This is a genomic window from Halobacillus shinanisalinarum (assembly GCF_022919835.1).
GTDB lineage: Bacteria > Bacillota > Bacilli > Bacillales > Halobacillaceae > Halobacillus_A > Halobacillus_A shinanisalinarum.
Genome location: NZ_CP095074.1, coordinates 4,255,705 through 4,717,077, shown reverse-complemented (window position 1 = coordinate 4,717,077; position 461,373 = coordinate 4,255,705). Strand labels below are relative to the sequence as shown.

The window sequence follows — 461,373 nt, the reverse complement described above, 5'->3', positions numbered from 1 at the left end:
ATTGGAATAAGAAAAATTCTTGATAATGTAATCTTATTTGGTAAATTCAATTGTACTTCCACTCCTATCGTAAAAACAGAAAGCTGTCCTTCATGGGATAAAAGGAATACCCCATCCATTTAAAGGACAGCATCATGTTCATCTGTTTATTTAAAATTGATTACTAGTTTTTGTGTTACAACATCTGCTGGAAATTCAATCACTTCATCATTAATTTTCACAGTCAGCCCAGGAGCTGACCCTGTACGGATATAAACTTGATCATACTCGGATACGTCCACATTCACAGCCTCATCGCTCGCAGAATATTCCTTAGCGGTGATAAGATCCTCACCGCCTTGTGGGGCTGTAACTGCTAAATAAGACTTGCCTGAAAATTCAATAGTAAGCTCTCTTTCCTCAGCACCAGTGATTTCATACGTATGCTCAGGGAATGAACCAGTACCTGTTTCTACAAGATTCGCTTCAAGAGCTGGCTCTTCCTCAGCCGGTTCTTTCTTCTCCTCTTCCGGCTGGTCACTGGATCCTTCTTGTTGCTGACTATCTTCAGAATCAGGCACTTGAGCTTCCGTGCTCGTTTTCACATCTACCTGGTCTTCACTTTCCGTTTGTGTCGTACCTTCATTAGAATTCGTTGCTTCTGTATAAAAATAGTAAAAGGCAAATAAAGCTCCAATAATTAATACGATCGATATAATTCGCGGAAAAGCTTTGGCAAAACCACCAGCTTTATTTGAGGATGACTCACTTTTCGACCTTTGCACACGACTGTATGTGACAGCAGGCTCTTCTTCTGTAGAAGGGAGCTCACTGCTATGCTCTTCCATCACCTGTTCAGGGTTGAGGCCAACCGCAGAAGCATATTCTCTAATGAAAGCCCGTGTATAAAATTTTCCAGGGAGTGTCCCGAATTCGTTGTTTTCAATTGCTTGAAGATATCTTTTTTGAATCTTTGTCGTACTTTGTATTTCTTCAAGCGTTAACTGCTTTCCCTCTCGAGCTTCTCTAAGTCGAGATCCTATCTCCATGTGTAACACCATCCATTTTTAAAAATCAAACATAGAAAAGCCGTCTTCCTTCATCCCCTGCTTCTCCACTGGCTCATAAGTTATTTCTTCATCTTCATTACTTCTCAGCTCGATAATATAATCAAAGTCATCCATTTTATACTCGGTTTCTTGAACGAAAATGTCCGGATGCTCGATCACCTTAGTTGCGGGAAGACGCATAATTTCTCTTACAAGCTGCCAATGTCTCTCATTGGCTCGTTTTGCAGAAACGATGCCATCTATGATATATAAATTATCTTCATTGTATTCCTCTTCTATTAGCTGATTCCTTACTGTCTGTTTCAGCAATGTACTCGAGACAAACAACCAGCGTTTATTTGCAGATACACTAGCTGCAACGATCGATTCTGTTTTTCCGACCCGCGGCATGCCCCGAATTCCAATCAGTTTATGGCCTTTTTTCATAAACAGTTCTGCCATAAAGTCAACCAACAATCCAAGATCCTCACGGTTGAAACGGAAGGTTTTCCTATCATCGATATCACTATGTATATACCGACCGTGTCTTACCGCTAAACGATCCCTCAATTTCGGCTTGCGTAATTTCGTTATTTTAATGGTGTCCATTGTATTTAATATCGACCGAAGCCGGGTAATTTGGTCTTCCTCTTTACAAAGCAGCAGCATGCCGCGATGAGAATTTTCAACTCCGTTTATTGTAACAATATTAATCGCCATCATCCCAAGAAGTGACGAAATATCCCCAAGCAGCCCTGGACGATTATACTGGATTTCATACTCTAAATACCATTCTTTTTTCTCCATGACACATCTCCTCTGGAAAAAATGTCGCATTTTGCCAAAATAAAATTCATTATCCCTCTATCTATCATAAATGATTTTGCCCTAATAAGAAAGACTGGAACCAAACATATCTTGTAAATTTCACAAACGTTAGACGAAGATCAGCTGCCAAAAGCAAATTTTAAAAACCGCCCAGAAGGATCTGTGGCGGTTTTTGTCTAATTACTGTTGTTGTCCGTTATTTTGAACAAGTTTAACCATCATGTTAGCAATAGCGTGCTGCTCTTTATCGTCAGCAACACTCCATAACTCATGAAGCACAGTTTCTTGGTCATTTTTAGCATCCACATTGTTGGATAAATAATCACCAATTTCATAAGCGATTTCATTTACAGAGTTCTTGTTCATCCCTTGTCCCTCTGCTTGATTTAGACGATCACCAAGGAAAGATTTAAAAGAATCGAAGTTGTCAAGTACAGACATTCTTGTTACCTCCTACTGTAGATTTTTTTCATTCTTAGTATGAGGTGGAGGGAATGTTTCTATACACAATTTTTAATACCAGCCGCCGTTTACTCGGAGGGTGTGTCCTGTAATATAACTTGACTGTTTATTCAATAAAAATAAAATCGCCTGGGCTACCTCTTCACATGTCCCGAGGCGGCCCAGTGGAATTTCACTTTTCACCATATTCATATCCTCAGAAGACAGGTGGTCATTCATTTTTGTTGCAATTAATCCCGGCGTTACGGCATTCACGCGAATGTTGCTTGGCGCTGTTTCTTTTGCTAATCCTTTAACAAAGCTGATTTGCGCCCCTTTAACAGAGCTATATACCACCTCTGTGCTTGCTCCTTCTTCACCCCAAACGGAAGACACTACAACAATGGCCCCCGATTTGCTTGAAATCATAGAAGGCAACAATTTGTTTGTGATCAGCCATAATGATTTGACATGCACATAATACATCTGATCCATCTCTGTAGAGCTAAGGTCTTGCAACAGCTTCTTGGAGTGGTTTCCTTGAGCAAAAACGACTGCATCGAAGCTTGAAGGGAGCTTGTTAATCAAGTCATCCAACCCGCCCGCTGTGGACAAGTCTCCCTGATATGCCCCTAGCCACTTCTCACTTGGTACCCGCTGCTTTAATTCATCTATTGCACGGATATTTGAATGGAAATGTGCAGCTACTTCATATCCTTCCGCCGCCAATAATTCTGTTGTTTCACAACCGATCTCACCACTTGCCCCGATAATTAAACAACGCTTAAGCATTAGATTGTGGTTTCACCTGGAATACAGAAATACACTCGTCTTTAATCCAGTTTTCAACGTAATGATCTACGTCTTCTGTTGTTAATGATTCAATCACTGGAAGGACATTGAATAAATCTACCCCTAACGTATGATAATGAGTGAATTGATTGGCAATAAACTCTAAAGAATTCAGTGCTCTCATGAATTGACCGATCTTTTTACGTTTCATTCGTTTAAAATCTTCTTCAGAAATGCGTTCTTCTCTCAGTTGATGCAACATTTCTTTCACACGCTTCACCAACTCATCTGGCTTCCTTGAATCCCCGCCGAGAATCGTAAAGCCGAATTGACGGTCCAATTCTGTTTCATATTGGAAACTGGCATCAATTAAATCTTCTTTATAAAGCTGTTCATAGAATGCGCCGCTTTTAGAGAAGTAAAAGTCAAGAATCATTCCTGATAACAATTCTGCACGCAGCAGCTCTTCGCCTGTAAGGGAGGAAACATCTTCTTTTACACCTATCATTGCTTTGGCTGTCGTGACAGGCATTGTAATCGAACCCTCTGTCTTTGCCACAGCAACAGGCTCGTCAGGATAGGAGCGTTCGATAGTAGGAATCTGCTTAAACTCCTTGCTATTTTGGTTGGTGCGAATTTGATCCATCATTTTTTCCGGGTCGATGTTACCTGCAACAAATAGGACCATGTTGGACGGATGATAGAACGTTTCATAACACGTGTAAAGGTCATCCTTCGTAATATCTTGAATCGAGTCAACCGTCCCCGCAATATCAACTTTAACCGGATGCTTATGATATAAGCTTTGAATCGTCCCGAAAAAGGATCGCCAATCTGGTTGATCATCATACATACGAATCTCTTGGCTGATTATCCCTTTCTCTTTTTCAACAGATTCTTCAGAAAAATAGGGATCTTGTACGAAATCTAACAGAGTCTCCACATTTTTTTCAATTTGACTTGTAGCTGAAAACAAGTAAGCCGTTTTCGTAAAAGAAGTAAAGGCGTTTGCTGACGCTCCCTGTTTAGTGAAATCCTGGAATACATCACGGTCTTCTTTTTCAAATAGCTTATGTTCTAAAAAGTGAGCAATCCCCTCGGGAACCGTAACCTTTTCATCTTTCCCGATTGGTGTAAAGGTTTGGTCAATAGACCCGTAATTTGTTGTGAAAATACCGAATGTCTTGGCCATCTCGGGCTTAGAAAGCAAAAATACTTTTAACCCATTATCCATCGTTTCCTGATACACCGTTTCATTCAGTTGTTTATATGTTAACGCATCCATTATGCTTCCCCTCCCTCTTGACTCGTTAAGAAGTAAATCGTATCAAGTTCAATTTTTTCGGCGACTTTGACTACATCTTCTTTTGTTACCTTTCGAATGTTTTCCATAAGTTCATGGGCTGGAATTTCAGTACCTGAGAGCATTTGGTGATATAACACTTCAATCAAACCGTTCGCATTGTCCATTGTTTCTTGAAGTTGGTTCACGACCTGCTCTTTCCCATCCTCTACTTGTTCTGGTGTGAAATCCCCTTGTTTCATAGCTTCCATCTGTTCTAAGATGATCGACTTGGCTTGATCATAATCTTTCGGGTCAACTCCACTGAAAACGAGTAACAGTCCTTTATGACTTTCAAAGCGTGACGCAGCATAATAGGCGAGGCTGTGTTTTTCCCGCACATTCATAAATAACTTGGAGCTAGGAAAACCTCCGAACAAACCATTAAAAATTTGCAAAGCGAAATAGTCATCATCCCCAAAATTAGTATGCGTACGATAACCAATGTGAAGCTTACCTTGTTTTACTTCTTCACGTTCAACAATTTCTTTTGCTTCAGTTGGAGTAATCGATTTTGAATCCTGATGACCACTGCGATTATCACTATCTCCACGTGCAAACGTTTGGTCTGCAAGGGCATCCATTTCTGTATCATTTACTTCCCCAATGACATATACATCCAGTTCATCATTTTTTATCATCGACTGGTAATATTCATATAAGGACTTTGCTGTTATCTTCTGTAAATCATCAAGATATCCGTGCACATGAAGAGAGTAAGGCTCACCTTCACACATATGGTCGATTAGGCGTAAGTTGGCATAACTCATTTTATCATCTTTAATAGATGTAATCTTTTGTTCAAGTGTCTGCTTTTCTCTATTAACAATCGTTTCATCAAAACCGCCATCCACCACTTTTGGATCAAATAAAACGTCATGAAAAATATTTAATGCTTTTTCTAAGATTGGTTCACTCTCATTCAAGTAAGATTCATTAACCACTTCCATCCGAAACGAGATGACATGGTTTTCACCTTTTTTTGATCCATCACTTGAAAAGCCTGTGCCATACAGATCCTCTAAAGCAGATTGCAGTTTCCTTACATTGGGAAGCTTATTTGTTGCTTTGTGAAGAACATGAGGTAATAGAGCTCTCTCTGTTATCCCCTCTCTTTTAAGCGGTGCTTTAAATTTCGCTACAATCGAAACCGTCTTATATTTTGTTGTCGGTAAAATATGTAATCTGTACCCTTGTTTATTGTGTACTGTTTCTTTCGTTATCTTCATTTTTCCATCCTCCTCATCATTACTCTTATATTATGAACGTACTTCCATTTATTCATCCATATGAGGTTAATTCTTATGCTAAGATAAATAAACGCAAAAGTAAAAAATAAAACCCGGCACCATCGTACCGGGCAAATGAATTAACGATTTCCTTTAATATAGGAATCTCCAAGTGCTTTAGGCGCTTCTGCTCGCCCAATAAATCCTGCTAAAGCTAGGATGGTCAGCACATATGGAGCAATCAATAAGAAAATTTGTGGTACATCACTTAATAATGGAATACCTGAACCAACAATACTTAAGCTTTGCGCGAAGCCAAAGAACAAAGCAGCCCCAAGCGCCCCCAAAGGATGCCATTTTCCAAAGATAACAGCTGCAAGAGACATAAACCCTTGCCCAACTATCGTAGCATGAGAAAAGTTTAAAGCAATCGTTAAAGCGAAAACTGATCCACCTAGCCCGCCTAAAGCACCAGAGATCATAACGGCAACATACCGCATGCCATATACGTTAATCCCGTTTGTATCTGCCGCCATCGGATGTTCACCAACAGATCGTAAGCGCAAGCCAAATGGTGTTTTAAATAAGATGAACCAGGCAACGAATGCCAATATAATAGCTAAATAGGAAGTTAAATACATGCCTGAAAAGAATAAATCACCAATAATCGGGATTTTACTTAATACAGGAATATCTGTTGTATAAAATGGACGTTCAACCATATCCGTCTGCCCTTTATCATACCATTGTTTCGTTAAAAATAATCCGATCCCTAAAGCCAGGAAGTTCATCGCTACGCCACTGACTACTTGATCTGCCCGAAACGTAATCGATGCAACCGCATGGGCAAGAGCGAAAATAGCTGATACAACCATGGCTACTAAGATGGAAACCCATGGTGTCCAGTTCCCAAATACATCGACAAACGCCAGGTTAAAGACAATTCCGACAAAAGCCCCCATAACCATTAATCCTTCAAGACCGATATTTATAATCCCCGAGCGTTCACTGAACACACCGCCTAAAGCAGTAAAGATAAGAGGGGCCGCAAAGAATACGGCTTGCGGAATAATGGATTGTAGTATCTCAAAGAAGCTCATTTATTTTCCCTCCTTCTTAAAGCGCAGGATGATCCAACGAATTATATAGCTTGAAGCTACGAAAAATATAATTAAGGCAATAACAATCTCAACAAGCTCTGTTGGTACCCCGGAGGCTGTCGGCATGTTTAAGGCACCAATTTTTAATGTACCGAATAAGAAGGCAGCTAACACTACCCCAAGCGCCGTGTTGGCACCGAGCAACGCTACAGCAATTCCATCAAATCCAATATTGGTAAACCCGGATTTCACAGAAAGATACCCAAATGTGCCAAGCCCTTCCATTGCGCCGGCAAGACCCGCAAATGCGCCTGAGATGACCATAGCTAAAATAATGTTTCTACTTACATTCATCCCTGCATACTGTGACGCATTTTGGTTAAAACCAACCGAACGTAATTCAAATCCTGTTGTCGTTTTATTCAAAAGGAACCACATAATAAAAGCTACGAACAGGGCGATAAGCAGCCCATAATGAAGGCGGGAATAAAATGTCATTTCAGCTAGCCAGGGAGAAGCAAGCGAAGCTGTCTCCGCAATTCTTTCTGTTTTATCTTCCCCGTCTGTTATCACATTTCGAACGATTTCATTGGTAACATATAACGCAATGTAGTTCATCATGATCGTTACAATAACCTCATGTACGCCTAGCTTTGCTTTTAAAATCCCTGGAATGAAGCCCCAAAAAGCACCCGCCAAGGCAGCAGCAAAAATAGCTAGCGGCAAATGGATAATGCCTGGAAGCTCAAAGGCTACCCCGACCCAAACCGACGCAAGCCAACCTACAAATACTTGCCCTTCTACACCGATGTTTAATAAACCGGTTCGCAGGGCAAAAGCAACCGCAAGTCCTGAGAGAATATATGGTGTCACCTGTCTAAGCGTTTCACCAAAGAAATACAAATCTCCAAAGGCGCCATTCCAAAGGGCTGCATAGCCAGCAATCGGGTTATAGCCAAAGGCAAGCATGATAATCGCACCGGAAAGCAAGCCTAACAGCACCGAAATAATCGGTATTAAAATGTTTACTGTTCGATTTGAAAACATCTACTCAGCACCTGCTTTCTCAACCGTGTTCCCTGCCATAAGAAGACCTAGTTTTTGTTCATCCGTTTCTTCAGGCTTGACATCAGCAACGATTTGACCATCGAACATAACAGCGATACGATCACTTAAATTCATAATTTCATCTAATTCAAAGGAAAGAAGCAATACTGCTCTGCCTTTATCTCGTTCTTCAATTAATTTTTTATGGATAAATTCAATCGCTCCAACGTCAAGTCCACGCGTCGGCTGGGCAGCGATAATTAAGTCTGGTGAACGATCGACCTCACGACCGATGATCGCCTTCTGCTGGTTACCGCCTGAAAGAGCACGTGCCTTCGTGTATTCGTCAGGTGTGCGCACATCATATTCTTTTATGAGTGATTGAGCCTTTTGATAAATGTTTTTGTAATTCATAACTCCTTTTTTCGAGAAAGGTTCCTGATAGTACGTCTGAAGGACCATATTTTCACCAATCGGAAAATCTAATACCAGACCAAACTTATGACGATCCTGAGGGATATGGGAAATACCTGACTGGGTAACTTTACGTGGTGATAAGTTGCTGATCACTTTATCATGTAAAGCAATTTGACCTGAAGTACTTTTACGCAGGCCGGTAATCGCTTCAATTAACTCAGACTGACCATTGCCGTCTACTCCGGCTATGCCTACAATTTCCCCTGCCCTGACCTCAAGATTCAAGTCTTTAACCATCTCCACCCCACGTACATCTTTGACACGCAAATCTTTAATAGATAAATAGATTTCTTTAGGATCTGACTTTGTTTTCTCAGTTGAAAAAGTAACTTCACGACCGACCATAAGAGAAGCTAATTCATTTGGATCTGTATCCTTCACATCAACTGTTCCTATACCCTCACCTTTTCTAATAACCGTACACCGATCACAAACTTCCATTATCTCTTTAAGTTTATGGGTGATCAATATAATCGATTTCCCCTCATGTATTAGGCTTTGCATAATTCCAATCAGTTCTTTAATTTCTTGAGGGGTTAAAACAGCCGTCGGTTCATCAAGGATTAAAATATCTGCACCTCGATAAAGCGTTTTCAAAATCTCCACACGCTGCTGCATACCTACAGAAATATTACGGATTTTAGCTTTTGGATCCACATTTAAACCATAACGCTCTGACAGTTCTTTCACTTGCTTTTCAGCTTTTTTAATATCAACTAACGCGCCTTTACGCGGTTCGCTCCCAAGCACAATATTTTCAGTTACTGTGAACGTATCTACGAGCATAAAATGTTGGTGTACCATTCCAATCCCCAGCTTGTTCGCGATATTTGGGTCTGTAATGGCAGCTTTTTTACCTTTCACGCGAATCTCGCCTCTTTCCGGCTGGTAGAGACCAAACAATACGTTCATCAATGTAGATTTCCCAGCACCATTTTCCCCCAGCAACGCATGAATTTCACCTTTTTTCACTTGAAGTGTGACATTATTATTTGCTACAACACCGGGAAACTCTTTACGAATATTGAGCATCTCTATAACGTAATCCATTTCTTCTCCCCCACTCTCTATTAACCAAAATCCATTACTCATTTGTCTTGAAAAAATCATCAAATGAAGAGGGCCGGAACATGCTCTTCATTTGATGATTTCATATTTCGGCTTTTGAGACTGATGTTCCACCAGCCCCAAAAGCCAAGCTTTCTTAATGAAAGAAGTATCTAGTTTTACAACGTAATGATCTATCCCGCCTCTGTTTTATAGTTCAGCTGGAAGGGAAAACTTTGTTACCTAGACAGTCCAGGTCTAAACCTCCCCCCCACTTTATTACAATGAATCTACATATGTTTTTAGTTCATCACGCGTGCTCGGTACGTCTACATCACCGTTAACAATCTTCGTTTTCCATTCTTCGACTGCTGAAAGAATGTCCTCTGTTAGCGCTTCCTCATTTGTACGTGCGATGCTGATGGCATCATCTGCTAAACCGTACTCAATGACTTCTCCACCAGGGAATTCGCCATTCATAGCTTGTGTAGCTACGTCTTGAACAGCGATATCAACACGTTTAACCATTGAAGTAAGTGTTACATTGCTTTCGCCGATTTGGCCTTCTTCATGCTGGTTACGGTCTACACCAATCACCCATACGCCCTGCTCTGGATTGTTTTTCTTAATGTCTTTTGCCTGGGCAAATACACCGTTCCCTGTAGCACCTGAAGCATGGTAAATCACATCGATACCTTTAGAATACATATTTGAAGCAATCAGTTTTCCTTTGTCCGCAGCTGCAAAGCTTTCCGCATACTGTACATCCACTTCAATATCAGGATTTACGGATTTAGCACCTGCAACGTAGCCCGATTCAAACTTATTAATTAGATCTCCATCTACCCCGCCGACAAAACCAATTTGATTCGATTCCGTTTTGTGTGCTGCAGCTACCCCAGCTAAAAACGAACCCTGGTGCTCTTTGAAAGTGATACTAGCAATATTATCTCCCTCAGCTACAGCATCAACAATTGAAAAGTTTGTGTCTGGGTATTGGCCGGCAACCTCTTTAATCGCAGGCTGCAAAAGGTAGCCAATACCGAAAATAAGGTTGTAATCTTTACGAACAAGACGATTTAAGTTTGTAGTATAGTCAGCATCACTTTCTGACTGTGCATAGTCAAAACCTTCATCCTCGGTAAGACCATTTTCTTCACCAAAAGCTTGTAGACCTTCCCATGCAGATTGGTTAAATGACTTATCATCCACCCCGCCCACATCTGTAACCATGGCCACAGAGAAATCTGTGCTTCCACCTTCACTAGATTCTCCTTCACCTTCACTTGAAGCTTCTTCATTAGAAGCTCCTCCACAAGCTGCAAGAACCAAACCTAAAGACAGTAATAGTGCAAAAACGAATAGAAAGCGACGATTCTTCAACATGAATACCCCCTAATTTGTTAAGTATTAAGAAAATTCAAACGGACAAAAATTTTTAGCCCCCTGGCAGCGGCCTGCCTCACCTCCCTCAAAATGTTACATACTATTGAAAACCCTTACACTCTTTTTCTTAACACATGGAAGCTAAACTTATCTGCTCTGAAGTAGTTGGAGGATAGCAGGATAGGCTCATCTTCTTTCGTATAATGCATCTGTTTCAATAATAATAAGGCTTGATCAGGTTCACTGTTCAATATCGGCGAAATTTTTTCATGATAGCCGATGGGTTCAATATGAGTAACAGCATAGCTGATCGTTTTTCCTGTGTACCTTTCTAAGACGCCGAATAGAGAGTCTGCTTCTCTAACCTGTTCTAGTGGAATAAGTCCTTCAGGGATTCTGTCTGTACAATAAACAACAGGTTGTTGATCAGCTGTACGTACTCGTTCCACCCTTGCTAGTTTATGTAAGTCAACAGGTGTAAACCGTTTACGGTCATCCTCAGTCGGCTCTACAAGTTCCGCTGAAAGGTACTGGGACCCTGGCGTCATGCCGGATTTTTTAATCATCCCGGTCACACTGTCCAGTTCTTCGATTCCAGATGTGAAAACAGGCTTAGGGTTTACAAAAGTACCTACACCATGTCTTCTCGTTACAACACCTTCCTCCTCAAGAATTCTCAAGGCTTCTCGTAAAGTAGCTCTTGAAACACCTAAGGTTTTGGAAAGCTCAAACTCTGATGGAAGCTTTTCTTTTTCAAGAAAGATACCATTCTCAATATCGCGCTTAACTTGCTCGATCACCTGTAAATACAGATGACGAGTATCTTGCCTGATCGACATAACCTTCACTCCAAGTCTAATTGCCTATAGGTAAGAGATCTGACATCTGACGTTCGACACATCATATTCGTGAATAATATAACACTATTATCAAAATAAATAAATAGAATTAGGACATTTTTATCGAATAAAGTACATGTTTGTTTAATTCGAATTTTTAGACTCTTTATTTTAGTGTGAAAAATGAAGCGCTCATTTTAAATTGTAAAAGACAGCAACTACCCACCTAAAAAAAACTGCCGTACATCAGTACGACAGTTTAGCTCGATTGCTCTTCTTTTATTTCAGATACAAGGACGTTTCTAGGTTTACTTCCTTCGTACGGACCTACAATGCCATTGTCTTCCATGGCATCTATTAATCGTGCCGCCCGAGTATAGCCTACTCTGAACCGGCGTTGAATCATGGAAACACTTGCACTTTGCATTTCAATAACCATTTGCACGGCATCTGGATAGAGATCATCATCCACTTCCTGTTTTACTTCACTTTCTTCTTCAGGAATCATCTCTTCTTGGTATTGGGCTTTCTGTTGTTCGACACAGAAATCGACGACCCGTTCGACTTCTTCATCTGACAAAAAGGCGCCCTGGACCCGCGTTGGTTTTCCAGAACCTACGGGGGTAAACAGCATATCACCTCGACCAAGCAGTTTCTCAGCTCCACCCGAATCCAAAATCGTTCTCGAATCTGTTTGTGAAGAAACACTAAACGCAATACGGGAAGGAATATTCGCTTTAATGACTCCTGTGATAACATCAACAGATGGACGTTGAGTCGCAATAATCAAATGTATTCCTGCTGCACGCGCCATTTGCGCCAAGCGAGTAATCGCATCTTCGACATCATTAGAAGCAACCATCATTAAGTCAGCCAATTCATCAACGAGCACAATGATGTATGGTAAAAACGGCTGATCGTCCTCATTCTCTTTATTATGCTTACGAATATATTCATTGTATCCTTCTATATTTCTTGTCCCAGAATCAGAGAACAAATCATATCGCCTTTCCATCTCTGAAACAACCTTCATTAATGCCCTTGAAGCTTTCTTAGGATCGGTTACAACAGGTGCTAATAAATGTGGAATCCCATTGTACACATTCAGTTCCACCTTCTTAGGATCGATCATCATCATCTTCACTTCATGAGGCTTTGCTCGCATCAGTACACTGGTAATAATCCCATTTATACAGACACTTTTTCCGCTGCCTGTCGCGCCAGCCACAAGCAGGTGTGGCATTTTATTCAGTTCGGCCATCACGGCCTCACCAGAAATATCTCGCCCTAAAGCAAAGTTGAGTTTGGCATCCGGCTTCGCTCTGCCCGTCTCAAGTACTTCACGTAAAGAGACCATCGAGACTTCCGTGTTTGGCACTTCAATTCCTACAGCTGATTTTCCAGGAATTGGTGCTTCAATCCGAATATCTTTTGCTGCAAGCGCTAGGGCGAGGTCGTCATTAAGGTTGACGATTTTGCTGACCTTTACACCGACATCTGGATAAACTTCATATTTCGTAACGGCCGGGCCAACATGAACCTTCGTAACTTTTGCTTTTACACCGAAGCTTTGGAACGTTTTTTCAAGCTTTCTGACTGTTGCTTGAATATGTGAACGGCCCTGACTCTGGGGGCTCGATGTCGGTTCATCAAGGAGGTCCATACCGGGCAATTTATAGTCCGGATTTTCAAGCTCAGCTGTCGACACTGACTTTTCTAGGGCCTGTTCCTCTTGCGCATCACTTGCCTTAGGTTCATTTTCCTGTGGTTTTTGATAGGCCTGCTCAGTGAAATCCTGAATGATCGGCTCAGGATACTCTTCTTCTATATCAGTTTGATTGTTTTCGATCACATCGACCGTGCTGGCAGCTTCATCTTTAGGCTGTTTCCTTACCGTTTTTTTAGACTCCTTATCCGTTTTATATTGCTCTCGAGCATGGATGTACATTTCCTTTAACTTAGCACCTATTTTTGCAAGCAAGTCACCAATTGAACGTTCGGTAACAAACATAGTGCCGACAAGAAACAAAAATATAGAAACGATAATGGCTCCTATCGATGAAAATAAATAATAAGTGATGAGCAAAAGAAAAGCTCCGACTAGACCGCCGCCAATACTCGTAATAGGTGCCTCATCTGCCATCACTCCGATTAAGCGATCCCATGTCAGTCCAACTACTGATCCAGTTCCATTTTGTAAATCATCTGCCAATGTTTCAACGTGTGTAAACAGCAGCAGAGACGTAAAAATAAAAAATAACCCAATCATCCGTTTATGTAGAAAATATGGCCATTTCCGTTTAACCATTAAATAAATCCCTGTAATCAGGAAAAATAGAGAAGCAACAAAATACCATACCCCAAATATAAATTGCCAAAAGTGTTCTAAGCCTTCCGGGATTGCACCATCACTAATAACAGAGGCACCGCTCCCAAATACGGCAATAAACAAAAACAATAACCCAATCAGTTCAAGTTTAACTTGCTCCTTCCATGCTGACCGTTTTTTCCTTGATTTATTCTTTGTTTTTTTCTTCTTAGCCATTGATCTATACACCTCCTATGCCACTGAAAAGAACAAGATGTCGCTTGCTACTGCAACGTAGTAAAAGCGACATCTCGAATTCCATTCTATCTTACCTTATTATAGCATAGGCAGGCATTTGTTACGAATCCAGCCATTGTCCTGGCTGTAAAGTAGGATCCATATAATCACTCGGATTTGTAGATAACACTTGAATAATTTGTTTCTTGCCATCCCCTTGATCCAAGCACTTTACTTTGCAATTTTTATGGTTCTCATAAACGACTTCTCCATCTTTATTCTCCTGTGGAAAGATGTCATGTTCACTTAAAGGGGTGTACAAAATCATTGGATCACCTGCTCTTGATTTCCTTTTTGATTATTAATAAATTCATTAAGTTTAGCCATTGCCTGCTGGACTCCACCTACATCGTCAATTAAACCAACGTCAACAGCCTGTTGGCCGACAACGTTTGTTCCAATATCACGTGTTAAGTTTCCTTTATCAAACATGAGTTCCTTAAAAGCTTCTTCCTCAATATTCGAATGACGAGTAACAAAATTTATGACACGATCCTGCATTTTTTCCATGTATTCAAAGGTTTGCGGCACCCCTATGACTAATCCATTCATTCTAATCGGGTGAATGGTCATCGTTGCCGTTTCTGCAATGAACGAATAATCGGATGCCACAGCAATAGGGACACCAATCGAATGACCGCCTCCAAGCACGATCGAAACGGAAGGTTTGGATAACGATGCGATCATTTCTGATATCGCAAGCCCTGCTTCAACGTCTCCACCTACCGTATTTAACAAAACAACTAACCCTTCAATTTTTGGGTTTTGTTCAATAGCGATTAGCTGTGGAATAAGATGCTCGTACTTGGTCGTTTTGTTTTGCGACGGAAGCTGCACATGGCCTTCCACCTGTCCAATAATTGGAAGTACATGAATATTTGAATCTCCAGGCTGTGGAACATTGGACTGGCCAAGCTGTTGTATCTTATCTACAAGCGATGATTTAGACTGATCATTCTCTTCTTGTTGTTCTTTCTCTTTCATGATTCATTTGCCCCTTTCACACTTTTTCTTAGTATGAGACAGAACAAGCAAGGACATACCAAGAAAAGCGGAAAGGTCCGTTACTCCCGTCTGAAGGACCGAACAAAGCACATCGTGTGGGCTTAGCAAGCGCATGTTTATGTAATAATTCGTTTTCCTTTTATCGCTTTTAAGCGACAAGACTCCCACCTCAAGGAATGTGGAGGGGATAGCTCAATGGAGATGAATCGCTTATCCACATAAACGAACACTTGTTTCCGTTGTGTGATATTCCTGTACAGATGCTCTTTGAAAACTGAGGATATGAAGTTGTGACAGGAAACCCGTCTGTTACGTAAAATTTTCAAAAATTAAGTGGGGAGTAGTTCAGTAGTTGATATTCTCTAAAATTAGAACTACTTCTTAATTTATACATGAGATAGGAGGCCATTTAGGCTTCTCGTATATTAAGTGCCTTCCCCTGAATTGTTCCAACTCCGAACCTTATCATCCTTGTCAGACTCAATGATCACCTCTGTTACGCCTTTCTCATTCAATATCTTTTTCTCAATGTCATCCAGAACATCGGCAGCCTTTGCTATTGACATGTCTGGATCAAATTCTACCTTTAGTTCCACATGTAACTCCTCGCCTTCTTTAATCACCATTAGCTCTTGTATATCTTTCACATGAGTTTCTGCAAAAACAAGCTCACCAATTTTCTTCTCCATTTTTTCATCAGAAACACCTAAAACACCAGCAGCATTATCAAGGAAAACTCGTCCTACGACATAAAACAACATAAGACCAATGAGAACTGAGGCATATCCTTCTGCTTCATGAAAAGGTGTGTATGTTCCAATAACGATGGATAAAATGGCGATCACCGCGCCACCTGTAGCCACCATATCTTCCAGAAATACAAGCTTTGTTGCTGGTTTCGCATCACCCATATTTTTGAAACTTTCCGTCACAACTTTAAATCCTTTTATATCACCACCAGCCATGTCCCTGGTTATTTCTCTCATCGCTTTTAACAAAACAACAGACTCTAATATTGCTGCGACCCCTAGGACGGATATGTTTAACCAAAACCATGAACCAGATTCAGGGGGGTTAATAATATGGTGAATACCTTTCTTTACCGTTTCATATGCCAAAATGCCAACTATCAATACTGCTCCAAGTTTTGATTGATTCTCAAAGTCATTTCTCCAAAATTCACTAAAATGGAAGTCAAACTGGCTAGGATGCTGCCACTCTCTCAGTTGCTTCTTATTCAAAAAGCTTATTTCAATTGGAAAAGGTTGATTCGATTTCTTCAAGAGTAACTTTTTCAACTTCAAGACATCCTCATTTGCCAACGGAACTCTAGTTACTCCTAAAAGGTCGATATCACTGTTTGCAGGGTTAAAACCTCCCATAGCCAGCGAGCCATGTAAATATAACCCAATTAAGTTATCAACTAAGATATATTTTATTTCATCCATCAGAGAATGGACAAAGTCATATGTAGTCGGTTGACATGTTTCCCAATGATCACTCATTAACTAAACTCCTCAATTTATTTGCTCTAATTAGATTAGCTCGAGTATTTCGGTATTAGCCATCTTGTCTTAGACCTTATAGACCCTTTATCATAAAATGTTAAAAAACTAAAGGTTTTCTGAATGATGCCTTAGTGTATGTCGTCCGTGTTTTGTTGGTGGGGTTTCTATGTGTCTGAAATTGTAAAAACCTATTTATTTTCTTTCTCCTTTTTTCTACGAGGTCTTATAAAAGCTAAATATATTCCAATATTTGTTCCTAGAAAGATCCCTATCATCATAGGCCAATATAATTCCTGACTTATAAAAGCATATAGTAATGCCGACCCAATACCCACTACAGGGGGGTAAATAATATCTTTTTGTGTATTACTTGATCCTATCAATACTGGAAGCCTCCTTTTTATGCTTGAAAACACTAAGCCCTAATGAATAAGTCCACTAGCATCGTAGCTTCCTGCATTTGAACCCAATATACCATATCCTAAAGCAAGTGCTATTTCACTAAAGCTTGCATATACAGAAATTTCACGACTTGAAGATCACGGACTTTGTACTCCTACTGCAATATTCTCTAATTCAACGTTCGAATATTCTACTTCTTCAACTGAATTGCCTTCTACATAATTCAAACGCTAGTACATGTCGTATTGCCGGATATCAGAAAGTCGGAATAAAAACTAAAACAAAAAGTCAGCAGCCGATATCACAAGCTGCTGACCCTTATTAAATCGAATCCACCAATTGTTGAATCACTTTTCTTTCATCTGGAGTAAGCGGAACTAAAGGAAGCCTGACTCCGCCCGTATCAAGCCCTTTCATTTGAAGAGCCGTTTTGATTGGGGTTGGAGAAGGAGCGCTGAACATCCCTTTCAAAACCGGAATAAGTTTCCGGTGAAGCGCTGCAGCCTCCCTCGTTTTTCCTTCATCAAATAACTTAAGCATATCACGCATTTCACGTCCAACAACATGTGCTGAAACAGATACGATACCATTCCCGCCAATTGCATAAATCGGCAATGTCATATTGTCATCTCCACTATAGAGTGAAAACGAGTCATCTGTGCTTTCAATGATCTGAGCAACTGCATCTAAGTCTCCTGTCGCTTCTTTGACCGAAACAATATTGTCTATTTTAGAAAGTTCAACAATGGTTTCAGCATCCATTCGAACAGCTGTGCGCCCGGGGACGTTATATAACATGACAGGTTTATTGACGGATTCGGCTATCGTTTTAAAATGTTCATAGAGTCCACGTTGACTCGGCTTATTGTAATATGGGGCAACGAGCATGATGGCATCTACAGAAGCTTTCTCAGCTTTCTTTGAGAGCTCGATGGAAGCTTGCGTATTATTACTGCCGCTGCCTGCAATGACTGGAATTCTGCCGTTGACAACTTTGACCACATGCTCCCAAAGAGCCACTTTTTCTTCTGAAGTAAGTGTTGGTGATTCTCCTGTTGTTCCAGCCACAACTAACCCTTCTGTCCCATGATCGATTAAATAATCCACTAATGTCGATGTTTTATTTAGATCAATGTTTCCGTGGGTATCAAAGGGTGTCACCATAGCTGTTAGTACTTTACCAAAATCCACGTCCTAAATCCCCTTTCATTGTTCCATATTCAATTGAAAGATATCATGCAGGGCATTGACGGCTTCAATTAAATCTTCTTCTTTTATCAGTACCCAAATCGTCGTATGTGAATCCGCGGATTGCAGAATTTGCACACCACGTTCAATTAAGGTCTGAACGATTTCAGCAGTCACACCAGGAACCCCTGTGATGCCCGCTCCAACGGTCGATACTTTCGCACAGCCTTCTTTTACTTCTGGTTCATAACCAAGATTGTTTAGAATGTCGACCGCTCTCTCAGTAAATATTCCATCAATCGTGTAGATCACTCCGCTCGGTGAAATGTTAATAAAATCTACCGAAATGTTTGCTTCAGCCATGGACTTAAATACTTCCGATTGCAGTCTTGATGGATCTTCTTTTGACTGAACCTTAATTTGAGTGATCCCGGACATATGGGCAATTCCTGTCACGAGGCGATCGGGAAGGTCGTTACCTGCCTCGCCTTCTTTTGATGCGGCCACAAGTGTTCCAGGTAAATCTGAATAGGTGGATCGTACACGAATCGGTACTTTTGCGTGCATCGCAATTTCAACGGCACGCGGGTGAATAACCTTCGCTCCTTGATAAGCAAGGTTACAAATTTCATTATATGTTACCACGTGAAGAGCACGTGCCGATTCCACTAATCTTGGGTCTGCCGTCATAATTCCTTCGACATCTGTAAAAATATCAATGTAATCCGCATTGAGCGCAGCACCGAGTGCAGCAGCACTCGTATCACTACCTCCGCGGCCGATTGTAGTTGTATCCCCTACCTCTGTTTTTCCTTGAAAGCCAGCTACAATGACGACATCACTTTTTTCAAGTTCTGCTAAAATCCTTGTGGGATCCATGCGCAAAATCTTCGCCCGTGTAAAATCGTCCGTCGTTAAAAAACCGGCTTGGGCACCAGTTAATGCAGCAGATGTGATCCCTTCTGAAGTAAGTTCATTTGAAAAAACTACGGATGATATCGTTTCCCCGCATGACAATAGCATATCCTGTTCGCGTTCGGATACGTTCGTATGAGGGAATTCGATCAAATCAAGTAATGTATCTGTTGCATAAGGGTCACCTTTGCGTCCCATCGCAGAGACCGTAACGACAACTTTGTATCCTTCTTCTCGAGCCTTTTTAATATGGGAAATGGCCCGTGATCTGCTTTCTTTATCACGGACCGACGTCCCTCCAAATTTTTGTACGAGTAATTTCAATGTAGACACCTCAACCTATTAGATTTACAGCCATTGATTGGCAACGACTCGTTCAGCGATCTGAACTGAATTCCAGGCAGCTCCTTTTAATAGATTATCAGAAACTACCCAAAGATGAAATCCATTCTCATGGTCGAGATCTTTACGGATACGGCCTACAAATACATCACGTTTTCCAGCCGAGCTTAACGGTGTAGGATAGACTTGTGTCGCTGGATCGTCTTCAAGCACCACACCTGGAGCTTTCCCAATAAGATCTTTCAGTTGTTGGACCGTAACATCATTCTTCTCTACCTCGACATACACACTTTCTGCATGGGAAGTAAACAATGGCAAGCGAACACACGTAGCTGAAATATGAAGAGCAGGTGTGTGCATGATCTTCTTCGTTTCATTAATCATTTTCATTTCTTCAAACGTGTACCCGTTCTCCTGAAATTTATCAATTTGCGGCAATGCATTAAATGCGATCGGATAGTGTTTCTCATCACCTTTAACTGGTAGGATGCTAGCTTCCAAGTCTCCCCCGTTTAAAAACGATTGTGATTGCTCACGGAGCTCTTCAGCTGCTTCATTACCAGCACCGGAAACCGCTTGATAGGTCGAAACAATGATACGATTCATGCCAAAATGTTGTTTAATTGGCTCAAGGGCAGCCACCATTTGAATCGTTGAACAGTTTGGATTGGCAATGATGCCCTTATGGTTCTTAATGTCGTCCTCATTAACTTCCGGTACGACTAGAGGCACATTCTCATCCATTCGGTAAGCACTTGTGTTATCGATTACAAGAGCACCTCGTTTTACAGCTTCAGGAGCAAGTTTTTGTGATACAGACCCTCCGGCAGAGAACAAGGCAATATCGACCTTTTCAAAGCTCTCAGGTGTCGCTTCTTCCACTGTATATTCCGTTCCTTTAAACATCACTTTTTTACCAGCGGAACGACTTGAAGATAATAGTTTCAATTCATTTATAGGAAAATTCCTGTCTTCCAGTGTTTCCAGCATTTTTTGTCCTACAGCACCTGTTGCACCTACTACTGCAATATTGTATGTCGTTGCATGACTCATGATCATATCCCTTTCTCTATTTAAACTTTGTGTATTTGTATCGTCTTCGAGTCACTATTGTGTTATTTTATCATATTTATTGTCACATCTGTTATCAAAAAGTGAATTACTCCGAGTATCTTTCAATCAACAAGGGCTGGAGCTGCTTTCCAGAAATGGCTGCCTCAATTGTTTTTGGAATGAATGTCATATCTGCTACAAGTGAATTCGGCTTTTTATATGGGTGATCTTGCCCTAAAGGAACAAAGTAAATGTTTTTTGCCGCCATTAACTTCATAATGTTGATTCCATTCATCCCTAAAGCATCATTGGTAGAAATGGCAAGCACGACCGGGCTTTCATTCCTTAATGTTGCTTTTGCCGCCATTAACACGGGGGAATCAGTCAGGGCGTTGGCAAATTTACTTGTTGAGTTCCCTGTCATCGGTGCAATCACCATACAATCAAGCGGATTCTTTGGACCAAGAGGTTCGGCATCAGGGATGGTCATAATCGCTTCTTTTCCAGTAATCTTCTCAATTGTTTTCAAGTGCTCTGCCGCTTCGCCAAATCGTGTGTCTGTTTTTTGGACGGTGTGGGATAAAATTGGAATTACGTCTGCACCTTGGTCCACAAGTTCTTGCAGCACAGGAAACACTTCATGATAGGTACAATGTGAACCTGTTAAGCCAAAACCTATTTTTTTACCCTTTAAATTTACCATTAGTCATCCACCTTTCGATTGCTTTTTAACAACTGCTGTGAAATCACATTTGCAATAATCCTCCCGGCTGTTTTCGGTGCCACAATCCCGGGCAGACCAGGAACTAATATTGATTTAATTCCTCTTTTTTCTGCATAACGAAAATCTGTTCCGCCTGGCTTTGAAGCAATATCAAGGATTAACGCATGGGTCGGCAGCTTTTTAATAATTGAAGCATCGACCACAGAAGCAGGAACTGTATTGAGTACCAAATCAAACGTGAGGTCTTGTAATGGCAACGTCTCTATATCAAGCGGGGTCATTCCCATTTCATAAGCCCTGGCAGCATCCTTTGACGAATGAACGGCTACCGTAACGTCTGCTCCTAATTGGTCAAAAGAACGCGCTAAACTCATTCCGACTCTTCCTAAACCTAAAAGTAGTACGCGTGATCCGTGAATGGTGAAGTCTGTATGCTGGATCGCCATCATAATTGTACCTTCGACTGTTGGTATCGAATTATATATTGCCACGTCATCACGATCCATTAGCGGGACGAGTTCCCTTTTTGAATGATGAGCAATTTGTGTAAGCCCTTCGTTAGTAATTCCAGTGAATACTAAACAATGCTCAGGGGTACGACTTAACCATTCTTCCTTTAATGGGATGGAGCGATTCGTAAAAATGCCATCTACACAGCCATTTTCATCTATGCCTGAAACAGGAAGAATGACAGCATCAAGCCTTTCTACCTGATCACTGTCAAATTCAAGTTCAGTCGCTTCTGTAAAGCTCCCATTTAATTGGTCAAATCCGGCTAAATAGACTTGCACACCCCACTCATGTAATCTTCGTATGATTTCGATTTGCCGGGCATCGCCCCCTATGACCGCTACATGATATCCTGTAAGCATGCCGGATGTCTCCTTTATTTAGTGGTGTAATCTCCTTTTATCGTATGCAGATAACCACCTTTAGTGATTTGCAAATTTTGCACAAAAAAAGAGCTGCAACGTTGAGCTGCAGCCTTTAACGGTGTTTCTTTAATAAAATTGTGTCTTCACCTATAATCGATATTTGCTTCCAATCGATCTCTATGCTATCACGACTTTTGAATAACCCCTCGTTTAAAATGATCAATGATTGTATCAATCCGTCTGGATCAACAATTAAATCAGCTTTACCAAGAACTCCAAGTTTCTTCCCTTCCTCAACATCAATGACTTCTTTCTGGGAAAGTTCTCTTAGTCGCAACGTTTATCATCCTCCTCTTTCTTCGCTCATCAATTCATTCAAGGTGCCGATTTTATAGTTTTCTTTAATAGCTGTAACCAATTCACCGAGACCCGTTGCTGTAACTTCTGTAGGGTGCAATAAAATGGTTGCCCCATTATGCAGTTTGCTGGTGATACGATGGAGAAACACTTCTTCTGTTGGGTTTTTCCAATCTATGGAGTCGACTGTCCAAAGGATTGTATGCATATTCTGATCACGCGCTGCCTCAACAGCAGCCATCGTAAAACTTCCTGAAGGTGGAGCAAACCATTCCACATCCTGGTCAATTAAACTAGACAAAATGCCGTTCGCTTTTTCTAGATTCGCTAAGGATGCGGCTTTTGACATCTTGGCAAAATCTTTATGGTTATAGCCGTGACTGCCAATCAAATGTCCCTCTTCTTCAATCATTTGAACAAGCTCCTTATGTTTAGCAGCAAACGCGCCATCGATAAAAAAGTTAGCTTTAACATGATGATTCGATAACGTTTCAATCATTTCAGGGATGTATTCGGCACCCCAGGAAACATTAATCAGCAGAGAAACCATCTCCTTATTAGGATGGCCGCGGTAAATCGGAGAGGCTTCCAGGTCATCTAAAGAAACTTTCGGTGATATCTGATCAAAGACTAGTTTATCTTCATTAAACTTGCCGTCTTTTTTCATTTTTTTATAAGATTCCACTACATTTACTTTCCTGCCATTCATCCCAGGTGTTTTCTTCCATACTGGATCAATTTGTGCATCCTCAGGTTTTACGTAGTAGTCCTCCTGTTTGCTTTTAATAAGTTCGTATAAATCGTTCGATGAAGAGACAGGAACGCTTGAATCTGAAATTTGGAAAATGGCATAGCATGTACAGAAAAGTAGTACGGCAGCTAAAAGCTTTATGTATCCGTTCATAATAAATTCACCCCTATTAAGAATGATATGCTTAATAAAGGAAGCCTAGACTTTTAGGCAAAAAAAAAGAGACTGGCAAGCCAGTTTCTTTTTTACTCATTTGCTTCTTGTGCCTTCTTCTCGTCAACCAGGATTGCTTTACGAGAAAGATTAATTCTTCCCTGCTTATCAATCTCCTTGACTTTTACCTTAATTGTGTCTCCCAACGAAACAACATCTTCCACTTTTCCAATTCGCTCTTCAGCTAATTCGGAAATGTGCACAAGACCTTCTTTCCCTTTGAACAATTCAACAAAAGCGCCAAACTTCTCGATTCGTTTTACTGTTCCATCGTAAATTTCGCCTGCTTCCACTTCTCTAACGATATCTTCAATGATTTTCATGGCTACTTTGTTCATTTCAGCATCTGTGGAAGAGACAAACACGGTGCCATCCTGCTCGATATCGATTTTTACGCCTGTGTCATCAATGATTTTATTAATTTGTTTTCCGCTTGGTCCAATGACATCGCGGATTTTATCAGGATTAATCTTCATCGTCATGATCTTAGGCGCATACTGGGAAAGTTCACTTCTCGTTTCTGAAATTGTGGCAAGCATAGATTTCAGGATTTCTTTACGTCCTTTTTTCGCTTGTGCCAGTGCCTCTTCTAAGATTTCACGAGATAACCCGTCGATTTTAATATCCATTTGAAGTGCGGTTACCCCTTTTTCGGTACCTGCTACTTTAAAGTCCATGTCCCCAAGGTGATCTTCCATCCCTTGAATATCTGTAAGAATACTATAGTCTTCTCCTGCTTTGACAAGACCCATCGCAATGCCGGCTACAGGAGCTTTAATAGGTACACCTGCATCCATCATCGCTAACGTACTTGCGCAAATACTTGCTTGGGAAGTCGAGCCATTTGATTCAAGTACTTCTGATACGAGACGCATCGTATAAGGAAATTCTTTTTCAGAAGGAATGACTACTTCAAGCGCGCGCTCACCTAAAGCACCGTGACCAATTTCACGACGACCTGGACCACGTATCGGCCCCGTTTCTCCTACAGAAAATTTAGGGAAGTTATAATGGTGCATAAACCGTTTTGATTCTTCAAGATCTAACCCGTCTAGAATTTGGACGTCCCCTAAAGCACCCAGTGTACAAATGCTTAGAGCTTGAGTTTGTCCTCTTGTAAATAAACCAGAACCGTGTGTGCGAGGTAAAACCCCTACTCTGGAAGATAATGGACGAATTTCATCAACACCGCGTCCATCTGGGCGAATTTTATCTTTCGTAATTAGACGGCGAACTTCCGCTTTAACGATGTCTTCCAAGATCGCTTTCACTTGTTTAATCGTATCTTCATCTGCTTCCAATTCTTCATAGGCTGTAACGATAGCCTCTTTTGCTCCGTCAATTGCCTCTTCACGTGCTTTCTTCTCTTCTGTTTTAATCGCAGCAACGATTGATTCGGTTGCTTCAGCTTCGACTTTCTCTTTTAGTTCCTGATCATGGTCAAACAATTGCACGTCCATTTTTTCCCTTCCAACGGCGGCAACGATTTCTTCCTGGAAGGCCACTAAACGTTTAATCTCTTCATGACCAAACATGATAGCTTCAAGCATGTCCTCTTCAGATACTTCATTGGCTCCAGCTTCAACCATGTTAATCGCATCTTTTGTTCCAGCGACAGTCAAGTTGATATCACTGTTTTCCTGTTGCTTGACCGTTGGGTTGATGATTAGCTCGCCATCAACTCTTCCAATAATCACACCGGCAATCGGACCGCCAAATGGTATATCGGATATTCCTAAAGCAATAGAGGATCCTAGCATCGCAGCCATCTCAGATGAACAATCCTGATCTACACTCATAACTGTACCTATTACTTGTACGTCATTTCGGTAACCATCAGGAAACATGGGACGTATTGGGCGGTCAATCAGACGGGAAGCCAATACAGCCTTATCACTTGGGCGCCCCTCACGCTTAATAAAACCTCCCGGGATTTTACCAACTGCATATAAACGCTCTTCATAGTTAACAGTGAGCGGGAAAAATGGTAAATCCTTTGGCTCTTTAGAACCTGTCGCGGTGGAAAGAACCGCCGTATCACCATAGCTGATCATAGCAGCTCCATTAGCCTGTTTAGCCAATTCTCCTACTTCAACGGAGAATGTCCGGCCTGCTACGTCAATCGAAAACACTTGCTTTTCTTCTGCCATAAAGCACTTTACTCCTCTCAAAAAAACAAAAATTATAAAAATAGGGCCTACCTAAAGTTTACACCCTTCTGTATGTAAACATACAGAAAAAGCGGGAATAACTCCCGCTTTTTCTTCCTACATTAGCGACGCAAGCCAAGACTCTTAATTAACTCACGGTAACGTGTAATATCTTTATTACGTAGGTAGTTAAGCAAATTACGGCGTTTACCTACCATTTTAAGCAATCCACGACGAGAATGGTGATCCTGCTTGTGTGTACGCAGGTGTTCGTTCAGGCTCGTAATTTGTTCAGTAAGTACAGCGATTTGTACTTCTGCAGAACCTGTGTCGTTATCATGAGTTTTGTACTCATTGATTAATTCATTTTTACGTTCTTGTGTGATAGCCATTATAGCTACACCTCCTAAAAAATTTTCAGATTCCCTTTCCCCGAGCGGACGTCGGAGTTACGTACCGCCAAGCGAAGGTTCCATATTAAAGCGTACCGTTTTTGCATCTAAAATGCAAGGATAAACTGCCTTTATTGCTTAAAAAAGCGACGGATTTCCGCTTCATCATTCTCAAGCTGGGCAACGATTTGCTCAATCCCATTGAATTTCTGCTCAGCTCGGATATACTTATGAAAATACACAGTAAGCTCGGCACCATACAAGTCTTGATCGAAGTCAAAAAGATGTATTTCTAACATTGGTACTGTGCTGTCTTCCTGAAAGGTTGGTTTTACACCGAGGTTGGCCATTCCATAAAATTGTTCCCCCTGATGAGCAGCTTTAACCGCATAAACACCGGATTTCGGTAAGTAATATTGATTCGTGTCCGCCATATTAGCTGTCGGATAACCAATTGTCCGCCCCCGCTCATCGCCTGAAACGACGGTTCCTCTAACATGAAAAGGTCTTCCAAGCAGTTCACTAACCTCTACTATCTCTCCATCATCCAAGAGCTTACGAATTCTTGTCGAGCTCACTTTTGAGTTTTCCTGTTCCACTTTTTCAACAATGGTATAGGTCAAACGCCCCTGGGCATGTTCAGGAAGTGTCTCCATCGAACCTTTTCCTTTATGACCATAACTGAAATCAAATCCAGCAACAACATGCTTAATATTTAAACCAACGAAAAAGTCATCGACAAACTGTTGGGGGGATAAAGCAGCTAGTGACTGATCAAATCGCACGACAAATAAGTAATCAACTCCCATAGCTTCTAAAATATCCTGCTTCTCAGCCAGTGGGGTAATGTACCTCGCGTGCTGCACAGCCCTATTTAAAACGACAGAAGGGTGGGGATCAAATGTCATAACTGCATTGGATAATCCAAGTTGATCTGCTTTATTTTGAGCGGTTATAATTACTTCCTGGTGACCTTTATGGACACCATCAAAGAATCCAACGGCAACAGCGCTCGGATTAAGATCATGAGTAAGATCTGGATTTGAGGCAGATAATTCAATTGTCTTCATATCACTCACCTGCTTTACTAAAAAAATTTCAAAAGACGCGGATGGGCTTTATTTTATCTGGTTTAGTTGGGTGAACCTGGTACATAGCTATCACTTCATGATTACAAATGATACTAAATTCAGATGCTGTTACTTCCTTTGGCTTTGGCAGTACCTGTCCATGGAGAATGGCCTGCTTTTCCTGTTCAGAAATTTGTAAGGAAGGCATATGTTCGAGACCTTTTGACAGGGGTAAAAGCAAATCCTCTTGCCGCTTTAGGTCAACATAGTACTGGACTTGATCAAAGGTAAAACAATCGTTTTGCCTAATTGCACCTGTTTGAAGGCGGACGAGTGTGGACATATGGGCCGGAAAACCAAGTTCCCTGCCAATATCTACACACAATGTTCGAATATATGTACCCTTGGAACAAACGACCCGAATGGGAATTGACAGCCGTTCGCTTTTTACAGGGAATTGTTTCTCGAGAAGCTCTATCGTTTTTATGGTCACTTTTCGATCAGGCCTATCCACTTCTATACCTTCCCGTGCATATTGGTATAAACGCTTCCCCTTAACCTTTACGGCTGAATACATGGGCGGGACTTGTGTAATCTCTCCCGTGAAAGATTTTAGAACGGACTGAATTTTACTGACAGGAATCTCATCAAGAACGGGTTTCTGTTCTACAACTTCCCCTGTGGCATCTTCCGTTTCCGTTGACGACCCCAACGTGATCACAGCTTCATAAACTTTTTCTGTATCTGTTAAAAAAGGCACGATTTTTGTTGCCTTGCCGACACAAAGCGGCAAGACCCCTTCCACATCTGGATCAAGGGTTCCTGTATGACCGATTTTGCGAGTCTTTAACATGCCTCGTGCTTTACTCACACAGTCATGTGATGTGTACCCTTTTTCTTTCCATAATGGGAGAATACCATCCATGAATTCCACCCCACACATTATTATTGTACATAATAGAGAATCCGTGCATTATAGCACGGATTCCTTTTTTGTTCATCTCTAGCTCAAAAGCAGAACCTATTTCTTGAAAGGCACTTTTTGCTTTTGTGCTTAACTGTCAGTATCATTCAGATCCTTAAGAATCGTTTCAATGCGATTTCCACGTTCGATCGCTTCATCAAATTCAAACATGATCTCTGGCGTCTTACGTAAACGGATCCTTTGACCAATCTCCGAGCGAATAAATCCTTTCGCCTTTGCTAGACCGACAAGTGTATCATGTTTTTGCTTGTCGTCACCAAGCACTGAAATGTACACCTTAGCTTGTTGAAGATCACCGGTTACCTTCACTTCAGTAACGGTAACAAAGCCCACTCTAGGGTCCTTTATCTTCTTGCTGATGATATCGCTCATTTCTTTCTTCATCTGCTCACCGACACGGTTTGCACGTAAATCATTCATTCTACCTTCACCTCTTCAAAACTAAAACATCTACAACCATTCTTGGACTGTTTCTGTTCGTTCTAATTCAGGAAAAGAGTCAACGAAAGCTAAAGCCTGCTGGATCGTTTGTTCCGCAATCACTTTACTGCTTGAAATCGTAACAATTCCGATACATGTACGCTGCCACAAATTTTGATGATCAAGCTCACTGACAGCTACATTAAATTCATTCTTCAGCCTCGTTTGTACTCTTTTAATAACGGAACGCTTTTCTTTTAAGGACTGGGCTTCATAGATCATCGCTTCCACCTCAGCACTTAAAATCATTTACGTTCAATTTCCTGCATAACATAAGGCTCAATGATGTCGCCGACTTTTACATCGTTAAAGTTCTTAATGGTTACTCCGCACTCATATCCTTGAGCCACTTCTTTGGCATCATCTTTGTAACGTTTAAGGGCGTCTACTTCCCCTTCATAAATCACTACACCGTCACGGATAACACGGATCCCTGAATTACGGGTAATCTTACCATCTGTAACGTAAGAGCCGGCGATGGTACCAATTTTAGAAACTTTAAAGATCTCGCGGACCTCCACTTGACCAATGATTTTTTCTTCATATTCTGGATCAAGCATCCCTTTCATAGCCGCTTCAATTTCTTCCATGACTTTATAAATGATATTGTGCAGACGAATTTCAACATCTTCAGATTCTGCTGCTTTTCTAGCATTTCCATCTGGGCGAACGTTAAACCCGATGACAATTGCATTTGAAGCCGAAGCAAGCGAAATATCAGATTCTGTAATCGCTCCTACACCAGTATGAATGATTTTCACCTTCACACCTTCGACTTCAATCTTCTGAAGTGAACCTGCCAGCGCCTCAAGAGATCCTTGCACATCTGCTTTCAAAATTAAATTGATGTCTTTAATGTTTCCGTGTTTGATTTGTTCAAACAGATCATCAAGACTTACCTTAGCGGTAGAACTGCGGTCCGCTTCAATTTGTTTCTGCTGACGCGCCTCACCAATCGAACGTGCTTTCTTCTCATCTTCAAAAGCAAGGAAGCGGTCACCAGCTTGTGGAACATGATTTAATCCGGTAATTTCAACTGGAGTAGAAGGGCCAGCTGTTTTTACTCTTCTACCAATTTCGTTCACCATTGCCCGAACACGACCGAATGTGTTCCCGACAACCACGGCATCACTGACATTCAGTGTACCATTTTGTACAAGAAGGGTGGCTACAGGGCCGCGTCCTTTATCAAGCTCTGCTTCAACAACTGTACCGGATGCTAAGCGATCAGGATTTGCTTTAAATTCTTCCATCTCAGAAACGAGAATAATCATTTCAAGCAATTCATCTATCCCTTTCCCTTCAACCGCGGACATTTTAACGAAAATTGTATCTCCGCCAAAGTCTTCCGAAATTAATTCATATTCCATTAATTCCTGCATGACACGATCCGGGTTTGCCCCTTCTTTATCCATTTTATTAACAGCTACGATAATTGGTACCTCGGCCGCTTTTGCGTGGTTAATCGCTTCCCGCGTTTGCGGCATTACACCATCATCTGCAGCTACGACTAAGATCGCAATATCGGTAATTTGTGCCCCGCGAGACCGCATGCTCGTGAAAGCAGCGTGACCTGGTGTATCTAAAAATGTGATTTTCTTTCCGTTTTCTTCAACTTGATAGGCCCCAATATGCTGAGTGATTCCGCCAGCTTCACCCTCTGTTACTTTCGTATCACGAATCGAATCAAGCAAGGTCGTTTTTCCGTGGTCAACGTGTCCCATGATGGTGACAACGGCTGGGCGTTCCTGTAAATCTTCCTCTGCATCTTCAGAAATCCAGTTCTCGATGTCCGTTTCATCCACAACGACTTCTTCTTCCACTTCCACACCAAATTCCGCACAGATTAATTCGATAGAATCACTGTCAAGATCCTGGTTTTTCGTAGCCATTACACCTAGGCCCATCAATTTTTTGATAATTTCTGCAGAATCTTTGCCTAACTTTTCAGCAAGTTCTCCAACAGTTAGTGAACCTAAATAAGTAATTTTCTCAGGTGTTTGCTTCTTCTTAGGCTGCGGTTTTTGATTTTGTGGCTTTTGCTGCTTATTATGTTGCGGACGGTGATTCTTTTTCTGTTTTTGATTCTTTTTTTGTGCCTGATTTTGCTGAGGCTTTTGATTATTTTTCCCTTTGGCAGCAGGTTTATTTTCTTTCTTTGCGCCCTTTCCAAAGGCCTGGTCAAGTTTTCCTTTTACGTCGTCCTCAACCATAGACATGTGATTAGAAACCTCTACTTTCATGTCTTTCATTTTATCAATCACTTGTTTACTGGATAGTTCATTTTCTTTTGCATATTCATATACGCGCATTTTACTCATTCTTTCACCCCCGAATAGATTCATCGAGTAGCGATTGCAACTTTTTCGCAAATCCTTGGTCAAGAACTGCGATCGCGACTCTCCCTGACTTACCCATGGCTTGTGAAAGAGTTTCACGATCATCCACCACATAGCAGGGTATATGATAAGAGCTACATTTATCTGTTAGCTTCTTCATCGTTTGTTTTCCTGTATCACTTGCGACAAGGACCAGCTTCGCACGCTGTTGTTGAATATCTTTAACAATATGCTCTTCACCAAGCGTTAACTTACCCGCTCGAAGTGCTAGTCCAATTATATTTAAATAAGAGCCTGACATTAATCGCTAGCTCCTACAATTGTTTTTAATTCCTCATAAATCGCTGCATCCACCTTGGTGTTTAAGTGACGATTCAGCACCTGCTGTTTCTCTGCTAGCGCAATAACCTCAAGGCTTTTTGAAATGTAGGCACCTCTCCCATTCTTTTTGCCCGTTACATCAACGAATACCTCTCCATCTTTGTTACGCACGACTCGAATAAGCTGTTTCTTTGGCTTCATTTCCTGCGTAACGACACACTTCCTTAATGGAATCTTTCTGGATTGGGCCATAGCTTTCGCCCCCTTATTCTTCACTTAATTCATCAGCCTCTTCATCTTCTGAAGCTGATTCTTCTGTAATCACACCTTGCTCAAGTGCTTCACTTTCGCTTTTAATATCAATCTTCCAGCCTGTCAGCTTGGCAGCAAGCCTAGCGTTCTGTCCTCGTTTTCCAATCGCAAGCGACAGTTGATAATCGGGAACAATAACGGTTGTAGCCTTTTCCTCTTCATCAACAAGAACTTCAACCACTTTCGAAGGACTAAGAGCATTGGACACATACTCAATAGGATCCTCAGACCATTGAACAATATCAATTTTTTCGCCTTTTAATTCATTCACAATTGCTTGCACACGCTGTCCACGCTGTCCCACACAAGACCCAACCGGATCGATTTCTGGATCAGCAGCATAAACTGAGATTTTTGAACGATCTCCCGCTTCGCGAGCAACGGACCTGACTTCAACCGTGCCATCATAAATTTCTGGCACTTCCATTTCAAATAGACGCTTGAGCAGACCTGGATGTGTTCTTGACACATAAATATGCGGGCCTTTATTACTATTCTCTACTTTTGTAACAAAAACTTTCAAGCGGTCATGTACCTCATAAGTTTCTGTAGGCATCTGCTCGCCTTCGGGTAGTCTTGCTTCAATTTTTCCTAGATTCACATAAACAAATCTTGGATCTTTACGCTGAATAATTCCTGTCATCACATCTTCTTCACGATCAACATACTCACCGTAAATAATACCGCGTTCTGCTTCACGAACACGCTGTGTAACGACCTGTTTTGCAGCTTGGGCAGCGATTCTGCCAAAGTCCATTGGTGTCACTTCTACCTCGATAACATCTTCAATATCGTAATTAGGATCGATTTCCTTGGCTTCTTCTAAAGAAATCTCCTGCTGGGGATCCATAGACTCCTCAACAATCGTCTTTCTCGCGAAAACCTTCATACTGCCCTCGTCTTCATTAATATCTACACGAACATTTGTAGCTGAATTAAAATTCTTCTTATAAGCTGAAATTAACGCTGCTTCAAGCGCTTCCAACAACAAATTTTTGTCAATGCCCTTTTCCTTCTCTAAATAATTCATGGCATCAAAAAGTTCACTACTCAACAGCTTTCTCCCCCTTAGTTAAAAGTGACAGCCAAATTAGCCTTGGCAATTTTGTTAAAAGGCACCTCTAGTTGCTTTGTGCGTGTCTTAATACGGATGTCTATGGTTGCCGTTTCGTCTTCAAATTGTACGAGCGTACCTTCGAACTCTTTCTCATTCTCAATAGGTTCATATAATTTCATATAAATATGTTCACCTACATACTTCTTAAAGTCCTCCTTTGTTTTCAGAGGACGTTCAGCACCAGGAGAGGAAACCTCTAAAAAGTATGGAATATCAATTGGATCGATTTCATCTAATTGCTCGCTCAGCTTTTCTGAAACTTGACCACATTCTTCAATATCAATACCTTCAGGTTTATCAAGGAATACTCGAAGGAACCAGTTCTTGCCCTCTTTCTTAAATTCGATATCTACAAGTTCAAGATTCATCTCTTTTACAATAGGCCTTACTAGCTCTTCTGTAATCTCGGTTACGTTTTTACTCATATGGAATCCCTCCTTTTACTCCTGTTTATTGCCGATTTGCTGCAGTCATATACTTATTTTGCTAAGGAAAGGAATTAGTTAACCCTTGTTCCCGTTTCGAAAGGAAACCGCTATGATGAAATCATAGCGGTCTTCTCGTGCAAGAACAGATCACTCCTACGGGCAATTTCTAAGTAAAAGTGAGCCGTAAATATAAACGAAAGAGTGGGTTTCCCCACTCTTTCGCTCGTCTCTATCGCTCTTCTCACCATAAAAAATATACCATAGATACTACATTTATGCAATAGGGACAGAAAAGCGGAAGTGCCCGGGTAGACACGACAAGTATAAGCAGAGCGGTGCAGTAGGGTGAACTTCCCCCACGGAAGCGAACTGCTTATGTCGCGAAGGACTGCCCCTTGCAGCTTCCACTCTTTAAAATAACGAAAGTTGGTTCTCATCAGGCATACCGGTCAGGCAGCCCTGGTTATCCAAGTACTCAAGCACCGTTTTCGAAATACGGCTTCGTTCTCTTAAATCCTGCTTGGAGAGAAACTCCCCTTCTCCACGGGCGTTAACAATATTAATCGCTGCGTTTGTACCTAAACCATCGACAGCATTGAATGGCGGAATCAGTTGATTACCATCAACGATGAAATCTGTTGCGCTGGATTCATAGAGATCAACACTCTTAAAACCATACCCTCGTTCACACATTTCCAGAGACAGCTCAAGTACAGTCATTAAATTTTTCTCTTTTGGCGTAGCGTCCAGGCCTTTCATTTGAATCTCTTCAATTCGTTTTCGAATCGCGTCAGAACCTTTAATCATCGTCTCTAATTCAAAATCACCTGCTCGAACTGTGAAATATGCAGCATAAAAGTAAATCGGATAATGAACCTTAAAGTAAGCAATCCGAACGGCCATTAAAACATAGGCAGCCGCGTGGGCTTTCGGGAACATGTACTTGATTTTTTTACAAGAATCAATGTACCAATCTGGAACCCCGTTTTTCTTCATTTCCTCAATCCATTCGTCCTGTAGACCGCGTCCTTTTCGGACAAACTCCATGATTTTAAAGGCTAACGATGGTTCCAGACCTTTATGCATGAGATAGACCATAATATCGTCACGGCAGCCGATAACTTCAGGCAGTGTACAAATGCCGTCATTTATGAGCTGTTCGGCATTTCCTAGCCACACGTCCGTTCCGTGGGATAGACCGGATATAATGACGAGTTCAGCAAAGGTCTTCGGTTTCGTATCTTCAAGCATCTGCCGAACAAAGCGTGTACCGAATTCAGGGACACCGAGCGTGCCTGTTTTACACATGATCTGCTCCGCTGTCACACCTAATGCCTCAGGCCCGCTGAAAATTTTCATCACTTCAGGATCGTCAACAGGGATTTCCTTTTGATCAATGCCACTTAAATCTTGAAGCATGCGAATCACTGTTGGATCATCGTGCCCGAGAATATCCAACTTCAGTAAATTATCATGAATCGAGTGGAAGTCAAAGTGGGTCGTTTTCCATTCTGATTTCGTATCATCTGCCGGGAATTGAATCGGTGAAAAATCAAAAATATCCATGTCATCAGGTACGACAATGATTCCCCCTGGGTGCTGCCCTGTGGTTCTTTTAACACCCGTACAGCCTTGAACGAGGCGATCAACCTCTGCCCCTTTATATTGCAGCTGATGATCCCCTGCATATCCCTTCACGTAACCGTAGGCTGTCTTCTCGGCAATCGTTCCAATTGTTCCTGCCCTATATACATTGTCTTCACCAAATAAAACCTTTGTATAGTTATGAGCTTGCGGTTGATACTCACCTGAAAAGTTCAAATCAATATCGGGTACCTTATCTCCTTTAAAGCCAAGAAACGTTTCAAAGGGAATATCCTGACCGTCTTTTTTATAGGCGGTCCCACATTCTGGACAATCTTTCTCAGACAGGTCAAACCCGCTTCCGATGGATCCGTCTGTGAAAAATTCATGGTGTTGACAACTTGGACAAACGTAATGTGGAGGCAAAGGATTCACTTCGGAAATATCCGTCATTGTTGCAACTAGAGAAGATCCTACCGAACCACGTGAACCGACTAAATAGCCATCCTCAAGGGATTTCGTTACGAGTTTTTGAGAGATTAAGTAAATAACAGCGAAGCCATTGCCAATGATACTCTCAAGCTCTTTATCTAATCTTTTCTCAACAAGCTCTGGAATCTGTTCCCCATAAAGTCTTTTGGCTTTATTGTAGGACATTTCCCGAATTTCTTGATCGGCTCCTTCAATGTTTGGTGTGTACAAATCTTCCTTGACTGGATTGATCACATCAATGCTATTATTCAATCTATTTGTGTTAGTGACTACAACTTCTTTTGCCTTCTCTTCTCCTAAAAAGGAAAACTCTTCAAGCATTTCATCTGTCGTTCTAAAATGGACATCTGGCAATGTTTGACGATTAAGCGGATTGCCATTTTGTGAAGAGATAAGGATTTGTCGATACATCTTATCATGGGGATCGAGGTAGTGCGTATTCCCGGTAGCAACAACCGTTTTCCCTAAACGCTCGCCCATATCGACAATTTTTTTCAAAATGTCATAGATTTGTGCCTCATTTTGGACTAAATCCCTTTCGATCAAGTGGGCATAATTACCTGGAGGCTGTATTTCAAGATAGTCGTAGAATTCAGCAACCTTCTCAGCTTCTTCTGCAGATTTTTGCATCATCGTCTCGAAGACTTCCCCTTTATCACAGCCCGATCCAATCAAGATCCCTTCTCGAAGCTTGGCAAGCCGTGACCGTGGAACACGCGGAACACGATAATAATAGTTTAAGTGAGCCTCGGAAACAATTTTGTACATATTTTTAAGGCCTACACTATTGACAGCAAGTAATGTGACGTGAGAAGGCCGTGACCGTTGATAGGCTTTGCCTTCACCCATGTAATCATTTAAATTCTTGTGGTTGGTAATTCCTCGTTGAATGGCTTTCTTTACAAATTTCCACATTAAATAACCGGTTGCCTCAGCATCATAGATCGCTCTATGGTGTTGAGTCAGTTCAATATCAAACTGCTTACAAAGGGTATTTAATCTGTGATTTTTAAGTTCTGGAACTAGGAATCTAGCAAGTTCAAGTGTATCAATGACAGGGTTAGCTGCCTTCGGATAATCGACCCTTTGAAAACCAGCATTAAGAAAGCCCATGTCAAAGCTAGCGTTGTGGGCTACTAAAATGTCATTGGCCATCCAATTATGGAAGTCTTTCAGCACAGCCTCAATTTCAGGCGCATCTTTAACCATATCGTCGGTAATTCCTGTTAGGTCAATGGTCGTCTGGGATAATGGATGGTGTGGGTTGGCGAAAGACTCAAATCGATCAATGATTTCCCCGCCTTTAACTTTAACAGCCGCGAGTTCAATAATTTTGTCATACACAGCGGACAACCCTGTTGTTTCCACGTCAAAAACGACATAGGTGTCAGTCTCAAGGTCACGATCTTGCTCTTCATAGGCAATCGGTACACCGTCATCAACTAAGTTCGCTTCCATTCCGTAAATCACCTTAACGCCATGCTTTTGACCAGCAGCATGGGCCTCCGGATAGGCTTGTACAACAGCATGATCGGTTATAGCGATGGCCTCATGACCCCAGTTGGCAGCTTGGGCAATCAATCTAGGGGCGGAAACGGGTGCATCCATTTGACTCATCGTCGTATGAGCATGCAGCTCTACTCGCTTCTCTCCTTCTTCTGCTTGGTCTGTACGAAGTTTTGGTGCCACCTCATTAATATCATTGGCCATCATCGTTAATTCACTTGTAAAGTTGTCTGTTTGGATACTCCCTCGTGCTTTAATCCACATTCCTTTTGTAACATGCTTAAACATCTCAGCATGATCATCACCGCGCGAGAACATTTTGATTGAAAATGAATCCGTATAATCGGTCGCTTTTATAAGTAAAAGGTGACGTCCGGAACGTAATTCTTTGATGTCAGCATCAAAAACATATCCTTCAATAATTTTTCGTCGCTCTTCTTCTTCGATGTTCTCCATTGGCTCGGCATCTTCTTGAATCTTATAGCCAATTTCAATAGGCCCTTTCGGTTTCGTATCCTCTTCTTTCTCTTTCGCACGCTCTTCCTGTTCTTTCACAGCTTTTTGGACGAGCTGCTTATCTTCCTTCTTCCGCTCTTCCTGAAACTTTTTTAATTCTTCCTGCTCTTCTTTAACACGTGTAGAAAGCATCAGTGATGGCAGCCCAGATTGAACACAGAAACTTTGCAGAGGATTATCTAATTTTTTCTTTACTGCATGGCTTTCTGCCAGGTTCCTGCAAGTTAACATAATTTTATTACCGTTAATTTCTGGTTGCTGTTCCATAAGTAAATCCTTGTAACCAGGATTTACTTTGGGCACGGACTGGATAAATCCTCTCCAGTATTCACTAATTGCGTCTGGATCTACGGCTTTATCTGTTGCTTCAAACGTCCAGTCCACTTCTGCAATAGAACGGAACGCTGCCTGCAGTTTATTAATAAACAATTGATAAACAGACGGTGGCAGTACACTTGGAATGTGAAAATGAAAATGCCACTTTTTTTCTGTTTTATATACGATCAGTTTCTCAAGCGAGCTATCTTTAAAATGAGGCTCAATCAGATCTTGTGGAAACTGGATTTGCTCCAATAAATAATGCATTTTCTCCTGATTGGTCACACCCAATGTGATTCCTCCCTGTTAGGGTAAATAACACGAAGCATCTTTGCCCCTAGCTACTTTCGCTCGGGATAGACATACTTAAGGACATTATACTTCATGATTCTTAATAAAAGATACCCTTGCTTGATAACAAGGGTATCTCAAGCTTTATTACTTAAACCAATTTGATACGGCAGATAAAATTTCAGATTGATTCAGCTCTGATTGATTATCTGTTACGCGTTCTTTCACTTCAATAATCCCTTCTCCAGCTCGTTTCCCTACAGTCAAGCGCAGCGGAATTCCAAACAGGTCGCTATCGGCAAATTTGACACCGGCTCTCTCTTTACGATCGTCATATAATACTTCAATCCCAGCATCGATAAGCTGGTCATATAGTTGATCTGCCAATTGCTGTTGCTCTTCCTTTTTAGGATTTAGTGTGAGCAGGTGAACTTGGAATGGCGCGATATTGGCAGGCCATGTTATGCCTCGTTCATCATGGTACTGTTCAACGATTGCAGCCACTGTACGGGACACACCGATGCCATACGAGCCCATTACCATTGTCTGAGATTTCCCTTGATCATCTAAGTACGTGGCATTCATTTCCTTCGCATAGAACGTGCCTAATTTAAACACATGGCCTACTTCAATGCCGCGCGCAAATGTAATCAAGCCTTGTCCATCTGGTGACGGATCTCCTTCTTTAATAAAACGAATGTCGGCATACTGGGTCACCTCGAAATCTTTCTCAGGGGTTACATTAACATAATGGTACCCTTCTTCATTGGCACCGCAAGATACGTTGACAAGCACTTCTACGGCCGAATCAGCAATAACCTCGACCTGTTCGGATACGCCAACAGGGCCAAGGGAACCGAAGCCTGTCCCAAGCAGCTCTTTTGTCTTTTCTTCACTAGCCAGCTCAACGATATCAGCTGAATAAAGATTTTTAAGTTTAATGTCATTCACTTCATGATCCCCACGTGTTACGACCATAACAAACCGATCATCCACTTTAAACATAATCGACTTTAATCCTTCTTCTAATCCGTGACCTAGAAAATCAGCCACACCTTGCATGGTTTTCTGATCAGGTGTAGCTACTTTTTCCATGTTTTTAGGGGCTGCTAGTGATTTCTCATAGGTTGTCACTACAGGAGCCATTTCAATATTAGCCGCATACTCTGAAGTATCAGAGTAGGCAATCACATCTTCTCCTACTTCAGAAAGGACCATAAATTCATGGGTATCTTTTCCGCCCATTTGCCCGGAATCTGCGATGACAGCACGGAAGTTAAGCCCCAAACGGCGGAAGATGTTCGTATAAGCGTTAAACATTTTATTATAGCTCTCATCTAAACTTTCAAAAGACTCATTAAATGTATAGGCATCCTTCATTAGAAATTCACGGCCGCGAAGCAGTCCAAAACGTGGACGTTTCTCATCACGAAATTTATTCTGAATTTGAAAAACAGTCAATGGCAGACGCTTGTAGCTTTTCACTTCATCACGGATAAGACTAGTGATCACTTCTTCATGCGTGGCACCTAAAGCAAATTCACGATCATGGCGATCATTAATACGCATCAACTCAGATCCATAGGTGTTCCAGCGGCCGCTTTCTTTCCACAATTCCGCTGGCTGCAAACTGGACATCATCATTTCATGTGCCCCGATCTTTTCCATTTCTTCGCGCACGATTTCTTCTACTTTTCGGAGGACACGGCGGCCAATGGGAAGGAAACTATATATACCAGATGCGATCTGACGTATGTATCCTGCTCGAACGAGAAGCTGGTGGCTTTTAATTTCAGCATCTGCAGGGATTTCTTTTAAAGTTGGGATTAACATTTGACTTTGTTTCATTTATTCCACCTCAGTTTTTCAATTTAATTGAGCAACCTCTTTAAAAATGAAGCTGGAAGCGTATAAGAGAACCCCGCTTCCAGCTCGGTCATTTACAAGAATAAGCGTTGAATGTCATTCCATGTCACAACTAACATTAATAACATTAATAGAGCAAATCCAATAAAGTGGACAATGCCTTCTTTTTGTGGGTCAATCGGCTTTCCGCGTACCCCTTCAAGCCCTACAAATAGTAAGCGGCCTCCGTCAAGAGCGGGGAGTGGCAATAAGTTTACGATCCCAAGGTTGACACTAAGAATAGATGTCCACATAACAAAGTTGGTTAAACCTGTTTGAACAACACGGTCTGTTGCGTCATAAATCCCTACTGGGCCAGACAGCATATCTAATGAAAACTGACCTGTTACAAGTTTTCCTAAATTGGTTAGAATTAACGTCCCCCACTCATAGGTTTGGGTGAAACCATAGGTGAGTTTTTTAACAAACGAATCTTCAAAGGCTCGTGCCACACCTACTTGACCAATGGTTAGTTCCCCTTGTTCAATTTGTGCCGGTGTAACATCAACCTGTATCGTTTCCTCGTTACGCTCCACAGATAAAGTCACTTGCTCCTCTGGATGATTTCTTACGATTTGGGTAAACTCATCCCACGTATTCACTGGTTCTCCATCAATCCCAACAATTTCGTCTCCATCCTGTAATCCTGCTTCTTCTGCAGGGGAATCAGGCTGCACTCCACCGATCAGTGCATTATTTACGGGTACGCCCTGTATAAAGCCTAGGATCATAAATAAAATGATGGCTAGTATAAAGTTCATCATCGGACCGGCAAACAATTGCATTGCACGCTTGGGCACAGATTTTGAAGCAAACTGGCGGTCATACGGAGCAATCTGGGTTTCCTTTTCATCCATAACAAACATCGCTTTAGGGTCTACATCAAAGTAGAGTTTTTCCTCTTCGTCAATTTCGTAGCCTTCAATAATTAAACGGTGATCGAGGTCAGCCCTTTCGACTTCAATGACACGAGCATAAGGATGCTTGGATTTATTGTTGACAATGATACGACTGACCTTGCCTGACTCATTGAATTCTAATCCAATATGATGGCCGGCCTTCAGTTCGACAATCTCTGGATCCTCTCCTGCTACTCTTACATATCCACCAATAGGCAATAAACGAATGGTATAAACAGTTTCGTTTTTTGTGAAAGCGAATATTTTCGGACCGAACCCGATGGCAAATTCTCGAGCAAGCATCCCTGCTCGCTTTGCAAAAATGAGATGCCCCACTCATGTACAAACACTAGCAGTCCGAACATGAGTATAAATGCAATTACTGTAGTCAAATGAAGCACCTTCCTTTTAGAGGTTGTTCGAATAGTCACCGGCAAATCTTGCGTTAGTTCTTCTAGAAATAGCTATGCACCCGCATCGACAAGCCTATTCACCAAGAGCGATGCAGGGCAGCTCAGCAGGAGTATTTCGAACCCTCACGTATAACTAAGCATACGTACAGAATTCAAAATTACGCCAGCCATTTGGTAACTTTTTCGAACATGAACTTTTAATTTAAACGGACACGTTTTCTCGTTTCCTCATCGATAGATAGTATGGTAGACAAGTCTGGGTTATGAATCGTTTTATGTTGTAAAAGTTCCTGTTGTATCAGTTGTTCGATTTCAAGGAAGGAGATTTGACCTTCTAAAAATAACTGGACGGCTACCTCATTGGCAGCGTTTAGAACTGTCGTCATTGATCCACCCTCACGCCCAGCTTCATAAGCCATTCTAAGACAAGGAAACCGCTCCATATCCATTTTCTCAAAATGTAATGTTGCCATGTCTTCTAGATTGAGCTGTTCTGTATTTTCTAAAGGATATCGGTTGGGGTACGTTAAGGCGTATTGAATCGGTACTTTCATATCTGGAGTGCCTAACTGAGCCATGACACTTCGGTCTACATACTCAACCATAGAATGAATGACACTTTCTCTATGAAGAATAACATGAATTTGTTCATAAGGCACATCAAAAAGCCAATGAGCTTCTATCACTTCTAATCCTTTATTCATCATAGAGGCAGAATCCACTGTGATTTTCGCCCCCATACTCCAGTTTGGATGATTTAGGGCATCTTCAACCGTTACTCCGGCAAGTTCTTCCCTTTTTTTATCACGAAAGCTTCCCCAGAGGCTGTGATGATTAATTTGTGAATATCTTTTTTACTTTCGCCATTTAGTGATTGGTAGATCGCTGAATGCTCACTATCTACAGGTAGTAGCGCCACATTATGATTCCTGGCAGCCTCCATGACTAAATGTCCTGCAGTGACAAGTGTTTCTTTATTAGCAATGGCGATTGTTTTTTTGGCTTCAATTGCTTTAAGAGTAGCAGGAAGTCCAATACTTCCCATGACAGCATTTACAACAACATCTACCTGATCAGCAACACTCGCTTCAATAAGGCCTCCGCTGCCAAATAAAATAGTGCTTCCCTGCCATTCTTTTTCAAGCTTGTCCTTCGTTGCTTCATCTTGAACCACAACTAGAGCAGGTTGAAATTCCTTAATGAGCGGGAGAGCTTTGTCTATATTTTTGCCAAATGCCATAGCATATAGAGAAAATTCATCTTTATGCAGCCGAAGCACTTCAAGCGTTTGTATACCAATTGAGCCTGTAGAACCAAGTAAGGCAATTTGTTTCATCCCGGGAACTCCCCTTTTACTATCAGTAATCGTTAATAAATATAAAACACAAATGAAAGAACCCAGTCAATCGCTAGAGCCTTATCTTCCTCAGGAATGAATCCGACTAAATGCAGGATCGGCAGCATAAAAATCAAACTGTCAAAGCGATCCAATACACCACCGTGGCCTGGAAGAATTTTACCGGAATCCTTTACAGCATAGTGACGTTTTAATGCTGATTCCACTAAGTCACCGATCTGGCCAGTTATAGAAATAAGAATGGTTACAGCCAGTACGATTAGTAGCGAATGGTGCAATGGTTCAATCATATGAAAAATATAGGCGACGACGACAGCAAGTACGACACCGCCGATCGAACCTTCAATGGTCTTCTTTGGACTAATTTGCGGCCATAATTTATGCTTGCCAAATAATCGTCCGAAAATATAGGCCCCTGTATCTGTGGCCCACACGACAAACAAGGCATAAAATACATACTCTAAACCAGCTTGCTCAGTCACAATTAGATAATAAAAGCCCATTCCGATATAAATAGCGGCTAATAAAAGAAAGCCAACATCATCGAATGTAAAGCGGTTTTTCACAAGGACCGTATAGCTTAGCAAGATTAAAACAGCTAATAGAGTTAGTTCGGATTTGGTTACAGGTAAATCATAACCAAAAAACATCCCCTGCTTATACATCAGTGTCCACATAAGCAATAAAGTAATACCTGAAGCGATGGAGTAGCGAGCAATTTTTTTCATACGCATGAGTTCATATATAGCAATGCTGGCAATTAAATAGACAAAAGCCTGAAAGATTCCACCGCCAAGCATAACAATGGGCAGAAAGATTAATGCAGCAACTACTGCTGTAATGGTTCGTTGTTTCATAGTACGTTCACACCTTATATTCCGCCATAACGACGTTTGCGGTTTTGATAATCGTAGAGTGCTTGTTCAAATAGATGTTCATCAAAATCTGGCCAAAACACTTCTGTAAACCAGAATTCGGCATAGGCAAGCTGCCATAATAGAAAATTACTTAGACGCTGTTCACCACTTGTTCGAATCAACAAGTCTGGTTCTAATAGTTCTGATGTGTACAGATGGGAGGAGAACAGCTGTTCATCAATGTCGTCCGTTGAAAGTTCACCCTTTTCAACTTGTGTTGCTATTTGCTTCACTGCATTGACCATTTCAAAACGACTTCCATAGTTAAGTGCGAAATTTAAAATCAGACCGCTGTTTTCAGAAGTGCGAATAATGGCTTCTTCCACAGCTTTACGTGTATGCTCTGGGAGTAAACCAGTATCTCCAATGGTTTGGACTTGTACATTTCTTTCAATGAGTTCAGGCAAATATGTAGTTAAAAAATCTACTGGTAGTTTCATTAAAAAATCAACTTCATTTTTTGGACGTTTCCAATTTTCTGTTGAAAATGCATAGAGGGTGAGGACATGAACCCCCAGATCTGATGCACGGCGAACAATTTTCTTTACGACACTCATGCCTTCTTTATGGCCTGCAATTCTTGGCAAGCCTCTCTTTTTGGCCCATCGACCATTTCCATCCATTATAATCGCCACATGATTAGGAATATGATCATGGTCGAGACTCAGAGATTGCTGTGTCGTTTGTTTTTTATTCTTAGTAAATGGAATCTTGATTGGCATGACATTATCCCCCAGTCCGTTGGTTCCACTTTTTCTATTATATACTATTATCCTACACCATGCCGCCATTCACATAAAGAGTATTTGATAGAGGTTGTTCAAAAAGTCACTAAATGATAAGGGGCAACTTTTTGAACACCACTGATAGTAAAATAAAAACCGCACTGCCAAACAGCGACAGTGCGGCTTTATACACCTAATTTTGGCCTATCAGATCAAACTTCCATAATTTCGTCTTCTTTATTCTTAGCTAGTTTATCAATAGATGCAATGTTATCATCTGTCACTTTTTGAACATCATCTTGATATTCACGAAGATCGTCTTCTGTCAGCTCACCGTCTTTTTCAAGTTTCTTCAGACGGTCGTTTGCGTCGCGACGAATATTACGGACTTGTACTTTAGCTTCTTCTGAGTATTTACCGACTACTTTAGCTAGATCTTTACGGCGCTCTTCTGTAAGTGCTGGGATGTTAATACGCACAACGTTTCCATCGCTTGAAGGTGATAGACCGAGATCAGCTTTTTGAATAGCTTTCTCAATCTCGGAAACAGCAGACTTATCATATGGTGTGATGACAAGCAGACGTGGTTCAGGTGCTCCCACTTGGGCTAACTGGTTTAAAGGTGTAGCGGCACCATAGTAGTCTACATAGACATTATCCAAAATAGAAGGATTCGCTCGACCAGCTCTAACCGTAGCTAATTGACGTGAGTAGGCTTGAACAGCTTGTTCCATTTGTTGTTTCGTTTCTTTAATCACGGCGTCTGACATGATTATTTCCCCCTAACAATAGTTCCAATATTTTCGCCCATTACGGCCTTTTTAATGTTACCTTCTTCTGTAATAGAGAATACCAATAAATCGATATCGTTGTCCATACATAAAGAAGAAGCTGTAGAATCCATAACACCTAAACCTTCATTAAGCACATCCAAATAGGAAATTTGGTCATATTTCTTAGCCTCGACGTTCACTTTAGGATCATCCGAGTATACACCATCGACATTATTTTTGGCCATTAATATCACATCTGCTTCAACTTCTGCTGCACGTAATGCTGCGGTTGTATCCGTAGAAAAATAAGGATTACCAGTACCGGCTGCGAAAATAACAACCCGTTTTTTCTCCAGGTGGCGGATCGCTTTTCTGCGTATATAAGGCTCTGCAACTTGTCTCATTTCAATTGATGTTTGGACACGTGTTTGAATACCCATGTTTTCCAAACTGTCTTGAAGGGCCAAAGAGTTCATTACTGTTGCGAGCATTCCCATGTAATCTGCGTTTGCACGGTCCATGCCCATTTCACTTCCTACTTTACCACGCCAAATGTTTCCACCGCCAACAACAACGGCGACTTCTACACCTAACTCGGCTACCTCTTTAACTTGACGGGAAATGGATTGTATAATCGTTGGTTCAAGACCGAAACCTTCTTTACCACTTAAGGCTTCTCCACTCAGTTTTAGTACGATGCGACGATAGCGAGCTGTAGTCATAGCAACCTCCATTTTTTCCTGATCTATTTTTGTGTCGATCATGATGTTATTTTAATCATTGTATGTAACGTGTTTTAAAAGAGGGAACACAATGTGTCCCCTGTTTTAAAATTCGCTTATTTTTTAACTTGGCTCATTACTTCGTCAGCAAAGTTTTCTTCACGTTTCTGCATGCCTTCTCCAACTTCAAAACGGACGAACCCTTTAATTTCACCTTTAGAAGAAGCCACATACTGCTTCACCTTTTGATCTGGATCTTTAACAAAGCTTTGCTCAAGCAGGCAAATCTCTTCGAAGAACTTATTCAAACGGCCTTCAACCATTTTTTCAACAATTTTTTCTGGCTTTCCTTCATTGAGTGCTTGTGTTTTCAAAACTTCGCGCTCGCTATCTACTTCTGACTCAGGGATTTCGTCACGAGAAACATAACGAGGGTTAACAGCTGCCACATGCATGGCTACATCTTTTGCCACGGCTTCGTCTGTTGATCCTTCAAGCACAGTTAGAACACCGATGTTTCCGCCCATATGCATATAGGCACCAAATGCATCGTTATCCGTCTTTTCTTTAACAACAAAACGACGAAGAGAGATTTTCTCACCAATTTTAGCTACCATATCCGTGATATAGTCATTAATTGTATTTCCTTCACCATGAAGTTTTTGCTCAAGTGCTTCTTCAACTGTTTCAGGCTTTTGGTTCACAAGGTGTTGACCAAGCTCTTGAAGCAATGCTTTGAATTGGTCATTTTTTGTAACGAAGTCCGTTTCGCAGTTTACTTCGAAAAGAGCTGCTGTATTGCCTTCGACTACGATATGCGCAGACCCTTCAGCAGCAATGCGATCTGCTTTCTTTTGTGCTTTAGAAATACCTTTTTCACGGAGCCATTCCATTGCCTTCTCCATGTCACCATCATTTTCAGTAAGTGCTTTTTTACAATCCATCATGCCCGCACCTGTTTTTTCACGAAGTTCTTTTACCATTTTAGCATTAATAGCCATTGTGTAGCCTCCTTATTTATCTAGACCTTTATGATTAAGAAAAGCTCGAAGCGCACTGGTAGACAGAAAAGCGCAAGAGTTTATACTTCTTTACTCTTAAAAAAGGTGATAAAAGGTCTGCCCCCTTATCACCTATTGAACCGTCACTTACTCTTGAACAGCTTCCGCTTCCGCTTCTTCTGTTTCTTCAGTTTCTTCGCCTTGCTTCGCTTCAAGAACAGCATCCGCCATTTTTGAAGTCAGCAATTTAACAGCGCGAATTGCGTCATCGTTCGCTGGGATGACATAATCGATTTCATCCGGATCACAGTTTGTATCAACAATACCAATTACCGGGATATTTAGTTTATGAGCTTCCGCGATAGCAATGCGCTCTTTACGAGGGTCAATGACAAACATTGCATCTGGAATTGAAGTCATTTCTTTAATACCGCCTAGGAATTTAACTAGACGATCTTTTTCTTTAAGCATGTCAACAACTTCTTTTTTAGGAAGCACGTCAAATGTACCATCTTCTTCCATACGCTCGATATCTTTTAGACGAGTGATACGCTTACGGATTGTTTGGAAGTTCGTTAGCGTACCACCTAACCAGCGTTGGTTAATGTAGTACATGCCACAGCGATTCGCTTCATCGCGAACTGTGTCTTGTGCTTGTTTTTTCGTACCTACGAAAAGAACATTTCCGCCATCTTCAGCGATTTGTTTCACGTAGTTATAAGCTTCATCCACCTTTTTAACTGTCTTTTGCAGGTCGATGATATAAATTCCGTTACGCTCTGTGAAGATATACTTCTTCATCTTCGGGTTCCAGCGACGGGTTTGGTGTCCGAAATGAACACCAGCTTCTAGCAACTGTTTCATAGAAATAACAGACATGTTTCGTTCCTCCTGATTGGTTTTATTTAGTATCCTCCGCCCTTATCATCTCTCATTACTAACCCTTACAAAATAAGAGCAACCATCAATGAAATCAAAAGGCGTGTGTATTGACACCGACAGTAAATATATCATAACGAGCCTATTCATTCAAGCATATTTGATTATTTTATGTGTTGAAACTTTACAAGCAGCTCAACTTCTGTTTTACCCATATTTAATTCACGAGCAATTTCCTCCATACTAGTCCCATTTTGGTACATCCCTATCACACTAGACTGAATGGATGGCTGATAATCTTCTTCGCCTTCTAGGGGCAGCGGGGGAGTATAGTCCGTTTTCTCCTCTGCATCGGTACGATTTTGATCTAGCCGTTGTTTCGACTGCTCGGATGAATACTTGAACCAGTCATCCATTTTTGCATTCTCTTCTTTTATTTCCAAAAGATAAGCATGAAATACCTCTTCGATTTCCCTAGACACCTGTTTTTGACGCGACTCTAGTTCCTCTGTCTGTTTCACTTTATTAAATAAAATTATAATGATTAAAATCAAAACTCCGTGCAGAATAAAGCTAACTGCTAATAGAAAGTAAACCATATTCCTTCACTCACCTGTTAGATTCTATTGTCATACCTGACGTTTCGGCTCAATTGAAAACCATCCTCTTTATTCTTTATAAACCTTTGACTGTGTTGCTGTAAAACTTGCCACTAAATATGAGACTCTCCCATTGTGTCTCCATCTTGTTCAGATCTCCTTATGTTAACCTACAACATTCATTAGTGAGTTTCGCAGCTTAACGATAGCTCTAGCATGAATTTGCGAAATTCTCGATGTCGTTAAATCCATGATTTCGCCAATTTCTGTTAAGGTTAATTCTTCTGTGTAAAACAAACTCACGACCAGCTGTTCTTTTTCATTCAATCTTTTTATATGCTGGGCTAATTCCCTGTAATTCTCTTCCCTTACAAGACTTTCGGTTGGTGTTGGTGTATCTTTATCAGGTATGGAATAACCAATACCTTCTTTATGTTCATCAGGGCTGTCTTTTACTTTTTCTTCAATTGAAAGCACATGAGAAAAGAGAGCATCCTTCATGATCTCTTCAACTTCGACCTTTGACATGTTAAGCTCTGCAGCAATTTCTATTGAGGTTGCGGGTCTGTGATACTGCTGTTCAATATGTTCAGCTGTATGTTCGATCTTTTTTGCTTTATCACGGACGGATCGTGGAAGCCAGTCCTCTTTACGTAGCCCATCCATGATTGTCCCCCGTATTCGAAAGGAGGCATAGGTATCAAACTTTAAGTCACGGGTGAGATCAAATTTTTTTAAAGCATCGTATAAACCAAGCAATCCAAGACTCTTCACATCATCTTTACTGACGCTTCTCGGTAGATGAGCAGCTATTCGCTGGACGTGAAAGCGAACTAAATAATAGTATTGCTGCACTAATTCATTTGCTGCTTCCGTGTTTTGCTCGTTTATCCAAAGGTCCCACAGCTCTTGTTCTTGAGGAGATATAGAGCCTGCCATGATTATCCCTCCTCACTTCTGTCTAATAATAAAAATAGATTGGATAAGATTATCTTCTTCATTAAATTCAAACCGCTTATTGTTGCCACCAATATCAGATCGTTGCTTCCCCTCCGTAAACCGTACGAATATGTAACAGGCTTGTTGTCGGATTAAACTCTATCGTTCGTCCCCTGTTTCCACCTGTATCCTCAGATTCAACAGGAATAGTTAATTGAGAAAGTTTTTTCTTAACCGCTGCTACATTTCTCGAACCTATCCCCCCCATATCACTTGCTGTTGAGAACTGAAACATCTGTGCCCCTCCCGCAAGTTTAGCTGTAAGGCGAAACTTCTTTGCCCCTTGTCCTATCAACTTATCAACCAAATCATCAATAGCTGTATCCGCATATTTTGCTCGATTAAATGAAGATTCTTTGCTCAATGTTGAATCTGGCAGCATGATATGCGCCATTCCGGCTATCTCCTGTGATCGGTCATAAAGAACAAGTCCCACACAAGAACCTAGTCCTGAAGTGCGAATCAAAGTATCATGTTTAACTACGTCAAGTTCAGCGATACCCACTTTAACTGTCTCTACTATTCTACTCATGTCCCGCAACCTCTAAGGAAGCGAATAAAATGTTGTAAGAGGGCGGGGTAGGAATCAGAAAAAAATGTCCCTCCACCGTCTTACTGCCAGCTCCCTTTTCACTGAACGATGTTTCGATAACAATCGCTACATCACTAACTTGAGAAAGCTCTGTTAAGCCAAAGCTTAAAACAGCCCCCGCCATATCAACTGTTAAAGCCGGTACTGATGGCTGCAAATCAAGATTTGTCAGGTCCGAGAGCGCAGACAGATACGATCCCGCTAAAATATTTCCAAGCTCTTGTAAGGCAGAAAAAGCTAACTCAGGGGATCAGGTTCATCTAGATGAAAGCTGGTTAAGCCAGTCATCTGTTTTACGAAACGTGTGGATTGTGCCGGGGATAAAATGAAAAACATATTCCCTGGAGCATCCCCATTTAAACGAAGCATGAGGCTAACAACTCTAGTCTCTGAGCCGCCAGCCAGTTCCATTACTTCTTGAAAATCTACTAATCTGACAGCAGGTACATGCATATCAACTTTCTTATCAAGCAGTTTGGATAATGAAGTAGCCGCATTCCCCGCTCCTATGTTGCCAATTTCCTTAAGAACATCTAAATGAAAACTTGTAAACTTATCACGAAACTCCATCTGTCTGCCCGTTGAACTCATGCAGTTCTCTTACCTCATCCCGTGATAACACCTTATCTAAGTTGAGCAGGATGAGCAGCCGTTGACCGAAATTAATTATCCCATCAATATATTCCGTCTCTATCGTTCCAACTATTTCTGGTGGCGCCTGAATCGCACCCTCCTTGATGTCCAGTACATCATTCGCTCCATCCACAATGAGCCCGACATCCATCTCATCAATGGCTGCAATAATTATTCTCGTACTTCCATCCTGCTCATATCCTTGTAAGCCAAATCGCTTTCGTAAATCAATAATCGGCGTGACGACTCCTCGCAGATTGATCACACCTTCTACAAATGGTGCAGTCTTTGGCACACGTGTAATGTGCATAATCCGTTCAATTGATCCCACTTGATGAACAGGTATGGCATATTCTTCATCTTCTATTTGAAAAACGATCACTTTCACGTGTTGTACAATTTCATCTGACTTAAACATAACTAAGCCTCCCTGGTATTATTTGACCAATGCGTTTGAGTCTAAGATTAAAGCGACTTGGCCATTTCCTAAAATTGTTGCACCTGATATAGCGAAAACTCCAGATAAATAATCACCTAATGACTTAAGTACAACCTCCTGCTGACCAATAAACGAATCGACGACAAACCCGGCCATCTTGTCCCCTTTACGAGCAATCACAAGTAAATAATCTCCATCCTCTTCAAGTGTTTGCGGCGTCTCTAAAATATCTTTTAAAAATACCAGCGGGACTATATTTCCTCTGAAATCAATGACTTTCTTGTTATGTGCATGCATGACATCCTTCTTATTGATGATCGCTGTTTCTATAATAGATGAAAGCGGGATCGCATATTTCTCTCGTTGCACCTCAACAAGCATAACGGAAATGATCGAGAGAGTGAGGGGAAGTTGGATCGAGAATATGCTCCCGCGGTCCAGCTCAGAATCAATCTCTATCCTCCCACCTAATGACTCTATCGTATTTTTAACCACATCAAGGCCTACACCTCTGCCTGACACATCGGATATCGTCTCAGCTGTTGAAAACCCGCTTTCCATAATCAGTTCATATACTTGTTTATCAGATAAATGAACAGCTTGTTCCTCTGTGATGACATGGTTTGAAATCGCCTTTTGAATCACGCGCTCACGATGGATCCCTGCACCGTCATCAGTGATTTCAATAAACACGTGATTCCCACTATGGTAGGCCTTCAGCTCTAGTTTTCCTGTCACTTGTTTGCCTTTTTGTTTCCGCTCTTCAGGACTCTCAATTCCATGATCTAATGCATTGCGAATCAGATGAACAAGCGGATCCCCGATTTCATCAATGACGGTTCGATCAAGCTCTGTCTCCGCCCCGATTATTTGCAAGTCAATCTCTTTGTTTAAATCACGTGACAACTGTCTCACCATTCTTGGAAAACGATTGAACACCTGCTCAATAGAAACCATGCGCATATTCAAGATAATAGTTTGCAGATCACCTGAGACACGGGACATTCTTTCCACTGTGTCCTTTAAATCATTGTGATCCAACTCATTGGAAATTTGCTCCAAACGCCCACGGTCAATGACAAGTTCTTCAAACAGATTCATCAATACATCGAGTCGATCGATATTGACACGGATCGTTTTATTAGCTGCCTGGTTCTCTTTTTGCTTGGGGGTTGTGGATTGCTTCTCAAGCGTGCTCTTCTCTTGTTTTGCTACTACCTTTTCCTCTGTTTCTAATGAAGGTTGCAAATCACGATCTGATAGAGCTGATGTGTAGGCATCCACGTCAAATACTGAAGTGTGGACATCTTCAATTTCAGAGATTTTCATGATCTTATTTTTGAGGTCTTCAGCCTGATCATTCGTAACGAATACTACTTGAAAACTCGTTTCAAATTTCTCATTTTCAAGTTCCTCAACAGATGGTGTAGACTGAACCACTTCACCGGCTTGCTCAAAAACATCAAACACCATATAAACACGGGCCGCCTTTAATAAGCAATCCTCTCTTAAAGAAACGTGGACGATTAAATTATTTAATCCTTGCTCCTTCGATTGTTCAAGAACTGTTAGCGCAAATTCATCCAACTCTACAGGGTTATCTAAATTCGTTTTATGAATTGCCCGATTAACACCGACTTTAACTTCGCCTGTTTCTTCGCTTTCGATCGTTTGTAACAGGGCAACGATCCGCTCCACATCCCTCTCCCCTGTGCCGCCACCTGCAATGTCCATTACCATGGCTTCAAGATCATCAACTGAATCGAAAACGACATCGAGCATAGCAGAATCAACGCAAATTCTTTCGCTTCGGACCCCATCCAAAACGTTTTCCATCTGATGTGTAAGATTAGACAAGTCCTGATAGCCCATTGTTGCGGACATCCCTTTTAAAGTATGGGCGGACCTGAAAATTTCCCCTACGATGGCTAAATCTTGAGGGTTTTTCTCTAAATCTAATAAACGATCATTTATCGATTGTAAGTGCTCTTTACTTTCATCAATGAAAATTTCTAAATATTGATTGGTCTCCACATTTAATTCCCCCTGCCTAAAATGACCTGTACTATTCTATGGTTTATATCGTCAAGTGGAGCAACTTCATTAGCTAACTTTGCCTTAATGACCGCTTTTGGCATCCCGTACACAACACAAGTTTCTTCTGATTCAGCTAGACAGTAGGTTTCTGGACACTGTCTTTTCAATTCAATTAACCCCTCCCTGCCATCTGCCCCCATCCCGGTCATAATGACAGAAACCGTTTTGTATTGTTTCACCTTAGCTAGTGATTGATATAAATAATCCACTGAGGGTCGATGTCCATTCATCTGTTCCCCTCGGTTGAGAGAAATTTTAAGGTGGTCGTACGTCGCTTCAACACCCATATGGAGATCCCCTGGGGCAATGTAGGCCACGCCATTTTGCAACGGTTCCCCATGTTCCGCTTCTTTTACATGGATGGAAGTTAATTGATCAATACGTTTAGCCAGAGATTTCGTAAACCCTTTAGGCATATGCTGGACGACAAGGATCGGCGCCGGGAAACCTTTAGGAATCCCTGTAAGAACTTCCTGCAAAGCCCTGGGCCCCCCAGTAGATGTCCCAATCGCAACAACGGAACGTCCGTCTCCCCCGATCCCTCTGATGGTCGTTTCTGTATCACCTTTACAGGAGAAAGTTTTGCGACTTTTACTTTACTAGCGGTCATTACTTTGTGAATGATTTCCGCTTCTACTTTATTTATATCTAGTGAAATCGACCCTGAAGGTTTGAGTACAAAATCAACGGCGCCAAGGCTGATGGCTTGAAGCGTGCTTTCCGCCCCTTCCCCCGATAAACTGGACAGTATAACAACAGGCTTCGGAGCCTCCTCCATTAAATGTCTTAATGCCGTGAGCCCATCCATCACAGGCATTTCGATATCCATGGTAATGACATCAGGAGATAGTTCTCTCACTTTCCGCAATGCATCTTTCCCATTTCGAGCCGTTCCAACAACCTCCAATCGATAATCCTTGTTTACGATGTCAGACAGGACTTTTCTCATGAATGCTGAATCATCTACAATTAATACTTTTACTTTGTTCAATCTAAATCTACCTTTCTACTAGAAAAACGGAGAATCTGTGGGCCTAGTTAGGCGTTACATGAACGCTGTTACCTATTCTGATCTAAGAACAAAACGCTTTAATTTTGAAATAAAAGATTCTCCTTCATGATTACTTAATCCCTTTAATATGAGGTATTGTGCCACAATTTGTCCGACAGCCTTGCTCGCCCGGCTCTTTGGAGTGGCAAGAACGAAAGGGAGCTGATTTGTTACAGCTTCTAAGACCGAATGATCGTCTGGAACCACACCTAAATTAGAGATTTGTTTATTAAGGAATTTCTTCACTGCAGCTTCAAGCCTTACAAATGTGCTCAGCCCAGCTTGAGCACTCAACGCTCGATTAATCAGCACATGAATAGGTAAAGCAGGGTTCTGTCTTATTAAATGCTTAATCATTGCGTAGGCATCTGTGATCGATGTTGGTTCGGGTGTTGTCACAATCATCACTTCATCGGCAGACGTGATAAAATGTAAGCTATCCTCTGTGGCGCCTGCTCCCATATCAAACAAGATAAAATCGTATTCAATAGTAAGCTGTTCAAAAGCCTGATGAAAATAAATAAACCGATCTTCATCTAATTGGAAAAGTGTAGATAATCCCGAACCGCCAGCGATATAATCCAGATTGTTCGGGCCTGCCTCGATCATATCGCGAATGTCTTGCTGCTCTTGAAAAAGATGGACGATCGAGTATTTTGGTGTAACACCAAGCAAAATATCTACATTCCCCATACCAATGTCAAGGTCAAAAATTAATACCCTTTTTCCTTGCTGTATCAGCTTCAAAGCAAAGTTTATTGTGAAATTTGTCTTGCCGACACCGCCTTTTCCACTGGCGACAGCAATCGTTTTTGCCTTGGGCTTATCCATTCTCATCAGACGGCTGCGAAGTTGTTCCGCTTGATCAGCCATTGACTGCAGCCTCCAAGACTGAGCGAACGAGTGAATCTATGCTCGCAGGCTTGATATCATCAGGAACATTTTGACCATACGTAACATAGGCGACACCGATATTATGATTTACTGCCATGCTGATGGCACCGCCCATTCCTGAAGTCTCATCCTCTTTCGTAAAGATAAGCTTCTCAATCGAAATGTCTGCAAACTGTCGATAGATATCACTCATGTCAAGATACTTAGATGTAAGTGATAACACTAAGTACGTCTCTGTATCCTCTGTAAAATCCACCACTTTCCTAAGTTCATTTACATAATGGGCATCTCTAAAGTTACGGCCAGCGGTATCGATGAGTACGAGATCATAGTCTCCAAATTTTTCCCTCGCTTGAATATAATCTTCTAAGCTGTAGGCGACTTCGAGCGGGATATCTAGGATTTTCGCATAGGTTTTCAACTGGTCAATGGCAGCAATCCGATACGTATCGGTTGTGATGAATGCGACCTTAAGACGTTTATTCAGTAGAGCATCAGCTGCGATTTTGGCTACGGTTGTCGTTTTCCCTACCCCTGTCGGCCCCACGAGATGTACATACTGTTTCTTAAATGAATGATGACCGAACGGAAGATGTGTCAGCCTCTTTTGCAATTCATCCCCAGCAAGATTCATCCACTGTTCATCAGAGATATCCCCATGTGCTGGCAGCTTTTGCAGTTCATCTGCAATCTCCTTAGCAAGCTTGGGCTCAACTTCCTGTGAAACCAGATGCCTATGTATGGATTCAATAGCGGCTGGATAAGAAGTACGATTATGCTGTATTTGGATCATAGCTTTTAACGACTTTACTTCCTTCAGTAGTTCATTGTTCGGAGTGTTTTGTCGTGAAAAATCTGCTTTCATTCCCGTTTTTGTTTCCTTGTTTGGAACAGATTCTGCAGTGGGATCGATGGCTGCAATGACTTCGACGTGACTCTTTTTAAATAAGCCTAATACTCCACCGACCTTAATCGGTTTGGAATTCAATATGATTGCGTCTGTTCCAAGTTCTTTTTTAACTTTCTTCATCACTTCCGGCATGGTTCCGGCTTGAAATTTTTTCACCTTCATGCGACATTCACCACTCCCACGCTTTGTACTTCTACATTCGGATCGAGCTCGTTATAAGATAATACGACGACTTGTGGAAGGAAACGGTCGAGCAGCTGCTTCACATACATTCTCACTGCAGGTGAACATAGTAAAATAGCCGTTTCTTCCTTTAATGATACTTGTTCCACTTGGGCAGCTATCGACTGTACAATCTTTGCTTGCGAGTCTGGATCAATCGATAAATAACTGCCATGTTCCGTCTGCTGAATATGATCAGCAATCAGTTTTTCTACTTTTCCCGAAACCGTAATGACACTTAGACTGTTATCTTCTTTTCGGTATTGGGTGGTAATTTGCGATGATAACGCTTGTCTTGCATATTCCGCTAACAGCTCGCTGTCATTTGTCATTTTTCCAAAGTCAGCTAGCGTTTCAAAAATAACCGGTAAATTTTTAACCGAAACATTTTCCCGTAGAAGTTTGGCTAACACCTTCTGTACATCACCAATGGCTAGTGGCTCCGGTGTAACTTCATCTACTAAAATAGGATACGACTCTTTCAAATGGGAGATGAGCTGTTGTGTTTCCTGACGACCGAGTAACTGATGGGCATTCTGCTTAATCACTTCAGTAATATGCGTAGAAACAACGGACGGGGGATCCACTACGGTGTAGCCCGAAAGTTCCGCTTCGTCTTTAAGTTCCTCCGTAATCCATTTCGCCGGCAAACCGAATGCCGGTTCTTGTGTATCAATGCCTTCCATCGTGTCATCATCAACACCTGGACTCATCGCTAAGAAATGATCGAGCAGCAATTCCCCTTGCGCTACTTGATTTCCTTTAATTTTCAAACGGTATTCATTCGGCCCTAGTTGGATATTATCCCGTATTCTCACAACAGGGATGACGATCCCAAGCTCGATTGCAAGCTGCCTTCTTATCATTACAATACGGTCCAGCAGATCTCCACCTTGATTCGTGTCAGCAATCGGAATAAGCGCATAGCCAAATTCAAACTCGATTGGATCCATACTTATTAAACTTACGACATTTTCCGGTGACTTCATTTGATCACTTTCCGCTTCATCCAACTGTTCCTCCTCAACAAACTCAGGTTCCTCACTTACACGTGACAACCAATAACCGCCAAAAATTAAAACCGATCCAATCAATCCAGTTAGAAAAAATGGAATAGGAGTCAAACCTAAAAGCAGGATCGTTCCGCCGGCAATATAGAGTAATTTCGGATACCTTAACAGTTGAGCGGTTACATCTGTTCCAAGATTACCTTGCGAGGCAACCCGAGTGACCACAATTCCGGTTGCAGTGGAAATAAGCAAGGCCGGGATTTGACTGACAAGACCATCCCCAACCGTTAAGCGCATATAGACATCCACGGCTTCACCAAAAGACATGCCCATTTGGACAATCCCAATAATTAAACCGAAGATAATATTAATCAACACAATAACGATCCCGGCAATAGCATCTCCCTTGACGAATTTACTCGCCCCATCCATCGCTCCATAAAAATCGGATTCATGTTCAATTTTCTCTCTACGCTCTTTCGCTTGATGTTCGTTAATCAAACCTGCATTCAAGTCGGCATCGATACTCATTTGTTTCCCTGGCATAGCATCAAGTGTAAATCGCGCCGCAACTTCAGACACACGTTCAGCGCCCTTCGTTATAACCAGGAATTGAATGAGCACCAATATGATAAACACAACAAACCCTACTAGCGGGTTTCCGCCAATTACGAAAGTTCCAAACGTAGCAACAACTTCCCCGGCATCGGCTTCCGATAAAATCGAACGGGTTGTCGATACATTCAAAGCTAAACGAAATAACGTTAACAATAAAAGCAAGGTTGGAAAGACAGCAAACTTCAATGCTTCATCCATATTCATGGAAACTAAAATAACGAGTAAAGCCAGGGCAATATTAACGAGTATTAAAAAACTAAGAAGCCACCCGGGTAATGGTATGACAAGCATGATGATGATTAAAATGACACCTAATAAAACGGATAAGTCCCGTGCTGACATATCGGGTCACTCCTTTATTTGTAAGTGTTCAAAAAGTTTCCAAATTAGAACGTCGACAAAGATCGTCACATCCTGTGACAAAGTCGACACGAGCACGTTCCTTGTGCGTCGCAAGTAGTTCAAGGCTCGAAAGTTTTGAGGACCGCAAGCCGTATACTTTCATACGTGAGGACCGGAAAAAATTCGCCGTTTATCATTTGGTGACTTTTTGAACAACCTCTTATTTACACTTTTTTCTCTAACCGATACACGTAAGCCAGAACTTCCGCTACAGCCTTGTAAAATTGCTCATCTATCGGTTGATCCATCTCTGAATGTTGATACAATGCTCTTGCTAAAGGTCGATTTTCTACCATTATAATGTCATTCGCATTGGCTACTTCTTTTATTTTCTGTGCTACAAAATCGACACCTTTAGCAACAACAAAGGGAGCGTCTGATTTAGCCTCGTCGTATTTAATAGCAATGGCATAATGCGTCGGGTTGGTTATTACGACATCTGCACCAGGTACTTCACTCATCATTCGCGATGCTGACATTTGTCTTTGCTTTTCTTTAATCTTTGATTTAATCAGCGGATCCCCTTCCATATTTTTATGCTCATCTTTCAAGTCTTTTTTAGACATCCGAATGTTTTTCTCATGGTCATAGCGCTGGTATAAATAATCAAGCACGGATAACAAAAGAAGGGCCAGGCCTGACGCCAATCCCATCAAAATGGTGATGCGTGCAAAGAATGCTAATGCAGCCTCGATTGACTTTTGAGAAGTCATCATCATTTGATCTTTGTTTACCCAGATAATGGCATAGGTGATAACACCAATCATGGTAATCTTCAGCAATGACTTCACTAACTCTACTAAAGCCCGCGCTGAAAATATTTTCTTAGCGCCTTTAATTGGATCCATTTTTTTCAGATCAAACTTTAATGGTTCGCCCGTAAACATAATACCGACTTGTAAAAGGTTCGAGGCAATTCCCGCAACCATCGCTATCCCCATAATCGGTGCTAAAGCCTTAGCCATTTCAATCGTTAACTCAAGAAAAAGTGTAAAAACATGCTCTTCTGAAACATTCCAATAAATATATTCAGTAAAGGATTTCTCATACATTCCCATCATAGCCTCTTGGATTTGACCGCCAAACAGATACAAACCGCCAAATACCATAAGTAATAGGAACCCTGTATTTACATCCTGACTTTTTGGAACTTGCCCTTTTTTACGTGTATCCTCCCGCTTTTTCGGGGTTGCCTTTTCTGTTTTTTCATCAGCGGCGAAGTACTGTAAATGAAGCTTAAGGTATGGCATCGATTAAGCACCTCCAAAAATCTGCATCAAGCCGCGCATCGTCGTCAACATCGTTTCAAATAAAGTCCGGATCAACATAATATAGAACGTCATAGCAATGACCAATACGGCTAAAGCAATGAAAATCTTTAAAGGAAGCCCGACGACAAATACATTTAACTGTGGTACCGTACGTGCCACAATCCCGAGCGCTACATCTACTAGAAATAAACAGCCAACAATTGGGACAGCCATTAAAAAAGCAATCACAAACATTTGGTTAAAAGCATCGATGATGTACATGATCCAAGTCTCATCCTCAAGGGAGATGAATTGATCAATTGGAATTAAGTTATAGCTGTAAAACACACCATCAAGCATTAGATGATGGCCATCCACTGCTAAAATAAATAAGAGCGTAATCATATATAAGTACTGACCAATCAGCGGGCTTTGCGCCCCCGTTCTTGGATCAATGACGTTAGCAATCGCAAAACCCATTTGAAAGTCTATGAAACCACCTGCAATTTGAATAGCCGCTAAAATAATATAAGCTAATAGTCCAATAGCGATTCCAACACCGGCTTCTTTAAATAACAGTAAAAAATAGTTTTCATCGACTTGGATCGGAGGTATCTCTATCGTGAAATACATAAGCAAGGCTAGAAAAAAGCTAAACCCTATTTTATGTTGTGTCGGAACGTTTCGATAGGAAAAAATCGGCAAAGTAACAAAAAAAGACGTTACCCTTACAAAGATTAATAGAAAAGCAGGTAAATTAATTAAACTTAACGATTCAAGCATATTAACCGACCAGCATGTTCAAGTTTTTAAAAATATTCGCCGTAAACTGCACCATGTTTGTCAGCATCCAAGGACCAAAAAAGATCAACCCGATCAGAACAGCTACAATTTTAGGAATGAACGCCAGGGTTTGTTCTTGAATCTGTGTGGTTGCTTGAAAGATACTCACGAGCAATCCAACAGCCAGGGCTAATAGTAGCAGCGGACCTGAGACGATCAACACAGTATAAATTCCTTCTTTAGCAAAAGATATGACCATTTCACTATTCATGCCTACCAATCCCTTCAATTTTTAAACAACCTCTTAGAATCCTTCTAATAACGATTTCGAAATCAAATACCAGCCATCCACCAGGACAAACAGCAGAATTTTAAATGGCAGCGAAATCATCACGGGTGGCAGCATCATCATCCCCATTGACATAAGTACACTGGCTACCGCCATATCAATAACTAAGAATGGAATAAAAATCATAAATCCCATTTGAAAAGCTGTCTTTAATTCACTTATGGCAAAGGCGGGGACAAGGGTTGTCAATGGAATGTCTTGGACTGTTTCAGGTCGTTCCATACCTGAATAATTCATGAATAAAGCTAAATCCTTTTGCCTTGTGTGCTTGGCCATAAATTGTTTCATCGGGGCACTTGCTTCTTCATATGCTTCATTTAATGTAATTTCTTCATTAAAAAGCGGTGTCAGTGCTTCCTCGTTTACCTCTTGAAAGGTAGGTGCCATAATAAAAAAAGTTAAAAATAGGGCAATCCCTACAAGCACCTGGTTCGGAGGCATCGATTGGGTGGCGAGTGATGTTCGAACAAAGGACAGAACGATTAAAATTCTCGTAAAACTCGTCATTAAAATTAAGATCCCCGGTGCAAGAGATAAAACGGTCAGAAGTAAAAGGAGTTTTACCGATGTAGCGATATTTTCCGGATCAGATCCTGAGAAGATATCTACGAATTCATTCATTAGGATCCTCTCCTTTCTTCCTGCCCTTCACGTGCATGCGCTTTTCCTTCATTTCACCTAATTGTTGTTCAAATAAATCCTTAAAGGAAGATTGGGTTGTCTTTGACAATTCATGATCATCATGTTTCTTCCTATTTAATAACTGACTGAAGCCTTGATTTACAAAATCATCGTTTTTTTCCTGATGTAAAAGATTCTGTTTCGTTTTGTCTTCGGTAATTTCGGTAATGACCTCAATACTGTCTCCTACACCTATCACAAATACTTGATCACCGATCCGAACAGCCTGAATCGATTTATTAGGAGCTAATGTGAGTCCTCCCAAGTTCTCCATCGTACGATTCTTATTGAATACCTTACTTCTTTTGTTAAAAAACTTAAGCAGACCATAAATTAATGCTAGAACAAACAGCAGGACAAAAATAAGTTTGACAACATTCCATACAATTGATGGAGCCGCCCCATCGTTTGAAACGACCGGACTTTCGCTATTTTGTTCATTCTGCTCTTTAGGGGTAGACGTATCACACCCCTCAAGCTCTGGATCTTTTGCACATTCACTGACAGAAGGGCCTAAGGCTGATACTGAAGATCCTAATGAAAGCAAAAGAAAAGTAACTAGTAGTATTGCTGATATCCATCTCATCACTAAAACCATCGAAATCCCTACTCTTTAATTAAGTGCTTTTTGTATCGCTTCAATTACACGCTCTGCCTGAAAGGGTTTGACGATAAAGTCTTTCGCCCCCGCTTGAATGGCATCCACCACCATGGCTTGCTGGCCCATGGCTGAACACATGATTACTTTTGCATTCGGATCGTAGTGTTTAATTTCTTTCAAGGCTGTGATTCCATCCATCTCAGGCATCGTGATGTCCATCGTCACGAGGTCCGGCTCATGTTCTTTATAAAGTTCAACCGCCCTTTGTCCATCTTCTGCCTCTGCGGCAATTTCAAATCCGTTTTTCGTTAAAATATCTTTCACCATCATTCTCATAAATGCTGCATCATCTACAATTAAAATTCGCTCAGCCATTTCCCATTCTCCCCTGTTCTTAATTAAGTTTTTTCAATCGATCTTTCGGGCTTAAGATGTCCGTTACTCTGACACCAAAATTCTCATCAATGACTACGACTTCCCCTTTGGCCATCAACTTATCATTCACATGAATATCAACAGGTTCCCCGGCTAGTCGGTCAAGCTCGACAACTGACCCTGAAGAGAGTTCGAGAATTTCTTTAATGGTTCGCTTAGTCCTCCCTAACTCAACCGTTACTTTTAACGGGATATCCATCAACATGTCTAAATTGCGTTGTTCTTTATGACTTAATTGCACCTGTTCTATATCGGAAAACTGAGCAGATTGGATGGTGGAATTGTTCATATTCTGTCCGCTTGCTCCTCCGACTAGTTGTGGTTCAGTCCCCATCTCATCCACCTGATCAGTCGTATGAGCATCATGCTTTGGCTGAGTCGGTGGTGCCATGGCAGGCTGTTCAGATCTAGCCTTTTCCAATGATTTATCTATCTCCTCTTCAGGTGGGTTCAAAAGCTCGTCTACAAGTTCACGTGCAAAAGTAACCGGCAGTAACTGCATAATATTTGAGTCGATTAATTCCCCAACCTTAAGATTGAACGACACCTTCATAAGTATTTCATCTTCAGGGATTTGATCTGTTCCTTGATCTTCTTCCAAATTCAATACATTAATCGTTGGCGGTGAGATATCCACTTTTTTATTAAAGACTGTCGACATACTTGTCGCAGCCGATCCCATCATTTGATTCATGGCTTCCTGAACAGCACTTAAATGGATCTCATTTAGTTCATCAGCCGGTGAGGTTCCATCACCCCCAAGCATCAGGTCTGCAATTACCGCTGCGTCAGGCACTTTTATGACTAAAAGGTTTTCACCTGAAAAGCCATCGGTATATGTAACGTTAATCGCGACATGTGGTTTTGGAAATTCATCAGATATGGATGACCTTTTTACGACAGAGATCGAAGGAGTAGTAATATCGACCTTTTGATTGAGTAAAGATGATAACGCGGTCGCAGAGCTTCCAAATGATATATTGCCTATCTCACCTAAGGCGTCACCTTCTAAGCTAGATAGATAATCTTCCACCTTATCCGAATCGCCTTCCTGTTTACCTGTACTTTGTTCATCATCACTTCCATTCAGAAGTGCATCTATTTCATCCTGTGATAACATATCATCACTCATTATAGTCAGCGCCCCCCTTGGTACTCCTCTAACACTTGTACGGCTAGCTTATTTTTTCGCTTACCTGGTTGAATATAAAATTTTTCTTCCTCATCAATTGTAAGTTTGATAGGCTCATCAACGAGCTGATCTAAGCGAATGACATCATCTGCATTCAACTTAAGAAACTCTTCAATCGACATATTTGACTCACCCAAAATCGCACGTACATCCACCTGTGCTGTTCGCACCGTTTCTGACAATGCTGCATATTCCTCGGGTTTGCTCTCTTTTGTCTGCTGATTTTGCATCCAATAATGAACGGACAGTTTCGGAATAATCGGTTCAAGGACAACGTGCGGTATACAAATATTAATCATTCCGCTCGCCTCTCCAATCGAAGTATTTAAAGTAACAACCACAACCGTTTCATTTGGTGAAACCATTTGCAGAAATTGCGGATTGACCTCAAGTTCCTCAAGTAATGGTTCAATTTCAACAATCGAGCCCCAGGCTTCTTGATAGTTTTCCAAAGAGTTCTCAAAAAGCTGTGACATGATCGTCGTCTCGATTTCCGTTAAGTTGTCTACTTTATTCACGCTTGATCCTCTTCCACCTAACACGCGATCGAGCATGGCATAAGCAATATTAGGATTAGTTTCAAGCAATATCCGGCCGTCAAGCGGCGGTACACTGAAGATATTTAAGATCGTCATCGCAGGGATTGAGCGGATAAACTCTTCATACGGCAATTGATCTACAGATGCCACACTGATATTCACATAAGTTCTTAACTGTGCAGAAAAATAGGTTGTTAATAACCTAGCGAAATTTTCATGAATACGAGAAAGACTTCGAATTTGATCTTTAGAAAAACGGAGTGCCCGCTTAAAGTCATAAACACGTATTTTTCCCTTACTCTCTTCGACCTTTAAATCCTCAGCATCCATTTCACCTGTGGATAATGCTGATAACAAGGAGTCTATCTCACTTTGCGAAAGAACCTCATCTGTCAAAAACGTCACCTCCATCCAAAACTTGTTCCTTAGTTATTGCAAGACTTTATCAACGGTGTACACTTCCGTTATTTGACCTTCGTTCATTAACTCATTCAGTTTAAGTTTAATGACTTTTTCTAGTTCGCTTAGCCCGCCCTGAAAGGCTTCCCCTTCCATAGCCGCTAGTTCTTTTATTAGAATGTTCTTCATTTGAAAGTCACGCTTCTCTAATTCTTCAAGAGCCGATTTACTGTCTGTCACAATTCTAAAGCTGATACGGACAAAATGACCGTCCTTCAAGTCTGTGGTTATTTCCTCTGTTAAAAGTGAGGCTTCGCGAATCTCATCAATCGAACGTTCTCCATCAGCCTCACTGCTATCTAAGTTTAAGACAAAAATAAGCGCAGCTACTCCTAAGATAGTTATTGTCCCCATGATGATCATTACGGTCTTAAACAGACTACTTTTCACTTCCATCACCCGCCTTATCGATGACTCGAAGCAATCCAATCTCACGGTAGAACTGTTTCATCCTTTTAATGACGACTTCTTCCTCTTCCTTCACTACGAAATTCCGACCCTGGGTTGTTGTAATCGTAGTATCAGGATTAGCCTTGAGCCTTTCTATGTAAATGGGATTAAACCAAAATGTCTCTCCATTGAGTCTTGTTAAAGAAATCATATGAATGAGTGAGGGCTCTTTAATAAAGAGCCCTCCTCCCCCTTTACTAACGTTTTAGATTAACTAGCTCTTGTAAGATTTCATCGGATGTTGTGATGATTCTTGTATTCGCCTGAAATCCACGCTGAGCCGTAATCATTTCAGTAAAAGCTTCTGCCAAATCAACGTTAGACATCTCAAGGGCACCTGAAACCATTTGGCCAGTTCCATCCTGGCCAGCCTCTAAAAGAGCGATTTGACCATTATCATCGGTGAACAAACCTGCATTATCGGTATTTTGGAAGGTATTCCCACCTATTTTCTGAAGTCCACTTGGGTTTGAGAATTGTGCGAGTCTGATTTGTCCAGCTTCCTGTGGTTCTCCTTGGTTGTCTACATAGTTTACAGTCCCATCCGTTTGAATACTGAAGCTTTGGGCATCCTCAGGGATTGTAATAATTTCCGCCTCCCCGTCTGTCTCCCCAATTACATATTTCCCTTCAGGACTGACAATCGCTCCATCATCATCCAAATAAAAGTTCCCTGCTCTCGTGAAGCTTAGATTCACATCATCTAATGCGATGGTTTTCGTATTTGTATTAATATCTGCCGTCTCTGTTCCTTCTGCCAGTACGAACATTCCATCACCTTCAAGCGCTAAATCAAGCGGCCGACTCGTTGTCTGACGATTTCCTTGGGTGTGAATGGTATCAATCGAACCAATTTGTGAGCCTAATCCTACTTGAGAAGGGTTGATCCCTCCACGCAAATTATTATTTGCATCATCGCCAATCGGACCTTGAGCACCAGACACCGTCTGGCTCATCATATCTTGAAACGTTACGCGTCCCTTCTTATATCCGTACGTATTCACATTGGCAATGTTATTCCCAATTGTATCGAGCTTTGCCTGAAAACCTTTCATACCAGAAATCCCTGCGTACATTGAACGTAGCATATTGCTATCATTCCTTCCCTTTAAATGTGTTTGCTTACCTCAGTCAATTAGTAAGCATATAAAGGCTTCCCATATTCGGGTCCAGCCTATTGGTCAATAATGATTGTACCGTTAATATTTGTAAAAATATGTGAGCTCGTATCTTCTCGCGCCATCGCTGTTACAACTGTATTATTTTTTGTACTTACAACAAGGGCTGCATCACTCATGACAACTAACGAATCGGTAACACCCTTTGATTTGGCCTCGGCCATTTTATCGGAGATGACTTGCCACTTGCTTTCATCTATAGAAATATTACGTTCTTCGAGACGTTGTTTGGCGTGTTTACTTACATGAACGTCTCTCGTTTCCTTTAAAACATCTCGAAACGACTGGGATGATTGCTGAACCTTTTTTGTTTTAGGAAAAGGTAATGGCTGATGCATCTGATGTATTCGAGGTTCCATAACTACCCTGCTTTCTATTCCTCTGTTGTTGTTTCACTCACTTTAGTAATGTCATAGACATAAACAGACTCTCCGTTTTGAAGTTCAAGTTTTGTCTCCCCTTCTTTTTGACTGACAGCTTTGACGACTCCTGTTGCTAATTCAGTGGCCGCTCCTGTTCCATCATGCACGGGGTACGTGACTTCCTTTCCAATCATGCCGCTGTATTTAACCACGGGGGGCAGACTTTGGGATGTCATGAAGCCTTGCATTGCTTGAGACATGTTTGTCATTTGTTCTAAACTTGAAAACTGTGTCATCTGTGCAATGAATTCTTTGTCTTTCATAGGATCTAATGGACTTTGGTTTTGGATTTGGGCCATAAGAATTTTCAGAAAGGCATCTTTCCCAAGCGTATTACTTTCCGTTCCACCCATTTGCTGTTGATTTTGCAAATAAAAGGACGAATCTATTCTTGTCATTTCAACCACCTACACCTTTTCATTCATTAATAGCTCATGAAAGGATACTTCCTCTTCACTATGATCATCCTGTTGCTCCTGCGACTGATCGGATGGACTGTCCCGTTCATTAAACTCACCGGATTGCTTGTCATCTTCTGTAAAATATTGTCCAGCCGCTGTTGGCTCATACTTTTCTATAACAACTTGCTGCGGTGAAAACATATGCCTCAACTGCTGCATATTCCCCTCGAGCATTTCCTTCGCTGCTTGTGTGCTGACCAGAATTTTTACAGCCATTTCCCCATTCATTTGGACCAGCTTCACTGTCATATCACCTAAATGCTGGGGTCTCAAACGAATATTCATTTCCATGTTTCCTGCTTTGTTTGTGAATAGGCGATTTGATTTAATAAGCTGTTCCAATTGATCGATAAGCTGCTGCTGCATCCCCGCGTTTGATTGATTTTGATTCACATGGATCACATACTGTTCAACTTTAGATATCATTTGCGTAAAACCTTGCCCTATTGAGGGTTCAACAGTACGTTGCTTGTTTAAAAACTGACCTACCCACTTAGCTATATCCTTACTCGTTACTGTCGAATGTTGCTGGTATGCGACTGGCAAAGATTGTTTCAATTTATAGTTGTTTAATAGATTTGCCATAAGCTGTTGGGGTGGTTCTTGAACGCTCAGCTGGGCTAACTTATTTAATTGGCTTGAACCTGTCTCAAGTTTCGACATTTGCTGGATGATTTGCTTTACCTTCAGCATAAGCATTTGGTCGAGCTGCTCAGGCTTGATCGGCTGATTAGTAGGAAGCTGCCCTGTTACCTTTTTAGCTAATTTCTCAAATCGGACCCAAAGCTCATCCACTTGCTTCGCTTGACCTGTGTCGGTTAAAGGGTTTCCTTTCATACCAGCTGGATGGACTGCCTCCATTACGGGTATAGCTACAGCGTTTGATAGGCTGTCCGTTTGATTTTCAAAAGAGGAGCTTTCTTCAAGAACATCCTTCAATACACCGATTAGTTTCACTTGGCCTTCACCTGAAATTTCAGCAACTTCCTGTGGCATGGCTTGGATTAACTTGCTTAATTCTTGCGGCAAATCTCGCTCAGTCGAGGCCATGTGTAACAGTTCGAGCTCTTGAACGACCTTGTTTACGTCAATAGGCATAGCCCCATCCATCTTTGATTGACTTGACAGACCCAAACCCAATTGATGCAATAGCTTCTTCAACGTAGCAACCAGCCGGTTCAGCTCATTCGTCATGTTCTCAGTTGGCTGATTAGTCATACCTGTAAGCAGTACATTAAATGCCTGCATGGGAGCCGTGTTAGTAGTTGTTAAATTGGCAAGACCTCTCATTTGCTGAGCTAGTGGTTTAGGTAAGGTAGAAAAAGGTGTCATACTATTCACGTTTTTTCACCTCCTTTCAAGTTGAGAAAAATAATCAATCAGCCGAGGAATTGGCGATTGAACTTGCTATTTCAGCAGCCGATTCAGGTGTCATGGCTCCTAGTATAGCTCCTCGTTCACTACTCGCTACCTCGATAAGCACTTGCACAGCTAAATCCTGATTCATGTTTTCAATGATCGGTGCCGCTTTTTCTTCGTCCATTTCTTCAAAAGATACCGCCATTTCCTTCACCATATTGATCTCAGAAGACATCTCCTCTTTTGGTTCTGCAGCAGGCGAAGCATTTACTTCTGCATCTAGGTCTGCCTCAAGTTGTTCAATTTGTTGGTTCAATTCTTCAATGGTTCCTTGTTTATCATTTACTTCCTGTTCAAGCTGGCTGATTTCTGCGTTATGATTAGCAAGCGTAGCTTCAAGTTGCTCTGTTTGCCGTGTGCTCTGTTTTTCTTCTGATGTTGACACAAGGCTTGACAGGCCTGGGATTTGGTTAGCATAGCTTTCTGCTTTTTCTATTACATTGACACCCATAATTGTTAAGACAACAAGGGTTAACGTAAGGGCAAATAAAGTAGGCACAACGATCACCAGGAAAAACCATTGCCGTTTACTGCCCTTCTCCTGTTCACGGTTCACTTTCTTTGCCATGTTATCACCTGTTCTTATAAGTTAAATACTGTCTGGTCGATAACTCGTCCATCTGTTTACTCTCTTCTTCCTTAAGCCACTGCCTATGTCTTTCAAGCTTGTTGTCGATAAGTTTCTCAAATTTCTTCACTTCCACATGAGCAGAAGATAACCTTGCTTGGGCAGCCTCCATCTGTGCCCTTGCCTGCTGGACTTCTGGCTGCAACTTCATAATTTCATTCTCAAGCTGTTCTACGTACCTGCGGTGATGTATAAAAGATTGTGCTTTTACCTTTGAATGAGTGAGACCTTCATGAAAGCTCTGTTCAGCAGCTTCTTTCTTTTTCAACATTTCATAGAGGTTTGTTGCCAAAGATTCAAAAACATCCACCTGCTCCTGATAATGTTTTTGTTTTTCCTTCTTTTCTCGTTCATGTAAGTCTTTTATTTTATGAAACGCTTGAAGGCTTGTCATTGATCCTCACTCTCCTATGTAAAAAGCTTTTCAAGTGAATCGATGGACTGCTCAAAACTTGATTCCTCGTGTACCCCTTGCTTTAAAAAACGAATAATAGATGAATGATGAACAATCGCTTCATCGACCTCCCGGCTGCTGCCTTTTTTATAAGCGCCGATTTGAATTAACTCACTGTTATCCTCATAAATAGCTAATAGGGAACGCATCTGTTCAGCGGCTTGTTTGTGTGCTGGTGTTGTCACCTGGTTCATCACTCGACTAATAGACTTTAGAATATTGATGGCAGGAAACTGTCCTTGTTCCGCCAATTTTCGGTCCAACACGAAGTGCCCATCCAAGATCCCGCGAACGGTATCAGATATCGGCTCATTTAAATCATCACCATCTACTAGTACTGTATAAAAAGCAGTAATTGTACCTGAACTACTTGTCCCTGTTCGTTCTAACAGCTTTGGCAGCATAGCAAAAACTGATGGTGTGTATCCTTTGGTTGTCGGCGGTTCCCCAGTAGCCAGACCAATCTCCCTCTGTGCCATAGCAAAACGGGTAACGGAATCCATCATTAGATTGACGTTATAACCAAGATCTCGAAAATATTCACTAATCGCTGTAGCTGTATAAGCGCCTTTCACACGCATCAGAGCAGGTTGGTCTGATGTGGCTACAATGACAACCGATCTTTTCACCCCTTCCCCGAGGTCATTTTCAATAAATTCGCGTACTTCCCGTCCCCGCTCACCTATTAACGCAATCACATTGACATCTGCTGCACTATTTCTTGCGATCATGCCAAGAAGCGTACTTTTTCCTACACCACTGCCCGCAAAGATGCCCACCCTTTGTCCCTTCCCTACTGTTAAAAGTGAATCAATAGCTCTGACCCCAACTTGGATGGGGTCTTTAATCGTAGGTCTTGACAGGGGATTAGGTGGATGCTGCTCGGTTGGATACGTCTTTAATCCTTTTGGCAGCGCTGTCTCATCCAATGCCTGCCCCATCGCATCAACAACTTTCCCTATCAGCCCTAAACCTGCCCTAATTTGTAACGGCTCACCCGTGGCTTCAACTAAACTCCCTGGTCCAATTTCACGTAGTTCACGAAAAGGCATAAGCAGCACATTCTCATTGTTAAAACCGACGACCTCTGCAGCTATCTTTTTTTGTGTGGGGGAAGAAGTATGAATATAACAAAGGTCACCGATCGATGCTTCAGGACCTTTCGATTCAATCATTAAACCAATGACGCGATGCACCTTGCCATAACGCTTGTATGTGTCCATACGATTAATCGCATCCAAATAAACTTGTTTATTCATCACTCTTCTCCTCTTGCACAAGCTGATAGAGTTTTTCACGCAGCTGGGTAAGCTGGTGGTCAACCCCTGCTTCCACACGTCCAAATGGGGATTCAATGACACATCCATAACGGGCAAGTGAATCGTTTATGTAAATTGTCAGTGTTGCTTTAACCCCAGTAATCGATGTTAATTCACTCTTTTGTGTATGTATGAGTTCATAGTCGTACGGGTGCACGTATACAGTAATCTCCGGGTGATCCTGTACTTCCTCAATGGCTTTTTTTACTACAGGCAAAAAAGTTTCAGGCTGAAACGCTAATTGTTGATTGATGATCTTTTCAGCACTGCTGATAGCTAGTTCAAGAATCATCTCTTCACTAGCTGAAACAGTGTGGATGTAATCCTTGTTGGCAAGGGAAAGGATATGGTTTATATGTTGAAGCTGTTCTGAAAACTCTTGATAACCTTTCTCCTTGCCTTCCTGGACACCTGAGGCAAAACCTTCATTATAGGCTTGTGCGATCAGGCTCTCCCGCTCTTCTTCCCAGGATTTACGCATATGTGCCACACCCTGTTCAGCCTCTTCCAGTTTTCTGGCTGCCTCTTCATTTGCTTGCTGACGTTCTTGTTTGGCGGCCTCAAACAGCTCCTGAGCTTTTTCTTCATGCTGTTCTTCTAAAATTTGATTTTCTGTTTCAGGCTTTCTCATATGCACAGGTTTTAGACCAATGACTCGCTTATCCGTCGAATTTTTAGACAATAATGTCATCTCCCCCGCCGCGAGCGACGACGATTTCACCTACTTCTTCTAACCGCCTGATTGTTGCAACGACACGCGTTTGTGCTTCCTCTACATCACGCAGGCGGACAGGCCCCATAATTTCCATTTCTTCCTTAAAGGTCTCAGCCATCCGTTCAGACATATTATTAAAGACAAGCTCTTTCACTTCATCACTCGATACCTTCAGGGATAGACGGAGATCATCATTATCAACCTCGCGAATCACCCGTTGGATGGCACGATTATCAAGTGAAACGATATCCTCAAAGACAAACATCCGTTTCTTTATTTCCTCAGCAAGTTCAGGATCCTGAATTTCTAAAGCATCAAGGATCGTGCGTTCGGTACTTCTATCGACACCGTTGAGTACCTCGACGACTGCTTGGATCCCGCCAGTTTCCGTATAATCTTGTGTCACCGTGGCAGATAACTTCTTTTCTAAAATGTTTTCAATCTGGCTGATGATTTCCGGGGAGGTCGAATCCATGGTAGCGATTCTCCTTGCAACATCAGCCTGTAACTCCTGAGGCAATTCAGAAAGAATTTGCCCTGATTGAGCTGCATCTAAGTAAGATAAAACGAGTGCGATCGTTTGCGGGTGTTCGTTTTGGATGAAATTCAATACTTGATTCGGGTCGGCCCGTCTTGCGAAATCGAATGGTTTCACTTGCAAGGAAGAGGTTAATCGATTAATAATATTCGATGCTTCCTGTTCCCCTAATGCTTTCTCAAGGACTGTTTTCGCGTAGCCAATCCCACCTTGTGAAATATAATCCTGTGCAATGGCGATTTGGTGGAATTGTTCCAGGACCTCTTCTTTTTGCTTTGAACCGACTTTTTGGACAGAAGAAATTTCTAATGTCAACCTTTCCATTTCTTCTTCCGTTAAATGTTTATACACTTGAGCAGCCACATCCGGCCCAAGAGAGATTAACAGAACAGCAGCTTTTTGCTTTCCTGTCAATCCTGATTTCTGATAGGCCATTTAAGGACCTCCTTAATCTTCCGCAATCCATGAACGTAATAATTTAGCAAAGTCTTCCGGCTTCTCTTTAGCCATACGCTCCAATTGCTTGCGTCTAACAGATGAGTCTGTTTCTTTTTCTTCTATATCTGCCACAGTAGTGATCGGCTGTTGCACGGGAATTTCTTCAAACACTTCTTCCTCTTCCTCATCCTGATTTCTCCGTCTAAACAACAACCATAGCAGTACAGCAATAACAACAAGCAGCACACCTCCTGCTACATACATCCACATCGGTATTCCGGTTGGTTCTTCTGGGAAGTTTGGTTCTCCGCTGAATTCCTGGAACACAATCGAAATTTTTTCCTCAGGATCCACCTCTCCATACCCTTCGTTTATCGAGGTTGTGATCATCGAGTTCAGGATCGACTGGACACTATCTTCTACGGTTTGCTGCTCCTGTTGAGTGAGCTGCTGCACTTCTCCCTCAGGATTGGTTCCTTTCGTATTATCAATGGCTACTTGAATCCCTAAGTCCCGTACTTTGTAAGGACTTTCCTCGATATTACGGCGAATTCGATTGAATTCATTGTTGATAGTTTCCTTTGTCATTTCATAGTCGCCGTTGTCGCCTTCACCTGCTGCTTCTCCCTGATAGGCAGGGATGTCACCCTCACCAGCAGGCACACCACCTTCAGGGGCTCCCCCTGTATACGTTTCCTCTATACGCTCGACACTGACAGGCAGCCCTTCCATGTTTTCAGGGTCAACGGATTCTACTAACTCTTCCACACGATTTTCTTTCGTAAAATCAATATCTGCTGTTACTGTTGCTACAACCTTGTCCTGGCCAATCATCAGCCCAAGCATTTTTTGGACTCGCTGCTGAATATCCCGCTCGATATCTTGCTTAATATTTTGTTGATATGTATAAGCATCAGCACCATTAGCAACATTTGACTGATTTGTATCAAAATAGTTGAAATTTTGGTCCATGATGACGATATTATCCTTAGAAAGATTTGGTACTGACTTTGAGGCTAAATTATAGAGTGCTTCCACTTGATTCGCCTGAATGTCATAACCAGGCTGGATACTTAATACGACTGAAGCGGAAGCCTCCTGGTTTGTTTCGGACATAAACACTTGTTCTTCTGGGATATTAATCATCACTTTTGCATCTTCAATTCCAGTTATACCTGTCATTAGGTTAGCTAATTCTGTTTGCATGGCATCAAGTTTGATTACATCAAATTCATTATCTGTCATCCCCCATGACACGTTACCGCTAAAAAAGCTATAGTCAATACTGCCGCTATTGGGTAAGCCTGCTGCTGCTAAATCGACTAGCAATGATTCAGCTTGTGCTTCAGGGACGGAAATCGTTGTTCCCCCTTGGTCAAGCTCGTAAGGAACAGCACGTGTATCAAGTTCTGCTTTTACTTGACCCACTTCTTGTAAAGATAAGTCTCTATACAGCGGCACCATATTTGTACGGGTTGCAAAAATACTAGCGATACCTACTAACAAGATGAGCCCTGCAATCGATCCAATGAGCAGCCTTTTTTGTTTGGAACTTCGCTCACTCCAAAATACTGTCACTCGATTCTTAAATAATATTAATTTTTCTTTCATAATTGCCCCCATAAAACGTACAAGTTAAGAGAATATGTATGATGACGAAATAAATAGGGATGATCTTTAAACTTGCATACGCATGATTTCTTTGTAAGCATCGACTACTTTGTTCCGTATTTCTATGGTTGTTTGCATCGTGATGCTGGCCTTTTGAGATGTGATCATGACATCATGGAGATCATCTACTTCTCCTCGTGCAAGTGCCTTCGTCTTTACGTCTGAGGCAACCGCAGCATCGTTTACTTGATTAATAGCTTCCCTCAGACGATTCGCAAAGAGAGAATGTGCATCACTCGGTGTAATAGCTGATTTTGTTTGAGTCTGTACTGGTTTAATTAAAGATTCATTTGTTACTTGCGACCAATTAACCATATGAATTCCTCCCTTTACTTACCGATTTCTAAAGCTTTCATTAACATTCCCTTTGTCGCGTTAATAGATGTCACATTAGCCTCGTAGGAACGTGTTGCACTCATAATGTCAACCATCTCCTGAAGAGGATCAACATTTGGAAGCTGTACATAACCCTCATCATTAGCATCCGGATGTGACGGGTTATACATTTGTTTAAACGGCTCCTCATCCCCAACAATCGCTGAGACCTGCACTCCTTGTCCAGGTGTACTTGAGCGGTTTGCAGCCGACTGTAAAAAGGATTGAAATGATTTTTCCTGTGGTTCAAACACAACCATTTTTCTTCGATATGGCTCCCATTCGCCATTTTCATTTATTGTTGCCCTTGTGGTACTTGCGTTTGCTATATTTGAAGAAGCAACGTCCATTCTAAGCCGCTGGGCCGTTAACGCGCTCGCACTCGCATTTATACCATGAAATATACTCACGAGTTAATTCCCTCCTTTTATAACACTTTCAAGGCTTCTAAATTTTCCACCGATACGATCAACTAATGCTTGATATTGAATTTGATTTTTCGCAAGCTCATTCATTTCCTTATCGATATCAACATTATTTCCATTATGATTATAGGTTGTACCCTGTTTCGTGATGGTTTTAAAAGGGACTGTTGCGTTGTCGGAAAACGAAAAGTGACGTGTATTTGTTCTTTTCGCCTCGAGTCCTGCCACCCCTTCGTTTAATACATCTTTAAAGACGACATCCTTTGCTTTATAACCAGGGGTGTCGACATTTGCAATGTTATTAGAAATCGCTCTATTTTTAGCCGTTGTATAGTTTAAAGAATTCTCTAGGGTGGAAAACGTTTCACTGAATAGCTTCAAGTCTTGTATCCTCCGTTCGACAAATGTAACGAAAATCATTTTAACTATTGTAGGACAAACCATCCAGATTGGATGAATCTTCTTTATGTACACTTAATTAATAGTACATTTTACTTATTATATTTGAATGAATTTAGTGGTAATCCCCACCACTTGTCGAAAAATCTACTATAATGAACATTATTACACATTTATGTCATAAAAAAAATAACAATTACATTTCCTTGAAAAAAGCGTACTAAAGAAGGATAAACTAAGACTTTTATGTATACTTTTTGTTATATTTTACAAATAACATAGTTCTGTTGATCTAAACTAAACCCCACTGTCTTTTATCGACAGTGGGGTTTAGTTCATTTCCTTTTAATTTGAACGAAGTTTTTGAAGTTCTACTAAGAAATTGTTATTAAGTACTTTAATGTACGTACCTTTCATTCCTAATGAACGGGATTCAATTACTCCTGCACTTTCTAATTTACGTAGAGCATTTACAATAACAGAACGGGTAATCCCAACACGGTCTGCGATTTTACTGGCTACAAGCAACCCTTCATTTCCTTCTAACTCTTCAAAGATATGCTCAATCGCTTCTAGCTCACTGTAAGATAAAGAACTGATCGCCATCTGAACCACAGCTTTACTGCGTGCTTCCTGCTCAATCTCTTCCGTTTTCTCATGAAGGATTTCCATTCCAACCACTGTTGCACCATATTCAGCTAACAGAAGATCATCTTCTTTAAAGCTACCATTGAGACGACTTAGAATAAGTGTACCTAATCGCTGTCCACCACCAATAATAGGAACGATGGTTGTTAGTCCATCCTCAAACAGTTCTCTGTTTTCTACAGGAAAAGCTGTGTACTCACTATTGATATCAAGATCTGCCGTTGTTTCCTGAATGTTAAATAGATTTTGTGTGTACTCTTGAGGGAATTGACGTTCAGACAGCATAGCCTGCATGCGTTCATTTTCAATTTCCTGTTTGATAGCAAATCCCAGCAGCTTTCCTCGACGGCTTAAAACAAAGGTATTTGCACCAATAACATCCCTAAGTGTTGCAGACATGTCATTAAAGTCCACCGATTTTCCTGTTGTTTTTTGCAGCATTGCATTAATTCTTCTTGCACGATTTAATAGTTCCATTATTGTTCCTCCTTGCGTATATTCACTACAGTATAAACCTGCTTAAATCTTTATTTTTAACAATCGTAGATAATTTGCTGTCTACGTATTGAGGGGTAATATCTATTGTCTCTAAGGTTACATCCGGAGCTTCGAACGACAAGTCTTCTAATAGTTTTTCAAGAATGGTGTGAAGACGTCTTGCTCCGATGTTATCTGTTTCTTGATTTACTTCATAGGCAATTTCAGCAATTCTAGTAATAGCATCGTCAGAAAATTCCACCTTTATACCTTCTGTTTCTAAAAGAGCTTTATATTGTTTAAGTAAGGCATTAGATGGTTCAACTAAAATACTTCTAAAATCCTTGATGGTTAATTTATTTAATTCTACCCGAATCGGAAAACGACCTTGCAGCTCGGGGATCAAATCAGAAGGCTTAGCCATATGAAAGGCACCGGCAGCCACGAATAAAATGTGGTCTGTAGAAACAGGGCCGTACTTTGTAACGATCGTTGAGCCTTCTACAATCGGTAGAATATCGCGTTGCACACCTTCACGTGATACATTAGCCTGGTTATCCCCTTTAGCGGCAACTTTATCAATCTCATCGATAAAAATAATGCCTGATTGTTCCACCTTCTCAACGGCTTGCTGCCCCACTTCATCCATATCGACAAGTTTTTGTGCCTCTTCTTGAGTCAACACTTTTCTCGCTTCACTTACTGGCAGTTTTCTCTTCTTTTTCTTCTTGGGCATAAATTGACTAAAGGCATCCTGCATATTCATGCCCATTTGTTCCATTCCAGATCCCTGCATCATATCAAACATAGAGGATTGAGATTCTTCAACGTCAATCGTTACCATATGGTCCTCAAGCTCTCCCAAATCAAGTTGATGCTTAATCCGCTTCCGTTTGTTCTTGATTTCTGTTTCATCTTTATCTTCGGATGATTCTGATTGCTGTTGATTCCCTTGCTGGAACAACATTTCCAAAGGATTTTTAAAATTATTGTTCGACTGCTTCTCTTTGGATGGTACGAGCAGCTTGACTAACCGTTTGTTTGCCTGCTCCTCTGCCATTCCTTTTACAGCCTCAATCTTTTCTTCTTTCACCATGCGCACAGCCATTTCTACTAGGTCGCGAACCATTGATTCAACGTCACGACCAACATAACCCACTTCCGTAAACTTGGTCGCTTCCACTTTTACAAATGGCGCTCCAACCAGTTTAGCCAGGCGACGCGCTACTTCCGTTTTACCAACACCCGTTGGCCCCATCATCAGTATGTTTTTCGGTACGACCTCATGCTTAAGGTCATCGGTTAACTTCATTCTTCTGTAGCGGTTTCTTAGGGCAACAGCTACAGACTTCTTAGCGTTGGTCTGACCGATGATATAGTGGTCGAGCTGCTCAACAATTTCCTTAGGCGTTAAATTTAATGACATTCCAGGCGACCTCCTTATTCAAGAACCTCAAGTGTTATTTGGTCATTCGTGAAGACACATATTTCCCCAGCTATTTCTAAAGCAGCTTGAGCAATCTGGTCAGCAGACTTTTCAGGTGAATACCTCTTTAACGCTCGCCCTGCACTCAACGCATAATTGCCACCTGATCCGATCGCCAGTATTCCATCATCCGGTTCTATTACTTCCCCAGTTCCGGAAACGAGAAACATTTTGTCTTTATTTAAAACAATTAACATGGCTTCAAGCTTTCGTAAAACTTGGTCGCTCCGCCATTCTTTCGCAAGTTCAACCGAAGCCCTTGCCAGGTTCCCATCATACGCTTCTAGCTTTGCTTCAAACTTTTCAAACAAAGTAAATGCATCTGCAACAGATCCAGCGAATCCCGCTAATACCTGTTCATTAAAAAGCTTTCGTACTTTTACAGCTTTATGCTTCATTACGACTTGGTTGCCTAAGGTTACTTGACCATCACCACTCATTGCACTTTTTCCATTGTGTTGAACAGCAAAGATCGTTGTTGCATGAAATTGTTGCTCCACTAGATTCACCTCGTTACTTTTTGGCTCTAGGATGGCTACCCATATAAACCTGCCTGAGCCTATCTTTTGATACGTGGGTATAGACCTGCGTTGAGGATAAATGCTCGTGGCCGAGTAACTCCTGGACTGAGCGCAAATCTGCCCCTGAATTCAATAAATGTGTGGCAAACGAATGTCTTAACTTATGTGGATGAATATCAACCGTTAATGCAGCTTCCTTCACCATTTTGTCCAGAATCATCCGAACCCCTCTTGCCGTCAAAGGTCCTCCTTTAGCGTTTACAAAAAGCTGATCAGTAGGCTGTGTCTGATTCTTAAGCAGCTTGGGCCTGGCTTCTTTTATATAATACGATAATGCTTCCTCAGCAAATTGGCCGAATGGCACATACCTTTCTTTACTGCCTTTTCCGTAAACAAGGATGGTAGCAAGCGAAAAATCGATATGCTTCTCTTCAAGATGGACACATTCACTTACACGTATACCTGTTCCATAAAGCACTTCGAGTATGGCCTGATTTCTTTGACCTAATGGTGTAGAAGAGTCACTTACGGAAAACAACTGAGCAAGCTCCTCTTCATAAAAGAAATCTGGGATAGGATATTCACTCTTAGGTAGTCTTACGTTTATAAACGGATTTTGTTTCACTATTTCTTCCCGCTCTAAAAAGCGATAAAAACTCCGTAGACAGGAAACTTTTCTGGCGATACTTCTTCGGGAAAGCTTTGCTTCATGAAGCTTAGATAAATACACACGAATAAACGAATGATCAACATCTTGCAGTTTTGTAAGGGCTTCTGATTCCATAAAAAGAAGAAACACATCTACATCTTCTGCATAATGGCTTACTGTTAATGGAGACGCATTTTTCTCTATTTGCAGATATTCTAAGAATAGTTGTTTATAACGAGTCTGGCTTGTCATTTTTCACCCCACGAAGGCGTTTAAATTTTATCACAATTACCCAATGAATAACAACGGATTTAATAAAACTGTAACAAAATTCTGAATTGTTCCCACCTTACTAAGTATAACATGCATCATGGCCTGTTTGTTAGTATAGACACGTTCAGGTCCCCTCAATAATACTACGCAGGAATCTTTATAATTTTGTCCGTTCGTTTCCAACAACTGTGAATGGCTTCATTTATGGCATAGAATATCGTTGTTAATAAGTAAATAACCAAAATTGCTGTCAAGCAAACATACTTACCAAACCGTAATTATAGCCTTCATCATGTCTCGTGTCAATTCATTCATGAAAAGAAAGAACCTGCAACCAATTTCTGGCTGCAGGTTCTCGTATAAAGGTGCATTCATTATGATTGCTGCTGTTCTTTATAATCACATTCTGTGCACTGAATTTGAGTTCCTTTTTTAGCTCGCTTCTCAACCAATAAGGACTGGCATCTCGGACAAGGTCTAGTAATCGGTTTATCCCATGAAATAAAGTCACATTCAGGGTACCGATCACAACCAAAGAACTTACGATTCTTCTTGCTTTTTCGTTCGACGACTTCTCCTTCTTTACATTTAGGACAAGTGACGCCGACTTTTTTAAGAATAGGCTTAGTATTTCTGCATTCAGGGAAGTTCGAGCAGGCCAGGAATTTACCGTAGCGGCCCATTTTATATACCATCTCATGTCCGCAATTTTCACAGTCAATTCCAGCCGGTTCATCTTTGATTTCAATTTCTTCCATTTCTTTTTCCGCTTTCTCAAGCCTAGGTTCAAAGCCTTTATAAAAGTCAGCGATTATGGATACCCAATTTTGTTCTCCTTCTTCAATCGAATCAAGATCATCTTCCATTTCCTTCGTGAAATCTGCATCAATAATTTCAGGAAAATATTCTTTGAGTTGATCTAAAACGATCTCTCCAAGTTCTGTCGGTACAAAGCGCTTATTATCAAGCGCTACATAGCCACGGCGCTGGATGACATCCAATGTTGGAGCATAGGTGGATGGTCTGCCAATTCCAAGTTCTTCAAGTGTTCTTACTAAACGTGCCTCTGTGTAGCGTGGAGGAGGTTGGGTGAAGTGTTGGTTGGGCTTGATTGCCTCCGCCTTCACCGTCATTCCTTCCTCTAAGTTTGGCAGCATTTTATCTTTCTCTTTTTTATTATCGTCGTTGCCTTCAATATACACTTTCATAAACCCTTTGAATTTAACTTTTGAGCCTGTAGCTCTAAATTCAACACCCTGGTTTGTTAAGTGAACCGTCATCGTATCTAAGACAGCGGACGCCATTTGACTGGCTAAAAACCGATCCCAAATTAGTTTATAAAGACGGTGCTGATCCCTCGATAACGTCTTTTTCATTGATTTCGGATCACGCGCAGCACTCGTTGGCCTGATTGCCTCGTGGGCATCCTGAGCTCCCTCTTGCTTTTTCGTTGCTTTACTTTTACCCAAGTATTCTTTGCCATAGGTCGATTCAATATAATTCTTTGCTTCTTCCTTAGCTGTGTTTGAAAGTCTAGTGGAATCCGTACGCATATAGGTAATCAAACCTGCAGTCCCTTGTTTCCCGCCAAGATCTATCCCTTCATAAAGCTGCTGGGCAATCATCATCGTTTTCTTTGCACGAAAGTTCAGCTTTCTCGCTGCCTCTTGTTGAAGAGATGATGTGGTAAATGGTAAAGAAGGATTTCTGCGGCGCTCGCGTTTATTAACTTTATCAACCGAATACGAGTCGCCTTTCAGCTTGCTTTTAACCTCTTCCACATCTTCTTTAGTTTTAAGTTCCTTCTTCTTTCCGTCCACTCCGTAAAAAGAGCCTTCAAATGTTTCTTTTTCTTTTAAGAAATCGGCTTCGATTGTCCAATATTCTTCGGGCTTGAATTTTTTAATTTCATTCTCTCGATCGATAATAATTTTTACGGCTACGGATTGGACACGACCTGCACTGAGCCCCTTCTTAACTTTTTTCCAAAGAATCGGGCTGATATTGTAACCGACAAGTCGATCTAGAATTCGCCGCGCTTGTTGAGCATCAACAAGATCGGAATCAATCGTTCTTGGTTGTTTAAATGAATCCTTAATCGCTTCTTTAGTGATTTCGTTAAACACGACTCGACACTTTGATTGCTCATCAATATCTAAGCTATGGGCCAAATGCCAGGCGATAGCCTCCCCTTCGCGATCGGGGTCGGCTGCTAGATAAACGCGTTTTGCCTTTTTGGCTGCTGCTTTTAAATCTTTTAGAACAGGGCCTTTGCCGCGAATGGTAATATATTTCGGTTCAAACTCTTCTTCAACATTGACACCCATCTGACTTCTAGGCAAGTCACGAACGTGCCCAAGGGATGCTTTTACTTTGTATTTTTTTCCAAGATATCGTTCAATCGTTTTTGCTTTTGCTGGTGATTCAACTATTACGAGATAGTCTGCCATATAGGTTCCTCCCATAGAGGTGTATTTCTGTTTTCTCTTTGTTTTCATAAATCTTCCCTATTATTAAATACAATGAAACCGTTTGTCAAACTCAACCGTTTCATTTCTTTTCTTCACAGGGTGTTTAAACCATAGAGGCAGCGCCATTTATAGGAAAAGTTATTTTAATTTTTCAGCGTAGGCATGAATAATATCTTGATAACCTTGAATGAGTGTTGCCCCTTCTCGAATCATATAGTGGCACCCTTCACTCGTTTTACTGCCAATTGGACCAGGCATCGCAAAAACCTCTCTCCCTTGTTCAAGAGCTTGATCCACAGTAATAAGTGAACCACTCCTAAGTCGTGCTTCAATGACAAGTGTCGCTTCTGATAAACCTGATATAATCCGATTTCTCTCAGGGAAGTGATATTTTCTAGGGGGACGATCAGGTGGGTGTTCACTAATGATCAGTTGGCTATCACACATGTGTTTATATAATGCGAGGTTATTCCGTGGATAAATATGGTCAAAACCTGATCCGATCACAGCTATCGTTGTTCCGCCGTATTGAATGGCTAATCGATGCACATACTGATCTATCCCCATAGCCATGCCGCTTATCATACAGAAGTTTGATTTAATGAGAGGTGTCAGAATTTGTCGCATAGCCGGAAGAGCATAATTTGATGGGGTTCGTGTTCCAACAACACTTAGTGGTAAAGGATGTTGCAGTAACTTTGCATTGCCCTTTGTGTAAAGGACTAGCGGGGGATCGGGAATTATTTTTAGTAATTCTGGATAGTCTTTGTCAAAAATGGTCACACAACCGTACAACTGTTCTTCTGTGTCGAGTTTCTTCATTATACTAGTGTCGTGTATATGTTTGTAGATGATTTGGGAATTCGTGCTTGGGACACGAAAGATTGTCGAAATCTCTTCAGGGGTCATTTTTAGGAGGGTTGTGAGGTCAGGGTCTTGCTTTAACCATTTGTTTAAAAGGGAGCGGGTGACTTGAGGGCAAGCATGTAAGTGAATCAGGCGTTGTCTAAAGGTTTTCATTTACCAGCCTCTTTTCTGATATAGTGTTTTCTTAAGTATAACGAAAACCGCGCCACAAAGGCACGGTTTCCTCTATAAATGATTAATGCGTTTTGCATTTGTCATAAAGGTTTTCTTTTTTCAATACGCTAATTAGCGTTTCACCCATTACAGAAGGTGTTTCAGCTACTTCGATTCCACTTTCATTCATAACGCGGATTTTCTCATCAGCTGTTCCTTTACCACCTGAAATAATCGCACCAGCATGACCCATGCGTTTTCCTGGGGGTGCTGTACGTCCACCAATGAAGCCAACAACAGGCTTATCCATGTTTTCTTTTACCCACTCAGCCGCTTCTTCTTCAGCTGTTCCACCGATCTCACCAATCATAATTACAGCCTTTGTATCTGCATCCTCATTAAAGGCTTTAAGTACATCGATAAAATCTGTTCCATTGACAGGGTCTCCGCCAATACCTACAGCAGTAGATTGTCCTAATCCTGCTTCAGATAGCTGATGCACCGCTTCATACGTAAGCGTACCTGAACGAGATACAACACCTACGTGACCCTTTTTATGAATATATCCTGGCATAATGCCAATTTTACATTCTTCAGGTGTAATGACTCCTGGGCAGTTCGGTCCGACTAGACGAGTCCTCTTGCCTTCCATATAACGTTTTACTTTCACCATATCCATGACTGGAATGTGCTCAGTAATACAAATAGCTAGATCCATATCTGCATCTGTCGCTTCCATAATCGCATCAGCAGCGAATGGAGCGGGCACATAAATGACGGAAGCGTTGGCTCCGGTTTGTGCGACGGCTTCTTCTACTGTATTGAAAACAGGAACACCCTCGACTTCAGTGCCGCCTTTACCTGGCGTTACACCGCCAACAATTTGTGTTCCATATTCGATCATTTGCTTTGTATGGAATAGGGCTGTAGAGCCGGTAATTCCTTGAACAATAACCTTTGTATCTTTGTTAATATATACACTCATCAGATTCCCCGCCTTTCCTACTTAACTAGTTCTACGATTTTTTGAGCGCCGTTTGCCATTGAATCAGCAGATGTAATATTTAGTCCTGATTCTTCAAGAATCTTCTTACCAGCTTCTACATTTGTACCTTCAAGACGTACGACAAGCGGCAAGGTTAAGCCGACTTCTTTCGTTGCCGCCACAACCCCTTCAGCAATTACGTCACACTTCATGATGCCTCCGAAGATGTTAACGAAAATTCCTTTAACATTTTCATCTGAAAGAATCAATTTGAAAGCTTCTGTTACCTTCTCTGTAGTAGCTCCGCCTCCGACATCAAGGAAGTTGGCAGGATCACCACTATAGTGATTAATCGTATCCATCGTAGCCATAGCCAGTCCAGCACCATTAACCATACAGCCGATGTTTCCATCCAAAGCAATGTAGCTTAAGTCGTATTTAGATGCTTCCACTTCTTTTGGATCCTCTTCTTCAAGGTCACGCAATTCCGCAACATCTTTCTGACGGAATAGAGCGTTATCATCAAAGTTTAATTTGGAATCAAGGGCTAATACACCACCATCACCTGTTGTAACAAGTGGGTTAATTTCCGCAATCGAGCAGTCTTTTTTAACAAAAACATCATAAAGACCAAGCATGAACTTAACAGCTTTGCCTAAAGACTCTTTTGGAATATTAATATTGAAAGCTAGTCGACGAGCTTGGAAAGGTGTCAGGCCAGTTACAGGATCGACGACCTCTTTGAAAATTTTCTCCGGGGTCTTCTCTGCCACTTCTTCGATCTCTGTTCCACCTTCTTCAGAAGCCATCATCGTTACTTTACTCGTTGCACGATCTAAAACAAGTCCAACATAGTATTCACTCTTAATATCGCAGCCTTCTTCAATTAGCAGGCGCTTCACTTCTTTACCTTCTGGTCCGGTCTGATGGGTTACAAGCGTTTTACCTAAAATCTCTTCAGCGTATGTACGCACTTCATCAAGATCTTTAGCAATCTTGACACCACCTGCTTTTCCGCGTCCGCCTGCGTGGATCTGTGCTTTTACTACAGTGACTTTGCTCCCCAGTTTTTTAGCTGCATCTACAGCTTCATCTACGGTATAAGCCACATGCCCATTTGGCACTGAAACGCCAAAATCGCGCATAATTTGTTTTCCTTGATACTCGTGAATGTTCATGTTTCATCCTCCCATCAAATTTCACTGCATTTCCATTGTATAAAAAAACGCTGTCAATTGTCCACAGTAACCTCTTTTTTTGTCGAAACTCCTCAGTCAGTTTTCGTCCATTCTATTATGTAAACTTGTGGTTCTTTTCTCCTTCCTGATCTGCACGGTATATAAAAGCAAAAATTTCTGCGACAACATGGTACAAATCTTCAGGTATCTGCTCATTAATATTCAGTTCCGACAATAGTTCTACGAGCGTAGCATCCTCTTGGACTGGAATATTGCTTTCTTTTGCTTTATCAAGGATGTTGTCAGCTATAATACCTTTCCCTTTAGCAAGGACTTTTGGCGCCTGATCCTTTTCCGTCTGATAACCAAGCGCAATGGCTTCCTTTCGTTTGTTCTTCATATGCGGATGTCTACTCCTTTATGTTCTTTATTTATCTGCGAAGTTTGGATCGGCTTGTTCTGATGACTTGATTGTAGAACTTTGACAGAGGTTAATTCATAACCTAACTCTAAAAGTCCGGACGTAAGGGCAGATTTATGCTCTGAGATAAGATTTTCTGCTGCTTCCATTTGGTTATATATAGTAACAGCCACGCGCCGCTCAACAATCGATAAGTCAATCACTGTTTCCTGCAAATGCTCTAGATCCAAAAAGAACATAATATGGCAATAATCCGGGTCGATTTCACCTTTTTTATTCTTCTTACCCTCCATGTTCAAATGAATATCTTTATTAACGTTTAACAAATCACCAGGGAAGGTAAGTGCTAGCTGAAGCATCTGACCCATTTCTTGGTGGGAAGTAAGCTGTACACCATTGAGCAATTGAACGAGCTGTCTCATCGCATCCTGCCTTAACGAAGGGTGCTCCTGCATGTTTTGAAGCAACAGTGCTTTAATTGTTCCTTCATTTAAAGTTTGCTCACCCTTAGCAAGCTGTTTTTTAACGTTCGATTCATGATTGATGCCGGACAATAAATGCATCATTTTCATTTTAGCAAGAATGGTTTCCTTACTGCCCCTATTTGATTGCAGTGTATTAGTGCGGACAGCCCACTCTATGAGGGCTGCTTTGCTTGTATCAGGAACTTGTTTTGCAAGCAAGGTTTCAAGACTGGATAATGCTTTTAGTGTCGGTTCAGTGCTTCCTGGGAGATGGTTTGAACCTTGCGAAAGAATCGAAGTTGTATGACTGCCTAAAAAGGGGACTAATTTATCAAATACGCCGGATTGAATTATGGATTGATGATTGGCCTGAATTTTATTGATCAGGGTGTCGGATAGTGTTTGTGATCCCGTGATGCCCCCCTTTAGCTGCTTGCTCCATTCCACGAGTACATTGTTCTCCCTTGATGATAGTGGCAGCTGCTGTTCAAATAACCTTCGTAATGCCGTTTCAGCTTGATGACTTGAAGGCAAGAAGGGGATAGACTTCCTCGTACTAATATAATTTCTTACAATTAACTCTATATCCAGACCGGATCCACCCCTTGTAGAAAAAGCACGCAGGAATGACCGCCTGTATTGTTCATAATTGACATCATTCGCAATGACCCCTGCCTGTTTAAAAAGCGAAAAAGTGGTGTCTGTTCCTTGACTGGATTCGGACAATAGTTTCGTTGCGGCCGCTTCTTGAAATGAACGAGAGCGTTGTTTTCCAGATACTAATCCAAGTAAATCGACAAGCTGTTTTTGGACAGGGGCTTTCGATCGGCTCAAATGGTCATACATTTTGGCAAACTGATCTGTTAATGATAGAGTTTGTCTTGCCATAAGTGCCTCGAACACCCCTGTCTTTATTGGCATTTGCTTCTGAAACATTTGCAGCAGTGTCTCGTTCGCATCGATTGTTCCCTTATGCCGCTGTAATATTTCGAAGGCATTTGTCAAATCTGATATTGTAAACATACTCCCTTGTTTGATCAGCTGCAGGAAAAAGTCAACGTTATCCTTGGTTGCTTTTATTCCTAGTTGCCTTAACAAATGAAAACTATCGCGTCGACCTGATGGGGTTGCTTGCGTGGAAATCATCTTCAGCTTTAATGTATCGTCTGTTGATGTTACTTGAAACATATACCTTTCACCGTCTTTTAACGGGACCTCAAGTTGAGCTTGAAACTGACGGTTCCCCACTTGAATCATTGCTCGTTGGCCAGGCAGCAGGTTCACAATCCTGCCTGGTATCATTTGTCCGACTTTAAGCGGCTGCTCCGGTTTTAGGATGGCAGTTTTATGTAGTACTTTAAAAAGTGGATGAGAACCCAGACTCATCAAGCATCCCCCTTATGAAAAAATGATATCTTTAACCGGCGCAAAACTTTTGCGATGATAAGGTGTTGGCCCATATGTATTTAGTGCCTGCAAATGCATAGGTGTACCATAGCCTTGATTTGATGCAAAGCCATAGGTTGGATAGTGTTGACTGATTTCTTTCATCATTCGATCTCGGGTTACCTTTGCCATAATACTTGCTGCGGCAATGGAAACACTGCGTTGATCTCCTTTGACAATCGACTCTTGTGTAAAGGGAACATTCTCAAGCCTCATCGCGTCAATTAATAAATGATCTGGAGCTTCCGATAACTGATTAACAGCCCGCCTCATCGCAAGCTTCGTCGCTTGATAGATATTCCACTTATCAATCTCGTCATTAGTTACAATGCCGACCCCATAATCAGCTTGCTGTTTAATCGCTTCAAAAAATTGTTCCCGTTTTTGAAGGGAGAGTTGTTTCGAATCATAAAGTCCTTCCAAGTAAAAAGTCGGAGGCAAGATAACCGCAGCAGCAACTACCGGACCAGCTAGCGGCCCTCTCCCCGCCTCATCAATCCCCGCGATCAATATCTTTCCAGACGACTTCGCTTTTTTCTCAAAGGAAAGCATACGTTCATATTGTTTCTTTAACTCTTTCTTCCTTTGCTGCATTACATCATATTGCTTGAGAAGCTTATGTACACCTTTGCGCTTATCTTCTCTTAACAATTCTAGTTCGGCATTCGAAAATTGATCTGTATCCAATTTGTATTTTATATCCTTAATCGTTGACTCTTTCATTATGTCATTCCCTCTTTACTTGGATTATCGGCTACTTCTATTAAATATGAAATTCAAAAAGAGCAAGAAGGATTAACAAACAACCTTAGCCCCGGTATGAATTTTTTAATCTAGGCTGTTTTCTAAAAGTTTGTTGCTATTCGGGGTGATTTTTTGACCTATAATAATGGAAGGATTCATAGGTAGCACAGGGAAATATGCGATACTCCTTCCCCATCATTGATAGGAACCGCAACTAGTAGGGAGAGTACATGTTATCAGCCATCACTACTATAAGTCGTGCGTATGACAGCTAAGGACGTGTAGTAGCTAAACGTTAAGGGGGTAGACGTAAGAATGTACACCATTGATTTCGGAAATGGAAGACCTATAACAAGTGATTTCTTATCACAGGAGTCACCTATCACAAATCTCATAATGGCGGTTCCGTTCACACCACAGCGTATGCCTTTCATACGTGAGGACCGGAAAAAACGAGGAACGAAGGAATTCACCATTTATCCCTCATGAACAGTCAGTAAATCCCAAAGATATCGTCGTGAAAATAAGAAGCTATGCAGAGGGTTTACTGTCCGTAAATGTCCGATTTTAAGGAACACAGACATCGTGTAGGCCTGAACGAACCATCAGTGAAAACCCCACTGATGGAAGTTTCACTTTATCATTTGGTGACTTTTTGAACATCCTCTATAAGAAAAAACGCAATCTAGAGTCATTGATCCCTGTTGCGTTTCTGGGTGTTTAATCCGGTTGATCAAAGCTAATTAACCCTAGTTTGCCGCTTCTTAAATCTTGAAGAATGACATCTGATGTTTTATCAAAGTTTACGACACCACCACTCTCCAGGCAGCCCCTTTTTTGACCAATTTGTTCAAAGGCATTCATAATATCATCGTATGTTGAAAAGCCGTAGCGTTCCTTCAATAAATCAGGGTAGCTATTTTTTAAAAAATCCAATACATAGGCAGCAACGTCTTCTTTTGGTAAAATTTGGTCCTTGATTGTTCCTATAGCTGCAAGTCTGTATCCAGTCTCCTCTTGCTCAAACTTAGGCCAGAGAATGCCTGGCGTATCAAGCAGCTCAAAATCTTTCTTAACTTTAATCCACTGTTGCTTTTTAGTAACACCAGGGCGATCCCCTGTAATGGCAGCTTTTTTATTAGCGAGCCGATTAATAAGTGTCGACTTTCCAACGTTCGGAATACCTAGAATCATAGCTCTGGCTGCACGCGGACGTACCCCCTTGGCGCGGAGTTTGTCCATCTTGGTACGGGCAAGATCTTTACCTATCTGAACAACGCGTTGAACATCCTTTTTATCATTTGCTTCGATCGCTAATGCTTTTATGCCCTTCTCCTCATAGAAATCGAGCCAAGCTGTTGTTATGGCTGGATCAGCTAAATCTTTCTTCATGAGCACAACCATTTTCGGTTTATTTTGCAGTAAACCGTGGAGGATTGGGTTTTCTGAAGATATCGGTGCTCTTGCATCGACAAGTTCGATCACAAAGTCAACTAGTTTAAGCTTCTCTTCAGCTTCTCTTTTTGCTTTCGCCATGTGACCTGGATACCATTGTATAGTCATCTTCATCCTCCTTAGTTAACAAAACCAATTCGATCAAAAGGCCAATAAATAAATACAGCCTCACCTACAAGTTGCTCCTTAGGAACCATGCCGATGGTTCTGCTGTCTGTAGAATTGTTACGGTTATCCCCTAAGACAAGAAAGTGTCCCTCAGGCACCTCTTCATAACCTCCTGGAAGCTGATCGATCATAAAATCCTGAGTTAATCTCTCTCCATTTTGAAGCTCGTTTATCTCTTCATTCAAGAATGGCTCATCAATAGGCTTCTCATTGACGTATAGCTGATCATCACGTACAGCCACTTCATCTCCAGGCAGGCCGATCACCCGTTTGATATAATCTTTTCTTTGAGTTGCATGAAAAACAACAATATCGAAACGCTCAGGGGAACCGAAAGTGTAGTTAATTTTACTGACTATAAGATGATCCCCATTATGTAAGGTTGGTGACATGGAGGGCCCTTCAACGACAACAGGTGCGAAAAGAAATACTCTTACAACGATGGCTAAGACAGCTGCGATGGCAAATGCTTTTATCCATTCTAACCATTGCTTTTTCATGGTAGTGTCCCCTTCACAGTTAGAAAAAAAGGAGCTTGGCAGATGCAAGCTCCTCTCTTACTTGATTAAATAATTTCTTTAATACGTGCTGCTTTACCACGTAGATTACGTAGATAGTAAAGCTTCGCGCGACGAACTTTACCGCGGCGAGCTCGTTCTATTTTAGCAAGACGTGGAGAATGTAGTGGGAATGTACGTTCAACGCCTACACCGTAAGAAATCTTACGTACTGTAAATGTCTCGCTGATTCCACCATTCTGACGCTTAATGACAACACCTTCGAAAACCTGAATACGTTCACGGCTGCCCTCAACTACTTTCACGTGAACCTTAACCGTGTCACCTGGACGGAAGTTAGGGTGATCTGTACGAAGCTGTTCTTTTGTAATGTCATGAATAAGCTGTTGCATTTTCCTTCACTCCTTCTTAACTAATGCTCTTGTCTTCTATGAGACAGCGGAACATCGTTTTCCACTTAAACCGTACGTTTAAGCACAACTGATAATATACCATAGTCTACTTGATTTCGCAAGATGTATCAGCTATTTTACCATTCATCAATCCATGCTTTTTCCTGCTTGGTCAACTCACGTTGTTCAAGCAGGTCCGGGCGTCTTTGAAACGTTCTTTTTAAGGATTCATAATGTCTCCACTCTTCAATTTTAGCATGGTTGCCTGACATGAGAACCTCAGGGACCTGATGACCTCTGAATTCTGCCGGCCTCGTATAATGCGGATGTTCTAACAAGCCGCTTGAGAAAGAATCTTCGGGGCAGATTGTTTGTTCCCCAACACCCCAGGAAGCAAACGGACAATCGAATCGGTTACAACCATCGCTCCAAGCTCACCACCTGTTAACACATAATCGCCGATGGAAATTTCGTCCGTAACAAGTTCCTGCCGAATTCGTTCATCATAGCCCTCGTAGTGGCCACAAATAAAAATCAGTTGTTTTTCTTTAGCCAGCTCCTCAGCTTTTTGTTGGGTAAAAGTCTCTCCTTGGGGACACATAAGGATAACACGCGGCCTACTGTTTTGAAGAGTACGAATGTCTTCGATAGCATCGAAAATCGGTTGTGGTGTGAGCACAAGACCAGCTCCGCCTCCATATGGATAATCATCAACTTTCTGATGCTTATTTGTTGTGTAATCCCTGAAATTAACCGTTTGATAACTAAAAGCACCTTTATCAGCGGCCCTTTTTATAATCGACTGATTGAACACGCCCTGAAACATTTCTGGAAACAGCGTTAATATATCAATATGCATTAATCAAGCAGCCCTTCTATTGGATCAATGATCACCTGTTGCTTTTCAACATCTACTTCTTTCACGACGTCTTCAATATAAGGAATCAATACATCTTTACTGCTTTGACGCTTTACAACCCAGACGTCATTCGCCCCTGGTGTAAGGATTTCTTTGATGACACCAATTTCCTCTCCTGAATCCAAAAATACCTTGGACCCAATAATTTCGTGGAAATAAAATTCATGCTCGTCCAATAGCTGATGTTCACTCTCGGGCACCTTAAGAAAGCCTTCCCGATACTCTTCCACATCATTGATCGAGGGGTGGCCTTCAAATGTCAATAAATCAAATCCTTTATGGAGTCGATGGCTTTTCACGATTAATTGTTTCGGCTCTTTTTGATCATGTACCCAATACAAAAGCTGTCCCGGCTGAAATCGTTCATCAAAGTCAGTAATCCGGTGTACTTTGACTTCGCCCTTAATTCCATGCGTATTAATAATTTGTCCGACATTGTATAATTGTTCTTCCATGAATAACATTACCTCGCTCGTATGACGATACCGTCTTTAATGATTATTTGGGGGTCAAACACTTGCTCATCAAATCGATCTCCCACTTCAATAGTGACAAGAGACTCGACTTCATCAATCACAAGCTCACTGTCATTTGGCAATACATTCAATTGTTCCAGTAACTGTTCAGAATGTTTCATTTTGTCTTTACGCTTTTTGATCTCTGCTGAAAAACGTTTCTCTACATCGAATTTAGAAAACTCCCGTTTCTTTTCAAGCTTCTTTTGTTCAAATAGAAGTTGCTCACATTCTTGCTTGAGACGCCCGTATTCTCTTTGAAATTGATCCTTCAATTTCTGTCTGCTTGTTTCCGTTAACATTTGCTTTACAGGTACTCGTTGAATGATCTGCATGACACTTACCTGCCTTATTGTTAAAATAGGCTGCTTTCTAAAAAGAACAACAGAATTTATGAAAGGAGCCTTAAAATAAGATGGAAAAAAAGGGAAAGGTTTTTCCCCTCTCCCTCTTTACATGATATCCAAATAGATTCGTTTGTTTGAATCAGACCCTGCCGCATATACTACCGTACGAATTGCTTTAGCAATTCGACCGTTCTTCCCAATAACCTTACCAACATCCTCTGTATGGACGGTCAAGTGATAGACAATCTTTCTGTCTTCTTCCTTCACCGCAACAACGATCTCTTCAGGATGATCTACGAGCGGCGTTACGATTGTTTCGATCAAGGCTTTCATGATATCACACTACTTTACTTTTGGTTTTTCTTGTCGTGAAATTGCTTCATGATGCCTTCGTTTGAGAATAGGTTACGAACTGTATCACTTGGCTTAGCACCGTTGGACATCCAGTCGATCGCTTTGTCAGCATCGATGTCAACCGCTACTGGGTTAACTACTGGGTTATATGTCCCGATTTGTTCAATAAAACGTCCATCACGAGGTGAACGTGAATCTGCTACTACTACACGATAAAATGGGTTACGTTTAGATCCCATTCGTTTTAGGCGAATTTTTACTGCCATGTTTAAGCACCTCCATCATTCTTAAATAAATGTTTTACACAAGTTTAGATTTTAGCAGATGATTGATTGTGTGTAAAGGTTTTTTGCATTACATAAAGGGAAAATTCATTCCTTTCCCTTTTTTACCCTTTGTATTACTCATTTGCTTCATCATTTTTTTCATGTCTTCGAATTGTTTTAACAGTCTGTTAACTTCTGAAACGGACCTTCCTGAACCTTTTGCAATCCGCTTCTTACGGCTGGCGTTCATTAGGGAAGGGTCTTGACGCTCATTTTTTGTCATCGATTGAATAATGGCTTCAACGTGAGAAATTTGTTTGTCGTCAAAGGAAGCATTCTTCAAGCCTTTCATCTTATTGGCCCCAGGAATCATATTAATGAGTTCATCCAGCGGCCCCATGTTTTTCACCTGTTCCATTTGCTCAAGGAAATCCTCAAAGGTAAAGGAAGCATTGCGCATTTTAGATTCAAGCTCTTTAGCTTGCTTCTCATCCACTTGCGTTTGTGCCTTCTCAATCAATGTGAGCATATCGCCCATTCCTAAAATACGAGAGGCCATACGCTCAGGGTGAAAGGGTTCAAGCTCGTCCAGTTTCTCACCCATACCGGCAAATTTAATCGGTTTGCCTGTGACTGCTTTAATAGATAAAGCAGCACCTCCACGGGTATCGCCATCAAGCTTCGTTAACAACACACCTGTTACGTCAAGTTGTTCATCAAAACTTTCGGCCACATTGACTGCATCCTGACCAGTCATGGCATCGACAACTAAGAAAACTTCATCTGGAGTGACCGCTTCTTTAATTCGCTCCAGTTCCTCCATCAAATCACCGTCGACATGAAGACGCCCAGCTGTATCAATGATGACATAATCATTGTGTTCTTCCTTCGCTTGTTCTACTGCCTGCTTTGCTATATCAACAGGATCAGCTTCTGTCCCTTGTGAATGAACAGGCATATCAAGCTGACGGCCTAACGTTTCAAGCTGCTGGACGGCTGCTGGACGGTAAACGTCTGCCGCTGCTAACAACGGTTTTCGGTTATAACTTTTGCGAAGCAGGTTCGCGAGCTTTCCAGTGGTCGTCGTTTTACCGGCACCTTGAAGACCCACCATCATGATGACAGTTGGCGGCCGGTTGGCAACGGCAATTTTACTCTCATTCCCACCCATTAAGTCGGTCAGTTCTTCTTTTACAATCTTTATGACTTGCTGCCCTGGTGTTAAGCTCTCCATTACTTCTGAACCGACAGCTCGTTCGCGAATGCGCTTAACGAAATCTTTTACAACTTTGAAATTAACATCGGCCTCAAGGAGGGCAAGCCGTACCTCACGACTCATTTCCTTTACATCTTGCTCGGAAACCTTCCCTTTTCCTTTTATTTTCTGGATGGTTTGCTGTAAACGGTCGGATAAACCTTCAAACGCCATCGAAGGAACCCTCCTATTCTAATTCTTGTAGTTGTTTGAGACGGTCACGGATCTGATTCTTATCACCAGACTCTGGGACTGCCTCCAACATGTTCTGGATTAATTGCTGACGCTTATCAAACTTTCCGTACAAATGTAACTTATCCTCGTATTCCTCAAGCATCGCTTCTGTTCGGCGAATATTATCATAGACTGCTTGCCTTGATACATTGAAGTTCTCTGATATTTCACCAAGCGAATAATCTTCTAAATAATAGAGTTCCATATAGTTTCGCTGCTTTGGAGTTAGCAAGGATTGGTAAAAATCAAACAAATAGTTGATACGTGTTGTCTTTTCAAGCACGTCTGAAGCACTCCTTGTTAAGTGAAATACCTTTACATATGAATACTAACGGACACATTCCTTTACTGTCAAGGCTTAGTTACGTCTCATCATCTTCCTCTTCTATCATATCAGCAAACAGGCCATAAACGAAGGCGTGTGGATCAAATGTCTCTAAGTCACTCACTTTCTCCCCTAAACCTACCAGCTTAACGGGAATATCCAATTCGTTACGGATCGCAAGAACAATGCCACCTTTAGCCGTACCGTCAAGTTTTGTTAGCACAATGCCAGATACATCTGTGGACTCTGCAAACGTCTTTGCCTGGCTCATCGCGTTTTGACCCGTGGTCGCATCTAACACGAGCAGTACTTCATGCGGCGCTCCTGGGACTTCGCGTTCAATAACACGTTTAACTTTAGCTAATTCATTCATTAGATTGACCTTATTTTGCAAACGGCCCGCTGTATCACAAATTAATACGTCGGCTTTTTTTGACTTTGCCGATTGAATGCCGTCATAAATAACAGCTGCCGGATCACTGCCTTCACTATGCTTAACTACATTTACGCCAGCACGCTGCCCCCACACATCTAATTGATCAATGGCCCCGGCTCTAAATGTGTCCCCTGCAGCTAATGTGACCTTTTTTCCATCTGCTTTTAACTGGTGAGCAAGCTTGCCAATCGTCGTTGTCTTTCCTACACCATTCACACCGACGAAAAGATAAATCGTTAAGCCATCCGGATTCATTTTAAGCTCTTCTACTTCACCTTGATCCTCATCGCCATAGTAAAGCTCGACAAGTTTCTCAGATATAACTTCCTTCACTTGCCTTGTATCTTTAATATTTCTGCGCTTCACTTCCATCTGCAGTTCGTCAATCATTTCCATAACAGCATTGACACCAACGTCCGCTGAAATAAGCACTTCCTCTAGTTCTTCGAAAAAGTCCTCGTCTACCGTACGATACCGCGCCACTAAATCATTTATTTTACTCGTAAAAGAGTTTCTAGTTTTCGCCAATCCCGTTTTAAACTTGGAAGCGATCGATGCTTCCTTGTCTTCGACTTCTTCTGGATCATGAGGTTGACCTTCCTGGTTCTCATCATCTTCAGTTTCGTCAAACTCCTCAAGATGTTCATCAATGCCTTCAGTTTCTTCCACGGATTCGAGTTCTTCCTCATTCTCTGTTTCCGTTTCTCCTTCAAGGTTTTCGGTAAATCCTTCATCTCGATCAGCATCATCAGACTCTATGGTTTTGCTTTCCTCCTTTTGTATAGATTCTTCTACGGCCTTGTCCATTGGTTCTTCCACAAATTTTTCTTTTAACTTTTTAAAAAAGCCCATCCTATCTTCCTTTCTATATATGAGTGTTCAAAAGGTTGCCAAATGAGAAGCAAGAAGGTCGAGGCGGCGTAGCTTTGAGCAACGGAACGTATGCTTATTGATACGTGAGTAGCGGAAAAAGCAAGCCAACGAAGAGATTCGACGCTTATCATTTGGTGATTTTTTGAACTACCTCTAAATATCAACTAAATCTGCTGTTTCCTCTAATCGCACAGAAACGAGCTTAGATACTCCGGATTCCTGCATCGTAACCCCGTATAGCACGTCTGACTCTTCCATCGTTCCTTTTCTATGAGTAATGACGATAAACTGTGTACGTTCACTAAATTCTTTAAGGAATTTAGCAAAACGATCCACATTCGCTTCATCCAAAGCTGCTTCTACTTCATCCAGGACACAAAAAGGAACCGGACGCACTCTCAGAATCGAGAACAAAAGGGCAATAGCAGTCAAGGCCCGCTCCCCGCCCGATAACAGACTCAAATTCTGAAGTTTCTTCCCTGGCGGCTGGGCAACAATATCGACACCTGTTTCAAGCATATCATCAGGCTTTGTCAATTGCAGATCTGCTTTCCCCCCACCAAAAAGTTCTTTAAACACTTCACCAAATTCAGCACGAATCTTGGTGAAGGTTTCTTCAAAACGACGTTCCATCTCACTATCCATTTCGTAAATAATTGAATAAAGGGTTTCTTTGGCTTCTAGCAAATCGGTTTGCTGACCTGTTAAAAAGTCATAGCGCTCAACGATCCGATCGTATTCCTCTATAGCACCGAGATTTACCGTCCCAAGTTCCTCGATCGCTCGCTTAATTAACTTCACCTTGGTTGATGTTTGGTTCACATCCTCTACGCGGCTATAATCATGACGTGCTTTTTCAAATGTAATTACGTATTCCTCTTGTAAATAGTTCAGCATGTTTTCAAGCTCAACATCGAGGCGGTTAGCTTTTACTTCTTTTTGCTGAATATCTTGAATATAATTTTGATGCCTGCGCTTAATCTCTTTAAGTGTTTGTTCTTCCTGTTGAACGGAGAGGGCAAATTGATTTCGCTCTTCCCGTCTTTCTTGAATAAGCGCGGAGGTTGCTTCTTTTCTAATTTTCGTTTTTTCTATTTCTTCCATCAATTCCTCTTCGGTCTGATTCGAATCCACCACTTCAACTAATTGCTGGTAGGAGTGACGATTCTTAGTCAACTGCTCCTGAACAATACGTAAATCTTCCTTTGCCCGATCTGCTTTTTCCTTTTGATTAGCAACGGCTGAATCCTGCTCAGCAAGCTTAATTTGCAAGCTTTGATAGTGTTCTTTTTGATTCGCTTCATTCTCTTGTTGTTGTTCCTTGGCCGTACTTAACTCGTCAATTCGCTCTTGCAAATCTTGCAGCTGTTTGCTTAGTGAAGTCAATTCTTTTTCAAGTGATTTCAACCGCTCTCTTGTTTGCTTTTCATCATCTTTAAACTGGGATTGATCTTGGTCATACAACTGTAGCTGGTCATTTAAATGATCCACCTTTACCTGTAACTCTCTTGTAGCCGATTGTTCTTCATACTCAGCATTACGATAAGAAGACACTTCGTCTTTTAATTGCTCTCTTTTTTCCGTATCGGAAGCGAGCTTTTCTTTAAGCTGCTTGACCTTTTGTTCTACATCTTTTGCTTTTGCATCGAAAGAAGTAATCTTTTCGGATAACTCCTGCAGTTCTTTTTCACGTGTAAACAGGGATTGATTGGATTTCTTTTGCGCTCCCCCTGACATCGAACCACCTGGATTGACGACATCCCCTTCTAACGTAACAATCCGGTATTTTCTATTGACCACATTTGCAAGCCTATTCGCCTGTTCTAGGTTGTCTGCAATCACGATGTGTCCTAACAAATGTTGAATAGCTTTTTCATAGCGTGCGTCATATCGAATGAGCTTGGCCGCTACCCCAACAAAACCTTCTTGCTCAGCCAGCTGACTTGCCGCCTTTCCATATACAGAACGCGGTTGAATCGATGTTAAAGGTAGAAAAGTGGCCCTTCCTTTGTTATTTTGCTTAAGCCAATGAATCGCTTGGCGGCCCGCCTTCTCATCTTGGACGATGACATGCTGTGCTTGAGCACCCAAGGCTGTTTCGATAGCCGTCATAAATTTGGCAGGGATATCAATAACTTCAAGAATAGCACCTTCAACACCATGAACAAGCTGATTCTCCCTTGCTTTAAGTACTTCACGTACACCTTGAAAATAGCCTGAGAAATCTTCCTTCATTTCTTCAAGCATTTCTTTTTTCGAACGGAGCTTTTCTAAGTATTGATAACCCTGGTAAAGCTTTTGCTGCCATTCCTGATAGGATTGATCATCCTGTTTTATTTGATTTGTAAGCCTTTCAAGTTGCTGATCTCTATCTTCACGCTTTTGTGTAAGTTCTTGAAGTTTGCTCGTCCGTTCCTGCAATGAAGCAGCCATAGAGCTTCTATCATCCAACAGTTCTTTAAACTTCCCTTGCTGTACTCCTTTTTTGTTATCCAGCTGAACAAGCTGTTGATCCAAGGTTTGCTTCTGATTTCGTTTGGCTGCCTGGTCGTTTAACAAATCAATATAATCACTTTTACAGTCCTCGATCTCAGCCTCCATATCATGAACGCCATCGTTGAGTACATCTTTCGTTCGTTTAAGTGAATCTTTCGTTTGCTTACGTTGTTGCACATCAGCTTTTAGTTTATCCGCTTCTTCTTTTGCTGTTTGTTTTAAAGTATCAAGCTTAGAAGTCAAATCCTTATGCTCTGTTTCTAATTTGGTTTTATTCTCAGAATAATGCTTGTGGCGTTCCTTCATTAACTCTTTTTTACCTTCTAAATTCTCTAAATCCTGGGTCAGGACTAACAACGTTTCCTGTAAGTCTTCAATCGATTCCTCAAGTGCTTCCATATCCTTACGTTTTTTCGCAATTGATGACTCGTTCTCTCGGATGGTTCCCTTTAATTCCTCTTCCTGCTGTTTCACTTCATCTAATTGTGTTAGAAGACCTTTCCAGTCTGCATGAAGATTCTCAATTTGAGTCACAAGTAACGAAATCTCCACTTGTTTAAGCTCTGCCTTTTTCTCTAAATAATCTTTAGCAACAGACGCCTGCTCCCTTAGTGGTTCAAGCTGTCCATCAATTTCATGAATAATATCCTCAACACGGTTTAAATTTTCTTGTGTTTCGAATAGCTTATGTTCGGCTTTTTTCTTACGTTGTTTATATTTAAGTACACCTGCAGCCTCTTCAAAAATCGATCGTCGCTCTTCCGCCTTTGAGCTTAGAATCTCTTCAACCTTCCCTTGACTTATAATCGAGAAAGCTTCCCGGCCTAAACCTGAATCCATGAACAAATCAATAATATCTTTTAAACGGCAAGTTTGATTATTTATATAAAATTCACTATCCCCTGAGCGATACACCCTTCTCGTTACACTTACTTCCTGGTAGTCAAGAGGTAACGTATGAGCCTCATTATTTAACGTTAACGTAACCTCAGCCATATTTAACGCTTTTCTCGTATCACTTCCTGCAAAAATAATATCCTCCATTTTTGCTCCACGCAGTGACCGGGCAGACTGTTCCCCGAGGACCCAGCGGATCGCATCGGTAATGTTACTTTTCCCACTGCCATTCGGACCCACTACGGACGTCACTCCGGAAACAAAGTCGACCGTTACTCGTTCTGCAAATGATTTAAATCCTACCGTATCTAGACGTTTGAGGAACATATACATCCTCCTGTTTTATTAACAAAAATACTTGATTTCAACTTACTTATTTTATCATAAACTATGACTGAGCGGTAGGATACTTGAGGTGTGCAGTGTTTTTGTTCTGGCATAGGAAATTATAAAAATATTTGCGTGTGTGAAAACTTACAAGAAGAGTTTCATTCAGTACGCAGCACAAGACACGCAAGATTAGTGAATCGCATCGTATTCCGTTATAAAAAAAGAGAAAGGTGGCGAGGAAAACGACTCGTTTTCCGTGGGCGAACGCCGAGCCTCCTCGCTACGCTGCGGGGTCTCGTCAAGTCCGGTGTTCCCACAGGAGTCTCGCCTTTTCCCCGCCCCCTTATGAAGATGAACGGCCGCCCAAGGGGACTCAGTGTCCAAAAGAAAAACGGTTAAGCTTCATCATAATAAAAAACTATACATGCTGCCAAATACAACCGGGGCATCTCGCACTTTTGTTCTGAAGAAATGAGAAAGAGGGTTTTAAAAAGGAAGAATTTAATTTATGATAATATATAATAGATTATAGAGATGCTTAAGGAGGCTTTGATCGTGAGTTTACAAGAACCCACTCAAGAGAATTTAAATACCATTATTAATGACATGGCTGAGCGCCTGCAAGTTGTCAACCGCTCGCTCATGGATCCAGAGGACTATGACCTAAACAAGTACGAGGAAATTAAATCACTGCACGATATTATCGAAATGAAAGGTCAGTTGAGTGTTTCTGAAACCCAAGCCTTTGTGACAGAACTAGGTAACTACCGTAAGTAGAGTGGAGAGGGCGTTTCAGTTCTTTCCCATAGATAGGTATCTAGATTAAGAAAGACACATCCACTTTTTTGAATGGGTGTCTTTTTTTATGGTTAAACGGCGCCTACAATCGCTATAATCGGCACCTTTAATAGATGAAAGTTGTACCTTTTAGAAATTTAAATAGATAAGCCTATCATTCTTTGTATACGCACCCACAAACAGTCTTGCGTTCGGGCAAAACGTACTTGAGTGGTACGACTCAGTTGTCGAGATGAGAGGCAGGGTTAAGTATTTAATTGCTAGTAAAAGGTGCTAGGATGGATTCAAGTAATGTTTCCACTTTTTTAGGATTAATGAATCATAAATCAAATTCATCTACATCCCCGCTCTCTGATTCTATTCATCAATTCTTACCAGAACCTCATCAGTGCTTTCATCTTGATCTTTTGTTGTAATAAAAGAATTTTGCAGAATACGCCAATATCCACCAATTGTTTTGTATGCCTTCTCAAATTTTCACCTTCTACCATTTCACTTACAAACTCAATATATTCTACCAAAATCTTGGATGCTTTCTCTTCATCCTGAGGAGTTAAAGAGTGTCTCATGCTTATTTCAATACTTGGAGCTTAACTAAATCCTCTATCCATTAAGACGATTTCACGGTAGAAAGCAAAAAAGACGGTACAGATGAATGTTCATCTGGCCGCCTTTTTTCACATCGCCCCCTGATTCATAAGAGCCTGCCTGGCTGCTTTCTGTTCCGCTTCTTTCTTCGTACGTCCGATACCAATGCCCGCATTTTCGCCCTGCACACGTACGTGAGCAATGAATTCTCGGCTATGGGCTGGACCTCTTTCTTCAACGATTTCATATTCAATCCTGCTGCTGCGATCTCGCTGAATAAATTCCTGAAGCTGACTCTTATAATCCATCGCATGAGAAAAAGCACCATTTTTGATCTTTGGATAAACGTATTTTTCAAGGAAAAGGACGACTTGATCAAAGCCTTTATCTAGATACAAAGCCCCGATAAACGCTTCAAAGACGTCTGCTAATAATGCTGGACGGTTACGCCCGCCTGTCATTTCTTCTCCTTTACCGAGCAAAATTAAATCTTGAAAATTTAAGTCGTTCGCAAAATTAACTAAAGAAATTTCACAAACGATGGATGCCCTCAGTTTAGTTAATTCACCTTCAGCCATTTCTGGAAACTCCCGGTATAAATATTGAGAAACACCCAGTTCTAATACAGCATCCCCTAAAAATTCAAGACGTTCATTATCTTCTCGGTCCGTTTTACGATGCTCATTCACATAGGATGAATGGGTAAAAGCTTGTTCCAGCAACGACACATTTTGAAATTGCACATGAATTTTGTCTTGGAAACTGGAAAAATCCTCCATAAATCACCTTGTCCTTTGTTGTAGAATGATAAATATAGGAAAGGCTGCCTGAAGAACAGGCAGCTATTCAATGATTACGATACACTGTTTATGTAGTTAACAGCGTCGCCAACAGAATTGATTTTTTCAGCTTCTTCATCAGAAATTTCCATATCAAACTCATCTTCAAGCTCCATTACTAATTCTACAACATCAAGTGAGTCTGCTTCTAGATCTTCTTTGAAGGAAGCTTCCATTGTTACTTTAGATTCGTCTGCATCGAGACGATCGACAATGATTTGTTTTACACGATCAAATGTATCTGCCATAGGAACTTCACCTCCCTTCAGTTATTATAGTAGATTTCACTTACAGAAACCAGATTAATTTACATCACCATGCCGCCGTCAACATGAAGTGTTTGGCCTGTAATATAGGCAGCATCCCCTGAAGCCAGGAAGCGAACGGCTCGAGCAATATCTTCCCCTTCGCCTAGACGGTTCAATGGGATCAATGCAAGCATCTGTTCACGTTGGTCATCTGTCAGCTGATCGGTCATATCTGTCGTGATATACCCCGGGGCAACAGCATTCACCGTAATATTTCGTGAAGCAAGCTCTTTTGCATTAGACTTCGTTAAGCCGATGACCCCTGCTTTAGCTGCTACATAGTTGGCTTGTCCAGGGTTGCCTGAGACACCCACGATAGAAGAGATATTTATGATGCGGCCAAACTTTTGCTTCATCATTTGTCTCGTTACCCCTTTTGTACACATAAAAACACCTTTTAAATTCGTATCAATTACATCGTCAAATTCTTGCTCCTTCATGCGCATCAGCAGGTTATCTCTGGTTATTCCAGCATTGTTGACTAAAATATCTAAGCGGCCGAATTCTTCTACAACTGTCTTCACCATTCGGCTGACATCATCTGCCTGTGAAACGTTCGCTTGAATTTTAATCGCTTCACCACCGTTGTCTTTAATTTCCTGAACAACAGCTTCTGCTCTTTCTTCACTGCCCGAATAATTCACGGCAACTTTTGCACCATTTTTAGCAAGTTCGAGCGCAATCGCCTGGCCTATTCCACGCGAAGCACCCGTTACAAGTGCCACTTGTTCATTCAGCATTATTGATCCTCCTTGTTCCATTCAACGAATGAAGCAACCGATTCAGAATCCTCAATCGCAAACGTCTTCATTCTCCGTTTTACTTTTCTAACCAGTCCACTAAGTACTTTGCCTTGTCCCACTTCTACAATAGCATCAATGTCTTCTTCGACAAACGCTTCTAATATTTCTTGAAAGCGAACAGGGGAGTATAGCTGCTCTATTAACAAACTTCTTATTTGATCAGCATCGGTTACAGCCTCTGCTGACACGTTTGCATAGACAGGAAGCGAAGCATTACGCACATTCGTTTTCTCTAAAGACTGGGAGAAGCTTTCACTAGCTGGCTTCATTAATCTTGAGTGAAAAGGGCCGCTGACGTTAAGTGGAAGAACACGCTTTGCACCGGCCTCTTTTAGTTGTTTAGAGGCTGTTTCTACACCTTCAGCTGTTCCAGATATAACGATTTGCCCCGGACAGTTAATGTTAGCTAAATCAACAGGTTGTTCCGGATCCAGCCCAGATAACACTTGCTCAATCTCTTCTTTACCTAATCCGAGGACTGCGGCCATAGCACCTAAACCTGTCGGATACGCCTCCTCCATCAGCTTGCCGCGTGTGTGAACAAGTTTGACAGCATCGATCGCATCAAGGGCCCCCGCGCTTACTAAGGCACTATATTCACCCAGACTGTGACCAGCTGTCATCACTGGAGAGATGCCTTCTTTTTCTAATACTTGAGCAATCGCCACACTATTTAGTAACAGGGCTGGCTGTGCATTTTCTGTTTTCGTTAATTCATCGGAAGGTCCTTCAAACATTAACGAAGTTAACGAATAGCCTAAAGCTTCATCTGCTGCATCGAATAACTCTTTCACTTCTGGATAGCTTTGATACATTTCGTGACCCATTCCGACTTCCTGGGATCCTTGTCCTGGAAAAATAAATGCTGTACGTTTCATTCATTCTCCTCCTTTACTTGCAGTTCCTTCATTGAATTCGCGATTGTAGAGGATACATTTTGTTCAATCATATGACAAGCCTGGCGAATCGCATTATAAACCGCACGCTCGTTCGACGATCCATGTGCTTTAATCACAGGTGCAGCGAGACCGAATAAACCGGCCCCTCCATATTCGGAATAATCAAGCTTCGTTTTTAATTGCTGCAAATCATTTTTAGCAAGACCTGCAGCAAGTTTGGTTTTAAAGCTCGACATAAAGGTTTGTTTAATCATAGAGAACATCGTTAAAGCGGTGCCTTCAATCGTTTTTAATGTTACATTTCCCGTAAAGCCATCTGTGACGACAACATCCGCTGCCCCACTTAATAAATCCCTTGCTTCAACATTCCCAATAAAATGAATGGGCGCGTCTGAAAGCAGTTTATAAACTTGCTTCGTTAAATCACTGCCTTTGCCTTCCTCAGTACCGACATTTAATAAACCCACCCTTGGTTTATTTAGCCCGCGAACTTTTTCACTATAAATCGAGCCCATAATCGCGTATTGCAGCAAATGATTCGGTTTAGCATCAACATTCGCTCCAACATCAAGCATTAAGAAACCCGTTCCATCTTCTGTTGGAAGGGTGGGGCTCAACGCTGGACGATCTACCCCTTCCATTCGACCGACAACAAACAGCCCTGCACTCATAAGCGCTCCCGTATTTCCAGCAGAAATACAGCCGTCTGCTCTCCCTTCTTTCACTTCTTTAGCCATTAAAACCATGGAAGCATTCTTTTTTCTTCGCACAGCTCGAACTGGTTCATCCTCTGAGGTAATCATTTCCTCTGTATGTATTACTGATATATTAGGAGCACCGCCTAGTAATGGGTTCATTTGATTCTCATCACCAATTAACGTAATCGATAACCCATCGATCGCAGATGCTGCTTCCACAGCTCCCTTCACAATAGCATCAGGGGCATGGTCCCCGCCCATTGCATCTATGGCTAATTTCATTGCTTATTCACTCCTTTTGACATCTTGCTGACGGAACATCTCAAACGTCCCCGCGAACACTTCTTCACTATCTACAAAACTATGGACATCGACAATGGTACGTCCCTTGTTGTCGTCTCCTCTTACAAAGGCTTTGGCTACGACACGCTCCCCTCGCTTAACTTGACGCATAAAGCGAATGCTTGACTCAGCAGTAAGGGCTAGTTCTTCGTCGATCACAGCTACTGCAAGAGAGTTTGCTTGGGCAAAGAGGTGATGACCGCGAGCTATATCATTTCTTGAAAAAACATGCTCCGATTTTATATCCAAAATTGAAATTGCGCGCTGGTCCAGTTCCAAGTCAATCACTTCACCTATCACTTCCTCTATAGGCAGTGCTTTAACCGTCTCATTCCACTCCTGTGTCGCTACAGACCTAATCCGCTCTCTTAACTCTGGAATGGCTAACTCCATCCGGTCAAGGCGGATTGTCTGGATACTCACACTGAACCGGTTAGCTAATGCTTCATCTGTTACAAAAGGAGTTGCTTCGATCGTCTCCTTCAATTCACTTTGCCTGACTTGCTTCGTGCGTTTCATTTGCGCTCTCCACCGTTCGTTTGTCACAAATCTTATGACTAGGTACTAACAGTAATATATAATACCTGAAACGATTACGCAACACTTTCCCTATGATAGGCGGACGAACGAGAAAAACACACCTAATGAGCAAGGCATCCTCACAAACCTTCAAAGTGCCTTACTCATCATTTAATCAAGAATTTCTCCCTTTACATGTTCGTCTTGTTCGAGGATGTCTTTTAACGGTTTAAAACGTTCATCTTTTACTAATGAATGATTCGCGATAATCTCAGCTGCATCCTGTCTTGCCGTTTCAAGAGCGCGATAATCATGAACCATATCACCGACTTTAAATTCAGGCAAGCCGCTTTGTTTTCTGCCAAAAAAATCTCCAGGACCTCTTAACTTCAAATCTTGCTCTGACAGTTCAAAACCATCATTTGTTTCTGTCATAATCCTCATCCGCTCTTTGCCTACATCGCCTTTAGGATCAGCTAATAAAATACAATAGCTTTGCTCACTGCCTCGCCCGACCCGACCACGCAGCTGGTGTAGCTGAGACAGTCCAAATCGTTCAGCATCATGGATCACCATCACTGTGGCATTCGGAACGTTCACTCCGACTTCCACGACCGTTGTCGAAACAAGGACTTGCAGCTCATTCTCCGCAAAGCGCTTCATCACTTCTTCTTTTTCATCATTATGAAGTCTTCCGTGCATAAGACCGACAGAGATCTTCGGTTCATATACACTAGCTATTTGGTGATATAAATCGACAGCATTTTGGATATCTAATTGGTCAGATTCTTCTATTAAAGGACAGATGACGTAAGCTTGATGTCCTCCCTCAACTGCCTTCTGAATAAAGGCTAACACACGATCAGTCATTTCTCCTTTAATCCAATAGGTGTCAATTGGTTTCCGGCCTGCTGGCATTTCATCGATCACAGATACGTCCATGTCGCCAAAAGCAGTAATCGCAAGGGTACGGGGGATGGGAGTAGCTGTCATAAACAAGACATCTGGGTGAAGCCCTTTATCCCTTAAAGTCCGGCGTTGTTTTACTCCAAAACGATGCTGTTCATCGACGATAACGAACCCTAAATCACTAAAATCCACTTCATCTTGTATGAGAGCATGCGTACCTACGATAATATCAACTTCATGATCAAGGATCGAACGAAGGATTTCTTTTCGTTTTTTTCCCTTCACCGATCCTGTCAACAGAACAACATTAGCTCGGTCCGCAAACATCTCTTTCAGTGAATGATAATGCTGGTCAGCAAGAATTTCCGTAGGCACCATTAATGCCCCTGCTTCCCTGTTGTGATTGAAGCATATAGACCAATGGCCGCCACAGCAGTTTTCCCTGAGCCTACATCCCCTTGAAGCAGACGATTCATACGATAAGGACTTTTCATATCTTTTAAAATCTCAGCAAGAGAGCGTTTTTGTGCACCCGTCAGTTCAAAAGGGAGCGCTTGAACAAAGTCAGTTAACTGATCATTATCATAATTTTGAGCATTCCCCTTAGTAGACTCTCGATGAAGCTTTCGGAGCAACTGCATTTTTAACTGAAAAAGGAGAAATTCTTCATAGATAAATCTTCTCTTGGCATGTTTAAGCATAAGCGGACTTTCCGGATAATGCATTTGGTGCAAGGCTTGCTTGCGATCAGGCAGTTTATAAGTAAGCATGGTATCTTCAGGTAAAATTTCTTCTACATTGTCCGCATATTCCTCTAATGCCGCCTTAATCACCTTTCTTAACGTGAGCAGCGTTACACTTTCTTTAAGTGTATAAACTGGTTGAATAGGATCCTGGCTTTTCGCTTCGCCCTTTTTAAATTGACTGACCGTAATTTGCAAACGATGCTGGTCCCATTTACCGGTAACCGTTACCGTGTCCCCTTTATTCAATTGCTTTTTCGCAAAAGAACGATTGAACATCACCGCTTTAACTGCAAATTGCTCGACTTGCAATGTCATAGTTAATCGTGACTTCTTTTTACTATAAAAGTTAAGAGAGGGCTCTGCAGTAAGCACCCCTTCGATCGTCGCTTTCTCATTGTGGGCAAGCTCGGTTAACGGTTTGATTTCATATGTATCATAACGATAAGGGAAATAGAAGAGTAAATCTTCAATTGTAAAAAGCCCAAGCTCATGTAAATGAGCTTGAAGCTTTTCCCCAATCCCTTTTACTTCACTTATGGATTGATTTAACATGTCACTCACTCTTTCTCAAGTGAAATTCCGTACACTTTCGCCTCAAGTTGTTTTCCTGTTGGCGTAGCTGCCAGACCACCTTGCGCGGTTTCACGAAAAGCTGTTGGCATCCGCTGACCTACTTTGTGCATCGCGTCAATCACTTCGTCACAAGGAATCCGGCTAGTAACACCAGCTAAAGCCATGTCAGCGGAAACGATCGCATTTGTAGCCCCCATGGCGTTTCTTTTCACACACGGAACTTCTACAAGACCGGCTACGGGGTCACAAATAAGGCCGAGCATATTTTTAAGTGTAATTGCCATCGCCTCAGCTGATTGAGCTGGTGTTCCACCGGCCATCTCTACAATGGCCGCAGATGCCATACCCGCAGCTGAACCAACTTCTGCCTGACAGCCTCCAGCAGCACCCGAGATCGAAGCATTATTGGCTACAACAAAACCAAAAGCTCCTGATGTGAACAAATAACGCACCATTTGGTCACGCGTTGGATTTAATTTATTTTTCACAGCAAATAAGGTTCCTGGCACACAACCCGCACTCCCAGCTGTTGGCGTGGCACAAATCGTTCCCATTGCCGCATTGACCTCATTCGTCGCCATCGCTTTACTTACCGCATCCATCAAGAGATTACCCGAGAGAGGTTCCTGATCCCTCATATAATCCTGAATCAGGACGGCATCGCCTCCTGTTAATCCACTATGAGATTTGACTCCCTTTAATCCATCCTCAACCGATTTCTCCATGACATCGAGGTTACGTTCCATTTGAGCATAGACTTGCTCTCGTGAAACTTGCTTAACCTCCATTTCTTGCTGGATCATAATCTCAGAAATTTGTTCGCCTTTACTTTCCGCCAGTTGTATTAGTTCCGCAACATTTTTAAACAAATGACTACCCCTTTCTCTAAGTTAGTCCGATATTCTAGCTACTTGGGTAATATGGTCGGCACGTTCTAATTCGCTTAAAAGAGAATCATCCACATTTTGATCCACTTCGATGACCATTAGTGCTTGTTCCCCTTCACCTTTTCTTGACACTTCCATTCGTCCGATATTTATTTCATGACTTGCTAAGATCGTCGTAGCCGATGCAATCGCCCCATACCGATCATTATGAATTAACAGAATAGCGGGATGACTTCCGGAAAGCCGAAGTTCAAAGCCGTTGAGCTCCGTAATCTCTGCTTTACCCCCGCCAATTGATATACCAACTAATTCGAGCTCATCATTCTCATCGCCAATCTTTATACGTGCGGTATTAGGATGATCAGTCACAGCATCCTCTTCAAAAAACTGCACATTCATGCCATGATTTCGAGCGGTTTCTAACGCTGTACCAATTCTTGTATCATCCGTATCGTAATCTAGTAATCCACCAATGATCGCAACATCTGTGCCATGACCTTTATAAGTCTGGGCAAATGACCCATATAAGTGGATGTTCGCATAGTTAGGTTCCCGGCCAAATAAATGTCTGGCTGCCCGCCCAATTCGAGCGGCCCCAGCTGTGTGGGAGCTTGAAGGCCCAATCATTACTGGACCGATTATATCAAAAACTGATCTATACTTCACGACTATCACCATCCCATCTATGACTCTCTTCTATAATAACGAGAAAACGCTTACTTTAACAAGTTATGCCCCGTTTATTTTACCACATCATTGTGAATTTGTATTAAATATTACCTTCATTCTTGATTCTTATTTGCAATGGGAGTAGAATGATTGTTTGTGGGTTACACGGTAACCGGGTGGGAGAGGGATAATTTCATAGAGGCGATTACCTATGCTTAGCAAGCATAATCATAAGCCCGGCTTGCGACAGGATGTGATGGCAGGACTCATAGGCTATTTTACAACCGTCTACATCGTAGCGGTAAATAGCCAGATTCTACAAGCTGCCGGCCTCCCTTTGGAAAAAGGGATGGTTGCTACCATTCTTGCAAGTGCTGTGGGCTGTTTGATCATGGCCTTATACGCAAATGCGCCTATGGTGCTCATTCCCGGCATGGGAGTGAACGCTTTGTTCGCTTATTCGATTATCGAAGGAAGCGGCTTGGCATTTCGAGAAGGATTAGCTGTCGTTATCATAGCAGGCTTAATTTTTCTCGTTACGGCTTTCACGCGATTAGGTAGCTGGCTGAAAACAGCGATTCCTGAGTCTCTGAAACATGCGATTACAGTTGGACTTGGAATGTTTTTAACGTTAATTGGATTAGAAAAGGGCGGCCTTGTCGTTCGAGGTGAACATTCATTGATCACACTCGGCAATCCCTCCTCTGCTTTAGTTATTACGAGCTTATTAACGTTATTCATAGCCATTTTCCTTTTTGCCAAAAACGTTCCTGGCAACTTTCTAATTACCATGATCGTCGGAACACTCATCGCGCACTTCATAGGTTTACTTGAAGATCCTGGTGAATCGCTGGCATTAGCCGATCAAGAATGGATGATGATCCCTTCCTTTAGCGGAATTACCGAATTCGGCTTTTGGATGGCTGTCTTTCCGTTAACGATTGTTCTCATCTTTGAGAATATGGGGTTGCTTCACGGCCAGTTATCCATGTTAAAGCAAGAAGATAAGTTTAAAAAATCTTATCAGGCAGCAGCATTTTCGGCTATTACTAGTGGATTCTTCGGGACATCACCTACCGTTTCATCAGCAGAAAGTGCCGCGGTCATTGCATCGGGAGGAAAATCGGGACGCGCAAGCCTAACGATGGCGGGATTGTTTCTGGCAACATTATTGCTTATCCCATGGATTTCAATGGTTCCAGCAACTGCCATTAGTCCGATATTAATTATCGTTGGAGCACTGATGGTACAGAACATTAAGGAAATTCCACTGGACAATTTGTCTGAAGCGATGCCAGCTTTCTTAATCATCGTGATGATCCCGTTCACCTACTCGATCGCTGACGGAATGGCGTTTGGCTTCATAGCCTATCCCATCGTTAAATTTGCAATCGGCAAGCAACGCGAGCTAACGGCACCCGTCGTATGTATCGCCATGATCTTTCTCCTTGAATTTATCATGAGAACACTCGGACATTAGCAGAAAAGCGGAGAGGGGCGCTTAGACCTGAAACGCATAAGTAAGACGACCCAGTGAAGCGGTCTTTCTTCACGGAGTTGGATTACTTATGTCGCGAAGGTCTGCCCCTCGCAGCTAGACATTAAGAAAAGCGGAAAAGCCCGTTTAGCCCCGTACGCATAAGACCAGACACGTCGTGACGTGGTTTTCGTCACAGAGTGGATTGACTTATGTCGATAGGGGCTGGGCTTAGCAGTTAGACATTAATAGGAAAGCGGAGGTGCCCGGGTAGACACGACTAGCATAAGCAGAGCGGCGACCTTTCCCCGCGGAGGCGAACTGCTTATGTCTCGAGTGTCTGGGCACTGCAGCTAGACAACAGGAAAGCGGATTGTGTTTGGGCAGAATCTAACCTTCTTTGGTTAAAATAACTTCGGTTTTCGGGAGAATACCTATAATTTGGGGCGTAATAATTCTGCGGTGGTTAGAATCGTCATAATTTTAGGCAGAATCCCCGCCTTTTTTGGGGAAAATGCTTGTTCCTGAAAACCCAACACCCTTCCTTAAACAAACAAAAGAATGTTAAAAAGCGGAGCTGCATTGGCTCCGCTTTTTTACTATAAGTACGTTTTCAAAAAGTTGACGAATGAGAACGTCGACAAAAAACACCATATCCTGCGGAAAAGTCGAAACTAGCACGTTCCTTGTGCGTCGCAAGAAGTACGAGGCGCGAAATCTTTGAGGGCCCCAGCGTATGCCTAGCATCGGAGTTTCTCCTAATGGCCCTTCTAACAAGACTGACACAACCTATTCACTAGACTTACGCTGTTAGCTTGCAGAGGAATGAATGATGAAAGAACTTTCTCAATACCTTTTAACTGGGCCATGTGAAACCAATTTGAATAAGAATTGGTCTAATACTAAAAATTGATTCAAATGAAAGCTCCCCGTTCATTCAACGAGCTCCTCTCAACCTCTTCTAGACGATGACACGATATTTTATAGGCTACGTTTTCTTGTATAAGCACAAGACTTACTTTATCCATAGATATTACGAGCTTTTTCACCGTTTATCTTCCCTTTTACAATATCATTCATTAAGTTAAGAGCAATCATATTAGCTGCTTCCAACACCCATCGGGAAAACTTCTTCCTCCCCCTTTCAAATGATTTTAGAAAATGTATTTTTTTACTATGTAACCTATCCAATCTATTCCCTCTTATTATCACATTATAAAAGTATAGAAAGGGGGGATTTTATGTGTTATTACGATCCTTGTAAAAAGGATTATTATGATCCTTGTGACTATTATGATCCTTGTAAGAAGAAAGATAATTGTGATCCCTATGATTATTATGGTCGTCGCGACTATTATGATCCTTGTAAAAAGAAAGATAAGAAGAAATGCTGTTGTTGCTGGTATTATTAAAGAAAGGCTCTATAGTCTAAAAGGGATAAGGCAACGATCCGCAAAAGATATGACCATTTAAACCTCTTCCGCCGATGACAAATGTTATCGGCGGAATTTTTAGATAGTTCACTTACAAAGAGACTTGCTATAATACGACTTGTTAGTCCTATCACATTATGGAATAAAACTAAAAATTTACTTCTAGTTATTGCCTAAATTATCGTACATAATTTAAAGATAAAATGCACTAAAACTCTCCCCATCAATAATAAAGGACCATCAAATTAATATTTAATCTGATGATCCTTCGGGGCAGAACCAGTTAGCCGCATTGGCTCCGTTTCCTATGGTTATTCAACTGAAAATATAAATGAATAGATAGGTTGGCCGCCGTTGTGAATTTCCACTTCAATATCCTCAAAGTGTTCCTCCAAGTAAGCCTCTAATGCTTCAATTTCTTGCTCGTCCACTTTTTCACCAGTAATCACTGTTACAATCTCATCTTCCTCTTCATCAATCATTTCCTTTAGAAGAGCTTTAGAGGTTTCCAGCTTATCTTTTTGTGCGGACGAAATCTTTCCTTCAAAAATCCCCATGAAATGACCTTTTTCAATCGACAAGCCATCAATTTGGGTATCACGAACGGCATAGGTGATTTGCCCCGACTTTACATGTTTCATTAAAGAGGACATTTCTTCCTTGTTCGTGGAAATATCCGCTTCAGGGTTAAATCCAAGCAACGCGCTCATGCCTTGAGGAATTGTTTTTGATGGGATGACGGCTGCCTTTACGTCAGCCAATTCTGCTGCTTGTTCTGCAGCCATAGTTATGTTTTTATTGTTGGGCAAAATTAATACGTGGTTCGCATGTGCTTCAACAATTGCGTCAGAAATATCCTGCGTACTTGGATTCATGGTTTGTCCACCTTGGATCACCACACTTGCACCGAGGCTTTCGAATAATTTCTTAATCCCTTCTCCCATCGCCACCGTTACAATCCCATACTCCGCCTTCTCTCTCGGCTTCGTATTCTTTTTCTCCCCAACGATGGACGTATGCTGTTCACGCATATTCTCAATCTTCATATTAATCAAGCTTCCATATTGTTGCCCCAAGTTCATTGCATTTCCTGGATACTCTGCATGAATATGAACTTTTATCAAATCTTCATCCGACACAACCAGCAGAGAATCACCGTGTTCACTCAGGGTTTGGCGAAAAGCTTCTTCATCATAGGGAGTTTCAGCCAGCTTATCTTCTTCAAACTTGACCATAAATTCCGTACAATATCCGAATTCAATATCCTCCGTATTCATAAAGTCTTGTGCCAGCTTATGATGTTCCGCGTTGACCATGTCTCCCATCGAGATGGTCGAACTTTGTTCAGGAAGTTCTTCCCCTTTTAAGTTAGCTAGTAAGCCTTCATAAATGGTTAGCAGCCCTTGCCCACCGCTATCGACCACACCCACTTCTTTCAAAACCGGGAGCAGCTCAGGTGTTCCTTTTAACGATGTACGCGCTGCATCAACAACTCCTTCTATAAATGGAAGAAAGTCTTCTTCTTTCTCTGCCAGCTCTGCAGAAGCCTCTCCCGCTTCCCTTGCCACTGTTAAGATCGTTCCTTCGACAGGCTTCATAACGGCTTTATAGGCTGTCGTAACTCCACCTTGAAGTGCTGTCGCAAAATCCTTTGTTGTTATGGATTCTTTGTCCTCAAGTGCTTTAGAAAAACCCCGGAATAACTGAGACAGGATAACACCGGAGTTCCCCCGAGCTCCCATTAACAAACCTTTCGCAAGAGCCTGTGAAACTTTGCCGGCGTGATCCTCTTCTACCTTTTTTACTTCTTCAGCACCCGAAGACATGGATAAGTTCATGTTCGTTCCTGTATCCCCATCCGGGACAGGGAATACGTTAAGAGCATCAATCATTTGTGAGTTGCTCTTTAAATGATGAGCACCTTGCAGAAACATTTCTGCCAACGTTTTACCATCTAACTTTCTTAACGTCACGCTTACTTCCTCCTTTGACTAACAACTGCCATTATTCGCTGATCACGCGCACACCTTGTATGAAAATATTTACCGAACTTACAGATAAACCTACTGTTTTATTCAATGTGTATTTTACTTGTGATTGTACGTTATGTGCTACTTCTGATATTTTGGTTCCATAGCTTACAATAATATACATATCAATATGAAGTTTCTCTTCTTCCTGTCTTACGACGACTCCTCTTAAGAAATTCTCTCGACGAAGCATTTCAGCTATACCGTCACGAAGCTGATTTTTAGATGCCATGCCTACAATTCCGTAACACTCTACTGCAGCACCACCGGCAACTGTAGAAATGACTTCATTGCTAATTGTAATATGACCAAATTTAGTACTAAGATCAACGGACACAGTAAATCCCCCTTTATACTCACCATCTTCGTGAACCCATTATAACATAGAACAGACAGATAAAATGTATGCGAAAAGTACAATAAACACCTATCATACTCTGAAACATTTCCTTCTTTCTGTCAAGATAAAATTCTTGATATTATCTCCTGGCTATATTGCATTTAGCTGCTCAATATGGTACATTAGTTAAGTATTTCAAGATTTTTGTATCGTAACAGGAGGGAATTATATGTCACGCAAATGTGTCGTTTCAGGACGTCGCACACGTTCAGGAAATCATCGTTCACACGCAATGAACGCTAATAAACGTCAATTTAAAGCTAACGTACAAAAGGTACGTATTCTCGTGGATGGCAAACCTAAAAAGGTCTATGTATCTGCACGTGATTTAAAGTCAGGTAAAGTAGAGCGAGTATAATTACCTAAGAACAAAAGCGCGGGGCGCCCGGTAGACACGAAAGACTAGTCTTTCGTGTCTTGGGCGCTGGAGCTGGATGTGGCTAACTTCATGTAAGCTTATCCACAGTTAAATGTTTTTATAATTTTCTTGACGACAAAAAAGCACCCATGACTTGGGTGCTTTTTTGTTACTCTTTTTTGAATGTCCCAATCATAGCCCGTACAATTCCCCGAGAAAGCGCGGGAGTTTAATTGTATAAAATTTCATGAGCCCCCTCCTCAAATGTAAAGCTGCTCGCGAAAGATCCCTTCTATTAGATGACATCATTGCTTCTTACTACTAAGAGTATGCCTTCAGTAAATGAAAAAGTACCTTGTTCTTCAATCAATTGATTAGAAATGCAACGCGTCGATCCATAGGAAAGTTGAGCACCTTGTAATGGATAATAGAACCCTGTTAAGCACAGCTCCTTCACTTCTAACGTTATCGGTAAAAAGGATACATATAAATACTTGTCGATCTTCTTCAGTTTATGCATCCCCTCCCCTACTAATTCCAATTGATTTTGCCGATCAATAATTGTGCCTTTAATTCCCTTGTTTAATAAGGGATACAGCACTTGAATATTAATTAAAGAATGGTCGAGCCGTCCGCCCGTTACTCCAAAAAGCAAGATTTGTTCAGGCTCATGCATGATTGCTTCTTGAATCGCGATTTCCAGATCAGTTTCATTTTTCTCATTAGGATATGTATCTGTTCTTGCCGCAGCTTCTTTAATGGCAGCCAGGGAACTGACGCTGACGGAATCGAAGTCCCCAACAGCGATATCTAACCTTCCGCCTTGTTCGATGATCACTTCCGCTCCTTGGTCTGCTCCAATCCATATCATATCCTTACCATCATATTCAGAAAGCTCAGGTATAAATTCTTTTGGACCTCCTGCAACAATCCCAACTTGCTTTTTGATGATTACACTTCCCTTCTTCCATTAAAAAAAGCCAAAATATCGGTAAGAAACCATATATTTTGGCTAGAAGCATATATTCAAAAAATTGATGAATGAAAAGTTTGCGAAGCGATTGGCAGCTCATCCATTCATTGACTTTTTGAACAGCCTCTTACACATTTTAGATAGATTGACGAATGTCAGTGATGGCCTGCCCACGATCTTCATGTTTAAACACAGCACTGCCAGCTACAAGGACATTGGCTCCAGCTTCTGTACAAAGCTTCGCTGTATCCTTATTGACACCCCCGTCAATTTCAATTTCAAATTCAGCGCCTAATTCGTTACGCCACGCTGCAATTTGACTGATCTTCGGTACGACACTATTAATAAAAGATTGTCCGCCAAACCCAGGATTCACGGTCATTAATAGGACGAGATCAACATCCTGTAAGATCGGTTTTATCGTTTCGGCTGGTGTTGCTGGGTTGATCACCACACCCGCTTTTACTCCATGGCTTTTAATTAGTTGTATCGTACGGTGAAGGTGCGGGCAGGTTTCCTGATGTACAGTGATAATATCTGAACCCGCCTTAGCAAATTCAGGTATAAAAGCATCAGGATTTTCAATCATAAGGTGGACATCCAAAGGTAAGGATGTAACCGGGCGAATCGCTTCAACGATCAATGGCCCAATTGTGATATTAGGCACAAAGTGACCATCCATAACGTCAACGTGAATATAGTCAGCGCCCCCATGTTCTACGTCTTTAATTTCAGCTTCTAAATTTGAAAAATCAGCTGCCAGTATTGATGGAGCAATTTTAATCATGTTAATACCTCGGCTTTCTATTGGAAATTTCATCAACGAATTGTAAGTAATGTTTGTATCTTTGTTCCGCTATTTTTCCACTGGCAACATTTGATTTAACCGCGCATTTCGGCTCTTTATTATGAATACAGCCTCTAAATTTGCATTCATCCTGAACAGCTACAAATTCAGGAAAGCATTCGCTCAGTTGATCCAGTTCCAATTCGCCAAACTCCAACGAGCTGAAGCCCGGTGTATCAGCAACGAATCCACCTGCGATTTCATAGAGTTCAACATGTCTCGTCGTATGTTTTCCACGTCCCAAGCTCTCTGATATTTCATCTGTATCAATGGCAAGGCGAGGGTCAATGGAGTTTAGTATCGAGGATTTTCCTACTCCTGACTGACCTGCTATTACCGTCGTACGATTTGCTAAGTGGGATTGTATATGATCAATGGTTTGTGAATCGTTTACTGACGAAAGGATGACAGGGTAGCCGATCTCCTCATATATTTTCTTATGCGTCTCCATTTCCTGCAACATTTGATCAGATACTTGATCCACTTTTGAAATAACGACTAATGGTTCAATACGCTTTGCTTCAACAAGTACCAGAAAGCGATCTAATAGTAAGGAGTTAAAGTCGGGATGTACAGCGGATGTAACAATCAGCGCCTGATCTACATTAGAAATGGGAGGCCTTACGAATTCATTGTTTCTTTCATCAATAGAAAGAATATAGCCTTCATCGACCGTCTCTGCCTTAAATTCCACGACATCGCCTACGAGTGGAGTAACCTTTCTCTTTCTAAAAATTCCTCTGCCTCGGCATTGATAAACAGTTCCTTCATGGAGCACATAATAAAATCCGCTTAACGCCTTTATTATTTTACCTGTTGCCATTTATTCACCTTCTTCATAAGGAACCGTTTCTTCTTCAATGACTTCTTCGCCTAGCTGCACCTTATAGGAGGCTTCACCGTCTGGAGGGATCGTGACTGTAAACTCGACCGTTGTATCCTCTGTGATGGTTTCTTCACGTAATACTTCTGAGATTTGATTGTTCGAGTCATTGACATAAATCAGTACCTGTTGTTCTTTTTGTTCTGCTTCTTCATCATAAGGAACTTCAACCTGCACCGTTTTTTCTTGCGGTGGCTGATCCTCTGGGCCTAACGAAACGACAAGGTTGACCGTAGACCCTACATCTACTTCACTTAATGCCTGTGGTTCCTGTCTAATGATACTGCCCTTGGGAATCTCTTCAGAATATTCCTCTGTGACAGATGATTCCAAATTGTTCTCATTTAAATAGTTCTCTGCCGACTCCCGTGACTGACCTTCTAGTGACCTTATCGTAACCGTTGGTGGTCCCAGGCTGACTTTAAAGATGACACTCATTTCCTCAGGCACAACTTCTTCATCAGGCTTCGGCTGAACATGTTCAATGATTTCCCCTTCAGGCCGATCAGAATTTTCCTCGATAGCTAACACACTGCCATATCCTTGATCTTCTAGTTCCTGCTTCGTTCTTTCGTAATCTTCGCCGACATAATCATCGAAAGCGACCCGTTTCTTTCCCCTACTTGTGTAAACGGTCACCTCAGTCTTTTCCTTCACGGTCATCCCTGACTCCGGTTCCGTTCTAACCACAAGTCCTTCTGTAACTGTGTCAGAAGTAATCGGTTCACGTTTCACTTCAAAACCTAATTTAGTTAAATCACTGAAAGCTTCCTCATATTCCATTCCTTCCACATCAATCATTTCAATATCATCCGGCTGCAATAAAGTTGGCACAATAAACAATGCTGCTACTCCCGAAGCACAAAGGATGAGGAAGATAATAAACAACCATAATAATGGTCTTTTCTTCTTTTTCTTCTTTTTTTTCTTTTTGGACTTTTTATTAAGCTTTTTAGCCTTCTTTTTTTCTTTTTTTGAAAGATTCTTTTCGCTATTTACCTTTGTTGTATCAAGAACAATCGTATTCTCTTCTGTTTCATACCCATAATTTTCTTCTGTAATGACAGGAATGGCTTTTGTTTTTTCTTCATCCTCTTCATTCGGTATAGCAAAAATTGGCTCGTCCAATCGATTGGGCTCAAGGGCTGTTTCTAAATCATATTCCATATCCATAACGGAATCATAACGATGAAAAGGGTCTTTAGCTGTTGCTTTTAAAACAATATTCTCTACACTCTGAGGTAAATCAGCAATCCACCGCTTTAATGAAGGTGTATCATGCTGCAAATGTTTGAGGGCGATGGCTACAGGGGATTCTCCTGAGAAAGGAAGCCGGCCGGTTAATAATTCAAACAGCACAATCCCTAAAGAATAGATGTCCGATTTCTTTGTTGCCATTCCTCCCCTTGCTTGCTCAGGGGATAAATAATGGACGGAGCCGAGTACAGAATTTGTCTGAGTTAGGGCAGTGGCACTTAGAGCCATCGCGATGCCGAAATCTGTCACTTTTACTTGACCATAGTGATCAATTAAAATATTTTGAGGCTTTATATCACGGTGAACAATCCCATTATCATGGGCATGTGCCATGGCTGATGTGACTTGACGAATGATATCAATCGCATCTGCTACATCAATCGGGCTGTTCTTTTGAATGTATTGCTTAAGGGTCATCCCATCTACATATTCCATCGCCATAAAATATAAATCCTCTTCCTCCCCTACATCGTAGATATTTACAATGTTAGGGTGGGACAAGCTTGAGGCAGATTGGGCTTCGCGATGAAAACGCGCAATAAATTCTTCATCGTCTCCGTGTTCAAGACGCAGTACTTTAATAGCAACATCACGATCTAAAATCGTGTCATAAGCCAAGTAGACGTTGGCCATGCCTCCTCCGCCTATCATCTCCATTATTTTATAGCGTTCGTTAAGGAGACGATTATTCAACATTAGTCAGCACCTTCTTTCAGCTCTGAGTGACTATTGTGAATCACGGCAAGTGTGATGTTATCTTCGCCGCCTCTTTCGTTGGCAATGTCAACTAAAGATTGGCAGAACTCCTGCCATTCCCCGTTGAATTCAGCCATTTTTTCAATTTCTTCATCGTGGACTTTATTGCTTAACCCGTCAGAGCATAACAGTAATCGATCATCCTGGTCAAAAGTAATCGTCAGGATATCAGGGATGATCTCCTCATCGGTTCCTAGTGCCTTCGTGAGGACATTTTTTCGTGGATGATGTTCTGCTTGCTCTGAGGTAATTTGCCCGGATCGGACTAATTCGTTAACCAATGAATGGTCCTCGGTGATCTGTTTGAAACCAAAACTGTTCGCCAAATAGCATCGGCTGTCACCGATATGGGCAATCGTTGCAAATCCATCTGTACATATAGCAGCAACAAGCGTTGTGCCCATCCCATGACATTCTTCATTCTGTTTTGCATGCTCTTGAATTTGACCATTCACTTCAATAACAGAATGCTTTAGCCATTCCTCCGCGTCATCTGGCTTGTTAAAATCGGCGGCTTCTTTCCACTTATTATGTAAAACAGACACTGCCAATTGACTAGCTACATCTCCTGCACGGTGGCCACCCATCCCATCTGCAACGATAGCAAGACTTTGTCCAAACTCACTGGTGAAAATACCGCCAGCATCTTCATTATGATTTCTGACTTTTCCTTGATCTGTCATAAAGCATTCAAACATGATCTTCACCTCATTTCTTCGCTACGTCCGCTTGACGCGAAAATGGCCACATGCACATCAATGTCGTGACCTTGTGCTCGACAAGTGGTTCCATTGATTCTTCGTCTTTAACTTCTGTTCAAAAAATTTGATTTTCGAAGTACTGCCAACGTCTCCCTAGATCATAGTTTACAGGAATGAAGTTGACATGACACTTTATTTTCTTGGTCGCTTGTGACGAAGCGCAAGATATATTTGTCCATTATACACACAGAGTAACCATAATCGCGCTTCATTAGTACCGTTTCAAATGAATTTCCATCATTCCATTTGAATAGCTGCCCATTAAGCTTCTGTCCATCATTCACTTCTTTTTTTCTTTACTAGTCTTGTTAAAAAGAATCCATCCGTATCCCATTGATGTGGGAACAATTGAATTCCGTATGGTGTATGCCCTACAGAGCCTTGCATCTTCTCTGGAAGATCTTCTGCAAACGTGGGATCTACTTCAAATTCATGATGGTTATTTAAAAATTGTTTTACTGCTTCTTCATTTTCATGGCGATCAACGGTGCAAGTGCTGTATATGAGCTTCCCCTCTACTTTTAATAACGGGGCAACACTGTGCAGCAATTCATCTTGTATTTTTCTAAGTGCGAAAATATCAGATTCACTCTTATGATATTTAATATCCGGTTTCCCTCGTAACACCCCAAGTCCTGAACATGGGGCGTCAAGTAGAATTCGATCAAATGTTTTCTTATCATGAAGATCGTGCAGTTGTCTAGAATCTGCTTGCCGTGCTTCAATCGATTGTAATTGAAGAAGAGTTGCTTTGTCGTTCACAAGTTTTGCTTTCTTTTCATGTAAATCGTAAGCAATCACAGAGCCCTGGTCCTCAAGCTTCTCCGCAATGTGTGTCGTTTTACCGCCTGGAGCACTACAGGCGTCAAGTACCTTAAGACCGGGCTTAAGATCCATCATTTCCCCGACAAGCATAGAACTTTGGTCTTGGATTGTAAGAAAACCATCCGTAAACAGGCGGTCATCAATGATTCGTCCTTCTTCAATCAAGAGCCCTTGTTCAGATACGCTGCTTTTTATTGCTGTGATATGACGCTCCTTCAAGTCCGTGATTACCTCATCACGGGACATTCTTAAGGGCTGCACTCGAACAGAGATAGGAAGTCTTTTTAAGTTCTGGTGACACATCGCCTCCGTTACCTCCCAGCCGTATTGCTCGATCCAGCGGCTTACAAGCCATTCAGGATGACTGGTTTCAACGGAAATGCGTTCAGCCTTATCTTCAATTGTCGACGGGTCCTGGACACCTTTACGCTGGACATTACGAAGCACACCATTCATGAAAGAGGAAATCCCTTTATGCCCTCTCTTTTTCGAAATTTCAACCGCTTCATGGATCACCGCATGATCAGGAACTCTTTCTAAATACACCATTTGATAGACGGACATATACAGAAGCCATTTGACCCAAGGCTTTATTTTTTTCTGTTTTGCAACATAAGGCTCGATTTGAAACTCAATTTTCCGCTTGTTTTGCAACGTTCCGTAAACGATTTCGGTTAATAATGCCCCGTCCTTAGCCGGCAATCGGCGCTTATTCATTTCCTGGTCTAACAATACATGGCTGTAACCGCCTTGCTCACCAATTCTTTCAAGTAAGTTTAAAGCGGACTCTCTGAGTACAAATTTAGTCATTTTGTTCCCCCAACACCTCTCCAGCCTGAAGCGATTGTCCGGCACCATTCAAGAAAGCTTGTCCGTCCATTCGCTTTTTGCCTGCAGGCTGTACATCAGTAATTTTTACAGCCTTTTGTTCCCCTGTCTGGACGATAAAACCATCTTCTTCTAATGATAAAACTGTCCCGGGGATTGATTGTATCGACCAGTTACCTTATTCGCCCACCATACTTTCATAGGCTTGCCTTTCCAATATGTAAAAGCTACAGGCCACGGATGTAAACCACGAATATGGTCATATATAGATTGCTGATCTTGACTCCAGTCAATTAATTCTTGTTCTCTCTTAACATTTGCAGCAAAGGTGGCTTGTTCATCCACCTGCTTTTGAGGTGTAATCTCTCCACCTAAAAGGGGAGGCAGCGTTTCAAGCAACAGCCTCGCACCAGCGTCTGAAAGTTTATCATGCAACGTGCCAACGTGGTCTTCATCATCGATCGCCACACGCACTTGGGTAAGAATATCGCCCGCATCAAGCTGCTTTACCATGTACATGATGGTTACACCTGTTTCTTTTTTGCCCTGGATGATCGAGTAATGGATCGGTGCCCCGCCTCTAAGTTCTGGGAGGAGGGAAGCGTGTACATTGATACACCCATGCTCAGGCGCCGTCAGTAATGCCTCTGGCAAGATTTGACCAAAAGCTGCTGTGACGATAAGGTCCGGCTCGTACGTTAATACTTCCTCATACTCGTTTTTAATTTTTTCAGGTTGAAAAACGGGAATGCCCCATTTGTTCGCTGCTTCTTTTACAGGAGGAGGGGTGAGTGTACGTTTGCGGCCTTTCGGGCGGTCTGGTTGTGTAACAGCTAGAACGACTTCATAATTGTGTTCCACTAGCTGATCTAGCACAGGGACAGCAAAGTCTGGCGTCCCCATAAAGACAATTCTTGTCATCTTGTGTATGGCTCCTTTCCTACATGAGCTGATACGGTTGGAAATCTACCGTTATCTGCAACCCATTCTCTTGTTTCATTTCATCTTCATAATAATGAAGGATGCGTTGGACTAATTTCCGTTGCTCTGGTTCCTTCTTGTATTTTACCATGCATTGGTAACGATATCTATCATTGATACGGGTCAGCGCAGAAGGGGTTGGTCCTAAAACATCAGCTTCATCGGTTAACTTTTGCCTCATAAATTGAACGATTTTTTGTGTTACTTCCTGCACCTTTAATTGATTGGGATGAGAAATCGTAAATAACGTTAGGAAATAGTAAGGCGGATAACGAAAAGCTTTTCTCAACTTCATCTCCTCTGCAAAGAAAGCCTCATAATTATACTCGCTCGATAGTTGAATACTATAATGCTCTGGTGTATAGGTTTGGACAATCACTTCTCCCGGCAGATCGTGGCGCCCTGCCCGCCCGCTTACTTGGGTTAATAATTGAAATGTTTTTTCTGATGCACGAAAATCAGGCAAATTGAGCAATGAATCAGCTGCTAACACACCGACAAGGGTCACATTGCCAAAATCCAATCCCTTGGCGATCATCTGTGTGCCTAGTAAAACATCTGCCTGTTTCTCACCGAATTGATTTAGAAGCCGTTCGTGAGCGCCTTTCCGCCTCGTTGTATCGACATCCATTCGAATCACGCGTGCTTCAGGAATCAATTGCTGCAGTGCTTCCTCGACTTTCTGGGTCCCTGTACCGAAATAACGGATCGTCTTGCTTTCACACTCGGGACATTGATGTGGCATGGACTCCTCATGTGAGCAGTAATGACATTTCAGTCGTTCTTGCCTTCTATGATAAGTTAGAGCAATATCACAATGTGGGCATTCCTTAACATGACCACAATCACGGCACATCACAAAAGTGGCATAACCACGACGATTCAAGAACAGCACGACTTGTTCGCCTTTTGCAATCCTATCTTCTATTTTTTCTTTTAACAACCGTGAAAACATCGACCGATTGCCATCATGAAGTTCATCCCTCATATCAATCAACTCAGCCTTTGGCATCGCCGCCTCATTCATCCGTTTAGAAAGTGTGAGCAGATGGTAATTCCCTTTGACTGCACGAGCATACGTCTCAAGAGCCGGTGTTGCACTCCCAAGCATAATCGGACAGGAATGAATTTTCCCCCGTTCCACGGCCACATCTCTTGCATGGTACCTCGTTCGATCTTCCTGCTTGTAGCTTGATTCATGTTCTTCATCAATGATAATGATTCCGATATTTGTAAAAGGAGCGAAGATTGCAGATCGCGCACCAACTACAACCTGAACTTCCTTACGCTGAATTTTACGCCACTCATCATATTTTTCACCAGCTGATAAGGCACTGTGTAAGACAGCGACATTAGAACCAAAACGTCCCTTAAATCGTTCGACCATTTGGGGTGTCAAAGCTATTTCCGGCACGAGCATAATTGCCTCTCGTCCGTCATCAATCACCCGTTGAATCGATTGTAAATAAACTTCCGTCTTTCCACTCCCTGTCACACCATGCAGCAGGAACACATCATGTTCTTTTCGTTCTATCGTATCCAAGACGGGTTCTATAGCTGTTTGCTGTTCAGCAGTGAGTGGAAACGGTTGAGTTCGTTCAAAACTGCGATGACCATAAGGATCTCTGAGAACCTCCTGCTTATATTCTCGTAAAATCCCCTTCTCAATCAATGGTTTCAGTGCAGCCGCAGTTGTGTTCAACGTTGTGAGCAGCTGTTTTTTCGGAATAGACTGTTCGTACTCAAGGAAATGTTCGACAATCACCCGCTGTTTATTCGCTTGCTTGGGCAAATCCACCAGGGCCTCCTCAAGCTCGATAATATCTTTGTTGGATTCAATCATACTAGTGGTTCGTCGTGTTTCCCTGCTTTTCACTTCATAATGAACATCAATCCAGCCCTCATCAATAAACTTCCGTAATTTCTGATAGGTGACCTCAGACCGTTCAAACTCTTCGTAATCAATCACATCTCTACCTGCAAAAACAAGCGCCAGTTCCTCGGGCAGCGCTTCCTCTGTCGTCTTCCACAGCTCTTTTCGATATTTGGCTTTTAATACTTGTGGAAGCATGACTTGCAAGCACGAAATGTAAAAACTTAACGTTTGGTTTGATAACCATTTTCCGATTTGAAGCAGTTCAGTCGTCAAAATCGGTGTAATATCAAGTACATCAACGATATTCTTAATTTTGTCAAAATCACTTTTATCTGTTAGGGAGACAACATAGCCCATAATTTTCCTCGGTCCAAATGGAATGATCACCCTCACTCCAGGCTGTACAATCCCTGAAAATTGTGGTGGGATCCCATAATCAAACGGACGATTGGTATTTTGAGAGGGAACATCCACTATTACTCTTGCGATTGTCAAGAATCTTCACCGACAAGTTCCGTACTCGTCAGTTGTAAAATGTTTGCTGCCAAATCGTCCTTAGACATTAAAGGCCAATGAATGCGTTTGCCATGTTTTGTTAAATAAATCGAGGCATTTGTATCATAATTAAAGCCGGCTCCTTGTTCAGCAATGTTGTTCATTACAATGGCATCCAAGTTTTTCTTAGTCAGCTTCTGCTCACCATAATGCTCTAAATCATTTGTTTCAGCGGCAAAGCCAATTAAGTATTGATGCTCTTTTCTATCGCCAAGCTCTTGTAAAATATCACGCGTCCGCTCCATCTCAACCGTATAATCACCAGGTGACTTTTTCATTTTTTTATCAAACACCTGTTTTGGCCGGTAGTCTGCTACAGCAGCAGATTTAATGACAATATCACTATCCTTATAACGAGCAAGCACCTGTTCATACATTTCTTCTGCTGTCGTTACATCCACCCTATCCACGCCCTGTGGTGTAGGTAATGAAACGGGACCAGCGATTAAAGTAACTTCAGCTCCAAGAACTTTAGCCTGGCGAGCTAGAGCAAAGCCCATTTTGCCTGAAGAGGGGTTTGTAAAGTATCTGACGGGATCAATCTTCTCTCGGGTAGGACCTGCAGTGATCAGTACTTTCTTTCCTTTCAATAAAGTTTTTTGAGCATACTGCTGCTCAAGGAGAGAAACGATAGTCTCAGGTTCCTCAAGTCTGCCCTTTCCAACATACCCACAAGCTAAATAACCCTCACCTGGCTCAATGAAACGAAATCCCCATTGATCGAGTTGCTTTAAATTGTTCATGACCGCAGGATGACTGTACATATGTACATTCATAGCTGGCGCAATATAAACCGGTGCTTCTGTAGCTAGTAAGGTAGTCGACAACATATCATCAGCTATTCCATTTGCCAGCTTGCCAATTGTGTTGGCCGTTGCCGGTGCTAACAAAAATAGATCCGCCCAATCTGCTACATCAATATGTTGAATTTGAGTTGAATCATGTTCTTTGAATGTATCTCTGTACACAGGTTGACGTGATAGGGCTTGAAATGTGGTGGAACCAACGAAATTCAAAGCACTCTCCGTCATAATCACTTTAACCTCAGCTCCAGCCTGTACAAGCTTGCTTGTTAAGCCTACTGCCTTATAAGCAGCAATCCCACCAGAAACACCCAGTACAATCTTTTTCCCTTGCAGCATGTTCACCATTCCCTTTCATCAAAAATAAGGAAAAAGCCGCGCTCATTTCACCTGGTCAGCGCGGCTTCGTTAGAATTTATAGTGTTTCGGTTCTGGATTGAATCACGTCAGAATGTGTATAACTGAGCTTTCCTAATTGAATTTCTTCGAGAGCTACGCCTACCTTTTGACTTGAAGTCGGTTTATCAACCATTGGTGCACTTCCTTGCTTCAACTCACGTGCACGTCGTGCGGAGAGTGTGACAAGTGTATATTTTGATTTAATCTTCTCTTGCAATGAATCAATCGATGGTTCAAGCATCATGTTTGATCAGCCTCCAGTGCTTTTTTATATTGGTGGGAAACACGTTCCCGCTTGCAATGCTCACTAGCTACGATGGATTGAATTTTATCGACAGCGTGATCGACCTGGTCATTAACGACAACATAGTCGTAAGCGTCCATCATGTCGATTTCTTCTTTGGCAGCTAGAAGTCTGTTCCTTACCTTGTCCTCCGTCTCTGTCCCCCGACTGACGATCCGGTCCTTAAGTTCTTCTAGTGAAGGCGGAATCAAAAAGATAAACACACCTTGAGGGAAATTCTCCCGTACCTTAAGGGCCCCTTGTACCTCAATTTCCAAAAAAACATCGTTTCCTTCATTCAACGTTTGTTCAACGTATTGCTTAGGTGTGCCGTAATAATTCCCGACATACTCTGCGTGCTCAATTAATTGTCTGTCATTGATCAGTTTTTCAAATTCTGCTCTCGATTTGAAAAAATAATCAATGCCGTCCACTTCGCCTTCTCTCGGATCTCTCGTTGTCATTGATATCGAGTAACGTAACTCAGTGGATTGCTCAAATAACGCTTTTCTTACCGTTCCTTTCCCAACACCAGAAGGCCCAGAAAGAATGAATAATATCCCTTTTTCATCTATCACGAATGGAACCTCCTAATTATCCTCTGACATCTCATCATTACTAAGCACACGCTGTCCGACTGTTTCCGGCTGCACAGCTGAAAGTACCACATGATCACTATCCGTAATAATCACGGCCCGCGTTCTTCTGCCGTATGTAGCATCTACTAATTTATTATTATCTCTTGCCACCGTAATAATACGTTTAATCGGTGCAGATTCAGGTGAAACGATTGATATGATACGGTTGGCGGATACAACATTACCAAATCCGATATTAATTAACTTTAAGCTCAACAACGGTTCCTCCTTCTAAGAAACAGATCTATATCTATTATATGAAAAAATGATAGCAAATCTCAATCTTTATTCAATATTTTGTAACTGTTCTTTCATCTTCTCTACTTCACTCTTCAAAGCAACGACCCCGTTTGATAGCTGACTGTCATTTGATTTTGACCCAATGGTATTAATCTCCCGGTGCATTTCCTGCACGATGAAATCCAGTGTACGACCGATTGAGCCTGATTTTTGCAGTGTTTTGTCAAACTGATCTATGTGGGAATACAATCGTGTAACCTCTTCGGTTATATCGCCTTTTTCAGCAAGCATAGCGACTTCTTGAAGGACTCTTGTCTCTTCTGGGTCAATCTCCTCCCGCACAAAGGTCTCTATTCTAGTGAAGATCTTATCTTTATATTCATTCATCACAACAGGTCTGCGCTCCTCGATATCAGCCACAATACCTTTAACGACAGCAAGTCTGTTTATTAGATCCTCACCAAGTCGTAACCCTTCCTGGCTTCTCATCTCAACCAAGTCATCTATAGAGTGATTCAAGGCCTCAAGAATAGCTTCCTTCATATCATCACTCGTATGATCCCGTTCCTCTACGGTAAAAATACCGTCTAACCTTGTTACCATATCAATTGAAATTTCTCCAGTCAACCTATATTGCTCTTTGATGCTATTCAACTTGTTTATGTATTGGTCTAAAAGTAAATCATCCGCTTCAAGACGTTTATCAACCAGGTTCTCACCTTCGACTGTAAGATATACGTCAATCCGTCCGCGGTGAAGCTTATCTTTTATTTGACGCTTGATCGCTTCTTCAAGAAATAAGAAACTGCGTGGGATCTTAGGAGAAATATCTAAGAACCGATGATTGACACCCCTTAGTTCAATTGTCAGTCTTGCATGATCTGCTTCTACGGTCCGTTGTCCATAACCTGTCATACTTTTTACCACTCATTATCACATCCACGTTGCATTTTTTACTAGCCCTTTTAGTTTATCAAAACTTCCTATCCTGAAGCGAATTTTACAGCTCTAACAGATGAGTTCTTACAGAAGGTGACGATCTTTATCGACGTTCTCATTCGTCAACTTTTTGAACACACACTTAGAGATTATATATCGAAACATGCTATACTTGGACAAATAGAGAGGTGATGTGCGATGTCATTTGACGGCATTGTAACCCGGGCGATCACTCACGAAATAAATGAAGAAGTGAAAACCGGCAGAATCGTAAAAATTTATCAACCAACAGACACAGAACTGGTATTTACAATTAGAAAGAACCGAACCAATCATACGCTTTTGTTATCCGCTCATCCGAGCTACGCGCGTTTTCATTTAACAAACGATCAATACCACAACCCTAAAGAACCACCGATGTTGTGTATGCTGCTCAGAAAGCATCTTGTCGGCGGATTTCTTGAGGAAGTTGAGCAAGTAAGCATGGAGCGAATCGTCAAGTTCCATGTCAGGTCCAGAAACGAAATTGGCGATGAAACCATGAAGACATTAATTATTGAAGTGATGGGAAAGCACTCAAACATCTTACTTGTCGATACAGATGAAGGGCATATTTTAGACAGTATTAAACACCTGCCCCCTTCTCAAAACCGTTATCGTACAGTCATGCCAGGACAGCCTTATAAGCTGCCGCCGGAGCAAGGGAAAACCAACCCTGTTGAACTTGACGCTGATCAATTGGTTAAAAAACTTGATTTCAATTCAGGGAAAATGGATAAACAAATCCTTAACACGGTCATGGGATTTTCACCTGTTATTACAAAAGAAATTGTTCACCGTGCCCATTTAGGAGGAACGGAAACCTATAAGGAGGCCTACTCTGGCATACGAGAGCAAATCGTTGCAAACAACTATCAGCCAGTCATTTATCAAGGTGATCGCGAACAGTTCTATGTTCTGCCGCTTACTTATCTACAGGAAGAAGGGAAAGCATTCCAAACGGTAAGTGACATGCTCGATCGTTATTATTCCGGAAAAGCCGAACGTGACCGTGTTAAACAACGAGCGGGCGACCTTTATAAATTTTTAAAAAGTGAACGGGAAAAAAATAAACGCAAAATTAAAAAGCACGAATCGACACTTAAGAAATCAGAATCAGCTGGCGATTATCAACGAACGGGTGAGCTGCTCACCGCCCATATGCACATGGTGAAGCAGGGAGATGAAACCGTCACAGTCGTTGATTATTATGATCCAGATCAAGGTGAGCGAACCATTGAGCTCAATCCGAACAAAACACCCAGCGAGAATGCCCAAAGCTATTTTCAAACCTATCAGAAGTTGAAGAAATCGAAACAAGTTGTGCAAAAGGAAATTGTAAAAGCTGAAGACGAAATTGACTACTTTGACCGTCTTATTCAGCAAGTGGAATCAGCAAGAGAAGAAGACATTGAAGAGATTAGAGAAGAATTAAGAGAACAAGGCTATATGAAGAAAAGAAAATCTGCTAAGAAGCAGAAAAATAAACCAGAAAAACCCAAACCAGAACACTATACAGCAAGCAACGGAACATCCATTTACGTTGGCAGAAACAATAAGCAAAATGAGTATTTAACCAATCGTATAGCCAATAAAAAAGATACATGGCTGCACGCCAAAGACATACCTGGCTCCCATGTCGTTATTCAGGATGAAGCACCGACAGAAGATGTATTGTTTGAAGCGGCTCAGCTTGCAGCCTATTTTAGCAAGTTCAGTCAATCCTCATCTGTCCCGGTTGATTATACGCTCATCAGACATGTAAAAAAACCTTCGGGTGCAAAGCCCGGGTATGTCACCTACGACAATCAGCAAACATTATATGTAACTCCCGATGTTGACATCGTCCGGAAAATGAAAAAGTAATATCAAAAAGCCGCTTCTGAGTCAAAGAAGCGGCTTTCTATTTTTCGCTACAAGATGTGCATGATGACACCCCACCTGACACGGTACATGACACGGTATGGATCCTCGAAAAACCCCGGCCTGAAGCGGTTCAACAAATGGAAATGCAGGCGGAAGCAAAGGAGAAAAAACGTTTATAAAAAGAATTGAAAAAATACAGACACAGAAATCCAACATCGGCACCAAATAAAGGTCGCTTTTTTAGACCAGAAACGACACCAACCTGCTCCCTTATTTCGATTATAAAAGTAGACCAACCGAAATGAGGATGAATGAAAGATGAATATAGAAGCTGTTCGAAACCTTCAATCGTTTCCAAATACGAAAGAACTGAACCTACGCGTGCGCGGATTCTTATTCCACCACAAACCAAAACTTTCAGAAGGTACCCTTGCCGTCTTACGTTACATTTGGCGACATTCTGTAAAATATCCAGGAGTTTCCTTCGCAAAAGTAGAAACCATTCAGAACAAAACGAATAAAAGCCGGAGCACCGTAATCCGGGCGATCAATTGCTTAGTAAACAAACAGCTGCTCACACGCGTGCCCACCGTCCGTCCAAACGGGAAACGTGGAGTCAACATCCTTGTATTTCGGGCAGATGCGGAAGAGCGTTTACCAGAGAATGAAATCAAAGGTGAAGCCGCCGCAGCCCCTCAGGCCCCTGCTCATAAAGATGTTTCAAGTTCCCCTGCGGATAATCCTTTGAGGAAAGCAGAGGAGAAGCAAAGCGAAACTCATTCAGAGAAAAATGCACCCGTAATGAACACTGAATATTTACCTTCTTACATACCTGAAACCTTTATTGAAGTCGCTCGTCCATTTTCATCACCGAAGGAAGTTTTATCTGCCTGGCAAAGCGTACAGCGAGCTTATTCTAAAGTGAATTTAAAACAACCAGTTGATATGTACATAGAACGGATTAATAAAACCTTCAAACAAGCTGTATTCGCAAAGCACCATCGCCTTATCAGGAAAACCTTCCTTGGCTATTTTTATGGAAGCCTAAAGGAAACCTTCACCCAAATAGTTCGAGAAGAGGTCATGGCCGACCCTTCAAACCTTTATTATGATTGGTTAAATGAAGATGCTTAATTTTTTAGCTCCATTTATTGAAAATTATTGAGCTAAATTCTGTACATAACACACTTTAACGCTCTTAGGTGACAAGACTCCCACCTCGGTGATGTGAAGAGTATAGCCCAATAAGCAGGTGGGGGATGAATCGCTGTTTTTACTTGTTTGAGTGGTATGATATTCCTGTACAGATGCTCTTTGAAAACTGAGGATGTGAGGTTGTGACAGAAACTCGTATGTCACGTAAAATCTTTAGCGTTCTATCGCCACACACATTCCGAAGTTGCGAAAACCAAGCTAAAGTAGGGTATGCGGCGAGTCTAATGTACTAAGTTGTTGCTTTTAACTTAGGGGACAAGGGTAGTGCTTGCTAAATAACTCTATTTCATCGCTAAATCGAGTTTGCAAATATGCCGTCGTAAAACTATATCAAATTAAGTTAAAATCCATGATAACCCAAATCTCTCCAAATATTTTGTGCCGCTTCCTTTGTTTTTTCTAAAATAATTATTTCCCGTTCTTTTGAGTAATCATTAATAGGAATACTTACTCCTAAAGCAGCGACTGTTTTGCCAGTATAATCATAAATTGGGTAAGAAAATCCTATAGTGTCTTTAAAATGTTCAGCCCGGCTAAAAGAGTAACCTCTATTTCTTATATTTTGGATTTCCTCTTTTAAATCATCGATGTTATCAATTGTATTATTAGTAATTTTCTTGATTTCCAGGTTGCTCAAATACTCTTCTAAAGAAGGGTCATCCATACTTGCCAGTAATAACTTTGGTGCAGAACCAGCATAAAGCGGAGATCTTCTGCCTACTTTTACAACTAGACGAACAGGTTTCGTACTATCTATTTTTTCTACATAAACAGCTTCGTCACCTTCCAATACAACCATGTGTACTAATTCATTTAATTCCTCATTTAATTTTTTTATATGCGGAAATGCTACCTTTCTATACTCTAATTGTTCCTGAACGCGATTCCCTATTTCTAATAACTTCAGTCCCAAACGATATTTAACATCATGACTAGTATTCCTTACTTTAACTAAAAGTCCACCTTCTTCTAACGAAGATACAAGGCGGAAAACTGTAGTTTTGGGCATTTTTGATAAATCACTTAATTCTATTAAAGTTAATTCAGATTTAGTGGTAAAACAATCTAATAACTTTATTGCTTTCAATACACTTTGACTCATAGTAACAACCCCTCATCAACGAACTCGAATAAGCTTCCTATGCTTTTCTCTATAATAATATACTACATTCTTTCCTTTATAATAATCAAAATTCTTTATCGACTTTTCCATAGGTACCTCTTTCTGGTTTTTGCTGTGACAGAAATCCTTTGTTCAAATTCTTTCATGTATAAGTGTGTTTTCAGAAAGTTGACGAATGAGAACGTCGACACGAGCACGTCCTGTGCGTCGCAAGAAGTTCGAGGCGCGACCCCGAGGAAGAAACGACCAAGTCTCGGCTCTCGCCCACGGTAAGCGAGTCGTTTCCTAGCCACCTTTCTCTTTTTTATAACGAACACCCACCAAGAGAGCACAGAAATCATACGGCCATTTCACACATAACAAAAATCCCAAATAAATTCCTTATAGACATGAACAAGCACTTTTTCAGCTGCCTCCTGTTATGACGGGAATCTTTAGTTCTTTAATCCCAGCCATTCAGGTCCTGGATACTTCCAAGATACACTTTCTTTAAAAGCATGAGTGACCTTTTTGAGTTCTACGTTCATTTAAACGCTCCTCCCTTTCTTTAGCATTGATCTGATCTCCGTTCACTATCGTTTCCAACTCCTCACCATTAATGGCCTTCACTAGGTTTTCTACTATAGTTACAGATGTCGCTTTGGCCGCTTCCAAACTGATACCACCTATGTGCGGAGTTAGGATTATTTCTTCTAAGTCAAAAAATGGATGACCAACTGGTGGAGGTTCATTACTAAAAACATCAATTCCGGCGCGAAGAATTTTCCTGTTTCTCAATGCCTCAACTAAATCATTCTCATTAATAATCCCTCCACGTGCCGTATTAATTAACACAGCAGAGTATTTCATAACATCAAAATAAGTTCGATCAATTAATTCTTTCGTATGGTCATTTAATGGGATATGTAAACTGATCACATCACTTTCGCGGAAAACTTCTTTCATTGATGTCGTCAGTTTGACATCAATTGAATCGGCAAGCTTTTTCCTCTCTTCATATATATTCCGGACATAGACTATGACCTCCATATCAAACCCGTACCTCATGATTTTAGCTACCTTCTGAGCAATCGATCCAAAACCGATTAGACCCATTTTTTTGTTATAAAGCTCCCTTGTATATTTTCCATCACGGTAACCAAAGTTTCCTTGTTTTGTCTCTTTATGAAACATAGGAATGTTCTTCATGGTCGCAAGAATCAAACTGGCTGCGTGTTCTGCTGTCGCCTGACTATTGATTTTCGGTGCATGAAGAACACGTATCCCTTTTTTTGTAGCATAAGCAACATCGATATTATCGAGACCAACTCCTGCTCCAGAAATAACAATAGAATCCTGACATGCATCTAGAATTGCTGAGGTGATTTTTGCCGGTGCACGCAGAATGATGCCATCTACAGCATTGTTCTTTAAAAACTCAATAATTTCCTGTTCATTGAACTCATTAAATTTCGTAACATGTGCTAGATCATTCAATAATTCCTCTCCATCTGTATGATACATAGGGAGAATTTGTAATATATGTAGACCTCTCAATTGAGACCCCTCCTGTTAAAATGATTTAGAAAAAGCCGGTAATTTGTAATTTACCGGCAATCGTCTTTATTGGAGGTATTCTATGATGGTAGAAATACCTTGTCCCCCACCAATGCATAGAGTCACAAGTCCATATTTCTCTCCTCTTCGTTCCATTTCATGCAGCAGTTTCGTCATGAGCACAGCACCTGTAGCACCGATAGGATGACCTAGTGCGATCGCTCCTCCGTTCACATTCACTCGATTTATATCCATGTTTGCTTCTCTAATAACTGATAACGCTTGAGCAGCAAAAGCTTCATTCAACTCGATCAAACCAATATCATCAATTGATAATCCACATTGTTTTAACGCTTTAAATGTAGAGCCAACTGGACCGATGCCCATAATATCAGGCGACACACCACTCACAGCTTGTGCTATGATTTTCGCTTTCGGCTTTAATCCGTACTGATTCGCTTTCTCTTCATTCATCATGAGTACGGCAGCGGCTCCATCATTCCTGCCACTTGCATTTCCCGGAGTAACCGTACCTTCTTTTTTGAAGACGGCCGGTAACTTGCTCAACTGTTCGATTGTAGAAAGACGCGGATGTTCATCAGTATTAAATGGAATGATCTTTTTCCGCTCTTTTACATCGAACGTAACAATTTCATCTTTAAATCGACCTTCTTTTATAGCCTGATCTGCGAGCTCCTGACTTCGACGAGCAAATTCATCCTGTTCCTCACGTGATATATTATATTTTTCCGCTAAATTTTCAGCTGTGTACCCCATTGTTAAGTTTCCATATGTTTCAACCGGCTGTGAGCAAGGTTGACTTTCTGTATTCGGGTCAAGCAAAAGTCCGTTGCCAGCTTGGAGTCCATAACGTGCATTTCGAATATAATACGGCGCAGTGCTCATACTCTCCGCTCCACCAGCAACAACAACGTCAGACAATCCTAATTTAATTTGCATATCTGCATTGTTGATCGTTTGTAAACCTGAACCACATTGCCTATGAACGGTATATCCCGTAACGTCTACAGGCAGATCTGCCCGTAATGCAGCGAGTCTTGCCAAGTTGGAGGTATCTGCACTTTGCTTCGCCTGTCCCAAAATAACCTCATCTACTTTAGTGTCTGTATTCGACCGTTCCAATACCTCTCGTATTACTTTCTCTGCCAGATGATCCACAGGGACATCTTTCAAAGCGCCCCCCATTTTTCCGATAGCCGTTCTAACTGATCCAACGATATATGACTCTTCCATATTCCTCACCCCTTTTTCGCTAGTTCGCGAGTTAATTCTCCTGCAATAATATTTCGTTGTATTTCTGATGTTCCTTCATAAATTTTTGTGATTCTTGCATCACGAAAATAGCGTTCGATAGGATAATCTTTCATATATCCAATTCCACCATGGATTTGAACCGCAAGATCAGCTACTTTATTGTAAACTTCAGACCCGAATAATTTTGCGATCGCGGCTTCCTTAACAACTCTCTTATTCTGATCAGACATCCAAGCTACCCGGAACGTTAACGAACGTAATGCCTCGATTTGCATGCTAACATCTGCTAACATATGCTGGATCGCTTGTATTTCAATAATCGGATTTCCGAATTGTTCGCGTTCACTGGCGTAGGATAAGGAGTGTTCTAGTAACTTTTCACAAGACCCAAGGTTACGTGCTGCAAGACCGGCACGCCCGTTTGCTAGTATCTTCAGTGCATTTATATATCCTCTTCCCTCTTCACCCAAAACATTTTCGGCCGGGACTTCCATATCCTCAAAAAACAACTCTGCAGAATGTGAACCTCTTAAGCCCATCTTCGGTTCAACATTACCAAGCTTGAACCCAGGAAAATCCTTTTCAACAATGAATGAGGTGATTCCTTTCGCGCCTTTAGAACTGTCTGTCACGGCCATTACAGTAAAAATATTCCCATCAACTGCATTCGTAATGTAGTGTTTTGATCCATTTAGTATATATTTGTCACCTTTTTTAACAGCAGTGGTCTTTAAGTTCGCCGCATTAGACCCTGCACTCGGCTCAGTCAACGCGAAAGCTCCAATCCATTCACCAGTCGCCATTTTCGGTAAGTACTTCTGCTTTTGTTCTTCATTTCCGAGCTCAACAATTCCAACTGTCCCAATTCCTGTATGTGCTCCAATCAATGTTGTGTAGCCATTGTGTGTCTTACCAAGTTCTTCATAAATCGCACATTTCCCAACCATATCAAGGTCTAAGCCGCCATATTTTTCGGGGATACTCAAACTGAACAACCCCATTTCCTTGGATTGTTCGAGAATTTTTTCAGGAATTTGGTCATTCTCCTCGATTTCCATTGCAACTGGTTCCACTTCGTCCCTCACAAACTTTCGTACATTTGAACGTAGAAATTCAATATCCTCGGAAAAATTAAAATCCATTTCGTCATCTCCTTTTATTTGCTTTGAAATTCGGCCTTCCTTTTTTCAATGAAAGCGCTCGTGCCTTCCTCTTTATCTTCGGTGCCAAAGACTACGGCTTGTGATAGTTTTTCAATCCACATTGCGGTACCTTCATCGATATCATATCCTTTATGTACTGCAAATTTAGCCAATTGAATAGCAACAGGTCCTTTTTTCAAAATATCACTTGCCACCGATTCAGCTTTCTGTATAAGCTCATCTTCTGAAACGAAATAGGTGACCAGTCCAATACGTTCCGCTTCCTCCCCAGCAATAATTTTTCCAGTTAAAATCATGTCAAGTGCTCGACCTTTTCCGATAATACGAGAAAGCCGTTGCGTTCCACCGGCACCCGGAATGATGCCTAGGTTCAATTCCGGTAACCCGAACTTGGCATTTTTTGTTGCAATACGAATATCACATGCTAATGCAAGTTCACAACCACCGCCGAGTGCGTATCCACTGACAGCTGCGATCGTAACCTTCTTAGAGTTCTCAATTTTGGTATAAAGGCTTTGCATTCCCGGAATTAAAGCTTCAAGAGGCTTCCTGGATTTTAATTGTTTAATGTCTGCACCCGCAGCGAATGATTTGCTACCAGCCCCTTGAACAATGACAACCTTTACATCATCATTCTCTTCGGCTTCAGCAAAGGCTGTATCTATTTCCTGAAGCATTGTTGAATCAAGAGCATTCCGGGCTTCTGGACGATTTAAGGTTATCCAGAAGATTCCGTCTTTAATCTCCACACTTAGAGCTTCATACTGTTTCATTGATGGCCTCCTGATTATATTCATAGAAACCACTGCCACTTTTCTTACCGAGGCGTCCTGCTTTTACATATTTAACTAACAAAGGACAAGGTCGGTATTTTTCGCCTAAGGTTTTATACAAATATTCCATATTTCGAAGCCGTGTATCCAACCCTACGAGATCAGCAAGTTCAAGGGGTCCCATTGGATGGTTTAAACCGAGTTTCATTGCCTGATCTATATCCTCTGCGCTCGATACCCCTTCCATAAGCATGTTCATAGCTTCATTGCCAATCAAACAGTTCATCCGGGATGTAACAAAACCAGGAAATTCATTTACTTCAACTGCTTGTTTTTTCATCTGAGTTGCAACTTCCTTTACAATTCCAACTGTTTCATCAGAAGTTTCCAATCCACGAATGACTTCGATTAGCTTCATTTTGTGGACGGGATTGAAAAAATGCATGGCAACGACTTTATCAGGACGAGAGGTTTGTGCAGCAATTTCAGTTGGACTCATGGTTGATGTATTTGTCGCTAATATCGTATCTTCTCCGCATATTTGATCTAGCTTCTTAAAGATTCCGATTTTAAGACCCATCTTCTCAAGTACCGCTTCAATGACCAGCTGCGAATCCCTTGCTGCTATTTCAAGATCCGTTTCAAAGTGTAAGTTTTCTTTGGCAATAAAGTACATTTCTTCTTTCAAAAACCCTTTTTCAAAACTTCCGTCAATTAATTGGTTAATATCATCTTTTGCTTTATTGAGGATTTCTTCATTCAAATCATTCAGAATAACTTTGTAACCTGATATAGCACAGGCGTAGGCAATCCCCTTCCCCATGACTCCCGAACCAACTATTGCCACTTGTCTCATCAATACATCTCCTTAATTTCTTCCATTTCATTTGTAAGTAAATTTTTTCTGAGTTTCCTTTGAAAAAGGAAAACCAAGACTAAAATAACGATCCCGGCTATATCGGTATAAAAGCCAGGTACGATCATTAAAATTGAACCACCAAACAGGATCACTCGCTCATACCAGAACGCATGACGTAGCAACCAACCTTCTGCTGCACAAGCGATTCCAATAATTCCAATGATAGCTGAAATGACAGAGGTAATAATTTGTAATGCGCCCCCTATCAGTAAAAGAGTCTCTCCATATACAAATAAGTAAGGAACAATGTAAGCAGCAAGACCCAAGCGAACAGCTGTTAGACCTGTTTTCATCGGTTCGGACCCCGCTATTCCAGCTGCAGCAAAGGCTGCAAGTGCTACTGGAGGGGTGATCGCTGATAATGCTGCAAAGTAAAAAACAAACATGTGAGCAGCAATAGGGGCAACACCTAGTTCTATTAAAGCAGGTATGGTTAAAGGTACTTGTACAATATAAGCAGCAACAGTAGGAAGGCCCATTCCAAGTACGATACTAGTGATCATGGTGAAAATGAGCGTAATAAGCAGGATTCCACCAGATAGATCAATAATGATACTGCTGAACTTCAATCCGATTCCTGTCAGTCCAATAATTCCGATAATCATGCCTGCAGCAGCGCAAGCAATGGCCGTTTCTAGTGAAGCCTTCGCCCCAAGGTCCAGCGCTTTTATGATGGTGCCAAAAGAAAGACGCGTCACTTTCGTTAATGCTGCGATAATAATTGTGGCAACGATGGCATAAAGCCCTGCTTTCATCGGAGAACTACCGCCCACAAGCATGACTACGATTACAATGAGTGGAACAAAAAACAAAAATCCTTTTTTCAAGACCTCCCAAAAATTCGGTACGTCTTTTTTATCTAAACCGACAAGCCCAATTCGTTTGGCCCTCAAGTCTACCTGGATGAACAAACATAAGTAGTAAAGTACTGCAGGTATAATCGCCGCAATAGCAACTTCCATATAAGGAATACCTAGATACGTAGAAATAATAAATGCGGATGCCCCATAATCGGCGGCATAATTTGTCCACCCGTTGAGGCTACGGATTCAACAGCACCTGCAAAATGTTTTTTATAACCTGTTTTCTTCATTAGTGGAATCGTGAATGCGCCAGTGGTTACTGTATTGGCTACAGCGCTGCCAGAAATCGTTCCAAGAATGGAACTAGCAACAATTGCAGTTTTGGCTGGACCGCCACGATATTTCCCCATTCCAGCTACAGATAAGTCAATAAAGAATTGACCAGCACCAGAAACCTCCAAAAATTTCCCGAACAGGATAAAAAGGAAGATAAAAGTTGCTGACACCCCTAGTGGAGTACTGAATACTCCCGTAGCTGTATAGAACAAATGATCAATAATCCACATCGTTGAAAATTCCCGATGGGCTAACACACCTGTGAATAAATGTCCCCATATCCCATAAATAAGGAATGCCACAATGATAATGACAAGCGTGTTGCCAATCACTCTTCGAGTAGCCTCAATTAACACAATTCCTGCCACTATGCCGATTGCTATTTCAAACCCTGTCAATTGTTCAATGTAGCTCATTCTTGAGGAAATTTCCCGGGCATTGAAAACGAAATAAGAGTAAGAACCCACAGAAAGCAGAATCAATAACCAATCATACCAAGGAATCTTTTTAGATTTAGAAGCCTTTTTACTAGGCTGGTGAATAGCAAAAACAAGAACTAACGCAAAGCCTAAATGGGCCGATCTTTGCAAAATTGATTCGAAAACACCAAACAGTGCTGTATATAAATGGAAAAGTGACATTAAAATTGCCATAATTGAAATAAATGTGGCAACTGCACCCATTATGGGGCGCAGTTTATTATTTGGTACACCATCATCGTCAAATCCTTCCGCATGTTGTTCGATTTCATCTGGATCAACATGTTCTTTCTTTTTCATAATTTCACTCTCCTCGTATAGACCGGAAGAAGTCCAACTTACTCCATTGCTCCAACTTCTTTGTAGTACCTTTTTGCACCTGGATGCATTTTGCCTACGTTATTCTCAACGGAATATTCCGCATCAAAATCTTCCATAACATTGGAAATATTTGTCCACTCATCTTTATTTTCCACCATCATTTTTGTTAACTTGTAAACGTCATCTTCAGTCATCAAATCATTATTCGCTAGTAAAACTGTATATCCAGCTACTGTACTCACATCTTCTTTAATATTGGGGTAGGTACCACCCTCTATGGTGTATGGTAAGTAACCTTCATTCTTTTCGTGAAGTTTTTCAACAATTTCCCCTTCAAGTGGAATTAAGCGAATTCCTAGCGTTGTATCAAGCTCCTGGAAAGTTGAAACAGGCGCGGCAAGCATTCCCGTTATGGCGTCGATATGACCATCACGCAATAAGCTAGCCCCATCAGCGGTCCCGATATATTCGATGCCCCCAAGGTCGTCATAAGACATACCTGATAGTTTCAAAATATCCTTAAATGCAAGTTCCCCGCTGTACCCTTTAATTCCAGGGCTTACTGTTTTCCCTTTCAAATCTTCTACAGAATAAATATCAGAATCTGCACGTACTGCAATGTGGAACACATTTGGATAAAGCGTTGCAATTGTACTGACATTATTAATTTCCTCTTCGAATGCACCAGTACCATTCATTGCCTCTGGAACAGTCTGGCCGTTACTGAATCCTATATGGAATGTACCCTGACCAAGCCCTAATAAGTTGGAAACAGAACCCCCTCAACGATAGTCGTTGAGGAGTTAGGAAATACATCCGCCATTTTATCGGACATCGCCCCAGATAATGTATACCAAAAACCACCTACTGTGGCCGATCCAAATGTGATCTCGGCAGGTGTTTCTGTAGCACTCCCAGCCTTTTCTTCACTACCGGCATCAGAGGAACAACCAACTGCGAGAATCATCAATGCAACAACCATTAAGAATAATGCAAAAATCTTTTTCATTTACTTTTTCCTCCCTTTTTTATGAACTTATTTTTTGGTCACTATAACTAAATTCAGCACCTGTGATTTCTCTCAATGCGTCTACATGAATGTCAGATAATATCTCTATTAGCTCCGTACCACTTTCCTTAAATTTGAAGACAGCATGTTCAGTGACCAACATATCTGCTTTTCTGGCTCCACTACTAGGAAATGTGAGTTCCTTTACTAGTTTCGGAGATCCATCTTTTGCTAGATGCGTAGATGCTAGAACAATTCTTTTTGCCCCAGCGACCAGATCCATTGCTCCCCCGACACCTAAAATAGTCTTACCTGGGACTGCCCAGTTTGCAATCTCCCCGAATTGGTCCACCTGAAGTGCACCTAACACAGCCATATCCACATGACCCCCACGGATCATGACGAAAGAATCTGAACTATCAAACAAGGAAGCCCCAGCCTCCATCGTAATGGGTTGCTTGCTGGCACTGATCAAGTCCATATTCATCGCTTCCTTATCTGGTGTCGGTCCCATTCCAAGCAATCCGTTCTCTGATTGCAAATATACTTTTTTATCACCGAGATGGTCAGGAATCAAAGTCGGAATCCCGACACCAAGGTTAACAACTTCCCCAACTGACATTTCTTGGGCTACTCTCTTTGCAATTTTAACGCGCTCGGACTGACTCAACGTAGGCACCTTCCTTCTTTTCGTATTTATTTAACACGATAAAATCAACGTACAAATGCGGTGTTACAATTTCTAAAGGTGTTAATTCACCCGCTTCAACAATCTCATCAACTTCCGCAATGACCACTTTGCTAGCTGTTGCCATCGCCGCGTTGAAATTCCGGGCCGTATGGTCGTAGAATAGATTTCCTAGTGTATCCGCTTTCAAAGCTTTGATTATAGAAACATCACCTTTGATCGCCTTTTCGAGAATGTACCTGTCCCCATCTAATACTCTTTCTTCCTTACCATCAGCAAGATTTGTACCAACAGCCGTTTTGGTGTAAAAACCACCAATCCCTGCTCCGCCGCATCGGATAGCTTCAGCAAGGGTGCCTTGTGGAATGAGCTCAATTTCTAGTTCCCCTTCACTCCATGCCTGAACTGCATCACGATTCGTTGTGAAATACGACCCTTTTGCTTTCTTCAAACATCCAGCCATCAATAGCTTGCCAAGTCCTTTCCCTACTTCGCCTAAATTGTTACTGACGACCGTCAAGTCTCTTTTGTCAGATGCAGCTAGTTCATCAAGTAAAGTAAGTGGAGTTCCTGACAAACCAAATCCCCCAACAAGCAATGTATCGCCATTGTTGATATGGTTTAGGAATTCAGTTCCTTCAATTAATTTTTTCATTATTCTCCCTCCCCGAAAAATTAAATTAAACTACCTTGTGGAATCACTAAGAGAAATGTTCAAATTAAAAACAGTTTTCTTAAAACGTCCATTTGGTAAAGCGTTTTCATTTCATTCCGTATAGTGGAATAATCATTCTGTTTTTGTCTCGAGTTTTATTATAATTAAAAAATTATTTAATTGCAATGCCAAAATAGGAAATTTTCTGAATATAATTAAACACTAACTTTGAATGAAAAGCACTTAAGAAAATTAAAGCTACTCTTGATTGAGCTTTAATTCGAAAAATCGACACTTATAAAAAAATGCTCGGAAAGGGCCCCTGTCAAATCTTTGCTGAGAACGAATAGATCGATTCCAAATTATAACGTAAGCGTGATGTGTATAATCGATGTGGAGAAAAACGGTTCTACATTGAACGGAGAGTTAAAGTCTCTACAGATCGCCCATCCACGAAAGATTTATCTGCGGAGGAAAAGCTGAAGAAAGCTGAGTTTCAAGTATCTAGAAGCTGAATTGCCCTTCGTAAAAAAGCTAGAGGAACTCGAAGGTCACTAAAAAAGGTGACCCCGGCTCAATCCCGAGGTCACCTTTTAGCTGCTTAAGTGCATTTAATTTAATCCGCCATAACTGATGTTTTGGATCTACGAAACGACTAAGGGTATGGTAGCTCTATGGCTGTATGATTGGCATTCAATGCTTCCCTCCTTAGTCTTTTTTCAAATGTACTCCCACGGTTAATCTCCCGTTGTATAACCTACATATTGTTCCCGAGTCGTATAAAGCCCTTCTCGTCAGGCGCTTCAAACACCCGAAACTTGCGGAGTTGTTTTCCGTAAACATGAATTGTGACAGTCGTTTCGTCCCCATGCGGCTCTAGAATATGGCAATCGGCTGGGGGTAGAAGTTCCCCTGTGCTTTGTTCGTTCACTGTCATGGCACCGGCATAGCAAAGCTTAGCAGTATGATCAGAAAAAGATTCGAGTTGAACATAGTTTTTCACTCTCATACGACCGGAAACCACTCCTTCCACTCCCCAAGTCCCGTCGTGATCATGCAAAGGAGTGCACTGTCCAGGTTCCCATATTAATGCGAGTACTTCGAATTGATTCTTAGGATCACGATAAAGGGAATGGCGGGCGTATTGACTATTTTCCGTTTGTAATTTCTCCTGTGAAAGCCATGATTTTGTACGTATCAATTTGCAGAGAAGTCGTTCGGCTTCCCTCACGCGTTCGGCACTCTCAGTTGTCTCCTCCACTACTTTAGTCATCTCACTTATAAAGTCAGAAAGTTCATATTGTTGCTGTATCTTTCCCATTTTGAAAATTTCCTCCTTCTGCTGGCAGCCTTAGAATTATACTTCGGTTTTTAAATGATAAAGTGTCTCTATTAAACATTAACACATAATGGTTTTCCCGTTCCTTCTTGAATATGACCTCTTAAAACACTTAATAGGTTTTGTACGACGAATTACTTGATGATCAAGATATTTTACCGACTAGCACCTTACTACGTAAAAAGGTGACCTCGGCTCCAAACCGAAGTCACCTTAGCTGTTCAAACTCGTTCAACTTAGCAGTTAATAGTATAACGCGATTACCTTATTACATTTCAAACACTTATTATACTTGTTATTCCCTTTAAAATGATGATCACAATTTTGTTGGATCTCTTTTAAACTATTTTTCAAAGAAGCAAGGTGGTTTTCCGTTTGATTAATCTCCTCTTCAATTTTCTGGACCTTCACCCGTAATCCCTCCTTGGAATATTACTGATAAATCTTGCCGCCGGACTTCTTAAACTGTTCAGCTTTCTCCTTCATCCCCTTCTCAATATCCTCATTTGTAAAAAGTTCATTGTTTTTCGCATAATTGCGGATATCCTGGGAGATTCTCATACTGCAGAACTTTGGTCCACACATGGAACAGAAATGTGCTGTTTTTGCACCTTCAGCAGGCAACGTTTCGTCATGGTACTCGATGGCACGTTCAGGATCTAAAGATAAGTTAAATTGATCTCTCCAACGGAACTCAAAGCGTGCTTTTGATAAGGCATCATCGCGTTTCTGTGCACCTGGATGTCCTTTTGCCAAATCAGCTGCATGGGCTGCAATTTTATAAGTAATCACTCCCTCACGAACATCATCCCTATTCGGTAAGCCTAAGTGTTCTTTTGGCGTTACATAACAAAGCATGGCTGTCCCGTACCAGCCAATCATGGCTGCTCCAATCGCAGAAGTAATGTGATCATAACCAGGAGCTACATCCGTTGTAAGCGGTCCAAGAGTATAAAAGGGCGCTTCCTTACACACTTCCAATTGTTTGTCCATGTTTTCTTTAATGAGATGCATGGGTACATGACCCGGCCCTTCCACCATCACCTGCACATCATGCTCCCACGCAATTTGTGTTAACTCTCCAAGCGTTTCTAATTCTGCAAACTGTGCTTCATCATTTGCATCGGCAATGGATCCAGGACGTAAGCCATCCCCTAAGGAGAAGGAAATATCATAGGTTTTCATAATTTCACAGATTTCTTCAAAATGAGTATACAAAAAGCTTTCTTCATGGTGATATAAGCACCACTGGGCCATGATCGACCCGCCCCGGGATACAATTCCAGTTAAACGCTCTGCTGTCAGCGGGACATATCTTAATAGAACGCCTGCATGGATCGTGAAGTAATCCACCCCCTGCTCGGCTTGTTCAATCAACGTATCACGGTAAACCTCCCACGTCAGATCCTCGGCAACGCCATTTACTTTCTCTAGTGCCTGATAAATAGGAACGGTCCCCACCGGTACTGAAGAGTTTCGAATAATCCACTCTCGAGTTGTGTGAATGTCTTTCCCCGTTGATAAGTCCATAATATTATCTGCACCCCAACGTGTAGCCCAGGTCATCTTTTCCACTTCTTGTTCGATAGAGGAGGAAACAGCAGAATTGCCAATGTTCGCATTAATTTTGACGTGGAAATGACGACCGATAATCATAGGTTCTATCTCTGGGTGATTAATATTAGCAGGAATAATTGCACGACCCTTTGCCACTTCATCTCTGACAAACTCCGGATCCATATTTTCCCTAATTGCGATAAACTCCATTTCGGGAGTAATCATTCCCTGTTTAGCATAATGAAGCTGCGAGACATTTTTCCCTTTTGTAGCGCGTAATGGTTTACGGTTTAATCCAGGAAACACCTTATCGTTTGCACGAGGGTCATTCTCATCCTTGTACCCATTATCTTCAGGCTTTATTTCGCGGCTTTCATATTCTTCAACATCGCCCCGTTCTTGAATCCATACACGGCGAGTGGCTGGAACACCCTTGGTAATATCAACGGAGTAATTTGGATCTGTATAAGGACCGCTTGTGTCATACACACGTACTGGAGGATTTTCCTCTTCTCCAAACGTCCCTGATGTTGGACTTAATCCAATTTCACGCATGGGAACCTTAATACCAGGTCTTGATCCTGTTACATATACTTTTTTACTTCCTGAAAAATTAGACATGATGGAAATGTTTCTTTCGTTTAATGAACTCGTTGACATCATAAATCTCTCCTTTTTTAAAATGTAAAGGACGAGATAAGGAACAATAGAGAGGAGAAAGCATACAGAAGTACATAAAAAAGCCAGGCCATAAAAATATGGACCCGGCTAATATGTATGCAGAAGTAGGATTGCATTGATGATTGGTTAACTTCCCCACGCTGGTATGATCCAGATCAGGTCCCAAGAGTCAAGAAGCTTCAACGCGCTTCTCTCTCAGTCCAAACTATTGGACTCCCCTAGTTATTTCTATTCAATTTGATTACAGTATATATGATTCTTGAGGAAAAACAAACCTTAAATTGAAAATATATCTTACCTGACTCATCCATTCTCTAAAATAAAAGAAATCTTTTCAGCATCAACATTCCATCCAAAATCAATCCACATACTGAGAATATGAGGTTTTAGATGATGCCTATGTTTTGAATGACGTTCCAAAAAATAATTGGAAGACACTTTCAGCTATTGTTAATTTTCCAAATACTTGATATATTTAAGAAGACAATTGTATAGGTGTAGAAATAGGTGCAGGTAAATGTATTCATTTATCTGCTTAAAAGGGAAGTTCGGTTAGAACCCGACGCTGTCCCGCAACTGTATTTAGGAGCAATTCGAATAAACCACTGTTTTCATGGAACATGGAAATGGGAAGGTTCGAGGAGCGATGATCATAAGCCAGGAGACCTGCCTGTTTTTAGCGAACACTAAAACCTACGCGGATAGGAGGTGTTAAGGGCGAGAATAGCAGGAATGCTACATGGTTTGTTTTCATTACCATGTATTATTTGATGGATACGCAGCTTAACAACTTCTTTTGGAAGTTGTTTTTTTATGGTTAAAAATTCTAGTGATAAACATGCTTGAGGAGGTACCCTTTGTTTGGTTCAGTCGAGTATTATTGCCAATTATTTAAAGCTGGTATTATGAACAATTTCATTGCAGATCACAGCTGTTCATTGCGTACTAAATATTCACAATTAAGAGCTGACGTTATGAAACGAGAATATAAATATGAGAAAAAAGAAGTACACTTACAAAATCTCGAAAAGGCCTATGAAAAAATATATGCAGAGATTTTTGGAGCCCTGCAAAAATAAGAACGACTCATAGAAAGGGAAAAGTTCCCTGTATTTTGTAAGCGGTTTCCTTAATGTTGACATTATTAGGAGGGTCATTGATGGCAGAACAAACTGTGTATAAACCTGGTTTAGACGGAGTTATTGCTGCAGAAACAGGTATTTCTTATTTGGATGTAGAAGCAGAAGAAATTGTGATCAGAGGGTATGAATTAATCGAGCTGGCGGAGAAAAAGCAATACTTGGATTTGGTCCATCTTTTGTTACAAGGTTCATTACCTAAAGATAGCGACCGAGCATCGCTTCAGAAAGAATTAAAGCAAGAATATAGTCTCCCTCCCAAATTCTTTAGGCTGTTTGAGCAACTTCCGAAAAAAACGCACCCCATGGATGCATTACGTACGGGAATTTCAGCGCTTTCAGGATATGATGAGAGGTTAAACGAGCGTAATGAAGAAGAAAATTTAAAGAAAGCGATGCTTCTTTTAGCAAAAATCCCAAATATCGTTGCAAACAGTTACCATATTCTCCATGGTCAAAAGCCAGTGAAGCCTAAGCAAGACTTACCTTATAGTGATAACTTTTTATATATGATTACTGGAAAAAAACCGACTGCACGTGAAGCAGCTATTTTTGATCAGTCATTGATGGTCTACAGTGAACATGAAATGCCGAACTCCACCTTTGCTGCACGAGTCATCGCCTCCACAAATGCTGATATTTACGGGGCTCTAACTGGAGCCGTGGCATCGCTGAAAGGAAACTTACATGGGGGTGCCAATGAGGCTGTCATGTATATGCTACTGGAAGGAGAAACGATCGAAGGTTTCCGTTACCTGCTCTATAAGAAGCTGAAAAACAAAGAAAAAGTCATGGGTTTCGGGCACCGAGTTTACATGAAGAAAATGGATCCAAGGGCTGCATTAATGAAAGAGGCTTTACGTGAGCTTGCCGAGGAAAAAGGTCGCATGGATTTATTCGAGATGTGTGAAGCAGGAGAAACCCTCATACGTGAAGAAAAAGGATTATATCCAAATCTTGATTATTACGCAGCCCCTGTTTATTATTTGCTTGGTATTCCAATCGAACTGTATACGCCCATTTTCTACGCATCGCGTACGTTAGGTTTATGTGCTCACATCTTTGAACAACATTCCAATAATAAATTGTTCAGGCCTCGCGTACATTACACAGGACCACGTGGGCTTCATCCTTAAAAAAAGCGATAGTGAGCTTACATGAGTTTTTCTTTCTCTCCGGTCGGCTAAGACCGACCGAGGAGTCTTTACATATTCTTAAAAAAGAGGTGGAACATGTTATGACAGAAGTGAAAATGAACACAGTTCAATCAACAGATCAAGTAGTAGAACAAATTGCCGATTATGCGGTCAATGGAACGATTTCGAGTAAGGAAGCGCTGGAAACAGCACGTTATGTATTAATGGATACCTTGGGGTGTGGCTTACTGGCGCTTCGTTACCCAGAATGCACCAAACACCTTGGCCCTATTGTACCCGGAACGATCGTTCCAAACGGCGTTCAAGTTCCTGGGACACAGTATAAACTAGATCCCGTCCATGCGGCGTTCAATATTGGATGTATGATTCGCTGGCTGGATTACAATGATACGTGGCTTGCAGCCGAATGGGGTCACCCTTCTGATAACCTCGGAGGTATTTTAGCTGTGGCCGACTACCTAAGCCGTGAGCGTATCGCCGAAGCCAAGGTGCCTCTTACGATGGACACTGTTTTGGAGTACATCGTAAAAGCGCACGAAATACAAGGCATTCTTGCTTTGGAAAACAGTTTGAACCGCCAGGGCTTAGATCATGTTCTGTATGTAAAAGTAGCGACAACCGCTGTTGTTACGGCGATGTTAGGGGGAAGCAAAGAAGACGTTGTCAACGCGGTTTCCCAAGCGTGGATTGATAATTCCAGCCTTCGAACGTATCGCCACGCACCAAACACAGGTTCAAGAAAATCTTGGGCTGCTGGAGATGCGACAAGCCGCGGAGTTCGCCTAGCCCTCATGACGATGAAGGGGGAAATGGGATACAAAACCCCGTTATCTGCACCAGGCTGGGGCTTCCAGGATGTACTGTTTGATGGGAAGGAATTGACGATTGCCCGCCCATTTGACTCTTACGTTATGGAAAACATCTTATTTAAGATTTCTTATCCAGCCGAGTTCCATGCACAAACGGCAGCCGAGGCAGCGATTCAATTGCGTGATCAGGTGGCTGATCGATTGGATGAGATTGAAAAAATAGAAATAACGACCCATGAATCGGCCATACGAATCATTGATAAAAAAGGCCCTCTTCATAATCCGGCAGACCGCGACCATTGCTTGCAGTATATTACAGCGATAGGCTTAATTTATGGTTCGTTGACAGCGGACCATTATGAAGATGAAATCGCCCGCAACCCTCAAATTGATCGATTAAGAGATATGATGGAAACAGTAGAAAACGAACAATACAGCAAGGACTATCTTGATGCTGGCAGACGGTCAATCGCTAATGCCGTACAAGTTTTCTTCAATGATGGAACAAAAACGGAGCAAGTGGCGATTGAATACCCAATCGGACACCGTCGCCGTCGTGAAGAAGGAATTCCGCTTCTATTGAACAAGTTCCACGACAACTTGAAGACGCATTTCCCTGCCCGTCAAGTCAACGATATTTATACGCTGTGTGAGAATCAAAAGGAACTTTCACTCAAACCTGTTCATGAATTTATGAATCTGTTTAGAATTTAATTATGTATATTTAGCCAAGGAGGCATTGTAATGACTTGGATCGTGGAACCAAAATCAACACAGAACGAGCGCGCTGAACAATTCAAACGCCTTATTAAGAAAAATGAAATACTAAGAATCCCCGGTGCCCATGACGGAATGTCCGCTAAAATTGCAAAAGACGTCGGTTTTCAGACATTATATCTTTCAGGTGCTGCTTACACAGCCAGTCGAGCTCTGCCCGACTTAGGGATGATTTACTCCAATGAGGTAGCAGACAAAGCAACCGAACTGGTGCGTGCTACTGACCTTCCTCTTTTAGTCGATATTGATACGGGTTACGGTGGTGTATTAAATGTGGCACGAACCGCGAGAGAGATGGTAGAAGCAGGAGTAGCTGCCGTTCAGATTGAGGATCAGCATCTCCCTAAAAAATGCGGGCATTTAAACGGTAAAAAACTCATCGACCCTGATGAGATGGTACAAAAAATCAAGACGATTAAAGAAGTGTCCCCTACCCTAGTTATCGTCGCAAGAACAGATGCGAAGTCAGTGGAAGGCATCGACAAGGCCATTGAACGTGCTAATTTATATGTCAAGGCAGGAGCCGACGCCATTTTCCCAGAAGCGCTGACGAGTGAGGAAGACTTTCACAGGGCTTCGCAAGCGATTGATGCACCTTTATTAGCCAACATGACCGAATTCGGAAAAACACCCTATTTTACTGCCGAAGAATTCGAGTCATTTGGTTTCGGTATGGTGATCTACCCGGTCACTTCCTTACGTGTAGCAGCTAAAGCCTATGAACGTGTTTTCACTGAGATTTTTGAAAAAGGTACTCAGGAAGATATGCTTGATGATATGCAAACACGCGGAGAGTTGTACGAAAAGATTCGCTACTATGATTATGAACAACTGGATCAAAAGATTGCTGAAACCGAGCTGCCTGAAATCGGTAAGGAGAGAAAGTAAACCGAACTGCAAAAGCCCCATTCTCTGCATCATGCAAAGAATGGGGCTTTTGTACATTTATGAACCTCAATCTATTACGAAAATGTTGAAATCTTTCCGCCTGGACTAAAAAACTTCTGAACCTCTTCATCCGAAAAGTCTTGTAAGTGCGGATACTTGTATTGAGGATTTCGGTCTTTATCAATGAGAACAGAACGTACACCCTCAAAGAAATCTTCATGACGCATAAAGTTTTTAGCAAGAATGAGATCTGTATGAAAGCATTCGTCTATTGTTTTATTTTCCCCATCCATGAGCTGTTTTAAGGTAACTTTCAAAGAGGATGGAGACTTGGACAAGAGCATTTCTTTCGCTTCCTTGGCAAAATCGCTCGATGCGTTGTCTAGCGAATGGACGATTCCTTCCACAGTCCTGTAGGAAAAATGCTGATCGACATCTTCTTGTATGAGATGAAGCTGTCCTTCTTTTTCAGGAGAACGAGTGTACTTATCGGTCAGCTCATTAAGAGCAGCATCCACATCTTTATTATGCCAATTGATCCCTTCTAGTTCAGATAAGAATACGTCCATCTTCTCACTTTTCATATAGGCATCCGCTCCACCGATATACAAAACATCAGGAGCTTTTATGACCGATGCGGTTAAGGCTAAGTAACGAGCCATATGACCAGGAGCTTGATTTAAGAAATAAGCCGCTCCTACATCTGGAAAAAAGCCAATATTCATTTCGGGCATGGCCCATTTAGTGCGCTCAGTCACAATTCTATGAGATGCTCCGTACGTGAGCCCGACGCCTCCACCCATGACGACTCCATCCAAGCAAGCAATGATCGGTTTGGAGTACTGATAAATGAGCTGGTCAACTACATATTCTTTTTCAAAAAAACGCTCGGCCTTCTCTAAAGCTTCGGAGCTATTTTGTGCCCCATAAAGGGTCTTAATATCCCCGCCCGCACAAAAGCCTTTGGAACCTTCCCCTTTAAGGACAACGAGACGAACCTGATCATCATGTTCCCACTCTTTCAATTTTTCCCCGATAACCTCCAGCATATCTGTAGACAGTGAATTAATAGCTTCAGGTCTGTTTAGTATGAGGGACGCTACGCCATTTTCATTAACAGAAGTCAATACTACGTTTGTCATTTTTCCCCTCCTAGGAATGTGTGAAATTTGGCTTTCGTTTTTCAATAAAGGCTTGAACGCCTTCCTTAGCATCTTTCGTTAAAAATAACTCAGCAAACTTTTTCCGTTCTCTTTCCAATCCATCTGCCATCTTTTCGGTATGCCCCTGCATGATACATTCAACTGCACGCGTTACACTGGTCATGCTTTTGCCCTCTACCAGGGACTGAGCCAGGGCGACTGTGGTTGGTAGTAGTTCTTCCTGTTGAACGACAAATTGAACAATCCCGAGATCAGCCACCTCCTCCGAATTTAGCTGCTTACTGGACAAAATGAGGTTCAAAGCTGTTGCTGGGCCTGTGATTTTGCTAAGACGCTGGGTGCCCCCGAAAGATGGAATAAGGCCTAGCTTTAATTCTGGTAATCCGAGTGTGGCCGCGTCTGAAGCAATCCTAAAGTGACAGCTCATCGCTAGCTCGAGTCCTCCCCCAAGTGCCGGCCCGTTGATACTGGCAATCACCGGTTTTCTCATCGCTTCAATCTCATTACAAAGCTCCTGACCCGCTTCAGACATGGCCAAGGCTTTCTCCTCTTCTTCCATGACAGAGACAAATTCCTTGATATCCGCACCGGCTACAAAAAATCGACCGGCACCTGTAAGAATAATAACACGTGTTTCATCGTCGTTTGCCAGTGTTTGAAATAGATTGCGTAATTCTCCAATAACAGCCGATGATAAGGCATTAGCTGGAGCGTTATTCACTTCGACCGTTGTCACATGATTTTCTTTAATCACGTTCGCATATTGGTAGTCCACTTTTTACAACCTCCTTTTTGTATGTCCCGTGCCAAAAATGAGCTAGATTGAATGGGAACTCTAAAACGATCAAAACCATCGTTCGGTCACTACTTTTTTCCGCGTATAAAATTGCACCCCATCTTTTCCGTTCGTTCCAAGATCTCCATAAAAGGAAGCTTTGTTTCCTGCAAACGAGAAGAACGCCATCGGAGCCGGGACATTTACATTAACACCGACCATGCCTGCGTCAATATTTTCACGGAAGATTTGAGCGTTTTTACCACTTGATGTATAGATAACAGCCCCATTCGCGAACCTGGAGTGATTGGTAAGATCAATACCCTCTTCCAGGTTGCTTACTCTTACCACACTTAAAACAGGAGCAAATATTTCATCCTGCCAGATCTTCATCTCGGGGTGACACGATCGAAAACCGTCGCGCCTACGTAATATCCATTTTCATCGACTTCTACATTTCGACCATCGACCATCAAGGCAGCCCCTTCTTCGACTCCTTGATTAATATATCCTAGTACTCTCTCTTTGTGGGCATCACGGATCAAAGGTCCGACGAAGTTTTCCTCCGAAGTTCCCGCTCCCACTTTTAGTTTCCGAGTTTCTGAGACCAAGGTCTCGATGAATTCATCAGCGATATCATCCACGACGGCTACCACGGAACATGCCATACAGCGTTCACCACTACTTCCAAAGGCAGCCCCAATAACCCCCTGAACAGTTTTCTCCATTTGACAATCCGACATGACAAGTGCGTGGTTTTTAGCTCCTGCAAGAGCTTGAACTCGTTTTCCATTCGCTGTTCCTGTTTGGTAGACATGCTTGGCCACTGGTTCTGAGCCGACAAAAGAAACCGCCTCAATGTCAGGATGGTCAAGGACACTATTGACCACTTCTTTTCCACCATGTACTAGATTCAACACACCTTTTGGAAAACCTGCTTGATAAAAAAGATCCACTAACTTCCCGGCTAAAATAGGCGTGCGCTCCGACGCTTTGAAGACAAATGTATTCCCGCAAGCAATCGCAAGGGGGAACATCCATAGCGGAACCATCATTGGGAAGTTAAACGGTGTAATACCCGCAACCACTCCAAGTGGATAGCGCCAAATGGAACCATCAATGCCCTCGGCAATACTAGGAAGTGCATCTCCCATCATTAAATTTGGAGTAGATGTGGCAAGCTCGACCACTTCAATTCCGCGTTGAACCTCCCCGCGAGCGTCCTGTAACGTTTTTCCACTCTCCATGGTAATAATTTGAGCAAGTTCTTCTTTATGTTCGTTTAATAACTGAAGGTATTCAAATAAGTAACGGGATCTTTGCGGAACAGGTACTTTTGACCAAGAAGGGAATGCCCTATGAGCCGCTTCTACGGCGAGTTTGACATCTTGTTCTGTTGATAACGGAACATACGCAACCACCTTACCGGTTGCTGGATTCGGAATTTCTTCCATTTCTTCTCCTGTAGACGCCACCCACTGTCCATCAATATGATTCTTCATTTTTTCTACGTTCGTCGTAATCATATGTGCTTCTCCCCTTTTTCCTATAATTTAGATGTAGACTGCTCGCTAAGCTTTTGGAAAACCACGGACATGTCTTTCTCCCCAAGGCCACTTTCCTCCGCCTCTTCGTACATATCAAACAAGTTCTTACTAATCGGTAAATCTAAGTGATGTTTTTCAGCCAAGTCTAAAGCAAACCCTAAATCTTTCCTCAATAGTTTTAAAGAGAAACCAGGTTCATAGTCATCATTGGCGATAAAGCTTTTATAGTTGCGTTCAAATATCCGGCTTTTCGCATAACTGACATTCAAGATTTCATATAAATTTTCCAAATCTATATTGCTCTGCTTTGCTAAATTAAGCGCTTCGCTTACACCAGCGGTATAGAACCCGATGAGTAAATTGTTGATCAGCTTCGTAGCTGTGCCACTATCGATCTTTTCATTGACATGAAAAATCTTCTCACCTAATACGTTCATGATTGGCAAAGCTTTCTGATACGTTTCTTCAGAACCTCCGACCATGAAGGTAAGCGTGCGGTTTACAGCTCCAATCACTCCTCCACTGACAGGAGCAGCTAGATATTCAATCCCTTTGTTTCTCACTGCTTTTTCAACTTTCAGATTCATCTCAGGAGCCACCGTACTTGTATCCATCAAGATCATTCCAGGCTGACTATGTTTAATCAGTCCCTCTTCTCCTAAAAAAATCTCTTCGACCGCATCCGAGGATGGTAAGCTCGTGATGATCACGTCGCAAACGCCCGTCATTTCAGAAATAGATACCCCTGTCAATCCACCGAATTCTTGAAGAGCTTCTTCAGCTTTTTTATTTAAATCGAGACCGTAAACGATAAAATTAGCAGCTAGTAAATTTTTCGACATCGGAAGACCCATATTTCCTAATCCGATAAAACCTATCTTTTTCATGTGAATACCTCCATTTAAATCATATAGCGCGTGCGACTTGTGATATGTTTTGCAATCGCACGTTTTTTCACAAAGAGATTTTCATAAAGAGGAACTTCGAGATGGCGAATCTCATGGATCCATCTCTCCCGGTCATGGTCATCTGAAACGCCCCCTGAAATGATGGACAGAGCGGCGTTTTCCACACGACGATACCCCTCTTCACATAACACATCTGTCACGTTTACCTTCATCTGCTCCTGGTCCCGCCCATTTTTTTCAATAGCCTTCTCCGTACGTAAAAACGAAGATTCCATTACATAGAGGTCACTTACCATATCCGCTAATAAACGCATATATTCTTGTTCATCTTCCATTTTTAAGCACGTTTCCGTAAGCGCTTTCAAAGATCGAGTTAACAAGTGCTTAGACAGTTGAATGTACTGTCGATTCTTGTCCTTATGGATCTCATTTGCTGTGTCCATCGTAGTCACTTGTGATGAATTAAATTTTTTAATTAAGATTTTTGAAATCGTTAGACGATTAATCTCATTTGTTCCTTCAAATATCCGGCTGATCCTGGCATCACGATAAAGCCGCTCGACTTGATATTCTTCCATATATCCATAACCACCGTGAATTTGTACAGCTTCGTCAACAATGTTGTCTAACACTTCTGAGCTATATACTTTGTTCATGGCACATTCCATGGCATACCCTGAATTTTTCCCGTTACTATCATTATTCTCGTCGCGGTCTTCCATGGCGTCATCTAAAAAACCAGCTGTTCGATAGGCAGCACTCTCAGCTCCGTAAATAGAAACGGCCATGTTGGCAATCTTCTCTTGAATCATCGTAAAGTCAAGTAACGATCGATTAAACTGTTTCCGTTCTTTTGAGTATTGAGTAGTCAACTCAAGCGATTGTTTTGCGGATCCAATATTTGAAAAGGCAAGCTTTAGGCGGGCCATGTTTAAAATGTTTAAGGCAATCCGATGCCCTTTCCCTACGTCCCCCAATACATTTTCTTTAGGCACGGATACATCCTCAAGAATCAAAGTTGCTGTGGAAGACCCTTTGATTCCCATCTTCTTTTCTTCCAACCCAATGGATACGCCATCAAACGATCGTTCGACGATAAAGGCGGTCATTCCTTCCTTGGTTTTAGCGAAGACAACATAGACATTCGCCACATGAGCATTTGTAATCCATTGCTTTTCTCCATTCAACACCCAGGCTGATTCTTCATCCTTCCATATCGCACTGGTACGTGCATTTAAAGCATCCGAACCAGCACCCGGCTCCGTCAGGGCATAGGCGCCAATCCATTCCCCAGCAGCTAATTTGGGTAAGTACTTCTGTTTTTGTTCTTCTGTACCAAAATAAATGTAGGGCAAAGTGCCTACTCCAACATGAATGTTAAACGAAACGCTGAATGAGCCCCCATACCCCATCTTTTCCGCCACAAGTCCAGAGAGTTTTTTATTTAAAGAAAGACCGCCATAGGACTCCGGCACTTCAATACCAAGCAGACCTAGTTCTCCAGCTTTTTCAAACAGCTGGCAGGCAACTTTATAATCATGCTTTTCAATAGACTCCAATTGAGGGGCAATTTCTTGTTTCACAAACATTTCTGTTGTTTTCGATATCAAATCTTCCTCGTCCATGAAATCTTCGGGTGTAAACACACCCTTTCCCATTTCATAGGGCATAAAATTCCTCGAATGAACTTTTAGATCTTCCATTCTTACACTCCCATCTGAATATCATGCGGCTGAAAAAACGGCAATAAAAAAACAACTTCCCGATAGAAGTTGTTAAGTCACGAAAGATTACTAAAATAGACATGCTTATCCACATTGAAAAAGCATGCTTCCTTTTGTCGCCCTTAACACCCCCTATCCTCGTAGGTATTGATGTTTGCTAAAAACAGGCAGGTCTCCTGGCTTAAGGTCATCGCTCCTCGAACCTTCCCATTTCCATGTTCCATGAAAACAGTGGTTTTTTCGAATCGCTCCCAAATACAGTTGCGGGACAGCGTCGGAATCTAACCGAACTTCCCTTTTAAGCAGATAAATAAGTTCTTTATCCGCACCTGTTTTTACATCGTATTTAGTTTCATGTAGAGTATATCACCACTTTCAAAAATTGGCAATTGTTTGAAAGTAACCTACTAGTAGTAAACTGTTTCTGGGTAATGAGATACCCACCCTATCTTCAGAATTCAGAAGTGCGGTCTTTTTTGTATAAAGCTTCATAGTAAATTATTCTTCACGATTTGTCTCTATTGTACTCGTTATTTCAATTTCTTTTAGGGCTTGTGATGCTAGTCTGTCCGCTTCCCGATTCCCTTTTCGTGAAATAAGTTCATAATCTGGATGAATGCCTAGCTGCTTCAATTTACTTTCAACTCTGTCAGCCCATTTTGACAATTCTTCTTCCAAACACGGCCATTCTCCATTTAATTGGTTGATAACAACCTGGGAATCACCGACAAATGTAACAGGCAAGTGATGGACCTTTAAAAGCTCTAATTCTTGTAATCCGAGATGAAGGGCAGCATACTCCGCCTCGTTATTTGTATCAAGTTCTTCAACTAAGGCGTTTTTGCGCAGCCGAAATGATTTTCCATTTTGTTCATAATAAATGGCACAACCTAAACCTGAATTTGTTGTGTCTAGATCAAAACCACCATCAAAATAAACGGTTACATTGTGTGGTTCGGTTTGAATTCCCTTCATATATTTCTTTAATTCCTTCAACGTCCACGTACTCTCAAGGCTGTCGATGAATGTTACATTTTTAGTGCGCCCTATGCTCTCTAGATCTTCAGCGATTAAGATGGCTTTTCCTGCATGCATATCATCAGAACTGAATGTTGTATTTGTACCTTTTGGTGTTTTATATGTTAATTCGATTCTGACCTTCATAATAAGACCACCCTTAGTAAGCCGAAATAAATAGAAACTCATTTCAGCTTTTTTAAAAAATATAATTAGTTCTTTTCTATCTTAGACTGTTTCTTCCTATTGGCATACTTCAATTATGATCATTGTACCCTTCTTGAAACAGAATTATTTCATGTCAGGTACTGTAGTATTATCAGCAATGAATCTGTTCGGCTCACCAATTTGACAAAAAAAGGGGCATCTTCTCATTTTATGAGGGAACTTAATAGGAGCAGTCAGAAACTTGTTATCTTTTAAAAACAATATTATGCTACGGTAAAGAGGTTTGTGTCGGAAGGAGATTCAGTTTATGTTTGATTTTTTTCTAAATTTACCCCCAGTTATACAAGCACTCCTAGCTTCTCTTTTTACATGGGGGATGACGGCTCTTGGAGCTACATTGGTTTTTACAACGAAAACATTCAATCAGAAATTAATGGACAGTATGTTAGGATTCGCTGGTGGTGTTATGATTGCAGCGAGTTTCTGGTCACTCCTTTCCCCAGCGCTTGATATGGCAGAAGGGGGAGGGGTCCCAGCTTGGATTCCAGTAGCCATTGGCTTTATGTTGGGCGGGCTTTTTTTATGGGGAAGTGATAAGATCCTACCACACCTTCATCCTACATCATCTATGGAACAAGCAGAGGGAATACAACCAAAGAAAAAAAAGCGCAGTACGCTATTAGTTCTAGCCATTACGTTACACGACATTCCAGAAGGCCTGGCGGTAGGAGTTGCTTTTGGAGCCGTGGCCGCCGGATTCCCATCGGCATCAATAGCTGGGGCTGTCGCATTAACCATTGGCATTGGTATTCAAAACTTCCCGGAAGGTGTTGCCGTATCCATGCCCCTTCGAAGGGATGGGATGTCACGTAAAAAAAGTTTTCTCTATGGGCAATTTTCAGGAATGGTTGAACCTGTCTCTGCCATTATTGGAGCAGCAGCAGTGACCTTGATCCAGCCCCTCCTCCCCTATGCTTTAAGTTTTGCTGCAGGGGCCATGATATTTGTTGTGGCAGAAGAAGTTATCCCAGGTTCTCAAGAAGAGGGAAATAAAGATTTAGCATCCATGAGTTTAATGATTGGGTTTACGATAATGATGATTTTAGATGTTTCTCTTGGGTAAGTTCTTAGTGACAGTTTCTAAAAAACCTGCCCTACAAAGCAACACTCATGCTATAGTGCACAATGGAGGAAGCACCGAGACCCTCCCTCATTTCACCAAATAGAATTTGAGCCAAAATTATAATAATAATTTCCTGGTTGTTTACTACTTCCAAATCGATTAGTATAGGAATAGCGTATTTTTTAATGAGGAGCGTATCTATGAAACAATCCATATACGGTTTAACGTTTGTTCAACTGACAGACTGGCTTACGGAACACGGGGAAAAAAAGTTCCGCTCCAAACAAGTGTGGAACTGGCTCTACCAAAAACGTGTCACTGATTTTTCGCAAATGAAAAATGTAAACCAATCCAGCATTGACCTTCTGGATGAACATTTTACAATCGAAACGTTAACGGAAGAAATTAAACAAGAATCGAAGGACGGGACGGTTAAATTCCTGTTTAAATTACAAGATGGAAACGTCATTGAAACCGTGCTTATGCGTTTTAACTATGGGCTTTCAGTCTGTGTAACGACACAGGTCGGCTGTAATATCGGCTGTTCGTTCTGTGCGAGCGGAGTGTTGCGTAAACACCGCGATTTATCAAGCGGTGAGATTGTCGAACAAATAATGCAAGTCCAGCAGCACCTCGACCAACAGAACAAAGACGAACGCGTCAGTCACATTGTCGTTATGGGAATTGGCGAACCGTTCGATAACTACGACAACTTGATCGACTTCCTCCGTGTAGTCAATGATCAAAAAGGTTTATCGATTGGGGCCCGTCACATTACTGTTTCCACAAGCGGAATCGCACCGAAGATGTATGAGTTTGCGGATGAGGGGATCCAGATTAATTTAGCGCTATCGATCCACGCGCCGAATAACGAGCTGCGGACGAAAATCATGAAAATCAACCGGGCGTATCCACTGGAAAAACTAATGCCCGCGATCGATTACTATTTAGAAAAAACGAACCGACGGATTACCTTCGAATATATTTTGCTGAAAGACGTGAATGATCATAAGAAAGAAGCCGAGCAGCTCGCGGATCTACTCCACAATAAACGTCACTTGTCATATGTCAACTTAATTCCGTACAACCCAGTCGCAGACAACCCGTATGAACGAAGTGAGAAAGAAGCGATTCTCACCTTCTATCAAACCTTGATGGATCGCGGGATTAAATGCGGGGTTCGTACTGAACACGGAACGGACATCGACGCCGCGTGCGGTCAGCTCAGAAGTAAACAAATTGAAAAAGAAAAAGCCCGTAAAAATAAAAAATTACAGGCAAACTAAACGCATGAGGCTCAAGCCTCATGCTTTTTTATATCCCCCTAACAAACTGCAAGATGGGATATACAATAATTTAGATTAACAATGTCGATTACCCAATGTATCCTTTTTGTTGCAAATGGTCGATGACTACTTGGACTGATTCCTCCAGCGTTTGTTTATCCGTTTCTATCGTGACCTCTGGTTCGACAGGCTCTTCATACGGGGCATCAATCCCTGTAAAACCTTTAATTTCACCGGCACGCGCTTTTTTATATAAACCTTTAGGGTCACGTTCTTCACAGGCTTCTACGCTGCATTTCACATAGACTTCAATGAATTCCTTTTCTCCAAGTAACTTTCTGGCGCGATCTCGATCCTCTCGATAGGGAGAAATAAACGCCGTTAAAGTTACTAGTCCTGCGTCCACCATAAGATTGGCTACTTCTCCAATGCGACGAATATTCTCCGTACGATCTTCGGGGCTAAACCCTAAATTTTTATTCAACCCGTGACGAACGTTATCTCCATCTAACCGATATGTATGGACACCGATTTCATGAAGTTCTTTTTCTAATGCCACAGATACCGTGGATTTCCCTGATCCAGATAGGCCTGTGAACCATAAAACTGCGCTCTTATGATTATTTTGCTCTTGTCTTTCTTGCTTAGTCACTTCTGAATCATGCCATACGATATTAGTTGATTCACTCATTTTTTTCCTCCTAAAACCATCCGTAGTAGACAATCGTAACCGTTATAGCCATCACGATTAAACTTAAGGGAGTTCCTACTTTAATATAATCAGTAAACTTATATCCGCCTGGTCCATAGACAATAAGGTTTGTCTGATAGCCAATCGGCGTGATAAAACTAGCAGATGCTGCAATAGCGATCGTAACAGCGAAACCCATAGGATCAAGTTGCAAACTGCTGGCCATTTTTAACCCAATTGGAATCATTAATATCGCAGCAGCACTGTTTGTAATTAACTCGGTGAAAATGTTCGTTAGCAAATAAATGAATAGAATGATCACAAACAATCCTAGCGGCTCTCCTATAGCCAATAACCCATCCGCAATCCATTGAGCCAGCCCCGTTTTCGTCATAGCTATCCCGACCCCGAAGGAACTGGCAATCAGGAGCAATACTTGAAACTGGATATACTTCTTGGCTTCCTCCGCTGTAATCACCCTTGTTACTAATAACAGAATCACTGCTATAGCCATGGCTTTGAACATACTGAATACACCAAGTGTCACCAGCGTGATCATCGTTAGTAGTATGATGACAGCCAGCCACCCTTTAACAGGGTTGCGATTAAAGGGGTGCTGGGTATTCAAGGGAGACAGCACATAAAAGTCACTCGATTGTTGGTACTTTTCAATAAAATCAGCACCCGCTAGCAGTAGTAATATGTCCCCTGGTTTAAGCACAATATCACCAATTTTACTTTCAATCCGTTCATTATTTCGATGGACAGCAATTACGCCAGCATCATACCTTGATCGAAACTGTGCTTGTTTAATAGACGCCGTTAATAAAGAAGATTGATGCGAAACAACGGCTTCGACAAGCTGTGTATTACCGTTGTTTAAATCATCAAGCTCTAAGTGGGTCCCTGTCTTTAAGGTTAACCCTTTCGTATGTTGTAAATCCGCCATCGTAGAAATTAACCCTGTAAAAATCAATCGATCTCCTGTTTGGATGACAGTGGTAGAACGTACAGGAGATATTCGTTCCTTTCCACGGATAATCTCGATTAAATAGAGTCCTTCCAAACCTCTCAGTCCAGCTTGCTTAACACTTTGATTAATAGAAGGAAAAGTAGACTCAACGATTAACTCCGAAATATACTCTCTAGAATCCTCTTTAACTTGCTGCCGAAGTCCTTTGTGTTCAGGTAATAATTTATAACCAACTGTAAAAATATAGACAAGTCCCACGATGGCTATGGGGATCCCAATAACAGCTAACTGGAAGATAGAGAAACCCTGATAACCATAATCGACTAACATGCCATGAACGACTAGATTTGTAGAGGTTCCCATCAAGGTAATTGTCCCACCGAGAATCGTTGCGTAGGAGAGAGGGATCAAAAACTTCGAAGGTGCAATATCATGTTCCTCACACCATGTTTTAATCATGGGTGTAAAAGTAACGACAATGGGTGTGTTATTTAGAAACCCTGAAAGAATAGACGTAGGGACAAAAAAACGTACCATGGAACCTAGCAAACTTTTACTTTTGTTAAGCCAGGATTTCATCACGCCTTCAATGATTCCGCTCTTCTGTACAGCCCCTGCCACAACAAACAAGAGGGCGATCGTGAGCATCCCTTGATTGGAAAACCCCCTCAGTGCCTCCTCTGGAGTGAGTATCCCCGTTATCAAAAAAATGGTAAGCACTGTGAAGATAACGATGTCAGGCCTCGCTACTTCAAAAAGCAGCCCGCCTAACATAGCTATAATCATGACTAAAACAAAGATCATCTCGAATGACATGGGATAACATCCATTTGATTAATTTTCTTTCATGCCTTTAATGAGCACAGCAGCAACTTCTGGACGAGAAAACTCTTTCGGCAGTTCCTCCCCATTACGAAGTTTCTCACGGACTTTTGTACCGCTAAGGTGAACGTGATCTTCTTTCCCGTGCGGACAGGTTTTTGCCGTGCCCATGTTCTCACACTTGGTACAAAAGAACGCGTGTTCAAATTTGAAGATTTGAATACCTAGTTCTTCTTCAAACTGGGAAATGAATTCTTGCGCTTCGTATGTGCCATAATAGTCACCAACACCGGCATGATCACGTCCGACAATAAAATGCGTACAGCCATAATTTTTGCGGACAATTGCATGCAAAATCGCCTCTTTTGGCCCCGCATACCGCATTGCTGCAGGATAGATCACAAGCCGAGTCCGATCTTCTGGATAGTAATTCTTCAAAATTACTTGATAGCTCTCCATACGGATTTCGGCAGATATATCATCCGACTTTGTTTCACCCACCAATGGGTTTAACAACAAGCCATCTACGGATTCCAGCGCACATTTTTGAATATATTCATGTGCACGGTGGACCGGATTACGGGTCTGAAAACCAACGACTGTTTTCCAGCCTAAATCAGCAAACATTTTCCGTGTTTCAGATGGATCAAGATAGAAGTCCTCAAACCCACCATGACTTGGACGATTTAGCAAATGAATCGGACCCGCAAGATGGATTTCGCCTTTATCATAGACATTTTTCACACCGGGATGGGCCGCATCCGTTGTGCCGTAAACGTGACTTGCTTCTTTTTCCTTGTTATAGGTGTACTTTTCTTCCAATTCAAGCACACCATAAACGACATCGTCTTCTCCAACAAGCGCAATCTCTGACCCAATCTCATATTTATCCGCTTGCTCTTGAGTCACGTGTAAGGTTATAGGGACACTCCAGACTGTTCCATTCTCTAGGCGCATTTCCTCAACAACTCGTGTGTAATCAGACTCTGCCATAAAGCCAGTTAACGGGCTGAAACCGCCAATAGCGATCAGTTCTAGATCTGATAAACTCCAGGCATTTAAGGTTAATGCTTTTAATGAACTCGCTTTGTTTAAATAGGCTTCTCTTTGTGAACCAACCAATTCGCGGTTTACGAGCTCTCCCCCGTGTGGATGAATCGTTGTGCGTTTTGTTTGCGTAACTGTCATGAATGAAACCTCCCTGTAGTCATAATCATTTGAAAACAATTTTTTTAAACTCCGGGATAGACATTCATCCTGGAATTTGTTTGAAAAGCTTCTTTCCTTTTATTTATGAAAGTTAAGGCCTGAGCTAACTTCTTCCACATAACCAGCACGGACAACATAATCACCAAAGTGCTCATTTTCCTGGCGTTGTTTAGCATATTGAAACAGAATCGGCCTCAGTGTCTCTAGGATCTCTTCCTCTCCGATATTCTCTCGGTACAATTTGTTCAATCGATCCCCAGTGAATCCAGCCCCCAAATACATGTTGTATTTTCCAGGAGCTTTGCCAATAAAGGCGATTTCTCCTAGTCCCGGGCGGGAACAGCCATTAGGGCAGCCTGACATACGGATGACAATTTCTTCTTCCCTAATCCCAGCCTCATCAAGAACCCCTTCGATTTTATCGATTAGTAAAGGAAGATAGCGTTCCGATTCGGCCATCGCAAGCCCGCAAGTTGGAAAGGCAACACATGCCATCGAATTCCTGCGCAATGCGGAATTATGTTTTCCATCTGTCAGCCCGTATGTGTTGACCAGTTCAATGATCTCCGGCTTCATCTCTTCAGTGACGTTAGCGATAATGAGATTCTGATTTGGAGTAAGCCGGAATTCTCCGGTGTGGACTCTAGCGATTTCCCTTAGCCCTGTCATAAGTTGATAGTCTTCTAAATCCTTGATGCGCCCATTCTGAATAAATAGAGTCAAATGCCATTTACTATCACCCTTTATCCAGCCATAGCTGTCGCCGTTATGCTCGAAATGATAAGGACGTGCTTCTCCAAGATTCCATCCTAGTCTTTCCTCGAGTTCATTGATCAGCCAGTCGATCCCTCTTTTATCAATCGTGTACTTAAAGCGAGCATTCTTTCTTTCGGAGCGGTTTCCATAATCGCGTTGAATCGTGATCACCTTCTCCGCTACCTCTACGATTCTATCGGCTGGACAGAAGCCGATCACTCGAGACAATTGAGGATAAGTATTTGTGTCGCCATGGGTCATCCCCATGCCCCCACCGACAGCAACGTTGAATCCTAGTAATTTCCCTTCTTCCATGACAGCAATAAAGCCGAGATCTTGAGAAAAAACATCTACGTCATTCGAAGGGGGAACGGCAATACCGATTTTGAATTTCCGTGGCAAATATAACGGACCATACATCGGCTCCATTTCCTCATCCTCGGTTTCGCGGCTATCTATCACTTTTTCTTCATCAAGCCAAATCTCATGATAGGCCTTGGTTCTTGGTAAGAGCTCATCACTTAATTTTTGTGACCACTCGTATACTTCAGAATGAACGTCTGATTGATTGGGATTAACATTACACATTACATTCCTATTAACATCACCACAAGCAGCCACCGTGTCCAACAAGGAATGATTGATTTCCTGCATGCTTTTTTTCATGTTCCACTTTAGAATGCCATGCAGCTGAAACGTTTGCCGGGTAGTCAGCTTTAGCGTCCCATTCCCATAGGTGTTTGCGAGGTCATCCATCGTAAGCCATTGCTCAGGCGTGGCTACCCCTCCAGGTAAACGCACACGTACCATGTATTGGTAAGCTGGTTCCAGCTTCTGCTGTTTTCGTTCATTTCGTACATCTCTATCATCCTGCTGATAGCTCCCATGGAATTTTAATAGCTTTGTATCATCATCGGGAATTCCTGAAGTCATACGTTCTTCAAAGCTTTCTGCAATGGAACCGCGCAAGTAGTTGCTGTCGTCTTTAATCCTTTCCATGTCGCTTGGCGGTCCATCCTGGTGCGTAAGTTCTTTGTTTGTCATGATTTAACTCCTTTCCTATGAACCTATCATCCAAATTTATTAATATACGTCGCGTTGGTAGCGTTTCTGCTTACGCATCTCAACAAGATACGCTTCCGCTTCTTCTTGACTCATATTTCCTTCTTGCTCAAGAATTGTTAATAGGGTCGTTTCTACGTCTTTTGCCATATACTTTTCATCCCCACATACATAAACAGCCGCTCCTTCTTGTAGCCACTGATAAAGATCACGACTTTTCTCAAGCATACGATGCTGCACGTAGACCTTTTCAGAGGTATCGCGGGAAAAGGCGACATCTGCCCTGGAGAGCACACCTTCCTTAAGCCACTTTTGCCATTCGACCTGATAAAGAAAGTCTGTGACAAAATGCTGTTCGCCGAAGAATAGCCATGTGTCTCCTTCTGCGTTGATCTCCTCCCGTTCTTCCAGGAAAGCTCGATAAGGAGCGACACCAGTCCCAGCCCCAATCATAATGACGGGTGTATCCAGGTTTTCAGGAAGTTTGAAGTTCGAATTACGTTGAATAAAAACTGATAATACATCACCAGGCTGTGATCGTTCGGTACACTGTCCAGAACAAACGCCTGTTCGTTCACGTCCGTGTGCGTCATATCTTAACGCACCGATCGTAAGATGTACCTCATCAGGGTTCGCTTGTAAACTACTCGCAATCGAATAAAGGCGTGGCGGAATCTTTCGAAGAATCTTGATAAATTCTTCTGCCGGAACATCCCTGAGTCCAAAATCCTGTACCAAATCAATCAGATCTCGACCATATAGATAGGCTTTTAGTTCCTCCTGATCTACTATTAGTTTATTCAGCTCCTCATTGGCAGAAAGCTGTGCCACCTTCTCAAGCAGCGGTTTCGTCAGGCCAGTGATCTCGAAGGTAGAGGTTAAGGCCTCCCGCAATGGGCGCAATTCCCCTTGCTTATTCACCGGAACCAGGTCTTCTGGATCCCATTTCATTACTTCGATGAGCTGATTCACCAGGACAGAATCATTCTCTGGAAAAATGCCGAGGCTGTCGCCTGGTTCAAACTCTAAATCAGAACCCTCGAGGTCTAACTCAAGATGACGTGTTTCTTTGTTTGAACCACGGCCATTGAGATTCAAATTTTCTAGAATTTCCGCCTTAAATGGATTTGTCCTTGAATAGGCTGGCTGATTTGTTGACGCATCTGGCCGCTCTGATTGGGAGGCTCGCTCATCTTCGCGGTTAACCTCCTTGGAATTATTTAATGTAGCTAGCACGCCCTCGACCCATTCTTCTGCAGGCTCCTCAAAATCGAGATCACAATCGACACGGGGATAAATCCTTTTTCCCCCTAATTCCTCCAGTCGTTTATCAAATTCTTTGCCGGTTTGACAATAGAATTCGTAGGAGCTGTCACCCAAGGCAAGCACTGAATATCTGAGGTCTTCAAGCTCTGGAGCTCTTTTGCTATGTAGGAAATCATAGAAAGCCATCGCATTGTCCGGCGGATCTCCATCACCATGAGTGCTCGTGAGAATGAGTAAATCCTCAACTTTTTTTAATGCCTTAGGCTTAAAATCATCCATCATTGAAAGCGTTACCTTGTAATCTTGCTGCTCTAGCTTTTGTGACATCTCCCCAGCCAACGCCTCGCAATTTCCAGTATGCGAACCAAAGAGAATGGTCACTTCGCGTGTTGTATTCTGAACGGCATTTTGAGAGAAAGCCTCCGGTTCCAAGGCATTCTGTACAGCAGGATCGGCTGTTGCAGTAGATGCTGTGGACTGAGAGCTAGCTAAATACCCGCTCAGCCAAATTTTTTGATTTTCTGTCATAGTTGGAAGCACCTGATTTAGTAGCTCCGCTTGTTCTTGTTTAAAAGGACTGTTCATCACCTGGAACTGCAAATGTACCCACCTCACAAAAAAATTCTGTTTTGATTTTATATCATAAATCGTTATTGTCGTTCACGACCTACTGTGAACGAGCTTTTCTTAGAGTTTATTCAATTATTTACCTGCTGGTAGTAACGATCAAGCGCCACAACCATCGGTCCCATTTTAGGGTTATCTGGCTGAAGGACATTCAAGATCCCATTACGTTTTAGTTCATTTGCTGTAACTTTTCCAACAGCCACTGCTAGCACTTGCTCATTGAAAGCCTGAACAATCTTTTGGGTGTCAGGATGATTCGCCAATAAATTTTTGACCTGTGTTTTACTTGTGAAAACAACGGCATCAAGCGATTGTTCAATTACAGCCTTTTTCAAATCATTTAATACTTGCGGAATAGGTGCCTGATAAGAATAGGGCCGTGACAAGTAAACAGAACAGCCAAGCTTCTCAAGTTGATCCTTTAGCTTTGCATCATCCTGATTGTAAGCTTGTAAAAAAACACGCTGCCGTATGCCGTCCATTTGTTTATCAGAAAATGTTTTCAAGAGATTTTCCATTGTCCCATCCTCAGATACCATACTGACTTGGACAGCATTGTTCTTGCACCAGTTCAATGTCTTTTTCCCACGGATAGCCAGGTTTGTATCGTTTAACTTTTCAATAAATGAAGAGTAAAATCCCAATTCAACTGACGAGTCAGCCAAGGTTTTAGCTCCTATTCCTGTCGTGAAAATTGCCCATTCAAATGTTTCGGCGAGAAAATCTTTGATATTCTGATGGCTGGTTTGTTCGTTTAAACTTTGCTTCCCCTGGATGGAATAAACTACTGGGGACCCGCCTTTCTTCTGAATCAAGTTGCTAAGTGGATCAGCACTTCGATCAGCTGCGACTCCGATTTGTTTTCCATCTAACCCATTCATGTCTCCTCCACCTTTCATTAAAATCCACCTCTAATTGATGAAACATCCAATTCAGTATCGAAAGCGATGTATTATTCCTGTTTGGTCAAGATGCTTTTGATTTTTGTAAGGCTTCATGAACTCGGTCAGTCAAAGCGTCGATCATTATGGGATGGTTCCCAAGATATTGACACAGCACCACCACTTGCTGATTTTCCTCCTGCACCTCATTTATTTTGTCCTGCATCGACCGCATGAGCAGCCCAGTAAACCAAAGGTAGGGAATCACGAAAGTTTGTGACCACCCTTCGTTCAGCGAAGTTTGCAATCCTTCATCAAAAGAAGGGGAACAGGCCGCTAAATAGCTGACATTTACATGAGCGACGTCCATTTTCGATCGTAATTTATGTGCAATTTGTTCCATCGATTCTTTAGTCTCTGGATGACGGCTGCCTCTTCCCACCAGCAAGATGTTCGCATCCGAATGGCGGAGTACCTTTGTTTCCTGCACACGTTGGACCAAAATATCAATCACCCGATCCTGAATTCCGATCGTTCTTCCATAAACAAAATGGATGTTCGGATGACGGAGCTTCGCACGATTAATCTCTTCCGGTATATCCGTGTAGTAGTGACCTGCACTCAACAATAGCACGGGTATAATGGCGATCCTAGTGGCTCCACGCCGGACGAGAATCTCTATCCCCTGAGCCATATTTGGTTCTGCCAGTTCTAAAAAGCACGTTTCCTGCAGCGGAAGGTTAATTCGTTCTCGAACGGATTGAATCAGGGAAACGGCTTCCTTACGCGCCTTCTCAACTCGGCTCCCGTGACTCACATATAAAACAGCTTGCATGTAACCACCTCCTTCCTTTTACCCAACAATGGAGGGAACAGGTATCTCCTCCTCTTTTTTCACCTGTTCAAACCATTGTAGCTGCTCCCTCAGTTTCACGACTTCTCCTACAATAATCATCGAAGGATTCTCGAGGTCCTTGGCCCTTCCGACAATGTCCTCTAAGGTTCCTGTTACGGTACGTTGATGTTCCATCGTCCCCCACTCAACCAGAGCGATCGGTGTACTGGAAGCACGGCCATGGCGGATCAGTCTCGCGCAAATTTCCGGAAGTTTTTTGACCCCCATATAAATGCACAAAGTATCCATACTTTTCACTGCATGCTCCCAATACTCTTCCTCGTCATATCCCAATTTGCTTACCCCTGAAAGGAAGGCTACAGACGAACTATAGTTACGATGTGTGACTGGAATACCAGCATAAGCGGGAGCGGCTACCCCGGAGGAGATTCCGGGAACGATTTCAAATGGAATACTTCTCTTCGCTAACTCTTCAGCTTCCTCTCCACCTCTACCAAAAACGAAGGGATCTCCGCCTTTTAGACGGGTCACGGTTTTCCCTTGCAAGGCAAAATCACAAAGCAGCCCATTAATGGTTTGTTGGTCTAACGAGTGATGATTCGGACGCTTGCCGCAATAAATCAATTCCGCTTCGTCCCTCGCTTCATCAAGTAAATCTTTGTTAATCAATCGATCATATAGAATGACATCCGCCTGCTGAATGGCCTTCAAGCCTTTCACTGTAATTAAATCAGGGTCACCAGGTCCTGCACCGACGATATAAACTTTTTTCATAAGCCGCCTCCTTTCCTTGTTGCAATGAATTTTCAAGTTAGCTTAAAGAAATAATCTACTTATGCCTGGTTTCCAGAAGTGTGGAGACCGCATTCTGTTTTATTAAACCCTTGCCACCTCCCAGAGCGAACGTCCCCCTGTTCAGTTACTGGCTCTGTACAAGGCATGCAGCCGATACTTGGGTATCCTTGATCATGTAATTCATTGTAATCCAAGCTATTTACTCGGATATAATGCCAAACGTCTTCCCATGTCCAGTAGATTAGGGGGCATACCTTAATCGACTGAAACCGTTCATCCTTATTTACAAAATCAGTGTGACTTCGACTCGGAGACTGTTCTCGCCTCAGCCCTGAAATCCAGGCGGTTGCCCCACGAAGCGCATCTTCAAGCGGCTTGATTTTTCGGATATAACAACATTGGCCCGGTTGCTTTTTCCATAATGCTGGACCATACTCGTTCGCTTGCTCATCTAAAGTCAAATCCGGTTTCTTAATATGAATGTGAAGTTCTGGGTATCTCCGCTTCACTTTTTCGATCAGTTCATAGGTTTCCGGAAAGTGAACATCTGTATCAAGAAAAACAATTTCTGCATCTTTCTGCACTTTAGAAATCAAATCAATCAACACAATGCCTTCTGCTCCAAAACTACAAGCATAGACGATTGATTCACCATAAGACTGATAAGCCCACTCTAATACCTCGGCTGCTCCTTTTGTGTCATCCTTAGGGTGCCAGCTTTCAAATGGATCGCCAGAGAAATTCTCATACGAAACGATGGTATTGCTCATATTTTCCTCCTTCTACTAAAGCAAAGTCTTGTAAACAAGTAAATTTAACATTTAAAAAACCTCTCTTCTTTAATAAAAATAAGAAGAGAGGTTTTGGCTTCAAACATATAGCTACCCATCTTCTTATCTTTCAAGTGCTCAAAGCACCCGCTGGAATTGGCACAGTCTCTGATGAATCATCACCAGACCCGTTGCCGAGGCTTCAAAGGGCCAGTCCCTCCACCTCTCGCGATAAGAATTAAATTGTGAATTTGTGGTATTTGATATTGGTAAATATATTATTCCCTTTTAGAAAAAATGTCAATGGTTTATTGAAAAATTATTAATTTTTCATACTTTCTGACTTTCTGAAAAAGGACCGGTTCATAAAATTTTAACGTTAAGTAAATTATTTACATCTAGTGTTAATCCCAGATATCAGCTCTAGGAATACCTGCCAACAGCCGGCATTGCGATGTTCAGTTCTTCTGCCACCTCTTTGGTAGAGAAAGCTCGTTCATTAGGTTTAATATCGTGTCGCATGTCGAACCTCCTTCTCTTTTTAATATGAAGGTTAGTCGCCATTTTGGCAAGAGTATATCGCCTGACGAGAGCTAAGTAAAAATTAAACAAAAAGGTGTTTTACCGGGAAATTCCCCTGGTAAAACACCTTTGTTCAGTAGTTAGCTGATTCAGTAAGGTTAGGTTAGATGTTTAAGAGCAACTTTATCAAAAGGTAATAGCTCCGTTTCCCTGCCTTCCCGAACTTTCCTCACCCACTCCGGATCCATTAATAAAGAGCGCCCGATAGCTACTAAATCAAACTCCCCATGATCAAGTTTCTTCATGAGACCGTCCAGGCTGGTGGTGTTAGCACCAGAGAAACTTGTGAATTCTCCATCGAGCCCGACTGATCCTACAGATATCACTGGTTTACCAGACAGTTTCTTCGTCCATCCTGCCAAATTCAAGTCGGATCCCTCAAACTCCGGCTCCCAGAAACGACGAGTAGAACAGTGGAAAATATCGACTCCCGCTTCTACAAGAGGCGTGAGGAACCGTTCTAATTCATCTGGTGTTTCAGCAAGTTTGGCCTTATAGTCACTCATTTTCCATTGAGAAAACCGGAAGATGATTGGAAAATTAAGCCCGACTTCACGCCGGCAGGCTTCTATCACCTCAACAGCAAACTGCGTTCTCCCAACGATGTCTCCTCCATATCGATCGGTGCGCTGATTTGTCTTGTCCCAGAAAAATTGATCGATTAAATAACCATGCGCCCCGTGGATTTCAATACCATCAAAACCCAAGCGTTTAGCATCAGCAGCCGCTTGAGCATAAGCTTCTACCATGTTTTCAACTTCTGCTTCGGTCATGGGCTCAGTGACCTTTTCGCCATCAAGACTAAGGCCTGATGGTCCAACAGGTTGAGCTTCCTCGTTCGGAAGGTCTCCCTTTTTACGAGTCATCCCCACATGCCAGAGCTGCGGCACAATTTTCCCTCCAACTTTATGAACTTCCTCTACGACATTCGCCCATCCATTTAATGATTTTTCCCCATAAAAAAGTGGAATGCTGGCACCTGAAACAGAGGCCGGATGATTAATGCCAGTCCCTTCGGTTACAATTAAGCCGACATCATTTTCAGCCCGACGTCGGTAATAAGCCGCTACATCTTCCCCTGGCACTCCACCTGGTGAAAAACCCCGAGTCATCGGTGCCATCACCGCTCGATTAGACAAATTTATTTTTTCGTTTATAAATGATTGAAATAGTGGTTCAGTCGTACTACCGTTAGAACTCAATTGATATCCTCCTCTTTCCCTGATGAACATAATTATTTCAAACTCCATCAAGGAAGAAAAGAAATCTGACTTCACCCCCCTGAACTTGACCAAAAAACCATTCCCGATTTTCCTAAAGTATCCATGACAAGATCATCGTACCTGTTTGATCATAAAGATTTCACCGGCTCATGTTTATCATCTTTCATTGTGGGGAAAATATTTAAGTAAGCAGATTTCAAGAGAAAGGATGAGTACTTATGGCAAGAAAGGCACAGTATCAGCCTGTAGCAGGCAACGAGCCATCAGACGCTCAAGAAGTAAATTATGCGAAAGAATTTAAACAAGCAGATATCGCGGGTGGATACCGTAGAGACAAGGTGAAAGAAGTTAAAAATGAAAACCCGAACTCAAGATCTTAATATCACTTTAAAGCAGCTTTTTTAAGGCTGCTTTTTTTGTTAGCATTATCAAATTCAAGAGTGGCCTGACCCCCGATCGGTTAAAGTATTAGCGCACAAGGCTCCGGTGTACAGGCCTAAAATCATTTGCTGTTAATTAGCGAACAACATATTCCACCAAGCAGCCATAAAGGCATACTCATAGTAACGGTTCTTGTGTTAAGCCCCATTTTTTTGTACATATGAGTAGCTTGATGATCTGCAAAAAACACTTAAACGTACTTCAGCGTATCCATCTTGCCTTGATCATTCCTATTAAACAAGACGACCCGATTCAAATAGACTATTTTTAAATGAAACGATAACGGTTTATTACTATGTAGGTGCCCTAACAGGATTTTCAGCCAATCTAAATCGAATAGATCGGCTACCGTATTTTCCCTATTCTCTTCATTAATTGTATCTTTAGCTAAAGTAATGGGCAACCATAATGTATTATGTTATTTTCGCTAATCCTACGATCTTCCTTCACAGCCTCGTATCCCGTTCGCACATTAAAATTCTTAATTAAAAATCGTTCTGAGGGTAGGCTAAATTAGGATAGCCATACTAAATGGAAAGGAGTCATACTTTAAGATGAGATTTATTTGGCTTATAATCACATCCTTTTTTCTTTTAACTGGATTCGCTCACCAAGACCATTTGAAAATCATTGACGTCCAAACTACAATTAATGAATCACAAAAAACAATCCGTTATGATTTTAAAATAAAGAACACTGGTGATAAAACTATTGGGAATGAATTTGATTATCCCGGATATTATTTTAGGGGTATGGAAATTGTAGTGGTTCCCGATAAAGATTTACAAAAATTCATGAAAATGATGCCTAATACCAAATATAAAAAAATGAAACCCTCTGGATCTGGTAGCCAACGTAGAATTCTACCAAATCACGTAGCCGAATTTCACGCGGAATATTTTTTTAAAGATATAAAGAATTTGTCAAAGGTAAAAGAGCTTGCCTTGAGTGGAAAGTTAATTATTTTAGATGGACCAAATGTAATAGCCGAGCTACCACTAAAATAACCAAGAAGCAGAAAAAGGACGCGACCTTAAACATGTATCGCGTCCTTTCGTAGGTTTGTAAGTATTGGATCAGCTGATGTTTATGTTAAGTCTCTGCACGAAATGTTTTTCCTAATACTTCACCAAGTCCAAAATAATGACGAAAATTATAAATTAATGGACTCCACTTGCTTGGATCAACATGATCCATAACAATATTTTTATGAGCATGGACATGAACAGCTTGTACTTCTACAATACCAAACACAGGATTATACTCTGGAATCCTAATGTTCTTTACTAGTGCTTCTATTATGTAAGAGGCACTCATCAATTCTATAAAGCCTTACCGTTTTTAATTTCTTTTGTTGTTAACCCTGAGACACTGTATTTATCTTTTTCATAGCGGAATCCTGAATCCTGTTTATAGTCGGGAACAGGGTTTCAACCCCTGAAAGAGCAGGATCCCTTTGCATAGTGGTTTATTTAATTTATTGGGCGATAGCCGTGGAGTTACTATCTCGAAGTGAACAACCGCCTAAATCTTATCCCATTTGTAAGGGTGAAATATTGCTTGACAGTCTTGAACTCCCCTTCCCACTTCCTATTAAAAAGTATTGCCCCAACTCAATGTTCGTTTGATTTCATCCACTCACTTAGATACATTCTTCCTGTTACTTTATTTTTGTTTTCCATTGTACTAATAAATTCTAGACTGATACCATCTGGATCATTAAAGTGGATCTTGGCATGTGCATACGTATCATAAGACATGACAAATGGTTCAATCGGTTCAAAGCCAAATGCTTCCCTTGGCTTATGCCCCCTCGCTTTTAACCATGTTATCGAATTCTGCAAATCCTTCAATGAAACCTCAAATGCTATATGCCTTACCGATGGATGATAGTCTACTTGTACGTTCTCTGTTTCCCAGAGTCCCAGCCAACTTTTATTTCTATCAATCCATAAAAAAGCTAACTTTTTGTCAACTGTATGGTCAACTTCCAAACCAAGTCCTTCATAAAAGTCGATTGATCGTTCTAAGTTGCGTACTGGTAAATGTGCTTCATATAAACCTTTAATCATGTGATCGCCTCCTTATGTTTAGAATACGATTTTCACGGAATGATTACTTCAGAGAATGGTCTAGAGTAATCTACAACTTTTGGCGTAGAGTCAAGGGATGTTAAAATAAACTGCTCCCATCATTCATCTATAAAAGAACCTTCTCATCACTCAACGTCAGCGCCAGTGAACCTGAGAGCACTATGACAAAAGACGATACCCCCAAGCAGTACCGTCAATAATCCTGACACAAAAATCGTATTTGCAGCACCAATATATTCACCTAATAATCCCCCCATAAAAGTTCCCAAGGGAAATCCTATGCCTGCAATTAATCCAATTACCCCTATCACTCTACCTCTTAAGTTATTAGGTACTAACTGCTGCTCGAGAGTGGGCTCGACAATGTTGTAAGGTGCATAGGCGATTCCACCTAAAAACATGATTAAGTAAACAATATATTCGTTTGTAAATAAGCTGAAAGAAAGCGGCGCAAGCCCCCACAAAGTGATAACTGTTCCTAGTGAATAAGAGTAATAAAACCTAATTTTTAATCGTGCCCAAATAAAGGAACCTATCAATGCCCCAACCGCAAAAATAGTCCAGATCATCCCCAAAGTTTCAGGTCCAGAATCTAGATCGTCACTTACAAAAACAGGAAGAACAGGCTCTAAAGGAGCATATGTAATATTGAATGCAAGTGTGACACCAGCAATCATGATCAGCACTTTATGGTGAAATAAAAACTCAAAGCCAACCTTTGTATCTTCTACAAACTTTCCTATTCTTTGCTTAAAAGCTAATACAACATGTTCCTGATTTACCCCTTGATGAAAGATATCGTAAGGGATTAAAAAATATAGAAACGAAGCAGAAAAGAAAATGAAAACATCGATAAATAGTGTTAAAGGGGCACCGAAAAATGCGGTGGAGAATCCCCCAATTGCAGGTCCAACAAGATACCCTAATTGGCCAGCCGTAGCCATAATGGCATTGGCACTTTGTAAATTTTGCTCGTCTACAAAAGACGGCAAAATGGTGGCGCTTCCTATTTCTGTAAAAGAGGACAACAGACCATTAATAAATACTACGGTAATAATAATCGGTAAGCTTAATATGCCAAACCAATATAAAATTGGAATAACAGAAATAAATGCTCCCCTTAATAGATTTTCTGCAATCATAATCGTTCGTCTATTATATTGATCCAAAATTCCCCCAACCAAAATACTCGAAATCAAAGGGGCAATCGTTGCGGATGCAATAACAAAGCCAATAGCTGAGGCTGAATTGGTCATTTGATATACAAACCATCCTAAAGCCACCCAGGAAATCTTTTTTCCTAACCCAAGAATCAACCGAGCCATCACAAAATAACGGAAGGAACGGTTTGTTAATAGATGAAACATGAATACTTTCCTTTCTTAGTGGTCAGAATGATAAACATTTATCATGTTGCTTCAACTAACTAAAGCCCATCTCTTGTAAAAACCAATATGTATGATTGTGTTGTGGATCCCTATCCCTGCCCTATGTATAACTGGATGACCGATCGCGACACATATCTGTACCTCTCCTTGCGGTAACAAAAAAGGATCATTAACCCTGCATCATTTCGTATGCAAGCTTGGGCTTATCCGCCATAGTTCTTCGACAATAAGCTGTTCTCCAGTAAGTTCAACAACATCTTGTTCAGAAGCTGCAGTTTCTTTCAAACCCGAGAAATGTTCAGCCATATAGTTTTGATGTGCTTGGTGATTTGTCCATCCCGTAAGTACAAGAAAAGGCAGACCGTCCTTTTGTGAACGCGCAAATTCTCCCCCAAGCATACCTTCCGCTTTCTTCATTCCAGGATTCCAAACTTTCCTTTGCATTTCAACAAAATGAGCGATTCTATCTTTCTTTACATGTGATAAGGCAGTACGAATGTAGGTAGCTTCCTGCAAAACTGACACAGTGTCAGGTCTTGACCCAGGTATTCTAAATTCTTCTAGAAATAAGTCCACATCGATTGAGGTATAGGTGTGTTCCTGACCAGACTTTAAGAAAATTTGGTCGTGAACCTCGTCCATAAAATACTCATAATTACTTTTATTTTCCCAAAATGAGAAGACACAGGCTGTTAATGGTTCTCTGACACCCCAACCAACCACCAAGCTGTCCTAAAAATCCCTCAACCTTGCGAATAGGCTGCCATTCTTGTTGGTGCTGAGAAAAAGCTGCCTGCTGGCCTTCTTTGACCTTGCATAAAATCCTCTTAATAATCAATGCTTCACCCCTTTAAGGTGCCCTGTTAATTTCTCCTATCTCTATCCGATTCCCATCTGGATCATTCAATACGGCAACCATTCCCCAAGGAAATTCCAGTTGTTTATTTGTAAAATGAACCCCGCGTTTCTCAAGTTTACTCACCTCAGTGGATAGGGAATTTACATCAAAACGAAGAACAGTAGGGTTTCGTTTCCTAGTTTTCTCATGATCAGTTCCTACGCCGCCTTTCTCGACCATTAAATATCCGTGAGCAAGTTCAAAAGAGACCAAGGTTTCCTTGACTGATCTTACTTTGAAATTCAAAACTTCTTTATAAAAATCAATACAATCCTTATAATGTTCAACAAATAAGATCAATCCAAATTCACGAAAATTCACTATTTATCCCCCATTAATAAATATTGATCACTTATTAACTATATAGAGTTGATTCAATATTTTCTTCGTTTCTTTGAATGATTATGTTCTACGACTTTTGGATGAAAACACCTAAAGGATTTACTGCTGTACGAAGGATTTCTTTTCATTTAGAGTCTAATAGCCGTAATCGGAGATCAAGCGCATTTAACATATCCAGCTAAAATTAAAGTTTTTCTTTTGCCAGAAACCTCCCCAAGTACACCCCACTTGCCGCTGCTTGCGAAAGCGAATGCGTTTCCCCGGAACAATCCCCGATTAGGAAAAGTCCAGGTACTTCAGTTTCAAAACACTCATTTGTGTATAGCTTCGGTTCATAGAATTTCGCATCCATTCCATATAATAGCGTTTTCGGGTCAATCGGCTCTTCAATTAAACCTTCTAATGCTGAGAAGAACTCGAGTAAGGCCTTCGTGTAAAGGGAGGGCACTTCTTCCAGAAGATCGCCTCCCTCTCCTTTTAAAGAAGGCGAGATCGGATTTTGCTCAACATCTTTAGTCGTCTGACCTAGTTTTAAATCTTCTAAACGTTGGACAACGATGCGTTCCTGTCTGCGGTTGATGTTTCCAATGATTCTTTTTCCTTCGTTGATCGCTTTTTCATATGTATTAAAATACCGAGGCACAAAAAGGGTGAAGTTTAAGTTGGCACTTGGAACGTCCTTTTCGTTCTGATTCTGTCCATCTGGCATAACTAAACCGTGCTGGTGTTTGCGAATGATCCTGCCTCGTGGATTCATACAATAGGTCGTGGCAGAATATCCTTCTCCTTCATATTTCAGCTTCGTTTCAAACGTCTGTTGTAAAATTGCGTCCAGCTGGTCACCTCTCATCTCTACACGCATCCCAAGATCAAGCCGAGTCTGTCCAGGGTACAATCCTAAATTAGCCGTTTGTTCGCTTAGCCACTCACTGCCACTCATTCCTGTCGCCAGAACCAGACGATTACTTACAAACGTGCCGCGGTCCGTTTCTATTGTATAACCTTCTTCATTACTGCTCAGCTTTCTAACATCAGCTTCGAACGTAAATGTTATGTGATTTTTTAAAGTGTTGTACATTTGTTGAAAAATAAGGCCAGAAAGGCTTGTGCCAAGATGTCTTACTTCTGTTGAAAGAACCTTTAACGAGTGTCTCATTGCCCTCGCTGAAAGCTCTCGATTTTTGGTGCTGTATGTTCTCACTTGACCGGCGCCAAATGAACATAATATATTGTCCACCTCTTTCATGAGTTCCAGAGCTTTTTGCTCACCAATTTTCTTAGCAAGGTCTCCACCGAAGTCATTCGTATAATTGAACTTTCCTTCTGACTTTCCAAGCCCAGCAAACCCGATATACTTACTGCATCCTCCTTCACACGTGCATTCTTTGCCATCGTCCAATCCACACGTTCGCTCACTTAGCTTTTTTCCTCTATCAATCACGTGAACCGATAGCTGATCATTTTCTTTCATCAATGTATAAGCCAGAAAAATGCTGCTTACTCCGGCACCGATGATCGTAATGTCATTCATGGAAATCTCCCTTCTAAAAAGAACAATCATCCGCTGCTTCTCCTATAGTACTTTTATGAGTTAACTTCAACTAAAAACGTACATGCACCCTTTTACGTCATATTATAAGGATCCTCATCTTCTTTCCACACCAAAATTCTTCCCGTTCTTCGATCATGTATGAAGTCCATTACCTTTTTTGCAATATCATCAGTGCTTAGTATTGTTTCAGGGATTTCGGACGTGTTCATGCCCTCTCTTGTTTGTCTAGAAGCAGGTGTATCGACCCAGCCCAGGCATATCGTGTTCATCTTCACATTTCGCTGAAGAAGTGTATTTGATAAAGCACTGGTTAACCTCATAACAGCAGCCTTGCTAGCAGCATATTCTGGAGCATCATGCGGTTCATGACCAACCCCTTTTTGTATTACCCTGATTGAGGATCGATTCTGTTTTAGTGCGATAGCATTTAAATGCTCAATGTTCGTTTCCCCAAACAAATAATTTACCAGTGCCTTAGAAGCTCTAGTTGTATATCCTCTATTTCTATAGTCTTTAGAAATGGTATAGTTAATTTCCCTATTAGGAACGGGAAGTTCATATTTGATACCTGTACAGCACCAACCAATAATACGAACAAACGTTCTGTAATAGTGGTAAGAATAAATAGAGCAGGTGGAGCACTCACCATCAGCGAAATGATATTACACAGAATGAATTGTTAATAACGGGAATATATTACCAATTGGAGAAACATATGATACGCTAAGGATATCAAAATTCAGCGTATAAAAGTATCATGGGGTGGTCCGCAACTATCGAGGCAGTTTTAGTTGAAGAATTAATACTATATTGAACTATACTTAGATGATGGGTATGGAAAGGGAGTAGATTTATAATGGAAAAGGTAATACCATTCTTAATGTTTCAAGATGGCAAGGCAGAAGAAGCGATGAATTATTACACATCGCTTATTGAAGATTCTCAAATAACAGGTATTGTTCGATACGGAGCTAATGAAGCTGGAGAAGAAGGGACTGTAATGCAGGCCACTTTTACCTTAAAAGGGCAAGAATTTATGTGCATTGACAGTAATGTAAAACATCAATTTTCCTTCACACCTTCGTTTTCCATTTTTGTTAATTGTGATACAGAAGAAGAACTTGACAATCTTTATCAGAAACTCAACGAAGGTGGACAAGAACTTATGCCTTTAAATGATTATGGTTTCAGTAAAAAGTTCGGTTGGTTAAATGACCTCTTCGGAGTTTCCTGGCAACTAAATCTACCTAAATAATTGATACTAATCGTGAAAAACATAATTTTTTCAACTAACCAGCAAAATAGAAGTTCGATTAAAGTGGACCCCATTGTAAAGACATGGAAATTAAAAAATGAAGGTGGGGTCTAAACGAACCAAAGGCTGATGTGAAATAAAAGTAAGAGGTACTTCGGGCGGGCTAGAGTACTCCTTAATGTAAATTGTCCTCATACTTTAAAGAACGCCAGAAACGCTTAATAATGATCTTATCAAGAGCTCGCCCTTTTCCATCCATACTGATTTACCTCGTGCTCGAGTAAAAGGCATGTAAACCGTCCGACTTTAACAACTAAAAAAATGACCAACGTCAAAATAAATCATTCTTTTTCTTCAGATAACCTTCCGACAATAAATAAAACAATTAGATAAATAGGAGATCCTATAACTAAAATATTAATCGTATCAAAATGGTTATGTAAGGTTGGACCAAGAATAATTATAATAACTAAAAGAATAACAGAAGCCCTTTGTTGATTTTTCTCCTTTTTAGTTAATTTTTTCATTACTCACAAGCCTCCCTTTCAATAAAGGCAACGCTACAATAGAAGACTATATAGATCTCATAACTTTCTTTTTTATATTGCACCTTTCACATTGATAAATTGCTAAGGATTTCATTTCTCATCCCAAGCTATATGCTCATATTTATGGAGACCTACCCGACAAAGTAGGCTTTCTTCATTATTTACAATAAGAGAGGTAACTGCTATCAATATTATTCCCAGAATAGTTGAAATGTAATGTAGATTATATAGTGGAAAGGATTCTTCAGCTCCAGAAAGGAGAAGAAGCACACCTATTAAAGTAAATAAAAAGCCCACATACCTAAGTTTCCCCATCTATAACACCACCAATCTCCACTGGGGACCTTCTTATATACACCATACTTGTTAAATAAAATGGATTACCAACTAGTATATTCCCAATTTAGTAAGGTTTGCTCACTACTGCTTATATTCAATCTCTATCTCTCAAGTTTTCTTTAAGGTAAATATCCAAACCCAATAAATAATCACGGCAATTATAGGTATTAGTATCGGTATAAGTCGGAGCTCACTTGGCAAAAGAACTAGTAATACTATGGCTAAAATCACCGCTGGCATCACCAATATAACCCAACCCCTTACTAGCTTATTATTAAAGCTAAGTTCAAATTTCTCCATTATTATCCCCTCAAAAATGCTACTAAATATTAACCTAACCGAGGAAGCCAAGAGGTCTAATATCTAAAGTTTATGATCATTATTTTCCAGCTAGAAACCTTAACATAGTAACAATTATTTCAAAATTCCGCCATTTACACAATACGTTACTCTTTTATTTTGTCCAATCAAAAAAAGACGCCCTTATTAACAAGCACGTCCCGATAATTGAGGAATGTATAGGATGCACAACTCACAAAGACCTGCCAGGTGAGCCCCTCGTTAATCAGAAGGGCTTTTTTCAGTGGCTAGCCAAACACTTAATCCTATCATAGAAAAACCGGCAATTCGGTTCATTAGTTTATCTCTATCAAATCTCGTCCCTTTTTTGTATAACAAGCCTCCTGTAAACGCATATCCGCAAGAACAAATGAATTCAATTATTATATATAACAATCCAACAATAAATAAAAGACCAATTGTATTAGTAGCGTTTGGATCTATAAATTGGGGTAAAAAAACTGCGAAAAGAATGTAAGCTTTAGGATTAGTAGCTGCCACAGTAAATTCTTGTTTAACTGATTCATAAACCGAGAATGGCTGAGATTTGCCAAGGGCCTCATCATGTGTAGGAGGGATTGACACCTTATCCTGACGTTCGCTTTTGGGAGAACGTCTGAGCATCTGAATACCTAAATACATCAAATAAATGACGCCAATCCATTTAACTATCTGAAAGAAAACGGACGACGAAGCCATCAAAGATCCAAGGCCTAAAGCGACGGATCCAATCATTAAAATAAATGCAAAAAAACGTCCAGAAACAGCTTTGATTGCTACAGAAGGGCTTTTAACATAACCATTTCTTAACGAAAGAATTTGATTTGCCCCTGGGGTTGCAGCCATAACAATGGCAGCAGGCACAAAAGTATACCAACTGATATTTGAACCTAACAAATCTGTTTGAAAATACATCCATAGAATTAAAAAAACCATTATGAATGAGCTAACACAAGAGATTTTCCATATCTTTCTCATAAAATGCACCTCCAATTCGTGCAAAAGGCATGATGCCTAATTCCATAATTGCTCACCGTTTACGGAGATGCTCTACAAAAGGGCAACTTAATATCTTCTACTAAGAAGTAAAACTAGTCTAATACTATGTCTGATATTACTGCAATAGTATAGGGGATAAAGAAAAAGCGTGATTAAAATCTGATCGTGCTCTATTACGGAAGATCGTTCAACTTTAAAATTGATAGCTATAGGTTTGAATTTATAATCCTCTTCAGTTGTGGTTCTGTAAGTTCGCCATTGTGTTTTTGAATTATTATTCCCTCACTATTTACAAAAAAAGAGGTAGGAATACCATGTACCCCCAATTTATTTTGAGTTACCATTTTAGGATCAATTAATACTGGAATCAATAATGAATGGTCCTCAATGTAGTTTTCAACTACAATTCTACCTTCTCCCATACTTATCGCTACGACATTAAAGCCTTTACTCAAATATTCATTATAGTACTTTTCAATTAAAGGCATCTCCTTTTGACAGGGCGGGCACCAGGTGGCCCACAAGTTGACTAGTGTTATTTTATTACTTTTAAAATCAATGTCTTTCTTTACTTTTTCAAGTGTATCTAATGAAAGGACAGGAAACTTATCTCCTTCTCTGAGTTGACTATTTTCAGAGACCTTCTCAGGGTAGTTTTGTTCTGTTGATTTACTGTCATCGTATATTGCAAAGATAATAAGAGTTATTAAAGATAAACCAACCAACACCTGGACGACAACTTTTTTTTTCAAAATATTACACTCCTGAAAATTCATTCAGTTCCTATACTAACTAAAACCTGTATCTTAGTTCACAATATGCTGCTTAAATAAAAAAATGAGCGCTGATCCTTATTAGAGGAATACTCACCTTTCTTTAATAAATACTACCTTGCTTTATAAAGACTTCTGAGCTTTAATCGTATCTTGTATCCTACTTATTTTAAACTTAGCGATTTCCTTTATCTTCTTTTCCGAAATATACCCTAAAATATACTTTTCAATCTCCCATGCAAGCATCATTGCAGTATGATCTATATACAAATAATTAAAATCTTTCCTATACCTTTCCTTATCAATAAACAACCCTTTTTCAAGTAATAACTCTCTATATAACTCTTTGAAGAAATGTATAAGATCTGAATCATATACATCTTGCAGCAAAATAGTTAGATCTCTTAAAGGTGAGCCTAGTGCTGCCCATTCCCAATCAATTAGAAAAATAGATCCATTATGTTCGAATGTATTCTCTAAATGAGGATCTCCATGTGTTAAAACTAACGGGCCTTTCACTTCATAATCATATACTTCAAGTAATTCGTAAGCCTTCTCTACTGTTTCGATCCAACCAGCTTCCGTCCAACCTAAACGTAACGCACATAACCTGTCTAATTGGCTGCAGCACCAATCAAGCCATTCAGTTGATAAGGTATGTTTTGGTAAGTTAAGAGCAGTTAAATCTAGATTACTAATTGTATGTAAATCTGATAATTTATCAAGAACCTTTGTTACTAAATCTCTTTTGTTTTCGCTTGATCGTTCATCAAAATCCTCTTTTAATGGAGCTCCAAGATCATCCATTAGAATTGCCGCTGGATTTGAGTTCCAAACCTTTATAATTTGAAAAAACGATTCGAAATGGGGCAAGAGTTTAGTGTATATATCCACTTCATTACTTCGATCAGCAGCAAATCTTTTATAAATTAACTTCCTTTTGTTATTATTCTCATCTATTATTGTTAATCTAATGATATTTCCCGCATGAACACCATTGATCACTTCCTTGTTTAATAGGTTCCAGTGATTTTCACTAATTCTTCGTTCCAAATGTTTCAATCCACCCCCCCTTCTGTACCCTACCACCAATCTGTTCAACTTGAATCCCTTTCTTTTTCTGCTGAAATGATTACAAACATAGGTCTTCGATTCTCATCTTTCATCATTGAATCCTGCTTCAACATTTCATCTGATGGTACTGGTTCCTTAACAGCTTTTAATGCAAATCCAGCCTCGATTAAGTCATTTATATATGTTGAAATTGTACGATGATATTTAATGACTTCCTCTCCTAGGAAGGCTGTTTCACGCAATCCCTCTGACTGGTAATGGTCAACTGGCCAATGCAGACGATTTCCTTGATCATCAACGTACCAATTTTGTTCATTACGAGAAGTAAATATTGGATGTTCAACTGAAAAAATGAAGCTACCACCGGGTCGTAAAAACCGGTGTACTTTTTTACAAATTACTTCAAATGATTCAATGTAGTGGAAAACCAACGAACTGATTACAATATCAAATTGTGACTTTGAAAATTCGATGTCTTCAATTGGCATTTGCACATACGAAATTGCCGGATCATCTGTTTCGTTACGAGCCTTTTGAAGCATTTTTTCGGATATATCAACCCCTACCACTGAACTTGCTTTTTGTTCACGTGCAAATCGACAATGCCAACCGAACCCGCACCCTAAATCAAGCACGCTTTTGTTCCGTAATTCTGGCAGTAAAGGTCTTAATATATGCCATTCTCCGGCAGCTTCGAGTCCTTTGAGTGATCGAGGCATTTGTTTATATGCAGAAAAGAACTTTGGCTCATCATATTTGTTTTGCTTCATTTATCATACAGCTCCTATAATTAAACTAGCTTGTTGTGACTTACTTTAGAAGGGGACTTTCTATCGTCTTCCCATAACTACCTCACCATTCATATTTCGTCACTGATATGCTGGATTAGACATACCAATTTTCTATAATGCAAAGAAATTTACTATTCTCAAAGCTTATACTTCTTTTTTTCCTTGCCAAAAAAGTGATAAAAACTAATCTCAGCAACCAAAAAGGCTACTACGATACCAGCGATGTATGGAGAGGGAGAATCAATAGCTAAAAACACGATTAACCCTAAAACAAAGGTAATTGCTCCAATAATTATGGAATATCCTAAATATTTGCCATCCAAAAGCAGTTACACCTCCAAGTACATATTGTAAACTGTCATCATGAATCTCCCCCAGATGGAGGGGGCCATTCCCCTAGCTGGCGACGAATAAAAACTACTTGAGCCGAATGATAACTGTTATGCATAATTAAATCCATCAACATATGAAACCTGGTATTGCCCACGTTTCCTTGAAGATGTTCACTTAAATCATTCCTGCATTCGTCCTCAGCTCTCTTCATACCTTCCTTAAACCTTAATACCATCTCAAGCCACTCTTGTTTACCAGGAGGTTTCTTTTGGCTTGGCCAAGTTTCTTCGCTATGTTCCGGAGATTTTGGATTGCCCCCTTCGAGAATATTAATAATGAAATCTTGCCAATAATTCATGTGGTAAATAATTTCCCAAATAGTGTGTGGTGAGTTACTTACTAGTAGGCCCACACTTTTCAACTCTAGTCCCTCAGATATGAGGATAGGATCTATGTGTGCTGACTCTCCTCTAAGTGCCTTAATTCTAGAATCTGCAATCATAGTGACACCCCTTATTTGGTACACGTTTTTACTCAGTTATTTATTAGTACTTGATTATCCATTACTTCCATTTATTCCAAAATTTTAAGTTTAACACAATCCCAGAAACAAACAAGACGTCTTCTTCAACAAGCGCACTACCTTTCTAGAATTATTTCTATGTTAAAATAAGACAGTAAAAAAGGTAGCTTTTTCAAAAAAATGGCGATTCCCTTGTTCCGGAAAAGCGCTCCTTTTCATGAGCACTTGATTTATTAATAACGATCCTCCGCTTTGCCCCTTTTTACGCAAGACTCAAAGTCGAGATATCTTCCAGACGCTCTTTCACTCTATCTACCGAAACTTGAATTACAATTTCAATTCATTCTTTCTAAAGTTTCATAGTCCTTTGTTTTAAATATCGTTATATCGTTTTCCTCTCCAAACTCAATCAAATGGTTATACGCTTTTGGGGATTCGAGTACAACTAACGGAATGTTGATTCCTTTATTTACTTTTATTATGGCAGCTTTTTTGGACCAACCGACTCGTGTAAGTTTTAGTTGATTGATTTGGACAGGATAAAGTTCCTTTTTTATGATAGATTTTTTGAGGAATAATAGTTGATATACTAAATAGTCATTCTGTATTTCAAATTCAAACCGAATAGAAGCTATACCAACACCTAATAGTAAAACCAATAAGAATAGTAATAAAGAACCTCCATAATACTCTGCTAATACATTCCATAACATGACGATAAAGATAATATTAAAAAGTGACAGCCTTTGCGGTCTTACCTTATATTTGATTTACCTCACCTACTTAATTTACTACCCAGTTCATATCGCTCCTGTGGAACATTACACGGATCGATAACAAAGTGGAACTCGTCCTTATGTTCTCTATAAAGCTGCTCAACACTATCAACAAGAAACATACCACCTGTAGTAAATCCAATTTTGAGTGTATTTTTTCTGGTTCCCAGAGTTTGATTTCTTGAATATTTTTAAACCATAAATTTCCAATTGATTGTATGACGACTTCTTTTTTCATTTTTTTTAGGTTCGGAGACAATTCAAATATGTATCCTCTAATATACTTTTATCTTCTAAAAAACAGTCACTCAGCGTCCTGTCTTGAATAACTGCTACTCATTTTCTTTTAATACTCTATAAGCTTCTATAAAACAAGCGTGTAAAATCTTCTAGGTGGTGAATTTATTCTGTCAGACCTTTTATTGTAGTTTTTCAATCTTTATCAGCACTTCTTGAGTTATAGCTGTTTTTAACTAAATTAATAATCTACTTTTTTAAGAGACTTCCACAGTCATTTTGTTGAATAATTTTCCATCAACAAAAACACTCAGTTCCCAAGTTCCTTTTGATGGAAAAGTCATATTTGAGGGGATCGAGAAATCTGCCCCGTTTACAGGACCTGTTACAAGAGAAGTAACTAAAGTTTCTTCATCACCGGTATCAATGTTAACTCCTGTAACTTTGAATTCTTTATCATGAAAGTCTTGGTCTCCCCATAAATGCCACATGTATTTATTTGTTCTATTAGCGACTAAATCTGCATTTTTTGATATTATAAACCCTGCTTTATTTTCTTTGCCTAGCATTGTAAAATCTCCAGATTCAAAATAAGAAGCTTTATCAACTAAGTTATCTTCCTTAGATGACTCGTTAGAACAACTAGCTAATAAAAGTATTGAAAATAGTATTATGAGACAAAAGAACTTTTTAACCATTTAAAAAATCCTTCCTAAAAATGCATATTTACAATTAGTCTATCTTAGGATACTACTTTTCTTGAAGAATGATTAGTTCTGAAATAAATCTTCGTCCTCATAAGCCGAAGACCAATGATAAGGTTGTACTTCGGATAGTGTTTTAAAAATTATATCTACTCCTGGCACACTAACTGCAACCTTTACATTTGGGCCCCAATAAAAAAGCCTTTCTTGGCATATCCCACAAGGAGATAGAACCTTATATTCGGATTTCTCATCATCGCGAACTACACATATGGAATGTGTAACCCATTTATTTAATTTATGAGCCTCTAAAATAGAACCTGTTTCCATACAAAGATTAGTTGAGTCATTAATCACTTCCGGTGCTACACTTGTTAAGATGGTTCCATCTTCCAATCCAATAGCCGCAGCACCACCCCAACCAATTGGATACCTTTGTTCTATAAGTTCAATTACTGCTTCATATAATTTTTGTTCAATAATCATAATTCACCCCGTTTAATCACGTAATGATATAAGCGCTCCGTTTGCTTAAGTGAATATTACCATCGAATGAACCACCATCTATGATACAAGGACTAACAGAGTAGAGTCGACGAGTTAAGGCTGATAACCGAGCATAGAGAAAAATAAAAGGTAGATAAAGAAAATAATTCCTACAGGTATAGCGCTGAGTAGAAGCAAAACTTTATGCTTACGCTCCTCAAGGTGGACGAACCACTTGTAATACGAGTAAACAATAAAAACTAGAAGAGGTAAAATCACAAGTCCTAGATAGTTATCGATGAATGCCGTCTTCTCATCCCAAAACTGCTTCAAGGCACGGATATCTTCTTGTTTGTCAGGGTTGTAACCATTATTCTCGACATAGGCATTTCGCTTGCTCATTAGTTGATTGTAACCACGGCTGAACATAAAGAATACACAGCAATAGTAGGCTGCAACTATTAATCTAATCCAAATTTTCACATAGAAACTAAGGAGAAGAACGGGGATGAGCAAGAATAGGAAAATTACTGCAATATCCGGCATAAGCGACCTCCCCCCCTGCCAATTACACATAATTCCAAATACTTATTACTAGTAATAAGAAGCAGATTTAACTTCATTCAATTCACCTTTCCAAGTTTATTACTTCACTTCAATTAAGAAATCTCGAAAATAGGCCCATTCATACTGATTAAGACATATGGAAATGGCCGATGAATCAATTAAATAAATCTTTCAAGGGCTTTATCTACCTTATTAGGATTAAGTCTTTGGTGTATCTATTGAACAAAATGATGCATGATGGTCTGAAAATCAGGTGGTATATCGCCTAGCTTTCAGGAAATTTGCAAATTACTAATCCCTTCCTTCTTGAACAAAAGATTAAAAACCCTTATACAACGATATGGCTTGATAAAATGTATGTTCCAAGGGTGATAAAAGATGTTCCAATTAATAGTACGAAGCCTTTAATTACACCATATGGCACTCTGCTTAATAATCTAAATAAAAATTCCATTTCAATATAGCCACTTGCCCCAATAACACCTTTGTCTTTGAATTCTTCCTTTTTCATTCTAAGCGAGGAGGAATAGAGTATGAATACTCCCCACAAAATTAGCAATGCTCCTATGAATACTGTCACTGCATCACCTATCCTTATATTAACTTTTAGATGAACCCTTAACCATTGTAAAATCCGTTGTTCCTAAACTTGTCGGATGCCTATCAGTTCCTTCAACCCTACTTTTTTGCTTTAAGTAAACGGTTCGCTCATCATGCTTCATAACATTCTTAACCCCACGAATTATACCCATCAAGGCAATAATAAATAACACCAGAAAAATTAATGGTACTCCTACTAACCATTGAACATTTGTTTGCAATGTATCATAGTACATGCCTACCATGGATGCCCATTCATAGGTAATTGGCGTTGGTGGGCCGGCCCCCAGTCCGTAGCCTACATTTGTTCCACCGAAAAACAGTTTAAATACACCTAGGTGACTCATAACAAGAATAGCTTGGATGGTTTGTCTCATAAATATTGTAACTAGGTTCCCTTTGATATGGGGGATAAGATGACGATGGTACAGGTGGAATGGTCTTGCCCCTAGAACTTTACTTGTTGTGACATATTCCCTCTTTAAAATGACACTCGTCTCATTCGCTATGAGTATAGCTGCAGGCGGTACTAATAAGATACTGATAACCAGCATTTCTACTCCCAATCGAAAACTGAGGCTTGTTGGAAATCCAGACATTGGTTCCCATAACAATGGTCTGAGAAAATTGTAGGCAATCAAGGAAGCAGGAACGAAATATAAAACGGAAATGGTGTTTTCTACAATTTTAGACCTCTCTTTATACCTGAACCCAAGAGGGATCCCGATTAGGAAAGCAAGAGAAAAACTAATGAGCCCTATAGAAAAGGCTCCTAAGATCGTAAACTTTGCCCCCTGTAGAATGTAATAAATCAAGTGATTACCATTCATATCTGTGCCTAATATGGAATGGTCAAAAGGGGCAAATGGAGCACCCATTAATTTATTATCATCATCATACAGAAATGGAGTTTGAGGAACATGGGAGTCAAAGAAAATCGCATGGACAAAGCTACCAGCTAACATGAATAACAAAAAGCCGATACCTAGAAGAAACAAAGGCTGTTTACCTAATTTTTTTATCATAGAGAGACCTCCTGCCTTGTGAAGAAGTACAAAGACAGTTCAATAACTTTTAAAAACAAATAAACAGGACCAAAGAACAATAAAGCTGTAACAAAAAACACAGGTGGTTGAGAATAAGTAAGCAAAAAGGAAGTCATTCCAAAGTTCTCAAAAAGGTATTCGACGATGAGTAGATTACTTATCATAATACTAATTAGAAACTTTGCTTGATAGGTAAGCCGGACAAACATATTCCGCAAAATATGTTTAAGCAAAATAAATGATTTGTTTAGTCCTTTGCTCGTAGCAAGGTCATAGTAGGGCTCTTTTTTCTCCTCTTCAACAAGTTCCAACATGGATTGGAGAAAATACATCGTTGGAAGGATAGCTAAAACTAATGCAGGTGCTAAAATAGCTTCTTCTTCACCGGCCCCTGCAAGCTTTATAAAGGTCGTCCCTGTCTCCAAATATAACCATACGAGAAACATCTGTGAAGCAACGACGAAAACTACATCTGGAATACTCTGCAGGAAAGAAGAAGATGATAAAAATATTTTATAAACCCTCTTTGGAGCACGCCATAAAATAATGGTTCCAAGAAGAGCAATAAAGAAAGAAACAGTAAGAGCTATACCCAATACTCTCAAGGAACTTGCAAAGGCCTTAAATATAATAGGAAATAGACTTCTTTCTACCCCAGAGGTTGGGTTTATATAGACTAGCGACTCCGGACGCATCATTTGTCCAAAGACGCTACCGATTGTTTCAAATTCAGGCCAAACAAAACCTTCAACCGTCATAAATAAAGGAGAAATACTTATTAAAAAAATACCCACGATCAAAAAGAAAGGTTTCAAAATTTCACTCAGTAAATATGTTTTCCATTCCAAAATGATCCCCCCTTTACCCTTCATTTTAATATTATAGGAAATGCGCCCAATGAACTACCCTATTTTTGGAAAAACACCCATATTTATTAGCTGAAAATTGCCAACCTTATTTATGAATGCGTCCAAGTTTTGAAATAGGCATAAAATAGTATAAAAACCTTCAATAGTATGTTCCCACTAACTCAGTGTACATTTCCTCCCATAGTCACAATTGAAAAAGCCCAAACGAAAACACTTGAACTCAAAAATGGATTCAAGTGTAGTGATTGGATTGGTACAGTTCAGTCATACCATTAGGAGAGCCCTTTACTCACGGAATAATGAGATCAGCCACTCTTAATTTCCTTTAGGCTTATTCACACCGAAACACGATCATTCAATCACTTCCTAAACGACTAAAGGTTAGTATACTTTCACGTTTCAACCAAGAATACGTTTCAGAATTCATATAGATTTAAATTTACGTCAATATCTCGAAATCAAATATTCCAGAATATGTCCCTTAAATGTAAAAAGAGCACGTTATTCGATAAACGCGTCCGTTTCCTGAATAAGCAAAAACCTTCTATAAACCGGGGCGAGCAAGGGCGCGCTCTTTTAGTGGAGTGTTTCCAGAAATTCTTAAATAACATGAGGATTCTTAAATAACGACTGACGATTCTTAAATAACTGGCTAGGATTCTCAAATATCAGGTCTTAGCTTTGAGAAGAACCATATTTTCGTCATTTCTCACAATGTATTACTCAATAATATTGCCCTATTGAAGAAAACGCTTGTTAGTCTCGAGACAGAAACCAGCAGTTAGTCAAAAGACAAAAGGAGAGCACATAGTAGTCGTATATGCTACTACGTGCTCTCCTTTTTCTATAGTGCTTTATAATTTAGATCTCCACCACTCAGTAAACAAACCGACATTCTCATTGTTTACAAACCAAGCCGCTTGATCTTACCCGCTAAGGAAATAAACAAAGATCAATATGGTTCCAAAATATGAAAAAACAGCCTGGGCCCAGTAGCGATTGCTTTCTTTTCTTAACATCCATTTATTCCAAAGAAAGAAAATCGCTAGACAAAGGAACAAGCTTAAGAGTGATTCAAAAGACCACATTGAACCCATAAAAGAAAAGGCAAGCCAAGTATATAGATAAACCATACAAGTTATAAGACCGTGCGAAGCATTCACCAAAAGAAAGATAGAATGTTTAGTCGAATTCATCGTTATCACCAAAGCTTTCCGATGTTCCTATCGTACTAGCCCCGCGAAGGATTCGCAACTATGCCATTTTAAGATTTTGTAAAGATGGAAGGGTTTTCCCGCCACTGCATTAGTTTATTATAATGTTCTTTTCTTAATAATCCTTCACTCTCCATCGTGTCAATCAACTGATTGTAACCTGTTAGTGAGTGGACGGGGAGTTTGCGGCTTTGAAAAGCTTCATCAGCCGCCGTTAGATTATAATGAAAGATGGACAGGACAGCAACTACTTCAACCCCTTCCTTTTCTAAGGTTTCTGCCGCTTCAATTGACGATTTCCCTGTAGAGATTAAATCCTCAATCACAATGGCTTTCTTCCCTTTTTCGTATGCTCCTTCAATCTGATTGCCTTTGCCATGTTTTTTGGCGGAAGATCGAACATACACCATTGGGAGCTGCAGGCGATCGGCTACCCAGGCTGCATGGGGGATGCCTGCAGTTGCACATCCTGCAACCATGTCAATTTCCTCGTCTATATTCGTAATATATGCAGCAAACTGAGCGGAAATTTCATTACGAATGGCTGGATAGGACATTGTCAAACGATTGTCACAGTAAATAGGGGAACGGAGTCCAGATGTCCATGTGAATAAATCATCCGGGCTTAGCTGGACGGCTCCGATATCAAGTAGATGTTGCACGAGTGATTTGTCTGGCATACTCAAATTCCTCCTTTATTTTTTGATAGGCGGCGGAAGGTTGTTCTGCTGCTGTAATGCTTCTTCCGACAACAATGGCATCACTGCTTTTTTTCCCTGCTAGGTTTGGTGTAGCGATTCTCTTTTGGTCGTGTACCTCACCTGACGTAAGACGAATACCTGGTGTTAGTGTAAGAAAAGAATGACCACAGCTTTGTTTGATTGTTTCTACTTCCTGGACGGAACAGACGACGCCGTCTGCCCCTGACTGTTTAGCCAGTTTCGCGTAGTGTCCGACAACCTGAGGCATCTCATCCTGTACAAGCAGTTCATCCTCAAGCATCGCTTGATCTGTTGACGTAAGCTGTGTGACCGCAAGCAAAAGCGGTCTCGCTCCACTGCTTGCTTCTTCTAATCCTTCACGAGCCGCTTCGATCATTTTTCTTCCGCCCTGGGCATGAACATTCACAACATCGACATCAAGCTTTGCCAAATTGCTCATCGCCCGTTTCACCGTTGCTGGGATATCGTGAAGCTTTAAATCCAGGAATATTTGATGGCCTCGTTCTCTCAATTCGTAAATAACCTGGGGGCCTTCCCGGTAAAATAGTTCCATTCCAACCTTAACTGGGATGCCTTTCAGTTGATTTTGTTCAATGAAATCTACAACATGATGTTTATTCTCTAAATCTAATGCTAGATAAAGTGGATCAAGTTGACGTTGTTTGATAGTGGGCACCTCCAATGACTTCCTTAACCGAGCTAAACTGGTGAGCCGATAACGCATCCGGCAATTGATCGATTAATTCCTTGCATATATAAGGATTTTTAAAATTAGCACTTCCAACTGCGACAGCACTTGCTCCCGCCAGCAAATATTCGATGATATCATCTGTCGTTTCAATGCCGCCCATGCCAATGATGGGCAGATCAACAGCTTGATAGACTTGATGAATCATACGGATCGCAACAGGCTTTATCGCGGGGCCAGACAGCCCACCCGTTTGATTGGCGATGATCGGTTTCCTTGTTGATGGGTCGATTCTCATGCCAGTCAACGTGTTGATCATCGATAATCCATCGGCACCTGCCTCCTCGGCTGCTTTCGCCATCGTTACGATATCAGCCACGTTAGGAGAAAGCTTCACATAAACGGGTTTAGCACTTGCTTCTTTGACCAATTTTGTCACCGTATAAGCAAGTTCGGGGTCCACACCAAACTGTACGCCTCCCTCTTTTACATTCGGGCAGGAGATGTTTAGTTCAAGTGCTGACACGGTGCTGTTCCCAAGCTTTGCCGCTACCTCTTGATAGTCTTCCATCGTGCTTCCTGCGACATTGGCCACAATCGGTGTCTGATACGGCTCGAGAAATGCCAGTTCCTCACCAATGATCGCGTCCACGCCAGGGTTTTGCAGACCAATCGCATTCAGCATGCCACTGGCTGTTTCAGCGACTCTTGGCGTAGCATTTCCAAAGCGTTTCGTTGCCGTTGCCGCTTTGATCATGATCGCTCCTAAGTGGGAGAGATCGTAAAACTGGGCAAATTCACGACCGAATCCGAAGCAGCCTGAAGCAGGCATGACCGGGTTTTTCAACTGTAGACCAGGCAAGTCAACTTTCGTGTCTATCATAAAACGACCTCCTCTGGGCGGAATACAGGGCCGTCAGAGCAGATCTTGCGGTAGCCCTTCGCATCCTCTTCGTCTGCACATTCCACGACACAAGCAAAACAGGCTCCAACCCCACACCCCATCCGTTCTTCAATCGATATATAGCCAGGTACACCTTTTAGCTGTTCCTTGACACCTTTTAGCATCACGGTCGGACCGCAGGAAAAATACGTATCATACCCATCGACTTGCGGGATCACGTCGGTTACAAATCCACGCGTTCCCATGCTCCCATCGTTTGTGGCGACATGCACATCGCCTAGGGCTTGAAATTTTTCCGTAAAAAATACGTCTTCGCTTGAACGGAAACCTAAAATACTCGTCACTTCCATTCCTTTTGACTTCAAGTTTTTTGCCAAGTAATACAGTGGCGGAACACCAATGCCGCCACCGATGAGCAGGGCTTTGTTCGTCGTAAGCTTATCAATGGGAAAACCTGTCCCGCTTGGACCTAGCACATCTAACTTGTCACCAATCTTTTTCCTTGTCAGCGCATCGGTTCCTTTGCCCATAACCTTATAGAGCAAGGTAACGGTTCCTTTATCGCTATCTACATCAGCAATCGACACTGGACGTCTGAGAAAGAAATCATCACTCACTTGAATGTGGACAAATTGCCCGGGAGTCTCAACGAATTGAGGGAGACTCCCTTGTAATTCCAACAGATACGTTTGGCTGGCAATCGACTGATGGGCAACGATCGTCATCCATTCTCGTTGCATTAGGCAAACACCGCTTCTTTTTTCGCAATCGTCCGAGCTGTAAATGTCATCGCATCGATGACCTCTACAATCGTTTTAGCCGTATCAAGACTTGTCAACGAGGCAATCCCATGTTCAACCGCTTCACGTCGAATTTGGAACCCGTCCGAACGGGCGCGTCTCCCCTTATTCAAGGTGTTTACAACAAATTGGACATCACCACTGCGAATCAAATCGACCACATCCCGCTGGCTTGAACCGAGCTTGCCAACCGCTTCAACTGGTAAGCTTGCTTCCTCAATCGCTCGTGCTGTCCCTTCCGTAGCGTATAAGTGGAAACCAAGCTGATGAAACGTTCTTGCAATCTCAATCATTTCCTGTTTATCTTTATCGGCTACCGTTAATAACACAGATCCTTCTGTCGGTATTTTCAACCCTGCCGCTGTCATCCCTTTGTACAAGGCTTTCTCAAGGCTTTGATCGTAACCGATTACTTCCCCTGTCGACTTCATTTCGGGCCCAAGCGTCGTATCTACACTGCGGAGCTTTTCAAAGGAAAAGACAGGAACTTTTACATAAACCCCTTCAGGTTTCTCAGCAATTCCAGACGTATAACCTAATGAAGCAAGTGTCTGCCCCATAATCGCTTTCGTAGCCAACTGGGCCATGGTAATTCCAGTAATTTTACTTAGGAAGGGAACAGTTCGGCTCGCCCGTGGGTTCACTTCCAGTACATAAGCTGTTTCATCAAAAATCACGAACTGAATGTTGATTAATCCCTTCATGTTCAGTTCACGTGCGATTTTGACGGTAGCATCAATGCACTGTTGTTCGAGTCGTTGGGATAGACGCTGAGGCGGGTACACTGCCATCGAGTCACCTGAGTGAACGCCTGCCCGCTCGATATGTTCCATGATCCCGGGTATGACAACATCCTTGCCGTCTGTAATCGCGTCAACCTCAATTTCCATGCCTGTTAAATATTTATCGATAAGAATCGGATGGCCATTGTGAACGCGGACATTTTCCTCCATGTACATCAATAACTCTTCTTCGGAGTAGACGATCTCCATCGCCCGGCCGCCAAGGACATAAGAAGGACGTACGACAACGGGATAGCCGATGTGGCTAGCGGCTTGCACGGCTTCTTCCATACTTGTCACACTTTCTCCGCCCGGTTTAGCAATATCAAGATTCGTTAACAATTGTTCAAATAAGTCACGATCTTCGGTTTGGTTGATGGCATCCATCGTTGTGCCAAGAATCTCAACACCTTGGCGGCTAAGGCCTTCCACTAAATTAATCGCTGTTTGTCCGCCGAATTGAACGATGACCCCTTCAGGTTGTTCGAGATCAATGACATGCATGACATCCTCAAGCGTCAACGGCTCAAAGTAGAGCTTGTCAGAAACGCTGAAGTCTGTCGATACGGTCTCAGGGTTGTTATTCATGATAATGGCCTCATAGCCCATTTCTTTAAGAGCTAACACAGAGTGGACCGTTGCGTAATCAAATTCGACCCCTTGGCCGATACGAATCGGACCTGAACCAATCACGAGCACTTTTTTAGCCTCTGTGACCACCGATTCATTCTCGTCCTCATAGCTGCTGTAAAAATAAGGCGTTTCAGAGACAAACTCACCTGCACACGTATCGACCATTTTGTACACGGGAGAGATGTGATGCTGTTTTCTAAAGCTCATCACTTCATCAATCGTCGTATCGAGCAGCCTTGCAATTTGTCGGTCAGAAAACCCGGTTTCTTTTACCTCACGGATGACATCAGCCTCCCATGGTTGTTCTTTGACGACATGCTCAAGCTGAATGATGTGCAGCATTTTGTGTAAGAAAAAGTAATCAATCCCTGTAGCCTCATGAAGTTCTTCTAGCGTCACCTTTCTTCTTAAGGCTTCTGCCAAGATGAAAATTCGTTCATCATCAGCCCGACGCAGTCGATTGAACATCTCTTCGCGTGACAGTTCAGCAACCGATGCCACAAATAAATCGTCGGTTTCGCCTTCTAAGGAGCGGATTCCTTTTAACAACGATTCCTCAATGGTACGTCCAATCGCCATCACTTCACCTGTTGCCTTCATTTGTGTACCGAGCTTACGATTTCCTTTGGCAAACTTATCAAAAGGCCAACGTGGAATTTTCGTTACAACATAGTCGAGTGCTGGCTCAAAGCAAGCGTACGTCGTTTTTGTAATCGGATTTTCGATTTCATCAAGCGTCATGCCGATCGCGATCTTAGCCGCAAGCTTGGCAATCGGATAGCCCGTCGCTTTTGAAGCAAGTGCCGAGGAACGGCTGACACGAGGGTTGACTTCAATCACATAGTACTGAAAGCTGTCAGGGTCTAATGCTAACTGGACATTACAGCCTCCTTCAATTTCAAGCGCCCTGATGATTTCTAATGATGCATTTCGCAGCATTTGATACTCACGATCGCTTAACGTTTGTGAAGGGGCAACAACGATCGAATCACCTGTATGAATCCCAACAGGGTCAAAGTTTTCCATGTTACAGACAACAATAGCCTGGTCATTCGCATCACGCATCACTTCATATTCGACTTCTTTAAAACCAGCGATATTCCGTTCAATTAAACATTGATGTACAGGAGATTGGGCCAGACCATTCCGTGCGATGTCTCGAAGCTGTTCTTCGTTATCACACATCCCGCCGCCGGCTCCGCCCATTGTATAAGCCGGACGAACGATGACCGGGTATCCGATCTTATTGGCAAAATTTACGGCTCCATCCACAGAACTAACGATGTCACTTTCAGGAACAGGCTGTTCTAATTTGTGCATAAGATCACGGAACTTCTCCCGGTCTTCTGCACGTTGAATCGCGTCTAGGGGGTGCCCAGCAGCTCTACTTTATTTTGTTCCAAGATACCAGATTCGCTTAATTCTACCGCTAAATTCAAGCCTGTTTGTCCGCCAAGTGTTGGTAAAATAGCATCTGGAGATTCTTTACGTACAATTTTTGTTAAAAACTCAAGTGTGAGAGGTTCCATGTACACCTTATCCGCAAATGTGTGGTCGGTCATAATCGTTGCCGGGTTTGAGTTTGCTAAGATCACTTCATAGCCTTCTTCTTTTAAGGCCTGGCATGCCTGTGTCCCAGAATAGTCAAACTCTGCTGCCTGCCCAATGATGATCGGACCTGAACCGATCACTAGAATACGTTTAATATCTGTTCGCTTAGACATGAAGAGCCTCCTTTGTTTCTTTTTGTGATTGAGCAATTCGTGTTAAAAATTCGTCAAACAATGCGGCCGTATCGTCTGGTCCTGGTGAACTCTCTGGATGGTACTGTGCAGAGAAAACATTCTGTGTCTTGTGCTCAAGCCCTTCTACCGTGCCATCATTTAAAGAGATTTGAGTTAGTGATAGACTTGTAGATTGCAGTGATTCTTCGTCAACGGCATAGCCATGGTTTTGTGAAGTAATCGCGGTCTTGTTCGTCCGGATATCCTTAACTGGTTGATTTCCACCTCTATGGCCGAACTTCATTTTCACGGTATCCGCCCCAGATGCCAAAGCAATCAACTGGTGTCCTAAACAAATCCCGAAGACCGGAACACGTCCCATTAACTGGCGTACGGTTTGAATCGCCTCAGGTACATCTTTTGGATCCCCCGGGCCGTTTGACAGCATGATGCCATCAGGGCGGAGCCTCTCAATTTCTTCTGCAGTTGTATGGTAAGGAACGACCGTCACGTGACAGCTTCTCTTCGTAAATTCTCGTAAAATCCCATGCTTCATTCCGAAGTCGATCAGCACGATCCGGTAGCCGCGTCCTGGCACAACATATGGTTTCACCGTCGATACTTGTTTAACCTGATCCGTTGCAAGCGGAGTTTCTTTCATAATGCTGACGAGTTGTTCTACTGGGCGATCAACGGAGGTAATCATTGCTTTCATCGTGCCATGTTTGCGAATAATTTTCGTTAATTTTCGCGTATCTACCCCGCTGATTCCAGGAATTCTTTTTGCCTGCAAAAATTCATCTAACGTCTCTTCACTTCTAAAATTAGAAGGGTGTTCACAATGCTCTTTAACGACGACCCCTAGGATCGCTGGGTTGACGGTTTCAAAATCATCCCTATTGATGCCATAATTGCCAACCATCGGATACGTGAATGTTACAATTTGTCCGCAGTAAGAAGGATCCGAGATAACCTCCTGGTACCCTGTCATCCCTGTATTGAAGACAATTTCACCAAAGCTTTCGCTATCACTGCCAAATCCTTTTCCTACGAATACTGTGCCATCCTCAAGAACGAGCTGCTTCATATACATCCTCCTCAAAAACTAGTTTTCCATTTGCGATTGTAACGACTGGCCACCCTTTTAAGTTTTCTCCATGAAAAGGACTGTTCTTTCCTTTTGATGCAAGATTGTGGCGGTCGACTTCTTTCGTATGTTCAAGATCAATCAGTGTCAGATCCGCCATGCTGCCAACTTCAAGTTTCCCATAAGGCAGCTGGAAGATTTCGCTCGGGCGAATCGTCAGCCAGCTGATGAGCTGCTCTAAGCTGAATACTTCTTTTTTTACTAAATGGGTGTACAGGAGCGGAAAGGCGGTCTCAAGCCCGGTAATCCCAAAAGGCGAGTGCACAAATCCTGCCTGCTTTTCTTCCTCTGTGTGCGGAGCGTGGTCAGTCGCGATGCAATCGATCGTCCCATCAAGCAGACCATCCAGTAACGCTTGCTGATCTTCTTTAGACCGAAGCGGTGGATTCATTTTAAATAGTGCATCATCTTCCTTGATAGCTGCTTCATTTAACAAAAGGTGATGGGGAGTGACTTCGGCTGTAACGCGAATACCAGCCTTCTTTGCGTCGCGGATTACCCGTACAGATTCCTTCGTTGACACATGGCAGACGTGATAGTGACAATCAGCGGCTTCCGCTAACAGCACATCCCTCGAGATGTGAACAGACTCCGCGATATTCGGAATTCCTGGAAGGTCTAGACGTTTGCTGACCTCCCCATCATGTGCAACACCGTTATAAACTAGTGAGTTATCCTCACAGTGTGCAACGACGGCTTTGTTGACACGTGCAGCTTCTTTCATGGCCTCATACATTTTTCCTGCCTGCTGCACGCCGACACCGTCATCTGTAAAAGCAAATGCCCCGGTCTCACTTAGCGCCTCCATATCCACTAACTCACCGCCAAGCTGTCGTGTCGTAATCGATGCGTACGGTAGAACACGGACACGAGCGTCTTGAGCGATTTTTTCAAGCAGATTAGTCATCGTTTCCTTTGAATCTGGGACAGGCCTAGTATTCGGCATCGCACAAATCGTTGTAAATCCGCCTCTAGCCGCGGCTTCTGTACCTGTTGCGATCGTCTCCTTCGCTTCCCCGCCTGGCTCTCTTAAATGGACGTGGACATCAACGAACCCAGCTGATAACAAACGGCCTTTGGCATCGATTACTTTGTCTTCTTCCCCGTCAACTTTGACAGCTAATTCACTTACTTGTCCCTTTTCTACCAAAACTTCACAATCCTCAAGTTGTCCATTAACTAATCGTTTGCTGTTGATAATTTTTATACTCATACGCCAGTTCCCCCTTTAATAATGTTTGGATGATCGCCATTCGCATCACTACCCCATTGGCCATCTGATCAAAAATTCTCGACTTTCTGCACTCGACAAGTGAAGATTCAATTTCTACTCCGCGGTTTACAGGTGCGGGGTGGAGAATGATTGCATCGTCTTTCATGCGTTGCTCGCGTTGTTTTGTTAAGCCAAATTCTTGTAAATAATCTCCTTGCTGGCCGCCTATGACATGACGCTCATGTTGAATGCGCAGCAACATAACGACATCGGATTGCACGCAGGCCTCATCCATCGTTATATAGTCAGTTGAGATCGACTCATCACGCCATGGTACTGGTGCAACGAAGGATACCTTCGCCCCCAGCTTCTCTAAGGCATATGCATTCGAGCGGGCCACCCGGCTATGCTTAATATCGCCAGCTATCGTGACGCGGAGATTTTCAAAGCTTGGAAATTCTTTTGAAATGGTGTAAAGATCTAATAGTGATTGGGTAGGATGTTCCCCCGTTCCGTCACCTGCATTAATGATAGATAAGGATGAGAGTCCTTGTGCTGCTTGTTGCAGGATCCCTGTTTCAGGCTGACGAACAACAGCCAGCTGCACTCCAAGTGCCTCAAGGGTTTTCAATGTATCTTCAAGTGTTTCTCCCTTGGTCACACTCGAATCCACCCCGTTGAGATCGAGGATATCCATCCCCAGACGCCTTTCCGCAATATAAAAGCTGTTTTTCGTTCTCGTACTAGGCTCTAGAAAAATATTGCTCGCAAATGTCTGTTCCATCGGTAGTGTACCTCGATCACATTCAATCGTCCGGGCTGTTTTAATAAAATTTTCAATTTCTTGCTTCGTAAGGTGATTCATAGATAATAAATGCTGCATAGGACCACTCCTTCATTATTAAAAAAAGCACCTCCGGGTATACCGGGGGTGCTTTCTTCGCCGCCATGGACGAACAAGCTAAGCCCTAGGTACACCCTTCAAAGTCTCACAGGACCTTGTTAAAACGTGTATAGGTTTAGATTATGCTGCTCCATCATTTTGCTGTTCATCCATCTCCGTTGCTTCAAACATACGACCATTCCCTTGACTCTTTTCTTTTCCTGGAAGGATGAGGTTTAAAAGCACCCCTACAATCGCTGCCAGAGCCATGCCTGCAATTTGTACATCATCGGTTACTTGGATAAACGCCCCGCCTACTCCAAGAACAAGGATGACGGAGGCAATAATTAAATTTCGTTTTTCTCCAAAATCTACTTGATTATCAATTAACATGCGCAGACCGCTTGAAGCGATTGTTCCGAATAATAGAATGGAAACCCCGCCCATGACAGCCGATGGTATCGAGCCAATGATCGCCGTGCTCATCCCCATAAATCCAAAGAAGATCGCTACCACGGCTGCACCGCCGATCACAAACACGCTGTACACTTTCGTAATGGCTAGCACACCGATATTTTCACCATACGTCGTATTTGGAGGACCTCCTAAGAAAGAGGCAATCATTGTCGCTACTCCATCCCCCATAATCGACCGATTAAGGCCGGGGTCTTTTAAGAAGTTGTTGCCAACCACCTTGGATAATACCATTTGATCACCAATATGCTCGGTTATCGTCACGAGGGCAAAAGGTACCATGATAAAGACGATATGCCAGCTAAATACTTCTGTTGGTGAAAAATCTTTAAATGGGATAAGAAATTCTGGCATGTGGAACAGGGCCTGCATGAAACCGCCGATTGATCCGGCAGAAATTATGTTTTGCCATTCTGCTTGAATTTCAGTTGTATCGACAATGCCCTGAGTAAGGGCAAATACATAGCCGCCAATGATTCCGAAAAGGATAGGAAGTAAGCTTAAAAATCCTCTCAAGAAAACCGTTGCAAGGATGGTAATTCCTAACGTTACGAGCGCTACTGTGAAATGTGTCGCACTATACACTTGTTCCTCACCCGGCAAGTACATTGCCATATCGATAGCCGTTGAAGCCAGCCCTAAACCAATAACGATGATCACCGGTCCTACCACAACCGGGGGTAACAGCTTCAGCAGCCAATTCAGACCAAACATTGTGATCAGTAAGGCAATCACCCCGTAAACAAGCCCCGCTAAAAAGCTCCCGATCATTGCTCCAGCTACACCACTCGTTTTCGATACTTCAACAATCGGATAGATAAAAGCAAAGCTTGATCCTAAATAAGCCGGAATGCGCCCGCGTGTAATGAGGAGATAAGCCAATGTTCCAAAACCGCTTGAAACTAAGGCGACAGCTGGTGATAACCCAGTTAAAAAGGGCACAAGAATGGTCGCGCCAAACATGGCGAATAAATGTTGTATGCTTAAGGTAAGCCATTTGTGTGCTTTAGGTATTTCTCTTATTCCGATTGCTGCTTCTGTTGATTTCATGCAATCTCCTCCTCTTTTTGCTCTTCGGTGTCTTCCATTCTGCACGATGATTGGGTGATAGCTAAACGGGCTTTTCCGCTGTTTCTCTGCCTAGCTGCTACGGGCATACCCGCTCTGTTTTTCTCATAAAAAAAACTCTTTGCTTAAAGGTACGCAAAGAGGTAGACGCATCTTGGTGGACGCGTACTGCACTTACGACCTTTTAAGCCTCACGGGACTTGATTTAAAGGTGTAACGGTATTTACTTTTCAGAAATAAACACTTCATCAGCCTCATCAGTCTCTGACAAAGCTACTGTCACAACCTCATTTAACGAGGTTGGAACGTTTTTCCCTACATAATCAGCACGTATTGGCAGCTCGCGGTGGCCGCGATCAACGAGTACAGCTAACTGTATTTGTGACGGTCTTCCATGGTCCATAAGGGCGTCCATTGCGGCCCGCACCGTGCGACCTGTATAAAGCACGTCATCAACTAAGATGACTTTCTTATTCGATATATCTGCTTCGATCTTTGTCTCTCTAACATCTGGGTCAACTTGACTGCCCTTTTTTGATAAATCATCACGATAGAGAGTTATATCAAGTTCACCGCCAGGGATCTTCTCCCCTTCAATGCTCTCGATCTTTGATTTTAAACGATCAGCTATAGGAGCTCCACGTGTTTTAATGCCGACCAGCACGATATCTTCAACGCCTTTATTTTTCTCAATGATTTCATGTGAGATTCTAGTAAGCGCACGACGAATCGCTGCATCATCCAGTACAGTTGCTTTTCTTTCCATGCTTTCACCCCTATACATAGCAAAAGCCCTTTTCCACATGAAGGCAGAAAAGGACTTAGGCACACAAAAATGTCTTGTGTTTCCGAACACCTTTCTAGCCTCACGGGACTATCTTTAAAGGACTTTTTTATTCTACTAATGATTATTGCAAAGATGATGAGTTTTGTCAACTTCTATTCTTAAGATATTGAATCGTTTCTGTAAAATCTTCAGGCGGTTCAACTTCGAATTTCAGCCACTTTCCTGTAGTAGGATGTTCAAACCCTAATGATTTAGCATGAAGCGCCTGTCCATCTAAATCAAGGGTTTTCCGAGGGCCGTACTTAGGATCACCAGCCAGAGGATGATTAATGTAACGCATATGAACACGGATTTGATGCGTTCTTCCTGTCTCAAGCGTGCATTCCACAAGGGTAAACTCAGGAAAATGATCAAGAACCCTAAAATGTGTAACGGCATCACGTCCTTCATCAACTACAGCCATACGTTGACGGTCTTTCGTATCACGTCCAATTGGTGCATCAATCGTTCCATATTCGTGGGCAATAGAGCCATGGACAATCGCTATATATTTGCGTTCCACTGATTTCTCCATAAGTTGTGCGACAAGCGATTCATGGGCTCGATCATTCTTCGCCACCATAAGCAGGCCGCTTGTATCCTTATCTATACGATGAACAATTCCTGGCCGCTCCACTCCATTTATACCCGATAAATCGTTACAATGATACAAAAGAGCATTAACGAGCGTCCCGTCCTCATGCCCTGCAGCTGGGTGAACAACCATGCCAGAAGGTTTATTTACAACAATAACGTCACGATCCTCGTAAACGACATCAAGATCGATATTCTCTGCCTTTAGCTCGAGCGGCTTAGGTTCGGGATCGTCCATGTGACAGTATCACCCACTTGAACCTTGTAGTTGCTTTTTACAACTTCATCATTTACTAGAACGAGGTTTTCTTTTAGCCAGCCTTGTACTTGGGAACGGGAAGCATCCTCAATGATGTCAGCTAGCAATTTATCAACACGTTTGAATTGATCGGTATCTTTTGCTTGATATTGTTCATTCATGCTTTACTCTCCTTTTTCTTGCGGCGTTCATCAACAAATGTAGCAATCAACACAAAAATAACCCCTATAACAAGGGATGAATCCGCCACATTAAAGATCGGGTAGTTATAACTTCCAATGTAAACATCAAGAAAATCAACGACCTCTTTACGAAATAAGCGGTCAATAAAGTTCCCGATCGCACCGGCAAGTATGAATGCAAGGGCTACACCAACGAAGCGGCTCTGTCTGGCATACTGCCTCATATAATAAATAAGGATACCAACAACAATGACAGTCACAATATAGAAGAACCACATTTGCCCCTCAAGAATGCCCCAAGCCGCTCCGCGATTCCGATGTGAGGTAATGTAAAATACATTCTCAATCACGGGAATCGATTCACGTATCTCCATTGTTTGGACAACAATCCATTTAGTAATTTGATCTACAATGATGATCGCAGCAGCAATCAAATAATATATGTACATAAACTTCCCCCAAGTATCAATTTCCTATGCTATTGTACCACAAATTTAAGAAAAGCGGAGCGGGGCTTAGACCTTACGCGCATAAGTGCTCCTTAAATCAAAAAGACCCACCTTGGTCAGCATTGTTAAGAGGCGTGGTAGGTTCTGTTAACATGATGATTATACTCGGATTGTGACTATAATTTTAATTGATCTAGGCTATTTAAGTAACCTTTAGGTAAGATGTTAGAAAAAGACATTATCATTGATAATGTCTCGAGTCTATATATATTCTAGACTTAATCCTATATAAATGATAACAGAGACAGCGATGAATCCTGAGAAAAATAATACCTTATGAAACTTAGATCAATTCTTCATCCACCCCCAGCGTTTTCGATCCACATCAATCCAGAAGAAATCAACAACAACTGCTAGCAAGATAATTAATAAAGCTGCTAAAGAACTTATAAGGTTGTGCCCCCATTAGATCTTCTTATTAACTTCACTCAAAAAATTCCTTAGAGTGCGTGTTCAAAAAGTTGCCAAATTAGAAACAAGAAGCTCGAGGCGCGAAAGTTTTGAGGACCACAGCTTATGATTTTCCTACGTGAGGACCGGAAAAACCGAGCAACGAAGACATTCGCCGTTTATCATTTAAGTGCATTTCGCTTAACTCTTTTTAGAACTAATTATCCATAATAGCCGACAGCGTTTAAGATTATAACGCCAACGACGGTAAAACTTAACCCCCTGCTATTATACAAATAAGTGTTCTAAATTTCCTCGTATCAAACCACACAATTAACCCCATTAGAATAGTGAAAATAACTCCAAAAAATACTGAAGCATAAGGGTTAGTCGGTTGAATCCAATCATACCAATTCAAAAAATCCATAATGCGCCCCCTATTCTCAATCGACCTTCCTCTTGTATTAAAAGCAGGCTAGACTAATATTGAAAGCAGTAGGGGGCTTAAGCTTCTTCCACTTGATTCTTCGCTGTTAATTTAAAAAAGGTTATAGAACCAATGAAAGAGGTAATGAATAATGTTGCCCCCATCGGTACAGCTGTCGTCTCGTCAATCCCAACAAGAGGAGAGACCATGGAGCCGAATAGTAACGGAAGCATACCTAACACAGCACTTGCACTTCCTGCTCGATGTCCTTGTTTTTCCATCGCCAGCGTGAAGGTACTTGTCAGAATCATTCCCATAGAGGTCATGTAAATAAATATAGGGATCACAAGAGTGGCTAATGGCCCTTCAATAATCGTCATGATTAGAAGTATTGAAGTTGCACTTACAGCAATAATTACAGCAGTTCGAAGCAAGCTTCTTTCATGTATGATTCCACCCAAGCGTCCGATGATAAAACTCCCGGTAATTATAGCTAAGCCATTAATGCCAAATAGAATACTAAAGACTTGTGGCGACACATCATAGATCCCCTGGTACACAAAAGGAGTTCCTGATACATAAGCAAAGCTCCCTCCGTGAATGAACCCGATTGTCAGGGCGTAGCCAATAAAAGAACGATCCTTTAACAAGCTGCCAATAGTACGAAACGAATTTCCAATCGAACTCGGGATGCGCCTCTCCATCGGCAATGTTTCGGTTAATTTTAACGCAATAACTAAAACAATGATAAGTCCTAGGAAACCTAAAAAGTAAAAAATTGTATGCCAGGTTGCAAATGGCAAGAGTAAGATAGCTCCACCAGCCATTGGTGCAATCATTGGGGCAGTTGCATTGATGACCATTAAAAGCGCGAAGAATTTCGTAAGTTCTCTACCGCTAAACACATCACGCACCACTGCACGAGAAAGAACTACTCCTGCTGAAGCCGTGAAACCTTGGAGAAAGCGGGCTGCTACTAATGTAATAATATTCGGTGCTAGGGCACAGAAAAGGGATGATAACGCAAATAACGAAATGAATATCAATAAGGGTTTCTTTCTGCCCTGTGCATCACTGATCGGTCCAACAACGATTTGACCGACCGCAAGGCCAATTAAACAGGCCGTTAAACTGAGCTGTACTAGTGAAGCGCTAGCCCCTAAGTCCTCGGCAATCCCAGGGAAACTTGGTAAATACATATCAATATTAAGCGGGCCTAATACACCAAGCATGCCGAGTAGAAAGGCCAATCCTAAACGTTCTTTTCCTGTTGGATTATGTAACATCAATCTCAAACACCTTTCCTAACTAACTCTTTTTTTACAGTCGTTTGATACAACCTCCCTCCTTCGAAGTTTTACTTAATTCGGTTGCAATAGACAAGCAAGTTGTTTAAGAAACATACCAGTACTCCGCAAGCTAAACATTTATTGATTCACCTTTTTAAAGATCAAGATTAGATAGCTGTACACCTGTCGTTCGCTTCTTTCAATTAAAACAAAAAGGATAATAGGAAACAACCGATTCCATTAGCCCTTTCGTTATATTAGGTGTATATGTCATCGCATAGCCTTTGTTTATGGATTAAAAAACAGCGAAAATAAAAAGTACAATTCCAATCGCTATTTTTGAAGTTGATATCGCAGAAATAATTATCATTCCCTTTAATATTGATATCTTATCATAGTCGATTCATAAGAAGTTACGTAAAGTGTATAAAAAAGCGAAACTCAGATAAAAGAGTTTCGCTTTTTTATCATATGCTATTACCATTTTCCACAACATTTCCAACCGAACCATGCGGCTTCCAGCTTATTCACCATTCTTCTATTAGGTGGTATATATTCAACTTCCTAGCTTGCTCAACCAAATAGTCCAGATCCAAATCATTTTTATGTATGAGGAACATTCTATAGGCCCATTCATAGTCTTCATCTTCTTTAGGATACTTTAGAGTGAAAGCAATCCCCTCTATACGATGAATAATGATATCCTCTATCCCGATAATATAGAGAGTTTTACCATTAGGGAGAACTAATTCAAATACATGATCAAGACTACCTTCAAGGTTGTTGGAAGGGACCTCTATAGCCATTTCCGATTCAACATGATACCACTCTCGTTCTGTACGGGTAAACCCTAGTTTGGTTAGAAGATCGTTATATAGATTCCAGCCATCACTTACAAGGTCAATATCGTGAGTATGGTAGTCATTCCGTGTATATATTTCAACGGATAGACCACCTACAACAATAGGTTTGATTCCTTTACATTTAAAATACTCTGTTAAAAGTGCAGTGAATTCGAGTTGACGCTCAAACTTTGGTCTATCTTTAAGATAAGTGAGCGCTTCCTGAAGGTCCTCAACTGTAGTCATAATACATAGACCTCTTGCCTAATTTCTTTACCTTGCCTGCTCTTACAGCTTTCTGCCACCTGGCAATAGATATTTCATTTAAGGCTTTTACTTCTCCGGGTGTACGGGTGCGAGATTTTTTTTTACGGCAGAGAGTTCGAGAGGACGTGCGAATAATTGCATTAGCACGTGTGCGGTTTTCATTAATGTTGTTGTCAATTTTCTCAAGGGTTATTGTTCTCATTCACCTCATACCACCTTCCTTTAGAAATTTATATTTATATAATACAATACATTTTAATAATTGAGAAGTCAGATTGATTTTTCTTTTTTACTATAAAGAGTTTGTCCTTACAATCATAAGATTTGTCCTATGTCATGTTTACACGAACATTAAATAAGCAAAGTAAAACGAAAACGCCGCTTAACTAAGCGACGCCTCCCTTTTTAAATTTCATAATGTTCTTTTACAACCGTTGCACAACGCACACATAACTCTGGATGATCGTCATCTTTTCCAATATTATCTGAAGACACCCAGCAACGTTCACATTTTTCACCAGAATGCTTCGCAACCTCAACATCGACATGATCATAAGGCTTCGCATCGTTCGCTTCTGATGCGACTGTTGCATCTGAAACGATCAACAGCTGATGGATATGATCAATGCTCGTTAATACGTCGCGAGTTTTATCATCTTTAGGAACTAGTGTGACTCTGGCCTCAAGTGACTTCCCGATTACTTTTTCATTACGGGCCACTTCAAGTGCCTTTAATACATCATCGCGAACATCCATAAAGTGATCCCATTTTCCTACAAGTGCCGCATCAACTTTATTGTCGGCTTCCGGCATATCTGTCAGTTGGACACTTACCGTTTCGACACCTGGAATATAGCTCCATACCTCCTCAGTGGTATGAGGAATAATTGGTGACATCAACTTGACAAGTGACGTTAAAATCTTATAATAAACCGTTTGGATGCTGCGACGGTACGGATGATCCTTCGCTTCAATATAAAGAATATCTTTTGCAAAATCAAGATAGAAAGAGCTCAAATCAATCGTACAGAAGTTGTGGACTTTGTTATAAACGATAGAGAATTCATAGTCATCATAGGATTTGCGGACATCAGCAACAAGCGTATTCAGCTGATGCAGCATATACTGATCGACTTCTTGTAAGTCTTTATCTTCGACCATGTCGGTATTTGGATCAAAGTCGTGCAAATTCCCAAGCAGGAAGCGGAATGTATTACGAATTTTACGATAGACTTCTGCTACCTGTTTCAAAATATCGTCGGAAATACGCACATCAGCTTGATAGTCTGCTGAGGAAACCCATAGGCGGATAATATCCGCACCAAGCTGCTTCATCACTTTATCAGGAATAATGACGTTTCCGAGTGACTTACTCATCTTACGCCCTTTACCGTCAAGAGCAAATCCGTGGCTTAGAATACCTTTAAATGGAGCCTTGCCTGTAACGGCAACAGACGTAGATAAGGATGAGTTAAACCAGCCTCTGTACTGGTCAGATCCTTCAAGGTAAAGGTCAGCTGGGCGATTTAAGCCCTCTCTCTGATGAAGTACCCCCTGGTGTGATGACCCTGAATCAAACCATACATCCATAATATCGGTTTCTTTTGTAAACTCGCCATTTGGACTGTGTTCAGAAGTAAACCCATCCGGCAGCAAGTCTTTAGCTTCACGCTCAAACCAAACATTTGAACCATGTTCGCGGAACAGCTCCGAAACATGTGAAATGGTTTCATCGGTTATGATCGGAGTCCCGTTCTCAGCATAAAAGACAGGAATCGGTACGCCCCACGTTCGCTGACGTGAAATACACCAGTCTTGGCGGTCACGAACCATATTATACAAGCGGGTTTCTCCCCATTTTGGCGTCCATTCCACTTGATTGATTTCATCAAGAAGTTCTTCCCGGAAATCTTTAATCGAAGCAAACCACTGATCCGTAGCCCGGAAGATCGTCGGCTTTTTCGTCCGCCAGTCGTGCGGATACGAGTGAGTAATGAATTCAAGGCTGAGTAGAGCGCCCGCTTCCTTCAACTCATCGGAAATCGGTTTATTCGCTTTATCATAAAACAGCCCCTCATATCCAGGTGCTTCCTCTGTAAACACTCCCTTATGATCAACAGGGCAAAGAACATCAAGACCGTACTGCTGGCCGATCCAGAAGTCATCTTCCCCGTGGCCCGGTGCTGTATGAACACACCCTGTACCGCCATCTACGGTCACATGATCACCCAGAACAACAAGTGATTTGCGATCATATAGTGGATGCTTAGCTGTCAATCGATCGGCTTCTTTTCCTTTGAATACTTTCGTTACTTTATAATCTGACCATTCAAGCTTTTCAGCAACGGTATCTAGTAAATCATGGGCGATAATAAACTTCTCATTTGCCACTTGCACTACGACATAGTCATAGCCTGGATTTAAGGCAATTCCCAAGTTAGATGGAATCGTCCAAGGGGTTGTCGTCCAAATGATAAATTTCTCGTCGCCTTCAAGCAAATCTTTCCCATCTTCTACTTCAAATGCTACATAAATGGACGGGGAACGTTTATCTTGGTATTCAATTTCTGCTTCCGCTAATGCTGATTCAGAAGAGGGGGACCAAAAGACAGGCTTAAGCCCTTTGTAAATGTATCCCTTCTTAGCCATATCGCCAAATACTTTAATTTGCTCTGCTTCATAATCCTTATTAAGCGTAATATACGGGTTATCCCAATCACCACGAACACCCATCCGCTTAAATTCATTACGTTGATTATCGATTTGTCCTAGAGCATACTCTGCGCAGCGCTGGCGAAACTCAGCAACTGACATTTTTTTACGATCTACTTTTTTCTTAGCTAATGCAGATTCTATCGGCAGCCCGTGTGTATCCCAGCCAGGTACATAGGGAGCATGGTAACCCGCCATTGATTTATAACGAACGATAAAGTCTTTTAACGATTTATTTAAAGCATGCCCCATGTGTAAACTTCCATTGGCATACGGCGGCCCATCATGCAAGACAAACAACGGACGTCCTTCCGTCCGTTTCTGTACTGCTTGATAAATATCTAAGTCTTCCCAAGTCTTTTGCATTTCCGGTTCACGATTCGGTAAATTGCCCCGCATCGGAAATCCGGTTTTAGGCATTAATAGTGTTTCCTTGTAGTTCATCGGTGTTCCTCCTTTTCGAATAAAAAAAGCCTTCCCTCCCCCAAAAAGGGACGAGAAGACTCGCGTTACCACCCTAATAAATTAGCAATCCATGCTAAATCACTTATCTTATTCGTATCGTGAATGACTCGACTACATCTACTACATAAGGTTCGACGTAGCAACTCAAGGGGGATCTTCCAGAAGAGGTAAGCTTCGGTCTTCCACCATCACCGAATCGCTATCCTGGCTATTCTCTCTGTACTTTCCCTGTCAACGTTTTATCATTATTTATTTATGCTTATGCATTATATGTAATCATAGCGATTCAGTCAAGTGTTATGATTTGCGAGTTCCTCTTTCAAGTCGATTTCTTCATCGAACTCTGTTTCAAAGAGATGATCCCAATCATCGTTATCGATCATATCAACTTGAGCCTCAACGAGCATGCGCAGTCTCATTTTGAACACTTTGGCCTGCTTTTTCATTTCTTCCACTTCGATTGAAATACGACGGGATTTCTCAAGTGCCTCATTAATGATGCGATCCGCATTCTTCTCAGCTTCTTTCACGATAAGCTTAGACTCTTTCGTCGCACTATTCTTTACTTCTTCAGCTGTTTCCTGGGCAACCAGAATCGATTTATTCAAAGTGGTTTCAATTGTATTAAAATGTCCTAAGCGTTCATTCATTTGCTCGACTTCACGTTCGAGATCTTTTTTCTTACGGATGACAATCTCGTAATCTTTAATCACTTGATCGAGAAATTCATTGACATCATCTTCATCATACCCTCTAAATCCTCGTGCAAACTCTTTATTATGAATATCAAGTGGTGTTAAAGGCACACCGGCCACCTCCTTAAAAGTGTCAATACATTTAGCAGTTATTTACTTCTTTCGACATAACCTTGTGTAATTCCTCTAAATTAAACCAATTAATTTAACTTAGAAGTCGTCACACGATACTTTTCTTTCTTCGTCATTCCGTTTATTCGATCAAGTCTGCTTCTGCCTTTTCCTCTAACGGAGAGTATGTCACCAGTTTCTAATAGAAAAGAAGGGTTTTCTACCGTTTTAAAGTTAACTTTCACCTGTCCTGCATCAACATACATGGCGGCATTTTTTCTTGAGACACCGTAAATTTCTTTCACGAGTACGTCAAGTCGTAATGAACTTAAAGTAGAATCCTTTGTTTGCCACACTTCCTTACTTTTCATTAACGATGGAAGCGGCTTTTCCTGAAAACTTACATTTACTTTCTTAATTCCGGTAAAATTCATCCGTATGTAATCACTGATTTCTGAGGCCACAACGATATGAATCATCCCATCTTGGACAATTAAATCGCCAAGCTTTTCCCTGCGAATCCCTAGTGACATAAAAGCTCCGAGCACATCTCTATGCTCTAGCGCAACAAATTTATCAGGGTACGTTGCTTCCAGCAGAACAACACTAAAATCCTGCTCTGTTATCTCCTCATATTCTGGTGCAATGATCGCTCTTTTTCTTTCAGGGTCATTTGGGCCGCCATACAACTCCCACTTCAGATCAGGATCGGTCCCCATGACAGCACGAACGATCTGCTGCTCTCTTGGGTTTAGAAAATCACTTTCCTTACGCTCAAAACGCATGTCAACATCGCTTTGCCAGGACAGCACTTGTTCAATAAACGGGCGTTCCTCTTCTCTAAAATGCTGATAAATATCCATGGATTCAACCCCCAAGTCTCGACAAAAAAAGAACAGATGAGAGGCTGGCTGCTTACGGCTAGCATCTAACCTGTTCCCATTCGGTTATAACATCATTTGAAACAGAACCCGAAGACCTTCTCCTGCAAAACGAAGAACAAAAATGGCAACGAGCGGAGACAAGTCAATCATTCCGAGTGGCGGAATAATTTTTCGAAACGGCTCTAAAAATGGTTCACACATTTTACTAAGGATCTCACCGAAGCTTGATTCTCTTGCGCCGGGGAACCATGATAAAAGAATGTAAATAATTAAGAGCCAGCTATAAATATTGATCGCAAAAAGCAAGACATTAAGCAACTCAACCATCGTTTACCACCTTCTACTCATATCTTCATCATCTTCAGTCATTAACATCTCCGAAATTGAACCAGAAATTTCCACATTGTCCGGTGTACAAAGAAATGTTTGGGAGCCAAGCTTTTGAATGTCTCCCCCTATAGCATAAACGGTACCACTTAGAAAATCCACAATTCGCTTTGCTTGAGCATGATCCACACGCTGCAGATTAATCACAACCGCTTTCCGATTGACGAGCTGATCCGCTATTTCCTGGGCTTCATTGTAATTCTTCGGTTCACTTAGGACCATTTTAGATGAAGACTTCGCACTCTTTAAGCTTACGACATTTCCTTCATGACGCTGCTTATTTTTTTGCATAGGGGCAACATCTTCCTCTTGCTCTTCTTCGCTATCCATTCTATCTTCTTCAATGTATTCATATTCATCTTCGAGTGTAAAAAATGATTTTAGTTTATTTTTCATACCCATTCTAACCACCTCTAGATTAATTTATTATCCTACAAGACTTGAACCGACTCGAATATGTGTAGCACCCTCTTCAATAGCTATTCCATAATCGTTGCTCATTCCCATTGACAGGTATTCACATGGAGCATGTGGCAGCTGCTTGTCCCGAATACGATCACGCAAGGCGCGGAGTTTTCTGAACACGGCTCTTAATTCTTCTTCCTGGTCAACGTGAGGCGCCATTGTCATTAAACCGACAACTTTCACATGCTCAAAAGCTTTCAGAGTATCTACAAAAGCTTCAACCTCTTCCGGTGAAAGTCCATGCTTGCTTTCTTCGCCGCTTGCATTTACTTGGATAAAACAAGGGACGGGGCGTTCAGCACGTTTGTTAATCTCTTTAGCTAACGATTTTCTATCCAAGGAATGGATCATATCGACTTTATCAATAACATCTTTCACTTTTCGGGATTGCAGGGAACCGATAAAATGCCAATTCGCCCCGTTTCCAATGCGCTCGTATTTTTCTAAAAACCCCTCTTTACGGTTTTCTCCGAGATCCTTAATCCCGGCTTCAAGAGCTTCTTTGGTCCTTTCCACAGTCACATACTTAGTTACAGCTACAATGGTAATCTCATCTTTGTCACGGCCACAGCTGCGACATGCGTCTTCGATTGTTTCCATCATTTGTGTTAGATTGTCTGCTACTGTCATATATGTATCGTTTCTCCTTTCTCGAACTACTCTAGACCGATATAAGTGAGCATTCTGCCTGTTCGCCCCTGGTCACGTCGATGGGAGTAAAATAGTTTGTCCTCTTCAAATGTACATAAGTTAGTTTTATGAATGTGGGATTCATTTAATCCAGCATCTAGAGCTAATCGCTTGTTCAATTCTTTCAAATCCAGTAAATATTTATTCCCCATTTTAGAGGTACTCACTTCCTCTTTATACACTTCGGGAATATGATCCATTACATGCTGGTCTACCTCATAATTTCGTTCACTAATCGATGGGCCGATAACCATGATCATGTCGTCAACAGACGCGCCTTGTTCCATGAGTTTATTGATCATTTTTTCCGCCATTCCGTGAACCGTGCCTTTCCATCCAGCATGGGCAAGACCAATCCATTGAGCCTTAGGATCAAAAAAGAGAAGGGGGACACAGTCTGCATAAAAGGCTGTCAAAAGCATATTTTTTTGATTCGTTATTAGGCCATCTGCATCTGCTATTGCCTTATTTTTATCGAAGGCTCCTCTTCCCCCATCATCTTTCTTTACAACATGTATATCTGTACCGTGAACTTGTTCAGCCATCACCCATTGGTTTAAAGGGATTTGCAATTCATCTGCGAGTGCTTCACGATTACGAATCACATGACCTTTACAATCTTCTACATGTAATCCCATATTCAATGAATCATATGGCACTTCACTATACCCGTTCTGTCTTGTTGTTATTCCTGCTATAACACTGTATTCACCTAAACACATCATTCGTCTTGGCGACTTGTGTTTGAAGGGCTCGGTCATTCTACCACCTCAATTTCCCTCCATTTTACCACACCATTCACGCTTTTTCCTAACTTATTCGTGAGATTTTGACTTCTCTTCCAATAAGACTCCACTATAACCCGACTTTTTCACTAAAATAACGTCGGCCCCTATATTTACAATTTGGTTCCAAGGAATGACGATCTCTTCGTCTTTGCCAAATAGGCCCATTGCCTTTCCTTTTAACGTAATGACCAATCCTTTCAATTGACCCCTTTGTGTGTCGATATCTAAATCAGATATATACCCAAGGCGTTCCCCTGTTTCCATTGCAATGACATCCTTCATTTGCAGTTCAGATATTTTCATCGTTAACCACTCCTTTGTAGAGTATATGCAGAAGAAGCGGAACACTTTCTTTTAACAACAAGAAAACGCCGCTTGCATAAAATTGCAAGCGGCGTTTTGCCTTGAACTTATTGAAACATGGATGAATTCATTTCTTTAATAGCTGCTTTCTCAAGCCTTGAAACTTGAGCTTGTGATATCCCTATTTCATCTGCAACTTCCATTTGTGTTTTTCCTTGAAAGAATCGTTTCGTTAGGATCATTTTTTCTCGATCATTAAGTTTTTTCATACCTTCTCTTAATGACAGCTCGTCCAACCAATTCGAATCTTTCTCGCGATCATCCTTCAACTGATCGACAACAAAAATAGGATCACCGCCATCATTGTAAATCGGCTCAAATAATGAAACGGGATCTTGAATAGCATCCATAGCAAATACCACATCTTCATGAGGAACACCCATCTTCTCAGCAATCTCGCTAGGAGCGGGATCCTTTGATGTTTCACTTATTATTTTTTCGCGCATTTGTAGAGCTTTGTACGCCGTATCCCGTAGCGAGCGAGAGACACGAATTGGATTATTGTCCCGTAAGTAACGGCGGATTTCACCGATGATCATTGGAACAGCATAGGTAGAAAATTTCACATTATGACCAAGGTCAAAATTATCAATCGATTTCATCAATCCTATGCAGCCAACCTGGAACAAGTCATCCCCATATTCGCCGCGATTATTAAACCGTTGAATGACTGATAAGACGAGTCTCAAATTTCCGTTAACAAGATCTTCACGAGCAAACTCATCTCCACTTTGCATTCGTTCAAACAGGGCCCGCATTTCTTTATTTTTAAGTACAGGAAGCTTTGATGTATCTACACCACATATTACTACTTTATGACGTGTCAATGTAAGACCCTCCCAAGAAGCTGATATCAGTTTTCAGTATCTCCTTGGAAGGAAAAATTATGCATGACCACATGGAAGAAAATTTACACCATTTTATCAAATTCCCTTTGTAAACGACGGATGATTTTCTTCTCAAGCCTTGATATATAGGACTGAGAGATCCCCATCATATCGGCGACATCTTTTTGAGTTTTTTCTTTTTTTCCGATTAAACCAAACCGAAGCTCCATAATTTCTTTCTCACGATCATTGAGATGCTGAAGTGCGGACTTAAGTAGCGTTTTGTCTACTTTCTTTTCCATCCCTTTGGTGATTAAATCTTCCTCTGTACCAAGAATATCTGAAAGCAGAAGCTCATTCCCATCCCAGTCGACATTTAATGGCTCATCAAAAGATACTTCCGTTTTCAACTTGTTGCTTTTGCGAAGATGCATAAGAATTTCATTTTCGATACATCTTGAAGCATAAGTCGCAAGCTTGATCTTTTTCTCCGGATCAAAGGTGTTGACGGCCTTGATTAGACCGATCGTACCTATACTGATTAAATCCTCTATATTCAGCCCGGTGTTTTCAAATTTGCGAGCAATGTAGACGACAAGACGTAAGTTTCGTTCGATCAGCATCGCACGTGCAGCCTTATCCCCTTTTGGCAAAAGCTCGAGTAATTCTTTTTCCTCTTCCCGTGATAGCGGCGGTGGCAATGCCTCACTTCCGCCAATGTAATAAATTTCTTTTTGCTTAATGCCTAGCTTGATTAATAATTTATAAATCCATAGTTTTAGTCTAAACTTCCACTTCATTTGATTTCTTCCCCCTTCACTATGCCGTAATTCCTTTTAACGAAGCATGTGGATGAATTAAAATTTGATACATTTGATCATGTGTCAAATCATGATGTTGAATACCTAGGAGCGGCCGATCTACCTTTAGCTGTCCATCTTTTGTATGAATAGTAATGGATTCGACGGTAAACGTAACCATAAGCTGCCCCAGTGAACCTGCCCCTTGAAAGGGAACGATCCTTAGTGCTGATTGGATGGCAGGAGATAAATCCTCCAAGTGATCATAAACTTGATCTGACTTGAGAAATTCCAGTTCCTGATCCGGAAGAAGCTGCCGCCAAACGTGAAGGTCAGCTAAAAAAACCATCTTCTTACTAATAGGATCGATCAGCTGATTTCCACTATCCACTAAACCAGTGCAGTCCACCTTTTTCCCGTTAAAACGTATCGTGACATTGTATAAATCCTCAACCTTCATCTGGTGAGCCTGAACTTGCTCCATACGCCACTTTGTAAATACCCATGACACAGGAAAGCCTACACACACAAACACCCAGCTAACAGGGTCCCCATAACCTGAAGAAAAGGTAATCATACTGCTTCCATCGAATTCGATATGACTGTTTAGAAAAAAGTGAATTCCCAGCAGTCCCCCGCCAATAGCAAAGGTTACAAAATAAAACGTCAACCATTGGATTAAAAAAGATTGAATAGACTTAACAGAGAATGCAATATAAATGATAATAAGCGAAAAGAATAACTTCCCAATAGCTGAAGTTAACCACACGTTCGGCATTAACACCGTTATCGGCACAATACATGAAGCAAAAAGTGCTGCCGCAAACAGCCTTTTATTCGTAGTCTTCGCCCTTGTTAGCCCTTGAGTTAAGTATAAAATCATTCCATCCATGAATACATTTAATGTCCATACAGCATCAAGGTAAATCCTCCCCTCTCCTCTCTTATTTATTTACTAGTCAGTATAATGCCTGTCTATGTAAAAAGTCTGTCAGATTATGAACGGATTCCAAGCTAGTTTTGTTAGATTCTGTCTAGTGTTTTTCGAGAAAGTTTAAGTGTGATTATAAGAGAGGATATGGAACAATCATAGCGATTAAGTGCGCAGTAATTATATTATGTAAACAATATTGTGGCCAACTTTATTTACGACAAATTAATTGCGCAAAATTATAGTTAATTGCACAAAAAATCAATTAATTGCATGTATCAGCGATTAATTGCACATTTCCAGTAAATGCCCATAACAAAATGACTGCTGTGTAGTTATTTTAGCTTCCTTAACTAGAACAAAAGCGCGGGGCGCCCCGGTAGACACGACAGTGGAAGTTCGGCTAAAACCGAAACGTCCTGTTTCAACGCCGAACTACCCCACGTCCTGTGGGGCCACGGTGGCGATTGACTAGTCTTTCGTGTCTTGCGCGCTGGAGCTGGATGTGGCTAACTTCATGTGAGCTTATCCATATGCAATTATTTTATAATTTCCTGGACGACAAAAAACCGCTGCCCCTTTCAGGACAGCGGTTCTCAAACTTACTTTATCTACGACGATTACGATTACGTAAAAACGTTGGAATATCTAGTGTGTCTTCTTCTTGTGGAGTTTGCTTAGGTGGTGCTTGATGTGAAGTCTCCCGACGTGACTGCTGAGGTTGTTCTTCACGTACACGCTCTTGCGGAGCTGGCTTCGTTTGATTCATCATACTGCCACGAGGTTTTTTCTGAGCCTCGGCAAGTTGTGCCTCATCGAACCCAGTTGCAATAACTGTTACAACAATTTCATCTTTAAGATTCTCATTAATGACGGAACCAAAGATCACGTTTACCTCTTCATCTGCAGCAGAGGTTACAATATCTGCAGCCTCTTGAACCTCATAAAGACTCAAGTTTGCTCCACCACTGATATTCATAAGTACACCGTGGGCACCATCGATAGATGTCTCAAGCAACGGAGAAGAGATAGCTTTCTTAGCTGCTTCTGCTGCACGGCTCTCACCTGTGGCAATGCCTATTCCCATCAGTGCAGAACCTTTATCAACCATGATTGTTTTTACATCGGCAAAGTCAACGTTAATAAGACCAGGAACCGCAATTAATTCTGAGATCCCTTGTACACCTTGACGCAGCACATTATCTGCTTCACGGAAGGCCTCAAGCATCGGTGTGTTTTTGTCAACGATTTCCAACAAACGGTCGTTTGGAATGACGATTAACGTATCCACACTGCCTTTTAGTCCTTCAATTCCACCTGTAGCCTGCGTAGCACGCTTGCGCCCCTCAAATGTAAACGGACGAGTAACAATGCCTACAGTTAATGCCCCTATTTCTTTCGCTACTTGAGCTATGACAGGTGCGGCACCTGTACCGGTACCTCCGCCCATTCCAGCTGTTACAAAGACCATATCGGCCCCTTGCAGTGCTTCTTCTAGCTGTTCTTTACTTTCTTCTGCTGCTTTACGCCCTACTTCCGGGTTAGCCCCAGCGCCAAGTCCACGGGTTAGTTTCCCGCCAATCTGCATTTTCACTTCAGCTTTTGATAGATTCAAAGCCTGTGCGTCTGTGTTGACTGCTATAAACTCTACTCCTTGAACACCATGCTCGATCATTCGGTTAACGGCATTGCTTCCGCCGCCGCCAACACCAATTACTTTGATTGTTGCTAGTGAATCCATACTCGTATCAAAATCTAACATCTTCCGTTCCTCCTAATACACAAGATTACAAGATTTACTATGTTGAACGTTCCCATCGATCATTTCTTGTTCCATTAATCAAAAAAGTACTTTAATAGGTTTTGGAAACCTGACTCTTTTTTCTTTTTTTCCGGTTTTTCCGTTTCTTCTTTTGGCTGCTTCACTGACCGCTTCTGTTTTTTAGGAGCAGGTTGTTCATAACTCATAGAAACAGAGGGAAATAACTCTTTCCCTTGTATTTTCGCATTACGGTAAGCGAATTGCAATATTCCGACACCACTTGTATATTGCGGTTCACGCACTCCAATATAATCTGGAATCGCTAAACGGACATTTGAATGAAAAACATCCTGTGCCAACTCCAAGACACCAGGCATATTCATCGCTCCGCCAGTAAGCACAAAGCCTCCTGGTAACTCTCTTACACCCATACGCTGCAGCTCTTGTGCAGCAAAAACAAGGACTTCTTCCAACCTTGCTTCAATCATATCAGAGATTTGCAGTTGATTGAATGATTGTTCGCGATTACTTCCAATAATCGTGACAGAAAAAGTCTCTTCCTCATTTGCATCATCAAAAAAAGCATGACCATGATCGATTTTTACTTTCTCAGCTTCTTCGGTAGAAGTTCTTAACCCAATGGACAAGTCCTTCGTAAGGTTATCTCCGCCATACGGCAGCATGCTTGTCCCTTTTAAGTGTCCTTCTTCAAAAATAGACACTGTTGTAGAACCGCCGCCTACATCAACTAACGCGACACCCAAATTCGTTTCATCCATAGACAGGGAAATGGTTCCTGTAGCGAGCGGCTGCAGGCATACATCCAGTACCTCTAGACCGGCTCGTTCAACACATTTTAATGTATTATGTAAAACGGTTTTAGCACATGTAATAATCATGCCTTCCATTTCTAGACGAACACCGATCATTCCCCTTGGATCTGTGATTTCATCTTGTCCGTCAACGATAAACTGCTGCGGGATTACATCGATAATTTCACGTTCAGGAGGTACAGAGACCACCTGAGCAGCATCAATTACTCTCGTTATATCCTCATCACCAATCTCCCGCGACTCACTTGAAACAGCTACAACACCATGACACGGCTGAAGTTGGACATGATTACCATTGACACCAACAACGACACGGTCAACCTTCATATCTACCATTCGTTCTGCTTGTTCTACTGCAGATTTAATTGAATGAACCGTTTGATCAATATCAACAATGGCACCTTTTTTCATACCATTTGATTTGGATGATCCCACACCAATTATATTTAGAGAATCATTCATCACTTCTCCAATAATGACTTTAATTCGACTCGTTCCTATATCTAAGCTTACTAATATTTCATTTTGATTCACCAGTGACGCACCTCCTGTAACAAGCCATATAAGTACTCAAATCATATCGAATTTACTATCAAAAAACAATCCTTGCAACATAAACGTAAATGAAATGATAACTTGCGTAATTAAATGAGCTTATTTTTAGAAAAAAGTAGTATACTTATTGCATTCCACAGATTTTATTGAATCCCTTTTTATTTCTCAAATTTTCGAGTGATCAGCCGTTGGTCAATCACGTGTCTTCTGATGGTGGCTATATTCTGAAACAACCGCACACCAAATGCAAAGACAGCCGCAAGGTATAAATCCACTCCTAATTGTACTCCTAGAAAGGCTAGAAGCGCAGCCAAAGTGACATTTGCGAAAAAACCCGTCACAAATACTGTTTCATCAAATATTTTCTCTAAGTTTGCACGAACCCCTCCTAATAGTGTATCAAATGCAGCCAAAACAGCAATAGACAGGTATTTGGTATATTCTTCCGGAACGCGCAAATCTGTCAACAAACCAACAGTGATCCCAATAACTAAAAACAACACTGGAAGCCACATCTTATTCATCTGTCTTTTCCATTTCTGCTTCTTGTAAAACTTCCAAATGTAAAGGATCCTCAAATTTAGGCAAAGTAATGTCTTGCCTTATTTCTATTCGAAGGTCTAAATTTTCAATAGCAAAGTAATCATTAGACTGACTCACTTCAATATAATCAGAAAGTTTTTTTGGATTATCGGCAAGAGCAGTGATCTTCACAGGAAGCGGAGGCAAAGGCCTGTTATTTACATAAGTATAGCCGTTCACACCTCTTACTGGGGACAAATTCGTCACCCGTTCACTTCCGATAGCGATCTCATCTGCTCCAAACTCATTCAAATCGTTTATTAATCGGCTCAATAGCTGCGGTGAAATCGATGGGTAGGTTTGTACCTCATCACTTTCTACGAAAATTGGCACAACCTCTATCATGATTCCGGCTCCCGTTTGTTCCGTTAACCCAGCCTTTCGTTCTAATGAACTAATTGAAGCTTTAAGTGTTTCTATTTTCTGTTGTTTACTCTGCTGTTGGTAATTTTCAATCGTTTGATCAGCTTTGGAAACTTTTGTTAAAAACTCCTGTTGTTGACCTTGCTGACTTTCTATGGCCTCTCTTATTTCCCATTCATCTCTCGTTTCTCTATCCTTTGCAGGTCCTGCATTGGTCGTTTGAAATTGGATGGCAATCATAAATCCAATGACTAAAAAAATGAATGATATTATCCATGTTGTCCGTTTACTCATGTGGCTCACCTTTCAGATGTCAATCTTGCTTCCATCTTAACTTCCCCGTCTTTCATCAGCTGAACGTCCACATGTTTATTTTCCAATTGATCGATGACTCCGCGCGTTAAATCAAGGCTTGAGTATAAAACGTGAGAATCACCAATCGCAGAGATGACAAATGGGGCAGAATGTTTGATGCCATCTACCGTAACGACTGGGCCTGTACAGGATATATAGCTGTCTCTGAAGTAACGCTGACCGTTTATCGAGACAGCTTTTGCTCCGGCACTCAGCAGTTCATTGATTACAAGGTGGATATGGCTTTCATGGACAATATAATTATTGATATTGTCTTTTTCAGGTACATATTGGGCATCGCTAAGGGTCACCTTCACTCCTGGGCCTTTCACCGGTAATTCTCCCGCTAACAGCTGTAGTTCTTTCTTCTTCTCAACATAATCGACGACCATTTGTTCTGATTCAGCTAAATTGCTTTCGAACTGTTGAATCTGACCGCGCTTTTCTCGCAGTTCATCCCTCAGCTGCTTATTCCTTTGTTCTATTTCTAACAACTTTTGCTGATAAAAATATTCTTTTTCCCATTGCGTGTCATTTAGCTGAACCATTTGTGGTTCGTTTTTTGTTTGTTGATAGCTATAGGCAACTAAAAAGCCTGTAAGGAGTAAAACGAGAGAAAGCAGCAGCGATTTACCCCTGATTCTCATTGCCATTCTCCTCAGCTGATTCTTCCTTGTTCTCCTCGGTCGGATAGGCTTCAAAATAAGTCCCTACATCTATATGTATGATTCCTTCCTGATCCTCGCTTAGTTGTGACACAATAGAAGGATAGGCAGGCATCTTACTAGAGAAGGTTCGAAGGGAGGCTTGTACTTCATACCCATCATTCATATATAGAGTAATCAAATAAGGATTGTCCTCTTCTGGAGTCCAATGAATTTCGGAGATCAAACGAGCCACACTGTTCGGTAATTCTTTTAATTCTTTAGACATTTCTTTTAAATACGTTAACTTTGTAAAGCCTTTCAAAATCGGTGCATCTCCACCTGGTAAATTCATTTCTACGTCCAATCGGGTCCCATTTTCTAAAATAGGTTGATACTGTCCATTGATTTGAACATATCCAATTCGTTCGGCTTCTTCTACTTCAATATGGATGGTACTTGGTAATTCCCGACTGACTTCTACCCCTGTAATCTGATTGTGTGAACCGATCTTTCTTTCCACCTTTTCAGGGTCAATTTTCCAGAAATTTGTATTTTCCATAATGCCGGAAAGTTCTTTGATTTCATCGGCCTCAACATGACGATCCCCTTCTATATCAACCGTTCGAATGTGACTAAGAGGAGATTGTAAATAAACGACAATAGCAATTAACAAAAATAATATAGTCAAGTATTGAACTAATCGTCTATTGGCTTTCTTTTTTCTAATTTGTTTTAATTTGGGAATTCGGTCTTCTATGGAAACAACTTTCTTTTTTTCTTCCATAATGGGCATGTCTCCTTGCTACCATGTGCGAAAGCTTCACTGCAGGAAACTACAGTTGATAAAGTAAACCTATTCTATACTTTCTGCAACTCCCATTATATCACATAACCCTATGCGAATTAAAAACTAGTTTGCAATTATTTCAGCTTTATTCAGGACTATTAATACTAGTTTAACATCGGACGGATTCCACTGTGAATAACCTTTTGAAAAAGATTAAAAACCGTACAGGGTATAGACCTGTACGGTTACGTTTGTATCATTTTGATGAATATCGACTGACACTTAGAAGCAGCCCAAGTGAGGCCAGGGTTAAGGTTAAAGAGGAGCCTCCATAACTTATCAGTGGAAGAGTGATCCCGGTAACTGGTATAAACCCTGTTACAACACTTACGTTGATCATCACCTGAATCGAAATCATTCCGACAATACCAAGCGCCAGCAAGCTTCCAAATAAATCCGGGCATATAAACTGGCACGTACCCCTCGCCACAGCAAAATGAAGAATAGAATGAGAACCACGCTGCCCCCGATGAATCCTAACTCTTCTGCTAAGACGGCAAAAATAAAATCTGTTTGTGGTTCAGGTAAATAAAAGAACTTTTGCATACTGTTTCCTAACCCAAGTCCAAGTAAGCCACCTGGACCAATCGCATATAGCGACTGAATAATTTGGAACCCGCTTCCGAGCGGGTCCTCCCAAGGATGCAAAAAGGATGTGATTCGCTTAATTCGGTAGGGGGCTGACGCAATTAATCCAACCATACCAGCGGCTCCAGCCGCAGCAATCCACATAAAGTGGCCGATCCGCGCCCCTGCCGTGAACATCATCACAAGACATGTTGTTACCATCACGACGCCTGTCCCTAAATCAGGCTGCAACATAATGAGGGCAAAAGGTACAAGAATAAGGGCTAGCCCTGGAAGAAAGCCTTCTTGGAAGGAAACTATTTTCTTTTGTCTTACCGATAAGAACCTTGCTAAAAATATTATCAGTCCTAGCTTCATAAATTCAGAGGGCTGAATACTGAACATGCCGATCCCAATCCAGCTTCTTGCCCCCCACGAACCATACCTATCCCCGGGATTAAGACAGCGATTAAAAACACCAAACAAATAATGGCAATCCACTTCGCATGCTTAAACCAGAAATAATAAGGAATACGTGATAAGAAAGTCATTGCCGCTAGACCAAGTACAGCGAATAATATTTGTCTCTTAGCATAAAACCATGAGTCATCAAATTTATACTCTGACCATATGCTTGAGGAACTGTACACCATAATAATGCCAATAATTAATATACTAAGAATGGTACATGTCAGCCATACGTCTGGCTTTTTTTCAACTTTATCCATAAAAAAGCCCTACCTCCCATATCATTTGGAAAACAGGGCTACAGCTTGTCACATAAGCCCTTACTTCAGCTTATGCACAGCTTGTTTAAACATATGACCTCTTTCTTCAAAAGTCCCATATTGATCCCAGCTCGCACAAGCTGGGGACAACAGAACGACTTCCCCTTCGTGTGTCAGGCGATGAGCGGTCTGCACTGCTTCATCCATTGTTTCCACAGCACAAATATGTTCAATATTTGCTTGTTTAGCTGCATCAGCAAGCTTGTCTTGGGTTTCACCGAAGACAACCATAGCTTTTACGTTTGTTAAGTAGGGAATTAATCCATCAAAATCATTACCTCGATCTAAACCGCCTGCTAATAATACAGTTGGCTGAGTAAAAGATCTGAGTGCATAGGATGTCGCTAAAATATTTGTCGCTTTTGAATCATTATAAAATAGAATCCCTTGCTTTCGGGTAACAAATTCGAGGCGATGCGGAACCCCTGCGAAGCTTGTTAAAACTTTGTGGATGGCATCATTTGAGATGCCTCTTATCTTCACAGCCGCCACGGCTGCCAAGATGTTTGCCAGGTTATGCTCACCTACCAGCACAATATCGCTTCGCTTCATCACTTTTTCACCTTTAAAATACACCCATTCCTCATCAGCAAAGGCTCCATCGACTTTTTCTGTAATAGAAAATGGAACTCTAGTTGCTGCTGCAGTCGAAAGAAAAGATACGATCGAATCATCATCTGCGTTGTATACGAGATAATCATCTTCCGTTTGCATTTTAGTGATATTCGCTTTTGCCTGATAATAATTTTCTAATGAATGGTGATAATCCAGGTGAGCTTCGAATAAATTTAACCAAACCGCAATGTTTGGTTTGAAGGTTTCGACACCCATCAACTGAAAGGACGATAGTTCAACAACCATTGTTTCCTCTTCTGATGTTGTACGAGCTACCTCACAAGCCACTTCTCCGATATTTCCCGCAATCGAAACAGGCTTATGATCAGCTTCAAGAAAAGCATGAATTAATGTTGTCGTTGTCGTTTTGCCATTTGACCCCGTAACCCCGATTAAATCTCCTTTGTGAAGTTGACCGGCGAGTTCAATCTCAGTCACAACAGATATCCCGCGCTTTTGCCCCTCCACAACGATTGGATTTTCATATCGAATGCCCGGATTCTTAACGATTAAATCAATGTCATCAAGGGTGTGTAATGGATGTCCTCCCGTAATCACCTCGGCTCCTTTTGCGTTAAGCCTTCTCACCTGCTCACTGTTTTCATCTGCTTTATAGTCATTGACACGAACATGAACACCACTGTCTAAAAGTAATTCAGCAGCTGCTGTACCACTTTTCGCAAGTCCTAGCACTAATACGTTATTGTAATCAAATGATTGAAAGGTTCTCATCCGAACATCACCTCAATGTAGATCCCAAGTACCGCAAAAACTAAGCCAACTGCCCAAAACGTTGTAACCACACGCCATTCGGACCAACCATTTAGTTCATAGTGATGGTGTAGCGGACTCATTTTAAATATGCGTTTACCAGTTGTTTTAAATGATATGACCTGAATAATTACAGATAAGGTCTCAATGACAAATACTCCACCAATTAATACAAGCAAGAGTTCAAGCTTCGTTAAAATAGCAATAATGGCAATCGCTCCACCTAAAGCGAGCGAACCTGTGTCACCCATGAAGACTTTGGCAGGGTGGGCATTAAAAACAAGAAAACCTAAAAGAGCTCCTACAACGGCAAGGGAGAAGATCGCCACCTCTATATTTAGCTCCCCGTTCCAGGCTAATATGCCAAACGCTCCAAAAGCAATGGCAGCTGTACCAGCAAGCAGTCCATCTAATCCATCGGTAAGATTCACAGCATTGGATCCGCCAACAAGCATAAATAAGATTAAAAGCCCATAGCCCCATCCCAGTTCAAGCTGAAATGAGGTTCCAGGGATAGCAATGTACGTTTCGAAATCATTTTGCTGTAGAATGATATAGACTACAATGGCAATAATAATTTGTCCAAGCATTTTTTGTTTAGATGTAAGTCCAAGATTTCGTTTAAGAGCCACCTTAATATAGTCATCAAGAAATCCTAAAAGGCCATAGCCTAACAGTACAAATAGAACTAAGAAAATTTGTACACTTTCTGCTTCTGGCAATAGCCAAAAAGAGATGATTAATGTCGTAACCGTAATGGCGACAAGAATCATGACTCCTCCCATTGTAGGTGTCCCTGATTTTTTTTGATGAGACTCTGGACCTTCATCCCGGATACTTTGGCCAAATTTAAGCCGTTTTAAATACGGAATAATGATCGGCGATATTACGACGGTAACTGCGAATGATAGGGCCATGGTGATAAATAGTATGTAGTCGTTCATTTTCTTCCTCCTTTAGCGTGATCGCCGTCGCCTCTCATCAGTTCGTTAAATCTTTCATTATTTCTTCAAGTTTCATTCCACGCGAAGCTTTAAGTAATACAACGGTCTCTGATGTTAGTTTATCCTGAAGCTGATCACTCAATGATTGTTTTGTTTGAAAATGCTTAGATTCTATTCCGGGATAATTATCTTTAAGTGCACTCGTAATCATGCCAGCATGTTCACCAATGGTATAAACCGTATTGATTTGTTCCGTTATGGCGGAAGCCACACTGGCATGCAAGTCGGCGGCATGATCCCCTAACTCAAAGATATCCCCAAGTACGAGCACTTTATTTTTCTTGTCTTTCAAATGACAAACGACTTCAATGACAGCTTTCATTGAAGTTGGTGAAGCATTATAGGCATCATTGATAATCAACGCCCCCTGCTTACCCTCATGCTTTTCAAACCGCATCCCTGACATTTCTAACTGATTAAATCCCTGATTAATCTCTTCTGAAGTAAGACCTAAAAAAGTCGCAATAGCTATAACATATGATGCATTTTTAATGTTATGCCTTCCTGACATCGGGATATGATAGGGAACGCTATCTAATTTGAAAAAGCTGTCATCATCCGTCATTTCTATGTGCTGAATGGGTTTAGATGCTGCTTCAGAAAAACCACAAGCGACACCTGAAGATCGTGACATATAGGGAGTAAGCAACGGCTCATCCCCATCAAATACAAACAATCCTCGCTCGGTCCAGCCATCTAATATTTCTAATTTAGCTCTAGCTATATTTTCACGTGAGCCCAAGTATTCAATGTGGGATTCACCAATATTTGTAATAATCACATGGTCGGGCTGGGCAAGTTTTGATAACAAGGAGATTTCTCCAAGCCTATTCATCCCCATCTCAAGGACAACCACCTCTGTATCGAGCGGCATTGCAAGGATCGTCAGAGGTAAGCCGATATGATTATTATAGTTTCCTGCAGTTTTATGTGTTTTATACTTGACTTGAAGGATGGATGCTGTTAAGTCCTTCGTCGTTGTTTTCCCATTTGAACCGGTCACACCGATCACTGTCGGTGCAACTTTATTTAAATAAAATCTTGCTGTCTGCTGGAGGGCAGCTGTCGTATCATCAACGAAAAGTATGGGAAACTCAGTAGGTATTGCCTCTGGCAGAGAACGATCATTTTGCCAAAGCGCTGCTACAGCTCCTTGTTTAATCGCCTCCATTAAAAACTGATGAGCATCAAAGGACTCCCCTACAATCGGAACAAATAAACTTTGTTTCACTTCTTGTCGGGTATCAGTCATCGTACCACGGATAAGAATGGAGTCATTGGCTGCTCCTCTATACTCAGGAAAGACTTTAGTTAATTCCTTTACTGTAAACATTACGAACGTCTCCCTTTAACCTTCAATAAAATATCTCTTGCTACTTCGCGATCATCAAAGTCGTAACGTACACCGTTAACTTCTTGATACGTCTCATGACCTTTCCCGGCTATAAGTACCATGTCCCCTTCATTTGAACGTGAGATCGCACTTTCTATTGCTTTTTCTCGGTCTTGCTCAACATCAAAACCTCCATTAAGGTGCGAGGTCATATCATGTAGGATCCTCGCTGGATCCTCGGACCGCGGATTATCTGATGTGAAAATAATATGGTCGCCATATCTCATGGCTACGTCCGCCATTAATGAGCGCTTAGAACGATCACGGTCTCCCCCGCATCCCACCACAACTCGGATAGATCCGCGACAAAAGTCCTTCATCGTTCTCAACACATTTTCTAAAGAGTCAGGTGTATGAGCATAATCCACAACCACACCGAAGTCCTGTCCAGCAAGCACGGGTTCAAACCGGCCTCGAACACCTTCTGTTTGTGCAAAGGACTGCTTAATCGTTTGCAGGCTCACTCCTGAAGCGAGAGACGCTCCTGCCGCTGCCAGCATATTATAAATGCTGAACATTCCCATTAACGGACTCGTTATTTCAATCCTGCCTTTAGGCGTTAACATCGTAAACGACGTTCCTTTTTCATGAAGAGAAATGTTTGTTGCCATCACATCTGCTGTTTTTTCGACCCCATAAGTCAAGGTCGGTTTCGCCGTTGAACGGATCAGTTTTGCAGCAACGGGCGAATCGATATTAATGATTGCAAATTTTGCCCGCTCCACATTATACCCGTTTCCAAGCTGGGCGAACAATAGGGACTTAGCACGAAGATAATCATCCATATCTTCATGATAATCTAAATGATCCTGACTTAAGTTCGTAAAAATAGCAATATCAAAATCGCATCCATACACTCTACCTTGATCAAGTGCATGGGAAGAAACCTCCATAATGGCTGTTTCCACACCACGATCAGCCATTTTGCGGAAGCTTCTCTGTAAAGAAAGGGAATCAGGGTTGTATTTTTCACTGGATACAGATCCCCTGCGATTTTCATTTGAATCGTGCCAATTGTAGCAGTCGTCTGCTTTTCAAGATTGTAGATTTCATCGAGCAGGTACGTAATGGTTGTCTTGCCATTGGTGCCAGTCACACCGATCGTATATACCTTTTCGGTTGGATAATCATAAAAGGTTGAAGCCACCATGGCTAGAATCTTCGTTGTGTCGTTTACGGTAATAACCGGAAAATCAATATCCAGGTCTTCTTCAGCAATGATAACGGCTGCTCCCTGGTCAATGGCTGAAGTCACATAGGCATGGCCGTCTGTTTCACTGCCACGGATACAGATAAACACATCCCCATGGGAAACCGTTCTAGAATCCATGGTGATACCAGAGATGGTTATCGATTCTATCGATTGATTTGTTCTATAAAATGGAACTAATTCTAGTAATTTAGTTACTTTCACTCTAATCATCCTAACTTTCCCACATTCCTATTCATTATAGCAAAGATATAAACGGCTGTACCGTGCGATGTTAAATTTCGACAACTTATTCTTCACCCAAATAGACACGGATAGTTGAGCCACTTGGAACTTTAACCCCTGCCTCCGGGGCTTGAGTAACGACGGTGGAGCCCTTCCCGTTTGTTTCAATTTTTAATGTTGTTAAAAATTGGGTTAATTCATCCTTTTCCATTCCCGTTACATCGGGAACTTCAACAAGCGGTTCTTCTGGCCATGCGTATTCTTTTTCCAAGCCATCCTTTCTAGGTTTAACTCCCAACGAACGTAAGCTGTCGGCCATAATATCCCCGACGATTGGAGCAGCAACGACGCCACCAAATTGAACCGTGTTCTTCGGGTTATCAATGGCCAGGTAGACGACAAGTTCTGGATCATCTGCCGGGGCAAAGCCAATAAAAGAAACGATATGATTGTTGGTCATGTACTGTCCATCAGGTCCTACCTTCTGTGCCGTTCCAGTTTTTCCACCTACTCTATATCCTTCAACAAATGCCGGACGGCCCGTTCCTTTCGCTACAACACTCTCCAGAGCATTCCTTACTTGTTTTGATGTTTCTTCAGAGATGACCCGCCGCTCCATTTCCGGTTCATTCTTCTGTAATACTTCACCGTCAATAGGATCGAGCCATGCTTCCTGAACATATGGTTCGTAATAATAGCCTCCGTTTACGGCGGCCGCTACAGCCATAACTTGTTGGATCGGTGTAACAGATACACCTTGGCCAAAGGCAGTCGTAGCAAGTTCTACTGACCCCATTCGTTCAGGTTTGAATAAAATTCCCTTTCCTTCCCCTTGTAAATCGATCCCTGTTTTCTGCCCAAAGCCAAAACGGTTAATGTATTCTAGTATATTCTCTTTGCCTAACCGTTCTCCTAATTTGACGAATCCGGGGTTACATGAGTTTTGCACGACCTCTAAAAAAGTCTGTTCTCCATGCCCGCCGCTCTTCCAACAATGTAGTGTCGAACCTCCGACTTTAATATGTCCAGGGTCATTAAAATGGTCATCCTGTAAATCCACGACATTTTCCTCAAGTGCCGCCGCCAGGGTAATAATCTTAAAAGTGGAACCGGGTTCATAGGTACTCCAGACAGGTAAGTTTCGATTGTACACGGAAGCTTCAACGTTTTGATAATTAGCTGGGTGAAAATTAGGTCGGGATGACATCGCCATAACTTTCCCATTATCCGGGTCAACCGCGATAGCTAATGCACCATCTGGATTATATTTTGCCACAGCTAAATCTAACTCTCGCTCAATGATGGATTGAACTTTATAATCGATGGTAAGCCGTAAATCTTTCCCATCTACAGGTGGTGTGTACGTATCAGCAATATCCGGCATCCGCTTCCCTTTCGCATCCGAGTAGAAAGAAAGTGCCCCTTTCTCCCCACTCAATTCTTCATCATAGTATGCTTCTAGCCCAAGCAGCCCTTGATTGTCAATCCCGCTGAATCCGAGTACATGTGAAAGGAACGAACCATGAGGGTAATAGCGCACTGAGTCTTCAGCTATGTAAACACCCGGAATATTAAGTGATTGAATAGCTACTGCTTGCTCCTCCGATATTTTACGTCCTTCAGGATTGATTTTCTCTATTGACACTTGATTCGTTAAATGATCATAGGCCTTCTCTACAGTCATGTCTAGAATTTCAGACAGCTTTTGGGCCGTTTGTTCAGGATTTTTAATTTGTCTAGGGACAACCATTACCGTCGGTGCAGACTGGTTACCGACCAAAACCTTTCCATTTGTATCCAGGATCTTACCTCTTTCAGGCTCAAACGTAATATCTCTTCCCCACGACTCTTCTGCTTGCGCAATTAAAAAATCACTTAATACAAATTGAACGTAACCTAAACGACCTGCAATCGTCGCAAAGATAATTAATCCCACTAAAAAAACAGTGACTAAACGCTTTCTGACAATTACTTGTGATACTCTTCTCATATCCATAACTCCTTTAAAATCGATAGAGTAAGCTTGTATCACTATATGCAATCACAGAGCGATTAGAACACTGTTTGTTTAGTGTTACTGTGGCGGCGAAAGCTCTACCACAAGGTAACCGTCATCTTTTAATTTTGAACCTTTCGCTATACTTTGCTTAACGACATATCCACTTCCCATTGTTTCCACCTTTAAATTAAAATGGTCAGCAAGGCGTTGAACATCACGCATCGACCATCCAGTAATATCTGGCATCTTCGGCTGATCCGTAATCACAATGACTCGTTGGCCACTCAAAGTGGTGGTGCCTGCATTCGGGAGGGTAGCTGTCACTTTTCCACCGTTTCCAACTACTGAAACATGGGCATAGTTTTTTTTCAAGGTATCAACGGCTTCTTTTGTTTTCATGCCTGTCATGTCGTTTAGTTGATTTGTTTCAACCTGCTCGTCCTTATTTTTATCTGGGTTGATATCAAGATAATGCAAGCTATTTTCCATGACTGTCTTAAAGATATAAGATGCTGGTTCTGAGCCAGTCTCATCAGGTTCAAGCTCTGGTTGCTGAACAGCCACATACATCAGAAGTTCTGGGTCCTCTTTAGGTGCCATACCTAAGAATGAGAAGGTGTAATTATCCCGTCCGGTCAAGTATTGGCCACCAGGCCCCGGAATCTGCGCTGTCCCGGTTTTACCTGCCACAGAATAGTCTCCTAGCTTAAATGGAGCCCCTGTGCCGTCTTCTCCCGTGACGACATTGCCCAGTAAATCTCTCATTTTCTTGGCTGTGTCCTCTGAGATAGGCTTCCCTAGCACCTCAGGCTCACTGACTTTTATCGTTTTATCAGAATCACTCCCGGCGACTTTTGACAACACATACGGTCTCATAATCTCGCCACCATTCGCTATAGACGTTGCCGCTGTCATTAACTGAATAGGAGTTGTCGTTGTTCCCTGTCCAAAAGAAGTGGTGACTTTTTCAATTGGATAATCATATAAAACCTTACCGGATGCTTCTCCAGGAAGATCAATCCCCGTTTTCTGATCCAAACGGAAATCTGATAAATACTCCCTAAACTTACCAGGACCTAATTTCTCCATTGCCAAGATGGAGGCAGCAACGTTGGATGAACGCCTGAACCCTTCATTAAAAGTAATTTTGCCCCATCCTTCAGGTTTATGGTCATAGATCGCTGGGTAATCTTCACCTACTTTATAGGAGCCTGATTTAAATTTATCCTTTCCATTATAGACACCCTCTTCAATCGCAGCCGCCCACGTGAACATTTTCATCGTTGAGCCGGGTTCAAATGGATTCGATATCACATCATTGTACCAATTCTCAACATCACCGATATCATTAGGATTATAACTTGGACGATTACTCATAGCTAATATTTCACCAGTATCCGGATCCATTACCCCGGCCATGATTTTCTTCGGCTCGTATTGTTCTTGAACAGATGACATGGCATCTTCTAGAAAGGTTTGAATCTTCTGATCGATTGTTAAATGAACATTTTCTCCATCATCTGGAGGCTGCAAAACTTCTTCAGGATCCAAAAGCTTCATTCCATATTTATCACGTTCATAGGAAATTCTACCTTTTTCACCCTCTAAATAGTCTTCCATTTGCTTTTCAACGCCTGTTACACCATTAATGTGACCGTCTTCTGTACGGGCAAATCCGATGATATTCGAGGCGAATTTCCCGTTAGGATAATACCGCTTAGATTCTTGATCAAATCCTATCCCGCTTAGTTCCAGTTTCTTTATTTCTTTCATTTCAGCTTGTGATAATTCACGGCCTTTGTTCCCAAATTCTACTTGGAATTTCCCTTCTTCTTGAGCTTCTTTCATAGTTTCGGCCATCTCAGCTTCTTTCATATCTAATAATGGCGCAAGCTCAGATGCCGTTTTTTCTATATCATCCACGTGTTTTGGATCCTTTTCGTTGGTCGTGAAGGCAGGGTCAACAATCGCATATAACCGGTAAGTAGGCCGATCATAGGCCAAAACCATACCGTTTTTATCATAGATTTTGCCGCGATTTGCGTCTAATTGATAGGAGGTTGTACGACTGTTCTCAGCCCATTCATCCAAATTAACCCCCTCAACCTCAGCAGTTGTTTCAATGTAAAGGAAACGTCCAGCAATGATCAGGAACATAATCGAAAATAGAATGATCAACAAAGCGGCACCTTTATGCGTATTTGAACTTTTCATAAAGACACCACCTATAGTAATGTGTTTAGTTTTCTAAGACACCAGCTTGCTTTACTTTTGCGTTTTGAATATCTAAGCCATGTTTTTTGGCGACCTCTATTATGCGGTCAGGGTTACTTAATTCTTTCACCTGATAAGCAAGCGTTTCATTATGGGATTCTTGTTGCTGCACCTGTTGCTCAAGCTCCTGAATGTTCCTATTTAGGGTGTCTGTCGATGCAGTAAAATTCACCATAAAGATAGAAGCTGCCATAACGGCCCCTGTAAAGGCGGTGTATAAAAATTTCTCTCCTGTACTAATCCATTGTTTTTTGTGTACTTTTACTTTGGATTGTTGTTTCTTTTGTGGTTCCTGAACAGGTTGTTGTAGGTCTCTCACTCTCTCTGTGCTCATGTTTGCTTCCACCCTTCTTCAAATTTAAACTCTTCAGACCATGGCTTTACCTTCTCGACAATACGCAGTTTAGCTGACCTTGAACGACGGTTGTCTTCCAGCTCATTATCCTCAGCAATAACGGGCTTTCTTGTTATTAATTTAAATGGAGGCAACTTGTCCTCAGGTATGACTGGAATGTTCTTAGGTAAAGGAGGATTGGAACTCCATTTTTTAAACGTTTGTTTACAAAGACGGTCCTCTAAGGAGTGAAATGTAATAACGGCGATTCTCCCTTTCACACTAACCATTCTGGCTGCTTGATGAAGCGTATCTTGAAAAGCTCCGAGTTCGTCATTGACAGCGATGCGTATGGCCTGAAATACCCGTTTAGCAGGATGCCCACCTTTTCTTCTGGCTGGTGCAGGAATGCCCTCTTTAATCAGCTCCACAAGCTCATTTGTTGTCTGAATGTCCCTTCCTTCTCTAGCCGCTTCAATCTTTCTTGCAATCTGCTTGGAAAACTTTTCTTCTCCATATTTAAAGAAAATTCGAACAAGCTTCTCGTATGGCCATTCATTGATTACATGCCATGCTGACAACTCATCCGATTGGTTCATTCTCATGTCTAGAGGTGCATCATTATGATAACTGAACCCTCGCTCTGCAACATCAAGTTGAGGACTTGAAACACCAAGGTCATACAATATCCCATCTACTTGGTCTAAACCAAGTTCTGCAAGTTTTTCTTCAAGTTGACGAAAATTCGCATGAACAAAGGTGATTCGATCTTTGTATGAATCAAGTCTTGTCCGCGCGGCCTCGAGTGCATGCTCGTCTTGATCAAAAGCGATTAGCTGCCCATCTTCATTAAGCCGTGAGGCAATTTCCTCCGCATGACCTCCCCCACCTAAAGTGCAGTCAACATACACACCGTTCGGTCGAATATGTAGCCCTTTTATTGTTTCCTCTTTTAACACACTATAATGTTCAAACATGTACTCACTCGTTTCTCTACCTATCAAATATCGATATCAAAATCTAACATATTTTCTGCAATCTCTGAGAAAGATTCTTCTGATGCTTCGAAGTATGTTTCCCACTGATCTTTACTCCAAAATTCAATCCGATTGGATACACCAATAACCACGCATTCCTTATCTAGCAAGGCATGTTTCCTAAGCGGCGGCGGAATATTAATTCTTCCTTGTTTGTCCACTTCACATTCCACAGCACCAGATAAGAAAAATCGTGTGAAGGCTCGGGCATCTTTCTTCGTTAGCGGAAGCCTCTTAAGCTTTTCTTCAAGTAACCTCCACTCATTCATAGGGTAGGCAAATAAACATTGGTCCAAACCTCTTGTCAGCACGAAGCCGTCCTGAAGTTCTTCACGGAATTTAGAAGGTACGATAATCCGTCCTTTTGTATCAATGTTATGTTGAAATTCCCCCATGAACATAGACTCTTCCCCACCTTCTAAATTCATCCTACCACATTGCCCCACTTTTCACCACTCACTTTTTATCATTCTTTAAATAATAAAAAAATCCTGCCTCTCTGGGCAAGATTTTCAATGTTTTCTATCCTTTTTATCCCTTGTGGGGGATTGTGGGGGGAAATTACAAATACACGACATAATGTGGGTGATTAAATGATAGCCGGTGTTTATTTAATTGCTGAAAAACATCCATGCCATACGCGTTCACCCAGGGCACAATATTCCATACTCTCTCCTGTAATCCTCCTCCAGGATGTAGCAATACATCAAGCTCGGTAAACGCCTCCATTTCCCGTTCGTATTTTTCTTCAACGGATTGAAGCATACGTTGTTCCAAAAACTCAATCATCTGATTGAGATAACCGATATTTTTCTCAGCTAATGCCCCAATGTCAGGCCCAAGTTCAGCTGCCTTTTCCCTGAGTGGTTTGTGAATTTCATTCATTTCTTGTTGAATTTGGTCGCTTAGCCGCTCTATCGGCGGGTTACTCGTCGCAGCAAGCCATTTCATTCTTTCACTTGCCGTCCCATGTTCAAGAACTTGTTTAAGTTCAAGCTGAAGACTAGAAAGGGCAGCCTCCGCCTTGCGATCCACAAGAGTAAAGGAAAGCCGCGGGTAAATAGGAGGCATCTCTAGTCCGACCGCTTGAAAAGCTGGCTTCAGTACTGACCAGTAGCTAATCTCGCCAGGGCCACCGATAAATGCAAGCACCGGGAAGATAAACTCTTGCATGAGTGGCCTAGTCACCACATTATTACTAAGCTGCCATGGTCTCTCTTTTGCTATTTGAAGCAACTCTGCTTCAGTTAATTGCACTTCATTCCTTTTCCCTTTATAGCTTCCCTCTTCATCTCTTGTTAGCAAGATACGTTCTTCATGATGATGATAAAATAAATGGGCATCATCTAACTCACTGTCTAACGGAACAGGATAGCCTTGCAGCTGATTCTTTTGCAGTGCAGCATACACTCCTTCTGAGATGGAAGTATTCTCCTCAATCATCCTTTGAAAATGATTAGATTCAAGTGAACGAATGTCTTTATGATGGGCATCAACAATAATTAGTCCTTCCTCATTAAATAGTTGATAAATCACGCGCGCAAAGAAATCACTGTAACTCTCAGAAAGATCCATTATTTTTACAACAGTTTGATAAAAATCACGTGTTATCTCTGTTTCTTTTACTTCAGCAAAAACCTTTTTCAGCCAACTAGCTACCACTTCCCGATCAAAAGGTAAATCTGATACAGACAATTTCTGCTCAACGTTCGATGGAAGCTGAATCTTCTTCATCTTTTTTTGACTCTTCATCATGACATGATTGATTTCAGCAAAGTCATGATCCTCCCCCGCAATCCAAAATACGGGAACGACTGCCGTCCCTAATTGTTTCTCCTGCTGCTTAGCTAACTGAATAACAGAGATAATTTTATGAACCGTATATAAAGGGCCCGTAAGTAATCCCGCTTGCTGCCCAGCTACGACAGCAGATGTAGTCTCGTCTTTGAGCTTGTCGATCATAGTGAACGTTTGTTCAGGGGCCCCCCAATGGTCGTTCATTTCAGTAAGGGTCGCTACAAGCTCATCTCGATTGTAGCTTTGCTTGTTTAGGTAGGCCGCACGCTGTCTGATTGTTGCTTCATCATAAGGGTTGTATTCAAATTTATTTTCCACTTTTGTAAAGTCATTTAAATAATCATCTACTAAAACATTCTTTTGTTTTAAGTTGACGGGATCGATTCGCATTTATGAACTTCTCCTTTTATGCTTAGGTTGATATGTACCCTTATGTATTGTACAAAAAAGCGCCGAAGAGTTCACCTAATCTGTTTCTCATAGGAACACACTATCCACTAATCCGTAGACTATCAGCCCCACATACACCATCAGCAACAGCAAGAAGCTAAGCCTCAGAAACCCTTTGAAAGCCCGCCTAAGCTGGATTTCTTCATAAATTTTATATTGGATAATAACGGATAGGCTTAGAATGACCAGTAAGAAAATTATAATCCAAGATACAAAGTTCTCCTCAAATAAAACGAGTAATAAAATATGGATAGCTAACACTAAAAATGGCACAGTAGATTGTGTACTTTGGCGTACTGCCTTCTTCTTTAAACGATGCCATTTCATAGCAATAAAATAACTAATAAATAAGAACAATACTGGTACAGTAACTAACAAGGCTACAATATAAATGAATACATCTATCATAAAGTTTCCCCTTTATGATATTGAAATTCTAGTGCATGGATCGCCTCCGTAACAAACTCATGGTGAGGAGATTCTGTATGTGGCAGTCGGGCTACATACCCGCAAATAGCGTCCACCTCAGTCTCTCTTCCTGCCATAATATCCCTAAGCATAGATGATTGATTGTCTCCTGTATTGGTGGCAACGGAAATTATATGCTCCCATTCTTCAAGGAAAGTTAAATCAAGAGCTTGACATGCTTCTTTACAAAGTTTTTTTGCTAATAATTGAATCGAAGGGTTCTCAATGACCATTATATTTTTCACCTGGAAGAGTGCCGTTAGAGGATTGATCACAGTGTTCGTGACTAACTTTTTAGCAAGCATTGTGTAGTAATCGTCTTTAGATAAAAAGGGGAATTTATCAGTAGATAATCGTTCGGCCCAGTTAGAGATGCTATGGATACCATGATGTGCCGCCAGTTGGATGCGGCCTCTCCCTTTGTGACGAACCGTCGAGTCATTATCCTTGATCGCGCCATGCTCCACTACTCCTACTAAACAAGGATTTGGAATACACGGCAAACGATCCAAGTGGTTCATTCCATTTTGCAGAAAAAGCAACGGAGCCTCTGACTTTAAGTTATCAATAATTGTACTGATATGGTGCTGTTTTACGGTAATGATAACTAAATCATGCTCTTCTTTTTGTTCAGCAAATAAGTGGGTCGCTGGTTTGGCATTGTTTGGTAACGAACTGCAACATATACCATTACCTACCAATTTGTCCCGTTGCTCTTCTCTTCGAACATAAAGAGATACTTCGTGCTCTTCATATAAATGCGCTGCAATGAGCAAACCAATAGCTCCCCCGCCAATGATTCCTACATTCATGTATGTCCCCCATTTCGCTTCAGCATCTTTTTTCCTATTGTAGCAAAATTTCACCGAAAAGGGGATGCCACTGAAAAACTGAAGAATATTTTCAACATATGGTAGGTGGGATGAAAGGGCTCTGATTTTGGATATCATCCAAAATCGCATATATGACTCCAAATCGTGCATAAAACGAGCAAAATACGCAAATACCTTATTAAATCAAGCATATATTTTTAGAACTATCACCTTTTGTGCCACTGAAAAAGAAAGTAGTTTTTCAATGACCTCGAAAAAGAGAAGGTCTTTTGCTAATGGCAGTATTTATTCATTTCATTCTGAAAATTTTTATACTATAATTAAATTAGATACAGATTATCGAAAGGGGTTTACATCATGATGACGAAAACCAACGTTCAGCCATTATTAGTCAACTATAAAACATTGGAAGAATTTAAGCGTTTCAAAGAATATGGCAACCAAGAGTTAACAATGCTCGAAGATTTAGAGAGCAACATTGTGGAAAATGACAGTGAGTCACCTTTTTATGGCATCTATTTTGGAAACGCTTTAGTCGCTCGAATGAGCCTTTATCGTGTCCAGGCTAAATATGACAGTTATTTTCTCCCTCCTCAGGACTATTTAGCGCTATGGAAATTAGAAGTCCTTCCCGACCATCGTAACCAAGGATACGGAAAAGCATTGGTAGACTTCGCGAAAAGTTTTGACTTGCCTATAAAGACAAATCCAAGAATTAAATCCCATTCGTTCTGGGAGAAGATGGACTTCCAAAAGGCTCACTATGATGTCGAGCGTGATCTTGGCGAGAACCCTCTTATTTGGCTGCCATCAGGTGTTGAAGAAAGGGAAGTCTAAAAAAGAATGATATGTAAAAACAAACAAGGCCGCTACAGTACTTATGTAGGGCCTTTTTTTCGTAGTATAAGAGGATATTCAAAAAGTCACCAAACCATAAACGGCGAATTTCTTCGTTGCTCGGTTTTTTCCGGTCCTCACGTATGGAAGGCATACGCTGTGGTCCTCAAAACTTTCGCGCCTCGAACTTCTTGAACACACACTATAAGAAACTATATAAGATTACATGAGGTTAGCCACATCCAGCTCCAGCGCCCAGACACGAAAGACTAACTAGTCAATCGCATCCATGGTTCCACAGGACGTGGGTCGTTCGAGGTTAAAACATGTCCCCCGCAGGACGCGGGGTCTTTCGACGTTGACACAGGACGTGCCAAACTTAGTCAAACGTCCTCATAACTCGGTTTTAGCCGAACTTTATCTGTCGTGTTTACCGGGGCGCTTACACTTTTGTTCTTTATGTGTATGTTTTATGCCGACTTTTCTTTACAAAGGTGACTAACTTATCCATTTCATTCCATGCTTCTTCAAGCTGCTTTAATTGATCCTTTAACTTTACATTGTCTTCATTGAGCTTGTGCAGCTGACTTTGCAACTGCTCATGATCTTGTGTCGAGTACTGGTTCGTTTTCATCTCCTTTAAAAAAGAAATCGCATCATCAAGTGAGATAGGAGTATCTTTTTGTAATGAGGCTTGCGTAAATACAGATCTTGATTTTCTATTTTGCTTTGCTTCACGGATGTCTTTCTGATAACTCTTCCTAACTGTGGCATTCCACCGGAACCCACATGCTGCTGGAGTTCGTTTAAGTTGCTCCGCTACTTCTTGAAAAGCTTCTAGTTGTGTTTTTCCATCCTGAATATGGCGCAGCACGGTTCTGGCTAGAAGTACATCTTCCTCGTCCTTCCAGGCATCTTGTCTTGGGGCGTCCATTCGATCCCTCCTCTATCGTTTGCTTATAGTTATGCAAGAGGAAAGGTTGATAGAATCGTATTTATGACTTTTTTCTAGACGAAGTAAACCTTCTAACTGCCTGAACATGTGCTTCTGATTCCCACAAACGAGCACATTGCTGAACTTCCTCGTCCATTTGGTGCCATACCCCCTCCATAGATAGATGGTCTCTATATTGTTTCTTAAATGAACGCAGTTGCTCTTGAGACTTTTCTAAAAAAGGCTGCAAAAGTTCTTCTCCCGCTAATTGTTGCTCACTAACCACTTTATGTAACCATCCAATTCGAGTGGCCTCTTCTACTCCATACATGCGGGAATCCATTAGCCAGTGAGCCGCGAAATGTGCTGGGATCTTTTTATACAACAATACACCACCGCCCCATCCTGGCAATATTCCAAGCTGCCCCTGGACAAACCCATAAGAACCATCAGCCAATCCATAGCGAAAGTCACAAGCTGTTGCAACGTAGGAACTGGGAAGTATGCCAGTTCATACAGAACATCTTTCATCGGCGAAAGGATTTGATAGGCCTCTTCCTTCGTTAATCCACCGTGGAACTCTTGTAAATCGCCTCCTGCACAAAACGCACGGCCCCCCGCCCCGCTAATCACAAGGCATTTTAAATTTTCTATCGTACGTGCCTGCTTCAAAGCATCGTGTAGTTCTGTAATCATTTTCTGTGTAATCGCATTCATTTTTTCTGGACGATTTAATACAATATGGGCATAACCTTTGTCATTAACTGATAAAATCACTTGTTCCATGTGAAGCTCCCCTCGCTAAAAAATTTCCCAACGTATGGCCAGCTAATCAAACGTAAAAAAGGGCCTGAAAAATCAGGCCCTTACATAAACAGTTTCTACTGTTCAACTACTTGCTTTCCATTATATTGTCCACAAGATTTGCAAACATGGTGTGGTTTTGAGTACTCGCCACAGTTTTGACACTCTACCATACCAGGTACGTGTAGTTTTTTGTGAGTACGACGTTGGTTTTTAACCTTTTTGGATGTTTTACGCTTAGGTACTGCCATGTTGTACACCTCCCTTTTATTTACGACCGAGAAAACCGTGATGATTTCCTTATTCGTTATTTTCTTCTTCTTCATTCAATAATGATTGCAGCTTAGCCATTCGAGGATCCACTTTCTTTTCCTCCGGTTCCTCTGTAACCACCTGCCAACCCTTACCTTCCGTAAGAGCTTGATCATGTGCCTCTTCATCATCTGAAAATACCCGAGTCGGAACCTCTAATATTACATTTTCCTTGATATAAGGCGTTAAGTCAAGCATTTCTCCACTTATTGGATGAATCTCACTATCATCTTCCTTTTCATAGTACGGCGAAAGATTAAATTCCTCTCTTGCCTCGATATGAAAAGGATAGTCCACGTCGACTAATGATCTTGCACAAGGCAAGATCATTTCACCTTCAATAGAAAATGTTACTGAAATATCATCACCGTGTCTTCTCGCTTGACCCTGTACATGAACAGGAGGAATCCTGCGAATGTCGTTATTCATGTTCTCTAATTCGCGAATATCTACATCATCTTCAAATACAAACGGCTCATCGCCTGCTTGATTAAGTTTTTGTAGAGGAAATTTCATAGTTATCACCTCATGGCAACAAGAGTTATTGTAAAAGGATTTAGGCTATTTGTCAACATTTTTTCTTTACACCTTTTCTCAATAACACTTATTTCTATTTTGGTTTAAAATATACTTTTCTCGATCATCTTCGGCTATTTCCACTTCTTCATGATAAAATAAAAACAGCATTCATTCAATAGTTCTGTTATGTTCTAGTATTAAACGAAGGAGGACTTTCATACGATGAAATCTTGTGGAGTTATTGTAGAGTATAATCCTTTCCATAATGGTCACGCCTATCATCTCGAACAAAGCAGAGAAACAGCTCAGGCAGACTGTATGGTTGCTGTAATGAGCGGAAATTTCCTACAGAGAGGGGAACCCGCCATTATTGATAAATGGCAAAGGACACGAGCTGCTCTTCAATCAGGAGTGGACTTAGTTCTGGAACTTCCTTATTTATTCGCCGTCCAACACAGCGATTATTTTAGTCAAGGAGCTGTGCAAACTTTATCAGATGCTGGTGTTGACGCAATATGTTTTGGCAGTGAAAATGGTTCGATTACACCGTTTATAGAAGCTCACGAAACGCTTGAGGCCAATGGGGCGGCATTTAATAACAGTTTACGCAAACATTTGGATGAAGGTTTTTCTTATCCTGAAGCGGCCCGATTTGCTTACAAGGATATTGGTCTTGCGTCTATTGACCTCGGTCAACCGAACAACATCCTCGGATATAGCTACATAAAACAAATACTAACTCATCATAAGCATATTACACCGCTTACCATTGAAAGATCGGGGAGCCAGTACCACGACCAACATATGGGCGGGTCAATCGCAAGCGCCACAAGCATTCGCAAAGAACTGCTTGCTCGTAACGAAATGACTGAGAAAGCTCGCGATGCCATTCCTTCGGCAACATTAGATGGATTAACCGAATATTATCAAGAAAATAAGATTTGGCATCACTGGGAACACTACTTTTCTTTATTGCAGTATAAAATCCTGACCACACCGACGGAACAGTTACAGCTTATTCATGGAGTGGATGAGGGATTAGAACATCGCTTTAAGCACGCCATTAAAAAAGCAACGAGCTTTCACCAATTAATTGAAAACGTTAAAACAAAAAGGTACACATGGACACGATTACAGCGTACATGTGTTCACATTCTAACAGGGCTTACTAAAGAAGGGGCACAGCATTCGTTACATGAAGGGACCTCTTATGTCCGTGTGCTCGGGATGAACAAAACCGGACAAGGCTATTTGAATGAACAAAAAAAGCGGATGAACGTTCCCCTGCTTACACAGCCCCAGCAGTGGTCACATCCTATTCTCAACATGGAAGAAAGAGCCGTAGCAGCTTATTATAGTGCTCTTCCTGCCAAGCAACGAGTGGAATGCATGTCAGCAGAGTATGGCTCGCCCGTACGTATATAAATGTAAACCCTGAGTCATATGAGCAAAGGTAGGTGTTACATTTGTTATATCCCTTGCAAACCTCTGAGACAAACGCTAGTCTAATAGGCAGCGTTCTCCTCCAGCCAATTAACGAAATACAAAAAGGAGTGCCAACATTTGCGGCACTCCTTTTACTTATTCCTTTGGTTCCAACTCTTTCAAATACTCCAATGCATCTTGGAAGGTATCAACAGGAACAACTTTCATATCCGTCCCTATCTCTTCTGCTGCTTTTTTAGCCACCTCATAATTGGAGCCTTTTCTTCCATCTTCATTTGGTGCAAAAAAGATATCGACACCGTCTTGATCAGCGGCTACAACCTTTTTATCTATCCCGCCGATTCTCCCTACTTGACCTTCATAATTAATTTCACCAGTACCAGCTATTTGATAGCCTTTTGTAAAGTCTTTCTCCGTTAGTTGATCATACATTTCAAGGGAGAACATTAACCCCGCACTTGGACCGCCAATTTCACCGCTTTTAACCGTTACCTTAGGATCTACTTCAACTGTACGATCCGTTACAAGTGATATTCCTACCCCTGCTTTATCTGGATTGTCTGGAAATGTCGCAAGTGCGATTTCCTTCGTAAGCGTTTCCCCAACCCTTTTAATCGTCAGGGAAACCGTCTCTCCTTCGTCAAAACCACCCACATAATTCACAAGTTCAGTCGATTCATTAATTTTTTCACCATCTACTTTAACGATCTCATCACCAGCCTGTAGCTGTTCTGCAGCAGGCATCCCTTTGAGGACATTTACGACATAAACACCTTCATAATTAATATCGATATCTTCTCCAGATGCTTGATAGGCAACAACCTTTGCCGCTTCTTGAGAGGATTCCATCATTCTTAACTGAGCATGAAAATATTCTTCCTCAGATATTCCTTCTGGCCTGATTTCATCAAGCGGATGTATTTGTTGAAACGGTCTTACCTTTGCCACTAGCCATTGAATAGGGGTGGCTTGTCCACCTCTGACGGTAACTAGATGCATATCTCCTTCACTCGGATACCCATTTGTTACTTCAACAAATGGATTTAACGCGTCCGCATTCCCTGGTTTATAAATATAATAAGGCAAACGGTAAGCTCCTAAAAAGGCAACAATTAATATTGTAATAATTCCCGTTATTATAATCCGTTTATTGGATTTCATACTATGATGACTCCTTCCAGTTAGCAATCTTGTGTTTAATTGCGTCCATCTGTGAGATCGCTGCTGCTTCCCCTGCTTCAATGATTTCCTTACTATTTGTAAAAGCGCGGGAACTGTATGTCGTTACATTTGGACGGATCATAATATCTGCATCCGAGGAAATCCCCATCGCAGTAATGAGCTCATCTTGCATAATATCGATGCTTTGGATGATGACATCATATATGGAATGGATGTTTGGATCCGCATCGAAATGAGAGCAGTCAACGGCAATAATGATATCAGCTCCCATTTGTTTTACGACCGACACAGGTACTCTATCAATCACACCTCCGTCAATATACAGACGGTTATTAATCCTCTCAGGAACAAATATCCCCGGGATCGCAATACTTGCTCGTACAGCATCACTCGCAGGTCCGCTTTGAAATACTTTCTTTTTACCAGCCGATAAATCTGTAGCAATAATCGACATTGGTAAGTTAAATTCTTCAATTGATTTACCAAACGTAAACAAACGGATATACTCCTTAATTCTTCGTCCCTGAATGAAGCCCATTTTCGGGACTGTAAAATCAAGATAATACTTCCGTTTGAACGTGAAGGCTAATTTATATAAGTCTTCAATCCGTTGTCCCGCTGCATAAAATGAACCAACGAGGGCCCCCATACTGCTCCCTGCAATCATACTTACAGGCACTCCATAATCGCTCAATACTTTAAGTACTCCTAAGTGAGCAAAGCCACGAGCACCTCCTGAGCCAAGTGCCAGCCCTATTTTAGGATGCTCCATACGACATCTCTCCTTGACAAACAATCGATTGATTCTATTTTATGGTATATCTACGTCACTTATGAGCGTACATATAAGAGGGGACAACCAATACGCTGTAAAATCTATCCCCATTTTACTATGGATGATTTTAGAAGTACAGAAAACGACTGTGTAAAGGTGTGATTGATATTGCTAAATTAACAACGGCCACTTTCACTATCTTACTGATCTTCTTTACATTTGCACTTATTCTCTTTCCGGGGGCATCCCTAACCGCAAGCTTACGGGGAATGGACTTATGGGCAACTAAAGTCTTTCCATCCTTACTTCCCTTTTTCATTATTGCGGAGTTATTATTTGGTTTCGGTGTCGTTCACGGGGTAGGAGCTCTTTGCGAACGATTCATGCGACCATTATTTAACGTACCAGGGACAGGTGGATTTGTTTGGGTGATGGGTATGGTTAGTGGTTACCCTGCAGGTGCAAAGTGGACAAGGGATTTACGTGAAAACGGACACATTACTCGAATTGAGGCTGAACGCCTCGTATCATTTACGAACGCTTCTAGTCCGCTTTTCCTTATTGGGGTGGTCGCCGTTGGGTTCTTTGCCGACCCCGCATTAGGTCTTTTCATCGTTGCAGCACATTATGGGGCAAATTTATTTGTAGGTCTTGGCATGAGATTTTACCGGTTTAGAGAGGAGCCTCATTCCGGAAAAGCACAAACAAAGTCCCTATTGGAAGCACTTAAATTGATCCACTATACAAGGATGAATGATGGTCGTTCGTTTGGTCAGCTTCTTGGTGATGCTGTTGTACGTTCAGTACAGACACTCATACTAGTCGGCGGATTCATTATGTTATTCTCTGTGCTTACAGAACTTCTCAAACAAACAGGAGCGATTCAGTTATTTTCAATCCTATTTACACTAGTCGGCATCCAAGAAGTATTTCAAATCCCCCTCACCGCAGGATTATTTGAAATAACGACAGGAATTAACGCAATAACAGATACGCATACACCCCTGATTGCACAGCTTGTTTTGGTCAGCTTTATACTTGGATTTCACGGTCTCTCTATACAAGCACAAATAGCCAGTATTCTAGCTGATACCGATATTCGTTTCGCTCCTTACTTTTGGGCAAGATTCGCACAAGGAGCCTTTGCTGCCATTCTCATTTTCATTTTCTATCAATACTTCGATATAACAAAAAACTCTGTTAATGCTTGGACTGGCAACCACAATCAGGAAAACATATTTTTATCATTTCTAGATCATTATGGTCCACCTTTTACCTTATTCATACTTGCTTATACGATTTATTTGCTGTGGTTAAGAAAGCGTCGAAAGCACCCTCGCCTCTAATTCGAAAAGCTTCATTGGACAATGAAAGTACATCGATCGTGTGTCTCAGGTACCTGCCAAAGCCAAAGAAAAGGCAGCTGCAATTGTAGCAGCTGCCTTTTCTTATTTATATTTATCTTTTAATGCTTCTTCAACTGTCGGAGGAACTAAATCAGATATATTAGCCCGGTATTTAGCCACTTCCTTGACAATACTTGAGCTCAGGAAAGAGTACTGATTATTCGTCATCATGAAAAAAGTTTCGATTTCTTCATTAAGCTTTCGGTTCATCGAAGTGATTTGCATCTCATATTCAAAGTCACTGACTGCACGCAATCCACGAATAATAGCTTGGGCCCCCTTTTCCTCAGCATAGTCCATCAAAAGTCCGTCACAGGCATCGACTGAAACGTTAGGCAAGTCCTTCGTTACTTCTTCTAACAGAGCCACACGCTCATGCACATTAAATAACGGGGCCTTGCTTTGATTGTTGAATACAGCTACCGTTACATGGTCGAAAACTTTCGCCCCGCGTTGAATAATATCCAAGTGTCCGTATGTAACAGGATCGAAGCTACCTGGACAAATCGCTAACCTTGTCATATTGTCACCTCAGTTCGAAAAATAGAAACACCTATATTGCTGCCATACTTCTCAGATTTTATTTGCTTAAGATTCCCTACTTGTTCGGGGATATTCTCTGATGCATCATGTTCACAAACAACGATCCCGCCTTCTGCAACGAGTGCTTCATTTAAAAGCATTTCCATTAATTCCCTGCAAGAAAATTTCTTATAAGGGGGATCTAAAAATATGTATTGAAAAGAAAGCTCTCTCTTTCCAGCTGCTTTAATCGCACGAAACGCATCCGTTCTGAAAACTTCAGCCTGATCTCTTAACTTGAGAGCATCAAGGTTCTCATGAATAACCTGTACGGCCTTTTGTTGCTGATCAACAAACACACAGTGCTCGGCCCCACGGCTTAGCGATTCAATGCCTAGACCGCCGCTTCCCGCAAATAGGTCTAATACTTGCCCGCCATCAAAAAAAGGTCCAATGATTTGGAACAATGATTCTTTCACCTTATCTGTAGTAGGCCTTGTTCTATGATTAGGTACAGGTTTAAGCTGTCTTCCCTTATGTACGCCTGCAATCACCCTCATAACTTGCCACCTCTCTCATCCGCATTCACAACTATCCTACCACAAATAGATAGGAGCAGGAAACGTTTCACATGGGTGAATCAATTTCATAATTTAAGTCCCTTGTGCCCCAGGGGATTCAAAATCTAAATAAGGAAGTACCTCCCCAAATCTAGTCAAGTAGGAAATTTGAAATCATTTTTATTAGGTAAGGGCAGTGATCTGGAAGACTTCATCTCGAGATAGGTTTCCGTTTCCTTGGATGGAGAAGGAGGTCCGGGAAATCGCTCGCTTTCCGTGGGCATGCGCTGAGCCTCCTCGGACTCTGTCCTCCGGGGTCTCACCTGTCATGTTTATCCCACAGGAGTCTCGCAATTTCTCGGACCTCCTTGTGTTTGTGAGAAGAACGGAAACACTCCAGGTTCACAAGTCACCCAAAACGACAGAAGAACTTCTTATCGAGAGCTGTCTCTGTGACGCGGTTATTATGCCACATCATGATGGGTGAAACCCTCTGAACATCGGAGACTCATTCGGAATACGAATGGCTCCGCCTGAGGGGGCTTGCTGTTTAGAGGAAATTCGACTAAGTTCGGCACGTCCTGTACCAACGTCGAACGGCCCCACGTCCTGTGGGGCCGCAGGAAAGCGAGTCGTTTCCCAGCCACCCCGAGCCCTCATACCGTAACGGACCTAAATGTCCCGGAGCTGAGTCTCCAGGATAAGGGGGCGATGTGAAGCATAGAAAGTGATCAAACTTCTTTATAAATCGGAAACTAAAATTTGGCTGGATAAGAATCCATCTTAAACCTTTTCGAAAAAAGAGCCTTACATTCCTCCAGTCTTTGGCATTTTATAAAGAGCAATTATGAAATTGATTCGGGTTAATAATATTTAAAATAAATACGGAGACCTTCGTATAATTTATAAAAGAAGTGGTGATACTGATTTGTGAAGCAGATCTTTCTGCTTCTGAAAACGGAGAAGGCTTAATTCCCCATAGGTCCTTCTTCCGGTTTCTCCTCTCCCTTTGCTTTTTGTTTCCATATATAGAAGCAAAAAGAAGGGCTGTCCGAGTAGGACAGCCCTATTTTTTATTTTTACAGCAGCTAATTGCCTTGTTTTAAACAGAACACTCTCTTCACTTTATCTTCCTGGTACTTGTATGGATCCTAAGAAAAACTTTTCACCGCTTCCTATTCCATGCTAGAGTAATGAATAGAACAATGGAAAGGGACGATGCGAATTGATCCAAAAATTTATTGAACTTGGAGAAGGATACGCGGATATTTACGAACTAATTGAATTAGGCCGGCAAATGCCTGATCGAATACAACACGCGATTGCTTTTTATAGTGAAAAGTCACATCGTCCAGTAGCATCTCTCGCACTGATTATGAAACCTACTACTGAGCAAAAGTTTCAATCCATCTATATATGCAGAGAAGGAATCCCTAATCCGCATGAAAAGCCGAACCAACGCTTTGAACTTTTCAAGGATATGGTGGAAAGCAATGAGAAGAAAGTGAATGAATTCACGGTTAAGCCTTCAAACATCTTCCCTGAAACGGAGTTGTATTATCAATATTTAATCGGTATTCTTAGAACGAATAAGTTTATTCCTCCACTTTCATAATTTCACAGTGAACTATACGAGGAAGTTCGCCCCTATACACAAATAAGACGTCCGTAGTATAACGAACGCCTATCAAATCCCCATCTTATAATCATATTGCTTTGCTTTATCCGGCTTGGCATTTTCATAATCCGTTCTAATATCGGATTTGTGTGACAGAATGACCCGAGAAACAAACGGCATACGCTCAAGTTTTTCCATTTTGAACTCTGTGTCCTCCTGATCCACATATAGGAGGGCATATTTTTGCTTTTTTGAAGCATGAATTAAATGGCCATGCTTCTTAATTTGACGAATATTTTTCATATGTTGAAAGTATACGATGATTCCTTGTCTTTTTACCCTCATAAAATTCCCTACTTCGTTTAGTATTTATGATGATTTTACCAAAAAAGTTCTTGTTCTTCAATCAAACAACAAGACATTGACAGAAATTCACCTTAATATAAAGAAAACACCTGTCCCCTTGCAGTGCAAGAAGCAGGCGTTCTATGTGTATCTGATGCACGTTCTTACGTACCCAGTAAATAATTATGTTAATTAGCGTGCTTATGAAGCACAGCCACAACCTCCGCCAGAACCACAGCCACAGCCTGAATCAGTAAACACCATACCATTTCTTGGTACCTTAATCTGTTCACTCACACTAAAAGCTACACTTTGACTGATTTCGTCCAAGAGCTTTTGAACTTCACGCTCAGCCTTCTTATAGTGGGCCACTGTTTCATGCATGTCCATTTCACGCTTAACCCCACGTACACTTTTCATTATATTATTGTAATCAGGGTGATAGCGACCAAAACGCTGCACGTCTTCATATTGCTCTTTCATATTATTAAAATCGCGGATTAACTTTTGTGCACCAGCATTAGACTCTAGATCTAGTTTGGCTTGCTGGTAATTTTGCATCACTTCTGATTCCATTACCATTTTGCCAATAGATTCCGAACGGTCTAATACATCGACAATCTCCATTGTTGCTAACATAGTTGGTGTCACCTCCAACCTTATTGTACCAAATGAAAAGGCAGAATGAAATATATGAAATCATCCTGCCTCCGTCTCTCTTTAATAATAGGGATACCCAATCGTTTCTTGTCTAGTTTTCTTCTCCTTTTCACGTTGCATGTTTGAAATAAGCTGCAGAATTTGGCCTATGGCTCCGTCCAGGTCATCAATATGTTTTGAGACATCTTCCCAATTCACATCCTGCATAAGCTCTCCAAACTGTTTCATCCAATCCTTTTTATTACTATTTGTTTGTGACTTAGCTTTAGATAACGACTTCCAGAAGGAATCTTCCTCTCCCAAGATCATCCACTTCTCATAATAACTTTGGATCAGATTATGGTTCTTTCTTATTTGACTTTTCACATTTGGATTGGCATCGACAAATTTTTTAAATTGCTGAACGCTTGGGTGTAAGACTTTTTCACTCATATTACTACACACCTCACTATAGAAATCTACTCTACAGCCTATGCATCAGCCTAAAAACTGTTCATGGCAGAGATAAGAAGTTCTGCGTGTAATACAGCTGGTCTACGCCTACCCCGATATGTGTATACCGTTTATCGAGTAATGATGCACGATGTCCTTCGCTATTTAACCAGCCATGAATAGCTGCAGTAGCATCAATATACTGAGCTGCAATGTTCTCCCCTGCTCTTACAAAGGGGACATTTCCCAGTCTCAACCTCTCGCCCACACCGTTTCCATTTTGTGAATGATGGGAGAAGTAATTATTCTGATTCATATCCTTGCTATGGCCAAAAGCAACTGTCGCAGCTTCCTTATGTTTCTTTAACTTATCGATGTCATGGCTAGCACGAATATTATTCGTCATCTCATAAATTTGCTGCTCCGAGCCTTCATTAATTTCACGCCAGTCCTCTTCTGTCAGTATAGGTCCCTGAGGCAATTCCCCCCTATAGTTTAATTGATAGGGCTGAAGCATTAATAAAATATCATTTCTTATTGCACGGATAGCCGAAAGCTTATCGGTAAAGGTATCAAAGTATAATTGAGCGGACCATTGATCATTTAAGGCAATAAGCGGCCTCTCACTGAGATCTTTGACTGTTAGCTCAAAAGAAAACATTCCATCTTTAAGTGGAAACTCGTTTTGAAAGGCGTACTCTTGGTTTAAGCGATTATAGCTCTCACCAATCTTCAGACTCTCGTTCAAATCTTGATCGTAAGTTACACTCGTCACGACTGTATCGTCCTTGATGCCAAGTTGAAAATATTGGCCTTCTTTGGGATATACCCACCAGTCATACCCATACGAGCTTTTGTCAATCCTCTCAGGTTCTCCGAATTCGGCAAGGACCTCCTCACTTGATACACCTAGCCACTTGACAAAGCTACTTTGTAAATTCGTTTGATCCTTTGCTAAGTTCTCCTGTTTAATAGGCTCTTTGGATGTTTCTTGATCCTTTTTTACTGTTTCACGTGTCGATATTGCATCTATCATAAAATAGATCACTCCACATAGCAGAACAAACAATAGTAAGCCCATTACCTTTTTCCCCATAGCCTACTCCCCTTTCAACCTTCATCTATACAATATAAGCTAGACAGCCTCTTTCTATGAAAAAAATATAAAAGGGGATGTTCATAAAGTCAGCAAATGATCAACGGCGAATTTCTTTGTTGCTCGGTTTTTCCGATCCTCACGTAGCTGTGGTCCTCAAAACGTTCGCGCCTCGACCTTCTTGCGACGCACAAGGAACGTGCTCGTGTCGACTTTGTCACAGGATGTGGCGATCGTTCTCATTCGTCAACTTTTTGAACACACACTAAAACGACCTTCTATAAATGAATATAGAAGGTCGTTTTTTGAGAAGATTATTAATGGAGCTCTGGACGCTCTGAAATGTCTTGTAAAGCAACACCAGCTGCATGATCGGACATATCCTCCACAGATAAATCACCTAGGGAGATAATTCCAGTCAACTTGCCATTTTCCACTACTGGGAGTCGACGAACTTGATGTTTAGCCATTAACTGACTCGCTTCTTCTAGGGACGTCTCTGGACTAACATGATAAAGGTGATCACTCATGACTTGTTGAATAGGTGTGCTGTCAGGACTCTTTCCCGCGTACCCTCGAATGACCAAATCACGGTCTGTTACCATTCCCATTAATTGCCCATTTTCATCAGCAATGGGTACGGCACCAACATTTTGTTGTTTCATCATGCTAGCAGCGTCATATAAAGTTTCATTAGATTGACAAACGGATACGTCACTTGTCATCACATCTTTTACAGTCTTCATGAATATCCTCCTTAAAAATCAGCTGTCTGTATGTATTGTTCCCGATTTCTTAAATTTATTACATGCACGGCTATGCAATTTATAGTATAATTAAGTCACTGTCAGTAAAGTATGTAAAGTAAAGGATGTCATTAGTGATGACCAATGGTAACTTATTCTTTCTCATACTAAACTTATAAAAGTTACATAAAATTTGTGAGGTGTATGCAATGAAATTGGAAGGTACAGGAATCGATGGCCTGCTCATTGATGTAGAGCCGCTTACTATGATCATGGAAAGTAATGGATTTATTTTAGCTGGATCATGGGATTATGAACGAGTAAGCTACGATTACAAAGTGAACTCTCCAGAGAAGAACATTACTTATTATATCCGTATCCAAGGGTATGCTATTGAGGGCGATGTAGATAAAGGGAATGCTGTCATCCAACTGGTAACCCCTCTATTAGGTAAACATCATTATCCGCACGGCGTTGAATACGGCGAACAAGAAGGTTTCTCTTCAAGTATGATTGATAAAGCAACTAGTGCAGTTAAAAAAATACAAGAACAAGTCAAAGGACATCATAAATCATAATAAAGACCAGAAAAACCAAATGATTCAAGAGTCGCACACCGCTCTGGTGCGGCTCTTTTCAATTACATACTTTTAATGGCTAAGAAGGGAGTAACGTGATAAATTGTTCCGCTATCTTACTAAACGTCAATGGACCCTCATCCTACTCGCTTTACTTTTAATTATAGCAGGGTATTTCATTTTGCCGATATCAGTTCCGCTCATAATAGCACTGGTTACCGCTTTATTTTTAAATTCTTCTGTGCGATGGATTCAATTTCGATTTCGAATTAATAGGAAAATGTCGGTTACGATCGTCTTCCTCTTATTTCTGCTATTAATTAGCTTGTTAGGTGCATATGCAGTCACCGGGGCCATTACACAGATCGTTCAACTTGCAGATAATGCACCCACTTATATTAATCAAATCAATAATGTTTTTATAAATTGGGAAAATAACCTGGATAGTTTCACACAAAATATGCCACCGGAATTTGTTGATAAAGTAACTAGCGAACTACTGAGCACCCTAGATGCGACAACACAGGCGATCTCACAGAAACTGCAGCTTGGCAACATTGCTGTCATTGCCGCAAAGATCCCTGAATATCTCGTAAGTTTCCTTGTTTACCTTATTGCTTTATTCCTGTTTATGTTAGATATGCCTCGATTGAGAGAGAAGATGCATAATCAATTGACCGAAGCGACATCAGAGAAGGTTAAATTCATGAATGCCCGATTATCTTATGTAGTTTTCGGTTTTTTAAAAGCACAATTTTTAGTCAGTATTATTGTATTTATCGTCTCTCTGATTGGACTTTTATTGATTGCTCCAGAAGTAGCTATTGTAATGTCTCTGATCATTTGGGTCATTGACTTTATACCAATCATTGGATCGATTGCCATATTAGGTCCGTGGTCTTTGTACATGTTTATCACTGGCGATATCACCTTAGGTACGAAGCTTGCTATACTGGCTATTATACTGTTAGCTATTCGTAGAACCGTGGAACCCAAAGTGATGGGGAGTCACATTGGGTTATCTCCGCTTGCCACATTAATCGCAATGTATCTAGGCTTACAGTTAATCGGATTAATGGGCTTTATCCTCGGTCCGCTTACACTGATTGCTTTTAACTCGGCTAAAGAAGCGGGTATAATTAAGTGGAACCTAAAGATATAACAAACAATGATTTAAGCACTTAGATCTCTATTGACATTTTCTAAAAAATCCCGAATGTCATTGAATTTGACATTCAGGATTTTTATTGTTGTTTTCTAGAGGAACTCTTTTCCTTATCATGAATGAATTTTTCTTTTTTTAAAAAAATGATATTCCCTTTTCTGGTGGTCTGAGCGAATCCACTATTGATAAGCACTTTTTGTGAGGGAATATTTCTTTCGTCACATTCAGCCTCTACGCCTGTAATACCTGGTTGTTGAAAAGCCCAATCACACATTGCCTTTACAGCCTCTGTAGCAAGACCTTGATTACGTTTTGAGGTAACAATCTGGTAACCAATCTCAAGTACCCCATCTTCTCTCTTCCCTTTGAATCCAATATCACCAAGAATCTCTTCTACATTACGATCAATCATCACCCAAGGACCGTAGCCCAACACATCTTGGTCTTCTTCTAGCATTTCAATGTAGAGGGGTAAGATTGCTTTTAAACCATCGTGCGGCCAGTTCTTGTCCCACGGCAAGTGAAAAGCATGAAAAAAATCGAGAGGATTTTTTATAATCAATTGTGCTAAATCAATCGAGATGGGGATAAATCTTATACGCCTCGTCGAAAATTCCATCTAACATCACTCCTCTTCAGTTAATTAAGAATTTGTGTAACTCTTTTCTTATAGTGTGTGTTTAAAAAGTTGACGATAAGAACGTCCTGCATCGCAAGAAGATCGGGGCGCGAACGTTTTGAGGACCACAGTGTATGTCTTTCCTACGTGAGGACCGGAATACCGAGCATCAAAGAAATTCGCCGTTAATCATTTGGTGACTTTTTTAACATCCTCTTATAGATTATAAAAAAAGCAATTAGATTACAATATAATCTAATTGCTTCTTTATAGCAGCAAGTTGACCGTCCTTTATCAAACCACAGCGCTTTTGTTCTTATAAACCAAAAATAGCTTTTAGCATACTAGTCGTCGTGCCGCCATCATAAATAATATATAACAGAAGGTATACCATAACACCGGTAACGGCAGTAGAGAACCAAATGATACTCGTTATTGGCCCGACTTTGCGATGCTTAGGAATTTTCCGCTTGAAACCTAACGTTAGCGAAACGATACCAAATACTGCTCCTACAGTTGCCAAGATAATATGAAAAATTAGAAAGATCGTATAGAAAATTTTTATATCATCTGGGCCGCCAAAGCTGGTATTTCCCACAAAGATCGTTCGACTGACATAAATAATAAAAAATAGTAATGCACTAATAGAGGCGGCAATCATCGTAGCCCTGTGTGCCTTAGGCCTATTTATAGAAATTAATCGCCACCCAATAGCTACTAAAATGGCACTTAGTACAATGAAAAACGTACTTAATGTTGGTAATAATGGCATGTGCTTTCTCCTTTTACAGTAAATCTCTAAAGACAGGATAGAAGAAGCCCATCATATGTAAGACTCCTCCCGTCATCATGTATCTGTTTGGACATGGGCTGGCAATGGATCAATTGTATCTCTTTCACGATTAAACCAGCTGAAAAAGATATGGGCAATAATGACGCCAAAAATAATCTCTTGTGTAACCTTCATAATGATTCCGCCAAGCTGCTGATCATTGAGTAGCGGCATGGACGTAAAATATTCGGGACCACTTAATTGGTTTGACAGACCGGCAAGTACATCTGTTGGTACACATAAACTCATCGCTTGGAGCCAGGCACCTGATTGTGAATAAGTGTCATAGAGCGGTGTTCCCGAGAAAATGATTAACCCGCAGGCAGGCGTAATTAATACTCCGTTAGCGAAAATAAAGCCAATTTTTAGAATCGGGCTCATTCGATCTGTTTCTTCAATAGGAGAATAGACAGCCCACCACATACAAAAGGCAGTAAACAGGATGACAGTAGTAATCACCGCGTGGGCAATTTCACTGGATTTAGCGTAATCGAATATTTGTGGCATATGATAAATGGAAAACAATCCATTAAATATTAACAGAGATATCAATGGCCTTGTTAAAAGTCGTAAAGCGGGAGATAGTACTGGAACATCAAAGACCTTTTTCCAAATCCAAACAGGAACCCCCTTAATCACAAGGAGTGGGAATAGTAAGTAATATAAAGCCATCTGAATCATATGAGCTGAAAACATGATATGGGCCATCAAGTCTATTGGAGACCCTTTAATAATGTATAACAGCACCATGCCACTATAAAACATAACCTGTTGAAAAGTGCTAGGCTTTGATTCGCCTTGCATCCGTTTTGGACCAGTGATTATAAAGTAAACGATAGAAAGTATTAAAACAAATAACAAATAATAGGGACTCCACAGAGCTCGAAACCCGAATATTTGAAGTTCTAACCACATAGGTGTCTCACCTCAGATTAAGTATATACTTGATACTCTTCCATTTTATCTAACTTTCGCCTAAAACACGAGCCTTGTCAGCTATCTTTTTTATTGTTCATAATTTAGACATAACTGAACGTAAAGAAAGGTGTAAGCACACATTTTGGGAGATGTAACAAGGGATAAGGAAATTCTTCCTTTTTTTCACCTCCCATACATAAGAAAAAGACCGGAAGATCCGGTCTTTTTTCATTCACCACCAAATAATAGTGGTAAAAGTAATAATCGTTAACGTTGCAACACCAATGCCACTATACATCATGACAGCAACCATATCATGTCCTTTATTCTTCATGTGCATAAAATAGTATAACTGGAAAAGCACCTGTACCACAGCTAATAACAGCAGTGTAGGAATAAGGAAATACGAGTTAACTTCCAACAGAACCATACCAAAAGCAACGAACGTGAACAGAATCATCATAATGAAACTTATGAGTTGCTGTTTCATTTCTTCTTTATTCTGCTTCTTCTCAAAGTCCATTTGTTGACTAGGCGATTTTGAGTGATTTGCCATCGTTTAACCCACCTTTCCCATCAGATATACGACAGTAAAGATAAAAACCCAAACAACATCAATAAAGTGCCAATAAAGACTGGCAATATAAAACTTTGGCGCGTTGTAAAGATTAAGTCCACGTTTTGAATTTCGGATCATTAGTGCAGTAAACCAAGATAACCCAAATAGGACGTGGCCACCGTGGAAGCCAACTAAAGTATAGAAAGCAGACCCAAAGGCTGAAGATTGAAATGTAAATTCATATTCATGTACATAATGCATGAACTCATAAATTTCACAACCCAAGAACGCTAAGCCTAATAATACTGTAATCCCGAGCCATAGCTGCATTTTACCAAAGTCGTTATTTTTCATGTGGTACATGGCATACACACTTGTTAGAGAACTCGTAAGCAGGAGCATCGTCATTATGAACACTAGCTCTAAGCCAAATAAGTGCTCGGGAGTATTCTCCCCCATTGTTGAACCATTTAATGCAAGATACGTACCAAATAAACTTGCAAACAGTACGGTTTCACCGCCTAGAAAGAACCAAAAGCCAATAAATTTATTTTTTCCTTCAAGGGTGGCTTTTTCCGGCTCATGTGGCATTTGTTTAGGATTCAATACATCCTCATTACTCATTATTCGCCAGCCCCCTTCTCAAGATCTTCCTTATGGATATGGTGTCCAATGTCATCTTTCAATGAACGTGTAAGCATCGATCCAAATGTAATCCCCATTCCAATAAACACGAGAGCCAGCCACACTTTATTGTCAACTTGATAGATAAACCCAAATCCTGCTATAAACAGACCTAACGACATCATGAATGGCAGAATGGATGGATTCGGCATATGAATATCACCAAGTGGTTCAGCTGGCGTCATGCCCTTTTTGCCTTCACTTTTTTCCACCCATAATGGATCAAGTCCGCGAACGAGCGGGGTTTGTTTAAAATTATAGTGTGGTGGCGGTGATGGAATTGACCACTCTAACGTGCGTCCATCCCAAGGATCTCCACTTGCTTGCTTTCCTTTTACGGCAACGTAGATCACATTAATAAGGAAAATGATCGTACCAATGGCCATTAAGAAGGCACCAGCTGTACTAATTAGGTTTCCTGTATTAAGCCCTTGACCATCTTGGAACGTCCAATAACGGCGCGGCATCCCCATTAAGCCTAAGAAATGCTGAATAAAGAATGTCAGATGGAAACCAATGAAGAATAGCCAGAATGTCCATTTACCTAATTTTTCACTTAGCACTCTACCGAACATTTTTGGCCACCAGTAGTGCAGAGCAGCAAAGATTCCAAAGACTAAACCACCTACAATTACGTAGTGGAAGTGTGCGACTACGAAATACGTATCGTGATATTGATAGTCAGCTGCTGCAGCAGCAAGCATAACACCTGTCATACCACCAATAGTAAAAGTAGGAATGAACGCTACCGACCATAGCATGGATGTTGTCATGCGAATACTTCCGCCCCACATCGTAAACATCCAGTTGAAAATTTTAATACCAGTAGGAACGGCAATAGCCATTGTTGCTACAGCAAAGATTGAGTTAGCAATTGGACCTAGTCCAACGGTAAACATGTGGTGTGCCCATACCATGAACCCTAAGAAACCAATCAATACAGTTGCAAATACCATGGCAGAATATCCGAATAAACGTTTTTTAGAGAATGTAGAGAAAATTTCACTAAATGCTCCAAATGCCGGAAGAATTAAAATATATACTTCCGGGTGGCCAAAGATCCAGAATAAGTGCTCCCAAATAACAGCATTACCGCCTAGGGCTATGTCGAAGAATGCAGAACCAAACATGCGGTCAAACATCATTAGGAAAAGCCCGACAGTTAGCGCTGGAAATGCAAATAAGATAAGTGTACTTGTTACAAATACTGTCCATGTGAACAGTGGCATGCGCATAAATGTCATACCCGGGGCACGCATGTTAACGATCGTCACAAGAAAGTTGATCCCACCTATTAGCGTCCCCGCCCCAGATATTTGAAGCCCCATCACATAGTAATCTACACCATGACCTGGCGAGGTCGTCGAGAGCGGTGCATAGTTGGTCCAGCCAGCATCTGGAGCTCCAGTAAACCAGGAAACGTTAAGTATAATCCCACCAAATAAAAACAACCAAAAACCAAGTGAGTTCAAAAATGGAAACGCTACATCTCGCGCTCCAATTTGTAATGGAACAACAGCATTCATTAAAGCAAATATAATCGGCATGGCTGCTAAGAAAATCATTGTTGTCCCATGCATTGTTATCATTTCATTATATAGTCCAGCAGATATGAAATCATTACCAGGTTTCATAAGCTGAATCCGAATTATCATCGCTTCAAGCCCACCGATTAGGAAGAAAAAACCACCTGAGGCCAAGTAAAGATGTGCAATCTTTTTATGGTCTACCGTAGTTAAGTAATCCCAAATAGCAGCGCCGAGCCCACGATTTTGTGCAACAGCAGTACTCACGCTTTAACCTCCCTTAAAACCTCTATCTCACCATTTAAAATCATTATTCGTTGTTACCTTCGTTACTATTTCCACCTGCAGATTCAGGAGTAACTTCAGAATGGTCTAATTGCAGAAGATAATCTGCGATTTTACTTGCTTCCTCTTCCGAAACTAAGTCTGCCGGCATTTGGTTGCCAGGCTTAATTTCGTCTGGATTAGTAATCCAATCCACTAAATTTTCTTTTGTTGGATCAAGAATGCCTGCAATCATCGTACGGTTGCCAAAATTACTTAAATTAGGACCTACACCTGCGGCCGCGCTTCCAATCGCATGACAGCTCATACAGTTGTTTTGGAACAATTCTTGACCTTCTTGAGCAGAGGCCGTTTCAGGTTGTGCCTCAGGATCGATATTTTGCATGTCTTCTTTCCACTGATCAAATTTCTCTGGACTTACTGCTATTACTTTGAAGTCCATTAATGAGTGGGAAGGCCCGCAAAGTTCAGCACACTGTCCCCAGTATACGCCCTCTTCATAGGCTTCTAAGTACATTGTGTTAACGTTCTCCCCTGGGTTAGTATCCATCTTCCCAGCTATCGACGGAACCCAGAATGAGTGAATCACATCACTCGATTTCATGTCTAAGTATACGCGTTCGCCAGTTGGTATATAAAGATCCTGGCTTGTAGATATTTCTTGACCAGCATAATTAAAATGCCACCAGTATTGATTTCCAGTTACTTCAATAGTCAAAGCATCTTCATCAGTTTGACCAGATTTGTCTGCTAAATCAAAAGTCGCCTGAACAGTCGGAACAGCCAGTACTAGAAGTAAAATAATTGGGATAACTGTCCAAATTATTTCTAAGGCTTTATTTCCTTCTGTTTGTTTAGGGATAAAATCTTCCTGCCCCTTTTTTTGACGATATCGAATAAGTACAAACGTGTAAATCGCCATAACGATAACGAATACAAAAAGCATTATCGCAATACTGATCATCATAAGATCAAATATTAAATCGGACCCGTATCCTTCTGGCTTAAGTGCACTAATGTTATCAACTCCACACCCTGATAGGATGAGAGTTAATGCACCGAACAAGATTAAGGAACGGAATTTTCGCATCCAACCTCTCATTGAGTGATACCTCTCTTTCTCTTGTGAATTAAATCTTATATTTTGGAACTAGCTTCTTTAGAAGCTAGTAACATTAAAAAGGAAATGGTAATGTGACTAGCACCATTGTTAAGAATAGGATTGTCAAATAGTTTAAAGAATAAACAAACATCCATTTTGCCCACTTATAATCGTCTTTCATTATGAAGCCGGCCATCCCTAAAATTAACCATCCAAAAGACAATGTAAAGGCCACACTTAAAAATATACTACCTAATGAAACTAAGTAAATTGGCAATGGCAGGAGGCAGGCCACGTAAACGACCATTTGTCGTTTCGTCATTTTAAAGCCGTGTACAACAGGCAGCATTGGAATCCCAGCCGCTTTGTAGTCCTCTTTCTTCCTCATAGCTAAGGCTAAAAAGTGCGGTGTCTGCCAAATAAACATGATCAAAAATAAAATTATTGCTTCTAATCGCAGTCCTGGTTCAATGGCAGCCCAGCCAATTAGGGCGGTACAGCACCAGAAAAGCTACCGATAACTGTGTTAATGGTGTACTTCCTTTTGGACCACATTGTGTAGAGGACAACATAGACAAACCAGCCGAAAGCACCAAATAATGCGGCTTCGATTGTTGTGAATAACAGGATAAGAAAACCAAGGCTTGTGACACTAATTCCCATCCATTTGATCACGTTTAATGGAATAGACCCTGTAACAGTTGGACGAGTAACTGTACGGGACATCAAATGATCAATGTCTCTATCATACCAGTTATTTATGATACATCCACCAGCAATGAGGAAAGCGGTTCCGAACATTGTCAAAATAAATGTCAGCCAGTGTTCAGTAAATCTTGCTCCTGTAAAATACATGGCAAGCCAAAAACCTGTGAAAGTTGTTATTAAATTGGAGTTTATAATTCCGACTTTAATTAAGCTTTTGATATCAGCTATCATTGAAGTTTCACGGACAGTAGACTTATTCATCATCTGTGAAGCTGCAGAATCAACTATTCTTGGATTATCCATCGAAATATCTTCCCTCCTTCTACCCTTTATAGCATAGTCAAAAAAGCTATAAAAAAGTCATGATTCCCCATATTAGTAAACATTTCATAGGAAACATCAAAATTATTGTACCACGGAATTAATGTTCTATCTATTTCTATAGCACAATTTTATTAAAATGTGACAATTGTGTGAAGCAATTTTGAAAGGGCTTTACAGCTTTTTTATGTAATAAAACTAAAATTACACACCTTTATATTTCTAGCAAATTAATGACAACAATGCAAGTTTTTTTGAGTTTAAAATTGAAAATTCAACTTAAAAACCTGGCTCATTTTTCGGAGCCAGGTTTTTTATTTGTTTTATTCAAATTCAATGAGTAAATCTCCGACATGGATCGCTTCATTGTTATCTACATAAATATCTTTAATTACGCCATCAAAAGGTGCTTGAACCGTCGTTTCCATCTTCATTGCCTCTGTAATCATGAGATGGTCTCCTTTTTTTACTTTCTCACCCTTCTCAGAAATTACTTTAACCACTGTACCAGGCATGCTTGCTCCAATATGCTTGGTGTCGGATTTATCAGCTTTCGGCCGCTCTTGGACTGTAGCCTTGACATTTAAGTCTTTAATGACCACTTCACGAGGCTGACCATTTAATTCAAAATAGATCGTTCTTGTTCCATCAACTTGTGCCTCTCCAATAGAAACAAGTTTCACGATCAATGTTTTCCCTTGTTCAATTTCAACTTCAATCTCTTCTCCAAGACGCATCCCATAAAAGAATGTTGGGGTATCGAGAACTGACATATCTCCATACTGCTCTGTAAACTTCTGGTGATCCATAAAGACTTTAGGATACAAAGCATGACTAATCAAATCAAAACTCGTGACCTGTCTGTCTAATGTGTGGAACAAAGTTTCTTTTAGATCTTTGAAATCTACTGGATCTAGTAGTTCACCAGGACGAACTTTAATTGGTTGTCTTCCTTTTAAGATAATCCGTTGCAGCTCGGATGGGAATCCTTCATGTGCTTGACCTAAATAACCTTGGAAAAGTTCAACAACGCTATCAGGGAAAGCTAATGATTCCCCTCGTTCATATACGTCATCCTCATTTAAATCATTTTGTACCATAAACAGGGCCATGTCTCCGACGACTTTTGAGGATGGTGTAACTTTTACGAGATCACCAAACATATCATTTACTCTGCGGTACATATTCTTTACTTCATCCCATCGATCGGCTAAGCCGACAGCACGTGCTTGCTGCTGCAGATTACTATATTGTCCGCCAGGCATTTCATGATGGTAAACCTCTGTATGGGGAGCCATCATGCCGCTCTCGAAGTCTTGATAAAACTTCCTTGTATCTTCCCAGTAATGCCCTAACTGTTCATAAGCGGATATATCTACGTTCGGCTTACGCTCGTTACCTTCTAATGCATAGTATAGGCTGTTTGCACTTGGTTGAGAGGTAAGGCCTGCCATAGATCCGGTTGCGACATCAACAACGTCCACGCCGGCTTCAATCGCTCTTGCGTACGTAAAGATCCCGTTACCGCTTGTATCATGTGTGTGTAAATGAATAGGTATATCAACCGTATCCTTAAGGTTGGATATGAGCTGATAGGCTGCTTCAGGTTTCAGCAACCCTGCCATGTCTTTAATTCCAAGAATATGTGCCCCTGCATCCTGAAGCTCTTTTGCTAAGTCTTGGTAATATTTAAGGTCATACTTCGGTCTAGAAGCATCCATGATATCTCCTGTATAGCACATGGCCGCTTCTGCCACCTTATTATTCTCACGTACAGCATCAATTGTCAGTTTCATACCTTCTACCCAGTTTAAACTATCGAAAATTCTAAACACATCAATTCCCGCATGCGAACTCTTTTCCACAAACTCACGAATAAGATTATCGGGGTAGTTTTTATACCCGACTGCATTAGAGGCACGCAACAACATTTGGAAAAGAACATTTGGTGACTTCTCTCTAAGTTTAAGCAGTCTTTCCCAAGGATCTTCATTAAGAAAGCGGTAAGAAACATCAAAGGTCGCTCCTCCCCACATTTCAAGGGAGAATAGATCAGGTAATAAACGTGAAGTAGGCTCCGCGATTGTTTGCAGATCCTTTGTTCTTACTCTAGTTGCAAGCAGCGATTGGTGAGCATCACGGAACGTTGTATCTGTTAGGAGAACTTCATTCTGCTGCTTCAGCCATTCCGCCAAACCTTCAGGGCCTCTTTCATCTAAAATCTGCTTTGTGCCCTTAGGTATCTCCTCTGAATACTTGACTTGCGGGATCCGAGGTCTAGGGATCGCAGGCTTCTTCCTGCCCCCCTGACCTTCAAAACCGTTCACTGTTCGATCAGCAATATAGGTGAGCATTTTTGTTCCACGGTCTTTTCGCTTAGGAAATACAAATAATTCCGGTGACCGATCAATAAATGTTGTATTATATTCGCCTGACTGAAACTGATTATGTTGAATGACATTTTCCAGAAAAGGAATGTTCGTTTTAATTCCACGAATCCGAAATTCTTTTAAATTACGTATCATCTTATGTGCTGCTTGATCAAAGGTTAACGCCCATGTTGATAGTTTCACAAGCAAGGAATCATAGTAGGGAGAAATGACCGCACCCTGAAATCCATTCCCAGCATCAAGGCGAACACCAAATCCGCCTCCCGTACGGTAGGCCATTATTTTTCCCGTGTCTGGCATGAAATTGTTGAGTGGGTCCTCTGTGGTAACACGTGACTGTATCGCATAGCCATGTGTACGAATTTCCTCTTGCACAGGAACACCAACTTGCTCACTATGTAGAGCATGACCTTCTGCAATTAAAATTTGTGTCTGAACAATATCTACACCTGTGATCATTTCAGTAATGGTATGCTCTACTTGAACACGCGGATTCACTTCAATGAAATAGAATTCCTCGCCAGTGACTAGAAACTCTACAGTACCAGCATTTACGTAATTCACATTATTCATTAATTTAACAGCTGCATCACATATTTTCTCTCTTACCTCATTACTAACAGACACACTAGGTGCAACCTCAACCACTTTTTGATGTCGGCGCTGAACAGAGCAATCCCGTTCGTATAAATGGACAATTTGCCCATCAAAATCCCCAAGTATCTGTACTTCAATATGCTTAGGATCTTCAATAAGCTTTTCAACGTAGACTTCTTCACTGCCAAAGGCTGCCTTTGCTTCAGAACGAGCCCGGTCATACGCATCCTCAAGCGTTTCCGCGCTTCGGACAATCCTCATTCCGCGACCGCCGCCCCCATTGAGGCCTTAATCATCAACGGATAGCCATTTTCTTCACCAAACTCACGCACAGCTTCTAATCCATCAACAGGACCATCAGTGCCTGGAATGACTGGAATGTCTGCTTGCACTGCTTGATCTCTCGCTTTTACTTTGTCACCGAACATATTTAAATGCTCGCTCGTCGGTCCGATGAAAATAATACCTTCTTCTTCACATCTTCTCGCAAAGTGAATGTTCTCTGATAAAAATCCATAACCAGGATGTATGGCATCTACTCCAACATTCTTGGCTGTTTCAATCATTGCTTCGATATCTAAATAGGCGTCAATTGGTTTCTTCCCCTCACCTACAAGATAGGCTTCATCCGCTTTATACCTATGGTAAGAGCCCGAATCCTCTTTAGAATATACAGCTACTGTACGAATGTTCAATTCCGTACAAGCTCGGAAAACACGAATGGCAATCTCCCCACGGTTTGCTACTAGAACTTTGTTAATTTTCTTTAACTCTGCCATCTTCTCACTCCTTGTGGTTTTGTACGTTGTTGGACTGGTTGTTGTCTTAACGGTTCATGAGTTTCTTGTCTCTCTTCTTCTTTCACCTTTACAGTTCTTGCAATATTATTAAGAATACCTAGGGATGCCATCATAATTAATAATGATGAGCCTCCATAACTAACAAGCGGCAAAGTTACCCCGGTAATGGGCAATAGCCCACTCATGGCTCCTAAATTAATAAAAGCCTGAATTGCAAATAATGAGGATATTCCCAATGCCAGCAAGGAACCAAATGCATCTTTACATCGCCAGGATATGTACAATCCTCTTAAGACAATGGTCGCTAACAAGCCCACGGTAATAATGACACCTATAAAACCTAATTCCTCAGCAATAACCGCCATAATAAAATCTGTATGGGGTTCCGGCAAATAACCTAATTTTTGTACACCTTGCCCTAATCCTTCGCCCGTTATCCCGCCTGTAGCAATAGCCACATAGGATTGAATGAGATGATAGCCATCACTATCTGGTGACTCAAACGGTTGATAAGCTCCCGAAAACCTATTGAGCCTTTCGTCGGTTATAAGCTGTGAACCTGCCAGTAATAGAATACCGCCAGTAACGACGGTCAGAAGTAATATGTGCTTACCTTTAATTCCGGAGTTCATAATGATGATACTTGCGAGCAAACCAATAATGGCAGCCGAGCCAATATCAGGCTGCAGAATGATCAACCCTAATAGAACCGAAATAATAACCAAGGGCGGGAGTACCGCCTTGGCAAAATCACCTATATACTTTCGTTTATTTGCGTATACAGAGGCTAAATAAATAATTATCCCGATTTTCACAAATTCAGCTGGCTGGAAGCTCATCGGCCCTAAATCATACCAGGAGCGAGCATTATTAACTGTGGAACCAAAGAAAAATAATCCTACTAATAAAAGAATCATCAATAACACCGACAGCTTAGAAAGTCGCTTCAAGTGCCGATAAGGAAACATGGATATAAGGAACAAGACAATTACTCCCAGCGTCATCCATTGCAGCTGCCTAACTAAGTAGTGATTACTTGGCACATCAAGGACGACTGGTCCGTAAACCATACTTGCACTATAAACCATGACTGTGCCGAAAGAGACAAGTGCAATAGGTGCAAACAACAGTGTGAAGTCAAAGGTTTTTAAACGTTGTAACATATCATTCATCCCTACTATGTATATTTTCTCTAAAAGTTGTCATATTTCCTGCTAATATGACAATTCTGATTATTTAGTTGCACAATAAATAGATGTAAGCGCTAACGGTACAAAAAAACTCAAATCACAACAAATACGTCGCAATTTGAGTTTATCCGTCACGAATTTTGAGCGGCTTCATGTAAGACATTGAGTTGTTTTTCTAAGTTATCTAGTATTGATTTGCCTTCTTCTTCACTGATTAAGTGCAAGCGCACAGCAAAATGTATCTCGCGTGACAACCCAAACATTTGTGTATCCAGAACTTCCTCATATAAAGGACATTGAGGCATAGTCAAGTTGTCCATTTGTACTTTTATTAGACGTAAAATTTTATCAGCATCAGCTTTTAGAAGGGCATAGGCCTTTTCACGATGATCCACAGCCACATCAGACAACATTAAGATCCCCTCCAGTTACAAACTATCTTTTATTAATAGTATCGTTTCATTTTAAAAAATGCAACTAACTAATGGAGATTTGACTAAAATATCGAAAGGTCGTAGCGATTCGACAGCATCTCAATCAACTTCAATCCGACCACACTATTTCCTTTTGGATCTAGTGCAGGTCCATAGACCGCAATGCCACCAAATCCATTCACCGAACCCATGACGCCGCCCGATACCCCGCTTTTCGCTGGGATGCCAACTTTAATGGCGAATGCACCTGATGCATCATACATTCCGCATGTAACCATAAATGTCTTACAAATTCTCGCAAAATGCTTAGGTATAATTTGCCTGCCTGAATTCAAGTCCTTCCCATCATTAGCAAACAACGCACCAATTTTTGAGAGATGCATTACATTTAATTCGATCGAACACTGTTTTGTATAGGCATCTAATGTTTCTTCGACACTGCCTGTTACAACTTTATGCTGCTTTAAATAATAAAGTAAGGACCGATTTAAAAAAGCAGTCTCAAATTCTGAAAAAGCTACCTCCCGGTTAAAACTTATCGAATGATCGTCCGTCATTTCGTGAATGAAACTCAGTAACCTCCCAACCTTCTCGTCGGGTGTAACGCCATGGATCATATTCGACACGGCAAGAGCACCAGCATTAATCATCGGATTTAAAGGTTTGGAGGGACGGTGCTGCTCCAAACGGTAAATCGAATGAAAGGGATCTCCTGTCGGCTCCATTCCTACATGGCCGAAAACATAATCCTCACCGTTATCGATTAGTGCCAATGCAAGAGCAATGACCTTTGAAATACTCTGCAGTGTAAAGCAGGTCTCCACCTTCCCTGCGTGGATACACTCTCCATCTAGATAATATATCGCTACAGCCAAATCTTCAGGGTGCTGCTTAGACAATGCTGGGATGTAATCAGCAACTTGACCATCATAAGCATATGGTCTAACATTCTCAAGCCATTCTTCAAGGATTTCTGTTGTTAATTTTTTTCTCATATGAAAATCCCCCTTGTATGAATCATTTTCATTTTTTGCTATGCTTTATAGTGTGTGTTCAAAAGTTGCCAAATTAGAAGCAAGAAGTTCGAGGCGCGAACGTTTTGAGGACCACAGTGTATGCTTTTCATACGTGAGGACCGGAAAAACCGAGCAACACAAAGAAATTCGCCGTTTATCATTTGGTGACTTTTTGAACATCCTCTTATAAGGAAAGATTTTTAATTTGAAAGGTGGCGCATCTCTTGATAGTACAATTATCAGGTCAAGTAAAATTTCCTATCACCCTTGATCCAACCGTGTGGATTTTCGATGACCGTAAACTTACTTACGATGAGGTTTTCAATGGTTCAGAAGCTCCTGAACAGGAAGAAGCTGAAGACGAACTGAAAAGAAAGTCCCTTCGTTTTGACCGGGAAGTGTATCAACAAAAAATAAATCCTCCTGTTAACAAAAGTCTTACTCGAGCAGAAAAGGAACGGATTAAAACAGAGACTTTCCTAATGCCTTTACAACCTTTTATTCACACCAGTGAACCTGATCCTAATGTTAAGAAGGCTGTTTTAGTTACAGATAACGGGGATCATTCCTTCAATGCCGATGATTTATCCAATGCTTTATTATTATTTTCAATAGAAGGAAAACCATTAAAAGAAAATGGTCCTGTTCACTTGTATTTCGAAGACGGATCCAATAAAGAAGCGCCGATTACCGGGATTAAAAAAATTATATTTGAATAGTTGAAAAGGACAGCAAACAGGCTGTCCTTTTTTGTGTATAAAACACTCCTATTTGCCACAAGCTATAAAAAAAAGTGAGTGTTCCATATGAAAATCACAATGTTAATTATAGGTCTGCTCCTGTTGTCTGCATGTCAGCAAACAGGGGAGAAACAGTTACTTCAAGAGCGCGAAGGCAACGATTCTAAAATGCAGTATGTAACCGACTCTGATCCAGTTGAAGAACCTGATAAATCAAACCAACAGACAGCAAGGCATTTAGCCAAGCTAGCTGTAGAAGTTCCTGGAGTTCACGACGCAACTGCTGTTGTGCTGGGATCTTACGTGGCCGTCGGGATTGATGTAGATAAAGACTTGGATAGATCTCGAGTTGGTGTCATTAAGTTCTCGGTGGCTGAAGCTCTAAAGCATGATCCTTATGGCAAGGAAGCCGTTGTCATTGCAGATGCAGATGGTGTAGAACGTCTCCGCGGAATTGGAGAAAAAGCGGCGGAAGGACATCCTATAAGAGCTATCACAGAGGAACTTAGTCATATTGTTGGTCGTTATATGCCAGAAGCTCCCATCGAAGATCAACCTGCACCGCCTGACGCAAACAAGCAGACTATTCCTAAAGAAGAAAAAGAAAAACTAGAACAGATTGAAGAAAAGCAATCCAAGGAAAATTAAGATCGTTGTACCATTAAATGTTTAGTGAAAAACAGCTAAATCCTTAAGGATTTAGCTGTTACTTTTTTCTAGAATTTCCCGTTCTTTTTCAGTTAGTTCATTGTAATATTGGACACCAAACTGTGACCCCTCGGAAACCATTTTTGAGTTTTCCGGATTTGAAACTTCTTGCTGGCCAGCCTCTTCAATTGGCATATCGCCTTGTTCATCATCTTGCGTCAAGTTTGCTTGAAGTGACTTAGCCTTATCTGTCACACGCTTACGGTTGTCTTCATCTTTCATGAAATAGGCTAAAGTTCCTCCTGCTGCTGCACCTACTGCGGTAAAAATCCAACGCTTTCTCAAAAAGATCACCCTTTCTTTTCTTCTAGCACTTATGTTCCCCAATTATTTTATTTAAAACATAAATCAAAGTAGAAAATGCGTACTTTCTCTAAACATGTTATCATATAACCATGAAAAGGTAGAGGTGATTACTATGCGTGTAAAGTGCGTGCTGTGCGACAGAATTGAAAAAATAGACAGCTATTGTTTACAAGCGAAAAGATTAAGAAACCGCAGGATCCACACGTACATGTGTCCATCCTGTCATGATCGCATTGGCGAAAACACTAAAAAACGGCTAAACACAGGCCATTTCCGTTTTAACCGGGAAAGAAAACGCGAAAAACATTTATCATAAAATACACATTAAAAAAGCCCTGATCCTCGTGTCAGGGCTTTTCATATATCGTTAACTTTCTTGACGACCTTCCCGTTCTTTGTGAAGACGAACACGATAGACTGCCAATATTAATGCAGCTACAAGTAAACTTTCAGCGATCGGTAAATTTAAACCCAAAATTAGCGTAAGTATAAATGTACCTATAACAAGTACGGCGTAAACAACAGCCGCCTTAGCAATCGGCAGCTTCTTAGCAAAACCAAGCTTAAACGTAATAATCGCAAGAATAACTGTGGTTAAATATAATAGAAAAAACGAACGAAACAATGCCGCAACTTCCGCTTCGTTATTCATATTTATTTCACTTCCAAGTCCTCTAAAAAAGAAATCAGCAATTGGCCATAAATCTGCAGGCACAGCTAATGTAGACATATCTGTCATAAGGATCCCCCTTACCATCTTTCTCTTCCTTATTCATCATACTAAATCATAGAATTCAATGCCACTAGTATTTGATTATGTATCTTCCGTTCCCCATTTTCAAAACCAGCTGTTATCGATTATACTAGTAGTGTGCGTTCAAAAAGTTGACGAATGAGAACGTAGACGAAGATCGTCACATCCGGTGACAACGTCGACACAAGCACGTTCCCTGTGCGTCGCAAGAAGTTCAAGGCGCAATTGTTTTGAGAACCACAGCGTATATCTTTCCCTACGTGAGGATCAGAAAAAACAAGCAACGAAGAAATTCGCCGTTGATCATTTAGTGACTTTTTGAACATCCTCTAGTAGAGAATGGGGTGAACCTTTTGGACAATTTTAATTGGAATATGTTTTTACTTGCCATTTGCGTAATTTTATCTTTTTCATTTGTCGGCTTCGCACTTGGCCAGCAGACCTTCTGGCTTGCCGGTTTACTTTTAATTGCAGGCTTTGCCATTATGGGCTTCGGTCTAGCAAAAAAAAGAAAACAACAAAACGCATAGGAAAAGCTGCCTCTAACGGGCAGCTTTCTTATTCCTTCAAATCGACAAAGGTTTCAAGCACTTCTTCGTGAAGCATAGGATGACACGCTAATATCGTTGTCTTGTTGAGCATGTCTACTTCTTGACCATCCGCAGTTGTGACTGTGCCTCCTACTTCTTTAAGAATAACCATTCCCGCTGCAATATCCCATGGCATCAAGGTCATCGTCAAATAGCCATCTATAACCCCTTCAGCAACAAAGGCGAATTCTAAAGCCGCTGAACCGTAAGTACGTGTGCTTCTTAACGTTTTAACAAGTTCATGAATACCTTGATGTGAGACGTAAGGGTTCTCAGGAAGCATCCATGTCGTATTTAAAGCAAATATAGCTTGTTTTAACAGACTTTCCTCAGGAAGCTGAGCCAGCTGACGATTATTTTTGTAAGCTCCCTCGCCTCTTTTAGCGGTATAGATTGTATCCTCCATCACATTATAAATAATGCCGATTTCGCCAATTCCGTCCTGATATATTCCAACTGAAATAGCAAAATTCCTCTTTTGATGAACGAAATTCATTGTCCCATCTATAGGATCAATAATCCATATGGTTCCATCAAGACTCTTAATTTCATCACCAAAACCCTCTTCACCGAAAACGAGATGGTCCTCATATGTTTCTCTAATTCTCTCGGCAAAAAATTGTTCTGTTTCCTGGTCCATCTCTGTGACTAAGTCGTTCGCATTGGATTTCGTTTCAATTGTTCTCGGATCATCTATTTTACTTCTAATTCGCTGACCTGCTTCCAGAACCCATTCCCTAGCCTGTGTATATAGTTGGTCTCTTTGAATTTTATCCATGGTGGAAAGCTCCTTCAATCGGTAGTATTCCTATATCGTACCAGATCGATTCAGGGACTGCACATAATTAACAAAAATATGAAGTGAATTCAGTTGAAGAAGCCAAAAAAAGAGCAACCGCTCCGTTGCTCTTTTCTAAGATGACCATTCATTTAGTTGTTTTCGAAGTTCGGTTAGCCGAACTTTACTTGCCTTTATCTGCTCCTTATCTTGAGCCAGTATTGCATCATGCAGTGTGACTAATTCATAATCAATCTCAAGACGGATGACTGGGAGCCTTTCTTCAGCTTCTCTTTTACGCAACGTTTCCATTACATGTTTCACTGCCCTTTCCTCCCCTTCAAATCCTTATTTATATATATGTCCAAAACCCTCTAAAGTTTACTTAATTAATAACCCATTTTCATATAATCCAAACCAACTGAACACATTACTTAGAGATCACTGCCCATTATGATAAACTTTCATTAGAAAATAGAGGAGTGAGAACATGAGTGATTTTACAGGATTTACACAAGGAGACTTTGATGTGTTTGCTATATCAGGTCTTGAAGCAAGGATGGAGGCGTTAAGAGAACAACTCTCCCCTAAGTTAGATGCCATTGCTTGTGAGCTAGCCCCTGACCTTACCGCAATGACAGGAGATGAAATGTTCGTTCACGTTGCAAAGCATGCAAGAAGGACAACCAATCCTCCAAATGATACATGGGCTGCATTAGCTTCAAGTAAACGTGGGTATAAGAAACTGCCCCATTTCCAAATAGGATTATGGGAAAGCCATGTCTTTATTTGGTTTGCCGTTATTTATGAAAGTCCAATAAAAGAATCGTTTGCGCAAACATTGTTAAAAAACAAGAAAGAAATTCGTTCAATGATCCCGGATCACTTCGTTTGGTCGATTGATCACACGAAGCCAGAGGCATTCATTCAAGAGGAAATATCCGATCAATCATTTGACGAAATGTTTGAACGGCTGCAGAATGTTAAAAAAGCTGAAATTCTTTGTGGTATAAACTTAAACAGAGACGATGAACGCTTAAAGGATCCTGATTCCTTTTTAGAGTTATGCCGGGAAACTTTTCAAACTTTAGAGCCACTCTATCGTTACGCTAAGTCTGTTTAAATAAATCCCCGAGGTACTGATAAGTACACCTCGGGGATTTTGCTATTTCATGTTAATTTTTTCACCTGAAGCAGCTGACCTGGCCTGTTTAACGGTGCGGTAACAGGAATATCCTGATTCTTTTTCAAATTGACCGCAAAGCTGCTTTTCTTCACTTTTTGATGGAACGATTTGTTTAAACCTCGTGTAGGCAAGCAATAACTCATCCTGTTTCACACTAGCCTCATAAGCCTGCTCTACCATTGAGTAAAAGTTAACCACGTCTATAATTTCTTCCTTTGACCAGTAAGTCTCATCAATTGGATAACTATAACTCACTGTATTCCACTCCTTTTATTTAGACCAAGCTGTCCGAATAGTTTCCGATTCAGTTATGATTCGATTCATTAATTCTGCTACTGATGGAACATCGTTAATACGAGCTGCAACTTGACCAGCCCAAGCAAAGCCATCTTCTTCGCCACTATGAATAAACCGCTTATTCGCTTCCCCACTAATGTAGGATTTTAGCACCTCATAGCCAGGTTGACTTTTCTCTAACTCGAGAATTTGATCTGTCCATGGGTTTTTCAAAGCACGCGCTGGAGTTCCGAGTGAACGCTTAATCACAACAGTTGAGCCTTCATTGGATTTAACGAGAGCCTGTTTATATGTTTCATTGGCATGACTGCATTCCTTAGTTGCAATAAAGCGCGTCCCCATTTCAATCCCCTCAGCACCTAAAGCTAAAGCAGCCATCAGTCCTTTGCCATCACTAATACCTCCTGAAGCAATGACGGGAATCGATACAGACTCAACGACTTGCGGAGTTAAAATTAACGTACTAGTGTCTCCTCTGCCGAGATGGCCGCCACCCTCATAGCCTACCACCATAACAGCATCAGCCCCAAGTTCTTCAGCTTTTTCAGCCTGTCTTTTGGCCGCTACTAATACGAGTACTTTAATCGGTTTATCTCTCACCATATCAATCACAGGTTTAGGATTCCCGCCTGTAATTGATATAACCGGTACTTCCTCATCTATTGCTGCCTGAACCATTTCCTCAAAAGGCCTCCCGTGCTGACCAATAGCGAAATTGACACCAAATGGCTTTTTTGTCATTTTTCTAAGTTTATGTATTTCCCCACGAAGTTCTGCTGCATTATCCATACTCATTGCTGTAATTTGACCAAGTCCCCCGGCATTCGAAACTGCTGCAGCTAATTCCGCATAAGCTAAGTGCGCAAGCCCTCCCTGAATAATAGGGTAGGTAACCCCCAACGTTTCCGTTACACGATTTTTCCACTCCATCATACATCCCTCCTTCTCTAATACTACCATGTAACAAAACTGTCTTACTAGACACTTCCCCCTGATTTTATCGGCGCCCAGTCTGATTTTATCGGCGCCCAGTCTGATTTTATCGGCGCCCAGTAAAAAAGTTCCGCTCACGCGTCCTTTTTTACTGAGTAATAAGGCTAGCCACAAATGCTATCCTCTGCTATAATTCATTTGCTCTCACGCTTAACGAAGAGGTGAACATTCATGAATCAAAACCAAACCCCCTTATACACAGGAATAAAACAACATGCTGAAAAAAATCCCACACAATTTCACATTCCCGGACATAAACAAGGAAAAGGAATGGATAGGGAATTCGCTGAATTTATCGGTGAAAATGCGCTATCCATCGATTTAATAAATATTGAGCCTTTGGATGACTTACATCATCCTCACGGAATGATCAAACACGCTCAGGACCTGGCTGCGGAAGCCTTCGGTGCGGATTATACCTTTTTCTCGGTACAAGGTACTTCCGGAGCGATTATGACTATGGTTATGAGTGTCTGCCAGCCTGGTGACAAAATTATTGTACCTAGAAATGTCCATAAGTCTGTTACATCAGCGATTATTTTTTCAGGGGCTACGCCAATCTTCATTCACCCCGAGCTTGATGATCGACTAGGTATCTCACACGGTATTACACCCGAGGCTGTTCAAAAGGCCTGTCAGGCACATCCTGATGCCAAAGCATTACTCGTTATTAACCCAACATACTTTGGTGTATCCGCGGACCTTAAGCAAGTCGTAAACATCGCCCACACATTTGATATGCCGGTACTTGTTGATGAAGCTCACGGGGTACACATCCATTTCCATGAACGACTCCCGGCTTCCGCTATGCAGGCTGGTGCAGATTTAGCAGCAACGAGCGTCCATAAATTAGGTGGGGCACTCACGCAAAGTTCTGTTTTAAACTTAAAAGAGGGTCTTGTATCACACGAACGGGTCCAAGCTATTCTTTCGATGTTAACAACAACCTCTACCTCTTATCTTTTACTTGCCTCACTGGATACAGCAAGAAGGCAGTTAGCAGTTCAAGGGAGAGAGCTACTTGACCATTCTTTAATGCTAGCTGATTACGCTAGAAGTAAGATCAACAAATTAGCACCACTATATTGCCCTGGAAATGAGTTACTAGGTAGTGACGCCACGTTTGATTACGATCCAACCAAACTGATCGTTTCAGTGAAAAGCCTCGGTCTGTCTGGATATGATGTAGAAGTGTGGCTTAGAGAAAGATATAAAATAGAGGTCGAACTATCGGATCTATACAATATTTTGTGTATCATTACTCCCGGAGACCGCGAGCAAGATGTACAATTACTGTTAAAGGCGTTACAAGAACTTGTTTCGGAAAACAAGCCTTCTCTTATTCACAAACAAATCACGGTTCAAGTGCCTGAAATTCCTTCACTTGCACTTTCTCCGCGTGATGCCTTTTATGCAGCAACAGAAGTTGTTCCATTTAATGAATCAGTAGGGAAGATCAGTGCGGAATTCATCATGGTTTATCCTCCAGGGATTCCAATCTTTATTCCTGGTGAAATCATAACGGCAGAGAACATTGACTATATTCGTGAAAATGTTGCGGCTGGTTTACCTGTTCAAGGCCCAGAGGATGATTCTTTAAAAACTCTACATGTTATAAAAGAACATCGTGCCTTTAGATAGGAAATGTTCAAGGAACCAGAATAAGACGAGCCTAAGCGAGGTCTATGGGGAACCCTTATGGTACTTTCATAAACCGTGTAATCATTAAAAATCCACTGCCCTTTAATGAGCAGTGGATCTTTTGCGTTTATTTTTTCTTCGACTTGTTGCAAGATGGACATTTGCTGTAAAGGGTTGATACTTTTTCATTTTCAAAGTGTTCGATAACCTTTTGACAGTTTTGACAAACAATTGTACCCATGCTGTACACCCCCACCTTTGTTATTGTAATCGGTTTCAATGTACTTTTATTTTAATATGACACATTAAATAAATCAACCCCAAAAGTATAACTTTTTATATAATGTGACATACTAATAGGTCTTCTTTTAATTTTACGAATTTATAATCAAAAAAAGAACCGAAACCTCGACGGTTTTCGGTTCAACTGATTGATTATGGAGTTTTGATTAAAGATGGGTCTAATAATTCAAATCCCTTGTCTCTTAACCCTTTGACTATGGACGGTATAGCTTTTGCTGTCCATTCGCGATCATGCATAAGCAAGTTGGCCCCTGGCGCTAAAAGCTCTGTATTTACCATGATGTCAGCGAGCGCCTCAGCATTTTGATATTCAGCATTCCAATCATATCCATACGTCCAGTTCATGACAAGCATCCCCTCTTCTTTAGCAAGCTGCTCAGAAAAGTCAGTATTTTGGCCAAAAGGAGCTCTGAAGAACTTCGGACGCTCCCCTATAATTTTTTCTATTTTATCATTGAGACCAACAATTTCCTCTCTCTGCTGTTCTTTTGAAATATCCCTCAATGAGGCATGTGTAGCCGTGTGGTTGCCTATAGGAAAACCAAGCTTATGTATTTGCTTCAATACTTCTTTCTCTTCCGGACTATTTAGAAAATGACCATTCACAAAAAATATTGCAGGAGCATCCAGCTCTTTAAGTTTCTTAGCGATATCCAATGCGTGATCGTCTGGAGCATCATCAAATGTTAACAGTGCTACTTGTTCATTAGCATCGCTAATAGGTTTAAATGACCACACATCCGTTAGCTCGTATTCTGGCTCTATGGCACTTGCTACGACTGCTTCATCCTCTTTAACATTTGGATCCTCCTGGTTCTCAGCTTCTTTCGGTTCTGTCTCCTTATTCTCCTCCTCAACCTGCTCCTCTGATGTTTGCTCGTCCATTGAATCTTTTGACTGATCGTTTTCTTTCTTCCCTGCGGCCTGTTCCCCTGCACAAGCTGTTAGTAATAAAGCTAACAATAACATAATGAATATTTTTCTCATGTATCCTTCCCCCTCCTGTTATGTATTTCCACATTCTCTATTATAGTATAATGTTTTCCATTATTACTATCGTTTCGACAAAATTTAAGTTATAATAGGAAATTGTTGATTCAATAACCACTTGAAAACACATTTAGGTGATAAAGGTGCTTAACTTTTTTAAAGGTTTTTATTTATTAGGTGGGCGTACAATTAAAACAGGTATTTCCGTGTTTCTAACCGCACTTATTTGTGGTTTTTTTAATTTCCCTATCATTTTCGCAGTCATTACAGCGATTGTTACTATCGAGCACACAGCTGCCGACTCGATAAAAAAAGCAATGATCCGCTTTCCTGCTTCAGCCATTGGAGCGTTATCAGCGACCGGCTTCTATGCTCTTTTTGGGAAAGGGGCATTAACCTTTGCTTTAGCTGCAATGGTAACCATTGCTGTTTGTCATAAACTTAAACTGGATGATGGAATTTTAGTTGCGACAATAACAGCGACTGCCATGATTCCCGACTTTCAAGATGATTATTTTGTTTCGTTTATCACAAGGTTGGGTACTACATCTATTGGTATCGTCATTTCAACTCTGGTTAACTTTTTTTTACTGCCGCCCAATTATTCTCCGCGTATTTACAAGAACATTAACCAACTGTTCGTCCACGCCTCGCAATTGATCATTCGCATAATTTCGAATGATAAAGGAGAATCTAACGTAAAGAATCGCAGGATTTCGGGAGCTTATCGTGAGTTGACTGTTCAATTAGAAAGAACCTTTCAACTGGTGCAGTTTCAAAGGGAAGAATGGAAATATCATCGCCATACGATCGAGCAAATGAAAGATTTTCAATTTGCTCAAAAGAAACTTGGCGCTTTGCAGCAAATCACCTATCACATAGGTAATTTACAGTATGTACGCTTCATGCCTAATGATTTTAGTCCAGAGGAAAAACAAATACTTAACGAGGTCGTGCAATCCCTTGCTAAAGTAATGAAGGATCCTGCACACAAAATTGATAAAGTGCACTTACAAAAAGTTGAAAAGCTCGATCACCTATTTTGGAAGTGGAAGGAGTTGCATGTAGAACATTCTAATCATAATAAACATCAGCTGCCTCCACAAACAATTCTTATGTACGAGCTGCTCTGTTTTCATGAGGTCCTGGAAGAATTAGAAAAAATCTCCGCCGCACATATGAAAACCGTAACGCAATACTATAGCGAGTAGATCTACGTAAGATATAAAAAAGAAGAAAGGGATGATATTGTGAAACAGGTATCAAAAGTGTTTTATATTTCATTAGTTGCAGCTATATTATTTATCATTTGGGGAGTAATCCCTGAGGATATACTAGGTACAGCAAGTTTAACTAATGTTACATCAACTATTCAAGGATTTATAACAGAAAAGTTTGGATGGTTTTACTTACTGTCAGCTACCGGCTTTTTAATTTTTGCTATTTATTTAATTTTTTCTAAGTATGGAAAACTTAAATTAGGAAAGCCGGATGATGAGCCAGAATATCCTTACATCACTTGGTTCGCCATGTTGTTTAGTGCAGGTATGGGAATCGGGCTTGTATTTTGGGGTGCGGCTGAGCCACTTTCTCACTTCCACAATACACCTATCATCGGCCAGGAACCAATGTCTCAAAGTGCTGCAAGAGACGCCATGAAATATAGCTTCTTCCATTGGGGTTTACACCCATGGGGAATATACGCTGTACTAGCCTTAGCGCTTGCTTATTTCAAATTTAGAAAAGGAGCTCCAGGTGTTATCAGTGCCGCTCTTGTCCCACTATTAGGTGAAAAGCGAATTAAAGGCGGATTAGGTACTCTTATCGACTTTATTGCTGTATTTGCCACTATTTTTGGTGTAGCCACTTCTCTTGGCTTAGGTGCCTTGCAGATTTCGAGCGGGCTTTCCTACTCAATAGATGGTCTGGAAGATACCTTCGGATTACAATTGATCATTATTGCTATTGTTACTGTTTTGTTTATGACATCAGCCATGACAGGGCTTAATAAAGGAATTAAATATTTAAGTAATGCTAACATTGTGCTGGCTTTACTGCTCATGCTTATGGTTTTATTCTTAGGTCCTACTGGCTTCATTATGGATTACTTTACTACGACGTTTGGTTCGTACGTACGAGATCTGCCATATATGAGTTTCAGACTGAATCCATTTGCCTCCGAGGAGTATACATGGATTAAAGATTGGACGATTTTCTATTGGGCTTGGTGGATTTCCTGGGCACCGTTTGTAGGAACATTTATTGCACGTGTATCCAAGGGACGTACCATTCGAGAATTTATTTTAGGTGTTTTGTTAGTGCCAACGGTTTTCGGCGCATTATGGTTCTCAGTATTTGGCGGAACAGCCATTTCGCTAGAATTCTTTGGCGGTGTAGACTTGTTCACAGATGTATCAAATCTTGGTACAGAAGTTGCGCTCTTCTCCATGCTTGAGCATATTCCGCTGGGCGGTATTATGACTGTTGTTGCCCTGCTGTTGATTAGTACATTCTTTATTACATCTGCTGACTCTGCCACCTTTGTATTAGGTATGCAGACGACACACGGAAGTCTTAACCCGAAAAACCAAGTTAAGTTTGTATGGGGGATTATTCAGGCAAGTGCAGCAGCTGTATTACTTTGGACAGGTGGACTGACGGCGTTGCAAACAGCAGCCATTATCGCAGCATTCCCATTCACCATTATCATGATTCTGATGTGTTTCTCCCTATTTAAAGAATTTAAAGCCGAAGCAAAAGTAGTTGATCTAAAAAAGAAAAATAAGTAAACAAAAAGGCACCTATCAATAAAGGTGCCTTTTTGATTTTAATTAAATACTTATGCTTGGGCATATATGCAGAGTTGTTATAAGTCTAAGGCATAATAAAAGCTCCTAACTCATTTTAAGAGTTAGGAGCTTTTTAAATTTCACTTATTATTTAACGATATGGATAGGTTGTCCCATCGCCACTTCAGCTGCTTCCATAGTAATCTCACCTAAGGTTGGGTGAGCATGAATGGTTAGAGCCAAGTCCTCTGCTGTCATGCCTGATTCAATCGCAAGACCAAGCTCAGCGATCATGTCACTAGCATTTGGTCCAGCAATTTGAGCGCCAATAACTAGTCCATCATCTTTACGAGTAATCAGCTTCAAGAAGCCGTCACTGTCGTTAAGGGATAGCGCACGCCCATTGGCTGCAAACGGGAATTTAGAAGCATTTACGTCATACCCCGCATCCTTCGCTTCCTGCTCTCTATAGCCTACTGAAGCAAGTTCTGGATCTGAGAATACAACTTCAGGCATTCCTAAGTAATCAATTTCAGATTTCTCACCAGAGATTGCTTCAGCGGCGATTTTGCCTTCATAAGAAGCTTTGTGAGCAAGTGGCAGTCCTTCTACAATATCACCGATTGCATAAATGTTATCGATATTTGTACGGGATTGTTTATCCGTTTGAATGACACCTTTATCACTCATTTCAATCCCTAATTCTTCTAAGCCAATTTCATCTGTGTTAGGACGACGGCCAACTGTTACAAGAACGTAATCAGCTTCAATTGTTTTCTCTTCACCTTTTACTTCATATTTAACAGTAACACCATCTTTTGTTTCCTCAACACCTTGAGCCATGGCATTGGTAACTACTTCTACACCTTTTTTCTTCAGGCGACGTTTTACAAGAGTGGACATTTGCTTCTCGAAACCACCAAGAATATCCTTCATGCCTTCAAGGATGGTTACTTCTGTATCGAAGTTCGCATATGCAGTACCTAGCTCTGTGCCAATGTAACCTCCACCGATGATAACTAGTTTCTTAGGAACTTCTTTTAGATCAAGAGCTCCTGTAGAATCTAGTACACGATCAGAGAATTTAAAGGAAGGAAGCTCGATCGGGCGGGACCCTGTAGCAATAATACAGTTATTATATGTGTAAGTTTGAGAGTTTTTCTCATCCATGACACGCACTGTATTTTTATCTACAAAATACACTTCCCCTTTAACGATGTCCACCTTGTTACCTTTAAGTAATCCTTCTACACCGCCAGTAAGCTTGTCAACAACGCCGCCTTTCCATTCCTGAACCTTAGAAAAGTCAACAGTTGTATTTTCAGATTGAATCCCCATGTCCTCTGCACCTTTTGCATGTTCAAATCGATGACTTGCTTGAATAAGTGCTTTAGACGGGACACAACCAACGTTTAAGCAAACTCCACCTAAGTTCCCTTTGTCTACAATTGTAACCTTTTGCCCTGTTTGTGCAGCACGGATGGCGGCAACATAACCGCCAGGACCCGCGCCTACAACTAATGTGTCTAATTCAATTGGAAAATCTCCTACTACCATACTTTACGCCTCCATCATAATTAGTTGTGGATCGTTCAGTAAACGCTTGATGTTATTCATTGCATGCTGTGCTGTTGCCCCATCAATCATTCTATGGTCAAAGCTTAATGAAATAGCAAGTACCGGAGCAACGACTATTTCCCCATCACGTACAACTGGTTTCTCAGCAATACGTCCGATACCTAAAATCGCAACTTCTGGGTGATTAATAACTGGAGTGAACCATTGTCCACCTGCTGAACCAATATTTGTGATGGTTGTTGAAGCACCCTTCATTTCTTCTGAAGAAAGTTTTCCATCACGTGCTTTAACAGCTAATTCATTCACTTCACTTGAAATGGAGAAGATGGATTTACGATCAGCATCTTTTACAACAGGTACAAGTAATCCTTTATCTGTATCAGCTGCAATACCAATATTATAGTAGTGTTTTTGAATAATTTCATCTGTTTCGTCATCTAATGATGTATTTAGAACAGGATATTTCTTAAGAGTTGAAACGAGTGCTTTCACTACATAAGGAAGATAAGTCAGCTTAATATCTTGCTCTGCTGCAACGGCCTTGAATTTCTTACGATGAGCGACGAGCTCTGATACATCCACTTCATCCATAAGTGTAACATGTGGAGCCGTGTGTTTAGAGTTCACCATAGCTTTAGCAATCGCTTTACGCGTTCCGCTCATTTTCTCACGTGTTTCAGGATAGGCTTCGCCCGCTGCCGGTGCTGCTTTAGAAGATGTCTCTGCTTTTTCTCCTTTAGCCTCATCTTCTTGGCTGTCTTCAGCTTTAGCTTGTCCTCCATCTAAGAAGCTGTTCACATCATCTTTAAGGATTCGTCCATTTTTTCCAGAGCCTTGCACTTTACGGATATCCACATCGTTATCACGTGCATATTTTCTAACGGATGGCATAGCAATGACACGTTTATCTTCGTCAACATCACTATCATCAGATTCAGCTGCAGGCTGCTCTTCTGATCTTTCATCTTTGGAATCCTCTTTTGAAGATTCTTGTTTTTCTTCTTTTGACTCTTCTTTAGGTTCTTCCTTAGATTCCTCACCAGAATCCTCAGAGCCATCATCAATCGTAATGATGACTGTACCTACTGTCGTCGTTTCACCTTCATCAACGTGTATCTCTTTAACGGTACCGTCGACTTGGGAAGGGATCTCAACAACTGCTTTGTCGTTTTGTACTTCACAAAGTACGTCATCTTCTTTTACTTCATCGCCAGGTTTCACGAACCACTTTGCGATTTCACCCTCGTGGATACCTTCACCGATATCAGGCAGTTTAAATTCGAACGCCACGGTTATTACCTCCTATTAGTAGAGATGATTAAAAATTAACTACTTTATTTGCTTTTTCAACAATATCGTTATGGTCAGGCAGCCATATTTCTTCAGCTTGTGTGAAGGCATACACTGTATCTGGTGCAGTTACACGCAGAACAGGTGCTTCAAGGTGAAGAATCGCTTTTTCTTGAATTTCAGCAGCAACATTGGCAGCGATTCCTGCTTGTTTCTGAGCTTCCTGAACCATTACGGCACGATTAGTTTTCTCAACTGAAGCTAGAATAGTCTCGTAATCGACAGGACTTACTGTACGAAGGTCGATTACTTCAGCACTAATGCCGTTTTCTTCTAGCTCTTCCGCTGCTTTAAGACAAGAATGTACCATAGCTCCATAAGCAATCAAAGTAACATCTGAACCTTCGCGCTTCACTTCCGCTTTTCCAAGTTCGACTGTATATTCTTCCTCAGGAACTTCTTCACGGAATGAACGATAAAGCTTCATGTGTTCAAGGAAAATAACTGGATCGTTATCACGGATCGATTGGATAAGAAGACCTTTTGCGTCATAAGGATTGGAAGGGATGACAACTTTAAGACCTGGCTGCTGGGCCATTAAACCTTCTAAACTGTCCGCGTGAAGTTCAGGGGTGTGAACACCGCCGCCAAATGGGGAGCGGATGGTAATCGGCATATTCTTCGTGTTCCCTGTACGATAGCGGTAACGAGCCATTTGACCATTAATTGCATCCATTGTCTCGTAAACGAAACCAAAGAATTGAATTTCAGGAACAGGTCGGAAGTCTGTCAAAGCAAGACCGATGGACAAACCACCGATTCCTGACTCGGCGAGTGGTGTATCAAATACACGATCTTCGCCAAATTCATCTTGAAGACCTTCTGTTGCACGGAATACGCCGCCGTTTTGGCCTACGTCTTCACCAAATACGAGCACGTTCTCGTCGTTCTTAAGTTCTGTGCGCATCGCGTCTGTAATGGCTTGAATCATTGTCATTTGTGCCATGATCTACTTCGACTCCTTTTCCTTGTATTCTTCCATTTGTTCTTGAAGATTGGATGGAAGTTCTTCATACATGTTACTGATCAGATCGGTTACTTTTTGTTTTGGTGTATTATCTGCTTCTTTAATGGCGGCCTTGATTTCAGCTTTTGCATCTTCAATGACCTTGTTTTCTTCTTCTTCAGACCAAAGATCCTTACCTTCAAGGAAAGTACGGAAACGCACGATCGGATCTTGCTGTTCCCATTCGCTATCCATATCGTCAGTACGATATCTTGTCGGATCGTCACCCGCCATTGTGTGTGGACCATAACGGTAAGTCATTGTCTCAATTAGTGTTGGACCTTCTCCATCAATGGCACGTTTGCGGGCTTCTTTTGTAGCGGCATATACAGCTAAAACATCCATGCCATCAACTTGAAGTCCCTCAATACCGACTCCTACAGCTTTCTGAGCAATCGTTTCAGCAGCAGATTGTTTTTCTACAGGCACAGAAATAGCGAATTGGTTGTTTTGAACAACAAAGATCGTTTGAGCACCAAATGCACCAGCAAAGTTCATCCCTTCATAAAAGTCTCCTTGGGAAGCTCCGCCGTCACCTGTATAAGTAATGGCTACTGCATCTTTGCCACGTTTTTTAAATCCAAGACCCACACCTGCAGCTTGAGTAATCTGGGCACCAATAATGATTTGCGGGCTGACAGCATTGACTCCTTCAGGCATTTGGTTTCCTTTATAATGACCACGGGAAAATAGAAATGCCTTGGTTAGCGGAAGACCATGCCAAATCAATTGTGGAACATCACGATATCCCGGTAAAATAAAGTCTTCCTTTTCAAGGGCGAAATGGCTCCCTAGTTGTGAAGCTTCTTGACCAGCTGTTGGAGCATAAAATCCTAAACGTCCTTGTCTGTTAAGTGCAATAGAACGCTGGTCTAAAATTCTTGTATAAACCATGCGACGCATAATTTCTTTTAAATCTTCATCTGAAAGATCAGGCATCGCATCTTCATTGACGATTTCGCCCTTCTCGTTAAGGATTTGAAACATTTCAAACTGATTTTCAATATTCTCGAGAACTCGTTTCAAAGTCACTCACCTCTTCCTTTCTACTTTTAAAATAGATGCTGTTGAGTAGCATTCCCAAAACTCCGAAAAAAACTGTACCGATTTGCTCTTATACGTTTTCCCTGTACACATCTTTGATAATCATTGCTGCGAATATAGTTAAAACTGTTATATTTTTAAAGCAATATTTACTGGTACAATAATATTTCCATATGTAGTTTAGCTCAATACTACAGGATTCGTCAAACACTCTGCAATGAAAAGACGATAATTGATAGGCGGATGCTTCTTTATCAAAAAGAACAACTACTCTCCCGACATTTGACTGTACCACTATTTATTAGCGCCTGTATTAATTTTACGGTTTTTATAAAAAGGATGCAAATTATTTGATATAGATTTTCAACAAAAAAAACGACCCACGGGCCGTTTTTTAGTTGGTTTCCTTAGAATTGTTCTGACTATCCTTCGATTCACTACCAGCTGAATCTTCATAGGTTACATTTAACCCAGAGGCATCGTAAAACTGTTTCTTAAGTTCATTGTATTCATTTGTATAAGTATTAAACTGCTCATTCGCTTTAATCACAGCATTATAGCTTGCGTTAATATTTTCCACTTGTTTCTGAAGTTCTTCTTGCGTCAAATCTTTTTGCTGAAGCATTTCGTATAATTCTAGATCCAAGTCTAGCGCATTTTGATACGCCTTGTACAAATCCTGATAGGCGTTATAACGATTCTCCATTTTCTCTACAAGTTGGTTAGCCAATTCTTTTGCTTCACTTTGCTCTTCACTCAGATCCTCGATTAAAGGCTTGATCTTATCGAATTCTTCTTTAGCCGCGTCAATACTTTCTTTTTCTGATTTAAGCTTCTCTTCACGTTCCTTTACGACAGAAGCCGCTTCCTTTGAAAGTTCCTTTATTTGTTCAAATTCCTCCATGTTTAAATCAATAATTTGATTGTACAGTTTTTTTTCCTTTTCCTCTAACTCCATTAACGGCTTTTGCTGTTTACGAAACGTATCTTCAAGCGAAACAGCTTCTTCCAAGTGATTATATATTTTCTCTTGCGCAGATTGATTTGAACACGCAGACAAAATAAAAGCCGTTGCTAGAAGCAACGAAATAATTTTTCTAAAACGCAATACCTATTCCCCTCCCCTATGTTCGATGACTTTATTATTTTTTGATCATATGTACAATAGTATAATAAATAATATTAATTTGAAAGGTTTCTTTTTTCATATGTTTCCAATTTTCGACTATCATTAAGATCGATTTCTTTGTGTTAAAATAAAACCTGGAATTTATGTTGGTTATAGGAGGATGAATCTCATGATTACAATGAATGATATTATACGCGAAGGGCACCCCGCGCTTAGGAAAATAACAGAAGAGGTGGTAGTTCCGCCTACAGAGGAAGACAAAAAGACTTTGGAAGAGATGCTTAATTACTTAAAAAACAGCCAAGATGAACAGGTTTGTGAACGTTATGGGCTTCGTCCTGGTGTCGGATTAGCTGCACCACAAATAAATGTGAACAAACGGATGCTTGCCGTTCATTTCACGGATTTGAATGATAAATTTTATAGTTATGGATTGTTCAACCCACGGATTGTTAGTCATTCAGTGGAACGAACTTATTTGTCATCTGGGGAAGGCTGTTTATCTGTTGATCGTGAGGTTCCTGGTTATGTCCCAAGATATCGAAGGGTTACTATCAAAGCAACGGATTTAGAAGGAAAAGAGGTAAAACTGCGTTTGAAAGATTATGCAGCCATTGTGTTCCAACATGAAATTGACCACTTGCACGGCATCATGTTTTATGACCACATAGATCCAAATCAACCATTCAAAGAACCAGAAAACGCAAAACCCGCGGATGCCTAAGAAAAGCGGAAAAGCCCGTTTAGCCCCGTACGCATAAGACAAGCGGCGCAGTGAAGTGTTCTTTCTTCACGGAGGCGATTGACTTATGTCGATAGGGGCTGGGCTTTGCAGCTAGACAGTAGAAAAGCGGGGAGGGGCGTTTAGACCTGAAACGCATAAGCAAGGCGGTGCAGTGAATTAAAAACTCAGGGAAGTTCGACTAAGGTCGTAACATCCTGTTACAACATCGAACGACCCCACGTCCTGTGGGGCCACGGAACCGAATTGCTTATGTCGCGAAGGTCTGACCCTCGCAGCTAGACAGCGAAAAGCCGCTACTATATACCAAAACGCCCGCAAAATAATTGCAGGCGTTTTTTTTGATTAGGACAATAGCTTTAAATCATAAATCGCTTTAACAAGCCCTCCATCATCAACATCAGTAGTTATATGATCACTGACAGCTTTCGTTTCTTCTACCGCGTTACCCATAGCCACTCCTGTACCTGCCTCACGAATCATTTCTATATCATTTAGTCCATCACCGAACGCATAGGTATCTTCCATCTTTAAACCTGCTGCCTCGATTAACTTTTTAATCCCCTCAGCTTTAGAACCACCATTAGGTAAAACATCACAGGAGTAGGGGTGCCAGCGGATGAAATCAAATGAGTCATATTTTTTATCATAGTACTCAATCTCTTCCCCTTCACAAAACAGTAAAGATTGGTAAATTTCTGCATTATTATAGAAAGTCGCATCAATAGCCGGGTACTCAAAGTGTAAAGAAGCAAGGCTTTCCTTTATGTACACTTGTTCTCGGTCAGATGCCTTCATTTCATTTTGATCCATAAATACCATCGGATGATTATTCTCTTCAGCATCGATATATAGTTTTTCTAATTGTTTTTTTGGTAAAGGATTTTTGTGAATTGGCTTCCCTTCAAACACGACGTATTGCCCATTAAAGCTTACAAATGAGTTTATGCCGAGTGTTTCTCTTAATTCTTCATACATAAAAGGAGCACGCCCTGTAGCAATTGCGCAATAAACTCCGCTCTTTTGCAAACTTTTTACTGCTTGGATCGTAGCCTCCGGTAATTCTTTATTATGGTTAAGCAGCGTTCCGTCTATATCAAACAAAGCGATCTTCTGTGTCATCTTCATTCCTCCATCGATAGTAAGGTGTGATGTGGTGTTTATAGAATTTACTTTTAGAGGATGTTCAAAAAGTCACCAAATGATAAACGGCGAATTTCTTCGTTGCTCGGTTTTTTCCAGTCCTCACGTTTGAAAAGGCATACGCTGTGGCCTCAAAACGTTCGCACCTTAGACTTCTTGTTCTCATTCGTCAACTTTTTGAACACACACTTTTATACATTTTGTATGCTGGCTATACTTTAGCATGCATGGATATATTTGAGAAGAAAAACGAAGGATATTCATAAATGATTATACGTATATGTTTCATTCTGAACGAAACCGTATTATACTAGAGATAACAGGGATTGGGCGGTTTAACGTTTTTGGCAACTTTCTTCATCATCGAAAGGAGATGGCTCATATGATGAAGCGTCTAAGAAGAAAGCTTAGAAAACGTTGGAAAAAACTTATGGAACGAAAAACATACGCGTAAACAACTGAATGTCATATGGCGGAGTATGACCCATTCAATTATGAAATGTATTCCCATCTTTAAAACAAACGTGCTATCATTATCAACAGAACAAATATGTGGAAATTATATCTAGTAAGGAGCGATAATAACATGATTTTTAAAGTATTTTATCAGGAACTGGCAAATGAAGTTCCTGTTCGCGAACGTACACAAGCCATGTACGTAGAGTCGGAGACAGAGAGAGAAGTACGCAAAAAATTGGCTGCAAAGAATTTGAACATCGAATACATCCAGGTGCTTAATGAGGATCACTTGGCTTATGAAAAGCAGTCTGAAGATTTCCAAGTGGAGAATGTGTAACAGATGAAGTTTGTTAAAAATGACCAAACAGCGGTGTTCGCCTTAGGTGGACTCGGTGAGATTGGTAAAAACACATACGCTGTTCAATTCCAGGACGAAATCATCCTCATTGATGCTGGAATCAAATTTCCTGAAGACGAGCTTTTAGGAATTGATTACGTAATCCCTGATTACACCTATTTAGTTCAAAACCAGGACAAAATTAAAGGGTTGTTCATTACCCACGGTCACGAGGACCATATCGGTGGTATCCCTTATCTTTTGCGTGAAATTAACATTCCAATTTATGCTGGAAAGCTTGCAGTTGGACTTTTACGTAACAAATTAGATGAACATGGACTACTTCGAAATACGAAAATGCACACGATTCAAGAGGACGATGTAATTAAATTCCGCAAAACATCTGTTTCCTTTTTCCGTACAACCCATAGTATCCCTGATTCATTTGGAATTGTAGTAAAAACCCCTCCTGGCAACATCGTCCATACAGGAGATTTCAAATTTGATTTCACCCCTGTAGGCGAACCAGCTAACCTAGCAAGAATGGCTGAGATTGGAAAAGAAGGCGTACTTGCACTATTATCCGATAGCACAAATAGTGAAGTACCTGGATTTACCAAATCAGAACGGGTAGTAGGACAAAGCATTCAAGACATATTTACGCGTGTTGATGGGAGACTAATATTCGCAACCTTTGCATCTAATATCTACCGCCTGCAGCAGGTTGTTGAGTCTGCTGTTAGAAATAATCGTAAAGTTGCTGTGTTTGGTCGAAGCATGGAATCTGCCATCAGAATTGGCCAAGAACTTGGGTACATCCGCGCACCTAAGGAGACATTTATTGATGCTCAGCAACTCAATCGTCTGCCTGCACATGAAGTGGTTATTTTATGTACAGGATCCCAAGGTGAACCAATGGCAGCACTATCTCGTATTGCTAATGGAACTCACCGTCAGATTCAAATTATGCCCAAAGATACAGTCGTGTTTTCCTCTTCCCCAATCCCTGGTAACGCGATTAGTGTAAGCCGTACAATTAATAAACTTTATCGTGCAGGTGCCGATGTTATTCACGGACCTTTAACTAACATTCATACTTCTGGACACGGCAGTCAAGACGAAATGAAGTTGATGCTGCGTTTAATCCAGCCTAAATTCTTTATGCCGATTCACGGTGAATACCGTATGCTTAAGGAACATGTGAAACTAAGTGAAGAATGTGACATTGACCCAGACAACTGTTTTGTAATGGACAATGGCGATGTTCTGGCTCTTGGCAAAGACGAAGCAATGATTGCTGGTAAAGTTCCTTCTGGCGCCGTGTACGTGGATGGAAGTGGAATCGGTGATATCGGTAACATCGTACTTCGAGACCGCCGTATCCTATCGGAAGAAGGATTAGTCATCGTTGTCGTTAGTATAAACATGAAGGAATTCAAGATTGCTTCAGGACCTGATATTATCTCTCGCGGTTTTGTTTATATGAGGGAATCCGAAGACTTAATTAAAGAGGCCCAGAAACTCGTTAGTACTCATGTAGAAAAAGTAATGGATCGCCGCACAACTCAGTGGTCTGAAATTAAAAATGAGATTACGGACACGATAGCGCCTTTCTTATTTGAAAAAACAAAACGTCGTCCAATGATCCTTCCTATCATTATGGAAGTCTGATGACAAGAAGCCTGCTAAATGTAGAAGCTCCCGCTAATATGATAGCGGGAGCTTCTTTATTCCTTATGTTAACCTCTTCAATGATTTACTTATGTCAGGTAAGTCAATGTCACCTGATTCGAAGAAATTCTTAATGATATATTTTGAATAGTTAACGGCTGACTGATAATCAATATGGCCTGGAAGCGGAGCTTGCTCTTCTATCACCACATCAATAATTGCTGGCTTATCAGACAAAAAAGCCTGTTGCATACGGGTTGCCAGTTCGTCATAAGACTCAATTCTGTATCCCTCTCCGCCGCATGCTTCAGCAAACTTAGCAAAATCCATTTCACCAAGGGCTGTTTCATAATTCAGATGTCCCATTTGAGCTTGTTCGTATTTAATCATACCGATCTTGCTATTATTCAGTATCACCATTTTAATCGGTAAATCGTACTTCACAGCTGTGACGAAGTCCTGCATTCCCATAGAAAACCCTCCGTCACCACAAATCCCAATCACTTGACGATCAGGATAAGCAATTTGCGCGGCGATAGCACCCGGCAACCCTACCCCCATGGTAGCCAGCCACCCTGAAATGAGAAACTTCTGATCAACCAATGGCAAAAAGCGTGAAGCCCATACCGTTACATTTCCCACATCGGCAGATATAACCGCCTGTGGCTTCATATGTTTTTCAAGTTCATACATGACTTGGGGTGCATGTAATGGGTTTTCCTCTGAACGCTTTTCCTTCTGCAAGGCAATGCGCCATTCATTCATCATTTCTTGATACTTCTCTAGATTGGTATTTTCTTCTCTGGCTGAAATGAGTTTAGTTAAACGGGTTAGCGTTTGTTTGGCATCACCAGCCAGCCCTAACTCAATAGGATAATGCTTCCCAAGGTGCTCTGGTTTATTATCAATTTGAATGGCCTGCACATGGTCAGGAAGGAAGTCACGATAAGGAAACTGTGTACCAATTAGCAAAAGAAGATCACATTCTTTAATAGCTTTATAGGCAGGTTTCGTTCCGATCTGTCCATGATGACCTAAACAATATGGATGATTATCGGGAATGACGCCTTTAGCAAGCAAGCTTAATACAATCGGCGCTTTTACCTTTTCTGCAAAATCAATTAGTTCATTTTTTGCATCCACGGTGCCCTTCCCTGCTAAAATAACCGGATTTTCTGCTTTCTCTATCCATTGTCTTGCTTCATTTAAATGCTCGTCCTGGGGCATAATTGTCGGTTTATAGTAAGAATCTGCCGTGAGTTTCTCGTCATCCTTCTGTTTTGCTGCAAATAGATCATCAGGAACGACTAATACGGAGACACCTTTTTTCGTATATGCTTCTCGAATCGCTTGATTTAACAAGTCCGGAAGCTGACTTTCTGATTCAGCACGCTTATTAAAAACAGCTACATCATCAAATAACCGTTCAAGGTTCACCTCTTGAAAAGCTCCCGTTCCAACTTCTTCACTGCTCACTTGACCCACGATCGCGAGCACTGGAACTTTATCCCCTTTAGCATCATACAAGCCATTTAGTAAATGAATGCCACCCGGACCTGCAATCGATAAGCAAACGCCAAGCTTGCCTGTCAACTTTGCATAAGATGCAGCAGCCAGTGCACCTGTTTCCTCATGTCGTACTTGAAAAAATTTTATTTGGTCTTGCTTCTTTCTCAAATCATCTATGAATTCGTTAATCGAATCACCCGGAAGTCCATAAACGTGATTAACTTCCCAGTCTATAAGTGAATTTACAAGGGCTTGACCCGTTCGTTGTTCAAACATCACTTCTCATCCTTTCTTCTTATAAACAGACTATATCTCCTTTGTATCCTTAAACACTTAAACGTAAACAAAAAACACCCTAACTAACAGGGTGTTTTTCCAGCTTAATCTTGTTCTACAACTAAATTTTTCTCAAAACGGCTGATATCTTTATCAGCTCCTATCACAATCAATACATCTCTCTCTTTGATTTCCTCTGTAGCCATAGGAGAGACGATTATGTCTTTATCTCTCTTTATAGCAACGACGTTACACCCGTATTCTGCGCGAATATCTAAGTCAACCAGGCTTTGTCCACTCATTTTGTCGCCCGCCTTAACTTCCACTACACTATGGTCGTCTGATAACTCAATATAGTCTAGGATGTTATTAGAAATAATGTTGTGAGCGATTCGTTTACCCATATCGCGCTCAGGGTGAACAACGTGGTCAGCGCCAATTTTTCTTAAGATTTTTTCATGGTAATCATTTTGTGCTTTTACAGTAACCGATTTAATTCCTAATTCTTTAAGAATAACTGTTGTTAGAATACTAGCCAAAATGTTATCTCCGATCGCAACAATCACATGATCGAAATTACTTAAACCTAATTCTTTAAGCACACTTTCATCTGTAGAATCTGCAATAACTGCATGTGCTGCAATATCTCTATATTCATTAACTTTATCTTCATCCATATCCAATGCCAGGACTTCCATGCCTTCTTTATTTAACTCACGGCATATACTTCCACCGAAGCGTCCTAGACCAACGACTGCATATTCCTTCTTCATGCTTCATCCCCCATACTGTCAAATCAATGTATTCACATTTTATCATAGTTTATTTAGCGATACACTGGAAAATGGAAAAGATCCTATTGAGCATAGATTTTGTTAAGGAAAGAGTTTTCTCCACATCCTTACTTTTTCCCTTTTACATAATCCGCATCGAATAAAAACATACGCATGAGCATAACCAATGATGGGATGAGCAAAAACAAGCCAGCTATAAAGGCTATGATAAGTGTAACCCCCATGGTTTCGTTTGTAGCCCCGCTTGTGATTGTGACAAAAGGCTGCAGAATATAGGGAAGATGCGAAGCTCCATAACCAAAGAAAGCAAAGAAAAACTGGAACATTACAGCTATAAAGGCCCACCCGTAATATTTGCCTTGATAAACAAGAAACAGACCGATCATAAAGAAGGCAACTGAAATCCCAAACATCCACCAAAGACCGATTGCTTTTTGATAATGCACAGGATTATGCTGACTTAACGCAATAAATGTAGTTAAACTCGCTATAATCGTTGGTGAACTCCAAAATAGGGCGTATTTTCGAACAATTTCAAGTGCCGGCCTATCATCTGCGCGATGTGCATAGTAAGTCAGGAACATCGAACTTATATACAAAACAGAAACGATGGCAAGCAGGACAACACTCCATGAATATGGACTTGAGATTAATTTCCCAATCATGAGGTGTACTCCACTAGCTGTTTCTTCAATAAAACCTCCTTCAGAAATCGTCATCGCTGTTGCAAGTGAAGCCGGAATCAGTAATCCAGTGGCTCCGTAAAGAAACATGTACACAGAATTATCCTTCGACCCATAGCTTTCAAATGCATAAAACGATCCACGAATCGCTAACAGGACGATAGCGATGCTACCTGGAACAAGCAGCGATTGTCCTAAATAGTAGGCCGTATCAGGAAAGAATCCTACAAGACCAACAAAGAAGAAGACAAAAAATACGTTCGTTACTTCCCAAACCGGTGACAGGTATCTGGATATCAGCTTGTTAATAATGTGGTCCTTTTTCGTCAGTCTGGCATAGTACGCAAAGAATCCGGCCCCAAAGTCGACCGATGCCACAATTAAATAACCATACAGGAAGAACCAGAGAACTGTAATTCCTATATATTCATAACTCATTCTTTGTCACTCTCCTTTACATTAGGGTAGCGACCTTCAAGCTCTAGTTCTGCCGGATTATTTTTAAATATCTTACGCAGCACAACAATACATCCGATTCCTAAAACAGTGTACAGCCCTAAGAACAGCAGAAACATTAATCCTACGTGCGGCGAAGTTGTTGCCCCTTCTGCCACTGTCATAAACCCTCTTATGATCCATGGCTGCCGCCCCACCTCTGCGTAAATCCAGCCAAATTCAATAGCAAGCATGGCAAGCGGTCCGATTACAGCTAACCCTGTTAACAACCATTTATTGTACTCATTCCACTTTTTCACCTTCCAGAAAATAAGGAACAGCATGGATATACCTACTAAATAGAAACCTATGGAAACCATCAAGTCGAACATATAATGAATCCATAGTGGCGGCCGTTCATCTTCAGGTGTTTCATATAAACCTTCTACCTCTGCATTAAAATCACCATAAGCCAAGAAACTTAGTGCACCTGGAATACGTATTTCGTTCTTCACTTCATTGTTTTCGTTTAATGTCCCAAAGACAACCAGATCCGCGCCTTCCTCTGTTTCAAAATGCCATTCCCCAGCGGCCAGCTTGTCAGGCTGATATTCAGCTAGATATTTCGCTGATGAATCACCGGCTATAGCCGTAGCTAACGCGAAGACAAACGTGGCGGTAACTGTCATCTTTAAAGCTTTCCTATGATATGTCGTTCCTTTTTTCATCAAAATAATAACCGCCGCAATCGTTGCTAAGATCGCTGCAGATGTTAAATAAGACGACGTAATCACATGAAACACTTTTGACGGTGTTGCTGGGTTAAACATGGCCGCAAAAGGCTCTACTGCAGTTAGCTTACCTTCATCAATTTCGAACCCTTGCGGCGAATTCATAAACGCATTGACAGTTGTAATAAAAAAAGCAGACAGGGTTGAACCTATAACAATAGGAATTGATAATAACCAGTGAAAAATTGGATTTTTGAAACGGTCCCATGTGTAAAGATATGCCCCTAAAAAAATAGCTTCAAAAAAGAAGGCGAATACCTCCAAGAATAGCGGCAAACTGATAATATTCCCCGCCACTTGCATAAAGCTCGGCCATAATAAAGAGAGTTGCAAACCTATAGCTGTACCCGTGACCACACCAACAGCGACTGTGATCGTAAATCCTCTGGTCCATCTTCGTGCTAACAATGTATAGTGTGGATCCTTCTTCTTAATACCGATAAACTCAGCCATTGATATCATGATAGGTATGCCGACCCCAACGGTTGCAAATATAATATGAAATCCTAGCGTTAAGAAGGTAAGCAATCGACTCATTAGCACACTATCTTCAAAAAACATTTGCTACTCCCCCTTGTAACTTATTAAACTAATCCAACTCACTATAAGTATAAAACGAAAAAGCGATACATGGTTACGTGATCGCTGACTATTTTGTGACAAACTTCACAAACTCATTTGCATCCATCGTATCCCATATGTAAGGTTACTGTCTATATTTTTGACTTCAATAGACACTACAATACATTACCCTATCGTTGATGAAAAAATCCTTAATTGTATCAAAAATCCAATTAATTCTTCGACCTTCTAATAAATAAAGGCTTTTTTAGTCATGATTATTGTTTCTAGCAAAAAATTTTTCGAAAGGTTAGAGAAAAGAGAAAAATGCCCTCTCTCAAATAGGAGCGAGGGCATTTTTTAAATAGCATCAAGCATTTGAAATTGTGCTTTAACTAACTCAAAATATTCGCCTTCTTGGTCCATCAGCTGGTCGTGGGATCCGTGCTCGAGGATCTTGCCGTGTTCGAGTACGTAAATGGTGTCAGCTTCCCTAATCGTTGACAGTCTATGTGCAATAATAATCGCGGTTCTATCTTTTAAGAGTCTTCTTAGTGCCTGCTGAATTTTCATTTCAGTCTCTGTATCAATACTTGCTGTTGCCTCATCCAAAATTAGGATTCTTGGATCAGCGAGCAAAGCTCTTGCAAAGGATAGGAGCTGCCGCTCACCAGCGGATAAAATACTTCCCCTCTCTTCTACTTCCGTTTCATAGCCGCTATTTAAGCGACTAATAAAATCATCTGCTCCAACCAGCTTAGCTGCTTCGATTACTTCCTCATCAGAGGCGGTTGGTCGACCGAAACGAATATTTTCCATAATTGTACCAGAGAAAATAAATGTATCTTGTAACACGACGCTAATTTGCTGTCTGACACTATCAATCGTAGCATCTTGAAGATCTGTCCCATCAATTTTAACTGCACCTTTTGTCGGATCGTAAAAACGACTGATTAAGTTAGCAATCGTTGATTTACCGGACCCTGTATGGCCGACTAATGCAACTGTTTCCCCTTGTTTCATTTCAAGTGATATCTTATGCAAAGCGATTCGCTTCTCATCATAGGCAAATTGTACTTGATCAAATTCTATATGACCCTTCATATCTGAAAGGTCACGCGCATTTGATTTTTCTTGAACGTTTGGTTGTTCGTCGAGAAATTCAAAGATCCGCTCCGAGGCGGCCATCGCCATCAGAAGTTGATTGTATACTTGACCAAGTCTTGAAATTGGCTCCCAGAACATGCCAAGGAAGAAGGCAAACGAGACGAAAGTACCAATTTCAATGGCACCTTGTAAAATAAGAAACGCCCCATAAGAGATCAAAATCACTGTCCCGACCGCGTTACTCATTTCAACAAAAGGACGGAACATTGCACTTTTCCTCGTGGCAGTATTCCATGATTGGAAATTATCTGTGTTCACTCCATTAAAGTATTCTGCATTCTCTGTTTCCTGAGAAAAAGACTGGGTAATCCGCACTCCCTGCAGACTCTCATTTAAATGAGAGTTCAACCTTGATTGCTGGATTCGGACCTCTTGCCAGGAGCGGCGTATGTTCCTTCGCAGCTTCGTGGAAATGTAGAACATGAGCGGCATAATCACTAGGATAGCAAGAGCCAGCTTAGGGCTTAATGCGAATAAAATAACCACAATCCCTGTCAACATGACAATATCCATTAACAGATTGATGATCCCATTTGTGAACAACTCCTGCAATGAATTAATATCATTCATGATTCGAACTAAAATCGATCCCGCTGACCGTGAATCAAAGAATTTATGTGAGAGTCTTTGTACATGTGAAAACAAGTGTTGGCGCAGATCGTAGATGACATTTTGGCCTAGTATGTTGACATACTTGATACGCAAAGCGTTACCGATATAGCTTAATAGATACATGATAGCGATCCCTACTACGAGTTGAATAAGTAGATTTGTATTATTTTCAGCTATCGCGACATCAATCGCGACTTTACCTATTAGAATAGGTACTACAAGTCGAACAATTGTAGATATGAGCATGGCTATTATAGATATGGGCAACAGACGCCTCGTGTATGGTTTTACATATTTGAGCAGGCGAACCATTTGTGTCCAGTTAAAAGGCTTCTCAATGGCTTGATCCTGCGTGTATTTAAACCTATTCAAATGTTTATTCGTCTCAGGTCTGTGCTTAGGTTTACGTGCCATCTGTTCTCCCCCTTTTTCGAATAATTTCAAGAAATTTTTGAGGACTTTAATATTTTTTCCTTATCTTGATATTGAATATCATAGATACGTTGGTACGGTCCGCCATTTTCTAAAAGGTCATCGTGGATACCGCGTTCTTTAACCGCTCCATCTTCAAGCACAAGAATTTCATCTGCATGTTTAAGGGAAGAAATCCGATGAGCGATAATAAATGTTGTTCGACCTGCCATCACTTCTTGCAACGCCTTTTGTATCTTAAATTCAGTTTCCATATCTACCGCTGACGTTGCATCATCGAGAACTAGAATAGCCGGGTCAATTAAAATCGCTCGAGCAATGGCAATCCGCTGCTTCTGGCCGCCGGATAAGCCCATGCCCCGCTCACCAAGCAACGTGTCATATCCCTCAGGCATATCCATAATAAAGTCATGAGCCTGTGCTCTTTTTGCAGCAGATACTACATCTTCTATCGTCGCATCAGGATTCCCATACGAGATATTTTCTTTAATAGAAGTTGAGAATAAAAAGGATTCCTGAAGCACAAAGCCAATATTTTTACGTAACGTTTTCAGTCCATAGTCGGCTACAGGATTTCCATCTATAAGGACTTGGCCCTTCTCAGGCTCATAGAAACGAGTAATCAACTGGGTAATACTTGTTTTCCCAGAACCCGTCGCCCCAATGAGACCGATCGTTTTACCTGGAGGAGCATCAAAGTTAATATTTTTTAAAGCCGAATCGTCATCCTCTATATAGGTAAGCGTCACATTATCAAAAGTTACATGCCCTGCAAGTCGATCCAGAACAATAGGATTTTCTTTTTCACTAATATCTTCATGGGCTTCTAAAATTTCAAGCAGGCGTTCTCCTGAAGCCTTTGATTGAGAAAATAAATTAATGACAAAGCCAAAGTTCATTAAAGGACCTAAGATGTACCAAACAAGGCTGAAGAAGGCAACCAACTCACCTAATTGCAGGGAACCATTCATGACAAGATAACCACCATAAGCGAGTAAGGCAACGACACTCACATTTCCGATAAACTCCATTAAAGGGAAATATCGTGACCATATATTTGACGTATTAATGTATGTCTTCTTATAATCCTCACTACGATTTAAGAAACGTCCAACTTCGAAATCCTCTCTAGAAAGCGATTTCACAGTATTCATCCCGCTTATATTTTCCTGGACACGAGTGTTTAGCTTACCAAATGACTTTCTGATTTTACGAAAAGCGGGATGGACCTGCTTATCGAACCGATAAACGACAATGGCTAAGAAAGGCATCGCAGCCATCGTAACGAGGGCTAATGGAATAGAATAATAAAACATGACACTAAGACTAATTACGATCAGTAAAACAATTCGAATAAGTTCTGAAAATCCTACAGATAAAAAGAAGCGAAATCCTTCTACATCAGCAGTCAGTCGTGACATGATGTCACCCGTCTTCGCATTGTCATAATACTTAAACGGCAGCCTTTGTAACTTTTTATAGAGGCCATCTCTCAGTGTGTACACGGATCTTATCCCAAAGTAATCACCAAGGTACTGGTGAAAGTATGTAGCCACTCCTTTGACTAGCATAAGCAATATAAAGGCAGTGCTAATATAAGGAATCAAGTTGTACCTTTCACCTCTTACTACTTCATCAATAGTGATTTGGAGCACGATCGGATAAATAACGGTAATTCCTGTGACAAAAAGCAGTGCAAATAGTGACCAAATAAAGAAGGACTTGAATGGCCAATAAAATTGCTTCAGTTTTTTAAACGTCTCCATAGTGTCTCCCTCCCTTTATTTTTCACGTAATTAATAATATATCGGGAAACGAAATAAATTTCCACCTATTTGACTAACTTTTTCAAAATTTCCTATTTTTTAGAGTAATAGAAGGTATCTGTAGACGAGTTAAATAATTTTTTCTCCAACGACTAAGTTCGGAATCTCCTATCCAACACCGAATCTCCATAACAGATCCACCCTTCTGATGTATGGACAATGAAACGCAAAAAAAAAGCAACTCCCCTATTTTACTAAAGGAATTGCTCTTTATGTCTGTTATTTTTGATTAACGCCCAGCACGCGGTTCACACGTTTACGAAGCATTTTCATGCCGCCTCCGCCTGCTTGGAAGTGCCGTAGATTGCCCTCTTCATCAAACACGTAATAAGCTGGTACGTATTCATTTTCAAAAGCATCTGTTAGTGCGTGCTTGTTATCTACATAAATAGGTTGCGTAATCCCATGCTCTTCAGCCACTTCTTTAATTTGTTCAAGGTCTAAGTCTTTCTCTGAACGTGGCATGTGAACAGCAACGACATTTAGATCATCACTATATTCATCTCTAAACTCATTCACACTTGGCATAGCTTCTTTACAAAGTCCGCAGCTCACAGACCAAAAGTGAATAAGTGTCGGTTTATCGCCAGTTAAGTTTTCTTTCGTTAAAGCATCACTGTTTAACCATTGTGTAGCTTCAGGAAGCTCTGGCATTGGTGTTCTTAAACGCATTTGATAATTCCTCCTTGATATCAACATTTTTATGGAAAAAAGGTCTAACACTACGGTTAGACCTTCATTGTTCCATTTACAACTTAAAGAGTTTCTTGACCTGGCTTCCAGTTTGCTGGGCAAAGTCCGCCAGTTTGCAGCGCTTGAAGGACGCGAAGTGTTTCTTCTACGTCACGGCCGATATTATTATGATTCACTACTTGATACTGAAGTTCCCCTTCAGGGCTGATGATGAATAGACCGCGCAGGGCAACACCTTCTTCTTCAATTAGAACACCATAATCTTTAGCAACTTGGTGGTTTGTATCAGCAGCCAAGGAATACTCAAGATCACCAAGGCCATTGTCATCACGAGAAGTATTGATCCATGCCAAGTGCGTATGGATCGTATCTGTGGAAACACCAACTACCTCTGCATCAAGATCTTCGAATTCGTCGAAACGATCTGATAGAGAAGTAATTTCAGTTGGGCACACGAAAGTGAAATCCATTGGATAAAAGAAAAGCACTGTCCATTTATCGTTCTTCATATTTTCTTCAAGTGAAACTTTACCAAATTCTTTGTTTGGAAGCACTGCATCCATTTCGAAGCGAGGTGCTTGTTTTGCTACCATGCGTTCTGCCATTTGAAAATCCCTCCAAATATTTTATATCATTGTTTTGTTATGCTTCATGCTTTTAAGCACATAATATAGTATAACGAGTTAGTCTATTAGAGTCAATCTTAACTAATAATGAATGTAAACTAGTTTAAATTCTCTTGAAATCTACATGTACTAATAATATGGACCACATCGATTCTCATTAAACATGATTCGTTGAGGAAAGTAAACTAATATGCTTGTTACATTTCGGCAATGTTCTTCAAAATAACAGTAAATCATTGAAAAGTCTTAGTACTTTCAGATATTATAATGGGGAACATGAATGGAAGGAAAGGAGTCAATTTATGAATTTGTTCGAAGAAGGATTTGAATTCAATCCTTCTGTGGTTGTCGAGTCGTTAATCACAGGCGGATTGAAAATACTCATTATTTTAATAGCATTCGCGATCCTTAGTCCACTTGGGAAAAAGGCAATTAGTGTTGCTATTAACCGGATGGGTAAGCAGCGTAAGCTCACTGAACCACGTACGAAAACCCTTGAGAAAATTTCTGTAAATCTATTTGGCTACGCATTGCTATTTGTCTTAATCGTTATGTTATTAAGCGCCATCAACATTAATATTGGACCACTTCTTGCTGGAGCAGGTATTTTAGGCCTTGCAATTGGATTTGGTGCACAAGGATTAGTCTCAGATATCGTAACCGGATTTTTCATTTTACTTGAGCGTCAAATTGAAGTGGACGATTATGTGACAGCCGCAGGTTATGATGGCATTGTGGAAGAAGTAGGGATCCGCACAACTAAACTTAGAGGATTTGATGGAACACTTCACTATATACCAAATCGTAATATCGCTGGTGTGAGTAACCATTCACGAGGGAATATGCGCGCACTCGTCGATATTGGTATTGGTTATGAGGACAACATGGATGAAGCGTTGGAGGTTCTTACGAAAGTAGCTGAGGATTTCGCTGAGGACCCTCGCTTTAAAGAGGGACCAAGCGTTCTTGGAGTACAAAGCATTGGAACTTCTGATATCGTCATCCGAGTGCTCGGCAAGACAGCGAACATGGAACAGTGGGGTGTCGAACGTGACATGAGAAAAGCGATTAAAGAAGCGCTGGATGGAGCAGGCATCGACATACCATATCCGCATCAAGTGAACGTTGATAAACAAAAAGCAAATTAAATAAAAATCCCGGATTGTATAAACAGTCCGGGATTTTTATTTATACTTGGAAACGCCAATAAATCTACCTTCCTTCATTCTCCTATGTATAGAGGGTCTGCGCCCTCTAATGAATCAAGAAAAGCAATTATCCACTTCCTGGCAAACTTCATCTGCTGTCCTACCGTGAGCATTGACAACTACACCATTTGTAACTGCATCCTGCATCCCCATTACATCACGATCCTGTCCAGAAATGACACAGCAGTCACAGTCTTGTGCATCCTCGTTGTTTTGTAATGTGACAAGATCATACCCTTTTTGTTGAAGGGCTGAACGAATATCGCTCAAATTTTCCTCAATCGCTACTTTTTTCACGTGAAGTCCTCCTCATATAAGAATCACGTGGTTATTATTGCCAGAAAATCCTCAAGTATGCATATAAATTAGAGTTCATGCAGACCTTTCGCTACGAGTTTTGCGCCGATAGACAGCGCTTCTTCCTTTGGCGATAAACGTGAAGTGTGAAGCACCGATTGTGAATCGACACCGAGCCAAAACATAAAACCTGGAATTTCTTTTAACATGTAACCAAAATCTTCTCCCGTCATCGCTGCATCCGCTTCCTGATAGGTAACATTTAAGTCCCTGGTCAGCTTAGCAAACTTCTGTACATAGTCAGCATGATTGTTTACTTGATAATAGTTTGAGCCATAATCAATCTTTGCGCTACAATCGTGTGCTACCTCAATGCCTTCAACGATTTTCTCTATTTCAGCTTTCACTCGATCCATAGCTTCAGGTGACATCGTGCGAATTGTCCCCTCAAGTCTTGCTTGTTCAGCAACAATATTTTGTACCGTGCCGCCGGTGATTTTTCCAACTGTAATCACAGCACTATCGAGCGGATCCACTCTTCTTGCAACAACTTGTTGAAGTTGTGTCACGAGGAAACTTGCCGCAACGACCATATCTTTCGTTAGATGCGGGTAGGCAGCATGTCCGCCTTTCCCTGTTAAATCAATAAACAGTTCACTTGTATTAGCAAAAAGCAAGCCCGCTCTTGAAGAGACAACACCAGCAGGAAGCTCTGGAGCAATATGGAGGGCAAAAATACAATCTGGCTTAAAACGCTTCATTGTCTCAGAACGAAGCATCGGCTCAGCACCGCCAGGCCCTTCTTCAGCTGGTTGAAAAATAAATACTACGTGATTGCTCGCAGGTTCATTGGCCAAGGATTCTAAGGCAGCAAGAGCTATCGTCATATGAAAATCATGTCCGCACGCGTGCATTTTGCCTTCGTGAGTAGAAGCATACTCATAGCCGGTAGCTTCGGTTAATGGAAGTCCATCAATATCTGCCCGGTACCCTATCGTTTTCTTTGGCGCTCTACCTTCCACCTTTACAAATATACCAGTCTTCCACGTTTCCACAGTTAAATGATCCTGTGGCAATTCTTTTATAAATTCTAATAAATAGGTATGAGTTTTATACTCCTCAAATCCAAGCTCCGGAATGCGGTGTAGATCCCTGCGTATGTGAATCAGTTCTTTTTCTTCCAACATAATTCCTTCCTCCTATTGATAAGAAAGACCTTGCTATCGATAAGCAAGGTCTTAAGAAATTAATTATCTAGTTTTCTGAGTTCTTTCTTAATCTCTGTCTTAGATTTTGTTTGATCATCGATTTTTTTAATGACTTTAGCTGGCGTTCCAGCCACAACCGTGTTTGATGGCACGTCTTCTGTTACGATTGCACCTGCAGCAACAACAGAACCTTTTCCGACTGTTACCCCTTCAAGTACCACTGCATTCGCGCCGATGACTACTTCATCCTCAATAACAACAGGCTTTGCAGAAGGTGGTTCAATCACACCAGCTAACACGGCCCCAGCACCGATATGACAATCTTTTCCTACCGTTGCTCGTCCACCTAGGACAACGTTCATATCGATCATTGTACCTTCACCAACAACAGAACCAATGTTGATGGAAGCACCAATCATAATAATCGCCCCGTCACCGATTTCTACCTGGTCGCGGATAACTGCACCGGGCTCAATACGAGCATTAACCTTCTTTGTATCCAGCAGCGGAATCGCTGAATTTCGGCGATCGCTTTCAAGCACATAGTCTTCAATTTGTGTGCTGTACTTTTCAAGAAGAGGTTCAATTACCTTCCACTCTCCGAAAAGAACGCCCGACTCTCCCGTAATAAAGTCCTTTACATCCTGACCAAAGTCAATGTCAGAAAGACCCTTCCCTTTTACATATACTTTAACAGGTGTGGATTTTTCACTATTTGAAATAAATGAGATAATCTCATTGGCATCCATTTGTTTCATATGTATCCTCCTCAAAACGTAGTCGCGTATCTCACCCTTTACTTTATCAAAGCACCTTACCCGTGACAAGAATTTTACGTTTGTTTTCCTCTAGGTAATCGTAAAATAAGGAATAAGCTTATGATTGCAAGGATCAGCAATCCGATATAAACGAACTGCAGGCCAGATGTCAGCCCCTCCTTAAGTACATGAAGAGCCTGTTCCCCCAACTGTGTTCTTCCCTCTTCATTTAATAGCAAATTAGTAGAATCAACGGAAAACTTATGATCTAACCCTGATTCAGTAAGGGCTGCTTGTATTCTATTGTTCAGCAATCCACCTAAAAGGGCCGCTCCCACGGCGCTTCCTAGTGTCCTCATAAACATATTAGTAGCTGTGGCTATTCCACGCATCTCCCAGTTCACAGCATTTTGAATTGATACAATAAACGATGTAGTGGAAAGCCCCATACCAATACCGATGAATAACGACCCAATCGCAGCGAAGACAGGACCGCGTTCAGGTGATAACAATGTAAATATGCCTCCACCCATGATTAATGACACCCCACCGAGAATAGAAGTCGTCCTAAATCCAATGGTTAATATAAGTCTCCCTGCCAGTGTAGAAGCAATTGGCCAGCCTATTGACATCGTCGTTAAAGTAAAACCAGCAACCGTTGCCGATCTTTCCATCACCCCTTGAACGAAAGTTGGTAAATAACTCGATACCCCGATTAAGATCATACCTGACGTTAAAGAAGTTAAATTAGCATATTTAATCGACCGTATCCGCCATATTTGGAAAGGCATCATCGGGGAAGCGGCACCTCGTTCATGCACCAAGAAGGTGACAAAACTGAATAAGGTTAAGCTGATCAGTATTGCCATTTCCCATGATATCCAGGATACACCGACGCCGCCTTCAACTAAAATAAACATAAATAAACTGACAGCAAGCATGACTAACAGAGAACCTTTTAAATCAACGGCTTGTTTCTCTTTAGAGCCCTCTTCTTTAAAAAATAGAACAATTCCTATGATCGCGAGTAGCCCCAGGGGAATATTCATCCAGAATACATAAGGCCAACTTAATACATCAACAAAGAAACCACCTAAGAGCGGGCCTGAGACAGCTGAGATCCCCCACACACTCGACAAATAGCCTTGAATTTTAGCACGTTCTTCTTTTGTATAAATATCACCAACAATCGTTGTTGCAATCGGCATTAACGCACCAGCGCCAAGTCCCTGAATTAATCGTGCTGCAATTAAAAATAACATCGTTTGCGACAAAGCGGCCAAAGTAGAACCGGCCAGAAATAAAATGATTCCAATTAAGAAAATTGGTTTGCGGCCAACAATATCAGCCAGTCTGCCAAACAACAGAACCGTAGCGGCGTTGGTTAATAAATAGGCGGAAAACACCCAGCTATAAAGACTAAACCCACCTAAATCAGCCACAATGCTGGGCATAGCAGTAGATACAATTGTCGCTTCGATAGCTGACAAAAACATAGCAAGCATAATCGATGCTAAAACAAGCCCGCGTTTTTGCTTTTTATAAGGTTTCTGAACTGATTCCATAAGCTATCACCCTTATTACAAGTGACTTTTTGAACAACCTCTACAAAGAGAAGACGCCTGCAAGAGGCGCCATCCTTCATCCTATATTTCTGTCGTTTCGTTTACTCGCTTCAATGTTTCATGATAGTGTTTGCTAAACTGTTTTAAAATGGTCCTTCTTGTTACAATCCCATCAAATTCATCATTGTCGTTGGTGACACAAATAAATGGATGATCGATGAGTTTATGTAACGCATCAATCATTGTATGAGTTCGCTTCAAACAAGGAACATCCGTGTCGACAACTTCACCTACTGACATATCATTTAATCGATTCAATTCAAATTGTTCCATCCCAAGAGTCTCTTCAAGAATGATTGTTTTGCTTATAACCCCTGAAATTTATACATTGGGTCTACGACGGGCACGGCAGAGTAACCGCTTTTGACTAATACCAGTAAAGCATGATCTAAGGGATTTCCAATTTGTACATGGGCTACTTTTTCTGCTGGAATCATTAATTCTTCAACCAGCGGGATTTCAAGTTTTTTACTCTGTACACTTACCATCATCAACACTCCTCTCTAATCAAACAATTGAAGGAGCAAAAAGGAAACGCTGACACACATCTAAAATTAGTTTAACATAGATTCACACCGCAAACGAATCGCAATTTTCGACATTCATCAACATACTGCTTCAGCCATATAATACCCCTAATCGATTCAAGGATAACCCAATAACATGATTTGCTTTATAAACTGAACTAGAACACTTATACTAAAAGAAGATGTTCAAAAAGTCACCAAATGGTCAACGGCGAATTTCTTCGTTGCTCATTTTTTCTGGTCCTCACGTAGGAAAGGCATACGCTGTGGCCCTCAAAACGTTCGCGCCTCGAACTTTTTGCGACACACAAGGAACGCGCTCGTCTCGAGGTTGTCACAGGAGGTAACGATCTTTGTCGACGTTCTCATTCGGCAACTTTTTGAACACACACTAAAAGAAATGATCAGAGTTAGGACTGAATAAGTTTATGGAGACACACACTTTTTCAAAACGTGAAGAGATTGCTAATGCGGTTACCCATGGGGTTGGGGCGATACTGAGTGTGGCTATGCTCGTTTTATTAATTGTATTTGCAAGCTTAAGTGGAAATGCGTGGGAGATTGTTTCTGTAACAATCTATGGAGTTACGATGCTCGCTTTATATGTCTCCTCGACACTTGTCCATAGTTTCCCGCCGGGTAGATGTAAAGATCTGTTCGAAATCTTTGACCACTCAGCTATTTACTTATTTATAGCAGGAACTTATACCCCCCTTCTGCTTGTCCCATTACGAGGTACACTTGGGTGGACGTTGTTCGGAATTGTCTGGGGAATTGCGATTTTTGGGATCATCTTTAAAATCTTTTTCGTGAAAAGATTCGTTGTATTATCAACAGTTTTTTACGTTCTTATGGGGTGGTTGATCGTTTTTGCCTGGGAACCTCTAACAATGGAAATGCAAACGGCAGGCATCATCTTTTTGGTTTTCGGTGGAATTTTATATTCTTTAGGTGCCATATTTTATGTATGGAGAGCCTTCACTTACCACCATATGGTTTGGCATTTGCTTGTTCTCAGCGGATCCATCCTCCACTTCTTCACAGTGTTTTTCTATATTATCTAAGAAAAAGACTAAACCCTGATAGGCACGATAAGCATATGACAGGTAATGGATTGAAGAAGATTCCTAGAAAGTTCGACGCAGCACGCCTGTGCCATCGCTTAACGACCATGTAATGTGGGACCACGGAGATAATTGACTGTACCCAAGCACCTGGCTTTACTCATCTATAAACGAACATAAAGCCGCTCGATTTCAAGTAAGCGGCTTTGTCATTTTTTTAAAAAGGGAATTGATTGAGCCATTGTCCCCCATCAAGTGTAACCATTTCTCCATTCATACAGGCTGTCTCGCCTGATAAAATAAAACTGGCTAGTCCGACGATTTCCCTGAGTGTACCTAATCTGCCTAGGGGAACTGAATGTAATGTCCTCTTTGTGGCTACCTCCGATTCAAATAATATGTTAACGCCTCCTCTTCGCTCGATAGGGCCGGGCGCGATCGCACGAATCCCGTATTTCGCTCCCCATTCAACCCGATATTGATAACAGAGTTCCAGCCATTTGGAGTAAGTTTTTCTGCAGGGCGATGAAATTTCCTGCTACATTATTAACTAAATGGTCAATGCGTCCAAAGGCTTCCACCGTTTGTTGAACCATTCTCTCTATATCTGCTATTTCACGAACATCCATTTCTATTAATAGTACGTTCTCTTCTTTACCATTGGCATTTGATCTCTTGCCTGCCTCAAACGTTCAATATTCCTGCCGGTGATCGCTACTTTTGCTCCTTTTTCAACAACCTTTCGGCCCTGTGCAGCCCCTTACCACTTGAACCACCTGTGACTATTATTACTTGATCTTTCATTTTTTCATCCTCCATCCTCTTCGTTAACATCCCATACAACAACTCCTATGCATTTTTTTGTTTTTTTCACATCCAATTGATTCATATAGGATTTTAGGGTAAAAGTGGTATAATGGCGGAAGTATTTAAGATGAAAGGACACGTATCATGAGATTAACGCGACGCAGCTTTATAAAAAAATTCCTACTAAGCGGTCTTGGACTAATTGGAATGAGCGGCGGCGGCTATTACTACGCCCGTAATATTGAGCCCCACATGCTGCAAAGACAGGAATATACCCTTATACATGAGAAAATACCGAAATCATTTGACGGCTTTAAGGTTGTTCAATTTTCCGATACTCATATAGGCTTTAACTATAATCTTGAACAGTTCAAACAATTAATACAGACGATTAACCAGGAGGAGCCTGATCTGATCGTCTTCACCGGGGACCTCGTTGACGAACCTCATACGTACCGATTCGATCAAAGCATTCCGCAATTGCTCCAAAAGCTGAAAGCACCTCTCGGAAAGTATTGGATTTATGGCAATCATGACCACGGTGGCTATGGGACAGAGACGGTGAAGGCCGTCATGGAGGACGGAGGATTTGAGCTACTGCAGAACAGTGTTGCAATGATAGATAATGGACAAGACTCTTTTTCCTTAGCAGGGTTAGATGACGTGATGCTTGGATCACCAGATATCACAGCAACGGTTAAACAGATTAAAGGAGATCCATTTACGGTTTTGCTTGTTCATGAACCTGATGTGGCTGATCAGATGAAAAATCATGGAATCCATGTACAGCTTTCAGGACACAGTCATGGCGGTCAAATTCAATTGCCCATTCTGGGTGCACTTGTCACCCCTCCATATGCAGAAACTTATATTGAGGGAAAACATACGATTAGTGAGCAGTTAACTCTCTATGTAAATAGGGGAATTGGTACAACTCGTCTCCCTTATCGGTTTATGTGCCGTCCCGAATATTCCGTTTTTTATCTCAATACAAAGACTTAACATTTTTGTGACAGGATGATCTTGCGTCCGTCAAAAATGGAAGCACATGTTAAAATAAAAGTACTATCTGTGTTTGGAGGATGGATTATGAAATATTTCACATTGGTCAATTTACTACTATTATTGTTGCTTACAGCCTGCGGCTCTCCTATTGAAGAAAATATGTCGCGCCAAATAGAAGAATTTACAGCTACAACACAGAGCGGTGAAAAAGTGAATTTGCCAGAGGATTTAAAAGGGGGGTATTGGGTAGCTGACTTTATTTTCACCAGTTGTGAAACCGTTTGTCCGCCAATGACAGGAAATATGTCTCGCCTCCAACAGCAATTAAAGGAAGAAAATATGGATGGTGTTGAACTTGTCTCCTTTTCCGTTGATCCTAAACAAGACACAAAAAAGAAGCTAAAAGAATTTGCTGATGCTTATCAACCTGATTATGAGCAGTGGAGTTTCCTAACGGGATATACGTTTGAGGAAGTTAAAGAATTGTCAATCAAATCGTTCCAATCCCCTCTTTCCAAAATGGAAGGCTCAAACCAAGTGGCACATGGTACAAGCTTTTATTTAGTCACCCCTGAAGGTGACGTAATCAAGCGTTATAACGGAACTAAAGCAGCAGAAATGGATCAAATCATTTCAGATTTAAAAAAATTAATGTAGGTATGAGCGAATTGCTTTTGCAAATTTTTGTTAATTATCATACGATAGAATGACTACGTGAAAGGAGAACCCGTATGAGAGAAAATCAGTCATCGTCTCGAGAACTCGCCGAATCACTGTTTATTGTTAACCGACATGCGAAAACAGCTCCAGAGCCCAAGCACTTATATGAAATTAAAAAGTCCACGATCACTAAATTACTTCAAGAACGTAAAGCAAAAAAAATCGGTCTGCATTTTTCTGATCATCCTAAACTTAGCAAGCAACATTCTACACTTCTGATTGAAGTTGGCGGTTACTATTTTCATATCCCTGCTGAAAAGAAGGATTTTAACCAATTGAAACACTTAGGAAAGATTGATCACTCATATCGAAACCCCAAACCGAAACTATCTCTGGCCAAAGCCAAACGGACACTTTACAAATATCTAGGATGGGACCAACGTAAGTCCCCCGCTTCTCACTCGCTTTCATACCGCTCCAATTCGTCCATGTTGGGACAACAACATATCACTCCCTGGAACCAGCGTCCAAAGCGCTAATTAAACAAAGAGGCCGATAAAATGACCGGCTTCTCTGTTTTTCATGTTTTGACTCTTTGAAAAAAAGGAATAACCTTTAACAGGAGGGGTGATAGAATGACAATGAATCCACTGGATGACTTCTTGTATCAGTTGAATAAGTATGTAGAGTATTCAACTGAATTAAGATCTTCATTTGAACATTTAACGGAACATGAAAAAAATATTATCCGCGACTCACACCCGACAAGTTCAGACCCTTTAAAGATTACGAAACAAGCGTATGATTGGCACGATGTCTTATTTGAAAAAGTCGAAAATGAAAAAAGCCGCTCTTAAGAGCGGCTTTTTTCAAAGACTATGCTGATCGATAAACTGAATAAGTTCAACAATTTCTGGCTTTGAAATTTGAGCATCAGCTCCAACCTTTTCACCTTTATGTCTAAGGTCTTCGGTTATTAGTGAAGAAAAGATAATCACAGGTAAAATGCTGAGTTTCTTATCTTCCTTTATTAACTTCGTTAAATGGTGACCGTCCATCCTGGGCATTTCAACATCTGTAATCACCAACTGGTACTCTTCAGCAACTTCCCTGCCTCCAGCAACTATAGCTTGAAGATGATCATGAGCATCCTTGCCGTCTTCACAAAACACGGTATGAATATAGCCCGCTTCCTCCAATGTTTCTTGTAACAAGCCACGTAATAAACCCGAATCTTCTACCACTAAAATTTTCTTATTCGAACGCTCCCGTTTACCAAGGATATGGATGTCTCCCTTGTTCAAACCTGATTCTGGACATATATCTGAGACGATCTTTTCAAAGTCAAGCAGGAGTAGCACATCGTCATCTTTTTTAATAACACCTGTAATTCCGGATTCTAGTCCTTGATACATCTTCCCTGGTTTTTCAATGGATTCCCAGGAAATACGGTGAATTTGTGTTACTGTATGTACGTGGAACACAACTTTAGTCTGATTAAACTCCGTCAAAATAAATTTGTCTTGTTTAGGATTTGTAGAAGCTTGAAACCCCAATGCATGTGCTACATCAACGACAGGAACAATATCTCTCCGAATATCGACAATACCTTCAACCGCTGGGTGTGAATGAGGAATTTTTGTTACAGGTACAGGGTTTAAAATTTCCTTTACCTTAATTACATTAATCCCAAAACGGTTTTCACCGATACCGAATTCAACTATCTCAAGCTCATTCGTACCACTTTCCAGTAAAACCCCTCGATCCTTCTCCATCCCATACTTCAACCCTCTCTATAATCATTCTTCACTTAAACCATACCACAATCCACAGAATGATAGTACAAAAGTTTGGGGTGTTTTGTCACATTATACTTAGGCTACCCGTTTCTTTGAGCGAATTTTCACCCTCGTCATGACCATTCTTCCTATGCCGGTTAAAACACGGACGGCGCCGTAACTGCTTATCGCAAGCAAGCTGATCGACCAATAGTAGGAAGGTAGGAATGTAGATTCTGTTCCCATAGCATAACGATCCACCATTTGTAAAAAAGTAATGGCCAATATAGAACTAATACTATAACCAAGCAAGGTGAACCATTGCTTGACAAGCAGCCACTCCATTATAGGCTTCATTACAAACATGATACTAGCTATTAGCAGAAAGACGAGCACAAATTGAATGTGTAACCCGTTCAATCCAAATATTTGCAGGATATCTTGATCCAGCCACTGAATCACCCGATCAAGGAAGGAAACATTAAACCATTGATTCATAGAGGATCCCTCACTTTCACTGTTTACTCCCATTATGATCGATGATTTTCCATTCTATACTTTTCAGGCAGGATAGATCCCTTTATTTTTCATCCATTTTAATCCTTCTCTTTTACTAAGCGGCCTTAATTCCGTAGATTCTATGAACGATATCACAGCTTGGGGCGCCGTTTTACTATACTCCCGTAAACTCCAGCCAATCGCTTTTTCGATAAAAAATTCCTTCTCATGCTTCAATTTCCCAATCGCCGGAAATAACAGTTGTTCATTTGTCTTCTCTTTAAACGACAACTGATTGAGCAAACTTGCTCTTCGCACCCACATGTGATCGGAGTTTGACCAATCTACAGTGATCTGCTGCAATTTTTTATTATAATGAAGTAGGTACCTGCCACATAGGTTTGAAGAGATTGAATCTACGGTATCCCACCACGGCTTAGTAGTTAGTAACTCTTTATATACATCAATAGCTTCCTCAGGTGGTTGTTTGGACTCTATATCTAACAATGCTAGTGCCGCATAATGGCACTCTCTTTCCTCTTCTTGAAAAAGTAAATTAGCCGCTTCTGCACGCTCTGAAAATACCATAGGCGTAAATGACTTTAACCATTGCTTCACTAGCTTTGAGCGGTCAGGCGTTTTGATTCCATAAAAGGGAAATTTGTTTTTCATGTATTTTTCCATCGCTTCATTCTGCGTAGTATCTCTGTTTGCACTTAATTCTTTTACAATCGAGTCTTTTATAATACCACTACGATTCATGCCTACCTCCATTAACTTTGAACGAATTTGGCTAATTCATCACTTTGCTGCTCTGCTTCTTGATAGCCTTGCATATATAATTGATGCAAGCGATCCCTATTTTTCTCTAATCGGCTAACGCGCAAAGGACGTAAAGGGCGTAAAACGGAAACTTGCTGGTTCTCTTCCATCCTTTTAATTTTTGATATGGTTTGGTTGTACTTTTGATGGCGATTTCTTAAAGCTTGAGCAAACCTCGGAAAGCTTTTGTACTTACGATTAAAATACCAGTTCAGTTTCATTTTATTTTTGATATAGCCGTCATTACGCGTCAACACAACCACATGTTTACGATTACCTGAATCAATTGAATGCTGCAATGGAATCGGATCGGCTATACCCCCGTCCATTAAGTCTTCTCCCAAATACGATATACTAGGTGCAATTAACGGCAATGAACTTGACGCCCGCATCACTTGAAGTAAGCTTGTCCGATCAGGAAAATGATTGAAGAATTGCGGCTCTCCCGTTCGCATATTGGTTGTCCCTACAACAAACTCTGTCGCTCTCGATAAAAATGCATCATAATCAAAGGGAACAAGATGATTAGGAAGTTTATCAAAAATAAAGTCCATACCAAACAATTGACGATCGGTAAACATACGCTTATAAGATATGTACTCAGGATGATTCCCGTATTCAACCATCACTTCATAATTCCTTCCACGCTGGGCGGCCACATAAGAACTCCCGTTACAAGCTCCCGCTGAAGCTCCAACAACGTAAGGGAAATGAATGTCTTCATCAAGGAAGAAATCCAACACCCCTGCTGTATAAGCTCCCCGCATTCCTCCTCCTTCTAATACTAAACCAGTTTGATTCACAAACAGTCTCCCCCCCTTTTTTCTATAGTGAAATTATAACGCTCATTTACCTCTCTTTGAAGTAAACCGAACCATCTTCCCTTAGGTAGTGTGCTAATTATTTCCACATAATGGAGGGTAGTTGAACTAGTTTCTGATTGTAATCAAAAAGTCTTAAGTCCTTGAAAGCCACTTGAAAGATTTTCTCACATAAAAAAGGAAAGCAGCCACGCTATGCGGCTGCTTTTACTCTATGATATGATCAATTTACAATTTTAGTTTTATCTATCGTTTTTGCTCTTTTCTCATCAATTTGTTTGTCGATTTTTTCTAAAGCTTGCTGATCATTCAAGAGCCGTTCCTTATTTTGGTTCACTAGCTCTTCAAAAGAGATTCGATTTGGCCTCATGACTCAAACTCCTTTCTCGCATTTACATGGTACATATTCATTATAACAAATAAAAAAAGGGATAAATCTAAATTGTTTGAACATTTTGTTAACATTTTAATTGGAGGATGACTAATGGAACATTTAATTAATAAAAACCTATCAACCATTCAAATATCCGGTATTCGACAATTCTTTAATATGGTCAGTCACTATGATGACGTGGTTTCTTTAACCATCGGGCAGCCTGACATTAGAACACCGGAACATGTGAAGGATGCTGCAATTCAAGCAATTCATGACAATCATACGAATTATACCCACAACGCCGGGCTGCTTCAGCTTCGAGAAGCGATCAGTCGGCACGTTGACCAACGCTACCAATTATCTTACAATGCTAAGGATGAAGTTATTGTTACCATTGGGGCCTCACAGGCGATCGATATTACACTACGGACTATTTTGCAAAAAGACGATGAAGTTCTTTTACCTGGCCCAGTTTATCCTGGTTATGAACCCCTTATCAAGTTAGCAGGGGCTTCAGCTAAACACATAGACACAAGACAGCACGGGTTCAAACTTACTGCCGAATTACTCGAGCAAGCAATAACACCAAAGACAAAATGTCTCATTCTGCCATACCCATCAAACCCTACAGGAGTGTCCTTATCTAAAGAAGAGTTGAAAGAAATTGCAGCTGTTATCAAAAAACATAACCTATTTATGATTGCTGATGAAATTTATAGTGAACTTACTTATGGTAAAGACCACACTTCTATCGCTGTCTTTCCCGAGATACGCGACCAAGTTATTGTTATAAACGGCGTATCTAAATCACACTCTATGACTGGTTTTAGAATCGGCTACTTATTAGCTCCTGCATGGTTAGCTGCGCATATTCTCAAAGTACATCAATATAATGTCTCGTGTGCCACATCCATTAGTCAATACGCAGCTTTAGAAGCAATAGACAATGGCAAATCCGACCCCATTCATATGAAAAGAGAATATGATCAGAGAAGATCCTATGTCATGGAACGTCTTGATAAAATGGGGCTAAGCTATCAAGTTCCAGATGGAGCGTTTTACATCTTTCCTAAATTCCCACTTGGGGATATGTCTTCCTTTGATAAAGCGGTACAGCTTGTTGAAGAAGCGGGTGTTGCCCTCGTACCGGGAGATGCTTTTTCCAAATATGGAAATGGGTATATGAGGCTCTCCTATGCTTACAGTATGGACACGCTGCAGAAAGGAATGGCTCGCCTAGAGGAATTCTTAACGTAAAAAAGAGCGAAATCATTTTCGCTCTTTTCTTATGCATCTTTTTTTTGTTGTATTTGGTTAAGTAGATGATCTAATTCCTGACTCATTCGCACCGATTTAGCACTTGAAAATCCTTCTTTTATAGCAGTCTCTGTCATACGCTTACGTAACCGTTCTATCCTTAATGTGAGTTGATCTTGCTGATCTACTTTCATCATCGTACCTCCTAGCGTATGCGAATATAAACTATATTTTACCATACTCTATCCCACCCCCAAAGTGGAAAAAGAATAAAATCAAAACATTCACAAATTTTTCAGATTTTAGCACTTATCATATTAAGATTTGATTACAGTTTCTATCATTGTTTCATTTTTGTACCCTTGTGATAAACTAAAGTTGTCCCGAGCATGTATAAGAGAGGAAGATTCAGATTGTCTGAGCAAGCTAAGAAAGAATGGGTGGAATGGATTAAGGCGATAGCGATCGCTGTTGTCCTAGCCTTTATTTTACGTACTTTCTTTTTCGCCACTTCCATCGTTGAAGGTTCCAGTATGGACCCTACCCTTGAGAGCGGTGAACGAGTAATGTTTAATAAAATTATTTATTTCGTTGATGAGCCTACCTATGGAGATGTTGTAATTATTGAACGACCTATGAAGAATTATGTAAAAAGGGTCATAGGAAAACCAAGCGATACAATAGAAGTTCGAAACCATCAGTTATATATTGACGGTCAAAAGAAAGAACAGAACTTTTTAAGTGAAGAAGCAATTAGGGGGACAAGAGATTTCGGCCCTGTTAAGGTTCCGGATGGCACTTATTTCGTAATGGGGGATAATCGTTCAATCAGTAAAGACAGCCGTAATGGACTTGGATTTATTAAGGAAGGGGAAATTATCGGCAGAACAGAACTGATTATATACCCCTTTGATGAAATCAGTTTAACTCAATAATGAATCGCCCACTATCTAAGAGCAGCTAAAGAGGCATTACCTTCATAGCAAGCAGGGATTGATAGTGGGCGATTCTTGTTAGCCTTTCACTTTATCAGGAAGATGGTGGATCGTTTCAATCAAATCATCAAGTTTCCCTTCTATACGGTGCAATAAATAAAAAGTTACCGCTATTGGAAACCCGACATCTGTTACGAAAGGAAGCCATGTGTCCACTTTTTCACACCTCCCTCCTTTTTTAGGAGAAAATCCAAGTGCAGCCACTTTCACAACAAAGCTTGAAAAGCCACTATGAAGCAATCTTCATAGTGGCTTTTGTGTCTCAGAACTATAGTTCAATATCAAATACGTTCCGTTCTACAATCCGTGCTTGTTTTTTCTCTACTAAATTGCCACCACTTGAGTAAAAACAACTTTCTGCAATTATTGCATCCATTGCAGCATGAATAGCAATTTGATCAGTTGGTTCAACCGGTTCATCGAGTGAAATCGTTACAATACTTCCCTCTTCGTTAAGAAATTTAAGTTCAAGCTTTTTCATCCTCGTTCCTCCCCTCTACTTTTTATAGATCAACTAAAACGGATGAATCGTTGCGTTCAATGGTTGATAGTAAACGTTGTTGCAAAGGTGCTAATGCAGTAGCCACTTTATACAACTGGTCCGATGTTGCCTCCATCTTTACGTTATTGAACGACTTTGTACGGAATTTTACATTACCTTTCTCGTCTGTCCCGTTTTCAAATACAAGTTGCAGTTGAGTGTTTACTTTATCTGCTGTTACCGCCATGGTGATCACCTCCTTTCACTCTTATAATCGAAGGTGACCCCCTGGGAGGTGTCTATGTGTATTTGGTTTTTTTATGTATGGAATGTCCGTATGATTTTTGTATAACAAAGACATAAGAAATCACTTGTGTACAGTTATGATATAAAAGAAGAGCAAGCATCCTTTATCCTGATGCTTGCTCTTCATTTCCTGTGTATGATTGGAAAAAAACTTATGTGATTGGTTTTATCCTCGATCAAAAATACAAAAACCCATTAGTGCAAACAAGATAACAAGACAGACGAGAAACATAATTATTTCGCCCATACACTCACCCCCTCATCCATTATATTTTATCAAAAAATCAGCTCACTGGCTTCCTTTTTTCTACCTTTACGTTACCGATTAATCCATCAAAAGCAACATTATACGGGCAGCTTCGACACACGCAACTATTCATTTTACTCTATTGTACACTATTTTGCTTCATTTAGCCTGCTTCATTCCCCGGGAAATGTTTTTAGTTCTTGCCTCACATGTAACTTGGACAACTTTTAAAATTCAGACGAGCTTATAGAAAACAGTAAATAGAACAGAAATGCTAAGGGCATAATAAATAAGAGGAGGCGATCATATGAATGCAAATCAGCGTCTATCAAGTCCAAATTATCTAGCTGCCCCGCTCCTAATTAACGAAATGAAAAATGATCATGTCAATCATTGGTGTAATGAGTTGGAAGAAGAAAATTCATTTACGAATGTTCAAGAACTCGATAATCAACAAGCCAAGATCGTTACTGTATCTAAAAATTCATTCATAAACGAACTTAACTAAAAATGGGTGAATGACCATACAACCACAGTTCTTCCGCATAGGCTGACAGTGTATTCAACTGGAGGTGTCCTTATGTACGGAAGTAACCCTTATCAATGCAGATGTGGCGGCTATGGCGGTAAAAGTCAAGGAAATAGTTTCACACTTATCGTCATCCTCTTCATCCTATTAATCATCGTAGGTGCGGCAATTTATTGCTAGTTATCTGTACACAGCTGAGGGCTGTGTACATTTTTTTCTAGGCTGTTTTCTAAAAGTTTGTTGCTATTTATATCAATAGTTAGCAGAGGGAAATTTCCGAGACTCCTGCGGTCCGCGGAAAGCGAGTATCTTTCCTCTACGGTCTTCCTATAAAAACAACTAAAAAAGCCTTTTACTATAACCATGGACAGGAAAGTCGAATTGGCTATCCAATAATAATTCTCTCTTTCGGATAGCGATAATTACTTGCTTTTCTATCTTTTTTCAAGGTGAACAAAAAGGTGAGGATCCCAATACGCCCAATAAACATCAACAAGATGAGGATGACTTTACCAAGCGGAGACAGGCCTGCCGTAATACCAAGTGACAGTCCCGTTGTTCCAAATGCCGAACATACCTCAAAAATAATTTCTTTTAGAGAGTAAGGTTCACTAATCGATAACACAAGTACAGCAACAAAACATGTGAGAACCGCCATAATCGTAACAGCAACTGCACGGTTTAAATCCTCGTTATGAACCTCTCTTTTGAAAATCTTAATGGTACTTTCACCCTTTGCAAAGGTAAGTACAAAGATAATAACTAAAGCAAAGGTTGTCGTCCGAATTCCTCCCCCTACACTACTCGGAGAAGCCCCGATAAACATTAATGCAGACATGAATAGTTGGGTATGCTCAGCAAATTGGTTGATATCCATCGTTGCCAAGCCACCGCTTCTTGTGGTAACGGATTGAAAAAGAGCAAAAAATAAAATCTCGTGCCAATCTTTGTCGACAAAAAAGTGGTTGAATTCCAGGATAGCAATCATTAATGCCCCAAACACGACTAAGGCAAAAAACGTAAAAGATGTAAGCTTAGCAAATAAAGAAAATTGTATCCTTTTATTTGTAGGCTTAAAAAGATACTGTTTCACTTCAATAAGAACAGGAAATCCAATAGCTCCCGAAATAATTAACACCATATGGATAAATTGAACAAAATAGTCATTTTTAAAAGGAATTAATGACTGTCCAGTAATATCAAAGCCACCATTTGTTGTAGCACTAATCGAACTGAAAAATCCGTGTAAATACGCTTCTCCAGGATCATAATATTGCAAATAATACGTCCCTAATATTAAAAAACCTACTAATTCAATAATTAACACAACAATGACAATTTGTTTAACCATTCGAACCATACCCTGGAAGGAAGTTTGGTTTTGGTCAGCCATGATGAGCCGTCTTTCTTTCATGCCTATCTTTTTTCCTAAGACAAGCCAAATCATTGTTCCGAGGGTCATAACACCTATGCCGCCGAATTGCAGTACAAAAGCCAAAATAAAAATACCTGTCGTATTAAATGTCTCTACTGTAGACACTGTTGTCAGACCGGTTACACTCACCGCACTAACTGCAGTAAATAAAATATCAATAAAGGCAAGATTAACACCTGGTTTATGTGCGACAGGCAGAGCTATTAAGATTGATGAAATGGTGACTGCAAATAGATAGAACAACGCGATCAATTGAAATGGTGAAAACTTATTAAGCCACCGTAGGCTGCGTTTTCGTACCCACATCATAAGCATGTACTCCTTTTAACAACAAAACTTTTAATTTATGTAATGAGAGAGTTATTCCCTCTGTTTATCCCCACGACGTTTAAATTCTTCAAGCAATTCGTCCCCTTGAAATCCTTCGTCCATAAGAATCTTTAACACTTTTTCTATATGCTCTCTCCGACGATCAACGATGTTCCCCATAAAGATAACATTCATATGGTCCCCAATTATATTGGTATCGATAACTTTCACAAGAAAAGTTGCCGGACGGTTACTGCTTTTAGTGATCTTCACTTGAATCATCAGTTCTTCTTCATTTTCAAAAATCGTTTGAAAATACTCGTCATAAGCACGCTCTACATAGGCTTCAATGACCCAATGCCCCTTATCATCTTCACGGTTAATAATTAACCCGTCGTGTAATTTGATTCTCCGTTGAGTTAGATCTTCCTTTTTTTCCTCTAGGATATCAAGCGACACAAGCTTAAACGTTTTCACAATCCGGCACCTCCAGGTTAGCTTTCTATCTTTATTATTATAGAGCACGAAGCTCAATGGAGTAAAGCCGACATGCAACTTAGTCTATTCATTAAAATAAAAAAACGAGCGACAGATTAAACCTGCACCCGTTTTGAATGAACCGTCTAACCACCAATATAGGACATTTCGATCTTTTTCTTTTGCGATTTCCCTTGTGCTCTTTCTACTGAATATTGGTCATCACGTTTCGTCCATATTTTTATTAAATGCAAAATAATTTCATGGTCACTCATCTGGTTTCTTAGCATGTGTCTAATATCATAGCCTTCACTAGCAAATAAACATGTGTATAGTTTACCGTCTGCTGATAATCTTACCCGTGTACAACTACTGCAAAACGCATCTGTTACAGAAGAAATAATTCCAATTTCAGCATTACTACCTTTATACTTATATCTAGTTGCTACCTCGCCAAAGTAATTGGCATCCAGCGGTTCAAGCGGCATCTCTTGATTTATTTCATCAACAATCTCTTGCTTCGAGACAACCGTCTCCAAGTTCCAGCCATTATGGTTGCCGACATCCATAAACTCAATAAACCTTAATGTGTCCCCAGTATCTTTAAAATACCGGGCCATCGGCAAAATTTGACTTTCATTCATGCCTTTTTTTACGACCATATTTATTTTTATCTCAAGGCCAGCTTTACGGGCCGCTTCAATTCCTTTTAAAACCGGGCTCGTCTTAATTCCTCGTCCATTCGTTTGTTTAAACACTTCATCCTCAATTGCATCTAAACTAATATTTACACGGTCAAGTCCAGCGTCCTTCAATTTCTGAGCCTGTTTAACAAGGAAGACTGCATTCGTAGTAATAGCAATATCTCTTATCCCGTCAATTTGCTTCAGTCGTGAAACAAGTTGATTCATATTCTTTCGCATTAACGGCTCCCCGCCCGTTAAACGAACCTTTTCTGTCCCAAACCTCGCAAAAATTTCTACAAGACGTACGATTTCATCGAAGCTTAACAATTCCTTTGCAGGCATAAACCGGTAATCGTCTCCAAAAATCTCTGCAGGCATACAGTATGTACACCTGAAATTACATTGATCTATTACAGAAATTCGCAGATCTTTCATTGGGCGATCATACTTATCTAAAACATAGTTGACCATTTTAATTCGCTCCCTTGGATAAGTTAATCTACAGATGAAATTCTCGCGCGCCTTCATTATCCTCTAGTAAGATAGCATAAACATCGTCGCCTTGTTTATAGCCTCTGGTCCCTCCGCTTAGTACAGTAAGCACATTCGAGCGAGCTAAAGATGTTACCACAGCAGATTTATCCATTCCTGCTGGATAAACACGAACGTTCCCTTGCTCGTAAGCGATAAATCCTCTTACAAAACGAGTAAATGGATTCGGCTTAGGGAAGTCTGACCCCAGTTTAGCATTAATCACTTTATGATAGGGATTTGTACTGCCTAAATAGCTTTGAATAAATGGATGAGTATAGAGTTCAAATCCAACATAACAAGCAGAAGGGTTACCTGACAAGCCAAATAACAGCTGTTTGTCTAGTGAAGCAACGGTTGTCACACTGCCAGGTCTCATCGCAATTTTATTAAATAAAACTTCAGCACCAAGCTTTTCATAGATATCGGGCATTAAATCATAATCACCGACTGACACCCCACCTGTAGTAATTAAAATATCTACCTCAGATAAGGAGTTTTTCACAGCTCGATAGCATGTATCAAAATCATCCGCTAGCTTCCCTAAATATACCGGCTCTCCTCCACTTCTCTCAATTTGCGCCATGACCATATAGGCGTTTGAGTTTCGAATTTTCCCCGGTTCGAGCGGCTGATCTACATCAAGCAGCTCCGTTCCCGTGGCATACACACCCACACGCGGCTTTCTATATACACGGACGTTTGCATAGCCAAAGGTGGCAAGCAATGCTTGGACACCAGGATTAATCCTTGTACCAGAAAGAACGAGAACCTCACCTTCCTCTGTTTCAGAGCCTTTACCGATGATGTTTTGGCCATTCTCCATTTTCCGTTTTATGGTCATATAGGTTTTATCAGCTCTTTCAATTGTTTGACAGATTTCAAACATAGCTACACATGTCGCACCTTCTGGAATTTCTGCCCCTGTCATAATACGGACAGCTTCCCCGCTTCTTAATGGGCGGCTCGCTCGCTGACCAGCTCCGACCCTTTCTGTAACTAGGAAAGTAACGGGTGCTTCTCTACTAGCCTTCGCCGTATCTGCAGCCGAGATAGCAAACCCATCATAAGGTGATTTAGGAAAAGGAGGAATGGCATGTGTTGCCTGAATATCTTCAGCAAGAATTCGACCATGGCTCTGTTTTAAGCCAATTTCCTCAACTGTTACGGCAGGCTTATGCTGCATGACATGCTGGACCGCACTTTCAACTTGAATTGGAGTTCTATGTAAATTCATTTCATCCATCCTCTATAAAAATTGGTATTTTAATGAACATAACGAAATTAAGTTACAATTTCAAAGTTTATGTCTTGAATAGAGCCTGGTTTCTCATTATGTTAAGAGGGGTATAAATTTATAGGATGAAAAAAGGAGGAAATCAATTTATGAATACTACATACGATTTAATCGTGATTGGTACAGGTGTTGCAGGAGGGACCGTCGCTTCCATAGCCCAAAGAAGAGGGCTTTCAACAGCCATTGTTGATTCAAGACCATACGGAGGCACCTGCCCTCAAAGGGGCTGCGACCCAAAAAGAGTATTGACTGGTGTGACCGAAGCTTTTGAAGATGCTAAGCGTTTAAAGGGCAAAGGGATAACAGGAGAGTTCCAGCTTAACTGGAAAGACTTAAAGTCATTTAAAGATTCATTTACAGAACCCGTAGCTAAATCTGTAGAAGATTCTTTTAAAGAAAAAGGAATCCAAACTTACCACGGTACAGCTTCTTTCATAGATCCCCATACCATCGAAATTGGTGAAGAAAAGATAACTGCTGACAAGTTTGTGATCGCAACAGGTGCGCGCCCCTCCCCGTTACCAATCCAGGGGTTTAACCATCTAATAACGAGCGATGAATTCTTTGAATTAGAGGAGATCCCTGACCGAGTGGTATTCGTTGGAGGCGGCTATATTTCCTTTGAGTTTGCCCATTTATGTGCCCGTTTAGGAAAAGAAGTCGTTATTCTTCATCGCGGAAAACATATACTCGAATCCTTTGATCATGAAATAACGAATAAGCTTATTGAACATACAAAGGACCTTGGTATCGATGTTCATACGAGTACTGAAGTGAAAGAGATAGAGCTGCTGAACAGTGGTCGTTACAGCTTGCGAGTGAAAAAGTTTGACCATGAGCATGAAATAACAGGTGATCTAATCATTCACGGAGCCGGACGCAATGCAAATATAGAAGAACTTAACCTTGATATGGCAGAGGTTGAAGCAACAGAGCATGGAGTAAAAGTCAATCACAACTTTCAATCCGTCTCCCAACCCCATATTTATGCTGCAGGCGATGCAGCTGATTCAGGATTAAGACCACTAACGCCAGTGGCTGGCGAAGAGGCAGATCGATTAATGCAGCATTTAGTGGATAAAAAGGAGCAGCCACTTATCACTTCAGCCATTCCGTCTCTTGTGTTTACCTATCCTATCTTAGGGTCTGTAGGAATTACACAACAGGAAGCTAAAGCGAAGCGAATCCCTTATGAGGTACAGTCTAGAACAGTCCATTCTTTTTTCACATATAAACGAATGAATGATGAAGGCGCCTATGTCAAACTACTAATCAACCCATTTACCGATGAACTCATTGGGGCCCATATCCTCTCTAGTCATGCCGATCATCTGGTAAACCTATTTACTGCTGCTATTGAGAAAAAGATGACTAAATCCGATTTAAGGAATATGCTCTGGGGTTATCCCACCGCAGAAAGTGATATTCCCAGCTTTTTTTGACCACTCCTAATTAAAAACAGACATGAACGCAACTACTAATCTTGAGCTTATAATAGACACGAATTAGAAATCCCCGCTTTCTATCAGCGGGGATTATTATTACATATACATATGTTTATTTTTATTTTCTTCAATTTTATTCTGAATGTGCAAATACTTCCTACGTGTCGCATCACGCCATTCATTAGAAAGTTTTTCAATGCTAATTGTGAAAATAATCATGTTAATTCTCATCAGAATCCTCCTCTTTCTCTCTAAATCGTCTATGCGGTATCCTTCTCTACATTCAACCAAGCCATAAATACAATTCTTCTCATAATTGCCATTTTATACACCCCATTTTTAGAAAAGATTGGTCATACGTGCCTTGCGATCAAGAACTTCTTCCTTGGCTGATGGTCTATAGATCTGGAAATCTGTATAGTTCCGTTTCTTCTGCCTCTTTGTGACACTAATTTTAAAGATCAAAAAGTGTATACTCATTTCTTCACCTCCCTCATTTGAATTTGTTGCAGTTTTTTACATAAAAAAATAGCCACAGGGGTCCTGTGGCTTTAAACAAAGCGTATTAGGAAATCATCCTATAAGAGAATGATCCCCACAAAAAAAGCCACAGGGTTACCATATGCGCAACCTGTAGCATGTATGAACACATTTTTCACATAAAAACTACAATAGTTTGTTGGCGCAGGTCGACCGTATACATTTAGATTGAAGTTGTACTAAAATCGTGTTATTCATTGAAATCGACCTCGCTTTCTGAGAATTTTTCCTTACACTGGAAATTATATAGAAAGTTCTGTTAAAAGTAAAGTACTTTTCTGAAAAATGTTACATTTCATAGTTTGTGATCCTCTATTTTCGTATCTAGTACGTGAAGAAGTTTTACCGCTTCGCTTGGATCCATTTCCTTATAATGGTGCTTTCCTCCAGGCTGTTCGTCTAACGCATCTGCCTCGGCAACGACCTCCTGCAAATCCGTTCTTTTTTCATTCAATTCAAAAGGTAAATAACTATCTGTGTGAAGCAAAACAGCCAAGGAAACTTCCTTTGCAACTAAACGATCTTCCCCTAACCTGATTAATAATTTATGAGCTCTTTCTGCCCCTTTAATCGCATGAATGTCATGTTTTCTATATTCCGCATAATCCCACTTTCCATCCCTATACCATTCATAATGTCCCATATCATGCAGGAGAGCCGACTTCGCTGCAAGATCTGGAGATACATTTTCTTCAACAGCTAGCTTCAGGGCATTTTCGGCCACAGTAACAGCATGGTGAATGCCGGATCGCTGTAAATATTTTTGAGTAATTCGATGATTAAACACTTCTACTAAAGTAACTCTTGCCATCCTATCCGCCTCCAATATTAAAAATTAATATAGCATGACTCTTCTTGCATCTCAAGTATGGAAACACATGAAACGAGGGTTTAGGCAAACAATAAAAGAGGAAACTATTACAGAGAGGAGGCAAAGCGATGAATTTCACTGAAGAAACAGTTCTTATTACAGGAGCAAGCAATGGTATAGGAAGGGGCTTAGCATTATCCTATGCAGACGAAGGGGCAACGGTGGTGATGTGTGATATCGATGAAGAACATGGGAGACAATTGGTTGGAGAAATACGTGAAAAAGGGCAGCAGTGCTACTTTTTCAAATGTGATGTATCTCAAGTCAGTGATATTGAACATTTGTTCCAACAACTTGATGAGAAAGCTTTAGAAATTACTATACTTATAAATAATGCCGGGGCTAGTGAGTTTAAATCATTGTTCGACCTGCAAGTAAAAGAATGGGATCAGCTTATCAACACAAATTTACGCAGTGTATTCCTGTTCTCAAAATATGCCGCCGAAAGATGGAAAGCAAACCATACGCCTGGTCGAATTGTTAATATGGCTTCTACACGAGCCTTTATGTCTGAGCCGAATTCCGAAGGCTATGCAGCTAGTAAAGGTGGAATTACAGCTATTACACATGCGCTAGCCGCCTCGCTTGCCGAAACAAGTATCCGTGTAAACTCAATTAGCCCAGGCTGGATTCAGACAGATCATTATGACCAGCTTAGACAAGTCGATCATAATCAACACTTAGCAAGACGTGTAGGCACACCAGAAGATATAGCTAAAGCCTGCTTCTATTTAACAGATGGAGCCAACGACTTTGTTACAGGTGAAAATATTGTAGTTGATGGTGGAATGACTCGTAAAATGATTTATAAACACTAGCAAAGCAATCAATACCCTTCCCCATTAAATGTTTATAACCACTCAGCAAGGGTACTATTATAACATCACAGAATACAGCCTGGAGGTGAATAAAGTGAGTCGTTTATCCTCATACGATATTTATTTTAATCGTACACTGAATACTAGTCAGATTATGAATCTTTACAAACAAGCTACGAAACATGACTATACTATTTATTTACGCCAAAACAGCTATATCGCAGACGGGGGACATTTGCCGAAATTATTGTCTTTTTTCCTATTGGTTGATATTGATAATCCAGTACTATTGATTATTGATGGCGAAGATGTGAACAAGGCCATTGAAACTGTTCAAGAAGAATGTCAGGAGTCTGTAGATAAGATTAGCTGTCGGACAAACTATACATTTTCTCAAATTAATCATTGTGCATCGATAACCGTTTAAGAGGTTTGATGCAGGAATTTCCATCATATAATCATCGTATATTTCTATAAGATATTCGTGAAAAGAACTTTTTGGTTATACTTAAAACACTTAAAAGGGAGTGGATTGCATGTATGATATCGCTATAATTGGTGCAGGTCCAGCAGGTGCAAGTGCAGCATTATTTGCCGCTAAAGCTGGCAAGAAAGTCGTTATGTTCGATAGTGGAAAAAGCATTACGGCCAAGGCCTGGGTTGAAAACCATTATGGAGTTAATGAAGTAGAAGGACCTCAGCTGCTTAAAACGGGGCAAGACCAGGCAGCTAAATTTGGAGCTGAAATTGTGACAGCAGAGGTTGAGTCCATTAAACAAGAAGCGGAACTTTACACTCTGAATACAGATCAGAATGCTTATAGCGCTGACCATATCATTTTTGCAACAGGCATGTCTGCTAAAGCTGCCGAACAATTCGGCTTAACGATTCTCGAAGGCAGTGAGCCTAGAGTAGCGAAAGTTATTAAAGTTAACGAGCGTGGCCATACAGATAAGCCTAAGATATGGGCAGCAGGAACGGTTGCAGGTGTCAGTGTACATACAATCGTTACTGCAGGTGACGGTGCCAGAGTCGCCATAAATGTAATCAGTGAATTAAATGGTGAACGCTACGTCGATCACGATATACTCAAATAGTTTTATCAATAAAGGTGCCGGTTATCGGCACCTTTTCTATATATCTTTGTATGCTGTCCTAACCTAGTTTTTAGTCCAAACAAAGATATTTGCCTTTAACGTCCGAAAGCGGCATTCTTTCGTTAAAAATTGCGGCTGTTTCAAAAAATGGTTGTTTGCTTTTGATTCTAACCCAAATATCGCAATTAAGATTAGTGACAATAATGTTGTTCATTTTATTGAACGGTCGCGCTCTTCCCCCTTTTTCTTATTTTATTGCAATCCTCTAATTCACAAAAGGGAAGTCATTTCTTTTCGATGCTCACTATAACACAGGGTCCTTACCGTTAATCCTGTCAAGTTCTCCTACCTTCCAATAGTGCTTCAAAATAATCTTCCTCTCATATCCTGTTGCTTATCTATGTCTTAACTATAATTCCTTACGTCGCGTAAATTGCAAGCCCCAAAAACAAATTTTTTCTATGGAATCCTAAATACAAAAAACACACCCGATATCTGTACCTCAGTGTTGAGCGCAGAAGAGTGTGCTAACAAAATTCACCGGAGACTTAGAGATGGATAGTCCTTTGACAGCTTTCAACTATTTGAGGGTATTGAAATTAAGTTTTGATGGCCTGTAATTGTTTCATTAAGGAAAACATATCAGATAGAACGTAATACTCAACGCATTTATCATCTTTAAAGATTAAAATATCCATCCCTCTAAATGAAATCGGAGTCCCCTTTTCAACTTTTGCCCCTTCCATATTCCCATGATATAGAGCATTCATTTCCCAATATCCAGAAACTCTTTGGTCATCTAAAATCGGAGTTAAAATTTTTTTGAATTCAATATTGTAAAAAGCAATCTCTAGTCATTTTAATTATACTTTCAAGTTCAGACGGACCGTGGATATCTCGAGTTGGCCAGTGACCTACAAAGTCATCACTAATTAAAGAGGGAATTTTGGAGTAGTCTTCGTTCCAAATACATATCCAATCATCATAATATTTTTCTGTAACCTCACTCATTTTAAACTCCTTTCATTCAGTACATCCCAAGGCTGAACTAATAACTTCCTCTGATTAACTTCTATTTATTTGCGAATAATCCTTTTTCTATTCCACGATCTAGCTCTTTTGCTTAATAAAAGTTATTTCAAATTACAATCATTTGCACACTAGTGTAACTCAATTATCGTGGTTGTCTTAAAACGTCTGTAAAAGTAAACTAAATCGAACGAAAAGCTTAATAGGTGGCTTTGGAAAGCGGTCAACCACTCGAAAGACATCTTCCGAGTAAATATTTTAAAGAACATCAGATGTTTAACGTTTCCTCAGAAATGGGGAAGCAAACCTTCAACAAACTAAAATGATTAGTCGTAAAATTCAGAATTAGTTTGTTGTTCTGCATTAAAATTGCTATCTAAAGGCTTTCTCACACTATGTCCTTTTTTCACGTATCTCGGACATATCCCAAATAGTCCTTCACTCAGAACATCCAGATCACTTGCAGCATTTACTGTGGTAAGAACTTATTTTAAGGATGGGTTGATAAAATGACAGATGACTTTTTGAAATGGTCAGACATTCCTTATGGAGGAGAAAAACGCGTTCCAGATGATCACGTTGATCCTGAAGCCGATTCATGGCCAATGTATTATTTAGATAGGCGCGGTGACCGATTCTTCGGGCCTGATGGAAATATTCATTTTGACGTACGTCAGCCAGATACAATTGACTGGGATAAACAGCTTAAAATTGTCCAGTATTATTTGGAAAATATAACTAATAGACAAATTCAAATCGCAAAATATTGGGGTACAGGAGCTGCAACGAAACAATGGACCCCCGTTATCGATCGTTTAATTGACACATACGATTTGACACCTACAAGAGCAGCAAGAGTTTTAGCTGCTGTGCATGCCGGTATTAACGATACGTTTGTAGTGACTTGGTACTATAAATATTTGTGGAATGTGGCGCGTCCAATTCAATATGATCCCAAACTAAAGACGGTACTGTGCACGCCAAGATTTCCGACTTATATATCAGGGCATGCTGCAGTATCTGGCTGTGTACAAACTATGTTAAGTTACTTTTTCCCAGGTGAAGCTCATCGGCTAAAAGAAATGGCCGAAGAAAATGCCAACTCCCGTTTATACGGTGGTGTGCATTTTCCAATTGATAATGAGGAGGGCTTGAAACTAGGAAGGCGCATCGGAACCATTATTACGAGAGAGCTAAGCAAGCAGCGTCAGGAAAACAGAAGGTATGTGGACATTCCGTTCCGGGAAAACCGCAACGCTCAATTGCAGCCACCTCCATATACGCAGACCATTCCTTATGATTTTAATGAATCATGCGCTTCCAGAACAAGAGACTCCAAATCAACTTCCCATTACGGAGACCCCCCTCGGCCCAAGCTTTATATCGACTAAGGTATGTGAATATTCATCCGGCGACTACCGAGTGCTAAAGGTGCTAGATTTCGTTTGATACATCTTGATTCCAAGACTTCCATATAAAGGATCGTTTGTTTAAGAGATAAAAGGATCATACATGCTAGTCAGGACTAGCATGTATGATCATCAATTTTTCACGCAAAAAATTATTAAAAACCGCGCAATTTAAATAATAAATTGACAAAACTGTGAGTTTTAATACCTCTACTAATGTCACGATATCCTCAACAAAACCTTTTCTGGTGTAGGAAAATCCAAAAGGACCTTAAAGGAAACACTTGAATAGATATGTCCAAACACTTTTTTGTACTCAGGGAATAGCTATCTAATACCGTTTGAAATTTCAATTTCACTTGTACATAAGAGTAACGCATCATGTTGTCTTGTTATGACGTAGGTTTAAGATTTGAACACTTTTTCTCTGATAAGATTCTTGCAAAAAGCGTGGAAATGCATAAACCCACCCGTATTGTGCTTAAATTTAAAACTCTTTTTACAAGGCTTCTTTCTGTGTCAATACGCCTGAACTTAGCTTTCTTATTTCGCTACATCCAGACCGATGACTAGATTCATTCTTCGATCAATCCCATAAGCTGTTCATTTCGCCGGTGCCTCTATCTCTCTTGTAGTTTCATTCTTTGCTTGTTATAAGAGATCATTCCATCAAGAAACGTCCCAACCAGCCTCATACATGTTTCTACAAGTAGAGAGGAACAGTTTAATGGACGGGATCAATCAAGTCCCACTGGCCCGTTCGTTCTCCTCCGGCTACCCTTATTAAACCAGGCAAAACGGCCAACCAGAAATGATTGGTTGACCTTATAATACGATCTGACCCTATTGTAGAATATCTTTATTGTCATTCAATATTTGCTTCCCTCACTAATAACCTTTTAACCTGTACCAAAGAAAACATACCACTAAAATACGTATGTGATTTCAAAAAAACTCCCCTCCTATTAAGTTCACCAGAGGAGTAATCATCACCGACTATCTTGGACGGCGTTCGTCTATCAGTATAGAAATTTCGAATTCATTCAACATCGAATATCCACTCCTTTATTATTGATACCATAATTATAAAAAGAGTTATGCCTTTTCATAACGGTCATCAGAGTGAATATTTCTACGTCTTTAGACTGAAAAAAGTCTGTGATTCTAAAAAGAGCACAAATGCTATTGATCGTCTCCTTGTCCTCCGCTTCCTCCATTTACCTGATTTCTAGTTATCTCAGCACGAAGGAAACTTTTTTCGTAAGTCTCACCTCTTGAGTCTATCTTTATTTATTTTTATTTGCCTCATCCCCATAGAACTTATTACTATTGAAACCAAGATAATCACGAACCATCCCGAACAAAATTGGTAATGCAAAAAGCGCTACAATCCCCAATAATATCCAACCACCTGTTGACGCAGCCAAACACTCTCCCTCTTTAAAAGAATGAACTTCTTCCTCAAGATGACTATTCTTTGATACATGTCTAGATTTGGTCTTGAAATTCTACGTCCTAATATGATAAACAACTAATAATCAGGCAATTCCGAACGAAAAAACCATACCGAATAACAAAATAAGTGCAGATAAGATCAACGCCACTAATTAATTTCCTCATATTATGATACGTAAAAGTCTGCTTAGGTTTCAAAAGGTTAAGGGCTTTTCATCCGTATCATTGATTCCTTATCCTATACTTAACCATCCATGAAAAAAAGACAGTTATTATTCAAAGAAAACCGCAGCAAAAACAGCAATTATCATCATGAGGCAAAGACCTCCAAACATAAAATAACCGATTAACCTTATCAGGACTGGCATTCGTCCACCTGCCCCACTTGGGTAACCTTCTACCTTTTGCTTGTGTTCCATTGCATTATTAAACGGCTCAGTTCGATCATCGTTATCCCTAGACATAGAACCCCCCTCCCTTTACCAATTTAACATATATCCCCTAATTTATACCTATTCAAAATAACCTAACATTCCTCATTAAGCAGTAAACTTATCTTCGGCACACTAGCAGCAAAAAGACAGCCAAACAGGCTGCCTTATTTCCTTTTTCATTCAATTTCGCTTACCTTCCCGTTCTACTTACTCCTTATTTTATAAAGGATCAAGTATATTCATGAGGTAATCTCATCTCTTGAGTTAATCAAACCAGCCTTTCTTCTTGAACCATATAAACATTCCGAATGCCAAGGCAATCATTACCGCCCAGACAACAAAATAGCCATATTTGGCATTGAGCTCCGGCATGAAAACAAAATTCATTCCGTAAACACCGACGATAAAGGTGAGGGGCATGAATATAACTGAGATAACGGTTAAGATCTGCATTGTGCGGTTGGTTTGATGTGAATTTAATGATAAGTAGCTATCCCTAATATCCTGGGTCATTTCCCGATTAGATGCCACCATTTCTGCGACTTTTAGCAGATGGTCATAAATATCTGTAAAGTACTCTTTTCTTTCATGGACGCCATCTAAATGATGGGTATTTAACATCCGATAGAGCAAATCTCTCATTGGATGAACCGTTTGTCTTAATTGCATTAGTTCGCCCCGACGATCAAATAACTCTTCTAGCAATTGTTCCATTGATAAGCTTTTTGTATTATCTTCTATCTCATTAATATGATCCTCTATTTCGTAAACGATTGGAAAATAATTGTCTACCGCTTTATCCAACAGCTGATAAAGTACATTATATTCATCCATTGTCTGCTGCTGATTTTTATTACGCTGCATCAAGCCCTCTACTGTCTCAACAACTTTAGATGGTTGTTTATGGTAGGTGACAATAAACGCATCACCTAAAAACACATCAATCTCATGCTTGTCTAAATCATTGCTTTCCACCGAATGAATAACAAAAAAGGTATGATCATCATAATAATCTAATTTCGGTCTTTGCAAATCATGCATACAATCCTCAATCGCTAAGGGGTGAAAATGAAAGAATGTGTGCAGAAGTTTTATTTCTTCTTCTGATGGAGATTGGAAATCAACCCAATACCAGTCCAATTCATCTTGCATGATTGTATCAAGTGAGCTCCCAATCTGCCAACCGTCTTTATTTGAATAACCATAAACTTTTAGCATAAAATCATCCTCTACTATGTAGACCAACTATTAGTAAGCCTTCCCCTTCCATTTTATCCTAAAACCTTCATTCCCACTTACTTACTGTGGTAGGATAAAGAAAGCTATGTTAGAAAGGCGGCTTGCACAATGACTGTTACAAATGTACATATAGAAGGTAAACTTGTCACACTGAGAAGTATCACTGATACCGATATACCCATTCTTTGGGGATTGATCTATCGTGAAGAAGAACCAGAGTGGAAAAAGTGGGATGCCCCTTACTATCCTTTAGAGCCACATACATTAGAAAGCTATCGAAGTCATGAAAATGCCAGAAAAGAAAGGTTAAAACAAAATGAACCTGATTCACGACTAATTATCGAGGTGGAAGGAACCATAATTGGTACTGTTACCTATTATTGGGAGCACAAACCTTCTCTTTGGCTCGAAGTTGGAATTGGGATCTATTCTCCTGAGTATTGGAGCGGTGGTTACGGGACAGAAGCTCTTACTCTATGGATTGACCACTTGTTTAATAACCTGCCCTTAGCCCGTGTCGGATTAACAACATGGTCGAAGAACCAAAGAATGATGCGTGTTGGGGAAAAGTTAGGAATGAAACTCGAAGGCCGCATGAGAAAGTGCCGTATTTATGAAGGAAATTATTATGATTCCATTCGAATGGGGGTGCTTCGGGAAGAATGGCAATTATAATAAAAGAATGGCACATTTTTTTATTTGATCAGGTGGGCTAAGATAACAAACAAGATCCGCATAAAATGAAATGCGGATCTTGTTTGTGTTTTATAGAAATTTTTCATTAAGCGGTGGTACAATTTGCTTTTTACGTGAAACAACGCCTTCAAGAACAGCCTGGTTTCCTTCAAAAGGCACTTCGAATGCTTCGGCAACGACACCCATTTTTTCTCCGATAGCAATAACGGTTGAATTGTTTGTGAGGATATCAGTAATCACAAATAAGAATAGGTCTAGTTCTTTTTCAGAAACGACGGTTTCGATCGCTTGTTCAATTTCAGCTTTACGTGCGAGAACTTCATCCGTATCGACTGTATTTACTTGCGCGATCTCTACTTTAACATCACCCATCGCGAACTCCTTCGCATCAAGTGAAATCAACTGTGCGGCCGATTTATCACTAATATCCGCTCCGGCTTTAAGCATTTCAAGACCATACTCTTCTGCATCCACATGAGCGATTTCCGCCAATTCCTTCGCTGCTTGTACATCTTGCTCTGTACATGTAGGAGATTTAAAAAGCAAGGAATCAGAAATTATGGCGGACAGCATTAAACCGGCCATCTGCGGGCTGACTTCTTGATTGTTTTCTTTATACAATTTATTTAGGATGGTTGCCGTACAGCCGACAGGCTCTGCACGGTAATAAAGGGGCCCTTTGGTTTCGAAGTTCGCAATTCGATGATGGTCAATGACCTCAAGGACTTGAACCTCATCAATGTCTTCAACACTTTGCTGGCGTTCGTTATGGTCCACCAGGATAACTTGCTCCACTTCATCTGAAACGGTTTCTACTAAACGGGGTGCATCCACATTGAACTTATCTAATGCAAATTGGGTTTCACCGCCCACTTCCCCTAATCTCACTGCTTCAACTTCTAAACCAAGCTTATTTTTCAAGTCAGCATAGACGATCGCTGAACTGATCGTATCTGTATCTGGATTCTTGTGGCCAAATATCAACGTTTTACTCACGCGACTTCTCTCCTTTTACATTTTATTATGTATAAAAGCTTCCGTACCGATTATAAGACATATCACTGTATTCGTCTATGCGTACGTAACCAGAACGATAAGTTATTATTTTTGTTTCTTGAATCAATTTCATAATTGCTCTTTTTAAAACACCAAAGACTGGCAGAATATAAGGTTCTTTTCCGAAAAGGTTCAAAATGGATTCTTATCCAGAAGATTTTAGTTTCCGTTTTATAAAGAAGTTTGATCACTTTCTATCCATGTTGCTTCACATCGCTCCCTTATACTAGAGACTCAGCTCCGGGACACTTAGGTCCGTTACGGTATGAGGGCTCGGGGTGGCTCGGAAACGACTCGCTTTCCTGCGGCCCCACAGGACGTGGGGTCGTTCGACGTTGGCACAGGACGTGCCGAACTTAGTCGAACTTCCTCTATTCGGATTTAGCCGAACATCCTCTAAACAGCAAGCCTCCTCAGGCGAAGCCTTCCGGGGTCTCGCCTCGCTCCTTCTTCCGCGGGAGTCTCGCCACCCATTTTATGATGAACGGAGCCATTCGTATTCCGAATAAGTCTCCAATGTTCAGAGGGCTTTATCCATCATGATGTGGCATAATAACCGCGTCACAGAGAGATTCTCAGCTCTCTGATAAGAAGTTCTTCTGTCGTTTTGGGTGACTTGTGAACCTGGAGTGTTTCCGTTCTTCTCACAAACACAAGGAGGTCCGGGAAATGGCGAGACTCCTGTGGGGTAAACATGACAGGTGAGACCCCGGAGGACAGAGTCCGAGGAGGCTCAGCGCATGCCCACGGAAAGCGAGTGATTTCGGACCTCCTTCTCCATCCAAGGAAACGGAAACCTATCTCGAGATGGAGTCTTCCAGATCACTGCCCTTACCTAATAAAAATGATTTCAAATTTCCTACTTGACTAGATTTGGGGAGGTACTTCCTTTTTTGCGTTTTGAATCCCTTGGAGCAGAAGGGGCTTAAATTATGAAATTCATTCTTCTTTTAAACGTAAACAGGGAAATTCATCAAGTAACTAGAGGACGGTATCAGTATAGAGTTTGGGTAAGTAAACATAGAAGGAGACATTTTTACGATGCCACCCTCTCCATTTATCTGTTTCTTATTTTTTTGAAGTACCAATATACGGCCGCCACCACTGCAACTGCTAAAATAATATAAACAACCGAAGAGTATATATCCATGTATGTAAGAATACTGTGCCACGAATCCCCAACAGATGCTCCGATCCAAATAAGGACAGTATTCCAAATTAGAGTACCTAATGTCGTAAGAACAAAGAAAGCGGTAAAATTCATGTTCGACATCCCTGCCGGAATTGAAATGAGACTTCTAATTAGTGGGACAAATCTGCATAAAAACACTGTCCAAGGCCCATATTTATCAAACCAGGAATCTGCTTTATGAATATCTTTACGAGTCAGACGAAGAACTTTGCCCCATTTATCAACTATTTTTTCCATCCGTTCTACATCAAGCAACAATCCAACCCCATATAATCCAACAGCGCCTGTAATCGAACCTAGAGTTGAGCTGATTACCACACCAAAGATCGATAAATGAGTGGAGGTCGTCACAAAACCACTGAATGTTAAAATGACTTCAGATGGAATTGGCGGAAAAATATTTTCTAATGCTATTAATGCGAAGATGCCTATGTAACCATACTCATTAATAATAGAGAGCAGCCAATTTTCCATTGCTTCTTGCACCTCGATTTCTATCGTGATTAAAATACCTTGCTTGTTGATTATACAGGCATATGCCTTCATAAAACCACGTAATATGGGAAAAGGAGGAAGTTATATGAGCAGTAGAAGCGAGGAACAACTTACATACCCTGAAGGAATGGTAAACATTATTAGAGACGGATTACAGTTGGCTAAAACGCCTAAAAAGGTAATAATAGCCGGAGCTGGAATGTCTGGGTTAGTCTCTGCTTCCTTACTCAAAAGGGCCGGTCATCATGTAACTGTACTTGAAGGGAATAACCGGATAGGCGGTAGGATATTTACCTTAAGACAGCCATTCACCCAAGGGAATTATGTTGAGCTTGGCGCTATGCGTATTCCTAGCACACATGCTCTTGTATGTGAGTATATCAAACGTTTCAAGCTTCAAATTAATCCTTTTATAAATAGCTCTCCACTTGATTTGATCTTTGTAAACAACATACGTACCACGCGTAAACACTATGAACAATATCCCGAAGTCTTACAATTTCCTCTAGTAGGCTGGGAAAAGGGCAAAACCGCATCGGAGTTATTTTTATCTGCCGTCAATCCTTTTATTGAAAGGTATCAAAGCAGTTCACCTGAAGAGCAGGAACGGTTAAAAAAACAATATGCCTCCTACTCTATGAGGGACTATCTAGAAAATAATCCATTAGGCCCTTCCCTTTCATCTAATGCTATTCGAATGATTATGGTTCTTCTCGGAATTGAAGGGTTCCCCGACTTCTCTTTTGTTGATATTTTAACAGATATCATTTATCCGATCTTTAATAAAGACACGAACTTCTACGAAATCACAGGCGGGAATGACCAGCTTCCCTTATCTTTCCTTTCTGAACTTCACTCTGACATTCTTTACAGCCATAAAGTGAGAAAGATTACGCAAACGACGTCCGGTGTTACACTTAGTACAGTAAACCCTTTGACACAGGAGCCAAAGTGTTTTTCGGGTGATTATAGTATTATTACTATGCCTTTTTCAGTCTTCCAATTTGTTGATGTTGAACCCTATGATTCTATCTCTTTTAAGAAGTGGCAAGCGATTAGAACCCTGACCAATATTCCCGCAGTGAAAATAGCCATTGAATTTAAACATCGCTTTTGGGAGAGGATGGAAGTAGGCAACATCATAACGGATCTTCCCACGATGTTCACTTACATCCCTAGCCATAATAAGGGGCACTTCGGTCCTGCGGTATTGCTTGGCAGTTACAGTTGGGGTAAAAACGCTTCATTGTGGACCAGTTTAACAGAATCAGATTTGATTTCCTATGTTCTTAAAGATCTAGCTAAAATTTATGGCGACATCGTTTATCAAGAATATTATCAAGCGTTTGCTTTTGATTGGGCTCAAAATCCTTTTTCAGCAGGATGCTTTACCCTGTTCGCCCCACATCAGGTCGTAAATTTTGGTGATTACATAAGTACACCGGAAGGGCGACTTCATTTTGCCGGAGAACATACTTCTCCCTTTCATGGCTGGGTGGAAGGTGCAATAGAATCAGGTATAAGGACAGCCTACGAAATAAATGAGAGAAGTAGGTCTATCAACGATTAAATTTGTCCACACTTTAAAAAGACGCCAATTCCATTAAGGAATTGGCGTCTTTCTTTCATTATCCTAATATATTGTAACCTGAATCGACATAGATGATCTCACCAGTCACACCTCTTGACAAGGCACTGAGCATCGCTACACTCATATCACCAATATCTTCTTGAGTAACGTTTCTTTTTAAAGGAGAAGTCTCTTCAATTTGATGCAGAATTTGGTTGAAGGAAGGAACACCTTTTGCAGAAATTGTTCGAATCGCACCAGCAGAAATAGCGTTCACTCGAATTTGGTCTTCTCCCACTTCCGAAGCTAGATACTTCACAGATGCCTCGAGAGAAGCTTTCGCAACGCCCATTACATTGTAACCACCAACGACTCGCTCCGCCCCTAAGTAGCTCATCGCAATAATCGCGCCTCCTTCTTTCATTAACGGCCGAGCAGCCTTTGTAACAGCAACTAAAGAATAGGAGCTTGAGTCCTGTGCAGAAGCAAATCCACTTCTCGATGTATCTATAAAGGACCCCTTTAAATCCTCCGTAGGCGCAGAAGCGACAGAATGCACAATGCCATGTATCACCCCTGTTTTCTCACCGATTTGCGCAAAAGCTTGCTGAATGCTCTCATCTTCATTTACATCGCATTGTAAAACAAGCTCTGATTCTATATTATTCTCTTCTAACAGCTTCACTAACTTCTTATAAGACCTTTCCTTCCTATATGTAAAAATTAATTTTACTCCAGCTTTATCTAATGATTTAGCCACACCCCAGGCAATACTTCTTTGATTGGCCACACCCATTATGACAATATGCTTATCTTTTAATTGTAATAAATCTTCCATAATATCCTCCTTCACGAACGTATCCCCTTCATTATAACAGTTATCCTATTCGCCCTCTGCATTTTCTCATTTCCATTTTTAGAGCTCAACTTTATACAAGTGAATTTTCCAAGGAGAGGATGCATGTTGGAATGCTTTCTCAAATTCGAGACCTATACTTTCATGATTCTCAATGGGCAGGGCTGATAATACATAGTCTCCCCCCATTTGTTGCAATTGTTCAGTATTGATGTCAAGCTGCTCGATTACTTCATCGCTATTCTTGCTAAATACATAATCCTTCCCTAACTCCCCCACATACATATAAAGCCTTCCGCCCCACGTGTCAAAGTAGGATTCAAGGTTTTGGTTTTTTTCTAATTCTGGTGCGATAATCTTGCGAAATTTATGCTTATAGGATAATGGATAAGTAGTATTATAAGTGTCTAATGTATGCATGCCATTATATTGGGCGATGGTCGGATGCATGGCTACACTTACGACTTGATAGTTAGAAGGGGCTTTACCAATGTACTTCTTTATATTATTGAAAAGATCCTGTGAATAAAATTCTTCGAACGTCGGTGTGCCGATTTCACTGTATTTTTTCTCTTCATTCAAACCAAATACGATGCCTATTTGAACCACCATAAGGACGATGACAATCGGTTTACCAAGTTTTAAGTTTTTCCAAACAATCACCAATGCAAAAGCAAAGGCCATGTACCAAAACAAAGGGTGTAAAAAATGAATACGGCTGAAATTAAATGTATTGAGAATCATGGACTCATCTTTTAGTACTCTAAACCCTTCCCAGTACCAAAAAGCATACCAAAGCGATAAAAGGAAATTCATCGTCATAGCCACAGCAAGTCGGTTGGGTTTGATTCTTTTATAAATAGCAATAAACACAGCCAAGATTACTGCCGGCAGGATCACCTGCTGATGTAAACTCATGTCATGCGTGTGAGCAAAAATGAAGTTTTTATTAAACAGACGGATAGTACCAGCTAAGCTATTATGCCCTAAGTCAAATTCCTCACGATGAGAGGTAAATCCCCCACTGAAGAACATGGATATAATCACCGTATAATTCTTGATCAGGTAAATCGACCCCATCAAAAAGAGGGCGCCTAAAAAAGACATGTTAACACGTTTGGTTCGGAACCAATCCACTATCCATACTAAACCCATCAATGCTAGAAAGAACACAAAACTCAATATTAAACTGGAGTGAAATGGAAGCAATACGATGATGAGCCAATATAACTTGGATGTGCGTCTCCCGAACTTGCGGATGTTAAGGAACGCTAATAAAGCTAAAGGCAATCCCGCTATCGATAACGCTCCAGAAGGCCAAAACGGTAAAAGCGCAAAGCCGACTGATACACCTACAGCGATGAGCTGAAGTTTTTTTACCCCGTCTCTTGTTTGGAAAAGGAAGCGAAGTAACCCATACATGCCAAAGAAGCCGACAAACCGCATGATGGTTTGGTTTATTGTGTAAGCCGTGAATGGTTCAAACCATACGTAAAGCCATACCATTAAATCCAAACTTGACGATAGAGCACTGCGAGGCAGGCCATTGACAGCATAAGGCAACGTTGTGCCCGGGGGTGCAAAGATTTGTCCACTTTCTGCTAATATCTTGTACCAGACAATGTTTGAGTCCAAATTGTCGTGAACCCGAATATGCGTGTCTTCTCCAAGAATGTAGTATGGCATGAGGTACGCTACTATGATTAAACAGCCAATGACAATCCATTTATTTTTTGAAAAAGTTCTCAATATGGTGGACCACATGATTGACGACCTCTTTCTCCATCCCAAAGTATAAAGGCAGTCGTAATAACCGCTCCGCTTCTGATGTCGTGAAATTATCTACCCCCGTTAAGCCACCATACACTCTCCCCGCCTGAGAGGAATGCAATGGTTCATAATGAGGTACCGCCATAATGCCTTGCTCCTTCAAGTAAGAAGTTAAATGAGAACGCACAGATTCCGTTTTCAGCTTTATATAGAACATGTGAGCGTTATGCTGACAAAGCTCAGGAATGTATTGTGTACGGATCAAGTCTTCTCCCACTAAAGAGGACAGCTTTTCACTATACTGATTCCATGTCTTCATGCGATCTTCAAAAATAGTCCAAGCTTCCTCAAGCTGGGCATATAAATAAGCGGCATTCAATTCACTTAACAGAAATGAGGACCCAACGTCCTTCCATGTATACTTATCAACCTGCCCCCTTTTAAATTGAGACCGATTCGTCCCTTTTTCTTGAAGGATTTCAGCACGCTCTACATATTCTGGGTCATTGATCAGCAGAGCGCCACCTTCTCCACAAGTATAGTTCTTCGTCTCATGAAAACTTAACGTACCAAAGTGACCAAATGTCCCAAGCGCCTTTCCTTTATATGTGCTCAATAGGCCTTGAGCTGCATCTTCGATCACAAATAATTTATGACGTTCTGCGATCTCCATAATCTGTTCCATCTCACAGGCAACACCGGCATAATGGACGACTACAACCGCTTTTGTCCTATGGGTAATCGCCTCTTCGATCAAATCAGGATCTATATTCATCACAGTTGGATCGACATCTACAAATCTGATGTGTGCTCCTCGTAACACAAAGGCATTAGCTGTTGAAACAAATGTGTACGAGGGCATGATGACTTCATCCCCTTCTTTTATGTTCAGTAATAAGGCGGCCATCTCAAGAGCATGTGTACAGGATGGAGTTAGTAAGGCTTTCTGGCATAATAAATTCTCTTCAAACCAAGCCTTACACTTTTCACCAAAAGGACCATTCCCTGAGAGCTTAAGATTGTGGTTAATCGCTTCTTGAATATAGTCTGTTTCTTTACCAATGACGCACGGTTTATTAAATGGAATCACAGGAAATCACCTCACACAGATTGGCTAGTTATAATAATACCTACTACGATGAACGAAAGTCCGATCACTTTATATGATGTAATAGGCTCTTGAAATAGAAACACAGAAAGTATAAATACAAGAACAAATGAGAGACTCATGAACGGATAAGCGTAACTAATATTAAATTTTGTCATAGCTCCCATCCAAAATATTGAGGCTACAAAAGCAGAAAGAAACCCTGATAGAATCAAAGGGTCTACTAACAATTGCAATAAAAATAGGATTTTATCCTTTACTGCAGCAGGAAGGCTGCCGTATTTCTCAATTCGCCATTTTAGTATTAGTTGTCCATAAACAGTAAATAGGATGGTACCAAAAATATATAGATAGCCCATTATGTCAATATTTTCCCATTCAACTTGTGATAAACATCTACTGATCCTTTCAACTTAAATCCGATAGACTGAAAAAGGTTTAGTGAAGCCAAGTTAATTGCCGAAACAGAGGTTATGAGCTCGTCATATCCTGATGAGAGCATCTTTAAACAACCACTGGTCAGAAAAGGTCTAGCTAACCCCATACCTGTCAATTCCTTACTGATTCCTAAGAGCAGAACCTTGTTGTTTTCAAAACCGAAGAAACCAGCAATATCCCCCTGATAATACAGGAAATACACTTGGTTTTGATCGTATAAATCTTCAAGCCATCGTACATATCTTAAATCAGCAAGCTCGTTCGGGATATGAAAATCTCTATGGAAGCGGCCATGAACAAAAGCGTGTTCGGCGATATCCAAAATGGCTTGCTTATCTCCATTTGAATCAATCGAAACCCCTTCCTTTTCAAACACCTTCAACTCGCCTCGTTTACATTTCGGCTCAAGCAAAGTGTCAGCATAATAAAATCCATACTCTTCTAACACCTTTTTATCAAAAAAAGGATCCACTTTAACTGTAAAATGACCTTCCTTATCCATCGTCTCCTGGAATGCTTCCACATCCAAGGAAGCTAACTCATAAGTATCTATGTTAAGTGTACGTTTATCCCATGGTGTTTCTTTTAAGTAATGTGTCATCCTATCACCTCATCTTTTTTCTTATCAGTCACGTCCCTAATGATGTATAACGGACGCCCTTTCGTTTCATTAAACACCTTTCCAAGATATAATCCTAACACCCCAAAATTAAAAAAAATTAACCCTCCTATAAAATAGAGAGAGACCATCACACTTGTCCATCCTGGTACAGGCTGTGATAAGAAAAAATATCGCAGGATCAAATAGATTCCATAGATAAATGAGACAAAAGAAATCAAAAAGCCAAATTGAATCGACAATCTTAACGGTTTGTTAGACTGAGAGATAATCACATCTGTTGCTAACCTAACCATTTTCTTTACATTGTATGATGATTTGCCTTCAAGCCTTTTTCCGTGGTCAACAGGGATACTGGTTGTTTTAAAACCCATCCATTTGATGAACAGCGGAAAGAAACGGTTCTGTTCTCTCATATTCCTATAGTTGTCAATTACATTCCTTGAACAAATACTAAAATTGGCAATGGTATGATCTGATGAACGATCGGTCAGATAGTCATAAACTTTATAAAATAATTTAGAAGACAGGCGTTTAAGGATACCATCTTGCCGAACTACGCGTGTACCGAATACAACCTCATAGCCTTCTAATGCTTTCTCATACAATTTCTTGATTTCCTCAGGCTGATCCTGCAAGTCGCAATCCATCACAACAATAAAATCACCTTTTGTGTGATCAAGACCAGCTGTAATAGCACGGTGCTGCCCAAAGTTTCTAGACATATCGAAGCCTCTGACATGATGATCTTCTTTACTTATCTTTTGAATCGTTTCCCACGATTGATCTGGACTGCAATCATTAATGAGTAAGATTTCATAATTTGAAGGTATACTTTTCATGGTTTGATCAACGCGCCTGCACAATTCATACAGGCACGTTTGACAACCATAGACAGGGACAACAACAGAAATCATTTCACGACTTCCTTCCATTTGTTTACATACCAATTTACCGTCTTTTTCAAACCATCCACATAGGAGATCTCAGGCGCCCAATCGAGGTGATTCCGAAGCTTTGTATCGTCGACAGCATACCTTAAATCATGTCCAGGACGATCATCCACAAATGTGATGAGCTCACTAAAGCTGGTTAGATCTTTTTCCCTTAATAGCTGTGGGTTAATGGCATCAAGCTGCCTGCAAATAAATTCAGTAAGTTCAAGGTTCGTCTGTTCATTTCCGCCTCCAACGTTATATGTCTCTCCCGCTTCTCCATTGTGAAAAACGGTGTCAATGGCCCGGCAGTGATCCCCAACGTACAGCCAATCTCTAACGTTCATCCCATCTCCATAAATAGGAATCGGTTCAAGTGAGAGTGCCTTTCGCATGATTGTTGGAATGAGTTTTTCATCATTTTGTCTTGGTCCATAATTATTAGAGCTACTAGATAGCACCACATTCATCCCGTAAGTGGTGTAATAACTCTTGACCAGCATATTCGCCCCCGCTTTAGTAGCGCTATATGGATTACGAGGTTTATAAGGTGTGTTTTCAGTGAACTTGCCTTCACCTTCTAATGAGCCATAAACTTCATCAGTCGAAATGTGATGAAACCGTCTTTGTGACAGCGCACCTTTCTCAGACCAATCCCTCCTAGCTGCTTCCAGTAATACACCAGTACCTAGTACATTTGTTAAGATAAACGGTTTAGAATCAGCGATTGACTTGTCTACATGTGATTCAGCGGCGAAATGTACAACACCTTCAATATCGAATTCATTAAAAACATCCCCTACTAAAGCTTCATCAGAGATATCCCCGTGGACAAAGTGGTAATGGTCCATATTCTCAGCTTCCATCAGATTTTCCAGGTTTCCTGCATAGGTCAGCTTATCTATATTGACAAGCTGACGACCTGGATACTTTTTTAAATAATACGCAATAAAATTGGAGCCAATAAATCCCGCTCCTCCTGTTACTAAAAGCGCTGAATTGTTACTCATTTTCTATCAGTCCTAACACTGGGTTCTGATCGATTTTGTCCCAATATTGCTGTACATGCTTCCGATTGGCAATTTCCATCAAGTATTGGCCATAATCATTCTTTTTCATCGATTCGCCTATTTCATATAGGTGTTCTTTTGAAATGTATCCCATGTAATAGGAAATCTCTTCGATGCAAGCCACTTTGAAGCCTTGCCGCTGCTCAATATTCTTAATGAATTCTGAGGATTCGAATAACGACTCATGTGTTCCTGCATCCAGCCATGCAAATCCTCTTCCCAGCAGTTCAACATTAAGCTGGCCTTCCTCGAGATATTTTTTGTTCACGTCCGTTATTTCAAGCTCTCCACGGGCCGAAAAGTTGAGTTTTTTGGCTATTTTGATGACGCGATTATCATAGACATATAAACCCGTTGCCGCAAAGTCTGATTTGGGGTCCTCGGGTTTTTCCTCCAGCGAAACAACTTTTTGCCTGTCATCGAATTCCACGACACCAAACCTGCTTGGATCCTTCACCCTATATCCAAAAATGGTAGCCCCTGTATGATTCCGTACAGCTTTTCTCAAGATATTTGTCAATCCTTGCCCGTAAAAAATATTGTCGCCTAATATCAAGGTGACATCATCTTTTCCAATAAACTCTTCTCCGACAATGAACGCTTCCGGGATACCATTCGGTTCTTCCTGTTCTTTGTAATGCAGGGTAATCCCCAGTGATGAACCATCACCTAATAATTTTTCAAACCTTGGAATATCCTCTGGTGTACTAATAATCATAATCTCTTTAATTCCTGAAAGCATTAAAATCGATAAAGGATAATAAATCATAGGTTTGTCATAAACAGCTAACAAATGTTTATTTATGCAATTCGTGCTTGGGGAAAGCCTTGTTCCGCTTCCTCCCGCTAGTATGATTCCTTTCATTTAAGCCACCATCCTTCAAGGTTTTTTAGGAACATCATGGAAATATTTTGCTACTACTATAGTTACCTCGTGTGAAATTGTTAAACTTAAGTTTTCGTTACAAAATAATTACTAAATGTTTCAACAGTATCATCATTACTTCCACGAAATGATTCTATTCAATTACAATTAAACAAAGGATAAAAACTTTTTCATTTTTTTAAAAATAACAAGTATACATTGACCGACTATGAAATAATCTAAGGATATGTGTCTAAATCAACAATCTAAATTTTTAAAAAAATCATTATCTTGCTATCGAGAGAATTTAACGATATAATCATAATGGAAATAAAAAAATCCAAGGTGTTGGGGCACCTTGGATGAGTGCAGAATGAGTTCGTTACAAGTATTACTGCTTTTTGTGTACCACTACCGCTATCAGCATTCCAAAGCTCAACATTAGGCTTATCGCTTCAAACGGACTCACAGCTATCACCTCCCTATGAGAGGATGAACTCATTCTGAGATAGGACTTGCGATTTGAGTATACCACAAGAATGATAAGAGATGCGATAATTTTCCAATTTTTCGAAAATTGATAAATATGTATTGGTGAGAATTTACTATTCCTTTATTTTCCACTTAAAAATCGACAATCTTTTCTAGTTGAAAGTACTCAGGCTCAACTTGTGACCTAATTAATATAATAAACAATGCAAAAAAATAACACAACCAACATGGTTGTGTTATTTTTTTGCATTGTTTATTTCATCTCTTTTCTCTATAATCAGCGAAGACTTTTATTACTTGTTTCACAAATTTTTTCTGATCAATTTCCATTGCGATTCGAGAACAGCCTTCTCCAGAACAATCTGTTGTCCCTGGACGAAAATCAGCGATACTCAATCCATTTGCATAGCTTTCTTCATGCTGGACCCGGACCTTTCTTTTCTTATAGGTAAACAACCCAGGGAGATCTAAAGTGGCCATCAAAGCAGCCAAATCATGTTGAGGGGTTCCCTCAATACCTGGCTCTTGTTCCTGATACACCTCATAGTAAAAATCGAGTATGGGGTCAATTATTTTTTCTAGACGGGTATTTGCACGGGATGCAATGAAATCAACTTGATTTGGAGTCAATAAGGCTTCTCTTGTGACATTTAGTGGAATAACCGATAAATTAGGCACATTTTTACAAATGAAATTTGCCGCAGTGGCATCACCAAAAAAGTTTGCCTCTGCCACCTCTGTAGCATTTCCAGGTACGAGAAAAGCCCCTCCCATTACAAATGTTTCCTTCACATTCCCCATCACTTCAGGGCTCAAATACCAAGCAATAGTCAGCGAGGTACAACGGCCAACATTCACGATCGTGATTTCTCCTGGATTATCCTTTATTAAACGAAACAGCTTTCTGAAGTTTGTACGGTTGGAATAACGTTCTTCCGGAATAGGCGGATCAATTGGACCTAACCCTTCAGCGCCGTGAATATTAGGGAAAAAGATTGGATCCTCACCACTAAGAGGTCTTGTAGCTCCCGCAATGACTGGAATATCTGTACGATCAGCAAGCTTCAGTAGATACTCCACATTTCGGTAAGCCTTATCTCTTTCTATATTTCCATATCCACTAACGACAGCTAAGAGATCAACATCCGGATTTTTCAACGCATAAATTAATGCAATGGCGTCGTCGATACCAGTATCAGCTATTAAAATCACTTTCTTCATATTTTCACCTCTCCGTACACTATGAAAAAAGTGGCTCGGAGGTTTATACGTTCCTTACATTTTTCATCACAAAAAAGCAACTCCTTATCAAGGAAGTTGCTTTTTTTACAATTATTCTGTTATTCCCACTTGATTCAGTCCACTTTCCGTTGCTTCTGCTTCGGTACTGCCCTCTCCATATATGTCAACAGCTGATTGAATCAACGCTTGCCTAGCGTGACTAAAATCTGATGTTGGAGTCAAATACACCGTAAGTGCACGGTAATAAATTTGGCCTAGCTTGTCCTTACCAATCTGCTCCCCTGTAAGATAGGCTGCATGGTTGATGATGGAAGAGTTAATATGAACCCCGCCATTATCTAGGCTGAGCGGCAGGTCATAATATTCGTCCATGTGAGTTGGATACATCCCACTGCCATCTCCATATGATACATATTCTGCTCCTACAGCGTACTTATCGGGATTACTTAAACTACGGAGAGAAGTTCGACCAGATTGTCTTGCATCTTCGCCCATAATGTCTTCCCCGATTTCCCAATCTTCTTCATCTACTAACGCACCAAATATGTCTGAAAAGGCCTCATTAAGCGCACCAGACTGGAAGCGATATTGCAAATTTGCAGAGTTTGATGTCACGCCATGAGTCATTTCATGTGCAGCAACATCGAGACCGGCTGAAAGAGATATGAAAAATTCACCGTCTCCATCTCCATATGTCATTTGTTCTCCATTCCAGAAGGCGTTATTATAATCTTGTCCATAGTGTACAGATGATTTAATGGCCATCCCCTCGCCGTCTAGGGAATTTCTATCATGCTCTTCGAGAAAATAATCATACACTTGCTCTGAATTATAATGAGCATCTACAGCGGCTCGGTCATAATCGTCTTTGAAAGAAGCACTGTTATTAGAGTAGAGTACTCCCGGAAGCTGAAAGTCCTCTCCTCCCCATTGATTTTTCATATCATAGGTATAAATTCCGTCTAGATTATCATGGGAATTGTCATATAAATAAAACTGTGTCCCTTTAAGATTATCTGTCTTATCATTCTTATGGGTGATATGTAATTTTCTATGGTCACCCAATACACCTAGGCCAGAAGCGGTCGCAGACCTAAATCCATTCGCGTGCATCAAAGCATTGTATTTATCAATTACTTGTCCACTTTTAGCGTCTACAAAGACAAACCAATTACCAGGATCCTTGCCAAGGAAATTAACATTTACTTTATAAGCGAGTTGACTTGCATCATTATATGGATAGATGACAAGCTCACTTGTAGGAGTGTAACTCATTTCCTCAGGAGCATCCACCTCATTCTTCGCTTTGTTAAGAGCTTCTGTTTTAGAGAGAGTCGGTTCAGTAGAGATGTCCGCTTCCTCAACTTCGTGGTTAAAATGGCCACTCACCGATTGAACGGTATTTTCTTCGTCATAATGAACAATAACTTCGCTACCTTCAACAGGGACACCATTTTTTGTCTGCTGTAGGTTCACATGTGTCATACCTAGATCATCTTTCTTTACTTGACCCGGTTTAAAGTTTGATTTTGGATTTTTAATTTTATATTTTTCCTGATTTTTTTTCAGATGATTGACCGCAGCAGCAGCATTACTAGCGTTTTGTTTTTCAGCTTGTTTTTCTACGACAAATATAGGTTTGTTTCCCTTAGACTTCTCAAATTTTTCTGCCATGGATTGAGTTGAAACTTGAGGTGTCTGCTCGGGTTGAACCGCATGTGCTTGAATGGGGGCAAAAGCTCCTACGAACAAGGCAGATGATAGAACAGCTACCGGTAATACATTCTTTTTCTTCAAATAAACTCCTCCTTAATATGATCTATTTCTTATATTAGAGGAATATAGTATTAAATAAAAGAATAGTATGAACTATTTTAATTGTCAGAAATTTATGCTTGCTAATCTATACTACATGACTAAACTACCATTCATCATCCATATAAAAAGACACCGTTCATAAAAACAGTGTCTTTTCATTATTACTTGTCACTAGCAGAAGTGATCTCGTTTATAACCAATATAAACATGACTGCTCATCCTCCTGCGTAACCTTTTTAATGAAGTTAAAGCACTAGCCTGCTGCAGGGTAGGCTGTTTCTTTATCATACTCTCCCCATCAATAAGCTAAATTAGTTATAATAACCCATAAATCGAATTAGATTAATGATTTCTCTTTTACTAAGTCAGGAAATAGGTAATAAATCACAGAACTTAATGTAGACGAGCCTGTAACAAAGACAATTAAAGTTTATAATCATGTCGAAATATTCTGTTCAATCAATCACCGATATGCTAATGTTCAACTGATACTTGGGATTTTTTCTCAGAAGAAGGTCGTATAGCAAATAACGTAACCAACACAGCAAGAATACTTAGGCAAGCTAAACTTATATATAGTACGTCTGGATACCTCTCCATTAAAATAGCAATGACCGGCGGGCCGGTAGCGACTCCAAGAAATCTCATACTGCTATAAAGTGAAGTCACTGTACCTCTCACCTCTTTTTCTACACCCTCAGTGATTAACGCATCAAGCCCAGGCAGAGATAAACCAATCCCAACTCCAGCAACCGATAATAAGATAAGCAACATGACCAAATTCGTATCATGTTTTATGAAAAATAACGAAGCAGCCGCGGCTGCATTTCCGATGGCAATAGCCCATTTCATGACGATTTTATTTTCACCAATTTTCTTGCCGCTAATATAAGAGGCAATGCAAAGGAACAGTAAAGGAATCCCTAACAGCAATCCCTTGTACACACCCGTCACATTATATTCATCCTCTAACAAGGAAGACAAGTGAAATAAAAATCCAAACAACACAAACATATTTATACATCCGATTATAAAGATCGATATAACCCATCGTCCGTTATCATGGAAAACTTTTTTTATTGATTTCTTGAAGTCTGAAAAACGAGTTTTCTTCTGTTCTCCTTCGTTTTTCGGCACCTTCACGAACTTCCATACTAAGAGGATTGACAGAAGCGATAGTACGGGAATGGAGGCGAATGGGATGAACCAAATGATAACAGCTAATAATGCTCCAATTACTGGACTTAGTACCTTGCCGAAAGTATTTGAAGTTTCAATCAGCCCTAATCCTTCACTGACTTGTTTTTCATCATCGAACATGTCACCTACTGTAGGAATAACTACAGGAAAAGCTCCAGATGCTCCAATTCCCTGTAAAAATCTGCCCACTAAAATCATAATATATGGGTTTTCCATCTTCCATGCAGCATAAGCTGAAACGATTCCCCCAGCCCCTGTGATAATTAAACTAGGTATGATTACTTTCTTTCTGCCGATTTTGTCTGATAAATAACCGGCTATCGGAATCAATAATATAGCAACAACTGAGTACACCGTTATGATTAAACTCGACTGAAAAGCAGAAATGCCTATCTCCTTTTCGATCATAGGTAGCACGGGAAGCAACATGGAATTACCCAATGTCATAACTAGTGGTATGGATGCTAAAGCAATAAGATCCCATCTTTTTTTATTCATATAAGTTCCTCCGCTTACATTCATCTTTGTCTGCCTTCACTTTTAAGCACTGTAACGTTTATTATGAACTAAGTAGTAACAATCTATCCTGACAAACTAACTCTAAAAAAAGTAAAGGTAATCTTAATAAAGAACTCAATCGAGTTATAGTTTATTCAAAAAAGCTGACCACCTATAAAGTAGGTGGTCAGCTTCTTTCTCATAATATAAACAGACTTATTCAAGTGACCTTGAATGACATTTCTTACATCTGTCCCTTTTTAGCATTAGAACCATGAAGAATTCGATTGGTTCGGTGCGTTCCATACTTATCCTTCAAGTTCAATCGTTCAACTTCACGGAGCATTTTATTATAGTTTTTTAAACGAGCGAATGGGAGTTCATCTACTTCGATTGCTTTCGTAACAGCACATCCCGGCTCCTTGTCATGGGAACAATCGCGGAACCTGCACTGCAAACTTAACTGTTCAATATCTGAAAAGGCTGCATCGACATTGGCACTTTCTCCAAAAAGCTGCAACTCTCTCATCCCCGGGGTATCGATTACTACCGTTCCATTAGAAAGCGAAAATAGTTCTCGATGTGTTGTCGTGTGGCGGCCACGTCCATCCTCTTCTCTTACTTGTTCTGTTTGCTGAATTGCCTCACCTAACAATCGATTGATGAGCGTTGATTTACCCACACCTGAAGACCCTATTAAAGAAATCGTCTCCCCGGCAATCAATTCCTGTTCCAGCCTGTCTATTCCGCTCCCATCAAGACTGTTAACCGTGTAAACGGGTACACCTGGAGCATGTCGCTCGATTTGTGTGATTTTATTCTTGACATCATCACATAAATCCCGTTTTGTACAGACAATAGCTGGTGTTGCACCACTTTCATATACTTGCATCACATAACGTTCAATCCGTTGTACATTAAATTCCTTAACAAGTGAAGTTACAATGAATACTGCATCGACGTTAGCAGCAATAATTTGTTCATCATTTCCCGTCCCAGCCGCTTTGCGGGATAAAACCGTACGCCTGTTTAATACTCTGTCGATTCTCGCTTTGTCTTGATCAAAAGGTTCATACACAACCCAATCACCAATAGCTGGCCACACCTGTGATACTTCCGCATCATAACGGAATTTACCTGAAACAGTTGCCGTATATGAGTCCGTTTCAGTACGAACAGTGTAAATATCTTGAGCCGTCCGAGTAATTCTCCCAATCCGAGCTGTTTCCTCTACTTGATCCTTAAAGTAATCATGAATAAAAAATTGATTCACCGAATTCCTCCTAATAGATGGGAGGACATTATGAGTTGCTGTGCCCTCCATTTGATGATTGCACTATTTTATGAAGACCTGCAAATACATTTGCCATAACACATCAACCCCTTACGTTTTAGTATTCTTATTATAGCAGACTTTTCCAAAAGAAAAACACCTAGTTTTTACTCCCTTTTGTATAAGAGTAAAACCAGGTGTTTTATTAACTACTGAAGCTGTTCTTTAAACACATTTTTCACTTTTGGAACAACATCAGAACTTCCACCTTCTACATCCTCGATCATCATTGAAACGAGTAAACGGGGATCATCGGTATTCCATGCGATAAACCAGCCATTTTCCTGTCCCTCAGCATCTTGTGACTTTTTCAACTCAGCTGTTCCCGTTTTCCCGGCAAGATTTAGCTCTTCAATTTGTGGTTCAAATCCTGAACCTTCAGGGTTGTTCACGACTTCCGTTAAGTTCTTCCGAAGAATGCTAGCTGTGTCCTCACTCACCACATCCTCGTGCCAGGTAACACTCGCATCTTCTCCCTTAATCATAACCGGATCAAGCAGCTTTCCATTTGTAATAAGTGGAGTATAGGTAAGAGCTAAATGCAATGTGCTCATCTCAACCTCGCCTTGGCCATATCCGGTATCAGCTAGTGTGATTTCTTTATTAAACCCATTTTCATCCGTTATTTGTGAAGCACTAATTGGATAAGTTAATGGGATTTCTTCAGAGAATCCAAAATCCTTTGCTTCTTCCAAAAAGGTCTCTTCACCAATCTTGAGAGTGGAACGGGCAAAATAAATATTGTCTGAACGAACAAGCGCATCACGAAGATTTACTGCCTTGTCGATGTTGGCACTTTCTACTCGTGTTACAGAATAACCGCCCCAGCCTTCTTTGCTGAATGAACGATCGGGGATAGACATTTCTTCTGATGGGTCGATGGTGCCTGTTTCTAAACCAATCGCAGCTGTAATCGGCTTAAACGTTGATCCAGGAGCATAAGTATTATTAAATCGATTCGTTAATGGTTTCTGTGGATCACTCTCAAGCTCAGAATAGCGTTCTGAGGTCATCCCTAAAACAAATTCATTTGGATCATAAGCAGGTGTACTAACCAGGGCCTTCACCTGACCCGTTTGCGGATGAATGGCTGCTGATGAACCGGCATCATCTTTTAATTGATTATAAATAGACTGTTGCACGTCCGCATTGATCGTAAGGTTCACATCTTCTCCGTCTACGGCTCCCTGTTCAGCTAGTACTTTGCGCTGATTTCCTTCTCCGTCGACGATGGAAACTTTTCCGCCAGCTGTGCCTCTTAATTTTTCCTCAAGGATACTCTCAAGGCCAGTCTGACCAATTCTGCTTGTGGAAGTGTACCCTTGATCCTTTAGTTCCTCTAGCTGCTCAGCTTGAATGGACCCTACGTAGCCAGTTAAGTGGGCAGCTGCCTTTCCTAAAGGATAGACCCTGGCACTTTTCTCTTGAAACTTTGTACCATTCAAGGGACGAATTTTTTCCATTAACTCTTCGTTATCCTTAGGAATAGATACGAGTGGAACAAAGGAAGTCGCTTGCACCCATGATTGATTAAGCTTCGCATCAATACTTTCAACAGATAGGTTAAGCAGCTCGGCAAGTTCTTCTTTTACTTGCTCACGATCGTCCTCCATCCAATCAGGGACGAGACCAACATTTAACACTGTGCCGTTGATTGCAAGCCCCTTACCATTTACATCAAATATCTCTCCCCTTTTAGGTTTGATGACTTGTGCAGATATTGTATCTCCTTGTTTCATACCTGAAAATATCATTGAAGGATCCCAGGACATCACCCAAGCTTCCGACTCATCGCTTTCTTTAAACGTGAGATTGGCTGCTTTCGAAAATTCAACAGGCCCTGCCAGCGTTTCCATACTTACATTAAAGTCAAAGCTTGGTGTATCCTCCTTTTTATATTCGGTCTCTTCATCAGGCAAATGATATGTAATGGACAGTTTTTCCATCTGAATACCTTCATAAATTGACTTGTATCGTTCGACGAATTCTTTCTTTGTAATCTGTTCCTGAGATTTTTCACCAAGCAGTTGGTACATCTTTTCATATTCTTGGTCTCCCCATGCTTTCATATAGTTCTTAAAGGTTGTTTCAGGATTTGGTTGTTCGGAACAGCCTGCAAGTAAAATGAATACAATAGAAAATAATAATAATAGTGCTCTTTTCAATGTTCTCCCCCTTATAAAATCCGTCTTTCAGCTATATGACGAATGGCACGGATATATTGACACCATTCTACAATATTTTACAGAATCATTATATCAAAATTCTTCTAAATAAAAAGCATGGCGGCTTGAGTATTAAACGAACTTCAGTTGTGTTTTCATAGCGGCAAAACTAGACGTTTTTCGCTGTTGAATCTTCCTTCTGCCAAGTGATACCATTATGAAACTATCTTATCTTATTACAGTATTGGAGGTGCTTTATATGGCATGGATTCAACACTTCACGTGGCTTTCCCCACTTCTATTGATCATCTTTGTTCTAAGCTTGTTTTGGTCCTTTCGTGCATTCAAACAGAAAGCATACCCAATGATCATCATTGCCGGCATGCTCCATCTCGTAATCAGTCCGTTTTTTGCTTACAGCTTTGGACCATTTATGTTTGGGATTGGGATCGTTGAGCTTTATATGGGGGCGATTAATAAAAAGAAAGCAAGAGCTGTAAGACTATGATCCTATAGTCTTACGAATCTTTTATTCTATCCTCAATAAAACTGCATAAATGCCCAATAGTGGGAAATTTGTTAAATGCTTTATTTTCGAATATTTCCTCTTTACTCCCCAAGCTTATCCCCCAGTAATGCATTAAATCATCAAATGCCTTCGAAAACTGTACTTCGTTCCCATTATACATTTTTTTCAATTCCTCATTTGTCGTTAAGTATTCTACAGGGTAATGATATGTACTTTGGCTGTGTTTATGAACAAATTTCACCGTTGTTAAATAAATCTCGTAAATACGCTTTTTTTTATTGATCGTTTCTTTTACTTCTTTTCTGGTCTTAAAATAATCAAAATCATAAACATTCATCATAAGAGCCCACCTACCCAACTGTGTATGAATAATAATTCTACATCAATGGTATAGATTCCTTTATCTCCTTAGAATGCATATGAAAGGATTTTCTGGAACCCCTATGTTATTCTTTTGATGGATTATGTTTTATGGAGGGAACGTAATGAATACAACCATTGAAACCATTTTAAATCACCGCAGTATCCGTGAATTTAAAGACACTAAGCTGACAGACGAGCAAATTCACACCATTATAAGCGCTGCCCAGCAAGCTTCAACATCCAGTTACATGATGGCCTACACGATTATTGGTATAACTGACCCAGCGAAGAAAGCAGCTCTGGCAGAAGTCAGCGGGCATCCGCACGTCACACAAAATGGGCATCTACTTATTTTCTGTGCTGATTTAAAAAGACCGATTCAACAAGCTACAAATAAACAATACCAACAAATGCTGCCTAACCTAGAGAATAGCGAGCATTTCTTAGTTTCAGCGATAGATGCTGCATTAGCTGCACAAAATGCCGCGATTGCTGCTGAATCAATGGGGCTTGGCATGTGTTACCTCGGAAGTATACGTAATAACTTGGCTCGAACAGACGAAATACTTGGATTACCTCAGCATGTGATTCCATTGTTCGGTATGGCCCTTGGTGTTCCTGATCACCAGCCCGAAAAAAAACCTCGTTTGCCACAATCAGCCATTTATTTTGAAAATGAATATCCTTCGTTTGAAAGCGACGTGGAGCAGTTCGATGAGGAAATCGCCGATTATTACCAATCTCGTTCCACAAACAACCGTAAGGATACCTGGTCAGAGCAAATGATTCGTCGCTTTTCTGAACCAATGCGTATGGATGTAACCGATTTAGTTCAGAAGAAAGGCTTTAATAAAAGGTAATCAAAAGGTGGTGTCTTCAAGATAGGAGTCACCACCTACTTTTATCGAAACTATAAGTTTATGGAGTTAGGCGTAACTCTTCCCCTGTAAAATCATTCATATCTGTTGTATGATAACCCCCTTCTACCCAATCATTGAATTGGTCATGATACCATTCACTACGAAAATGTCCTGACTGCCCAGGCCCTACCACATGCTCGGCCTCAGTCGGCTCACCTAAGTCAGTAACATATCGCCATGAGGCCCCATGATTCACTAAACCATTGTCATTGTAACCAGCAGCCCTGACTGTTACCCTGCTGCCGCTAACAGGGACAGGATCACCCGGGTTAAAAAACCGCCCCAAGATACGAATGCTTGAGAGTGGGTGAGTAAATTCAACAGCATGACCGTCTCCCCACCTCCAATCACTTGGAGTATTCCCATACTGTTCAGTCAACTCTGTAATTGTTTTAGAGAAAGACTCATTCAGGACATGTTTGATGCCTCCTGCCTCCTCAACCCAGATTGATTCTTCTCCATTGATAACACTCCTAACCATTTCATCTGTTGTCTGCCCCGCCCCGTGAAAAAGATCCCGCATCTCCTTAGGAATAGACTCATTATATAGGATTGCTTGGATATTGGTGTTCCACGTATGAAAAATGAGAGGTTGCGGCAATTGATAGTCATCTTCATACGTCCATTTCTCCATTAAGTTTACCGCTGCTTTTTCCACCTCACCATACCCTTCCTCAACATGGGCCAGCATAAATGGCAAAAACTCTTCTGCTTGCAAGTTTCTCACATCCAACTGCATATCCTTCATATTTTCGACTGAGTGTGTTTGCTTTCCTTCAATCATTTCAGCAATCCGCTTATAACGATAGGGCTGTGCCCAGTTGTGACTAATATGATAAGGGTAAGATTCACTAACAACCTTATTATTTGCTGTCGCGATATACCCCTTTTCAGGATTAACCAAAGTAGGAAGTTCATTAAACGGGATGTAGCCATTCCATTCGTCCTCTTCCTCCCAACCTCTTAAAGGAAGCAGTGCATCATCCTCAGTTTCATAGATAGGTATACGCCCATTGGCTTTATATGCAATAGTTCCGCCCTTTGAAGCAAACACAAAATTTTGAGCCGGGGCTAGAAATTTTTCTAATCCTTTTTCAAACTCCTGCCAATTGCTGGCCCGATTGATTTCTAACACAGCTTCAAGCTCAGTTGTCGGGTCAAGTGCAGTCCAGCGTAATGAAAGAACCTTATCTTTACCACTCTGCTCAGCGAACTCACTAATAACTGGGCCATGACGAGTTTCGACAACTTCGTAATCAATAGTCTCTTCCCCTTTTACCTTGATAGGCTCTGGAATGACTTCAGCTTGCTCCCAATTCCCCTCAAATTGAAACTCATCAGGTCGATTTGGATTCCTTTTTTCAATATACAGTTGTTGTACATCCGGTCCAACATTGGTCACACCCCAGGCTATGTCCTCGTTATGACCAAGGATGATCCCAGGAATTCCAGCAAAAATCACCCCCGACACTTGATACCCAGGAGAATCTAGATGCATTTGATACCAGATCGATGGTGTCGCTAAGCCTAAGTGCGGATCATCCGCCAGCAGCGGCAAGCCCGATTCAGTCCGCTCCCCACTTAATACCCAGTTGTTACTACCATTGAATTCGGGTGGGATTACTGCATCTTGAAAACTTGTTGCCACGTCAACCACTTCAGACTCATTGATAATTGTAGGCGCCTCTTTCGGATAGGACGGAAATAATTCGAGTGCTTTTTCTTCAGGAAATTTGGCCAAAGCATAATAATTGAAAGCTTGTCGCTCCCAATGACCACCTAAATCAAATGCCATATACTTCCCAATCGTTAGCGAATCAACAGGTTGCCAGGTACCTGGTTCAATCCCCATTAATTTAAATTCGGGTGGAAGACGATTTTCCTCAACCACCTTATCAATATACATATTCACCCCTTGAGCAAAAGCCTCTAAGCTTCGAACCGCCTCATCTGAATACAAAGGTAGTGACGCTTCGGCCGCCCTTCTAAGCCCAAGGGTTCGAAAGTATTTATCTTGTTCAATGGCTGCTTCACCAACGACTTCACTTAAAGTTCCTGACGCTTGTCTTCGCGCAAGCTCCATCTGAAGTAAGCGATCCTGCGCCTGGACATACCCTTGTGCCATAAACAGATCATGGGCATTGGCTGCAGATATATGGGGAACACCACTTTCATCCCTTGTAACTGTTACAGGCTCTTTAAGACCCTCAAGCTTAATTTCACCTGAAACCTGTGGAAGACCACGATTTATGTAAACGTTTACAAAAATAATCGTACCAATTACTAGCACTAACACAATAATCGCAGAAATCAGGCAGGCTTTTTTCCATCGCCTCGTTTTTACCTTTACATCATTTGTCGTTTGAATGGCTTCCACTAAGGTCTCCCCCTCTGACTGAATTATCATTCATTATACCTGAAGTTTAAAGTTTATTGTATCGCTATGTTTGTAGATTATTGAAAAATTATAGCCGAGAAATGTAACGAAAGACCTTTAAATGTGTGTTCAAAAAGTTAACGAATGAGAACGTCGACATGAGCACGTCCTCGTGCGTCGCAAGAAGTTCAAGTCGCGACGGTTTTGAGGACCACAGCTTATGTCTTTCCTACGTGAGGACCGGAAAAACCAAGCAGCGAAGAAATTCACCGTTTATCCCGCATGAACACTCAGTAAAACCTCAAATATATTGTCGTGAAAATAAGAAGTTAAGCAGGGGATTAACCGTCCGGAAATGTCCGATTTTAAGGAACACAGATTAAGGTCGCCACGTCCTGTAACAACGTCTGTGTGACCCACGTCGTGTAGACCTCAACAAACCATCAGTGAAACCCCACTTATGAAGGTTCACTTTATCATTTGTTTTCTTTAAATTGAAACACAAAAATACATTTAAGATTAAATATCACCGAAACCGGGTACACTCACTTAAAGAATTTCTTACAGCCTTTGGAGGTGTAATAATGGAAACCATGAACATAAGTAATACAAATTTAGAGACGAGTCGAATTGGCCTGGGTACATGGGCGATTGGAGGCTTGATGTGGGGCGGAACGGATGAGAAACAATCGATCCAAACCATTCATGCTGCATTAGATAAAGGAATCAGTTTGATTGATACTGCACCTGCTTATGGGTTCGGCCGTTCTGAGGAGATTGTTGGGAAAGCGGTGAAGGATTACGGAAGCCGTGACAACATACTTCTAGCTACAAAAGCGGGATTAGAATGGCAAGACGACAATCTTTTTCGTAACGGAAGCAAGGAACGTATTCATAAAGAAGTTGAAGATTCTCTAAAAAGATTGCAGACAGACTATATCGATCTTTATCAATTGCATTGGCCTGATCCGATGACTCCTTTACACGAAACGGCGGAGGCCCTGCACTATTTGTATAAACAAGGGAAAATTCGTGCAATCGGCGTCAGTAACTTCTCACCAGAGCAAATGGATATTTTTAGAGAAGCAGCTCCGATTCACACATTACAGCCACCCTACAACTTATTTGAGAGAGAGATTGAGAAAAGCACCCTGCCTTACACGATAGAGCATAATATTACGACAGTCTCTTATGGCTCTTTATGCAGAGGATTGTTATCAGGAAAGATGTCGGCTGATCGTGAATTTAAAGGGGACGATCTAAGAAACAATGACCCTAAATTTCAACAGCCTAGATTTGACCAATATTTAAACGCTGTTGAAGAGCTTGACAAGCTCGCTCAAGATCGTTTCGGGAAACGAGTACTACACTTGGCATTAAAATGGGTTCTGCAACAACCTGGCTCCGGTATCGCGCTAATGGGTGGACGGCGTCCCGAACAACTAGAGCCAATCGATGAAGTGATCAACTTTACCATTGATGACGAAAGCATGCATGAGATTGACGAAATCCTATTAAAACATATTAAGGATCCAGTGGGGCCTGAATTTATGGCACCCCCTGACCGTCAAGACTTAGGAATGAAATAAGCTGTAAAACCCGGACTCAATCATACGAAGTCCGGGTTTTTTCATGTTCATTCTAGAAAAAGCTTATAATATAATTAAAAACTCGAAACCTAATGGAAGATACAACGTATAGAAAAGTGCAACATGTTGAAACGTAGTTATGTTTCTTTACTGAAATAATAGGAGGACGTCTTTTAAATGGATATACTTATTTGGATTATCATTATTGTGTGTTTTATTGCCAGCTTTGCTAGCATCATATTCCCTATTATTCCCGGTCCGCTCGTACTTTGGATTGGCTTCCTAGCTTACTTTTTCTTTATCAATGGGGATGAGCTTTCCATCTTATTTTGGGTTGGAATGATCATTTTAACAATCGTCCTGATCGTCTCTGATATTATTGCTAACAGTTACTTTGTCAAAAGATATGGGGGCAGTAAATGGGGAGAGCGTTCTGCAGCCATCGGGGTAATTATTGGATCATTTATTGTTCCGCCTTTTGGTATCATCCTTCTCCCTTTCCTACTTGTTCTCATTGTAGAACTTGTCCAAAAACGAACAACCGAAGATGCATTTAAAGCATCACTAGGTTCTTTATTTGGCTTCTTAAGCGGCTCACTAGCCAAAGTCGTTATTCAACTTGTCATGATCATTTGGTTCTTTGTGGAAATCTGGCTCTAATGATATATAAATACACATTTAGCTATTGACCAATTTTCCACATCCAAACAAGGGTTGCTCGAAATAAATTCGAGCAACCCTTGTTTATAATACTATTCACGTCCCATTCCTTTAAGAAATTGCATCATCATCGTAATACTTCTATTGATTTCCGGATCCTTTAAGGCCTTGGCTAATTCGAATACAGATGTTTTTTTAGCGTGATCATCTGCATTCATTTGTTCAATACCTTGGTTTACACGTCCTGTAACCTCCCGTAGAGATTTCATATCTAAGTCCCCTAGAAGGAAGATCATTTCAGGGAGATTCTCAATCAATGATGCATATTGATCTTTATTTAATTCATTTGCCACATATCCCAGAGCCTGCTTCTTTGATCTTGTGAAAGCATAGGCAGAATCAAGTGTCCCGCCTTCGTCTAGCGCCTGTAACAACTTAATCCCTTTTAAGATAGCATCCTTATTATCTGCTACCGCCTCTTTCACCTCTGAAACGTCTTTTTCTATTTGTTCCTCGCGAGAAACCTCGAGACGCTTAATATTTCTAATTGCTTTAGCCATTTTTATTCACCTGATTTCCCGGGAATACATAATCGTCCCGCTTCCATTTCTTCTCCACTTGCACACTGATTTGAGGTACAGGATTTCCTCTACGGTGATTATTTGAGCGAATCGGTGATTTTCCTTCTTTTTTCACTACTTCCATTCGTACTGCAATCTCTTTGTATGCTGGTGTGTTGCTGTCTTTGTCAACACGATTATCCGTTAAGAAGTTAACCGCAGATTTCCCATTATCATTCAATGGAAGGAAAAGTTCCTTTCCTTTGACACGATCAGTTATTGTCACTACCCCTGTAGCTTCACCTGCATCGGAAATTAGCTTCACAGTACCGCCTTCTTTAAGTCCACGTTCTTCCGCTAATTCTTCTGAAACTTCTATCCACGCAGTAGGTGTTTTTCTTGTAATTCCTTCTGATTTATACGTCATATTCCCTTCATGGAAATGCTCTAAAAGACGTCCGTTATTTACATGAAGATCATATTCTTCCGTTGTACCGTACTCAAGCACAAATTGCAGTGGATAAAGCTGAGCTTTTTTATCTTCAAAAGGAAAGCCATCGAGAAATAAAAGCGGTTGATCCGTTCCATCCTCTGCTACAGGCCACTGCAGGGAATTGTATCCTTCCAGACGTCCATAGGAAACACCTGCAAACAGAGGAGCTAAACTAGCTGCCTCCTCCATAATTTCTGCGGGATGTTCGTAACCCCAATCGTATCCCATCTCTTTAGCAAGTAATGAAAGAATCTCCCAGTCTGGTTTAGAACCTGCCAGAGGGTCAAGTGATTTATACAAACGCTGAATACGACGTTCAGTATTTGTGAACGTCCCATCTTTCTCGAGACTTGGAGCAGCGGGAAGAATCACATCTGCATACTCTGCCGTTTTTGTTAAAAAGAGATCTTGAACAACAAAGAAATCAAGTTTCTCGAAAGCACTTGTCACGTAATTAATGTTCGCATCTACAATGCCTGTATCTTCACCAATGACATACATAGCGCTAAGGTTATCTGCGTGGATGGCCTCGATCATTTGGTGGTTATCTTTACCAAATTCTGCTGGAAGCTCTACTCCCCACTTATCCTCGTAACGACCGCGAACTTCGTCATCTGTTGTTGCTTCATAACCAGGAAAAAAATTCGGCATACTGCCGAAATCACTGCAGCCCTGCACATTATTATGACCACGAAGAGGGTACGCTCCTGCACCAGGTTTTCGGTAATTCCCTGTGATCAGAAGCAAATTCGAGATCGCTGTACTTGTATCACTTCCACGCATATGCTGTGTGACACCCATAGCCCAGCAAATGGCTACACTCTCAGAACGTGCAACTTCTTCAGCTACTTCGATAAGTTCACTTTCCGGAATGCCTGTCAGCTCTGAAGCATACTCCATAGTAAAGGGTTCAAGACTTTCCCTGTACTCATCAAAACCGTTTACCCACTCTTCTAAAAACTGCTTATCTTCTAATCCTTCATCTAAAATATATTTTGTTACAGCTGAAAGCCATGCTAAATCAGAGCCGGAGTTTGGTGAATAAAAGCGGTCAGCCCGTTTCCCCATTTCATGTTTTCGTAAATCAAACACGAAAAGCTTTTGGTCGAACAGCTTATGTGACCGTTTGATTCTTGATGCCAGCACGGGGTGGGATTCAGCAGTGTTTGAACCAACTGTTATAACTAGATTAGAATTGGCAATATCATCAATTGACCCTGAATCCCCACCGTAACCTACTGTTCTGAATAAGCCCATTGTTGCCGGTGTCTGGCAATAACGTGAACAATTATCAATGTTATTTGTTCCAATTATTTGACGGGCTAACTTCTGCATGAGGTAAGACTCTTCATTTGTTGCCTTAGAAGAGGAAATAAACCCCAAATCATCTGCGCCCTTCTCCGCTTTGACCTCAGTAAATCGTTTAGCTACGTAGGAAATCGCTTCATCCCACTCTACCTCTTCAAACGATTCACCCTTGCGTATAAGCGGCTTGGTTAAACGCTCATCACTATTCACGTAGTCCCAGCCAAACTTGCCTTTTACACACGTCGAAATTCCATTTGCGGGTGACTGCGCACTCGGTTCTATTTTAAGTACTTTACGATCCTTTGTCCAAACATCAAAGGAACAGCCTACCCCACAGTAGGTACAAACCGTTTTTGTCTTCTTAATTCGATCTTCACGCATCGAAGCTTCTGTATCAGATACAGCAAAAAGAGGTCCATAACCTGTTTCCGCCTTTTTCGTTAACTCGATCATTGATTTCAAGATCCCTGGTTGTTGGTCAGTGAGAAATCCCGCTTCGCCTTCCATGCCAGTCTCCATCATCGCGTTGCAAGGACAAACAGTTGAGCACTGTCCACAGTTAACACAAGAGGACTGGTCGATAGGAACATCATTATCCCAAATTACTCGGGGTTGCTGACGCTCCCAGTCTATTGTCAACGTCTCATTTACTTGAATATCCTGACATACTTCCACACAGCGTCCGCAAAGAATACACTGATCTGGGTCGTAGCGATAAAAAGAACCTGACTCATCACGATCGTATGCCTTTGGTTCAAATGGTCTTGATTGATGTTCCAAGCCAAAATCAGCCATTGTATTATGGATTTCGCAGGATCCATTATTATAATCACAAACTGTGCAATAGAGTTCGTGATTCTCTAAGATACGATCTAATGATTCTTTTTGTGCCTTATGAACATGAGGCAGCTGTGTTTGAACTTTCATTCCTGCTTCGACCTTCATACCACAAGCACGAGTAAGTTCACCGTTTACCTGAACGATACACGTATCACACGTTTCAATAGGCCCGAGTGACTCGTTGTAGCAAATCTGAGGTATATTTTCATCTGTCGTGTTTAATAGATCCAAGAGATTTTGCCCAGGGTCTGCTAAGTATTCACTGCCATTGATCGTCACAACTGTATGTTCGTGTTCTAACAATTGAAGCTCCTCCTTTAGTAAAAATCCGCTATTCCTGATGAATAGCTAACCTTTTAGCATGTGTGTAAATATTCATCCTCTTCCCTCTTACAAAACCAACTGCGGTAATATTTAAATCCTCAGCAAGCTTCAAAGCAAGATCTGTTGGGGCTGACTTTGATAAGAGAAAACCAATTCCCATTTTAGATACCTTTAATAATACTTCTGAAGAAATCCGTCCGCTGAAAATAATAATCTTATGTTTACGCGAGAGATGTTGCTTTAATAGATATCCGTATAGCTTGTCTAAGGCATTGTGTCTTCCTATGTCATTGAAGACAATCTCCACACCCTGAGTAGATGCAATAGCAGCCTGATGGACACCACCGGTCTTTTTAAACATATCTGCTTTCTTTTGAAACGCTTCCATCAATGTTAAACAAAACTCCGGCTCTATTTTCATTTCATCCATTACCGTCTTTGCGATCTTCGCATCATTTTGAAAATAGAATGCCCGGCTTTTACCACAGCAGGAACCAATCCACCGCCTCGTCGTATCCACTTTTTCAAATGTGACATTTGTCGTTATGTAAGCAAATCCTCGTTCTTCATCAATTGAAATGGAATCAACATCTGCTATTGTTCTGATTGCTCCTTCTGATGCTAAGAACCCTATAACAAGTTCTTCTAAATGCATTGGCGTGCAGACCATTGTAGCAAATTCTTCATCATTTAAAACAATTGTCAGCGGATATTCTTCTGCAACTTGATCGGACTCTTCTATAAGCAGCCCATGATCATATTTAATCATGTCCTTCTCTGTTGTACCTTTCCTCATAAGACCCCTTCTTTTCAATTTATTGATTTATTCCCTATTTATTAAATAATCAAACATCCTTGTAAAAATCAATGAAGAAGACCTGTAACTCATTGCAGAACCACAAGCCTACAGCGTCAATGGATAATATACTTCTTCTTCTATTGTTCTGTTAAATTTTTGGATGAAAACGAAAAAATAAAAACTAGTATCAATAGAAACATAACAAAGATAGCTGCAGAACCACCTACAAGGCCTATAATTCTAGGGGAGAACAACTCAAGAAACCAACCCGCACTAAACATCGCTATACCTATCACTACGTTCGAAATTGATCCAATCACCCCAAACACTTCACCTTGCTGAGATTTAGGTGTCATTCTCATCACAATACTATCAAAGCAAGCAGCACCAACTCCGCCAATCAATGAAATTCCTGTAAAGGTTATAGCTATGTACCATAGCGTTGGTGCCTGGCTGGCAATAATTTGCAACACCCCTTCAAGACCAACTGATATGATTCCTACCAAAAGTAAATTTCCGGTAACCTTTTTCGAAACAAAAAAACTGATCACCAGCCCAACCCCTAGAGCACCATACAGGATTCCAACACCTAAATCTGCCATTGAAAATGTCTCCGCCCCATAATAGCTGATTAATACATTGAAGAAGCCATCTAGCATAGCAGACACAGCTTGGATGACTACTATAAACATAACAATTGGACCAAACGTTATGTTAAGGTGCGGCCTTTTAATTATTGTAGGTTGGTCCTTGTTCACTACTTTTTTTATCACGAGATGTTTTATAATAAGCGCAGCAGCAATGAATGTACACGCATTAAGAACAAAAGCCACATCCTCCCCTACAAAAAATGCTACGACACCGCCTGTTACGGAACCGGCCACTAGCACAATCCCTATCACAACCTGCTCTAATCCATTTACTTTAGTGTAGTGTTGCTGGTCAACGATCACTCCAATACTACTTTTTCTAACAGGTTGATAGATGGCTTCTCCACAAGCAAGTACAAACATGCTAACGTAGATAATCCACAGATCTTCAACTGATGGCACGAATATAAAGGATAGGGCAAATGGAACTCTTACAACATCTGTTACGATCATAATCTTCCGCCGATCCCAAACATCTGCAAGCTTTCCGGCAATCGGGGATAATACTAAATAAGGAAGGACGCGCATCCCCATCACGATCCCAACTGCTAAACCTGAATCTGTTAGCTCCAATAACAGTGCCAGCACAGCAACTTGACTAAATCGGTCTCCTATCCCGTTTACAATCCCTGAACAGAATAAATAGCTGTAAGGATGCTTATGAAAACGATCTGACATATTCTCCCCCCCTGAAATTAGATGATTATCTAATTAGATTATAAAAAAAAGGTGATAGTTCCTTCACCTTTTCACAACAACTGGCCACATCTCTGTAGGATTCAACTCATATCTATTATTTTCTCTATACATAAATTGCTGCATAATCCATTCTCGTCTCATTGTTGCATAATCATCATAGAACCGTTGAATGTATTCATTTACCTCTTGTTCCTCATACACTTTACCAGGTTGAAATTCCTGTACATAATAAGATAAAATCACAAGCTTTTTCTTAAGTTGGCTCGGCATTTGCTTCAATCTGCCATCCCTTGCGATAAAACTGTTGATAATCTTACGTTGCTCGGCTTCATTTACATACAGTTCTTCTTTTCTCACTTCATCATCTCCTATCCTCAAGATCGCCGTAGCCATAAATTCAACTTTCTTTTTATCCAGATAAAAGTAAACCGTATTTTTATCTCTTTTCGAATAAACCATCCCTGTGTCTCTTAACTTTTTTAAGTGGTGGGTAATGGTTGGAGGTTTCAGACCAAGTTTCTCAGCAATCAACTGACCATGCATGGGGCCCGTAAGTAAAAGTGATACAATTCTTAATCTAGTTGGATCCCCTACTGCTTTATGGAAGGCGACCATTTTATTTAATTGCATAATAACTCTCCTCCTTATTCGTCATTCATCTAATTAGATATTAATCTAATTTAAAAGAAAAGTCAAAAAAGCTGCCAGAATCAAAAACTCTGGCAGCTTTTCCCCTATTTTACTTGTTCTCTTATTGTTTTCCCTAGCTCTCTCGCAATCGTTTCCGACCCTGACTGTAAATCTTCTTTTGAAAAATATAATTGGATATTTGATTCATCCATTTCCAAAGCTTCTGCAAACAAGCCGCCCAATCCCCTTGCTTTTCGATCGACTTGTAAGAATACACGCAAACCATGAGAATCCAAAAAGAAGATCAGTTCCAACTCATCTAAATATCCTCTAAATTCACCACCAGGGAGAAATTCAAACTCCTGGATATAACCGTGCCTTCTTGAATGCTCCATCTCAACTTTCTTCAGGTGAAAACCAAGCTCTCTTTCCACCGCTTGAAGAACAGTTTCAATGTGTGGATGGACGGATACTTTAATATAATCTCGATCCTCAGCATCAAGGGCCATGGGGATATCAAGTCCTGTTTCAAACCATAGAGGAAGCTTATTTAGTGTAGCTGGTGTGTGTATTGGAACATCGATAGAAAAAGGAATTTCCTTCGTTTCCTTCGCTGCAATGACAAGCTCACCAGATATACGATATTGTTCCAGCTTTACCGTTTCTTTAATTTTCTTATCATCGACTTCTCTCAGTGCTTCAGTCATAAGAAAGATGGTGATTTGCTCAATCTCCTGTTCGACTTCCCCACCTTGAACAACTACCTTGCCTGCTACAGTTTCGCCAGGTTGGAGCTCCAACTTCTCAAGCTGTGTATCCACCTTGGCTGCGCCAATGCCTGCACGTGCCATTAGTTTTTTAAACATATGATCATCCCCCTTTTTACTTTTCTGAGTCCATTCGTTCCAGAAAATGATACACTTCTAAATCCAACCAGCCCTTTGTCTGTTCACGACCTTCAAAGTTTTCTCTGTGTAAAAATGTCGTAAGGGCTTTGTGAAAATCGTTGGAATCTGGCTTTTTGCTTGCTAAGAACCCTGTTCTGTACAAATGATAAACAACGTTCTCCTCAAGCTCCCCTTCTAATCGTTTGATATTATCCTGCTTAGATTCCCCGAAATATAGCTGTTGAAGCTTATAAATCCGCAATAACTCATCAATTGGTTCAGGATGATCATCCACTCGTAAATCGACAAAGACATCACTAAGGCCGCCGTAGCCTCCTTTTTCTTTTACCACATAAATCGCTGCAGATTGTCTTCCCCTGCTGTCTCCACCTGCTTGTTCAGCTGCCTGAAGCCCTGCTAACAAGCGGTCCGCTAATGACCCGTCACTTGATTCAAAAACACGTCCCATTTCTGTCACTGTTTGTTTATTTACTAAAATGTTTCCTTGTGCTGTATAGTGTTTCCCTGTTACCCCTCCAGCCCAGTCATAGCAGTGCTCACCAGTGAATGTAGCTGCTCTTCCCTCAGCATCGACCATTCCAACTTGGCGATCTGCAGCTTCAGAGTCATTTTCAATCAGTTTATCCACGGCTTCCTGGGCACTTAAACCTTCACTTAACAATTGCAAACCATCAGGACCGTAAGCAGGATTAGCAAATGCTTGTGTGGCAATTGCACCGACACCCGCTTTCGCCCAGGGCACCACTGCCCCTACGCCAAGGAACTTTGATTGAACAGCAACTCCCAGTTCTCCAGTTTGTGGATCAAATCCGACAATCGAATAAGTTGCGATTACATTAGAACGTTTCATTTTTCTCTACCCCTTCCCAATATACATCATTCGACTTTTTCCTACAATCAACCTTTCTATTTCACAAAATAAGAACCTATTTTCGTGAGATTAAACTTTTCGAAAATAGGTCCTCATTGTTATGAACGACTTATCAATAAAGTCGGACGCTGTGAAAACAGCAAGCATAATATGACCGCGCTTAAAATAAACGTAGGCAGCATATAACCACCATTATAAAGCAGTGAATATAACCAAACCGGCTGTCCTTCAGGTGCGAACTCATCATAGAAAACTATTCCTGCGGTAAAATGGCCGAAAAACCGAAACAGACTTCCAACAAACGATCCTGCGATCACCCAGGCGGCAAGTCGTTTCATATGTCGCTCGCGAGCTGCCTCCCGCACTGGCTTGGCAAAGATCCCGGCAAGACCTATAACTCCAAATGCTACAAAATAATCAAGAAAGGTTTGCGCTATACTTATAAGAATGGCACCCCCCACTAAAATTTGATAAAATCCTAGCAGAAGTCCTGTCAATAATCCACCTCGAAGTCCCCATCGAAATGCCATAATAAATACGGGAACCATCGCAAAAGAAACCGATCCTCCTTGAGCCCAGAGCTTAAATGATAGAAACGGGATAATATCGAGTAAGATCGCTAATGCTGAAAAAATAGCCACTTCTACCATGAACAATACACGTTTATTTTGCATAACCCACAACCTCCTTTTTCGCATACAAAAAAAGCGATGCCAAAGGGAAGCTTCCTGATGGAGGAATCCCGTGCATCGCCATCAAAAAAGCCACCATCCCTACGCCAGTACTAACTGACAGGTTCGAAGGGTCTGAACAAAGATTGTTCACTCTCAGCCTAAAGCTCCCCTTGAAGGCTTATATACGTTTGCTTTTCTTGCTATGAATCTATTATAAATCAATAACTTCTTGCATTCAATGCAAAGCTGGTAAGGATGACAAACCTGCCACCTTAGGTGATTTGACAAAGGGGGTTTGACCTAATACAATTAAATAGTAATCATTACTATTTAAGAAAAGGAGAACTGCAATGGCTAAACAAGCAATGATCGAAAAAGAACGTAAACGTCAAGCAACGTTTGAAAAATATAAAGATGTACGAAAGCAATTAAAAGCAGAAGGCAACTATCAAGCACTTAGGAAATTGCCAAGAGATGCTTCACCTACACGACTTCATAATCGCTGTGAATCAACCGGAAGACCTCACGGCTATATGAGAAAGTTTGGGCTTTCAAGAATTAAATTTCGCGAACTCGCTCATAAAGGCCAGCTTCCTGGAGTTAAAAAGTCCAGCTGGTAATTAGAAAACTTCCAGGGGTAACACAGTAGGAAAAGCACACAGAAAAACCTTAGGAGCTCATAGGAGTTCTAAGGTTTATTTACATATGCTTCTTTAAAGAAAGACTTATAAGGTTTTAGCATACGTTTGAAAAAACTCAAGACTTCGCTCGATAATCAAATCTTGATCGTTATCTAACGTAGCAACATGGTGACTATTTTCTAAACGGACAAGTTCTTTGTGCTCAGAGAAGACTGAGTCAAAGATCGTTTCGGAATTATCCGGTGGAACAACATGGTCTTCATCAGAAACAAAAAATAACGCCGGGCAATGAATATTCGCGAGACCTTCATGAACCTCTTTCATCAATGCCATTAGAGAGCGAATCGCATTGACAGGTGTCCTATCATAAGCAAGTTCCTCCACGTTTTCCTTTTTAATGTCCGAACCAATCGCTGCAACAAAACGCTCTTCCGCTGATTCCATCACATTTTCCATTGCAGGAATATCAACCGCTCCGTTTATGGATATAACCCCACTAATCTGTTTGTATCGTTCTGCAAGGTATAACGCTAGGGTTCCACCCATAGATAATCCTACAACGAATAGGATAGAACACCGTTCCTCAAGCCATTGATAAGCAGTTTCGACCGATTGAATCCAATCATCCTTGTTTGAATCCTCCATATCCTCAGGTGTCGTTCCATGCCCTTCCAGTCTCGGGCAAGCAACTGTATAGCCCGTTTCTGAGTACGCGTCGATGAGAGGTTTCATACTTTGAGTTGTTCCAGTAAATCCGTGGCTTACAAGAATGCCTACTTCGTTTCCTTCAATAAAAATAGGCTCAGCACCATTCATCATTACACATCTCTCCCCATTTCTACACATTACCCTATCTTAGTCTGTAAAAACCTTTACTTAAGCAGTTTCTTCAACACCGTTCTTTCAAGAAAAGGCCATGGGACTGCTTTTTTTAAAAATAAATTCAGTCTGACACCAGGTCCAATGGGATAACGGAGTTTTCTAACTTGAGATTTGCTGGCAATTCTCGTCATTAAATCTGCAACCTTTGCTGGAGCTCCATGCGATTCACTGTTTAATGCTTTCCATAGCCCTCTTATATAATAGGCATACGGTGAATCAGGATCATGCACAGCCTTTGGAAGCTCCATTCCGCTTGTCCAAATGTTCGTTTGATAAGAACCTGGTTCAATCAAAACCACATCAATCCCAAACGGCTTCACTTCAAAACGTAAACTTTCCGTCAATCCTTCCAGAGCATGTTTTGAAGATACATAGGCCGACAAACCTGGGAAGCCAATTCTCCCACTAATACTACTGACATTTATGATTTTACCATGTCCTTGTTTACGCATCATAGGAAGTACGGCTTGAGTGGCGCTAATTACCCCGATTACGTTTGTCTCAAATTGTCGTCTGTAAGCTTCGATCGGTACTTGTTCTAAAAATCCTCCTATAGCAAAGCCAGCATTGTTGACTAATACATCCACACGATTCAATTGCTTTAATTTTTGCTTAAAATCTTCTATAGAAATGTCATCAGTGACGTCAAGCGGCCAAACTTCAATCCGTTCTCGGATAACAGAAGAGATCCTGTCTGTTTTAAACACTTCAGCTTTACTCATATTTCTCATGGTTGCAATGACGTGAAAACCTTTCTCTGCACATTTCAGAGCCGTATGATAGCCAAACCCACTTGAGGCACCCGTAATGATAATTGTTCGTTGCATCACTTTTATCCCCCTCCAATAATTCTAACCTACTACCATATTCCATCAAATCTGCCTATCTCCTGCTTTTTAAAGACCATAGACGGTGATTTTCTAGCATTGTAACAACCATATAGGTTAAGAATTTGACGGTTTTTATTGTAAAATTTTCAGCCGAATAGTCATTCGCCTTTACTAAGGATTAGCATCTTCATACATTATAGTATGAAAATAAAAGGGGTGACATAATGGGTTACTACGGTGGATACGGTTGTGGAAGACGTCGCAGCGGAAATGAATTCGCCCTCATTGTCGTGCTGTTTATTTTACTAATTATTATCGGTGCATCAATTTGTAAATAATGTCTAACATGTGAGACCTTCTATTTAAGAGGGTCTCTTTATCTATAGTTGGCTTTTGACGTGTTTTATTTTCTCCATTAGAATAAATAAAAGGATACATTGAAAGGGGATCATTATGCCCACCATCAAAGACGAGCACCATGCGATTACATACAATTTAACAACATTACCTGATATCCACTTCATTAAAATTTATTTAGATGATTTGAATGGCGTACATGTTACAGCTCCAAAGTCCAAACCACAAAGCAAGGTAGAGGATTTTTTACATAAGAAAATTCAATGGGTGAACGAAAAGTGGCAGAAAATCCATGAAGACTTATATCGGGGGATGGCATTGAACACTCAGGAAAGCCCACGCATTACATATTTAGGTAGAGCGTATAGGATGATTATGGCGGAAGCAAATGAATCAAGCTTCTCGTTTAACAAAGGCAAATTCCATTTCACTTACCTTAAGGGAACAACGGAGGAAGAGAAACAAAGTGAATTTGACCGACTTCGTAATCAGTGGTTCAAGGAGAAGGCCTACGAGAAGTTTAAGAGCATTCATAATTGGACCATTCTACCTGAACAGGACTCTCTACGTTTAGGTTACAAAAAGGATCAAACCATTTATTTAAATTGGCGCTTAATCAAACGTTCAAAACAGAAAATTACGATGATCATTGATGATTTGATTGAAGAAAGAGAATATTAAAAGCTGTGCGGAATGTAAAACTCCGCACAGTTTTTTTTATTTAGGATTGGAATCATGAATACCTCTATTTATTTTTTTATTTGGCAAGCTTTTGAACCCTAATTGACTTGCATTCGTAGAAAAGAAAACAAGAATTCAAACTAAATGGGGGTATTCTTCAATGAGAAATCAAGTACTTACATTTATCATTCTGTCCGGAATTTTGTTCTTAATAGCTGGCTGTTCTTCTTCTGCATCCAAAGATGAGAACATTGCCCACATAGAAGTCGTTTTAGAAGAGGTATTTACGGGACCTAATGGAGAATTAGCTGCAATTTACAAGGAACTTGAAAGTGCCAGTATGGAAATAATAAAATCCGCATCAAAGGACTTCAGGATGTATTATGAAGAAAACCTCAAATCCTATTTTACAGAACAGTATTACACCAAATTCATTAATACGAATAAAGCATCAACGTTTCACGGAACGGCGTACAGGAACGGCTATCGAATGAAAGTTAAAGATATGAATATTGAACAAAATGCAAGTAGCGAGACCGCTTACGATTTCTCAGTTAATATAGGGTACAAAAAGGAAGGGAATGCAGGCAAGTCTGCTGAAATCACTGGGAGAGTAAATGTGAATGAAGACGGTAAAATTACAAGGGTCCTCTATCACAATGGCGGTGAATTATTTGAATAAATGGGGAAAGGTGTTAAATTTCACGAGTATAGCCATTTCAGGTGAGTAACAATTAAGGAAGGACTTTATTGAAATAAAAGAAGGGACTTCCCCAAAGAGGAGGTCCCTTCTCAATGGAATTCTTTCGGCTAAACAACGTTCGTCATCGGTACAGACCGTATCCATGCACAATTAAATGAACAACAAGCTGACTAAATTTCTTTAGACTCTCTTATAAGAGTATGGCGTAACAATAGGCCAATGACTCCATCTCAGCGGTGGAAATAGGCGAGACCCGCAGGCGAGGAATGAGCTGAGGAGGCTTAGGGACATAAGAGGAAGTTCGGCTAAAACCGAACGTCCTGTTTCGCCGAACTACCCCACTACGCACGTGGCATGGGCCACCATCGAACGACCTCTCTACGCGCGTGGCCGCGGAAAGCGAGTATATTTCCATTGCGGCATCACGAACACTTATTTTTTAAAAGCGCAATTATGAAATTGATTCAAATAAATAATAACAAACTAACTGCCATAACTGCCATTCCCGCTACTACACCATAGATGGATAAATGGGCTTCCCCATATTGCCGTGAAGCTGGCAGTAATTCATCTAATGAAATAAAGACCATAATACCAGCAACTCCAGCAAATAAAACACCGAACAATGTATCACTAAGGAATGGCATGAGTAGTAAGTATGCAGCTAAAGCTCCGACTGGCTCAGACAAGCCTGACAGAAACGATAGTTTAAAGGCTTTCTTGCGGTCACCTGTCGCGAAATAAATCGGCACAGATACAGCGATCCCTTCTGGAATGTTGTGAATAGCTATCGCAATGGCAATGGCTATCCCTAGGGACGGGTCCTGCAAGGCCGAGGTAAAAGTTGCGATTCCTTCTGGAAAGTTGTGAATAGCAATAGCTAGGGCTGTAAACGTCCCCATTTTTAACAGTTGGCTATTCTTCACCTCTGCCTGTGGCATAGACATGTCTTCTACATTTTTTGGTTCATGAGGGTTCCCTTGTTTCGGAATAGCTTTATCAATAATTGCAATTACGAGCATCCCCCCGAAAAAACTAGCCACTGTTATCCAGTTTCCCATCTGTACACCCATAGCACCAACAAGTGTTTCCTTTGCTTTAAAGAAAATCTCAACCATGGACACATAGATCATGACCCCTGCTGAGAAACCTAAAGCAATCGACAGGAATCTTGTGTTTGTCGTTGATGTGAAAAAGGCTAACACACTGCCTATTCCCGTAGCTAATCCTGCCATTAATGTCAGCCCAAAAGCGAGTAATAGATTTTCCATGAAACCTCTCTCCTCCTAGCTTATCTAATCATAGTGTAATTCATTTCTTTCCTTGATGCAACTTTTTTAGGTATAGTTACATTTTATGCATTCAATAAAATTTCGCTACAAAAATTTAAATTTTTCCTTAGATGATGACCATTTATTTTCACAAAAAAAATGACCCTTTTATAAAAAAAGCCATTCCAAGCTATATCCTATAATTGTTCTACACTCTCGGAGATCAGTTTCATTTGATCATTCTCATAACCAACCACGAAATTATATTTATATTTCTTCATAACAACTTCACCATTTTTCGTTTCTTCTGTGGTGACAAAAGCAGTTACCTGTACATCTTTGCCTTCGACCGGATCTGCAACAATATTATCAATGGAGACAGATAGTTTCTGATTATACCCCTTACGAAATTCTTCATAAGAAGTACTGCCTTGCCAACCACTTCCTAACAAGGAGTACGCCGTTACGAAGTCCCCTTGATTAATACTATCGTAAAAGTATTGAACAATATACGTCGCTTGATCAGCGTCTGTTGTGTGAACGGGTGGTTTATCTCCTGAGTTTGTTTTTAATTCTTGAAATTCGGGAAGCTCTTTCATGGGAGATTTGGACCATTGCTTAACCATTGGAAGAATATCCAATATAGGAATACTAAAGCCGATGGTTTCCTGACCTAGTTTCGCTGAATTTATCCCGATCACTTCCCCCGTTTTTCCATTCAGTAACGGGCCGCCACTATTGCCTGGTGAGATCGGCGCAGATATTTGGTAGACATTTTCATAAGTGAACGGGGGTAATTCAAAATTACGATCTAATCCACTAATTTCGCCAGTAGTTACTGTATTCTGAAGACCGAGTGGACTTCCCAACGCAAGTACTTCAGTTAAAAGCTGGACGTCATCTTTTTCATGGATTGAGAGGGGCTCCTTTCCTTTAAGTCCGGGAACTCGTACAACAGCTACGTCCGTACTTCTGCTAATTCCGATGACTTCTCCTGACATTTCCTTGGAGTCCGCTGTTATAATGGTCACATCCTCCGCATTAGCAACTACATGGGCGTTAGTTATGACATCACCCTTGTTATTATAAAGAAAGCCGGAACCTAGTGAACCATTTTTCAATTCAATCTGAACAACTAGTTTTTGTGATTGATAAATAATATCTTGTGTACTCTTAGATACCGTTTGGCTTTCTTCTTCTGAAACAGCTTGATCTAGTAGAGAACTTGCTTCAAGCTGTTTTGGAACATTATTTATTATATATAGAGTTCCTGTAACTCCAATACAAACAAATGTGAATGTCAAAATTAGGCTTATGATCCATGTTCGGTTCACACGCCGTCCTCCTATTCTACATACCACTCGATATCGGTAACTTCCACTGTAACGTCACCTTCAAGCTCGTAATAGTTCTTTTCAAACTTCCCTTTATCCCCTGGACTTAAATACATCGGATATATTTGAGCCTTGCCTTTCTTCAACACTTCATCTTCTTTATCTTTTATTTCAAACGTCACTTCAACTGAACTTACGATTTTTGTAGCCTCACTACCAACTTCACCAGTTATTTTCACATCACCAAATTCATCTTTTGTAGCCTTAATCTCAAGTACTTTTACTGCATGTTTTTGGTTCTTAAGATCTTCTTCTGCAGCTTTCTCCATAGCATGTTTAATCCGTTCTTGTTGCTGTTGCTCAAATGCCTGCTGTTCTTGTTTGACTCGCTTTTTTAACTGGATGAGCTTTTCATTGTTTACGACATACTGCAGTCCTTCATCTACTGTTGCGATGGCTTCATTAAACTGTTTTTCCTTCATTGACGCTTCTGCTTTTTTTGTAGAAATGGCTACAATTTTTTCGTTAATTTTATTACGTGCTTTAGCTGCCTCTTTTAAGTCCAAACCAGATAATGCACTCAACTTTTCCGCCAATTCTTCAATATTGGTCAGCTGCTTAATTTGATTATTGATCTCGCCTATCGTGATCTTTGTTGCTAAGTTCTCAGCTTTTGGAATGAGTGTGGCCGAAAGACGATTTTGTTCATTAGAAATTTGTTTTTGTATGGCTGATAAACTCGTTTGTGCTTCTTCGAGACGATTGTCTTTAACATACTCCACAACTTTATTGAGATCATTATTCATCACTAATACAGAACGAACACTCGTCAAATCGCGTTGAAGGGCTTCAAACTCTGGACGCTTTTTTGCGGCCTTAGATAACATGGATTCGGCTTTTTCGTATTCACCTTTTAATGCGGCTTGTTCTGCCTCCTTTTTTATTGATGCGGTAGTCTCGTTTATGTTCTTTTCGTACATATATGTAAAACCTATAATCCCTAAGGCAAGAATCAATGTAAAAATAGGTAAAAAGATTGCCCACCCTCTTTTGGTGCTTTGAGAATGTTCAATTGAATCTAAAGAGCTTACATGCTCTGCTTGGTCATATGTCTGTTTATCTATTTTTTCACCACATTGGGAGCAAAAACGCGAGCCCGGACTATTTTCACTTCCGCATTCTTCACAATATTTGATGGGCCCGTCCTCCTTCTATTTCATTCACTCCATATTATATCATGATTTTTCCAAAAACTGACCTAGTAATTGAGCTTTTCCAGCATATATTTGATGCTGTTTATTAACAAATTAGATAAAACACACTGCCACGTTCCATTAGATTGCATAGAATATGATATTCCCTTCTACCCAAGCACCTTCTTTGAAAGGAGTGTTATGATGAGAGGACGCCCTAATCAATCTCGTCCAACAAAACAAGGACCAAAGAAACGTACTTCTTGCTGCGGCAAGAAACGACTGAGGGACAAATAAATAAAACCGCCTAATACAAATAGACCGTTGCATGTAGATGCGCGGTCTATTTGAGTTTTCAAGAGATATTTCTCTCTATTATTCATATAGTTATAACTAGGTCAAGTTAATTCATGAGGAGGAAGATTATGAACGAAGAACCATTTACAAATAAAATGAACAGGCGTATTCAACACCTGGATAAAATATTAAACCGTCCCAGTCTCGTGCTTGGATACTTCACTCATAACCTGTTAACCGACCACAAACGAGGAAAACTTAAAGTAAACAGCAAATTTATTTTAGATAACTTCACACAGAAAGACTTGGAAGCTCCTATTATAAAATTCCATGTCCATTCGTCAAACAATGCAGTTTTCAAAGGCTGCTTAGAAGGTGACATCAAAACTACCATTCGATCTGATCATGGTTCTTGGATAAAGGACAAGGGTCAAGAAAATCAGATCATCTTAAAATCCTTCCAGGAAAATACACTTTTATCAAGAAATCGTAGACTAATTATTGACCATATTCTCATCGAGTTACCTATCAACAATCCTCATCATTTATCCCTATCTGCCTATGTAGATTTTGGTGATGAAAATAGCCGGTATAACAAGCATTCATTGAACTCAATTGAAGTTAACAGCATGGAGATTGCATGAAAAAAAGCTCGAAATTGTCGAGACCACTGGAAAAATCTGTGTACAGTAAAAAGAAGATGCCCCACTCCATTGTTGTATAGCCGAGCGTATTTATACAGAATTCTATCATATTAGTTTAATGAATCCATTATTGCAGGTTATTGAATTAAAAAGCCGTTATATGGAATAAAGGTTAAGGATGTACGTGTGAAAATGTACGCCGGTAATTGCGAAAATGGAAACAAGTGATTTCTTATCACAGTGATATTTTTCTTAACAAAGACTTCCGATTGTTGAGGATGGTTCCGTTATAAAAAGAGAAAGGCGGTTGGGGATCGACTCGCTTTCCGTTGGCGAACGCCGTTCCCCCCCAGCTTAGGATCATTAAGTCCACTATGAGATAGTGATAAGTGCCTCCTTCACTACCGTACCTTTTTCTTCGTGTATAATATGAGGTCATCAAGTCGATTCCCATCTATTATAATTATCACCCAACAAAAGACCGACATAGTATTTATGGAGCAGAAATATATGGTATTTTTGTAATAGAAGGTTAAAAGGTTGCAGGACTTTTTATTTGTTAAACCCTAATCATGTTGTTAAAATGCTTAGGTAATTGTTAGGGAAAGGAGTAAAAAGTCTTGAAATCCTTGATTGTGTCGTTATCATTTCTATTTATTTATATAGTAAGTTTCCCTTATGCTGGAACCTCGCCACATATCTATGCAGGTGAAGTTGCTATTGAACAACAAGTTATTAAAAAAGCCCAAACAAAGTCACTAGACCTAAATAAAAAGCCGCTTGGCCACGAACGCTTTAGCGAAACAGATGAGGATAAAGAAGTTATACGAGTAGTAAATGTGGAAGCGACTGCCTATACAGCTAATTGTGAAGGCTGTAGCGGGACAACCTATACAGGAATTAACCTTCATGCAAATCCAAAGAAAAAAGTCATCGCAGTCGACCCAAATGTTATTCCATTAGGTTCTAAAGTAAGGGTTCCTGGTTATGGGGTAGCCGTTGCAGGTGATATTGGTGGAGCTATTGAAGGCAAACGTATTGATATCTTTATGGATCAGCATAGTCAAGCTATAAAGTTTGGACGCCAAAACATCGAAGTAGAAATATTGGAACCTTGATCAAAAAGGGGCCAGCTCATTAAAAGTAGAGCTGACCCTTTTATTTTAACTCTAGCGCCTGCCAAACTATACAACAACTGATATCCCGCTATTCGCGGGAGAAACGCGTTTTTCTGGCAGCTTTATCCAGATAGAAGCTTTGCACACCATTCGTGTGAATCGCAACACCATCTTCTAAAAACCACCAATCGCCCTTATCTAGCTGTTTGACTATAAACTCTGAAGCTTCTCTCTCTGTCATTTCCTCACTTAAATCAAGATCATGTGCTACTATTCTTTCACTATTTAATAAGAAAATAACGTGCCATGATTTTTTACTTGTTGCCAACTAAGTCACCATCCTTTATGTATCTTACCTATTCAATACCCGCTCTCGATTTAATTTAACCTTAAAATAAAAAAATTATTCTTCATTTTTTTCGTCATTACCATCTTTCTGTCTACTGGAAAGGATTAGGTTAGTGAATCAATCATTTTACAATTTAAAGGATTTACTTTATGATATGTTACGTTCTAACACAAAGTAAACAAGTAGGAATAAGGAGGTTAATAATGGCCACCCAACTAAAGCAATGGGATAAACGAGCTACAACGATGATTGCTCCATTGAATCCCGTTCAAAAACCATTAGTCTTATTAGGGATTGCAGCAGCAATTCTTTTATTTATAACCATCGTTTCCGTCACCACGGTTACCCAAGGGATCTTATTTATTATTGGGATCGCTTTTGGCCTTTCTCTTCTGTATGCGCGATTTGGCTTCACTTCGGCGTTTAGACGTCTGCTCTCAGTAGGAAATGTGCAGGGACTTCAGGCACATATGGTCATGCTGGCTGTTGCTACAACACTTTTTGCTATTATTCTAGCAACCGGATTCAGTTTCACAGGAGTCACACCAACTGGTTACGTTTCACCTGTAGGAATAAGTGTCATCGCCGGTGCCTTCATGTTTGGAGTAGGAATGCAAATGGGATCCGGCTGTGCTTCAGGTACACTCTATACAGTCGGTGGAGGACAATCTTCTATGGTCTTGACATTACTAGGATTTATAGGCGGTTCGGTTTTAGGAGCTTACCATATCGTGTTTTGGCGAGATCTCCCTGCCCTCCCAGCTATTTCTCTTGCAGAATCGACAGGTCTCGGTTATTTCGGAGGCTGGGTGTTACAGATTGCGATCTTCCTAGGTATTTATGCCATTACTGTAAAAATCGCGCGTAAAAAGAATCCGCCGCAGATGGCTCCGCTTAAAACGACATCTGGTTGGAAAAAACTTTGGCGGGGTGCCTGGCCGCTGCTAATTGCAGCCGTTGTATTAGCTGTCCTTAATGCGATCACCCTTTCTGTTCGAGGCAATCCGTGGGGAATTACTTCCGCTTTTGCCCTTTGGGGATCTAAGTTTCTTCAGACCTTTGGCGTGGATGTAGCGAGCTGGGGATATTGGCAAGGGAATACGCAAGCATTAAATCAGACCGTATTGGCCGATTCCACCAGCGTCATGAACTTCGGTATTATTCTCGGAGCCTTTATCGCAGCAAGCTTTCAAGGGAATTTTAAACCGAAAAAAATTAAACCTGGAATTGCGACGGCTTCTATTCTAGGCGGTGTACTCATGGGGTATGGTGCGCGGCTAGCGTTTGGATGTAACATCGGTGCTTATTTTGGCGGAATCGCTTCATTTAGTCTGCACGGATGGGTATGGATGATCATGGCGCTTGCCGGAACATTTTTAGCGTTATTTATCCGACCACTATTCGGACTTAGTAACCCAAGCCCGAAAGATTCGATTTGTTAGTATGGCTTTTCACCTTTAAAAAAGCGTTAGGACCCTCGTGTTTCGAGTTCCTAACGCTTTTTTTTTCTTATTTCAATACCTTTGCGGTTACTTTCCTGGATCTTGGACCATCAAACTCGCAAAAGTATATGCCCTGCCACGTTCCCAATACCAACTTACCATTCTCAATAATGATTGTTTGAGCATGTCCAATATAACTTGTCTTCATATGAGCAGCTGTATTGCCTTCCATATGCCTGTCTTTTCGATCCTCCCATGGAAAAACTTCACTCCATCTCCGGAGCATGTCTGTTTTTACATCAGGGTCAGCATTTTCATTTATGGTAATGCCTGCTGTTGTATGCATGGAGGAAACAATCACAGCCCCTGCTTTAATCCCTTCTTCTTCTATCCAATTAGTTATGTCTTGTGTGATATCAATCATTTGATCATGATGTTCGGTCTTTACCGGAAACGTTTTGATCATACGAGTTCACCTCACTAAGATTAAATTTGTGATTTTGCATAATCCTCAAGCTTCTTGTACGTATCAACTTCATCGTGAAATGTTTCAGAATCAACTTTTCCCCAGGACAATTCCTTTAAGTCTACTTTAATTGTTGCACGATACACATTCGTAGCATTCCCTTGAAGTGAGATGGAATAACATCCATTTTCTTTTGTGACGACACAGTTCACCAACCCGCCCTTATTGATGACGACGATCGGGGCATTTAATTGATTTGAACCAATCAGTGTTGACACGAGGGCTGAAGCAGACATGGCTGTTCCACAGGCATTGGTTAGCCCGACCCCACGTTCAAATGTCTGAACAAAGATTTTATTTTGATTTACTCTTTTTATAAAACTGACATTTATTCCATTTGGAAAAACATCAGGGAGGTTGTTCGCTTTTTCTCCGATAGCAGCTAATTCTTCTTCCTCATAGTCCTCTACAATAGAGACAATATGTGGATTCGGTACGCTCAAGGCTGTAAATGTATAGGCTTCCGAAAGTTCGGGGATTTTTACATTAACCGCTTCACTTGCCTTAAATTTCATCGGTAATGATTCTACCGCAAAGGAAACAGGCTCAATTGCTACAGCAAAGGTATCAATTCCCGAAAAAATTGGTTCGACTTGACTGACTGCAAGTACGGCCTTATCCGTCTCTACCTCAACCGCTTGCTTGCCCGTTTCCTCTATAATATAACGTGCGACACAACGTAACCCATTTCCACACATTTCAGCTTCTGTGCCGTCAGAATTAAACATTCTCATTCGTGCCTCAGCTTTACTGCTGTCCATGACAAACAGGATCCCGTCAGAACCAATTCCGTCAATCCGGTTACACAATAAAATTGAGAGGTCATACCGTTCTTGTTCAGAAAATGCATAGGAATGCGTACGTTCATCAATCAAAATAAAGTCATTTCCTGACCCGTGACATTTTATAAATTCAATCATATCTAGACTCCCTTTAATCTTTTCTCCATAATAGCATATCTAATGGCTTCTTATATCGAACGGCGCTTCATTAGCCATAAGAAATATGGAGCACCAATTAATGCAACTAAGATCCCTGATGGAATTTCATTCGGTGCGAGCAACGTTCGGCTAAATAAATCAGCTATAACAAGTAGAAGACCGCCGATAAGCATCGTTACAGGCAGCAGTTTTTGGTTGGCACTGCCGACTAGCAACCTGGCAAAGTGGGGAGCAATTAATCCGACAAAGCCGATTGATCCTACCGCCGCTACACTACAAGCAGCTAATAACGTAGCGAGTAAGGCCATTTGGAAGCGCACAGACGAAACACCAAGACCTAACCCCTTAGCCGTTTCGTCTCCCAAGGAAAGAACGTCTAACGTTTTAATATGAAAAGCTAGAATTGGAATGAACAAGATTACAGGCCAAATAAGAAATTGCAACAGTTCCGGCCATCCTCTAGCATATGTGGTGCCAGATAACCACGTTAACGCCGAAGCTACTCCCATATCAGCTTGAACGACTAAAATTTGTATAATCGCAGATCCAAATGCCGAGATCCCAATCCCTAATAAAGCTAATGTAGTAGGATGGAAATTGGCTTTCGCTCCAAGCCCCATAACAAGGAGGAAGAACACAAAGGCCCCGGCCATTGCACCGACAGGAATCCAGACAGCAGAAACACTAAACACATACATCGTTGTCAGTGCACCTACTCCCGCACCTGAGGTAATCCCAATTACCGACGGATCAGCCAAAGGATTTCTCAGTACACCCTGGAAAATCAAACCGCTTACAGCTAGAATAGCCCCACTAAATAAGGCTACCATGGACCGCGGCAATCTCAATTCCAGGATAAAATTACGAATAAACTCGTTGGCATCTCCAAACAAAGCATTTATCGTCAGTAACGGTTCGAATCCATAATTACCTGAAGACATACTAACAAATATAGTTATTAGAATAACTATACTTAATACAGGTATTAATTTTGCTAAGGATAGATTGGTTGCAGCTTTACCTGCCAAAATTGTTCCGTTTTCCTCTGTGTTTTTATCATTTTTCATACGTAGAACAAGCCAGATTAACCACGGAGAACCTACGAGTGCTGTAATCGCACCTACCGGTAATTCTGCAAAGGAAGGGTCGATCACCCTAGCCATTACGTCAGCCAACAGCAGGACATTTCCACCCCATATAAATGAACCAATGATTAATGGAATATGTGAGCGATATCCTATCAATTTAATAATATGCGGAGCTACAAGACCTACAAATCCAATTGGACCGACGATACTCACCGTCACAGACGTTAGCAATACAGCAGCTAGAGTCGTGATTAATTTTACTGTACGAACGTTTTGACCTAACGCGGTAGCCACATCATCTCCGAGTGTTAAGGTATCAAGTTTACCGGCATAAACAAGTAAAAGGAGGACAGATAGTAAGATAAACGGTAAGGAAAATTGAACACCATTCCAATCATTTTGAACGAGTGTTCCAGACCCCCATAGGAATAATCCCTGCACTTCATTTTCATAGAAAATTTGCAAGACTGATGTTAATGAAGAAAATAGGAAAGTTACAATCATTCCCGCCAATACCATGCGTACAGGGGTTGCATTCCCTGCACCAGATAATAAGTAAACAAGTAAGAATGTAAGGACACCGCCAAGAAAAGCTGCAGCAATACCGTTAGCAAACATAGCAAACGGAAAAAAAATGGTTGTCACAATAACAGCAAAATATGTACCTGAATGTATGCCAAGTGTACTTGCTGAGGAGAGCGGATTCTTCGTTACGGTTTGCAGGACGACACCAGAGACCGCAAGTGCCCCTCCTGCAAGGATCCCCATAACGGCACGTGGCAGCCGCAGTATCCGAACGGTATGATGTTCTAATGTATCCTTAGGGCTAAACACAGCCTCCATAACCATCCCAAACGGAATGGATACATTTCCTTGATTAATATGTATAAAGGTTAAAACACATAATAATGCAGCCCCACCCCCAAAAGTAAGAGCTCCCATTAATGTATGCTTCATAAAACGATTCATAAAATCACTACTCTCTATTAAAAGCGGATCAAGGTGGTTAGAGGCGACCGCATAAGCAAAAACCCGTACATGAGCCCTAAGAGGTCAAGACGGGGTTTCACTTACATAACAAATAGATCTAATGAGCCAACCTCTATTTCTCTACCATTGATGTTACGATTTGTTCTGCTAAAACTTGCGCTGATAGTGGACCACCGAATGTCCATGTACTGCCTGGAAGCTGGTATGTTCGATTCTCTTTCACAAATGCCAAGTCCTCCCATACCGGATTCCCAGCAAGCTGCTCACTAAAGATGTTGTCTTCCTCTTGAACGATATAAAAGAAATGGGCATCTTGGTAATTCTGTAATGTTTCCACCGTCGTTTGAGTGTATCCATAGATCTCAAGTTTATCTGACTCAAAAGCATTGGTCATCCCCATGTTCTTCATAACATGTGCGACCATGGAATTATCTGTGAAAAGCCTCAATGTCGGTGTGTTTTGAGAAGTAAATGCCTGTGTAATAACATAATTAATATCTGTATAACCTGCCTCTTCAAGACGAGCTTGTTGGTCTTCAAATGTTTGTTTCATGTTACTTAATACTTCTTCGGCTTTTGCTTCTTTATCTACAATTTTTGCTACTTTATTAAATTCATCGATCATACTTTGATATTGGTTTTGAGCACTCTCCTCTGAATATGGGGCAAACATGACTGTCGGCGCAATATCCTTTAACTGATCGGCGATCTGTTCATGACGGAATTTCGCGCCGATTATTAAATCTGGATCCAGCCTTGCAATAGCTTCAAGGTTTGGTTCAGCACGAGTCCCTACATTTTTCACTTTATCGCTGAAAGGAATCCCCACATCCACCCAGTCCCCATATTGATCAAGACCGGCAACCCCAACAGGTTCCATACCTAAGGCTTGAAGGTCTTCTGCATAAGTCCACTCTAAAACTACCACTTTCTTAGGTGTTCCTTCAATAGTTTGCTCTCCCATAGCATCTTCAATCTGCACAGAACGAGTATCTTCATTTGATTTAGATTCAGTATTTTCTTCTTTGCCGGGGCTCTCATCTCCCCCACTGCAAGCTGTTAACACCGTAAGTATGAATAGTAAAAATGCCACCAAGTATTTTTTCATCTCTCTCCATCCTTTCTCTATTTTCTCGTATTTGTGATCGGATTTATCATGAACGCATTAAGAAAGCTTATGTATCAACTGTCATCCAGTCTTACTGCCAATTCACGGTAAACCTTTTTCATAAATCACCTAACACAAATGATAAAGATTATCATTATCACTAATATTTATAATACCTAAGCCTCACACTTGTGTCAATGACGAGTTAATCCCCAATTAGTTTATCAAAAGTAAGACTTAATATTAGTACCTGGTGTTATATTTATTGACAGACAGCCTCTCTACTTGCTACTCTTAAGTAACTACGGATGCTGGTATATGTTACTTGCTCCCGGTTTCGTGCAAAGGAGAATTCTATGGAGGACTTACATTCATATGGCTGGTATGCCAAACGAGTAGCAAAATATATGCCTAAAGGCGTTTTCAAACCTGTTCCTAAACGATTATGGGGCGGGTTAGCCTATTTAGCTATTGTCATTGCTGGAGTATTGTCTATTAGTTTATTTCACTGGCATCCACTCTTCTACTTGCCTATTTCCCTCATTTTAGGTGCAAGCTTTGCTGGAATGGGATTTCTGGGACATGAAATCTTACATGGTACTGTTGTTAAAAAGGCTTGGATACGCGACCTTCTAGGTGCCATCGCATTTTGGCCGCTTAGTACTGGGCCTAAGCTTTGGAGAAAGTGGCATAATTTGAACCACCACATCCACACACAACACGAAGAAAATGACCCAGACTCGTGGCCGACATTAGAACGTCTGAGCAGATCCAAGATGATTCGCTGGATCTATAAATTACCGCTATTTATCCGAGCATTTTTCGCATTTGCTTCCCTTGCAATCCAGTTCACAGCACACTCACTTAAAATGTTTTTCGCTTACATTAAAGATTTCAAGCCAAAGAAACAGCCTGAAGTTTGGCTGCAAATGATTCTGCCATGGGCTAGCTGGATCGGCCTGCTCTTACTAATTGGCTGGGAAAAGTGGTTATTCGCCTTTTTTATCCCACTACTCATTGCTAATTTAATTGTTATGGGGTATATCTCGACGAATCACCGTTTAAATCCTCTCGTACCCGTAAATGACCCGTTAGCCAACAGTTTAAGTGTAACTGTCCCAAAATGGGTGGATTATATCCACTTTAATTTTTCCTACCATACGGAACACCACCTGTTTCCTGGTATGAGTTCGAAACATTATCCATTAGTTAAACATCATATTAAGCGGTTGTGGCCTGACCGTTATCACGAAATGGCAATGGGGAAAGCACTTGTTGCTCTCTGGAAAACACCTAGGCCTTATTTTGACAACAGGGAACTCATTGATCCATCACAAGGAAACCTATACGGATCACTTGGTAACGGATTAAACCCTGAGCAGATTAAACCTAAAAAATAGATAAATAATACGTCACTGTCTCAACCTTGTTGAGGCAGTTTTTTATTTAACTGAATGAATTTCATAATTTAAGTCCCTTGTGCCCCGGGGGATTCGAAATCTAAATAAGGAAGTACCTCCCCAAATCTAGTCAAGTAGGAAATTTGAAATCATTTTTATTAGGTAAGGGCAGTGATCTTTCGAGATATGTTTCCGTTTCCTTGGATGGAGAAGGAGGTCCGGGAAATCACTTGCTTTCCGTAGGCATGCGCTGAGCCTCCTTGTGTTTGTGGAAAGAACGGAAACACTCCAGGTTCACAAGTCACCCAAAACGACAGAAGACTTCTTATCAGAGAGCTGAAAATCTCTTTGTGACGCGGTTATTATGCCACATCATGATGGATGAAACATAGGAGACTCATTCAGAATGCGAATGGCTCCGTTCATCACTAAACAGGTGGGGTCTGAGGAAACGGCGAGATCCCGGAAGGCTTCGCCTGAGGAGGCTTGCTGTTTAGAGAATGTTCGGCTAAAACCTAATAGAGGAAGTTCAACTAAGTTCGGCACGTCCTGGGACATCAGGAAAGTGAGTCGTCCCCCCCCCCGAGCCCTCATACTGTAACGGATCTAAGTGTCTCGGAGCTGAGTCTTCAGGATAAGGGGGCGATGTGAAGCAACATGGATAGAAAGTGATCAAACTTCTTTATAAAACGGAAACTAAAATCTGCTGGATAAGAATCCATTTTGAACCTTTTCGAAAAAAGAACCATATATTCTGCCAGTCTTTGGCGTTTTAAAAAGAGCAATTATGAAATTGCTTCAACTATAGAAGCATTAAAAAGAACGCCACTCAAAGCTAAATGCTCCAAGTGGCGCTTTGTTACCTAAACCATTACCATTCTTTTTGCCAAAGCCAGTTGTTGTACGTGTGGTAGCCGAGAGACGTCCATATTTCCCCCGCTAATGACAACACCGCATTTCTTCCCAGCTAAAGCTAATTTATTCGTTAAAATGGCTGCAAGACCCGTTGCTCCTGCTCCTTCAACTAATGTTTTTTCCCTTTCTAGCAGTTGAACGATGGCACTCGCAATTTGCTGTTCCTCTACAGTTACGATTTCATCAACATATTTCTTAATATAATGGAAGGTTAATTTTCCATGCTGCTTCACAGCGATCCCATCCGCAATCGTGGATACGGAAGTAAGTTTCCTTGGACCACGCTTATAAAACGCATTGTACGTTGCCGGTGCTTGAGCAGATTGCACACCTACAACTTTAATCGTAGGCTTTAATTGTTTGGCTGCATAGGCAATCCCGGCAATTAAGCCGCCACCGCCAATCGGTACTACAAGCGTATCAAGGTCAGGCTGTTCTTGAAGCATTTCGACAGCGACCGTTGCCTGCCCTGCCATAACATCGACATCATCAAAGGGGTGGATAAAGGTGGCCCCGCAAAGTTTCTGTTCTTCCATTGCTGCCGCATACGCTTCTTGAAAAGATTCACCAGTAAGAACTGTCTCGGCTCCATAGGCCTCCGTTGCCTGCACTTTTGCTTTGGGCGTAGCTTCTGGCATAAATATTTTTGCTTGGATTCCACGTTTAGCAGCAGCTAGGGCTACACCCTGCGCATGATTTCCAGCTGATGCAGCAATGACCCCACACCGTGCTTCTTGCTCTGTCAATTGGGCAACTTTAAAGGACGCACCTCTAACTTTAAAAGCCCCTGTCTTTTGTTGGTTCTCCATCTTCATGAACACCTGACTGGCTGTCGATTGATTAAATGTTTCAGAGGTTTTAAACGGTGTTTGATGAACCACATCGTATAAATGTTCTTTAGCTTCAAAAACTTTAGGTAGGGTTAAGAAATTCCCAACGTCTTCACTCCTTAAGATGAATTATTTAGCTTGCTGTGTTTCGTATCGTTCAATGGCTTCAGCATAGTTCAGCGTTACAGATATTTCATCCCAGCCGTTTAGCAGCATATTTTTGTGATAGGGTTGAATATCGAAAGCTGCTTGTAAACCATTGTCACTTTTTACTTGCTGATTCTCTAAATCAACATGTACTCTAAGCTTTTCCTCTTTTGCCTGATCTAAAAGCTCATTTACTTGTTCCTTAGGCAATACGATAGGCAGAATTCCGTTTTTAAAGCAGTTGTTGTAAAAAATATCAGCAAAACTCGTTGCGATCACGACTCTAAATCCGTAATCCTGTATCGCCCATGGCGCGTGTTCTCTTGAAGAACCACAACCGAAATTTTCACCGCCAACCAAGACGGTCGCTTCTTTATACATCGGATCATTCATCGAAAAATCTTCGCGCAATGTTCCATCATCATTAAAGCGCCAGTTGTAGAAAAGGAACTGTCCAAACCCCTGCCGTTCAATTCTTTTCAAAAATTGCTTCGGAATAATTTGGTCTGTATCCACATTGGACCGATCGAGGGGATAGATTAATCCCTCGTGTTGCTGAAATGGTTCCATACATTACCCTCCTACTGCTGCAGCATATTTTCTTACATCGACAAAGTAGCCTTCAAGAGCGGCGGCGGCTGCCATTTCAGGGCTAACAAGATGTGTGCGTGCCCCATTTCCTTGCCGGCCTTCGAAATTACGGTTTGAAGTTGATGCACAGCGCTCACCCGGTGGTACAATATCATCATTCATTGCCAGGCACATGCTGCAACCTGCATCGCGCCACTCAAATCCAGCAGTTAGGAAGATGGTATCAAGCCCTTCCGCTTCGGCTTGATCCTTCACTGTTTTCGATCCGGGTACAACCATTGCCCTGACATTTTCATTCACTTTGCCACCCTTAACAATGTGGGCAGCTTTTCTTAGATCACTCAGTCTTGAATTGGTACAGGAGCCGATGAATACATGCTCAATTGGAATTGACTGAATAGCCTGGTTAGCTTCGAGCCCCATATAATCGAGAGCCCGCTCTATGCTATCACGTTCTTGAGCATCATCAAGTACAGTTGGATCTGGAGTAGAGGCCCCAACAGGAAGACCTTGAGAAGGGTTCGTTCCCCAAGTGACTTGGGGTTCTACCTCAGCTGCATTAATCTCAACGGATGCATCATACGTTGCACCTGGGTCAGAGGCCAACGATTTCCATTCAGCAGCAACAGCTTCAAACTCCTCCCCGTCTGGCACATAACGTTTTCCTTTTAAATAATCCACAGTCGTATCATCAGGGCTGATCAATCCTGCCCTGGCTCCAGCTTCAATGGACATGTTACAAATCGTCATACGTTCTTCCATTGACAAGTTCTCGATTGCCTCACCTGTATACTCAATAACATATCCCGTACCAAAGCGAACACCAAATTTAGCAATAATCGCTAGAATGAGATCTTTTGCTGTCACACCAGTTCCCAGAACGCCGTCCACCTTCACCTCCAATGTTTTAGGAGAGGCTTGCCAAAGGGATTGGGTGGCTAAAACATGTTCCACTTCACTCGTGCCGATTCCAAAAGCAAGTGCCCCAAAAGCACCGTGTGTCGATGTATGGCTGTCACCGCACACAATCGTTTTCCCAGGCTGGGTTAATCCAAGCTCAGGTCCAATCACGTGAACAATCCCCTGGTCAGGATGATTAATATCCGCAAGACGAATACCGAACTCCTCACAGTTTTCCTTCAATGTTTCCATTTGCTTTTGTGCAACAGCATCTTTAATAACGTTACGATGAACCGTAGGAACGTTATGATCCATCGTTGCATACGTTCGATCTGGCCTGCGGACCTTACGTTCACTCATTCGCAAGCCTTCAAACGCTTGGGGAGAAGTCACTTCATGAATCAAATGCAAATCAATATAGATTAAGTCCGGCTTCTCCTGTTCCTGATGCACCACGTGCTGCTCCCAAATCTTTTCAACGATCGTCTTCGGTTGCCCCATATGCGTCTCTCCTTCCCTCAGTTATGCGTAGCACCACATGATGTTTTCGGTCGTATCATGTGAACTCATTTGTTCAGATACTTTTTTCGCAAGCACACTTCCACTGACTTGCACCCCGTCTGTTAGATTAAGATCCGCTGTATGATACTTCTCTTCTAATACTTTGTTAACGGCGGCCTCAATCAGTTCCGCTTCGCCATTCATTTGGAAAGAATGGCGAAGCATCATGGCCGCTGATAAAATGGCGGCAAGTGGGTTCGCTTTATTCTGACCTGCAATATCCGGAGCCGATCCATGAACCGGCTCATATAAACCAAGTCCATCTTGGCGGATACTTGCTGAAGGCAGCATCCCAAGCGAACCAGTCAGAACAGAAGCCTCATCGCTCAAAATATCACCAAACATATTCTCTGTCACAATGACATCAAAATAGGCCGGATTCGTGACAAGCTTCATTGCTGCGGCATCAACAAGCATGTGCTCCACATGGACATCAGGGTAATCCTGTTTCTTTTCTTCAACTACTTCTCTCCACATACGGCTTGATTCAAGCACATTGGCTTTATCAACCGAAGTCAGATGGTTACGTCGCACTTGAGCACTTTGAAAGGCCTTGTCGATGATTCGCTCCATTTCAGCTCGTGTATAGGCAAGTGTATCCACCACTTCAGCCCCGTTGTTTCGTCGCTCACGAGGTTCACCGAAATAAAGCCCGCCAGTCAACTCCCTGACAATTAGCAAATCACTTCCAGCCACAACCTCCTCCTTCAAAGGAGACGCATGTAGTAGAGATTTAAAGCCTTTTACAGGTCTAAGATTTGCGAACAGTCCGAGCTGTTTACGAATTCCTAGCAGCCCTTTCTCAGGACGCATATGGCTAGGAAGTTGATCCCACTTTGGACCACCGACAGCTCCGAGTAAGATCCCATCCGCTTTCTTACAAGCCGCAACCGTATCTTCCGGAAGAGGGGTGCCCTGGTTGTCAATGGCTGCCCCGCCAATTTCATGCGTTTCAAATGTGAAGCTATGACCAAACTGTTCTGCAATTGTTTCAAGAACACCTTTAGCCGCTTTCGTTACTTCAGGGCCAATTCCGTCCCCAGGCAATAGTACGATATGCTTCTTCATACAAATCCCCCTCCTATTTATTGAACTTCTTTAATTCGTTCAACTTGATCACTATACAATGTTCGGTTCACTGCATTTAAGAATGCATGTGCTGAAGCTTCCAACACATCTTGAGCCGATCCGCGTCCTGAAGCCATTTGATCGTTGACAGTCAGTTGTACATAAACCTCAGCGAGAGCATCTCTCCCTTTACCAATCGAGCTTAGCTGATAATCTTGCAAGTGTACTTCTTCATCTAACAGCTCATCAAGCGTGTTATATATCGCTTCGACACTTCCTTCGCCGGTACTCGCTTTCTCCACTTCATTTCCATCAGGGCGTGTAAGCAAAATCGTGGCAGTTGGACGGTTGATACTTCCATATTGAACTTGGAATGCTTTTAATTCGTATTTCGCAACATCTTCATTTTCGGTTTGTTTATCGGTAAGAATGGCAAACAAATCAGCATCTGTCACTTCTTTCTTCTTGCCCGTCAAATCTTTGAAAGTGTGAAAGGCTTCTTTCAGTTTCGCTTCAGACAATTGAAAACCGAATGATTCTGCTTTTTGCATAAAGGCATGACGTCCAGAGTGCTTCCCTAGTACGAGATTGTTGGAATCGATACCAACCATTTTCGGTGTAATGATTTCGTACGTAGTCGCTTCCTTTAAAACCCCATCCTGATGAATGCCAGACTCATGGGCAAATGCATTTCGACCAACAACTGCTTTATTACCTGGCACTTGCATCCCAGTCAATTTGCTGACGAGGTCACTCGTTCTTTTAATTTCATTTAAGACCATTCCTGTTTGATAGGTGTATTTATCTTTTCGGATCTCAAGAGCCACCGCAATTTCCTCAAGGGAAGCATTGCCGGCCCGTTCACCAATTCCGTTGATGGTTCCTTCGATTTGGCCAACCCCTGCTTCAATTGCAGCTAGCGAATTACTAACCGCCATTCCTAAATCATCATGACAATGGGCTGAAAGCGTAACTTGATCAATATTCCTCACATTCTGTTTCACATATTTAAAAAGTTCAGCGTATTCCTCCGGTGTTGCATAGCCCACTGTATCCGGAAGGTTGATTACATCAGCACCTGCATCAATTACCTTTTCAATAATATGGGCAAGAAAATCATAATCAGACCGAGTGGCATCTTCAGCTGACCATTGGACATACGGAAATTTTTCTTTAGCATAAGCAACCATTTCTACCGCAGTTGTCACCACTTCATCTGGTGTCTTTTTTAGTTTGTGGGTCATGTGAATCGGTGAAGTAGCAAGGAAAATGTGCAATCTCGGCTCTGCACCACCTTTTAACGCTTCCCATGCTGTATCGATATCGCTTTTAAAAGTTCGGGCCAGGGCGGTTACAGAACAGTTACGGACTGTATTAGCAATTTCTTTAACCGCTTCAAAGTCTTCTTGGGAGGAAGCGGGAAATCCCGCTTCCATAATATCCACACCTAAGCGTTCCAATTGTTTGGCAATCTCAATCTTTTCTAAACGATTCAAATTGACGCCAGCAGATTGTTCTCCATCTCTTAGCGTTGTATCGAATACGTTAACGTGAGCCATGTGTGACCACTTCCTTTTCTTTAGATTGAGATTTCTTAACAAATGGCATTAACTCTCGTAACTCTTTCCCTACCTTCTCGATCTGATGTTTGTTTTCACTTGCATTGATCGCATTAAACTCTGGGCGATTCGCCTGATTTTCAAGGATCCATCCTTTAGCAAACTTTCCTGTTTGGATATCTGAAAGTACATCTTTCATACGAGCCTTCGTGTCTTCGTTTACGACGCGTGGCCCTGATACGAAATCACCCCATTGCGCTGTGTCAGAGATGGAATAACGCATGCCTTCAAGTCCGCCTTCATACATAAGGTCTACAATCAGCTTCAGCTCGTGCATGCATTCAAAGTAAGCAACTTCTGGCTGGTAACCCGCTTCTGTAAGGGTTTCGAATCCAGATTTAACGAGACTTGTAAGACCTCCACATAGGACAGCTTGCTCACCGAACAAATCTGTTTCGGTTTCTTCCTGGAATGTTGTTTCAAGAACACCAGCGCGGCCGCTGCCAATCCCTTTCGCATAGGCAAGAGCTACTTCGCGGGCTGAGCCTGTTACATCTTGCTCGACACCGAACAGGGATGGTACGCCGGCACCTTCCACAAATGTGCGTCGTACAAGATGTCCCGGGCCTTTTGGTGCTACAAGAAATACATCAACATTGTCTGGTGCTACCACTTGACTGAAATGAACATTAAATCCATGAGCAAAAGCGAGTGCAGCTCCTGCCTTAAGATTCGGTTTGATTTGTTCTTCATACACTTTCGGCTGATGCTCATCTGGAAGCAAGACCATGACAACATCTGCTTCAGCAACGGCATCGGCAACATTTTTAACATCAACTCCATCTTCCACGGCTTGATCCCAAGACTTCCCTTTTCTCAAGCCAACAACAACATCATAGCCGCTATCCTTCAAGTTCCGTGCATGAGCATGACCTTGAGAGCCATAACCTACAACCGCAACCTTTTTGTTTTTTAGTACCTCATCTTTGATATCATTGTGATAGTAAACTTCTGCCATTTTTAATCATCCTTCCAATTTTTATTTTAGTAAAGAGTAAGATTTAATCTCTGCTACTTGTTTTTGATGGCCTCTTGTAAAGGCGGTTAATCCTGTTCTTGCCAGCTCCTTAATGCCGTAAGGCCGGAGCAGGTCAATCAATGCATCGACTTTATCTGAGTTTCCAGTAACTTGAATCGTCATGCTTTCTCTGCTTACATCAATGACTGTAGCTCGAAATGGCTCAATAATGCTTTGAATTTCACTGCGAATTTGCGGGTTGCTGATTACTTTCACCATCGCTAATTCCCGAGCCACGATTGCTTTTTCCGAAATATCCGAGACTTTTAATACATCAACCTGTTTGTTAAGCTGTTTCGTCAATTGCTCAAGTTTTCGTTCATCTTCAACATCTACGACGAAGGTCATTTTTGATACGCCTTCTGTTTCGGTGCGGCCAACAGAAATGCTTTCGATATTAAATTGCCGCTTCGCAAGCAAACCTGTCACTCGATTTAATACACCGCTTCGATTGTGAACGATTGCTGTGACAATACGTTTCATCGTTTCACCCCGATCATTTCATGCAGCCCTTTTCCTGGTGCAATCATTGGATAAACATTTTCTTCTTGCATCACTCGACAGTCAATCACCGCTGGATGCGGATCATTTAAAACGCTTGGGAGGACCTCCTCCAATTGTTTCGGCGAGTCAATTCGATAGCCTGGAATTTGATAACTTTCAGCAAGCTTCACAAAATCCGGCTGGGTTTCGATTAAGGAATGGGAATATCGTTTATCATAAAAACTTTCCTGCCATTGCCTTACCATACCTAGAGCTTGGTTATTGACGATGACAACTTTTACTGGCAATTTCCTTTCCTGAAGGAGTGAAAGTTCCTGCATCGTCATCTGAAACCCACCATCACCGACAATAGCTATTACCTTTGCCTCGGGATCGGCTATTTGTGCGCCAATCGCAGATGGGAAACCAAAGCCCATCGTGCCAAGGCCTCCTGAAGTTACCCAACGATTAGGCTGGTGAAAGCTATAATACTGAGCGGCCCACATTTGGTGCTGGCCCACATCAGTTGTCACGATTGAATCACCATTTGTATATTCATGAACTTTCTTCATTAACCACTGTGGTGAAATATCCGTTTCATAATCAACATGCCATAAAGGAAATTCCCCTTTATTCTTTTGAGTGGTTTCAAGCCATTCACGGTGATCAAGCTGATCTGAAGCAAATTGATTTAGTGCTTCTAACGCCGCCTTTGCATCGGAAACGATCGGAATATCTGTTAAAACATTCTTACCGATTTCTGCCGGGTCAATATCTACATGGGCTACTTTCGCTTTCGGGGCAAAATGTTGTAAATTTCCGGTCAGTCTGTCGTCAAACCGTGCCCCGATATTAATTAGGAGATCACTTTCATACAGCGCCATATTTGCTGTATAAGTTCCATGCATTCCCGCCATACCTATTGAAAGACGGTCACTCCCAGGGAAGCTTCCTAATCCAAGTAATGTTGTCGCAACAGGCAGCTCATAATTCTGAACAAACTGTTTAAGCTCCTGTGATCCTTTTGCATGGATCACACCCGCTCCAGCTAATACCACCGGCTTTTTCGCTTGTAATAGTGCCTCATGCAATTTTCTAATTTGAAGTGGATTAGGATTCACAGTCGGTTGGTAGCCCGGTAAATGAAAGCTTGAATCCACTTCTGATTCGTGTACGGTTGATGAAATATCTTTTGGAATATCTACAACCACCGGCCCTGGGCGCCCCGTTGTTGCAATATGAAAGGCTTCCTTTACGACTCTTGGCAAATCTTCAATTCGCTGAACCTGGTAATTATGCTTCGTAATGGGTGTCGTGATCCCCATCACATCTGACTCCTGAAAAGCATCTGTTCCGATGACTCCTTTGGCTACTTGCCCTGTGAAAATGACTACAGGCAAGGAGTCCATCATTGCATCCGCAATACCTGTAATTAAGTTCGTAGCCCCGGGCCCTGAAGTACCGATCACGACGCCTGGTCTCCCGGATACTCTCGCGTACCCTTCAGCCGCATGAATTGCACCTTGCTCATGCCGCGGCAATATATGATCAAACGATTCTCCTGCTCGGTAAATCGCGTCATAAATCGGCAGTACCGCTCCTCCAGGATATCCAAATAACGTGTCAACACCTTGGTCGATCAATGAATCCACTAACAAATCAGCTCCCGTGCGTGGTGCTGTCTTCATTTTTTGAGTTGCTTCAGCCTTCATAAATTTTAATCCCTCCTAAATTGACATATAAAAAGACCTCTTCATCCCTCCTATCTTCTACACATGCTGGTAGAAAGAAAGAGGGGCGAAAAGGTCTTCATTGTTCCACGGTACCACCCTCATTTACGTACATAAGTACGCCTCAGGGAGCCATAAAATTCAGGCTCGCATTTTGATAACAGGTGCTTTGGAACACCTGATCCCACCTACTTGAAAAGGAATCGTTCAGTTGGGACACTCAAGGATGATGTCGAAATAAGTAGCCATTCCGGGCTTCCAGCAACCCCGGCTCTCTGTAAAGGCATTTTCTTATTTCTTTTTTCCTGTCTTAGAGTTTGTATGATTCAATTGTTATTCAACAAATTCTAACTTACTTGCACTTTGTCTTTAGATGGGTAAACTTGCACTCCATCCGTTGTTGTAATTTTTCTAAACTCTGAAAGTAAATGGCTCGTAATAACGCCGGGTTTTCCATCGCCAACCTGCCTTTGATCAACTTCGACTACGGCAATTACTTCAGCTGCTGTTCCTGTTAAAAAGACTTCATCTGCCACATACACATCATGTCTCGTGAACGGTTCCTGTTTCATTTCGTATCCTTTTTCCTCAGCAAGGTCGATAATTGCATTGCGAGTAATTCCTTCTAGAGCACCGAGATAAACAGGAGGCGTATAGATTGTTCCGTTTTTTACGATAAAAATGTTATCTGCTGATCCCTCAGTCACATATCCTTGATCATTTAGCATCAGGGCTTCATCCACACCTGCTTGATTGGCTTCCATTTTTACTAAAATATTATTTAAATAATTTAATGATTTCACTTGAGGAGGAAGTATATCGGGTCTGTTTCTTCTACTTGAAGCAGATGCCAGCCTAACTCCTCGTTCATATAATTCTTTAGGAAATAAAGCAAGTGCTTCAGCAATGACAACCACACGCGGCTCAATGCAACTGGTCGGATCTAAGCCAAGATTGCCTGCGCCTCTTGAAACAACGACACGAATGTAAGCCGTCTCAAGTTGGTTTTTGCGGACTGTTTCAGCAATAATCTGCTCAAGCTCCTCCTTTTCATATGGAATGTGAAGCATGATCGACTTTGCTGAATCATAGAGACGATTTAAATGTTCTTCCAGTTTAAAAATGTTGCCGTCGTAAACACGAATACCTTCGAACACCCCATCTCCATAGAGGAAACCATGATCGTAAACGGAAACAACGGCTTCACTTTTGTCGACATATTCGCCACTTAAATAAATCCACTGGCTGCTCATTCTAAGCACTCCTTTCTTTAACATAGTCATGTTTAAAATTGATAAAGATTTAAAATAATTTGGGGGACCCTGTGTAAGGTAAACTTCCTACATTTTCAGGGTCCAAAGGTCAGTCTTCTACATGAATCAACTAGACGCAATCATTAGGGTATTGGAGAAAGCGATGAAGTTGATTGAGGACTACTTTAACCCCATTTTCGAAGAAGGTCAACAGGTTTTTAAAAAGTTTTCTGACTTATTTGATTATTCAATTTTAAAGTGAAGCGTTTACATTCAAGCCATGAAAAGGATTCCGACATATTTATTTCTTTAGTTTTTTTCTTATTTATCTCTAGAATGCAGACTAGGAAAGATTTTTCTACTGGATTCGGCTATCACTTATTTTGACTTGGAATCTATCCAAATCATCGAGTGATTTTTTCTAATTTCGAAAAAAATCACCCGCCCATTGCGAGTGACCATCTATTCCTCATTTTTATCTGATTTTGAATATCCCAGACGCTTGTTTACGATTTCGAACAAACCTGTTCCTGACAACCCTGCACCAACTCCTGCCCAAATTCTGAGCATAGTTCCCATATCCGTGAATGGGAACGCGGCAACACCTGCTAATAATCCAATCCCCATGCTGATTAGCGGAATATAATTTTTAGGTAATCGAAACGCTTTTTTTACTACCTCTACAACTCCAAACACAAATGGACTAATGACGGTAGCAAATAGAAGAACCTGCTGCATCATTTCACTTTCCACAATTAGCTTCCTCTCATGAACTTTATTAATAACGATAAGCTTAAGCAGACATTTGCACTGCCTTCTACCTATCATCCATATCCTATTCTGAGAGTTTGCCGTATGTACATCGATTTGCCCTATTTTTCACGGTACATTGTAACCATAATAATATCCTCTATCATGGCAACACTAAACAGTAAATCGAATGATTTGAGGTGTTGTAATGGCGCGTAAACAAAGGCAATATACTGATTTCTCAAATGTAGAAACACAAAGGAACTTCTTGACAGTTGAAGAGTTTGTGGAAGGGCCTTATGGATCCCCAGGAGGAGAGACGGAACCTGTTGAAAATAAAGAAACACCCTGGGAAGACGGTCAGCAGTTCTATACCAACTTCACCTATGAGAACCGTAATCTTCACCAGGATATGCCAAGACAAGTTCCTGGTGCTCACCCAACGCATGATGAAAAAGGCAAGGATACTGAACAGCCTTACGAGGACGCCCCTAATTCGCCAAACACGTAAAATGCATTCCGATTTACAAGAGGGTAAAAGCCCTCTTACATAGACCCTCTTCTGTTATCTCCCCATAAACTTTACATTCGTATGAGAGGTAAAAGTCCTGGAACCATAGCAGAAAAATACCCCTCTCTTAATAGGGCAGATCACATAATCAGTACAGTACAATTCGTTCAACTTGGATTAACTTTCGTTGGATTTATCTTTTACGGTTCCTTTATTTTTCTTCCATGGGGGATCCCCGTAGTGATGTAATATTTGATTTGCCTTAACTATTATTATAGGAATCACAAAAGAGAGTATGGTGCAAAACAAGATCATATTGATTGGAAAACGTCCCATAATATTATCCCACATTTAATAACCCCCTTATTTTTATCACCTTTCTGTCTCAATGACAGAGCCTTCACTTCTTATAACAGCATCTGTTTGAACAGTGATGGTGCTTTTGGCAAAATAATTCTCTCCTGCATCCCAGTCACCCTTTATGGACTGCCATAAATCATAATCACTTCTTTTTATATAACGTCCAAAATCAAAGGCGTCAACTTGTAAATCCTTATGCATCTTTTCTATGGAGACATTTGCCAAACGATTGAGTTCTTCTTCTACTTTTTTTTCAACCATAGAAATATTAGTTGGATCCGTATAGTCGATATTTGCAAATGACTCCGCTATCTTTCCTTCTGTTTCAATGGTGATGGTAAATTGAATATCGTCTTTTCCTTTTACTTTTGCTTTAATCTTCGCTTTTGCACGTCTAATTTCGTAAACAACAGAGGAATCCTGAACATTGACGGTTATCGCCCCGCCCTCTACCTGTCCTTTTATTAAATTTAACCCCCTGGTCTCTTCCTCACTAAGAACATCCACCATTTTGTGGGAAGATCCATGATATACAGCTGCTCTTTCTATCTTAGGTTTGTTTTGTTTAGACATAGATATGACTGGAATGGCTATGCTTCTTTCTACTAGCAAATACTCATGCACGTCTCCAATTTGTAATGGCGGAGCGATAGCCACATTTTTGTGTGCATTCTCTGTAACTGAATCAATGTGCACGGCGGGTAACTTTTCGGTTGTTGATTTGAAATCAAGGACATTTTTAGCTTTATCAGACGCGACCAGCACTTTAACAGTTCTCCGCATTTCGTGATCACGCAGGAAAACGTCAAGAATATTAGCAAAGGCATGGGGCTTTTTGGCAACTTCACTTGATATTACGATCAATTGAAGATGTCCAAGATATGGTGTTCGACTCGTTTTGGTTGCCATTCCTCTAGTTATATCAAAAATATTGCTTCCATGGGCCGTAACATTAAAGAAAGGTTTTTGCTGCCCTCCTTGCCCTTGGGACTTCACTCCTATCTCCCCAGGTGCCACGAATTGATAAGTCAGAGCAAAAGAACTATCTCTTTTTGTTTGAGTAGATAGATCCCCAGATTCCGAAAGATCAATAGCCGTTCCAATGACAAAACCTCGGCGCTCAATTTGTACCTGATCCCAGCATCCTGTCAGCAATACGAGCGATAAACAAGATAAAAATAAATAAATGCTTTTCTTACCCATCCCCTTTAACCCTCCTGATTTTTGCCACGATTAGTAATATGGTTGGAATAAATATGGATATGATGATGCCCAAATAACCAATAATCTCACTTAACTGAACGACGTGTAATCGACCTTGTGGTATCATACTAACCAAGTAAATTACAGGCGCTAATATAAGAATGAAGGTGATTTTTTTCACGTTCTTAAAAAGAGAGTTTAAAGCCATAACGGAGACATCAAAAAAAACGATTGATGTTGTAAAGAGGGACATCACCCATATAGTAAAGAAGACTATTTCCAGCCGTTCAAAAAAGCCCCCCGGAACCTCAACCACCTTTGCTAATTCGTTTGTAGGGTATGTGAGGTTAGCGGCTACGTCATTTGAAAGCACCCCAATGGCTGCTATATAAAGAATTATATATAAGATGACTGGAACAAGCATACCGATCATTCCGGCTTTCGGTGCCTTTTTAGGCTGATTCATTAAACTAGTGTAGAATAACAGAACTCCCCACCCCATAAAAGACAAGAGAGTAGATTTTGTTCCGTTCACGTATCCCGTCCAATTTGTTTTGAAGATAGGCATAAGATGGTTTACATCAATCAGTGGAATCGTCATTAACAGCACAATAATTAAAATGCCAATCATGATCGGTAAAAACAACTGATGTAAACGGAACAACGCCGCTCTGGATCCTGCAACTGCATACGTGACTACAAGAAGAAAAACAAACGATAATACTTCTTTAGGTGTCGATGCGAATAAATATTCTTGGGATAGAGTAGCGACGAATCGTATTTCATAAGCAGCAAATAACAGAAAATAGAAGGCCATAGATGCTGTGGTGATAAAAGCAAGCGGTTTTGAAATTAGTAAGGAACTATAGTCAAAAAAAGTTTGCTTTGGGAAGCGGGCAGCCAGTGTAGCGACTAACCAAGTGAAAAAGACCGCAAGCCCTCCCCCTAAGAGGATTGTGACCCAGCCATCTGCATTATCTGTGACTCCTGATAAGACACGAGGAAGTGAAAGAACTCCAGCACCAATCACAACAGAGGGGATAACAAATCCAACTTCATTACCGCCAATCTCCTCATCTGCGTATTCAAATGAATTCATGATTTGTCCTCCTTGTCGATGCGTTTTTCGTCCTCTGTCTGCAGGAACTTAGGCCTTCTGTTCATCATAGTAATCGGAACGCGTAAGACCAGGTCTTTCCAATCCCCCTTAAATGCTGGAGCAAAGGGAGTAGAATAAGGAATCCCGAAACTTTTTAAGTTGACAATATGAATATTGACCATGATGTACGCAAGAATAATCCCATAGAGACCAAAGAAAGCCGCCGCAATCATAAAGCCGAAACGCAACATCCGAATCGAAATCGCAAAACTATAGCTAGGTAAAGAGAAGGAAGCGATTGCTGTAACGGCCACAATAATTACCATAACTGGGCTTACGATCCCAGCGGATACAGCTGCCTCTCCAATTACGAGTCCACCTACAATCCCAATGGTTTGTCCAATCGGTTTAGGCAAGCGGATACCAGCCTCCCGTAAGAGCTCCATGGTAATTTCCATCAATAAAGCCTCGATCACTGCAGGAAAAGGAAGCCCCTCTCGTGTCGCTGCAATCGAAAATGCCAATTTAGATGGGATTAACCCCGGGTGGTAGGAAACGAGTGCGATATATAAAGCAGGTAAGAAAACGGCAAGAAAGGCTGCAAAATACCTCAAGACACGCAAAAGACTTCCAATCATCCAGCGTTCATAATAATCTTCGGGTGAATGCATCATAGACCCAAAAGTGGCAGGAGCAATCAAGACAAAGGGAGTTCCATCTAATATGATTGCAATTTTCCCTTCTGTCAGTGCTGCAGCTACTTTATCTGGCCGCTCTGTATTTTGCATCTGAGGAAAAGGCGATAAGAAGTTATCCTCAATCCATTGTTCGATGTAGCCAGACTCTGGGGCATCATCTACATCAATTGTCTCAAGTCTTCTGTTGACCTCTTTTAACAAATTCGGATGAACAACACCATCAATGTAAGAGACTATTAAACTTTTCCTTGATCGTCGTCCAATTTGATACGATTTAAATCGTAAGTTTGCGTCACGAATTCGCCGACGGAGTAGCATCGTATTGGTACGAATGTTTTCTGTAAAGCCGTCCCTAGGTCCACGAATTGTTCCCTCGCTTACTGGCTCTTCAATGTTTCTGCTTTTCCAATTCTTCGTATCTATAAGTAATAATTGGTCTATTCCATCTACGAAGAGAGCGGTGTCCCCAGAAAGAATAGCTAGAGATAAATCATCCAATGTTTTGACCTTTTTTACGTTGCTGATTGAAATAAATTGTCGAGATAACTTATCAAGTAAAGCCGCATCTGACTGCACCGACGATTTATCAACTTCCTCTAGTTCAATTTGAAGATTTTTCATAATTTCATCATTAATTACCTTTGTATCTGTTAACCCATCTATATAAACAATAGCGCATGTATGGCCGTTTTCGCCGATGGCAAATTTCCTTGTAACAAGATCATCTGGTTGATCCAAGATTTTCTTAATATTCTCGATGTTTAGTTCAAGGCTGTTATATAATCCAGTGGTAAAATTTTCTTGGCCCTGATTATTTTGCTTTTTTCTTTTAGGTGATCGAAAAAACATAGACAACCCTCCCTCACATAATAGAATTGTTGACCAACTACATGAGTTTTATACCATTCTCCTGCTAGTGCTGATCTCGTGAAGCTTCTGACACTTTAGGAGAAAGTTAACGTTATGTAAGGGATTTGTATTATATGGAACAGTATTGGGGAAGGAATAGGATGTTATCGTATATTAGATTGGAGTATATAAATGAAAGTCATCTATCTAACCTTTGAACTTATCGTTGGTTTCTTCCTGCTTTTTATCATCATTAAATTTGTTGGAAAGAAAATCATTAATCAAATTACCCCCTTCACTTTTATTGCCTCTATCGTATTAGGAGAATTACTAGGAAACGCGTTATACGATCACAAAATCGGTGTCTTTTATATCACATATTCTATGATGTTATGGACCGTTTTACTGTTTGCAGTTGAATATCTTGGTCAAAAATTTCTCCTGTTTCGAGGTATTTTTGAAGGGAAACCATCTGCACTTATTAAAAATGGAATTGTTGATCGAGAGGAATTAAGAAAGAATCGAATGAATATCAATCAGCTGCAAAGCTTGCTTAGACAAAGTGAAACCTTTTCGATTCGAGAAGTTGCTTTTTGTTATTTAGAAGCGAACGGATCGATCAGCATCCTGAAAAAGACAAAGTACCAAAAAACGACTCAGGAAGATTTCAACCTTCCCCTCAAACCCGTCTATGTTCCTTTCACTCTTATACGAGACGGTGAAGTGTTATTGGATGAACTGAAAGACTTAGGTTTCGATGAAGCCTGGTTAAAATCACAGCTCCTATCCAAAGGTTTTTCTGATTACAAAGCAGTTTTTTTAGCTGAGTGGCTGGAAGATGATGGCCTTTTTATACAAACTTATTAAGATAACTAACAAGGGCGCTGATATAATCAGCGCCCTTCTACAATGCCTTTTTCAATATGTCACTTTGCAGACTTGAATGGTTTCTCAACAGGTATTAAGTTATTTCGCTTGCGATTTGTAGCAATGATATAGATCGCAAGGATACCTATTGCCGATACAATGACCGTACCAACATTAAACAACCCTTTCTCAGCTGTCCATACAATAGAATAACCGAGTGCCCCTGCCATCGTTACATAATAAACAAATGGGATAAGGGTTTTTCTGATGACATCCCCTTCTTTTCCAACTAAACCTACTACAGCAGATGCAGCAACGACATTATGAACACAAATCATGTTTCCCGCTGCCCCTCCGACCGCTTGTAAAGCAACAATCCAGGAGGCATCCACACCAATTTGTGCACCCACATCATACTGGAACAGGGAGAACATCATGTTACTAATTGTATTACTTCCAGCTATAAATGCTCCTACTCCGCCGACTAATGGGGAAAACAGCGGCCAGAAGTCCGCTGTTAACGCTGCAACTCCGTTTGCCAATTCAATAGGCATCCCTTCAAAGCCGGCAGCTCCCCCCTCTGAATTAAGAAAAACTTGAACCATCGGAACGGTGAATACTAACGCTGTTGAAGCAGCAATCATTGTTTTAGCAGAATGCGACCAAGCACGTTTATACGGGGTAACATCCATTTGATGAATAAAGAACGTTAGGAGTGAAACGAGAATAAAAACAGATCCAGGTGAATAAAGCGGCTGAAAACTAGCTGAAATATCTGTTCCAAAAATATTAGGGAGAGAAACCGTCCATGCTTTAACCAATTCAAGAAATGGCAGCGCTTCCAATCTAGTTAAAACTAAAAACACTCCAACTAAGATGTATGGGGTCCATGCTCGAACCATCGGCATATTCCCACTTTTATGAGAGATATCCTTTATTTCTACACTCCCTGTCCATTCGGGGTCCCACTCTGACTTTTCTTCAAAGTCCCAATGTTCCCCTTTTGGCGGCATTAAAAAGCCTTTTCTAGCGGCTGACACCACAATGACCAACCCTACTAATCCACCGATCATAGATGGAAATTCTGGTCCTAATAGATTGGCGACAATAACGTAAGGAATGGTCATGGAGAAGGCCGCAAATAGGGCAAACTTCCATACTTCTATGCCTTCACTGAATGATTTGTTTTTACCAAAAAATCTTGTCATTAAGGCGACAACAAATAGGGGTACCAGTGTTCCAACAATGGCGTGAACAATAGCTACCCTGCCACCAATCATCGTCACCAATGTTAGAAAATTGTCCGTAATGCCTGCATCTGCTGCCAAACCTGACTGAACACCAACAAGTATCGGAGTTCCTACCGCTCCAAATGAAACAGGTGTACTTTGAATAACCATCCCCGCGACTACAGCAGCCATTGCCGGAAACCCTAAGCCGACAAGCAAAGGAACAGCTACAGCAGCAGGTGTACCGAAACCAGCTGACCCTTCTATAAAGGATCCAAAAAGCCATGCAATAATAATTACTTGAATTCGTCTATCAGGAGAAATATCTGTAAAGCCTTTACGAATTGTCTTAATCCCACCACTCTCTTGCAAAGTATTTAATAATAGAATGGCACCGAAAATAATAAATAGGAGTGTGGCTGCTACGACTAGTCCATTTATAGAGGCTGCAGCTACAACTGCACCTGGCACTTGCCATACAAACAGGGCTAATAAAACGGCGACAATGTAGGAAATTGGCATGGCCTTACTAGCTGGCCATTTAAGGCCTACGAGAAAGATCCCTACAGCTACTATCGGTAATATGGATAATAAAGCTAATACACCTGTACTCATTTAATATTTCCCTCCTAATGGATTCTATCTCCAATACACTGCCGGAGCTATTTTCATTGTGTGAGTAAGTGCTTTATATGTATTAGATTCTTTGAAAACAGTCTGACCGGCAACATATTGTAAAAAGGCATAGCGTGTAAGGTGGCGCTATGCTTTTTTATAACAGTATTTATTTATAGTAATTCATGCAGATAAACAAGAGACTTAATAAGACTATATTTGATTAAGAATTTATTAGAGATTGCGCTCTGACTGGCGTATTCTTTAAAGTACCGATTTCATCAATCTTACATTCCATTACATCACCAGCTTTGATAAGATGTGCCCCTAGTGGACTGCCCGTTAAAATGACATCTCCTGGGTTTAAAGTCATTACAGTAGACAGATAAGCAACCATTTCCTTCAATGGCACAATCATATGCTCTGTAGAACTGTTTTGTTTTTCTACTCCATTGATGTCAGCTTTCACATTGATTTTTAGGGGATCAAGCTCTGTTTCGATTACTGGACCAAGCGGCGTAAACGTATCAAAGGACTTCCCTACTGTCCAATGGCCATCATCATGAAAAAATTGCGGGGCAGTGATATCATTTCCTATCGTGTATCCGAAAACATGATCAAGGACCTCGTCTTTAGAAAGGTTACTTGCCTCCTTACCAATAACAACCGCTAACTCAGATTCAAACTTTATTTCATCGATGGAGTGTGGTATGATCACTTCCTTTTCCGGACCTATGACAGAGGAATCAGGCTTGAGAAAGAATACGGGAAGGTCTGGTACGGATTCAGGAAGATCCTCCCTACGCCCCACGTAGTTGGCTCCTATTCCAATGACTTTACTTGGGAGGACCGGTGCTAAGAGTTCAACCTCATCCAATGAAAAGGTATCCTCTGTAAATTCCCACCCAGCAAAAATATCTCCTTTGACAGCCTTTATCCCCTCTTCAGTGACAACCCCATAATGTTCTGAATGATTATAATTAAATCTTGCAAATTTCATCCTTTCACCCCTCACATTTTATTCCTTTGGCTAATGGGCCACCGTGTCTTTCACTATTTTTTTTACATCCATACAACGGCTTGGTGTAGGGAACAACTTTCCTTGGTTCAGCAGGTTTCCCGGGTTAAACACTTCTCTTACCCGGGTTTGTGCCTCTAATTCTTCATCGGAGAAAATAAATCTCATTTCTTCTTTCTTTTCGATGCCCACACCATGTTCCCCCGTAATAGAGCCTCCAACATCAGCACAGGCTTTCAAACAGGCAGTTCCAGCTTTCAAGGCTTTCTCCGTTTCACCTGGAACCCTTGCATCAAATAATATTAAAGGGTGAAGATTACCATCCCCGGCATGAAAAATGTTAGCAATTCTCAACCCATACTCTTTACTGATTTCCGAAATATTGCTTAATACTTTAGGTAATGTACTCCTCGGGATCACCCCATCCTGCACTAGATAATCTGGTGATATGGCACCCATCGCTCCAAACCCTGTTTTTCGATTAGCCCACCAGGCACCTCTCTCCTCCTCACTTTGTGCTACTTTTACCTCTCTAACATTCCTCTTGTGACAAACCTTTAATATCTCTTCAATTTGCTCATCTATACCAGCACTGATCCCATCGACTTCAATAAGTAGCAATGCTTCGATATCCTTAGGATGACCTACCGGAAAAGAGCCTGCTTCTACGCCTTCAATGGCAACTTTATCCATCATCTCAAGTGCAGCGGGAACGATACCTGCAGAAACAATATCTGAAACAGCGTGACTTCCGTCCTCAATATCGTCAAAATAGGCGAGCACGGTTTGCTTACCTTGCGGGCTTTTTAAAATACGCACCGTGATCTTTGTAACAATTCCAAGTGTACCTTCAGAACCTGTTAGTAGCCCAAGTAAATCATAACCTGGACTGTCAGGGACCCCATTTTCGCTAATCTCAATGATTTCACCATTTGGAAGCACTACTTCAAGTCCTACTATGTGGTTGGTAGTTACGCCATATTTTAAGCAATGGGCTCCTCCAGCATTTTCGGCAACATTCCCACCGATTGTACACACATATTGACTTGATGGATCCGGTGCATAATAGTAACCCTTGTCAGAAATCGAGTTTGTCAATTTTAAATTCACGAATCCTGGCTGAACAACGGCCTGCCTGTTCTCATAATCTACACTAATCAACTTTTTCATCTTTACTAAGCTGATAATCACTTCTTTATTTAAAGGTGTGGCTCCTCCGCTTAGACCAGTGCCGGCACCTCTTGCCAGAAACGGAAGCTGACTTGCGGAACAATACTTAACTAAAGAGGCAACCTCCTCTGTGTTTTTTGGAAAGACGACTGCTTTTGGGAGAGCTTTTTCAATCACAAATCCATCACAGTCATAAGATAAAAGATCTTCTTTTTTATAAAGAATTTCTTTTTCACCTACAATATTTGCAAGTTGATCAATATGCTTATCACCACTAGTCTTCTTTTTTTTATTTATTAAGAACAATAAGTTCACCCCTCTCTAGCAGATAACATTTCATTCTCATTTTTTGCATAGCCGTTCTCTTGATCTTTCTGATAGGCCCAGTCGAGCAGTTGAACTGTATGAACAATCTCTGCTTTCCTACCGTATTTTTGGACACCTAAGGCCATTTGCAACATGCATCCTGGGTTACCCATCGAGATCATTTCGACATCTTCAGGGACATTTTCCATCTTTCTTTCTAACACGGCTCCTGCCATTTCAGGATTGGTAATATTGTAGATTCCTGCACTGCCACAACATGCATCTGCATGTGGCTGTTCGATGTACTCTACTCCAGGTATATCATTAATAAGCTGACGTGGCTCATGACGAACCCCCTGACCATGAGCTAAATGACAAGCATCATGGTAGGTGATTCTTTTGTTCAATGTACTCATTGGCTTTTCGTAGCCGCTATCAAATAAGTATTTAGAAACATCCTCTACCTTGGTCGAAAATACTTCCGCTTTCTCTTTCCATTCAGGATCATCCTTGAACAATTCAGGATACTCTTTTAAAGCACATCCGCATCCAGCCGCATTGACAACGACTTTATCTGCATCTCCGAAGGCTTCAATATTTTGCTTAGCTAGCTTTTTACCCGTATCACGATCCCCTGCATGAACATGCAGTGCACCACAACAAGTCTGTTTCTTAGGCAAGGCTACTTCGCTGCCATTATGAGTCAAAACATTAATCGTTGCCTGGTTGATGTCGCTGAACATAACATCCATAATACATCCCGTTAGCATGGCTACTCTTGATTTTGTCTCACCTTTGGCAGGGATTACTTCAACATCCTTGTATCTGTTTTGTACCGATTTCTTTATTTCTGGCATGATCGATTCCATTTCAGCAAGGTGATTAGGCATCACGCGGATGGCCCCAGTTTTACGGACAGTTTTTTGAAGACCACTCGTTTGATAAAATTTCAAAAGTCCACTAATCGTATTCAAACGGTTTTTATGTGGAAATAAACCTTGCAAGAAAAACTTGCTGACAACCCCTTTCACCCCTTTCAGAGGTATGGCTTGCCGGACTTGCCCTCTTGCTTCTTCAATAAGTCCTCCTACGTCTACATCTGCCGGACAAGCCGTTGTACAAGCACGACAATCAAGACATTGGAAAACGGGATCCATGAATTGTTCATTCAATCCAATCTTTCCCTCTGCAACCGATTTAATTAAATGGACACGTCCTCTTGGAGAGTGCTGCTCCTGACCCGTTTCTAAATATGTTGGACAAGATTCCAAGCACATCCCACAGTGGACACAATCTGCCCATTTATTCTCATCAGGGTGATCCTCTGGGAAATAGTTACTTAAACTGATGGTCGAACAAGCCGGTTCATTATTTTTCACTTTTTCTACCAACATCTTATATTCCCCCTATGAATCGCTTATAGTTCAAGGTATTATTGGGATCTACTTTAGCCTTAATACCTTGGAGCAGGAAGAAATAAGAAGGAGTTTCTCCCCACACACTTAACTCAGATCTGAGTTTAAGTGGAAGGTGTTTGATGGTTACATAGCCACTTTGCAGTTTTGTAAAGTCCTGTATATCAGATATCGAAGACTTAACACTAGATTCAGCACCTTTCAGAATGAGGTGACTTATTCCATGACCCACGCCCCCATGAGCCTCTATTTCCACATGATATTTTTCCTGAATTCTTTCAGTTTCCTCAATAATATCGAGCACAAGTAAGTTTTTACTCGCTATTTTAAGAACCGCCTCAACATATTCCTCAACATCCTGGTCTTGCAGGCCATTAGGGGCCAGCGAAGAGAACTCCTTCCAAAACTCTCTAGACGCCTCTACTGTTAAATGTTCGGTCTTAGCTTCATTAGGTTTGTGACGCTCCACCCAGTCTTCTTGATAATGAACAGAACGCTCAACATCTTCAAACGAGATTAATAGATGATATCCATTTCTATTAAGTAACTTATTCGATAGTGCAGGATTTAGCAGCTCCAATGAAGCTGGTTCTATCATAGAATCCTGGATCTCCACAATAAATGACCTTAATTCTTCAAGCCTATCCTTTTGCATAGAAAGAATCACTAGGCTTTCATACTTTGGTGTCGGACGTAACTTCAATGTTATTTCAGAAATGACTCCTAACGTCCCCATTGAACCAATAAAAAGTTTATTCATATCATAGCCGGCGACATTTTTTACAACTTTCCCGCCGGTGCGAATGATACTCCCATCCGGATAAACAATGCGCAGCCCAATAACCAAGTCTCGTGCGGAACCGTACTTTAACCTTTTGGGTCCACTTTCATTGGCTGCAATTACTCCTCCGATTGTAGAATCCTTAGGCCAGTTTGGGTCTATAGAAACCATTTGATTGTGCTCTTTAAGATAATTTTTCAATTCATCAATTGTCGTACCAGGCCTTACAGTGACCGTCATATCACCAACAGTATGTTCAACGATCCCTTTATAGTTCGCCAAAGAAAGTAAATAGTCGTATTCCTCAATTAACCCCCCGTACCCCCGCTTAGTCCCTCCACTAATGATGGAAACTTTTTTCCCTTCTTCATGAGCAAGTTTTAGTACTTGTGAAATCTCTTGTTCACTTTTTGGTATCACAACAGATAAACCATTATTGCCGAACGTTTTATTCGGGATGACTGTTTCATCCAATAATTCTTTTAACTCCATTACCATAGCCTCCTATGAAAGCCTTTATGAAGATGTGCGTAAGCAGCATTATAAAACGACAATTTGTTTAAATATTCGAAAAACTATATTTAAAAAAATAGATATGTACGGCATCCTATACGTTAGGTTAAGAGGACCACTAACTCTATTCGAGTTAAGTGACCCTCCCTATCATTATTTAGCGTGAACACGACTTTTAGCTTCAAGACGTCGACGGTGCAGAATTGGCTCCGTGTATCCGCTTGGCTGGTCTAATCCTTTAAACACTAAATCACAAGCAGCTTGAAAGGCTACAGAGTTATCATAGTCTGTAGACATGTTCCTATAATCAGGATCAGAGGCATTTTGTTCATCTACTACCTTAGCCATACGCTGTAATGTTTCTATTACCTGATCATTCGTACAAACTCCGTGGTGAAGCCAATTAGCAATATGCTGACTGGAGATTCTCAGGGTGGCACGGTCTTCCATTAGCCCGATATTATTAATATCCGGTACCGTAGAGCAACCGACACCCTGCTCTACCCAGCGTACAACATATCCTAAAATTCCTTGTGCATTGTTATCCAGTTCTTCTTGAATTTCTTCAGAACTCCATTGTGGATTAGTGACTAACGGAATTTCTAGAATATCATCTTGCTGATCACTTAAGGATTGGGACAAGCTATTTTGGATCTCTCTAACGTCAACCTGATGGTAATGTAAAGCGTGCAAGGTAGCTGCCGTCGGTGATGGCACCCAGGCTGTATTGGCGCCAGCTTCAAGATGACCGCCTTTCTGTTTCATCATGGCATCCATCATATTAGGCATCGCCCACATCCCCTTACCAATTTGAGCCCTGCCCTGTAAGCCGCTTTCCAGTCCTACTTTTACATTCGACTTTTCGTAGCCTTGAAGCCACTTCGATGATTTCATGTCATTTTTACGGATCATTGGTCCATCCGCTTCCATGGAGGTGTGAATTTCATCTCCAGTTCGATCTAAGAAACCTGTATTAATAAAAACAATTCGCTCTTTCACTTCATTAATCGCAGCTTTTAAGTTTAAAGTGGTTCGGCGCTCTTCATCCATAACCCCAATTTTCAGGGTATAACGCTGTAATCCCAGCAAGTCTTCTGTACGATTAAAGAGCTCATTGGCAAACGCGACTTCCTCTGAACCATGCATTTTTGGTTTAACGATATATACTGAGCCCTGAGTAGAATTTTGATGCTGGCCATTCCCTAACACATCGTGCTTGCCGACTAATCCTGTTATGACCGTGTCTAATATCCCTTCAGGAACCTCTTGGCCATCCTGATCAAGCACGGCTTCCGTTGTCATTAAATGACCGACGTTGCGAACAAACATAAGCGAGCGTCCAGACAACGTATATTCTTCACCTTCCGGGGAGGAATACGTGCGATCTGGATTCAATGTTCTAGTAAAAGTTCTATCTCCTTTTGTAATCGTTGCAGATAAATCTCCTTTAAATAAACCAAGCAAGTTTCTATATACGAGTACTTTATCCTCAGCATCAACCGCGGCTACGGAGTCCTCACAATCCATAATTGTTGTCAAAGCTGATTCGACGAGAATATCTTTTACCCCAGCCTTATCTGTTTTTCCAATCGAATCTTGCGGGTCAATTTGAATTTCAAAATGTATTCCGTTATTTTTAAACAACAGAGCATCGGGGTTTTCGGGCTGACTGGTATAACCGGCTAACTGAGAATGATCACTTAGTCCAACGTCTGCTCCGTTTTCTAAAGCCGCAGACAATTTGCCACTTATAACTGAATAGGCTTCTACATCTTTATGAGACCCTTGTTCTAAAGGCACAGATTGATCAAGAAACTCTTTAGCATAAGCAATGACTCTTTCTCCCCGAATGGCGTTGTAAGATCCACCGATTTCCGCTCCATTCTCTTCACTGATCACATCTGTTCCGTAAAGAGCATCATAAAGACTTCCCCAGCGGGCATTTGCTGCGTTGATCGCGTAACGAGCATTGTTCACTGGGACCACTAATTGAGGGCCTGCCTGATGTGCAATTTCTTCATCTACATGTTCAGTAGTGATTTGGACACCTTCTGCAGGAGGCTCTAAATAGTTAATTTGCTGCAAAAACGACTTATAAGTTTCATGATTAAAGTTTTGCTTATGTTCTCTATGCCATTCATTTATTTTGTTCTGTAACTCATCACGTTTGGCTAACAACTGCTTGTTTTTAGGTGCAAGATCTTGTATGATAGCTCCTAACTCATGCCAAAACTGCTCACCTGTCAGCCCGCTTCCTGGTATGGCCTCTGAATTAATAAATTCATATAATACGGGGGACACTTGAAGATTACCAACCTGTACGTATTCTTTCATAAGTAAATTCCTCCTTCAAATGAATATTTTTAATGATAGGATTTAATTCTAGAGAAGTTTCTGCAGGTGTTAAACTTATTAAAATTCCTGCGATTCACCGACAACTGAAACCCCTTACAAAATTGTCGCGCAAGTCTTGAACTACATCTATCCGTCCTTCATCTCTTATACTATAATAAAAACCAAGATATCAGAAATACATATTTAGAATGCCACTTATTCTATTTGGTTATAATTAACTTTTCAGACAACAACTAAACAGGAGGGGTACCATGGATATTCGACATTTAGAATATTTCTCTGAAGTGGCTAGACATTTGAGCTTTACTAAGGCTGCGTCTACATTACACGTTTCCCAACCTTCCATAAGCAAAGTAATCAAAAATTTAGAAGAGGAATTAGATGTGTCACTGTTTTATCGATCCAAGCATTTAGAATTAACCGATGCTGGGAAAGCGGTCTTAGCCAATGCTAAGGATGTCCTTGAGGCCTTTTCTAACTTAACATCAGAGCTCACAGATATTATGGATTTAAAAAAAGGAGAAATTAAAATAGGAATACCTCCCATTATTGGAGCTGCTTTTTTCTCTAATCTTATCAGCCGTTATAAAGAAGAGTATCCCTTAGTCGAAATCAACTTAACAGAGGTAGGTTCAAAGGAGATTAAGCGCGGAGTAGAAGATGGATCATTGAATATTGGTTTGATTTGCAACATCCCTATTAAAAAAGAAAACTTTGAATTAATCAGGGTTATAAAAGACCCTTTAATGCTTATTGTCCACAACGAAAACCCTTTAGCCGAACAAAAATCAATCGATCTATCAAAATTAGAAAAAGAGCCTTTTATTTTATATCGAGAGGACTTTACCCTGTATGACCGGATTATGGAAGAGTGTGCCAAGAACGGGTTCGAGCCCAAAGTCGTCTGTCACAGCTCCCAAAAAGACTTCATGATCGAAATGGTAGAGGCAAAGTTAGGGATTGCGTTATTGCCAAGTAGGATTTGTCATAAGATTACTAATCCAGAAATTAAAGCTATTCCATTAACTAACTCTAATATAAACCTAGAATTAGCGATGGTATGGAAGAAGAACAAGTACTTACCTTTCAGTGTCCGTGAATTTATATCAATGGCAGAGGGATTTATTATAAAGTAATGATCTTAGTGCTTTAAGCTGTAACATAAACTCCGAAAAATGAAATGGCGTCTTTTCCCATAAAAATAGAAGGCAAACCTTGCATACACAATGGTTTGCCTTCTTTCTTATTGTGAGATGTATAATTACTGATCCTCTACCACAATGTAGGTTGCTTGTATCGGCCCGTGCACCCCATAGACGTTGTTCATCTCTATGTCAGCGCTGTTACTAGGTCCGGTAATGAAGTTGACACAGGAGGCTACCTGCTCCCCACCTTCAATCCGTTGATGAATCTCCCTTGTAACCTGCGACATTCTTGGTACAATGGTGCTTTTCGGGATAATAGCTACATATGTCGAAGGAAGCAAACTGACAGAACGGCCTTTGCCAGTGTCACTGAATAACACCACGGTGCCTGACTCTGCCAGCGTAGCGTCACTAAACGTAATTCCAACGTCGGCTTGCTCTGCTCTTCTTATACTTTCCTCCCCGTTCCGTGCATCCCATGTAAACACATCAATGTCCCGGTTGGTTTGAAGCTCCTCCAGATTATTTCGCAATGCAAATGTATCAAAACGTGGATCATCCCAGGTAACCGCCGAACGAAGATGATATTTTTCCATCACCTTCGTAATCTCTTCTCCTAGTCCACTCCTATCCGTTCGAACAAAGTCTGTATGAATGTCACCGCACTGCTGTTCAAGAACGTCAACAAGTTCATCTTCAGTCTTATCCTGAAGTACGCTCCATTGAGGTTGGTGCTTCCACGCAGGCTTGGTCACACCCGCCTTCTTCCGTTCACGACCAAGCCTGCTTGCGATATTGTTTAAAAACATATCCTTATTTTGAATCGTACCTTTGGTCATTTGTTTTTCCCTCCTTTCTCCCGATTTTTATACCAATCTCTGAATCTTTCTCTTTGCGGGGCAGGAAATTCTCGAACGTTTGTCCAAGCTTTAAGCGGCCCGGGCCCTTTAGAGATCTTCTTTTCTTTTACAAAAGGAGTAACGAGCAGAGGAGCTAATTTCGTGCCCAAACGGTATAATGAAGAAGAACCTGTTCCCATGCTGAATCCCTTCATCGCCAACCTCTCTCCAAAGTCTGTTTTATTCTCTTCTTCTACGATATTTTTCCGATGCATAATCAACTGCTCATGAAGAGGGATCTTCACTGGACAGACATCTGTGCAAGCACCGCATAATGAGGAAGCATAGGGTAATTCCTTATAATCTTCGTATCCCCCAAGTAACGGAGTAAGCACGGCACCTATAGGACCCGGATAAATCGAACCATAAGCATGACCTCCTACATGACGATAAACAGGGCAGACATTAACACATGCAGCACAACGAATACAGTGTAAAGATTCTTGGAATTCCGTACCTAAAATTTTGGAACGGCCGTTGTCCACGATGACTAGATGAAATTCTTCTGGACCGTCTGCGTCCTCTTCCCCTTTTGGGCCTGTTAATGCGGTAACATAACTTGTTAGTTTTTGACCCACAGCCGCTCTTGTTAATAGACTTACCATCACATCAAGTTCTTCCCAGGTTGGGACGATCCGCTCCATCCCCATGACTGTAATTTGGGTATCAGGCAGAGTCGATACCATCCGAGCGTTTCCCTCATTCGTGACAAGGGCAAATGATCCCGACTCAGCAACAGCAAAGTTACAGCCTGTTATTCCGATATCCGCCGATAAAAACTCCTTTCTCAACTGCTCTCTTGCGAATAAGGTAAGTTCTTCTGGTTTTTCCGTTTGGTCATATCCCTTTCGATCTCTAAAAACATCACGGATTTGCTCCTTATTTTTATGCAAAGCCGGCGCGACAATATGTGATGGTGGGTCATTTTCGTCAAGCTGTAAGATATATTCTCCCAAGTCCGACTCAACCACCTCGCACCCTTCTGCTTCCAATGCCTCATTTAACGATATCTCTTCGGTTACCATCGATTTAGACTTGACGACTTTTTTTGCTTCTTTTTCGTTGACGACCCCTTGCACATAGTTGTTGGCATCTTCTGCCGTTTCGGCAAAATAGACATGCCCGCCAAGCTCAGCTATCTTTTCACTCAACTGCTGCAAATAATAATCCAAATTTTCCATCGTGTGCTGGCGAATTTCCTGTCCGTGACTCCGCCATTCTTCCCAATCACCCAATTCTTCAGCCGCATTTAACTGTTTGGACTGCAATCTCCCCTGGGCCGACCGAACAGCCCCACGCATGAAATCGTCACCCAGACCTTTTTCTATTCGATTTGAAAAATTCTTATCACCTACGTGCATCGGCATTATGATTCACCTCGACTGTTTAAAATTTCTGCTATATGCATTACTTTTACCGGCTTATTCTTTCGCTTCAGACGGCCATCGATTTGCATTAAGCAGCCGCCATCCGCTCCAATTAACAGATCGGCATCGGTTTCTTCAATGTGGTTAATCTTTTCATCAACCATTTGCTCTGAAATGGCTGCCATTTTCACGGAAAATGTTCCTCCGAATCCACAGCAATCCTGTCGGTTCGGCAGCTCCTCAAGCTCCAACCCTTTCACACGACTCAACAGCTTAAGTGGTGCTTCTTTTACTCCAAGGAGACGAGTCATATGACACGATGTGTGATAGGTGGCCTTACCATTAAATTCAGCACCAACATCCTCTACTTGTAGAACTTCTGTCAAAAATTGTGTCAGCTCAAACGTTTTCTTTTTTAATGATTTTGCCTTTTCTCGCCACTCTGGTTCTCCTTCAAATAATTCTTCGTACTCATGGAACATATAGGCACAAGACCCTGAAGGACTGACGACATAGTCCGAATGTGCAAACGTTTTAATCATATTTTTAGCTGCTGCTTTTGTATTCCCATGATAGCCGCTATTGTAGGCTGGCTGTCCACAGCACGTTTGCGTTTCTGGAAAATCAACCTCACAGCCTAGTCTTTCTAGTAGCTCTACGCTTGCCTTCCCTGCATTCACATAAAATAAATCACCGAGACATGTAATAAATAATGAAACTTTCATGCTGCATCCCCTTCTTCCTTTAGATCACACTAACGTTTACATTTTACGTACTTAAGCCGATATATCTAAATCTTTAGAGTTTTTGTTAAAGTGCATTCCTTTTCCAATAGCAGCAGCTATTAAGCCTCCCACAATTATCAGGAGAAAAGTACCTACATTAAAGCCAAAGCCATTAAGGTAGACGTATCCTAGAGTCCCAGCAAAGCTTACATAGAAAAACATTGGTATTAGCAACCTTCGAATCAATCTGCCTTCTTTCCCCATTAATCCAGCAGCTGCCGAGGCAGCAACTACATTATGTACACAAATCATATTCCCAGCTGCGCCACCAACAGCCTGAAGGGAAACAATTGTCCCTGGAGAAACCCCAATGGAATCTCCCACACCAAATTGGAACAACGAAAACATCATATTGCTTATCGTATTACTCCCTGCAACAAAAGCACCAATTGCACCAATTAGAGGAGCGACAAGTGGGTAATAGTCTCCAAATAACTCTGATATTCCCTCTGCTAACACTAAAGGCATACTGTTGAAGCCAGCCGCATTCACATCTGAATTAATGAATATTTGCACTAAAGGAACTGTGAATATAAGGGCCACCATGGCACTAAGGACCGTTTTAAAGGAGTCCTTCACTGCGATACCGTATTCAGATCCTTTCATCCTGTATAGGAAGGCGGCTATAATAGATACCACAATAAATACGACGCCGGGAATATTTAATGGTTGTGTAGATACAGTAATACCAGTTCCAAATAGTTGTGGCAAGGATATATCCCAAGCTTTCAACCAACTACTAAACGGTAAGGAAGGTAATCGTGTAATGACCAGCAGAATAGCTACCAGCAAATAGGGAAACCAAGCGCCAAATGTGCTGACTTTCTGCTGTGGTTCCTCTTCTTTTATTTTTAGATTTCCTACCCAATCAGTTTCCCAATTTTCCTTCTTATCAAAGCCCCACACCTGTTTTGGCATAAAGACTCCTTTTTTAGCGGCTGGAATAACAATAGCCATTCCAACTAAACCACCGATTAATGAAGGAAATTCAGGTCCAAGTAAATTGGCAACAACTGCATAAGGAATGGTAAAGGCGACCCCCGCAAACAGGGCAAACTTCCAGACAGCTAGGCCTTCTTTAATAGATTTATTTTTACCAAAGAAACGAGTTAACATAGCTGAAATAAACAGGGGGATAAAGATTCCCACTATTCCGTGAAAAATTGCTACCTGGCCACCTATTTGGACAATGTAATCCATAAAACCAATACCCGCTTCACTTACATGTTGATTAACCATTTCTGAATCTTTCAAACCTGTGTTCACGCCTATTAATATCGGTGTCCCAATGGCCCCATAAGAAACAGGTGTGGACTGAAGCATGAGAGCTACCATTACTGCCCCTAGTGCCGGGAAACCGATGGCAACAAGTAATGGAGCGACTATAGTTGCTGGACTCCCCCAGCCGGCTGCACCTTCTAGAAATGATCCAAATAACCAGCAAATTATGATCGCTTGAATCCGCCTATCTGCCGTTATATCCGTGAATCCCGACCGGATCGTATAAATAGCCCCGCTTTCTTTCAATGTATTCAAAAGTAACAAAGCTCCAAATACAATTAAGCCCACTTCTAGAGCAGTAAACATGCCTTTTATTGCAGAAGCACTAACTTGATTTGCAGGTACCTTCCATATGAAACTTGCTGTGATTATAGTAATAACTAGAGAGATTGGCATGGCCCATTTTGCCGGCCAACGCAGAATAACTAAAAATAGAAAGACTGATAGTATTGGTATGAGCGCAATCAGTACAAGATACCCAATACTCATAGGTTAACCCCCTTTTTATAGATATGGTCATCAGATGACCTGTTGAATATTCATCATTGTAATATAAAGCGCTTTCACTTTGCAAGTTGGAATTAGCATAGTTAGGAAATCTAGTAAATTAGTATGGTGAGCTGGCGGACTTTTAAAAATGCGAAAAAAGAGCCCCTTACTAAGCATTTTAGGAGCTCTCATCTGCGATTATTATGGGTAATGTCAACTAAAGGAGGTCTCTTTATTTGGGAGGGATGTATTTAAGAAGTGTATGTTCAACTTCTGCCAAATGATTTAACATTAACTCTTGCGCTTTAGCCGATTCTCTTGACTGAATGGCTTCAAAAATTTGATTATGCTGTTGATAGATCTTCTCTAACGTCCTCTGCTGGGAATACAACCAAATGCGTCTTGTCTCAAACATAGCTTCCACCATCGTTTCTGATACACTGTCCATTAAATCAATCAGAAAGCGATTGTGGGAAGCTTCTGCAATGGCCATATGAAACCGCAGATCCGCTTTCTCCCCAAGCTCTTCATCCCCCCTGGCGTTATGCATATCTGAAAGTGCCTTCTCCATTGCCTTAATGTCCGACTCCATTGCGTTCTCTACTGCAGAGCTGACACTCCCTAGTTCCAAGATCCTTCTAATTTCCAATAAATCTTGGATGTCTTTTTCACTCATTAGAATCGTGGCACTTGCTATGGATGTCGTAAGCACTTTTGGATCAAACTCACGGATATAAGTACCCTCACCCTGCCGCATTTCCACAATTCCTTTTGCCCGTAAGGCACTTAATGCTTCACGAATAGCCGATCTGCCTACGCTAAAGTCTTCCGCTAGCTGCTGAACGGAATTAAGCTTATCTCCTGACTTCAAATCGCCTATTTTGATCATATTTAATAATTCATCTGCCACTTCTTCATATATTTTACGTGTCTTGATTTGTTTATAAGCCATTGGCACACCTCTGTCCTCTTGATTACTTCCATTTTATCGAAAGCGCCGGGCAGCGGCAAATCTGTAATTCTGAAAAGTATGTTCTCTTGTACATCATATCAAGTTCTATAAGTGTGTGTTCAAAAAGTTGACGAATGAAAACGTCGACACGAGCACGTTCCTTGTGCGTCGCAAGAAGCTCGAGGCGCGAAAGTTTTGAGGACCACAGCGGATGCCTTTTCATACTGGGGACCGGAAAAACCGAGCAACGAAGAAATGCGATGTTTATCATTTGTGACTTTTTGAACATCCTCTATAAGGGAAAATTTTGCGACGTTTATAATGAATGATTTCATTCCTATGCCCCAATTGTTTTCCTACAGCTGCAACGGACAAGATATTTACCTTTCGAAACGTTCTGACCTTTCCCCGTGAATAACAATAAGCAAGTATTTCCTTATCCCTGATGTCAAGCACTCTAATGATCCTTTATGAGATTTGACCGTCTGTGGCCAAGTAAATTATTTCTAGCTTCTGCTTTTGTTCAACCGAACGACTGAGTAATCCCTCCATGCTATTCACCCCTTTATGCATAGTGACCGCCAATTTTTTTGCTGCGCTCCAGGGTAATTCCGCCACTAGTATAGCTGCTTGCCCTAAGCAAGGCCGTCGAACCATACTGGTCACGAATTTTGTCCATCACAACTCCTATATCTTTCCTTCTTGGGCGATCATCAAATAAACTCAATTGAACATCCATTTCCTCACCTAATCCTGTGAGCGCAACGGACGCCCGACGTATTTTACTTTCCCCATTATAAAACCGATGGAATAAACGCAAACAGATATTGTAAACATCCATGGTAACATTCGTAGGAGTCTGAACAGACATCGACCGACTGAACCCTCCACCTGTTTCTGTTGAATAGCCTATTCCTAAATGGACGGTCCGGCCTTCTTTGCCATCATGACGCGCCCGCCGACAAGCTTCCTCGCATAAGTCCAGAAGGCAAGCAAAGATCTCCTCTTTTTGATAATCCCTCAATAGTGTGATCCCATGACCATACGATTTTTGTTCCGTCTTGACAAAATCCCCATATACGGGGCTTAGATCAACGCCCCAGGCATGCCAATATAATTGCTCGCCCATGATACCGTAATTTTTTTTGAGATATTTCAAAGGATGGCGTGCGAGCTGTCCCAAATTTAAAATGCCCATACGATTTAAATTCCTCGTCATCCGTGAACCGATCCCCCATATATCATGGATATTGCAAGGCCATAACATTTCTTCGACATCCTCATAGCGACATTCTGCGATCCCGTTACTCGCTTTCTTCGCATGAATATCCATAACTACTTTAGCCAAAAACTTGTTATCACCGATGCCTATGACACATTCAATTCCAAACTGCTCACGTATCCGGGACTGAATCATTTTGGCAATATCATCTGGAGAGCCATAAAGCTTTTTCAAGCCGTTGACCGTTACCCATAATTCGTCTACTGAGTAAATGTGTATCGCTTCTTCGGGTACGAAATTCTTGATCATTTTTGAGATCTCGACCGAAACTTCTAAATAATCTCTCATATGTGCCGGGGCGATAATAAGATCAGGATCATCAGGCAGTTCAAAAAATCGACTAACATTGCTGATGCCATATTTCTTCTTAAGAGAAGGTGAGGCCGCTAGCACTATGCTGCCACGCCTGCTTGTATCCCCGACCACCGCTAGTAACGCCGTCTGCGGATCCTGACTACGCTTCACACACTCTATACTTGCATAAAAAGATCTCATATCAATACATAAGACATCATTCCTAGGATAAACTGAATAATCCATTTCCCTCACCTTACCACGAACATTTGTTCCTATTATATGCAATAAGCCTTTAGATGTATACAGGAAACTTAAACCACCTTTTAAAAAGATTTATGTGATCGAGTACCTGCCTCTTGAGAGCATAGTAATTCTTCCTTCCGCTTCGACAAAACACCCCAGAAGCGTTATAATATATTCAGTTTATCAAGGCTTGGAGGGATCCTTATGGTCGTCCGATTGTTATCCGCCTTCATGATCGCAGCAATATTGTTAACGCTCCTCACTCTATTTGTCCCCCAGTTACTGAATGGGGCATGGGTGGTGCTGTGCGGTCTACTTGTGATCGGATTCGGGTGTTTGGCATTTGTTTATGTACGTAAGACGGTGTTGTTATTAAAAAACAGCGAAAGAAATGAAAATAATCAGAGCTTATAAATGAACGAAAAACAACCTCACATCAGGAGGTTGTTTTTGTCATGATTTACTTCGAAATTTTCTCCCGGGCTTTCACAGGTAATGCGACTGGCTGAACTTCCTCCCACGTTTCCACATAACTTCCCTTGACGTACACTTTTAAAAAGGCGTCCTTTCGAAGCTCCTTCCCTGCATAAAAGGTTACTTCTCGTTTTTCTCCATCTGCGTTAAAACCAGTTAGTGTATAATCATATCCGCCAGGGTTTTTCGGGTTTCCAGGTTCATTAATTTGTACAAAAACCTCTTCTTTCGGAACGAGTGGATTCAAGCGATCTGTTACTTCATTTGGCAATGCCATAAATCCCCCAACCAAAATGGCCAACAAGACCACTATTCCTATTAATTTTTTCATTTTCTCTCCCCTTCTAATCCGTGATGGATGCCGTTAATTTTTTTATATAACTAAATCGAACCACGATAAAATAGACAATCTGTAAGACTAGAAATCCAAGGATCGTCATAACAGATGGAGCGAAAACATTGAAGAAGCCTTCCCTCTCTAACACCATTAAGGCAAACCCTGTATGAACAGTAGCCACGAGAAAAGGCATAAAAAATAAAATCCCTAATTGCCATGTGGCACTTCGCTTCATCTCACGTTCAGTTAACCCAATTTTAGATAAGGCTTTGTACTTTTCGCGTTCCGCTTCTAAATCCGTAAACAAACGGAAGTACAAGAAACTGCCTGCTGCTAAGAAGAAAACAATCGCTACAAATAAACCGATAAATAAGCTTAGACTGGGAAGCTGTACGGTTATAAAATACGTAACGGCCTTAGCAGAAAAGTCAAAATTGATGTTTGAATAATCACCGAACAATTGACGCTTTAATTGTTGAGTAATCGCCACACTGTCCTTCCAATTTTGATAATTATATCCATATAGTGTGGAAGGCTCGAGTGATGTCCTTAATTTCTGAAACGTTTCCTCATTCACGACCATCGTGCTGGAAATTGATAACACGGAGGACTCGACCTTTTTCACCTCAATCGAACTGGATGTGTCCATAAAATCCAGGTTTGCAGGGATATCCTCTTTGCTCAAAACCCCACGGTTATCCTTGTAAAAAATAGCCTGGCCAGCCTCGATTGATTCTTCTTGAACAGAAGGCTGCAGTGTTGAAAATTGCTCCTGAGAGAAAATTAATACGGGCGGTGCTGATCCATCTTCTTTTTCATACCGTGCCTCGATCGTCTCGATTTCATCGGTTGTAAAAGCAAAACCATTTTCCTTCAGACTTTTTTCAATCGAATCGATGTGTGCCGCCTCTTCCTCATTATCAGGTGAAGAGAGATATTCGATTTCATATTGGGTACGTTCCGCATGCAGATTTGTTTGATAAACGGTCAAAACTCCAGTTGCCGTAAAAGCTACCGCTGAGACAATGCTGACAATAAAAAACAATCTCGCATTGTCTTTTAAACGATAGGTTAAATCGGAAATAGATAAGAGATGAAAGCCTTTTAAGTAAAAGCGTTTATTCTTTTTCAAAAGCTTTACTATCCAAATGCTCAATTGACTAAAAAAGAAAAACGTGCCAATCACAGTTGTGATCAAAATAATCACCGCGTTCGGCAAATTTATTTCAGCTGTTAAAGCCATGCCATAACCTGTACTTAAGAATCCTAACGCGATGATAGACAACAATATGGACGGCTTCGGTTCCCCTTTAGGCGTCTTCGCTCCTTTCAACAGAGCAACAGTTTTCTCAGATTTTATAAAGAAAAGAATGAATTGAGAAATGATGAAAAAGAGTAACAAGAAAACGGCAGCTGTGAGCCCCATCGCTTTTCCCGGGAAATATAATGATAACGGCTCCATATCAAGGACATACCCGCCCGCTGCAAAGAACAACTTAGCTAAAATTGTTCCACCAGCAATTCCCGAAACGATGGAGGAAAGGCCAATCAGCATATTTTCAACCGTTAATAAAACTCGTAACTGCCGTGGTGATGTTCCTGTTATCGTCAACACTCCAAACTCTCGTTTTCGTGTATGCAAAAAGGCGCTAACAGAATAGAGAACAAATAAAATCGAAAAGACAAAAATAATCCATTCGGCTGCTGCCATGCCCTTCTGAGCAATATTGTTCATATAACCCTCTTCTAAAGCTGGATGAAAGATAAACATGGCAAACAGGTAAAAGATCATCACAGCAAACGAACTACTCAAATAAAAAGCCAAGTAAGCACGCAAATTCCGAGTAACATTTTTAATCGCGAGTTGATAAAAGTTCATCAGCATTCCCTCCAAGCATCGATAAGACATCGATAATTTGCTGGAAGAACACCTTCCTGTTATCTCCCATATATATTTCATTGTATAGCTCACCATCTTTAATAAATACGACACGGTGGCAGTAGCTTGCGGCCAACGGATCATGTGTCACCATGAACATCGTTGTTTGCTCTCGTCGATTAATATCCAGCATCGCTTCCAAAACGGCTTTAGAAGATTTTGAGTCTAAATTTCCTGTCGGTTCATCCGCAAGCAGCAAGGCCGGATTATGAATAATTGCCCTCGCAATGGCGGCACGCTGCATTTGTCCTCCTGATACTTCGAACGTCCTCTTTTTTAAGATCTTGTCAATCTCAAGTTTTTTAGCGATCATACTTAATTTTTCTTCCATAACGGAAGGTTTCTCCTTCTCCAACACTAAGGGCAGCATAATGTTTTCTTCTAGCGTCAGTGTATCGAGCAAATTAAAATCTTGAAAAACGAATCCCAATTCACGCCTTCTGAACTTGGCCAGCTTTTCTTTTTTTAATTGATGCGGCTGCTGACCGTTGATGATCACCTCTCCTGACGTTGGGCGGTCAATGGTTGAAATAAGATTTAAAAATGTTGTCTTACCTGACCCTGATGGTCCCATCACTCCGACAAACTCCCCGGTTCTACGTCCAGGGTTATATTGGTTAAGGCTTGAAACGGATTTTTCCCGTCATAAATTTTGTTAAGCTGATTCACTTTAAGCACATGTTCCATTTATTGAAACCTCCTTGAATGACTGTGTCTTTATTGTAAAAAGAATGTAGGATCTTTACGATAGCATAGCCTTACATGGACCTTACACTTTTGTAAGAAAGAACAAAAGCGCAGGGCGTCCCCTATTGTTCTATTAGAAATCAAGTTCTTTATCTCAAAAAAACTGCTTTCTTTAGTATAACGTTCTATACGGAAACTGACTGAAGACCTTCCACAATCGGACAGAAATCTGGATGACTCGATTCCGAGACTTTAGTGTGTATAAGGGGGATCCGGGAAACGGTTCGCTCCACCCCTTTACCATAAGATTTACTTCGGAACCAATCGACAACCGATTTATTTTAGGTGGCTGGAAGGATCGCTCAAATAAATAGTACAGAGCTATTTACAGAAGCTCCCTGACGTTTTTGAATGATGGTTTCATTCTTCTTATTAAAGTAATAGGGTCTGGGATACCGCGGGGGATACCGCGAGACTCCCTGTGGGGCCGCGGAGGTGATGACTAGTCTCGTGTGTCTTGTACACTGGAGATGGATGTGGCCAAATTCAACGTAACCTTTGATTGTATAGTTACGTTAAACAACAAAAAGCCTTCCTGTACCAACAGCAAGGCCTTCATCCTATGGTTCCTTCACACTTCAAAATAAATGCAAAAGGACGTTCCTTCATCCACTTTCGTTTCCATCGAAAATTCGTGGGACAACTTACTTAGAATTTCTTTGACAAGATACAGCCCCATGCCAGTTGACTCATGATACTTCCTTCCGTTTACACCTGTAAAATAAGGTTCGAATACCCTTCTTCGATCCTGATCAGGGATGCCAATTCCATGGTCCGTGATCGTTAACCTCACATGATCGCTTTGTTTCTCAACCTTAATATCCAGCTTATCCGATTTTTCAGTGGAATACTTGACGGCATTTGATAGGAGTTGCTCGATCACGAACTTGAGCCACTTTTGATCAGAAGTAATCGACAACTCTTCCTGTTCCATCACGATATTCGGATACACCCCAAACTGGAAAAACAGCCGTTTATTTTCTTTAATAAGATTTTGCATAAATGGCTGAATCGCAAAAGACTCAATAAAATAATCTTTTTCAAACAAAGATAACCTTGATGAATAAAGCACGGTTTTTAACCCTTCTTCAAGACGGAAGATCTCTTTCCGAATATCCTGAAACACAGGGTCATCATAATCTTTAATCATTAACTGAATGACAGAGATGGGTGTTTTCATTTGATGGACCCATTGATTCATAAAGGTGGCTCTTTCTTTAACAGCCGCCTCACTTTCAATAATCTTCCTATCAGCTGCTTCCTTCCCAGCACGTATTCTTTGTTGCAGTGCTTTTGAGAAAAAACTGTTGCCTAAGCTTGGAATTACTCTCGTTCCATCCTCTTCAGATTCAATCCAATTATATAGTTTATACTCCTCCATCCAGCGATAGGAAAGGTAGCCGAAGATAAACAGGCCTTGCATCAAAATCACGTAAAGCACATGCTCCCAGCCTTGAAATCCGAGAAACCATAAATAGATCCATGTAAACACGCCTTGCGCTATAACGGTTAAACCTAAAGCCGAGTGACTCCGTAAAAATAGTTTCATGTTTATCCATCCCACGTATTTTTTATTCGGTAGCCAGCACCACGAACCGTTTCAATGGCATCTACAATTCCCATATCTTTCAGCAGCTTACGAAGTCTTGATATGTACACGTTTAGTGTATTCTCATCAACAAACATATCTGTATCCCACATTTTTTCCATCAATCGATCACGGCTCGTGATCTTATCTCCCCGCTCCAATAGAACCTCTATCATGGCTGCTTCCTTTTTGGACAGCTCACAAGTCTGGCCATTAAATTCAAGCTCCAATTTCTCGGGGTAATAGGTCAACCCTTCAAATTCAATCGCCTTCTCCTCCTGTTTGAAAGCATACTCGCCCATCGTTCGGCGGAGCTGACTTTTTACCTTCGCCGTAACAATTTCAAAGGAAAACGGCTTTGTTATATAATCATCCGCTCCATTTTCAATGGCCATCACCTGGTCCATCGTTCCTTCTCGGGCCGATATAAAAATGATCGGGCATTTTGAATGCCTTCTTATTTGCCTGCACCAATAAAATCCATCAAAAGCCGGTAAATTGATATCGAGTAAAACGAGATCAGGTTGAGTCTCCTGGAATTCTGTTAAGACATCCTGAAAATTCTCAATAGCTTTACACTGATAACCATATTTGGATAAATAGTCCGTTAATAGGGCTCTTAATTCATGATTATCTTCTACAACCATAATGCTCGGCATACCTGTCTTCCTTTCGTATAAACACTTCAAGAGCACCTTACAGTGATGTAAGATCCCCTTAAGATTATTCCATAGTTGTTTATCTAGTTTGCTTATACAATGTGATCAAAGCTCATGAAAAGGAGTCATTTCATTGAAAAAAACATTTGATATCATGATTACAATCATTATTACGATGCTAGATCCCAAGGCTATTGCTGAGGAATTAAATAAACAGCTTTACCCTTTTTAGGATACAACAATATACAATGCTTAGCCAAATTAACATAAAGCAGAGCACTCACTATTATTCTTCAAAAAAAATGACGCGGCTTCTTTTGTTGAGAAACCGCGCCAATCATCTAACACCAAACCTTATTGCATCGTATAAACTAGACCCCTCTTCGCTCTTATACTATACAAAATCTCTTGGAATGTCCGTTTTCCACGTTTTCTTAAAGATTTCCTTATCATTCTCAAAAGCTGTCATCGTGTTGGTTAAATAGAAATGATTTTCATCACTGCTCATTTCACTAAGGCATTTCAATTTCGTTCGCCAGTCATCTCTGCCGACCGTTAATTCCCATTCACAACTTGCACGGGCAGACAGCGGGTCATTCTCTTTAATGCTATAAGTGTTTATATTGATACTGCCATATTGCAAACCATTGCTAGGTAATTTCCTTTCCCCTTCATCAGAGAAGTCCTCAAGCTTCCATACCCCATTGATCATGTCATGGGCCAGATGTCGTGTCCTGTTTTCTGTTCGAACGACTTCCTTATCCATAACCTTCGCTGTCTCAGGCACATCAAAATTACCCCAAGAATCATCCTCACTTTGAGGCGTTCTCACAGGCAGCTCAAGAAAAGTATCTTTGCCTGAGTACACGGTTAACGTAACCGGTTTAGGAGATGGCCAGGCTTGCGGCCAATAGGTTGGTGATAACGCCACTTCCAATCGGTGGCCTTTTGGTATCTGCTGTCCTAAGGCATCTAATTGAACAGAAATGTTGTATTTTTCACCAAGCTTCAATGGCTCAGGAAATTCATGAGAGTTTCTATGCGTGAGATTCAACATTCCCCAACTAATTAATGTCGATTCACCTGTTGGGGCTTTATCGCACAATCGTACAGCCAACAGGGCTTGTTCTTGATCTGATGAAACTTCAGCATGAAACATAGGGTGGCCGAGCAGTTCTGTCGTTTCCTCAAATGGTTCTGATGTGAATACAACAGCTTTTCCATTTTCTAAACGTTGGTCAGATGGCAAATCACCCGGCTGGCCAAACGGACAAAAGACCCCTGCGTAAAATCCATGCTGCTGGACACTTGGAAGAACAAATTCCTCTGAATCCATTACTTTATTCGTTAATTTTCCTTCGGTCAGCCAAAGAGGTGTTTCTTTAACATGTTTAGATGGCCATGTATGATCCGCTACCCATTTGCCGGGTCTTTCCGGGTAATTGACGGCAGGTAATTCACTATCCTGAATCCAGGAGATCAATTTGGGCTCTTCCATAATCCCTGTATCTTTTCCTTTTAACCATTGATCCCACCACCGCACACATTCCTGGAGAAATCCAATAGCAGGTTCAGGTATGGCGACTTCAGGATATTCATGGGCCCATGGTCCAACCAGCCCTTTGCTTTCATTCGGCAGATTTTCAAGCAATCTAAACACGGCATTTGTGTACCCATCTTGCCAGCCGCTTACAGCAAATACGGGTATTTGAATATTAGAATAATCTTCACAAATCGAGCCATGTTTCCAATACGCGTCTCTTCGCTGATGTCTCATCCACTCTTCCACAAATGGAGGCGTATTTTCCAAACGATCCAGCCAGTTCTCCTTCCAGCTATCACCGACAACATTCGGATCTTGTGGTCTCGCGTTATAAGCAAACATCGTGGACGCCCACCACAACATATCAGAGGATAAAATATTCCCGCCTCTGTAATGGACATCATCTGCATAACGATCATCTGTTGAACACAGGGTGATAATCGTTTTGAGAGCCGGGTGATTCCTAGCTGCCACTTGCAGACCGCTAAACCCTCCCCATGACTTACCGATCATTCCGACAGATCCAGTTGACCATGGCTGTTCCGTTATCCAATCCAGCACTTCTAGCGCATCATCTTGTTCTTGTTTCAAATATTCGTCTAATAATATCCCGTCTGAATCACCGGACCCCCTGATATCAACACGAATACTTGCGTAGCCATGTCCGGAAAAATATGGATGCCTGGCTGAATCACGAATGGCGGTAAAATCATTTTTACGATAAGGGATATACTCTAAAATGGCGGGGACTGGACTCTCTTCGGCGTCCTTTGGCAGCCATATCGTTGCGGCCAATTTTGCTCCATCAGACATTGGAATCCAGACGTGGTCTACCTTTTTCGTTTCTCTAGGAAACTCTGTTTTTACTTTACGTTGTTCAGAATCTTTTATATTAAATACCAATTTTTTGTCAACCTTTCTATTCGCCTCTAGGTTCATATCTAAAAGGTGTCCCTCAAGCCATGGGACAACCCTATGATTTACGACCTGTTATTTCTAACTGGATGAAAAGCAATCTCCTTGCGTTTTTCAGGTGAAACGACCCTCATGACACTTTCATAGATATAATCCAGCGTGCGATCAATCGCCTCGTCAACTGAATAATTCCTACGCTGATTCATGACCGTGGTCATCATTCCTTTCCAAAGCAATAACGTCGTATCCGCAATAAACTCGATATCCTTTTGTTCAATAAACCCTTCTTCTACAGCATCTTGGATATATAAAGCACTTCGCGTAGAGAGTGTATGCTCCATCACGATCGACTGAATTTGTTCAGGCAATCCGATTAAGTCATTTTGATAGACCTTATAATAGTTCTCTAAAAGATCTTCTGGGATAGAACCCAGATTATTAATAAAAATCACCGAATAAATTTGCGGCTGTTCAAAAGAATATTTACAAAAACACTCCCACGCATACAACCATTTTTCTACTGTATTATTTCCCTTCTCCATATAATGAGGTAAATCTTCAATATAATCTTTGGTAAATCGCATCGCCGCAAAAAATTTCAAGTGTGAGAGATCCTGAAAATAGTTGTAAGCCGTCGAACTCGTATAACCTGCTTTATCGGCAATTTTTCGAATCGTAACATTATCAATGCCTTCATTCTCGATGACGTCTGTTGCTGCATCTAAAAAATAACGCCACATTCTTGCCCGTTGGATTTCTTTTCTTCCCGCGCTCATCAAATCCACTTCCTTACAAACAAAGTTAAGACTATTGTAATGGAGTTTCCAGTGTCATACAATTTCAACACCCATCTTCTCCCTTAACGCTTATGACTTTTCACATAAACGTGGTTGTGGTCGTTCTGTTTCAACCATTTTATCAGAGACATCGATAACAAAACATACATAATTAAAACGGGCACAGACACTAACACAGAGGAAGTTTGAATGACTCCAAGACCGCCGACGACGGTTAGGCTGATCGCTAGAGCAGACAGTAAGATGCCCCACAATAGACGATGCCAGCGTGTCGGTTCTGCATTTCCATGTAATTCTTTTGTCGCTACACTTGCAATCACATAAGCTGCTGAGTCAAGCGAGGTAGCTAAGAAAATAAATCCAAGAATCACAAAGAAGATCGACACAATAAGCGACAATGGTAAGGAATTTAACACAGCAACGATAACTGCCTGTTCACTTTGTTCTGTGAGAATTTCAGTAAGCGGAACTTGCCCACTTAGTTCAAGGTCCATCGCATAGCCGCCGAATACTCCAAAATACAGCCAGCTGCCAAGAGACCCCCACATTAATATGTTAAATACAAGTTCTCTTATTGTTCTGCCTTTTGAAATACGTGCCACAAAGATTCCGATAAATGGAGCTGTTGCTGCAAACCAGGCCCAGTAGAAAACGGTCCATGTCTGAGGAAAGCCACCCTTAGAAATTGGATCCGTATACAGACTCATTCGCATGAAATTATCCATCATCAGTCCAAAACTGTTAGTAAAGTAGGATAAGATAAACAGTGTAGGACCGACAATAATGACAAACAGCGCGAGGCCAAGCGCCATATAAACGTTCCAGTCACTTAACTTTCTAATCCCTTTATATAGACCAAGGTAGGCACTGGAACTAAAAATAATCGTCCATATGATAATAATGATAATGTTTAACGTCAGGTTTGGTTCAATGCCGAAGATGTCACCAATAACGGCTGAAACCATCGGAACACCGAGCCCCAGAGAAGTACCTAAGCCGCCAATCATACTCCAAATTACTAAAATGTCGATAATTTTTCCTAATAAACCGTCCGCATGCTTCCCTAAAATGCCCCGGCAAGCTGAACTGATTTTAAGGGAAGGATCTTTTCTTACGTAAAAGCTGTATGCCATAACGACAGCAGGCAGGGCATATAGAGCCCATGCGGAAATTCCCCAGTGGAACAATCCATAACTTACAGCATATTCTGCCGCTTCAGTAGAACCACCTTCGATTCCAAACGGAGGCCCTGTATAATAATAGAGAGGTTCGACAATTGACCAAAACATAATACTTGTCCCCATGCTGGCACAAAAAAGCATACCTCCCCAACTGAAGCGGGAAAATTCAGGCTTATCATCAACAGAGCCCAGCTTCACTCTTCCATATCGACCTACCATTAACCAGATCAAAATAATAAATAAACCGATCGTCAGAAATTCAAAAGCCCAGTCTAAGCGATAGGTAATGGCAGTCATCATTCCTTCTATGACAGGTCCAGCCGTATCCCTATAGACCACTAATAGAAATGTAGCGACGACTACTAATAATATAGATGGCCAAAAAATAGATTTATCAATTTTAGGATTCATAACGTTGTTTCCATACCTCCAAGTCTCTATTTGATCTTTTACTTATTTTTACTAACTAATGATTAGGAAACAACATATCTTCTAATTCTCTAGGATATGTTGTAATACTTCGGCAGCCGTCTTTTGTCACAATGACGGTATCAGAGTGACGGAAACCGCCTGCACCCGGAACGTATATACCAGGTTCAATCGTATAGCACATCCCTTCTTGTAAAACCAAATCGTTATCAAAGCGAAGATATGGCTCTTCATGTTCTGACAATCCTAGCCCATGCCCCGTCCGATGCTGGATATATTCGCCATACCCTGCTTCCTCAAATACTTTATAAGAAGCAATGTCAACGTCCTTTGCTTTTACACCAGGTTTAACCGCTTCCATTCCGACACGCTGCGCCTCAATAGCTAAGGCTAAACATTTCTTTTGCTCCTTAGTAGGATTTCCAATTAAAAACGTACGTTCATTTTCAGCACGATAGTTGTTAATCCATACTTGACGGCTGTGCACGACGACATCATTCTGCTCAAATCTACGAGTACTAGAATATAAATGCGGCATCGAGCTGCGTTCAATTCCTGAACAGGTCCAATTTTCATACCCAATTATAAGATCCGGATATTCGTCAGACGCCGTTTCTAGCAGCTGCTGATCACCGTATGAATCAAATTCCAGTTCGCTCATCCCTGCTCGCACATGATGGAATGATGCCTCTAAGGCAATGTCAGATAAATATCCAGCCTGCTCAAGCCAATAGATTTCCTCCTCGTTTTTCACAGAACGTAAGTCTATTACATCCTCTCCCACATCCTTGATATCAAAGCCCTTTTCTATCAATCGCTGATAGGCAGAAGCCGGAACGATATCCATTTCCACACCTAGAACATGTTCTTTTGGAAAATCATCCATAATGTGATTCAGCGGTTGTAAATAATTCGTATCTTTATCATGATCCTGAAGTTTTTCATGATAGATAAAGAAGTCGTCTACCTCGGCCATTTGGCTAGCATGATCCCTCTCAAGCTCAGGAATGATATAGTGCGTCTTATCCTTATAGACAAGATAAACAATGGGGCGTGAATATGATATCGCACGGAACCCGCTCAAATAATACTGATTGTCCGGATCCCAAAACAGAGCAACATCGATGCCTTTATTCGACATCCTCTGGCGAAGTGCCTTTAATCTTTTTGCAACTGCCTTTGTCATGGTTGACCTCCTCCCATTTATGAACATATTTATTTTATGAACTTGTTTTTTTAATGAACATGTTCATATTATCATAATTATTACATTTGTCAAAATTCATAACGAGTAAAAAGGAAGGTGATTTTTTAAATAGAAAAAACCGCATCATTCAAAACAATAGAATGATGCGGGCTGGGAGCCACATATACTTTTAGTTTTCTGCTTATTTAATCATCTTTTTTATAAAATATATCTAACTTGTCCCAAATGTCTTCGAACTTCTCAAGACGCATCTCCACTTCCCTCATTCTTTCCTTCCCAATTACTGCCACTAACGCATTGATTAAGCTGAGTGGGGCAATAAACGAATCAATAAACGTTGGAAGCTGGCTCGAGGCTGTTAGTGCAATATCCGCATGTGGAATAAGCGGAGACAGTAATGAATCAGTGAGCACAATGGTTGTGGCTCCCTGCTGTTTTGCGTAAGCTGCCATATTAATCGTACTCATCGTATAGCGTGAGTAACTAATAGCAAAAACCACATCATTTTCCCCAAGTTCATATAACTGTTCTGCACTATCTTCAACGGTGCTGACCATTTCCGAATTACCTAGCATAATGCTGAGATAATATTGAAGAAAAACACCCAGTGAAGATGCACTTCGATTGGCAGAAATATAAATATTCTTTGCCTCAAGCAATGCCTCAACAGCCTTTAAGAAGGATTTTTCATCTAATTGTTGCATCGTTGATTGAATATTTTCCTGGTCACGATGAAAAATGTCGTAGATTATCTGGTCTTTTCCTTCAACTATTTGGGAGGACATCCTTAATCTTTCGGTCGTTGAAAGTTGCTGTTTAACAGAATGTTGCATATCTTGTTGAAGTTCTGGATAGCCAGAATATCCAAGAAAGACAGCAAACCTTACGACAGTTGCCTTAGCTACTCCAGTTTCTGCTGCCAAATTGGCTACGTTGAAGAAAGGAACGGTATTTGTATGTTCCAATACGTAAGAAGCTATTTTTTTCTGAGATTTACTCATGAGCGAAAATTTCTCTGCAATGAGCTGATAGACATTATGTTCCATGATAGATCCTTTCCTACAGTCCAATATTTTACATTCAACTATGTACAACTTTTCTATTTCTAGTTTACTTTATCGACTGCTCATTTCCTATCCCTCACCTAGTGAACAACCTTCCTAATCAATTCCATTTTTGAAATAAAACTTTCTTGTATAGTATATAAAAGAAATTTACTATTCACAAATTCAATTCAAAGGTATAAAATGAAACATAAATTTCATTATAAAAAATTATGAAATTATAATTTCTCAAAGGGGTGTATATATGTTAAATCAAACAAAAAACAATGCATTGTCCGAATTCTTGAGAAAAACCCCTCAATCAAAAGAATTCTCGACAGAGGCTAAACAAGTCATGCCAGGTGGAGTCACGGCCAATATCAAAGCCTTTGACCCCTACCCCATCATTATGGATCAAGGAGCGGGTGCGTACTTATATGACATCGACGGGAATAAGTATATTGATTACCTCCTCTCCTATGGAGCCCTAATGCTCGGACATGGTCCTCCGGCAGTGGTCAATGCTATCCAATCACAAGTGGAAGACGATGGAACATTTCTATTCGGAACACCTCACAGACTTGAAACAGAAATGGGAAAAAAGATCAGGCAGCATTATCCAAGTATGGAGAGGATCCGTTATACAAACTCGGGAACTGAAGCTACCCTTTTGGCCATCCGAATGGCTCATGCTTATACAGGCAAGCACAAAATTGCCAAGTTTGAAGGCCATTATCATGGAGGATATGACCAGGTTCTGCTAAGTGTGAATCCTTCTGTAGACAACGCAGGTCCCGTGGATGAACCAACCTCCGTCATCGAATCAAAAGGAGTCGATCCGTATCATCAGGAACACACCATCGTGCTGCCATTCAACAACCTTGATGCTACAGCAGAAATTTTACGTAAGAAGAAAGATGACATCGCAGCGGTGATCCTGGAGCCAATTCAGAGCGGATTTATCCCAGCTGATCACTTCTTTATGGAAGGACTCCGCACGATTACTGAAGAGCTTGGCATACTGCTTATTTTTGATGAAGTCAAGACAGGTTTTCGCATTGGACTAGGTGGTGCTCAGGCCGTTTACGGGATCAGCCCTGACCTTACTACATTAGGAAAAGTAATCGGCGGCGGCTTTCCGGTAGGGATTGTAGGAGGAAAGCAAGATGTCCTCATGACAAGTGCCCCGAATTCCAATTCAGATGTGTTCGACTCCAGCCAAAGTAAAACATCTCAAGCAAAAGATGTTTTGTTCCATAGCGGCACATACAACGGGCACCCAACCATTCTCGCTGCCGGACTCGCCACCATCAACGTACTTGAACAAGAGATCGATCATGTTCTGACCACGACCCGCCAGTTAAAAAAAGGCATCAGCGAGCTGTTTGCAAAACACGGGATTTCCATGCAAACAATTGGCCTCGGGTCTATTTTCAATGTAGTCATAACTGATAAAGAAAAGATATGGAATCACCGTGAATTACAACAAGCGAATTTTTCGATGAGAAAACAGTTGGATTTTCTTTTGTTAAATGAAGGTATTTATACGAAACCGTTAAATCGCTACAGTTTGGCGACGGTTCACGGGGACAAGGAGGTACAGGATACACTTGCCGCTTATGACAAAGCATTATCAAAGCTCACCTGAATACCAATAGATAAGTTAATAAGAATACAGCTTTGAAAATGGTAATGAAAGGATGACCTGAGGTGCTATTACACGTAAAGAGGTTGTCCCAAAGTGATTTACACTTTTGGGACAACCCCATTCCTTACACATTCTTTAAAATGCTTCATAACGGACGATTTCATCTCTCGGAACTGTTTAAACCTGAGGAAACCCGTTCAACATGCTCGGAACAACACTTTCCCATCGTGCATTTTCCGCTCCACTTTTCCAAGCTCTTCTAAATAAATTAACCGGGTGAGCGTTGCCATAAATGGACTTAAGAATAAAATAATATGTAATGTTCCATACACATCCTGACAAATATCATGGGCTGTTTTCCATTGTTTTTGAATCTTATCCAACACTTCCTGAAGTCGTTGATCATGTCTATCCCTGACTCCCTCTGCTCGTTCAACTAAATGATCGATCGCCTCCCCATGGCCAGGCAGTGCAACACGAACGCGATACGTCTTGATTCGCTCCAAAGAATCATAGTACTCCTGTAAGACATCACTTTCCTCACCCAGCCAGAGCCCGATCACAGGGGAAATATGATTTAACAAGTGATCGCCAATAATCATCACTTGCTTCTTTTCATTGTAGAAACAAACATGATCCCAAGCATGACCCGGCGTCCAAATCGTCTCATAGATATCGTCGCCCAACTGGATCTTATCGTTTTTCTCAAAAAAACCATTGGGTTCAAAAGCGTAAATAAACGAATCATCAGCCATTTCCTCTGGAACACCAGGTCCACCGTGACGTTTGACTAAATGATCGATATTACGCCTGACATTCGTCTCACAGCGCTTCTTCATTTCACCGTAACTGATCGTCGATGTATAGACAGGAACCTCTTTCTCCCGCTGAAACCACTTCGCAAGCCCGATATGATCCTTGTGAGTATGAGTTAACACAACTTTTTCGATCACCACCCCTGATTTCAGCAATTCCTCCCAGCCCGCCTTGGCCTCTTCAGAGTAGGTGCCTGTATCAATGACGGTGTAACCTCGCTCACCTTCGATCAAATAGCAATTCACTTCTTGCATCCCTGACGGAAATTGAACCACCAGTTTGTAGATACCTTCTGTCATTTCTTCCAGCATAAAGCTTTCCCCTTTTAAAGAACACGTTCTAGAGTAGAATAAAAGTAAATCTTATTATTGGTAACTGTAGCTGTTATACACAGCTGCCGTCAATTAATTTATCTGATAATTAAAAAACAAAAGCATAGGCGTCCCCAAGCTCTCCGTTTCCGTATGATTCCAAGCCTATTAGGAAAATCTAGAGGGCAGGAGGGATTATGATGAACCGAGAATACTTATCCGTTGAGGAATTTAACGAGTTACTGCAGCAATGGAGTGGGAAAACCATTAAGGTGACTAAACAAGAACTCGAAGATAACGACGAAACCCTGATGCAACTGGATTCAATCTCTTATGAAACCAATACCAGGCGACTCGACGAGTACGAACCGATGCATGCCTTACAATTAAACGGAAGCGGAACCATTCAAACAGAAACTCCCAACTCTCAGCCGCTCCCGTCATCTTTTTACGAAATACCGCTCGAGGACACGAGTTTATACCAATTTGACGATACACGTTTTTCGTTAATCACGGAGCGTGGGACTTACAGAATTGAACTAATTGATCAATAGGAAAATAAAATCCCCTCCTGAACTAGGAATGGGGATTTTTTCAAATCAACAGCTATTCTTTTTTGACAACGGGGATCCAAATTTCACTTGTAAAAGTTGGAGACGTTACATCCATATGCTCGTTCCACAATATTTCAGGCCCCTCTGTTTGTTCATAAGTCGAGGACGGGAGCCATTCCGAATAAATGCGTCCCCATACGTTTTGCAGCGTATCAGGGAACGGTCCAGCCGCTTCAAACACCGCCCACGTTGAGGCTGGAACTTCAAGATGATCGAAGTTTTCCGGTGCTTCCTTCGTAGTGGCAACGCCAATATAATGGTCAAGCTCGCCTTTTTCCTCCATCCTACCTTCAGAAAAGTTCGTCGATGCTTGAATCAATCCGGCAGGTTCCACATTAGAAAACTCTTTAAGCTTATGAATTGCCTCTTTACTTAACGTTTTCCACATCGCTGTGATCTCCGGATTCTCTCCCTGAAAAATGATCGGAACCTTTTTCTGCCTGCCAACAATCCTAAATGGCTGTTTTTCTTCGATTCGATAATTCATTTCTTCTCCTCCTTGAATGGATAATTGAAAGGTCATTCGCGGATAAGCTTTAAGAGAATGGCCATTTTTTCTGGCTTCAGATGGTGTAAGGCCATGAACATTGCAAAAAGCCCGGGTAAAAGAATCCGGCGAGTTATAGCCGTATTTCATCGCTAGATCGATAACCTTTTCCTGGCTGTTTTTCAGCTCAAAAGCAGCCAGTGTCAGTCGGCGGCGACGTATATATTCCGATAACGACACACCGGCTAAAAATGAAAACATTCTCTTAAAATGATATTCAGAACAATACGCCCGCCTCGCCACTTCTTTCAAATTAATCTCGTCCAGAAGATGTTCTTCGATATAATCGATCGCTTCATTCATACTCTTTAGCGAATCCATTAGCTGACCTCCTTCCTTTCTAGAATAACAAGAGTCCTATGCCGCTTGCCCGACATTTCGTGCTCCATGTTGCAGGTTAAGTAACGTTTAGGCAAATGGAAATGACACGGCCTGCTAACTTAACAGGGAACCGTGTCATTCCGGGCCTATAAATGGCTTAAACCATTCATCTATTTTTCAGTTCAATAAGATCAGTATCTTCTGGTATGTAACCTAATTGCCTGCTCATCGACACAATTTGCCCTTTGTGATGAAATTCATGAGTAACTACATGAGTATAGAGCCAAAGCGGAGACAGCTCTTCCTCCTCCTCTTGCCATGGAACAGGACCTGTTATTCCAAGACTCCACTGCCCTTCGAACTCCTCAAGAAACTCATAAACAAGCCGGTCTACTTTTTCAAAAATCCCCCTCATGTCTTCCACATTCCTGACCTGCTCCGGTGTTACCAATGTAAGACTTTTTTGCAAACCAAAGTTACCTAACCAGGATTGATAACATTCCACAACATGTAGATGCAGATTTCGTATCGACCCCCAGCCGAATTGGTCAAGTTCACACGTATAATCTTCTGCTGTTATCGTTTCACAATATTGGAATAGTTTTTCTCTTGTACACCGAATCCAGTCGTATTGTGATTTCAAAACATTCATGGTTTCCCTCCTGAACATACTTTTATCAACTTCCCTTAACATCCACCTGCTGAAAAGGACCTAATAAAGATCCGTCGTCGCTCCAATTGTAGAGGCTCTTACAATCTCGAGATCCTGAAACCCTTCTAACTCTTCCGGTGTTCCGGAAACAACTGCCCCCGTTACCCGGATATCATCACTATTAGGAAAAGATTCCTGATTAATTCCATTCGCTATCTCCTTGGCAGCTGACTGGTAGCTCCCTTCTTCACTTAACCGTTGTACAATTTCCAAAAACCTTTTTGCGCCCGATGTAAGATCTCCATGAACTTGGAAACCATCAGCAGATGGACCATCCAAGGTCGTATAAGGTCGATAATGCTGGTCAGGCTCAGAGAGTTTTTCGAATTCCTTTTCAGTCGTTGTGAGGACCCATATCCAATTAACATGTTCACTGCCCATTTTATCCTCTAATTCTTTTAGTGTATAAGGCTGATCAAATGATAAAGCAACTTCCGCTAACGTATTTTCGTCCAAAGATGTTGCTATTTCCAACTCGTTTGGTAAATAATCATATTCCAATTGTGGATAATAAAAGTCAACTTCTCGTTCACCATTAAAATTATTATAATGAACACGCCGATTAAACCTTTCACTAAATGAGATGACTTCAGTGAAGCGTCCACTATTGACAACACCTTTTTGACCAAATATAGGAATCTCTATTTCTTTTCTGTTCCAAATTATTTCACGGTCACCAATGTGCTTTTTAACGGTACTATGTTTTACAACACTCAGATTCATGAATCCATACACATACCTTCCACCATTTAAAAAAACATTCGCTCCATTTATATGGCTAAACAACACCTTATCATGATCCCCAATACGTTTTTGCAGTAGATATTGACCCCCACAAAACAGCGCATAAAGTATAATAATAGTGCTTAAAGATCCAATTACAAAAAATTTAATGGTTTGCTTCCATTTAGCTTTTTTAACTGCTTTTTGTAAGGACGGGCTAGAAACAAAATCTAATTCTTCTTTATTAGCTTCTGTTTCCCGATTCTTGTCGTGATCACTCATCTGTTTGCCTCCTCATACAATTTCGCAAATTGTTTTCTAGCTCGAAATGAAGAAGTCTTTACGGTACCTATCTTCATATCAAGCATGTCAGCTATCTCCTCGTACTTAAGCTCCGATATGTATTTAAGTAATAATAATTCTCTGTAGCTTGGCTGTAGCTTAGCTAATACATCTTCAATCTCAAACCGTTGTTCATAACTTAAAAGGATTTCCTCTGGTAAATCTTTAGATAATGTTCTAACCTGATCTTCCCGCAAATCAAGTTTGACCCTACTAGTCTTGCGATACTGATCATGATGGAAATTTAACGCCACACGAATTAGCCAACTTCGAATTTTCGGGGTTTTGATTGAATCAAAATATTGAAGAAACTTATAAGCCGTTTCCTGCGCAATGTCTTCAGCATCCTCATGAGAAACATTTAATTTTCTTAGGTACCGATAAATAAAATTCAGTTCAGTATTTAAGTTCTTTAGAAGATCTGAATGATTCATTTCTACCTCCCTTCCGCTATAAGACGAATAACCATTAAAAAAGTTTACACGATTTAAAAAATTTTTTGGATATGATTCCTAAAAAAGAGCCCTCCCCTTCTAAAAGGAAAGCGCCCGTAAAAATTGACTAAAGCTATAGATATAGATCACAACGGTTGTGGTAGTAGGTGTTATCATTGCCCTTGCTTTTCAAGTGATAATCGATACGTTTGTCATGCCAAGTGGTTTCTACATAATACCATCATTAATTTCATGATTACAGTTGGTTACAGATATGACCTTCTTTGTTCACTCAAGATAAATAGAAGGATTTCATTCATCATATTTAAGCTCCAGATGTCTAAAATAATGTAATCCCCCATTTATATCCTTCAATGGATAAACAAAGAGGTGTTACATGACCCCATCAGCTAATTTCCCTATATGCCCGTACACTACTCAAGTAAATTTTAAGGCCGTAGTTGATACACTTATTCCATCCAGTATCATGACATACCCATCTGGTTGGACGTTTCAATATGGTGGATTGAACTTGTGTATTTGGGAATACCTTATTATGTCTTTTGACAGTCTGCCAACACCATTAGCAAACGAAACCTCTTGACTTAGCAGCCTTTTACGTATATAAGGAATGCTACAATTCGCTTGTTTTCCCATGCGAGGGCTTTTTTTCAACGTTATCCAGGAAGGACCGACGCATCACCCTGGACCGTTTACAAAATCTGCAGATTCCTCTCAATATGATTCCAGTTCCTTTTAAAAATGATCCTGCACTCATACAGATCACCGTCGATTCTATCTATCAATTAACGTATTTCGGCTATTACTCTGAATGGTATGGATATGGTGATACCCGATGCAACCCACCGAGTTTCAGACATCTTCGTACCTACCCAGTCAGCTGGGCTTACACAGGTTATCCCGGACCTTCGTTCGGTTATCGGGATTTCAGAGGCTTTTTGTTAACCATAAAAAACTTAAGACCGGAGTGATTTGTATATGCAAAAACAGGACGTGATTGTTATCGGGGCAGGTGGCGGCGGAGCAGTTATCGCAAAGGAACTGGGCGAACTGGGGCTGCATGTGCTTGTGCTGGAAGCAGGACCATGGTACGGAAACAAGAAATGGCCACATCCAAACATCGAACCAGGAGGCGTTTCCAGTAGTTGTCCGAATGATTTAGATGTCAGCCTGTTTAAGGAGAATTACAATAAATTAGAAAATAATATGAATGACCAGATTACAGGTAAGCTGCGCTGGGGCCTGCTAATCGTGAACACCCCCCTTGGAACAGGTCCTATCAACAAAGAGGATTTATTTGGCAAAATTCAGGCGTGGGAGGTACGACTCAACACTACTTAGCCAATTCGCCCCGTGCCTTTCCCTCTGCCATTGACCATGACTGGCCGCTATCCTACCGCGAACTGATCCCTTATTACGAAAAAGTTGAAGCTGAACTGCCCGTAGAGTTCGCCCCCACTACGTCTAAGGAAGAATTGTTTTACTTTGGAGCGAATAAAGCCGGCTGGAGCCTTCTAGCTACTCTCGATGTTAACTCTCCAGGATACCGCCCTCAGCCTAACGCGATTTTGCCGCCTAATTCACAACTTCTTAATCCATCCTACTCCGAAGAGCAGTTGTCATGGATGGAAGGCTGTACACTTGCAGGCCATTGTATAAATGGCTGTCCGCACGGCCCCTCTGTCGCTAAAATTGCTAAACGTTCCACAAATGTCAGCTATGTACCTTCAGCTTTACATACAGGCAATGTGGAAGTCCGGCCCAATACATTTTCTTATCAAATCATCACTGAAAACCACTCTGCAGAAAAACTAAAGGCAATAGGAGTGAAAGTAAGAAACACATGGACTGGAGAACGAGAAGAATTATTTGCTGATTGTATTGTTGCAGCTGCGGGTGCAATCGAAACTCCCCGTTTGTGGCTTAACTCCGCTCTGCCTGTTAACGAATGGGTAGGTCGCGGGCTTGTGAATCATCAGATGGATATGATCACTGGAATTTTTAACGAAAAAGATCTGCTCTCTATTTTGGGAAGTACTGCGGTTAACCCATTTGTCGGCCATACATCCGCTGCCAGACTAGATTATCCGGGATTAGGATCTATCCAAACGATCGGAACCAGCCCTGGATTAATGGCGAGCTTCACCTATGCGTTAGGTAAATCAGCAATGAAACAGCCGGAAAAACATTCTATTCAACAAGGTCGTGTAATGGGAGAAGATTTAATAGAGTTCATGGCAGATTATAAATCATCCCTTAATATCTTAATTTCTACAGATGATGAAGTTGATAAGAGGAACGGCGTCTCGGTTTCAGCTGCTGCTTCTGACGAAAATGGCCCCATCCCATCAATACGTTATACTCCAACTGCGAACACACTGCGAAAAAAGCGAGAATTAGTGAAAATAGCCTCTACCATTCTCCGTCAAGCTGGAGCAAGAAAAGTGGTCCATTCAGATTGGCCTGATGGGATGATGATCCATATGATGAGCACCATGAGAATGGGGTATGTCGTCGATCAGAACTGTGAATCATTTCAAGTCAACCGCTTATTTATAGCAGACAACAGTGTCCTAAATAATGGGCTGGGAAGTGCAAATCCAACCTTAACCACTCAGGCTTTGGCCACGAGGACTGCTGAGCATATCTATAAGAAATACTTTTGAAGTTAATAAACTGCCTGTTAACGTTTTACTTTACCACTTGTAGTAAAGTTTTCCCTCAGTGATTCTTAAATAACAGACGATGTTTCTTAAATAGCGAACTAGGATTCTAAAATAACTACTCCGAATTCTTAAATACCTGGTTCTAGCCGCCTATACAGCACTTTAACGTCCCACAAACCCAAAATAGCCAGAACATTATTGCAAAAAGTGCATAAATGTTCTAGCTATTAATTTTACTTTATAGACTTGAATTAATTTCTCGATTTATAAAGGCCGAGTCGTTCAGGATATTGGTTTGATTGGTTTTTTAAAGCTTAAGAAGCAAGTGGTTCACTGTGAATTTGGGTGTTTGGACGCTTCCCTTACGTATATTGTTTCCCCAATGGGCTGATCAAGACTACGCTCTTCCCCCTTCGATACTATCTGATCTTCTTGATTCCGAAACGTCCCTTAAACTCTTTTTTATATTTTCCAGATAAATTGAACTCAATGACTACTTTTTTCATTTTTTTGTATAGATATTCTTTCCCATAAGAGAGTCACTCCAAATTTTATTCACACAACGTCGAAAGAGAGGTTTCCCTGTCTCATTTTTTTATCAGGGGTTTTCGTTAAGAAATGAAGTTTAATTAAGCAAGAAAATCCCAGTATCTAAAATTTAATTTCATTATTTTTGTTTTAAAATCGATTTTTTGTTTCAAATACGTTATACTTTTTGTAAGCGCTTAAAGTAATCATACTCAATTGAGGTGTAAATATATCAAGGGGGTTCATATCGATTAAAAGAATCCAAGGCCATGGTGAAGTCAGTGGGGAAGCTTGTTGCTCAATATATTTTACTTTATCCCGAAGAGATTGTATTAATGTCTGTACAACATTGCGATCTGGCCAATGCAGCGATTAGTTCCATTTAAGAGGGACACATGAAATTATTCAACAAGGTCACGAAAAAGGAGGAAACGAATCATGATCAATCATCTTACTACTGAAACGCGGAACCAAAATACAATGAAGCTAGACGACATGAGTACAAAAGAATTTTTACACGTTATGAACAAGGAGGATCAACAAGTACCGTTAGCTGTCGAGAAGGAAATTGACTCTATTGAAAATGCAATACGTCTTGTTGTTGACTCATTTAACAATGGAGGACGTCTCATTTATATCGGAGCGGGCACAAGTGGAAGATTAGGAATTCTTGACGCTGTAGAGTGCCGCCCAACATTCGGAATAGAGTTCGAAAAGGTTCGTGGCATAATAGCAGGCGGAGATCACGCGATTATAAAGGCCGTTGAAGGAGCTGAAGACAAACCAGAAGACGGTGCTACAGATTTAAAAGAACTCAAGTTAACAAATAATGATACGGTAATTGGCCTAGCTGCGAGTGGCCGCACCCCATATGTATTAGGTGGTTTACAGTATGCCAAACAATTAGGCGCACACACCATTTCTGTCGCGTGCAACAAAAAAGCAGAGATCAGCCGGTTTGCAGATATAGCCATTGAAGTCGTGGTGGGTCCTGAAGTGATCACGGGTTCGACCCGCCTGAAGTCTGGTACGGCTCAAAAACTTATCGTCAATATGATTTCGACAGGCGCCATGGTCGGAATCGGAAAAGTATATGAAAACTTAATGGTGGATATGCAGTTAACAAATCAAAAGTTAGTAGACAGAGCGAAAAACATAATTGCGTTAGCGACTGGCGTTACTCGTGAGCAAGCAGAAGAACACTTGAAAAATTCGCTCTATAAGCCTAAAGTTGCCATCGTTATGATTGAAAAGCGATGTAGCATGGAAGAAGCAGAAACAAGTTTACAATCTGCCAATGGATTTGTTCGCGAAGCTATTAGGACATAGAAAGGTAGGGATAATTTATGAACAACCGTGAGCTCGCCATAAAAATAGCCGAACACTTGGGTAGAAAAGAAAATGTAGCTAGTTTTGCAAACTGTATAACTCGACTTCGCGTTAATGTAAAAGACCATTCAAAAGTAGATAAAAAACAAATTGAGCAATTGGATGGTGTGATGGGCGTCATCGAGGATCAAACTATCCAAATTGTCCTTGGCCCTGGGAAAGTATCTAAAGTCGCCTTTGAATTTGGTGATGTAACTGGGGTCGATGGTGGAGATACAGAAGAAGATGATGAGGATTTAGATTTAGCCACTGACACTAAAGCAGCCTATAAAGCAAAACAAACCACTAAAGTACAACAGATGTTACGTCACATTGGTAACATCTTCATACCTCTCATCCCTGGTTTTGTGGCTTCCGGTTTAATTTTAGGAATTGCGAACTTAATCTTAAACCTTGCTAATCCTGAGGCAGGTGTACTAAACCCAGCTATTCTAGAGTCTGATTGGTACAATCTATTGAAATCAATTGGTGGATTACTATTTGGTAGTTTAGGTATCTTTGTGGGAATAAACACAGCAAAAGAATTTAAAGGGACACTAGTACTTGGTGGTATTGCTGGACTCATTATTTATGCTCCTGTATTAAGTGATATTGGAACATTGCAATTATTCGGATTAGATTTAAGTGTGAGTACAGGACTTGGTGGTCTAGTGGGCGTTATTCTATCTGCTTACATTTTCGTCAAAATTGAACAGTTCGTTAGGCGTCGCATGCCAGACAGTTTAGACCTGCTTCTCACTCCACTGATTACACTTTTATTAGGAACATTAGTTACTGTAGTCATTATTCAACCGATTGCTGGCTTAATTATGAGTGGATTTACTTGGTTCCTTGTAGATATCATGCTTGAAGTTGGGGGTATTGTTGGAGGATTTGTCTTGGCTTCAACTTTCTTGCCGCTTGTTACTGTTGGACTTCACCAAGGTCTGATTCCTGTTCACCTTGAGTTAATTGAAAGTGTTGGCTCAACGACGTTACTTCCTGTATTAGCCATGGGAGGCGGTGGTCAAGTAGGAGCAGCCGTAGCCATCTACCTCAAAACAAAAGATAAACGGTTACGTAAGACGATCGCTAATGCACTACCTGTTGGAGTCCTAGGTATTGGTGAACCACTAATATATGGGGTCTCACTACCGCTCGGACGTCCATTTATTACAGCATGTTTAGGCGCTGGTTTTGGCGGATCCTTCTTAGCATTAACCAACACTGGTGCGATCACAGTTGGCCCTTCTGGGTTGTCCTTAATTCCACTGATCGCAGATGGAAAGTATCTATCCTACATTATCGGATTGCTTATTTCTTATCTCGGTGGATTTGCCTTAACCTACCTATTTGGATTTAAGAAAGAAATGGCGGACAAGCTATTTGATTCTGGAAAAGCCTCTTAAGCTCTTCATTTCTGGAGCCTAGCACATACAGTATTGTGCTAGGCTTCTTTGCTCTGCCCTAACATTTGATACAAGTCATCTCCTTAAAAATCATCGTGTAACGTTCGCTATAAATTATATAGCAACTATAAGGTAAGCATACCCAATGTTTTACAGTTCACTGACACTTTGTAAGTCGGACCTACGGTTTAAGTTATAATGGTACAACCCAATACAAGTGACAGAAATGATCATAACAAGAAAAGCGATAAAATATGGAGAAATCACTTCTCTAACAGCACCGGCAACAAGCGAGCTAGCGACAATTCCTAGAGAGAAAACAGCAGATAGGATCCCAAACGCTGTTCCGTGTTCATCTTTTTCAACTTTTTCTGTAAGTAAAGTCGTAATGGCAGGAAACAACACACCTAAACCCATCCCGGTTAAAAGTAATAGCTGACTTAGTGAAAGAGAAATGACCGGAATCACCATCTGGTAAAAGCACATCCCCACGACCAGCATTCCAAATACTGTGCGGATGAAAGCGGAAATTCTGTTAATCCAGAGCATGCATACAACGATCAAGGTCCCTATACCCATTAAGCTGAATAACTTACCTGTTGCACTGGTTGACAAACCTTCTTCAATCACTAAAAAGGGCAGCTCATATATAAGGGTTCCTTGCGCATACATTAAAGCAAAACCGACAAAATAAACTGACAGCAATTGTTTATCTAGCAACAATCCGCTTTTCTTACCTTTACCTTTCTTATGAAGAACGATCGGTTGCATTTCTTTTATGTACAAAAGAGCTGTGACTGCTGTAAAAAGCAGAGACGTTCCAATAATAAGATAGGTGCCTCTAAAGTCTGCATACTCGACCAAATAGCCTCCGATTAAAGGAGCAACAATGTTTGCAACTGTAATCAGCAGCCCATTAACAGCCATGTTTTTCCCTTGTTGATGGCTGTTCTTTGCGTAACCTGACAATAGCGCAAAACAAGCAGGTGTCAAAAAAGCGAGAACAAAACCATTAAATAATCGTAATACTAGTAAACTTTCAGGATTTGAAACAAATCCATGTGCTATCATTATGAACGCCGACAAGAAAAGTGGCACAACAATAAACTGTTTCTTGCCGAATTTGTCAATAAAAGGCCCTGCTATCAAGTTGCCACATAAATTTGCCAGTGAAGAAACGCTCAATAAAATACTTATAAAAAAAGTTGTTGCTCCAAGTGCCACTGCATATGGGGTGAATATTGGGAACTGTATGTGCATAATCAACGACATGAAAAAAAGCACCACATATATCGCTGTCTTACCTTGCCCTGTGTTGTCCATATAATCTCCTCCCCCTTAAGTGTATGAAATACTCAAGGAAAGAGACGTGCTGTAAGAAGAATTTTTCTCGATTTTAACGCCCCTGGACTTAATTCCTCTATAGTAATATCAGGCTGCCGTATTTTCCTAATTCGTTTACTTCAACATCCATTGCATTCATTCCGAAAACAAGCAGCGGCCAGGTTTTGATCCAGAATCGTTTTGTTACGTACATATGTTCTCATACTCCTTAAAATTAGTATAGGCTATTTCAAGAAGGATGGCAAGCCGAAAGGTCAAGGTCAAGACCGATGACCGATTCATCTCCCATCTAAATAGCGGGTATTCCCGGTCTTTAGGGATAAAAAGGACCATACACCTTCCTGATGTATGGCCTAGCTATGAAAGAAACCGAGCAGGCGTCGTCATTACTGACCACGCCTCTCGCAGAGCGCACACGTGCGAATCTTCACATGTAGCTCTTCCCATATATCTCTTTTAGAGAAAACGTTCATCGTAATCAGATACACAATTCACTAGTTCAAGTACTAAGAATATTTGTTATTTAAAAACGTATGAACCATGGGGATCTTGGAAACTTCGCCACGCAAACATGCCGTATACGCTTCTTCATCTGTTATTCCCCTGGCGTCATTGCTTTTCGTTTCCCTACCTGTTCTGCTTCTCACTATGAAATGCAACTCCCAAGGTTGATTGTCTATGGCTACCTTGTATTTCACTCTTGCACAGTCATCCAGCTCTCGTGCCGACATGGGATATCAGCTCTGTTCAGAGGTTTGCCTTCAATCCTCCTCACGCTGCTTCACAGTCAGCGCACCGTCTTTCAGCTTCTGCTCTGGCTGATCGATCGGCTTATTCGGGACCTCCACCCTTTAGCATATGTGCTGTCATTCGCAAAGAAGCTCTCGACTACTGTGAAGGTTGTTGGATGTAAACATAATTTCAGGAAAAACACATGGGTAAAGCTTAGAAATACGGCTAACTCTATCTTTTTTAAATAATCCGGACAGAAACGATCCCTTCGATCTGATTAATGTTCTCTTTTAAGTCAGGAATAGTACTGCCGTTTACTTCATTATCAATATCAATCATGGTATAGGCATAATCTTCTCGACTTCTGTTCACCATGTCAGCGATATTCAAGTTGTAATTTGATAAAGCAGATGTGATTTGGCCCACCATGTTTGGAACATTATGATGGTAAGCTGTCACACGACGCTTCCCTGTATAAGGAAGAGAAGCATTCGGGAAATTCACTGAATTTTTGATGTTCCCTGTTTCCAGAAACTCCTCCACTTGGCGAGCAGCCATAATCGCACAATTTTCCTCTGACTCTTTCGTGGAAGCACCAAGATGAGGAAGTGGAATGGCATTTTCCATTTCCAACACATTTTCATTCGGAAAGTCTGTTACATACTTACCAACCTTACCACTTTCAAGGGCAGCAGCCATATCTTCTTCGTTCACCAGTCCACCGCGAGAAAAGTTTAAAATGTTCACACCCTGTTTCATCATGTTAAATGTTTCTTTATTGAATATGTCGCTTGTATCCTTTGTTAACGGAACGTGTACTGTAATGTAATCAGAATGGGCAAACAGCTCCTTCATCGACATAGCACGTTGCACATTGCGAGAGAGGTTCCAGGCTGTATTCACAGAAATAAATGGATCAAACCCGATGACATCCATATCGAGGTCTAGTGCATCATTTGCCACTAGTGATCCGATCGCTCCCAAACCGATCACACCTAGTGTTTTTCCTTTAATTTCTTTTCCGATAAATTGTTTCTTTCCCGTTTCTACAAGACTCGGAATCTCTTCTCCTTTTCCTTTTAATGTCTCTGCCCAGGACACCCCGGAAAAAAGGTTACGAGATAAAGCCATTAATGAAGTCAATACAATTTCTTTTACGGCATTCGCATTCGCACCAGGTGTATTAAACACGACAATTCCACGTTCTGTACAATCTTCGACTGGAATATTATTGACGCCCGCGCCTGCCCTTGCGATTGCTTTTAGATTTTTGTCAAACTTCATATCATGCATGTTATAACTGCGAAGCACAATGGCATCAGGAGCCTCACTTTCATTATCTATTGTATAGTTCACCTTGTCGAATACATCTAAGCCACGTTCAGCAATGTTATTTAATGTTTTTATTGTGTTCAATTTGTCTATCGTTAGTGTGCTCATTTTTTTCTCCCCTTTTTATTTATGATTATTTTCAAATTCCTTCATAAAAGCGACTAATGCCTGAACACCTTCTATTGGCATCGCATTATAAAGGCTGGCACGCATGCCACCTACAGATCGATGGCCTTTCAACGTCTCGAGCCCTTCCGATTCTGCTTCCTTAATAAAGTCGGCATCTAATTCCGCAGACGGGCTTACAAAAGGAATATTCATAATCGAACGGCTATCCTTATCTACAGGAGAAGTAAACAGATCTGACTCCTCAATGAAATCGTACAATAGTTTCGCTTTTTCACGGTTGATACTTTCCATTTCCTTAAGCCCACCTAGCTCTTTTATCCATTCAAAAACAAGTCTTGCCATGTAAATGCCAAATGTCGGCGGAGTGTTATACAACGATCCACTGTCACTGTGTGTTTTATAATTAAGCATGGCCGGGCAATTTTCTGGTGCTCCCCAATTAAATCTTCTCGAATAATAACGACGGTCAACCCAGCAGGCCCGATATTTTTTTGCGCTCCAGCATAAATTAGACCAAATTTAGTGACATCGATTTCTTCCGATAAAATATTTGATGACATATCCGCTACAAGTGGTACCTCTCCCGTATCTGGAATCTCAAGAAAAGTGGTTCCTTCGATGGTATTATTCGTCGTAATATGGACATAATCAGCTTCTGAATCCATCATACTGCTGTCGACTGTCGGTATATCAGTGAAATTGTTATCCTCTGAGGAAGCAATGACACGTATATCTCCATATTTCTTAGCTTCTTTAATCGCCTTCTTCGACCAGGACCCCGTATTGACATACTCCGCTTTTCCACTTTTGCCAAGGAGATTCATCGGTACCATAGCAAACTGCTGTGATGCTCCGCCTTGGACAAATAGAACTTTGTAATTTTCCGGAATATCCATCAGATCCCTAAGTAACTTCTCAGTTTCCGAGATAATCTCTGTAAATAATTTCGAACGATGGCTTAACTCCATCACAGACATTCCTGAATCCGCATAATTAACTAACTCTTTCTGCGCCTTTTCTAATACTGGTAATGGCAGGATCGAAGGACCTGCTGAAAAATTATAAATTCTAGTCATGTTATCCAACACCTCATTCGTATTTATTTCACTAGTAATCCATTAGACTACTACTTGGACCAAACCGCTTTAAAAAGTATAAAAAAAGAGATTGGGGTCTCCCAGCCTCTTTAGGTGTCAGAATAACAAATAAGTATATGTTATTCCTCTGTCCTTTTGCCTGAGATTGTGAACCCTTCGGCGATGCAGCATTTGCATTCTCTCCAGAAATCGCTCCTGTTATAGTGTGATCCATAACAATCAACGCTAGCCAATCATTTTGTTGTAAGAATGAGATTAGTAACCCTAAATCCCATCGTTCGTTTTTAAAAAATAAGAAAATTTGTATTATTGGATTATAAATTATATTACACCACTTATCAAGAGGGGAAAAACTTGCTTTTTCACCTCTTTTCCTTATGTTAGCGCTTACTTCGTTTGTTTGAAGGGTTTTAAAATAAATACGAATATTTCACTTATATTTTAATTTTTTATTCGTGTTTATTTTCTACTTCTGATCAATTCACAAAAAACCGCAAATCCACACGTGCTATTTGGTTAATCAATTCCAATCCATGCTTTGAACGTCTCTAGTCAATTGCTTAGTTATTGAAGAGACCTTCTGTTTCTTTTTTCTAATTGTAGAAGCTGTTTTTTCATTTCCAAACCACCACGGTACCCGGTCAACGATCCGTTTTTCCCGACCACCCGGTGACAAGGCACGGACACAAGCAGTGGGTTATTCCCTATCGCTGCCCCAACGGCGCGCACAGCTGTAGGTTTGTTGATCCTATGGGCAATCTGTGAGTATGTGTACGTTTCACCGTAAGGAATTTCCTTAAGGATTTCCCAAATTTTCTTTTGAAAAGCTGTGCCCTCAACATCTACAGGTATAGTAAACGTTTGCCGCTCACCCCTGAAGTATTCGTCAATCTCCTGTTGGTAATTTCCCAGCATCTCCTCATTTTCCACCAGATTATACATTTGAAATCGTCGCTTGGCCCAATCCTCCAATTCATGAATGCCCTGGTTGGGAGAGCCCATAAAGCATAAGCCCTGTTTGTAGCTGCAAGATAAAATTCTCCCATATCACTCTTATACTGGGACCAATAAACAACATGGTTATTCATTTGTGTCATCTAAGTTTTCCTCCTCTACCTTTCCGATTCTATGAATTTTCCGGTAATCCCTCGGGGTCTTCGCCATTACTTCTTTAAATAACGTGACAAAATAGGCTGTATTCGGATACCCGACAGCTGATCCTATATTTGTTACCGATTCATCTGTGATTTTAAGATAGTGCGCGGCCTTGGCTAATCGAATCTGTTGAATATATTTCATCGGACTTATCCCCTTGATTCGTTTAAACGTCCGCTGCAGATGATACGGACTTCCATGACATACCTCTGCTAAGGAATCCAAGGTAAGCGGCTCACTGTAATTTTCATCAATCCATTCCGCCAGCTGTTCAATCCATTCTTCATCGGGTAAGCGCAATCCATTGGGCTTACACCGTTTGCAGGGGCGGAAATGTTCTAACTGAGCCAGCTTCGCATTCTTGAAAATCCGTACGTTTTCTTTATTCGGAGGTCTTGATTTACATGACGGACGACAGAAGATCCCTGTGGTCCTGACAGCATAAAAAAACGTGTTATCATAAGCCGAATCATTCTCTATAATCGCTTTCCAATAAGTATCAGGTATTCTAGATTTCATGCGATCACCTCTCAAATCATCGTATCAAAGTTTTATGCTTTATCAATAAAATCGGAACGTAAAAACAAGATAACAAAATTATATTCTCTCTATAATCATCTATAAATTAACTCATATAATCTTTTTTTGAATATAAGCGCAAGATTACGAAATACATCATTGTCCCTTTATGATCTAACTTGCATGTACGGACAGATGAATATTTTTGGACATACGCTCCCTGACTAACGAGCTACCGGGATAAACATGCTATAGTCATCAACCCTGCTCCTAAGCATACGCTGTGGTCCTCAAAACTTTAGCGCCTCGAACTTCTTGCGACGCGCAAGGAACGTGCTCGTGTAGACATTGTCACAGGAGGGACGATCTTTTTTGTCGACGTTCTTATTCGTCAACTTATTGAACACATACTAATACCGATATATACAAATACTTTTTTAGACACGAATCTTGAATCTTGCGTGATAAAATAAGAAAGTAGATAGAAAGGGAGTTTTTTTCAATGAGTATCAATTATCAAGACAGATTAATAACATTGCAAAATGGTCTAGAAAAACAAAATGTTGATGTGGCTATGATTACATCACCAGCAAATGTATTCTATTATACTGGCTTCAATTCTGACCCTCATGAACGATTTATGGGATTAGTTGTTGATAATCGCAAACAAGAATTTACCCTGTTTGTCCCCGCATTGGATAAGGAAATAGCTGCCAGTGAATCTTTTGTTAAAAAGGTCGTTCCAATTTCAGATGAGGAACACCCATTTGAGAAACTAAAAGATGAACTCGGGGAGAACATTACGCACTTTGGCCTTGAGATGAAAGCGGTAAGCATGTATCAGCACAATCGTTTGTCAACCAACTTCCCTAAAGCTTCCTATGTTGACATCCAGTCATTCATTAACGCGCAACGACTTAAAAAGTCCGAAAGTGAAATAGCTTACCTCCAGGAAGCTGCCGAGATCATTGAAAAAGTTCTAGCTGAGGGCATTAAAAATGTAAAAATAGGTATGACGGAATTAGAATTAACTGCCGAATTAGAATATCTTATGAAGAAATACGGTTCAGAAGGGCCTTCCTTTTCGACAACTGTACTATCTGGCGAAAAATCGGCTCTTCCGCATGGCAGCTCAGGTGACCGGTCTTTTCGAAAAGGTGACTTTCTACTAATTGATATGGGGGTCATCAAAAACGGTTACTGTTCAGATATAACAAGGACATTTATTATTGGTGAGGCAACGGACAAGCAAAAAGAAATATATGCGATTGTCCTGAAATCAAATCAAGCTGGAATAAAAGCTGTCGAAGCTGGTTCACCTGTCAAAACATTCGATATAGAAGCTAGAAATGTCATTAACAGCCATGGCTATGGTAGTTATTTTAACAACCGCGTTGGTCATGGTCTTGGGATCGAAGTTCACGAGGAACCATCTATTCATGAGAATAATGATTCTTTAGCTGATAAAGGTATGGTGTTTACGATAGAACCTGGAATTTATATACCTGATTTTGGCGGCGTCCGAATTGAAGATGAACTGTATATCAATCCAAGTGGAGAAGTTGAGGTATTAACATCTTTCCCTAGGGAATTACAAATTTTAGGGGTATAAATTCTCAAACGTTCTACTGCAAGAATAGATCATAAGGTGCCTGTTTCCTCGTTGCTTATGCAGTAGAGACAGGCACTTTTGTTTAGTAAGAAAGTTTTTTCTATGAATGACCAAAACCCGCATCCTTTTACTAAAAATGCGGGTAGTCAAAAAATATTTTACCGTTAATAAATGATCCACAGTTCATGTCTATCGTATTTAGAGAGGTGAAGCAAAGAAACTTATTCACTAGTGAAAATCGGAACATTCATTGTTGTTTCTGCAGGTTTCGTTTCGACGATGATTTCACCATTTCTAATCGAATAGAGGACTGGAGATTGGCAACGAATAGCCTCGTACTCAGAATCGGTATTTATGACGATCAAGTTCGCCTTGTTTCCTTCTTCCACACCATATTCTACTTCAATTCCTAAGGCCTTCGCTCCATTCGTTGTAATGAGTTCGAGCGCAGTCACAATATCGTTATAGCTCGTCATATGACAAGCGTGCAAACCGATTTCGACCACATGCATTAGATTCCCATCGCCGAGGGGGTACCAGGGATCCATTATCGAATCCAGCCCAAAGCAGACATTAACCCCCGATTCTAGCAGCTCTTTTACACGCGTTAGACCTCGACGTTTAGGATAACCATCGAACCTCCCTTGTAAATGCAAGTTTGCTTTCGGGAGAGCAACGAAATGAATATTCGACTTTTTCAGTGTTTGAAAAAGCTTGTACGTATAAGCATCATTATAAGAAGCCATTGCGGTTGTATGGCTCGCCGTTACACGATCTCCTATCCCTAATTTAAGAGCTTCGGCTGCAAGCAC

At 41.0% G+C, this 461,373-nt stretch carries 434 protein-coding genes, 22 pseudogenes, 6 riboswitches and 1 other annotated feature (2 of these 463 cut by a window edge); of the genes and pseudogenes, 72 read left to right on the top strand and 384 right to left on the bottom strand.

What is annotated here, in order from left to right:
• The 101 genes and pseudogenes from pgsA to smc form a co-directional block, all read right to left on the bottom strand.
• A pseudogene (pgsA, locus tag MUO14_RS23385) lies at nt 1-50 on the bottom strand (CDP-diacylglycerol--glycerol-3-phosphate 3-phosphatidyltransferase) (it extends 528 nt beyond the left edge of the window).
• Nucleotides 51-146: 96 nt separating this feature from the next.
• Nucleotides 147-1,028 (bottom strand): helix-turn-helix domain-containing protein, encoded by an 882-nt coding sequence (locus MUO14_RS23380; RefSeq protein ID WP_244752885.1) that lies wholly within the window; start codon nt 1,026-1,028, stop codon nt 147-149.
• Nucleotides 1,029-1,046: 18 nt separating this feature from the next.
• Nucleotides 1,047-1,835 (bottom strand): DUF3388 domain-containing protein, encoded by a 789-nt coding sequence (locus tag MUO14_RS23375; protein ID WP_244752884.1) that lies wholly within the window; start codon nt 1,833-1,835, stop codon nt 1,047-1,049.
• A gap of 201 nt (nt 1,836-2,036) precedes the next feature.
• Nucleotides 2,037-2,297: a DUF3243 domain-containing protein gene (locus MUO14_RS23370; protein ID WP_244752883.1), complete on the bottom strand. Its 261-nt coding sequence runs from the start codon at nt 2,295-2,297 to the stop codon at nt 2,037-2,039.
• Nucleotides 2,298-2,369: 72 nt separating this feature from the next.
• Nucleotides 2,370-3,089: an elongation factor P 5-aminopentanone reductase gene (gene ymfI, locus MUO14_RS23365; RefSeq protein ID WP_244752882.1), complete on the bottom strand. Its 720-nt coding sequence runs from the start codon at nt 3,087-3,089 to the stop codon at nt 2,370-2,372.
• Nucleotides 3,082-4,374 carry an EF-P 5-aminopentanol modification-associated protein YfmH gene (gene yfmH / locus MUO14_RS23360; RefSeq protein ID WP_244752881.1) on the bottom strand — a complete coding sequence of 431 codons (1,293 nt, stop codon included), beginning with the start codon at nt 4,372-4,374 and terminating at the stop codon, nt 3,082-3,084. Before yfmH ends, ymfI begins: the two co-directional genes overlap by 8 nt.
• On the bottom strand, nt 4,374-5,660 hold the full coding sequence (gene yfmF / locus MUO14_RS23355) for an EF-P 5-aminopentanol modification-associated protein YfmF (protein ID WP_244752880.1): 1,287 nt from the start codon (nt 5,658-5,660) through the stop codon (nt 4,374-4,376). The genes yfmH and yfmF overlap by 1 nt, the downstream gene beginning before the upstream one ends.
• 140 nt (nt 5,661-5,800) lie before the next feature.
• On the bottom strand, nt 5,801-6,760 hold the full coding sequence (locus tag MUO14_RS23350; RefSeq protein WP_244752879.1) for an ABC transporter permease: 960 nt from the start codon (nt 6,758-6,760) through the stop codon (nt 5,801-5,803).
• Nucleotides 6,761-7,807, bottom strand: a complete 1,047-nt coding sequence (locus MUO14_RS23345; RefSeq protein ID WP_244752878.1) for an ABC transporter permease — start codon at nt 7,805-7,807, stop codon at nt 6,761-6,763. It abuts the gene before it with no gap.
• The gene (locus tag MUO14_RS23340) at nt 7,808-9,334 is read right to left on the bottom strand and encodes an ABC transporter ATP-binding protein (RefSeq protein WP_244752877.1); all 1,527 of its coding nucleotides are present in this window, start codon (nt 9,332-9,334) and stop codon (nt 7,808-7,810) included. It abuts the gene before it with no gap.
• A 276-nt stretch (nt 9,335-9,610) separates the two neighbouring features.
• Nucleotides 9,611-10,717: a BMP family lipoprotein gene (locus MUO14_RS23335; protein WP_244752876.1), complete on the bottom strand. Its 1,107-nt coding sequence runs from the start codon at nt 10,715-10,717 to the stop codon at nt 9,611-9,613.
• Nucleotides 10,718-10,830: 113 nt separating this feature from the next.
• Entirely contained in the window at nt 10,831-11,556 is a 726-nt protein-coding gene (locus MUO14_RS23330; RefSeq protein WP_244752875.1) for a GntR family transcriptional regulator, read from the bottom strand.
• A gap of 259 nt (nt 11,557-11,815) precedes the next feature.
• Nucleotides 11,816-14,101, bottom strand: coding sequence for an FtsK/SpoIIIE family DNA translocase (locus MUO14_RS23325; protein WP_244752874.1), 2,286 nt, complete (start codon nt 14,099-14,101; stop codon nt 11,816-11,818).
• Nucleotides 14,102-14,222: 121 nt separating this feature from the next.
• Nucleotides 14,223-14,429 carry a YlzJ-like family protein gene (locus MUO14_RS23320; protein WP_244752873.1) on the bottom strand — a complete coding sequence of 69 codons (207 nt, stop codon included), beginning with the start codon at nt 14,427-14,429 and terminating at the stop codon, nt 14,223-14,225.
• Nucleotides 14,426-15,145 carry a ClpP family protease gene (locus tag MUO14_RS23315; RefSeq protein ID WP_244752872.1) on the bottom strand — a complete coding sequence of 240 codons (720 nt, stop codon included), beginning with the start codon at nt 15,143-15,145 and terminating at the stop codon, nt 14,426-14,428. Before MUO14_RS23315 ends, MUO14_RS23320 begins: the two co-directional genes overlap by 4 nt.
• Before the next feature lie 446 nt (nt 15,146-15,591).
• Nucleotides 15,592-16,671, bottom strand: a complete 1,080-nt coding sequence (locus tag MUO14_RS23310; RefSeq protein ID WP_244752871.1) for a cation efflux transmembrane domain-containing protein — start codon at nt 16,669-16,671, stop codon at nt 15,592-15,594.
• Between the two features lie 726 nt (nt 16,672-17,397).
• The gene (gene dapA / locus MUO14_RS23305; RefSeq protein ID WP_255822145.1) at nt 17,398-18,267 is read right to left on the bottom strand and encodes a 4-hydroxy-tetrahydrodipicolinate synthase; all 870 of its coding nucleotides are present in this window, start codon (nt 18,265-18,267) and stop codon (nt 17,398-17,400) included.
• A 15-nt stretch (nt 18,268-18,282) separates the two neighbouring features.
• Nucleotides 18,283-19,503 carry an aspartate kinase gene (dapG, locus tag MUO14_RS23300; protein ID WP_244752870.1) on the bottom strand — a complete coding sequence of 407 codons (1,221 nt, stop codon included), beginning with the start codon at nt 19,501-19,503 and terminating at the stop codon, nt 18,283-18,285.
• Nucleotides 19,504-19,527: 24 nt separating this feature from the next.
• On the bottom strand, nt 19,528-20,574 hold the full coding sequence (asd, locus tag MUO14_RS23295; RefSeq protein ID WP_244752869.1) for an aspartate-semialdehyde dehydrogenase: 1,047 nt from the start codon (nt 20,572-20,574) through the stop codon (nt 19,528-19,530).
• Between the two features lie 106 nt (nt 20,575-20,680).
• A complete protein-coding gene (locus MUO14_RS23290; protein WP_244752868.1) occupies nt 20,681-21,277 on the bottom strand; it encodes a dipicolinate synthase subunit B in 597 nt (198 codons plus the stop codon).
• The gene (dpaA, locus tag MUO14_RS23285; RefSeq protein WP_244752867.1) at nt 21,277-22,170 is read right to left on the bottom strand and encodes a dipicolinic acid synthetase subunit A; all 894 of its coding nucleotides are present in this window, start codon (nt 22,168-22,170) and stop codon (nt 21,277-21,279) included. Before dpaA ends, MUO14_RS23290 begins: the two co-directional genes overlap by 1 nt.
• Before the next feature lie 115 nt (nt 22,171-22,285).
• Entirely contained in the window at nt 22,286-22,510 is a 225-nt protein-coding gene (locus tag MUO14_RS23280) for a YlmC/YmxH family sporulation protein (protein ID WP_244752866.1), read from the bottom strand.
• Between the two features lie 6 nt (nt 22,511-22,516).
• The gene (locus tag MUO14_RS23275) at nt 22,517-23,434 is read right to left on the bottom strand and encodes a polysaccharide deacetylase family protein (RefSeq protein ID WP_244752865.1); all 918 of its coding nucleotides are present in this window, start codon (nt 23,432-23,434) and stop codon (nt 22,517-22,519) included.
• 92 nt (nt 23,435-23,526) lie between these two features.
• Entirely contained in the window at nt 23,527-25,644 is a 2,118-nt protein-coding gene (pnp, locus tag MUO14_RS23270) for a polyribonucleotide nucleotidyltransferase (protein WP_244752864.1), read from the bottom strand.
• A gap of 122 nt (nt 25,645-25,766) precedes the next feature.
• Nucleotides 25,767-26,036, bottom strand: coding sequence for a 30S ribosomal protein S15 (gene rpsO, locus MUO14_RS23265; protein WP_244752863.1), 270 nt, complete (start codon nt 26,034-26,036; stop codon nt 25,767-25,769).
• 131 nt (nt 26,037-26,167) lie between these two features.
• Nucleotides 26,168-27,106, bottom strand: coding sequence for a bifunctional riboflavin kinase/FAD synthetase (locus MUO14_RS23260; RefSeq protein WP_244752862.1), 939 nt, complete (start codon nt 27,104-27,106; stop codon nt 26,168-26,170).
• Between the two features lie 28 nt (nt 27,107-27,134).
• Entirely contained in the window at nt 27,135-28,031 is an 897-nt protein-coding gene (gene truB, locus MUO14_RS23255) for a tRNA pseudouridine(55) synthase TruB (RefSeq protein WP_244752861.1), read from the bottom strand.
• A gap of 129 nt (nt 28,032-28,160) precedes the next feature.
• Entirely contained in the window at nt 28,161-28,511 is a 351-nt protein-coding gene (gene rbfA, locus MUO14_RS23250; RefSeq protein ID WP_079529887.1) for a 30S ribosome-binding factor RbfA, read from the bottom strand.
• Nucleotides 28,512-28,541: 30 nt separating this feature from the next.
• A complete protein-coding gene (locus MUO14_RS23245) occupies nt 28,542-28,820 on the bottom strand; it encodes a DUF503 domain-containing protein (protein WP_244752860.1) in 279 nt (92 codons plus the stop codon).
• Complete coding sequence (gene infB / locus MUO14_RS23240) at nt 28,817-30,892, bottom strand: translation initiation factor IF-2 (protein ID WP_244752859.1); 2,076 nt, start codon at nt 30,890-30,892, stop codon at nt 28,817-28,819. Before infB ends, MUO14_RS23245 begins: the two co-directional genes overlap by 4 nt.
• Nucleotides 30,893-30,896: 4 nt before the next feature.
• Complete coding sequence (locus tag MUO14_RS23235; protein WP_244752858.1) at nt 30,897-31,211, bottom strand: YlxQ family RNA-binding protein; 315 nt, start codon at nt 31,209-31,211, stop codon at nt 30,897-30,899.
• Nucleotides 31,211-31,483, bottom strand: coding sequence for an RNase P modulator RnpM (gene rnpM, locus MUO14_RS23230; protein ID WP_244752857.1), 273 nt, complete (start codon nt 31,481-31,483; stop codon nt 31,211-31,213). Before rnpM ends, MUO14_RS23235 begins: the two co-directional genes overlap by 1 nt.
• Nucleotides 31,484-31,496: 13 nt before the next feature.
• Nucleotides 31,497-32,597, bottom strand: a complete 1,101-nt coding sequence (nusA, locus tag MUO14_RS23225; RefSeq protein ID WP_244752856.1) for a transcription termination factor NusA — start codon at nt 32,595-32,597, stop codon at nt 31,497-31,499.
• A gap of 14 nt (nt 32,598-32,611) precedes the next feature.
• Nucleotides 32,612-33,085: a ribosome maturation factor RimP gene (rimP, locus tag MUO14_RS23220; RefSeq protein WP_244752855.1), complete on the bottom strand. Its 474-nt coding sequence runs from the start codon at nt 33,083-33,085 to the stop codon at nt 32,612-32,614.
• 414 nt (nt 33,086-33,499) lie between these two features.
• Entirely contained in the window at nt 33,500-37,795 is a 4,296-nt protein-coding gene (locus MUO14_RS23215; RefSeq protein WP_244752854.1) for a PolC-type DNA polymerase III, read from the bottom strand.
• A 147-nt stretch (nt 37,796-37,942) separates the two neighbouring features.
• Nucleotides 37,943-39,643, bottom strand: coding sequence for a proline--tRNA ligase (locus MUO14_RS23210; protein ID WP_244752853.1), 1,701 nt, complete (start codon nt 39,641-39,643; stop codon nt 37,943-37,945).
• Between the two features lie 92 nt (nt 39,644-39,735).
• Nucleotides 39,736-40,991, bottom strand: a pseudogene (rseP, locus tag MUO14_RS23205) (RIP metalloprotease RseP).
• 218 nt (nt 40,992-41,209) lie between these two features.
• Nucleotides 41,210-42,348, bottom strand: a pseudogene (gene dxr / locus MUO14_RS23200) (1-deoxy-D-xylulose-5-phosphate reductoisomerase).
• A gap of 32 nt (nt 42,349-42,380) precedes the next feature.
• Entirely contained in the window at nt 42,381-43,226 is an 846-nt protein-coding gene (locus MUO14_RS23195) for a phosphatidate cytidylyltransferase (protein WP_244752852.1), read from the bottom strand.
• Between the two features lie 14 nt (nt 43,227-43,240).
• Nucleotides 43,241-44,008: an undecaprenyl pyrophosphate synthase gene (locus MUO14_RS23190; protein WP_244752851.1), complete on the bottom strand. Its 768-nt coding sequence runs from the start codon at nt 44,006-44,008 to the stop codon at nt 43,241-43,243.
• Nucleotides 44,009-44,223: 215 nt separating this feature from the next.
• A complete protein-coding gene (gene frr, locus MUO14_RS23185) occupies nt 44,224-44,781 on the bottom strand; it encodes a ribosome recycling factor (RefSeq protein WP_244752850.1) in 558 nt (185 codons plus the stop codon).
• Nucleotides 44,782-44,783: 2 nt separating this feature from the next.
• On the bottom strand, nt 44,784-45,506 hold the full coding sequence (gene pyrH, locus MUO14_RS23180) for a UMP kinase (RefSeq protein WP_244752849.1): 723 nt from the start codon (nt 45,504-45,506) through the stop codon (nt 44,784-44,786).
• A 116-nt stretch (nt 45,507-45,622) separates the two neighbouring features.
• Nucleotides 45,623-46,507, bottom strand: coding sequence for a translation elongation factor Ts (gene tsf / locus MUO14_RS23175; protein ID WP_244752848.1), 885 nt, complete (start codon nt 46,505-46,507; stop codon nt 45,623-45,625).
• A gap of 147 nt (nt 46,508-46,654) precedes the next feature.
• Nucleotides 46,655-47,386 (bottom strand): 30S ribosomal protein S2, encoded by a 732-nt coding sequence (rpsB, locus tag MUO14_RS23170; protein ID WP_244752847.1) that lies wholly within the window; start codon nt 47,384-47,386, stop codon nt 46,655-46,657.
• Between the two features lie 164 nt (nt 47,387-47,550).
• Nucleotides 47,551-47,985 carry a DUF6115 domain-containing protein gene (locus MUO14_RS23165; RefSeq protein WP_244752846.1) on the bottom strand — a complete coding sequence of 145 codons (435 nt, stop codon included), beginning with the start codon at nt 47,983-47,985 and terminating at the stop codon, nt 47,551-47,553.
• Between the two features lie 165 nt (nt 47,986-48,150).
• Nucleotides 48,151-48,924 (bottom strand): FliA/WhiG family RNA polymerase sigma factor, encoded by a 774-nt coding sequence (locus tag MUO14_RS23160; RefSeq protein ID WP_244752845.1) that lies wholly within the window; start codon nt 48,922-48,924, stop codon nt 48,151-48,153.
• 94 nt (nt 48,925-49,018) lie between these two features.
• Nucleotides 49,019-49,516 (bottom strand): chemotaxis protein CheD, encoded by a 498-nt coding sequence (locus MUO14_RS23155; RefSeq protein WP_244752844.1) that lies wholly within the window; start codon nt 49,514-49,516, stop codon nt 49,019-49,021.
• Nucleotides 49,509-50,146 (bottom strand): annotated as a pseudogene (locus tag MUO14_RS23150) (chemotaxis protein CheC). Before MUO14_RS23150 ends, MUO14_RS23155 begins: the two are co-directional and overlap by 8 nt.
• Nucleotides 50,133-50,627, bottom strand: coding sequence for a chemotaxis protein CheW (locus tag MUO14_RS23145; RefSeq protein ID WP_244752843.1), 495 nt, complete (start codon nt 50,625-50,627; stop codon nt 50,133-50,135). The pseudogene MUO14_RS23150 and the gene MUO14_RS23145 overlap by 14 nt, the downstream one beginning before the upstream one ends.
• A gap of 18 nt (nt 50,628-50,645) precedes the next feature.
• Nucleotides 50,646-52,682, bottom strand: coding sequence for a chemotaxis protein CheA (locus MUO14_RS23140; RefSeq protein ID WP_244752842.1), 2,037 nt, complete (start codon nt 52,680-52,682; stop codon nt 50,646-50,648).
• 2 nt (nt 52,683-52,684) lie between these two features.
• Entirely contained in the window at nt 52,685-53,224 is a 540-nt protein-coding gene (locus MUO14_RS24495) for a CheB methylesterase domain-containing protein (RefSeq protein ID WP_304654202.1), read from the bottom strand.
• The gene (locus MUO14_RS24490; RefSeq protein ID WP_304654201.1) at nt 53,113-53,736 is read right to left on the bottom strand and encodes a response regulator; all 624 of its coding nucleotides are present in this window, start codon (nt 53,734-53,736) and stop codon (nt 53,113-53,115) included. Before MUO14_RS24490 ends, MUO14_RS24495 begins: the two co-directional genes overlap by 112 nt.
• 72 nt (nt 53,737-53,808) lie before the next feature.
• The gene (locus MUO14_RS23130; protein ID WP_244752841.1) at nt 53,809-54,669 is read right to left on the bottom strand and encodes a MinD/ParA family protein; all 861 of its coding nucleotides are present in this window, start codon (nt 54,667-54,669) and stop codon (nt 53,809-53,811) included.
• Nucleotides 54,662-55,762, bottom strand: a complete 1,101-nt coding sequence (flhF, locus tag MUO14_RS23125; RefSeq protein ID WP_244752840.1) for a flagellar biosynthesis GTPase FlhF — start codon at nt 55,760-55,762, stop codon at nt 54,662-54,664. The genes MUO14_RS23130 and flhF overlap by 8 nt, the downstream gene beginning before the upstream one ends.
• Nucleotides 55,759-57,792 (bottom strand): flagellar biosynthesis protein FlhA, encoded by a 2,034-nt coding sequence (flhA, locus tag MUO14_RS23120; protein ID WP_244752839.1) that lies wholly within the window; start codon nt 57,790-57,792, stop codon nt 55,759-55,761. Before flhA ends, flhF begins: the two co-directional genes overlap by 4 nt.
• A 224-nt stretch (nt 57,793-58,016) precedes the next feature.
• Nucleotides 58,017-59,102: a flagellar biosynthesis protein FlhB gene (gene flhB, locus MUO14_RS23115; protein WP_244752838.1), complete on the bottom strand. Its 1,086-nt coding sequence runs from the start codon at nt 59,100-59,102 to the stop codon at nt 58,017-58,019.
• A gap of 3 nt (nt 59,103-59,105) precedes the next feature.
• Nucleotides 59,106-59,885: a flagellar biosynthetic protein FliR gene (gene fliR / locus MUO14_RS23110; RefSeq protein ID WP_244752837.1), complete on the bottom strand. Its 780-nt coding sequence runs from the start codon at nt 59,883-59,885 to the stop codon at nt 59,106-59,108.
• Nucleotide 59,886: 1 nt separating this feature from the next.
• Nucleotides 59,887-60,156 carry a flagellar biosynthesis protein FliQ gene (gene fliQ / locus MUO14_RS23105; protein WP_244752836.1) on the bottom strand — a complete coding sequence of 90 codons (270 nt, stop codon included), beginning with the start codon at nt 60,154-60,156 and terminating at the stop codon, nt 59,887-59,889.
• 33 nt (nt 60,157-60,189) lie between these two features.
• On the bottom strand, nt 60,190-60,855 hold the full coding sequence (gene fliP, locus MUO14_RS23100; protein WP_244752835.1) for a flagellar type III secretion system pore protein FliP: 666 nt from the start codon (nt 60,853-60,855) through the stop codon (nt 60,190-60,192).
• Nucleotides 60,848-61,513 (bottom strand): flagellar biosynthetic protein FliO, encoded by a 666-nt coding sequence (locus tag MUO14_RS23095; RefSeq protein ID WP_244752834.1) that lies wholly within the window; start codon nt 61,511-61,513, stop codon nt 60,848-60,850. Before MUO14_RS23095 ends, fliP begins: the two co-directional genes overlap by 8 nt.
• Nucleotides 61,514-61,528: 15 nt before the next feature.
• On the bottom strand, nt 61,529-61,891 hold the full coding sequence (locus tag MUO14_RS23090; protein ID WP_244752833.1) for a response regulator: 363 nt from the start codon (nt 61,889-61,891) through the stop codon (nt 61,529-61,531).
• 19 nt (nt 61,892-61,910) lie between these two features.
• On the bottom strand, nt 61,911-63,086 hold the full coding sequence (gene fliY / locus MUO14_RS23085; protein ID WP_255822217.1) for a flagellar motor switch phosphatase FliY: 1,176 nt from the start codon (nt 63,084-63,086) through the stop codon (nt 61,911-61,913).
• A 2-nt stretch (nt 63,087-63,088) separates the two neighbouring features.
• The gene (gene fliM / locus MUO14_RS23080; protein ID WP_244752831.1) at nt 63,089-64,078 is read right to left on the bottom strand and encodes a flagellar motor switch protein FliM; all 990 of its coding nucleotides are present in this window, start codon (nt 64,076-64,078) and stop codon (nt 63,089-63,091) included.
• 33 nt (nt 64,079-64,111) lie between these two features.
• Nucleotides 64,112-64,537, bottom strand: coding sequence for a flagellar basal body-associated protein FliL (fliL, locus tag MUO14_RS23075; protein ID WP_244752830.1), 426 nt, complete (start codon nt 64,535-64,537; stop codon nt 64,112-64,114).
• The gene (locus MUO14_RS23070; RefSeq protein ID WP_244752829.1) at nt 64,521-64,742 is read right to left on the bottom strand and encodes a flagellar FlbD family protein; all 222 of its coding nucleotides are present in this window, start codon (nt 64,740-64,742) and stop codon (nt 64,521-64,523) included. Before MUO14_RS23070 ends, fliL begins: the two co-directional genes overlap by 17 nt.
• Before the next feature lie 46 nt (nt 64,743-64,788).
• Complete coding sequence (gene flgG, locus MUO14_RS23065; RefSeq protein WP_244752828.1) at nt 64,789-65,679, bottom strand: flagellar basal body rod protein FlgG; 891 nt, start codon at nt 65,677-65,679, stop codon at nt 64,789-64,791.
• 86 nt (nt 65,680-65,765) lie between these two features.
• Nucleotides 65,766-66,128: a TIGR02530 family flagellar biosynthesis protein gene (locus MUO14_RS23060; RefSeq protein ID WP_244752827.1), complete on the bottom strand. Its 363-nt coding sequence runs from the start codon at nt 66,126-66,128 to the stop codon at nt 65,766-65,768.
• Between the two features lie 14 nt (nt 66,129-66,142).
• Complete coding sequence (gene flgD, locus MUO14_RS23055; RefSeq protein ID WP_244752826.1) at nt 66,143-66,589, bottom strand: flagellar hook assembly protein FlgD; 447 nt, start codon at nt 66,587-66,589, stop codon at nt 66,143-66,145.
• 9 nt (nt 66,590-66,598) lie between these two features.
• Nucleotides 66,599-67,984, bottom strand: coding sequence for a flagellar hook-length control protein FliK (locus MUO14_RS23050; RefSeq protein ID WP_244755734.1), 1,386 nt, complete (start codon nt 67,982-67,984; stop codon nt 66,599-66,601).
• A 43-nt stretch (nt 67,985-68,027) separates the two neighbouring features.
• Nucleotides 68,028-68,639 (bottom strand): MotE family protein, encoded by a 612-nt coding sequence (locus MUO14_RS23045; RefSeq protein ID WP_244752825.1) that lies wholly within the window; start codon nt 68,637-68,639, stop codon nt 68,028-68,030.
• Between the two features lie 4 nt (nt 68,640-68,643).
• Entirely contained in the window at nt 68,644-69,093 is a 450-nt protein-coding gene (gene fliJ, locus MUO14_RS23040) for a flagellar export protein FliJ (RefSeq protein WP_244752824.1), read from the bottom strand.
• Nucleotides 69,094-69,107: 14 nt separating this feature from the next.
• A complete protein-coding gene (gene fliI / locus MUO14_RS23035) occupies nt 69,108-70,412 on the bottom strand; it encodes a flagellar protein export ATPase FliI (protein WP_244752823.1) in 1,305 nt (434 codons plus the stop codon).
• Nucleotides 70,405-71,154, bottom strand: coding sequence for a flagellar assembly protein FliH (fliH, locus tag MUO14_RS23030; protein WP_244752822.1), 750 nt, complete (start codon nt 71,152-71,154; stop codon nt 70,405-70,407). The genes fliI and fliH overlap by 8 nt, the downstream gene beginning before the upstream one ends.
• Nucleotides 71,147-72,160, bottom strand: a complete 1,014-nt coding sequence (gene fliG, locus MUO14_RS23025; RefSeq protein WP_244752821.1) for a flagellar motor switch protein FliG — start codon at nt 72,158-72,160, stop codon at nt 71,147-71,149. The genes fliH and fliG overlap by 8 nt, the downstream gene beginning before the upstream one ends.
• Nucleotides 72,161-72,172: 12 nt before the next feature.
• Nucleotides 72,173-73,774 carry a flagellar basal-body MS-ring/collar protein FliF gene (gene fliF / locus MUO14_RS23020; RefSeq protein ID WP_244752820.1) on the bottom strand — a complete coding sequence of 534 codons (1,602 nt, stop codon included), beginning with the start codon at nt 73,772-73,774 and terminating at the stop codon, nt 72,173-72,175.
• Nucleotides 73,775-73,840: 66 nt separating this feature from the next.
• On the bottom strand, nt 73,841-74,149 hold the full coding sequence (gene fliE, locus MUO14_RS23015) for a flagellar hook-basal body complex protein FliE (RefSeq protein ID WP_244752819.1): 309 nt from the start codon (nt 74,147-74,149) through the stop codon (nt 73,841-73,843).
• A gap of 14 nt (nt 74,150-74,163) precedes the next feature.
• The gene (gene flgC, locus MUO14_RS23010) at nt 74,164-74,619 is read right to left on the bottom strand and encodes a flagellar basal body rod protein FlgC (RefSeq protein WP_244752818.1); all 456 of its coding nucleotides are present in this window, start codon (nt 74,617-74,619) and stop codon (nt 74,164-74,166) included.
• 3 nt (nt 74,620-74,622) lie between these two features.
• Complete coding sequence (flgB, locus tag MUO14_RS23005; protein WP_244752817.1) at nt 74,623-75,015, bottom strand: flagellar basal body rod protein FlgB; 393 nt, start codon at nt 75,013-75,015, stop codon at nt 74,623-74,625.
• Between the two features lie 363 nt (nt 75,016-75,378).
• Entirely contained in the window at nt 75,379-76,158 is a 780-nt protein-coding gene (codY, locus tag MUO14_RS23000) for a GTP-sensing pleiotropic transcriptional regulator CodY (protein ID WP_244752816.1), read from the bottom strand.
• 25 nt (nt 76,159-76,183) lie between these two features.
• The gene (gene hslU, locus MUO14_RS22995) at nt 76,184-77,584 is read right to left on the bottom strand and encodes an ATP-dependent protease ATPase subunit HslU (RefSeq protein WP_244752815.1); all 1,401 of its coding nucleotides are present in this window, start codon (nt 77,582-77,584) and stop codon (nt 76,184-76,186) included.
• Nucleotides 77,585-77,598: 14 nt separating this feature from the next.
• Nucleotides 77,599-78,144: an ATP-dependent protease subunit HslV gene (gene hslV / locus MUO14_RS22990; protein ID WP_255822144.1), complete on the bottom strand. Its 546-nt coding sequence runs from the start codon at nt 78,142-78,144 to the stop codon at nt 77,599-77,601.
• A gap of 13 nt (nt 78,145-78,157) precedes the next feature.
• Nucleotides 78,158-79,066: a tyrosine recombinase XerC gene (gene xerC, locus MUO14_RS22985; protein WP_244752814.1), complete on the bottom strand. Its 909-nt coding sequence runs from the start codon at nt 79,064-79,066 to the stop codon at nt 78,158-78,160.
• 395 nt (nt 79,067-79,461) lie between these two features.
• The gene (topA, locus tag MUO14_RS22980) at nt 79,462-81,537 is read right to left on the bottom strand and encodes a type I DNA topoisomerase (RefSeq protein WP_244752813.1); all 2,076 of its coding nucleotides are present in this window, start codon (nt 81,535-81,537) and stop codon (nt 79,462-79,464) included.
• 159 nt (nt 81,538-81,696) lie between these two features.
• Nucleotides 81,697-82,578, bottom strand: coding sequence for a DNA-processing protein DprA (dprA, locus tag MUO14_RS22975; protein ID WP_244752812.1), 882 nt, complete (start codon nt 82,576-82,578; stop codon nt 81,697-81,699).
• Nucleotides 82,579-82,660: 82 nt separating this feature from the next.
• The gene (gene sucD / locus MUO14_RS22970; RefSeq protein WP_244752811.1) at nt 82,661-83,563 is read right to left on the bottom strand and encodes a succinate--CoA ligase subunit alpha; all 903 of its coding nucleotides are present in this window, start codon (nt 83,561-83,563) and stop codon (nt 82,661-82,663) included.
• A gap of 17 nt (nt 83,564-83,580) precedes the next feature.
• A complete protein-coding gene (sucC, locus tag MUO14_RS22965) occupies nt 83,581-84,741 on the bottom strand; it encodes an ADP-forming succinate--CoA ligase subunit beta (protein ID WP_244752810.1) in 1,161 nt (386 codons plus the stop codon).
• A 115-nt stretch (nt 84,742-84,856) separates the two neighbouring features.
• Nucleotides 84,857-85,141 (bottom strand): EscU/YscU/HrcU family type III secretion system export apparatus switch protein, encoded by a 285-nt coding sequence (locus MUO14_RS22960; protein WP_244752809.1) that lies wholly within the window; start codon nt 85,139-85,141, stop codon nt 84,857-84,859.
• Nucleotides 85,138-87,012, bottom strand: coding sequence for a hypothetical protein (locus MUO14_RS22955; RefSeq protein ID WP_244752808.1), 1,875 nt, complete (start codon nt 87,010-87,012; stop codon nt 85,138-85,140). The genes MUO14_RS22960 and MUO14_RS22955 overlap by 4 nt, the downstream gene beginning before the upstream one ends.
• A gap of 12 nt (nt 87,013-87,024) precedes the next feature.
• On the bottom strand, nt 87,025-87,795 hold the full coding sequence (locus MUO14_RS22950) for a ribonuclease HII (RefSeq protein WP_244752807.1): 771 nt from the start codon (nt 87,793-87,795) through the stop codon (nt 87,025-87,027).
• 741 nt (nt 87,796-88,536) lie between these two features.
• Nucleotides 88,537-89,379 (bottom strand): ribosome biogenesis GTPase YlqF, encoded by an 843-nt coding sequence (gene ylqF, locus MUO14_RS22945; protein WP_244752806.1) that lies wholly within the window; start codon nt 89,377-89,379, stop codon nt 88,537-88,539.
• A gap of 11 nt (nt 89,380-89,390) precedes the next feature.
• Nucleotides 89,391-89,939, bottom strand: a complete 549-nt coding sequence (gene lepB / locus MUO14_RS22940; RefSeq protein ID WP_244752805.1) for a signal peptidase I — start codon at nt 89,937-89,939, stop codon at nt 89,391-89,393.
• Nucleotides 89,940-90,004: 65 nt separating this feature from the next.
• On the bottom strand, nt 90,005-90,349 hold the full coding sequence (gene rplS / locus MUO14_RS22935; RefSeq protein WP_244752804.1) for a 50S ribosomal protein L19: 345 nt from the start codon (nt 90,347-90,349) through the stop codon (nt 90,005-90,007).
• 137 nt (nt 90,350-90,486) lie between these two features.
• Nucleotides 90,487-91,175: pseudogene (gene trmD / locus MUO14_RS22930) on the bottom strand (tRNA (guanosine(37)-N1)-methyltransferase TrmD).
• A 32-nt stretch (nt 91,176-91,207) separates the two neighbouring features.
• Nucleotides 91,208-91,723, bottom strand: a complete 516-nt coding sequence (gene rimM / locus MUO14_RS22925) for a ribosome maturation factor RimM (protein WP_244752803.1) — start codon at nt 91,721-91,723, stop codon at nt 91,208-91,210.
• Between the two features lie 8 nt (nt 91,724-91,731).
• A complete protein-coding gene (locus tag MUO14_RS22920) occupies nt 91,732-92,118 on the bottom strand; it encodes a YlqD family protein (protein WP_244752802.1) in 387 nt (128 codons plus the stop codon).
• Nucleotides 92,119-92,235: 117 nt separating this feature from the next.
• On the bottom strand, nt 92,236-92,463 hold the full coding sequence (locus MUO14_RS22915) for a KH domain-containing protein (protein ID WP_244752801.1): 228 nt from the start codon (nt 92,461-92,463) through the stop codon (nt 92,236-92,238).
• Nucleotides 92,464-92,477: 14 nt separating this feature from the next.
• Nucleotides 92,478-92,750 carry a 30S ribosomal protein S16 gene (gene rpsP, locus MUO14_RS22910; protein WP_163530520.1) on the bottom strand — a complete coding sequence of 91 codons (273 nt, stop codon included), beginning with the start codon at nt 92,748-92,750 and terminating at the stop codon, nt 92,478-92,480.
• An 88-nt stretch (nt 92,751-92,838) separates the two neighbouring features.
• Nucleotides 92,839-94,179 carry a signal recognition particle protein gene (ffh, locus tag MUO14_RS22905; RefSeq protein ID WP_244752800.1) on the bottom strand — a complete coding sequence of 447 codons (1,341 nt, stop codon included), beginning with the start codon at nt 94,177-94,179 and terminating at the stop codon, nt 92,839-92,841.
• Nucleotides 94,180-94,192: 13 nt separating this feature from the next.
• The gene (locus MUO14_RS22900; RefSeq protein ID WP_244752799.1) at nt 94,193-94,522 is read right to left on the bottom strand and encodes a putative DNA-binding protein; all 330 of its coding nucleotides are present in this window, start codon (nt 94,520-94,522) and stop codon (nt 94,193-94,195) included.
• Between the two features lie 79 nt (nt 94,523-94,601).
• Nucleotides 94,602-95,852 (bottom strand): signal recognition particle-docking protein FtsY, encoded by a 1,251-nt coding sequence (gene ftsY / locus MUO14_RS22895; protein ID WP_244752798.1) that lies wholly within the window; start codon nt 95,850-95,852, stop codon nt 94,602-94,604.
• Nucleotides 95,853-96,026: 174 nt separating this feature from the next.
• Nucleotides 96,027-99,593: a chromosome segregation protein SMC gene (smc, locus tag MUO14_RS22890; RefSeq protein WP_244752797.1), complete on the bottom strand. Its 3,567-nt coding sequence runs from the start codon at nt 99,591-99,593 to the stop codon at nt 96,027-96,029.
• 558 nt (nt 99,594-100,151) lie between these two features.
• Between smc and MUO14_RS22885 the strand changes: the two genes are divergently transcribed.
• Entirely contained in the window at nt 100,152-100,373 is a 222-nt protein-coding gene (locus MUO14_RS22885) for a DUF1128 domain-containing protein (RefSeq protein WP_244752796.1), read from the top strand.
• A 698-nt stretch (nt 100,374-101,071) separates the two neighbouring features.
• On the opposite strand, the gene rnc is transcribed toward MUO14_RS22885, so the two are convergent.
• From rnc to sdaAB, 9 genes and pseudogenes are all read right to left on the bottom strand, one after another.
• The gene (rnc, locus tag MUO14_RS22880; protein ID WP_244752795.1) at nt 101,072-101,761 is read right to left on the bottom strand and encodes a ribonuclease III; all 690 of its coding nucleotides are present in this window, start codon (nt 101,759-101,761) and stop codon (nt 101,072-101,074) included.
• Nucleotides 101,762-101,835: 74 nt separating this feature from the next.
• A complete protein-coding gene (acpP, locus tag MUO14_RS22875) occupies nt 101,836-102,069 on the bottom strand; it encodes an acyl carrier protein (RefSeq protein ID WP_244752794.1) in 234 nt (77 codons plus the stop codon).
• A 59-nt stretch (nt 102,070-102,128) separates the two neighbouring features.
• The gene (gene fabG / locus MUO14_RS22870; RefSeq protein WP_244752793.1) at nt 102,129-102,869 is read right to left on the bottom strand and encodes a 3-oxoacyl-[acyl-carrier-protein] reductase; all 741 of its coding nucleotides are present in this window, start codon (nt 102,867-102,869) and stop codon (nt 102,129-102,131) included.
• Nucleotides 102,869-103,810, bottom strand: a complete 942-nt coding sequence (gene fabD / locus MUO14_RS22865) for an ACP S-malonyltransferase (protein WP_244752792.1) — start codon at nt 103,808-103,810, stop codon at nt 102,869-102,871. The genes fabG and fabD overlap by 1 nt, the downstream gene beginning before the upstream one ends.
• A complete protein-coding gene (gene plsX / locus MUO14_RS22860) occupies nt 103,807-104,811 on the bottom strand; it encodes a phosphate acyltransferase PlsX (protein WP_244752791.1) in 1,005 nt (334 codons plus the stop codon). Before plsX ends, fabD begins: the two co-directional genes overlap by 4 nt.
• 3 nt (nt 104,812-104,814) lie before the next feature.
• On the bottom strand, nt 104,815-105,390 hold the full coding sequence (gene fapR, locus MUO14_RS22855; protein ID WP_244752790.1) for a transcription factor FapR: 576 nt from the start codon (nt 105,388-105,390) through the stop codon (nt 104,815-104,817).
• A gap of 171 nt (nt 105,391-105,561) precedes the next feature.
• Nucleotides 105,562-107,597: pseudogene (gene recG / locus MUO14_RS22850) on the bottom strand (ATP-dependent DNA helicase RecG).
• A gap of 5 nt (nt 107,598-107,602) precedes the next feature.
• Nucleotides 107,603-108,487, bottom strand: coding sequence for an L-serine ammonia-lyase, iron-sulfur-dependent, subunit alpha (gene sdaAA, locus MUO14_RS22845; RefSeq protein ID WP_244752789.1), 885 nt, complete (start codon nt 108,485-108,487; stop codon nt 107,603-107,605).
• 21 nt (nt 108,488-108,508) lie between these two features.
• Nucleotides 108,509-109,171, bottom strand: coding sequence for an L-serine ammonia-lyase, iron-sulfur-dependent subunit beta (gene sdaAB, locus MUO14_RS22840; protein ID WP_244752788.1), 663 nt, complete (start codon nt 109,169-109,171; stop codon nt 108,509-108,511).
• A gap of 214 nt (nt 109,172-109,385) precedes the next feature.
• Here sdaAB and MUO14_RS22835 point away from each other — a divergent pair, with 214 nt between their 5' ends.
• Nucleotides 109,386-110,654, top strand: coding sequence for an NCS2 family permease (locus MUO14_RS22835; RefSeq protein WP_244752787.1), 1,269 nt, complete (start codon nt 109,386-109,388; stop codon nt 110,652-110,654).
• 1,017 nt (nt 110,655-111,671) lie between these two features.
• Here MUO14_RS22835 and MUO14_RS22830 read toward each other — a convergent pair.
• A complete protein-coding gene (locus tag MUO14_RS22830; protein ID WP_244752786.1) occupies nt 111,672-111,842 on the bottom strand; it encodes a hypothetical protein in 171 nt (56 codons plus the stop codon).
• Between the two features lie 84 nt (nt 111,843-111,926).
• Here MUO14_RS22830 and MUO14_RS22825 point away from each other — a divergent pair, with 84 nt between their 5' ends.
• Nucleotides 111,927-112,124: a hypothetical protein gene (locus MUO14_RS22825; RefSeq protein WP_244752785.1), complete on the top strand. Its 198-nt coding sequence runs from the start codon at nt 111,927-111,929 to the stop codon at nt 112,122-112,124.
• Nucleotides 112,125-112,395: 271 nt separating this feature from the next.
• On the opposite strand, the gene MUO14_RS22820 is transcribed toward MUO14_RS22825, so the two are convergent.
• Nucleotides 112,396-114,057 (bottom strand): DAK2 domain-containing protein, encoded by a 1,662-nt coding sequence (locus tag MUO14_RS22820; RefSeq protein WP_244752784.1) that lies wholly within the window; start codon nt 114,055-114,057, stop codon nt 112,396-112,398.
• A gap of 31 nt (nt 114,058-114,088) precedes the next feature.
• On the bottom strand, nt 114,089-114,451 hold the full coding sequence (locus tag MUO14_RS22815) for an Asp23/Gls24 family envelope stress response protein (RefSeq protein ID WP_244752783.1): 363 nt from the start codon (nt 114,449-114,451) through the stop codon (nt 114,089-114,091).
• 232 nt (nt 114,452-114,683) lie between these two features.
• Between MUO14_RS22815 and rpmB the strand changes: the two genes are divergently transcribed.
• On the top strand, nt 114,684-114,872 hold the full coding sequence (gene rpmB, locus MUO14_RS22810; protein WP_244752782.1) for a 50S ribosomal protein L28: 189 nt from the start codon (nt 114,684-114,686) through the stop codon (nt 114,870-114,872).
• 169 nt (nt 114,873-115,041) lie between these two features.
• On the opposite strand, the pseudogene spoVM reads toward rpmB, so the two are convergent.
• From spoVM to MUO14_RS22740, 14 genes and pseudogenes are all read right to left on the bottom strand, one after another.
• Nucleotides 115,042-115,121, bottom strand: a pseudogene (spoVM, locus tag MUO14_RS22805) (stage V sporulation protein SpoVM).
• Nucleotides 115,122-115,167: 46 nt separating this feature from the next.
• On the bottom strand, nt 115,168-115,803 hold the full coding sequence (locus MUO14_RS22800; RefSeq protein WP_318036051.1) for a thiamine diphosphokinase: 636 nt from the start codon (nt 115,801-115,803) through the stop codon (nt 115,168-115,170).
• A gap of 178 nt (nt 115,804-115,981) precedes the next feature.
• Nucleotides 115,982-116,632 carry a ribulose-phosphate 3-epimerase gene (gene rpe, locus MUO14_RS22795; protein ID WP_244752780.1) on the bottom strand — a complete coding sequence of 217 codons (651 nt, stop codon included), beginning with the start codon at nt 116,630-116,632 and terminating at the stop codon, nt 115,982-115,984.
• 1 nt (nt 116,633) lies between these two features.
• Nucleotides 116,634-117,515 carry a ribosome small subunit-dependent GTPase A gene (gene rsgA / locus MUO14_RS22790; protein WP_244752779.1) on the bottom strand — a complete coding sequence of 294 codons (882 nt, stop codon included), beginning with the start codon at nt 117,513-117,515 and terminating at the stop codon, nt 116,634-116,636.
• Nucleotides 117,516-119,528, bottom strand: a complete 2,013-nt coding sequence (gene pknB, locus MUO14_RS22785; protein WP_244752778.1) for a Stk1 family PASTA domain-containing Ser/Thr kinase — start codon at nt 119,526-119,528, stop codon at nt 117,516-117,518.
• Complete coding sequence (locus MUO14_RS22780; RefSeq protein ID WP_244752777.1) at nt 119,528-120,286, bottom strand: Stp1/IreP family PP2C-type Ser/Thr phosphatase; 759 nt, start codon at nt 120,284-120,286, stop codon at nt 119,528-119,530. The genes pknB and MUO14_RS22780 overlap by 1 nt, the downstream gene beginning before the upstream one ends.
• Before the next feature lie 339 nt (nt 120,287-120,625).
• A complete protein-coding gene (rsmB, locus tag MUO14_RS22775; RefSeq protein WP_244752776.1) occupies nt 120,626-121,984 on the bottom strand; it encodes a 16S rRNA (cytosine(967)-C(5))-methyltransferase RsmB in 1,359 nt (452 codons plus the stop codon).
• A pseudogene (fmt, locus tag MUO14_RS22770) lies at nt 121,977-122,923 on the bottom strand (methionyl-tRNA formyltransferase). Before fmt ends, rsmB begins: the two are co-directional and overlap by 8 nt.
• Before the next feature lie 19 nt (nt 122,924-122,942).
• Nucleotides 122,943-125,354, bottom strand: a complete 2,412-nt coding sequence (gene priA / locus MUO14_RS22765) for a primosomal protein N' (RefSeq protein ID WP_244752775.1) — start codon at nt 125,352-125,354, stop codon at nt 122,943-122,945.
• Entirely contained in the window at nt 125,351-126,556 is a 1,206-nt protein-coding gene (coaBC, locus tag MUO14_RS22760) for a bifunctional phosphopantothenoylcysteine decarboxylase/phosphopantothenate--cysteine ligase CoaBC (RefSeq protein ID WP_244752774.1), read from the bottom strand. The genes priA and coaBC overlap by 4 nt, the downstream gene beginning before the upstream one ends.
• Nucleotides 126,557-126,632: 76 nt before the next feature.
• Complete coding sequence (gene rpoZ, locus MUO14_RS22755) at nt 126,633-126,860, bottom strand: DNA-directed RNA polymerase subunit omega (RefSeq protein ID WP_244752773.1); 228 nt, start codon at nt 126,858-126,860, stop codon at nt 126,633-126,635.
• Nucleotides 126,857-127,477: a guanylate kinase gene (gene gmk, locus MUO14_RS22750; RefSeq protein ID WP_244752772.1), complete on the bottom strand. Its 621-nt coding sequence runs from the start codon at nt 127,475-127,477 to the stop codon at nt 126,857-126,859. Before gmk ends, rpoZ begins: the two co-directional genes overlap by 4 nt.
• A gap of 12 nt (nt 127,478-127,489) precedes the next feature.
• Nucleotides 127,490-127,753, bottom strand: coding sequence for an extracellular matrix/biofilm regulator RemA (remA, locus tag MUO14_RS22745; protein WP_244752771.1), 264 nt, complete (start codon nt 127,751-127,753; stop codon nt 127,490-127,492).
• 69 nt (nt 127,754-127,822) lie between these two features.
• Nucleotides 127,823-128,692: a YicC/YloC family endoribonuclease gene (locus tag MUO14_RS22740; RefSeq protein WP_244752770.1), complete on the bottom strand. Its 870-nt coding sequence runs from the start codon at nt 128,690-128,692 to the stop codon at nt 127,823-127,825.
• Between the two features lie 222 nt (nt 128,693-128,914).
• Here MUO14_RS22740 and MUO14_RS22735 point away from each other — a divergent pair, with 222 nt between their 5' ends.
• Both MUO14_RS22735 and MUO14_RS22730 read left to right on the top strand, forming a co-directional pair.
• Entirely contained in the window at nt 128,915-130,621 is a 1,707-nt protein-coding gene (locus MUO14_RS22735; RefSeq protein WP_244752769.1) for an Rqc2 family fibronectin-binding protein, read from the top strand.
• A gap of 318 nt (nt 130,622-130,939) precedes the next feature.
• Nucleotides 130,940-131,755 (top strand): helix-turn-helix domain-containing protein, encoded by an 816-nt coding sequence (locus MUO14_RS22730; protein ID WP_244752768.1) that lies wholly within the window; start codon nt 130,940-130,942, stop codon nt 131,753-131,755.
• Between the two features lie 421 nt (nt 131,756-132,176).
• On the opposite strand, the gene MUO14_RS22725 is transcribed toward MUO14_RS22730, so the two are convergent.
• From MUO14_RS22725 to thiC, 15 genes are all read right to left on the bottom strand, one after another.
• Nucleotides 132,177-132,938, bottom strand: a complete 762-nt coding sequence (locus tag MUO14_RS22725) for an IclR family transcriptional regulator (protein ID WP_244752767.1) — start codon at nt 132,936-132,938, stop codon at nt 132,177-132,179.
• A 510-nt stretch (nt 132,939-133,448) separates the two neighbouring features.
• Complete coding sequence (locus MUO14_RS22720) at nt 133,449-134,495, bottom strand: hydroxyacid dehydrogenase (protein ID WP_244752766.1); 1,047 nt, start codon at nt 134,493-134,495, stop codon at nt 133,449-133,451.
• Between the two features lie 66 nt (nt 134,496-134,561).
• Nucleotides 134,562-135,749 (bottom strand): thiolase family protein, encoded by a 1,188-nt coding sequence (locus MUO14_RS22715; protein ID WP_244752765.1) that lies wholly within the window; start codon nt 135,747-135,749, stop codon nt 134,562-134,564.
• Between the two features lie 5 nt (nt 135,750-135,754).
• The gene (locus MUO14_RS22710; RefSeq protein ID WP_244752764.1) at nt 135,755-136,912 is read right to left on the bottom strand and encodes an acyl-CoA dehydrogenase family protein; all 1,158 of its coding nucleotides are present in this window, start codon (nt 136,910-136,912) and stop codon (nt 135,755-135,757) included.
• 14 nt (nt 136,913-136,926) lie between these two features.
• Complete coding sequence (locus MUO14_RS22705; RefSeq protein ID WP_244752763.1) at nt 136,927-137,706, bottom strand: enoyl-CoA hydratase/isomerase family protein; 780 nt, start codon at nt 137,704-137,706, stop codon at nt 136,927-136,929.
• A complete protein-coding gene (locus MUO14_RS22700) occupies nt 137,693-138,562 on the bottom strand; it encodes a 3-hydroxyacyl-CoA dehydrogenase NAD-binding domain-containing protein (RefSeq protein ID WP_244752762.1) in 870 nt (289 codons plus the stop codon). The genes MUO14_RS22705 and MUO14_RS22700 overlap by 14 nt, the downstream gene beginning before the upstream one ends.
• Nucleotides 138,562-139,587 carry a TRAP transporter permease gene (locus MUO14_RS24940; protein ID WP_396265771.1) on the bottom strand — a complete coding sequence of 342 codons (1,026 nt, stop codon included), beginning with the start codon at nt 139,585-139,587 and terminating at the stop codon, nt 138,562-138,564. The genes MUO14_RS22700 and MUO14_RS24940 overlap by 1 nt, the downstream gene beginning before the upstream one ends.
• 11 nt (nt 139,588-139,598) lie before the next feature.
• On the bottom strand, nt 139,599-140,543 hold the full coding sequence (locus tag MUO14_RS24935; RefSeq protein WP_396265770.1) for a TRAP transporter permease: 945 nt from the start codon (nt 140,541-140,543) through the stop codon (nt 139,599-139,601).
• 38 nt (nt 140,544-140,581) lie between these two features.
• Nucleotides 140,582-141,298 (bottom strand): TAXI family TRAP transporter solute-binding subunit, encoded by a 717-nt coding sequence (locus tag MUO14_RS22690; RefSeq protein WP_244755732.1) that lies wholly within the window; start codon nt 141,296-141,298, stop codon nt 140,582-140,584.
• 23 nt (nt 141,299-141,321) lie between these two features.
• A complete protein-coding gene (locus MUO14_RS22685) occupies nt 141,322-141,573 on the bottom strand; it encodes a TAXI family TRAP transporter solute-binding subunit (RefSeq protein WP_244752761.1) in 252 nt (83 codons plus the stop codon).
• A 19-nt stretch (nt 141,574-141,592) separates the two neighbouring features.
• Nucleotides 141,593-142,243, bottom strand: coding sequence for a 3-oxoacid CoA-transferase subunit B (locus MUO14_RS22680; protein WP_244752760.1), 651 nt, complete (start codon nt 142,241-142,243; stop codon nt 141,593-141,595).
• The gene (locus tag MUO14_RS22675; RefSeq protein ID WP_244752759.1) at nt 142,221-142,916 is read right to left on the bottom strand and encodes a CoA transferase subunit A; all 696 of its coding nucleotides are present in this window, start codon (nt 142,914-142,916) and stop codon (nt 142,221-142,223) included. The genes MUO14_RS22680 and MUO14_RS22675 overlap by 23 nt, the downstream gene beginning before the upstream one ends.
• Before the next feature lie 757 nt (nt 142,917-143,673).
• On the bottom strand, nt 143,674-144,237 hold the full coding sequence (locus MUO14_RS22670; protein ID WP_244752758.1) for a cysteine dioxygenase family protein: 564 nt from the start codon (nt 144,235-144,237) through the stop codon (nt 143,674-143,676).
• A 261-nt stretch (nt 144,238-144,498) separates the two neighbouring features.
• On the bottom strand, nt 144,499-144,666 hold the full coding sequence (locus tag MUO14_RS22665; protein WP_244752757.1) for a serine protease: 168 nt from the start codon (nt 144,664-144,666) through the stop codon (nt 144,499-144,501).
• Nucleotides 144,667-144,687: 21 nt separating this feature from the next.
• The gene (gene thiC / locus MUO14_RS22660) at nt 144,688-146,472 is read right to left on the bottom strand and encodes a phosphomethylpyrimidine synthase ThiC (protein ID WP_244755731.1); all 1,785 of its coding nucleotides are present in this window, start codon (nt 146,470-146,472) and stop codon (nt 144,688-144,690) included.
• A gap of 136 nt (nt 146,473-146,608) precedes the next feature.
• Nucleotides 146,609-146,723, bottom strand: a riboswitch (TPP riboswitch).
• A gap of 258 nt (nt 146,724-146,981) precedes the next feature.
• Nucleotides 146,982-147,181, top strand: a riboswitch (cobalamin riboswitch).
• Between the two features lie 169 nt (nt 147,182-147,350).
• Here thiC and MUO14_RS22655 point away from each other — a divergent pair.
• The 4 genes from MUO14_RS22655 to prpB all read left to right on the top strand — a co-directional run bounded on the left by MUO14_RS22655 (nt 147,351) and on the right by prpB (nt 151,263).
• Nucleotides 147,351-147,572 carry a hypothetical protein gene (locus MUO14_RS22655; protein WP_244752756.1) on the top strand — a complete coding sequence of 74 codons (222 nt, stop codon included), beginning with the start codon at nt 147,351-147,353 and terminating at the stop codon, nt 147,570-147,572.
• Between the two features lie 77 nt (nt 147,573-147,649).
• Nucleotides 147,650-148,768, top strand: a complete 1,119-nt coding sequence (mmgD, locus tag MUO14_RS22650) for a citrate synthase (protein ID WP_396265862.1) — start codon at nt 147,650-147,652, stop codon at nt 148,766-148,768.
• 101 nt (nt 148,769-148,869) lie between these two features.
• Complete coding sequence (locus tag MUO14_RS22645; RefSeq protein WP_244752754.1) at nt 148,870-150,312, top strand: bifunctional 2-methylcitrate dehydratase/aconitate hydratase; 1,443 nt, start codon at nt 148,870-148,872, stop codon at nt 150,310-150,312.
• Between the two features lie 30 nt (nt 150,313-150,342).
• On the top strand, nt 150,343-151,263 hold the full coding sequence (gene prpB / locus MUO14_RS22640; protein ID WP_244752753.1) for a methylisocitrate lyase: 921 nt from the start codon (nt 150,343-150,345) through the stop codon (nt 151,261-151,263).
• Between the two features lie 74 nt (nt 151,264-151,337).
• Here prpB and MUO14_RS22635 read toward each other — a convergent pair whose 3' ends face one another.
• The 6 genes and pseudogenes from MUO14_RS22635 to MUO14_RS22610 form a co-directional block, all read right to left on the bottom strand.
• Entirely contained in the window at nt 151,338-152,405 is a 1,068-nt protein-coding gene (locus tag MUO14_RS22635; RefSeq protein WP_244752752.1) for an enoyl-CoA hydratase/isomerase family protein, read from the bottom strand.
• A 10-nt stretch (nt 152,406-152,415) separates the two neighbouring features.
• On the bottom strand, nt 152,416-153,201 hold the full coding sequence (locus tag MUO14_RS22630; RefSeq protein ID WP_244752751.1) for an enoyl-CoA hydratase-related protein: 786 nt from the start codon (nt 153,199-153,201) through the stop codon (nt 152,416-152,418).
• A gap of 69 nt (nt 153,202-153,270) precedes the next feature.
• Nucleotides 153,271-154,727: pseudogene (locus MUO14_RS22625) on the bottom strand (CoA-acylating methylmalonate-semialdehyde dehydrogenase).
• A 20-nt stretch (nt 154,728-154,747) separates the two neighbouring features.
• On the bottom strand, nt 154,748-155,635 hold the full coding sequence (locus tag MUO14_RS22620; protein ID WP_244752750.1) for an NAD(P)-dependent oxidoreductase: 888 nt from the start codon (nt 155,633-155,635) through the stop codon (nt 154,748-154,750).
• 14 nt (nt 155,636-155,649) lie between these two features.
• Nucleotides 155,650-157,359 (bottom strand): acyl-CoA dehydrogenase family protein, encoded by a 1,710-nt coding sequence (locus MUO14_RS22615; protein ID WP_396265767.1) that lies wholly within the window; start codon nt 157,357-157,359, stop codon nt 155,650-155,652.
• A gap of 170 nt (nt 157,360-157,529) precedes the next feature.
• A riboswitch (cobalamin riboswitch) is annotated at nt 157,530-157,728 on the bottom strand.
• Nucleotides 157,729-157,878: 150 nt separating this feature from the next.
• Nucleotides 157,879-158,544, bottom strand: coding sequence for a ribonuclease H family protein (locus tag MUO14_RS22610; protein WP_244752749.1), 666 nt, complete (start codon nt 158,542-158,544; stop codon nt 157,879-157,881).
• Nucleotides 158,545-158,872: 328 nt separating this feature from the next.
• On the opposite strand from MUO14_RS22610, the gene MUO14_RS22605 reads away from it, so the two are divergent.
• Together MUO14_RS22605 and rlmN are read left to right on the top strand one after the other, a co-directional pair.
• Complete coding sequence (locus MUO14_RS22605; RefSeq protein ID WP_244752748.1) at nt 158,873-159,688, top strand: ZIP family metal transporter; 816 nt, start codon at nt 158,873-158,875, stop codon at nt 159,686-159,688.
• A 200-nt stretch (nt 159,689-159,888) separates the two neighbouring features.
• Nucleotides 159,889-160,974 carry a dual-specificity RNA methyltransferase RlmN gene (gene rlmN, locus MUO14_RS22600; RefSeq protein ID WP_244752747.1) on the top strand — a complete coding sequence of 362 codons (1,086 nt, stop codon included), beginning with the start codon at nt 159,889-159,891 and terminating at the stop codon, nt 160,972-160,974.
• Nucleotides 160,975-161,062: 88 nt separating this feature from the next.
• Here the strand turns inward: rlmN and cysC are convergent, their stop codons facing one another.
• The 10 genes from cysC to MUO14_RS22550 all read right to left on the bottom strand — a co-directional run bounded on the left by cysC (nt 161,063) and on the right by MUO14_RS22550 (nt 173,496).
• Nucleotides 161,063-161,665: an adenylyl-sulfate kinase gene (gene cysC, locus MUO14_RS22595; RefSeq protein WP_244752746.1), complete on the bottom strand. Its 603-nt coding sequence runs from the start codon at nt 161,663-161,665 to the stop codon at nt 161,063-161,065.
• A gap of 10 nt (nt 161,666-161,675) precedes the next feature.
• Complete coding sequence (locus MUO14_RS22590; RefSeq protein WP_244752745.1) at nt 161,676-163,454, bottom strand: SLC13 family permease; 1,779 nt, start codon at nt 163,452-163,454, stop codon at nt 161,676-161,678.
• An 18-nt stretch (nt 163,455-163,472) separates the two neighbouring features.
• On the bottom strand, nt 163,473-164,648 hold the full coding sequence (sat, locus tag MUO14_RS22585) for a sulfate adenylyltransferase (RefSeq protein WP_244752744.1): 1,176 nt from the start codon (nt 164,646-164,648) through the stop codon (nt 163,473-163,475).
• A 99-nt stretch (nt 164,649-164,747) separates the two neighbouring features.
• Nucleotides 164,748-166,469: an assimilatory sulfite reductase (NADPH) hemoprotein subunit gene (gene cysI / locus MUO14_RS22580; protein WP_244752743.1), complete on the bottom strand. Its 1,722-nt coding sequence runs from the start codon at nt 166,467-166,469 to the stop codon at nt 164,748-164,750.
• 39 nt (nt 166,470-166,508) lie between these two features.
• Complete coding sequence (locus tag MUO14_RS22575) at nt 166,509-168,353, bottom strand: assimilatory sulfite reductase (NADPH) flavoprotein subunit (protein ID WP_244752742.1); 1,845 nt, start codon at nt 168,351-168,353, stop codon at nt 166,509-166,511.
• A 98-nt stretch (nt 168,354-168,451) separates the two neighbouring features.
• Nucleotides 168,452-169,279: a uroporphyrinogen-III synthase gene (locus tag MUO14_RS22570; protein ID WP_244752741.1), complete on the bottom strand. Its 828-nt coding sequence runs from the start codon at nt 169,277-169,279 to the stop codon at nt 168,452-168,454.
• A 67-nt stretch (nt 169,280-169,346) separates the two neighbouring features.
• Nucleotides 169,347-170,096: a sirohydrochlorin chelatase gene (locus MUO14_RS22565; RefSeq protein WP_244752740.1), complete on the bottom strand. Its 750-nt coding sequence runs from the start codon at nt 170,094-170,096 to the stop codon at nt 169,347-169,349.
• A gap of 18 nt (nt 170,097-170,114) precedes the next feature.
• On the bottom strand, nt 170,115-170,891 hold the full coding sequence (cobA, locus tag MUO14_RS22560; protein ID WP_244752739.1) for a uroporphyrinogen-III C-methyltransferase: 777 nt from the start codon (nt 170,889-170,891) through the stop codon (nt 170,115-170,117).
• 59 nt (nt 170,892-170,950) lie between these two features.
• Nucleotides 170,951-171,682 carry a phosphoadenylyl-sulfate reductase gene (locus tag MUO14_RS22555; protein ID WP_244752738.1) on the bottom strand — a complete coding sequence of 244 codons (732 nt, stop codon included), beginning with the start codon at nt 171,680-171,682 and terminating at the stop codon, nt 170,951-170,953.
• Nucleotides 171,683-171,802: 120 nt separating this feature from the next.
• Nucleotides 171,803-171,920: riboswitch (SAM riboswitch) on the bottom strand.
• Nucleotides 171,921-172,362: 442 nt separating this feature from the next.
• Nucleotides 172,363-173,496: an NADH:flavin oxidoreductase gene (locus MUO14_RS22550; RefSeq protein WP_396265764.1), complete on the bottom strand. Its 1,134-nt coding sequence runs from the start codon at nt 173,494-173,496 to the stop codon at nt 172,363-172,365.
• A gap of 209 nt (nt 173,497-173,705) precedes the next feature.
• Here MUO14_RS22550 and MUO14_RS22545 point away from each other — a divergent pair, with 209 nt between their 5' ends.
• Nucleotides 173,706-173,867, top strand: a complete 162-nt coding sequence (locus MUO14_RS22545) for a YfhE family protein (protein ID WP_244752736.1) — start codon at nt 173,706-173,708, stop codon at nt 173,865-173,867.
• A 615-nt stretch (nt 173,868-174,482) separates the two neighbouring features.
• Nucleotides 174,483-174,935 carry a hypothetical protein gene (locus tag MUO14_RS22540; protein ID WP_244752735.1) on the top strand — a complete coding sequence of 151 codons (453 nt, stop codon included), beginning with the start codon at nt 174,483-174,485 and terminating at the stop codon, nt 174,933-174,935.
• Between the two features lie 85 nt (nt 174,936-175,020).
• Here the strand turns inward: MUO14_RS22540 and MUO14_RS22535 are convergent, their stop codons facing one another.
• The 8 genes from MUO14_RS22535 to MUO14_RS24925 all read right to left on the bottom strand — a co-directional run bounded on the left by MUO14_RS22535 (nt 175,021) and on the right by MUO14_RS24925 (nt 180,788).
• On the bottom strand, nt 175,021-175,245 hold the full coding sequence (locus MUO14_RS22535; RefSeq protein WP_244752734.1) for a hypothetical protein: 225 nt from the start codon (nt 175,243-175,245) through the stop codon (nt 175,021-175,023).
• Between the two features lie 296 nt (nt 175,246-175,541).
• Complete coding sequence (locus MUO14_RS22530) at nt 175,542-176,000, bottom strand: VOC family protein (protein WP_244752733.1); 459 nt, start codon at nt 175,998-176,000, stop codon at nt 175,542-175,544.
• Between the two features lie 146 nt (nt 176,001-176,146).
• Nucleotides 176,147-177,388, bottom strand: a complete 1,242-nt coding sequence (locus MUO14_RS22525) for an MFS transporter (RefSeq protein ID WP_244752732.1) — start codon at nt 177,386-177,388, stop codon at nt 176,147-176,149.
• A gap of 201 nt (nt 177,389-177,589) precedes the next feature.
• On the bottom strand, nt 177,590-178,132 hold the full coding sequence (locus MUO14_RS24455) for a DUF4937 domain-containing protein (RefSeq protein WP_255822215.1): 543 nt from the start codon (nt 178,130-178,132) through the stop codon (nt 177,590-177,592).
• On the bottom strand, nt 178,071-178,247 hold the full coding sequence (locus MUO14_RS24930; protein ID WP_396265762.1) for a DUF4937 domain-containing protein: 177 nt from the start codon (nt 178,245-178,247) through the stop codon (nt 178,071-178,073). Before MUO14_RS24930 ends, MUO14_RS24455 begins: the two co-directional genes overlap by 62 nt.
• Before the next feature lie 12 nt (nt 178,248-178,259).
• On the bottom strand, nt 178,260-178,628 hold the full coding sequence (locus MUO14_RS22510) for a VOC family protein (RefSeq protein WP_244752731.1): 369 nt from the start codon (nt 178,626-178,628) through the stop codon (nt 178,260-178,262).
• 205 nt (nt 178,629-178,833) lie between these two features.
• Nucleotides 178,834-180,180, bottom strand: a complete 1,347-nt coding sequence (locus tag MUO14_RS22505; RefSeq protein ID WP_244755728.1) for an NAD(P)/FAD-dependent oxidoreductase — start codon at nt 180,178-180,180, stop codon at nt 178,834-178,836.
• 92 nt (nt 180,181-180,272) lie between these two features.
• Nucleotides 180,273-180,788 (bottom strand): GNAT family N-acetyltransferase, encoded by a 516-nt coding sequence (locus MUO14_RS24925; RefSeq protein ID WP_396265861.1) that lies wholly within the window; start codon nt 180,786-180,788, stop codon nt 180,273-180,275.
• A gap of 269 nt (nt 180,789-181,057) precedes the next feature.
• Between MUO14_RS24925 and MUO14_RS22490 the strand changes: the two genes are divergently transcribed.
• Nucleotides 181,058-181,456, top strand: a complete 399-nt coding sequence (locus MUO14_RS22490; RefSeq protein WP_244752730.1) for a VOC family protein — start codon at nt 181,058-181,060, stop codon at nt 181,454-181,456.
• A 153-nt stretch (nt 181,457-181,609) separates the two neighbouring features.
• Here MUO14_RS22490 and MUO14_RS24920 read toward each other — a convergent pair.
• From MUO14_RS24920 to MUO14_RS22200, 59 genes and pseudogenes are all read right to left on the bottom strand, one after another.
• Nucleotides 181,610-181,721: pseudogene (locus MUO14_RS24920) on the bottom strand (IS3 family transposase); the annotation flags it as partial.
• A gap of 76 nt (nt 181,722-181,797) precedes the next feature.
• Entirely contained in the window at nt 181,798-181,983 is a 186-nt protein-coding gene (locus tag MUO14_RS22485; RefSeq protein ID WP_244752729.1) for a hypothetical protein, read from the bottom strand.
• 921 nt (nt 181,984-182,904) lie between these two features.
• Nucleotides 182,905-183,660 carry a LysE family translocator gene (locus tag MUO14_RS22480; protein WP_244752728.1) on the bottom strand — a complete coding sequence of 252 codons (756 nt, stop codon included), beginning with the start codon at nt 183,658-183,660 and terminating at the stop codon, nt 182,905-182,907.
• Between the two features lie 227 nt (nt 183,661-183,887).
• Nucleotides 183,888-184,433: a TlpA family protein disulfide reductase gene (locus MUO14_RS22475; RefSeq protein ID WP_244752727.1), complete on the bottom strand. Its 546-nt coding sequence runs from the start codon at nt 184,431-184,433 to the stop codon at nt 183,888-183,890.
• A gap of 144 nt (nt 184,434-184,577) precedes the next feature.
• Nucleotides 184,578-185,516: a phosphotransferase family protein gene (locus tag MUO14_RS22470; RefSeq protein ID WP_244752726.1), complete on the bottom strand. Its 939-nt coding sequence runs from the start codon at nt 185,514-185,516 to the stop codon at nt 184,578-184,580.
• A 35-nt stretch (nt 185,517-185,551) separates the two neighbouring features.
• A complete protein-coding gene (locus tag MUO14_RS22465) occupies nt 185,552-186,298 on the bottom strand; it encodes a class I SAM-dependent methyltransferase (RefSeq protein WP_244752725.1) in 747 nt (248 codons plus the stop codon).
• A 158-nt stretch (nt 186,299-186,456) separates the two neighbouring features.
• Entirely contained in the window at nt 186,457-186,642 is a 186-nt protein-coding gene (locus tag MUO14_RS22460; RefSeq protein WP_244752724.1) for a hypothetical protein, read from the bottom strand.
• A 38-nt stretch (nt 186,643-186,680) separates the two neighbouring features.
• On the bottom strand, nt 186,681-187,154 hold the full coding sequence (locus MUO14_RS22455; protein WP_244752723.1) for a DinB family protein: 474 nt from the start codon (nt 187,152-187,154) through the stop codon (nt 186,681-186,683).
• 1,291 nt (nt 187,155-188,445) lie between these two features.
• A complete protein-coding gene (locus MUO14_RS22450; RefSeq protein WP_244752722.1) occupies nt 188,446-188,886 on the bottom strand; it encodes a DUF4871 domain-containing protein in 441 nt (146 codons plus the stop codon).
• Nucleotides 188,887-188,958: 72 nt separating this feature from the next.
• Entirely contained in the window at nt 188,959-189,378 is a 420-nt protein-coding gene (locus MUO14_RS22445; RefSeq protein ID WP_244752721.1) for a cytidine deaminase, read from the bottom strand.
• Nucleotides 189,379-189,492: 114 nt separating this feature from the next.
• Nucleotides 189,493-189,924 carry a hypothetical protein gene (locus tag MUO14_RS22440; RefSeq protein WP_244752720.1) on the bottom strand — a complete coding sequence of 144 codons (432 nt, stop codon included), beginning with the start codon at nt 189,922-189,924 and terminating at the stop codon, nt 189,493-189,495.
• Nucleotides 189,925-190,273: 349 nt separating this feature from the next.
• On the bottom strand, nt 190,274-190,525 hold the full coding sequence (locus MUO14_RS22435; RefSeq protein ID WP_244752719.1) for a hypothetical protein: 252 nt from the start codon (nt 190,523-190,525) through the stop codon (nt 190,274-190,276).
• 19 nt (nt 190,526-190,544) lie between these two features.
• Entirely contained in the window at nt 190,545-191,570 is a 1,026-nt protein-coding gene (locus tag MUO14_RS22430) for an ABC transporter permease subunit (RefSeq protein WP_244752718.1), read from the bottom strand.
• The gene (locus tag MUO14_RS22425) at nt 191,567-192,439 is read right to left on the bottom strand and encodes an ABC transporter permease subunit (RefSeq protein ID WP_244752717.1); all 873 of its coding nucleotides are present in this window, start codon (nt 192,437-192,439) and stop codon (nt 191,567-191,569) included. Before MUO14_RS22425 ends, MUO14_RS22430 begins: the two co-directional genes overlap by 4 nt.
• Nucleotides 192,440-193,724: 1,285 nt before the next feature.
• Complete coding sequence (gene pyrE / locus MUO14_RS22420; RefSeq protein ID WP_244752716.1) at nt 193,725-194,354, bottom strand: orotate phosphoribosyltransferase; 630 nt, start codon at nt 194,352-194,354, stop codon at nt 193,725-193,727.
• Nucleotides 194,320-195,072 carry an orotidine-5'-phosphate decarboxylase gene (pyrF, locus tag MUO14_RS22415; RefSeq protein ID WP_244752715.1) on the bottom strand — a complete coding sequence of 251 codons (753 nt, stop codon included), beginning with the start codon at nt 195,070-195,072 and terminating at the stop codon, nt 194,320-194,322. The genes pyrE and pyrF overlap by 35 nt, the downstream gene beginning before the upstream one ends.
• The gene (locus MUO14_RS22410; protein ID WP_244752714.1) at nt 195,044-195,967 is read right to left on the bottom strand and encodes a dihydroorotate dehydrogenase; all 924 of its coding nucleotides are present in this window, start codon (nt 195,965-195,967) and stop codon (nt 195,044-195,046) included. Before MUO14_RS22410 ends, pyrF begins: the two co-directional genes overlap by 29 nt.
• A complete protein-coding gene (locus MUO14_RS22405) occupies nt 195,964-196,728 on the bottom strand; it encodes a dihydroorotate dehydrogenase electron transfer subunit (RefSeq protein WP_244752713.1) in 765 nt (254 codons plus the stop codon). The genes MUO14_RS22410 and MUO14_RS22405 overlap by 4 nt, the downstream gene beginning before the upstream one ends.
• A pseudogene (gene carB / locus MUO14_RS22400) lies at nt 196,728-199,927 on the bottom strand (carbamoyl-phosphate synthase large subunit). Before carB ends, MUO14_RS22405 begins: the two are co-directional and overlap by 1 nt.
• Nucleotides 199,920-201,020, bottom strand: a complete 1,101-nt coding sequence (locus MUO14_RS22395; protein WP_244752712.1) for a carbamoyl phosphate synthase small subunit — start codon at nt 201,018-201,020, stop codon at nt 199,920-199,922. The pseudogene carB and the gene MUO14_RS22395 overlap by 8 nt, the downstream one beginning before the upstream one ends.
• Nucleotides 200,995-202,287, bottom strand: a complete 1,293-nt coding sequence (locus MUO14_RS22390; RefSeq protein WP_244752711.1) for a dihydroorotase — start codon at nt 202,285-202,287, stop codon at nt 200,995-200,997. The genes MUO14_RS22395 and MUO14_RS22390 overlap by 26 nt, the downstream gene beginning before the upstream one ends.
• Entirely contained in the window at nt 202,250-203,170 is a 921-nt protein-coding gene (locus tag MUO14_RS22385; RefSeq protein ID WP_244752710.1) for an aspartate carbamoyltransferase catalytic subunit, read from the bottom strand. The genes MUO14_RS22390 and MUO14_RS22385 overlap by 38 nt, the downstream gene beginning before the upstream one ends.
• A 141-nt stretch (nt 203,171-203,311) precedes the next feature.
• Entirely contained in the window at nt 203,312-204,694 is a 1,383-nt protein-coding gene (locus MUO14_RS22380) for a solute carrier family 23 protein (protein WP_244752709.1), read from the bottom strand.
• 241 nt (nt 204,695-204,935) lie between these two features.
• The gene (pyrR, locus tag MUO14_RS22375) at nt 204,936-205,478 is read right to left on the bottom strand and encodes a bifunctional pyr operon transcriptional regulator/uracil phosphoribosyltransferase PyrR (protein ID WP_244752708.1); all 543 of its coding nucleotides are present in this window, start codon (nt 205,476-205,478) and stop codon (nt 204,936-204,938) included.
• Between the two features lie 166 nt (nt 205,479-205,644).
• Nucleotides 205,645-206,552: pseudogene (locus tag MUO14_RS22370) on the bottom strand (RluA family pseudouridine synthase).
• The gene (lspA, locus tag MUO14_RS22365) at nt 206,549-207,022 is read right to left on the bottom strand and encodes a signal peptidase II (protein WP_244752707.1); all 474 of its coding nucleotides are present in this window, start codon (nt 207,020-207,022) and stop codon (nt 206,549-206,551) included. The pseudogene MUO14_RS22370 and the gene lspA overlap by 4 nt, the downstream one beginning before the upstream one ends.
• Before the next feature lie 954 nt (nt 207,023-207,976).
• Nucleotides 207,977-209,185 carry a Bcr/CflA family efflux MFS transporter gene (locus tag MUO14_RS22360; protein WP_244752706.1) on the bottom strand — a complete coding sequence of 403 codons (1,209 nt, stop codon included), beginning with the start codon at nt 209,183-209,185 and terminating at the stop codon, nt 207,977-207,979.
• Nucleotides 209,186-209,715: 530 nt separating this feature from the next.
• Nucleotides 209,716-210,276, bottom strand: a complete 561-nt coding sequence (locus MUO14_RS22355) for a hypothetical protein (RefSeq protein WP_244752705.1) — start codon at nt 210,274-210,276, stop codon at nt 209,716-209,718.
• Nucleotides 210,263-210,499, bottom strand: coding sequence for a hypothetical protein (locus tag MUO14_RS22350; RefSeq protein WP_244752704.1), 237 nt, complete (start codon nt 210,497-210,499; stop codon nt 210,263-210,265). Before MUO14_RS22350 ends, MUO14_RS22355 begins: the two co-directional genes overlap by 14 nt.
• Nucleotides 210,500-210,702: 203 nt before the next feature.
• Entirely contained in the window at nt 210,703-213,453 is a 2,751-nt protein-coding gene (gene ileS / locus MUO14_RS22345; protein WP_244752703.1) for an isoleucine--tRNA ligase, read from the bottom strand.
• 43 nt (nt 213,454-213,496) lie between these two features.
• Nucleotides 213,497-213,718, bottom strand: a binding site (T-box leader).
• Between the two features lie 46 nt (nt 213,719-213,764).
• Entirely contained in the window at nt 213,765-214,280 is a 516-nt protein-coding gene (locus MUO14_RS22340; protein ID WP_244752702.1) for a DivIVA domain-containing protein, read from the bottom strand.
• Between the two features lie 89 nt (nt 214,281-214,369).
• Complete coding sequence (locus MUO14_RS22335) at nt 214,370-215,143, bottom strand: YlmH family RNA-binding protein (RefSeq protein WP_244752701.1); 774 nt, start codon at nt 215,141-215,143, stop codon at nt 214,370-214,372.
• Between the two features lie 84 nt (nt 215,144-215,227).
• Nucleotides 215,228-215,491: a YggT family protein gene (locus MUO14_RS22330; protein ID WP_244752700.1), complete on the bottom strand. Its 264-nt coding sequence runs from the start codon at nt 215,489-215,491 to the stop codon at nt 215,228-215,230.
• A gap of 3 nt (nt 215,492-215,494) precedes the next feature.
• Nucleotides 215,495-215,953, bottom strand: a complete 459-nt coding sequence (locus tag MUO14_RS22325; RefSeq protein ID WP_244752699.1) for a cell division protein SepF — start codon at nt 215,951-215,953, stop codon at nt 215,495-215,497.
• A gap of 24 nt (nt 215,954-215,977) precedes the next feature.
• Nucleotides 215,978-216,646, bottom strand: coding sequence for a YggS family pyridoxal phosphate-dependent enzyme (locus MUO14_RS22320; protein ID WP_244752698.1), 669 nt, complete (start codon nt 216,644-216,646; stop codon nt 215,978-215,980).
• A gap of 26 nt (nt 216,647-216,672) precedes the next feature.
• Entirely contained in the window at nt 216,673-217,467 is a 795-nt protein-coding gene (pgeF, locus tag MUO14_RS22315; protein WP_244752697.1) for a peptidoglycan editing factor PgeF, read from the bottom strand.
• Between the two features lie 54 nt (nt 217,468-217,521).
• On the bottom strand, nt 217,522-217,797 hold the full coding sequence (locus MUO14_RS22310) for a YlmC/YmxH family sporulation protein (protein WP_244752696.1): 276 nt from the start codon (nt 217,795-217,797) through the stop codon (nt 217,522-217,524).
• Nucleotides 217,798-217,904: 107 nt separating this feature from the next.
• Nucleotides 217,905-218,684, bottom strand: a complete 780-nt coding sequence (gene sigG / locus MUO14_RS22305; RefSeq protein ID WP_244752695.1) for an RNA polymerase sporulation sigma factor SigG — start codon at nt 218,682-218,684, stop codon at nt 217,905-217,907.
• An 83-nt stretch (nt 218,685-218,767) separates the two neighbouring features.
• Nucleotides 218,768-219,484, bottom strand: coding sequence for an RNA polymerase sporulation sigma factor SigE (sigE, locus tag MUO14_RS22300; protein WP_244752694.1), 717 nt, complete (start codon nt 219,482-219,484; stop codon nt 218,768-218,770).
• A 19-nt stretch (nt 219,485-219,503) separates the two neighbouring features.
• Complete coding sequence (gene spoIIGA, locus MUO14_RS22295; RefSeq protein WP_255822214.1) at nt 219,504-220,412, bottom strand: sigma-E processing peptidase SpoIIGA; 909 nt, start codon at nt 220,410-220,412, stop codon at nt 219,504-219,506.
• Nucleotides 220,413-221,022: 610 nt separating this feature from the next.
• The gene (ftsZ, locus tag MUO14_RS22290; RefSeq protein WP_244752692.1) at nt 221,023-222,177 is read right to left on the bottom strand and encodes a cell division protein FtsZ; all 1,155 of its coding nucleotides are present in this window, start codon (nt 222,175-222,177) and stop codon (nt 221,023-221,025) included.
• 74 nt (nt 222,178-222,251) lie between these two features.
• Nucleotides 222,252-223,544 (bottom strand): cell division protein FtsA, encoded by a 1,293-nt coding sequence (gene ftsA / locus MUO14_RS22285; RefSeq protein ID WP_244752691.1) that lies wholly within the window; start codon nt 223,542-223,544, stop codon nt 222,252-222,254.
• Between the two features lie 179 nt (nt 223,545-223,723).
• Nucleotides 223,724-224,080, bottom strand: coding sequence for a small basic family protein (locus MUO14_RS22280; RefSeq protein WP_244755725.1), 357 nt, complete (start codon nt 224,078-224,080; stop codon nt 223,724-223,726).
• 1 nt (nt 224,081) lies between these two features.
• A complete protein-coding gene (locus MUO14_RS22275; RefSeq protein WP_244752690.1) occupies nt 224,082-224,804 on the bottom strand; it encodes a DUF881 domain-containing protein in 723 nt (240 codons plus the stop codon).
• A 5-nt stretch (nt 224,805-224,809) separates the two neighbouring features.
• Nucleotides 224,810-225,511: a DUF881 domain-containing protein gene (locus tag MUO14_RS22270; protein ID WP_244752689.1), complete on the bottom strand. Its 702-nt coding sequence runs from the start codon at nt 225,509-225,511 to the stop codon at nt 224,810-224,812.
• Nucleotides 225,495-226,295: a cell division protein FtsQ/DivIB gene (locus MUO14_RS22265; RefSeq protein ID WP_244752688.1), complete on the bottom strand. Its 801-nt coding sequence runs from the start codon at nt 226,293-226,295 to the stop codon at nt 225,495-225,497. The genes MUO14_RS22270 and MUO14_RS22265 overlap by 17 nt, the downstream gene beginning before the upstream one ends.
• A 259-nt stretch (nt 226,296-226,554) precedes the next feature.
• Nucleotides 226,555-227,653 (bottom strand): annotated as a pseudogene (gene spoVE / locus MUO14_RS22260) (stage V sporulation protein E).
• Between the two features lie 60 nt (nt 227,654-227,713).
• A complete protein-coding gene (murD, locus tag MUO14_RS22255; RefSeq protein ID WP_244752687.1) occupies nt 227,714-229,060 on the bottom strand; it encodes a UDP-N-acetylmuramoyl-L-alanine--D-glutamate ligase in 1,347 nt (448 codons plus the stop codon).
• Nucleotides 229,057-230,043, bottom strand: a complete 987-nt coding sequence (gene mraY / locus MUO14_RS22250) for a phospho-N-acetylmuramoyl-pentapeptide-transferase (RefSeq protein ID WP_244752686.1) — start codon at nt 230,041-230,043, stop codon at nt 229,057-229,059. The genes murD and mraY overlap by 4 nt, the downstream gene beginning before the upstream one ends.
• Before the next feature lie 37 nt (nt 230,044-230,080).
• Nucleotides 230,081-231,436: a UDP-N-acetylmuramoyl-tripeptide--D-alanyl-D-alanine ligase gene (locus tag MUO14_RS22245; RefSeq protein ID WP_244752685.1), complete on the bottom strand. Its 1,356-nt coding sequence runs from the start codon at nt 231,434-231,436 to the stop codon at nt 230,081-230,083.
• Nucleotides 231,436-232,826 (bottom strand): annotated as a pseudogene (locus MUO14_RS22240) (UDP-N-acetylmuramoyl-L-alanyl-D-glutamate--2,6-diaminopimelate ligase). Before MUO14_RS22240 ends, MUO14_RS22245 begins: the two are co-directional and overlap by 1 nt.
• 169 nt (nt 232,827-232,995) lie before the next feature.
• The gene (locus MUO14_RS22235; protein ID WP_244752684.1) at nt 232,996-234,921 is read right to left on the bottom strand and encodes a stage V sporulation protein D; all 1,926 of its coding nucleotides are present in this window, start codon (nt 234,919-234,921) and stop codon (nt 232,996-232,998) included.
• Nucleotides 234,922-235,005: 84 nt separating this feature from the next.
• Entirely contained in the window at nt 235,006-237,144 is a 2,139-nt protein-coding gene (locus MUO14_RS22230) for a penicillin-binding protein (RefSeq protein ID WP_244752683.1), read from the bottom strand.
• A gap of 25 nt (nt 237,145-237,169) precedes the next feature.
• The gene (ftsL, locus tag MUO14_RS22225; RefSeq protein ID WP_244752682.1) at nt 237,170-237,538 is read right to left on the bottom strand and encodes a cell division protein FtsL; all 369 of its coding nucleotides are present in this window, start codon (nt 237,536-237,538) and stop codon (nt 237,170-237,172) included.
• Nucleotides 237,535-238,515, bottom strand: a complete 981-nt coding sequence (rsmH, locus tag MUO14_RS22220; protein ID WP_244752681.1) for a 16S rRNA (cytosine(1402)-N(4))-methyltransferase RsmH — start codon at nt 238,513-238,515, stop codon at nt 237,535-237,537. The genes ftsL and rsmH overlap by 4 nt, the downstream gene beginning before the upstream one ends.
• A gap of 23 nt (nt 238,516-238,538) precedes the next feature.
• Nucleotides 238,539-238,976, bottom strand: coding sequence for a division/cell wall cluster transcriptional repressor MraZ (gene mraZ, locus MUO14_RS22215; RefSeq protein ID WP_244755724.1), 438 nt, complete (start codon nt 238,974-238,976; stop codon nt 238,539-238,541).
• A 160-nt stretch (nt 238,977-239,136) separates the two neighbouring features.
• Nucleotides 239,137-240,762: a bacillithiol biosynthesis cysteine-adding enzyme BshC gene (gene bshC, locus MUO14_RS22210; RefSeq protein WP_244752680.1), complete on the bottom strand. Its 1,626-nt coding sequence runs from the start codon at nt 240,760-240,762 to the stop codon at nt 239,137-239,139.
• Between the two features lie 87 nt (nt 240,763-240,849).
• Entirely contained in the window at nt 240,850-241,230 is a 381-nt protein-coding gene (locus tag MUO14_RS22205) for a DUF3397 domain-containing protein (RefSeq protein ID WP_244752679.1), read from the bottom strand.
• Entirely contained in the window at nt 241,227-242,102 is an 876-nt protein-coding gene (locus MUO14_RS22200; RefSeq protein WP_244752678.1) for a 2-dehydropantoate 2-reductase, read from the bottom strand. Before MUO14_RS22200 ends, MUO14_RS22205 begins: the two co-directional genes overlap by 4 nt.
• A 378-nt stretch (nt 242,103-242,480) precedes the next feature.
• Between MUO14_RS22200 and MUO14_RS22195 the strand changes: the two genes are divergently transcribed.
• Nucleotides 242,481-242,960 (top strand): N-acetyltransferase, encoded by a 480-nt coding sequence (locus tag MUO14_RS22195; RefSeq protein WP_244752677.1) that lies wholly within the window; start codon nt 242,481-242,483, stop codon nt 242,958-242,960.
• Between the two features lie 457 nt (nt 242,961-243,417).
• On the opposite strand, the gene MUO14_RS22190 is transcribed toward MUO14_RS22195, so the two are convergent.
• The 5 genes from MUO14_RS22190 to MUO14_RS22175 form a co-directional block, all read right to left on the bottom strand.
• Nucleotides 243,418-243,894, bottom strand: coding sequence for an RsfA family transcriptional regulator (locus tag MUO14_RS22190; protein ID WP_244752676.1), 477 nt, complete (start codon nt 243,892-243,894; stop codon nt 243,418-243,420).
• Nucleotides 243,895-243,955: 61 nt separating this feature from the next.
• Complete coding sequence (locus MUO14_RS24450; RefSeq protein WP_255822143.1) at nt 243,956-244,351, bottom strand: enoyl-CoA hydratase/isomerase family protein; 396 nt, start codon at nt 244,349-244,351, stop codon at nt 243,956-243,958.
• A complete protein-coding gene (locus MUO14_RS24445; RefSeq protein WP_255822142.1) occupies nt 244,237-244,680 on the bottom strand; it encodes an enoyl-CoA hydratase/isomerase family protein in 444 nt (147 codons plus the stop codon). Before MUO14_RS24445 ends, MUO14_RS24450 begins: the two co-directional genes overlap by 115 nt.
• A 95-nt stretch (nt 244,681-244,775) precedes the next feature.
• Nucleotides 244,776-244,949: a 50S ribosomal protein L32 gene (gene rpmF, locus MUO14_RS22180; protein WP_244752675.1), complete on the bottom strand. Its 174-nt coding sequence runs from the start codon at nt 244,947-244,949 to the stop codon at nt 244,776-244,778.
• A gap of 49 nt (nt 244,950-244,998) precedes the next feature.
• A complete protein-coding gene (locus MUO14_RS22175; RefSeq protein ID WP_244752674.1) occupies nt 244,999-245,526 on the bottom strand; it encodes a YceD family protein in 528 nt (175 codons plus the stop codon).
• 225 nt (nt 245,527-245,751) lie between these two features.
• Between MUO14_RS22175 and MUO14_RS22170 the strand changes: the two genes are divergently transcribed.
• Nucleotides 245,752-246,954 carry a nucleotidyltransferase gene (locus MUO14_RS22170; RefSeq protein WP_244752673.1) on the top strand — a complete coding sequence of 401 codons (1,203 nt, stop codon included), beginning with the start codon at nt 245,752-245,754 and terminating at the stop codon, nt 246,952-246,954.
• Between the two features lie 156 nt (nt 246,955-247,110).
• On the opposite strand, the gene MUO14_RS22165 is transcribed toward MUO14_RS22170, so the two are convergent.
• On the bottom strand, nt 247,111-248,136 hold the full coding sequence (locus MUO14_RS22165) for a SepM family pheromone-processing serine protease (protein WP_244752672.1): 1,026 nt from the start codon (nt 248,134-248,136) through the stop codon (nt 247,111-247,113).
• Nucleotide 248,137: 1 nt separating this feature from the next.
• Nucleotides 248,138-248,929 carry a patatin-like phospholipase family protein gene (locus tag MUO14_RS22160; RefSeq protein WP_244752671.1) on the bottom strand — a complete coding sequence of 264 codons (792 nt, stop codon included), beginning with the start codon at nt 248,927-248,929 and terminating at the stop codon, nt 248,138-248,140.
• Between the two features lie 161 nt (nt 248,930-249,090).
• Here MUO14_RS22160 and ylbJ point away from each other — a divergent pair, with 161 nt between their 5' ends.
• Nucleotides 249,091-250,278, top strand: a complete 1,188-nt coding sequence (gene ylbJ / locus MUO14_RS22155; RefSeq protein WP_244752670.1) for a sporulation integral membrane protein YlbJ — start codon at nt 249,091-249,093, stop codon at nt 250,276-250,278.
• Nucleotides 250,279-250,380: 102 nt separating this feature from the next.
• Here the strand turns inward: ylbJ and coaD are convergent, their stop codons facing one another.
• Both coaD and rsmD read right to left on the bottom strand, forming a co-directional pair.
• Nucleotides 250,381-250,860, bottom strand: coding sequence for a pantetheine-phosphate adenylyltransferase (gene coaD / locus MUO14_RS22150; protein WP_244752669.1), 480 nt, complete (start codon nt 250,858-250,860; stop codon nt 250,381-250,383).
• Nucleotides 250,857-251,420 (bottom strand): 16S rRNA (guanine(966)-N(2))-methyltransferase RsmD, encoded by a 564-nt coding sequence (rsmD, locus tag MUO14_RS22145; protein WP_244752668.1) that lies wholly within the window; start codon nt 251,418-251,420, stop codon nt 250,857-250,859. The genes coaD and rsmD overlap by 4 nt, the downstream gene beginning before the upstream one ends.
• Nucleotides 251,421-252,645: 1,225 nt before the next feature.
• Here rsmD and MUO14_RS22140 point away from each other — a divergent pair.
• Nucleotides 252,646-253,035: a DUF7147 family protein gene (locus MUO14_RS22140; RefSeq protein ID WP_244752667.1), complete on the top strand. Its 390-nt coding sequence runs from the start codon at nt 252,646-252,648 to the stop codon at nt 253,033-253,035.
• 72 nt (nt 253,036-253,107) lie between these two features.
• Here MUO14_RS22140 and MUO14_RS22135 read toward each other — a convergent pair whose 3' ends face one another.
• The 5 genes from MUO14_RS22135 to MUO14_RS22115 form a co-directional block, all read right to left on the bottom strand.
• Nucleotides 253,108-253,383: a YlbG family protein gene (locus MUO14_RS22135; protein WP_244752666.1), complete on the bottom strand. Its 276-nt coding sequence runs from the start codon at nt 253,381-253,383 to the stop codon at nt 253,108-253,110.
• Nucleotides 253,384-253,584: 201 nt separating this feature from the next.
• Nucleotides 253,585-254,022, bottom strand: coding sequence for a YlbF/YmcA family competence regulator (locus MUO14_RS22130; protein WP_244752665.1), 438 nt, complete (start codon nt 254,020-254,022; stop codon nt 253,585-253,587).
• 81 nt (nt 254,023-254,103) lie between these two features.
• The gene (ylbD, locus tag MUO14_RS22125) at nt 254,104-254,475 is read right to left on the bottom strand and encodes a YlbD family protein (RefSeq protein WP_244752664.1); all 372 of its coding nucleotides are present in this window, start codon (nt 254,473-254,475) and stop codon (nt 254,104-254,106) included.
• Between the two features lie 61 nt (nt 254,476-254,536).
• Nucleotides 254,537-255,571 carry a CAP domain-containing protein gene (locus tag MUO14_RS22120; RefSeq protein ID WP_244752663.1) on the bottom strand — a complete coding sequence of 345 codons (1,035 nt, stop codon included), beginning with the start codon at nt 255,569-255,571 and terminating at the stop codon, nt 254,537-254,539.
• Between the two features lie 317 nt (nt 255,572-255,888).
• Entirely contained in the window at nt 255,889-256,317 is a 429-nt protein-coding gene (locus MUO14_RS22115; RefSeq protein WP_244752662.1) for a CBS domain-containing protein, read from the bottom strand.
• 209 nt (nt 256,318-256,526) lie between these two features.
• On the opposite strand from MUO14_RS22115, the gene MUO14_RS22110 reads away from it, so the two are divergent.
• Nucleotides 256,527-256,895, top strand: coding sequence for a YugN family protein (locus MUO14_RS22110; protein ID WP_244752661.1), 369 nt, complete (start codon nt 256,527-256,529; stop codon nt 256,893-256,895).
• A gap of 103 nt (nt 256,896-256,998) precedes the next feature.
• Nucleotides 256,999-258,057 (top strand): sporulation integral membrane protein YtvI, encoded by a 1,059-nt coding sequence (ytvI, locus tag MUO14_RS22105; protein ID WP_244752660.1) that lies wholly within the window; start codon nt 256,999-257,001, stop codon nt 258,055-258,057.
• An 82-nt stretch (nt 258,058-258,139) separates the two neighbouring features.
• On the opposite strand, the gene MUO14_RS22100 is transcribed toward ytvI, so the two are convergent.
• The 12 genes and pseudogenes from MUO14_RS22100 to glsA form a co-directional block, all read right to left on the bottom strand.
• Nucleotides 258,140-258,679: a GNAT family N-acetyltransferase gene (locus MUO14_RS22100; RefSeq protein WP_244752659.1), complete on the bottom strand. Its 540-nt coding sequence runs from the start codon at nt 258,677-258,679 to the stop codon at nt 258,140-258,142.
• Nucleotides 258,680-258,995: 316 nt separating this feature from the next.
• Nucleotides 258,996-259,451 (bottom strand): DUF420 domain-containing protein, encoded by a 456-nt coding sequence (locus tag MUO14_RS22095; RefSeq protein WP_244752658.1) that lies wholly within the window; start codon nt 259,449-259,451, stop codon nt 258,996-258,998.
• A 75-nt stretch (nt 259,452-259,526) separates the two neighbouring features.
• Nucleotides 259,527-260,426, bottom strand: a complete 900-nt coding sequence (gene ctaG, locus MUO14_RS22090) for a cytochrome c oxidase assembly factor CtaG (protein WP_244752657.1) — start codon at nt 260,424-260,426, stop codon at nt 259,527-259,529.
• 235 nt (nt 260,427-260,661) lie between these two features.
• Entirely contained in the window at nt 260,662-260,985 is a 324-nt protein-coding gene (gene ctaF, locus MUO14_RS22085; protein WP_244752656.1) for a cytochrome c oxidase subunit IVB, read from the bottom strand.
• Nucleotides 260,986-260,988: 3 nt separating this feature from the next.
• Nucleotides 260,989-261,612, bottom strand: coding sequence for a cytochrome (ubi)quinol oxidase subunit III (locus MUO14_RS22080; protein WP_244752655.1), 624 nt, complete (start codon nt 261,610-261,612; stop codon nt 260,989-260,991).
• The gene (ctaD, locus tag MUO14_RS22075; protein WP_244752654.1) at nt 261,612-263,465 is read right to left on the bottom strand and encodes a cytochrome c oxidase subunit I; all 1,854 of its coding nucleotides are present in this window, start codon (nt 263,463-263,465) and stop codon (nt 261,612-261,614) included. The genes MUO14_RS22080 and ctaD overlap by 1 nt, the downstream gene beginning before the upstream one ends.
• 43 nt (nt 263,466-263,508) lie before the next feature.
• Nucleotides 263,509-264,585: a cytochrome c oxidase subunit II gene (gene coxB / locus MUO14_RS22070; RefSeq protein WP_244752653.1), complete on the bottom strand. Its 1,077-nt coding sequence runs from the start codon at nt 264,583-264,585 to the stop codon at nt 263,509-263,511.
• A gap of 73 nt (nt 264,586-264,658) precedes the next feature.
• Nucleotides 264,659-265,440, bottom strand: a pseudogene (cyoE, locus tag MUO14_RS22065) (heme o synthase).
• 497 nt (nt 265,441-265,937) lie between these two features.
• A pseudogene (gene pyc, locus MUO14_RS22060) lies at nt 265,938-269,380 on the bottom strand (pyruvate carboxylase).
• Nucleotides 269,368-270,564: a putative lipid II flippase FtsW gene (ftsW, locus tag MUO14_RS22055; RefSeq protein WP_244752652.1), complete on the bottom strand. Its 1,197-nt coding sequence runs from the start codon at nt 270,562-270,564 to the stop codon at nt 269,368-269,370. The pseudogene pyc and the gene ftsW overlap by 13 nt, the downstream one beginning before the upstream one ends.
• A gap of 158 nt (nt 270,565-270,722) precedes the next feature.
• Complete coding sequence (locus MUO14_RS22050; protein ID WP_396265753.1) at nt 270,723-271,004, bottom strand: Fpa/YlaN family protein; 282 nt, start codon at nt 271,002-271,004, stop codon at nt 270,723-270,725.
• A gap of 83 nt (nt 271,005-271,087) precedes the next feature.
• Nucleotides 271,088-272,020: a glutaminase A gene (glsA, locus tag MUO14_RS22045; RefSeq protein ID WP_244752651.1), complete on the bottom strand. Its 933-nt coding sequence runs from the start codon at nt 272,018-272,020 to the stop codon at nt 271,088-271,090.
• Nucleotides 272,021-272,265: 245 nt separating this feature from the next.
• Here glsA and MUO14_RS22040 point away from each other — a divergent pair, with 245 nt between their 5' ends.
• Together MUO14_RS22040 and MUO14_RS22035 are read left to right on the top strand one after the other, a co-directional pair.
• Nucleotides 272,266-272,760 carry a hypothetical protein gene (locus MUO14_RS22040; protein ID WP_244752650.1) on the top strand — a complete coding sequence of 165 codons (495 nt, stop codon included), beginning with the start codon at nt 272,266-272,268 and terminating at the stop codon, nt 272,758-272,760.
• Between the two features lie 87 nt (nt 272,761-272,847).
• Entirely contained in the window at nt 272,848-273,429 is a 582-nt protein-coding gene (locus tag MUO14_RS22035; RefSeq protein WP_244752649.1) for a YhcN/YlaJ family sporulation lipoprotein, read from the top strand.
• Between the two features lie 51 nt (nt 273,430-273,480).
• Here MUO14_RS22035 and MUO14_RS22030 read toward each other — a convergent pair whose 3' ends face one another.
• The gene (locus MUO14_RS22030) at nt 273,481-273,783 is read right to left on the bottom strand and encodes a hypothetical protein (protein WP_244752648.1); all 303 of its coding nucleotides are present in this window, start codon (nt 273,781-273,783) and stop codon (nt 273,481-273,483) included.
• Nucleotides 273,784-273,907: 124 nt separating this feature from the next.
• On the opposite strand from MUO14_RS22030, the gene MUO14_RS22025 reads away from it, so the two are divergent.
• A complete protein-coding gene (locus MUO14_RS22025; protein WP_244752647.1) occupies nt 273,908-274,111 on the top strand; it encodes a YlaI family protein in 204 nt (67 codons plus the stop codon).
• A 51-nt stretch (nt 274,112-274,162) separates the two neighbouring features.
• On the opposite strand, the gene MUO14_RS22020 is transcribed toward MUO14_RS22025, so the two are convergent.
• Entirely contained in the window at nt 274,163-274,534 is a 372-nt protein-coding gene (locus MUO14_RS22020; protein ID WP_244752646.1) for a YlaH-like family protein, read from the bottom strand.
• Nucleotides 274,535-274,893: 359 nt separating this feature from the next.
• Here MUO14_RS22020 and MUO14_RS22015 point away from each other — a divergent pair, with 359 nt between their 5' ends.
• Complete coding sequence (locus MUO14_RS22015; RefSeq protein ID WP_244752645.1) at nt 274,894-275,079, top strand: DUF5325 family protein; 186 nt, start codon at nt 274,894-274,896, stop codon at nt 275,077-275,079.
• A 28-nt stretch (nt 275,080-275,107) separates the two neighbouring features.
• Here the strand turns inward: MUO14_RS22015 and MUO14_RS22010 are convergent, their stop codons facing one another.
• Complete coding sequence (locus tag MUO14_RS22010) at nt 275,108-275,917, bottom strand: inositol monophosphatase family protein (protein ID WP_244752644.1); 810 nt, start codon at nt 275,915-275,917, stop codon at nt 275,108-275,110.
• A gap of 135 nt (nt 275,918-276,052) precedes the next feature.
• Nucleotides 276,053-276,241 carry a hypothetical protein gene (locus MUO14_RS22005; protein ID WP_244752643.1) on the bottom strand — a complete coding sequence of 63 codons (189 nt, stop codon included), beginning with the start codon at nt 276,239-276,241 and terminating at the stop codon, nt 276,053-276,055.
• A gap of 166 nt (nt 276,242-276,407) precedes the next feature.
• Here MUO14_RS22005 and MUO14_RS22000 point away from each other — a divergent pair, with 166 nt between their 5' ends.
• A complete protein-coding gene (locus tag MUO14_RS22000; RefSeq protein WP_244752642.1) occupies nt 276,408-277,040 on the top strand; it encodes a YktB family protein in 633 nt (210 codons plus the stop codon).
• A gap of 42 nt (nt 277,041-277,082) precedes the next feature.
• On the opposite strand, the gene MUO14_RS21995 is transcribed toward MUO14_RS22000, so the two are convergent.
• Entirely contained in the window at nt 277,083-277,358 is a 276-nt protein-coding gene (locus tag MUO14_RS21995; RefSeq protein ID WP_244752641.1) for a UPF0223 family protein, read from the bottom strand.
• 15 nt (nt 277,359-277,373) lie between these two features.
• Entirely contained in the window at nt 277,374-278,330 is a 957-nt protein-coding gene (locus MUO14_RS21990) for an NAD(P)H-dependent flavin oxidoreductase (protein ID WP_244752640.1), read from the bottom strand.
• A gap of 234 nt (nt 278,331-278,564) precedes the next feature.
• On the opposite strand from MUO14_RS21990, the gene MUO14_RS21985 reads away from it, so the two are divergent.
• Complete coding sequence (locus MUO14_RS21985; RefSeq protein ID WP_244752639.1) at nt 278,565-280,034, top strand: aminotransferase class I/II-fold pyridoxal phosphate-dependent enzyme; 1,470 nt, start codon at nt 278,565-278,567, stop codon at nt 280,032-280,034.
• Nucleotides 280,035-280,161: 127 nt separating this feature from the next.
• Here the strand turns inward: MUO14_RS21985 and MUO14_RS21980 are convergent, their stop codons facing one another.
• The gene (locus MUO14_RS21980; RefSeq protein ID WP_244752638.1) at nt 280,162-280,275 is read right to left on the bottom strand and encodes a GapA-binding peptide SR1P; all 114 of its coding nucleotides are present in this window, start codon (nt 280,273-280,275) and stop codon (nt 280,162-280,164) included.
• A gap of 194 nt (nt 280,276-280,469) precedes the next feature.
• The gene (locus MUO14_RS21975) at nt 280,470-281,324 is read right to left on the bottom strand and encodes a polysaccharide deacetylase family protein (protein ID WP_244752637.1); all 855 of its coding nucleotides are present in this window, start codon (nt 281,322-281,324) and stop codon (nt 280,470-280,472) included.
• A 146-nt stretch (nt 281,325-281,470) separates the two neighbouring features.
• Between MUO14_RS21975 and MUO14_RS21970 the strand changes: the two genes are divergently transcribed.
• Complete coding sequence (locus MUO14_RS21970; RefSeq protein ID WP_244752636.1) at nt 281,471-282,538, top strand: FUSC family protein; 1,068 nt, start codon at nt 281,471-281,473, stop codon at nt 282,536-282,538.
• Between the two features lie 39 nt (nt 282,539-282,577).
• Complete coding sequence (locus tag MUO14_RS21965) at nt 282,578-284,116, top strand: glycine betaine uptake BCCT transporter (RefSeq protein ID WP_244752635.1); 1,539 nt, start codon at nt 282,578-282,580, stop codon at nt 284,114-284,116.
• A 147-nt stretch (nt 284,117-284,263) separates the two neighbouring features.
• On the opposite strand, the gene lpdA is transcribed toward MUO14_RS21965, so the two are convergent.
• From lpdA to MUO14_RS21940, 5 genes are all read right to left on the bottom strand, one after another.
• A complete protein-coding gene (lpdA, locus tag MUO14_RS21960; RefSeq protein ID WP_244752634.1) occupies nt 284,264-285,673 on the bottom strand; it encodes a dihydrolipoyl dehydrogenase in 1,410 nt (469 codons plus the stop codon).
• Between the two features lie 3 nt (nt 285,674-285,676).
• Nucleotides 285,677-286,984, bottom strand: a complete 1,308-nt coding sequence (locus MUO14_RS21955) for a dihydrolipoamide acetyltransferase family protein (RefSeq protein ID WP_244752633.1) — start codon at nt 286,982-286,984, stop codon at nt 285,677-285,679.
• Nucleotides 286,985-287,012: 28 nt separating this feature from the next.
• Nucleotides 287,013-287,990 (bottom strand): alpha-ketoacid dehydrogenase subunit beta, encoded by a 978-nt coding sequence (locus tag MUO14_RS21950; protein ID WP_244752632.1) that lies wholly within the window; start codon nt 287,988-287,990, stop codon nt 287,013-287,015.
• Between the two features lie 3 nt (nt 287,991-287,993).
• Nucleotides 287,994-289,037 (bottom strand): pyruvate dehydrogenase (acetyl-transferring) E1 component subunit alpha, encoded by a 1,044-nt coding sequence (pdhA, locus tag MUO14_RS21945; protein ID WP_244755722.1) that lies wholly within the window; start codon nt 289,035-289,037, stop codon nt 287,994-287,996.
• A 451-nt stretch (nt 289,038-289,488) separates the two neighbouring features.
• Nucleotides 289,489-290,202, bottom strand: a complete 714-nt coding sequence (locus MUO14_RS21940) for a YkyA family protein (protein WP_244752631.1) — start codon at nt 290,200-290,202, stop codon at nt 289,489-289,491.
• A gap of 190 nt (nt 290,203-290,392) precedes the next feature.
• Between MUO14_RS21940 and def the strand changes: the two genes are divergently transcribed.
• On the top strand, nt 290,393-290,947 hold the full coding sequence (def, locus tag MUO14_RS21935; RefSeq protein ID WP_244752630.1) for a peptide deformylase: 555 nt from the start codon (nt 290,393-290,395) through the stop codon (nt 290,945-290,947).
• A gap of 363 nt (nt 290,948-291,310) precedes the next feature.
• On the opposite strand, the gene MUO14_RS21930 is transcribed toward def, so the two are convergent.
• Complete coding sequence (locus tag MUO14_RS21930) at nt 291,311-292,093, bottom strand: Cof-type HAD-IIB family hydrolase (protein WP_396265752.1); 783 nt, start codon at nt 292,091-292,093, stop codon at nt 291,311-291,313.
• Nucleotides 292,094-292,694: 601 nt separating this feature from the next.
• Between MUO14_RS21930 and MUO14_RS21925 the strand changes: the two genes are divergently transcribed.
• Both MUO14_RS21925 and rnjA read left to right on the top strand, forming a co-directional pair.
• Nucleotides 292,695-292,904 (top strand): DNA-dependent RNA polymerase subunit epsilon, encoded by a 210-nt coding sequence (locus MUO14_RS21925; protein WP_244752628.1) that lies wholly within the window; start codon nt 292,695-292,697, stop codon nt 292,902-292,904.
• Between the two features lie 3 nt (nt 292,905-292,907).
• Nucleotides 292,908-294,575: a ribonuclease J1 gene (rnjA, locus tag MUO14_RS21920; protein WP_244752627.1), complete on the top strand. Its 1,668-nt coding sequence runs from the start codon at nt 292,908-292,910 to the stop codon at nt 294,573-294,575.
• A 63-nt stretch (nt 294,576-294,638) separates the two neighbouring features.
• Here the strand turns inward: rnjA and MUO14_RS21915 are convergent, their stop codons facing one another.
• The 8 genes from MUO14_RS21915 to MUO14_RS21880 all read right to left on the bottom strand — a co-directional run bounded on the left by MUO14_RS21915 (nt 294,639) and on the right by MUO14_RS21880 (nt 304,959).
• Nucleotides 294,639-296,360, bottom strand: a complete 1,722-nt coding sequence (locus MUO14_RS21915) for a pyruvate oxidase (protein ID WP_244752626.1) — start codon at nt 296,358-296,360, stop codon at nt 294,639-294,641.
• Between the two features lie 104 nt (nt 296,361-296,464).
• On the bottom strand, nt 296,465-297,133 hold the full coding sequence (locus MUO14_RS21910; RefSeq protein WP_244752625.1) for a potassium channel family protein: 669 nt from the start codon (nt 297,131-297,133) through the stop codon (nt 296,465-296,467).
• 128 nt (nt 297,134-297,261) lie between these two features.
• Nucleotides 297,262-298,275: a cytochrome d ubiquinol oxidase subunit II gene (locus tag MUO14_RS21905; protein ID WP_244752624.1), complete on the bottom strand. Its 1,014-nt coding sequence runs from the start codon at nt 298,273-298,275 to the stop codon at nt 297,262-297,264.
• Nucleotides 298,272-299,624, bottom strand: a complete 1,353-nt coding sequence (locus MUO14_RS21900) for a cytochrome ubiquinol oxidase subunit I (protein WP_244752623.1) — start codon at nt 299,622-299,624, stop codon at nt 298,272-298,274. Before MUO14_RS21900 ends, MUO14_RS21905 begins: the two co-directional genes overlap by 4 nt.
• 360 nt (nt 299,625-299,984) lie before the next feature.
• A complete protein-coding gene (locus tag MUO14_RS21895) occupies nt 299,985-301,817 on the bottom strand; it encodes an ABC transporter ATP-binding protein (RefSeq protein ID WP_244752622.1) in 1,833 nt (610 codons plus the stop codon).
• 26 nt (nt 301,818-301,843) lie between these two features.
• Complete coding sequence (locus MUO14_RS21890) at nt 301,844-303,601, bottom strand: ABC transporter ATP-binding protein (RefSeq protein ID WP_244752621.1); 1,758 nt, start codon at nt 303,599-303,601, stop codon at nt 301,844-301,846.
• A 279-nt stretch (nt 303,602-303,880) separates the two neighbouring features.
• Complete coding sequence (locus MUO14_RS21885; protein ID WP_244752620.1) at nt 303,881-304,333, bottom strand: TlpA family protein disulfide reductase; 453 nt, start codon at nt 304,331-304,333, stop codon at nt 303,881-303,883.
• Between the two features lie 83 nt (nt 304,334-304,416).
• Nucleotides 304,417-304,959, bottom strand: a complete 543-nt coding sequence (locus tag MUO14_RS21880) for a peroxiredoxin (protein ID WP_244752619.1) — start codon at nt 304,957-304,959, stop codon at nt 304,417-304,419.
• A gap of 323 nt (nt 304,960-305,282) precedes the next feature.
• Between MUO14_RS21880 and MUO14_RS21875 the strand changes: the two genes are divergently transcribed.
• A complete protein-coding gene (locus MUO14_RS21875) occupies nt 305,283-306,128 on the top strand; it encodes a mechanosensitive ion channel family protein (protein WP_244752618.1) in 846 nt (281 codons plus the stop codon).
• A 114-nt stretch (nt 306,129-306,242) separates the two neighbouring features.
• On the opposite strand, the gene MUO14_RS21870 is transcribed toward MUO14_RS21875, so the two are convergent.
• The 5 genes and pseudogenes from MUO14_RS21870 to cbpB form a co-directional block, all read right to left on the bottom strand.
• Nucleotides 306,243-306,485 carry a YkuS family protein gene (locus MUO14_RS21870; RefSeq protein ID WP_244752617.1) on the bottom strand — a complete coding sequence of 81 codons (243 nt, stop codon included), beginning with the start codon at nt 306,483-306,485 and terminating at the stop codon, nt 306,243-306,245.
• 68 nt (nt 306,486-306,553) lie between these two features.
• On the bottom strand, nt 306,554-307,669 hold the full coding sequence (locus tag MUO14_RS21865) for an N-acetyldiaminopimelate deacetylase (protein ID WP_244755721.1): 1,116 nt from the start codon (nt 307,667-307,669) through the stop codon (nt 306,554-306,556).
• A 62-nt stretch (nt 307,670-307,731) separates the two neighbouring features.
• The gene (dapD, locus tag MUO14_RS21860) at nt 307,732-308,451 is read right to left on the bottom strand and encodes a 2,3,4,5-tetrahydropyridine-2,6-dicarboxylate N-acetyltransferase (RefSeq protein WP_244752616.1); all 720 of its coding nucleotides are present in this window, start codon (nt 308,449-308,451) and stop codon (nt 307,732-307,734) included.
• Nucleotides 308,452-308,525: 74 nt separating this feature from the next.
• Nucleotides 308,526-310,016, bottom strand: coding sequence for an MDR family MFS transporter (locus MUO14_RS21855; RefSeq protein ID WP_244752615.1), 1,491 nt, complete (start codon nt 310,014-310,016; stop codon nt 308,526-308,528).
• Nucleotides 310,017-310,097: 81 nt separating this feature from the next.
• Nucleotides 310,098-310,564 (bottom strand): annotated as a pseudogene (cbpB, locus tag MUO14_RS21850) (cyclic-di-AMP-binding protein CbpB).
• 467 nt (nt 310,565-311,031) lie between these two features.
• Here cbpB and trhA point away from each other — a divergent pair.
• Complete coding sequence (trhA, locus tag MUO14_RS21845) at nt 311,032-311,667, top strand: PAQR family membrane homeostasis protein TrhA (RefSeq protein ID WP_244752614.1); 636 nt, start codon at nt 311,032-311,034, stop codon at nt 311,665-311,667.
• A gap of 217 nt (nt 311,668-311,884) precedes the next feature.
• On the opposite strand, the pseudogene MUO14_RS21840 reads toward trhA, so the two are convergent.
• Nucleotides 311,885-312,471 (bottom strand): annotated as a pseudogene (locus tag MUO14_RS21840) (SDR family oxidoreductase).
• A gap of 147 nt (nt 312,472-312,618) precedes the next feature.
• Between MUO14_RS21840 and MUO14_RS21835 the strand changes: the two are divergent.
• The 4 genes from MUO14_RS21835 (at nt 312,619) to MUO14_RS21820 (ending at nt 314,996) form a co-directional block, all read left to right on the top strand.
• On the top strand, nt 312,619-313,476 hold the full coding sequence (locus MUO14_RS21835) for a metallophosphoesterase (RefSeq protein ID WP_244752613.1): 858 nt from the start codon (nt 312,619-312,621) through the stop codon (nt 313,474-313,476).
• 87 nt (nt 313,477-313,563) lie between these two features.
• On the top strand, nt 313,564-314,136 hold the full coding sequence (locus MUO14_RS21830) for an SCO family protein (protein ID WP_244752612.1): 573 nt from the start codon (nt 313,564-313,566) through the stop codon (nt 314,134-314,136).
• Between the two features lie 74 nt (nt 314,137-314,210).
• Nucleotides 314,211-314,678 (top strand): YkyB family protein, encoded by a 468-nt coding sequence (locus MUO14_RS21825; protein ID WP_244752611.1) that lies wholly within the window; start codon nt 314,211-314,213, stop codon nt 314,676-314,678.
• A 96-nt stretch (nt 314,679-314,774) separates the two neighbouring features.
• Entirely contained in the window at nt 314,775-314,996 is a 222-nt protein-coding gene (locus MUO14_RS21820) for a hypothetical protein (protein ID WP_244752610.1), read from the top strand.
• 12 nt (nt 314,997-315,008) lie between these two features.
• On the opposite strand, the gene MUO14_RS21815 is transcribed toward MUO14_RS21820, so the two are convergent.
• From MUO14_RS21815 to MUO14_RS21795, 5 genes are all read right to left on the bottom strand, one after another.
• Nucleotides 315,009-315,914 carry a chemotaxis protein gene (locus tag MUO14_RS21815; protein ID WP_244752609.1) on the bottom strand — a complete coding sequence of 302 codons (906 nt, stop codon included), beginning with the start codon at nt 315,912-315,914 and terminating at the stop codon, nt 315,009-315,011.
• A 99-nt stretch (nt 315,915-316,013) separates the two neighbouring features.
• A complete protein-coding gene (locus MUO14_RS21810; RefSeq protein WP_244752608.1) occupies nt 316,014-316,415 on the bottom strand; it encodes a hypothetical protein in 402 nt (133 codons plus the stop codon).
• 63 nt (nt 316,416-316,478) lie between these two features.
• Nucleotides 316,479-317,177: a DNA alkylation repair protein gene (locus MUO14_RS21805; protein WP_244752607.1), complete on the bottom strand. Its 699-nt coding sequence runs from the start codon at nt 317,175-317,177 to the stop codon at nt 316,479-316,481.
• Between the two features lie 11 nt (nt 317,178-317,188).
• Entirely contained in the window at nt 317,189-318,040 is an 852-nt protein-coding gene (locus tag MUO14_RS21800) for a patatin-like phospholipase family protein (protein ID WP_244752606.1), read from the bottom strand.
• Nucleotides 318,041-318,281: 241 nt separating this feature from the next.
• The gene (locus tag MUO14_RS21795; protein WP_244752605.1) at nt 318,282-318,428 is read right to left on the bottom strand and encodes an FbpB family small basic protein; all 147 of its coding nucleotides are present in this window, start codon (nt 318,426-318,428) and stop codon (nt 318,282-318,284) included.
• A gap of 114 nt (nt 318,429-318,542) precedes the next feature.
• On the opposite strand from MUO14_RS21795, the gene MUO14_RS21790 reads away from it, so the two are divergent.
• Nucleotides 318,543-319,691 (top strand): aminotransferase A, encoded by a 1,149-nt coding sequence (locus tag MUO14_RS21790; protein WP_244752604.1) that lies wholly within the window; start codon nt 318,543-318,545, stop codon nt 319,689-319,691.
• Nucleotides 319,692-319,720: 29 nt separating this feature from the next.
• Here MUO14_RS21790 and MUO14_RS21785 read toward each other — a convergent pair whose 3' ends face one another.
• Complete coding sequence (locus tag MUO14_RS21785) at nt 319,721-319,885, bottom strand: aspartyl-phosphate phosphatase Spo0E family protein (RefSeq protein WP_244752603.1); 165 nt, start codon at nt 319,883-319,885, stop codon at nt 319,721-319,723.
• 219 nt (nt 319,886-320,104) lie between these two features.
• Between MUO14_RS21785 and lepB (MUO14_RS21780) the strand changes: the two genes are divergently transcribed.
• Nucleotides 320,105-320,626, top strand: a complete 522-nt coding sequence (lepB, locus tag MUO14_RS21780; protein WP_244752602.1) for a signal peptidase I — start codon at nt 320,105-320,107, stop codon at nt 320,624-320,626.
• A gap of 78 nt (nt 320,627-320,704) precedes the next feature.
• Here lepB (MUO14_RS21780) and MUO14_RS21775 read toward each other — a convergent pair whose 3' ends face one another.
• The 3 genes from MUO14_RS21775 to MUO14_RS21765 form a co-directional block, all read right to left on the bottom strand.
• Nucleotides 320,705-320,842 (bottom strand): YvrJ family protein, encoded by a 138-nt coding sequence (locus MUO14_RS21775; RefSeq protein WP_244752601.1) that lies wholly within the window; start codon nt 320,840-320,842, stop codon nt 320,705-320,707.
• A gap of 112 nt (nt 320,843-320,954) precedes the next feature.
• Nucleotides 320,955-321,167 (bottom strand): DUF2922 domain-containing protein, encoded by a 213-nt coding sequence (locus tag MUO14_RS21770; protein ID WP_244752600.1) that lies wholly within the window; start codon nt 321,165-321,167, stop codon nt 320,955-320,957.
• Between the two features lie 22 nt (nt 321,168-321,189).
• Nucleotides 321,190-321,414, bottom strand: a complete 225-nt coding sequence (locus tag MUO14_RS21765) for a DUF1659 domain-containing protein (protein ID WP_244752599.1) — start codon at nt 321,412-321,414, stop codon at nt 321,190-321,192.
• Between the two features lie 613 nt (nt 321,415-322,027).
• On the opposite strand from MUO14_RS21765, the gene MUO14_RS21760 reads away from it, so the two are divergent.
• Together MUO14_RS21760 and MUO14_RS21755 are read left to right on the top strand one after the other, a co-directional pair.
• A complete protein-coding gene (locus tag MUO14_RS21760) occupies nt 322,028-322,228 on the top strand; it encodes a hypothetical protein (protein WP_244752598.1) in 201 nt (66 codons plus the stop codon).
• Nucleotides 322,229-322,300: 72 nt separating this feature from the next.
• A complete protein-coding gene (locus MUO14_RS21755) occupies nt 322,301-322,429 on the top strand; it encodes a YjcZ family sporulation protein (RefSeq protein WP_244752597.1) in 129 nt (42 codons plus the stop codon).
• Nucleotides 322,430-322,634: 205 nt separating this feature from the next.
• Here MUO14_RS21755 and MUO14_RS21750 read toward each other — a convergent pair whose 3' ends face one another.
• The 4 genes from MUO14_RS21750 to MUO14_RS21735 form a co-directional block, all read right to left on the bottom strand.
• Complete coding sequence (locus tag MUO14_RS21750; RefSeq protein WP_244755720.1) at nt 322,635-323,990, bottom strand: TrkH family potassium uptake protein; 1,356 nt, start codon at nt 323,988-323,990, stop codon at nt 322,635-322,637.
• A 54-nt stretch (nt 323,991-324,044) separates the two neighbouring features.
• A complete protein-coding gene (locus MUO14_RS21745; protein WP_244752596.1) occupies nt 324,045-324,470 on the bottom strand; it encodes a YwpF-like family protein in 426 nt (141 codons plus the stop codon).
• A gap of 146 nt (nt 324,471-324,616) precedes the next feature.
• Complete coding sequence (gene moaA / locus MUO14_RS21740) at nt 324,617-325,627, bottom strand: GTP 3',8-cyclase MoaA (RefSeq protein ID WP_244752595.1); 1,011 nt, start codon at nt 325,625-325,627, stop codon at nt 324,617-324,619.
• 28 nt (nt 325,628-325,655) lie between these two features.
• Entirely contained in the window at nt 325,656-326,924 is a 1,269-nt protein-coding gene (locus MUO14_RS21735) for a molybdopterin molybdotransferase MoeA (RefSeq protein WP_244752594.1), read from the bottom strand.
• 149 nt (nt 326,925-327,073) lie between these two features.
• On the opposite strand from MUO14_RS21735, the gene MUO14_RS21730 reads away from it, so the two are divergent.
• Nucleotides 327,074-328,426: a dihydrolipoyl dehydrogenase family protein gene (locus MUO14_RS21730; RefSeq protein ID WP_244752593.1), complete on the top strand. Its 1,353-nt coding sequence runs from the start codon at nt 327,074-327,076 to the stop codon at nt 328,424-328,426.
• A gap of 99 nt (nt 328,427-328,525) precedes the next feature.
• Here MUO14_RS21730 and MUO14_RS24440 read toward each other — a convergent pair whose 3' ends face one another.
• From MUO14_RS24440 to MUO14_RS21720, 3 genes are all read right to left on the bottom strand, one after another.
• Nucleotides 328,526-328,660, bottom strand: coding sequence for a hypothetical protein (locus MUO14_RS24440; protein ID WP_255822141.1), 135 nt, complete (start codon nt 328,658-328,660; stop codon nt 328,526-328,528).
• A 108-nt stretch (nt 328,661-328,768) separates the two neighbouring features.
• Complete coding sequence (locus MUO14_RS21725; protein WP_244752592.1) at nt 328,769-328,909, bottom strand: hypothetical protein; 141 nt, start codon at nt 328,907-328,909, stop codon at nt 328,769-328,771.
• A 355-nt stretch (nt 328,910-329,264) separates the two neighbouring features.
• On the bottom strand, nt 329,265-329,780 hold the full coding sequence (locus MUO14_RS21720) for an HD domain-containing protein (protein WP_244752591.1): 516 nt from the start codon (nt 329,778-329,780) through the stop codon (nt 329,265-329,267).
• Between the two features lie 128 nt (nt 329,781-329,908).
• On the opposite strand from MUO14_RS21720, the gene MUO14_RS21715 reads away from it, so the two are divergent.
• From MUO14_RS21715 to MUO14_RS21705, 3 genes are all read left to right on the top strand, one after another.
• A complete protein-coding gene (locus MUO14_RS21715) occupies nt 329,909-330,658 on the top strand; it encodes an SDR family NAD(P)-dependent oxidoreductase (protein ID WP_244752590.1) in 750 nt (249 codons plus the stop codon).
• A gap of 94 nt (nt 330,659-330,752) precedes the next feature.
• Entirely contained in the window at nt 330,753-331,085 is a 333-nt protein-coding gene (locus MUO14_RS21710) for a hypothetical protein (RefSeq protein WP_244752589.1), read from the top strand.
• 109 nt (nt 331,086-331,194) lie between these two features.
• Nucleotides 331,195-331,755 carry an FAD-dependent oxidoreductase gene (locus tag MUO14_RS21705; RefSeq protein WP_244752588.1) on the top strand — a complete coding sequence of 187 codons (561 nt, stop codon included), beginning with the start codon at nt 331,195-331,197 and terminating at the stop codon, nt 331,753-331,755.
• A 599-nt stretch (nt 331,756-332,354) separates the two neighbouring features.
• Here MUO14_RS21705 and MUO14_RS21700 read toward each other — a convergent pair.
• Entirely contained in the window at nt 332,355-332,573 is a 219-nt protein-coding gene (locus MUO14_RS21700; RefSeq protein WP_396265860.1) for an ester cyclase, read from the bottom strand.
• A gap of 10 nt (nt 332,574-332,583) precedes the next feature.
• Complete coding sequence (locus MUO14_RS21695) at nt 332,584-332,766, bottom strand: hypothetical protein (RefSeq protein ID WP_244752587.1); 183 nt, start codon at nt 332,764-332,766, stop codon at nt 332,584-332,586.
• A 527-nt stretch (nt 332,767-333,293) separates the two neighbouring features.
• Here MUO14_RS21695 and MUO14_RS21690 point away from each other — a divergent pair.
• A complete protein-coding gene (locus MUO14_RS21690; protein ID WP_244752586.1) occupies nt 333,294-334,175 on the top strand; it encodes a vanadium-dependent haloperoxidase in 882 nt (293 codons plus the stop codon).
• A gap of 1,304 nt (nt 334,176-335,479) precedes the next feature.
• Here the strand turns inward: MUO14_RS21690 and MUO14_RS21685 are convergent.
• The 3 genes from MUO14_RS21685 to corA form a co-directional block, all read right to left on the bottom strand.
• Nucleotides 335,480-335,620 carry a hypothetical protein gene (locus tag MUO14_RS21685; protein WP_244752585.1) on the bottom strand — a complete coding sequence of 47 codons (141 nt, stop codon included), beginning with the start codon at nt 335,618-335,620 and terminating at the stop codon, nt 335,480-335,482.
• 300 nt (nt 335,621-335,920) lie between these two features.
• Nucleotides 335,921-336,112 (bottom strand): hypothetical protein, encoded by a 192-nt coding sequence (locus tag MUO14_RS21680; RefSeq protein ID WP_244752584.1) that lies wholly within the window; start codon nt 336,110-336,112, stop codon nt 335,921-335,923.
• 234 nt (nt 336,113-336,346) lie between these two features.
• A complete protein-coding gene (corA, locus tag MUO14_RS21675) occupies nt 336,347-337,300 on the bottom strand; it encodes a magnesium/cobalt transporter CorA (RefSeq protein WP_244752583.1) in 954 nt (317 codons plus the stop codon).
• A 129-nt stretch (nt 337,301-337,429) separates the two neighbouring features.
• Here corA and MUO14_RS21670 point away from each other — a divergent pair, with 129 nt between their 5' ends.
• A complete protein-coding gene (locus tag MUO14_RS21670; RefSeq protein ID WP_244752582.1) occupies nt 337,430-337,996 on the top strand; it encodes a GNAT family N-acetyltransferase in 567 nt (188 codons plus the stop codon).
• 90 nt (nt 337,997-338,086) lie between these two features.
• Here MUO14_RS21670 and MUO14_RS21665 read toward each other — a convergent pair whose 3' ends face one another.
• Together MUO14_RS21665 and MUO14_RS21660 are read right to left on the bottom strand one after the other, a co-directional pair.
• Nucleotides 338,087-339,013 (bottom strand): manganese-dependent inorganic pyrophosphatase, encoded by a 927-nt coding sequence (locus tag MUO14_RS21665; protein ID WP_244752581.1) that lies wholly within the window; start codon nt 339,011-339,013, stop codon nt 338,087-338,089.
• Nucleotides 339,014-340,130: 1,117 nt separating this feature from the next.
• Nucleotides 340,131-340,739 (bottom strand): DedA family protein, encoded by a 609-nt coding sequence (locus MUO14_RS21660; protein WP_244755718.1) that lies wholly within the window; start codon nt 340,737-340,739, stop codon nt 340,131-340,133.
• Between the two features lie 106 nt (nt 340,740-340,845).
• On the opposite strand from MUO14_RS21660, the gene MUO14_RS21655 reads away from it, so the two are divergent.
• Nucleotides 340,846-342,330 (top strand): flavin monoamine oxidase family protein, encoded by a 1,485-nt coding sequence (locus MUO14_RS21655; RefSeq protein ID WP_244752580.1) that lies wholly within the window; start codon nt 340,846-340,848, stop codon nt 342,328-342,330.
• Between the two features lie 58 nt (nt 342,331-342,388).
• Here the strand turns inward: MUO14_RS21655 and fabI are convergent, their stop codons facing one another.
• The 14 genes from fabI to MUO14_RS21590 form a co-directional block, all read right to left on the bottom strand.
• Nucleotides 342,389-343,168, bottom strand: coding sequence for an enoyl-ACP reductase FabI (gene fabI / locus MUO14_RS21650; protein ID WP_244752579.1), 780 nt, complete (start codon nt 343,166-343,168; stop codon nt 342,389-342,391).
• 78 nt (nt 343,169-343,246) lie between these two features.
• A complete protein-coding gene (locus tag MUO14_RS21645) occupies nt 343,247-344,950 on the bottom strand; it encodes a DUF6044 family protein (RefSeq protein WP_244752578.1) in 1,704 nt (567 codons plus the stop codon).
• Nucleotides 344,913-346,046, bottom strand: a complete 1,134-nt coding sequence (gene rffA, locus MUO14_RS21640; protein WP_244752577.1) for a dTDP-4-amino-4,6-dideoxygalactose transaminase — start codon at nt 346,044-346,046, stop codon at nt 344,913-344,915. The genes MUO14_RS21645 and rffA overlap by 38 nt, the downstream gene beginning before the upstream one ends.
• A gap of 11 nt (nt 346,047-346,057) precedes the next feature.
• Complete coding sequence (locus MUO14_RS21635; RefSeq protein WP_244752576.1) at nt 346,058-346,423, bottom strand: EamA family transporter; 366 nt, start codon at nt 346,421-346,423, stop codon at nt 346,058-346,060.
• Nucleotides 346,423-347,103 (bottom strand): GNAT family N-acetyltransferase, encoded by a 681-nt coding sequence (locus MUO14_RS21630; protein WP_244752575.1) that lies wholly within the window; start codon nt 347,101-347,103, stop codon nt 346,423-346,425. Before MUO14_RS21630 ends, MUO14_RS21635 begins: the two co-directional genes overlap by 1 nt.
• The gene (locus tag MUO14_RS21625; RefSeq protein ID WP_244752574.1) at nt 347,100-348,038 is read right to left on the bottom strand and encodes a glycosyltransferase family 2 protein; all 939 of its coding nucleotides are present in this window, start codon (nt 348,036-348,038) and stop codon (nt 347,100-347,102) included. Before MUO14_RS21625 ends, MUO14_RS21630 begins: the two co-directional genes overlap by 4 nt.
• Nucleotides 348,035-349,066 carry a dTDP-glucose 4,6-dehydratase gene (gene rfbB / locus MUO14_RS21620; RefSeq protein WP_244752573.1) on the bottom strand — a complete coding sequence of 344 codons (1,032 nt, stop codon included), beginning with the start codon at nt 349,064-349,066 and terminating at the stop codon, nt 348,035-348,037. The genes MUO14_RS21625 and rfbB overlap by 4 nt, the downstream gene beginning before the upstream one ends.
• Nucleotides 349,059-349,991, bottom strand: coding sequence for a glucose-1-phosphate thymidylyltransferase RfbA (gene rfbA / locus MUO14_RS21615; RefSeq protein ID WP_244752572.1), 933 nt, complete (start codon nt 349,989-349,991; stop codon nt 349,059-349,061). The genes rfbB and rfbA overlap by 8 nt, the downstream gene beginning before the upstream one ends.
• 391 nt (nt 349,992-350,382) lie before the next feature.
• Nucleotides 350,383-350,493, bottom strand: a complete 111-nt coding sequence (locus MUO14_RS24915) for a putative holin-like toxin (protein ID WP_396265750.1) — start codon at nt 350,491-350,493, stop codon at nt 350,383-350,385.
• A 248-nt stretch (nt 350,494-350,741) separates the two neighbouring features.
• Nucleotides 350,742-351,704, bottom strand: a complete 963-nt coding sequence (locus MUO14_RS21610) for a nucleoside hydrolase (RefSeq protein ID WP_244752571.1) — start codon at nt 351,702-351,704, stop codon at nt 350,742-350,744.
• A gap of 111 nt (nt 351,705-351,815) precedes the next feature.
• A complete protein-coding gene (locus tag MUO14_RS21605; protein WP_244752570.1) occupies nt 351,816-353,522 on the bottom strand; it encodes a M4 family metallopeptidase in 1,707 nt (568 codons plus the stop codon).
• A gap of 495 nt (nt 353,523-354,017) precedes the next feature.
• Entirely contained in the window at nt 354,018-355,241 is a 1,224-nt protein-coding gene (locus MUO14_RS21600; RefSeq protein ID WP_244752569.1) for a bacillibactin exporter BcbE, read from the bottom strand.
• Between the two features lie 244 nt (nt 355,242-355,485).
• Nucleotides 355,486-356,514 (bottom strand): ribosome small subunit-dependent GTPase A, encoded by a 1,029-nt coding sequence (gene rsgA, locus MUO14_RS21595; protein WP_244752568.1) that lies wholly within the window; start codon nt 356,512-356,514, stop codon nt 355,486-355,488.
• A 209-nt stretch (nt 356,515-356,723) separates the two neighbouring features.
• Nucleotides 356,724-358,739, bottom strand: coding sequence for a penicillin-binding transpeptidase domain-containing protein (locus tag MUO14_RS21590; RefSeq protein ID WP_244752567.1), 2,016 nt, complete (start codon nt 358,737-358,739; stop codon nt 356,724-356,726).
• A gap of 259 nt (nt 358,740-358,998) precedes the next feature.
• On the opposite strand from MUO14_RS21590, the gene MUO14_RS21585 reads away from it, so the two are divergent.
• Nucleotides 358,999-359,247: a hypothetical protein gene (locus MUO14_RS21585; RefSeq protein ID WP_244752566.1), complete on the top strand. Its 249-nt coding sequence runs from the start codon at nt 358,999-359,001 to the stop codon at nt 359,245-359,247.
• Between the two features lie 10 nt (nt 359,248-359,257).
• Here the strand turns inward: MUO14_RS21585 and MUO14_RS21580 are convergent, their stop codons facing one another.
• Entirely contained in the window at nt 359,258-359,608 is a 351-nt protein-coding gene (locus MUO14_RS21580) for a hypothetical protein (protein ID WP_244752565.1), read from the bottom strand.
• 145 nt (nt 359,609-359,753) lie between these two features.
• Between MUO14_RS21580 and nfsA the strand changes: the two genes are divergently transcribed.
• On the top strand, nt 359,754-360,491 hold the full coding sequence (gene nfsA, locus MUO14_RS21575) for an oxygen-insensitive NADPH nitroreductase (protein WP_244752564.1): 738 nt from the start codon (nt 359,754-359,756) through the stop codon (nt 360,489-360,491).
• 58 nt (nt 360,492-360,549) lie between these two features.
• Here the strand turns inward: nfsA and MUO14_RS21570 are convergent, their stop codons facing one another.
• Complete coding sequence (locus MUO14_RS21570; protein WP_244752563.1) at nt 360,550-362,958, bottom strand: penicillin acylase family protein; 2,409 nt, start codon at nt 362,956-362,958, stop codon at nt 360,550-360,552.
• Nucleotides 362,959-363,512: 554 nt separating this feature from the next.
• On the opposite strand from MUO14_RS21570, the gene MUO14_RS21565 reads away from it, so the two are divergent.
• Nucleotides 363,513-364,517, top strand: a complete 1,005-nt coding sequence (locus tag MUO14_RS21565) for an aldo/keto reductase (protein ID WP_244752562.1) — start codon at nt 363,513-363,515, stop codon at nt 364,515-364,517.
• Between the two features lie 177 nt (nt 364,518-364,694).
• Nucleotides 364,695-365,177 (top strand): DUF456 domain-containing protein, encoded by a 483-nt coding sequence (locus MUO14_RS21560; RefSeq protein WP_244752561.1) that lies wholly within the window; start codon nt 364,695-364,697, stop codon nt 365,175-365,177.
• Between the two features lie 92 nt (nt 365,178-365,269).
• Here the strand turns inward: MUO14_RS21560 and MUO14_RS21555 are convergent, their stop codons facing one another.
• The 8 genes from MUO14_RS21555 to thiT form a co-directional block, all read right to left on the bottom strand.
• Nucleotides 365,270-365,737 carry a helical membrane plugin domain-containing protein gene (locus tag MUO14_RS21555; protein ID WP_244752560.1) on the bottom strand — a complete coding sequence of 156 codons (468 nt, stop codon included), beginning with the start codon at nt 365,735-365,737 and terminating at the stop codon, nt 365,270-365,272.
• Nucleotides 365,730-368,681, bottom strand: a complete 2,952-nt coding sequence (fdhF, locus tag MUO14_RS21550) for a formate dehydrogenase subunit alpha (protein ID WP_244752559.1) — start codon at nt 368,679-368,681, stop codon at nt 365,730-365,732. The genes MUO14_RS21555 and fdhF overlap by 8 nt, the downstream gene beginning before the upstream one ends.
• Before the next feature lie 28 nt (nt 368,682-368,709).
• Nucleotides 368,710-369,498: a formate dehydrogenase accessory sulfurtransferase FdhD gene (gene fdhD / locus MUO14_RS21545; protein WP_244752558.1), complete on the bottom strand. Its 789-nt coding sequence runs from the start codon at nt 369,496-369,498 to the stop codon at nt 368,710-368,712.
• Nucleotides 369,499-369,638: 140 nt separating this feature from the next.
• Complete coding sequence (locus tag MUO14_RS21540) at nt 369,639-370,829, bottom strand: MFS transporter (protein ID WP_244752557.1); 1,191 nt, start codon at nt 370,827-370,829, stop codon at nt 369,639-369,641.
• 63 nt (nt 370,830-370,892) lie between these two features.
• A complete protein-coding gene (locus MUO14_RS21535) occupies nt 370,893-371,480 on the bottom strand; it encodes a DUF2087 domain-containing protein (protein ID WP_244752556.1) in 588 nt (195 codons plus the stop codon).
• Nucleotides 371,481-371,584: 104 nt separating this feature from the next.
• A complete protein-coding gene (locus MUO14_RS21530; RefSeq protein WP_244752555.1) occupies nt 371,585-372,346 on the bottom strand; it encodes a sporulation protein in 762 nt (253 codons plus the stop codon).
• Nucleotides 372,347-372,362: 16 nt separating this feature from the next.
• Nucleotides 372,363-373,238, bottom strand: a complete 876-nt coding sequence (locus tag MUO14_RS21525; protein ID WP_244752554.1) for a DUF1028 domain-containing protein — start codon at nt 373,236-373,238, stop codon at nt 372,363-372,365.
• Between the two features lie 119 nt (nt 373,239-373,357).
• On the bottom strand, nt 373,358-373,933 hold the full coding sequence (gene thiT / locus MUO14_RS21520) for an energy-coupled thiamine transporter ThiT (RefSeq protein ID WP_244752553.1): 576 nt from the start codon (nt 373,931-373,933) through the stop codon (nt 373,358-373,360).
• 79 nt (nt 373,934-374,012) lie between these two features.
• Nucleotides 374,013-374,114, bottom strand: a riboswitch (TPP riboswitch).
• A gap of 169 nt (nt 374,115-374,283) precedes the next feature.
• Between thiT and rpsN the strand changes: the two genes are divergently transcribed.
• Complete coding sequence (rpsN, locus tag MUO14_RS21515; RefSeq protein WP_244752552.1) at nt 374,284-374,553, top strand: 30S ribosomal protein S14; 270 nt, start codon at nt 374,284-374,286, stop codon at nt 374,551-374,553.
• A gap of 105 nt (nt 374,554-374,658) precedes the next feature.
• Here the strand turns inward: rpsN and MUO14_RS21510 are convergent, their stop codons facing one another.
• A complete protein-coding gene (locus MUO14_RS21510; protein ID WP_244752551.1) occupies nt 374,659-375,393 on the bottom strand; it encodes an alpha/beta hydrolase in 735 nt (244 codons plus the stop codon).
• 53 nt (nt 375,394-375,446) lie between these two features.
• Nucleotides 375,447-376,286: an SDR family oxidoreductase gene (locus MUO14_RS21505; protein ID WP_244752550.1), complete on the bottom strand. Its 840-nt coding sequence runs from the start codon at nt 376,284-376,286 to the stop codon at nt 375,447-375,449.
• A gap of 224 nt (nt 376,287-376,510) precedes the next feature.
• Between MUO14_RS21505 and MUO14_RS21500 the strand changes: the two genes are divergently transcribed.
• The 3 genes from MUO14_RS21500 to MUO14_RS21490 all read left to right on the top strand — a co-directional run bounded on the left by MUO14_RS21500 (nt 376,511) and on the right by MUO14_RS21490 (nt 378,006).
• Nucleotides 376,511-376,624 carry a YjcZ family sporulation protein gene (locus tag MUO14_RS21500; RefSeq protein WP_244752549.1) on the top strand — a complete coding sequence of 38 codons (114 nt, stop codon included), beginning with the start codon at nt 376,511-376,513 and terminating at the stop codon, nt 376,622-376,624.
• Between the two features lie 115 nt (nt 376,625-376,739).
• On the top strand, nt 376,740-377,324 hold the full coding sequence (locus MUO14_RS21495; protein WP_244752548.1) for a YgjP-like metallopeptidase domain-containing protein: 585 nt from the start codon (nt 376,740-376,742) through the stop codon (nt 377,322-377,324).
• Between the two features lie 160 nt (nt 377,325-377,484).
• Nucleotides 377,485-378,006 (top strand): hypothetical protein, encoded by a 522-nt coding sequence (locus MUO14_RS21490; RefSeq protein ID WP_244752547.1) that lies wholly within the window; start codon nt 377,485-377,487, stop codon nt 378,004-378,006.
• Nucleotides 378,007-378,491: 485 nt separating this feature from the next.
• Here the strand turns inward: MUO14_RS21490 and zupT are convergent, their stop codons facing one another.
• From zupT to MUO14_RS24910, 4 genes and pseudogenes are all read right to left on the bottom strand, one after another.
• Entirely contained in the window at nt 378,492-379,298 is an 807-nt protein-coding gene (gene zupT / locus MUO14_RS21485) for a zinc transporter ZupT (RefSeq protein WP_244752546.1), read from the bottom strand.
• 197 nt (nt 379,299-379,495) lie between these two features.
• On the bottom strand, nt 379,496-380,632 hold the full coding sequence (locus tag MUO14_RS21480; RefSeq protein ID WP_244752545.1) for a S1C family serine protease: 1,137 nt from the start codon (nt 380,630-380,632) through the stop codon (nt 379,496-379,498).
• Nucleotides 380,633-380,643: 11 nt separating this feature from the next.
• Nucleotides 380,644-381,612, bottom strand: coding sequence for an FxLYD domain-containing protein (locus MUO14_RS21475; protein ID WP_244752544.1), 969 nt, complete (start codon nt 381,610-381,612; stop codon nt 380,644-380,646).
• Nucleotides 381,613-381,762: 150 nt separating this feature from the next.
• Nucleotides 381,763-381,828, bottom strand: a pseudogene (locus MUO14_RS24910) (zinc-ribbon domain-containing protein); the annotation flags it as partial.
• Between the two features lie 422 nt (nt 381,829-382,250).
• Here MUO14_RS24910 and MUO14_RS21470 point away from each other — a divergent pair.
• Nucleotides 382,251-382,766, top strand: a complete 516-nt coding sequence (locus MUO14_RS21470; RefSeq protein ID WP_244752543.1) for a hypothetical protein — start codon at nt 382,251-382,253, stop codon at nt 382,764-382,766.
• Between the two features lie 620 nt (nt 382,767-383,386).
• Complete coding sequence (locus MUO14_RS24905; RefSeq protein ID WP_396265749.1) at nt 383,387-383,884, top strand: 3D domain-containing protein; 498 nt, start codon at nt 383,387-383,389, stop codon at nt 383,882-383,884.
• Between the two features lie 88 nt (nt 383,885-383,972).
• Here the strand turns inward: MUO14_RS24905 and MUO14_RS21460 are convergent, their stop codons facing one another.
• Nucleotides 383,973-384,212 (bottom strand): hypothetical protein, encoded by a 240-nt coding sequence (locus MUO14_RS21460; protein WP_244752542.1) that lies wholly within the window; start codon nt 384,210-384,212, stop codon nt 383,973-383,975.
• Between the two features lie 224 nt (nt 384,213-384,436).
• On the opposite strand from MUO14_RS21460, the gene MUO14_RS21455 reads away from it, so the two are divergent.
• Nucleotides 384,437-385,675, top strand: a complete 1,239-nt coding sequence (locus tag MUO14_RS21455; protein ID WP_244752541.1) for a YeeE/YedE family protein — start codon at nt 384,437-384,439, stop codon at nt 385,673-385,675.
• A 67-nt stretch (nt 385,676-385,742) separates the two neighbouring features.
• Here the strand turns inward: MUO14_RS21455 and MUO14_RS21450 are convergent, their stop codons facing one another.
• From MUO14_RS21450 to MUO14_RS21435, 4 genes are all read right to left on the bottom strand, one after another.
• The gene (locus MUO14_RS21450) at nt 385,743-386,141 is read right to left on the bottom strand and encodes a secondary thiamine-phosphate synthase enzyme YjbQ (protein WP_244752540.1); all 399 of its coding nucleotides are present in this window, start codon (nt 386,139-386,141) and stop codon (nt 385,743-385,745) included.
• Between the two features lie 20 nt (nt 386,142-386,161).
• The gene (dapF, locus tag MUO14_RS21445) at nt 386,162-387,121 is read right to left on the bottom strand and encodes a diaminopimelate epimerase (protein WP_244752539.1); all 960 of its coding nucleotides are present in this window, start codon (nt 387,119-387,121) and stop codon (nt 386,162-386,164) included.
• A 50-nt stretch (nt 387,122-387,171) separates the two neighbouring features.
• Entirely contained in the window at nt 387,172-389,199 is a 2,028-nt protein-coding gene (locus tag MUO14_RS21440; protein WP_244752538.1) for an iron ABC transporter permease, read from the bottom strand.
• 133 nt (nt 389,200-389,332) lie between these two features.
• Nucleotides 389,333-390,328, bottom strand: a complete 996-nt coding sequence (locus tag MUO14_RS21435; protein WP_244752537.1) for an ABC transporter substrate-binding protein — start codon at nt 390,326-390,328, stop codon at nt 389,333-389,335.
• 356 nt (nt 390,329-390,684) lie between these two features.
• Here MUO14_RS21435 and MUO14_RS21430 point away from each other — a divergent pair, with 356 nt between their 5' ends.
• Entirely contained in the window at nt 390,685-391,728 is a 1,044-nt protein-coding gene (locus MUO14_RS21430; RefSeq protein ID WP_244752536.1) for a Delta(10) desaturase DesB, read from the top strand.
• An 863-nt stretch (nt 391,729-392,591) separates the two neighbouring features.
• Here MUO14_RS21430 and ilvA read toward each other — a convergent pair.
• The 10 genes from ilvA to MUO14_RS21380 form a co-directional block, all read right to left on the bottom strand.
• On the bottom strand, nt 392,592-393,599 hold the full coding sequence (gene ilvA, locus MUO14_RS21425; protein WP_244755716.1) for a threonine ammonia-lyase: 1,008 nt from the start codon (nt 393,597-393,599) through the stop codon (nt 392,592-392,594).
• A gap of 3 nt (nt 393,600-393,602) precedes the next feature.
• Nucleotides 393,603-394,190 carry a 3-isopropylmalate dehydratase small subunit gene (leuD, locus tag MUO14_RS21420; RefSeq protein ID WP_244752535.1) on the bottom strand — a complete coding sequence of 196 codons (588 nt, stop codon included), beginning with the start codon at nt 394,188-394,190 and terminating at the stop codon, nt 393,603-393,605.
• Between the two features lie 3 nt (nt 394,191-394,193).
• Nucleotides 394,194-395,612, bottom strand: coding sequence for a 3-isopropylmalate dehydratase large subunit (gene leuC, locus MUO14_RS21415; protein ID WP_244752534.1), 1,419 nt, complete (start codon nt 395,610-395,612; stop codon nt 394,194-394,196).
• Nucleotides 395,613-395,633: 21 nt separating this feature from the next.
• Nucleotides 395,634-396,740, bottom strand: coding sequence for a 3-isopropylmalate dehydrogenase (leuB, locus tag MUO14_RS21410; protein ID WP_244752533.1), 1,107 nt, complete (start codon nt 396,738-396,740; stop codon nt 395,634-395,636).
• A 17-nt stretch (nt 396,741-396,757) separates the two neighbouring features.
• Nucleotides 396,758-398,299 carry a 2-isopropylmalate synthase gene (locus MUO14_RS21405; RefSeq protein WP_244752532.1) on the bottom strand — a complete coding sequence of 514 codons (1,542 nt, stop codon included), beginning with the start codon at nt 398,297-398,299 and terminating at the stop codon, nt 396,758-396,760.
• The gene (gene ilvC / locus MUO14_RS21400; RefSeq protein ID WP_244752531.1) at nt 398,286-399,317 is read right to left on the bottom strand and encodes a ketol-acid reductoisomerase; all 1,032 of its coding nucleotides are present in this window, start codon (nt 399,315-399,317) and stop codon (nt 398,286-398,288) included. The genes MUO14_RS21405 and ilvC overlap by 14 nt, the downstream gene beginning before the upstream one ends.
• Nucleotides 399,318-399,338: 21 nt before the next feature.
• Nucleotides 399,339-399,860 carry an acetolactate synthase small subunit gene (gene ilvN / locus MUO14_RS21395; protein ID WP_244752530.1) on the bottom strand — a complete coding sequence of 174 codons (522 nt, stop codon included), beginning with the start codon at nt 399,858-399,860 and terminating at the stop codon, nt 399,339-399,341.
• Complete coding sequence (gene ilvB / locus MUO14_RS21390; protein ID WP_244752529.1) at nt 399,857-401,572, bottom strand: biosynthetic-type acetolactate synthase large subunit; 1,716 nt, start codon at nt 401,570-401,572, stop codon at nt 399,857-399,859. The genes ilvN and ilvB overlap by 4 nt, the downstream gene beginning before the upstream one ends.
• A 365-nt stretch (nt 401,573-401,937) precedes the next feature.
• On the bottom strand, nt 401,938-402,843 hold the full coding sequence (gene ilvE, locus MUO14_RS21385) for a branched-chain-amino-acid transaminase (RefSeq protein WP_244752528.1): 906 nt from the start codon (nt 402,841-402,843) through the stop codon (nt 401,938-401,940).
• A gap of 462 nt (nt 402,844-403,305) precedes the next feature.
• A complete protein-coding gene (locus MUO14_RS21380) occupies nt 403,306-403,596 on the bottom strand; it encodes a holin (RefSeq protein WP_396265743.1) in 291 nt (96 codons plus the stop codon).
• A 205-nt stretch (nt 403,597-403,801) separates the two neighbouring features.
• Between MUO14_RS21380 and MUO14_RS21375 the strand changes: the two genes are divergently transcribed.
• Nucleotides 403,802-404,104 (top strand): hypothetical protein, encoded by a 303-nt coding sequence (locus MUO14_RS21375; protein ID WP_244752527.1) that lies wholly within the window; start codon nt 403,802-403,804, stop codon nt 404,102-404,104.
• A 177-nt stretch (nt 404,105-404,281) separates the two neighbouring features.
• Here the strand turns inward: MUO14_RS21375 and MUO14_RS21370 are convergent, their stop codons facing one another.
• Genes MUO14_RS21370 through MUO14_RS21355 form a run of 4 tightly spaced genes read right to left on the bottom strand, consistent with a single transcriptional unit; the run spans nt 404,282 to nt 408,313 of the window.
• Nucleotides 404,282-404,455 carry a hypothetical protein gene (locus MUO14_RS21370; protein WP_244752526.1) on the bottom strand — a complete coding sequence of 58 codons (174 nt, stop codon included), beginning with the start codon at nt 404,453-404,455 and terminating at the stop codon, nt 404,282-404,284.
• A 21-nt stretch (nt 404,456-404,476) separates the two neighbouring features.
• Complete coding sequence (locus tag MUO14_RS21365; protein WP_244752525.1) at nt 404,477-405,667, bottom strand: Ger(x)C family spore germination protein; 1,191 nt, start codon at nt 405,665-405,667, stop codon at nt 404,477-404,479.
• Nucleotides 405,660-406,766: a GerAB/ArcD/ProY family transporter gene (locus MUO14_RS21360; protein ID WP_244752524.1), complete on the bottom strand. Its 1,107-nt coding sequence runs from the start codon at nt 406,764-406,766 to the stop codon at nt 405,660-405,662. Before MUO14_RS21360 ends, MUO14_RS21365 begins: the two co-directional genes overlap by 8 nt.
• Nucleotides 406,763-408,313, bottom strand: a complete 1,551-nt coding sequence (locus tag MUO14_RS21355; protein ID WP_244752523.1) for a spore germination protein — start codon at nt 408,311-408,313, stop codon at nt 406,763-406,765. The genes MUO14_RS21360 and MUO14_RS21355 overlap by 4 nt, the downstream gene beginning before the upstream one ends.
• A 192-nt stretch (nt 408,314-408,505) precedes the next feature.
• On the opposite strand from MUO14_RS21355, the gene MUO14_RS21350 reads away from it, so the two are divergent.
• Nucleotides 408,506-409,180, top strand: a complete 675-nt coding sequence (locus tag MUO14_RS21350) for a DUF421 domain-containing protein (RefSeq protein WP_244752522.1) — start codon at nt 408,506-408,508, stop codon at nt 409,178-409,180.
• Between the two features lie 59 nt (nt 409,181-409,239).
• On the opposite strand, the gene MUO14_RS21345 is transcribed toward MUO14_RS21350, so the two are convergent.
• From MUO14_RS21345 to MUO14_RS21320, 6 genes are all read right to left on the bottom strand, one after another.
• Entirely contained in the window at nt 409,240-411,024 is a 1,785-nt protein-coding gene (locus tag MUO14_RS21345; RefSeq protein WP_244752521.1) for an L-lactate permease, read from the bottom strand.
• Nucleotides 411,025-411,247: 223 nt separating this feature from the next.
• The gene (locus MUO14_RS21340) at nt 411,248-412,024 is read right to left on the bottom strand and encodes a fumarylacetoacetate hydrolase family protein (RefSeq protein WP_244752520.1); all 777 of its coding nucleotides are present in this window, start codon (nt 412,022-412,024) and stop codon (nt 411,248-411,250) included.
• 30 nt (nt 412,025-412,054) lie between these two features.
• On the bottom strand, nt 412,055-413,509 hold the full coding sequence (locus MUO14_RS21335; protein ID WP_244755713.1) for an FAD-linked oxidase C-terminal domain-containing protein: 1,455 nt from the start codon (nt 413,507-413,509) through the stop codon (nt 412,055-412,057).
• Nucleotides 413,510-413,523: 14 nt separating this feature from the next.
• Nucleotides 413,524-414,912 (bottom strand): (Fe-S)-binding protein, encoded by a 1,389-nt coding sequence (locus tag MUO14_RS21330; RefSeq protein ID WP_244752519.1) that lies wholly within the window; start codon nt 414,910-414,912, stop codon nt 413,524-413,526.
• 1 nt (nt 414,913) lies between these two features.
• The gene (locus tag MUO14_RS21325; RefSeq protein ID WP_244752518.1) at nt 414,914-416,206 is read right to left on the bottom strand and encodes an FAD-binding oxidoreductase; all 1,293 of its coding nucleotides are present in this window, start codon (nt 416,204-416,206) and stop codon (nt 414,914-414,916) included.
• Between the two features lie 174 nt (nt 416,207-416,380).
• On the bottom strand, nt 416,381-418,561 hold the full coding sequence (locus MUO14_RS21320; protein ID WP_244752517.1) for a malate synthase G: 2,181 nt from the start codon (nt 418,559-418,561) through the stop codon (nt 416,381-416,383).
• A 272-nt stretch (nt 418,562-418,833) separates the two neighbouring features.
• On the opposite strand from MUO14_RS21320, the gene MUO14_RS21315 reads away from it, so the two are divergent.
• On the top strand, nt 418,834-419,718 hold the full coding sequence (locus MUO14_RS21315) for a LysR family transcriptional regulator (protein WP_244752516.1): 885 nt from the start codon (nt 418,834-418,836) through the stop codon (nt 419,716-419,718).
• A gap of 125 nt (nt 419,719-419,843) precedes the next feature.
• Here MUO14_RS21315 and MUO14_RS21310 read toward each other — a convergent pair whose 3' ends face one another.
• The 6 genes from MUO14_RS21310 to MUO14_RS21285 form a co-directional block, all read right to left on the bottom strand.
• Nucleotides 419,844-420,566 (bottom strand): LutC/YkgG family protein, encoded by a 723-nt coding sequence (locus tag MUO14_RS21310; RefSeq protein WP_244752515.1) that lies wholly within the window; start codon nt 420,564-420,566, stop codon nt 419,844-419,846.
• Nucleotides 420,563-421,993, bottom strand: coding sequence for a LutB/LldF family L-lactate oxidation iron-sulfur protein (locus MUO14_RS21305; RefSeq protein ID WP_244752514.1), 1,431 nt, complete (start codon nt 421,991-421,993; stop codon nt 420,563-420,565). The genes MUO14_RS21310 and MUO14_RS21305 overlap by 4 nt, the downstream gene beginning before the upstream one ends.
• Entirely contained in the window at nt 421,993-422,718 is a 726-nt protein-coding gene (locus MUO14_RS21300) for a (Fe-S)-binding protein (protein WP_244752513.1), read from the bottom strand. Before MUO14_RS21300 ends, MUO14_RS21305 begins: the two co-directional genes overlap by 1 nt.
• A 51-nt stretch (nt 422,719-422,769) precedes the next feature.
• Nucleotides 422,770-424,548 carry an L-lactate permease gene (locus MUO14_RS21295; RefSeq protein ID WP_244752512.1) on the bottom strand — a complete coding sequence of 593 codons (1,779 nt, stop codon included), beginning with the start codon at nt 424,546-424,548 and terminating at the stop codon, nt 422,770-422,772.
• Nucleotides 424,549-424,780: 232 nt separating this feature from the next.
• Nucleotides 424,781-425,500, bottom strand: coding sequence for a FadR/GntR family transcriptional regulator (locus tag MUO14_RS21290; protein WP_244752511.1), 720 nt, complete (start codon nt 425,498-425,500; stop codon nt 424,781-424,783).
• A gap of 565 nt (nt 425,501-426,065) precedes the next feature.
• The gene (locus MUO14_RS21285) at nt 426,066-427,322 is read right to left on the bottom strand and encodes a DNA polymerase IV (protein ID WP_244752510.1); all 1,257 of its coding nucleotides are present in this window, start codon (nt 427,320-427,322) and stop codon (nt 426,066-426,068) included.
• 204 nt (nt 427,323-427,526) lie between these two features.
• Here MUO14_RS21285 and MUO14_RS21280 point away from each other — a divergent pair, with 204 nt between their 5' ends.
• The gene (locus MUO14_RS21280; protein ID WP_244752509.1) at nt 427,527-427,736 is read left to right on the top strand and encodes a hypothetical protein; all 210 of its coding nucleotides are present in this window, start codon (nt 427,527-427,529) and stop codon (nt 427,734-427,736) included.
• A 46-nt stretch (nt 427,737-427,782) separates the two neighbouring features.
• On the opposite strand, the gene MUO14_RS21275 is transcribed toward MUO14_RS21280, so the two are convergent.
• From MUO14_RS21275 to MUO14_RS21230, 10 genes and pseudogenes are all read right to left on the bottom strand, one after another.
• Nucleotides 427,783-428,127, bottom strand: coding sequence for a YxeA family protein (locus tag MUO14_RS21275; RefSeq protein ID WP_244752508.1), 345 nt, complete (start codon nt 428,125-428,127; stop codon nt 427,783-427,785).
• A gap of 13 nt (nt 428,128-428,140) precedes the next feature.
• Nucleotides 428,141-430,012, bottom strand: coding sequence for an ABC transporter permease (locus MUO14_RS21270; protein ID WP_244752507.1), 1,872 nt, complete (start codon nt 430,010-430,012; stop codon nt 428,141-428,143).
• Nucleotides 429,987-430,759, bottom strand: a pseudogene (locus MUO14_RS21265) (ABC transporter ATP-binding protein). The gene MUO14_RS21270 and the pseudogene MUO14_RS21265 overlap by 26 nt, the downstream one beginning before the upstream one ends.
• A 631-nt stretch (nt 430,760-431,390) precedes the next feature.
• On the bottom strand, nt 431,391-432,368 hold the full coding sequence (locus MUO14_RS21260) for a sensor histidine kinase (protein WP_244752506.1): 978 nt from the start codon (nt 432,366-432,368) through the stop codon (nt 431,391-431,393).
• A gap of 2 nt (nt 432,369-432,370) precedes the next feature.
• Complete coding sequence (locus MUO14_RS21255; protein ID WP_244752505.1) at nt 432,371-433,066, bottom strand: response regulator transcription factor; 696 nt, start codon at nt 433,064-433,066, stop codon at nt 432,371-432,373.
• A gap of 394 nt (nt 433,067-433,460) precedes the next feature.
• Nucleotides 433,461-435,512, bottom strand: coding sequence for a CocE/NonD family hydrolase (locus tag MUO14_RS21250; RefSeq protein ID WP_244752504.1), 2,052 nt, complete (start codon nt 435,510-435,512; stop codon nt 433,461-433,463).
• 77 nt (nt 435,513-435,589) lie between these two features.
• The gene (locus MUO14_RS21245; RefSeq protein ID WP_244752503.1) at nt 435,590-436,300 is read right to left on the bottom strand and encodes a TetR family transcriptional regulator; all 711 of its coding nucleotides are present in this window, start codon (nt 436,298-436,300) and stop codon (nt 435,590-435,592) included.
• Nucleotides 436,301-436,383: 83 nt separating this feature from the next.
• Nucleotides 436,384-437,913 carry a BCCT family transporter gene (locus MUO14_RS21240; protein WP_244752502.1) on the bottom strand — a complete coding sequence of 510 codons (1,530 nt, stop codon included), beginning with the start codon at nt 437,911-437,913 and terminating at the stop codon, nt 436,384-436,386.
• Between the two features lie 55 nt (nt 437,914-437,968).
• Nucleotides 437,969-439,117: a M24 family metallopeptidase gene (locus MUO14_RS21235; RefSeq protein ID WP_244752501.1), complete on the bottom strand. Its 1,149-nt coding sequence runs from the start codon at nt 439,115-439,117 to the stop codon at nt 437,969-437,971.
• 206 nt (nt 439,118-439,323) lie between these two features.
• A complete protein-coding gene (locus MUO14_RS21230; protein WP_244752500.1) occupies nt 439,324-440,184 on the bottom strand; it encodes a MurR/RpiR family transcriptional regulator in 861 nt (286 codons plus the stop codon).
• Between the two features lie 262 nt (nt 440,185-440,446).
• Between MUO14_RS21230 and MUO14_RS21225 the strand changes: the two genes are divergently transcribed.
• Nucleotides 440,447-441,829, top strand: a complete 1,383-nt coding sequence (locus MUO14_RS21225) for an aspartate aminotransferase family protein (RefSeq protein ID WP_244752499.1) — start codon at nt 440,447-440,449, stop codon at nt 441,827-441,829.
• 197 nt (nt 441,830-442,026) lie between these two features.
• On the opposite strand, the gene MUO14_RS21220 is transcribed toward MUO14_RS21225, so the two are convergent.
• Nucleotides 442,027-442,956 (bottom strand): MBL fold metallo-hydrolase, encoded by a 930-nt coding sequence (locus MUO14_RS21220; protein ID WP_244752498.1) that lies wholly within the window; start codon nt 442,954-442,956, stop codon nt 442,027-442,029.
• A 200-nt stretch (nt 442,957-443,156) separates the two neighbouring features.
• Here MUO14_RS21220 and MUO14_RS21215 point away from each other — a divergent pair, with 200 nt between their 5' ends.
• On the top strand, nt 443,157-443,510 hold the full coding sequence (locus tag MUO14_RS21215; protein WP_244752497.1) for a protein YmzB: 354 nt from the start codon (nt 443,157-443,159) through the stop codon (nt 443,508-443,510).
• A 52-nt stretch (nt 443,511-443,562) separates the two neighbouring features.
• Here MUO14_RS21215 and MUO14_RS21210 read toward each other — a convergent pair whose 3' ends face one another.
• The 4 genes from MUO14_RS21210 to MUO14_RS21195 all read right to left on the bottom strand — a co-directional run bounded on the left by MUO14_RS21210 (nt 443,563) and on the right by MUO14_RS21195 (nt 446,649).
• The gene (locus MUO14_RS21210) at nt 443,563-444,438 is read right to left on the bottom strand and encodes an AraC family transcriptional regulator (RefSeq protein WP_244752496.1); all 876 of its coding nucleotides are present in this window, start codon (nt 444,436-444,438) and stop codon (nt 443,563-443,565) included.
• 166 nt (nt 444,439-444,604) lie between these two features.
• The gene (locus tag MUO14_RS21205; RefSeq protein ID WP_244752495.1) at nt 444,605-445,090 is read right to left on the bottom strand and encodes a DinB family protein; all 486 of its coding nucleotides are present in this window, start codon (nt 445,088-445,090) and stop codon (nt 444,605-444,607) included.
• A 60-nt stretch (nt 445,091-445,150) separates the two neighbouring features.
• Nucleotides 445,151-446,155, bottom strand: a complete 1,005-nt coding sequence (locus MUO14_RS21200; RefSeq protein WP_244752494.1) for an anti sigma factor C-terminal domain-containing protein — start codon at nt 446,153-446,155, stop codon at nt 445,151-445,153.
• Nucleotides 446,152-446,649: an RNA polymerase sigma factor gene (locus MUO14_RS21195; RefSeq protein WP_244752493.1), complete on the bottom strand. Its 498-nt coding sequence runs from the start codon at nt 446,647-446,649 to the stop codon at nt 446,152-446,154. The genes MUO14_RS21200 and MUO14_RS21195 overlap by 4 nt, the downstream gene beginning before the upstream one ends.
• A 999-nt stretch (nt 446,650-447,648) precedes the next feature.
• Here MUO14_RS21195 and MUO14_RS24650 point away from each other — a divergent pair.
• The 4 genes from MUO14_RS24650 (at nt 447,649) to MUO14_RS21180 (ending at nt 452,641) form a co-directional block, all read left to right on the top strand.
• The gene (locus tag MUO14_RS24650) at nt 447,649-448,011 is read left to right on the top strand and encodes a hypothetical protein (RefSeq protein WP_318035996.1); all 363 of its coding nucleotides are present in this window, start codon (nt 447,649-447,651) and stop codon (nt 448,009-448,011) included.
• Nucleotides 447,984-449,336 carry a GMC oxidoreductase gene (locus MUO14_RS21190; RefSeq protein ID WP_318035995.1) on the top strand — a complete coding sequence of 451 codons (1,353 nt, stop codon included), beginning with the start codon at nt 447,984-447,986 and terminating at the stop codon, nt 449,334-449,336. Before MUO14_RS24650 ends, MUO14_RS21190 begins: the two co-directional genes overlap by 28 nt.
• Before the next feature lie 966 nt (nt 449,337-450,302).
• Nucleotides 450,303-451,193 (top strand): N-acetylmuramic acid 6-phosphate etherase, encoded by an 891-nt coding sequence (murQ, locus tag MUO14_RS21185; RefSeq protein ID WP_244752492.1) that lies wholly within the window; start codon nt 450,303-450,305, stop codon nt 451,191-451,193.
• Nucleotides 451,194-451,210: 17 nt separating this feature from the next.
• On the top strand, nt 451,211-452,641 hold the full coding sequence (locus MUO14_RS21180; protein WP_244752491.1) for a PTS transporter subunit EIIC: 1,431 nt from the start codon (nt 451,211-451,213) through the stop codon (nt 452,639-452,641).
• Between the two features lie 150 nt (nt 452,642-452,791).
• On the opposite strand, the gene MUO14_RS21175 is transcribed toward MUO14_RS21180, so the two are convergent.
• The 5 genes and pseudogenes from MUO14_RS21175 to MUO14_RS21155 all read right to left on the bottom strand — a co-directional run bounded on the left by MUO14_RS21175 (nt 452,792) and on the right by MUO14_RS21155 (nt 458,949).
• A complete protein-coding gene (locus tag MUO14_RS21175; protein ID WP_244752490.1) occupies nt 452,792-453,964 on the bottom strand; it encodes an MFS transporter in 1,173 nt (390 codons plus the stop codon).
• A 993-nt stretch (nt 453,965-454,957) separates the two neighbouring features.
• On the bottom strand, nt 454,958-456,157 hold the full coding sequence (locus tag MUO14_RS21170) for a phosphoglycerate dehydrogenase (protein ID WP_244752489.1): 1,200 nt from the start codon (nt 456,155-456,157) through the stop codon (nt 454,958-454,960).
• 15 nt (nt 456,158-456,172) lie between these two features.
• Nucleotides 456,173-457,254: pseudogene (gene serC / locus MUO14_RS21165) on the bottom strand (3-phosphoserine/phosphohydroxythreonine transaminase).
• 138 nt (nt 457,255-457,392) lie between these two features.
• Nucleotides 457,393-457,471, bottom strand: a riboswitch (glycine riboswitch).
• A gap of 368 nt (nt 457,472-457,839) precedes the next feature.
• A pseudogene (locus tag MUO14_RS21160) lies at nt 457,840-458,372 on the bottom strand (methylated-DNA--[protein]-cysteine S-methyltransferase).
• The gene (locus MUO14_RS21155; protein ID WP_244752488.1) at nt 458,356-458,949 is read right to left on the bottom strand and encodes a bifunctional transcriptional activator/DNA repair enzyme AdaA; all 594 of its coding nucleotides are present in this window, start codon (nt 458,947-458,949) and stop codon (nt 458,356-458,358) included. The pseudogene MUO14_RS21160 and the gene MUO14_RS21155 overlap by 17 nt, the downstream one beginning before the upstream one ends.
• A gap of 502 nt (nt 458,950-459,451) precedes the next feature.
• On the opposite strand from MUO14_RS21155, the gene MUO14_RS21150 reads away from it, so the two are divergent.
• A complete protein-coding gene (locus MUO14_RS21150) occupies nt 459,452-460,561 on the top strand; it encodes a M24 family metallopeptidase (RefSeq protein WP_244752487.1) in 1,110 nt (369 codons plus the stop codon).
• A 221-nt stretch (nt 460,562-460,782) separates the two neighbouring features.
• On the opposite strand, the gene codA is transcribed toward MUO14_RS21150, so the two are convergent.
• Nucleotides 460,783-461,373: the 3' portion of a cytosine deaminase gene (gene codA, locus MUO14_RS21145; RefSeq protein WP_244752486.1), read on the bottom strand. 675 nt of this gene lie beyond the right edge of the window; only the last 591 of its 1,266 coding nucleotides appear in the window; its start codon lies off the right edge, out of view; the stop codon is at nt 460,783-460,785.

Coding starts and splice junctions, on each gene's coding strand:
- hslU (WP_244752815.1), bottom strand. CDS start 77,584: ATGTCATTAAATTTAACGCCTAAGGAAATTGTTGAGCAGCTCGACCAC.
- MUO14_RS22360 (WP_244752706.1), bottom strand. CDS start 209,185: ATGTTACATAATCCAACAGGAAAAGAACGTTTAGGATTGGCCTTTCTA.
- MUO14_RS22610 (WP_244752749.1), bottom strand. CDS start 158,544: ATGAAGGTCAGAATCGAATTAACATATAAAACACCAAAAGGTACAAAT.
- MUO14_RS22355 (WP_244752705.1), bottom strand. CDS start 210,276: ATGACTACAGTTGAGGACCTTCAGGAAGCGCTCACTTATCTTAAAGAT.
- MUO14_RS22000 (WP_244752642.1), top strand. CDS start 276,408: ATGAGTGATTTTACAGGATTTACACAAGGAGACTTTGATGTGTTTGCT.
- MUO14_RS22160 (WP_244752671.1), bottom strand. CDS start 248,929: ATGGAGCATCCTAAAATAGGGCTGGCACTTGGCTCAGGAGGTGCTCGT.
- lspA (WP_244752707.1), bottom strand. CDS start 207,022: ATGTACATATATTATTTGATTGCTGCTGCGATCATCATTGTAGATCAA.
- MUO14_RS22780 (WP_244752777.1), bottom strand. CDS start 120,286: ATGTTTGAATGCTTTATGACAGATCAAGGAAAAGTCAGAAATCATAAT.
- MUO14_RS21625 (WP_244752574.1), bottom strand. CDS start 348,038: ATGATTTCTGTTGTTGTCCCTGTCTATGGTTGTCAAACGTGCCTGTAT.
- MUO14_RS21980 (WP_244752638.1), bottom strand. CDS start 280,275: ATGGGTACAATTGTTTGTCAAAACTGTCAAAAGGTTATCGAACACTTT.
- MUO14_RS22265 (WP_244752688.1), bottom strand. CDS start 226,295: ATGGAAGAAAAAAAGAAAGTTGTTTCCATAGAAGACCGAATTCCCAAA.
- rsgA (WP_244752779.1), bottom strand. CDS start 117,515: ATGGCAACAGGTAAAATAATAAAGGCGTTAAGCGGATTTTATTATGTG.
- MUO14_RS22380 (WP_244752709.1), bottom strand. CDS start 204,694: ATGAAATCAACAGAAGCAGCAATCGGAATAAGAGAAATACCTAAAGCA.
- MUO14_RS22685 (WP_244752761.1), bottom strand. CDS start 141,573: ATGAAAAAGATTTTTGCATTATTCTTAATGGTTGTTGCATTGATGATT.
- MUO14_RS24445 (WP_255822142.1), bottom strand. CDS start 244,680: ATGGAACAAGTGATTTTATCAGTTAATGACAAAGGTTATGCCCATATT.
- MUO14_RS22620 (WP_244752750.1), bottom strand. CDS start 155,635: ATGAAAAAGATAGGTTTTATCGGATTAGGAAATATGGGTCTTCCGATG.
- MUO14_RS21765 (WP_244752599.1), bottom strand. CDS start 321,414: ATGGCGGTAACAGCAGATAAAGTAAACACTCAACTGCAACTTGTATTT.
- rfbB (WP_244752573.1), bottom strand. CDS start 349,066: ATGAGTAACAATTCAGCGCTTTTAGTAACAGGAGGAGCGGGATTTATT.
- MUO14_RS21195 (WP_244752493.1), bottom strand. CDS start 446,649: ATGAATCATTCAGATCTTCTAAAGAACTTAAATACTGAACTGAATTTT.
- def (WP_244752630.1), top strand. CDS start 290,393: ATGATTACAATGAATGATATTATACGCGAAGGGCACCCCGCGCTTAGG.
- MUO14_RS21785 (WP_244752603.1), bottom strand. CDS start 319,885: ATGAAAGTAGATCAGCAAGATCAACTCACATTAAGGATAGAACGGTTA.
- ctaF (WP_244752656.1), bottom strand. CDS start 260,985: ATGGCAAATCACTCAAAATCGCCTAGTCAACAAATGGACTTTGAGAAG.
- flgD (WP_244752826.1), bottom strand. CDS start 66,589: ATGACAAGAATAGATTCGTCCTTTTATTTGCAAAATCAACAGCAAATG.
- MUO14_RS23315 (WP_244752872.1), bottom strand. CDS start 15,145: ATGAAAGAGAAAGAACAACAAGAAGAGAATGATCAGTCTAAATCATCG.
- smc (WP_244752797.1), bottom strand. CDS start 99,593: ATGTTCCTCAAACGTCTAGATACGGTAGGATTTAAATCATTTGCAGAA.
- MUO14_RS22530 (WP_244752733.1), bottom strand. CDS start 176,000: ATGATTAAAGGTTTATATGAAGCACATTTACCAGTACGCAACTTAGAA.
- MUO14_RS22120 (WP_244752663.1), bottom strand. CDS start 255,571: ATGGGGAAAAAGGTAATGGGCTTACTATTGTTTGTTCTGCTATGTGGA.
- MUO14_RS21270 (WP_244752507.1), bottom strand. CDS start 430,012: ATGAACTTTTATCAACTCGCGATTAAAAATGTTACTCGGAATTTGCGT.
- MUO14_RS24940 (WP_396265771.1), bottom strand. CDS start 139,587: ATGGAAGTTGCTATTGCGGCGATTATACCTGCAGTACTTTACTACTTA.
- MUO14_RS22825 (WP_244752785.1), top strand. CDS start 111,927: ATGATCCTTGTGACTATTATGATCCTTGTAAGAAGAAAGATAATTGTG.
- trhA (WP_244752614.1), top strand. CDS start 311,032: ATGGAGACACACACTTTTTCAAAACGTGAAGAGATTGCTAATGCGGTT.
- leuC (WP_244752534.1), bottom strand. CDS start 395,612: ATGGGGCAACCGAAGACGATCGTTGAAAAGATTTGGGAGCAGCACGTG.
- MUO14_RS21655 (WP_244752580.1), top strand. CDS start 340,846: ATGAGCAGTAGAAGCGAGGAACAACTTACATACCCTGAAGGAATGGTA.
- bshC (WP_244752680.1), bottom strand. CDS start 240,762: ATGCGAATCGATCCCGTCAACTTAAAACAAAAGAATGTTTTAGTAGAT.
- MUO14_RS23155 (WP_244752844.1), bottom strand. CDS start 49,516: ATGAGTAGAATAGTAGAGACAGTTAAAGTGGGTATCGCTGAACTTGAC.
- MUO14_RS21205 (WP_244752495.1), bottom strand. CDS start 445,090: ATGAATGTTTTGAAATCACAATACGACTGGATTCGGTGTACAAGAGAA.
- MUO14_RS23235 (WP_244752858.1), bottom strand. CDS start 31,211: ATGTCAGGCTCTTATTTAAATATAATTGGACTAGCACTTCGAGCGGGT.
- MUO14_RS21150 (WP_244752487.1), top strand. CDS start 459,452: ATGAGTATCAATTATCAAGACAGATTAATAACATTGCAAAATGGTCTA.
- MUO14_RS23350 (WP_244752879.1), bottom strand. CDS start 6,760: ATGAGCTTCTTTGAGATACTACAATCCATTATTCCGCAAGCCGTATTC.
- MUO14_RS21720 (WP_244752591.1), bottom strand. CDS start 329,780: ATGGCAAGAGTTACTTTAGTAGAAGTGTTTAATCATCGAATTACTCAA.
- MUO14_RS22545 (WP_244752736.1), top strand. CDS start 173,706: ATGGCAAGAAAGGCACAGTATCAGCCTGTAGCAGGCAACGAGCCATCA.
- MUO14_RS21215 (WP_244752497.1), top strand. CDS start 443,157: ATGAACCGAGAATACTTATCCGTTGAGGAATTTAACGAGTTACTGCAG.
- leuB (WP_244752533.1), bottom strand. CDS start 396,740: ATGAAGAAGCATATCGTACTATTGCCTGGGGACGGAATTGGCCCTGAA.
- MUO14_RS22270 (WP_244752689.1), bottom strand. CDS start 225,511: ATGAGAATCAGGGGTAAATCGCTGCTGCTTTCTCTCGTTTTACTCCTT.
- nfsA (WP_244752564.1), top strand. CDS start 359,754: ATGAATACAACCATTGAAACCATTTTAAATCACCGCAGTATCCGTGAA.
- MUO14_RS22100 (WP_244752659.1), bottom strand. CDS start 258,679: ATGGAATTTTCGACGAGGCGTATAAGATTTATCCCCATCTCGATTGAT.
- pdhA (WP_244755722.1), bottom strand. CDS start 289,037: ATGTTTCAAATCCTTAACGAGAAGGGCGAAATCGTCAATGAAGATGCG.
- MUO14_RS21375 (WP_244752527.1), top strand. CDS start 403,802: ATGGCGCGTAAACAAAGGCAATATACTGATTTCTCAAATGTAGAAACA.
- MUO14_RS21210 (WP_244752496.1), bottom strand. CDS start 444,438: ATGGATTCGCTAAAGAGTATGAATGAAGCGATCGATTATATCGAAGAA.
- MUO14_RS22350 (WP_244752704.1), bottom strand. CDS start 210,499: ATGAGAACAATAACCCTTGAGAAAATTGACAACAACATTAATGAAAAC.
- MUO14_RS21535 (WP_244752556.1), bottom strand. CDS start 371,480: ATGCAATTAAATAAAATGGTCGCCTTCCATAAAGCAGTAGGGGATCCA.
- MUO14_RS21975 (WP_244752637.1), bottom strand. CDS start 281,324: ATGAGAAAAATATTCATTATGTTATTGTTAGCTTTATTACTAACAGCT.
- MUO14_RS21300 (WP_244752513.1), bottom strand. CDS start 422,718: ATGAAAGTTTCATTATTTATTACATGTCTCGGTGATTTATTTTATGTG.
- MUO14_RS21340 (WP_244752520.1), bottom strand. CDS start 412,024: ATGAAATTTGCAAGATTTAATTATAATCATTCAGAACATTATGGGGTT.
- MUO14_RS22485 (WP_244752729.1), bottom strand. CDS start 181,983: ATGAAAAAATTAACTAAAAAGGAGAAAAATCAACAAAGGGCTTCTGTT.
- MUO14_RS21805 (WP_244752607.1), bottom strand. CDS start 317,177: ATGAATCGTAGTGGTATTATAAAAGACTCGATTGTAAAAGAATTAAGT.
- MUO14_RS22635 (WP_244752752.1), bottom strand. CDS start 152,405: ATGACAAACGTAGTATTGACTTCTGTTAATGAAAATGGCGTAGCGTCC.
- MUO14_RS21705 (WP_244752588.1), top strand. CDS start 331,195: ATGTATGATATCGCTATAATTGGTGCAGGTCCAGCAGGTGCAAGTGCA.
- MUO14_RS21350 (WP_244752522.1), top strand. CDS start 408,506: ATGAAAGTCATCTATCTAACCTTTGAACTTATCGTTGGTTTCTTCCTG.
- zupT (WP_244752546.1), bottom strand. CDS start 379,298: ATGGAAAATCTATTACTCGCTTTTGGGCTGACATTAATGGCAGGATTA.
- MUO14_RS22605 (WP_244752748.1), top strand. CDS start 158,873: ATGTTTGATTTTTTTCTAAATTTACCCCCAGTTATACAAGCACTCCTA.
- MUO14_RS22725 (WP_244752767.1), bottom strand. CDS start 132,938: ATGAGTCAAAGTGTATTGAAAGCAATAAAGTTATTAGATTGTTTTACC.
- MUO14_RS22490 (WP_244752730.1), top strand. CDS start 181,058: ATGGAAAAGGTAATACCATTCTTAATGTTTCAAGATGGCAAGGCAGAA.
- ftsZ (WP_244752692.1), bottom strand. CDS start 222,177: ATGTTAGATTTTGATACGAGTATGGATTCACTAGCAACAATCAAAGTA.
- ilvC (WP_244752531.1), bottom strand. CDS start 399,317: ATGGCAGAAGTTTACTATCACAATGATATCAAAGATGAGGTACTAAAA.
- ftsL (WP_244752682.1), bottom strand. CDS start 237,538: ATGAGCACAGAGAGAGTGAGAGACCTACAACAACCTGTTCAGGAACCA.
- MUO14_RS21750 (WP_244755720.1), bottom strand. CDS start 323,990: ATGTGGGTACGAAAACGCAGCCTACGGTGGCTTAATAAGTTTTCACCA.
- MUO14_RS21890 (WP_244752621.1), bottom strand. CDS start 303,601: ATGGAGACGTTTAAAAAACTGAAGCAATTTTATTGGCCATTCAAGTCC.
- MUO14_RS21475 (WP_244752544.1), bottom strand. CDS start 381,612: ATGTACGAAAAGAACATAAACGAGACTACCGCATCAATAAAAAAGGAG.
- xerC (WP_244752814.1), bottom strand. CDS start 79,066: ATGACAAGCCAGACTCGTTATAAACAACTATTCTTAGAATATCTGCAA.
- rpoZ (WP_244752773.1), bottom strand. CDS start 126,860: ATGATGCTTGAACCATCGATTGATTCATTGCAAGAGAAGATTAAATCA.
- rpsO (WP_244752863.1), bottom strand. CDS start 26,036: ATGGCTATCACACAAGAACGTAAAAATGAATTAATCAATGAGTACAAA.
- murQ (WP_244752492.1), top strand. CDS start 450,303: ATGATCAATCATCTTACTACTGAAACGCGGAACCAAAATACAATGAAG.
- ftsW (WP_244752652.1), bottom strand. CDS start 270,564: ATGTTACAACGTTTAAAAACCTTTGACTTCACACTGTTGTTTGCACCT.
- MUO14_RS22700 (WP_244752762.1), bottom strand. CDS start 138,562: ATGAGACAAGTGGCAATAGTTGGTTCGGGAGTCATGGGGAAGGGGATT.
- MUO14_RS21810 (WP_244752608.1), bottom strand. CDS start 316,415: ATGAATCAATGGTTTAATGTTTCCTTCCTTGATCGGGTGATTCAGTGG.
- MUO14_RS23095 (WP_244752834.1), bottom strand. CDS start 61,513: ATGGTTTTAGTGATGAGATGGATATCAGCAATACTACTAGTTACTTTT.
- MUO14_RS21825 (WP_244752611.1), top strand. CDS start 314,211: ATGAGAGAAAATCAGTCATCGTCTCGAGAACTCGCCGAATCACTGTTT.
- MUO14_RS21525 (WP_244752554.1), bottom strand. CDS start 373,238: ATGAAACGTTCTAATGTAATCGCAACTTATTCGATTGTCGGATTTGAT.
- MUO14_RS21585 (WP_244752566.1), top strand. CDS start 358,999: ATGGCATGGATTCAACACTTCACGTGGCTTTCCCCACTTCTATTGATC.
- ffh (WP_244752800.1), bottom strand. CDS start 94,179: ATGGCGTTTGAAGGTTTATCCGACCGTTTACAGCAAACCATCCAGAAA.
- MUO14_RS22540 (WP_244752735.1), top strand. CDS start 174,483: ATGAGATTTATTTGGCTTATAATCACATCCTTTTTTCTTTTAACTGGA.
- thiC (WP_244755731.1), bottom strand. CDS start 146,472: ATGTCAACGAGTTCATTAAACGAAAGAAACATTTCCATCATGTCTAAT.
- acpP (WP_244752794.1), bottom strand. CDS start 102,069: ATGGCAGATACATTTGATCGTGTAAAACAAATCATTGTCGATCGTCTC.
- coxB (WP_244752653.1), bottom strand. CDS start 264,585: ATGAGAGGTTGGATGCGAAAATTCCGTTCCTTAATCTTGTTCGGTGCA.
- MUO14_RS23050 (WP_244755734.1), bottom strand. CDS start 67,984: ATGACACCTTTTTCTACCTTACCTAAACCACTAGCTCAGCAAATGAGA.
- MUO14_RS22280 (WP_244755725.1), bottom strand. CDS start 224,080: ATGTGGCTTCCAGTGTTGTTTTTAGTTATTGGGATCACTGTTGGTTTG.
- fliL (WP_244752830.1), bottom strand. CDS start 64,537: ATGGAAGTGAAAAGTAGTCTGTTTAAGACCGTAATGATCATCATGGGG.
- ylbD (WP_244752664.1), bottom strand. CDS start 254,475: ATGAGTGAAAAAGTCTTACACCCAAGCGTTCAGCAATTTAAAAAATTT.
- rnc (WP_244752795.1), bottom strand. CDS start 101,761: ATGGAGGATTTTTCCAGTTTCCAAGACAAAATTCATGTGCAATTTCAA.
- MUO14_RS21495 (WP_244752548.1), top strand. CDS start 376,740: ATGCCCACCATCAAAGACGAGCACCATGCGATTACATACAATTTAACA.
- MUO14_RS21500 (WP_244752549.1), top strand. CDS start 376,511: ATGGGTTACTACGGTGGATACGGTTGTGGAAGACGTCGCAGCGGAAAT.
- MUO14_RS21815 (WP_244752609.1), bottom strand. CDS start 315,914: ATGGAGAAGGATCGAGGGGTTTTACTGGAAAGTGGTACGAATGAGCTT.
- frr (WP_244752850.1), bottom strand. CDS start 44,781: ATGTCAGACGCCGTGATTAAAGAAACGAAACAACAAATGGAACAAGCT.
- MUO14_RS21695 (WP_244752587.1), bottom strand. CDS start 332,766: ATGAGTGAGGTTACAGAAAAATATTATGATGATTGGATATGTATTTGG.
- rplS (WP_244752804.1), bottom strand. CDS start 90,349: ATGCAACAGCTTATTCATGACATTACAAAAGAACAGCTTCGTACAGAT.
- dprA (WP_244752812.1), bottom strand. CDS start 82,578: ATGAAAACCTTTAGACAACGCCTGATTCACTTACATGCTTGCCCTCAA.
- MUO14_RS21855 (WP_244752615.1), bottom strand. CDS start 310,016: ATGGAATCAGTTCAGAAACCTTATAAAAAGCAAAAACGCGGGCTTGTT.
- MUO14_RS21285 (WP_244752510.1), bottom strand. CDS start 427,322: ATGGATTATTCAGTTTATCCTAGGAATGATGTCTTATGTATTGATATG.
- MUO14_RS22275 (WP_244752690.1), bottom strand. CDS start 224,804: ATGAGTAAACGGACAACATGGATAATATCATTCATTTTTTTAGTCATT.
- MUO14_RS21260 (WP_244752506.1), bottom strand. CDS start 432,368: ATGAAACTATTTTTACGGAGTCACTCGGCTTTAGGTTTAACCGTTATA.
- MUO14_RS22705 (WP_244752763.1), bottom strand. CDS start 137,706: ATGAAACAGTATGAAGCTCTAAGTGTGGAGATTAAAGACGGAATCTTC.
- MUO14_RS22565 (WP_244752740.1), bottom strand. CDS start 170,096: ATGCAAGCTGTTTTATATGTGAGTCACGGGAGCCGAGTTGAGAAGGCG.
- MUO14_RS21915 (WP_244752626.1), bottom strand. CDS start 296,360: ATGTTTGAACAACGAACGGGTCAAGCCCTTGTAAATTCACTTATAGAC.
- MUO14_RS23145 (WP_244752843.1), bottom strand. CDS start 50,627: ATGTTTAAGTCAGATGAAATTGTACAACACGTGAAAGTGATCGTTTTT.
- MUO14_RS22175 (WP_244752674.1), bottom strand. CDS start 245,526: ATGAAATTTCCTCTACAAAAACTTAATCAAGCAGGCGATGAGCCGTTT.
- MUO14_RS21200 (WP_244752494.1), bottom strand. CDS start 446,155: ATGAGTGATCACGACAAGAATCGGGAAACAGAAGCTAATAAAGAAGAA.
- MUO14_RS21320 (WP_244752517.1), bottom strand. CDS start 418,561: ATGAAAGAATACGTACAGGTTGGTAATCTTCAAGTGTCCCCCGTATTA.
- rpmF (WP_244752675.1), bottom strand. CDS start 244,949: ATGGCAGTACCTAAGCGTAAAACATCCAAAAAGGTTAAAAACCAACGT.
- rnjA (WP_244752627.1), top strand. CDS start 292,908: ATGAAGTTTGTTAAAAATGACCAAACAGCGGTGTTCGCCTTAGGTGGA.
- MUO14_RS23260 (WP_244752862.1), bottom strand. CDS start 27,106: ATGAAGACAATTGAATTATCTGCCTCAAATCCAGATCTTACTCATGAT.
- MUO14_RS21295 (WP_244752512.1), bottom strand. CDS start 424,548: ATGAGTATTGGGTATCTTGTACTGATTGCGCTCATACCAATACTATCA.
- MUO14_RS22590 (WP_244752745.1), bottom strand. CDS start 163,454: ATGTCATTCGAGATGATCTTTGTTTTAGTCATGATTATAGCTATGTTA.
- MUO14_RS21680 (WP_244752584.1), bottom strand. CDS start 336,112: ATGTCTAGGGATAACGATGATCGAACTGAGCCGTTTAATAATGCAATG.
- MUO14_RS22335 (WP_244752701.1), bottom strand. CDS start 215,143: ATGGATATTTATCAGCATTTTAGAGAAGAGGAACGCCCGTTTATTGAA.
- rpsP (WP_163530520.1), bottom strand. CDS start 92,750: ATGGCAGTAAAAATTCGCCTAAAACGAATGGGATCTAAACGTAACCCA.
- mraZ (WP_244755724.1), bottom strand. CDS start 238,976: ATGTTCATGGGGGAATTTCAACATAACATTGATACAAAAGGACGGATT.
- MUO14_RS21345 (WP_244752521.1), bottom strand. CDS start 411,024: ATGAGTACAGGTGTATTAGCTTTATTATCCATATTACCGATAGTAGCT.
- MUO14_RS21990 (WP_244752640.1), bottom strand. CDS start 278,330: ATGGAGTGGAAAAATCGTGTAACGGAAACGTTGGGGGTTACCTACCCT.
- plsX (WP_244752791.1), bottom strand. CDS start 104,811: ATGAAATTAGCCATAGATGCAATGGGCGGGGACCATGCCCCTGATGCT.
- fliP (WP_244752835.1), bottom strand. CDS start 60,855: ATGAATGAATTCGTAGATATCTTCTCAGGATCTGATCCGGAAAATATC.
- fabD (WP_244752792.1), bottom strand. CDS start 103,810: ATGAAACGTACAGCATTTATTTTTCCAGGACAAGGATCCCAGGAAGTC.
- MUO14_RS22410 (WP_244752714.1), bottom strand. CDS start 195,967: ATGATAGACACGAAAGTTGACTTGCCTGGTCTACAGTTGAAAAACCCG.
- MUO14_RS23090 (WP_244752833.1), bottom strand. CDS start 61,891: ATGGCTGAGCGAATTTTAATTGTAGATGATGCAGCATTTATGAGAATG.
- MUO14_RS21470 (WP_244752543.1), top strand. CDS start 382,251: ATGAACGAAGAACCATTTACAAATAAAATGAACAGGCGTATTCAACAC.
- MUO14_RS22710 (WP_244752764.1), bottom strand. CDS start 136,912: ATGGATTTTAATTTTTCCGAGGATATTGAATTTCTACGTTCAAATGTA.
- dpaA (WP_244752867.1), bottom strand. CDS start 22,170: ATGCTTACAGGATATCATGTAGCGGTCATAGGGGGCGATGCCCGGCAA.
- MUO14_RS23130 (WP_244752841.1), bottom strand. CDS start 54,669: ATGGCTGATCAAGCGGAACAACTTCGCAGCCGTCTGATGAGAATGGAT.
- pgeF (WP_244752697.1), bottom strand. CDS start 217,467: ATGACCGAGCCCTTCAAACACAAGTCGCCAAGACGAATGATGTGTTTA.
- MUO14_RS21355 (WP_244752523.1), bottom strand. CDS start 408,313: ATGTTTTTTCGATCACCTAAAAGAAAAAAGCAAAATAATCAGGGCCAA.
- MUO14_RS21925 (WP_244752628.1), top strand. CDS start 292,695: ATGATTTTTAAAGTATTTTATCAGGAACTGGCAAATGAAGTTCCTGTT.
- MUO14_RS21435 (WP_244752537.1), bottom strand. CDS start 390,328: ATGAAAAAATACTTGGTGGCATTTTTACTATTCATACTTACGGTGTTA.
- MUO14_RS24650 (WP_318035996.1), top strand. CDS start 447,649: ATGCAAAAACAGGACGTGATTGTTATCGGGGCAGGTGGCGGCGGAGCA.
- MUO14_RS21610 (WP_244752571.1), bottom strand. CDS start 351,704: ATGAAGAAAGTGATTTTAATAGCTGATACTGGTATCGACGACGCCATT.
- fliQ (WP_244752836.1), bottom strand. CDS start 60,156: ATGAATAGTGAAATGGTCATATCTTTTGCTAAAGAAGGAATTTATACT.
- MUO14_RS21900 (WP_244752623.1), bottom strand. CDS start 299,624: ATGTTTTTTGAAGATAGTGTGCTAATGAGTCGATTGCTTACCTTCTTA.
- cobA (WP_244752739.1), bottom strand. CDS start 170,891: ATGAAAAAAGTTTATATCGTCGGTGCAGGACCTGGTGACCCTGATTTA.
- MUO14_RS21490 (WP_244752547.1), top strand. CDS start 377,485: ATGAGAAATCAAGTACTTACATTTATCATTCTGTCCGGAATTTTGTTC.
- flhA (WP_244752839.1), bottom strand. CDS start 57,792: ATGTCAGCACGGGACTTATCCGTTTTATTAGGTGTCATTTTAATCATC.
- topA (WP_244752813.1), bottom strand. CDS start 81,537: ATGGCAGACTATCTCGTAATAGTTGAATCACCAGCAAAAGCAAAAACG.
- MUO14_RS23340 (WP_244752877.1), bottom strand. CDS start 9,334: ATGGATTACGTTATAGAGATGCTCAATATTCGTAAAGAGTTTCCCGGT.
- fdhD (WP_244752558.1), bottom strand. CDS start 369,498: ATGAGGAAAGGTACAACAGAGAAGGACATGATTAAATATGATCATGGG.
- MUO14_RS21280 (WP_244752509.1), top strand. CDS start 427,527: ATGGTCGTCCGATTGTTATCCGCCTTCATGATCGCAGCAATATTGTTA.
- MUO14_RS22950 (WP_244752807.1), bottom strand. CDS start 87,795: ATGAAAGAGTCAACGATTAAGGATATAAAATACAAATTGGATACAGAT.
- coaD (WP_244752669.1), bottom strand. CDS start 250,860: ATGACAAGGTTAGCGATTTGTCCAGGTAGCTTCGATCCTGTTACATAC.
- MUO14_RS22165 (WP_244752672.1), bottom strand. CDS start 248,136: ATGAAATCCAATAAACGGATTATAATAACGGGAATTATTACAATATTA.
- MUO14_RS22715 (WP_244752765.1), bottom strand. CDS start 135,749: ATGGAAGAGTCATATATCGTTGGATCAGTTAGAACGGCTATCGGAAAA.
- MUO14_RS21630 (WP_244752575.1), bottom strand. CDS start 347,103: ATGACACATTACTTAAAAGAAACACCATGGGATAAACGTACACTTAAC.
- MUO14_RS22920 (WP_244752802.1), bottom strand. CDS start 92,118: ATGCAGATCATTCAACGAGTACCTGTAAAGCAAATGTTAACGGAAACA.
- MUO14_RS22740 (WP_244752770.1), bottom strand. CDS start 128,692: ATGACAGGTTATGGACAACGGACCGTAGAAGCAGATCATGCAAGACTG.
- MUO14_RS21255 (WP_244752505.1), bottom strand. CDS start 433,066: ATGCCGAGCATTATGGTTGTAGAAGATAATCATGAATTAAGAGCCCTA.
- MUO14_RS22025 (WP_244752647.1), top strand. CDS start 273,908: ATGCGTGTAAAGTGCGTGCTGTGCGACAGAATTGAAAAAATAGACAGC.
- MUO14_RS23165 (WP_244752846.1), bottom strand. CDS start 47,985: ATGGTTTACTTTCTATTAGCAGTTAGCTTTATTCTGCACGGAGTTTTG.
- rbfA (WP_079529887.1), bottom strand. CDS start 28,511: ATGAATGATTTACGTGCAAACCGTGTCGGTGAGCAGATGAAGAAAGAA.
- MUO14_RS21600 (WP_244752569.1), bottom strand. CDS start 355,241: ATGAATAAAAAAAGATGGGATCTTATTGCTTTAGCATCCATACCACTA.
- MUO14_RS21450 (WP_244752540.1), bottom strand. CDS start 386,141: ATGATCAAAACGTTTCCGGTAAAGACCGAACATCATGATCAAATGATT.
- MUO14_RS21560 (WP_244752561.1), top strand. CDS start 364,695: ATGGATATACTTATTTGGATTATCATTATTGTGTGTTTTATTGCCAGC.
- MUO14_RS22505 (WP_244755728.1), bottom strand. CDS start 180,180: ATGAATGACATTACGATCATCGGTGCCGGAGTAAGCAGCATTTTTCTG.
- rsmD (WP_244752668.1), bottom strand. CDS start 251,420: ATGAGGGTGATTGCAGGCGTACATAAGGGAAGACAGCTTAAACCTGTA.
- MUO14_RS21440 (WP_244752538.1), bottom strand. CDS start 389,199: ATGAATCGTTTTATGAAGCATACATTAATGGGAGCTCTTACTTTTGGG.
- MUO14_RS22080 (WP_244752655.1), bottom strand. CDS start 261,612: ATGAGTAATGAGGATGTATTGAATCCTAAACAAATGCCACATGAGCCG.
- MUO14_RS22550 (WP_396265764.1), bottom strand. CDS start 173,496: ATGTTCATCAGGGAAAGAGGAGGATATCAATTGAGTTCTAACGGTAGT.
- rimP (WP_244752855.1), bottom strand. CDS start 33,085: ATGAGTAAAAACGTAACCGAGATTACAGAAGAGCTAGTAAGGCCTATT.
- MUO14_RS22385 (WP_244752710.1), bottom strand. CDS start 203,170: ATGCAGCATTTATTATCTATGAATCACCTTACGAAGCAAGAAATTGAA.
- MUO14_RS22135 (WP_244752666.1), bottom strand. CDS start 253,383: ATGAGGGTAAAAAGACAAGGAATCATCGTATACTTTCAACATATGAAA.
- lepB (WP_244752805.1), bottom strand. CDS start 89,939: ATGAAAAAGCAATGGTTAGAATGGATAAAAGCATTTGCCATCGCAGCT.
- MUO14_RS21950 (WP_244752632.1), bottom strand. CDS start 287,990: ATGGCACAAATGACAATGATTCAAGCCATTACAGACGCGATGCGCACA.
- ymfI (WP_244752882.1), bottom strand. CDS start 3,089: ATGCTTAAGCGTTGTTTAATTATCGGGGCAAGTGGTGAGATCGGTTGT.
- MUO14_RS23380 (WP_244752885.1), bottom strand. CDS start 1,028: ATGGAGATAGGATCTCGACTTAGAGAAGCTCGAGAGGGAAAGCAGTTA.
- rpsN (WP_244752552.1), top strand. CDS start 374,284: ATGGCTAAACAAGCAATGATCGAAAAAGAACGTAAACGTCAAGCAACG.
- MUO14_RS23275 (WP_244752865.1), bottom strand. CDS start 23,434: ATGAACGGATACATAAAGCTTTTAGCTGCCGTACTACTTTTCTGTACA.
- ileS (WP_244752703.1), bottom strand. CDS start 213,453: ATGAACTACAAGGAAACACTATTAATGCCTAAAACCGGATTTCCGATG.
- flhB (WP_244752838.1), bottom strand. CDS start 59,102: ATGCCATACCTTAAGCTTCATTTACAGTACTTCGCCGCTGATGAAAAA.
- MUO14_RS21910 (WP_244752625.1), bottom strand. CDS start 297,133: ATGAAGAAGGAATATGCAGTCGTTGGTCTAGGACGCTTCGGTGGAAGT.
- fabI (WP_244752579.1), bottom strand. CDS start 343,168: ATGGAAGATTTATTACAATTAAAAGATAAGCATATTGTCATAATGGGT.
- MUO14_RS21245 (WP_244752503.1), bottom strand. CDS start 436,300: ATGAGCGCGGGAAGAAAAGAAATCCAACGGGCAAGAATGTGGCGTTAT.
- dapD (WP_244752616.1), bottom strand. CDS start 308,451: ATGAAACAAATGGATGCCAATGAGATTATCTCATTTATTTCAAATAGT.
- flhF (WP_244752840.1), bottom strand. CDS start 55,762: ATGAAGGTGAAAAAATTTCAAGCCGGAACCATGCCGGAAGTGATGAAG.
- MUO14_RS23210 (WP_244752853.1), bottom strand. CDS start 39,643: ATGAAACAAAGTCAAATGTTAATCCCAACTTTAAAAGAAATCCCTGCA.
- rimM (WP_244752803.1), bottom strand. CDS start 91,723: ATGGAAGAACAATTATACAATGTCGGACAAATTATTAATACGCATGGA.
- MUO14_RS21290 (WP_244752511.1), bottom strand. CDS start 425,500: ATGGCTTATAAACAAATCAAGACACGTAAAATATATGAAGAAGTGGCA.
- MUO14_RS21430 (WP_244752536.1), top strand. CDS start 390,685: ATGGAGGACTTACATTCATATGGCTGGTATGCCAAACGAGTAGCAAAA.
- prpB (WP_244752753.1), top strand. CDS start 150,343: ATGACTTGGATCGTGGAACCAAAATCAACACAGAACGAGCGCGCTGAA.
- MUO14_RS22035 (WP_244752649.1), top strand. CDS start 272,848: ATGAAAATCACAATGTTAATTATAGGTCTGCTCCTGTTGTCTGCATGT.
- MUO14_RS21985 (WP_244752639.1), top strand. CDS start 278,565: ATGAATCAAAACCAAACCCCCTTATACACAGGAATAAAACAACATGCT.
- MUO14_RS22115 (WP_244752662.1), bottom strand. CDS start 256,317: ATGAAGACTGTAAAAGATGTGATGACAAGTGACGTATCCGTTTGTCAA.
- MUO14_RS22230 (WP_244752683.1), bottom strand. CDS start 237,144: ATGAAAAGTTCAAATACGCATAAAGGTGCCGCTTTGTTGATCATTCTA.
- ilvN (WP_244752530.1), bottom strand. CDS start 399,860: ATGAAACGTATTGTCACAGCAATCGTTCACAATCGAAGCGGTGTATTA.
- MUO14_RS22455 (WP_244752723.1), bottom strand. CDS start 187,154: ATGATTGCAGATTCTAGAATTAAGGCACTTAGAGGAGAGTCAGCACAC.
- MUO14_RS21835 (WP_244752613.1), top strand. CDS start 312,619: ATGAGATTAACGCGACGCAGCTTTATAAAAAAATTCCTACTAAGCGGT.
- MUO14_RS21325 (WP_244752518.1), bottom strand. CDS start 416,206: ATGGAGTTAAAAGAATTATTGGATGAAACAGTCATCCCGAATAAAACG.
- yfmH (WP_244752881.1), bottom strand. CDS start 4,374: ATGGATGCGTTAACATATAAACAACTGAATGAAACGGTGTATCAGGAA.
- MUO14_RS21510 (WP_244752551.1), bottom strand. CDS start 375,393: ATGATGAATGGTGCTGAGCCTATTTTTATTGAAGGAAACGAAGTAGGC.
- MUO14_RS21530 (WP_244752555.1), bottom strand. CDS start 372,346: ATGTTTAAAAAACTAATGGCACGTGCAGGCATTGGCGCAGCCAAGGTG.
- MUO14_RS21735 (WP_244752594.1), bottom strand. CDS start 326,924: ATGAATTTACATAGAACTCCAATTCAAGTTGAAAGTGCGGTCCAGCAT.
- MUO14_RS23325 (WP_244752874.1), bottom strand. CDS start 14,101: ATGGCTAAGAAGAAAAAAACAAAGAATAAATCAAGGAAAAAACGGTCA.
- MUO14_RS23345 (WP_244752878.1), bottom strand. CDS start 7,807: ATGTTTTCAAATCGAACAGTAAACATTTTAATACCGATTATTTCGGTG.
- MUO14_RS21885 (WP_244752620.1), bottom strand. CDS start 304,333: ATGCGTTTAAGAACACCAATGCCAGAGCTTCCTGAAGCTACACAATGG.
- MUO14_RS22020 (WP_244752646.1), bottom strand. CDS start 274,534: ATGACAGATATGTCTACATTAGCTGTGCCTGCAGATTTATGGCCAATT.
- MUO14_RS21875 (WP_244752618.1), top strand. CDS start 305,283: ATGAATTTGTTCGAAGAAGGATTTGAATTCAATCCTTCTGTGGTTGTC.
- MUO14_RS22440 (WP_244752720.1), bottom strand. CDS start 189,924: ATGCCGGATATTGCAGTAATTTTCCTATTCTTGCTCATCCCCGTTCTT.
- leuD (WP_244752535.1), bottom strand. CDS start 394,190: ATGGAACCATTTCAGCAACACGAGGGATTAATCTATCCCCTCGATCGG.
- MUO14_RS22390 (WP_244752711.1), bottom strand. CDS start 202,287: ATGAGTATAAAAATTATCAACAGCAAACGATTAGTTAATGGACAACTT.
- MUO14_RS24915 (WP_396265750.1), bottom strand. CDS start 350,493: ATGAGTTCATCCTCTCATAGGGAGGTGATAGCTGTGAGTCCGTTTGAA.
- fapR (WP_244752790.1), bottom strand. CDS start 105,390: ATGAAACGCACGAAGCAAGTCAGGCAAAGTGAATTGAAGGAGACGATC.
- truB (WP_244752861.1), bottom strand. CDS start 28,031: ATGGATGGTATTCTCCCATTATGGAAAGAAAAAGGGTACACATCACAT.
- MUO14_RS23245 (WP_244752860.1), bottom strand. CDS start 28,820: ATGATTTTAAGTGCTGAGGTGGAAGCGATGATCTATGAAGCCCAGTCC.
- MUO14_RS21755 (WP_244752597.1), top strand. CDS start 322,301: ATGTACGGAAGTAACCCTTATCAATGCAGATGTGGCGGCTATGGCGGT.
- MUO14_RS22645 (WP_244752754.1), top strand. CDS start 148,870: ATGACAGAAGTGAAAATGAACACAGTTCAATCAACAGATCAAGTAGTA.
- MUO14_RS21770 (WP_244752600.1), bottom strand. CDS start 321,167: ATGAAAAAGCTTGAACTTAAATTTCTTAACGAAGAGGGAAGTATTGTA.
- MUO14_RS22915 (WP_244752801.1), bottom strand. CDS start 92,463: ATGAAAGCCTTGATCGAAACAATCGTAACGCCGCTCGTAGATCATCCT.
- rlmN (WP_244752747.1), top strand. CDS start 159,889: ATGAAACAATCCATATACGGTTTAACGTTTGTTCAACTGACAGACTGG.
- MUO14_RS23290 (WP_244752868.1), bottom strand. CDS start 21,277: ATGGTAAATTTAAAGGGTAAAAAAATAGGTTTTGGCTTAACAGGTTCA.
- MUO14_RS23335 (WP_244752876.1), bottom strand. CDS start 10,717: ATGTTGAAGAATCGTCGCTTTCTATTCGTTTTTGCACTATTACTGTCT.
- MUO14_RS22095 (WP_244752658.1), bottom strand. CDS start 259,451: ATGCCATTATTACCAACATTAAGTACGTTTTTCATTGTACTAAGTGCC.
- murD (WP_244752687.1), bottom strand. CDS start 229,060: ATGAGAACCTTTCAATCATTTGATTACAATAACGTATTAGTGCTAGGA.
- MUO14_RS23370 (WP_244752883.1), bottom strand. CDS start 2,297: ATGTCTGTACTTGACAACTTCGATTCTTTTAAATCTTTCCTTGGTGAT.
- MUO14_RS21930 (WP_396265752.1), bottom strand. CDS start 292,093: ATGAAGATGACACAGAAGATCGCTTTGTTTGATATAGACGGAACGCTG.
- MUO14_RS21310 (WP_244752515.1), bottom strand. CDS start 420,566: ATGACCAAAGGTACGATTCAAAATAAGGATATGTTTTTAAACAATATC.
- fliI (WP_244752823.1), bottom strand. CDS start 70,412: ATGAATAAACAAGTTTATTTGGATGCGATTAATCGTATGGACACATAC.
- MUO14_RS21305 (WP_244752514.1), bottom strand. CDS start 421,993: ATGCCGATGCACGTAGGTGATAAGAATTTTTCAAATCGAATAGAAAAA.
- cysI (WP_244752743.1), bottom strand. CDS start 166,469: ATGACAAACAAAGAACTTACGCACCAGGATGGACCGCCAAGCGACATG.
- MUO14_RS23330 (WP_244752875.1), bottom strand. CDS start 11,556: ATGTCGATCAGGCAAGATACTCGTCATCTGTATTTACAGGTGATCGAG.
- MUO14_RS21540 (WP_244752557.1), bottom strand. CDS start 370,829: ATGTCAGATCGTTTTCATAAGCATCCTTACAGCTATTTATTCTGTTCA.
- MUO14_RS22735 (WP_244752769.1), top strand. CDS start 128,915: ATGTCATTTGACGGCATTGTAACCCGGGCGATCACTCACGAAATAAAT.
- MUO14_RS22205 (WP_244752679.1), bottom strand. CDS start 241,230: ATGATAGATGTATTCATTTATATTGTAGCCTTGTTAGTTACTGTACCA.
- codY (WP_244752816.1), bottom strand. CDS start 76,158: ATGGAACTATTAAATCGTGCAAGAAGAATTAATGCAATGCTGCAAAAA.
- asd (WP_244752869.1), bottom strand. CDS start 20,574: ATGAGTCATGCAACGACATACAATATTGCAGTAGTAGGTGCAACAGGT.
- MUO14_RS22670 (WP_244752758.1), bottom strand. CDS start 144,237: ATGGGAAAGATACAGCAACAATATGAACTTTCTGACTTTATAAGTGAG.
- MUO14_RS22110 (WP_244752661.1), top strand. CDS start 256,527: ATGAAATTGGAAGGTACAGGAATCGATGGCCTGCTCATTGATGTAGAG.
- MUO14_RS23310 (WP_244752871.1), bottom strand. CDS start 16,671: ATGAGTGATCATTGGGAAACATGTCAACCGACTACATATGACTTTGTC.
- MUO14_RS21230 (WP_244752500.1), bottom strand. CDS start 440,184: ATGGAACATAATGTCTATCAGCTCATTGCAGAGAAATTTTCGCTCATG.
- MUO14_RS22450 (WP_244752722.1), bottom strand. CDS start 188,886: ATGGTTAAAAAGTTCTTTTGTCTCATAATACTATTTTCAATACTTTTA.
- rpe (WP_244752780.1), bottom strand. CDS start 116,632: ATGATTAAAATTGCTCCATCAATACTGGCAGCTGATTTTTCAAATTTA.
- pyrE (WP_244752716.1), bottom strand. CDS start 194,354: ATGCCAGACAAATCACTCGTGCAACATCTACTTGATATCGGAGCCGTC.
- MUO14_RS21670 (WP_244752582.1), top strand. CDS start 337,430: ATGACTGTTACAAATGTACATATAGAAGGTAAACTTGTCACACTGAGA.
- MUO14_RS21170 (WP_244752489.1), bottom strand. CDS start 456,157: ATGAGCACACTAACGATAGACAAATTGAACACAATAAAAACATTAAAT.
- MUO14_RS21555 (WP_244752560.1), bottom strand. CDS start 365,737: ATGGCTAAAGCAATTAGAAATATTAAGCGTCTCGAGGTTTCTCGCGAG.
- glsA (WP_244752651.1), bottom strand. CDS start 272,020: ATGAGAAAAAAATTAACAACAGAAATCCTTGAAGAATGGCTTGAGAAT.
- MUO14_RS23070 (WP_244752829.1), bottom strand. CDS start 64,742: ATGATTTCTTTAACAAGACTCAATGGAGAGACATTTTGGTTTAATCCC.
- MUO14_RS22235 (WP_244752684.1), bottom strand. CDS start 234,921: ATGAGAAGAGTATCACAAGTAATTGTCAGAAAGCGTTTAGTCACTGTT.
- fliG (WP_244752821.1), bottom strand. CDS start 72,160: ATGGCCTATCAGAAATCAGGATTGACAGGAAAGCAAAAAGCTGCTGTT.
- MUO14_RS21880 (WP_244752619.1), bottom strand. CDS start 304,959: ATGGCAGAACGCATGGTAGCAAAACAAGCACCTCGCTTCGAAATGGAT.
- MUO14_RS23060 (WP_244752827.1), bottom strand. CDS start 66,128: ATGGAACCTCGAATACATCAGATGCATCAGCCATTACCTTTTCCTAAA.
- MUO14_RS21180 (WP_244752491.1), top strand. CDS start 451,211: ATGAACAACCGTGAGCTCGCCATAAAAATAGCCGAACACTTGGGTAGA.
- MUO14_RS22395 (WP_244752712.1), bottom strand. CDS start 201,020: ATGTATATGAAGCAGCTCGTTCTTGAGGATGGCACAGTATTCGTAGGA.
- MUO14_RS21760 (WP_244752598.1), top strand. CDS start 322,028: ATGAATGCAAATCAGCGTCTATCAAGTCCAAATTATCTAGCTGCCCCG.
- sigE (WP_244752694.1), bottom strand. CDS start 219,484: ATGAAGTGGAAGTTTAGACTAAAACTATGGATTTATAAATTATTAATC.
- MUO14_RS22465 (WP_244752725.1), bottom strand. CDS start 186,298: ATGAAGCAAAACAAATATGATGAGCCAAAGTTCTTTTCTGCATATAAA.
- MUO14_RS22675 (WP_244752759.1), bottom strand. CDS start 142,916: ATGAAAAAATTAATTGAAGGAACTGAATTCCTAAACCATATCAACAAT.
- MUO14_RS21830 (WP_244752612.1), top strand. CDS start 313,564: ATGAAATATTTCACATTGGTCAATTTACTACTATTATTGTTGCTTACA.
- MUO14_RS22555 (WP_244752738.1), bottom strand. CDS start 171,682: ATGAGCAATACCATCGTTTCGTATGAGAATTTCTCTGGCGATCCATTT.
- MUO14_RS21580 (WP_244752565.1), bottom strand. CDS start 359,608: ATGATGAATGTTTATGATTTTGATTATTTTAAGACCAGAAAAGAAGTA.
- MUO14_RS21330 (WP_244752519.1), bottom strand. CDS start 414,912: ATGTTGGTAGAAAAAGTGAAAAATAATGAACCGGCTTGTTCGACCATC.
- dapF (WP_244752539.1), bottom strand. CDS start 387,121: ATGATTGAATTTATAAAATGTCACGGGTCAGGAAATGACTTTATTTTG.
- MUO14_RS22955 (WP_244752808.1), bottom strand. CDS start 87,012: ATGAGTCTGGGTTCTCATCCACTTTTTAAAGTACTACATAAAACTGCC.
- MUO14_RS22170 (WP_244752673.1), top strand. CDS start 245,752: ATGAAATCTTGTGGAGTTATTGTAGAGTATAATCCTTTCCATAATGGT.
- MUO14_RS21660 (WP_244755718.1), bottom strand. CDS start 340,739: ATGGAAAATTGGCTGCTCTCTATTATTAATGAGTATGGTTACATAGGC.
- MUO14_RS22195 (WP_244752677.1), top strand. CDS start 242,481: ATGATGACGAAAACCAACGTTCAGCCATTATTAGTCAACTATAAAACA.
- fliF (WP_244752820.1), bottom strand. CDS start 73,774: ATGAAAGAAAAATTAATATTATTTAAGAATCGAGTGACAGTATTTTGG.
- MUO14_RS22430 (WP_244752718.1), bottom strand. CDS start 191,570: ATGATAAAAAAATTAGGTAAACAGCCTTTGTTTCTTCTAGGTATCGGC.
- MUO14_RS22200 (WP_244752678.1), bottom strand. CDS start 242,102: ATGAATGTAGGAATCATTGGCGGGGGAGCTATTGGTTTGCTCATTGCA.
- MUO14_RS22835 (WP_244752787.1), top strand. CDS start 109,386: ATGCTTAGCAAGCATAATCATAAGCCCGGCTTGCGACAGGATGTGATG.
- MUO14_RS22445 (WP_244752721.1), bottom strand. CDS start 189,378: ATGATTATTGAACAAAAATTATATGAAGCAGTAATTGAACTTATAGAA.
- MUO14_RS21690 (WP_244752586.1), top strand. CDS start 333,294: ATGACAGATGACTTTTTGAAATGGTCAGACATTCCTTATGGAGGAGAA.
- MUO14_RS22010 (WP_244752644.1), bottom strand. CDS start 275,917: ATGGATAAAATTCAAAGAGACCAACTATATACACAGGCTAGGGAATGG.
- MUO14_RS23190 (WP_244752851.1), bottom strand. CDS start 44,008: ATGCCAATCAAGATTCCATTTACTAAGAATAAAAAACAAACGACACAG.
- rnpM (WP_244752857.1), bottom strand. CDS start 31,483: ATGGCCCAATCCAGAAAGATTCCATTAAGGAAGTGTGTCGTTACGCAG.
- MUO14_RS22320 (WP_244752698.1), bottom strand. CDS start 216,646: ATGACAGTAGCAGACAATCTAACACAAATGATGGAAACAATCGAAGAC.
- MUO14_RS21225 (WP_244752499.1), top strand. CDS start 440,447: ATGTTAAATCAAACAAAAAACAATGCATTGTCCGAATTCTTGAGAAAA.
- MUO14_RS22130 (WP_244752665.1), bottom strand. CDS start 254,022: ATGTTAGCAACAATGGAGATTGTCGATGTATTAGACCGTTCGGAATCT.
- rsmB (WP_244752776.1), bottom strand. CDS start 121,984: ATGACTAAATTTGTACTCAGAGAGTCCGCTTTAAACTTACTTGAAAGA.
- pnp (WP_244752864.1), bottom strand. CDS start 25,644: ATGGCAGAAGAAAAGCAAGTGTTTTCGATTGACGTAGCAGGCCGGACA.
- MUO14_RS21795 (WP_244752605.1), bottom strand. CDS start 318,428: ATGAGGCCAAATCGAATCTCTTTTGAAGAGCTAGTGAACCAAAATAAG.
- MUO14_RS22050 (WP_396265753.1), bottom strand. CDS start 271,004: ATGTTGTCTGATGTGGCTGTGGATCATCGTGAAAAGGCCTATGCCCTT.
- MUO14_RS22330 (WP_244752700.1), bottom strand. CDS start 215,491: ATGGTTGAGTTGCTTAATGTCTTGCTTTTTGCGATCAATATTTATAGC.
- MUO14_RS21155 (WP_244752488.1), bottom strand. CDS start 458,949: ATGAAATCTAGAATACCTGATACTTATTGGAAAGCGATTATAGAGAAT.
- MUO14_RS22325 (WP_244752699.1), bottom strand. CDS start 215,953: ATGGGTATGAAAAATAAACTAAAATCATTTTTTACACTCGAAGATGAA.
- MUO14_RS23045 (WP_244752825.1), bottom strand. CDS start 68,639: ATGGCAAAGAAAGTGAACCGTGAACAGGAGAAGGGCAGTAAACGGCAA.
- sat (WP_244752744.1), bottom strand. CDS start 164,648: ATGACAGTTACGCAAACAAAACGCACAACGATTCATCCACACGGGGGA.
- MUO14_RS22245 (WP_244752685.1), bottom strand. CDS start 231,436: ATGTTTACAGTAAAGGAATTAACTAAAGTCTTTCCTGAGTATAGAGGA.
- ylqF (WP_244752806.1), bottom strand. CDS start 89,379: ATGACTATACAATGGTATCCAGGTCACATGGCGAAAGCAAAAAGAGAA.
- MUO14_RS24440 (WP_255822141.1), bottom strand. CDS start 328,660: ATGAGAATTAACATGATTATTTTCACAATTAGCATTGAAAAACTTTCT.
- MUO14_RS21730 (WP_244752593.1), top strand. CDS start 327,074: ATGAATACTACATACGATTTAATCGTGATTGGTACAGGTGTTGCAGGA.
- MUO14_RS21360 (WP_244752524.1), bottom strand. CDS start 406,766: ATGAATTCATTTGAATACGCAGATGAGGAGATTGGCGGTAATGAAGTT.
- MUO14_RS22405 (WP_244752713.1), bottom strand. CDS start 196,728: ATGCAACGAGAATGGATGACGATCGTTGCCCATCAGTCGATTGCCAGC.
- MUO14_RS23320 (WP_244752873.1), bottom strand. CDS start 14,429: ATGATTTTGTACACCCCTTTAAGTGAACATGACATCTTTCCACAGGAG.
- cysC (WP_244752746.1), bottom strand. CDS start 161,665: ATGAGTGAATCAACTAATATCGTATGGCATGATTCAGAAGTGACTAAG.
- MUO14_RS22190 (WP_244752676.1), bottom strand. CDS start 243,894: ATGGACGCCCCAAGACAAGATGCCTGGAAGGACGAGGAAGATGTACTT.
- coaBC (WP_244752774.1), bottom strand. CDS start 126,556: ATGCTGCAAGGGAAAAAGATTGTACTGGGTGTTTCTGGTGGGATTGCT.
- MUO14_RS21645 (WP_244752578.1), bottom strand. CDS start 344,950: ATGTGGTCCACCATATTGAGAACTTTTTCAAAAAATAAATGGATTGTC.
- MUO14_RS22310 (WP_244752696.1), bottom strand. CDS start 217,797: ATGAAAATATCTGAACTGCAAATGAAGGATGTCATTGCAATGGAAACA.
- MUO14_RS21570 (WP_244752563.1), bottom strand. CDS start 362,958: ATGATAATTCAGTCAGAGGGGGAGACCTTAGTGGAAGCCATTCAAACG.
- MUO14_RS21365 (WP_244752525.1), bottom strand. CDS start 405,667: ATGGGTAAGAAAAGCATTTATTTATTTTTATCTTGTTTATCGCTCGTA.
- MUO14_RS21315 (WP_244752516.1), top strand. CDS start 418,834: ATGGATATTCGACATTTAGAATATTTCTCTGAAGTGGCTAGACATTTG.
- MUO14_RS21820 (WP_244752610.1), top strand. CDS start 314,775: ATGACAATGAATCCACTGGATGACTTCTTGTATCAGTTGAATAAGTAT.
- sucC (WP_244752810.1), bottom strand. CDS start 84,741: ATGAACATTCACGAGTATCAAGGAAAACAAATTATGCGCGATTTTGGC.
- MUO14_RS22960 (WP_244752809.1), bottom strand. CDS start 85,141: ATGAAGAACAAACGAAAGGAAGCCATTGCGCTTGGTTATCAGACGGAA.
- MUO14_RS21455 (WP_244752541.1), top strand. CDS start 384,437: ATGGCCACCCAACTAAAGCAATGGGATAAACGAGCTACAACGATGATT.
- thiT (WP_244752553.1), bottom strand. CDS start 373,933: ATGCAAAATAAACGTGTATTGTTCATGGTAGAAGTGGCTATTTTTTCA.
- pyrH (WP_244752849.1), bottom strand. CDS start 45,506: ATGACTACAGCTCGCTATCGTCGCATCGTACTAAAACTGAGTGGAGAA.
- ilvE (WP_244752528.1), bottom strand. CDS start 402,843: ATGAGCAGCCAGTGGATTTATTTAAGTGGCGAATATGTCGACAAAAGT.
- MUO14_RS21565 (WP_244752562.1), top strand. CDS start 363,513: ATGGAAACCATGAACATAAGTAATACAAATTTAGAGACGAGTCGAATT.
- rsmH (WP_244752681.1), bottom strand. CDS start 238,515: ATGTTTGAACATTATAGTGTGTTAAAAGAGGAAACAATAAAAGGGCTA.
- MUO14_RS21235 (WP_244752501.1), bottom strand. CDS start 439,117: ATGACAAAGGCAGTTGCAAAAAGATTAAAGGCACTTCGCCAGAGGATG.
- MUO14_RS21370 (WP_244752526.1), bottom strand. CDS start 404,455: ATGTGGGATAATATTATGGGACGTTTTCCAATCAATATGATCTTGTTT.
- MUO14_RS21790 (WP_244752604.1), top strand. CDS start 318,543: ATGGAACATTTAATTAATAAAAACCTATCAACCATTCAAATATCCGGT.
- fliE (WP_244752819.1), bottom strand. CDS start 74,149: ATGGTTAATTGGTCGCAAGTAACAAATGAATCTTTAATTAAACCAGTA.
- rfbA (WP_244752572.1), bottom strand. CDS start 349,991: ATGAAAGGAATCATACTAGCGGGAGGAAGCGGAACAAGGCTTTCCCCA.
- MUO14_RS21175 (WP_244752490.1), bottom strand. CDS start 453,964: ATGGACAACACAGGGCAAGGTAAGACAGCGATATATGTGGTGCTTTTT.
- mraY (WP_244752686.1), bottom strand. CDS start 230,043: ATGAACGACTACATACTATTTATCACCATGGCCCTATCATTCGCAGTT.
- lpdA (WP_244752634.1), bottom strand. CDS start 285,673: ATGGTAGTAGGAGATTTTCCAATTGAATTAGACACATTAGTTGTAGGC.
- MUO14_RS21725 (WP_244752592.1), bottom strand. CDS start 328,909: ATGAGTATACACTTTTTGATCTTTAAAATTAGTGTCACAAAGAGGCAG.
- rpmB (WP_244752782.1), top strand. CDS start 114,684: ATGTCACGCAAATGTGTCGTTTCAGGACGTCGCACACGTTCAGGAAAT.
- fabG (WP_244752793.1), bottom strand. CDS start 102,869: ATGCTGAATGAACAAGTGGCACTTGTAACGGGTGCTTCGCGTGGAATA.
- fliJ (WP_244752824.1), bottom strand. CDS start 69,093: ATGACAAGCCTTCAAGCGTTTCATAAAATAAAAGACTTACATGAACGA.
- fliR (WP_244752837.1), bottom strand. CDS start 59,885: ATGCTTGAATCGTTAAGTTTAATTAATTTACCTGCTTTTCTATTAATC.
- MUO14_RS23375 (WP_244752884.1), bottom strand. CDS start 1,835: ATGGAGAAAAAAGAATGGTATTTAGAGTATGAAATCCAGTATAATCGT.
- pyrR (WP_244752708.1), bottom strand. CDS start 205,478: ATGGAAAGAAAAGCAACTGTACTGGATGATGCAGCGATTCGTCGTGCG.
- corA (WP_244752583.1), bottom strand. CDS start 337,300: ATGCTAAAAGTTTATGGTTATTCAAATAAAGACGGTTGGCAGATTGGG.
- pknB (WP_244752778.1), bottom strand. CDS start 119,528: ATGTTGAATAATCGTCTCCTTAACGAACGCTATAAAATAATGGAGATG.
- MUO14_RS22535 (WP_244752734.1), bottom strand. CDS start 175,245: ATGAGTGCCTCTTACATAATAGAAGCACTAGTAAAGAACATTAGGATT.
- tsf (WP_244752848.1), bottom strand. CDS start 46,507: ATGGCTATTAATGCTAAAATGGTAAAAGAACTTCGTGAAAAAACAGGT.
- yfmF (WP_244752880.1), bottom strand. CDS start 5,660: ATGAAGATAACGAAAGAAACAGTACACAATAAACAAGGGTACAGATTA.
- MUO14_RS21635 (WP_244752576.1), bottom strand. CDS start 346,423: ATGGGCTATCTATATATTTTTGGTACCATCCTATTTACTGTTTATGGA.
- MUO14_RS22615 (WP_396265767.1), bottom strand. CDS start 157,359: ATGGAAGATCTAAAAGTTCATTCGAGGAATTTTATGCCCTATGAAATG.
- MUO14_RS21905 (WP_244752624.1), bottom strand. CDS start 298,275: ATGAGTTATGAATATATAGGAATTACAGTTCTCTGGTTCTTCCTGTAT.
- MUO14_RS23160 (WP_244752845.1), bottom strand. CDS start 48,924: ATGGCAGGCTCTATATCTCCTCAAGAACAAGAGCTGTGGGACCTTTGG.
- MUO14_RS21220 (WP_244752498.1), bottom strand. CDS start 442,956: ATGCTGGAAGAAATGACAGAAGGTATCTACAAACTGGTGGTTCAATTT.
- MUO14_RS22730 (WP_244752768.1), top strand. CDS start 130,940: ATGAATATAGAAGCTGTTCGAAACCTTCAATCGTTTCCAAATACGAAA.
- MUO14_RS21715 (WP_244752590.1), top strand. CDS start 329,909: ATGAATTTCACTGAAGAAACAGTTCTTATTACAGGAGCAAGCAATGGT.
- infB (WP_244752859.1), bottom strand. CDS start 30,892: ATGAGTAAAATGCGCGTATATGAATATGCAAAAGAAAATGAACTATCC.
- MUO14_RS22480 (WP_244752728.1), bottom strand. CDS start 183,660: ATGAGAAAGATATGGAAAATCTCTTGTGTTAGCTCATTCATAATGGTT.
- MUO14_RS22570 (WP_244752741.1), bottom strand. CDS start 169,279: ATGAAAGGTGGAGGAGACATGAATGGGTTAGATGGAAAACAAATCGGA.
- MUO14_RS21405 (WP_244752532.1), bottom strand. CDS start 398,299: ATGGCTCACGTTAACGTATTCGATACAACGCTAAGAGATGGAGAACAA.
- MUO14_RS21895 (WP_244752622.1), bottom strand. CDS start 301,817: ATGGCACGTAAACCTAAGCACAGACCTGAGACGAATAAACATTTGAAT.
- MUO14_RS22525 (WP_244752732.1), bottom strand. CDS start 177,388: ATGTTTCATCTATTAACAAACCGTTCCTTCCGTTATTTTGTGATGGCT.
- flgG (WP_244752828.1), bottom strand. CDS start 65,679: ATGCTACGTTCAATGTACGCAGGGATTTCTGGTATGAAAGGTTTTCAG.
- MUO14_RS21240 (WP_244752502.1), bottom strand. CDS start 437,913: ATGAATCCTAAAATTGATAAATCTATTTTTTGGCCATCTATATTATTA.
- MUO14_RS24935 (WP_396265770.1), bottom strand. CDS start 140,543: ATGAAAAAGAAAGAACATGTTGATCCAGATGAAATCGAACAACATGCG.
- MUO14_RS23195 (WP_244752852.1), bottom strand. CDS start 43,226: ATGAAACAACGAACCATTACAGCAGTAGTTGCTGCATTAATCTTTCTG.
- MUO14_RS21275 (WP_244752508.1), bottom strand. CDS start 428,127: ATGAAAAAATTAATAGGAATAGTGGTCTTGTTGGCCATTTTGGTTGGG.
- sucD (WP_244752811.1), bottom strand. CDS start 83,563: ATGAGTGTATATATTAACAAAGATACAAAGGTTATTGTTCAAGGAATT.
- ilvB (WP_244752529.1), bottom strand. CDS start 401,572: ATGAAGGCTGAAGCAACTCAAAAAATGAAGACAGCACCACGCACGGGA.
- ftsY (WP_244752798.1), bottom strand. CDS start 95,852: ATGGGCTTTTTTAAAAAGTTAAAAGAAAAATTTGTGGAAGAACCAATG.
- rpsB (WP_244752847.1), bottom strand. CDS start 47,386: ATGTCTGTTATTTCTATGAAACAGTTGCTAGAAGCTGGTGTTCATTTC.
- moaA (WP_244752595.1), bottom strand. CDS start 325,627: ATGGTCAACTATGTTTTAGATAAGTATGATCGCCCAATGAAAGATCTG.
- ctaG (WP_244752657.1), bottom strand. CDS start 260,426: ATGTGGTTAGAACTTCAAATATTCGGGTTTCGAGCTCTGTGGAGTCCC.